General features: G+C 36.7%; 312 protein-coding genes, 4 tRNA genes and 1 riboswitch (1 of these 317 cut by a window edge). Of the genes, 140 read left to right on the top strand and 176 right to left on the bottom strand.

All coding sequences use genetic code 11. From position 1 onward, the window contains the following. Positions 1-150 precede the first annotated feature (150 nt). The 7 genes from C1634_RS09420 (at position 151) to C1634_RS09390 (ending at position 7,946) form a co-directional block, all read left to right on the top strand. Positions 151-537, top strand: a complete 387-nt coding sequence (locus tag C1634_RS09420; RefSeq protein WP_228410041.1) for a helix-turn-helix domain-containing protein — start codon at positions 151-153, stop codon at positions 535-537. Between the two features lie 236 nt (positions 538-773). Further along, positions 774-1,271: a hypothetical protein gene (locus tag C1634_RS09415; protein WP_103235201.1), complete on the top strand. Its 498-nt coding sequence runs from the start codon at positions 774-776 to the stop codon at positions 1,269-1,271. Positions 1,272-1,665: 394 nt separating this feature from the next. Beyond that, entirely contained in the window at positions 1,666-2,019 is a 354-nt protein-coding gene (locus tag C1634_RS09410; RefSeq protein WP_103235202.1) for a hypothetical protein, read from the top strand. Positions 2,020-2,151: 132 nt separating this feature from the next. Further along, the gene (locus tag C1634_RS09405) at positions 2,152-4,461 is read left to right on the top strand and encodes a TonB-dependent siderophore receptor (RefSeq protein WP_109738304.1); all 2,310 of its coding nucleotides are present in this window, start codon (positions 2,152-2,154) and stop codon (positions 4,459-4,461) included. 3 nt (positions 4,462-4,464) lie between these two features. Next, on the top strand, positions 4,465-5,910 hold the full coding sequence (locus tag C1634_RS09400; RefSeq protein WP_109738303.1) for an ABC transporter permease: 1,446 nt from the start codon (positions 4,465-4,467) through the stop codon (positions 5,908-5,910). Next, on the top strand, positions 5,911-7,257 hold the full coding sequence (locus C1634_RS09395) for a DUF3526 domain-containing protein (protein WP_103232904.1): 1,347 nt from the start codon (positions 5,911-5,913) through the stop codon (positions 7,255-7,257). It begins immediately after the preceding gene. After that, complete coding sequence (locus tag C1634_RS09390; protein WP_103232903.1) at positions 7,251-7,946, top strand: ABC transporter ATP-binding protein; 696 nt, start codon at positions 7,251-7,253, stop codon at positions 7,944-7,946. The genes C1634_RS09395 and C1634_RS09390 overlap by 7 nt, the downstream gene beginning before the upstream one ends. Before the next feature lie 99 nt (positions 7,947-8,045). On the opposite strand, the gene C1634_RS09385 is transcribed toward C1634_RS09390, so the two are convergent. Further along, positions 8,046-9,341, bottom strand: a complete 1,296-nt coding sequence (locus tag C1634_RS09385; RefSeq protein WP_109738313.1) for a cryptochrome/photolyase family protein — start codon at positions 9,339-9,341, stop codon at positions 8,046-8,048. Between the two features lie 196 nt (positions 9,342-9,537). Here C1634_RS09385 and C1634_RS09380 point away from each other — a divergent pair, with 196 nt between their 5' ends. Next, a complete protein-coding gene (locus tag C1634_RS09380; RefSeq protein ID WP_103232902.1) occupies positions 9,538-9,780 on the top strand; it encodes a hypothetical protein in 243 nt (80 codons plus the stop codon). Between the two features lie 82 nt (positions 9,781-9,862). Here C1634_RS09380 and C1634_RS09375 read toward each other — a convergent pair whose 3' ends face one another. Then, positions 9,863-10,495: an NAD(P)H-dependent oxidoreductase gene (locus tag C1634_RS09375; RefSeq protein ID WP_103232901.1), complete on the bottom strand. Its 633-nt coding sequence runs from the start codon at positions 10,493-10,495 to the stop codon at positions 9,863-9,865. Positions 10,496-10,706: 211 nt separating this feature from the next. Here C1634_RS09375 and C1634_RS09370 point away from each other — a divergent pair, with 211 nt between their 5' ends. Then, positions 10,707-11,066, top strand: coding sequence for a winged helix-turn-helix transcriptional regulator (locus C1634_RS09370; protein ID WP_103232900.1), 360 nt, complete (start codon positions 10,707-10,709; stop codon positions 11,064-11,066). A 20-nt stretch (positions 11,067-11,086) separates the two neighbouring features. Here C1634_RS09370 and C1634_RS09365 read toward each other — a convergent pair whose 3' ends face one another. Further along, the gene (locus C1634_RS09365) at positions 11,087-11,935 is read right to left on the bottom strand and encodes an AraC family transcriptional regulator (RefSeq protein WP_103232899.1); all 849 of its coding nucleotides are present in this window, start codon (positions 11,933-11,935) and stop codon (positions 11,087-11,089) included. Positions 11,936-12,007: 72 nt separating this feature from the next. Here C1634_RS09365 and C1634_RS09360 point away from each other — a divergent pair, with 72 nt between their 5' ends. Together C1634_RS09360 and C1634_RS09355 are read left to right on the top strand one after the other, a co-directional pair. Then, positions 12,008-13,384 carry an MFS transporter gene (locus C1634_RS09360; RefSeq protein ID WP_109738302.1) on the top strand — a complete coding sequence of 459 codons (1,377 nt, stop codon included), beginning with the start codon at positions 12,008-12,010 and terminating at the stop codon, positions 13,382-13,384. Positions 13,385-13,421: 37 nt separating this feature from the next. Further along, positions 13,422-13,811 (top strand): hypothetical protein, encoded by a 390-nt coding sequence (locus tag C1634_RS09355; protein WP_103232898.1) that lies wholly within the window; start codon positions 13,422-13,424, stop codon positions 13,809-13,811. 115 nt (positions 13,812-13,926) lie between these two features. Here C1634_RS09355 and C1634_RS09350 read toward each other — a convergent pair whose 3' ends face one another. From C1634_RS09350 to C1634_RS09325, 6 genes are all read right to left on the bottom strand, one after another. After that, complete coding sequence (locus tag C1634_RS09350; RefSeq protein ID WP_109738301.1) at positions 13,927-14,577, bottom strand: HD domain-containing protein; 651 nt, start codon at positions 14,575-14,577, stop codon at positions 13,927-13,929. Positions 14,578-14,667: 90 nt separating this feature from the next. Beyond that, a complete protein-coding gene (locus C1634_RS09345) occupies positions 14,668-15,525 on the bottom strand; it encodes an AraC family transcriptional regulator (RefSeq protein ID WP_109738300.1) in 858 nt (285 codons plus the stop codon). A gap of 131 nt (positions 15,526-15,656) precedes the next feature. Then, positions 15,657-16,817, bottom strand: coding sequence for an MFS transporter (locus C1634_RS09340; RefSeq protein WP_109738299.1), 1,161 nt, complete (start codon positions 16,815-16,817; stop codon positions 15,657-15,659). Positions 16,818-17,010: 193 nt separating this feature from the next. Then, positions 17,011-17,925 (bottom strand): helix-turn-helix domain-containing protein, encoded by a 915-nt coding sequence (locus C1634_RS09335; protein ID WP_109738298.1) that lies wholly within the window; start codon positions 17,923-17,925, stop codon positions 17,011-17,013. A 77-nt stretch (positions 17,926-18,002) separates the two neighbouring features. Next, a complete protein-coding gene (locus C1634_RS09330; protein ID WP_109738297.1) occupies positions 18,003-18,800 on the bottom strand; it encodes an SDR family oxidoreductase in 798 nt (265 codons plus the stop codon). Positions 18,801-19,016: 216 nt separating this feature from the next. Further along, positions 19,017-20,513: a catalase gene (locus tag C1634_RS09325; protein ID WP_109738296.1), complete on the bottom strand. Its 1,497-nt coding sequence runs from the start codon at positions 20,511-20,513 to the stop codon at positions 19,017-19,019. A gap of 173 nt (positions 20,514-20,686) precedes the next feature. On the opposite strand from C1634_RS09325, the gene C1634_RS09320 reads away from it, so the two are divergent. Continuing rightward, positions 20,687-24,028, top strand: coding sequence for a DEAD/DEAH box helicase (locus C1634_RS09320; protein WP_109738295.1), 3,342 nt, complete (start codon positions 20,687-20,689; stop codon positions 24,026-24,028). Positions 24,029-24,183: 155 nt separating this feature from the next. On the opposite strand, the gene C1634_RS09315 is transcribed toward C1634_RS09320, so the two are convergent. The 9 genes from C1634_RS09315 to C1634_RS09270 all read right to left on the bottom strand — a co-directional run bounded on the left by C1634_RS09315 (position 24,184) and on the right by C1634_RS09270 (position 36,800). Continuing rightward, entirely contained in the window at positions 24,184-24,831 is a 648-nt protein-coding gene (locus C1634_RS09315; RefSeq protein ID WP_228410040.1) for a M48 family metallopeptidase, read from the bottom strand. A 37-nt stretch (positions 24,832-24,868) separates the two neighbouring features. After that, complete coding sequence (locus C1634_RS09310) at positions 24,869-28,045, bottom strand: type I restriction endonuclease subunit R (RefSeq protein WP_109738294.1); 3,177 nt, start codon at positions 28,043-28,045, stop codon at positions 24,869-24,871. 118 nt (positions 28,046-28,163) lie between these two features. After that, on the bottom strand, positions 28,164-29,477 hold the full coding sequence (locus C1634_RS09305; RefSeq protein WP_109738293.1) for a restriction endonuclease subunit S: 1,314 nt from the start codon (positions 29,475-29,477) through the stop codon (positions 28,164-28,166). Continuing rightward, positions 29,474-31,036: a type I restriction-modification system subunit M gene (locus C1634_RS09300; protein ID WP_109738292.1), complete on the bottom strand. Its 1,563-nt coding sequence runs from the start codon at positions 31,034-31,036 to the stop codon at positions 29,474-29,476. Before C1634_RS09300 ends, C1634_RS09305 begins: the two co-directional genes overlap by 4 nt. 415 nt (positions 31,037-31,451) lie before the next feature. Further along, entirely contained in the window at positions 31,452-32,762 is a 1,311-nt protein-coding gene (locus tag C1634_RS09295; protein WP_123921423.1) for a T9SS type A sorting domain-containing protein, read from the bottom strand. A 242-nt stretch (positions 32,763-33,004) separates the two neighbouring features. After that, the gene (locus tag C1634_RS09290) at positions 33,005-34,180 is read right to left on the bottom strand and encodes an acetyl-CoA C-acyltransferase (RefSeq protein ID WP_103235114.1); all 1,176 of its coding nucleotides are present in this window, start codon (positions 34,178-34,180) and stop codon (positions 33,005-33,007) included. Between the two features lie 156 nt (positions 34,181-34,336). Then, positions 34,337-34,837 (bottom strand): endonuclease V, encoded by a 501-nt coding sequence (locus tag C1634_RS09285; protein WP_103235115.1) that lies wholly within the window; start codon positions 34,835-34,837, stop codon positions 34,337-34,339. Next, the gene (locus C1634_RS26475; RefSeq protein ID WP_317047485.1) at positions 34,834-35,658 is read right to left on the bottom strand and encodes a GNAT family N-acetyltransferase; all 825 of its coding nucleotides are present in this window, start codon (positions 35,656-35,658) and stop codon (positions 34,834-34,836) included. Before C1634_RS26475 ends, C1634_RS09285 begins: the two co-directional genes overlap by 4 nt. A gap of 101 nt (positions 35,659-35,759) precedes the next feature. Continuing rightward, positions 35,760-36,800 carry a M28 family metallopeptidase gene (locus C1634_RS09270; RefSeq protein ID WP_109738290.1) on the bottom strand — a complete coding sequence of 347 codons (1,041 nt, stop codon included), beginning with the start codon at positions 36,798-36,800 and terminating at the stop codon, positions 35,760-35,762. 159 nt (positions 36,801-36,959) lie between these two features. Between C1634_RS09270 and C1634_RS09265 the strand changes: the two genes are divergently transcribed. Beyond that, the gene (locus C1634_RS09265) at positions 36,960-38,099 is read left to right on the top strand and encodes an aminotransferase class I/II-fold pyridoxal phosphate-dependent enzyme (RefSeq protein WP_109738289.1); all 1,140 of its coding nucleotides are present in this window, start codon (positions 36,960-36,962) and stop codon (positions 38,097-38,099) included. Positions 38,100-38,232: 133 nt separating this feature from the next. On the opposite strand, the gene C1634_RS09260 is transcribed toward C1634_RS09265, so the two are convergent. The 11 genes from C1634_RS09260 to pdhA all read right to left on the bottom strand — a co-directional run bounded on the left by C1634_RS09260 (position 38,233) and on the right by pdhA (position 50,633). After that, positions 38,233-40,965 (bottom strand): sodium-translocating pyrophosphatase, encoded by a 2,733-nt coding sequence (locus C1634_RS09260; RefSeq protein ID WP_109738288.1) that lies wholly within the window; start codon positions 40,963-40,965, stop codon positions 38,233-38,235. A 349-nt stretch (positions 40,966-41,314) separates the two neighbouring features. Then, positions 41,315-41,926 carry an inorganic pyrophosphatase gene (locus C1634_RS09255; protein WP_109738287.1) on the bottom strand — a complete coding sequence of 204 codons (612 nt, stop codon included), beginning with the start codon at positions 41,924-41,926 and terminating at the stop codon, positions 41,315-41,317. A 17-nt stretch (positions 41,927-41,943) separates the two neighbouring features. Beyond that, complete coding sequence (locus C1634_RS09250) at positions 41,944-42,456, bottom strand: DUF7935 family protein (RefSeq protein WP_103232836.1); 513 nt, start codon at positions 42,454-42,456, stop codon at positions 41,944-41,946. Positions 42,457-42,480: 24 nt separating this feature from the next. Beyond that, the gene (locus C1634_RS09245) at positions 42,481-43,656 is read right to left on the bottom strand and encodes a hypothetical protein (protein WP_109738286.1); all 1,176 of its coding nucleotides are present in this window, start codon (positions 43,654-43,656) and stop codon (positions 42,481-42,483) included. An 85-nt stretch (positions 43,657-43,741) separates the two neighbouring features. Continuing rightward, positions 43,742-44,674: a phytanoyl-CoA dioxygenase family protein gene (locus C1634_RS09240; protein WP_103232838.1), complete on the bottom strand. Its 933-nt coding sequence runs from the start codon at positions 44,672-44,674 to the stop codon at positions 43,742-43,744. Between the two features lie 73 nt (positions 44,675-44,747). After that, complete coding sequence (locus tag C1634_RS09235) at positions 44,748-45,662, bottom strand: hypothetical protein (RefSeq protein WP_109738285.1); 915 nt, start codon at positions 45,660-45,662, stop codon at positions 44,748-44,750. After that, positions 45,659-46,336 (bottom strand): RadC family protein, encoded by a 678-nt coding sequence (radC, locus tag C1634_RS09230; protein WP_109738284.1) that lies wholly within the window; start codon positions 46,334-46,336, stop codon positions 45,659-45,661. The genes C1634_RS09235 and radC overlap by 4 nt, the downstream gene beginning before the upstream one ends. Before the next feature lie 17 nt (positions 46,337-46,353). Next, a complete protein-coding gene (locus C1634_RS09225; RefSeq protein ID WP_228410039.1) occupies positions 46,354-46,857 on the bottom strand; it encodes a murein L,D-transpeptidase catalytic domain-containing protein in 504 nt (167 codons plus the stop codon). 91 nt (positions 46,858-46,948) lie between these two features. Further along, on the bottom strand, positions 46,949-47,617 hold the full coding sequence (locus C1634_RS09220; RefSeq protein ID WP_103232842.1) for an ABC transporter ATP-binding protein: 669 nt from the start codon (positions 47,615-47,617) through the stop codon (positions 46,949-46,951). Between the two features lie 326 nt (positions 47,618-47,943). Next, entirely contained in the window at positions 47,944-49,545 is a 1,602-nt protein-coding gene (locus C1634_RS09215) for a pyruvate dehydrogenase complex dihydrolipoamide acetyltransferase (protein WP_109738283.1), read from the bottom strand. Between the two features lie 86 nt (positions 49,546-49,631). Then, a complete protein-coding gene (pdhA, locus tag C1634_RS09210; protein ID WP_103232844.1) occupies positions 49,632-50,633 on the bottom strand; it encodes a pyruvate dehydrogenase (acetyl-transferring) E1 component subunit alpha in 1,002 nt (333 codons plus the stop codon). A 532-nt stretch (positions 50,634-51,165) separates the two neighbouring features. Between pdhA and C1634_RS09205 the strand changes: the two genes are divergently transcribed. Genes C1634_RS09205 through C1634_RS09195 form a run of 3 tightly spaced genes read left to right on the top strand, consistent with a single transcriptional unit; the run spans position 51,166 to position 54,077 of the window. Then, entirely contained in the window at positions 51,166-51,768 is a 603-nt protein-coding gene (locus C1634_RS09205; protein ID WP_103232845.1) for a phosphatase PAP2 family protein, read from the top strand. Between the two features lie 8 nt (positions 51,769-51,776). After that, the gene (locus C1634_RS09200; protein ID WP_103232846.1) at positions 51,777-52,268 is read left to right on the top strand and encodes a BlaI/MecI/CopY family transcriptional regulator; all 492 of its coding nucleotides are present in this window, start codon (positions 51,777-51,779) and stop codon (positions 52,266-52,268) included. Between the two features lie 24 nt (positions 52,269-52,292). After that, positions 52,293-54,077, top strand: a complete 1,785-nt coding sequence (locus C1634_RS09195) for a DUF4153 domain-containing protein (RefSeq protein WP_103232847.1) — start codon at positions 52,293-52,295, stop codon at positions 54,075-54,077. Positions 54,078-54,143: 66 nt separating this feature from the next. Here C1634_RS09195 and C1634_RS09190 read toward each other — a convergent pair whose 3' ends face one another. Both C1634_RS09190 and C1634_RS09185 read right to left on the bottom strand, forming a co-directional pair. Next, on the bottom strand, positions 54,144-54,887 hold the full coding sequence (locus C1634_RS09190) for a curculin domain-containing protein (RefSeq protein ID WP_103232848.1): 744 nt from the start codon (positions 54,885-54,887) through the stop codon (positions 54,144-54,146). A 139-nt stretch (positions 54,888-55,026) separates the two neighbouring features. Next, positions 55,027-55,389: an RNA recognition motif domain-containing protein gene (locus C1634_RS09185; protein WP_109738282.1), complete on the bottom strand. Its 363-nt coding sequence runs from the start codon at positions 55,387-55,389 to the stop codon at positions 55,027-55,029. A gap of 419 nt (positions 55,390-55,808) precedes the next feature. Here C1634_RS09185 and C1634_RS26515 point away from each other — a divergent pair, with 419 nt between their 5' ends. The 10 genes from C1634_RS26515 (at position 55,809) to C1634_RS09140 (ending at position 66,122) form a co-directional block, all read left to right on the top strand. Continuing rightward, positions 55,809-56,015 (top strand): DUF6157 family protein, encoded by a 207-nt coding sequence (locus C1634_RS26515; RefSeq protein WP_394337097.1) that lies wholly within the window; start codon positions 55,809-55,811, stop codon positions 56,013-56,015. A 141-nt stretch (positions 56,016-56,156) separates the two neighbouring features. Next, positions 56,157-56,552: an acyl-CoA thioesterase gene (locus C1634_RS09180; RefSeq protein WP_103235690.1), complete on the top strand. Its 396-nt coding sequence runs from the start codon at positions 56,157-56,159 to the stop codon at positions 56,550-56,552. Continuing rightward, positions 56,549-57,109, top strand: a complete 561-nt coding sequence (locus C1634_RS09175) for a helix-turn-helix domain-containing protein (RefSeq protein WP_103235689.1) — start codon at positions 56,549-56,551, stop codon at positions 57,107-57,109. The genes C1634_RS09180 and C1634_RS09175 overlap by 4 nt, the downstream gene beginning before the upstream one ends. Positions 57,110-57,317: 208 nt before the next feature. Next, positions 57,318-60,173: a heavy metal translocating P-type ATPase gene (locus C1634_RS09170; RefSeq protein ID WP_109738281.1), complete on the top strand. Its 2,856-nt coding sequence runs from the start codon at positions 57,318-57,320 to the stop codon at positions 60,171-60,173. 4 nt (positions 60,174-60,177) lie between these two features. After that, positions 60,178-60,906 (top strand): DUF72 domain-containing protein, encoded by a 729-nt coding sequence (locus C1634_RS09165; protein ID WP_109738280.1) that lies wholly within the window; start codon positions 60,178-60,180, stop codon positions 60,904-60,906. Between the two features lie 305 nt (positions 60,907-61,211). Next, positions 61,212-62,075, top strand: a complete 864-nt coding sequence (locus tag C1634_RS09160; RefSeq protein ID WP_103233604.1) for a polysaccharide deacetylase family protein — start codon at positions 61,212-61,214, stop codon at positions 62,073-62,075. Between the two features lie 90 nt (positions 62,076-62,165). Next, on the top strand, positions 62,166-62,825 hold the full coding sequence (locus C1634_RS09155; protein WP_103233605.1) for a YggS family pyridoxal phosphate-dependent enzyme: 660 nt from the start codon (positions 62,166-62,168) through the stop codon (positions 62,823-62,825). A gap of 56 nt (positions 62,826-62,881) precedes the next feature. Next, on the top strand, positions 62,882-64,066 hold the full coding sequence (locus C1634_RS09150; RefSeq protein ID WP_109738279.1) for a sigma-54-dependent transcriptional regulator: 1,185 nt from the start codon (positions 62,882-62,884) through the stop codon (positions 64,064-64,066). Between the two features lie 102 nt (positions 64,067-64,168). Then, on the top strand, positions 64,169-65,530 hold the full coding sequence (locus C1634_RS09145; protein WP_103233606.1) for an MATE family efflux transporter: 1,362 nt from the start codon (positions 64,169-64,171) through the stop codon (positions 65,528-65,530). A gap of 103 nt (positions 65,531-65,633) precedes the next feature. Further along, positions 65,634-66,122 carry a hypothetical protein gene (locus tag C1634_RS09140; RefSeq protein WP_103233607.1) on the top strand — a complete coding sequence of 163 codons (489 nt, stop codon included), beginning with the start codon at positions 65,634-65,636 and terminating at the stop codon, positions 66,120-66,122. 122 nt (positions 66,123-66,244) lie between these two features. On the opposite strand, the gene C1634_RS09135 is transcribed toward C1634_RS09140, so the two are convergent. Together C1634_RS09135 and C1634_RS09130 are read right to left on the bottom strand one after the other, a co-directional pair. Continuing rightward, positions 66,245-66,748 (bottom strand): GNAT family N-acetyltransferase, encoded by a 504-nt coding sequence (locus tag C1634_RS09135; protein WP_109738278.1) that lies wholly within the window; start codon positions 66,746-66,748, stop codon positions 66,245-66,247. 432 nt (positions 66,749-67,180) lie between these two features. Further along, positions 67,181-67,744 (bottom strand): Crp/Fnr family transcriptional regulator, encoded by a 564-nt coding sequence (locus C1634_RS09130; protein WP_103233608.1) that lies wholly within the window; start codon positions 67,742-67,744, stop codon positions 67,181-67,183. Positions 67,745-67,820: 76 nt separating this feature from the next. On the opposite strand from C1634_RS09130, the gene C1634_RS09125 reads away from it, so the two are divergent. Then, positions 67,821-68,513: an HAD family hydrolase gene (locus tag C1634_RS09125; protein WP_103233609.1), complete on the top strand. Its 693-nt coding sequence runs from the start codon at positions 67,821-67,823 to the stop codon at positions 68,511-68,513. Positions 68,514-68,648: 135 nt separating this feature from the next. Here the strand turns inward: C1634_RS09125 and C1634_RS09120 are convergent, their stop codons facing one another. Further along, positions 68,649-71,051, bottom strand: coding sequence for a S9 family peptidase (locus tag C1634_RS09120; protein WP_109738277.1), 2,403 nt, complete (start codon positions 71,049-71,051; stop codon positions 68,649-68,651). 120 nt (positions 71,052-71,171) lie between these two features. On the opposite strand from C1634_RS09120, the gene C1634_RS25965 reads away from it, so the two are divergent. Further along, positions 71,172-71,321 carry a bacteriocin-like protein gene (locus C1634_RS25965; protein WP_165835294.1) on the top strand — a complete coding sequence of 50 codons (150 nt, stop codon included), beginning with the start codon at positions 71,172-71,174 and terminating at the stop codon, positions 71,319-71,321. 65 nt (positions 71,322-71,386) lie between these two features. On the opposite strand, the gene C1634_RS09115 is transcribed toward C1634_RS25965, so the two are convergent. From C1634_RS09115 to C1634_RS09085, 7 genes are all read right to left on the bottom strand, one after another. Beyond that, positions 71,387-71,815, bottom strand: coding sequence for a DoxX family protein (locus C1634_RS09115; protein ID WP_109738276.1), 429 nt, complete (start codon positions 71,813-71,815; stop codon positions 71,387-71,389). Positions 71,816-71,881: 66 nt separating this feature from the next. Then, on the bottom strand, positions 71,882-72,757 hold the full coding sequence (gene era / locus C1634_RS09110) for a GTPase Era (protein ID WP_103233612.1): 876 nt from the start codon (positions 72,755-72,757) through the stop codon (positions 71,882-71,884). A gap of 124 nt (positions 72,758-72,881) precedes the next feature. Beyond that, positions 72,882-73,721: a sugar phosphate isomerase/epimerase family protein gene (locus C1634_RS09105; RefSeq protein WP_109738275.1), complete on the bottom strand. Its 840-nt coding sequence runs from the start codon at positions 73,719-73,721 to the stop codon at positions 72,882-72,884. A gap of 27 nt (positions 73,722-73,748) precedes the next feature. Further along, positions 73,749-75,158 (bottom strand): carbohydrate porin, encoded by a 1,410-nt coding sequence (locus C1634_RS09100; protein ID WP_109738274.1) that lies wholly within the window; start codon positions 75,156-75,158, stop codon positions 73,749-73,751. Between the two features lie 3 nt (positions 75,159-75,161). Beyond that, complete coding sequence (gene fucP, locus C1634_RS09095) at positions 75,162-76,406, bottom strand: L-fucose:H+ symporter permease (protein ID WP_109738273.1); 1,245 nt, start codon at positions 76,404-76,406, stop codon at positions 75,162-75,164. A 39-nt stretch (positions 76,407-76,445) separates the two neighbouring features. Continuing rightward, positions 76,446-77,336 carry a carbohydrate kinase family protein gene (locus C1634_RS09090; protein WP_109738272.1) on the bottom strand — a complete coding sequence of 297 codons (891 nt, stop codon included), beginning with the start codon at positions 77,334-77,336 and terminating at the stop codon, positions 76,446-76,448. A 507-nt stretch (positions 77,337-77,843) separates the two neighbouring features. Next, positions 77,844-78,842 carry a LacI family DNA-binding transcriptional regulator gene (locus C1634_RS09085; RefSeq protein WP_109738271.1) on the bottom strand — a complete coding sequence of 333 codons (999 nt, stop codon included), beginning with the start codon at positions 78,840-78,842 and terminating at the stop codon, positions 77,844-77,846. Positions 78,843-79,190: 348 nt separating this feature from the next. On the opposite strand from C1634_RS09085, the gene C1634_RS09080 reads away from it, so the two are divergent. Together C1634_RS09080 and C1634_RS09075 are read left to right on the top strand one after the other, a co-directional pair. Then, positions 79,191-79,754, top strand: a complete 564-nt coding sequence (locus tag C1634_RS09080; RefSeq protein WP_103234044.1) for a Crp/Fnr family transcriptional regulator — start codon at positions 79,191-79,193, stop codon at positions 79,752-79,754. A 430-nt stretch (positions 79,755-80,184) separates the two neighbouring features. Beyond that, positions 80,185-80,517, top strand: a complete 333-nt coding sequence (locus C1634_RS09075; RefSeq protein ID WP_103234043.1) for a DMT family transporter — start codon at positions 80,185-80,187, stop codon at positions 80,515-80,517. Positions 80,518-80,763: 246 nt separating this feature from the next. Here the strand turns inward: C1634_RS09075 and C1634_RS09070 are convergent, their stop codons facing one another. The 5 genes from C1634_RS09070 to gpmI all read right to left on the bottom strand — a co-directional run bounded on the left by C1634_RS09070 (position 80,764) and on the right by gpmI (position 85,698). Next, positions 80,764-81,531 (bottom strand): class I SAM-dependent methyltransferase, encoded by a 768-nt coding sequence (locus C1634_RS09070; RefSeq protein ID WP_103234042.1) that lies wholly within the window; start codon positions 81,529-81,531, stop codon positions 80,764-80,766. Then, positions 81,531-82,340 (bottom strand): type I methionyl aminopeptidase, encoded by an 810-nt coding sequence (map, locus tag C1634_RS09065; RefSeq protein ID WP_103234041.1) that lies wholly within the window; start codon positions 82,338-82,340, stop codon positions 81,531-81,533. Before map ends, C1634_RS09070 begins: the two co-directional genes overlap by 1 nt. 160 nt (positions 82,341-82,500) lie before the next feature. Next, entirely contained in the window at positions 82,501-82,932 is a 432-nt protein-coding gene (locus tag C1634_RS09060) for a BT0820 family HAD-type phosphatase (protein WP_109738270.1), read from the bottom strand. Between the two features lie 96 nt (positions 82,933-83,028). Continuing rightward, positions 83,029-84,006, bottom strand: coding sequence for an acyl-ACP desaturase (locus C1634_RS09055; protein WP_103234039.1), 978 nt, complete (start codon positions 84,004-84,006; stop codon positions 83,029-83,031). A 150-nt stretch (positions 84,007-84,156) separates the two neighbouring features. Next, positions 84,157-85,698, bottom strand: a complete 1,542-nt coding sequence (gene gpmI, locus C1634_RS09050; protein ID WP_103234038.1) for a 2,3-bisphosphoglycerate-independent phosphoglycerate mutase — start codon at positions 85,696-85,698, stop codon at positions 84,157-84,159. A 341-nt stretch (positions 85,699-86,039) separates the two neighbouring features. On the opposite strand from gpmI, the gene C1634_RS09045 reads away from it, so the two are divergent. Next, the gene (locus C1634_RS09045) at positions 86,040-86,363 is read left to right on the top strand and encodes a translation initiation factor (protein WP_109738269.1); all 324 of its coding nucleotides are present in this window, start codon (positions 86,040-86,042) and stop codon (positions 86,361-86,363) included. A 2-nt stretch (positions 86,364-86,365) separates the two neighbouring features. Here C1634_RS09045 and C1634_RS09040 read toward each other — a convergent pair whose 3' ends face one another. From C1634_RS09040 to C1634_RS09030, 3 genes are all read right to left on the bottom strand, one after another. Beyond that, the gene (locus C1634_RS09040; protein WP_109738268.1) at positions 86,366-87,265 is read right to left on the bottom strand and encodes a leucine-rich repeat domain-containing protein; all 900 of its coding nucleotides are present in this window, start codon (positions 87,263-87,265) and stop codon (positions 86,366-86,368) included. A gap of 57 nt (positions 87,266-87,322) precedes the next feature. Further along, positions 87,323-89,476 carry an alkaline phosphatase PhoX gene (locus tag C1634_RS09035; RefSeq protein ID WP_103234035.1) on the bottom strand — a complete coding sequence of 718 codons (2,154 nt, stop codon included), beginning with the start codon at positions 89,474-89,476 and terminating at the stop codon, positions 87,323-87,325. Positions 89,477-89,927: 451 nt separating this feature from the next. After that, positions 89,928-91,757, bottom strand: coding sequence for a cytochrome-c peroxidase (locus tag C1634_RS09030; RefSeq protein ID WP_109738267.1), 1,830 nt, complete (start codon positions 91,755-91,757; stop codon positions 89,928-89,930). 232 nt (positions 91,758-91,989) lie between these two features. On the opposite strand from C1634_RS09030, the gene C1634_RS09025 reads away from it, so the two are divergent. The 3 genes from C1634_RS09025 to C1634_RS09015 all read left to right on the top strand — a co-directional run bounded on the left by C1634_RS09025 (position 91,990) and on the right by C1634_RS09015 (position 93,932). Continuing rightward, positions 91,990-92,475, top strand: a complete 486-nt coding sequence (locus tag C1634_RS09025; protein WP_103235455.1) for a hypothetical protein — start codon at positions 91,990-91,992, stop codon at positions 92,473-92,475. A 23-nt stretch (positions 92,476-92,498) separates the two neighbouring features. After that, positions 92,499-93,353, top strand: a complete 855-nt coding sequence (locus C1634_RS09020) for a nucleoside phosphorylase (RefSeq protein ID WP_103235454.1) — start codon at positions 92,499-92,501, stop codon at positions 93,351-93,353. Between the two features lie 312 nt (positions 93,354-93,665). Continuing rightward, positions 93,666-93,932 (top strand): hypothetical protein, encoded by a 267-nt coding sequence (locus C1634_RS09015; protein ID WP_109738266.1) that lies wholly within the window; start codon positions 93,666-93,668, stop codon positions 93,930-93,932. 75 nt (positions 93,933-94,007) lie between these two features. Here the strand turns inward: C1634_RS09015 and C1634_RS09010 are convergent, their stop codons facing one another. After that, complete coding sequence (locus C1634_RS09010) at positions 94,008-95,285, bottom strand: hypothetical protein (RefSeq protein ID WP_109738265.1); 1,278 nt, start codon at positions 95,283-95,285, stop codon at positions 94,008-94,010. 255 nt (positions 95,286-95,540) lie between these two features. Further along, a complete protein-coding gene (locus C1634_RS09005) occupies positions 95,541-96,098 on the bottom strand; it encodes a DNA-3-methyladenine glycosylase I (RefSeq protein ID WP_103233895.1) in 558 nt (185 codons plus the stop codon). Positions 96,099-96,236: 138 nt separating this feature from the next. On the opposite strand from C1634_RS09005, the gene C1634_RS09000 reads away from it, so the two are divergent. From C1634_RS09000 to C1634_RS08985, 4 genes are all read left to right on the top strand, one after another. After that, entirely contained in the window at positions 96,237-96,536 is a 300-nt protein-coding gene (locus C1634_RS09000; RefSeq protein WP_103233894.1) for a hypothetical protein, read from the top strand. A 119-nt stretch (positions 96,537-96,655) separates the two neighbouring features. Continuing rightward, positions 96,656-97,465 carry an enoyl-ACP reductase FabI gene (locus C1634_RS08995; protein ID WP_103233893.1) on the top strand — a complete coding sequence of 270 codons (810 nt, stop codon included), beginning with the start codon at positions 96,656-96,658 and terminating at the stop codon, positions 97,463-97,465. A 229-nt stretch (positions 97,466-97,694) separates the two neighbouring features. After that, the gene (locus C1634_RS08990) at positions 97,695-99,395 is read left to right on the top strand and encodes a DUF3472 domain-containing protein (protein ID WP_103233892.1); all 1,701 of its coding nucleotides are present in this window, start codon (positions 97,695-97,697) and stop codon (positions 99,393-99,395) included. 18 nt (positions 99,396-99,413) lie between these two features. After that, the gene (locus C1634_RS08985; protein WP_103233891.1) at positions 99,414-99,569 is read left to right on the top strand and encodes a T9SS type A sorting domain-containing protein; all 156 of its coding nucleotides are present in this window, start codon (positions 99,414-99,416) and stop codon (positions 99,567-99,569) included. 78 nt (positions 99,570-99,647) lie between these two features. On the opposite strand, the gene C1634_RS08980 is transcribed toward C1634_RS08985, so the two are convergent. From C1634_RS08980 to C1634_RS08955, 6 genes are read right to left on the bottom strand one after another with little or no spacing between them, the layout of a single operon-like run. After that, positions 99,648-101,087, bottom strand: coding sequence for a glycoside hydrolase family 30 protein (locus C1634_RS08980; protein ID WP_109738264.1), 1,440 nt, complete (start codon positions 101,085-101,087; stop codon positions 99,648-99,650). Positions 101,088-101,127: 40 nt separating this feature from the next. Further along, a complete protein-coding gene (locus C1634_RS08975) occupies positions 101,128-101,937 on the bottom strand; it encodes a glycoside hydrolase family 16 protein (RefSeq protein WP_103233889.1) in 810 nt (269 codons plus the stop codon). Positions 101,938-101,980: 43 nt separating this feature from the next. Beyond that, positions 101,981-104,203 (bottom strand): beta-glucosidase BglX, encoded by a 2,223-nt coding sequence (gene bglX, locus C1634_RS08970; RefSeq protein WP_103233888.1) that lies wholly within the window; start codon positions 104,201-104,203, stop codon positions 101,981-101,983. A gap of 9 nt (positions 104,204-104,212) precedes the next feature. Then, positions 104,213-105,637, bottom strand: a complete 1,425-nt coding sequence (locus tag C1634_RS08965) for a glycoside hydrolase family 30 protein (RefSeq protein ID WP_109738263.1) — start codon at positions 105,635-105,637, stop codon at positions 104,213-104,215. Positions 105,638-105,640: 3 nt separating this feature from the next. After that, a complete protein-coding gene (locus C1634_RS08960) occupies positions 105,641-107,191 on the bottom strand; it encodes a RagB/SusD family nutrient uptake outer membrane protein (protein WP_103235521.1) in 1,551 nt (516 codons plus the stop codon). A gap of 11 nt (positions 107,192-107,202) precedes the next feature. Continuing rightward, positions 107,203-110,124: a SusC/RagA family TonB-linked outer membrane protein gene (locus tag C1634_RS08955; RefSeq protein WP_109738262.1), complete on the bottom strand. Its 2,922-nt coding sequence runs from the start codon at positions 110,122-110,124 to the stop codon at positions 107,203-107,205. A 176-nt stretch (positions 110,125-110,300) separates the two neighbouring features. On the opposite strand from C1634_RS08955, the gene C1634_RS08950 reads away from it, so the two are divergent. The 8 genes from C1634_RS08950 to C1634_RS08915 all read left to right on the top strand — a co-directional run bounded on the left by C1634_RS08950 (position 110,301) and on the right by C1634_RS08915 (position 122,719). Next, positions 110,301-111,485 carry an MFS transporter gene (locus C1634_RS08950; protein WP_109738261.1) on the top strand — a complete coding sequence of 395 codons (1,185 nt, stop codon included), beginning with the start codon at positions 110,301-110,303 and terminating at the stop codon, positions 111,483-111,485. Positions 111,486-111,501: 16 nt separating this feature from the next. Continuing rightward, entirely contained in the window at positions 111,502-112,290 is a 789-nt protein-coding gene (locus C1634_RS08945) for an NUDIX hydrolase (RefSeq protein WP_109738312.1), read from the top strand. A 128-nt stretch (positions 112,291-112,418) separates the two neighbouring features. Then, complete coding sequence (locus C1634_RS08940; protein ID WP_103235237.1) at positions 112,419-113,597, top strand: acyl-CoA dehydrogenase family protein; 1,179 nt, start codon at positions 112,419-112,421, stop codon at positions 113,595-113,597. A 160-nt stretch (positions 113,598-113,757) separates the two neighbouring features. Continuing rightward, positions 113,758-115,716: a T9SS type A sorting domain-containing protein gene (locus C1634_RS08935; protein WP_109738260.1), complete on the top strand. Its 1,959-nt coding sequence runs from the start codon at positions 113,758-113,760 to the stop codon at positions 115,714-115,716. Positions 115,717-116,015: 299 nt separating this feature from the next. Continuing rightward, positions 116,016-118,811 carry a TonB-dependent receptor plug domain-containing protein gene (locus tag C1634_RS08930; RefSeq protein WP_109738259.1) on the top strand — a complete coding sequence of 932 codons (2,796 nt, stop codon included), beginning with the start codon at positions 116,016-116,018 and terminating at the stop codon, positions 118,809-118,811. A 22-nt stretch (positions 118,812-118,833) separates the two neighbouring features. Further along, positions 118,834-120,054 (top strand): DUF4876 domain-containing protein, encoded by a 1,221-nt coding sequence (locus C1634_RS08925; RefSeq protein ID WP_109738311.1) that lies wholly within the window; start codon positions 118,834-118,836, stop codon positions 120,052-120,054. Positions 120,055-120,057: 3 nt separating this feature from the next. Beyond that, positions 120,058-121,572 carry a DUF6850 family outer membrane beta-barrel protein gene (locus C1634_RS08920; protein ID WP_103234595.1) on the top strand — a complete coding sequence of 505 codons (1,515 nt, stop codon included), beginning with the start codon at positions 120,058-120,060 and terminating at the stop codon, positions 121,570-121,572. Positions 121,573-121,579: 7 nt separating this feature from the next. Continuing rightward, the gene (locus C1634_RS08915; RefSeq protein WP_103234596.1) at positions 121,580-122,719 is read left to right on the top strand and encodes a cytochrome-c peroxidase; all 1,140 of its coding nucleotides are present in this window, start codon (positions 121,580-121,582) and stop codon (positions 122,717-122,719) included. Between the two features lie 100 nt (positions 122,720-122,819). Here C1634_RS08915 and C1634_RS08910 read toward each other — a convergent pair whose 3' ends face one another. The 6 genes from C1634_RS08910 to C1634_RS08885 all read right to left on the bottom strand — a co-directional run bounded on the left by C1634_RS08910 (position 122,820) and on the right by C1634_RS08885 (position 131,120). Beyond that, positions 122,820-125,183, bottom strand: coding sequence for a patatin-like phospholipase family protein (locus C1634_RS08910; protein ID WP_109738258.1), 2,364 nt, complete (start codon positions 125,181-125,183; stop codon positions 122,820-122,822). Between the two features lie 181 nt (positions 125,184-125,364). Then, positions 125,365-128,052, bottom strand: a complete 2,688-nt coding sequence (locus tag C1634_RS08905; RefSeq protein WP_109738257.1) for a PD-(D/E)XK nuclease family protein — start codon at positions 128,050-128,052, stop codon at positions 125,365-125,367. Continuing rightward, positions 128,036-128,584 carry a DUF922 domain-containing protein gene (locus C1634_RS08900; RefSeq protein ID WP_103235099.1) on the bottom strand — a complete coding sequence of 183 codons (549 nt, stop codon included), beginning with the start codon at positions 128,582-128,584 and terminating at the stop codon, positions 128,036-128,038. The genes C1634_RS08905 and C1634_RS08900 overlap by 17 nt, the downstream gene beginning before the upstream one ends. Beyond that, on the bottom strand, positions 128,584-128,988 hold the full coding sequence (locus C1634_RS08895; RefSeq protein WP_103235098.1) for a hypothetical protein: 405 nt from the start codon (positions 128,986-128,988) through the stop codon (positions 128,584-128,586). The genes C1634_RS08900 and C1634_RS08895 overlap by 1 nt, the downstream gene beginning before the upstream one ends. A gap of 62 nt (positions 128,989-129,050) precedes the next feature. Continuing rightward, the gene (rsmG, locus tag C1634_RS08890) at positions 129,051-129,686 is read right to left on the bottom strand and encodes a 16S rRNA (guanine(527)-N(7))-methyltransferase RsmG (protein WP_109738256.1); all 636 of its coding nucleotides are present in this window, start codon (positions 129,684-129,686) and stop codon (positions 129,051-129,053) included. A 96-nt stretch (positions 129,687-129,782) separates the two neighbouring features. After that, a complete protein-coding gene (locus C1634_RS08885; RefSeq protein WP_109738255.1) occupies positions 129,783-131,120 on the bottom strand; it encodes a M20/M25/M40 family metallo-hydrolase in 1,338 nt (445 codons plus the stop codon). Positions 131,121-131,385: 265 nt separating this feature from the next. On the opposite strand from C1634_RS08885, the gene C1634_RS08880 reads away from it, so the two are divergent. The 5 genes from C1634_RS08880 to C1634_RS08860 all read left to right on the top strand — a co-directional run bounded on the left by C1634_RS08880 (position 131,386) and on the right by C1634_RS08860 (position 137,001). Next, positions 131,386-132,579, top strand: a complete 1,194-nt coding sequence (locus tag C1634_RS08880) for a pyridoxal phosphate-dependent aminotransferase (protein ID WP_109738254.1) — start codon at positions 131,386-131,388, stop codon at positions 132,577-132,579. A 33-nt stretch (positions 132,580-132,612) separates the two neighbouring features. Beyond that, the gene (locus tag C1634_RS08875) at positions 132,613-135,552 is read left to right on the top strand and encodes a M16 family metallopeptidase (RefSeq protein WP_109738253.1); all 2,940 of its coding nucleotides are present in this window, start codon (positions 132,613-132,615) and stop codon (positions 135,550-135,552) included. 146 nt (positions 135,553-135,698) lie between these two features. Continuing rightward, complete coding sequence (locus tag C1634_RS08870; RefSeq protein ID WP_103235396.1) at positions 135,699-136,331, top strand: peroxiredoxin; 633 nt, start codon at positions 135,699-135,701, stop codon at positions 136,329-136,331. 113 nt (positions 136,332-136,444) lie between these two features. Continuing rightward, entirely contained in the window at positions 136,445-136,753 is a 309-nt protein-coding gene (locus C1634_RS08865; RefSeq protein ID WP_109738252.1) for a thioredoxin family protein, read from the top strand. Beyond that, positions 136,753-137,001: a DUF6952 family protein gene (locus tag C1634_RS08860; RefSeq protein ID WP_047495508.1), complete on the top strand. Its 249-nt coding sequence runs from the start codon at positions 136,753-136,755 to the stop codon at positions 136,999-137,001. Before C1634_RS08865 ends, C1634_RS08860 begins: the two co-directional genes overlap by 1 nt. Before the next feature lie 729 nt (positions 137,002-137,730). Here the strand turns inward: C1634_RS08860 and C1634_RS08850 are convergent. Genes C1634_RS08850 through C1634_RS08840 form a run of 3 tightly spaced genes read right to left on the bottom strand, consistent with a single transcriptional unit; the run spans position 137,731 to position 139,978 of the window. Continuing rightward, positions 137,731-138,420 carry a Bax inhibitor-1/YccA family protein gene (locus C1634_RS08850; RefSeq protein ID WP_109738250.1) on the bottom strand — a complete coding sequence of 230 codons (690 nt, stop codon included), beginning with the start codon at positions 138,418-138,420 and terminating at the stop codon, positions 137,731-137,733. Positions 138,421-138,459: 39 nt separating this feature from the next. Then, a complete protein-coding gene (locus C1634_RS08845; RefSeq protein WP_228410037.1) occupies positions 138,460-138,897 on the bottom strand; it encodes a peptidylprolyl isomerase in 438 nt (145 codons plus the stop codon). Positions 138,898-138,943: 46 nt separating this feature from the next. After that, the gene (locus tag C1634_RS08840; RefSeq protein ID WP_103233726.1) at positions 138,944-139,978 is read right to left on the bottom strand and encodes an acyl-CoA reductase; all 1,035 of its coding nucleotides are present in this window, start codon (positions 139,976-139,978) and stop codon (positions 138,944-138,946) included. Positions 139,979-140,037: 59 nt separating this feature from the next. On the opposite strand from C1634_RS08840, the gene C1634_RS08835 reads away from it, so the two are divergent. The 7 genes from C1634_RS08835 to C1634_RS08805 all read left to right on the top strand — a co-directional run bounded on the left by C1634_RS08835 (position 140,038) and on the right by C1634_RS08805 (position 148,084). Then, complete coding sequence (locus C1634_RS08835) at positions 140,038-140,388, top strand: 4Fe-4S binding protein (protein WP_103233725.1); 351 nt, start codon at positions 140,038-140,040, stop codon at positions 140,386-140,388. Positions 140,389-140,500: 112 nt separating this feature from the next. Further along, a complete protein-coding gene (gene serC / locus C1634_RS08830) occupies positions 140,501-141,565 on the top strand; it encodes a 3-phosphoserine/phosphohydroxythreonine transaminase (protein WP_103233724.1) in 1,065 nt (354 codons plus the stop codon). Between the two features lie 125 nt (positions 141,566-141,690). Then, a complete protein-coding gene (locus C1634_RS08825; protein ID WP_103233723.1) occupies positions 141,691-142,656 on the top strand; it encodes a D-2-hydroxyacid dehydrogenase in 966 nt (321 codons plus the stop codon). Between the two features lie 2 nt (positions 142,657-142,658). Then, entirely contained in the window at positions 142,659-143,903 is a 1,245-nt protein-coding gene (locus C1634_RS08820; RefSeq protein WP_103233722.1) for a DUF1015 domain-containing protein, read from the top strand. A 55-nt stretch (positions 143,904-143,958) separates the two neighbouring features. Beyond that, the gene (locus C1634_RS08815) at positions 143,959-145,362 is read left to right on the top strand and encodes a M28 family peptidase (RefSeq protein ID WP_109738249.1); all 1,404 of its coding nucleotides are present in this window, start codon (positions 143,959-143,961) and stop codon (positions 145,360-145,362) included. Between the two features lie 2 nt (positions 145,363-145,364). Beyond that, entirely contained in the window at positions 145,365-146,723 is a 1,359-nt protein-coding gene (locus C1634_RS08810) for a M28 family peptidase (RefSeq protein ID WP_103233720.1), read from the top strand. Positions 146,724-146,725: 2 nt separating this feature from the next. Then, positions 146,726-148,084 (top strand): M20/M25/M40 family metallo-hydrolase, encoded by a 1,359-nt coding sequence (locus tag C1634_RS08805; protein ID WP_103233719.1) that lies wholly within the window; start codon positions 146,726-146,728, stop codon positions 148,082-148,084. 250 nt (positions 148,085-148,334) lie between these two features. Here the strand turns inward: C1634_RS08805 and C1634_RS08800 are convergent, their stop codons facing one another. After that, positions 148,335-148,856 (bottom strand): hypothetical protein, encoded by a 522-nt coding sequence (locus C1634_RS08800; protein ID WP_103233718.1) that lies wholly within the window; start codon positions 148,854-148,856, stop codon positions 148,335-148,337. A gap of 601 nt (positions 148,857-149,457) precedes the next feature. Here C1634_RS08800 and C1634_RS08795 point away from each other — a divergent pair. Then, on the top strand, positions 149,458-149,688 hold the full coding sequence (locus tag C1634_RS08795) for a hypothetical protein (RefSeq protein ID WP_103233717.1): 231 nt from the start codon (positions 149,458-149,460) through the stop codon (positions 149,686-149,688). A 181-nt stretch (positions 149,689-149,869) separates the two neighbouring features. On the opposite strand, the gene C1634_RS08790 is transcribed toward C1634_RS08795, so the two are convergent. From C1634_RS08790 to C1634_RS08770, 5 genes are all read right to left on the bottom strand, one after another. Next, positions 149,870-150,091 carry a hypothetical protein gene (locus C1634_RS08790; RefSeq protein ID WP_103233716.1) on the bottom strand — a complete coding sequence of 74 codons (222 nt, stop codon included), beginning with the start codon at positions 150,089-150,091 and terminating at the stop codon, positions 149,870-149,872. 159 nt (positions 150,092-150,250) lie between these two features. Further along, on the bottom strand, positions 150,251-150,826 hold the full coding sequence (locus C1634_RS08785) for a hypothetical protein (protein ID WP_109738247.1): 576 nt from the start codon (positions 150,824-150,826) through the stop codon (positions 150,251-150,253). A gap of 172 nt (positions 150,827-150,998) precedes the next feature. Then, entirely contained in the window at positions 150,999-152,036 is a 1,038-nt protein-coding gene (locus C1634_RS08780; RefSeq protein ID WP_228410045.1) for a peptidylprolyl isomerase, read from the bottom strand. Between the two features lie 81 nt (positions 152,037-152,117). Then, positions 152,118-152,630 carry an FKBP-type peptidyl-prolyl cis-trans isomerase gene (locus C1634_RS08775; protein WP_103235581.1) on the bottom strand — a complete coding sequence of 171 codons (513 nt, stop codon included), beginning with the start codon at positions 152,628-152,630 and terminating at the stop codon, positions 152,118-152,120. Positions 152,631-152,844: 214 nt separating this feature from the next. Next, positions 152,845-153,915 carry a branched-chain amino acid aminotransferase gene (locus C1634_RS08770; RefSeq protein WP_109738246.1) on the bottom strand — a complete coding sequence of 357 codons (1,071 nt, stop codon included), beginning with the start codon at positions 153,913-153,915 and terminating at the stop codon, positions 152,845-152,847. An 85-nt stretch (positions 153,916-154,000) separates the two neighbouring features. Between C1634_RS08770 and mnmD the strand changes: the two genes are divergently transcribed. Both mnmD and C1634_RS08760 read left to right on the top strand, forming a co-directional pair. Further along, complete coding sequence (mnmD, locus tag C1634_RS08765; protein ID WP_103235056.1) at positions 154,001-154,675, top strand: tRNA (5-methylaminomethyl-2-thiouridine)(34)-methyltransferase MnmD; 675 nt, start codon at positions 154,001-154,003, stop codon at positions 154,673-154,675. A 117-nt stretch (positions 154,676-154,792) separates the two neighbouring features. After that, entirely contained in the window at positions 154,793-155,209 is a 417-nt protein-coding gene (locus C1634_RS08760; RefSeq protein WP_103235057.1) for an NUDIX domain-containing protein, read from the top strand. A 21-nt stretch (positions 155,210-155,230) separates the two neighbouring features. Here C1634_RS08760 and C1634_RS08755 read toward each other — a convergent pair whose 3' ends face one another. Continuing rightward, positions 155,231-155,935, bottom strand: a complete 705-nt coding sequence (locus C1634_RS08755; RefSeq protein WP_109738245.1) for a DUF4294 domain-containing protein — start codon at positions 155,933-155,935, stop codon at positions 155,231-155,233. A 50-nt stretch (positions 155,936-155,985) separates the two neighbouring features. On the opposite strand from C1634_RS08755, the gene chrP reads away from it, so the two are divergent. Both chrP and rpe read left to right on the top strand, forming a co-directional pair. Beyond that, positions 155,986-157,059, top strand: a complete 1,074-nt coding sequence (gene chrP / locus C1634_RS08750) for a chryseobasin maturation metalloprotease ChrP (protein ID WP_103235058.1) — start codon at positions 155,986-155,988, stop codon at positions 157,057-157,059. A gap of 117 nt (positions 157,060-157,176) precedes the next feature. Next, positions 157,177-157,827, top strand: coding sequence for a ribulose-phosphate 3-epimerase (gene rpe, locus C1634_RS08745; protein WP_103235059.1), 651 nt, complete (start codon positions 157,177-157,179; stop codon positions 157,825-157,827). Between the two features lie 217 nt (positions 157,828-158,044). On the opposite strand, the gene chrI is transcribed toward rpe, so the two are convergent. The 3 genes from chrI to chrA are packed head-to-tail and all read right to left on the bottom strand — an operon-like array spanning position 158,045 to position 159,888. Continuing rightward, positions 158,045-158,530 (bottom strand): chryseobasin maturation helper ChrI, encoded by a 486-nt coding sequence (chrI, locus tag C1634_RS08740; RefSeq protein WP_228410035.1) that lies wholly within the window; start codon positions 158,528-158,530, stop codon positions 158,045-158,047. A gap of 36 nt (positions 158,531-158,566) precedes the next feature. Continuing rightward, positions 158,567-159,664 carry an MNIO family chryseobactin maturase gene (gene chrH / locus C1634_RS08735; protein WP_165835292.1) on the bottom strand — a complete coding sequence of 366 codons (1,098 nt, stop codon included), beginning with the start codon at positions 159,662-159,664 and terminating at the stop codon, positions 158,567-158,569. 2 nt (positions 159,665-159,666) lie between these two features. Next, positions 159,667-159,888 (bottom strand): MNIO class RiPP chryseobasin precursor ChrA, encoded by a 222-nt coding sequence (chrA, locus tag C1634_RS08730; RefSeq protein ID WP_103235212.1) that lies wholly within the window; start codon positions 159,886-159,888, stop codon positions 159,667-159,669. A gap of 275 nt (positions 159,889-160,163) precedes the next feature. Between chrA and C1634_RS08725 the strand changes: the two genes are divergently transcribed. Further along, positions 160,164-162,011, top strand: a complete 1,848-nt coding sequence (locus C1634_RS08725) for an alpha-L-fucosidase (protein WP_103235213.1) — start codon at positions 160,164-160,166, stop codon at positions 162,009-162,011. Positions 162,012-162,090: 79 nt separating this feature from the next. On the opposite strand, the gene C1634_RS08720 is transcribed toward C1634_RS08725, so the two are convergent. From C1634_RS08720 to C1634_RS08680, 9 genes are all read right to left on the bottom strand, one after another. Further along, the gene (locus C1634_RS08720) at positions 162,091-162,507 is read right to left on the bottom strand and encodes a nucleoside-diphosphate kinase (protein ID WP_034687444.1); all 417 of its coding nucleotides are present in this window, start codon (positions 162,505-162,507) and stop codon (positions 162,091-162,093) included. 589 nt (positions 162,508-163,096) lie between these two features. Continuing rightward, complete coding sequence (gene rsgA, locus C1634_RS08715) at positions 163,097-164,023, bottom strand: ribosome small subunit-dependent GTPase A (RefSeq protein WP_109738243.1); 927 nt, start codon at positions 164,021-164,023, stop codon at positions 163,097-163,099. A gap of 163 nt (positions 164,024-164,186) precedes the next feature. After that, positions 164,187-165,269, bottom strand: a complete 1,083-nt coding sequence (locus C1634_RS08710) for a chorismate mutase (protein WP_109738242.1) — start codon at positions 165,267-165,269, stop codon at positions 164,187-164,189. A 399-nt stretch (positions 165,270-165,668) separates the two neighbouring features. After that, positions 165,669-166,244, bottom strand: coding sequence for a hypothetical protein (locus C1634_RS26290; RefSeq protein WP_228410033.1), 576 nt, complete (start codon positions 166,242-166,244; stop codon positions 165,669-165,671). A gap of 38 nt (positions 166,245-166,282) precedes the next feature. After that, positions 166,283-167,368 carry a DNA polymerase III subunit gamma/tau gene (dnaX, locus tag C1634_RS08700; protein ID WP_109738241.1) on the bottom strand — a complete coding sequence of 362 codons (1,086 nt, stop codon included), beginning with the start codon at positions 167,366-167,368 and terminating at the stop codon, positions 166,283-166,285. Between the two features lie 97 nt (positions 167,369-167,465). After that, positions 167,466-168,092, bottom strand: a complete 627-nt coding sequence (locus C1634_RS08695; RefSeq protein ID WP_103231503.1) for a TetR/AcrR family transcriptional regulator — start codon at positions 168,090-168,092, stop codon at positions 167,466-167,468. 6 nt (positions 168,093-168,098) lie between these two features. After that, positions 168,099-169,355 carry an aminotransferase class I/II-fold pyridoxal phosphate-dependent enzyme gene (locus C1634_RS08690; protein WP_103231504.1) on the bottom strand — a complete coding sequence of 419 codons (1,257 nt, stop codon included), beginning with the start codon at positions 169,353-169,355 and terminating at the stop codon, positions 168,099-168,101. A gap of 428 nt (positions 169,356-169,783) precedes the next feature. Next, entirely contained in the window at positions 169,784-170,137 is a 354-nt protein-coding gene (locus C1634_RS08685) for a helix-turn-helix domain-containing protein (RefSeq protein ID WP_109738240.1), read from the bottom strand. A 95-nt stretch (positions 170,138-170,232) separates the two neighbouring features. Next, positions 170,233-170,970, bottom strand: a complete 738-nt coding sequence (locus C1634_RS08680; RefSeq protein ID WP_109738239.1) for a response regulator transcription factor — start codon at positions 170,968-170,970, stop codon at positions 170,233-170,235. Between the two features lie 89 nt (positions 170,971-171,059). Here C1634_RS08680 and C1634_RS08675 point away from each other — a divergent pair, with 89 nt between their 5' ends. The 3 genes from C1634_RS08675 to C1634_RS08665 all read left to right on the top strand — a co-directional run bounded on the left by C1634_RS08675 (position 171,060) and on the right by C1634_RS08665 (position 176,050). After that, complete coding sequence (locus tag C1634_RS08675) at positions 171,060-171,707, top strand: DUF1349 domain-containing protein (RefSeq protein WP_103235537.1); 648 nt, start codon at positions 171,060-171,062, stop codon at positions 171,705-171,707. A gap of 735 nt (positions 171,708-172,442) precedes the next feature. After that, complete coding sequence (locus C1634_RS08670; protein ID WP_109738238.1) at positions 172,443-175,433, top strand: sensor histidine kinase; 2,991 nt, start codon at positions 172,443-172,445, stop codon at positions 175,431-175,433. Positions 175,434-175,438: 5 nt separating this feature from the next. Next, positions 175,439-176,050 carry a response regulator gene (locus C1634_RS08665; protein WP_103233249.1) on the top strand — a complete coding sequence of 204 codons (612 nt, stop codon included), beginning with the start codon at positions 175,439-175,441 and terminating at the stop codon, positions 176,048-176,050. A gap of 152 nt (positions 176,051-176,202) precedes the next feature. Here the strand turns inward: C1634_RS08665 and C1634_RS08660 are convergent, their stop codons facing one another. Beyond that, entirely contained in the window at positions 176,203-177,048 is an 846-nt protein-coding gene (locus C1634_RS08660) for a hypothetical protein (protein WP_103233250.1), read from the bottom strand. Between the two features lie 271 nt (positions 177,049-177,319). Here C1634_RS08660 and C1634_RS08655 point away from each other — a divergent pair, with 271 nt between their 5' ends. The 5 genes from C1634_RS08655 (at position 177,320) to C1634_RS08635 (ending at position 181,163) form a co-directional block, all read left to right on the top strand. After that, positions 177,320-178,276: a helix-turn-helix domain-containing protein gene (locus C1634_RS08655; RefSeq protein ID WP_103233251.1), complete on the top strand. Its 957-nt coding sequence runs from the start codon at positions 177,320-177,322 to the stop codon at positions 178,274-178,276. 114 nt (positions 178,277-178,390) lie between these two features. Further along, on the top strand, positions 178,391-179,593 hold the full coding sequence (locus tag C1634_RS08650) for an MFS transporter (protein WP_103233252.1): 1,203 nt from the start codon (positions 178,391-178,393) through the stop codon (positions 179,591-179,593). A gap of 198 nt (positions 179,594-179,791) precedes the next feature. Further along, entirely contained in the window at positions 179,792-180,205 is a 414-nt protein-coding gene (locus tag C1634_RS08645) for a hypothetical protein (RefSeq protein WP_103233253.1), read from the top strand. Positions 180,206-180,384: 179 nt separating this feature from the next. After that, on the top strand, positions 180,385-180,732 hold the full coding sequence (locus C1634_RS08640) for a DoxX family protein (protein WP_109738237.1): 348 nt from the start codon (positions 180,385-180,387) through the stop codon (positions 180,730-180,732). 113 nt (positions 180,733-180,845) lie between these two features. Next, positions 180,846-181,163: a hypothetical protein gene (locus tag C1634_RS08635; protein WP_228410031.1), complete on the top strand. Its 318-nt coding sequence runs from the start codon at positions 180,846-180,848 to the stop codon at positions 181,161-181,163. 72 nt (positions 181,164-181,235) lie between these two features. On the opposite strand, the gene C1634_RS08630 is transcribed toward C1634_RS08635, so the two are convergent. Both C1634_RS08630 and C1634_RS08625 read right to left on the bottom strand, forming a co-directional pair. Further along, positions 181,236-182,876 carry a serine hydrolase domain-containing protein gene (locus C1634_RS08630; RefSeq protein ID WP_103233256.1) on the bottom strand — a complete coding sequence of 547 codons (1,641 nt, stop codon included), beginning with the start codon at positions 182,874-182,876 and terminating at the stop codon, positions 181,236-181,238. A 119-nt stretch (positions 182,877-182,995) separates the two neighbouring features. Then, positions 182,996-184,123, bottom strand: coding sequence for a helix-turn-helix domain-containing protein (locus C1634_RS08625; RefSeq protein WP_165835291.1), 1,128 nt, complete (start codon positions 184,121-184,123; stop codon positions 182,996-182,998). 97 nt (positions 184,124-184,220) lie between these two features. Between C1634_RS08625 and C1634_RS08620 the strand changes: the two genes are divergently transcribed. The 5 genes from C1634_RS08620 (at position 184,221) to C1634_RS08600 (ending at position 189,389) form a co-directional block, all read left to right on the top strand. Then, positions 184,221-185,129 carry a DUF6268 family outer membrane beta-barrel protein gene (locus tag C1634_RS08620; RefSeq protein ID WP_103233258.1) on the top strand — a complete coding sequence of 303 codons (909 nt, stop codon included), beginning with the start codon at positions 184,221-184,223 and terminating at the stop codon, positions 185,127-185,129. 69 nt (positions 185,130-185,198) lie between these two features. Then, the gene (locus C1634_RS08615; protein ID WP_103233259.1) at positions 185,199-186,266 is read left to right on the top strand and encodes a sensor histidine kinase; all 1,068 of its coding nucleotides are present in this window, start codon (positions 185,199-185,201) and stop codon (positions 186,264-186,266) included. After that, complete coding sequence (locus C1634_RS08610; protein ID WP_103233260.1) at positions 186,263-187,018, top strand: LytR/AlgR family response regulator transcription factor; 756 nt, start codon at positions 186,263-186,265, stop codon at positions 187,016-187,018. Before C1634_RS08615 ends, C1634_RS08610 begins: the two co-directional genes overlap by 4 nt. Before the next feature lie 59 nt (positions 187,019-187,077). Beyond that, positions 187,078-187,989 (top strand): PhzF family isomerase, encoded by a 912-nt coding sequence (locus C1634_RS08605; protein ID WP_103233261.1) that lies wholly within the window; start codon positions 187,078-187,080, stop codon positions 187,987-187,989. A 161-nt stretch (positions 187,990-188,150) separates the two neighbouring features. Further along, entirely contained in the window at positions 188,151-189,389 is a 1,239-nt protein-coding gene (locus C1634_RS08600) for an RNA polymerase sigma factor (protein ID WP_109738235.1), read from the top strand. Between the two features lie 49 nt (positions 189,390-189,438). On the opposite strand, the gene C1634_RS08595 is transcribed toward C1634_RS08600, so the two are convergent. Next, positions 189,439-190,080 (bottom strand): DUF1062 domain-containing protein, encoded by a 642-nt coding sequence (locus tag C1634_RS08595; protein WP_109738234.1) that lies wholly within the window; start codon positions 190,078-190,080, stop codon positions 189,439-189,441. A gap of 526 nt (positions 190,081-190,606) precedes the next feature. Here C1634_RS08595 and C1634_RS08590 point away from each other — a divergent pair. Next, positions 190,607-192,022, top strand: coding sequence for an aldehyde dehydrogenase family protein (locus C1634_RS08590; RefSeq protein WP_103234724.1), 1,416 nt, complete (start codon positions 190,607-190,609; stop codon positions 192,020-192,022). Positions 192,023-192,138: 116 nt separating this feature from the next. Continuing rightward, complete coding sequence (locus C1634_RS08585) at positions 192,139-192,936, top strand: helix-turn-helix domain-containing protein (RefSeq protein ID WP_103234725.1); 798 nt, start codon at positions 192,139-192,141, stop codon at positions 192,934-192,936. Position 192,937: 1 nt separating this feature from the next. Here the strand turns inward: C1634_RS08585 and C1634_RS08580 are convergent, their stop codons facing one another. Both C1634_RS08580 and metE read right to left on the bottom strand, forming a co-directional pair. Beyond that, positions 192,938-193,648 carry a hypothetical protein gene (locus C1634_RS08580; RefSeq protein ID WP_109738233.1) on the bottom strand — a complete coding sequence of 237 codons (711 nt, stop codon included), beginning with the start codon at positions 193,646-193,648 and terminating at the stop codon, positions 192,938-192,940. Positions 193,649-193,858: 210 nt separating this feature from the next. After that, positions 193,859-196,162, bottom strand: a complete 2,304-nt coding sequence (gene metE, locus C1634_RS08575) for a 5-methyltetrahydropteroyltriglutamate--homocysteine S-methyltransferase (protein WP_109738232.1) — start codon at positions 196,160-196,162, stop codon at positions 193,859-193,861. 176 nt (positions 196,163-196,338) lie between these two features. After that, positions 196,339-196,523: riboswitch (cobalamin riboswitch) on the bottom strand. Positions 196,524-196,718: 195 nt separating this feature from the next. On the opposite strand from metE, the gene C1634_RS08570 reads away from it, so the two are divergent. Further along, positions 196,719-197,180: an Lrp/AsnC family transcriptional regulator gene (locus C1634_RS08570; RefSeq protein ID WP_089690995.1), complete on the top strand. Its 462-nt coding sequence runs from the start codon at positions 196,719-196,721 to the stop codon at positions 197,178-197,180. 47 nt (positions 197,181-197,227) lie between these two features. Here C1634_RS08570 and C1634_RS26510 read toward each other — a convergent pair whose 3' ends face one another. The 7 genes from C1634_RS26510 to C1634_RS08535 all read right to left on the bottom strand — a co-directional run bounded on the left by C1634_RS26510 (position 197,228) and on the right by C1634_RS08535 (position 202,048). Further along, complete coding sequence (locus C1634_RS26510; protein WP_103235266.1) at positions 197,228-197,416, bottom strand: LytTR family transcriptional regulator DNA-binding domain-containing protein; 189 nt, start codon at positions 197,414-197,416, stop codon at positions 197,228-197,230. Continuing rightward, a complete protein-coding gene (locus tag C1634_RS08560) occupies positions 197,343-197,996 on the bottom strand; it encodes a LytR/AlgR family response regulator transcription factor (protein WP_109738231.1) in 654 nt (217 codons plus the stop codon). The genes C1634_RS26510 and C1634_RS08560 overlap by 74 nt, the downstream gene beginning before the upstream one ends. Before the next feature lie 5 nt (positions 197,997-198,001). Next, a complete protein-coding gene (locus tag C1634_RS08555; protein ID WP_103235268.1) occupies positions 198,002-199,024 on the bottom strand; it encodes a sensor histidine kinase in 1,023 nt (340 codons plus the stop codon). A 69-nt stretch (positions 199,025-199,093) separates the two neighbouring features. Continuing rightward, positions 199,094-199,834: a hypothetical protein gene (locus C1634_RS08550; RefSeq protein WP_103235269.1), complete on the bottom strand. Its 741-nt coding sequence runs from the start codon at positions 199,832-199,834 to the stop codon at positions 199,094-199,096. A gap of 225 nt (positions 199,835-200,059) precedes the next feature. Next, positions 200,060-200,602, bottom strand: coding sequence for a hypothetical protein (locus tag C1634_RS08545; protein ID WP_109738230.1), 543 nt, complete (start codon positions 200,600-200,602; stop codon positions 200,060-200,062). A 181-nt stretch (positions 200,603-200,783) separates the two neighbouring features. After that, positions 200,784-201,152: a VOC family protein gene (locus tag C1634_RS08540; RefSeq protein ID WP_103233485.1), complete on the bottom strand. Its 369-nt coding sequence runs from the start codon at positions 201,150-201,152 to the stop codon at positions 200,784-200,786. A 20-nt stretch (positions 201,153-201,172) separates the two neighbouring features. After that, entirely contained in the window at positions 201,173-202,048 is an 876-nt protein-coding gene (locus tag C1634_RS08535) for an alpha/beta fold hydrolase (RefSeq protein WP_103233484.1), read from the bottom strand. 289 nt (positions 202,049-202,337) lie between these two features. Here C1634_RS08535 and C1634_RS25960 point away from each other — a divergent pair, with 289 nt between their 5' ends. The 3 genes from C1634_RS25960 to C1634_RS08530 all read left to right on the top strand — a co-directional run bounded on the left by C1634_RS25960 (position 202,338) and on the right by C1634_RS08530 (position 204,338). Further along, positions 202,338-202,481 (top strand): bacteriocin-like protein, encoded by a 144-nt coding sequence (locus C1634_RS25960; protein WP_153816340.1) that lies wholly within the window; start codon positions 202,338-202,340, stop codon positions 202,479-202,481. 28 nt (positions 202,482-202,509) lie between these two features. Beyond that, positions 202,510-202,656, top strand: coding sequence for a bacteriocin-like protein (locus C1634_RS25955; protein WP_165835290.1), 147 nt, complete (start codon positions 202,510-202,512; stop codon positions 202,654-202,656). Between the two features lie 521 nt (positions 202,657-203,177). Then, positions 203,178-204,338, top strand: coding sequence for a hypothetical protein (locus C1634_RS08530; protein WP_103233483.1), 1,161 nt, complete (start codon positions 203,178-203,180; stop codon positions 204,336-204,338). Positions 204,339-204,767: 429 nt separating this feature from the next. Here C1634_RS08530 and C1634_RS08525 read toward each other — a convergent pair. From C1634_RS08525 to C1634_RS08490, 8 genes are all read right to left on the bottom strand, one after another. Then, a tRNA-Ser gene (locus C1634_RS08525) sits at positions 204,768-204,852 on the bottom strand. Positions 204,853-205,067: 215 nt separating this feature from the next. Then, on the bottom strand, positions 205,068-205,562 hold the full coding sequence (locus C1634_RS08520) for a hypothetical protein (protein ID WP_103233482.1): 495 nt from the start codon (positions 205,560-205,562) through the stop codon (positions 205,068-205,070). 166 nt (positions 205,563-205,728) lie between these two features. Next, positions 205,729-206,268, bottom strand: coding sequence for an SMI1/KNR4 family protein (locus C1634_RS08515; RefSeq protein WP_103233481.1), 540 nt, complete (start codon positions 206,266-206,268; stop codon positions 205,729-205,731). 7 nt (positions 206,269-206,275) lie between these two features. Further along, positions 206,276-211,087 carry a DNA/RNA non-specific endonuclease gene (locus C1634_RS08510; protein ID WP_165835289.1) on the bottom strand — a complete coding sequence of 1,604 codons (4,812 nt, stop codon included), beginning with the start codon at positions 211,085-211,087 and terminating at the stop codon, positions 206,276-206,278. 18 nt (positions 211,088-211,105) lie between these two features. Further along, positions 211,106-212,365: a tetratricopeptide repeat protein gene (locus C1634_RS08505; protein WP_103233480.1), complete on the bottom strand. Its 1,260-nt coding sequence runs from the start codon at positions 212,363-212,365 to the stop codon at positions 211,106-211,108. Positions 212,366-212,370: 5 nt separating this feature from the next. Further along, positions 212,371-214,533 (bottom strand): type VI secretion system Vgr family protein, encoded by a 2,163-nt coding sequence (locus C1634_RS08500; RefSeq protein WP_109738229.1) that lies wholly within the window; start codon positions 214,531-214,533, stop codon positions 212,371-212,373. A gap of 559 nt (positions 214,534-215,092) precedes the next feature. Continuing rightward, entirely contained in the window at positions 215,093-216,859 is a 1,767-nt protein-coding gene (locus C1634_RS08495; protein ID WP_103235081.1) for a S41 family peptidase, read from the bottom strand. A 74-nt stretch (positions 216,860-216,933) separates the two neighbouring features. After that, positions 216,934-217,437: a DinB family protein gene (locus C1634_RS08490; RefSeq protein WP_103235080.1), complete on the bottom strand. Its 504-nt coding sequence runs from the start codon at positions 217,435-217,437 to the stop codon at positions 216,934-216,936. 151 nt (positions 217,438-217,588) lie between these two features. Between C1634_RS08490 and C1634_RS08485 the strand changes: the two genes are divergently transcribed. Beyond that, entirely contained in the window at positions 217,589-218,722 is a 1,134-nt protein-coding gene (locus C1634_RS08485) for a tetratricopeptide repeat protein (RefSeq protein ID WP_165835288.1), read from the top strand. Between the two features lie 113 nt (positions 218,723-218,835). Continuing rightward, entirely contained in the window at positions 218,836-219,174 is a 339-nt protein-coding gene (locus tag C1634_RS08480; RefSeq protein WP_109738227.1) for a YciI family protein, read from the top strand. Positions 219,175-219,195: 21 nt separating this feature from the next. Here the strand turns inward: C1634_RS08480 and C1634_RS08475 are convergent, their stop codons facing one another. From C1634_RS08475 to C1634_RS08440, 8 genes are all read right to left on the bottom strand, one after another. Beyond that, a complete protein-coding gene (locus C1634_RS08475; RefSeq protein ID WP_228410029.1) occupies positions 219,196-219,807 on the bottom strand; it encodes a DUF6624 domain-containing protein in 612 nt (203 codons plus the stop codon). A gap of 4 nt (positions 219,808-219,811) precedes the next feature. Further along, positions 219,812-220,372: an AAA family ATPase gene (locus tag C1634_RS08470; RefSeq protein ID WP_103235143.1), complete on the bottom strand. Its 561-nt coding sequence runs from the start codon at positions 220,370-220,372 to the stop codon at positions 219,812-219,814. Positions 220,373-220,433: 61 nt separating this feature from the next. Then, on the bottom strand, positions 220,434-221,429 hold the full coding sequence (locus tag C1634_RS08465; RefSeq protein WP_103235144.1) for an MsnO8 family LLM class oxidoreductase: 996 nt from the start codon (positions 221,427-221,429) through the stop codon (positions 220,434-220,436). A 68-nt stretch (positions 221,430-221,497) separates the two neighbouring features. Further along, complete coding sequence (locus tag C1634_RS08460) at positions 221,498-221,854, bottom strand: winged helix-turn-helix transcriptional regulator (RefSeq protein WP_103235145.1); 357 nt, start codon at positions 221,852-221,854, stop codon at positions 221,498-221,500. 153 nt (positions 221,855-222,007) lie between these two features. Continuing rightward, positions 222,008-222,643 carry an ABC transporter ATP-binding protein gene (locus tag C1634_RS08455; protein ID WP_103235146.1) on the bottom strand — a complete coding sequence of 212 codons (636 nt, stop codon included), beginning with the start codon at positions 222,641-222,643 and terminating at the stop codon, positions 222,008-222,010. Then, positions 222,630-223,541 carry a hypothetical protein gene (locus C1634_RS08450; RefSeq protein WP_103235147.1) on the bottom strand — a complete coding sequence of 304 codons (912 nt, stop codon included), beginning with the start codon at positions 223,539-223,541 and terminating at the stop codon, positions 222,630-222,632. The genes C1634_RS08455 and C1634_RS08450 overlap by 14 nt, the downstream gene beginning before the upstream one ends. 211 nt (positions 223,542-223,752) lie before the next feature. After that, positions 223,753-224,037, bottom strand: a complete 285-nt coding sequence (locus C1634_RS08445; protein WP_103235148.1) for a conjugal transfer protein — start codon at positions 224,035-224,037, stop codon at positions 223,753-223,755. Between the two features lie 11 nt (positions 224,038-224,048). After that, complete coding sequence (locus C1634_RS08440; protein WP_109738225.1) at positions 224,049-225,350, bottom strand: Ig-like domain-containing protein; 1,302 nt, start codon at positions 225,348-225,350, stop codon at positions 224,049-224,051. A gap of 237 nt (positions 225,351-225,587) precedes the next feature. Here C1634_RS08440 and C1634_RS08435 point away from each other — a divergent pair, with 237 nt between their 5' ends. The 6 genes from C1634_RS08435 to C1634_RS08410 all read left to right on the top strand — a co-directional run bounded on the left by C1634_RS08435 (position 225,588) and on the right by C1634_RS08410 (position 232,325). Beyond that, positions 225,588-226,469 carry a cupin-like domain-containing protein gene (locus C1634_RS08435; protein WP_103235422.1) on the top strand — a complete coding sequence of 294 codons (882 nt, stop codon included), beginning with the start codon at positions 225,588-225,590 and terminating at the stop codon, positions 226,467-226,469. Positions 226,470-226,607: 138 nt separating this feature from the next. Then, positions 226,608-227,321, top strand: a complete 714-nt coding sequence (locus C1634_RS08430; protein ID WP_103235421.1) for a hypothetical protein — start codon at positions 226,608-226,610, stop codon at positions 227,319-227,321. Positions 227,322-227,357: 36 nt separating this feature from the next. After that, positions 227,358-227,891, top strand: a complete 534-nt coding sequence (locus C1634_RS08425; protein ID WP_109738224.1) for a Crp/Fnr family transcriptional regulator — start codon at positions 227,358-227,360, stop codon at positions 227,889-227,891. A 64-nt stretch (positions 227,892-227,955) separates the two neighbouring features. Continuing rightward, entirely contained in the window at positions 227,956-228,339 is a 384-nt protein-coding gene (locus tag C1634_RS08420) for a hypothetical protein (protein WP_109738223.1), read from the top strand. Positions 228,340-228,472: 133 nt separating this feature from the next. After that, positions 228,473-231,283, top strand: a complete 2,811-nt coding sequence (locus C1634_RS08415) for a TonB-dependent receptor (protein ID WP_109738222.1) — start codon at positions 228,473-228,475, stop codon at positions 231,281-231,283. A 7-nt stretch (positions 231,284-231,290) separates the two neighbouring features. Then, positions 231,291-232,325 (top strand): phytase, encoded by a 1,035-nt coding sequence (locus C1634_RS08410; RefSeq protein WP_103232989.1) that lies wholly within the window; start codon positions 231,291-231,293, stop codon positions 232,323-232,325. Positions 232,326-233,508: 1,183 nt separating this feature from the next. Here the strand turns inward: C1634_RS08410 and C1634_RS08405 are convergent. The 8 genes from C1634_RS08405 to C1634_RS08370 all read right to left on the bottom strand — a co-directional run bounded on the left by C1634_RS08405 (position 233,509) and on the right by C1634_RS08370 (position 243,910). Beyond that, a complete protein-coding gene (locus C1634_RS08405; protein ID WP_228410027.1) occupies positions 233,509-234,132 on the bottom strand; it encodes a sterol desaturase family protein in 624 nt (207 codons plus the stop codon). Between the two features lie 178 nt (positions 234,133-234,310). Continuing rightward, positions 234,311-234,580: a hypothetical protein gene (locus C1634_RS08400; protein WP_103232987.1), complete on the bottom strand. Its 270-nt coding sequence runs from the start codon at positions 234,578-234,580 to the stop codon at positions 234,311-234,313. A 159-nt stretch (positions 234,581-234,739) separates the two neighbouring features. Beyond that, positions 234,740-236,077, bottom strand: a complete 1,338-nt coding sequence (locus C1634_RS08395) for a S41 family peptidase (RefSeq protein WP_109738221.1) — start codon at positions 236,075-236,077, stop codon at positions 234,740-234,742. 6 nt (positions 236,078-236,083) lie between these two features. Continuing rightward, positions 236,084-236,827 carry a hypothetical protein gene (locus C1634_RS08390; protein WP_228410025.1) on the bottom strand — a complete coding sequence of 248 codons (744 nt, stop codon included), beginning with the start codon at positions 236,825-236,827 and terminating at the stop codon, positions 236,084-236,086. 181 nt (positions 236,828-237,008) lie between these two features. After that, a complete protein-coding gene (locus C1634_RS08385; RefSeq protein ID WP_103232984.1) occupies positions 237,009-237,932 on the bottom strand; it encodes a T9SS-dependent choice-of-anchor J family protein in 924 nt (307 codons plus the stop codon). Positions 237,933-238,008: 76 nt separating this feature from the next. Continuing rightward, positions 238,009-239,301, bottom strand: a complete 1,293-nt coding sequence (locus tag C1634_RS08380; protein WP_103232991.1) for a hypothetical protein — start codon at positions 239,299-239,301, stop codon at positions 238,009-238,011. 311 nt (positions 239,302-239,612) lie between these two features. Continuing rightward, positions 239,613-242,903, bottom strand: a complete 3,291-nt coding sequence (locus C1634_RS08375) for a TonB-dependent receptor (protein ID WP_109738220.1) — start codon at positions 242,901-242,903, stop codon at positions 239,613-239,615. Between the two features lie 50 nt (positions 242,904-242,953). Continuing rightward, positions 242,954-243,910, bottom strand: a complete 957-nt coding sequence (locus C1634_RS08370) for a FecR family protein (RefSeq protein WP_228410023.1) — start codon at positions 243,908-243,910, stop codon at positions 242,954-242,956. 242 nt (positions 243,911-244,152) lie between these two features. On the opposite strand from C1634_RS08370, the gene C1634_RS08365 reads away from it, so the two are divergent. Beyond that, positions 244,153-244,779: an RNA polymerase sigma factor gene (locus C1634_RS08365; protein WP_103232981.1), complete on the top strand. Its 627-nt coding sequence runs from the start codon at positions 244,153-244,155 to the stop codon at positions 244,777-244,779. Positions 244,780-244,909: 130 nt separating this feature from the next. On the opposite strand, the gene hxpB is transcribed toward C1634_RS08365, so the two are convergent. Together hxpB and C1634_RS08355 are read right to left on the bottom strand one after the other, a co-directional pair. Beyond that, entirely contained in the window at positions 244,910-245,557 is a 648-nt protein-coding gene (gene hxpB / locus C1634_RS08360; protein WP_109738219.1) for a hexitol phosphatase HxpB, read from the bottom strand. Positions 245,558-245,588: 31 nt separating this feature from the next. Then, the gene (locus C1634_RS08355; protein ID WP_103232979.1) at positions 245,589-246,209 is read right to left on the bottom strand and encodes a helix-turn-helix transcriptional regulator; all 621 of its coding nucleotides are present in this window, start codon (positions 246,207-246,209) and stop codon (positions 245,589-245,591) included. A gap of 192 nt (positions 246,210-246,401) precedes the next feature. Between C1634_RS08355 and C1634_RS08350 the strand changes: the two genes are divergently transcribed. The 6 genes from C1634_RS08350 (at position 246,402) to C1634_RS08325 (ending at position 250,021) form a co-directional block, all read left to right on the top strand. Then, complete coding sequence (locus tag C1634_RS08350; protein ID WP_109738218.1) at positions 246,402-247,028, top strand: superoxide dismutase; 627 nt, start codon at positions 246,402-246,404, stop codon at positions 247,026-247,028. A gap of 23 nt (positions 247,029-247,051) precedes the next feature. Further along, entirely contained in the window at positions 247,052-247,552 is a 501-nt protein-coding gene (locus tag C1634_RS08345) for a DUF2480 family protein (protein WP_103232402.1), read from the top strand. A gap of 4 nt (positions 247,553-247,556) precedes the next feature. Then, entirely contained in the window at positions 247,557-248,114 is a 558-nt protein-coding gene (locus tag C1634_RS08340; protein WP_103232403.1) for an NADPH-dependent FMN reductase, read from the top strand. 94 nt (positions 248,115-248,208) lie between these two features. Further along, entirely contained in the window at positions 248,209-248,532 is a 324-nt protein-coding gene (locus C1634_RS08335) for a 2Fe-2S iron-sulfur cluster-binding protein (protein WP_103232404.1), read from the top strand. Between the two features lie 144 nt (positions 248,533-248,676). Continuing rightward, positions 248,677-249,027: a 4Fe-4S dicluster domain-containing protein gene (locus C1634_RS08330; protein ID WP_103232405.1), complete on the top strand. Its 351-nt coding sequence runs from the start codon at positions 248,677-248,679 to the stop codon at positions 249,025-249,027. A 109-nt stretch (positions 249,028-249,136) separates the two neighbouring features. Then, complete coding sequence (locus tag C1634_RS08325; protein ID WP_103232406.1) at positions 249,137-250,021, top strand: alpha/beta fold hydrolase; 885 nt, start codon at positions 249,137-249,139, stop codon at positions 250,019-250,021. 133 nt (positions 250,022-250,154) lie between these two features. Here the strand turns inward: C1634_RS08325 and C1634_RS08320 are convergent, their stop codons facing one another. Next, positions 250,155-251,090: a ketopantoate reductase family protein gene (locus C1634_RS08320; RefSeq protein WP_103232407.1), complete on the bottom strand. Its 936-nt coding sequence runs from the start codon at positions 251,088-251,090 to the stop codon at positions 250,155-250,157. Positions 251,091-251,153: 63 nt separating this feature from the next. Beyond that, on the bottom strand, positions 251,154-251,735 hold the full coding sequence (locus C1634_RS08315; RefSeq protein ID WP_109738217.1) for a Crp/Fnr family transcriptional regulator: 582 nt from the start codon (positions 251,733-251,735) through the stop codon (positions 251,154-251,156). A 411-nt stretch (positions 251,736-252,146) separates the two neighbouring features. On the opposite strand from C1634_RS08315, the gene C1634_RS08310 reads away from it, so the two are divergent. From C1634_RS08310 to C1634_RS08260, 11 genes are all read left to right on the top strand, one after another. After that, positions 252,147-252,509 (top strand): hypothetical protein, encoded by a 363-nt coding sequence (locus C1634_RS08310; RefSeq protein WP_109738216.1) that lies wholly within the window; start codon positions 252,147-252,149, stop codon positions 252,507-252,509. A gap of 106 nt (positions 252,510-252,615) precedes the next feature. After that, a complete protein-coding gene (locus tag C1634_RS08305; protein ID WP_103232410.1) occupies positions 252,616-252,969 on the top strand; it encodes a hydrogenase maturation nickel metallochaperone HypA/HybF in 354 nt (117 codons plus the stop codon). Position 252,970: 1 nt separating this feature from the next. Beyond that, positions 252,971-253,687, top strand: coding sequence for a hydrogenase nickel incorporation protein HypB (hypB, locus tag C1634_RS08300; RefSeq protein ID WP_103232411.1), 717 nt, complete (start codon positions 252,971-252,973; stop codon positions 253,685-253,687). A 4-nt stretch (positions 253,688-253,691) separates the two neighbouring features. Further along, the gene (locus C1634_RS08295; RefSeq protein ID WP_109738215.1) at positions 253,692-254,168 is read left to right on the top strand and encodes an urease accessory protein UreE; all 477 of its coding nucleotides are present in this window, start codon (positions 253,692-253,694) and stop codon (positions 254,166-254,168) included. Further along, entirely contained in the window at positions 254,158-255,171 is a 1,014-nt protein-coding gene (locus C1634_RS08290; protein ID WP_109738214.1) for an ABC transporter substrate-binding protein, read from the top strand. The genes C1634_RS08295 and C1634_RS08290 overlap by 11 nt, the downstream gene beginning before the upstream one ends. Beyond that, the gene (locus C1634_RS08285) at positions 255,171-256,181 is read left to right on the top strand and encodes a FecCD family ABC transporter permease (protein WP_103232413.1); all 1,011 of its coding nucleotides are present in this window, start codon (positions 255,171-255,173) and stop codon (positions 256,179-256,181) included. The genes C1634_RS08290 and C1634_RS08285 overlap by 1 nt, the downstream gene beginning before the upstream one ends. Continuing rightward, positions 256,178-256,948 carry an ABC transporter ATP-binding protein gene (locus tag C1634_RS08280; RefSeq protein ID WP_103232414.1) on the top strand — a complete coding sequence of 257 codons (771 nt, stop codon included), beginning with the start codon at positions 256,178-256,180 and terminating at the stop codon, positions 256,946-256,948. The genes C1634_RS08285 and C1634_RS08280 overlap by 4 nt, the downstream gene beginning before the upstream one ends. A gap of 6 nt (positions 256,949-256,954) precedes the next feature. Continuing rightward, complete coding sequence (locus tag C1634_RS08275; protein ID WP_103232415.1) at positions 256,955-257,479, top strand: GNAT family N-acetyltransferase; 525 nt, start codon at positions 256,955-256,957, stop codon at positions 257,477-257,479. A 16-nt stretch (positions 257,480-257,495) separates the two neighbouring features. After that, entirely contained in the window at positions 257,496-259,928 is a 2,433-nt protein-coding gene (locus tag C1634_RS08270) for a TonB-dependent receptor (RefSeq protein WP_109738213.1), read from the top strand. Positions 259,929-260,123: 195 nt separating this feature from the next. Next, on the top strand, positions 260,124-260,879 hold the full coding sequence (locus C1634_RS08265) for a helix-turn-helix domain-containing protein (protein WP_109738212.1): 756 nt from the start codon (positions 260,124-260,126) through the stop codon (positions 260,877-260,879). 27 nt (positions 260,880-260,906) lie between these two features. Further along, complete coding sequence (locus tag C1634_RS08260) at positions 260,907-262,070, top strand: FAD-dependent oxidoreductase (protein WP_109738211.1); 1,164 nt, start codon at positions 260,907-260,909, stop codon at positions 262,068-262,070. 98 nt (positions 262,071-262,168) lie between these two features. On the opposite strand, the gene C1634_RS08255 is transcribed toward C1634_RS08260, so the two are convergent. The 3 genes from C1634_RS08255 to C1634_RS08245 form a co-directional block, all read right to left on the bottom strand. Next, complete coding sequence (locus C1634_RS08255) at positions 262,169-265,171, bottom strand: reprolysin-like metallopeptidase (RefSeq protein ID WP_109738210.1); 3,003 nt, start codon at positions 265,169-265,171, stop codon at positions 262,169-262,171. A 643-nt stretch (positions 265,172-265,814) separates the two neighbouring features. Further along, positions 265,815-267,239: a tetratricopeptide repeat protein gene (locus tag C1634_RS08250; RefSeq protein ID WP_123921421.1), complete on the bottom strand. Its 1,425-nt coding sequence runs from the start codon at positions 267,237-267,239 to the stop codon at positions 265,815-265,817. Between the two features lie 103 nt (positions 267,240-267,342). Then, positions 267,343-268,836 carry a tetratricopeptide repeat protein gene (locus tag C1634_RS08245; RefSeq protein ID WP_109738209.1) on the bottom strand — a complete coding sequence of 498 codons (1,494 nt, stop codon included), beginning with the start codon at positions 268,834-268,836 and terminating at the stop codon, positions 267,343-267,345. 429 nt (positions 268,837-269,265) lie between these two features. Here C1634_RS08245 and C1634_RS08240 point away from each other — a divergent pair, with 429 nt between their 5' ends. Continuing rightward, positions 269,266-269,736: a GNAT family N-acetyltransferase gene (locus C1634_RS08240; RefSeq protein ID WP_109738208.1), complete on the top strand. Its 471-nt coding sequence runs from the start codon at positions 269,266-269,268 to the stop codon at positions 269,734-269,736. A 287-nt stretch (positions 269,737-270,023) separates the two neighbouring features. Here C1634_RS08240 and C1634_RS08235 read toward each other — a convergent pair. From C1634_RS08235 to C1634_RS08200, 8 genes are all read right to left on the bottom strand, one after another. After that, a tRNA-Lys gene (locus C1634_RS08235) sits at positions 270,024-270,099 on the bottom strand. 293 nt (positions 270,100-270,392) lie between these two features. Continuing rightward, on the bottom strand, positions 270,393-271,094 hold the full coding sequence (locus C1634_RS08230) for a DAPG hydrolase family protein (RefSeq protein WP_185145121.1): 702 nt from the start codon (positions 271,092-271,094) through the stop codon (positions 270,393-270,395). 202 nt (positions 271,095-271,296) lie between these two features. Beyond that, positions 271,297-272,112 carry a helix-turn-helix domain-containing protein gene (locus C1634_RS08225; protein WP_103235554.1) on the bottom strand — a complete coding sequence of 272 codons (816 nt, stop codon included), beginning with the start codon at positions 272,110-272,112 and terminating at the stop codon, positions 271,297-271,299. Between the two features lie 174 nt (positions 272,113-272,286). Beyond that, positions 272,287-272,547, bottom strand: a complete 261-nt coding sequence (locus tag C1634_RS08220) for a SemiSWEET family transporter (RefSeq protein ID WP_103235555.1) — start codon at positions 272,545-272,547, stop codon at positions 272,287-272,289. Positions 272,548-272,629: 82 nt separating this feature from the next. Beyond that, a complete protein-coding gene (locus C1634_RS08215) occupies positions 272,630-274,033 on the bottom strand; it encodes an MFS transporter (protein ID WP_109738207.1) in 1,404 nt (467 codons plus the stop codon). Between the two features lie 3 nt (positions 274,034-274,036). Continuing rightward, complete coding sequence (locus C1634_RS08210; RefSeq protein ID WP_109738206.1) at positions 274,037-274,675, bottom strand: uridine kinase family protein; 639 nt, start codon at positions 274,673-274,675, stop codon at positions 274,037-274,039. Positions 274,676-274,734: 59 nt separating this feature from the next. Continuing rightward, positions 274,735-275,856 carry a glycoside hydrolase 100 family protein gene (locus tag C1634_RS08205; protein WP_103234741.1) on the bottom strand — a complete coding sequence of 374 codons (1,122 nt, stop codon included), beginning with the start codon at positions 275,854-275,856 and terminating at the stop codon, positions 274,735-274,737. Positions 275,857-275,921: 65 nt separating this feature from the next. After that, positions 275,922-278,339, bottom strand: a complete 2,418-nt coding sequence (locus C1634_RS08200) for a TonB-dependent receptor domain-containing protein (protein ID WP_103234740.1) — start codon at positions 278,337-278,339, stop codon at positions 275,922-275,924. Positions 278,340-278,581: 242 nt separating this feature from the next. Between C1634_RS08200 and C1634_RS08195 the strand changes: the two genes are divergently transcribed. Continuing rightward, positions 278,582-279,553: a LacI family DNA-binding transcriptional regulator gene (locus C1634_RS08195; protein WP_103234739.1), complete on the top strand. Its 972-nt coding sequence runs from the start codon at positions 278,582-278,584 to the stop codon at positions 279,551-279,553. Between the two features lie 208 nt (positions 279,554-279,761). Here the strand turns inward: C1634_RS08195 and C1634_RS08190 are convergent. Further along, positions 279,762-279,834, bottom strand: a tRNA-Lys gene (locus tag C1634_RS08190). A gap of 412 nt (positions 279,835-280,246) precedes the next feature. Between C1634_RS08190 and C1634_RS08185 the strand changes: the two genes are divergently transcribed. From C1634_RS08185 to ric, 3 genes are all read left to right on the top strand, one after another. Beyond that, a complete protein-coding gene (locus C1634_RS08185; protein WP_109738205.1) occupies positions 280,247-280,678 on the top strand; it encodes an RrF2 family transcriptional regulator in 432 nt (143 codons plus the stop codon). Between the two features lie 85 nt (positions 280,679-280,763). Next, positions 280,764-281,186: a c-type cytochrome gene (locus C1634_RS08180; protein ID WP_103234231.1), complete on the top strand. Its 423-nt coding sequence runs from the start codon at positions 280,764-280,766 to the stop codon at positions 281,184-281,186. Between the two features lie 23 nt (positions 281,187-281,209). Then, entirely contained in the window at positions 281,210-281,935 is a 726-nt protein-coding gene (ric, locus tag C1634_RS08175) for an iron-sulfur cluster repair di-iron protein (RefSeq protein ID WP_103234232.1), read from the top strand. Between the two features lie 85 nt (positions 281,936-282,020). Here ric and C1634_RS08170 read toward each other — a convergent pair whose 3' ends face one another. The 9 genes from C1634_RS08170 to C1634_RS08130 all read right to left on the bottom strand — a co-directional run bounded on the left by C1634_RS08170 (position 282,021) and on the right by C1634_RS08130 (position 291,953). Further along, the gene (locus C1634_RS08170; protein ID WP_109738204.1) at positions 282,021-285,506 is read right to left on the bottom strand and encodes a glycosyltransferase family 117 protein; all 3,486 of its coding nucleotides are present in this window, start codon (positions 285,504-285,506) and stop codon (positions 282,021-282,023) included. Positions 285,507-285,683: 177 nt separating this feature from the next. Then, positions 285,684-286,472, bottom strand: a complete 789-nt coding sequence (locus tag C1634_RS08165; RefSeq protein WP_103234234.1) for an SDR family oxidoreductase — start codon at positions 286,470-286,472, stop codon at positions 285,684-285,686. A 185-nt stretch (positions 286,473-286,657) separates the two neighbouring features. Continuing rightward, positions 286,658-287,470, bottom strand: coding sequence for a hypothetical protein (locus C1634_RS08160; RefSeq protein WP_103234235.1), 813 nt, complete (start codon positions 287,468-287,470; stop codon positions 286,658-286,660). 411 nt (positions 287,471-287,881) lie between these two features. Next, positions 287,882-288,271: a RidA family protein gene (locus tag C1634_RS08155; RefSeq protein WP_109738203.1), complete on the bottom strand. Its 390-nt coding sequence runs from the start codon at positions 288,269-288,271 to the stop codon at positions 287,882-287,884. A gap of 99 nt (positions 288,272-288,370) precedes the next feature. Next, entirely contained in the window at positions 288,371-288,931 is a 561-nt protein-coding gene (locus C1634_RS08150) for a Crp/Fnr family transcriptional regulator (protein ID WP_103234237.1), read from the bottom strand. A gap of 270 nt (positions 288,932-289,201) precedes the next feature. Continuing rightward, positions 289,202-289,921: an SMI1/KNR4 family protein gene (locus C1634_RS08145; RefSeq protein WP_103235444.1), complete on the bottom strand. Its 720-nt coding sequence runs from the start codon at positions 289,919-289,921 to the stop codon at positions 289,202-289,204. A gap of 22 nt (positions 289,922-289,943) precedes the next feature. Beyond that, positions 289,944-290,432, bottom strand: a complete 489-nt coding sequence (locus C1634_RS08140; RefSeq protein ID WP_103235443.1) for an SMI1/KNR4 family protein — start codon at positions 290,430-290,432, stop codon at positions 289,944-289,946. A 37-nt stretch (positions 290,433-290,469) separates the two neighbouring features. Next, entirely contained in the window at positions 290,470-291,072 is a 603-nt protein-coding gene (locus tag C1634_RS08135) for a TlpA family protein disulfide reductase (RefSeq protein WP_103235442.1), read from the bottom strand. Between the two features lie 161 nt (positions 291,073-291,233). Beyond that, on the bottom strand, positions 291,234-291,953 hold the full coding sequence (locus tag C1634_RS08130) for a DUF6796 family protein (protein ID WP_109738202.1): 720 nt from the start codon (positions 291,951-291,953) through the stop codon (positions 291,234-291,236). 205 nt (positions 291,954-292,158) lie between these two features. Here C1634_RS08130 and C1634_RS08125 point away from each other — a divergent pair, with 205 nt between their 5' ends. The 4 genes from C1634_RS08125 to C1634_RS08110 all read left to right on the top strand — a co-directional run bounded on the left by C1634_RS08125 (position 292,159) and on the right by C1634_RS08110 (position 297,462). Beyond that, positions 292,159-293,142, top strand: coding sequence for a helix-turn-helix transcriptional regulator (locus C1634_RS08125; protein WP_109738201.1), 984 nt, complete (start codon positions 292,159-292,161; stop codon positions 293,140-293,142). A 626-nt stretch (positions 293,143-293,768) separates the two neighbouring features. Next, entirely contained in the window at positions 293,769-296,099 is a 2,331-nt protein-coding gene (locus C1634_RS08120; RefSeq protein ID WP_109738200.1) for a TonB-dependent receptor, read from the top strand. Positions 296,100-296,102: 3 nt separating this feature from the next. Beyond that, positions 296,103-296,921, top strand: a complete 819-nt coding sequence (locus C1634_RS08115) for a DUF4249 domain-containing protein (RefSeq protein ID WP_109738199.1) — start codon at positions 296,103-296,105, stop codon at positions 296,919-296,921. A gap of 145 nt (positions 296,922-297,066) precedes the next feature. After that, entirely contained in the window at positions 297,067-297,462 is a 396-nt protein-coding gene (locus C1634_RS08110) for a VOC family protein (protein WP_109738198.1), read from the top strand. 77 nt (positions 297,463-297,539) lie between these two features. Here C1634_RS08110 and C1634_RS08105 read toward each other — a convergent pair whose 3' ends face one another. The 3 genes from C1634_RS08105 to C1634_RS08090 form a co-directional block, all read right to left on the bottom strand. Then, on the bottom strand, positions 297,540-298,487 hold the full coding sequence (locus C1634_RS08105; protein ID WP_109738197.1) for an alpha/beta fold hydrolase: 948 nt from the start codon (positions 298,485-298,487) through the stop codon (positions 297,540-297,542). A 165-nt stretch (positions 298,488-298,652) separates the two neighbouring features. Continuing rightward, positions 298,653-299,000 (bottom strand): hypothetical protein, encoded by a 348-nt coding sequence (locus tag C1634_RS25800; protein WP_123921419.1) that lies wholly within the window; start codon positions 298,998-299,000, stop codon positions 298,653-298,655. 188 nt (positions 299,001-299,188) lie between these two features. Continuing rightward, complete coding sequence (locus tag C1634_RS08090; RefSeq protein ID WP_103232696.1) at positions 299,189-299,587, bottom strand: ACT domain-containing protein; 399 nt, start codon at positions 299,585-299,587, stop codon at positions 299,189-299,191. A gap of 192 nt (positions 299,588-299,779) precedes the next feature. On the opposite strand from C1634_RS08090, the gene C1634_RS08085 reads away from it, so the two are divergent. Then, the gene (locus C1634_RS08085; protein WP_103232695.1) at positions 299,780-301,486 is read left to right on the top strand and encodes an amidohydrolase family protein; all 1,707 of its coding nucleotides are present in this window, start codon (positions 299,780-299,782) and stop codon (positions 301,484-301,486) included. A gap of 429 nt (positions 301,487-301,915) precedes the next feature. Here C1634_RS08085 and C1634_RS08080 read toward each other — a convergent pair whose 3' ends face one another. After that, positions 301,916-302,569, bottom strand: coding sequence for a response regulator (locus C1634_RS08080; protein WP_185145120.1), 654 nt, complete (start codon positions 302,567-302,569; stop codon positions 301,916-301,918). After that, on the bottom strand, positions 302,547-304,280 hold the full coding sequence (locus C1634_RS08075) for a sensor histidine kinase (protein ID WP_103232694.1): 1,734 nt from the start codon (positions 304,278-304,280) through the stop codon (positions 302,547-302,549). The genes C1634_RS08080 and C1634_RS08075 overlap by 23 nt, the downstream gene beginning before the upstream one ends. Before the next feature lie 687 nt (positions 304,281-304,967). On the opposite strand from C1634_RS08075, the gene C1634_RS08070 reads away from it, so the two are divergent. The 6 genes from C1634_RS08070 (at position 304,968) to C1634_RS08045 (ending at position 312,515) form a co-directional block, all read left to right on the top strand. Then, positions 304,968-306,155 (top strand): FAD-dependent oxidoreductase, encoded by a 1,188-nt coding sequence (locus tag C1634_RS08070; protein ID WP_103232693.1) that lies wholly within the window; start codon positions 304,968-304,970, stop codon positions 306,153-306,155. A 13-nt stretch (positions 306,156-306,168) separates the two neighbouring features. After that, positions 306,169-307,947, top strand: coding sequence for a flavin monoamine oxidase family protein (locus C1634_RS08065; RefSeq protein ID WP_103232692.1), 1,779 nt, complete (start codon positions 306,169-306,171; stop codon positions 307,945-307,947). A 208-nt stretch (positions 307,948-308,155) separates the two neighbouring features. Then, positions 308,156-309,112 (top strand): bifunctional helix-turn-helix transcriptional regulator/GNAT family N-acetyltransferase, encoded by a 957-nt coding sequence (locus tag C1634_RS08060; RefSeq protein WP_109738194.1) that lies wholly within the window; start codon positions 308,156-308,158, stop codon positions 309,110-309,112. A 3-nt stretch (positions 309,113-309,115) separates the two neighbouring features. Further along, positions 309,116-309,526: a DUF2000 domain-containing protein gene (locus C1634_RS08055; protein ID WP_103232691.1), complete on the top strand. Its 411-nt coding sequence runs from the start codon at positions 309,116-309,118 to the stop codon at positions 309,524-309,526. 323 nt (positions 309,527-309,849) lie between these two features. After that, positions 309,850-310,989 carry a vWA domain-containing protein gene (locus tag C1634_RS08050; RefSeq protein WP_109738193.1) on the top strand — a complete coding sequence of 380 codons (1,140 nt, stop codon included), beginning with the start codon at positions 309,850-309,852 and terminating at the stop codon, positions 310,987-310,989. Between the two features lie 71 nt (positions 310,990-311,060). Then, positions 311,061-312,515 carry a sigma 54-interacting transcriptional regulator gene (locus C1634_RS08045; protein WP_103232689.1) on the top strand — a complete coding sequence of 485 codons (1,455 nt, stop codon included), beginning with the start codon at positions 311,061-311,063 and terminating at the stop codon, positions 312,513-312,515. Positions 312,516-312,616: 101 nt separating this feature from the next. Here the strand turns inward: C1634_RS08045 and C1634_RS08040 are convergent, their stop codons facing one another. Both C1634_RS08040 and C1634_RS08035 read right to left on the bottom strand, forming a co-directional pair. Next, positions 312,617-313,024: a YybH family protein gene (locus C1634_RS08040; protein ID WP_103232688.1), complete on the bottom strand. Its 408-nt coding sequence runs from the start codon at positions 313,022-313,024 to the stop codon at positions 312,617-312,619. Next, complete coding sequence (locus C1634_RS08035; protein WP_123921417.1) at positions 313,025-313,273, bottom strand: FUSC family protein; 249 nt, start codon at positions 313,271-313,273, stop codon at positions 313,025-313,027. Between the two features lie 179 nt (positions 313,274-313,452). On the opposite strand from C1634_RS08035, the gene C1634_RS08030 reads away from it, so the two are divergent. From C1634_RS08030 to arsB, 7 genes are all read left to right on the top strand, one after another. Further along, entirely contained in the window at positions 313,453-314,277 is an 825-nt protein-coding gene (locus C1634_RS08030; RefSeq protein ID WP_103232686.1) for an AraC family transcriptional regulator, read from the top strand. A 70-nt stretch (positions 314,278-314,347) separates the two neighbouring features. Further along, complete coding sequence (locus C1634_RS08025; RefSeq protein WP_103232685.1) at positions 314,348-315,469, top strand: agmatine deiminase family protein; 1,122 nt, start codon at positions 314,348-314,350, stop codon at positions 315,467-315,469. 124 nt (positions 315,470-315,593) lie between these two features. Beyond that, complete coding sequence (locus tag C1634_RS08020; RefSeq protein ID WP_109738308.1) at positions 315,594-316,538, top strand: MBL fold metallo-hydrolase; 945 nt, start codon at positions 315,594-315,596, stop codon at positions 316,536-316,538. 185 nt (positions 316,539-316,723) lie between these two features. Beyond that, on the top strand, positions 316,724-317,053 hold the full coding sequence (locus C1634_RS08015) for an ArsR/SmtB family transcription factor (RefSeq protein ID WP_103235672.1): 330 nt from the start codon (positions 316,724-316,726) through the stop codon (positions 317,051-317,053). A gap of 75 nt (positions 317,054-317,128) precedes the next feature. Further along, positions 317,129-317,599 carry a DUF6428 family protein gene (locus C1634_RS08010; protein ID WP_109738192.1) on the top strand — a complete coding sequence of 157 codons (471 nt, stop codon included), beginning with the start codon at positions 317,129-317,131 and terminating at the stop codon, positions 317,597-317,599. A gap of 14 nt (positions 317,600-317,613) precedes the next feature. Next, positions 317,614-318,243 carry an arsenate-mycothiol transferase ArsC gene (locus C1634_RS08005; protein WP_103234159.1) on the top strand — a complete coding sequence of 210 codons (630 nt, stop codon included), beginning with the start codon at positions 317,614-317,616 and terminating at the stop codon, positions 318,241-318,243. Further along, positions 318,228-319,262, top strand: a complete 1,035-nt coding sequence (arsB, locus tag C1634_RS08000; RefSeq protein WP_103234160.1) for an ACR3 family arsenite efflux transporter — start codon at positions 318,228-318,230, stop codon at positions 319,260-319,262. Before C1634_RS08005 ends, arsB begins: the two co-directional genes overlap by 16 nt. A gap of 65 nt (positions 319,263-319,327) precedes the next feature. Here the strand turns inward: arsB and C1634_RS07995 are convergent, their stop codons facing one another. The 5 genes from C1634_RS07995 to C1634_RS07975 form a co-directional block, all read right to left on the bottom strand. Then, positions 319,328-323,116 carry a hypothetical protein gene (locus tag C1634_RS07995; RefSeq protein ID WP_109738191.1) on the bottom strand — a complete coding sequence of 1,263 codons (3,789 nt, stop codon included), beginning with the start codon at positions 323,114-323,116 and terminating at the stop codon, positions 319,328-319,330. Continuing rightward, positions 323,116-324,135: a hypothetical protein gene (locus C1634_RS07990; RefSeq protein ID WP_103234162.1), complete on the bottom strand. Its 1,020-nt coding sequence runs from the start codon at positions 324,133-324,135 to the stop codon at positions 323,116-323,118. The genes C1634_RS07995 and C1634_RS07990 overlap by 1 nt, the downstream gene beginning before the upstream one ends. A gap of 14 nt (positions 324,136-324,149) precedes the next feature. Next, complete coding sequence (locus tag C1634_RS07985; RefSeq protein WP_103234163.1) at positions 324,150-324,989, bottom strand: hypothetical protein; 840 nt, start codon at positions 324,987-324,989, stop codon at positions 324,150-324,152. Between the two features lie 751 nt (positions 324,990-325,740). Beyond that, complete coding sequence (locus C1634_RS07980) at positions 325,741-327,114, bottom strand: hypothetical protein (protein WP_109738190.1); 1,374 nt, start codon at positions 327,112-327,114, stop codon at positions 325,741-325,743. A 627-nt stretch (positions 327,115-327,741) separates the two neighbouring features. Then, positions 327,742-327,826 (bottom strand) — tRNA-Ser (locus tag C1634_RS07975). A gap of 482 nt (positions 327,827-328,308) precedes the next feature. Here C1634_RS07975 and C1634_RS07965 point away from each other — a divergent pair. After that, positions 328,309-329,160, top strand: coding sequence for a pepsin/retropepsin-like aspartic protease family protein (locus C1634_RS07965; RefSeq protein ID WP_109738189.1), 852 nt, complete (start codon positions 328,309-328,311; stop codon positions 329,158-329,160). A 169-nt stretch (positions 329,161-329,329) separates the two neighbouring features. On the opposite strand, the gene C1634_RS07960 is transcribed toward C1634_RS07965, so the two are convergent. The 4 genes from C1634_RS07960 to holA all read right to left on the bottom strand — a co-directional run bounded on the left by C1634_RS07960 (position 329,330) and on the right by holA (position 332,499). After that, a complete protein-coding gene (locus C1634_RS07960) occupies positions 329,330-329,707 on the bottom strand; it encodes a VOC family protein (protein ID WP_109738188.1) in 378 nt (125 codons plus the stop codon). Positions 329,708-329,879: 172 nt separating this feature from the next. After that, positions 329,880-330,050, bottom strand: coding sequence for a hypothetical protein (locus C1634_RS25950; protein ID WP_165835286.1), 171 nt, complete (start codon positions 330,048-330,050; stop codon positions 329,880-329,882). Between the two features lie 229 nt (positions 330,051-330,279). Continuing rightward, positions 330,280-331,221 carry a thioredoxin-disulfide reductase gene (gene trxB / locus C1634_RS07955; protein WP_103234558.1) on the bottom strand — a complete coding sequence of 314 codons (942 nt, stop codon included), beginning with the start codon at positions 331,219-331,221 and terminating at the stop codon, positions 330,280-330,282. Between the two features lie 240 nt (positions 331,222-331,461). Then, positions 331,462-332,499 carry a DNA polymerase III subunit delta gene (gene holA / locus C1634_RS07950; RefSeq protein WP_109738187.1) on the bottom strand — a complete coding sequence of 346 codons (1,038 nt, stop codon included), beginning with the start codon at positions 332,497-332,499 and terminating at the stop codon, positions 331,462-331,464. A 7-nt stretch (positions 332,500-332,506) separates the two neighbouring features. Here holA and C1634_RS07945 point away from each other — a divergent pair, with 7 nt between their 5' ends. The 3 genes from C1634_RS07945 (at position 332,507) to C1634_RS07935 (ending at position 334,417) form a co-directional block, all read left to right on the top strand. Beyond that, positions 332,507-332,938 (top strand): type I restriction enzyme HsdR N-terminal domain-containing protein, encoded by a 432-nt coding sequence (locus C1634_RS07945; protein ID WP_109738186.1) that lies wholly within the window; start codon positions 332,507-332,509, stop codon positions 332,936-332,938. A gap of 59 nt (positions 332,939-332,997) precedes the next feature. Beyond that, positions 332,998-333,609, top strand: coding sequence for an HAD family hydrolase (locus tag C1634_RS07940; RefSeq protein WP_103234555.1), 612 nt, complete (start codon positions 332,998-333,000; stop codon positions 333,607-333,609). A gap of 64 nt (positions 333,610-333,673) precedes the next feature. Beyond that, the gene (locus tag C1634_RS07935) at positions 333,674-334,417 is read left to right on the top strand and encodes a dienelactone hydrolase family protein (protein ID WP_103234554.1); all 744 of its coding nucleotides are present in this window, start codon (positions 333,674-333,676) and stop codon (positions 334,415-334,417) included. A 67-nt stretch (positions 334,418-334,484) separates the two neighbouring features. Here the strand turns inward: C1634_RS07935 and C1634_RS07930 are convergent, their stop codons facing one another. After that, positions 334,485-334,865: a PEGA domain-containing protein gene (locus tag C1634_RS07930; protein ID WP_103234553.1), complete on the bottom strand. Its 381-nt coding sequence runs from the start codon at positions 334,863-334,865 to the stop codon at positions 334,485-334,487. 198 nt (positions 334,866-335,063) lie between these two features. Then, a complete protein-coding gene (locus tag C1634_RS07925) occupies positions 335,064-335,945 on the bottom strand; it encodes a T9SS type A sorting domain-containing protein (protein WP_109738185.1) in 882 nt (293 codons plus the stop codon). 225 nt (positions 335,946-336,170) lie between these two features. On the opposite strand from C1634_RS07925, the gene C1634_RS07920 reads away from it, so the two are divergent. Next, positions 336,171-339,050 carry a sensor histidine kinase gene (locus tag C1634_RS07920; RefSeq protein WP_109738184.1) on the top strand — a complete coding sequence of 960 codons (2,880 nt, stop codon included), beginning with the start codon at positions 336,171-336,173 and terminating at the stop codon, positions 339,048-339,050. Beyond that, on the top strand, positions 339,047-339,802 hold the full coding sequence (locus C1634_RS07915; protein ID WP_103234362.1) for a LytR/AlgR family response regulator transcription factor: 756 nt from the start codon (positions 339,047-339,049) through the stop codon (positions 339,800-339,802). The genes C1634_RS07920 and C1634_RS07915 overlap by 4 nt, the downstream gene beginning before the upstream one ends. 78 nt (positions 339,803-339,880) lie before the next feature. Here the strand turns inward: C1634_RS07915 and C1634_RS07910 are convergent, their stop codons facing one another. The 7 genes from C1634_RS07910 to C1634_RS07880 all read right to left on the bottom strand — a co-directional run bounded on the left by C1634_RS07910 (position 339,881) and on the right by C1634_RS07880 (position 343,836). Beyond that, on the bottom strand, positions 339,881-340,240 hold the full coding sequence (locus C1634_RS07910) for a cupin domain-containing protein (RefSeq protein ID WP_103234363.1): 360 nt from the start codon (positions 340,238-340,240) through the stop codon (positions 339,881-339,883). Beyond that, entirely contained in the window at positions 340,237-340,764 is a 528-nt protein-coding gene (locus C1634_RS07905) for a GNAT family N-acetyltransferase (protein ID WP_103234364.1), read from the bottom strand. Before C1634_RS07905 ends, C1634_RS07910 begins: the two co-directional genes overlap by 4 nt. 3 nt (positions 340,765-340,767) lie before the next feature. Further along, complete coding sequence (locus C1634_RS07900) at positions 340,768-341,370, bottom strand: DUF2911 domain-containing protein (RefSeq protein ID WP_109738183.1); 603 nt, start codon at positions 341,368-341,370, stop codon at positions 340,768-340,770. A gap of 127 nt (positions 341,371-341,497) precedes the next feature. Then, a complete protein-coding gene (locus C1634_RS07895; protein WP_109738182.1) occupies positions 341,498-342,103 on the bottom strand; it encodes a CDP-alcohol phosphatidyltransferase family protein in 606 nt (201 codons plus the stop codon). A 62-nt stretch (positions 342,104-342,165) separates the two neighbouring features. Then, positions 342,166-342,678 (bottom strand): methylated-DNA--[protein]-cysteine S-methyltransferase, encoded by a 513-nt coding sequence (locus C1634_RS07890; RefSeq protein ID WP_109738181.1) that lies wholly within the window; start codon positions 342,676-342,678, stop codon positions 342,166-342,168. A gap of 10 nt (positions 342,679-342,688) precedes the next feature. After that, positions 342,689-343,264 (bottom strand): DinB family protein, encoded by a 576-nt coding sequence (locus C1634_RS07885; RefSeq protein ID WP_103234368.1) that lies wholly within the window; start codon positions 343,262-343,264, stop codon positions 342,689-342,691. 53 nt (positions 343,265-343,317) lie between these two features. Beyond that, complete coding sequence (locus tag C1634_RS07880; RefSeq protein WP_103234369.1) at positions 343,318-343,836, bottom strand: Crp/Fnr family transcriptional regulator; 519 nt, start codon at positions 343,834-343,836, stop codon at positions 343,318-343,320. 69 nt (positions 343,837-343,905) lie between these two features. On the opposite strand from C1634_RS07880, the gene C1634_RS07875 reads away from it, so the two are divergent. Together C1634_RS07875 and C1634_RS07870 are read left to right on the top strand one after the other, a co-directional pair. Then, positions 343,906-344,763 carry a hypothetical protein gene (locus tag C1634_RS07875; protein WP_109738180.1) on the top strand — a complete coding sequence of 286 codons (858 nt, stop codon included), beginning with the start codon at positions 343,906-343,908 and terminating at the stop codon, positions 344,761-344,763. A 15-nt stretch (positions 344,764-344,778) separates the two neighbouring features. Next, positions 344,779-345,807 (top strand): hypothetical protein, encoded by a 1,029-nt coding sequence (locus C1634_RS07870; protein WP_103234371.1) that lies wholly within the window; start codon positions 344,779-344,781, stop codon positions 345,805-345,807. 54 nt (positions 345,808-345,861) lie between these two features. Here the strand turns inward: C1634_RS07870 and C1634_RS07865 are convergent, their stop codons facing one another. The 4 genes from C1634_RS07865 to C1634_RS07850 form a co-directional block, all read right to left on the bottom strand. Next, a complete protein-coding gene (locus tag C1634_RS07865; protein ID WP_103234372.1) occupies positions 345,862-346,713 on the bottom strand; it encodes a hypothetical protein in 852 nt (283 codons plus the stop codon). Next, positions 346,703-347,689, bottom strand: coding sequence for a polymorphic toxin type 23 domain-containing protein (locus C1634_RS07860; RefSeq protein WP_109738179.1), 987 nt, complete (start codon positions 347,687-347,689; stop codon positions 346,703-346,705). The genes C1634_RS07865 and C1634_RS07860 overlap by 11 nt, the downstream gene beginning before the upstream one ends. A gap of 250 nt (positions 347,690-347,939) precedes the next feature. Continuing rightward, positions 347,940-348,992 carry an alpha/beta hydrolase gene (locus C1634_RS07855; protein ID WP_109738178.1) on the bottom strand — a complete coding sequence of 351 codons (1,053 nt, stop codon included), beginning with the start codon at positions 348,990-348,992 and terminating at the stop codon, positions 347,940-347,942. Continuing rightward, on the bottom strand, positions 348,976-349,150 hold the 3' portion of the coding sequence (locus C1634_RS07850; protein WP_103233858.1) for a PepSY-associated TM helix domain-containing protein. The gene runs 1,100 nt beyond the window's last position; only the last 175 of its 1,275 coding nucleotides appear in the window; its start codon lies beyond the right edge, outside the window — the gene reads right to left on this strand; its stop codon occupies positions 348,976-348,978. The genes C1634_RS07855 and C1634_RS07850 overlap by 17 nt, the downstream gene beginning before the upstream one ends.

The following is a 349,150-nucleotide window of genomic DNA, read 5'->3' as shown; positions in this document are numbered from 1 at the left end:
AATTGCCACTGAGTAAGAGTTAAGTCTGTTGGATACATCAATTTTTTTGTTTTGCAGCTCTAAATTGACATTTTTAAGCCAATGAGTAACCCTTACTCTTTTTTTATACCGTTTTTAAACAGGCTCTTAATTCTTAAATTAAAAGAAATCATGCTATTGCTGGCTCAATCCCAGAATGCAAAGGCAATTCAGCAGATCTTGTCGCAACTTTTCTCCCCAACGGCTTACTCTTTTAAGCAGATCATTGAAGCCAACGTATTTTCACAGCTAACGATTGAACAGCTTGCGGAACAAAGCAATCTTAGTATATCATCCTTTAAAAGGGAATTCACAAAGTTATATAATGACACGCCTGCCAATTATATCAGAAACAAAAAATTAGAAAAAGCTGCCGAATTGCTCTTAATATCAGATGAACGCATTACGGACATAGCATTGGACTGCGGATTCAATGATCTGGCAACTTTCACAAAAAATTTTAGTGATAAATACCATGTTCCTCCCTCAGGTTATCGCCAGGAACAAAAAGAAAAATAATCAACGAATATTTTTATATCATAGCATAAGCATTTCTTACTCAAATAAGGAATGCTTTTTTTGGACCAAATTGTCAAATACTTGAACTAAATCACAAAATTATTTCAGTGCTTCTATCGCAAATTTGTACCATCAGTTTCAGGGAATAACTTCTCTTCAGACTTTCATAAAGAAGGTAAAAAGAAATGTTTCATTATAAGAAATTGAATGAGTACAAATAGTAAAATAATATACATATGAGTCTATCAAGTTTAGGAATTTTTCATACCATTATTGGTATACTTGCCATTATTGGCGCTATCACAGGATTTATTAAATATGGTAAAATCAATCTGGATCAGCTATCCGGGAAAGTCTATTTTTATGCGACTCTCATTACGTCACTTTCAGCATTAGGCATCTCAAAACATGGTGGCTTCAATGCAGGACATGTGTTCTCATTATTCATAATCGTTTTGATTTCTATCGCTCACTTCCTCTTCTCCTATAAAAAGAGCGTCAATAAGGCAAGATATTTTGAGAATTTCCTGTTGTCATTTAGCTTTTTTCTGTCCCTAGTTCCGACTATTAACGAAACTTTTACAAGGGTTCCCATAGGGCATCCATTAGCCAAAGACATCAAAGATCCAATAATCGGTCAGACCCTTTTGATCATCTTTGTTATTTTTATAGCAGGATCTGTTTTTCAGTTTATTAAGCAGAAAAAAGCCAATATTGAGATCTCTCAGCTTTAGTAAAAAAATAATTTGACCTATTTAAAGCTTGCCATAAAAAAACCTCCTGAATCATCAGGAGGTTATACTGTAATTTGTTAGAAATATGAAATTTTCTATGGTTCAAATATAACAAGCACCCGGGCTGCGAAGTATGATCTGAATCATACCGCTATGGAAAACTGTAATGGAGCTCTTAAATTCAAACTATTTTCTCAGGTATAATCATCCAGTCTCTCCGGAATCTAAGCTTTTTGAAGCGTAGCTGTCTCTTAATATTCTTAAAACTTTATTATTTCTTACTGATTAATAAGAACGTTCAGCCCTTTTACTTGGCATAAAACTGAAAAACATGTGTTACTTTTTATTCATTATTCAATTTTTATCAAATTAAATTGTACTTTTGTTTTCTATTATGCAAAAATTCCTCAGAGTCTTTTTTGTTTTCTCCTTACTTCTGATATTCGTTTCTAATGTCAGCGGTGTAAGTACATGCCTAGATCATGCTCAACACTCCAAAAGTAAGGTGACCTATAAAAAAGGTTCCAAAGAAGAGAAAATCCCTACTTTTTCCCAGGATGACGAATGCCAGTGTGCCCTTCATATGCACATGAACAATATCCTTCTTCCTGAACCTATGGACATGGATTTTGCAATCAATACTACAAATGACAACGAAATGCCACAACCAAAAGCTATTTCATACCGTTGTCTTCTCGACTTTTTCAGCTCCAGAGCTCCACCCGCTGCATTTTTCACGGTAGCTTAATCTACGCTGCCTTTATTTCTCCATACAGATTCTATAGTCTGTACTGTTATTCCGTGGATACTTAGGTCTTCACACCGCTGAAACTATCCTTTTATTAATGGGGCATATTGTATTGCCCGTTCAACTCTATTCATGATTACCAATAATTTTTATTATTCGGGAATAATTCATTGTATTCCTTCTAATTCTGTGAAGCTTTTTAGTCTAAGTTTCATTACAGCATCCTCATTTTTTTATGCTCAATCCCGCCCTGCAGATTCTTTATCTACAGTGGTACAAACCGTTGAAATTATCGGAAGGAAGTCTAAAGGTTATACCTCCGATTATTCTTTTGCCGCCACCAAGATTGCAATGAAAAATAAAGATCTTCCCTTAACGCTTAATACGGTTACCAAAGAACTGATTACCGACCGCCAGGCCTTTCAGCTTGGTGATGTCATGAAAAATATAAACGGAGTTTCTCCTTCCAGCTATTACAATCAATACAACATCAGGGGAATCAGCCAGAATGAAGAAGGGCAGATTATCAATGGAATGCGGACAAGACAGTATTATTTTTTACAGCCTATGACCCCCAATATAGAGCGTGTAGAAGTTTTCAAAGGTCCAGCAAGCATCACCATGTCCAGTGTTGATCCTGGAGGTACAATTAATATGGTGACCAAAAAGCCCTTATCAACTCCCCGCCATGAGATCAGTTTATCCGGAGGCAGCTTTGATACATACCGTGTCACAACAGATCTTACAGGTCCTTTAAATAAGAGTAAAACATTACTGTATCGTTTTAACGGAGCGTATCAGAATGCTCATTCTTTCAGAGACCATGTCAAAAACAGCGGTATTTTAATTTCTCCTTCCCTCACGTTTGTTCCCAACGAAAAAACGTCTGTCAATGTAGAAATGATTTTCAATGATCTTTATGGAACTCTGGACCGGGGACAGCCTATTTTCGGGGCCGTTGCGGGGAAAACAGATCTGAACAGTACTCCCAGAACATTAAATCTTGGCTCTCCTGATGATTTTTTTAAAACCAGAGAGCTTATTTTAATGGGAAGTTTGGCGCATCATTTTAACAAAAATATCAGCTTCAATGCGTCTTATATGAAGCAATACTGGAGAGAAAATCTTCAGGAACACAGAACAACCAATTCTTTTGTTCCCGATATAGATAATAAACCCGTTTCCAGTCTCGCAATGATGCAGTTTGTTCAAAGAAAACAAAATTGGGCAACCGATAATGTGAATGCTTATTTTAATTTCAATTTTAAAACCGGGTCTGTTCAGCATCAGGCTTTAATAGGCTATGACAGCCAGAGATGGGAAAAACGTCAAGGAGGCCAGCAGAATGCAGCAAGAGGTTTTCTTTTAAAGAACGGCTCTGTAGCTTCTTCATACAATCCTGCAAAGGCTTCTGATTATCAAACCACCAATTATAATGGAACCATAATTCCTAAGCCCAACGTCACTCCATTTGATTTGAATCCGGGAGCAGTAAATTATCAGGGTGCTGATTTTAATACGCTTAATGTCATCACTCCTTTGCCTTCTGCTCTTACAACAACTCATGCTGCTTATATTCAGCATCTTTTCACCTGGAAAAAGTTTAAAATACTATCAGGCATACGTCAGGAATGGTTTCAGGACACCACCAATTTTAATGAGTCTAATGAATCTTCTTTCCAAAACAACAAACTTCTGTACAGGTTCGGTATTACATACAGCTTGACGGATCATATTAATGTATACGGAACTTATCTTACCGGTTATCAGCCGCAATCCAATACGGTAACTTTAATGCCCAATACTTCCAGTCTTACAGGTTCTGCAGCAAGATTTAAGCCTCTTACTTCTGACCTTAAAGAACTGGGAATCAAAGCTCAGCTTTTCGGCAGGATATCATTGAATCTTGCTATTTATGAGATTAACCAGAGGAATATTTTAATCAATGCCAATAATCCTTCGGAACCTGATGAGCTTATACAGCGGGGTGCCGACCGAAGCCGTGGTTTTGAGGCCGATTTTTCCGGACATATCCTTCCACAATGGCACATTTACGGAGGTTACAGTTATATTGATGCTAAAATATTGGATGATTCTAATCCTGATCTCGTGGGGAAAAGGAAAGAAAATACGTCTAAAAACGCTGTCAATATCTGGACACGTTACAATTTTTCAACCATTGATTTGATAAAAGACTTTGGAATAGGTGCAGGAATGCTGTATCAAAGTTCAAAAGTTCCGTGGTTTACGAGAAGTTTTGAGCTTCCGGCATATGCTACAATAGATGTTGCATTGTATTACACTCCTGCAAAGTCTGTTCAGTTGGCTTTTAACCTTAATAATATTACCAATAAAGCCTACTGGGTCGGAGCTCAGAACTACTTAAGGCTGTTTCCGGGAACACCAAGAAATTATTTACTAACTGCTACTTATAAATTTTAAATTATGGCTATTTCAAACTTACAACTGATTGTGAGAAAGACCTGGCAGGATTTGTTTAAAGCAAAACAGACCCTGCTCATCACTATCGCTGTACTCTTCTTCTGTATGCTGAGCATCGGCATTGGGTTCTCAAAATATGAAGATTCTTTTTCAAAAATAAAAGAATACCGGAAAGAAGTTCGGGAAAACTGGGAACACAGACCTGATAAACATCCGCACCGTATGGCTCATTATGGGTATCTCGTTTTCAGAATTGGCCATCCTTTGAATATTTTTGATAACGGGCTGGATGATTATCTTGGAAATGTCATATTTCTGGAAGCCCATAAACAGAATACAGCCAATCTCTCAGAAGCGGGAAGCTCAGGGACCTTGGTAAGATTCGGGGCTTTCAGCAGTGCATTTATTTTACAGAGTATCGTTCCTCTGATTATTCTTTTTTTAGGATTTGGATTAATTGTACAGGAACGTGAGAATGCCACATTAAAAATTATCAGTGTGCAGGGCGCTTCAGGCCGGGATATTATCTGGGGAAAAATTCTGGGACTCTGGTTGTTTTCATTATGTTTCCTGATTCCCGTAATTCCTGTCGTTTTCGTGGCAGCGTTGATGTCAGAAACAACAGATTCTGCTGATATTTTGATACGATTGTTGTTCTTATTACCAGCTTATATGATCTATTACTTCTTTATCAGCACTTTGACAGTGGTGGTTTCTGCGAACAGCAGAAGTACATCTTCAGCGCTGATCAGTCTTATCGGATTCTGGCTTCTTTTCATTATTGTCCTGCCTAAAGGTGTTCAGTTTGCTGCTCAGAATTTATATCCTGCTCCTTCGCGTATTGCTTTCGAAACCAACCTGGAAAAGGATATTCTAAAATCGGGAGACAGTCACAATCCTGATGATCCTCATTTCAAAAAGATCAAAGATTCTTTGCTGGCTCATTATAAAGTAAGTACTACCAATGAACTTCCTTTCAACTATGGCGGATTTGTAATGAAAGAAGGGGAAAAAATAAGTTCTCAGATTTATATCAGACATCAAAAAGAACTGCAGTTTATTTACAATAAACAACAAAACCTAACTGACATTTCCGGATTGATCAATCCAGCCATTGCTATTAAAAACTTTTCAATGATTGTGACAGGCACCGATTTTTTCTCCTACATACAATTTCAGAAACAGGCTGAAAAGTACCGTTACAAGATGGCCCAGCATTTAAATGATCTCCAGATTGAGCATATCAGCAATATAAAACCTGAAAAAGGCGGACCTCCTGCCATTATTGATAAAGACAACTGGAAGAAATTCCCGGATTTTAACTACCAATACACCTCTGTTTTCTACAGTCTGAAAGAACAGTTGATACCCGCTGTAGCTTTAGTCTTCTGGCTGGCTCTAAGCATTATTGCAATCGAATTAAGTGGAAGAAAATTAAAATTAATCTAAATGAATCGTTATTTATATATCCAATTTTACCGTAACAAAGCGTATATCATTGCATTGTTATTTTTGTTCATGGCCGGGCTTATGGCCATTTATACAGGGAAAAAATTTCTGGATCGCAATGAAGATATTATCTCCAAAAGCGGAGCATATCAGAAAGAAAGTATTGAAAGGAATACAAAGTTTCATAAAGATGATCTTGGTTTAGTTCTTTATTATATCAAATTCAATCTGGTGAATGAAACTCCCAAACTGGCTGCTTTAAATATCGGTATGCGTGATTTGAACCCATCGATCCAGGGAGTAACCATCCGGAATCTGGAAGAACAGCGCTACAATTCTGATTTTTATAATCCTGCCAATGCAGCTGTTGGAAACTTTGATTTCAGTTTTGTTCTTGTTTTCCTTTTTCCATTGGTCATTGTGGCATTCTGCTATAATCTGATTTCTGAGGAAGAAGAAAGAGGAACATGGAAGCTCCTTTCGGTTCAAAGCGGTAATCTAAAAAAGCTGCTGGATCATAAGATGCTCATTCGGTTATTGGCCATAACGGCTGTGTATCTGGCGTTAATGATTATTGCTTCAGTTTGGATACAAATACCCTTAGACCTATACTATATTGTTTTTGGTATCAGCGGATGGCTTTATATATTGTTCTGGTTTGCTTTGTGCAGATGGATTATTTCTTTCCGGAAATCTTCGGCTCAGAATGCATTGATCCTTCTTATTGTATGGGTGAGCATCAATTTTATTATTCCGATGAGCAGTAATATCCTGATTCAAAAGATCTATCCTGTTAACGAATCCCTTAAAGCGGTCATGGAGCAAAGAGAAGGCTATCACAACAAATGGGATGAGGCTAAACGTCCTACGATGGAAAAGTTTTACAAAGTATATCCCCAATACAGAAATTTCACGGTGGAAGAAAATGATACATTCACTTGGACATGGTATTATGCCATGCAGCATATGGGAGATCTTGAATCTTCGAAATCATCTGAGCAGTATACTGAAAAAATGCAGAAAAGAAACCAGGCCGCTCTCTATTTGGGCTACCTCCTTCCCAATCTCCATACCCAGCTCGTAGAAAGTCATCTGGCAAAAACTGACATGAAAAATCATTTGCAGTATGCTTCTTCACTTAAGAAGTTTCATGAAGAAAAACGACTATTCTTCTATCCTCTTATTTTCTCGGGAAAGAATGCCGAGTCTATAGACTGGTCACAGCAAACTATACAGGTTTTCAGTTCTTCTGAACAGGTAAAGTTCCTTCAGATATTGCTGCCCTACCTCATCTTTATTGCTTTATTCCTTATCCTTTCACAAAATAAATACAGAAAACTATGCTAAAAACAATCAACTTACATAAAAAATACAACGATTTTACCGCCCTTCACGCTCTTAATCTGGAAGTAAAGAAAGGAGAAATATTTGCTCTTCTCGGACAAAATGGTGCGGGTAAAAGTACGACGATCAATATTCTTCTGGGACTTATTAAAGCGACGTCCGGGGATGCTTTCATCAATGATATTTCTGTACAGAATGAGCCTCAAAAGATTAAAAAGCATCTGGCTTATATCCCTGAAACGGTTCTTTTATATCCTCATCTTACAGGAATTGAAAATCTCGATTTTTTCTCCAAAATTGCAGGGTTTGATTATCAGAAAGATGAATTATCTGCATTACTTCAGCGTACCGGCCTGCAGGAAACCGCTCATCAAAAAGCATTGGGAGGATATTCCAAAGGAATGCGCCAAAAAGTAGGAATTGCCATTGCCCTCGCCAAAGATGCCAAAGTGCTTCTTCTTGATGAGCCTACCAGCGGACTGGATCCCATTGCTACAGCAGAATTTACAGAAATTGTGCGTCAGCTGGGCAAAGAAGGCAGAACTGTTTTAATGGCTACCCACGATATTTTCAATGCGGTAAGTGTTGCCACCAATATCGGGATCATGAAGCAGGGAGAGCTTGTACAGAACTTACCTTCCAAAGCCTTTACAGCACAGGAATTACAGGAGTTGTACCTGAAAACAATATGATGTTTCGTTTACTTTAATAAGTAACTTTTCATATATTATCAATTTGGTTGATGCCCGGTGACTTTTATAGTCATTGGGCATTTTTTGATCCTCTATTATTTATGCCAATCCTTTTTTATATTCTGCTAAAGCTCTTTCCCGGGCATAGGCATGTTCTACGATCGGAGCCGGATATGCCGAAGTATTCCATTCTGGAAGCCATTTTTTAATATAAAGAAACTCTTTATCAAACTTTTCAACCTGAGCAGTCGGATTGAAAACCCTGAAATAAGGAGCAGCGTCACAACCACTGCCTGCCGCCCACTGCCAGTTTCCATTATTGGCAGACAAATCATAATCATTCAGTTTTGAGGCAAAATAGGCTTCTCCCCATCGCCAGTCGATCAGTAAATGTTTACATAAGAAGCTCGCCACAATCATTCTCACACGATTGTGCATATATCCTGTCTGATTAAGTTCTCTCATTCCGGCATCTACAATGGGATATCCTGTAGTTCCTTCGCACCAGTGTTTAAATTCATCTTCATTATTCCGCCAATTGATATTGTCATACTGTCTTTTGAAGGATTGATGAACGACCTGAGGAAAATGATACAAAATCTGCATAAAAAATTCACGCCAGATCAATTCCGAAAGCCATGTCGCATTATGCTTCAATGCAAAAGCCACACATTGTCTGATACTGATTGTTCCAAAGCGTAAAGCAATTCCTAGTTGTGTGGTATGCTGTAAGGCCGGATAATCACGGTATTGATCATAATCATCTATAATTGAAGCTTCCAGAACAGGTTCTATAAAATTAAATTCTGTCTTTGTGAACCCGATTTCTTTTAATGTGAGGATATCAGCATGTTTTTGTGGAAAGAAATTGTTAAGATTTAATTCTACAGACTTATACTGTTCAGACGTTAATGCCTCCCTCCATTTTTTTGCAAAAGGCGTATAAACGGTATAGGGAGAACCATCTTTTTTAATGATCTGATCTTTATCAAAAATGACCTGGTCTTTATAGGCTTTAAAAGGAATATTCTTTTCTGTGAAAAAGTAATAGACCTCCTTATCTCTTTCAATAGCCTGAGGTTCATAATCCCGGTTACAGAAAACACCTTGAATATCATATTCTTCTGATAATTCTCTGAATATCTCTATGGGTTTACCATAATAAGTATTGACTGCTGAATGGTATTTTTTTAATTCAGTATTGATACCTGTCAAAGCCTGATGAATGTAGTCTACTCTTCGGTCTTCCTTATCTTCCAGCTTTCCGAGAATATCACTGTCAAATATAAAAATGGGCAATACCTGAGCTTTAGATTGAAGGGCGTGATGCAGACCGACATTGTCTTCCAGCCTCAAATCACGTCTGAACCAGAAAAGGGTGATTTTATTTTTCATAGGGGTTTGTTTCAATTCCATTGGTCATTCCTGTTTTAGAAATGCTTTCATAACTAAGGATAAATATACAGATTTTACCCTATAAATAATTTTAGCAATTTGTATTTTTTGGCTTTATCATTACAATTTGTATGATAATATGAATTAAAAATTTCCGACATTTACCCGGAATTTAAACCAATAGAAACTCACAGCAATGGAAGAATTTGAAGTACCGGTAATGTATAAGGGTAAAGAACTGATTTTCAATGGAAAGCTTGCTACATTCTCTCATGGATATAAGCTTTATGTAGATGTGGATGGCACTGAAGTGGTTATTGAGCGTGATGACCATGGTGACTTAAGAGCCCTGTTACCAGATTTGGCTTCGGAAAAAGCTATAGATAAAGGGCTTATTGAAGCTATTATTGAGGTCTTTAAAGAACTTCAGGTTTTATAATTCCTACCCTGCAAAATATGAAAAATACAAAAAGAGGCCTTTTTAAGGCCTCTTTTTATTTGATTTGCTGATATTACGGTCTTTAATGCAACTCTACAAAGAGTTCTTCATTCGATCTGCGGATCTTTTTGAGTTTTCCCCACCAGTCTTTATCTTCGTCTTTATATCCTAAAGCCATCATCACCGTACTCTTTAATCCCTGTTCCGGCAATTTTAATAAAGCATCCACTGCCTGACTGTCGAATCCTTCCAGAGGAGTGGCGTCAATTTTGAGGTCAGCAGCTGCCAGAAGACCAAAACCCAAAGCAATATACGTTTGAAGAGAAGCATTCACAAAATGCTGATCTTTGTTTTTTTTGTCCAGCATTCCCAATAAATTGAGGCGGTAGTCGTCTGTAGCGCTGGAAGGCAGGTTTCTTTCCTGATTACTGAATTCAAAGAAAGAATCTACCCTTTCTGGAGTATATTCATCCCAGGCAGCAAAAACCAGGATATGAGAAGCCTGTACAATCTGCTGCTGCTGGCAGGAAATAGGTTGCAACTGTTCTCTGAGTTCTTTGTTGGTAATCACAAAAACTCTGAAAGGCTGCAATCCTGAACTTGATGGAGCCAGCCGGATAGCTTCCATGATCTGCTCAATCTTTTCTTTCTCTATACTTTTTCCGTTATAACTTTTGGTCGCAGACCGCCAGTTCAAGGCTTCTTTTATTGACATAATTTTAATATTTTATTTGTTATTGTTTGTATTCTAAAACGGTTTTTCATTTTTATTCCGTTCTTATTTCATGGGTACAAAGTTATGCCGTTTATGGTTGCGTAATACCACCTGTTACCCGTCAGTAACCAGTTACCAAAAGGTAACCAAGTGATCAAAAAACCTATTTTATCGGATGATTTCAGTAAATTTGAAATACTAATTTTCAGACATGAAAAAAGAAAAAACAGAACTTAATCCGGAATGTAAAAATTATATCCGCGGAGTACGGGATACCGTCTATTTGCTCGATGGAAAGTGGAAAACCATTATCATCAGCCATCTGTACTATGAAGGAAAAATGCGTTTTATGGATCTGAAACGGCAGGTAGACAATATTGCTTCGAAAACATTATCTAAAGAGCTCAAAATACTGGAGATGAATAATCTTGTCGAACGTACCCAGCATAATACGATGCCTATATCTGTAGAATATGAACTTACAGATTTTGGAAAAAGCCTCCACATCATCATCGATACAATGGGAGAATGGGGAATAAAATACAGGAAACAGCTGTTACAAAACCAATAAAACACTGTTTTAATACGTCTCTATTTGAGGTTTTTCCTGTATTCACCGGGAGTCACTCCCCTATGCTTTTTAAAAATTTTAGACAAATGACTTTCATCGCTGAATTGGAGCTCATAGGCAATTTCACTCAATCGAACACTGCTGTATTTCAAATAGGTTTCTACCAACTTCAGGCGATAATCCAACAAATAATCCTGATAGGAAATTCCGGTTTGCTGTTTAAAATACTCCCCGAAATAATTCCCTGAAATTCCAAAATGGGCAGCAATAACCTGAATTCCAGTTTTTTCACGGTCTTTTATATGCTGTTGAATATAAGCAATGATCTTCATAATGGAAAAAGCTTTCCGGTTTTGCTGAAGATCAGATGTTTCACTTTGAATGATATTTCGGGCAATAAGATTAAGCAGAATTGACATACAGTTGCGGATAATAAGATAATCTTCAGCCTTGTTTTTGAATTCATTGGCGATCTGTAGGATAAGGGTTTCTGCAAACTGTTCATCATTTTTATTCCGGAAAACACAGCCTGCCCGGGCATGGTAATTATTACTGATGTATTGCAATTTATATAGATTCTCACAGCTTTCAATACGATCTGCCTCCAGACGGATTTTATCAATAAACTCAATCGGACATTGGATACTGATAAGCTGAGCCGCTTCACTTTTAAATTGATAAACCTCCTGCTGCGGAATAATGAACAGTTTACCCTGCGTAAAATTGATATTGCGGTCATCATACCTCAACGTACCATTTCCTTTGACAATATAAACGAATGAAAGAAACGTCTTTGTTTTAAATGTGATCTCTTCCTCTTTCAGTTTTATTTCCTTTACATCGATTTCTTCAAGATGTATTCCTTTCATTACACACTGGATTTTCCTCCAAAAGTACAATTTTAACAGAATACTAACGGGGTATTTTTGTGTAAAAAAATTATGAACGTATATCCAAAACGATGGCAGGCTCTCAATTTTCTGATTGCAGGAGCATTTCTTTCCCCTCTGGATTATTTTATTGTCAATATGGCTTTACCTTCTATCAAAAAAGCATTCAAAGCCAGTGATCATCAGCTGCAGATGGTAATTGCCATTTATGGACTCACTTATGCTGCACTTGTGGTGTGTGGCGGAAGGCTTGGGGATATTTACGGGCGTAAAAAGGTATTCATATCAGGATTATATATTTTTCTGTTTTCATCTCTTGCCTGTGCTTTTTCTCCTGATGTTACATGGCTGATTATTTTCAGGCTTTTTCAGGGGGTTGGTGCCTCACTGCTTGCTCCGCAGGTATTGGCTTCTATAAAGGATCTTTTCAGCAATCAGGAGCAACCTAAGGCTGTAAGTCTTTTCAGTTCCGTATTTGGTCTTGCTTCTGTGATTGGACAATTGCTTGGCGGACTTCTTCTCAGTATGCATTGGGGTTCTTTTTCATGGGAGATAGTATTCCTAGTGAATGTACCGATTACGATTATCTGCCTTTTGGGCATCCATTTTACCATGGACGATAGTCATAAGAAGGAACAGACAAGTATAGATTTTATAGGCGCTTTGTTATTAATCACCGCTTTGCTGATGCTTATTTGCCCTCTTATTTTCGGACAGAAATTTGAATGGGCCTGGTGGATTTTCGGGATCCTTTTTGCTGGAATATTACTCTTAATCACATTCTTACAATACGAGAAGAAACAACTGCAAAAAAATCGTCCCGTCCTTATAGATCCCGTACTGTTACAACAGAAACCTTTTGTATTAAGCCTTCTGATTATTTTCTTCTACAATTTCACGGCGGGTTTATTCATTTGTTATCCTTACTATCTGCAACAGTTTCTCCACCAAAACTCAATGCAGACAGGGCTTGCCATAGTCCCTTACGGACTTGCCTTTTTTCTGGCCCCTCTTATTACCTCGCGGATAAAGCTCACGGCTCCCAAAATGATCTATATGGGATTGGGATTGTTGATGACAGGTTTTGTGATGAGTGCTGTAGCTTTTTACTTTCAGCAAGAACCATCTTTTACCACCCATATTACTTTGTTTATCGCCGGATTCGGGCATGGTACCATTATGCCTGTGATGATGCGCACCGCAATTTCTTTGGTTTCCAGAGATAAAGCAGGACAAGCTTCAGGGTTGGTAAGTATTGGCATTCAGATTGGAAGTGTCACAGGTGGAGTTGTTATTGGGACTTTATTCTTTAATCTGATTCAAGTTCTGGGGTTCACAGAAGCATTTGTTGCCGCTGTAGGGATGATTGGAGCTTTTCAACTCATCGGAATATGGGCAGGAAGCAGATTAAGGAAAATCATGAATTAAAAATAGTTTACAATCAAAAAATAATATACATTTAAATATGAGCAATACAGAAAAAATCATTCAGGAAATAGAAGGTTTTCACCAGAATATTGAGAAATGGTTCCAGGGAAAAACGGAAAATCAGGAAGATCTTTATCAGGAATTATTGTCCGGATTTTCTCCGGAATTCAAAATGATCAATGGAAATGGGGATACTGTGACCTTATCTATGCTTTCAGAGTGGCTTCCGAGTGTATTTGGGAAATTTCCGGAACGCAGTATTCAGGTCGAAAATATAGAAGTGAATCATACTGATCATCATGGACTTGCTGCTTATATTGAAACTCAGATTACAGGAGAAACGACAACCCGAAGAAAATCATCTGCTGTCTTTCTGCTGAATGAAGAAAAGGCCCTCTGGCTTCATCTTATAGAGAACTGGATATAATCTGGATTTCTCCTAAAAACAAACAGCCCGTTTATTTTCGGGCTGTTACAAAAAGTTGTTTTTCAACAGCTTAAAAATGATTGTATACTAATTATTTTCAGGCAGAAATATCAGCTTATTCTGACCATGGGGAGTGTAAAATACAGTCGCAGAAGTTTTTTCTTTTAAAATTCGGGATCATGAAAGCACAGACATCGGCTTTTATATTTCCAAAAGTAGTGTCTGTTTTATGCTCAAAACCACCAAAAAATGTAGGAATAATTTTCTTTTTAAAATCATTTCTCGGAAAAGCTTTTATGATCTCCTCCCGATGTTCTGTACTCAGGTTTTCATATCCTTCTCCAATCACGTCCAGTCCTACTCCTGAATACATTAAGGCTACTTCATTCTCTTTATGTTCTGCAATTCCAATGGTGGTATGAAGGGCAATGGTATCCCATACCAATTGTAATTTATCCTGAGCAATACCATGACCTTTTAAAAAGTCCCTTGCTGCATTGGCTCCATCTACTTCAAATCTCAGCTCCGGACTGCTGTAATGGGAGACCAGCCCCAGATCATGGAATACGGATGCAACGTATAACAATTCGGAGTCGTGAGCCTTATTTTCGCGTTTGGCATTCAGTGAGGAAAAGAGAAAAACACGAAGGGAGTGGTTATAAATAAATTCTGTTCCGTGTTCCAATAGAAGTTCTGTTGCTTCTGTTGCAATTTTACTGTCCGGAATGATAATTCCGGCTACTTCTTTCATACGATTTACTGACATAGCTTTATCTAATTTTATCCAAAGGTATTCTGATTACAGACCTCTGGGAATATCAATAAATACCGATGACATGTCAAAATTTCGCAGCGTTTAAACTCCGATATGAATAAAATGACTGCGATAACTTACAGGCGATATTTCTGTATTTTTTTTAAAGAAGTGGCTGAACTGTTCTGATGTACCGAAATTAAGCTGATAGGCAATCTCTTTTACAGAATGGGAACTGAATTGGAGTAATCTTTTGGCTTCTGCAATGATTTGTCCGTTGATGATTTCCTTTGCGCTTTTATTACTGCACCGCTTACACAGTTCGCTCAGTCTTCTGGATGTAATATTCAACATTTCTGAATAGTCATTCACCGCATGCAGGCTATGATACTGAATGCTTAACAGTTCCATGAATTTGCGGTAAATAATGTAATCCTGACTGTCGAAAGTTTCCTCTTTCACAATTTTCACATTCGCCAGTTTGATCATAATGATCTTTAAATAAGCAGCCAGCACATCCATCTGATTGGTATAAGAGGGAGTTTTGTATTCCGTCAGTAAATTTTTAAACAATATTAAAAATTCTTCTATTCCAGCCTGCTCTGGTTCTAGCTTCTGATTGGCCGATGCATTATTAAACAATACAGCTTTACAATTACTGGCACTGGAAGGGACTCTTTCCCAGAAACAATCTCCAAAGGAAATATGATAACCATGAATAGCCGGATCATTTTCAAACTTACAGATCTGGCCTTTAGACAGCAGAAAAATTTCCTGACCTGCAATCTCAAAAGAATGATGATCAACTGTCAGTACACCTCTACCACGCTCTATTATTACAATATGATGATAATTGAGTCTTACAAAATGTCCAGAATAAGGAACATCATCATCCAGTCGTTTTACGGAAAAAGAATTGTCGATAGCAGATTCGGTTAAAATTCTTGAGGCCGGTTTCATAGCAACGAATTTTGAATAAAGATAACAAGATTTTAAAGATGGTATTTTGAAATGCAATATTAATCTTCCTTCATACACTGAAACATGTCAAAAACTGCCTAAAAGATGTCAAAATTATCCTACAAAAAAGATTAGCTTTTCTTACTGAATACTTTCATCTGCCCGGCCATAATTGCCAGTAAAATTCCAAAGCAGGCAAAAAGACCGTATGAATATCGGAGATCAAAACTTTCAGCAATGTACCCGATAAGAGGCGGTCCCATTAGAAATCCTAAAAATGAAATACTGGACACAAACGATAACGCTATACTTGGAGCGACTGTACTTACTTTCCCTACGGTACTGTAAACAGACGGCACACTCAAAGAGCTTCCAAGACCAATAATCATAAAAGCGATAATACAAATCCATAGCTCCGGGAAGAAAACACTTAGAAAAAGACCTCCACTCATCAGTAAACCGCAACATTGCAGAACAATCTTTTTTCCATATTTTTCAATGATTTTATTCCCGACAAACCGACCTAAAGTCATCATTAAAATAAAACTTGTATACCCCAGTATTACAAGGTTTTCAGGTGCTTTAACTATCGTTTGAAAATACACCCCACTCCAGTCGAACATAGCCCCTTCAATAGCCATGCTCAGAAATCCTATGATGCCTAATCCAAACAATGTAGGGTTTACAGATTTAAAAATTGACCGGGTCTGTGGCTCAGCTTTATGAATAATATTGGTCAGGTTTCTTTTGCTGTAAAACCAAAGTATACCAACAGCGATAAAGATAATAACAAAATGATAAAAGGTTCCTACATGAAGATTAATCATTAATAAACCAATAACAGCTCCGGTAAGCCCCGCAAAGCACCAGGCTCCATGATATGAGGAAAGAAGAGTTCTTTTCGTAATAGATTCTATTTCAATAGCCTGTGTGTTGATCGCTATATTGCAAAGATTTCCGGAAACACCAAAAAAGAACAGAACAATAGCTAAAGTCCAGTAAGAAGGTGCTAAACCAATTAATAAAAGAAAAAAAGGATACAATAGAAAGCACCTTTTAATCACCCAGCTGCTTCCATAAATACTGATGAGTTTTCCGGCTAAAACCATCGTCGAAAGCTGCCCTATCGGCATCAGAAGCAATAGTGTTCCCAATTCTGCTTCATTGATAGAAAGTGCAGTTTTGATGATGGGAATCCGGCTGGCCCAGGAAGAAAAAACAAGTCCATGGGCAAAGAAAAGTAAGAAACAGGCTGTTGGCATTTTGGCATTAAAAGATTCTCTCTCGTTCATTATAACAGGGTGATAAAAATTCCTTTTGCAAAGTTAGGCACGCCCACCCATTAAAATCTAGTCCGTTTTTGTCATTTTTATGTTCCATTTTAACCAATAGATCAGAAAACAGACGTTCCCATGTCAGAAAATCGCCGATTATTATTTTCTGTCAACAAAAAAACACCCGGTATTTGAACCGGGTGTATGATATCTAATTGAATGATTGTCTGTAACTCAGAGGAGTTTTGTCTGTTTTCTTTTTAAACAGTTTATTGAAAGACTGCGGATGTTCAAATCCTAATGCATAAGCAACTTCGGATACCGAGAATCCTGTTGTGGTAAGATATTCTTTAGCCTTTTCAATCAGTTTTTCATGAATATGCTGTTGAGCATTCAGTCCTGTCAGATTACGGAGCATATCGCTCAGATAATGGGGAGAAAGATTGAGCGTGGAAGCCAGAAACTCTACTGTAGGAAGGCCTTTATTTAATGTTTCCTGTTTATTAAAATAATCTTCCAGCACCGTATCCATTTTGGTCAATAAATCGTTATTTACCGCTTTTCTTGTAATAAACTGTCTTTTGTAAAAGCGATTGCTATAGTTGAGAAGAACATCAATGTAGGAAACAATGACATCCTGACTCACTTCATCAATAGCGGTATTAAGTTCATTTTCAATATTGTTCAGCAGTCCTGTTACGGTAGCTTTTTCCTGATCAGACAGATGCAAAGCCTCATTGGTATCATAAGAAAAGAAGCCGAAGTTCTTGATATTCTTTGCCAATGGATAGCTTCTTATAAAATCAGGATGTACCAGTAAAGTATATCCGCAGTATTCTGCATTCTCATCGGTTGAAAGAACCTGCCCGGGCGATGTGAACATCATACCTCCTTCATTGAAATCATAATACCCTTGTCCGTACCCCATTTTCCCAACAGTAGAATACTTATAAGAGATTTTATAAAAATTCATAATAAAACTTCTTCTCAGCATATCCTTACTGATGCTCATCTTTGTATTATCCACAAGACTTACCAATGGATGAAGCGGTTTGGGAAGCTGCAGCATGTCATGAAGTTCCGATATGGATGAAATCTTCAAAGGAATATTATCTTTCTTTTCCATGATATAAAATTATAAATTATTTGATGGAAAAGACAGTATAAATGTCATTTACTTTATACTGTCTTCCAAAAATCTGACTAAATAAACTGTTTCCCAAACTGCTCTCTGAATGCCTCATCACCTAATTCAAGACGTTGTGCATAGATAGCTTTAGCATCTTCTCCGGCTACATATCTCAGCTGTTTTTTGCCATCTGTAGCTGCCTCAAATACAACTTCTGCAATCTGTTCAGGTGTAGAGGCCGCTTCCATCATTCCCTCCATTTTAGAAAACAGAGAATTGGTCATATCTTCATAAGCAGGACTGGATGCTGAATCCAGAGAACGGCTTACAAAATCGGTCTTGATTCCTCCTGGAGAAACGGTTTTAATATCAATTCCCAACGTATTAAGTTCAAAAGCTAAACTTTCGCTCCATCCTTCAAGCGCCCATTTGGTAGCATGATAAGTAGAACCTAACGGGAAGGCAACCAGTCCTCCAATAGACGTTGTAGAAATAAACATTCCTTTTTTCTGTTCTCTGAAGTAAGGAATAAACGCCTGTGTAACGCGTATAACCCCTAATAAATTCGTGTCCAGCTGTTTTACAATCTGATCGTCAGAAAGCGCTTCCAAAGGTCCTATTAAGCCATATCCTGCGTTATTGTACACCACATCAATGGCTCCAAGTTCCAACGCCTCTTTTACGGTAGACTGTATCTGTTCCGGATTGGTAACATCCAGCGGAAGAACAGTTACGTTCTCCAAAGCTGCAAGATCCGCTGCTACGTCGGGGTTTCTCATCGTAGCAATTACTTTCCATCCTTTGTTTTGAAATAATTGGGCAGTTGCTTTTCCTAATCCTGTAGAAGCACCTGTTATAAAAATTGTTTTCATTTTTCTTGGTTTAAAATTACAGGACAAAGTTCAGGATTGAAAGAATCATAAGAGTTGCCAAAATGCAGTAAGCTGTAGCCAAAACGGACGGGTTCAAAATAAAAGCATTCAACCCAAAAAAAATCCTTTAGCTGATCATTCAAACTAAAGGATTTCACTCCGGAAATATATATGGCGTATTCCCGGAGCTACAATCAATATATAATAAACGTTTCTTTACATAGTCTCTGCTGTCACCTTTTTCATTTCATATCCTTCATAATCAAAAATCTCCTGCATAGACAATCCGAGGTCTCTGCTTACTCCTTCTCCGTACGCAGGATCAGCCCTATAACAGTTTCTGATATGACGAATCTGGATAAACTTCTGCGCACCCCCAACTGCTTCAGCTGTATTCTTAAATAAAACCTCTTTTTGCTGATCAGACATCAGTCTGAAAAGATTTCCGGGCTGCGAAAAATAATCGGCATCTTCACGATGATCCCAATGTCCGGCATCACCATTGATCATTAAAGAAGGTTCGCTAAAATCATGCTGTTCCTGCCACTGATTAAAGCTATTAGGCTCATATCCTATTGTACTGCCAAAGTTGCCATCTGTTCTCATAGCGCCGTCCCGATGATAAGACTGATAGGGGCATTTGGGAGCATTCACAGGAATCTGATGATGATTAACCCCTAATCGGTACCGCTGGGTATCTCCATAAGAGAATAAACGTCCCTGAAGCATCTTATCGGGTGAAAAACTTATTCCCGGAACAATAGAAGCAGGATTAAAAGCGGCTTGCTCCACTTCTGCAAAATAATTGGACGGATTTCTGTTCAGCTCAAATTCTCCCACTTGAATAAGCGGATAATCCCCATGAGGCCAGACTTTTGTTAAATCAAACGGATTGATGTGATACCTATTAGCCTCTTTTTCTTCCATGATCTGAACATACATTGTCCACTTAGGAAAATGACCTTCCTCAATACTTTCATACAAATCTTTCTGATGACTTTCCCGGTCAGTTCCGATGATTGCTTTTGCTTCTTCATTGCTCATGTTCTGAATGCCCTGCTGTGTTTTAAAATGAAATTTAACCCAAAACCGGTTGTTTTTATCATCAATAAAACTGAAGGTATGGCTTCCAAAACCATCCATATGCCTGTAAGATCTGGGGATACCACGGTCACTCATGGTAATGGTAACCTGATGAAGTGATTCCGGCAAAAGAGTCCAGAAATCCCAGTTATTATCAGCACTTCTCATATTGGTTCGGGGATCTCTTTTCACGGCATGATTCAAATCCGGGAATTTTAACGGATCTCGAAGAAAGAAAACAGGCGTGTTATTCCCTACAAGATCCCAGTTTCCTTCTTCCGTATAGAATTTTATGGCAAAACCACGGATATCCCTTTCCGCATCGGCAGCGCCTCTTTCACCTGCTACTGTAGAAAAACGGACAAATAGAGGGGTTTCCTTTCCGATCGTAGAAAAGAGATTTGCCTTTGTATACCGGGTGATATCATGTGTTACTCTGAAAACGCCGTAAGCACCTGATCCTTTAGCATGCATTCTGCGTTCAGGAATGACTTCACGGTCAAAATGAGCCATTTTTTCTAAAAACCAGATGTCCTGTAATAAAGCCGGACCGCGACGTCCTGCGGTTTGAATATTCTGATTGTCTGACACCGGAGCTCCGGTTCGGTTTGTTAATTTATTTTCGTTCATATTGTATAATTTATTATTCAAAATTATCGGATTAATACGATGGCAGAATCATCCAGTTTATATAAAAGAAAGCAGTCCAAAAACTTACTGCCTGGATGTGTTTTCTAAAATAACAGCCTTCATCAGGAATCCTTCATTCATTTGTTTTTTGTAAGTTTGCTTTATCAATTCTTATGGCAGAATATATTCTTGAAAACATCAATATCAGTACACTTTCTGTATATGATCTCTTGAAACATACTTCAGACAGCACATTTATCGGAATCAGGGATTTTCGTGAGATCTACCCTGTTGCTCTTGAAAATAATACAGGAATATTTACCAAACAATCTTCACTTCAGGATTTTCCCATTGTCACGATCAGCAGAATCGGCAGTTCACTACTCTGCTCCTGTACCTGTGACAACCTGAAAAACCAGCTTTGTTCCCATCAGGCAGAAATTATCCATTGCATTATCGAGGATAAAAATTACCGCCTTTTTTTTGATGAGACCCTCCGCAAAAAGACACTTATTCCTAAAGCCAGAGGATATGGTCTGGAAAATGAACCAGATCTCGACCTCTATTTTCAGCTGGAATATATGAATGGCAGCATTGAAATACTTCCTAAGATCAAAGAAATGCTTCCTGTAGATGATGTGATGCTTACAAGAGATCTTCTTCCACAGCATCCGTCTAAACTGGATGAACTGGCAGTATTGGAAACAGGCAAAAAACAGATATTGGTTATCGGCAAGCACCGTTATTATAACCACCTGACTTTTTCCCTGATGGAAGCTGAAACAACGCAAACCGGGAAAATAAAAAATCCCGTGACTCCTGTAGATGCCATGCAATTGATATGGAAAGCAGAAAAGCCGGCAGACATCAAATTTTACACCGCGATTACCTCTTTTCAGAATAATTACAACGAGGATTATAATCCTGCAGAACTGGAAGCTTTAAAGCTCATTGTGCAAAATCCTCTGGGGCTGGAAGTCTTTTATCACGACCGCGAAATTGCAGAAACCATTTCCGCAAAGTCACTTTCTTATGTTGAATTAAATACTTTAGATGCCGAGGTCCAATTATCTGTATTTAAAAAAGATCCGTTCTATGAAATAACGGGTGAGTTACAGTTTAATGACATTTCTGTTCCTTTTAAAAATATTGTTCTTAGAAATGAGTATTTTGTTTATAACCGAAACACTTTCAGCTTTGTAGATCATCCTGACATGCTCAGAATCATTAGATTTTTCAAGGCTAATAACGAAATTTTACTCGTTCATTCTTCAAAATACGAGGCATTTATGCAGAACATTCTCTCTGCCATTGAAGAACGTATTCATATTAATTACAGCTATATACAGCCTGCAACAAAAGTACAACTTGAAGATAAAAATTATCAGATCGAAAAAGTCGTTTACCTTCGTCAGCAGGAAAATTATATAGGAATTACGCCGGTTATGAAATACGGAGACGTTGAAGTTCCTGTCTATTCCCGAAAGCAGCTTTTTGATATGGATCAGAATGGAAACCCATTTAAAATAGAAAGAAACGAATCTGCGGAAGCCCGTTTTACCTCCCTCATCATGCAGCAGCATCCTGATTTTGAAGAGCAGATGGATGGATACCAGTATTTCTATCTTCACCGGGATAAGTTCCTGGATAACAATTGGTTTCTTGGAGCATTTGAGATCTGGAGAAATGAAGGAATCATCATCCTGGGTTTTAATGAATTAAAAAACAATAAATTAAGTTCTCACCGGGCCAAGATCAACATTCAGATTACCAGCGGACTGGATTGGTTTAATGCTAAGCTAAAGGTGGCATTTGGACCTAAAGAAGCCTCTTTAAAACAGCTTCACCGGGCCATTCGCAATAAAAGTAAATTTGTTCAGCTGGATGATGGCAGTCTGGGAATTCTCCCTGAAGAATGGATGGAAAAGATAGCGGGTTACTTCCAGTCAGGTGAAATTGACGAAGAGCTTCTGAAGATTCCTAAAATCAATTTTACTGAGGTTTCCTCACTATTTGAAAAAGAAGTCCTGAGTAAAGAAGTTCAGGATGAAATAACGTCTTATTCAACTCAATTTTCAACAGGAAAAGCGATTCCCAAAGTCAATATTCCTGCGGAGCTGAAAGCTGAGCTGCGGGATTATCAGCATGAAGGCCTGAACTGGCTCAATTTTCTTGACGGTTTCAACTTCGGAGGATGTCTGGCAGATGATATGGGGCTTGGAAAGACAATTCAGATCATTGCTTTCATTCTGTCACAAAGGGAAAAACGGGGACATACCACCAATCTTATTGTGGTTCCCACTTCCCTGCTTTTCAACTGGCAGGATGAGATCAGAAGATTTGCACCTTCTATAAAAGTTGGGCTGCATTATGGTGCAGACCGTCCAAAGACAACGGCTCATATGCCTGATTACGAAGTAGTCCTTACGACGTATGGAATGATCCTTTCTGACATTCGATTTCTGAAAAATTTTAATTTCAATTATATTTTTCTGGATGAATCACAGACCATTAAAAACCCAAATTCCGAGAGATACAAAGCAGCACGCCTGCTTCAATCGAGAAACAGGATTGTTCTGACAGGAACTCCTGTTGAGAACAGCACTTTTGACCTTTACAGCCAGCTTTCATTTGCCTGCCCGGGGCTGTTGGGAAGCAAGCAGTATTTTAAAGATATTTATGCCATTCCCATTGATAAGTTCGAGTACAGTAAAAGTGCGATGGAGCTTCAGCAAAAGATAAAACCCTTCATCCTCAGAAGAACGAAGAAACAGGTGGCCAAAGAGCTTCCGGAAAAAACAGAAACGGTCATCTATTGTGAGATGAATGCGGAACAGCGCAGGATATACGATGCTTATGAAAAGGAACTTCGTGAGTTTATCGCTGCCAATGATGACGATGATCTGAATAAAAACAGCATGCACGTTCTTACGGGGCTTACAAGGCTCAGACAGATCTGTAACTCCCCTGTCCTAATGAAAGAGGGATATTCCGGTGAAAATGCCGTTAAAATCGAAATTCTGATGGAACAGATCCTTGGGAAATCAAAAGATCATAAGATCCTTGTTTTCTCACAGTTTGTGGGAATGCTGGATCTTATAAAAACAGAACTGGAACATCACAATATTCAGTTTGAATATCTGACGGGACAGACTAAGGACAGAGGAGAAAAGGTGGCGAATTTTCAGAAAAATGAGAATATCCGGGTATTCCTGATTAGTTTAAAAGCTGGTGGTGTAGGTCTCAACCTAACCCAGGCCGATTATATTTATCTGGTGGATCCATGGTGGAATCCTGCTGCTGAAAATCAAGCCATTGACCGTAGTTACCGCATCGGACAAACCAAAAATGTAATTGCTGTCCGAATGATATGTTCTAATACTGTGGAGGAAAAAATCCTTACGCTTCAAAAAAAGAAAAAACAGCTGGCCGAAAATCTGCTGACAACCGATGGAAAAAAATTCCAGGGATTATCCAAGCAGGATCTTATGAATTTACTTGAATCCGGCTCCTAAAAAAGGTTTTTTTACGGGAAGCCTGGTAAACAAGTTTTGTGCTTTGACATTTACCCCAAGCAGTTGGCCCACTGTTTTCTTTGGCCATTTTGATAAACATATTTATGATCAAACAAAATTAAAATCTGATGGTCACTCCTTCCGAATTTTGCACGCTACAACTTCATCTCATACATTTTAGCATCCAGCTCTTTCCAATTGAAAATATGTTTAGATAATTCAGCCCAAAATTCTTTTGAATGGCTTTTTACTTTGGTATGAACAAGCTCATGAACTACCAAATATTCTATTAGTGAAAATGGAAGTTTAATGGCATGAAAATTTATTATTATGGTATTCGACGGTGTACAGCTTCCCCATCGTTTTTCAAGCTTCATAAACTTGACATTTTTGTATTGCAATCCTATCGTTTTGGATTTCTTTCTTAAAATAGGTTCTATTTTTTCCTGTGCTTTTAATCTGTAGTAGTTTTCAATAGCTTGACGTAAATTTTCTTGAGTGTTCAAGTGATCCGGTAGTGTAATCTTGAATTTAGATTCTGTAAAATCAATTTCAATTTTATGACTTTCATTTTCAATAATGATCTCAACATAATACTTTCTTCCTAGATACTGAATTCTGGAACCAGTGACAATTTCACCATCATTCAAGGAACTTACCAACTCTAATTTATCTAAAATCCATTTGGCTTTTCTAAGTATCAATTTATTGGCTTGCTCAATTGAAATCGCTTTGCCTTTGAGAATAACACCAACGTCTTTTTCTACGCTAATATAATGTGATTTAAGACCGTCTTTTTCCATGATTGAATACTCAATGGTCTTGTTACCATATTGTACACTATACATCTTTATTCTTCTTTAAAACATCTACCATTTCTTTGGCTTTAGCCTTAGCTTCTGACCGTTCCAACTTAGTGCTCAAGAATCGTATTATCTTATTTTCAATGTCTTTTTGAACTTGACCTTTACTCTCCCATGATACAATACTCAGCTCGCCGTTGATAAGATCAAATAATGTTTTGGTTGCATCGTCGGCAGTACCATCAAAAAGCGTTTTCATCGAGTTATAAACAGCTCGTTCTCGTTCTGTAACAAAACCTTTTTGCTCACCTTCTTTTTGCTCGTTGATAATTTCATCTTGAATTGTGGTGTAAGCTAGAAGTAATTGAGCTTCATCAATTCGCTGGGCTTCTTTTTGCTTCAACAATTCATCTAGCCTTTGAGCCAATGGTTTGTAAAAATCAGGATTCTTATCTAATCCAACTTTAATGACGTGTTTCAAGTTGTTTCGCATCTTTAGCTCTTTGGTTGCGGGCGATGCGTTCATGATTTCCTCTTTAAATTTATTTTTGTCAATGATAGAAATTGGTTCAGATAATAAACTATGAACTCCGTTTGATTTTAGATGTTCATCAATCATCGTTTGAAGCATTTTACTTTCGTCCTTACTGATTTTCAATTCATCATCATCAGGAAATGCATTTTTAGCTCTTACTTTTATTTCATTAAACAACTTGAAGTCACTTTGATATTTCAAAGCTTTGGTATTTGGCAAGACGATATTGATTGATTTGTTAAAGTCTTTCAGTAGAGATTTGAAATCATCTCGTATATTGATGGGTTCAATGTAATGCACTGCTAAATCAATATAGTCTTCTCTTTTGTAGTTCCTATCAATTTTCAATGGTTTAAAGAAATCAACTAATTTGGTATGATTCATTTCTAATTTTGGAAACTCTTCATTGATATTCTTCAAAATATCATCGGGTCTTATGTCACCAGAAAAGATTTCTAACGCTTGAATTAAATACGCTGTGATTCCGTTATAATCTACAATAAAACCTGCATTTTTTCCCTTTCTGGAACGGTTTACCCTGGCAATAGCTTGAAGAAGGTTGTGTTCCTTCAAAGGTTTATCCAAATACAAACAAGATGCAATAGGAGCATCCCAACCTGTTAGCAACATATCTGAAACGATCATAATCGCTGTATTGTCAAATTTTTTCTTGCCTGATTTTTCGGTTTCTTCTTCGTTTCCAAAAGGCAGTTTAAAATCGTTCGTAGCATCTTTGATGTCTTCGGGCGGTACAACGTATATTGGTCTTTTATTAGCAGGGTTATTTCTGTTCCATTCTAAGGTTTCATAGTAATCTTTAGCAATGGCATCCGTTTTTGGTGAACTCATACTGACTACTACTTTGGACTCAAAACTATGATAGCCTTCTTCTTTGAGTCTGTGTAAGGTTTGCTGGTATTTAATGGCTGATTCTCTTCCGCTACATACCAACATGGCTTTATGACCATCTGGAAAAATTTTATCCCTGAAATGGTCAATTAAATGTCTGGAAATATCATTAATCCGTTCTGCTGATAATTGGTATTTTTTAAGAGCCTCTCGTTTTAGTTTATCTTTTTTTTCTTCAGATGCATCAGCGAATTTCGCCTCAAATTCTTCATCAATAGCTTCTTTTTTAACATCTAACTTGCAGATTCCTTCATCATACAATAGCTCAACAGTAGCTCCATCGGAAACAGATTCTATAATGGTATAAACATCAATATATTCTCCTCCATAGAATTCTCCTAAAGTCGATTTGTCTTCTTTAGATATTGGAGTTCCTGTAAAGGCTATAAACTTAGCGTTGGGTAAAACCGTTCTCATGAAAGAAGCTAGAAAACCATAATGACTTCGATGGGCTTCATCTACTAAAATATAAAGATTTTCTTTTCTGGAAAGCTCTTCTAATTCTATTTCAACACGATCAATTTCTACCCATTTCCCTTTTTGAAGTTCTTTGGTAATCTTGATAAGCGTTTTGTCTTTTAAATGTTTTTCAATGATCAAATTACCTCGCTCTTCTAGTTCGGTTTGGTCGGTAGAGTCTGTTGCTTCTTTATCGGTTTCTTGAAATTTTTGTATCGTGGTTGTAATTATTCCTCCGTAATCATTTCGAAGTAATTTATCTAAATGCACTACCGAGGAAGCTTGATTTACATTCTTGAATCCCACATTTTGCAACGTCGTAGTGATTTGTCTATCCAAATCCTTTCTATCGGTCATTATCATCACCGTAGGATTATCAAAGCCGTATTCCGGGGCCTGTAATTTACGGGCAACATAAGCCATCGTTAACGATTTACCAGAACCTTGAGTATGCCACACAACACCACCTTCTCCAGCTTGCAGGCGTTCTATTGTTTTATTGGTGGCTCTTATTTGTTGGTATCGTGGTAGTTTTTTTATGGTAATACCTTCGTCCAGTTCAAATAAAACAAAGTGACGGATAATATCCAACACTCGTTCTTTTTTGAAAAGAGCAATGAGTAATTTATCTTGTTCTGTGTTAGCAAGAGCCAAAATATCAGTATCCTCTTTATTGGTCTTAAAAACAGAATAAAATTGTTGCGACGAATTGATCGCCCCATATTTTCCACCAACTTGCCAAATCCCGACACATATCTGATTGAAATGAAACAGCTTCTCTGAGTTTTCCTGGTAGTATTTTAAATCTCCGTAAGCAGAGTCCCAAGCTGTTGGAGCATTCGGAGATTTACATTCAATGATACCAATAGGTAAACCATTGATGTAAATAACCAAGTCAGGAATAGAGTGTCGAAACCTTCCGTGGAATTTCATTTGACTCACCACCAAAAAGTCATTGTTACCTATATTTTCATAATCGATGAAATGTACTGCATGAAACCCTTCTACGCCATCAATAATTTGTTTGACCGTATAAGTTCCGCCTCTCATCAGTTCCCAGACCTTCTGGTTAATCTCCATTAAAGAAGTTCCCGTAACCGTTGTAATGAGCGTATAGGCTTTATTAAGATTGTTGTCATTTATCCAAGGATTGATACGTTTAATAGTGTCTAATAATCGTGTTTTAAGAATTACCTCGGTGATATCATTGCGTTCTTGATGCTGTTCCCCATTGAAATAATGGTAGCCCATTTCTTGCAACAACGCTATGGCTGGCAACTCGCTATACATATACTCCGGCCTGTTATTCATAAATCTTTTATTGTGTACATTCTACAATTTTCCTGAAACTAAAAAAGGTTTAGCGCTAAAGTAGTAATCAACATTTTTCATCCCTTTTCATTTCATATCGCTTGGTAACTTTTCTAGATTAAATTTTTACCCTAATTTTTCCTGTTAGTAATTGTTGCATCAAGCCTTGTTTTAACTCTTGGTAGTAGGTTTTCTTTTCGGATAGTACTTCTAGTTTATCGTCAACTGAATTTAAAATTTCTGCGATTTTTTTTTGCTCAATTTTAGAAGGAAAAACAATTTGAATACTTTCAAAGCCTTCCTTACCAACATTGGCTTGATTACCAGTCCCACCTTTTCCTTGTTCAAAAAAATTATTTCTGAAATATTCAGATGAGAATACATAATATAAAAACTTCCCAAATGATTTTTCATTATATTCAAACCTACCTACGCGTTGATTTAGAACCATTGAATTAGATTCTTCTATATATGCTAAATTGCCATAATCTGTCTTACCAATCGTTCCAGTTAAAGTGATAAGTAAATCTCCTTTTTTAAGCAAAAATTTACTTTCTTTATCTGATATTGAGTTGATAAATACAGGATTCTTTTTTAAGGCCAAACCATACGGCTGAATATTACTCATCCTAATAACTTGTAATCCTATTTTTTCAGTATTAAATGCTGTTGCTTTAAAAGCATTCCCTCCAGACAAACTCCCTATTTTATTTAACTTCACTACCTCCCAACTCTCAGGAATCATCCCCAAAGGAGACTCCTTAAACTCAGTATGCCCAATGCCTTTAGTTAATAAACTTTGCATTAAGCCTTTTTTGAGTTCTTGGGTTTCGCTAATTTGTTGGTCAATGACCTCAATTTTTTCATCTACGGTGCTTAATATTTCTGCTATTTTTTGTTGTTCTGGGACAGAATTTGGGACAGATAAACAGATTTGTTTTAATTCATTTAATCCAATTCTTGCTCTAGTTGTACCTGTGCTTTTAGACTCAGCTTCGTCTCTAAAATATTTTGAATTCAAGGCTTGAAAAACAAACTCATTGTCAAATCTATGAGTATCGACCGAAAGACGAATTCCATCAGAACACATCACATATCTTTCATCTGTCGAAGGAACTTTACAGCACCTAGCTACTGGTGCCATTTTAGCAAGAATTATTTCACCCGGATATATATTACATGAAATAAGCTCATTTGCTTTTTGTTCTGACGTGTAAACAATACCCTTATCAATAAATTTTCCTTCTCCAATATTTTGAAGTTGTAAAATTTTAACACCAGATTGTGTGTAATGTTCTGATTTTAAATCAGACCCAAATGGACCTCCTGTAAATCCATATCGATCTTTTTTATTTCTTAGTTCATATAAAGGAATTCTACTCCAAGTATCTGGAATATCATTTTGAAATGAAATTTTATTAAATTTAATCATATCCCCAATTCCTTTAAAAATCCAGCTATTTTCACATTAATTTCTATTTCACGTTTTTCTAAATCAGAAAGCTTTTGGTGTACCATTTTAATGTCCACTTCAACTTCTGCTTCTGAGGTATCAATAAAACGAGAAATATTGAGGTTGTAATCGTTTTCAGCTAGTTCAGAAATAGGTACAATACGCATGTATTTTTCTATATCAGTTGCGCCATCGTAAGCTTTGACAATCTTAGTGATGTGTTCAGATAATAATTCGTTTTGGTTTTTACCTTCTTTGTAATCACTACTGGCATCAATAATCGTTACTTTCCCTTTTTGGGCTTCGGTTTTATTTTTATTAATAATCCAAATCGAAGCAGGTATTCCTGTATTGTAGAACAATGCACTTGGTAACCCTACAATACCTTCTACCAAGTCAGCTTCAAGTAATGCTTTACGAATAGTTCCTTCGGTTCCGCTTCTAAACAAAGTACCGTGTGGTAAGACAACACCCGCTTTTCCGTCTTGTTTTAAAACCGCCACCATGTGTTGTAAAAAAGCTAAATCGGCATAACCTCTTGGAGGTATTCCAAATTGGAAACGTCCATAAGGGTCAGTTACTACTTTGGCATAATTGGGGGTTACTTTTTTCTCTTTACCGTCCTTATCCAATTTTACCTCAATCGAGTTTTCAGCTGGAGTCCACCATCCATCCATCGAGAATGGAGGATTCGCAATCACACGGTCAAATAAATCCAACTCGTTATTTTCATTCTTGTGTTGCGGGGTGATTAATGTATCTCCTTTTCGAATATCAGTATCCATAAAATTATGAAGCAACATATTCAATTTACCAATAGCCCATGTACCCAAATTTTTCTCTTGCCCATACAAAGATACGTTGATATTGTTCAATACTTTTCCATTGGGTTGGTCAGCAATATAACGAGCCGATTCAATCAACATACCCCCTGAGCCACAAGTGGGATCGTAAATTTTTTGTCTGGGTTCTGGCTTTATCAGTTGTACAATCAATTGCACTACACCACGAGGCGTATAGAATTCTCCTCCTTTCTTACCTGCATCATCGGCAAACATTTTAATCAAATACTCATAAGCATCACCTAATAAATCATTTGATTCCAGGTTAGAATTTCTAAGTGAATACTGATTAAAGTGTCTTAAAAGACGTTGTAATAATTCGTCAGATAGCTTTTCTTTATCCCCAAATTTGGTAGCTGTCATTACTCCTTCCAAAGAAGTATTTTCACGCTCAATCCCTGCAAAAGCTTTATCTAAAGCAATACCAATATTTTCTGTTTCTTTTTTGATGGTTTCCCAACGAGATTCGATTGGCATTTGGAAATAAGTTCCATCTTCTGCTTCCTCACGAGAAACACCGTCACGAGTCATGATGTTTTCAACCTCTTCTTCAAATACATCGTTGGAACGTTTTAAGAATAATAACCCAAAAATGTAATTTTTAAAATCGGAAGAGTCAATACTTCCTCTCAATATATTTGCGGAATCCCAAAGCCAACTTTCTAAAGTGCTTAGAGATAATTTATTATCAGTCATTACGGTATTTATCCTTTTATTTGAAGCGTAAATATAGCACAAAACAGAGGATTTTGGATGGTTTTCTACAGATTATCAAGTAGAAATTAATCATTTGTAAAAAGTAATTTTAAAGAACCAAAGTCTTCAGAAATGACATCATTGGTCAAAAACAGAATTAACCCACATGGCTTTAACAATATAATTCAAAACTATTTAGCATTTACCCATTAATTTCGATTATAAACAACTTATGATAATCATAGTTTTCGTTTCCTTTTTTATAGGAAACAATGGAAGAAGTATTCAGCCTGGCATCTTTCGGAAACTGAATATTATTGCTGATCAGAAAGTCTGTAATAAAAAAAAACCGACAGGTAAAGGACCTGTCGATAAAAACAAAAATTGATATGGATATGATTTAGATATGATGTGTCTATTTTTTAATAATCTTTTCTGTAATGAGTTTTTGATCTTTTGTAAGAATTTTTATCAGATACGTTCCGGGTATTAAGCTCTCCATATGTACGGTCATTGAATTACCTTCCAGCATTTTTTGTCCTGACATATTATAAATTTCATATTTCTCCAATCCTTCCTTCATCTTGATGGTTACGGTATTTGTTGTAGGATTTGGATATATTTTAACATTCACTGATGCCCCTTTAGAAACTTCAATTGTTGAAAGACTTTCCGGTTGAATCTTAAGTGTATAATCCTCTACCTGCCCGATAAACCATCCTGAAGGGCATGGAAGGTTCTCCAAAGTTCCCATCCAGGAACTGGATTCATAAGCTTTTACCAGCCTGAAACGGGTATCTCCCAACTGTGCACCTGCCGGAATGGTAATATTAGCTGACGTAACTCCCGATTCTGTACTAGAAATCGGATTGGAATTGTCCAGGTATCCCAGGTCAATTTTTTCATCAGCATCAAACTGATTATTATGGTTAAAATCAATATAGGCATACGCTGACACCGTATTCTGCCCATGGGTGCCTCCTGTAACCGTTATAGGATAGCTATTTCCACGGTTGACCGTAAAGACAGTCGCTGTAAAATTTTCAAGAACATCCGAGTTGCCATCAATAGCACTGCTTCTAACAGTTCCGGCAAATTCTACCTTGCTTATTTCGCTTACTGTAAGGCTGGTCACATTCTCGGCTCCACAGTAAGGAGCTGGGAAATTTACCGTATTCCCTATGATATTCACGGTATAATCTTCTGTTTGTCCTGCTCTTAAACTGGAATCACAAGCTGAACTGATAGAGTTAGCTGCTGCGGGATTGGAATAAGCCTGAACATTTGTATTTTTAAGAACCCTCATCCTTGTGCTTCCGCTGGCAGCATTGGCAGGAACGGTTATCGTATTGCTGATTGTAAAAGCATTGGCTGGATTAGCGGCTGCGAGTCTTCCGATATAGAAGCTTTCCCCGGCATCATCAAAATTGCCATTCTTATTAAAATCTATAAAAACAACTACATCACTCGGAAATGTACTGGAAGGACCTTTTATCGATATCGGATAAGAATTCCCGGACTGCAGATCGGTAGATATTGAAGTGAAATTTTCATAAATCTGTGCATTCCCGGACTGAACCGGTGACGAATTATTAATCGTTCCTAAAGTAACATTACTGATCATATTGCTGTCTGCTCCATACTGAAACGCAGGCATACAATACTGTAATTGGGCGTTCATCAGTGAGCAAAGTACAATACCAGAAAGAGTAGTTATTTTTTTCATTTTTCTTGTTTAAATTTCTTGATACAAATTTATATTTATTTAGAATGAATAAAAATAACAGCGCAATGATATTTATCAGTTTATCAAAAATAGACGTTTTACACCTGCCTAGTACATATAAAATAATTCAAATTACTCATGGATAATCAATTTGTTATATAAAAAATACCTTCCCCGAAATTATGTTCTCAAGAAAGGTATTTTATATTTTAAAGTAAGAAATAAGGGGAATTTTACATCTTTTATCCTATATTTTCAATAAGAATGGCTGAAGCTCCCCCGCCCCCGTTGCAGATGGCAGCAATACCGTATCTCCCTTTTTCCTGATGCAAGACGTTGACCAGCGTTGTGATAATCCTTGCTCCTGAAGCACCAATCGGGTGTCCTAATGCAACAGCTCCACCATACACATTTACTTTGTTCAAATCATACTCAAGAATTTTCTGATTAGACAGAATGACTGAAGAATAGGCTTCATTAATTTCGAAAAAATCGATATCAGATAAGCTAAGACCTGTTTGTTTCAGAAGCTTTTGAATGGCTACAGAAGGTGAAGTCGTAAACCATTCCGGGGACTGGGCTGCATCTGCATAAGCGATTATTCTTGCCAATGGCTTAAGATGATGATGTTCTATAGCCTCTGAAGATCCCAATACTATTGCAGAAGCTCCATCATTTAAATTACTGGAATTAGCGGCTGTCAATGTTCCATCTGATTCAAATGCAGGTTTCAGCAGGGAAATTTTCTCAGGAATAAGTTTATCAATATCTTCATCTTTATCCACGATCGTCGTTCCCTTTTTTGTTTCAAAGGATACAGGGATCAACTCATTGCTGAATTTACCGTTTTTTGCAGCTTCCTGAGCTCTCTGATAGGAAAGCAGTGCATAGTCATCAAGTTCCTGTCTGGTGAGCCCATACTTCTTCACTCCCAGTTCGGCGGCACTTCCCATATGGAAGTCATTATATACGTCCCAAAGGCCATCTTTGATCAGGCCATCAATAAGACTGGTATCTCCCAGCTTTGTTCCCTGACGGAGTTTCGTATAGTGCGGAACATTGCTCATACTTTCCATTCCGCCCGTCATAACGATATTCTCCAACCCCAGCTGAATCTGCTGAGCGCCAATGATTGCCGCTTTCATTCCGGAAGCACAGACTTTATTAATCGTTGTAGCATCTTTATCCACAGGGATTCCTGCAAAAATAGCAGCCTGCCTCGCCGGCGACTGTCCCAATCCTGCACTTAAAACATTTCCCATATACACACTGTCTACATGCTCAGGAGCAAGCCCAATACTTTCATACGCATTCTGTATTGCTATAGCACCCAATTGAGTTGCTGTAAATCCGGAAAGGCTGCCTATAAACCCACCCACAGGGGTTCTTTTGGCTGCCACTATAAATACTTCTTTCATAAGATATTATTTTACAATATACCGATCGGTATTATTTTTATTAAAAAAATTCCCTCTTTTATTGATCAGGGGGATATACAAAGATAGTAAAATATACCGATTGGTATATTCATAATATTAAAAAAGTCTTACTTTCTACAGTAAGACTTTAATTTTTTATGTTCTGCTCAGTTGATCCAGTTTTTTCAACAGCGTGGGTATTCTAAAATCTCCATGCATCTGTTCTACTTTTAGCTTAACTTCATCTACATCAAACCCTCTGGCCGTAACAAAAAGCGGTGTTTTACTTTCTCCGCGGAAAACACTTCTCCGCTGTGAATCCGGAGTTGTAAAATCGTTCTTTGCAATCCCAATAATAGGATGCTTTTCTTCCAGTGCCTCATAAAGATGTCCCCCTAAGCCAATTTTTCCATTGTTGTCAAGGGTAACATATCCGTCAACAATGATAATGTCTTCCGGTTTTAATGCTATTTTATTTAACAGGCTTAAAATGCAGGGCAATTCTCTTTTGTAAAAAGCTCCGCTTTCATATTCTGAAGTCACAGGAGTTTCTTCTATAAAAGTTTCTATTTCTTTTTCAGAGGTCCAGTTTTCAAATGCAATACACACTGTATTAGCATAATCCTCGTAATAATAGGTATCAAATGCGTAAATCATATTTTCTCTTCCTTAAAAAACTCACCAAAATGCCATAAAATCCCGGACGGATCGTGTACAAAACACTCTTTTCCCCAATCCATCGTTCTCACAGGAGTAAGTCTTACATTTTCATATCTATCTGTAAGCCCTAAAGACAAAACTTCCTTCCAGAATTCGTCTGTATCGGCAACTTCCATAAAAATCATGGTATTGTCAACCCATTCTTTTGCATAATAATCCTGAAGATAGAAGCCTATTTCCTGCCGTATAAAAAGGGACAGCTTAGGCTCAAGCACAACTTCTTCAAACCCAAGATCTTTATAAAAGTTTCTGCTGATTTCAAAATTTTGTGCACCAATAAACGGTCTGATTGATTTTAGCGGCGATTTTATGAGGTCTTTATTTTTCCAATTTTCATAAGTCATTTCAAACTTCACCTCTCCTTTTCCATGGGTTTCTGCTTCCTTCCATCCGGATTTCCTGTAGAAGTTTTCAGCCCTTGTTCCCGGCGAAGTACCAAGCCAGACATAGTCTTTATTCTGTTCAAAATACCAGTCGAGCATGATATCATGAAGTTTTCTGCCAATTCGATGGTTTTCAAAATCAGGATGTACAAACAATGCCCATATATTATTTTCTTTAAGGTCCGCAATAGAAAAACCTACAACCTGACCTTCCACTTCACTTACCCATCCTTTTCCTCTTTGAAACAAAAATTCTTCACAATCTTTATCAGTAACCAATCCTGGATCTGAGAGGGTGTTTTCCTTCACAGCATTTCTTACAATCTGTATTTGTGGAATGTCTTCTGGTTTTGCTTCCCGGATAATTATATTCATGGTGATTGTTTTGTTGATTAAGGGCGTGAAATTTTTTCTTACCTCTTGTCAAGGTTTTAAACCTTCAAGGGGTAAGAAAAAATCTAAAATAAAACTGGTGATTATTTCTTGTCAACAACAATTCTTTCTTCTCTGTTAGCAATATCCCAGGCGGTTGTGAAAATAAGCTGGGTTCTTTTTTGCAATAGCTGATAATCTATCTTTTCAGGATCATCACCTGGTTTGTGGTAGTCTTCATGAATACCATCAAAAAAGAATGCTACAGGAATATTATGTTTGGCAAAATTATAGTGATCTGAACGGTAATACAACTGCTCAGGGTCATTCAAATCATCATATTTGTAATTAAGTTCCAAGTTATTGGTTCTCTTATTTGCTGCTTCATTGATCACTTTAAGCTGAGAACTTAACATTTCCGAACCAATCACATAGACGTATTGTTTTCCTCTGTTAGCAGGATCATCACGTCCTATCATGTCAATATTAAGGTCAACAACAGTATTGGCTAATGGAAAAACAGGATTTTCGGAGTAATATTCTGAACCAAACAGTCCATGTTCTTCTCCTGTAACGTGTAAAAACAGAATGGATCTTTTAGGTCCTTTTCCTGCTTTTTTAGCTTCCTGGAAAGCTTTGGCTATTTCCATGACAGCAACAGTTCCGCTTCCGTCATCGTCGGCTCCGTTGTATACTACACCATTTTTTGTTCCCACATGATCATAATGTGCTGAAATTACCACAATTTCTTCTGGCTTTTCACTTCCTTCGATAAACGCCAGAATATTTTCAGAATCAGGAAGGTTTCCACCACCTCTTTTCTTCATAAATTCTGACGGAACCTTCTGATAATAGGAACCTAATGCTTTAGGCCCTGAAATTCCGAGGTTTTTATAGTAATTAATCATATACTCACCCGCTTTTTTCTGTCCTTTGCTTCCCGTATCTCTTCCTTCCATATCATCTGCAGCAATCACGTAGAGATTCTTTTTTAAAGCTTCAGCGCTTATCACTTTGTATGCATTGTTAAATGCATTACTATGTTTTGTGGAAACAGGATGTGAAGCATTCCCATCAGATATGTTTGCCGATCCACAACTGGTTACTACAGCCATGGCAAATAGCGGAATAAGTATTTTTTTCATAAAAATAAATTTCTTAAAAATAACAAATTTTATTGAATCCGAATGGAAGAAATAAATAGGATTAGAGAACACCTATTACTACACGAATTTAATAATACGTCAATTTTAAATTCAATACAGTATTAAATTTTTATTATATTTGATTAAAATACAAAATAGGTGGATAAAATTTACGGATTCACACATTATTCCTTTTTTACGGAAATGTCCGAACTGGCTGCCAGGCACGGAAGCTTTGATCTTTCTCTGGGACTTCCCGACTTTGATATTGACGAACGTCTGAAAATCTTTTTAAAAGAAGCCTCTGAAAAAGACACCTATCATTACGAACCTCTTGCCGGCAATCCCTTTCTGATTGAAAGCATCATTCGTTTCAATGCAAAACGGAATCATAAAATCATAATTACTCCTGATGAAGTTACCATTGTTCCCTGTGCAACCTTTGCTTTATATACTTCCCTCAAATCTATTATTAATCAATATGATGAAGTCATCATTATTCAACCGTCCTATTACACGTATGGACCTGCCGTTGTCATGAATGGCGGAATCCCTGTCTATTACGATCTTGAAGGTAATTTCACGATCAATTGGGACTTATTTAAAAACTGCATTTCGGAGAAAACCAAAGCGATTATTGTCAATTCTCCCCAGAACCCAACGGGAAAAGTATGGAAAAAAGAAGACTGGAGCCAGTTGTACGAACTGATAAAAGACCGTGATATCTATTTGATTTCCGAAGAAATATATGACACCTATTGCTATGATGAAGCTGAACATTACAGTTCCTTTATTCATCCAGGGCTCAGAGAAAAGACATTCTGTATTTTTTCTTTTGGTAAAATGTTTCATACTTCCGGATGGAAGGTCAGCTATATGCTTGCTTCTGAAGCATTAACTGAAAAATTTCAATGCCACCAGCAGTATATTTCTTACAGTGCCAATGCTCCTGCGCAATACGCTATCGCAAAGTATCTGGATGTATTTGACCCCGCTGTCAATAAAGAAATAATGCAGAATAAAAGAGATATTTTTAATCAGCTGATCCGGGAAACTCCCCTGCAGGTAGAGCAACAGGCGGAAGGAAGTGTTTTTCAGGTTGTCAATTTCCGCAATGTTTCTAAAACAATGACCGATGTAGAGTTTTCAAAATGGCTTACGATTGAGAAAAAAGTTTCCTGCCTTCCACTTTCTGCTTTTTATAATTCAAGAGATAATTCTGATTATATCAGATTTAGCTTTGCGAAAAAAGATGAGCTGATTATTCAGGCAATGGAACATTTGAAAAGGAATCTTTGATTTTTCCACATTAGTTTTCCCACGGATTGCACAGATAATTGCAGGTATTTTATTTGCCTGAGTTTTATTTTTAAGAATACCCCATAAAAAAAGCACCGCCAGAGCGATGCTTTTCTATTATTTTAACATTGATCTAAAGAGCCAGAACTCTTACATCAATTCTTCTGTTTTTTGCTTTACATTCGTCGGTATCATTCGCTTCGCATACCGGATGTTGGGATCCATATCCTTCTGCTTCTATTCTGTCTGCTGAAATTCCTAATTCAAGGAGTTTCAATTTTGCAGTTTGTGCCCTTAAATTGGATAACTTGATATTACTATCCTCATTACCACTATTGTCTGTATATCCGCCTAATTTAATTTTTAAATCCGGATAGGCATTTAAAATTTCAGCCAACGTATTCACCTGAAGTACAGATTCTGCTTTCAGATCACTTGAACCTGTTTCAAAATAAAGGTTTTCAATCGTGTACCATTTATTCGGGTCTAATGCAGATTTGTCTTTTTGCTTCACCACATTATAAAGCTGATAAAGCTGACTACCATCTCCAATGGCAATCGTTTTCCCTCCATTCAGCTTTATTTTCTGAATATTTCCTGTTTCATATACAAAGTCTCCGCTTTCATTAAGGTGTCCTTTAATTTCTCCCGGAACAGCAGTAATGATTTTCGTATCTCCATTAACACCCGTTGCAGCATTGGAAATCCCTGTAAGGCTTTCAATTTTTGCTTTTCTGTTCGCTTCAATTTTATCTTTATGTAAAACGGCCAAAGTAGGCGCAATAACCAATGAAACAATCGACATCAATTTGATCAAGATGTTCATAGAAGGTCCGGAAGTATCTTTAAACGGATCTCCAACCGTATCTCCTGTTACAGATGCTTTATGAGGCTCTGAACCTTTGTAATACGTCTGTCCATTGATATCCACTCCTTTTTCAAATGATTTTTTAGCATTATCCCACGCTCCTCCTGCATTATTCTGGAACATCCCCATCAAAACTCCACATACGGTAGCTCCTGCAAGGAAACCTCCCAATACTTCAGGTCCGAAAATAAATCCCATCAACAATGGAGAAACAATGGCTATTGCACCAGGCAGCATCATTTTTCTGATAGAAGCATCGGTAGAGATCGCAACACATTTTTCATATTCTGGCTGTGCTTTTCCTTCCAATATTCCCGGAATCTCACGGAATTGTCTTCTTACTTCCTCCACCATTGCCATCGCTGCCTGTCCAACTGCTGTAATGGCTAATGATGAAAAGATAAACGGAATCATTCCACCGACAAATAATCCGGCAAGAACATCTGCTCTGTAAATATCAATTCCATCAATGCCTGCAATTCCAACAAAAGCGGCAAATAATGCTAATGCCGTCAATGCTGCTGAAGCAATTGCAAATCCTTTTCCTGTAGCTGCAGTGGTATTTCCTACAGCATCCAGAATATCTGTTTTTTCACGTACTTCTTTTGGGAGCTCACTCATTTCAGCAATACCTCCCGCATTATCTGCAATCGGTCCGAAAGCATCAATAGCGAGCTGCATGGCAGTAGTTGCCATCATTCCGGCAGCTGCAATAGCCACTCCGTACAGTCCGGCACATAAATAAGATCCGTAAATCCCCCCTGCCAATACAAGGATTGGAAGAAGTGTGGATTCCATACCAACAGCCAAACCGCCGATAATATTCGTTGCATGGCCTGTAGAAGACTGTCTCACAATGCTGGAAACGGGTCTTTTACCCATTGCAGTATAATATTCTGTGATGATACTCATCAGAGTTCCTACTACCAATCCTACCATTATGGCTCCAAATACTCCCATTTTCGTAAACTCGTGGCCTCTAAGGACCATTTTTTCCGGAAGGATATAAGTCACCAGAAAATAAGAGGCAATGGCAGTAATTACAATGCTTCCCCAGTTTCCAAGGTTTAATGCGTTTTGTACACTGGAAGTAGATGAACCTTCATTATCATTAATTTTAACAAATAAAGTTCCGATCATTGAAAATATAATCCCAGTTCCTGCAATCAGCATCGGTAAAAGGATTGGGGCAAAGCCTCCGAAAGCATCCTCTGAAATAGTTTCCCGGCCCAAGACCATGGTGGCTAATACTGTTGCAACGTAAGATCCAAAAAGGTCGGCTCCCATACCTGCAACATCTCCTACATTGTCACCTACATTATCTGCAATCGTTGCTGGATTTCGGGGGTCATCTTCCGGGATTCCGGCTTCTACTTTTCCTACAAGGTCGGCACCTACATCTGCCGCTTTTGTATATATCCCCCCACCCACTCTTGCAAAAAGTGCTATAGATTCAGCCCCCAGAGAAAATCCGGTAAGAATTTCGATGGTTTTTTCCATTTCCAAAGAATCTACTGTGGCTTCGGGAGCAAAGATCTGCTTAATGATGATGAATAAAGTTCCCAGGCCTAAAACAGCCAGTCCGGCAACCCCCATTCCCATTACAGAACCTCCGGTAAAAGATACTTTGAGAGCTTTTGAAAGTGAAGTCCTTGCTGCTTCTGCAGTCCTCACATTGGCTTTGGTAGCGATTTTCATTCCGATAAAGCCTGCTAATGCGGAGAATATAGCTCCTACAGCAAAGGCAATTCCGATACTCCAGTGTGAGTTGGCATTGCTCGATCCCATCACTGCCAGTAATATGGCGACCACTACAACAAAGTACGTTAAGATTTTGTATTCAGCTTTTAGAAAAGCCATTGCACCGTCTGCAATATGGCCGCTGATTATTTTCATTTTTTCATTTCCGGCATTCTGTTTACTTACCCAGTTGCTCTGAAGAAATGTATAAAGCAAAGCTACGACACCAAAAATTGGCACTAACATAAATAGATCCATAGTTTAATATTTTTTTGGTAATAGAAAATTAAATATAATAAATAATTACCATCAAAGCATTAAAAACTTTAACAGTATGATGTTTGTCATCAAAAAAAACATCAATATGACAACGAAACAATGATGGTCAGAAGCTGTAAAAAAACGAGACCGAATAAAGGTTTAAGAGAAGTTCGTGGAATAGAAAATCTTTGAAGAAATTAAACCATTAAGATTTAATAAGTAAATAAAAAAGTTAAGAAAGCTTCCCTGGAAATAAGATTTCTTCCCATTGAAACGGTTCTTTCAGCCAACAAAAAAGGATAAACAAAAATTTGTTTATCCTTTTTTTATTTAAAATCCGAGTATTTTATCCTCCGAATTTATCTGCATAGTCTGTTTGAGAAGCTTTAATCACTTTTCTTGCATGTTCAGCTCCGTAAACTTCCTGGATTCTGCATTTTGCAGGCTCATCCGGTAAGTTCTTGTATGTTAGAAAGTAGTGCATTAATCTTCTAACTTCTGCTTCAGGTAATTCAGTAATATCTCTGAAGTGTCCGAAAGCATGGTCATTGATCATTACTGCTACAATTTTATCATCAGCTTCTCCACCATCGATCATTTTGAAACCACCGATTGGAATAGCTTCCATCAATAAACCTCCTGCATGGATATTGTGAGAACTTAAAACACAAATATCAAGAGGGTCATGATCTCCCATTGTCACATCAGTAGCGCCTGCTTCTACAGCAAGTTTCATTACCTCATTATCACAATATGTTCTTGGAACAAAACCATATAAAGCAGGGATAATATTCGAGAATTTCTGTGGCCTGTCTACCTTTAAATATCCTGTTTCTTTATCTACTTCATATTTAATAGTATCTGAAGGAACAATTTCCACAAATACATTTACAACATTTGGCGCATCTTCTCCTGCAGAAATTCCATGCCATGGATGTGCTTTAAAATTTGGAATCATTATTTATCTGTTATTTTTTAAGTTATTATTAAAATTTCTTTTCTTAAATCTTCTATTGTTTCAACAATATAGTCATTGCTTTCCATGTAGTTCATGATGAAAATCGTTTTGAACTCATCCAGCTGAACCTCTCCTTTCAATCCGTCATAGGTTTTGTGAAGAAGCTCTATAATTGCATTTTTAGAGTCTACTATATTCTTCCATGAATTTTTGGTGATGTATAACTGTTGTGAGGAGTTATATTCAAATTCTTCATTAATGGTCTTTTCTGTAAGGAAAATAAACTCATGAACGGCCAGCTCTCTGTCAAATCTCTGGATAAGGTTTGAAGGTTTCATTCTATCCAGGAACAGGGTCATTCTTTCGTAGGAATGGGCCTTATTCTCTGAATTTGATTTCACGGTGAGTAATTTGATTTCCTGGTTTTTAAGGGTGATGTACGAGTGTACAAATTGTCTGAGCAAAACCAGAAAAGGAATTGCAATAATCAATGCAAATGCATACGGTAAATATCCTGAAAGACTCGTCATAATTTTAGACTGCAAAATTACTAATTATTTTCCGTCTTCTAAAGAGTTTTTAAAGATATCCACTTTAGAATTCTGGATATAGATCAATGCGAGGATAATGATGAGATAAAAGCCCAGCATCATCCTGTTGGCCAGAGACGGAAAAACCAAAAATCTCAGCATCACCGTTCCATATATAATCGCGAAAAACAAGAGCTGAGCCTGTATTTTTTTATTTCGAATGGAAAAATTATTAGCCAGAATGATCGCTATAAAAATCAACAGGATCGGAAAATATGAAGTATTGAATTCCAGCATTATTTTGCTTTTAATAAAATGAATATAATCTGAAAGCAAAAACGGATCAGGATGCGAAACAGGATAAATCTGAACTTGAGTAAACTGATTCATAAAGAGTGTAGACCACGAAACCTGATTGAAAACCTGTATTAAAAAGAAAGAAAGGAACAGATACCCATAGGATATAAACAACGGACCTGTTTTTACCTGAAGTTTGTTTCTGTAAAGGTAAATAAGAACATACAGACATGAATAAAAGATAAAATATTCTGGTCTTGTCAAAATACATAACATGGCAAATATACCTGCAAGAAAGAAATTCCTTCTCACTAAAAATACATAGAAGCTCAAAAGAAGCAACAGACATGATAAAGAATCTGCTGAAACATGTCTTGCTGACTCCGGAAGAGGCTTGAACATGGAAATTAAAATCGTGATGACGAAAGCAAAAGTATAATTTTTCAGAATTTTTATCAAAAAGCTGAAAATCAGAATAAGAATCAGTGCGTAAGAAATACTTGAGATTAAAGAGTTTGAGACAGAAGCACTGAAACCCAGTTTGAAGAATGACCAGTTGACAAAGTTATAAAAAGGTTTTACCACAAAAAGCTGCAGCTCTTCTTCGTAGGCTTTGGGATTTTCTGATAATATTTTATAATATGTGCTTTCCCCTTTTGCCACTTCTTCCACCATAGGATCTACAGGTCCTAATCCTGCAAAATTGGGGTTCTTTTCCCTCAGCTCATCATATACTTTCTGATGAATCTCTTCAATTTTCATGTCGGGGTATTCTGTTTTATAAATCAGCCCCATATAAGCTTCCATATCTGTGTTGTAATACTGGTGGGTATACAAATAGTATGACATGAAACATACATAGATTGAAAATATAAAAACAAGAATATTTCCCTTTTTTTTCATACATTGATATTATAAGAATACAAATGTAAAGAAACTATCTTTAAACCCGTATTCTTATAAAAAGCTTTTATGATAAGGGCTTGCCTTAAAGTTCAAACAGAGCCGGTCTTTGGGTCACTTCATGATAGCATACGCTGTTTTCATCAAAGAAATGATACACAAGACTTTTTCTCGTTCTGTTTTTATCGGTGTGAGGTTCGCCACCGTGAAGGATATTGGCATGCCAGATTAATAGATCGCCTTTTTTCGCCTTAAAAACTTCTTTTTTTAATCCCAGTTCTTTTACTTTATCTTCAAGGAAAGTTTCATAAGCTCTGTAGCTTTTCTTCCCGATTTTCAAAGCTGTTCCTTCGTTATCATAATCTGAATTCAGGAAGTAAGGCAGTTTATGGCTTTTGGGAATATAATGCAGAGCACCGTTCGTTTCATCCACATCTTCCAATGCAATCCAAACTCCAAGCAACCCTCCTAGCGGATAAGTAGTCATGTGAATGCTGTCCGAATGGGTTTTCTGCTGGCTTCCATTGATGAAATTGATACTTTGAAAAAGTTTAGATTTTCCGTTCAGCAAAACAGATAAAAAGTCTAACAATTCCTTGTCACTTCCAATATTTCTAATGATTTCCGAATGATGAATGGCAAACATCAGCTTTCCTCCATAAATAAACTTCAGTGTTCCATCTTCCATCAGCTTATCAATTTCCATATTGATTTGATCTGCCGTTTCAGGAGTCAAAAAATTCCTCAGAATCAAATATCCGTTATCATCATATTGAAGGGTACTTTCTTTATTTTCTTCTGATAACTTTTTAAAAAAGGGAGTTTCCGTAAGTTTTGTATAATCTACCATTCTTGTACTGGCAGGAAGATGCGCAAAATCTTTACTCGAAATACTTGAAAAATAGTTCTTATCGATTCCGTATTTTTTATAGAGTGGAATATTATGCTTTAACTTGTTCTTTTTAAAGAAGTTATACAGCATATATGATAATTTGTACTGACGAATCTGTTGTAACATAACGGTTTTTACTAGTATTTTATAAAGTTACAGAATATTACTTAATTAGAACCAATCTAAACAATGCTTTTCATCATAAAAAAGGCTTTCCTTTCATGATAAGGTCACCCAATTTTTTAAAAAGATTTTTTTTTGAATTTTCAATAATGCCGTAAGGTCTTAATTCCGGACGGAATCCTCTGAAAAATTCTTCAATATTTGGTAATTCCCCTCCTTCAAAATCAAAGATATGAGTTTCGATATTTTCTTTAATCAGATGGTCAATCAATACCGATGCTCCTGATAATTTCACATAATCTTTATCATTAAAATTACCTAAAAGTGCTACCATATTGCAGTCTGTGTAAGTAGCAATTATGTTTACAATCTTACTTTGATAGTAAAAAGCGGTGAACTTCAGATAATCTAACTTGTGAAAACTTTCGAAAATCCTCATGAATTCAGACAGGTCATTGTCTTTGCTGAGTCCTATCGTATTGGCCTCAATAAAAGCTTTTGCGTTGTCATAAGAAATGGTTTGGATTTCCGATTCTTTTAAAACTTCTTCATCCAGCCGAAGCTTTCTTTTTCTTTTGGGAGAATAGTTGGCATATACAGTTTCATAAGGATCAGGATACAATAAAAAATTCTTTTTGATTCTTATTTTAGTACGAAGCTGGTTTACATCATTAAAAGGATACGCTCGGATCATGTAATTTTTTTCCAGAAATTCTAAAAAAGCTTCATTAAGATCTACATCATCTTTGTCTGAAAAAACACCGAGCTGCTGACAAAGTTTCGGGTTGTGTACAATTTTCACTCCATACTTTCTTACAAAAGGCACAGGCATTACTGCTTTGTAATCTTTGTAAACCAGAATTTCCCATGGCATCGTCGAAGTAGTATCTAAAAAGTCTTTTGTAGCAGAATATTTTCTTTGTTCGGAGTTTTCTAAACATTGAGCATATTTTACAAAATCAATTTCATGGTATTTCAATCTTCTAATCATAATAATCCTGCGTCAGAGAAACTAAAATAGGAATCCTGCGTGACAATAATATGGTCTAAAAGCTGGATACTCAACGTTTGTCCTGCTTCTTTTATTTTTTGTGTAATGCTGATATCTTCCCTGCTTGGTTTCAAGCTTCCGGAAGGATGGTTGTGCGCAATGATAATCCCTGTTGAAAAGTGATCCAGTGCTGCTTTGAAAAGAATTCTCACATCTACAATAGATTGGCTGATCCCCCCTTGAGTGAGTTGAGAAACATGTATAACTTTATTGTTGTTGTTTAGAAAAATAGCCCAGAATTCTTCCGTTCTCAAATCAGAAAGCTGATTTCTAAGAATAACATAAGCATCGCTGCTATTTCCGATGATCGTCTTTTCCGGAATTTCCTGTACCGCTTTTCTTCTTCCTATTTCTAAAGCCGAAATGATCGAAATGGCTTTTGTCTCTCCAATTCCTTTGAATTTTATCAGATCTTTAACGGAAAGCAGGCTTAGCTGATGCCAGTTGTTATTGACAGAGGTTAAAATTTTCCTTGCCAGCTCTACCGCATTCTCCTCTCTATTTCCACTTCCCATAATAATAGCCAGTAACTCAGAATCAGAAAGTGAGCTTTTGCCTTTTTGCAAAAACTTTTCTCTGGGTCTGTCATCTTCAGCAAGAAGTTTTATAGCCATGGAAAATATATTATAAATTAATAGAAAGCATATAAAATCACAGGTTTCGTAGACTGATCAATATATTTTGCAGTTTCTTTAAGAGCATTTACAGAAAGCATAGGACATCCTAAGCTTAAACATGCCGGAGTCTGAGATTCAGCATCGGGAATACATCCATAAGAATGAAGAACAATTGCTCTCTGCATGGCATTGCTATTGGTAGAGTCCAGGCCTTTTAAGCGATAGGCTTTTCCAAACTTTCCTACATAACTTTCTCCTATGGCATATTTTCCAAGAGATGACTGATAAGAGCCTTCTGTATTACTAAATTTTAAAGCATCTGAACGTGGAATAACAGAACCTGATCCATGGGAAACAACAGCCTGCTGGACAATTGTATTTTTTTTCAGGTTATAAATGAAGTACCTGTACTTTCCGGAAGGCATTTTAAAATTAATAAAAACAGCCAGTTCCTGATTATACTCTTTTCCTTTAATATAATTTTTAACCTCTGAAATTCTTTCCTGAGGTACGTTCATTGAATTCAACTGTTGAGATTCAACTTTTGAACAGGAAATAAAAATTAAAAAAAGAAAAATAAAGTGTTTCATTATTTGGGTCTGTATACTCCTATTCTATGATCATACCGTCTTTCATAACGAGCTTACGGTCTGTTATTTCTGCAAGATTCGGGTTGTGGGTTACAATTACAAAGGTTTGGTTGTATTTGTCTCTCAGATCAAAAAACAATCTGTGGAGATCATCCGCATTCTTAGAGTCCAGGTTTCCTGTAGGCTCATCTGCAAAAATAATTTTGGGTGAATTGATTAAAGCCCTAGCCACTGCAACCCTTTGTGCTTCTCCACCTGAAAGCTGATTGGGTTTATGCTGCAGTCTTTGTTCTATTTTTAAGTCTTCAAATAAAGCATACGCCTTTTCAAGTGCTTCTTTTTCATTGGCTCCAGCAATTCTCGTCGGGAGCAATACATTTTCCAGTGCGGTAAACTCCGGAAGAAGCTGATGAAACTGAAATACAAAGCCAATATTCTGATTTCTAAATTTCGATAACTGCTTATCATTCATATTAATAAATGACTCTCCTGCTATTTCAATTTCAGTATCATATTTATTGGATTGGCTTGGATGATCCAAAGTTCCTAAAATTTGAAGCAATGTAGATTTACCTGCTCCAGATTCTCCTACAATAGAAACCACCTCGCCCATTTTGATGTGAATATCAACTCCTTTCAGTACTTCTAAATTCCCATAAGATTTATGGATATTTCTTGCTTTAATCATGATTCAAAAATAGTAATTTGATTTTGAAATTCCATCAAAAAATACGGTGATAATTTTGAATTCTCAAATTGGTATTACATTAAAACCTTCCTCAAGATTTGGAAAGTAAATCAAATTTAATGGATTTTATAAATTTTGTTCTTAATGATTATAAGAATTAGACATCAGTAGTAGAATCTACTATCTTATCGCTCTTATTCTTATTTTTCGAAGCTAAAATATTTATGAAATACTGTAGATACTATTTCGTATATCAGCATATCAAATCCCCAATAAACAAAAAAACCTCCCAATTTGGGAGGTTTTATTATGTTCATTTCAGAAAATTACAGTAACAATGTCAATGGACTTTCTAAATATGTTCTTAATGTCTGTAAGAATTGAGCACCTGTAGCTCCATCTACTACTCTGTGGTCACATGCCAATGAAAGTTTCATGGTGTTTCCAACTACGATCTGACCATCTTTAACGATTGGTTTCTCGATAATTGCTCCTACTGAAAGGATTGCAGAGTTAGGTTGATTGATGATACTTGTAAATGTTTCGATTCCGAACATTCCTAAGTTAGAAATAGAGAATGTAGATCCTTCCATTTCATTAGCCTTAAGACCTTTGCTTTTTGCTCTTGAAGCCATATCTTTTACAGATGCAGAAATCTGAGTATACGTCATCTGATCTGTATTTTTCAATACAGGAACTACCAATCCGTCAGGAATAGCTACTGCTACACCAATGTTGATATTTCCTCTGTGAATGATCTTATCACCAGCCCAGCTTGAATTTACCTGAGGGTGTTTTCTTAAAGCAATTGCAGTCGCTTTAATGATCATATCATTGAAAGAGATCTTAGTATCAGGTAAAGAATTGATTTCTTTTCTTGCCTCAATTGCTTTATCCATGTTGATCTCAACCATCAGATAGTAGTGAGGCGCAGAGAATTTACTTTCAGCAAGACGTTTTGCGATAATATTTCTCACCTGAGAGTTTTGAGTCTCTGTATCTTCACCCTGTACGAAGTTTACTGCAACAGGAGCAGCGCTTGCTGCAGGAGCTGAAGCAGCTGGTTTCGCAGCTGGCTGATAGTTTTCAATATCTTTTTTAACGATTCTTCCGTTTTCACCAGATCCCTGAACACTGTTGATGTCAACCCCTTTATCCTGAGCCATTTTCTTAGCCAGTGGAGAGATTGCCACTCTGTCAGAAGATGAAGCGTCAGCAGCCGGAGCAGCTTTTTCTTCTGTTTTCGCTTCTGATTTTTGTTCAGCTGGTTTTTCAGTTGACTGAGCAGCAGCTTTTGGAGCACCTACCGCAGAAATATCAGTTCCTGCAGGGCCAATAATGGCTAATACAGAATCAACAGGAGCAGCTCCTCCTTCTTCTACACCTTGCTTCAATAATACTCCATTGAATTCAGATTCGAAATCCTGTACTGCTTTATCTGTTTCGATCTCAGCAAGAAGGTCACCTTCTTTTACTGTATCGCCTACATTTTTATGCCATTTAGCTACCTTACCTTCTGTCATTGTATCAGAAAGTCTAGGCATTGTAATAACTTCTACTCCAGCCGGAACTTCTGCCGCAGCAGATTCAGTTACAGGAGCCTCAGCTTTAGGTTGTTCTTCGGATTTTTTTTCTTCAGAACCTGCACTTGGAGCAGCAGCTCCGCCTGTCAATCCTGAAATATCTTCTCCTTCATTACCGATAATTGCTAAAACAGAGTCTACAGCAGCAGCACCTCCTTCTTCTACACCTACGTATAAAAGGGTACCTTCTATCTCAGATTCGAAATCCTGAACTGCTTTGTCAGTTTCAATTTCAGCTAAAATATCTCCTTCTTTTACTTTATCTCCAACTTTTTTATGCCATTTTGCCACTTTACCTTCCGTCATAGTGTCGGATAGGCGGGGCATCGTAATTACTTCTGCCATAATTTTCTAATATGATAATTTGTTAATGTGATGACGTGAGAATTAAAAAATTTAATTCATTTTCAAATTCTCAAATTATCTAATTATTAATTTTCTAATTTGTCTAGGAATGGATAATTTTCCTGAGCGTATACATATTCATAGATCTTATCAACCTCTGGATAAGGAGAGTTTTCCATAAATTCGATACATTCGTCAACGAAGTCTCTTGATTTATTATCCGTAGCTTCCAATTCTGCTTCTGTAGCCCATCCGTTTTCTAAAATTCTGTGCTTTACAAGCTCGATTGGGTCATCATTTTTATGAATAGCTACCTCTTCTTTAGATCTGTATGGCTCAGCATCAGACATAGAGTGTCCTCTGTAACGGTAAGTTCTTGCTTCAATGAATGTAGGACCGTCTCCTCTTCTTGCTCTTTCAATAGCTTCATAAGCAGCTTCTGCTACTTTTTCAGGATCCATTGCATCTACGGCAAGGCAAGGCATTTCGTATCCTAATCCTAATTTATAGATATCTTCGTGGTTGGCAGTTCTTTTTACAGAAGTTCCCATTGCATATTGGTTGTTTTCTACAACAAATACTACAGGCAGCTTCCAGTTCATAGCCATGTTGAATGTCTCATGTAAAGAACCTTGTCTTGCAGCACCATCTCCAAAGAAACAGATGTTCACTGCTTTTCTGTCAAAATATTTATCTGCGAAAGCAATACCTGCTCCTAAAGGAATTTGTCCTCCAACGATACCGTGTCCTCCATAAAAACGGTGTTCTTTACTGAAAATGTGCATAGATCCACCCATACCTCCGGATGTTCCTGTAGCTTTACCACAAAGTTCAGCCATGATTCTTTTAGGATCCACTCCCATCGCCATTGGATGAATGTGGCATCTGTAAGCAGTAATCATACTATCCTTTGTAAGATCCATCGCATGCGTGAATCCAGCAGGGATAGCTTCCTGACCATTATACAAATGTAAAAAACCTCTGATCTTTTGTTTTAGGTAAAGAGAACGGCATTTGTCTTCAAACCTTCTCCACATTGTCATATCTTCATACCACTTCAGGTATACCTCTTTAGAAAATTCTTTCATGTGTTAGCTCTTGCTTTTTTATGATGAAATAGTTGAGCAAAATTATGAAAAAAACTTCGTTTTTATTCTATACATAGATAACTTTTCGTTTTTTCTGTAAAATCTATTTGCGCGCTGAATGGATTATTCTTAATTTTCGAGCCTTTGATGTGCCCATGAAGCACCGTCCCATCTGTTATTTCTCTACTGTCATATATAAGGAACAAGCCTATCTATGTGCCTTTTCTGAAATAGTAAAAGGGACAGAAATATCAGAAATTCATGACTCTTTATCCCTCCAATTCTTTCTCCTTTAATTATTGTTAACATAACTTTTGGTCATTTCGGCAGCTTCTTTTCAGGGGGAATTCTATCAACTTCAAGTTTCTGTCTTTAGTATTATGAATGAATTTAATATAAAAATTAAAAAGATCTTTATTAAGATCAAAACACTTATAAATATACACTTACATAGTTATTACATCCTTCCTATTGATGTATATTCATTTGATTTTTGAGGTTATAGTAGTATATTTGGTTTTTAAACTAAAATATGGAAGAAAAGCAGTCTTCGTTACTACACAAGATTTCAAAAGTCATCTCTGATTTTTTCAATCCTTTGGTCTCTCTGATCATTTTTTTTGTATACATGAGCGTTAGAGAATACACCCTTAAAGATTCTTTACTCTATTTCCTTCCAGTGTTATCAATGATCATTATTCCCGTTGTCATATGGCTTGTGTGGAATGTGAAGACGGGAAGATATACCAATATGGATGTATCCAACCGGGTTCAAAGGAAAACCCTTTATATATTTATTGCAGTCTGTGTAATTGCTTATCTTATTTTCAATTATATCAGAAACGGATCTATTGATCTTATCATGCTGTTTATTTTAATCCTTCTTTTTGCTCTTCAGATCAGCAATCTTTATATCAAAAGTTCGATGCATACTGCATTCAACATATTTGTAGCTGCCTTATTTTTCTCATTGGGCTGGAAAATGGGACTTGCGTGGCTGGGAATCGCTATTTTGGTGGGAATTACCCGCGTTATTTTAAAAAGACACACCATAAAAGAAGTATTTATGGGTGCTGGAATAGCTTTTATGGTATCTTTTATTTACCTTTATTGCAATATTCAATTTCAACATTAGAATACTCTATGAAAATAAATCATCTTACCGCCGCAGAGGAAAACTTTATGAAGCTGTTTTGGAAAATGGAATCTTTCTATCTGAAGGATGTTATGGAGCAGCATCCGGAACCAAAACCACACCAGAACACGGTTTCCACTTATTTGAAAATATTAGTTGAAAAAGGCTATCTATCAACAGTAAAAGAAGGAAGAATCTTCAAATATACTGTCCTTGTTCCTTTGACAGAGTATAAAAAATTCCTATTGAAAGAACTTTCGCGCAACTTTTTTAATGATTCAGGAAAAGAAATTCTGGAACTTCTATTAAGTGAAAAATTGATCTCCCAGGAAGATATGAAAGGACATTTTGATCTTAAAATCGAAATAAAACCAGCCAAAATTGAAGAACCTAAATTTGAAATTGCTGAAGAAATTTTAAGTCCAAAAAAAGAGAAAAAGACCAAAGTAAAAGAGAAAGACAAGGATAAAGACAAAAAGAAAAAAAAGAAAAAGGATTAACCTACATTCCAAAAACACCAAATCATGAAAACAAAATTCCAGGAAACTATAAGCCGGGCCAATGAAGTCATTTTCCGATATCCAATAATTCTGGTAATGGCTTTATTAGCATCTATTGGTGCCATTTGTATTGCTGAAAGTAACTTTGACGAAGGTACCGTATACATCAGATTTACTATTTGTGCCTGTCTCGGAATTTCCCTGATGTTTGCATTGAAAATGTTATCTCAGAGAATCGGGAAAGAATTACTGTTACACGCATCAGGTATTGCTTTTCTTATAGGATTCTATTGTATTCTCCCTGATAAAAAGAATAATTTTACAGAAGTTTACGTTTATATCATTGCCATCACATCTCTTCTCTTCCACTTATTGGTTTCTTTTGTTCCGTTTCTGGAGAAAGATCGTGAACTTAGATTTTGGCAGTACAATAAAAATCTCTTTGTCAATTTCTTTCTTACGGTTGTATTTACAGGCGTTTTGACCGGTGGAGTTGAATTGGCGATCGTAGCTGTTGATAATCTTTTTGATTTTCATTTTCACCACAGGGCGTATACGGATACATTCTTTGTTCTGGCTATTTTTGGAAGCAGTTTTATTTTTCTCTTATTTAATGATAAAGGTTTAAATAATCTCGAAAAAAACGGAACTTATCCTGTGGTTTTAAAGTTTTTCACTCAGTTTATTCTCATTCCATTACTCCTTATATATGCCGCTATTCTTTATTTCTATTCTGCTAAAATATTAATCAACTGGCAGCTTCCAAGAGGCTGGGTTTCTTACCTTATTTTAGCCTACAGCACCGTTGGCATCCTGGCGCTGCTGCTTGTACATCCATTAAAAGAGGAAAATGCGAAATCCTGGGTCAGAATATTTTCAAAGGTATTTTACTATACCATTGTTCCTTTGATTATCCTTCTTTTCACTGCTATTTTTACAAGAATCTTAGAATACGGATATACAGAACCAAGGTATTTTGTACTGATGCTTGCTCTCTGGCTGTTGAGTATTGTTATTTACTTTATTTTTAATAGAAAGGCTACCATAAAGTTTATTCCGGTCAGTTTATTTCTGTTTGGTGCTTTTGCTTTAATTTTTCCTTATTTCAATGCCTTTAGTGTAGCTCAAAGAAGTCAGAAAACAGAACTGATGAATATTTTAAGTAAAAATCAATTAATCAGTGGTGACAAAATTAATTTTAACAAGAAAGTAACTGATACAATACGTACTGAAATAGGTGATAAATTTGAATTTCTAGCCGAAAGAAAGCAAGGGGAATTTTTATCAAATCTTCTGAACCAAAAAGATCAGACTGAATTATCAGATAATATTGAAAAGGGGGCATTTTATGGTATCAAATATGATATCCAGAACAAATTTTCAGATGTCAATATCACTTCAAAAAACAAACCGTACGAAGTGAATAGAATTGTTCTCGTTTCTGAAAAACAGATCATGGAAATTGCAAACTATCAATATTTATTATCCTTCCCACGCTACGGCAGAGATCCGCAAAAGCTGAACGAAGATCAGTTTGGAATCATCGATCAATTAACAGAGAAATCATCATTAAAACTAACGTTAAACGCTAAGGAAGAAATAGATTTTGGACCCCAAATCATCAAATTATTTGAAGTCAATAAAAATAAAACCGGAACTGTAAAAGTCCCTGATATTGCTATGGAATCCGATTTGGGAAAATACCATATTAAACTTATTTTTAATGAAATCACACGGGAGAAATATTCCGATGATAATCTTGTCAGCATTTATTACGACAATGCTTATCTTCTTATAAGATTAAAATAATATATCATAAAAAAGACTGCCACAAGGACAGTCTTTTTTTATTTTTTTTAGAAATATAAGTTTCTCTTATCTCTGAGTCCCTGAACTCCAGACTGGAGAATAGTTTCCATAGATTACTAAATTTCCATCATCTTGTACAGTAAGTTTAGTACCTCCTCTTCTGGAAGTATTAGAACTCCATACAGATTTGTTGTAAGAATCATAAATTACCAGATTTCCATCATTCTGAAATTCTGCTCTGCTTCCTTTATTATCTGTACCTGTTCCCCAGATCGGGTCACCATTATTATTTGACAAAACAAGATTCCCATCATTTTGGAAAAGTAGATAATAGTTACGGTTAGAAGAGAAAAGTTTTTCACCTTTTCGGAATCTATGTCCGGTATCTACAGAACCGTTACCACGTCCATAGTCATTATTGTTTCCACTTCCGTTTTTTGAAGCCCACAAAGCATTAGATCCATTGTAAACGACAAGGTTACCATCATCCTGAATCGTCAATTTATCAGCTCTTCTTCCGTTGGTACTGGTACTGAAAGCGACTCCATTTCCTGGTGTATACACTACAAGATTACCATCTTCCTGAAAGATTGCCTTCACTCCTCTGTTGGCTGTTTTTGAATCCCAGATTGAAGCACCGGCTCTATTGTATAAAACCAGGTTACCATCATTTTGGAAAATCAGATAATATCGGTTGTTATTCGCCCAATATTTTCTGTTTTGTTCTATTGTCTGCCCAGTGTAAATGTTTTGTGCATTGATTAATAATCCACCAAACACCATCATTAATGCTAATAAATGTTTTTTCATTATAATTATTTTTCGATTGATTGATAATTTTCTAAAATTATGCCAAAACACCTCAATATTTCAATCCTAACTCTAATTAAATGATTGACTGGAAATTAAATTCCATAAAAAAAGCGGCTTAAAAGCCGCTTCATATTTTTTACCAACGATTTCCGCCTCCGCTACGGTTGTTGTTACCACCGCCATAGCCTCCGCCTCTATTGTTGTTACCTCCGCCGTAACCTCCACCTCTGTTGTTGTCGAAGCTTCTTCTTGGTTTTTCTTCTCTTGGCTTAGCTTCAGATACGTTTAGAGCTTTTCCGTTGAATTCTTTCTGGTTAAGAGCTTCAATAGCCTGCTGTCCTTCTTCATCACCCATCTCTACAAAACCGAAACCTCTGGAACGACCAGTTTCTCTGTCTGTAACGATTTTAGCTGATGATACATCACCAAATTCTGCGAATAGATCGTGCAACTCATACTCTTTAGTTGCGTAATTGATGTTTGAAACAAAAATGTTCATTTTAAAATAAATTAAAAAATTAATAAAAATTTGGTATATAAAAGAAAAGCAACATAAATTAATGAACAAATATTGATTCCAAATATAAACGTATGCAAGATACAATTAAAATAATCAAATCCAAGCTTTTTTTACATATTTCTCACATTATGTTGAATCGAAGCAGTAGAAAGTCTTCAAAAACAACTATAAACACCTGATTATCAATTAAATAAATCCAAATAAATGGTTTAGTTAAAATTATTTAATATTTCAAATAAAATCATAAAAAACATAAACAGCATACTATCCATTATGCCAATACCATTATTGAAGCAGCTGAAAACAGCCCATTTTCTCAGGCAATAACACCTTGAAGACGATTACCGGTCTTCACTATGAAAAACTCATAAAATCTGTATTAATATTCATCAGACGATATTATTTTTGAATATTATGTTATTAAATATGATATTTCAGATAATGAAAAACACAAAGAAAGTGAAAAATTCTTTTCCAATGGTCAGACATACCTCCTCTGTTCTCTTTTAGCTTTAAAATACAAATCTAGAATTTATTATAATAGGAAGGGAAAAAATAGCTCTGTTTACCATAGACAACAAGGAATATCAAACATGGCTCAATGATACTTCTGAAGCCAAAACAAAAGCCATGTGTTCCAAAAGAAAATGATTGAGAAAATGAATCATCCTTTTCGGATCAATAAATGCTATTCTTTTGAAAAGATCAGCTTTTAACACTAAATTTGTACTGCAAATTAAAAAGACATGAACTACCATACCAGAAAATGGGTAAAACCCGAAGATCTAAACCCAAACCATTCACTTTTCGGAGGAAGACTCCTTCAATGGATCGATGAAGAAGCAGCCCTTTATGCTATCATCCAGTTGGAAAACACAAAAGTGGTAACGAAATTTATCTCTGAAATTAACTTTGTCAGCTCTGCCAAACAGGGAGACATTATAGAAATAGGAATTGAAGCTACCCATTTCGGATCTTCCTCTATTGCTTTAAGGTGTGATGTACGAAACAAAATGACCCATCAAACCATTATTACCGTAGATAAAATTGTAATGGTAAACCTTGATGCAGAAGGTAACCCTGCTCCTCATGGAAAAACCCAGATCGAATTTGTAAAAGACAGGTTAAACGGAAACCTATGAAAATTTTCATAAAAAATATGGTCTGCAACAGATGCATTGCGGCAGTGGAAAACATTTTCCGTGATGCAGATGTAAAGATAAACGTTGCCGTATTAGGTGAAATAGAAACCGATTCTGAAATATCCCCTGATACAATGCAGATCATAGAAAAACAACTGTTGGATACAGGTTTTGAAAGAATCATGGATTCTGCTCATCAACTTGTTGAAAAAATTAAAAATCTAATCATTGTAAAGGTTAGCGAGCTTGATGTTTCTGAAGATTTTCTGCTATCAGAATTTTTAAGTTCAAAACTTCATAAGGATTACAGCGCTCTTTCAAAAACGTTTTCACAAAATGAAAATATTACATTAGAACAGTTCTTCATCCTTCAGAAAATTGAAAAGGTAAAAGAACTTCTTCTGTATAATGAATTCAATCTTACCGAAATTGCAGGAAAGCTTGGCTACAAAAGTGTTCAGCATCTCTCTTCGCAATTCAGGAATGTAACCGGGTTTACTCCCACTGAGTTCAAAAAATTGAAAGAGCACAACCGCAAAGCACTTGACAATCTTTAATAATATCCTTGAGAGTTTGAGTACTGGGAATTTTTCATGTAATTAAAACACAAACATTTTACTCCTCACCCTAATACACTCAAACTCTCCCACCTCCCAATCTCCCACCCTCCAACCTCTCCCTCTCCTAATTTTATAACTATTATCCTTAAATTTATAACAGCCTTAGAATTCCATTTTGGAAATTTGTACTATAAATTTAAGAATCATGGACCAACAGTATAAAATACTCGGAATGACCTGTTCCGGCTGCCAGAAAAAGATATCCAATCAACTGAACAGTATTGATGGTGTTAAAGCCGATGTAAATCTGGAAAACAATACCGCAACAATCACTTCTGATCATGGAGTGAAACTTTCAGTTTTAAATGATGCTTTGGCGGAAATAGGAAAATACAGACTTGAAGATCCCAATAATCCTGAGAAAGGTTTTGTAAAACCTCAGGACCGGGTATCTCCGTCTTCAGTATACTATTGTCCAATGGAATGCGAAGGAGATAAAGTATATTTCAAACAGGGTGAAAGATGTCCTGTCTGTAAAATGTACCTCGTACCTATTGAAGAAAAACTGGCCAAAGATCCTAATCATAAACCAACTTATTCAGCAACCAATCTTCCTGAAAATTTTAAAGACAGTATCGGAAAATACTACTGTCCAATGTTTTGCGAGGGTGATAAGGTATATGATGAAAAAGGAGAATGCCCGGTTTGCCATATGGACCTGGAGCCGATTACTGAAGAGCTTGCACAAAAAGCAGACTCACATCACTCTCATTCCCATTCTCATCATGAGCATCACGGCCATCATCATGAGGCTCCAAAAGTGACTGATGAAATGGCTGGCAGATACTATTGCCCCATGTATTGTGAAGGGGATAAAACCTATGATTCTAATGTAGGATGTCCCGTTTGCGGAATGGACCTTGTAAAATATCCGGAAAAGAAAGTGGCAAAATATACCTGTCCGATGCATCCGGAAATCATCCGTGACGAACCGGGAGACTGCCCGATCTGTGGGATGGATCTCGTAAGAATGCCTGACAGCAGTGATGATGATGAAGATGAAACCTATACTATATTAAAGAGAAAGTTCATTGCTTCATTAGCATTTACTATTCCTGTTTTTATTCTTTCCATGGGAGGAATGTTTATCAATTTCCCTTTCTCACATCAGATTCAGGGGTTCATTGAACTTGCTCTGACTCTTCCGGTGATGTTTTATTCCGGCTGGTTCTTATTAAAAAGAGGATGGGTTTCTTTTAAAACATGGAATCTTAATATGTTCAGCCTTATTGTTTTAGGCGTAGCAGCAGCATTTATCTTCAGTATTGCAGCTTTAATTTTCCCTGATATTATTCCGCATGAGATCCGTGGTCATAATCATGAAATTCCGTTGTATTTTGAAGCGGTCTGTGTGATTTTAACCCTTGTTATCTTAGGTCAGTTAATGGAAGCTGCAGCCCATAAAAAAACTGGAAATGCCATCAAAGAATTAATGAACCTTTCCCCCGATGAAGCCAATCTCATGGTAAATGGTGAAGAAAAAAGAGTTCTGCTTTCTCAGGTAAAAATAGGAGACTTACTAAAGGTAAAACCCGGTGAAAAAATTCCGGTAGATGGAAAAATTACGGAAGGAAATTCTATAGTAGATGAAAGTATGATTACCGGAGAGCCGATCCCTGTTGAAAAAAGTGTAGATGACAAGGTCTCTTCGGGAACGATAAATGGTAATCAGGTATTCATCATGAAAGCGGAAAAAGTAGGTGATGAAACATTGCTTTCACAGATCATTAAAATGGTGAATGAAGCCAGCCGAAGCAAAGCTCCTATCCAGAAGCTGACAGATAAGGTTTCAAAAGTATTTGTTCCTGTGGTCATCCTTATTGCTGTGCTTACTTTTATTCTATGGCAGTTTTTCGGACCGGAAGGAAAAAGAAGCTTATTTGCTTTCGTAAATGCTGTTGCGGTCTTAATCGTCGCATGTCCTTGTGCCCTTGGACTGGCGACTCCAATGTCATTAATGGTAGGAATCGGGAAAGGTGCTAAAAACGGAATCCTGATCAAAAATGCTGAAGCTCTTGAGCAGATGCATAAAGTAAATATTTTAATCACTGATAAAACAGGAACTTTAACAGAAGGAAAACCTTCCGTAGAATATATTGAAACGGTAGATCATGAATATAAGAATCAGATTTTAAAACTGGCCTTTTCATTGAATCAAAATTCCGAACATCCGCTTTCCAATGCCGTTATAAAGAGAGCAAAAGAAGAAAATATAACCGTAGAAAAAGTAGATCAGTTTGAAAACATTTCTGGAAAAGGAATAAAAGGAAACATTAATGGTAAAACCACCTATTTAGGAAATGAAAACCTGTTGACGACCCATCAGATCCAGATTCCGGAGACTTTAAAACAAAAAGCGATAGAAGTACAGTCAAAAGCCCACACGATTTCTTATATCGCACAGGATCAGCAGGTGCTTGGCTTCATAAGCTTTACAGATAAAATCAAAGAAAGCTCTAAAAAAGCAGTGAAACAGCTGATGAGCGAAGGTATCGATGTAATCATGATGACCGGTGATAACGAGCATACCGCCAAAGCTGTAGCCGATGAATTAGGAATCAAACATTTCAAAGCCAATTGCCTTCCTGAGGATAAACTGAATGAAGTAAAAAAACTACAGCAGCAAGGTAAAATCGTTGCTATGACCGGAGATGGGATCAACGACTCCCCTGCTCTTGCCCAATCCAATATCGGAATTGCGATGGGAACAGGAACGGACGTAGCGATTGAAAGTGCCGAAATCACTTTATTACAAGGAGATATTCTAGGAGTGGCAAAAGCAAAACTACTCAGTGAAAAGCTTCTCAAAAATATTAAAGAAAATTTATTCTTCGCATTTATCTATAATGTGTTGGGAGTTCCGGTAGCGGCAGGATTATTGTATCCATTCTTTGGAATTCTCTTATCACCAATGATAGCTGCAGCGGCGATGAGCGTCAGCTCTTTATCTGTGATTCTGAATTCGTTGAGATTAAACTCAGTGGATCTGAATATAAAATAACAGTATGAAAAAAGGAAGTCTTTACATAGGATGTTCAGGATTTTATAATAACGACTGGAAAGGGTCTTTATATCCTGAAAATACACCTGGTAAAGACTTTCTTTCTTTATATTCAAAAACTTTCAACGCAGTAGAGATCAATTCTACCTTTTACAGGAAACCTACAGCAAAAACACTTCAGAAGTGGTACGATGAAACACCTGAGGCATTCAGGTTCTTTATTAAAATTCCAAAATCCATCACTCACGAAAACCGACTTGAAAATTCTAAAGAAGAAATCGCAGTATTCTGCAATCATATTCAAAGCAATCTGAAAGAGAAGCTATCCGGATTTCTATACCAATTTCCCCCTTCCTTTAAAAACACGCCAGAAAATACAGAACGTATTATCAATAGTATGGATCATGCTTTTCTGAATGTGATTGAATTCCGTCACCGCTCATGGTGGCAAAAAGAAGTTTTTGATCTTTTAAAAGCCCATAATATTGTTTTTTCCGGTGTCAGTTTTCCGGGTGATCTTCCTGAAGACATCATCATCAATCATCCCCAAACCCTCTATTACAGACTTCATGGAAAACCCATGCTTTACAAATCAGAATACAGCGAAAATTTCATGAATGAGCTCGCTGAAAAAATTAAGAATCATAAACAGACCCTTTTTATTTTTTTCAATAATACATGGGGAACCGCTGCTATTCGAAATGCCTTGTATTTAAAAAGTATTTTAGAATAGAACCGGTTATCTTCTTTTCCAATTTTCTAATTTTTGTTAAAATAAAAATAATTCCCCACTCTATGAAAATATTTTTAATTCAACATAAATAGAGAAAGACTATTGGTTTCACATTTATAAATGTTAAAATTTAAAGAAAAGAAAAACATACATTTACAATTGGGGTTTAAAAGGAAAATTGCCTTACAATAAAGTTCTTAAAATAAGCTTAAAAAGAAAAATAAGTGTACAGCATGGCATATAATTTGTTAACTTTCAATTGTTATTTTTAACGATTTTTAACAATTTAAAATTCCATTATCTTTATGAAAAAAATTTTTGCAGGAAAGTCAAAAAATGCGACTTTTCTCGGGGTGTTTGCATTGGTGAGTGCAACTTCAGTTTTATTGAACAGCTGTAATTTCAAGAATGAGGTGAATGACCCCGTCGTCAATTCACAAGAACATCCTGCCGCAGAAATAGTTCCTAAAATGGATGATGAAAATGTAGACCCGGATAAAAGAGTGATCTACCTTACCTTCGATGATGGTCCCAATCAGGGAACCGAAAATCTTTTAAAAATCCTTGACAAAAGAAATGTTTGTGCAACTGCCTTTTTGGTGGGAAAACACGCCTATGGAAGCAAGAAACAGAAAGATGACTTACTGCTTCTGAAGCAAAATCCACTGATAGAGCTGGCGAATCACAGCTTTACTCATGCCCACAACAAATACACCGATTTTTATAAAAATGCTGATGCTGTAGTTCATGATTTTGATATCGCCAAAGACAGCCTGAAGCTTTCAGATAAAATAGCAAGAACTCCGGGAAGAAATATCTGGAGACTCAATAATATTAACGTAACCGATATCAAAAGCTCCACGGCCTCAGCAGACGGTCTTAAAAAAGCAGGTTATAAAGTGATCGGCTGGGATCTTGAATGGAGACCTTCCCAAAAAATGACTTTAAAAGGAAGCCATGAAGCGATGATCAAGAAAGTAGACAGTATTTTCTTTAACGACCTTGAAAAAACGTCAAGACATCTTGTTTTCCTTACCCACGACCAATATCTAAGAGATGCAGATTCTATCAACGAGCTGGATATGTTTATTGAAAAATTGCAGAAAAGGAACAGGTTTGTTTTCAGAAAAATCTCTCAGTATCCTAAGATCAATGAAGTTTTGAATTAAAACATCTGGCTGGAAAATCCAGACTCCACAACCTTAAACTTTAATCCCCTGAGCTTTGAACCTTCGGGGAATTTTCGGAAATTTGCATCTATGAGTATTAAAGAAAATTACATCGCTATAAAAGATCAGTTGCCATCCGGCGTTCAGCTGGTTGCTGTTTCGAAAACACATCCGGCTTCTGCCGTTCAGGAAGTGTATGATCTGGGACAAAAAGTTTTTGGAGAAAATAAGGTGCAGGAACTGATGGAGAAGTCCCCTCTTCTTCCTGATGATATCCAATGGCATCTGATCGGTCATTTGCAGACCAATAAGGTCAAGTACATTGCTTCTTTTATTGATACCATACAAAGTGTGGATTCTGAAAAATTATTGGCAGAAATCAACAAGGAATCTGGAAAACACAACAGAGTCATTAAAGTTCTTTTGCAGGTAAAAATTGCGGCGGAAGAAAGTAAATTTGGCCTTGAAATTTCAGAAGCTAAAGACCTGTTTCAACAATATGCTGAAGGTAAATTTCCCAATATTGAAATTACCGGCTTAATGGGAATGGCAACATTCACGGATGATGAACAGCAGGTAAGAAATGAGTTTTTAATACTGAAGGGTCTTTTTGATGAATTAAATCAACTAAAAACATTGAATACCTTATCAATGGGAATGAGTGATGATTTCCCGGTAGCCATTGAGTGCGGGGCTAATTCTGTGAGGGTTGGATCTGCCATTTTTGGGAGACGAGACTACTCAAAATAGAATATTTAGGTATGGTTTTTGCTAATAATTGAAACAAAAAATTTAAATTTGCAACTATGCAAAAAATCCTTATAGTAGAAGACGAAAAAGCAATCTCAGGAGTACTTCATAGTATTCTTTCGGATGAACTAACCGATTATGAATTTGTTATCGCAGAAGATGGCCTTGAAGGTTACAAACAGGTAGAAAAAGAAGATTTCGCATTGGTGATTTCTGATATCAAAATGCCTAAACTTTCAGGAACAGAGCTTTTGAAGCAAAGTCTCGCATTAAAACCAGAAACTACTTTTATCATGATCTCAGGCCACGCAGATATTGATTCTGCTGTTTCCTGTTTGAAAGAGGGCGCATACGATTTTATCTCCAAGCCAATTGACATCAACAGATTGATCACGAGTGTGAAAAATGCATTGGTTAAGGAAACTTTGAAGAAAGAAAACAAAAATCTTCAGACCGAAAATAAAACCTTAAAGAAGAAAGTCAACAAAAAATACCAGATGATCGGTACCTCTCCTGCTCTTCAAAAGATCCAGGATATGATCGAAAAGGTAGCCGTGTCTGACGCCAGAGTTCTGATCACAGGACCCAATGGTGCCGGAAAAGAATTGGTTGCTCATGCTATCCACAATCAAAGTGAGCGTGCAAGAGGCCCGATGATAGAGGTAAACTGTGCTGCAATTCCGTCTGAGCTTATTGAATCTGAACTTTTCGGACACGTAAAAGGATCTTTTACGGGTGCTATTAAAGATAAACAAGGAAAATTTGAGCAGGCTAACGGTGGTACGATCTTCCTTGACGAGATTGGAGATATGAGCCTTATTGCTCAGGCAAAGGTATTGAGAGCTCTTCAGGAAAGCAAAGTTTCTCCTGTGGGAAGTGATAAAGAAATCAAAGTTGATGTAAGAGTAATTGCAGCAACGAATAAAAATATGCAGAAGGAAATTGAAGAAGGAAAATTCAGAGAAGACCTTTACCACAGACTTTCTGTTATTGAAATCTATGTTCCACCATTGGATGAAAGAAAAGAAGATATCAAATTATTGGTTGACCATTTTTCAGGTATGATTGCTGATGAACATGGTACTGCTATGAAAAAGTTTGATGATAAAGCTATTGACGCTTTAAAAGTTCTTTCATGGACTGGAAATATCAGAGAATTAAGAAATGTCGTTGAGAGGTTAATTATTCTTGGTGGAAACACTGTTTCTGAAAGTGACGTTGCAAGTTTTGTAAGGAAATAATAGACGATATTATTTACGATATTATAAAAATTTGCAGTGTACTCACTGCAAATTTTTTTTTGCCCCTATTTAATTTATAAACTATATGAATCTTAAAATATTATGAACTTTTTAAACAAAAACTATACGAAAGAATGCCTGACTTTGGCTCTGCCTGTAATGCTTACTCAGGTGGGGCAAGTTTCGGTAAACTTATTCGATAATATTATTGTCGGACAACTCTTGGGTGCTGATGCACTGGCATCCGTTTCATTGGGGAATGCTGTATTTTTCTCCATATTTGTATTAGCACTGGGCTTCTCATTCGCGATTCCTCCATTGGTTTCGGAAGCACACTCAAAAGAAGATCATGCAACCATCAATTCTGTATTTAGCCACGGATTTATCATCAATATGTCTGTTGGGGTTATTCTGATGGTCATTTTACTGATGGGTATGCCACTCCTCAATCACTCCGGACAACCTGCCAAGATCATTCCGGACACCGTAAGCTTCCTAAGTATCATGGTGGTCAGTATGATCCCAATTATGGCGTTTCAGACCCTTCGTGAAGTTTCTGAAGGGCTATCTTATACTATTGGCGTTACCAAGGCAACTATTATTGCCAATATCATCAATATTGCCTTAAACTATGTTTTCATCAAAGGACTTTGGGGAATTCCGGCAATGGGGGTACAGGGATCCGCACTGGCAACCTTGATTTCCAGAATTTTCATGGTGGTTTTCCTTTATTTTGTTTTGGTAAAAGAAGAAAGAACAAGACGTTATATCAAAGATTTCTCTTTAAAAGTTCAGGATTTTTCAAAACAGATGTTTGATAAAATGGTAAGACTGGGATTACCTACGGCTTTACAAATGTTTTTTGAAGTAACTGCTTTTGCCGGGGCAGCATTTATCTGCGGATTGATTTCTGCTCATGATATTGCTTCTCACCAGATCGCTTTAAGTATGGCTTCCTTTACCTTCAACTTATGTGTAGGGTTCAGTGTTGCCTCTACCGTAATGATCGGTAGAAAATTGGGTGAGCAGAACTTTGTTGAACTGAGAAAAGTAGGAATCAACAACCTGAAAATTGCTTTTATCTTCATGTGTATCTGTGGATTGGTATTTATTTTGGGCAGAAACATACTCCCTACTTTCTTTACGAAAAAAGAAGAAGTGGAAGTGATTACCTTGGCTTCAAAACTAATGATTATCGCCGCTTTATTCCAGCTTTCTGACGGAGTACAGGTAACGGCCTTAGGAATGCTGAGAGGATTACAGGATGTGAAAATCCCATCAATCTATACTTTCATTGCTTATTGGGTGATCACCATTCCTTTAGGATATTTCTTATGTGTAACCCTTGAAATGGGAGCATTTGGAATGTGGATCGCACTCGGATTAGGATTGACAGTATCGGCTGTTTTCCTGGTGAAACGATTCTTGAATATGTCTGCTAAAAGAATTAAGCAGAATTCATAAAATAAAAATATAAGTAAATATTGACGCAGAGTTTTTTAGCTCTGCGTTTTTTATTGAATTTTATTACTTTTAATTTAGTAACTATGAAAATAAAAAATAACTGATGGAATTAAGTACAGAACAACTTCGGAGTCATTCAATCAGTTTTGATATGGCTGTATCAAGGCTGAAGATTATTATCAAAGGGCTAAACGATGCCCTGACATATCTGAGATGTGAAGAACTAGGTATTGATTGGTGGGGAACTATCAATGAAAAATATGAACATGAATCAATATACAATCTAGCCATTTTAGCTTTTGAACACTATTTAGAAACAATATTAACGGATTTTAAAATTTTTGATGAAGAAGACAACTCTCAACTCTACTACTCAGAACCCAATATTTCACTAATTTTCATCCTGGCAAAGTATATAAAAAACGAGCTGGAGTTCCCGCAAAAAGCTTTAAACCATTACAACTTAAATATTCATGATTATCCTGTCTACAATGGGATTATTGCATTAAATCCCCAAAAAGATCTTGAGGAGATTATTAAACAAATGCAAAATTGGAGGAATAAAATTATTAATATATATTATCAGAAATGAGAACAAAATAGCTCTACAGAGTAAAAATTAAAGATGCTTCAAGGTTGAACCAGCCTCTTTTATATTCTCTCGCAGATCTTACGGATTATGCAGATTTTCATAACATATAAGTGTTGCATAAATCAATCTATCCTCTTTCCTAAAATCTTCAAACTTCTTTCCACACCATCCAGAACAGCTACATTAGGAAGACTTCCCCAATCTTCAAAACCAAAGTTTCTGAAAAGTTTCAAACTCGGTTCATTATGAAGGAAAATAAGTGCTACCAGATTTTTTACTCCAAATTTTCCAGCATTATCAATACAGTATTGAAGAATGGTTTTACCGTATCCTTTTCCTCTACAATTTTCATCCAGATAAATACTTACCTCTACTGTACCGTTATATGCGGCTCTTTCATGGAATGAACTGAAGCTTACCCATCCAATGATTTGATCCTGGTCATCTTCAACAACCCAAAGTGGTCTTGTCTGAGGATTATGTTCATCAAACCATTTTAGTTTGCTTTCTACAGAGACTTCTTCCATATCTGCAGTCACCATTCTTGAAGCAATTGTTGAATTATAGATGGCTACGATTTTGTTTAAATCAGCCAATTCAGCATTTCTGAATTTTAATTTTTCCATGAAGATAATATTCAACTTAATTTTATGCAAAAATACTAAATTTTAAAAACACCCCTTTAAAATTTAATTATTTTATCAAATTTTAATATTAAAAAGAAACACACCCCTAAGATCAATCATACTTCAGCTAAAAATAGGATTAAAATAAAATCTTTCTTTGTTGGAAATCGCGAAGGCGCAATGATTTAAACAGTTGATGTTTTTTAAGACGCAAAGATTTTATCTTCGATAAAATTGAATATTGCTAATTTTTACTGCTCGCTGATTATGTAAATTTTGCAGGTTATAATAGAAAGATCTGCAAAATCTCCTCAATCAACGAGGAAAAATTAATCTCCCTTTTATTTGCTGAAAATTTTCGATTTTCTTACTCTTTAAAAATTTCAAATATGGATTGAAAAAACTTTGCGCCTTTGCGATTTTCCAACAAAGTTATTTCAAATCCTTTAAGATTCTATTCAAGCTTCTTACTGTAATTCCCAGATAGGCCGCCATGTCCTCTTTAGAAATCTGAATGCCTTGCTTGGACTGCATATTCAGTAATTGTGTTAAAGTATGTTCTACTGTATATAGTTGTTGATAGGATGCCCTGCTGGAAGTATTGATAATCCTTTCTGCGAATGAATCCAGTAATAAATGATTCAGGGTAAGATCATTTTTAATCAAAGATTTAAAATAAGAAATATTCGTTTCATAAACGGTTACTTCAGATACTGCTTTCACCCCGCATAAACAGTTGATATTTTTAATCAATTCTACTTCTCCAAGGATTTCACCGTTTCCAAGAAATTCAACAATATATTCCTTTCCGTTTTCTTCGGTAAAATAACATTTGGCTATTCCTTCTTTGATCAACATAACCTTTGACAGCGGCTGATCTTGTATCAATATATTTTCATCCTGGGAAAAAGACTTTACGATGATCTCTTCCCCAACTTTCTGCTTATGATAAAGTTCTTCAAAATAACTTGAAAATGCCTGATTTGTTCGTAACATATGAATCCAGGACAAATGTCCTTTGCTTATTTATTTTTTATTCTGAATTTTGAGGACAGAAAATTACAAAACAAAAATGAATAATCATATTACAACGATAGCCTTTGATGCAGACGATACGCTTTGGATCAATGAGCCTTATTTTCAGGAAGCAGAAAAAGAATTCTGTATATTGCTTGAAGACTATCTGCCACAGCATTCTGTGTCACAGGAATTGTTTAAAACAGAAATGCAGAATCTTCATTTATACGGTTACGGAGTAAAAGGATTCATGCTTTGTATGGTTGAAACCATCGGCAGAGTTTCCAACAATACAGCGTCCCTAGAACTGGTAAACAAAGCGATCCAACTTGGCCATAACCTTCTTCAAAAGCCCATTGAATTGTTGGATGGGGTTACAGAGACTCTTGAAACCTTAAAGGGAAAATACAGACTGGTTGTCGCCACAAAAGGAGATCTTCTGGATCAGGAACGCAAACTGAAAAATTCAGGATTACAGGACTATTTCCATCACATTGAGATCATGAGTGATAAGAAAGAAAATGACTACAAAAAACTCCTTAAACATCTGGACTGCCAGCCTGAGAACTTTTTGATGCTTGGAAATTCTATAAAGTCCGATATTTTGCCGGTATTGGAAATCGGTGGATCTGCAGCTCATATTCCTTATCACGTCACATGGAGCCATGAACAGCATGATGTTAACCTGGAACATCCGAATTTTATGGAGCTTAAAAATATTGATGAGATCCTGAAGTTTCTTTATTAAGGAGGATTAAAAGGGTAAGATCATTAAGATGAGCTTCGCTTTAAGCAAGTATATTTAGATAATATCTTAACTTCCTTATTCTATTTTTCATCAAAAAAAAAGAGACTGTTTGTGATAAACAGTCTCTTTTTTATTTTATTTCTTCAGACACTTTTCAAGGAACTGATCCTGTTCCCATAAAAGGTGTAAGATATTTTCTTTAGCCTGGTATCCGTGGGCTTCTTTTGGAAGAAGAACCATTTTTACCGGAGCACCCAGATTTTTCAAAGCCTGGAAGTATCTTTCTGTTTGTAAAGTGAAAGTTCCAGGGTTGTTATCTGCATCCCCGTGAATCAGAAGAAGTGGTGTCTTCATTTTGTCTGCATTCATGAATGGAGACATCTTGTTATAGATCTCCGGAATGTCCCAATAGTTTCTCTGCTCGCTCTGGAACCCAAATGGAGTCAAAGTTCTGTTATAAGCTCCACTTCTGGCAATTCCACATGCAAAAAGGTTAGAATGTGTCAAAAGGTTTGCCGTCATAAATGCCCCATAAGAATGTCCCCCTACAGCTACTTTCTTTTTGTCGATATAGCCCAGTTGATCTACTGCATCAATTGCAGCCGCAGCATTCGCTACCAATTGTGGGATAAATGTATCGTTAGGTTCTGTTTTTCCTTCTCCAATAATTGGGAAAGCGGCATCATCAAGAACTGCATATCCTTTCGTTGTCCAGTACACAAAAGATCCGTAGTATGGGAATGTAAAATCGTTCGGGTTTTGAGTGTTCTGCCCTGCCGTATTTTTATCTTTATATTCTGTAGGATAAGCCCAAATTAATAACGGAAGCTTCTCTTTTTTCGCTTTTCTATCGTAATTGGCAGGAAGATACAGCGTTCCTGTTAAGGTAACTCCATCATTTCTCTTATATGTAATTACTTCTTTGTAAACGTCTTTGATACTTTCAAAAGGATTGGCAAAGTTGGTTACAGCTTCTGCTTTATTGGATTTAATATTCTTTTTGAAGTAATTAGGATAAAGGCTTGGAGACTGTTGAGTCGTAAGAATTTCCCCCTTTGAAGCATTTAGGATATCTATGATTTCTTCCTTCCCATTTTTTATATTAGAAGTGTAAAGTCTTTTCTTTTTCAGTGATTTCACATCCATTTCATCGATAAAAGGATGCTGTCCGTCTTTGGTAAATCCATTTCCAATCAGGTAGGCTTTTCCACCTTTCATATCGATGACATATTTCCCGTACTGGTTTTTCGTTGTGTTAAAATTTCCCGGATCACTGTAAACATCCTGATAATTTCTATCATCGAAAATTTTAGATTCTCCATTATTGGTATCTATCAGGTAAGATTTTGTATTTCTTGTGTCATACCAGCCTTCTGAAACAATGGCATAATGATCATTTGTCCAAACGACATCATCATATCTCTGTTTTGTTTTGAAGAAAGATTTCGGAGCTGCTGTAAATGGAGCTTCCCAGGTAAATACCTCGTCTCTGTAGTCTGCTGTTTTAGACTGATCTCCTCCATCCAAAGCTTCAGCAAAGGTAAGAGTAGCAGGAGCATCACTTCTCCATGCCATATCTCTTTTTCCGGTTCTCACCGATGAGAATCCTTTCGGCATGATTTCGTTCAAAGGAACTTCATTCACTGTTTTTACAGCATTCCCTTTCGAATCATATACTACTGTTGTTGAAGGAAACCTATTTAGAGGAACGATATAGGAAAATGGCTTTTTGATTGTTGTAGCCATCAGATAATTTCCGTCAGGAGAAAAACTTAAGCCGGCATACATATCCTGGTCTTTCAATTTCTTAAGATTTCCTGAAAAATCTACATTATAAATTTCCGAAGCGGTAAGAGTCTCAAAGTTTTTTTCGTCCTGAGGATTTTTCAAAAGATCCTGATACGTTCTGTTCTGGGAAACTTTACCATCTGCTGTTGAAACAATCGGGCCTGTTGGAAGATCTTTGCTTGCATCTATAAGAGCGGGTCTGTTTTGTGGAATTGCCCTGATCAGGAAGCTTTGAGAATCATTATACCAAACATAAGGCATTCCTAAATTGGCATTCAGATTATCAGCCGTAATTTTCTTAGCAGAAGCGGTTTCCATATCTACTACCCAGAGTTCTACTCCTTTAGCAGTTGTATTGGTAAAAGCCAGTTTCTTTTCATCCGGTGAAAACGAAACATAGGTAATTTTTGGATTGGAAGGCAGATTTTTTACCTGAATCTCATTTTTATCATTGATCTTTCTGATCTTCAGATTATTTGAGTAGGTGGTACTGCTTGAAATATTGGTAACCGGATTGATCCTAAGCCCACCAAGTTTCATTTCCTGCTGGCTAAGATCTTCCAGCGTTTTATATGTTGGACGATACGTAAACACCACCCAGTCTTTTTTACTGTTCATCAAAACACTTGGTGGTCTTTGATAATCTGCCAGTTTTAAGATTTCTGCAGAGGGTTTCTGATAAGTGATATTCTCCTGTGCATCATAAAAATTGAGAAATGCCAGAAGGCAAATAGTCAGTTTTATCTTCATATAATTTATTTTCAACTAATGTAGTGAATTTTAAAAGATCTTTAAAATTAAAAAAAATAAGACACTTTTTAGTGTTGTATTCTGTTTTTTTATTACTTTTATCTGACCAATTGAAATAATATGAAAAATTTAAAAAAATTATCAAAGAGCAATCTGAAAACGATCATTGGAGGAAGTGCACCATTATGTGATGCAGGCTATATGGCTTGCAGAGTAAAAGACGAAAACGGAAAGCTGATTTGGGAGTGCTTACCTAACTGCAATTATTAAGAACAAACAAGGCACTTCATTTCCTGAAGTGCCTTGTTTTATTTTCTATTGTTATTATGATTAAATTACCATTCTGAAGCTCTTTTCCTTCTCTCGATCATATGGTCTACCGAAAATTTTCCGGCACCGATTACCATCAACAGAAGATAAACGGAAAGATAGACAAGAGGCATTTCTCTCTTTTCAAAAGAGTCTCCACCATGTACTACAAAACCAGCAATGATCATCGTAAAGATCAGAAATCCCAGAGAAACTCTTGTAAAGAGGCCTAATATAAGTAGTATTGAACATACAAATTCAGCAAAAACCGTAAGAATAAGCGATATCTGAGGTCCTAATCCCATAAAATCGAAAAACTCAATTTTACCGCCCGCCAATAACATCTGAAGTTTTGGGAAACCATGAGAAAGCATTGCAAAGCCAACAAAGACTCTTACCGCTAATAAAACAATATCTTTAGGTATTGAGCTCCAATTTGAATTATTATAGTTCATGTACTAAAAAATTTATACTAAGATAATAAAAATCTTTTAATATAAAGGGATTCCGGCTGTTTTAGTTTATCTGTAACCGAAATTTTTAAGATCTCTATCGTTCTTTCTCCAGTCTTTTTTTACTTTTACAAATAAATTTAAGTGAATTTTTTTGGTGAAAAACTTTTCCAGGTCCAATCTTGCTTCTGTTCCAACTTTTTTGATAGCCTCTCCTTTGTGCCCGATAATAATTCCTTTCTGAGTATCTCTTTCTACATAAATAATAGAGTCGATAAAAATAATTCCTTCTTTCTCTTTGAACTGTTCTGTGACTACTTCTACAGAGTATGGAATTTCTTTATCATAATTCAGAAGGATTTTCTCACGGATTGCCTCGTTTACGAAGAATCTTTCGGGTTTATCCGTGTACTGATCTTTATCGTAATAAGGAGGGTTCTCAGGAAGTAAAGATTTTATTTTAGGTAAAATGATCTCTGTATTAAAGGCATTCAATGCCGAAATAGGCAGAATTTCAGCCTTCGGAATTCTGTTGTGCCATTCTTCTACTAGTTTCTCAAGACCTGCCTGATCAGTCTGGTCTACTTTATTTAATAAAAGAAGTACGGGTACAGGGATTTTATTTAATTTATCAATTAAAAATTCTGATGGTTCCGCTTTATCGGTAACATCTACAATAAACAGGAAAACATCAGCATCCTGTAGAGAGTCCTTTACAAAATCCATCATTTTTTCCTGCAGCCCGTATTTTGGGTCCAATACTCCGGGAGTATCAGAAAATACAATCTGAAGATCATCTTCATTATAAATACCAAAAATTCTGTGACGGGTTGTCTGCGCTTTCTGCGTTACAATCGCCAACTTCTCTCCCATTAATTGGTTTAGCAAGGTCGATTTTCCCGCATTGGGCTTTCCAACTATATTTACAAATCCAGCTTTGTGCATAAAAATAATATTACAAAGCGCAAAGTTAGTAAAACAAAATTGGTCTTTACGGCTAATGTTGAAAGATTTAAAATAAAAAAGCCTTCCCAATTAAGGAAAGACTTTCTCTGGAAATGAAATTGAACTAAATGATATGATTTTTCATAAATTTTAAACTGCCACGAGCCAATTCCTCAGCATCGTGTGGAGATTTCTGCCATAAAGAAACCATTTGCTGCATTCCGGGAATGGAAGAAGAAAAGTTTTCTAAAACCAGATTCCCCTCAAAATTGATTTCTTTTAAAGCTTTAAAAAATTCGTTCCAGTTTACAGCACCTTCACCAAGCATTCCGCGGTGAGATTCTGTCATGTGAACGTGTTTTAACTTGTTTCCTGCAAGAATGATCGGATCAAAAAAATTATTTTCCTCAATATTCATGTGGAAAGTGTCCAAATGAAGGAATAAATTATCTCTTCCTGTTTTTGAGATCAGATCTAAAACATTTTTTGCAGTATTACAAACATAAGTTTCGTAACGGTTGATAGGTTCAATTGCAATGTTTACGCCTTTTTCTTTGGCATAATCTGCAACTTTACTCCAAACTTCAACAATAATTTCAGCTTCATTTTCAGTTAAAGGATTCCCCGAAAACGCTCCGATTCCGCCATGAAGAACACCTCCTAAAAAATTTGTTTCTAATTCTGAGGTCTTGTCTACAGCCTGTTTCATTAACCTTTCTGCAACTTTAGGATAGAAAGCAATGTGAGCATCTTTTGGAAGATTTAATGAGCAAACAACATCAAGATTATTGTCTTTAAGCTGCTGCTTTACTTCTTTAGCATTGAATTCCATTGACGGAGGAAGCAGAATTTCAATTAAATCAAAACCTGCTTTTCCCGTTTTTTCTATCGCATACTTTCCGGCTTCAGAATTCCAGTTTGGGGTGATCCATGAAAGAAGTGAAGCTCCAAATTTTACATTCATTATAATTATTGATTTTTAATTATTCATTTAAAATACCCACCACTCAGTTCGTACGCCAAAGTAAGTTCCGAATCTTTTCGCTCCCGATTGTTGCAAAAATGGAGAATAAAGACTGTTCATCGCCTGATCGTTGTATCTTGAAAATTCCGCGATCAATCTGATGTGTGGTCTTGCCCAAACGCTTCTTTCAGCAGTAGGAACCAATGTTGGAGCTAAAACTAACTTTGTCATTGATGCAGGATCCTGAGTTCCGTCTTTTCTTGTTGCAAAATGCAATTCGGAAACAATATGGAACCAGTTATTGAAATAATAAGTTGCTCTTAAACCTGTATTAAATTCAGATTTTTTATTGAAGATTTCACGGTTATAATAATCGACAGCTTTATTATCACTGTTTGCTCCACCTTTACTTTGAGTATAAACAGCATAAGCATTTACAGACCATCTATCAGAAAGATTTAACAAAATATGTTCAACCGCAGTTAAAGAGTACGCGCCTTTATAAGTCTTTGTAACTTCATCTGGAGCTCCATAAGTTCTCCATGTTTGGGTATTTCCGCCATCTCCACCGTTTGCAATTCCGCCTCCGTATCTCAAGGAAATTTGGTTAAAAGATCCCGGAAGTTTTGTTTTTAAATCTGTATTTAATTTTGCTCCCAAAACCCAGCCTTTATCTGACGGATAATTTTCCTTAGAATTTTTTCCAGATTTATCTACATTATGAAATTCCGCAAGAAGTTTCAGTTTATGATCGCCATTTTTAAACGGAATAGTATGTTCCAAAACAAATACTTCTCTTTGTCTGTAAATCAAACTTTTTGTACCGCTGATCACATTCGTATAAGAATAGGGTGTAGAATTACTCGCTGCCGTGTCTATCGCTGCCGGAAAAAACATGGAAAAGCTTGTATTTTTATGTTTTACTCCCCAACCTGTCGCCGAATGATCATCAAAATAAAAATAATCTGCAATATGTACATCATTAAATCTCAACCATCTGGATCCTGCCCAAACATCCCAATCACTTCCCATGATATTTCTTGCTTCAACGAAAGCTTCCGGTAAAGCAACGATCATTCCCTGATTAGATTTCGAATCTACGTTTCCTAAAAATGTTCCGCCAGAATAGAAACTTAATCTCGCCTGCATATCAATTTTAGTACTTTTTGTACTGTCGCCACCTGCAACAGGAGTGAAATGAAAAGCCGGTAGGAAATCTACATAGTCCCCCTGATCCATTCTTCCTCCCAAAGAACCTTGATTATTAAGATTTAATTGCCTACCTGTACGCCCATCCGCATTCGGGGAATAAGCCGCACCGATCCTACCCGTTGTTCCAAAAGAGAATTTTTTATTGGTAATGATGATTTGCGCATTTAAAATTTGACTAGCAATTAGTAAAAGCCAAAAACTATATTTAAAAACATTTGTGTTCATATTCTACTTCAGAGTTTTTGGTTTGTAAAATTTTAAAGCAAAAATGATAATGATCACATAACAGATAATTGGCAATAAGTACGCATGAGCAACGTCTGTTTCTGCAATTTTACCCATAATTGGTGGGAAAATTGCTCCTCCGAACATCGCCATTACCAAGAAAGATGATGCCTGCTGAACCTTATTACCCAATCTTTTAAGGCCAAGACTGAAAATCGTTGGATACATTACGCTTAAGAATAAATTCAACATAATTAAACTAATGAATGATACCCATCCGAAACTTTGAGAAATAATAAGACAAAGCACAATATTACAAGCTGTAAAAATTGCTAAAAGCTTATTAGGTGCAATATATTTCATTAAAAACGTTCCAACAAAACGTCCAATCATCATCATTGCCATACTTAAAGAGAAATAATATGAAGCCTGAGTTTCCTGAAGATGCATTTTTTCAACTCCGTAGTTGATAAAGAATGCCCATGTTCCGCCTTGTGCTGCAATATTGAAAAACTGAGCAGCAACTGCAAAAATAAAGTGTCTTTGCTTCCAAAGCGGAGCATTTGGATCGCTGTCGTGGTGGTGATCTTCACCTGTTGTATGTTCCAACATTTCAATTTCTTCCGCGTGAGGATCTTTTAAACTTGGAACTTTAATGAAAAAGAAAATAATAGTAATTACTAAAATCACGATTCCGATCCATGCATACAAACTTTTCACAGAATCCAAAGAGTTATCTTCCTGACCTGCTCCAAAGATGAAAAAACCACCCAACAAAGGTCCGATAATCGCTCCCAATCCGTTGAATGACTGAGCGAAATTCACTCTCTGGTCACTCGTTCTCTCATCACCTAACGCCGCAACGAAAGGGTGAGCAACAGTTTCTAAAGTCGCCATCCCCATCGCAAGGATAAATAGTGCAACTCTAAAGAAATCAAAAGACATATTGTTTGCTGCAGGAATAAAAAGGAAACATCCGCCCGCAAACAATGACAATCCCAAAATAACGCCTAATTTATACCCAAATTTTTTCATGAAAAGTCCCGCAGGAATTCCCATCAAAGCATACGCTCCGAATATTGAAAGCTGTACCAATCCGGATTTTGATTTGGAAATACTAAGCACATTTTGGAAGTGCTTGTTCAATACATCTCCCATCGTCAGGGCAATAGCCCAGAAAAAGAACAGGGAGATCACGAAAGAGAATACAACAAGGTATTTCTTTTCAGTAAATTTAGCTGAATTCATAAGTGTGTTTTTAGAATGTTAAAAGTTTATTGATAAGTTCTAATTTTTAAATTTTTGAAATTCTTCATACTCATAATCCGGGCAAGCGCCTGATTTTGAAGTTATAAAAGCACCAAGAGAAATTGCTTCCGTCATAATTTCTTCCGGACTTTTCCCCTGAACTCTTTTAGAAATAAAACCTGCAAGAAAAGCATCTCCACTTCCTACTGTGTCTGCAATTTTAATCGGAACAGCTTCAAATCCATAATTTCTGTCTCCAACGAAATATCTAGCCCCTTTACTTCCTTTTGTAAGTACAATTTCTTTGATATCAAAGTGATTTTGAATGAAAGTTACACTCTCATCTTCGCTGATATATTCTTCGCTTAAGAACTCCATGATTTGTCTCATTTCAGCTTTATTCATTTTTACGATATCGGCTTTGTGTAAAAGCTCTTTAATCAAATCAATATCAATGAATGGCGGTCTGAAATTAACATCGAAAATTTTAAGTTTTGCGAATTCTATAAGCTTTAAAAGTGTTTCTTTAGACTTTGGATTTCTTGCAGAAAGACTTCCGAAAACAAAAGCTTCGGCATTAGCTATCAATTCTTTATGTTCAGGTAAAAATTCGATATAATCCCAAGCTACATGATTTACAATATCATAAGTTGCTTCATTATGTTCATCAATTTTTGCAATTACAGTACTTGTAGGATGTTTATTATCAAGCTGAATGTATTCTGTGGTTAATCCCCATCCTTTTATTTGGTCTGTCAGTTTTCTACCAAGATCATCGTTCCCGATTCTGCTTAGCATTTTAACATCAGTTCCCATTTTGTATACATTGTATGCAACATTGAAGGGCGCTCCCCCCTCTCTGGTACCTTCTGGAAATATATCCCAAAGAACTTCACCAAAACAAACTACATAAAGATTTTCTTTTATCATAAGCTTAAACGTTTAATTTATTCGTAAAATTTTTACCTCTCCGATTTCTTATTAATCAATTTTGCAGGAAAGGTTATTTTTCTACCTCCAACGGTATAATTATCAATCTGAGCATCAAGAATTTTCACCGCTTCTCTTGCCATTTCCATTAGAGGTTACTGCACAAAACTAATCTCAGTTGGAAAAAGGCTGTACGCTTCTGTCTGATCAAAAGCAATTACCGATACATCTTGCGGAACTTTAATATCTTTTTGATTTAAGAACTTCACCAAAACAAACTGCATGAAAATTTTCTTTCATCATAAGCTTAAACGTTTAATTATTCGTAAAATTTTTATCTCTCCGATTTCTTATTAATCAATTTTGCAGGAAAGTTTATTTTTCCACCTCCAACGGTACATCTTGTGGAACTTTAATATCTTTTTGATTTAAGAACTTCACCAAAACAAACTGCATGAAAATTTTCTTTCATCATAAGCTTAAACGTTTAATTTATTCGTGAAATTTTTATCTCACCGAATTCCTATTAATCAATTTTGCAGGAAAGGTTATTTTTCTACCGTCAACGGTATAATTATCAATCTGAGCATCAAGAATTTTCACTGCTTCTCTTGCCATTTCCATTAGAGGTTGTTGCACAAAACTAATCTCAGTTGGAAAAAGGCTGTACGCTTCTGTCTGATCAAAAGCAATTACCGATACATCTTGTGGAACTTTAATGTTTTTTTGATTTAAATAGCTCAATCCTGCAATCCCAAGCTTATTGCTTGAAAAATATAAAGCTGTTTTTTTTGAAAGATCTAAAGTTTCATCAAGTCCTTTATAAATTTCTTCTCTGATATTATTGATACCAATCAATAACTTTTTATACTGAATATCAGCCGTGGAGATACGTTTGTCAAATCCTTCCTTTCTGTCTAACAAATGAGGAAGCTTGGTATCATATCCGATATAGATGATCTCTTCGAAATTTTTCTCAACCAAAAATTCGCAAATGCTTTCCGAAATCTCAGAATTATTGATCATAATTCCGGGAATATTTACATTTTTAAGATAACGGTCAATCGTTACGATAGGATATTCTTCTTTTAACAGTTTTAAAACCGCTTCATCAGAGTCTACAACTGGCGCCAGAATCATCCCATCTACCTGCTGCTCAGAGAAAAGCTCTGTTAATTTCCTGAATTTTTCAGGATTTTCATCAGAACTTCCAATAAGCAGTGTATAACCAAGTTTCATGGCTTCATCTTCAATATTCCTTGCTATATTTGAATAAAAATCATTCGAAATATCTGCTAAAATAAGTCCTATCAGCTTACTTTCACTCATTTTAAGACTTTTTGCAATCTTATTGGGAGTATAATTAATCGTTTCAGCCACTTCAAGAATTTTCACTTTTGTGGCCTCACTTATTCTGCTTCCTTCTTTTTTATTTAAAACATAGGAAACGGTTGCAACAGAAACTCCTGCAATTCTCGCTATGTCCTTAATGGAAGCTCTCTTCATATTATTTTATCAGTTTATGGTACAAAAGTATCTTATAAAATATAAACAAAACAATAGTCGTATTTTTTTGGCTATCTGGAAAATTATTGTATTTTCGCCTCTTTTTAAATTCTAGAATTAAATAAAATATAAAACATTAATTATAAACAACTTAAACAATTTGATTATTGATATTAATTTAATGTTAACCAAAAATTACATCTTCTGATGTTAATTTAGTTATATTTTTGGTTAAACGTTTAGATTGTTAATTTTTAATATATTTTGAAAATAATTTAAAATATGGCAAAAATATCCTCTTATTTAACCATTTAAAACCAATACTTTTGAATATTAGAATTCATCTTTATGAATATAGACCAGATTCTGGACCAGATTTACCTTCTTCCTGAGGCATCAAAAAACAGTTTAAAAGAACGTATCACAGAGGTTTCTCATCCTAAAGGCTTTTGCCTGATGGAAGCTGATAAAGTGATTCCGTACCTCTATTTTATAAGAAAAGGAATTGCGCGTGCATACTCTTCAACAGCTGAGAATGATATTACGTTCTGGTTCGGAAGTGAGGGCCAGTGTATTCTTTCTATGAAAAGCTATGTAGAGGATAAACCCGGCTATGAAAGCATCGAATTGCTGGAAGACTGTGATCTGTACAGAATGGAAACAGAAAGTCTCAGAAAACTATTCAATGAAGATATTCATATTGCCAACTGGGGAAGAAAACTAGCAGAAGCAGAAATGATAAAATCTGAAGAACTGATTATTTCAAGACAGTTCAAAACTTCTTTGGAACGCTATAAAGACATTATCACCTATCAGCCTGATTTACTCAAAAGAGTTCAGCTTGGTTATATTGCTTCTTATCTTGGGATTACCCAGGTAAGTTTGAGCAGAATCCGGGCTGAGATTAAATAATTTTTGATTTTGAGGATGGAAGCTGGATGATGGAAGAAGGAAGTTATGATAGTCCATTAAGGAATCTTGCTCATTTTTATTTATTAATGATTCTACGAACTTTATCTAAAAAATGTTTACTAATTATCATATGAGACAATAACATCCATCTTCATTCTTCCAGCTTCCAACTTTAGGTTTTAAGAATTGAAAGATTTAAAAAGTCTTATGTTTTGGCTAAAGCCAAAGGAATGATTGTTTATATTGAAAGCGGACTAAAGTCCGCCCCTATTGATATTGATATTGATATTGATATTGATATTATGTCTGCAGTTCTTTCTTCCAGCTTCCAACTCCCATCTTCCTTCTTTGCCGCCGTCTTCATTTTTTAACAATTGTAAAATTTTTTCTCCTTACAAATCCTGAACTTTGCTGTAGAAAAATTTAAAAAATGAATTGGATCATATTAGTTATCGCGGGATTATTTGAAGTTGCCTTTGCATCATGTCTGGGAAAGGCAAAAGAAACTTCCGGAACGGAATCCTATTATTGGTATGCAGGCTTTCTGGTAACATTGACTATCAGTATGGTTTTACTGATCAAAGCGACTCAAACACTGCCCATCGGTACGGCTTATGCGGTATGGACGGGAATTGGGGCTGTAGGAACGGCTTTAATGGGAATTATCTTCTTTAAGGATCCCGTTAGTTTTTGGAGGGTGTTTTTTATTGTAACCCTTATTGCTTCTGTAGTAGGCTTGAAAGCTGTGTCTTCATCACATTAGAAAAGTGCATGCATTTCTATCTATATTTAAAAATGGAAACCGTCTTCGCAATGAAGGCGGTTTTTTATTTTATAGGGTTGAATATCTATTTTTCTTATTTATACTTTTACCTTGAAGCAAAAGTATACAAAAGTTCAAGACTGGAAACATCCACTAAAAATTTAAATCGACTCTTATAAGCATTCAACCTTTTACTGGTAATTCTTCATATAAAAACCCGTTTCAGTAGTTGAAACGGGTTTTGTTTTATTTTTTATATACTAAAGGTAAGATCTCATTATGCCTTAACCCGTATTTTTTTATTTCATCTTCCGGAAACTTCTGGGAGTAGAAATTTGGTTCTGTTTCAAAGCCTGCCTTTCTTAAACGGTCAAAATAATCCATTCCATACCAACGGACATGATCATATTGTCCAAAGTGTTTCTGGCGTTCTTTAGGATCTTTGATGGTAAAATCTTCATAGGTTTTCTCCAAAGAATTTTTCATCGGAACCTGAAGAATTCCCCACCCTCCTGGCTTCATTACTCTGTACAGCTCACTCATTGCCTTTGCATCATCTTCGATATGTTCCAGAACATGGTTACAGAAAATAATATCGAACGTTTCATTCTCAAAAGGTAAGTCCAGAATATCAGCCTTCACATCAACAATCGGAGAATATAAGTCTGCCGAAATATAGTTCAGATTACTCATTCTCTTGAACTTCCTTAAAAATTCCTGTTCCGGAGCAATATGCAGAACTTTATAATTTTTAATGAAAAAATCAGTTTCGTTCTGAAGATACAGCCACATCTGGCGGTGTCTCTCCAGACTTAATGTTCCGGGAGAAAGAGCATTTTCTCTCTGTTTTCCATATCCATACGGAAGGAATTTCCTGTAAGATCTTCCGTCAATAGGGTCAAAGAATTGATCTCCTTTGAAAAACTGATAGATAAGCGGTCTTGCCCAAATGCTCATCTTAATAAGCATCGGACGTGGTATTTTATTCAGTAAAAGCTTCGTTAACTTTTTCATTAAAAATCCAGTTGGAACTGCTTTTCTTCATCACTTACAATCCCTAAAGCTTCATACACATATTCAAATGTTGAAAGCAATACCGGCTTACCATTGATCACCGCTACATCATGTTCAAAGTGAGCAGATGGCATATTATCCAACGTTGTTACCGTCCAGCCATCGCTATGGAATTTCACTTTCTCTGTTCCAAGATTGATCATGGGCTCAATAGCAATTGCTAAACCGTCTTTAATTATTTTTCCACTTCCCTGTCTTCCGTAGTTAGGAACCTGTGGATCTTCGTGCATTTTTCTTCCCAAACCGTGTCCTACAAGCTCTCTTACCACTCCATATCCTTCTTTCTCACAATGAGCCTGAATTGCATGGGAGATATCTCCTATTCTTTTTCCTCTGACACATTGCTCAATACCTTTGTAAAGAGATTCTTTGGTAACCTGAAGCATCTTCTTTACCTCCGGCTTCACTTCTCCAATTTCAAAAGTATACGCATGATCTCCTACGAAACCGTTAAGAATAGCCCCACAGTCTACAGAAAGAACATCTCCTTCTTTTATTTCTTCCTTATTTGGAAAACCATGAACTACCTGCTCATTTGGAGAGATACACAAAGAGTTTGGAAATCCTCCATATCCTAAAAATGCAGGTTCAGCACCATGATCTTTAATAAAATCATGAGCCAATTTATCCAAATATAAGGTTGTAATCCCTGGTTTAATTTCTTTTGCCAACATTCCCAATGTTTTAGAAACCAAACGGGCGCTCTCCTTCATCAGACGTAATTCGTCTATCGTTTTTAATTGAATCATTGTATATAGATGTTAGATATTAGATGTTAGAAGCCAGATACAGCGTTACGCTTATTTTGCTTCCCATCATCTTATGAACTTTCTATCATAAATTATAAAAATCAGAAGCATTTGATATTAAAAAACTAACATCTCAAATCTAGCTTCTACCTTCTATATCTTACCAGAAAAGTCCTTTTTTCTTTTCTTTTTTAAGTTTTGAATAGGCAAGAACTTCTTTTCCTTCTACACGGAATTCTATTCTTTCCTGAATAATATTGTAGATCTCACCCCAGCCTGGGAATCCACCTAAATTTCTGTCGTCAATGAACCAGTCTGCATCTAATTTTCTGGATTGAGTCTCAGAGTCAAAAACTTCTCCTTCAAAGCTTGAATTCACTGCATAAAATTCTATTCCGTTTTTTTTGCAAAATTCTACGGCTTCATCTAATGTTTTTCCGTGTCTGTAAGTCCAAAGAATAAGTCTGAAACCTTCGGCCTGGAGTCTTCTTAATGTTTCGAAAGCAAAAGTTTTCGCTTTTCCAATTGCCGGGTAAGCGTCATCTACAATCGTTCCGTCAAAGTCAACAGCAATCTTTTTATTATTTAACATTTTGTTTTTTTTAGCTTTTGCAAAGATAAGAAATAAAAAGAGTGCCCAAAAGAAAGGCACTCAATACTTTTATAATTTAAATAATATGTAAATCAATTATTTCTTTACCCAGCTGAACTGAAACTGAAGATCTGGAGTAGAAACCCTGTCTGTGATCTTCTGTAGTCTTGCAGGAAGCTTCATCAGATATTCCTGAGCTTTTTCTGCTTTTTCTGTAAGTCCTTTCACATGCTCAATTTTCCATTCATCTAAAAGGTCTTTCATGATATTGATATAATCATGACCAGTGTATACCATACATCTTTGTGCTGCATCTGAGAAATGTCCCCAAAGTTCTCCTGCCTTCTGCCCTGATTGTCTCATCAGGTGAGCCGGCATTACAATCTTCTTACGCATCATATCTTCGAAGGCAAGAATCATTTCTGAAGGGTCTATTTCAAGAATTTTAGCAACGAAATGTTTGTATGCTTTAGCGTGTCTTGCTTCATCTGCAGCAATTACCCCACACATTTTTGCCAGTTTTCCGTTTCCGGATTGTTTTGCAAGCGTCCCTACTCTTCTGTGAGAAATATTGGTTGCTGTTTCCTGGAAGCTTGTGTAGACGAAATTTCTATACGGATCCATACTTGTTCCCAAGTCGAAACCATCATTGATCAGGTATTGAGTCGTAATTTCTACTTCTCTCATGTTTACTCTTCCACACAGATAAAGATATTTGTTTAATAAATCTCCGTGTCTGTTTTCTTCTGCAGTCCATGCTCTTACCCAATTGGCCCAACCTAATTTTCCTTCCTGATTGATTCCATCAACTCCCATCAACCAAGACTCATAAGAAGGAAGTGCTTCTTCTGTGATACAGTCTCCAATCAGTGTTACGAAAAGATCATAAGGCATTTCACGAGCAAAAGTCTGAATTTCTTCTAAATCGTGTTTGAATTCATCACTTGAAGGATCTGGTAAATAATCGGAAGGCTGCCAGATTTTTTCAATTGGCGTTAAAAATTTATCAAGAAAAGAACCTACTTCCTTTTCCAATATTCCCATTACTTCTTTCCTTACAAGCTTTTGATACATTTTACTATTCAGTTTTAAGTTACAAAGATATGATTTATTTATTATTTAGCGCATAATAAAGTATGCAAGTCATACCTTATCTGACATAAGTCATAAAAAAAATGCCGCTACAAAAGTATAACGGCATTCTTTTAACAATATTATTGAATTTTAGTTAACTAAAACTTCTCCTGTCATTGTATCTGGTATTTTAACCCCCATTACATTAAGGATTGTAGGGGCTACATCTCCTAATTTTCCGGGCTTTAGGTTCCAAGTATGCTCTTTATCCATTACGATAAAAGGAACCAGATTTGTTGAGTGCTGGGTATTAGGAGTTCCGTCTGCGTTGATCATTACATCAGAGTTTCCGTGGTCTGCAAGAATGAAAACAGCATATCCGTTTTCATAAGCAGCTGTTGCTACTTTTTCAATACACTGGTCTACAACTTCAGCAGCTTTTACAGCAGCTTCAAAAACCCCTGTATGCCCTACCATATCTGTATTGGCAAAATTTAAGCAAACAAAATCAGCAGTTCCCTGTTCCAATTCTGGTACGATGGCATTGGTAATATCATAAGCTGACATTTCCGGCTTTAAATCATACGTAGGAACATCTTTTGGACTTGGGCACAGCAGTCTTCTTTCCCCTTCAAATTCTTCTTCTCTTCCTCCTGAGAAAAAGAAAGTAACGTGAGGATATTTTTCAGTTTCTGCAATTCTGATCTGGGTTTTTCCATTTTTTTCAAGAATTTCACCCATTGTTTCCGTCAATACATTTTCGTCAAAAACGACCTGTACATTCTGAAATGTCTTATCATAGTTTGTCAGGGTGACATAATAAAGATTCAGCTTTTTCATGGAGTACTCCGGGAAATCTTTCTGGGAAAGAACTTCTGTAATCTCTCTACCTCTGTCTGTACGGAAGTTGAAACAGATCACCACGTCATTATCAATGATTTTTGCTACCGGAACTATATTTCCTGTCGCTGTCGTATTCATTAAAATAATGGGTTTCAGGAACTCATCGGTCACATTATTATCATAAGAAGCCTTAATCGCTGCCAAAGCATCCGTTGTTGGCTCTCCTATTCCTTCTACAAGGGCATCATAAGCCAGTTTTACACGTTCCCATCTCTTGTCTCTGTCCATCGCATAGTATCTTCCTACTACTGTTGCCAGTTTTCCTGTAGTCGCTTCCATATGCTTCTGAAGCTCATCAATAAATCCAAATCCTGAATGCGGATCACAGTCTCTACCATCGGTAAATGCATGAACAAAAACGTTGTCATTCAAACCAAAGTTTTTTGCGGCAGTCAGTAATCCTTTTAAGTGATTGATATGTGAGTGTACTCCTCCATTGGAAACCAATCCGATAAAGTGTATTTTTTTATTTTCTCTTTTGGCATATTCAAAAGCATCCTGAATCACTTTTTCCTGGCCCAGTGTTCCGTTTTCAACAGCCATGTTGAGTTTAACAAGGTTCTGGTAAACGACTCTCCCGGCTCCCAGGTTCATGTGTCCTACTTCAGAATTTCCCATCTGCCCCGCTGGTAGTCCCACAGCCAGACCACTTGCTTCAAGTGTAGTATGTGGAAATTTTTTGTAACAGCTGTCTATGAATGGTGTATTTGCTTTGTCTATTGCAGAAACGTTAGGGTTTGTTCCCAATCCCCATCCGTCAAGAATTGCCAGTATTGCTTTTTTTGACATTTTGTAAAACTTTTGTTGTACAAATTTACCTAATTTCCTATGAATAGAAGAATTTGAAGTCTTGAATTTTATTGATGGCTGATCTTATTATCATAAAAGGGCAAAAGCTTTTTAACACTTAAGCTATTTTAAGTGACATGATGATTGCATAGAAGTTCACTTAAGTTGTGAAAAATCTCAGATTTTTTCTGATATCACAATGGGGTTGTCACCTCTATTCTACTCAGCTTTTTTACATTCCCGGAACCCTGTCAAGGTTTTAAACCTTGACAGGGTTGAAAAATTGAAATTTCGTTGGTTATTTCAGTCAATTACTCAGTAAATCTTTTTAATTTTGCGGTATGGATTTACGAGATCAATTGAAGAATCTTTTTCCTGATCATGATGAGCAGGATTTTGAGATGCCTGAAGAGCAATTCAAGCAGAAAGAGCCTTTGGTATGCAAGTTTGAGAAAAAAGGGAGAAATGGCAAGCCTGTGACGGTTGTTGAAGGTTGGGAAGGCAGTGAGGAAGAATTGAAAAAAATCTCAAAGAAAATAAAAACCACCCTGGGTATAGGCGGTTCTGAGAAGGATGGGACGATTATCATTCAGGGGGATAACCGTGATAAAATAATGAATATCCTTAAAGAAATGGGATATAAAACCAAACGTGTTGGCGGATAGATCTAGAAATAGATCTGGGTCTCCGGAAGTAAGGTTTTTAAATTTTCAATTGTAGATTTTTCTATAGGATTTCCTGTAAGAATCAAGGTTTTCAGGTTTTTCAGCTGTTTGATTTCTACAGGAATATCTTTCAGATTGTTATTGGCCAGATTCATGCTGACAATATTTTTCAGCCCTTTTACTTTGGGTGAAATTTCCGTGATATTATTTCCACTTACATTCAGAAATTCAAGATGCTGAGATTTGAACAGATTTTCCGGAAGCCTGGTGATTGAGTTCTGCTGCAGCTCAAGATATTTTAGATTTCTAGGAAAAGATAAATTCCCTAAATCATTGATCTGATTATCGGAAAGATTTAAAAACTTCAGATTTTTAATCTGATCAAGTCTATCTGCTATAAAGCTGATCTGGTTTCCCTGAAGATTAATCTCTTCCAGCGTCGGAATTTCCATTAAGGCTTCGGGAAAGGTATTCAGGTTGTTGGCATCGAAATGTACTACCTTTAAGTTCTGAAGCTTTGCAAGATTAGGATTAATGCTTGTCAGGCTGTTCAGATTCATTGAAAAAGTGGTCAGTTTCTTAAGATTACTTACCTCATCCGGAATATATTTAATGCTGTTTTCATTCACATTTAAAATTTCCAGCTCTTTTAATGCAAAGAGTTCCTGATCCATCTTTTCAAGCTTATTGGCCATGATATTCAAAAAGAATAATGATTCCAGCTTAACGATCTGAGGAGGAAGATTAAAGAGACCTTTCTCTCTGAAACTCATACTGTAGACCGTTTTTTTACTGTTTAAAGCATCTTCGACATTGGTAAAAGTGGGATACTTCACCGGATCAATCTGTGCTTTGATCTGGGAAAGTGAAAGAATGGAAATAAGTAAGAAAAGCTTTTTCATAAAGATAAAACGTCTGCCAGCAACCGAGGCTGCCGACAGACAAGAATTATAAATAATTTATTTCTTTAAAAGTTTAACAGTTTTCTGGAATCCTCCTTCTGCTTCAATATTTAAAACTAAAACACGGGATCCTTCTAACTGTTGAGTGAAATCAAGGTCTAATACTTTGTTTGTCCCATTGAATTTCTTCGTATAAACGATTTTCCCATCCATGCTGTAAGCTGTCACAGAAATATCTTTCAATCCTTTTGGTGAATTGATTTTTACGATTCCGGAAGTTGGGTTAGGGGCTACTGTTACTGTATTTTCTGCAGTATGGTTGTCAATAGTTCCTAAAGAACCTTCAATTCCTAAGTTATTTTTAAGTGCAATTACGATTGTTGCTGATTTTCCTTTATAATCAATGGTATTCCCTGTTGCATCAATATCTGTAGAGATCGTTGAATCCGGATGCTGAATAGAGAAGAAACCAAATTTGTGATCAGGGGTAAATGTCAATCCTGTAGGTTCTGAACCTGCCGGCATAGAAGCAAATAATCTTACTTTAGGGTTGGTCTGTGTATGATCCGGAGCAATTACCCAGATATAGTTTTTACCTCCATCCTGAAGTACCCAAAGGTTTCCAAGTTCATCGAAAGTAAGGTTGTCATTTCCGTCTCCCCAAGCTTCAGATTTCGTTCCCTGAGCGGTATTGAAAGAATATACAGAAGAACCTCCTCCTACAAATGTTTCTACCTGAGAAGCTGTAGTTCCGTTATCCTGAAGACGATATACTCTGTCTAATCCTTTTGCGGTAAAATAGATTTTTCCATCCAACGGGCTGATGTCAACATCTTCTACTCCGTTGAATTTTGTTCCTCCTACTGATAAAGCATTATTATTAGTATTGTTCTGATCGGCTTTTTCTTTATTCGGAACCTGAACCCAAGTTGCTGTAGTTCCTACCGGATCTCCTGCCGCAGATAATCCCTGATCTAATTTTAGAACATAAAGGTTTCCTGAAGAAAGATCATTGGGAGTATCCATTACATATTTGTACACCATATGAGTACCTCCATCTTCCCCATAGTAAGCCACAGTTCCAGCATTGTTGATCACCACGTTTTCATGGTTCATGATCCCCATCTGCCAAAGCTTGCCTTTTGTCCCGTTAGTGTTTTTAGAGATAACCTGAGCAGTAGCCGGGTCTATTTCTACCAACCATCCGTAATCTTTATATCCATCATTGTTCACATCATTGGAAGTAACAGATTCTTCTGCTGTCACTATTGTTCCCCAAGGAGTAACTCCTCCTGAACAGTTTCTGATGGTTTGTACCAGACTTGGATCTGAAAAGCTTACCGCTCTAGATTTTGTCAGCTGCCAAAGCTTTGAAGTAGCATTATAGTTGATCTCTGCCATGGTAACTCCTCCAGGATTTGTTTCATGGTTTACAGAAAGATATCCGTTGGTACTGCTTCCTGCTTTTGCAACATACCCTGTAAAGTCATTCTGGCCTCCTACGAATCCTCCTCCTTCAGTATAGCTGTCCCCTTCTTTTAGAATAAGCTGGTATTTATGTTCAGCAGGGATAATCAGTTTGTTGGTCTGTGCTGTAGGTACAATTGAAGTAAAACAGCTGATATGAGTTCCGTTACAAGATACAGGAATAGTTGTATTGGTGGTTGTTTTCAGATAAGCATCAATTCTTAAATCTGAACTGGTTACACTTCTGTTATGTAATTCAACAGAGATTCTGTTGACACCGTTTACAAATTTTGATTTTGGAATAGAAAAAAGATTATAAACACTCTCTGCTGCCCCGTCAATAGTAGTCGTTGAGAAAGTATTAAATGTAACCGTACCTGCAGGCATGTTATCTCTAACTACTTCTTCACCGTTAAGGTATACTATGATACCATCATCTCTCATTACCCCAAGCTCCATATTATCGGAAAGTGTTGAAAGATCTACGGTAAAGTCTTTAGCAAAATAAGCTGTAGTAAGCCCGGAATTGATCGTTGTAGTTACAGGATCTCCATATCCTAGTGGACCATCTCCTACCGACCATGTTGAAATGTCATAGGTTTTAGCATTCCATCCGGCTGGCTGAGCCTGATTGTTATCTTTGTAGTTCCAAGACGCATTCTTGTTGAATATAAAGGTCTGCGCCTGAATACCAGAACTGGCAAGTACAGCCAAAGCTCCTATTGCTAGTAGTTTTCTTTTCATTTCTTATTAGATTTATTAGACGTTGCAAAACTATTTTTTTAAAGCTTTCCCTCTGTTAATAGGACTTTAAATATAAATCAGCCAATATTAAATTATCAAAAACCTAATGTTAAGGGGATTAATTTTTTATTAAATAATGCGGGGTTCGGGTTGCGAGGTGCGGGGGGAGTTGGAGAGTTGGAGGGTTTGAGAGTTTTAGAGTTAGAGAGGCGAGTTGTCGGATTTCGGGATATGTTTTGTATGATGGTGAGTTTCGGGATTCGAAATGGAGGAAATTTTGATGCTGATTAGAAGAAATACAGGAATGATGAGCTTTAAACAAGCTGCTTATCTTTTATTTTTATTTAATCTTACATTTCAATCTGAATCTCCCAATCACATAATTATCTCCTGCATCCCAAACTCTCTAACCCTCCAACTCTACAACTCTCAAACCCTCCAACATAGCTACCTATTTCGCTTTACTCACATCGGTAAGAGCATTCAGAAAGGATATAATCTGTTTCATTTCTGTTTCTGTGAGGTTTAACTTATCCGCGGCCAGGGTTTGGTTTTTCATTTTTAATCCTAATCCTTCTCCACCTCCTTCATTATAAAAATCCAGAACTTCTTCCAATGTGTTGAAAGCTCCATTATGAAAATAGGGTTTGGTAAGGGCAATATTTCTCACTGTTACCGTTTTGAAAGAATAGTCGTAAATCCATGATTTCTCCTTTTTCACAGGACTGTTTCCCCTTCCTAAATCCTGATCAAGTTCCACAGGAAGCTGTTTGATCGGTCTGGTCGTTATTCCCAGTACTTCAGATTCATTTTCATTAAAAAATGGGGGCACCAGTCCTGAAAAGTGAGGCGCAAAGTGACAGGTTGCACAATTGGCTTTTCCCATAAACAGATTGAATCCTTTTTTCACATCATCAGACACCTCTTTTTCATTCCTCATAAAGCGGTCAAAGTCGCTGTCAAACGAATACAATGAAGCGACATATGAACTTAATGCTTTGGAAAAATTCTCTTTGCTGATCTTTCCGTCTTTGAAAGCGGTACGGAATGCTTTTTTATATTCAGGTTTTGTTTTTAGCTTCTGAATAATGCTTTCATAGCTTGTGTTGAATTCCTGATCATTATAAATAACGTGTTCTGCCTGCTGCTCAAGATAAAAAGCACGGAGGTCATAGAAAAACCTCTTGGCAAAAACAGCATTATATAAAGAAGGTGAATTTCTCAAAACTGTTTTTCCTTCTACATTGCTTTGTGATTTTGCTTTAAGATCTGTAAAGGCGTTTTCCTGAAGATGGCAGGTTGCACAGCTCATTTTTCCGTTACCACTCAAATTCTGGTCATAGAAAATAGATTTCCCAAGGTTTCGGAGGTCAGGGTTATCTTCTGAAGATTTCAATAAGGTATAAAAATATGGATCTAAAAAATCACTGCTGAAAAAGTTTTTATTTCCAACATTCCAGCCGGAAAATTCTTTCAGATCATCAGGTCTTCCGTCCCATTTTCCTAATTCTTCATACAATGGCTGTATGTATTTTTTATAAAATTCAATTCTGTCAAAAGTTTCAAAATCGGTATTTTTTGAAAGATAACTGATTGCTTCTGTTAAAGTCTGATTGGCTTTTTCAGTATTATAATTTTTAAAATAAGGATCATCATTAATATATTTCTGCATCCCTGAAAGCGCATGGCTTGTCTCCTCAGAAATGTTCAAAGATCCGGGAGTATCAAAACCTGACACTCCAAGTGAGTATATTCTGATCAGTTCTATCCTTAAGGGTAAAGTTCTGTTGTTTCCTTTACTCAAACCGTTTTTTAAAGCACTTAAATAAAACCCGGAATAGCTGTTGTATAAAAAGGCTGTAATGGTTTTAATCTTTTCTTTCTCATTTTCTGCCTCCTCTGAAAATATAAGTTCATCCAGCACCTGCAATCCTTCGGGAGGAAGTGTATATGCCGAAGTTCCCGCAGCTTCAATATGAAACAAAGGAGCTGCATTAAGGTGGGTTTTAGAAAATTCAGGATAATGGTAGGCGATATAGAATTCTATTTCCTTAAATGAATTTCTTGTACTGCTCAGGGATTTCTGTAATTCTTCAAGGGAAATGCGGTCTTCAGAGAACTTATCAACATCTGATTTCAGCTGCTCAAGCTTGCTTTTAAAGTCGGTTAATCCTTTATTGACAAATGTATTTTCACTTTCTATTCCTTTATAAACAGGATTAAAAGACATTACTGCAAATCCTATCAGAAGGATAATTACAAGCAGTGGGTAAGATCTCATTAATTTTTAGCGGCAAAAGTATTACTTTGATGTTATCTCAGTTTTAATAGCAGATTAAATAATGTTTATATTTCTGATACAATATTTTTTACTAATTTTAAACCCCGAAATCAAATTCATTATTCTAAAGGAAACGGTTTTTCAAAATACCGGTAAAAATAATGGCGGGAGATTATTGGGAGAGGATTTTTTTACATTAAATTCAACACATCAAAAAAACTAAGATAGTATTATGAAAACAAAACTATGGTTTGCTGTCACGGCAAGTTTCCTTTCTATGACTGCATTTTCACAGAAGAAAAAGCAACCGGAAAAACAATCCGGAAAGCAGCAGGAAATGGCTGTATATGCAGAGAAAAGAGGTTCTGATTATTATTTGGTCCGCCTTGAGAAGGATAAAGAAATTCCTAATGTTTATGTATATTCCAATGGGGTAACCAAACCTTATAAAACGTATACTGACCTTAACAATATCCTTATGGATTTCCCTGGAATGATGACTTCCAACAACTCCACAAAAGAAGAATTGGTTTCTATTCTTAAAAAAGATGATCATTTCTACGAAATCACTTCACAACGAAAAGATCCTAAAAACATTGAAAAAACTGTCGTTACTGTATACGAGGTCATGAACGGCCAGAAAAGGATTGTAGAAGAATATAATGACATCTACGAGGTTATGGCATCTCCTTACAAAGACGCTATTATGATTAATTAAAAAAAACAAAAAATATACATATTATGCTAAACAAACTTGCTGCCTCAGAACTTGTTCTGAATGAAGACGGAAGTGTATACCACCTGAATCTTCTCCCTGAAGATATTGCTGACAAAATCATCCTTGTAGGTGACCCGGACAGAGTGGCAAAAGTTTCAAAATACTTTGATACCGTAGAGATCAAAAAAAATAAAAGAGAATTCTATACGCATACAGGAACGCTTCGTGGAGAAAGAATTACCGTAATGTCAACCGGTATCGGAACTGAAAACATCGATATCGTCATGAACGAGCTTGATGCTTTGGTGAATATCGATCTTAAAAACAAAGAGTTTAAAACTGAGCACAAAGCCCTTGAACTTTTCCGTATGGGAACTTGTGGAAGTGTAAACCCGGATGTACAGGTTGATAATATGTTGGTTACTCAGAATGTAGTAGGATTAGACGGATTGATGCATTTCTATCAGGATTATAACTTTGAAAATGAGTTTTCTAAAAGCTTCATGGAGAAATTTCCTTATGAAAAAATAAAGCCGATGCTTTACTTCTCAGACTGGGCAGAAGAAATGGGTGACTATTACAAAGACGCCAAATACCACGGAAATACAGCAACATTCCCGGGGTTCTATGCTCCACAGGGAAGACAGCTTCGTCTAAAAGCAGTGGATGATAAGTTTTTAGAAACATTGAATGATCTTGGAGTTACCAATTTTGAGATGGAAACTTCTGCGATCTACGCTCTTTCAAAATTATTAGGACACAAAGCAATCACGGTAAACAACGTTATTGCCAATAGAAGACGCGGTGAGTTCTCAGCAGACCACCATGCTTCTGAGAAAAACCTTATTGATTGGGTATTGGAAAGAATTATTAAGTAATCACTTTTGTTTACATTTAAATAAAAAAACTCCGGAAGTTATTTCCGGAGTTTTTTTATAGGTTTTGGCTAAAGCCAATGGTTTATTATTGTATTAGCAAACAGGCTAAAGCCCGTTCCTATTGAATTTTATTCTGTTAAAAATACTGATCCTTTTGCTTCAAACTCTTTTGCATCGATATATTTTTCTGTGCATTAATCACCCGGAAGATTAAAACCGCTTTATAGAGCCAGACTTTATTTTTGTTTCAGATTCTATTTCGGGCTATGATTATTTTATTATTTTAGCTCAATCAAAAACTAACCATTGAACATGAAAAACACTAAGCAGCCGGAAACGAATAAGCTTTCAGAACTCTCCATTGAGGAACTTACAAAAGAAGAAAAAAAACGTTCCGCAGCCCATATTTCTTTTTGCATTATTCTGGGATTGCTGTTAGCAGCCTGTATCTATGTCACCATAAAGAAAGGGTTCAATGGAATTACTCCGCTTCCTTTAGCTTTCTTTCCATTATATCTTATTATAAGGAAAAGCTGGCAAGATGCCCGTAAGGAACTTCAGTCCCGTAAGCTTAATTAAAATTGATAACAATAAAAAAGACTTCCAGTCGGAAGCCCTTAACACCATATCAATTATAATAAAAAAACCTATTATTTAAAACTCATTGATCATCACATAAAAATGTCCGGAGTACAAACCACTGGCACTTCCTGAGATATTAGTAAGATTAATGGTAATACTGGACGTGGAAGTCATTCTTGGATTCGAGATAGAAAATGAAGAGTTTCCCAGAAAGTCTCCCGCTGGAGAAACCACGACAACAGCTCTTGTAGAACCAGGCTGATATCCTGCCGGAACCGGAATATCAATTGTTGTCGATTTTCCTGGCGGCAAATTATTGATGGATATTCCCGGCCATGCTTCAAAACTGATCTGGTTTTTCTGCACACTTCCCTTTTCCCCCAATTTAAACTGTCCGTTTACATCCAGCTTCGCAGAAGTATTCGGAGCACCAGTCCCAATCCCTACATTTGCATTATTATCTCCCAGAACAATGGCATTGGCCTGTGAAGTAGTTGCCCCGTATCCTACTGCTGTTGAATATTGTCCCAATGCATTAGCGCCAGAGCCTAAAGCCGTTGAGTTTTGGCTATTTGTTACTGCATTATATCCTAAAGCAGTTTCGCTATTTGTATTCGTTTTCGCGTTATATCCTAGTGCGATAGACTGAAATCCATCCGCAGAAGAGTTATTTCCAACGGCAACAGATTCGTTACTGCTGGTTTGTGCATGAAATCCAATTGCGGTAGATCTGAAACCTCCTGCAGTCGATTTATTTCCGACAGCTAAAGCTTCATTCCCGGAAACTGTTGTTGCACTTCCAATAGATATTCCCATAAATACAGCGCTTGCACTCCCAATAGCAATACCGTTCTGCCCTGCAGTAGATCCTATTCCCAGGCTTACAGAATTGTCAACGCCTAATCTTCCGGCCGTTAATGCATTCACTTTGAAAATCAGATCGTCATATGTTTTTGTTCCTAATGCCAGCGTGGTATTTGCTCCTCCGTAATTCCCTGCGTTAGTTCCTGTAAGGTTCCAGCTTGTGCCGTTATCTATTTTAGTGGGATCACCGCCATTCGTTAAAATTTTGTTCCATTTTGATTCAAACCAATAATAAAACCCAACATCTTTTAAAGCTGCATTTCCATTGTTCCATACGATAAGCCCGTCCGCCGGTGAAGGCACTGTAGTATTGTCTGTTGTGCTTGCCAAAGCAATACTTGGAAGGAGTACCCCTTTATTGCTGGCATTAATATGCAGCATGGCTGAAGGCGTCGGATTAGGAGTTCCTATCCCAACCTGGGCATATATAAAATAATTAAAGAATAATAAAAGAAGAGTGTATTGTAGTTTATAGTTTTTATGCATTATCTGCTTTTTTTGAGGATGCAAATATACAAATTTTCAATAATATACCTATTTTATTGATAAAATCATAATTAAAAACACATTATAGTGATTAAAATAAACCTTAATCACCATACAATGAAAAATGTTTAAATATCAAGTAGTTATCAAATGATGTATTCATAAGCCTTTACGGATATCTCTAATTTTCTGCTTAGTTTTTAGAATTGTATTATTATTAATAAACATCACTAAAAAATGAATAAAGTATAAGTATTATTTTCTCGTAAAACAGCTTTTTATATGATCATTCACCATTCCGGTCGCTTGCATATGAGCATAAATTACCGTTGAACCAACAAATTTGAACCCTCTTTTTTTGAGATCTTTGGAAATAAGATCGGAAATCTCTGTTGTGGCAGGAACATCGGCTAGAGTTTCGGGTCTTTTATCAATTGGCTTTCCGCCTATGAAGTCCCAGATATAGCTGGAAAAACTTCCAAATTCTTCCTGAACTTCCATAAATTTCTGTGCATTGGTAACGGTAGCCATAATTTTAAGTCTGTTTCTGATGATTCCGGAATCATTCATCAGATCTTCGATCTTTTTATCAGGGTAGGCTGCTATTTTTTTATAATCAAAATGGTCAAAAGCTTTCCTGAAATTTTCTCTTTTAGCCAAAATAGTATACCAGCTCAGTCCGGCCTGAAAACTTTCAAGAATCAGAAATTCAAATATTGTTTCGTCGTCATAGATGGGTCTTCCCCACTCTTCATCATGATATTTTCTGTAGAGATCATCTTTTTCGCACCATCCACAACGTATTTTTTCCATAATACTCTATTTTGTTATCTAAAGGTAAGCCTGATTTGGAAAATTATAACATAAGATTATGAAAAATTTAACAGAGACCTCTAATTTTAGGAATGGTTATTGTTTAATTACTGATACCAAATTAAAATTTACAGTATTATGAACAATTCAGAGTATAACAAAGCGGAAGATGCAGTAAACAATGTAGAAAATTCTATACAGAATGCAGCAGACAAAACGAAGTGGAAAATCAATGAATTGGCAGACAAGGCCAAAGATTTTATCAATGAAAAGAGAAGTAATGATCAGGAGGCCAATCAGGAAGACTGGTTAGATAAGGTAAAAGCTAATGTATCCGATGCCTGGGAAGATATTAAGGATAAAGCAGATGAAGCATGGGAAAAAACCAAAGATGCGGCAGAGGATGTAAAGGCAGAATGGAATAAGAAAACAAATTAGTATTTCAGTCATATAAATATTTTCAATAAAATGGAGTCTTAAATTGATAAGGCTCCATTTTTATTATGTCATAACCACAATTATTGCTACATTTGTATTATAATAAACATTAAAAAATTATGTCATACGGTTTACTTAAAGGCAAGAAGGGAATTATTTTTGGAGCCCTTAATGAACAATCTATCGCATGGAAAGTTGCTGAGAGATGCCATGAGGAGGGTGCTGAATTTATCTTATCTAATGCTCCAATTGCTTTGAGAATGGGAGAGCTTAATGATTTAGCAGAAAAAACAGGTTCTGAAGTAATAGGTGCTGATGCTACTTCTATAGAAGATCTTGAAAAACTTTTTGATGCCGCTGTTGCCAAATTTGGAAAAATCGACTTTATCCTTCATTCTATTGGTATGTCTATCAATGTAAGAAAAGGAAAACATTATACAGAAATGAACTACGATTGGTTGGAAAAAGGTTGGGATATTTCAGCTGTTTCTTTCCATAAAGTAATGCGTGTAGCATGGGAAAAAGACTGTATGAACGAATGGGGAAGTATTTTGGCACTTAGTTATATTGCTGCTCAAAGAACATTCCCGGATTACAATGATATGTCTGATAACAAAGCGTATCTGGAAAGTATTGCAAGAACTTTCGGAAACTATTGGGGTGAAAGAAAAGTACGTGTAAATACTGTTTCTCAGTCTCCTACAATGACTACAGCAGGTAGTGGTGTGAAAGGTTTCGGAGGATTCCTTGGATATGCAGAAGATATGTCTCCACTAGGAAACGCTACAGCTCTTGAATGTGCAGACTACTGTGTAACGCTATTCTCTGATCTTACTAAAAAAGTAACCATGCAAAACCTTTTCCATGATGGTGGATTCAGCAGTTCAGGGGTTACTCAGAAAGTAATCAGCAAATATGATGTAGAATAATAATCAGAAAGATTATTTTTTCAATACAATAAAGGAGCAATCCTATTCAATACAAGCAATGCATTCATGATGCATTGCTTTTTTTATGATAACCATTACAATAAAAAAATATATTTCATCAATATAACCAGATTCAATCATTTACTCCAAAATATACATAATATTCATTCAAAATATTTATTAAATATTCAAAATATCCATAAATTAGTATTACCAAACCACTTATTTTATGGAAAAAAAAATTAAATCTTGTGCTGCAATATTGCTTATTGCTGCATCTTCGTTTTTCAATGCCTCCAATGCTCAGACCTGCCCAAGCTGGGGTCCTTATCTTGAAGGCTTTGATATGGCTAATTCCGGTGAACTCTGGTATTCTGAAGTAATGGCAGACAACACTTGCAAAAAGGTTAATACCTATTACTCTACTCTGAATTTTTCTTTGGGTCCGCGAGGCGGATATGCAGGAATTCAGTACAAACAGAACGAAATCTACAATAACATTTTTTCAATGTGGGATTTGCAGGATACCAACGTACCGCAATGTACTACAGAATATACGGCTCCCAATACTTTTGTAGATGGTTTCGGAGGAGAAGGAACAGGTCTTCACACGGATAATCCAATGCCATGGACTCCCGGAATCTGGTATGCCACTGTCGTGAGAAGATGGTCTACCGGTGACGGAAAAACCAGAATTGGATTTTTTATGTTTGATTATGGTACAGGAAAATGGAAACATTATGTCACCATTGTGACCCCTGAAAACGATGCGAAATTTACAGGAACCAAATTGGGAGGTTTTGTAGAAAACTGGAACTCGGCGGCCAGCAAAGCCACCCGCTGCGGATATTTCAGAAATTTCTGGAGTATGAATGCACAGGGAAGTTGGTCGAAACCTTCACGGTATACCGCTTCGGCCGGAACAGGATCGTGGGGAGCAGAAGCAGCTTTCAACAATACAGCGATCAAGGTAACTTCGTGTGGTACAACTCCGGCACCTGCAGGTGGTTCGGTAACATTCAACGGAATCACTCAGGATGGTACAAAACCTGCCACAACGACCCCTGTTACTGTGACTACCGTTACTCCATCTTATAATACTTCCAATAATACAGTGAATGTAAATTGGGTTAACTCAGAAACCACAAGCCCGCAGTTTTCCTATAAAGTTTCATTATATACAGAAGCCAGCTGGGCAAATTCTTATACTCCTGTAGCTGTGATTACAGGGATTCGCCCAGATCAGAGAAGTGCCCAGGTACCGCTTCCTGCGAATTCCCAACCAGGGAAATATTATGTGAGTGTTGTCTTGGAAGATATTTTTAAACAAACTTCCAATTTTGGATATAATAATTTAACGATCAATACTATTGTAACCGCCCCTACTATTGATCCGAATGCCTATTACCGAATAAAATGTGTGGGAAGCAGCCAATACATAAGCCCTGCTAATTACAGTGCTGCAGCCAATACCAAAATGGTTCAATATCCTTTTAACAGCAGCCTCGCCCAACAATGGAAACTGGAAAAAACAGGAAATAATTATATCATTATCAATCGTGCTTCAGGTTTAGCGATTGATGTTCCCGCATCCAATATAAACAACGGTACTACGTTGGTGCAATACCCAAAACATGGTGGTAATAATCAACAATGGGTATTAAGACCTTACCTATCAAACACCCTTGTCATAGGAACCGCATTATCTACGATGAAAGCAATGGATAATCCTGCCAACTCACAAACTTCAGGTACCAATATCAACATCTGGGATCAGGATATGAACGGTCCGGCAGGAGTGAATCACCAATGGGTTCTTGAGCAGGTAATAACTGCAACATCCACTATTTCTGCGAAACAGGAGATTACTTCTACCGCTTATCCTAATCCCGTAAAACAAGGTGAAAACCTAACCATCAGTCTTCCTTAAAACGGAAGTACTTATGAGCTGACTCTAGTGAATGCAGAAGGATTAACGATAAAATCCCAACAGGCGAAAGCAGGCAAAACAATCATCTCTACTTCAGGCATGAGAACCGGAATCTATTTCTATAATGCTCAAAACAGCAATGGAACGATTTCCGGTAAGTTTTCTGTACAATAACTTATACCGATACATGATAAGCGAATCGGCGGCCTCTTCGAGGCCGCCGATTCTGTCAAAAATAATATTAATATGATATTATAAAATTACGGTCTGTATAGAGTGTGCCGGAGCATTCAGCCTGGCAGCCTTTCCTTCAATCCATAGATTGGTATCGATATCATTGTCGGAATCGTTCATAATAACAGTTACCAGCTGTCCGTTTTCGTTCATAAATGCAGAAGATGTCAATGCAGCTCTGTTGGAAGAACTTCCTATTCTCTGAGCATTCGGTTTGATATATTTTGAAACATGTCCTATATAATAGTATTCATAGGTGTAGAATACCTCTCCTGTTTTGGTATCCGCAATAATGGGAGCAAAACAGAAGTTTCCTTTATGGTTAGGTCCTCCGGTTTCATCCAAAAGAATATTCCAATCGGTCCATAAAGCGTTTCCTTTATTGAAATCATTCAGCATATTTTTGCTGTACAGTTCTCCCAGGCTTACATCATAGATCTTATCCATACTGAACTGTTCTTTACATCCTTCGGTAAAGGCCAGGAATTTATCCGGAAAAGCTCTGTGAGTTTCTGCTAAATTGTCAAAAAGCTGGGTTTTATTATTCCATGTTTCATACCAGTGATACCCGATTCCATGGGCGTATTTTGATGTTTCAGGATCACTTAATGTTGTGGTTGCTCTCTGATAGATCAGGTCTCTGTTGTGATCCCAGATCATTACTTTTTTATCTTTATATCCGTTTTTCCAAAGGGTTGGTCCGAGGTTCTTTTTCAGAAATTCACCTTCTTCTTCAGCGGTGTAGATACATGATTCCCAGCTTTGGGTAGCCATTGGTTCGTTCTGAACGGTCAGTCCCCAGATATTAATTCCTCTTTTTTCGTATTCTTTAATGAATTTGATATAATAATCTGCCCAGGTCTGATAATATTCGTTTTCTAATCTTCCTCCTTTGTATAAGCTTTTGTTTGATTTCATCCAGGCCGGTGGGCTCCAGGGAGAGAAATAGAATGTAAAATTATTTCCTATAGCTTTCTGAGCTTCTTTAATCATAGGAATCTTATACTTCTCATCATGGGCAACGTTGAAGGTCTTCAGCGAAGTATCATTATCCTCTACATAGGTATAAGAATCACTGGAGAAGTCACAGGAATTCATATTGGTGCGGACAACGGTATATCCCAATCCATTTTTTCCAAAATAAGCATCCAGAATTTCTTTCTGCTTATTCTTTGGCATTTTATAAAAAGTTTCTGCTGATGCATCTGTAATAGCGCCACCAATTCCTATCAGTTTCTGATATTTAAAATTGGGAGCCACAAAAATACAGGCATCCGTTTCTTTGGGCTGTCCAAACTGTTCAAACTTAACGGCACCTTTATCCACCATCTTCTCATTTACTTTGGAGTTGGTAAGGATTACTTTAGCTGTTTTCCCTTCATTCTTTTTCCAATAATTCTGAGCATTGACATTGATGACAACGCCTACTAAAAAACAACTTACAATTAGTTTTCTCATGATTTTTTCTGTTTCCGGACCCTTCTGGTCCTCATTTTCATTATTTATTTTGATAGACTCTTACGTAGTCTATGTAATACTTCTGTGGAAAAATAGTATCATCGATCCCTTCTTTTCCGCCCCACATTCCGCCTATGGTGAGATTTAAAATGATAAAATAAGGCTGGTCAAAAGGCCATGATTCATAGTTCTTTTCCTTATTCCGGTAGGTGAAAAATTTCTGATCGTCAATATAAACGTCTATCTTTTCCGGTGTCCAGTCTGCTTTATAGACATGAAACTGTTCGCTGGCATCCTTTATAATCAGCGTGTCTGTTTTCTGCGTTCCCTGAATATGGTTGTATTTTTTAGTATGAACAGAAGCATGTATATATCCCTGATTGAAACCCACATGCTCCATAATATCCAGTTCACCGTCATCCGGCCATTTCTTCATATTTTCGCTCATCATCCATATTGCCGGCCATGTTCCACGACCTTTGGGAAGCTTTGCTCTCACTTCTATTGTTCCATATTGAAAAGAGAATTTTCCTTTGGTTAAAAGTCTTGCAGAAGTATATGTATTGTTTTCCCAATTTTCTTTTCTGGCTTCAATGACCAAATTTCCTTTTTCCATTCTGGCATTCTCAAGTCTTTTTTTTGTATAAAACTGAGCTTCTTCATTACCATAGCCTCCTCCACCTACATCGTAATTCCATTTTAATGAATCAGGAAGGCCCTTATCGTTGAACTCATCATTCCAAATCAGAGCTCTGCCAGAGTCAGGTTGGGTTGAGGCACAATGGAGGACAGAAAGGAAGAAAATTCCTGCTGCATTTATCCTGATTATATTTCTGAATTTGATTTTCATGTGTATTAAGTTTTGGCTAAAGCCCACTCCTATTGAATGGAGCTTATTTCACCCAATTAATTCTTTTGGTCTGTACATGCTGAGAATCGGTTCCGATCATAATATCGAATTCTCCGCCTTCCCAGTCAAAATTCAAATCGTCATCAAAAAATTTCAGATCTTCCGGTGTCAGTTTAAACTCTACTTTTTTACTTTCTCCTTTTTTGATCCATACTTTCTGGAACCCTTTCAATTCTTTTACAGGTCGCACGACTTTTCCGAAAAGATCCCTGATATAAAGCTGTACCACTTCTTCACCATCATATTTCCCTGTGTTGGAAACGGTAACACTGATATTCAAAGTCTGGTTTCCTGTAAGGCTTGCCGAATTTAAAACCATATCAGAATATTTAAAATCGGTGTAGCTTAATCCGTATCCAAACGGATATTTTGGATCATTATCAAGATCTATATAGGCTGAAACATAGTTTCTGTCTGTATTATTTTTTGCCGGTCTTCCTGTATTATAATGATTGTAGTACACAGGAATCTGCCCTTCTGTTCTCGGAAAGCTCATCGGAAGTTTCCCTCCAGGATTCACAGTCCCAAACAGAACATCTGCAATGGAGTTTCCTGCTTCAGTTCCCAACCACCATGTATATGCAATTGTAGGAATATTGTCTGAAGCCCAATTGAAAATCAAAGGTCTTCCTGCATTGATCATCAGAATGATCGGCTTACCAGTCTTAGCAATTTCTTTCAATAAATCTTCCTGAACGCCTGTAAACCCGATATTGCTTCTGCTTTTCGCTTCACCACTCATGGCATGGCCTTCTCCTAATGTCATGATGACAACATCAGCTTTTTTTGCCGTTTCTATCGCTTCTGCAAATTGAGTTTTGTCCTGATCATCAACATTACATCCTTTTGCATATAATAAAGTGGAATTTTTATCCAGTTGATTTTTAATTCCGTCAAACTGCGAAACAATTCTTTGGTTATCATCTTTGAAAGCGATAGACCAGAAACCGTGATTTGCCACCGTTTCTTTCCCAAAAGGACCAATCAGAGCAACTGTTTTTGTCGTTTTTGAAAGTGGAAGAATATTTCCCTGGTTTTTAAGAAGAACGATACTTTTTGATCCAAATTCTCTTCCAAATTTTCTGTTCTCCTGATTATCGGTCTGTTCTTTCTGTCTTTTTTCACTGCTGAATCTATAAGGATCGTCGAAAAGCCCCATTTCAAATTTTTTGGTTAAAATTCTCGCGGTTGCATCATCTACCAGTTTTGGATCTACTTTTCCTTCTTTCACCAGCTTTGGAAGCTCTGCCATGTAAACACGGCTTTCCATATCCATATCACTTCCGCCCTGAATTGCTTTCTCAGCGGCTTCACTGGCATCTTTAGCATAACCATGAGGAATCATTTCTCCAATACTCCCCCAGTCTGAAACTACAAAATCTTTATAATTCCATTTTCCTTTTAAAAGATTTCTCTGGATGTATTGATTAGCAGTCGCCGGAATTCCATTGATATCGTTGAAGGAATTCATAAAAGTAGCTACTCCTGCTTCTGCGGCAGCTTTGAATGGTGGAAGATACGTTTCATTCAGTTGTCTGAGACTCATATCCACAGAATTGTAATCTCTTCCTCCTACAGCTGCACCATATGCAGCAAAGTGTTTTGCACATGCCATCACAGCATCAAGACTTCCTAACCCTCTGCCCTGAAATCCTTTGATCCTCGCCAATCCTATTTTTGTTCCCAGATAGGTATCTTCCCCGGAACCTTCCATTACTCTTCCCCATCTCGGATCTCTGGCGATATCTACCATTGGAGCGAAAGTCCAGTGAATACCATAAGCCGAAGCTTCCGTTGCAGCAATTCTTTCTGACTTTTCGATCATTCCCAGATCCCAGCTTGCTGCCTGTCCCAGATTCACAGGAAATGTAGTACGGTATCCATGGATAACATCCTGCCCGAACAGTAAAGGAATTTTCATCCTTGACTGCATCGCCAGCTTCTGAAATGCTTTGGTTTCCTCTGAGCCTGCTACATTCAGCATAGAGCCTACTTTCCCTTTTTTAATTTCTTCCAAAACAACCGCTGAATTAGACTGCTGGGGTCCAGTAGCATATTCAAACCCGCTATACTGGACCATTTGCCCAACTTTTTCCTCCAAAGTCATTTTAGAAAGCAGCTCTGCTACCTTCTGATCAATGGTCTTCTGTCCGTAAACATTCATTCCTAATGTGGAAAATGCCAGTAAAAAATATGCTCTTTTCATTGTATCGAATTAAAAAATATAGGTTGCCGTAGAACGTCCCGAAATTGCTACAGCAGCAGTTTTCCCGGCAAATTTAATATTAAAATTTTCATCTTCCTGATTATCGTTCTGCACAATTAAAACTATTTTCCCAGATTGAGTCATAAAAACTGCTGTTGAAAGCTTATCAGTCTGCGTAGAAGCAATACGCTGAGAACCTGCAGGAACAAATTTTGAAGCATGGGCAATAATATAATAGGCTACATTTCTGGTAAAGTTTTCACTATCAGAAACCGTAATAGCTCCTTTACATTCTGTACATCCACCGTCTGTATGCGGGGCATATCTCGGATCGTTTGCAAGATTCCATTCCAAAGCAATTTTGCTCCAGTTTCTCATAGAACCGATGATTACATTTTTGGTATGCCAGTTTAGATCTTCAGTAAAAGTTCCTTTTGAACCCGTCCACTGCTCGGTAAAGTATAGGTTTTTATCAGGAAAAGCATCATGCACAGTGCTTAATGCAGAGATATCTCCTTCATACAAATGAAAAGCGGATCCGTCTATATACTGATTAGCTTGAGTATCTTTTAAAATATCAATAGCATATTCAGGTTTGTTGCAATTGTGATCATAAACAACAATTTTGGTAGAGATTCCGTTAGCTTTAAAAACCGGACCTAAATGGTTCTTTATAAAATCCCCCTGCTGTTCTGATGGCATATACAAACTTGGATTATTTCCAGGATGCAAAGGTTCATTCTGAGGAGTTACGGCATCAATCGTAATGCCTTCTTTTTTCATCCCTTGGATGTATTTTACAAAATACTGAGCATAGGCTCCATAGAATTCAGGTTTCAGGCTTCCTCCTTTTGATTTCCCGTTGTCTTTCATCCAAACTGGAGGAGACCATGGTGCTGCAATGATTTTTATTTTCGGATTGATTGCTAAAATTTCTTTCAACATGGCAATAAGTACTTTATCTTTTGCCAGACTGAATTTTGAAAGGGAAGCATCGGTTTGCCCCGCAGGCAGATCGTCATATGAAAATACTTCCCCATCAAGATCGGATGCTCCTATGCTTAATCTTAAATAACTAATGGAGATTGAATTTTTATCGTTTCCAAAAAGTTCGTTAAGCAATGCTTTTCTTTTGGAAGGAGACAATCGGTTGATTACCTCAACACTTCCTCCTGTCAATGTATATCCAAAACCATCAACATATTGAAACTTTTGAGAATCGTCAATTTCAATATTCTGAAAGCTGTTGGAATTATTTACAAATTTAACCGGAGTCTGCAGCTGTAATTTTACGGTTTCATCGCCTTTTGTAAGCCAATACTGTACTTCGTTTCCTTTATTGGAAGCAACTGATGTACACGATAAAGGAAAAAGGGCCACACCACTAAGTAGTGCGGCACCTCTAAAGAAACTATATAAGTTGTGAAACTTCATGTTTTAGTATCCTGGGTTTTGTTTTAAAGCAGTATTCGGCAATTCATTGAATGGAATTGGAAGAATCTCGTTTTTATTTGCTTTAAATCCTTTGAATGAAAGCTTTGAAGGAGCATCTCCCCATCTTACAAGGTCAAACCATCTGTGACCTTCTCCTGCAAGTTCTCTTCTTCTTTCATCTTTAACAGCCTGTAAAGAAACAGGAACTGATGTTAAACCTACTCTTGCTCTTACTGCATCTAACAAAGCCTGAGCTCTTCCTCCAGCACCTCCTAAAGCTTCGGCTTCCATCAGATAGGTATCTGCAAGTCTTATAGCGATATAATTTTGTCTGAAGTTCAGTTCGGCTGGACCTGGAAGTGAGCTTTTTAAGCTGTTTGTAGGTAAATATTTATTTAAAAAATATCCTGTATCTGCAAATGCCGGGCTGTAAGTGATTTTACCATCTGTTACCAGTTTTTTTGCATCAAAAACAGTCACATTTAGTCTTGGATCTCCCTGCATAAAAGCAACAAAGTTTTCTGTTACTGTATTAAAAGCCCAGCCAGAATAGATATCAGGTGCATTATTATTCGGAATGTTTTTTAGTGAATAAGAACGAGGTCCTACCATTACATTGATAGAGTTTCCTTCATCTTTACCCTGTCCCCAGAATCCCCAATCGGAGTTTCCTTTATTGGTATGCATTACTTCAAGGATAGATTCTGTTGAAAATTTATACGGATCTGATAATTCAGGTCCTACTTTAAATAAGTCTGCATAATTTGCCACAAGTTTGTATCCATACTGGCTGGTTCCTCCAGGAGTGCCATTTACTTCTAAAAACTGTGCAGCTGCTTCAGGCATTTTTTTATCATAAAGATAGATTTTGCCTAAGATGGCTCTGGCTGTTCCTTGTGTGATTCGGCCTTTATCATTACCACTTGATACCATCATCAGATCTGGAATGGCAGCATTGATATCACCTTCTATCTGTGTATATACATCACTTGGTTTAGCCTGTGGAACATTCCAGTAGTTATCATCGAATTTTACTGATTTGAGGATCAAAGGAATATTTCCAAACATCCTTAACAGTTCAAAATAATACAATGAACGAAGAACTTTAGCTTCCGCAATATATCTTTTTTTAATATCATCACTCATAGAAGCCCCCGGAACTCTTTCTATTAAAAGATTAGCACGCGCAATTCCCTGATAGTAGTCTCTCCAGTAGCTGGCAGGTACCGTATTAGGATTGATCATATAATTGTTTAGTCCCTGAATACCTGCTCCATCATTAGAATTTCCTCCACCGGAATAAAAATCATCAGATCCTGCATTAAAAAAGGTCACTGTATTCTCGAATCCGCCAGAATATTTTCTTAAAATGTCATACACGGAAACCAATGCACTAAAAGACTGCTGCTCATTCTGGAAATACAAATCAGTATTAAAAGATCCTGAATTCTGTACATTATCCAGATACGAATCACTACAAGCAATATTGGTAAAACTTAGACCTGTCAGAAACGCAACGGCAAGTCCTTTATATATAAAATTTTTATTTTTCATTTTGTTGGTCATTAAAATTGAATATTAGCCCCTATCAGGAATGTTCTGGCTTGTGGATAGTAAGCTCTGTCGACACCAATAATATCCTGTTCAGAATTGTTTCTTCCTGCAATTTCCGGATCATATCCCGTATATTTTGTGAAAGTAACAAGGTTTTCTCCTGTGATATACAGTCTTACTTTACTCATTCCGAAACGTTGGGTAACATCCTTAGGAATTGTATATCCTAGCTGAACAATTTTCAACCGTACATAATCTCCTTTCTGCAGGTAATAATTTGACATCCATGAATAGTTATGGTTAGGGTCATTACGAGTAACTCTTGGATTGTCATTAGTAGATCCTTCCCCCGTCCATCTGTCTAAAATTCTTGTCTGGTAATTAGTATCAAGCATATCCAATCTTCTCAGACCCTGGAAAATTTTGTTACCAGCCTGTCCTTGTGCAAACATCATCAAATCAAAATTCTTATAATTAAGATTCACAGTAAGCCCGAAGGTATATTTTGGTATAGAGCTTCCCAAGTTTACTTTGTCATTATCATCAATTTTACCATCTCCGTTGTTGTCTTGCCAGATAAAGTCTCCCGGTTTTGCATCAGGTAATAGTTTTACTCCATTTGAATTTACATAATTGTCGATTTGTGCCTGGTTTTGGAAAACACCACTATAAGTTTGTCCGTAAAATGATCCGTAAGGCTGTCCTACCTCAACTCTTGAAACAGCTCCCATTGTCTGGAAAGAAGCCAGGTTGAAGTATTGAATGTCGTCTTCAAGTCTAAGAACTTTGTTTTTTATTGTAGCGAAATTACCATTAATTGAGATACCGAAATCCTCCCAGTTCTTTTTGTACCCCAGTTCAAGTTCTATTCCTGTGTTCTCCATATCTCCTACATTTGACCAAGGTAAATTAGGAACTCCTACATAGCCGGGAATATTGATTTGTCTAAGGATATCTGTTGTTTTCTTTTTGTACCAATCTGCGGTAAGAGTGAAATTATTGAATAATTTTAAATCAGCTGCAATATTCAACTGGCTGGTCTGCTCCCATTTCAGGTTTGGGTTTTCCAACGTACTTGGTGCATAACCAATGATGATATTATTACCAGAATTGGTATAGTTGCTTCCGGAAACCATGAAACTTGCGAATCTGAAATTATCCATCTCATCATTTCCTAAAACACCGTAACCCCCTCTTAATTTTACGTTATTAACGATCTTATTTTCAGGCCAGAAATTTTCCTTATGAATATTCCATCCTAAAGACATAGATGGGAAAGTTCCCCAATGCTGATTGGTAGCAAATTTTGAAGAACCATCTCTACGAATTGTTCCTGTAAATAAGTATTTGTCTGCATAATCATAAATAATCCTACCAAAATAAGATGCTTTACGGGTTTGAATCCCATCCCATCCTGTAGCAGTAATATTATCCTGCGGAATATTAAAGTTGAAGGAAGCATCCTGCCAATTATCAATAGGCAGATTACTATATGTAAGACTGGTTCCACCAGCAATATTATATCGGTAAACTCCCTGGCCTACCATGATGTTGATATTGTGATCTCCGAACTTATTCTGATAGGTTAAAGTATTTTCCATACTCCATTCGAATTTATTTTCTTCCACCTTATTCAAGCTGTTGAAACTTGTATTGTTATAATTAGGACTTAAATAATATTTCGGTGTAAAAGTACGGCTTCCCCAATAGGATTTCTTTCCATTCAAGCTGGACTTAAATGTGAAATGATCAAGAAACTTAAGTTCAGCAAAAACATTTCCTACGAAATCATCTGACCAGTTATAATTGCCTTGTTGTATGTGACGAAAAGCCTGCGGGTTTGTCATTTCCTGATTTACATATCTGGAAATTCCATAAGGACGTCCTTCAGGATCACGAATAATGTAAGGATTGGTATAACCACTAGGATCTACCATTGACCAATCTGTTACAACAACCGGAGTAGTAGGATCTAAGTTAACTGCTGATGCTAATGGCCCTCCGTATTCTTCATTTGCACTTATTCCCTGAGATTTCACGTGGGTATATGCAAAGGTTTGACCTATCGTCAGATAGTCTGTAACTTTATGTGTTGAGTTAAATCTGGCATTGATTCTTTTGTAATTAGAGATATCACTCATTACAATACCTGACTGATCAAAATAGCCGAATGAGGTGTAGTATGTCGACTTTTCATTTCCTCCCGTAATGCTTACTTCATGAGAAGATTTTTCACCTGTTCCGAAAATAGCATCCTGCCAGTTTGTTCCTTTTCCGAGTGATTCTGGGTTAGTAAACCTCGGAGCACCTCCATCATTAACAAAACCTTCATTGATGATTTTGGCATATTGTGTAGCATCTAAGAGATCCAGTTTTTTTGAAGCATTTGAAAAACCATAAAACCCATTATAAGAAAGAGTCAGTTTTCCTTTTTTCCCTTTTTTAGTGGTAACTAGAATTACCCCTTTTGCCGCAGAAACTCCATAGATGGCAGACGAAGCTCCATCTTTTAAGACTTCAATACTTTCTATATCAGATTGATTAAGCCATCCGATATTGTCTACAACAATACCATCTACTACCCACAATGGACTGTTACTTCCTGCCCCAAAGCTGGTAATACCCCTTACACGTACTGTAGCAGCAGCCCCAGGCTGTCCAGAATTCGTTACCACCGAAACGCCCGCTGCCCTTCCCTGTAATACCTGTTCCGGCTTACCAGATGGAATATTCTCTATGTCGCTGGCTTTAATACTAGCTATAGCTCCCGTCACATTACTCTTTTTCTGAGTACCATACCCGATGACTACAACTTCGTCTATTTTGTTTTCTTTAGCAAGTGTGTCCTTCGCCTTGGTGGTCTGGGCACTGAAGTTGGCCGTAAAATAGAGGACGGCAACCACTCCTACGCTTCTTGATATTATTACACTCATATACAGTTATTGTTTAATTCTCAAATTGAGACAATAAAAATATATTTTTTTTCAATTAATTAACATTCTATTCATAAATATTTTAATTTTTCTTTTATTTTTCAGGGTTAGAAGCCCTATCTTCGCATCAATATTTCATAAAATTTCAAAAAAAAACAATAAAGAAGTCTCCCAAAATGGTCATCAAGCTTTCTAAAATTTCTCTTCCTTTAAAACTTTCCTTTCTTATTTTTTCAATGGTTCTGAACTGTATGGGACTTATCATTTTGCAGTTGTCTGAAGAAAAAGTAACCTACGGAGAACTGGGACTTTTAGAATCTTTCAAAGACTTGCCCATTGCTTTTATTTCTCTTTTTGCAGTAGGTTTTATTAACAAAACAGGAACGAAGAAAGCGTTGATATCGGCTTTGGTCATTGTCGGGCTTTGTTCTTGCCTTCTTCCGTTTATAGAGGTTTTCTGGTTTTTTAAGCTGTGGTTTGCCATCATCGGAGCGTGTTTTGCTATTGGCAAGATCTGTGTCTTTGGGATCATCAGAAACAATATTTCGGATGAAAAGTCACTGGCAAAAACGATGAATAATGTGGAAGCTTCTTTTATGATCGGAATTTTTGTCGTCAATACCTTTTTTGGATGGGTGATATCCAGTTCTTATTCTGAATATTGGAAATTTTGTTTTTTAATTATCGCTTTCTTATCTGCAATCACTATTTTTTTGCTTTCAAAGATTGACATATCAGAATCCAAACCCCTGGAAAATAAGAGTATCTTTTCTGAACTATCAGGATTTACGACCCCTACCGTAATTTTATTTCTGGGAGTCGTTTTTTCTATTGTTTTTGTAGAACAGGGATTCAATTCATGGCTTCCGTCTTTTTATAAAAACCACCTGAAAGTCAATTCATTCTTTGCCCTTCAGGCCACCTCTTTCCTTGCGGTATTTTCATATGCAGGAAGAACAATAACAGCGAATATCATCCGAAGGTTTTCATTACCAAATTACTATATTTCCTGCATGGCTTTCATTATAGCATTGCTGCTAATTATTTTAGGAATCCAATATTTTGAATCTGTAAATTCAAGATTGATACTATTTTTATTTCCAGTAATAGGTTTATTCTTATCTCCCCTTTATCCTGTCATCAATTCGAAAATGATTGCCCAGGTTGATAAAGAAAAGGTCAATCTTTTTACTTCACTTATTGTTATTTTCTCTTCTCTGGGCAGCTCTGTCAGCTCTATTATTATGGCAATACTATTTGAAAAAAAACTTTTAAATTTCTATCCTTTATATATTTTATTTTCTGTAATTCTTCTTTTTGGGATTAGTTTTGTCTTTTTTAATGTTTCAAAAAGAAAATAGTTTTATTTTTACTGCCATGAAAATCAAAGACACAAAAAGTAAAGAAACACTTCGGGAGCTTATCGATACAAAAGATTTTGTAGCCCATATATCTGTTGACTGCACTATATTCGGCTTTCATAATAACATTTTGAAAGTTCTTCTTTTAAAATACCATGATCTTGATTTATGGTCACTTCCGGGTGGTTTTGTTTTCAATGATGAAGATTTGAGAGAGGCTGCTGAAAGGGTTTTACATGAGAGAACACATCTTAAAGGTTTATTTTTGAAGCAGTTTCATACTTTTGGAAGAATAGACCGTACAGAAAATAATGTTCATCAGATTCTTCTTAAAAATAAAGGAATAGAAGTTCCTGGAGACCACTGGATTTTTCAACGATTTGTTACCGTAGGATATTGCAGTCTTATTGACTTTTCATTGACGAATACTTTTCCTGATGCTTTCAATGAAAGCTGTGAATGGTTTGAGGTCAACAACCTACCCAAGATGGCTTTTGACCATGACCGAATCATAGAAACCGGGTTAGAATACCTTAGAATGAATATTAATACGGAAGTGGCAGCCAGTAATCTGCTTCCTGAGAAATTTACGATGAAAGATCTTCAGTCTCTTTATGAAACTATTTTGGGACAGAAATTCAGAAGAAATAATTTTCAGCGTAAAATTTTAAGCTTAAATATCCTTGACAGGATGGAAAAACTGTATGACGGCTCGGCCAATAAAGCGCCTTATCTGTATAAATTTAAAACTGAAGTTCATAATTCTACGAATCAGTATCCTATCTCTAATGATGAGGAGGTTTAAAATGTAGAATTTATCCTATAAACAAATAAAAAGGGCATTATCTGTCTGAAAACCAATCTCAAGATAAGTTTTCAAAAAAATTTCTCAGACACCACGAAAAATGCTATTTTTAACCAAATCAAAAAATCATGTCATATTATCCTCTTACAAGCATCCCTGATTATTATGGAATTGATGCTTTACTTACTGAAGAACACAAACTAATCCGCCAATCTGTAAGAGACTGGGTTGAAAGTTTTGTAATGCCGCAGATTGATCAGGCCGCTCAAAATCATACAGATATTCCTAATCTTATGAGAGAATTGGGGAAAATCGGAGCATTGGGACCTTATATCCCGGTTGAGTATGGCGGTTCAGGATTAGACCAGATTTCTTATGGTCTGATTATGCAGGAATTGGAAAGAGGAGATTCCGCAGTACGTTCTGCTGCTTCGGTACAGAGCTCTTTGGTGATGTTTCCTATCAATGAATTCGGTTCTGAGGAGCAGAAAATGAAATATCTTCCTAAGCTTGCTGCCGGAGAAATGATCGGATCTTTTGGATTGACAGAGCCTAACCATGGTTCAGACCCAAGTTCTATGGAAACTTATTTTAAAGATATGGGAGACCATTATCTTTTGAATGGGGCTAAAATGTGGATCACCAACTCTCCCCTATGCGATATCGCTGTGGTATGGGCAAAAAATGAGGAAGGAAAAGTACAGGGATTGATCGTTGAAAGAGGAATGGAAGGATTCACGACTCCTGAAACTCATAATAAATGGAGCTTAAGAGCTTCTAAAACCGGAGAACTGGTATTTAATAATGTAAAAGTTCCGAAAGAGAACCTTCTTCCTGGAGTAACAGGATTAAAAGGACCTTTATCTTGTCTGAACTCTGCAAGATATGGAATTTCATGGGGAGTAATCGGTGCTGCTATTGACTGCCACTGTACTGCTGTTCAGTATTCTAAGGAAAGAAAACAGTTTGGAAAACCAATCGCTTCTTACCAGCTTCAACAGAAAAAACTGGCTGAATTCTTAACAGAGATTACAAAAGCTCAGTTATTATGCCTTCAGTTAGGAAATCTTAAAAATGCTCACAAAGCAACTCCGGCTCAGATTTCTATGGCTAAACGTAACAACGTAAATATGGCGATTGAAATTGCCAGAGAATCCAGACAGATCCTTGGTGGTATGGGAATCATGGGTGAATTCCCAATGATGAGACACGCTGCTAACTTAGAATCTGTGATCACTTATGAGGGAACACATGACGTTCACTTGCTGATCACCGGATTAGATATTACAGGAATCAACGCTTTTTAAAGAAAGACAAAAATATAAAGAAAGAGTCTGGCCTTCGGCCAGACTCTTTTATTTTACTCACTTTACAGAGAATTGATATTCAATGAATAATTATTGATGCTATAATATTTTTGTCTATTTGTTAAAGTTATTACCTTAATGAACACAAAAAATCATCAATATGAAAAAAATTACGACTATTTTAATGGGTCTTACCGCTCCATTCTACTTTGCACAGCAAGCAGGAGATCTGGTAAGTGCTGAACAGAAACTGGATTTAACGCCACAGGGAGTCATCAATTTTATTGCCAATAATCTGGGTGAGCAGGATGCTCCGGAATTTGCCAATTACCTCAACGGTTTTAATGTCGGTTTAAAAGGGTACAAGATTACTTATTACACCAAAAATGAAAATAATGTTCTTGTAAAAGCCACCGGACTGCTGATGTATCCTAATGTAGGATTTAAATTATCAACCGTTGTATCAGATCACGGAACAACAGACAGCAGACATAATGTTCCGTCTAATTTCAAGGGAACTTTAACTGCAGGATTTGTTGTTGAACTGTCTTACGTACTCAATGGCTATATTTTAATGGCACCTGACTATGTAGGAATGGGAACTGGTGACGGGGTTCATCCTTATGTAGACTATGCCACTGAAGCAGGGGCTACCATTGACTTTATTACAGCGGCTAATAAAGTATTGGCACAAGTTGGGATTAAACGCTATGATGAGTACTTTTTAGCCGGATATTCCCAGGGAGCTCATGCTGCGATGTCTACTTTAAAAAGATTAAGCATTTCGAATCCTAATAATATCAAATTTAAATACGCCTATATGGGTGACGGTCCTTATGATTTCTCTGGAGTAACCTTAAATAAGGGAGTTCTGGAAAAAGATATTTATCCGTTTACCTCATTCCTTGCCAATGTTCTTCATACCTGCAACAACACAGGATATAAAACCTATAATAACAACATTTCGGAAGTTATTTCTGCAGAATATCTTGATAAGTATAATTATCATGTTGTTCAGGATAATGGAGGTCTTTTATGGGGCCCTGTGATATGGCGAAAGTTATTTACACCCAACTTTGTAAACGATGTCACCAATAATCCCAATAATAAACTCAGACAATGTATGAAGCCAAAGGATGTCTACGATTGGTACAATAAAACGCCTATGACACTGGGGCATTCTACTGTAGATCTGGCCATTCCGCCTGAAAACACTTCCAAAACCATCGATGTTCAGCGTGGATATTATGCATGGTGGGATCTGAACAAGTACAAACTGGACTCTTTTTACTGGGGACCTATCGGACATGTAGGAGGAATTCTGCCTTTCACGTTGGCTTCCAATGTCAAATTCAATACTTTGAGAAGCGGCGGACTTCTTAATGAATGGGCGATTGCGGGATCCATTTTCGGGAAGCAGTCAGCAGAGAAAACTAATGAAAAAACTACTCTGCTACCTTCTCAGATAAAACCTGATCTCGGTGCTATGGAACTGGTTGAGATTACAGATTTCAATAAAGAAAAAATACAGAGCAGAACGGCAACTGACCGCAACTTATCTACTTTAAAAGATGGAGTTTACCTGTTGAAAGTATCAGAAAATAATGAAAATAAAATAATTCCATACATCAAAAACACTCCTAAAGAGGTTTCTGAAAACGAAATCGTACAATCTGCAACGCCAACTGTTCTACAGTTAAAAGTTGATCAGGATGAACTTTCTGCTGTCTATATTTTTGATGAAAGTAAAACGCTGGTCAAAAGCATTTCTCAGAAACAATACCGTGAAGCCGGAGGAATCAGTTTGCAGGATCTGGAGAATAAAAACTACACTTTTGAAGTGGTTACTCCATATTATAATCTTCAGTTCAATAAAGCAATTGGCGGTACACCATCTTCCGAAAGTAATACGGATATCTTTACCCAAAAACAGCACATCATTGCCAAAGCCGGCAATGATATTAAAAACATCAGCATTTACAGTATTTCCGGTTCTCTGGTTGTTCAGCAGGAAGTTAACAAACCACTATTTGAATCCAGAAATTTAGAACCGGGTGTATATCTGGTACAAGTCACTCTTTCTAACGGAAAAGTCATTCATAAAAAAGTAAAACTATAACTTCAATCCTCTTCATAATATCATTTCAAGTTAATTTTGGCACTTCAGCAATGAAGTGCTTTTTTTGTATCAATAATTAAAATAACTCCACAAAAAATAATTGGAGATAAATTTAAATTAGCAGCTATTAAATTACGTAATCCATTATTAATTATTATTTTACGCACTTCAATTTTAACTTTTAATAAAAATTATAGTAAAATCGCATAAATGATTCTTGTCATTTATTTTAAATTATTCTAAATAAAATTAGTAAACTTATACTGAGCCTGTTACTTTTGCCGAAAGAATAATGCCAGATGGTACATAATGACTCCCAATTCCCTTTGAGGCTCCGATTTTTCAGTTTTCTTATTTTTCTCACAACAATTACAGCAGTTAAGGCACAGAACCTACCGTTTACAATCACCTTTGAAATAAAAAACAAGGATCAAGCTTCGGTAAAAGGATCTGAAATAAAGATTTTTTCTGAAGAAAATACCTATACAGCTTCTACCAATGACAATGGAATGGCAGTAACACATCTTATTCCGGGAAAATATAAAATAGAAGCCTGGAAAAACGGAATTCTTGGGTATTCCGGCAAGATATCCGTAACAAAGTCTGAAACATTTGCTTTTCCATTTTCAGAGAAACTCAATACTATTGAAGAAGTCGTTATCACCGCCAAGGAAGGGAAAGGGCTTACGTCCTCCTCTATGATCAGCCAGCGGGCGATGCAGCATTTACAGCCTTCAAGCTTTTCCGATCTTTTGGAACTTCTTCCCGGAGGGAGATCTGGAGACCCGGTCCTGAATCAGGCTAACAAAATCAGTCTTCGTGAAACCGGCAGACCCGGCAGCGATTATAATACGTCTTCCATGGGGACTACTTTCCTGGTGGATGGAGCTCCTTTGAACTCTAATTCTAATCTGCAGTATACCTATGATTTTTTAGATAAAACGAATAACGGTCTCAAACGAAGACTTAATATAACAAGTGGTGTAGATATGCGAAGTATTTCTACAGACCAGATTGAAAGTGTGGAGATTCTTCGCGGAATTCCTTCTGCAGTCTATGGAAATCTGACTTCCGGAATTGTAAAAATCACCAATAAATCCGGTTATACAAAATGGAAAGCAAGATTTAAAGCAGATGGCTACAGTAAACTTTTCGCGGTGAGCAAAGGTTTTGAAAATAAGGAAAAAGATCTTAAAATAAACACAGGTATCGACTATCTGAATGCAAAATCCGACCCAAGAGACCGACTTGAAAGCTATAAAAGAATAACCGCTCACTTGGCCGTTATAAAAGAAAAAAAATATGATCGTGGAACGACTAGATGGCAGAGCAACCTTAGCTATACTGGTTCATTGGACGGTTCAAAATCTGATCCGGACATCGATTTGTCTGAACTCAATTCTTATGAAGTGAACAATCATCTTTTGAGCCTTTCCAATCTGTTTACTTATACTAAAAATGAGCCTTCGTTCTATCGATCAACCGAAATTCAGGCAACCGTTAACCAAAGATTTGACAAAATAAAGCAGACTAAATTTATCCAGCTGGAAAATGCAACTGCCTTTCCTTTATCAGCAACTGAAGGGGAATATGATGGCTACTATCCGGAACCCCGCTATATTTCAAACTATAGCGTGGACGGAAAACCTCTTGATTTGTTTGTTAAAATGATCAACAACTTTCAGATCAATTATAAATCGATAACGCATGAGTTCAATGCCGGATTTGACTGGCAAATGAGCAAAAACTGGGGCAAAGGGCAGCTATTTGACATCTACAGACCTATTGATCCCAAAGCGACATTCAGACCGCGTGCTTACCGTGATGTTCCTGCTTATATGACTTCTGCGTTGTTTCTGGAATCTATCAACACATTACAAGCAGGTAAGCACAAGCTTACACTGGCATTAGGACTAAGAGGAAATACGATGATGAATCTGCCTTCTCATTTCAAAATGGACGGAAAATTGTATGCAGACCCCAGAGCCAACTTTCAATGGGAACTCCCTTCTTTTGATTTGATGCATAAAAAAGCAACCATAGCTTTAATATTAGGATATGGTAAGCAAAGCTTGTTCCCGGATCTTAATCTCCTGTATCCGGAACTTATTTACAAAGACATTCAGCAGTTAAATTATTTTCATAATAATCCAAACTATAGAAGAGTCAATTATAAAACACTGGTTTATAACCCACAAAATCCGGATATAGAACCCGCTGTGAATGAAAAGTTTGAAGCAAGAATAGATTTCAGCCTAGGGGCACACCAGCTATCGGTTACTGTTTTTAAAGAAAATATGCGCAATGCATTCCGTTCTATGAATGAATATGCCTTATATCAGTACAAAAAATATGATACTTCAGGACTGAATCATGATGCCATCACTTCCCCGCCGGATGTGAACACACTTCCCTACCAGACAGTGAATGAGAACTTTCTTTATACTACTCAAAAAAACGGCAGCAAAGTAGACAAAGAAGGCATCGAATTTCAATATTCCTCTAACAGAATTCCTGTAATCAACACAAGATTTACTGTAAATGGAGCATGGTTCCGAACGAAATATGGCAACAGCCTTCCGGTATACAGAGGAAGAGATTTGTTGATCGATGGAAGACCTTATCCTTATCTGGGATTATATGACGGAATGGAACCCAACTCCGTGAATGAAGTATTGAATACCAACCTGATGATGGATACTTATATTCCCCGTCTGGATCTTGTTTTTTCTTCATCATTCCAGTTTTCATGGTATTCTATGAGAAAACTTCTTCCCATGAGCGGAATCCCAAGTCATTATGTGGATCAGAATGGTACTGTGCTTCCTTATAATCCGGATTCCGTAAAAGGAACAATTCTGGAAAGCCTGATTATCGCTCAGAATCAAGATCTCTACAACACTTCCAGAAGACCTATGGAAATGAATGTGAATCTGAAAGTAACCAAAAGTTTCAGAAACAAAGCGGTTGTTGTCTCCATGTTTGCGAACAGGTTATTCAGCTATTATACCCCTTACAACATCAACGGATTTACCATCAACAGAAAAGGAGCTTATGATCCTTATTTCGGAATGGAAATCAATTTCAATTTATAAACAATTTCAATTCAATAAAGTTATGTTAAAACATGTATTAAGAACGCTGCTCGTATTGTGTGCAGCAATTGCTATTACAGCCTGTTCTTCAGATTCCAATGATGCTTCGGAAGCAAAGACTTCATTAAAACTGGAACTCAAAGTAGTTCCTGATAATATTCAGGTTAAAGAATACAAACATCTTACGATAAGTTTCAAAGAACTTAATTCGGGATTTACGATTACCCAAGAGCTTAAAAACACCAATACTCTCCAGGTTGTTCTTCCTTCAGGGACCTATAACATCATTGCAGAAGGAAGCATCATCTATGCTGACAATTCCGGTCCGACAGAAGCTAAAGTTGCCGGGGTACAAAACGGAATAGTGATTAACGGAAGCGAAACAAGCAAGACGCTGGATTTGTCCTTAAAATCAGGAAGCAGCAATGATCTTATCCTGGAAGAGGTTTTCTTTACCGGAACTAAAACACCACAGGGAGCCATGTATTTCGGTGATCAGTACTTTAAAATCACCAATAATACGGACAAAACTTTGTATGCAGATGGTATGTTATTGATACAATCCAGTTTTATGACCAATGAGAAACAGGATTACAGCCCCAATATCATGGGAACTACGTTGTCTGCGGGTGCTATTATCAGAATTCCAGGAAACGGAACAATGTATCCTGTAAAAGCCGGAGAATCCATTATTATTGCAGAAGATGCCATTAATCATAAAGATTTTAATCCTTCATCTATTAATCTTTCCAATGCTAATTTCCAGATTTTCAAAGAAGATTCTGATGATATCGACAATCCTGCGGTTCCGAAAATGGTGAATGTTTTTGAAAAAATGGTGATTCATACACAGGGATATTATGCCTATGCTTTGGCGCGTATGCCACAAGGGATGACAAATCAGGCCCTGATCGGTCAAAACTCATACACTTATACCTACAACCTTACTATAGGCGGTGATGTATATCCTATGGACGGAACTGCTGTCAAAATTCCAAATGAATGGATAATAGATGCTGTAAATCTAAGTGTACAGGATTCATTCCAATGGCTGGTAACTTCCCCTTCTTTGGATATGGGATGGACTTCAGTAACCACTTTTGATGGAGATAAAAATCGTTTTGGTAAAGCTGTCCGCAGAAAAGTGACAGGAAAAACAATAGACGGTAAAAATATTCTTAAAGATACCAACAACTCTACAGCAGATTTTGAACATGGTGTAAAACCATCTTTATTTAATTAAAAAATGAAACATTTTCTTTCCATCTCCATCCTGCTGATCTCCTTTTCAGGTATACAACTCAAGGCTCAGATCAATGACACCATCATAGAAAGAGTACGTGAAGAATACAGCTATGAAAGGCTTATTAAAAACAGTATCACCATCAATCCTGCCAGCCATGCGGGAGCGAGGAAATACAGCATTACGACTTTCAATGTATTTACTGAAAACAGCAAAACGCCCAATCAGATCCAGCAAAAAGGCAAAGGGAAAAATCTTTGGGGTGCGGAAGCAAGCAGCTTACAGAATCTCGATGATACAACATCAGTATGGGGCAATGCTTCCTATACTCAGGGGAAAAACAAGCAGGTGGTATGGAACGAAAATGCAGACTATGAGCGTATCTATCCTTACGTAGCCGCCGATAGTGTAGGTGGTGATATGAAGTTTGAAAATTATAGCTTTTCAGGAGGATATTCTAAAAAGATCAATACCTACACCCTGGGGATTACCGGAAGTTATCAGGCTACGTTAAGCTACAGAGATGTAGATCCACGCCCTAAAAATACGGCAGCCCAGTTTTCCCTAGCCATAGGGGCCAATAAACTGATGTTTCAGAAGTTCAGAATCGGAGCTTATCTGAATGCTGAAAAATATACTCAGAAGCATTATCTGAGCTTTGTGAGCAATCAGGGATACCCTATGATCTATAATATGAGCGGGCTGGGAAATTACAATGAACTGCTTTCAGGAAAGCTCCGCCAGGCGTATTATGAAGGCTGGTCTTATGGAGGAGGTTTACAGATCTTTGAAGCAGACAACAGAAGCTGGTACCTGAATATGGGGCTAAAAAAGTTTAATCTCGATAAGCTATTGACGGAATATGCAGATCTCAACGCTTCCAAAATTGATGAACGACAGCTTACTTTTTCAGCGGGAAAATTCTTTGATTCCGGAAAAATAGTCTGGGGAGTTTCTGCCGAAGGAAACAGTACAGAACGCAAGGGCACTGAGAACCTGTTCCTGAATGAAAATTCAAGAAACTACATACAGATAGGAAGTGTGGAAAAATATAATCACAAGGTTAATAGTCTTGTTTTTAAAGGACTGGTGCAACTGGGGAATGAAAAAGCCACCTCCTCTCTGTCTCCTTTCTTTGGATGGGCTCAGGAAAAGGAAAAATACAGCAGCCCCGCATCAAAAATAGAATTGAGCAAGATGATGTATGGGGCAGATTATCAGTGGCTGAAAACTTTCAATCATCAGCAGGTATTATCTGTAATCGCAGGACTTTCTGCAACCAATGTCTATCAAAAAGATGCTCTTTTCAATAATTCCGGAAAACCGTCTATCAATACTATGCTTCAGGAAAATTATGCCTTTCAGTCTTCAGATTTCTGGCAGGCAAAGCTTGATATTAATTTTCATTTCAGCTTCCCTGTTATCAAGACTGCTTTTGTAGGAGGTAAGATGATATACAGCAATTTTAAAAGTAATAGTAACACACTATTTTCAGTCAGTATAGGAAGTATTTTTTAAACACATTATGATAAAATTTTCAGATCTTAAGTTAGTCGCAGTCCTTGGAGGAGTTTCACTATTCTGTATGCAGCATACTATTCAAAAGTATCAAATAGATTATGGAGAAGCTGTGGAACAATATAAAAAACCTTCACAATACTGGCCTAAACCTTCAGTGGATGAAGGTGTCAACTGGAAAGAATTTGAGGCTATAGAATGGGACTCCAATTATTATGACACGCAGGAGATTCCTGAAGTAATGCTGGGGAAAAAGCTGTTTTTTGATCCAAAGCTCTCCTCATCCAGCCAGGTATCCTGCAGCAGCTGTCACAATCCTGAGCTAGGCTGGGGAGATGGTCAGGAAGTCGCATTGGGAACCGATCATTTACAGGGAAAAAGAAATACACCGTCTCTTTTCAATATCGCAGACCGTCTTTCTTATTTTTGGGATGGAAGAGCCAAAACACTGGAAGAACAACTTGTAGGACCTATTTCCGCTCATAATGAGATGAACATGAAACCGGAAAAACTCGCCGGAAAACTGTCTAAATTGAAAGAATACAGACAGCTTTTTAAAGAAGTCTATCAGAGCGACAAGATTACATTTGATCAAATCGCCAGAGCGTTGGCAACTTTCCAAAGAACGATCAGAAGCCAGCCAAGTAAACTGGACAAGTTTATGAAAGGAGATTACAAAGCCATGAGTGATAAGGAAATCTACGGCATGCATTTATTCCGGACTAAGGCAAGGTGTATGAACTGTCATTATGGGAAATACCTGACAGACGAATCTTTTCACAATATTGGACTTACCTATTACAAAAGGGAGTATGAAGACCTTGGCCTGTATCATATCACTAAAAACTCAGATGATACAGGAAAGTTTAAAACCCCTTCTCTGAGAGATCTGGATTATACGGCTCCATGGATGCATAACGGACTAATGGATGATATGCATGGGATTGTCAGCCTATACAACAGCGGTATGCAGATGATAAATCCTACTCCCGAAGAAAAGAAAGCTGATCCTAATTTTCCTGTTACCGACCATTTGATACAACCTTTACATCTGAATGAGCAGGAAATGGATGCCATCGTTTCATTTTTAAAAAGTATGTCCGGAAGTTATTATAAAATGCCAAGACCGGAAATCCCAAGAAAATAGATTAATTAATTGATACCATTAGCAGTAATCCTTTTATCTAAAGTAGTTATTTAGATGAAAGGATTTTTTTAATGCCTTTTAAATTGATATCAATTATTCCTTAAAATTTAAATCCAACACTGAAATAGATCCTTGAAAAATCAAGCTGGCTGTTTCTGGAAACATTCAAACTGATAGGCCCGATAAGAGATTCATATCCAAGATTTACTCCATACCCAAACATATCGAAACTGTTATTAAAAGGGGAAAGCTCTTCACTCACTTTCCCATAGCTGAAAGAAGGTGTAAGATAGAGTTTTTTCATAATTCTGTACTGAAGTGATATTGCTGCCTTGGCAACCGAAGTCATAGGAAGCTCTTTCTGACGAAGACCATTGAATTCAGGACTTAGCAGATCATAATTATATTCACTCCCTCCGAGATTATATTTCTGATTGAGGAAAAGATACGGAATATCAAACTCTTTTTCCTCCCCAAAACTTGCCCCTAAAAAAACATTTGCCCTTACGGTCAGCCTTCTTGTAATCGGATGATAGAAATTTTCATTTAAAGTAAAAGATATCAGGTTTTTAGGCCGGAAATACCCTTCCGTTTCAGGGTTTAGTATAAGATTTAAAATAGGTTGTACTGTTTCAAGATCATAAAGCTGATACCTGTCACCGTAATAAAATCTTGTGCTCACCTGAAGATGGTTCCCTCTTGTTGTAAAGTATCTTTTATTAAGATTATTCTGTTCAAACTTAAGGAATGTATTGAAATTGCTGTGATTATATAGTTTTTTACTGTAATTATCTACTTTTGACTGATCTACTTTGTCCAGTAAACTGTACATTCTTTCTGTACTGAATTCCGTTCCCAGTGACAGGTATGCATTTGGAGTAATATTATAATTCAGGGCAATCTTACCGGTTATATTACGGTACATATGGTTAGGAAAACGGTCACCGCCATCTTCATTTACATCATACAGTCTGAAGTTAAGGTCATTACTCTTAAGATTAACCATTTTAGCTTCCAGATCCAGCCATAAACGCTCTCCGCTGTCTAAGAACTGCTGATAAGCAACTTTAGCCTTGAAACGTTCTGAAATATCTACCGTTGCCAAAAATCTTGATCTGTTCAAAAGGATATTCCTGTAAGTATAGTTGATGATAATCCCGACAGACTGTTCCGTATCATAGTGCAGAGCCAGTTTAAAAGCTCCTTTTTTCGCTCTTTTTACAAAAACATTCATCACCAGTCCATCATTTTCATTGGTATACGTATAATACACCTTTGTGTACTGGCGCATTCCAAATACTCTGTCTATTGCTTCATTGATGGTTTTAGCATCGTAATACTTCCCTTCTGTAAGCCCCATTTGCTTTTTCAATACTTCAATCTCTGCAGCATCCGCCATAGGAGTTCCGTCTTCTTCATTAAAGGTGAATTTTGTTGTAGGCAGTTTCACTTCTTCAATCATGGTATGTTCATACTTGATGCCTAACTTTCGTTGGGCTTCTGCCAAAGCGACAAACTCAGGAAGGTGCTTTCTGGCTTCCACTTCCCCTATTTTAATGATTCTTCTGAATTGGGCAAAATCCTTCGTTGTAATATCTCCTAATGGATCTACAAAGTCTACCAGGATATTAGACAGCTCTTTCTGATGTTTGAAATCCTCCACCGAACGAATGGCGTGAGTCTGATAAATCATCTTCATTGGGTTCTCAATCTCCTTCTTGGTAAAAAGCCTGAAACCGGTATAGCCTCCGATCACAAAGTCAGCTCCCATTTCACGGACTTCATTGGCGGGATAATTACGATCTAATCCTCCATCTACCAAAAGTTTCCCATCAATATAAACCGGTGCAAAAGCTGCTGGAATTGCCAATGTAGCACGGATAGCCAGTGGCAAAGACCCTTCTTTCTGCATCACAAGACCTCCATTTACAATATCGGAAGAGGTGAGTTGTACAGGAATTCTTAATTTGCTGAAATCGTTAATGTGTTTTGCATTAAAAGTAAGGTTATTAAGCACTTCCCCCATGTATTGTCCTTCAATATAAGAACTTGGAAGAGTTGGAATCCCTTTTACTACCGGAAACTCCAGAATATACTTGTCATATTCGTCTTTCTCACTGATATTGACTTTGTTGTATGGCATTTTATTGCTCAGAATCCTGCCCCAATCCACTTTGTAGATTGTATGCTTCAGCTGGTCAGCATTATACCCCATTGCATATAAGCCTCCAAGAATTCCTCCCATACTGGTTCCTGTGATATAATCCACCTTGATTCCCAATGAATCGATCATCTTTAAAATTCCGATATGGGCAAATCCTTTTGCTCCGCCGCCACTGAGTGCAAGACCGAATTTAGTATCTTTGGTCACATTCTGAAGCGCAATATTCAGAGAATCATTCTTTTGCTGAGACTTGATAATAAGAGAGAAAGCGATGGCAAAAAATATCAGGATCTTTTTCATTGGTAGTGCTTAATGTATCTGATTTAAACTTTAAAAGTTTTTAATAAGTAGTAAAGATACACAAAAAGTTACCTGCTTTATCAGGGCAATCCGTCAATAAAACAAATGCATCTAAGGTATTAAAAACAACCAAAACACTGATTTACAAACAAATATATTATTTATTTATAATTAAATATTTTTAATACGTTTTTATAGTTTCCACAAAATTAACATCTGGATTCAGGATTTCAAGAATAAGGTTTTTGACAGATTTCATAGCATCATCAATGTTTCCTTTGTCAAACTGCAGAGAGACCATTCCTTTTTTGGCATCTGCAAAACTCCAGATTCCTGTTTCTATCGGGAAACCCCAAAACTCAGGAAGATGTTGTACCACATAATGATAAATACAAAGCTGAAGTGCCTGTTTTCTATCGCTGTTATGAAAATATTCAGCTACATTATCCTCATCAATTTTCACACTGAGATTTTTGATTTTAGCTGTTTTATAATCAATAATCCTGAGCGTTCCATTCAACTTATCAATTCTGTCAATATATCCTAAGAAGGAAATTTTATCATTTCCATCAAGAGGAAAATCGATGTTTTCAAACTTTCTTTCGATGTCAATAATCTCCAGTTTATTGCCCTGTTTTATCAGTTCAAGATCATGATTAAGGACATTTTCAATCACCTTTTTAGCAATTGCTTTGTGGATATAGTTCATCCCCTTTTCATAGAACTCCGGCTGGTGTTTCAGCTTTTCAATGGCAATATTAATGTAGTGATCTATTGCTTTAACTGAATTATTTAAATCACTTTCTTTTAAAACCTTACCCTTTAACACCTCATATACTTCTTGAAGTGAATAATGGACTAGATTCCCGTAATTCTTCACCGACAATTCTTCTTCAATTTCATCTGTTTCCGAGGTATTCAAAATCTTGGAAAGATAAAAATCAATCGGATTATAGAGGTAACTTGTAAGGTGGGATGCAGATACTTTTTTCTTCCAATTCTCAAGACGATCCAGCACAATCTGTGTCTTCGAAATTTCTATCGGTTTGGTGGCGATAGGCTCGGAAGAATTTTCAATAATCACGTGTTCGATATCATGTGAGCTTTCCATTTCGATCTGCGTAATGAAACGGCTTTTCTCTCCTGTATTCACTCCGGAACTTAAAGCGTTGTACAGCAAATGTACATGCTGCGCATCCTGAATCAATCTGTAAAAGTGATAGGCATAAATGCTGTCGTTTTCCAGGAAAGTATGAAGATCAAAGAACCTTCGGATATCAAATGGAATATAGGTATTCTGAGAATTTCCCAATGGAAGTTTTCCTTCGTTCACAGAAAGTAAAATGACATTCTCAAAGTTCAGGAGACGGGTTTCCAGCAGTCCCATGATCTGTAATCCTCTTAACGGCTCTCCCTGAAAATCTATACTTTCAGAGTTGATGTGCTGGTTGATCAGAATTTCCAGCGTTTCCATTTTGATCTCGATATTGTAGGGAGTCAGCTGATTTTTGATGATCCTGAATGCATTTTCAAAGTGAGAAACATTCTCGTACTGAATATCATCTATTTCGAGCCATTTTACCTGCTGGCAGAAGTCGATAAGCATATCCAGATACACATTTGTTCCTTCTGCTTTCTGAAGCAGTCCAAAGTAAGACAGCCCACTGAGCAGCTCGTACAAAAGCTTTCTGGAGATATACACAATATTCCTCTCTTCTACTTTGATTCTAAAATCATTGATAACCTGCTCATCTTCAACAGATTTAGGAAGTTCCTCCAGGATTGGAAAAACATCCCTGTAATAATAAGAGGATTTATTTTTTTCCAGCTGTTTCTGCAGATAGAAAAGGCGTTTTACAGCATTAGAAAAAGATAAGTTCTTCAATGGGAATCCCATCGTAATATTCAAATTATCAACACCATGCATCACATCAAGACTTGCAGGAAGAAGGTTTTCATCCAGCAAAACTACAGCGGTATTGGAATAGGTTTTATTATTGATCTCTTTAAAGATCTCAGGCAGCACTTTGGTCTGGGTTACATTCCCGGAGACTTCGTATACCTTAATTTTTTTAGATTGATTAAAATCGTCTTCGATCCATTGGAAAGCCCTGTTATCATCAAATTCTTTCCATGTTTTATGATTTCTCAGAAATTTTCCGGCTTCCTGTCTCTCATCATCAAAATAGTAACGGTCTCCCTGAAAGAAGCATTGTGCTTTGTTCCACTGCAAAAGACTTCTTACCAGCTTTTCCTCTACCGGAGTAAAGGCATTGAACCCGCAAAAAACAAACTGCTCTTTGGTATTTTTAGCAAAATCGACAATCTTAGCTTTCGCGGCCTCATGAATCATTCCGGAAGTAGCCCAGTTTTTTTCCTGTAGTCTTTCTTTTAGAGCAGGGAGAAAAACGCTCATATTCTGCCAGAAATTAAGAAACTTCTTCCTTGGGACATCATCATCCTCACCCAGGTTTTGAGCCCATTCTTTGATCCTTTCCTCATCAAACATATACTGCAGCACTGCCAGATCACTGTCTGAAAACTTCAGAATATCATCCCAGTCTTTCTGCAAGGTAGGAAACCACTTCAGAAAGTCCGAAAAATCATCTCTTGGGATAAGATTCATACTTCTGTATACATCGAATGAAAAAAGCCATAACGGAATTCCCTGAATCGGCTGTTGATCAGCAATTGTATTGATGAGTTCCTCTATGGTAAAAAAGTTGGGCAAAAGTCCTGAATAATTATTTTCCTCCAGAATCTGCCTGATAAATACAATGGGACGCTTTCCGGGCAGAATGATATTAAACGCAGAAAGATCCGTGTTTTGTGTCAGCAGTTCGTGAATGATCTTATTGAGGAATTTCAAGGGCTTGGTAGCTTTTTAAGTTGTCTAGTTCTTTAGAAATCGCAGTATTATATTCTGCCTGTTTTTCTTTATCTATTCCATGGCGGGTATCTCTGTCATAGGCCATCTGGAAGTTTTTATAACCCATTGATATTTCATCATAAATTACTTTGAAATATTTGTTGTAATCACCTGATGTCCGGATTTTTTCAGCGACTACCTTTCTGAATTTTCTCACAAATAATTCTGCAATATCAAAATGTTTCTGCTCATGCAGTAGAATGTAATCATCCATTTTTTTGACATCCTTCCAGGATTTATCTTCGTTAAATATCGTTTTAATGGTAATCGTAACCGGTGATTTTGGGTTAGAGGATTTTATGACAGAATATTCCCAGCCACAGTGGGTATATGCTGCTACATCAGGATTATTTTTCTTATTGACCGGGCTTCTAAAATTATCCCAGCTCAGTTTTTTACCTTCCTGCCAGGTAATTATCTGTCCGAATACAGTCTGAGCAGCCAGCAAACACAATACAAAAGTCAATCTCATTATTCCACCACAATTGTTTTCGTAATCCAGTTATTTCCGCCGTTCCAGAATTTAAAAGTATAGGATCCTTTTCTTTGCGGGCTGAAATTGATCTGGTTGGCCCCTACATAATTTCCCTGCGTACAAGGTCCGTTGGTAATATATTTATAGGAAGTAACCGTTCTCTCAAGATTATTGTTGTAAATATAATCATATCCGTAAAAACCTTCGCAGTGAGACGGATAAGTGGAATAAGTTTTTATGCTCTGAATCGCAAAAACGTCCATCGTATCATTGACAATTTTTACGCTGTCTATTTTGATCTTATCGATAGATTCAACTGTATGGTAATCGTCATCATTACACGAAACCAGAAGCCCGCCAAACACTAATACCGAAAATCCAATGTTTAAAAGTTTTTTCATAACCTTCAATTTTCTGATTATTAATAAATATTTAGCAAAAATTATTCCCCAACTCTATAAAATCAGGAACTAAAATTACCTTTTGATACGTAAACTACTTTTTTAGTATCAAAAAATTCTCCATCAAAATAGTGTTTAAGGTCGAAGATTTCACATCGAAGTCCGGCTAGCTCTTCTGCAAGATCACCGCCTTTCAAATATAAAATCCCGTTATGCTTAGGGTTAAACTGTTCTTTTTCAAACTTCCCTTTCAGCCATCTTAAAAATTCAGGCATCTGGGTTACCGCTCTGCTTACTACAAAGTGGAATTTCTCTTTCAGCTTCTCTGCTCTCCCGTGAATAGCCGTAACATTCGTTAATCCTATTCCTTCTGATACAGCCTGTACCACACTGATTTTCTTACCGATAGAATCAATCAAGGTAAACTGTGTTTCAGGAAATAAGATGGCCAGGGGAATTCCTGGGAAACCGCCTCCGGTTCCGATATCCAACACTTTGGTCCCTGGTGCAAATTCCATCACTTTTGCAATTCCCAAAGAGTGCAGGATGTGCTTTTCATACAGCGACTCCATATCTTTTCTGGAAATTACGTTGATCTTTTCATTCCATTCATTATACAGTTTTTCCAATTGTGTAAACTGTTCTATCTGTTTTTCAGTAAGATCCGGGAAATATTTTAATAGTAACGATGCAGACATGTGAATTATTATAAACAGCAAAAATAAGTTTTATTTCTCTTGTATTCAAATCTACTTTTTCTGACCAAACTCTGAGACCCGTTTTCAACAAGGATATTATTTTGCAACACCCGGAATTACAGGTATGTTCAGGTTCCCGGACTTGCTGACTGTTTGTACAGCAAAAATATAATTGTCTTTCGAGAGCGGAACTTTAATGGAAAGCCCTGTTGTAAATATTTTTTTCTGCCATACCGGGCTATCTGTTTCCCTTGCCAATACGTAATACCCTGCTGGTGTTCCCGATTTTGGCTTTTCCCAATGAAGGGTTGTAGAATTGGTCAATTCTTTAACATCCATTTCTACTTTCTCGGGTTTTGAGGTAGATTTTGCAAGACTTGCCAGCACAGCAACATTAGCGGCGACATTCTTTTTCAAATATTTAAAATCTATGAATTCCGGCAGATCACCATATTGCTTATTATTCTCTATCCTGATATCCTGATGCTGATGATCATAGTTTTCATAATATTCGGTAAGTCTTACCGATGGAAATCCGTTATTGACAAAACTGGTGTGATCTCCTCCACGCAAGAACCTGTCATTTCTGTAGATGAGTTTTACTTCAAGTCTTTTGACATATTGTTCCGCAATCTCTTTGATATATCGCGCTAGTTGTCTGGATTCGCTGTCATTTTCAAAACCCAGATTCCTGATCGTCATCGCCTTTTTGTCCAGATCTTTGTAAGGAAGCCCTTCACTGAATACACGAAGTATCCGGGTATTAATCTCCCCTGTTTCTCCTGCTTTAGGATTCCCGATCATATCATTGTTCAGGACCGCTTCAAGCTGTAAATTTTCTTTTTTTATTTTTTCGGCAAGGACTTTCGATCCCAGCAAGGATTGTTCTTCCCCAGAAAAAGCCACAAAAATGATGGAAGCTGGAAATGAAGATCTGCTCAATATCCGCGAGGATTCTATAACAGCGCTTACTCCACTGCCATCATCATTGGCTCCGGGTGCTGCGGAAGTTCTGTTCATCACATCCGTCACCCTTGAATCAAGATGTCCGCCAATCAGGAAAACCCTTTTGTCACTAGGATCGGTACCTTTCAGAAAAGCAACCGCATTCCCAAGATTAACGACTTTATCGATTCTTTTCCCATCCGGCTGGATATCTTCCTGCTGAAGGTACACCTCCATTCTGCCACCGGAATTTTTTGCATAATCACTGAATTTTTTAACAACCCAGTTTCTTGCCGCCCCTATTCCCCGTTTGGGATCATCTATCGAGCTTAAAGTATGTCTGGTCTCAAAACTTACCAAGGTATTGATGTATGATTTTAAGGAGTCTTCATTGACCTGCAAAACATATTTCTTCACTTCATCATCTTTTGAAAGTCCCTGAGAAAAAACGGTACAGGAAATCAGCAATAAAAAAACGGAATATTTCATAGAATAAGTCTTAAATCGATTAAAGATACAAAACCCTGAGCTTCAAAAGTCAATTTTATTTTCCATACAATTTTCTGTTTACTCTCTTTATTGATTGTTATTTTACTGAAAAAGGAATCAACTTGTTGATATTTATCAGAGATAACATAATGATTCTCATCTAAAAAAAATAATCAAAACCTGACAAAAATCTTTAAAGCAACCCTACTTTTATTATCCCTGCAACACGTTTTTATTATATATTTGTTAAAATTCAAAAAAATTCATGGATAAACTTTCAGATAGAGTAAAAAGACTAGGATACTCACAGACATTTGTCATGTCAAACAAAGCCAGAGAAATGAAAGCCAGCGGAATAGATGTGATCAGCTTAACTCTTGGCGAGCCGGATTTTGATGTTCCGGACAACATCAAACAGGCAGCTTTCGATGCCATCAATCAAAACTACAGCCACTACTCTCCTGTTCCGGGGTTCCTGGAACTGCGTGAGGCTATTGCATATAAATTAAAAAGAGATAATAACCTGGAATACAAACCTACCCAGATTTGTGTTTCCAATGGTGCTAAACAAGCTATTTTGAATGTATTGGCATCCGTTATCAATGACGGAGATGAAGTTCTTCTTCCTGCTCCTTACTGGGTAAGCTATGATGAAATGGTAAAAATGATGGGTGGAACTTCCGTGATGCTTCCTACATCTTATGTGACTGATTTCAAAGTGACTGCAGAACAGCTTGAAGAAGCTATTACAGAAAAGACCAAAGCAGTTCTTTTCAGCTCACCGTGTAATCCGTCAGGAGGATATTATACCTATGACGAGTTAAAGTCTATCGCTAAAGTGATTGCTAAATACCCTCAGGTGACTATCATTTCTGATGAGATCTATGAATACATCAATTACGAAACAAATACGACTTCTATTGCCCAGTTTCCTGAAGTATATGAGCAGACAGCCGTAATCAACGGAATGTCAAAAGCATTTGCCATGACAGGATGGAGAATAGGATACTCTGCATGTCCGGAATGGCTGGCAAAAGCTTGTGAAAAAGTACAGGGACAAATGACCAGCGGGGCCAATACTATGGCACAGAGAGCATCCATTACGGCATTGAAAACAGATCCTTCCGAATACAGATACATGATTGATGCCTTCAAAAAGAGAAGAGATCTTGTGTATGAACTGATCCAGGAAATTCCAGGGTTTAAAGTATTGCTTCCAAAAGCAGCATTTTATTTCTTCCCGGATATTTCGCACTATATCGGAAAAACGCTGAACGGAACTGAAATCAAAAACTCAGACGACTTTGCCATGTTCCTTCTGGAAAATGCTCATGTAGGATGTGTGGGAGGCTTTTCTTTCGGAAGTCCGGAATGTATCAGATTCTCTTACGCTGCTTCTGAGGAGGATTTGAGAGAAGCTATGAAACGCATCAAAACCTTATTGGAACCATTCAATTAATAAACTAACCATCAAAAATAAAACACAACAGCAATGAATCTGTTAAAAAAACTAACTATTGCAACAAGTATTGCCGCTGCAAGTTTCGCAGGGTATGCTTTTGGCCAGGATTTTCAATGGAAGGAAGGAACTTCCAATGGATACAAGTATAAGTACGTAACCAACGACCCAACATCAGCAAGGTACTACACCTTAAAAAACGGGCTAACAGTCATTTTGAGTCCAACAAATAAGGATCCGAGAGTACAAACGTATATTGCAACAAAAGCAGGTAGTAAAACCGACCCTGCAGACCACACAGGTCTTGCTCATTATCTTGAGCACATGCTTTTCAAAGGGACCAATCAGTTTGGTTCTAAGGACTGGGCGAAAGAGAAACCTCTTTTAGACCAGATTGATGCACTTTATGAAAAGTACAATCAGACTAAGGACGAAGCGAAGAGAAAAGAGATCTACAAAGAAATTGACAAGGTTTCTGGAGAAGCTGCCAAGTATGCGATTGCCAATGAATACGACAAAATGATGGCTGGTATGGGAGCTGACGGAACCAATGCCTTTACTTCATTTGAACAAACGGTATACACAGAAGATGTACCTTCCAATGTTCTTGACAAATTCCTTGCTGTGCAGGCTGAAAGATTCAGAGAGCCGGTTCTGAGACTTTTCCATACAGAGCTTGAAGCTGTATATGAAGAAAAAAACAGATCTCTGGATGATGATGGAGATAAAGTTTTCGACACCATGTTTGCTAACCTTTTCCCTAACAACAATTATGGAAAACAAACAACCATCGGTACGATTGAACACTTGAAAAACCCATCTCTGCATGCTATCAGAGAATATTTCAATAACTATTACGTTCCCAACAACATGGGTATCATTATGTCCGGAGACTTTAATCCGGATGAAGTCATTGCGAAGATTGACAAGGCTTTCTCTTACATGAAACCTAAAGCAATTCCTGAATATAAAGTAGGACAGGAAAAAGCGATTACCGCTCCTGTTGTAAAAGAAGTCGTGGGACCTAATCCTGAGAATGTAATGCTTGGATTCAGATTTCCTGGAGCTTCTACGAAAGATGCAAGAATGCTGAACCTTGTTGGAAACATGCTTACCAACGGACAGGCAGGATTGATTGACCTTGATCTGGTAAAAAAACAAAAATTACTGGGAGCTTACGCCGGGTCTTATGCTTTAAAGGATTATTCTGTGTTACTGTTACAAGGGAAGCCTACTGAAGGACAATCTCTGGATGAAGTAAAAAATCTTCTTCTTCAGGAAATTGATAAGTTAAGAAAAGGAGAATTTTCTGATGATCTGATTCAGTCTATCGTGAACAACGAAAAGAAAAGCATTATTCAGAAGGATGAAAAATATTCGTCAAGAGCAAGCATCCTGATGGATGAATTCACTTCGGATATTGACCACAAAGCATCGTTGGAATATGTTGACGAAATTTCAAAGCTTACAAAGAAAGATATCATGGATTTCGTATCCAAATATCTTCAGAATAACAATTACGTTGCCGTTTATAAAAGAAAAGGAGAAGACAAGAGCATTGTAAAGGTTGATAAACCAACCATTACTCCGGTTTCCGTTAACAGAGAAGATCAGTCCCCTTTCCTTAAGAAGATTGATGAAATGCCTGAAAACCCTATCGCTCCGGTATGGTTAAACTACGATAAAGACATTGCTAAAAACAAATTAGCTGATGTAGATGTACTTTCTGTAAAAAATACCGACAATGCGCTGTTCAGAATGTATTATCATTTTGATTCAGGAAAATGGAATAACAAAGTTCTTCCATTGGCAGCAGAATACCTTCAATATTTAGGAACTAAAGATAAATCTTCTGAAGTGATCAGTAAGGAATTCTACAAACTTGCTTCAAGCTTCAATGTGAGTGCAGGAAACGAAGAAACTTATGTATCATTGGAAGGTTTAAATGAAAACTTCGATAAAACAATCGCTTTATTTGAAGATTTGATTAAAAACAGCCAGGCGGATCAGGCAGCTCTTGATGCTTACAAAACAAGATTGAAAAAAGCCAGAGCAAATGCAAAACAGAATAAAGGTACTATTATGGCCGGATTGAGAAGCTATGCACAGTATGGCGCACAGAATCCGTTCAACAATGTATTGAGTGATGCTGAACTTGACGCTTTAAAAGCAGAAGATCTGATCAGTGTTCTTCATGACTTGTTTAATTTCAAACATAGGGTATTGTATTACGGTCCGAAATCAGGAAACGAAGTGGTGACAACTTTAAAACCAATCCACAAACTTCCTGCAACCCTGAAAGACCTTCCTAAGTCTAAAACCTTTGCTCAGATCCCGACTGATAAAAACAAAGTACTATTCGCTCATTATGATATGGTACAGGCTGAAGTCTTCTGGGTAAGAAACTCTGACCAGTACAATGCTACCATCACTCCTACCGTAAATTTATTCAACAACTACTTCGGAGGCGGAATGGGATCTATCGTTTTCCAGACGATCAGAGAATCTAAAGCACTGGCCTACTCTACCTATTCTTACTTTGCTCTTCCTAGCAAGAAAACAGACAAAGATATGATTATGGCGTATGTAGGAACACAGGCGGATAAATTCAATGAGTCTACAACGGCAATGAATGAGCTTTTGACTACCCTTCCAAAATCTGAACAGTTATTCGAAACAGCGAAAAGCGGATTGAAAAAATCAATTGCTTCTGAAAGAATTACTCAGGACGGAATCATCTTCTCTTATCTGAAATCCCAAAAGCTTGGAAACAATTTCGATATGAGAAAGAATGTTTACGAACAGGCACCAAAACTGTCTTTTGCAGACATCAATGCATTCCATGATAAGGAAATGAAAAACAAAAACTACACTTACTGCCTTGTTGCTTCTCAAGATAAAGTAAATGAGGCCGATATGAAGAAATTAGGTGAAGTAAAAAAACTTAATTTAACTGAAATATTTGGTTACTAAAATCAACAAAAAGCCCTGAGAACAGGGCTTTTTTATTTCACAACACATTAAAACAATTATAGATTTTATTTATCGATATTTGTTTGTTCGATAGATGAATCTTTTATATATTTGCATTAGAAATTTAAATATAAAACAGAAAAATTATGTCTTTAGTAGGAAAAAAATTCCCAAATTTAACAATCGACGCAATGTCTGAGATGGGTGACGATCTTAAAATCAACATCCTTGATGAAGCAGTAAACAATCAGCAAAAAGTTCTTTTATTCTGGTACCCTAAAGATTTCACTTTTGTATGTCCTACAGAGCTTCACGCTTTTCAGGAGGCTTTAGGTGAATTCGAAAAAAGAAACACTAAAGTAATTGGTGCATCTTGTGATACTAACGAAGTACACTTCGCATGGTTGAACACACCAAAAGATAACGGAGGAATCGAAGGAGTAACTTACCCACTTTTAGCTGATACTCACAGACAATTGGCAAACACATTGGGAATCGTTGATCAAGATTTCGAATATGATGAGGATGGAAATGAAGTTTTCACAGGTTCTAATGTAACTTACAGAGCAACTTACCTTATCGACGAAACTGGAAAAATCTTCCACGAAGCGGTAAACGATATGCCTCTAGGAAGAAACGTAAAAGAATTCTTAAGATTAATCGATGCTTACACGCACGTTCAAAAACATGGTGAAGTATGTCCTGCAAACTGGGAAGAAGGAAAAGATGCAATGAAAGCTGACAGAACTTCTACAGCAGAATACTTAGCTAAGAACTAATATAATGTGTTAATTTGAAAATGAGATAATTGGAGAATTATCAAAAATTATCTCATTTTCTTCTTTACAAAGCATTAGCACATTTTCAATTAATAAATTTTCAAATTACGATCATGTACACAGAATTAACCGAAGATACATTACAAAATATAGTTAGCGACAACGAAAAAGCAGTTGTTCAATATGGCGCAACATGGTGCGGAAACTGCAGAATCATGAAGCCAAAATTCAAAAAATTAGCGTCTGAGAATGATTCTATTCCATTTTTATACGTAGATGCTGAAAAGCTTCCTGAAAGCAGAAAACTAGCAAAAGTAGACAACTTACCTACTTTCGCCATCTTTAAAAACGGAGAATTGGTGAACCAGGTTCAGTCTAACCAGGCAGAAAGTTTAATTAACCTTTTTAACGAATTAGCATAATGAAATTACCCGTAATCAGACAGTTTTATCAGAATCAGACTCCTGAAAATCTAGAAAAAACATTAGAAGTACTGGAAAGTTTCTGCGAATTCAGAGGAACAAGTGAAGAAGATTTAAATGTTGCAGGAGAATTGATCACGAATATCTGCGGAGCTTTAGAAGTTCACTCCAATGTACAGAACGGAATGAGTGAAAAAGACGCTTTAAACTCTTTTGCTCAGAAGGTTTTAGGATCAATTGATAAATAACATCCTGCGATTATTTCTAATCAAAAGATGGTAAAAACACAAAATGCCTGAGGTTTTCCTCATTCCTATATTTTTTTTCTTATTCTTTAAGAACCCTTTTATTTTAACTGTAAAATTCACTTCAAAGTACCTTAACCGGTCATATGAAGCGGGCAGTTGCATGGAAATTTTTAAAGAATATCCAATTAAAATCCCGGTGATATTTTCATCAGGATTTTTTGGGTTTACGGTTTGAAACACAAATTTCACAAACGTTTTTGCACAAATTTCACAAATAAGAATCTGAAAGTCATCATCAAAAAATATACGCAATAATCCGTGAAATCTGTGATTAAAAACACTTTAAGTTTCGGCTAAAGCCATTGGAAAGCCCTCCTAAAGATAAACGGGCTAAAGCCCGTTCCTATTGAATTACTATCATTCGTATTTGCTCCTAAACACGAATGACACAAACCTTTTTGCACAAATTTCACAAATAAGAATCTGAAAGTCATCATCAAAAATATATGCAATAATCCGTGAAATCTGTGATTAAAAACACTTTAAGTTTCGGCTAAAGCCATAAGATAGCATCCTAAAGACAACCGGGTTAAAGCCCGTTCCTATTGAATTCGTGTTATTGGCGAAATCATTTGTGTAATTTGTGTTTAAGCATTATTTATTAAAAAAAAAATCCCGATGAAAATATCACCGGGACTATTATTTTAAAAGATAGAATCAACGTATCAATTAGTTTCTTCTGCTCATCAAAATACTCAGAATGTACCAGAACAAAAGCATAATAGAAGCAAAAAGCTGCAATGCCGCTCCTACATACTGATTCGTTCCATATGAATCCTTTAGCTTGCTTGTCTGATATAAAATAGTAGCTGAAGCCAGAAGTACCATTCCTACTGAAAACCATAATCCAAGGTTAAAACCAAAGATCATTCCCGCTACAATCAGTCCGATTGCAATAAACCCGCCGATTACAATGATATTTCTTAAAAAAGAAAAATCTCTCTTAGAAGTAAATGCAACTGCAGAAATACCTGCAAACATCGCAATAGTTAAAGTAGCAGCCTGGAAGATTACATTCGCCCCTCCTGTCATATTGGTTGCAATGAAAAGCATTGGCATAAAGATAATCGCTTCCAACAGGATATAAAATCCCAATCCTAAATACTGGGTAGATTTACTTTGTGAAAGAGACCATTTGGAAGCTAAAAAAGAAGCCAACCAGAAAACCCCGATAATCAGTAACCAGATATATCTCTGACCAAACATCATGGCGATAAGTTCTGCCGGAACAGTTTTCAATAATATCGTTTCAACTCCAATAAATGCAAGAATAGATAATGCAACATGCAAATACGTCTTCTTGTAAAAACTCGCTTTCTCCACGTCAGAAGAATGAGCGACTAAAACATCTGTCATCATAGTTAATATTTTTTTAATTAATCGAAAATAAATTTTTATCTATTTCGCAGGCAACACACCCAATATTTTACCATCATCTTCAAATACAGCTGTAATGGCTTCTTTGGAAGATGATTCTCCTGCATACTTGTATTTAATGCTGGGATGATTGGTACCATCCATCGTTTTATAATATCCTGCTTTTAAGATTTCAAGCTTTTTATTGGGTATAATACCATCCTTAACATTTTTAAGAACAGCATCTGTTACAATTTCTTTTACCTTATCAGAAAGCAGTCCATCAATAGTGGCACGGTCAGAAGCCTGTAAAGCATCCACAAACTTAAGGAAGTTATCATTGTACAAACTGACTTTCTCCTTACTTATAGCAGCCGGCTGTTCTTTTTTCTGGCCATTCTCAACCTTTACACCCGCTACCTTCTGAGCAAACATAAACTGTCCACCCACAAGAGCAAGTCCCAGCAATAATTTTTTCATAGTATTCATTTTTATCTGGTGAAATAAGTGATGGAAGATACGAAAATCAGACCAGTTCTAAAAATTTCATCGTATCTACATTATCGGCATAGGTATCAAGCCCCGGATTCTGTGCTTCTCCAAACGGAATTGCATTCAGTCCTAACTCTTCTTTACCCACTACACACTGTATATTTTCTTCATTTTCAGCAATAAAGCTTTTTACATCCTCCAAAGATTCATATCTGCTGAAGTTGATTACAGAAAGCGGACTGAACAGCTTATCATCTTCCTTCAGCATCACAAAATTATTATCCCAGAATTTGTCCTGATTTAAAAGATAAACCGCTCTGTTATAATCATAATTGTTAGCATATTTATTATGGTTGATAATATCCTGATATGCCAGGAAGTTTTCAAACAGCCTGTCAATAAGAAAATCCTGCGGAATAAAAACTCTCGTCACATTTCTGCATCCCAGCCCAAAATACTGGAAAATATCTTTTGCCAGCAATTGTAGCTCTTCTTCCGTTTCATCACCTTTCAGCACAGCAACAGAAGTTCTGTTCTTACGGATAATACTTGAATGATTCTTGAAATAATATTCCAGATATCTTGCTGTATTGTTACTTCCTGTAGCAATAACCGCATCAAAATTCTCTAATTTCTCTACAAATTCAAAAGCTACGTTTCCATCAGAAAACTCATTCCATTTCTTTAATAAAAACGGAATCATGCGTTTATCTTTTGAAGACAGCTTAATAACAGGGGTGTGATTGCTCAAAACGACGGACATTACATCATGAAATCCTACCAAAGGAATATTTCCGGCCAAAATAAGCCCTACTCTTTTTGAAATTTTAGAGATGGAATAATTTCCAAGCCAGTTTTTGATATTCTCTTCAGTCAGAAGATCTGCCCACTGCTGTAAAGCAAATTTCTGATTATCAATGGTAAACCACGGATTCTCTATTTCAGACCTTTTTAATAATAATTCAATATCAGCATCATCTTCATTATGATGTTCTGGTTTCTTCGCTAGAAACGCTTTTATATAATCACTTAATTTAATAAGTCCTAAAACTTGATTTTCGGTATTCATAATTACTTTAAAATTGGGGAATATTTTGTAATTTTGTGCAAATTTAAAAAAAATTAGCGATGGCTATCAAAATAACTGATGAATGCATTAATTGTGGGGCTTGCGAACCGGAATGCCCAAACAATGCAATATATGAAGGAGCTGTAGATTGGAAAGCTTCTGAGGGTACGGCTCTTCAAGGTACCATTACAATGCCGTCGGGACTTACTGTAGATGCAGAAGCACCACAAGAGCCTGTAAGTGATGATGTATACTTTATTGTAACTGATAAATGTACAGAATGTAAAGGATTCCACGAAGAACCTCAGTGTGCAGCGGTATGCCCTGTAGATTGCTGTGTTCCAGATGAAGATCACGTAGAATCTGAAGAAGCACTGCTTAATAAAAAAGCATTCTTACACGGTGAATAAAAATAATTCCGTCTCATCATGTATGGGGCGGCTTTTTTTGATCAAAAATCCAACTTAACCAAAAAATAAGCGACAGGAATTTAAATTCCGGAAGCAACCAAAAAATAAAAATATGAACAAAAAGCACAACTTCAGCGCAGGGCCATGTATTTTACCACAAGAAGTATTTGAAAAATCAGCACAGGCTATCCTGGACTTTAACGGTATCGGATTGTCTCTTCTTGAAATTTCGCACAGAAGCAAGGATTTCGTTGCGGTAATGGACGAAGCGCGTGCAATTGTAAAAAGATTGATGAATCTTGGTGATGATTATGAAGTTCTTTATTTAGGAGGAGGCGCCAGCATGCAGTTTGCAATGGTACCCTACAACCTGATGAAAGTAGGTGGAAAAGCAGCTTACCTGGATACAGGAACATGGGCAGCCGGAGCCATCAAAGAAGCCAAAAAAGTAGGAACAGTAGACGTATTAGGTTCTTCAAAAGAAGAAAACTACTCTTTTATTCCTAAAGATTATACGGTGGGTTCAGAATACGATTATTTCCACTGTACTTCCAACAACACTATTTATGGAACTCAAATGAAATCTTTTCCTGAAGTGGACACGCTAATGGTTTGTGATATGAGTTCTGATATTTTCTCAAGACAACTGGATTTTTCTAAATTTGACCTGATCTATGCCGGTGCTCAGAAAAACATGGGACCTGCAGGAGTTACTTTAGTGGTAATAAAAAAAGAGATCCTGGGTAAAACAGGAAGAGAAAACATGTTTTCTATATTGGATTACTCTCAACATATTGCTAAAGAATCTATGTACAATACCCCGCCGGTATTCCCTGTATATGCCTCTTTGCTTACTCTTCAGTATCTTGAAAGAAACGGAGGAATTGCTGCTGCAGAAAAAAGAAATGAAGCTAAAGCTAAGCTTTTATATGATGAAATCGACAGCAATCCGTTATTTGAAGCATTCTGCGTAAAAGAAGACCGTTCACTGATGAATGTTTCTTTCAACATCACAGACGAAAGTAAGAAAGAAGAATTTGACAATGCATGGAAAGCTGCAGGAATCAGCGGACTGAACGGACACAGAAGCTTAGGCGGGTACAGAGCAAGTTTATACAACGCCTTGCCTATCGAAAGTGTACAGGTTTTGGTGGATGTAATGAAATCGATCAAATAATTTAATCATTAAAAAAATTCAAAGATTGAAAGACTGAAAAGCAGTTAATTTAAATTCATTAATTTGCACCCTAGTTTTAAAATTTTGAAATATGTATATCTTTCAATCTTTAAATCAAATAACTCATGAAAGTTTTAGCAAACGACGGAATTTCAAAAGCAGGAGAAAACGCTCTAAAAGAAGCCGGAATTGAAATTCTGGACAATAGAGTGGCTCAGGATCACGTTATTAATTTTATCAACGATAATAATGTGGACGTTCTTCTGGTAAGAAGTGCAACGAAAGTGAGGCAAGACCTTATCGATGCCTGTCCTGGCCTTAAAATAATTGGAAGAGGCGGTATCGGAATGGATAACATTGATGTTGAATATGCCAAAAGTAAGGGCATTAAGGTAATCAACACGCCTACAGCATCTTCAAAATCAGTGGCAGAATTGGTTTTCGGACATTTCATTTCTCTGGCAAGGTTCCTTCACGAATCTAACAGACTAATGCCTCTGGAAGGAGATACCCATTTCAACGCTATGAAAAAGTCATTCGGTAATGCGTATGAACTTTCAGGAAAAACATTAGGAGTAATCGGCTTTGGAAGTATTGGACAGGAAGTCGTAAAAATAGGAATTGCTTTAGGAATGAAAGTAACCGTTCTCACGAAAAGCCTTAAAACAAAAGTTCTCACCTTGAACTTCTTTGACGGACAATCGGTAGACTTTGAAATCACTTCCACCAATGATATGGATGCCTTTCTTAAAGATGCAGATTTCATCAGTATCAATACGCCGAAAACGAATGAGTATATTATAGATACCCCTCAGTTTGAAAAAATGAAAGACGGAGTCTATATTGTAAATACTGCAAGAGGCGGTGTCATCAATGAAGTGACACTGATTGATTTTATTGAGTCAGGAAAAATAGCAGGAGCCGCATTGGATGTTTTTGAAAATGAACCAAGCCCGGAACTGCCTTTACTGATGAACCCCGCATTGTCACTTTCTCCTCACGTAGGAGGAAATACAGTAGACGCGCAAGAGAAAATCGGTATCGAACTTGCAGAACAAATTATTAAGCTACAAAAAGAAACTATAAGATAAATATGCCTGTTTTTAAACCTTTCCGTGGAATTAGACCTCATAGAGACTTTGAGAGTACTTTCCCTACACATCCACTGGATAATTTCACCCAGGAAGAGATTGCAGAGAAAGCTCAAGTTGAAAATACTTACATCAATATGATTAAACCCTATGTTGTAAGTAAATCTAAAGATATTGACCGGAATCTTCGAAAGATCCGATCTACATTTGAAGAACTTCTGGACGAGAAGAAATTGGTCCAGGACAATTCAGCCTATTATCTTTATGAGCAGATCTACCCCAACAAACAAGTGTTCAGGGGACTTCTCGGATTGGCTAGTATTGAAGATTTCTGGAATGGAAAAATCAAAAGACACGAAAGTACCATTCCTCAGAAAAAAGAAAAACTGGCTCATTATCTTGAGAAAGTAAGTCTGCAGGCAGAACCTGTTCTTCTTACCTACCCTGCCAACTCAAAAATTGAGCTGCTGATGAATCATGAGGAAAAAAATGTTCCTATCTTCAATCACATAGACTCTATTGGCATCAGACATAAAATATGGAGAATAGACAACCGTCTGAAACTGCAGCAATTCAAAGAAGTAATTGATCAGATCGATTCATTTTACATTGCTGACGGACACCACAGAATCGGTTCTACAGCATTGAATGCAAAGTATCATAAAGAGAAAAACAAAAGACATAACGGCACAGAGCTTTACAACTTTGTGTTCAGTTTTATCGTTTCCAACCAGTCTATTAAAATTCATGACTACAACAGAATTTTACATGATCTGAACGGTATTTCTCCTGAGGCGTTCCTAAAAGAGCTTGAGCATTATTTCCTTATCCATGAAAAAGGAGAAACATCCTACTATCCTTCTCAGAAATTCCATATTTCAATGTATATGGATGGGAAGTTTTACTCTCTTCACGTAAAGCACGACCTTCGTTCTAAAGAAATGTCTCTGGACAATCTGGACCACCATCTTTTAGACAAATATATTTTCAAAAATATCCTGAAAATTGAAGATCCGGATAGCTCTGAGCTCATCTCTTATGTAAAAGGAACCTCCAACATCAACGGAATCAATATTTTAAAAGAAAAGATAGACAGTGGTGAAGGTAAGGTCGGTTTTGGAATCTATCCTGTAAGTTTTAATGATATGATTAAAATTTCAGATCTAAAGCTAAGCATGCCTCCGAAATGTACATTTATTGAACCAAAACTGATTACAGCCCTGTTAATGTACGACATGAAACCTTAATAAATTCCTATTTTTTTCCTACTTTTATCAATGGAAAAAGAAAGGTAAATAAAAAATGAAAAAAATATTCATTATACTTCCACTCTTTTTGAGTGGATTTTTATTTTCTCAAAAAAAGCCACAAAAAAGTCCGGCAAAAAAAGGTACCGTTGCCAAATTCAATTATCATGATGAATTTAGAAAGATTTCGGACGAAATTCTAACCAATGGTAAAGCCTACGATAACCTTGGAGAACTTACGAAAGGGGTCGGACCGCGTTTCAGTGCCACTCCCGGCTATGCAAAAGCAGTAGAATGGGCAGAAAAAAAGTTCAAGGAAATTGGTATTGATATGATCTGGAGACAAGAGGCCAAAGCTCCTGTCTGGATCAGAGGAAAAGAATCTTTACAGATAAAAGCCGGAAACGGAGATTGGAAAAATATCCGAATGCTTTCTTTTGGAAACTCTGAAGGAACAGGTGGAAAAGATCTGGTAGGCGAAATTGTTTTAATTAATTCCACTTCAGAGCTCAATGCAATGTCGATAGGCCAGTTAAAAGATAAAATCGTCTTCGTGAATGTTCCAATGGATCCGAAAATCATTAATACAAGTGATTCCTATTTACAGACGGCAAAATCAAAATTAGTTTCCGCTTCTATCATTGCTAAAACAGGTGCAAAAGCATTAATTATAAGATCATTAACTACAGCTAATGACGACACTCCTCATGCCAAAATGATTTATTATGAGCCAGAGGATAAAATAAAAATTCCGGCTTTATCCATTGGAGTAAGATCCGCAGATGAGTTGGAAAAAATAGTAAAAAAACAAAAAGTTACTGCTAAAATCAACATGACTGCTGAATCAAAAGGAGACACGACGAATCCAAATATCATTGCTGAAATTCAGGGCAAAAAAGATTCTAAAGTGATTGTTTTAGGCGCTCAGCTTGATTCCTGGGACGTAGGTGAAGGTGCAGTAGATGACGGGACAGGTGTTGTGCAGTGTATGGAAGTTTTAAGAACGCTGAAGGCGCTTGGATACGAAAACAACCACACCATCCGGGTAGTCTTGTACGCCAATAGCGAAAACGGAGGACAAGGCCGTGAGATGTACGCTGCTTATGTAAAAAAGAGAGATGAAAAGCACATATTTGCCTTAGGAACAGATGCTGGAGGGTATTCTCCACGAGGATTTTCTTTGGATATGTCACCTCAAAGAAGAAGGCTGGTTTATCCATGGAAAGAATATTTTCTTCCTTATGGCGTTTATGATTTTGACCAAACAGAAGCAATTCAGGATATCTCTCCTTTAAAAAAGCTAGACATTCCTTTAGCAGAGCTTGTTGTAGACACACAAAGATATTTTGATTATCACCATTCCGAACAAGATACTTTCGACAAAGTGAACAAAAGAGAACTTCTTCTCGGAGCAGTTGCTATAACACAGATGATTTTTATGGTTGATAAAAACTGGTAACAATGAAAAAGATAGTAGGAACTTCATTATTGCTTTTTGGAATGGCTGTTTTTGGCCAGAGTAAAGAAGATTCTATCCAGTTCAAAAGGATTTCCACCGAAATCCTGAACAATGGCAAAGGATATACTGAGCTGAGAGAGCTTACCAAAAATATCGGACACCGTTTAAGCGGATCTGAAGCCTATGAAAAATCGGTACAATGGGCTGCACAGAAACTCCGTGATGCCGGAGCTGATAAAGTATGGCTTCAGGAGGTGATGATCCCGGTATGGGTAAGAGGAAAAGAATCCTTGCACATCCAAACTTCTAACGGAAAATGGAAAAGCCTTCCAATGCTTTCTCTTGGAAATTCTGAAGGTACCAACGGAAAAGACGTTTCGGGTGATATTATTATGGTAAAATCTCTGGAAGAATATGATCAGCTTCCCCCAGAAAAAGTAAAAGGTAAAATTGTATTCTTCAACTACCCTTTTAATCAGGGAAATGTACAGACTTTTATTTCTTACCGTGAAGCAGGAGCCTATAGACGGACTGCAGCTTCTTTAACGGCTAAAAAAGGAGGTAAATTTGCCATTATCCGATCTTTATCTTCAGCTTTTGACGACGTTCCTCATACAGGAAACATGCGCTATGAAGAAAATATTCCCAAAGTACCGGCCATAACGATCGGAAACACATCAGCTGATGACCTGGAAGCATTATTGAAAAATCAAAAGGTTACTGCTAAACTCAATTCCAATTGTGGCATGAAAGGAGAAAAGCTCTCCCACTCTGTCATTGGTGAAATTACAGGCAAGAAAGACCAAAGCGTAATTGTCGTAGGAGGTCATCTGGATTCCTGGGATGTAGGTGAAGGGGCACATGATGACGGAGCAGGAATTGTACAGAGTATTGAGGTACTGAGAACTTTTAAGAAATTAGGAATACAAAATAGCCATACCATCCGTGCCGTTTGTTTTGCCAACGAAGAAAATGGGACAAAAGGCGGAAAACAATATGGCAAAATTGCCAAAGAAAATAACGAAAAACATCTTTTTGCAATAGAAACAGATGCCGGAGGTTTTTCACCCAGAGGAATTTCCCTGGAAATGGATGAGCCTCAAAGAAACCAGATCAAAAGCTGGGTCAATCTATTTTTACCATATGGCGTTTACAACTTTGACGGAAAATATTCAGGATCAGATATTGCTCCCCTTCACGAAATGGGAGTTCCCACTGCTGAGCTGGTTCCTGATCCGCAACGTTATTTTGATATTCACCATACAGCAGAAGACACTTTTGAAAAAGTCAACCGTAGAGAACTGTTACTCGGTTCTGCGGTGATGACACAACTTATTTATATGATCGATAAAAATTGGTAACCATGAAAAAGATACTAGGAACTTCATTATTACTTTTTGGAATGGCTGTTTTTGCCCAATCCAAAGATGATTCTATTCAGTTTAGAAAAATCTCTACGGAGATCCTGAACAATGGAAAAGGATATACTGAGCTGAGAGAGCTTACAAAAAATATAGGGCATCGCTTAAGCGGTTCCGAAGCCTATGAGAAATCAGTACAATGGGCCGCACAGAAACTCCGTGATGCCGGAGCTGATAAAGTATGGCTTCAGGAAGTGATGATCCCGGTATGGGTAAGAGGAAAAGAATCCCTCCACATCCAAGCTTCCAACGGAAAATGGAAAAGCCTTAAAATGCTTTCCCTTGGAAATTCTGAAGGAACCGGAGGAAAAGATGTTTCCGGAGAAATCATCATGGTAAAATCTATGGAAGAATATGACAAGCTTCCTGCTGAAAAAGTAAAAGATAAAATTGTATTCTTCAACTACCCTTTCAGCCAGTCATTCATAGAGACATTCAAAGGATACGGTGATGCTGCAAAATACAGAACTACAGCCGCATCTTTAACTGCTAAAAAAGGAGGTAAATTTGCCATCATACGATCTTTATCTTCAGCTTTTGACGATGTTCCCCACACCGGAGCGATGCGTTATGAAGATAAAGTAACCAAAATACCAGCTGTAGCCATCGGAAGCACTACAGCAGATGAACTAGAAGCTTTGTTGAAAAGCCAGAAAATAACTGCTAAACTTAATTCCAACTGTGGGATGAAAGGAGAAAAACTCTCCCATTCTGTTATTGGAGAAATTACAGGCAAGAAAGATCAAAGTGTAATCGTTGTAGGCGGACACCTTGATTCCTGGGATGTAGGCGAAGGAGCACATGATGACGGAGCCGGAATTGTTCAGAGCATTGAGGTCTTGAGAACATTTAAAAAACTAGGAATGCAAAACAATCACACCATCAGAGTAGTCTGCTTTGCGAATGAAGAAAACGGAGTAAAAGGCGGAATTCAATATGGTAAAACAGTAAAAGAAAAGAATGAAAAACATCTTTTCGCGATAGAAACAGATGCCGGAGGTTTTGCGCCAAGAGGTATTGCCCTGGATATGGATGATGCGAAAAGAAATCAAATCAAAAGCTGGTCAAACCTATTCCTTCCTTATGGAGTTTACAATTTCGAAGAGAGATTTTCAGGAACAGACCTTTATCCACTTCATGACCTGGGAATTCCAGCGGCTGAATTGATGCCGGATTCTCAGCGCTATTTCGATATTCACCATACGGAAGAAGATACTTTTGAAAAGGTAAACCGAAGAGAACTCTTATTAGGCGCTACCACTTTGACACAGATTATTTATATGATCGATAAAAACTGGTAATACATATGAAACCGTCTTTAGAGGCGGTTTTCTTTTTTTAAATATTAATACTGCGATTTAATTCAATAGGAACGGGCTTTAGCCCATTTATCTTTATGAAGGTATTCCAATGGCTTCAGCCAAAATTTATATGATTTTAAAACCCTATTTGTAACTACAGATTTCACAGATTGTCACGTATAATTGTGTGTCCTTTTATGTCTGAATTCCCACTTTTTTTATTCGTGAAATTCGTGCAACAACATTTGTGTTATCTGTGTTTTTTCCCTTTAATTTTACGATTATATAAAAAATGCTTCCACCAAAACATTTTCAATGCATGATCCATTCCTCCACCGGATTCCCAATTAATATCAAATTTTCTTCCCTCCCATGCATACACCGGCATTTCAATTTTTGAATGAAACATGGGCGGATTATCTTTTACTACAGCAAAATAATCAGCATCCAAATTGGATTTTCTGTAATATTGAATTTCTACAATAGTTTTATATTTATTTACTTGAAAAATATACAGAGTGACATCGTAAAGGTCATAAAACTTTTGATGCAAAATTTCCAGTGCCCAATCTAAAGTCAACAGTGTTTTTGAATTATTTATTCTGGTCCTGAATCTCATCTTCTCTGATAAATTGGATCCTTCAAATTCATTACAATCAGATAGAATAAAAAACAAATGAGGAGAAATTGTATTCCAGCAATGAACCTTTGCCAGCCGCAAAAGGTTAGCTATACAGACCTCAATATTATCTTTTAGGCTTTCCTGATTCATTTTTAAAATTTTTCTACAAGTATTTTAAATGGGATAAAAATAGGATCAAACTGTAATATTTTCTTCGTTTCAAATTATTAAACCTTAAAAATAGAAAATTTTTCTTTGTTTAAGGAAATAACAGATGAAAACACGTTCCAACAGGACTCATATCAATCTCTTAAAACAAAGTGTTAATCGCAAAAGTAATGTTTTGGCATGATATTGGCATGTAGAATATTGAGAAAAAATTAAAAAAGCACTAAGGATGAGAAAAAAGGTTTTCTGTGGATTTTCAGTTTTTCCACTGATTCAAGTTCATATCTAGCATATGAATCCTTTTTTTTCTACGATGCCGTAAAAGATACGGGCTCGTGATTAACTAACCCCCGTTAGTTAATCACAGCAGTTTTGCACCCCGTATCTAACTGGTATCATCAATAACCAAGAATCTTTATTGATTCAAAAAAACAAAAATATCCCGGACTTTTAGCCCGGTATTACGATATAAATAAATGGCAAAGTCATCGTGAATCTTAGCCCAGTAAAGGAATTTATTCTTTTTACCGTGATGAGTGCGCCTTTATTCTTTAATTAATGTATAACCCTTAAAATGTTAGTAATGATGAGATCCTTTTTTGAAATGATTTTTAAGAGAAATGAAGATGCTGCAAAATTGAATATATGGAGCCTATTGTTGGTGATGAGTTTTGCTGCATTTTCGGTTTTGGTATATGCCTTAAAACCAAGCTTAAATAGCTTAATAATATATCTGACGGCATTTGCTGCTTATATCGGCTTTGGCCTTGTATTCATTAGTTCCCTGGCTGGAACGGGTATGAAGAAAAGATAACAGAACATATAACTTTCAATTAATTTTTACTGAAAAAACCGTCCTTTTGGGGGCGGTTTTTTTTATAATTTATTGTTCATTACTTTTGTAGATAGCAAGGTTAAAAATGTACAACAAAAAAAGCTACCCCATCAGGAGCAGCTCTGCGATAACAACAAAGTTATCTTAACATTGTAAAAACTTATTCTTTAAACAGATCCTTCATCATTTTATCAAGAATCGTTTTTGTCTCTTCCTCAATCATTTTACCGGATTTTTCGACCATTTTCTCCCTGAAAGGTTCACAACAGGCTTTTATTCCAAAGCCTTCATCTGCTTGAATCAGCTCCGGATGCAGACCGTGTTCTTCACACATTTCTGACTCAATTTCTTTTTTTATCAGGTCGTAATTCAGATCAAACATATTTTTCTATTTTGTTTCTTATAAGTGATGGGTAAAGATAGAAGTATTAAACCCTTACTGAAATCCGTATTTCTACGGTATTTTATAGGAAACAAAAAAACCGTCTTTTTCAAGACGGTATTATTTTAATAAAAAAATTGAAGCTTGCTGCTTAACCCTTTAAAATTTATCCAGAATCTTCTTCGGTAAGACTTTCACCAGTTCTTTTTTATATTCCTTTTCCAGAATAACAAATTTCCAGTTTTTTTTATCTTTTGAAACAGCACAGGCTTTCATATTGGCGTTGATGAGATATGAACCTTCACTCGCTAGATATTTTACATTATTAGCACCATATTTGGCTGTTAAAGCGCTGTTCATTTTTTGTTTCATGTCATCATTTAATGAGCTGACATTGCATTTCAGTTTCAAAAAATAATGGGTAATAGAAAAATATTCACCCGTAATGAGTTCAGGATTTTCAATATTTCCAAACTTTAAATCCTGCACTTCAATTTTCATGAATGGATTATTGTAAGTCATATTCAAAATCTGTGTCATCTGCTCTTTTGAAACTATGGTGAAGAATTTTGGATATATACAACTTACCGCTTGATCTATCTGTTTAGATTTAATACTGTTTACAAAATAAGTAAGTGATTTTTTTATCGCTGCATCGTCAGGATTTGCTTTGGTCTGAGAAAAAGCCATAAACGACAGCAGAACAAACAGAAACAGAAGTGATTTAGTTTTCATTATTTAATAGTTATTACAAATTTTTAGATTACTTTTTACCAGAAAAATCATTAAACTTCCCAGATATTAAAATGTGTCGCAACATGTACGCAGATCGTTACAGAATGTATTTGAGCAGAATAAAAAAAGCCGTCCTTATCGGACGGCTTTTGAGAATATTTTGAAGATTCAATTATTTTACTTTTACAAGCTCAACATCGAACACTAACCAAGAGTTTGGCGGAATAACTCCTCCTGCACCTCTTTCTCCGTAAGCCATTGCCGGCGGGATCAATAATGTAGCAGTTTCACCTTCTTTCAATAATAGGATACCTTCATCCCATCCTTTGATTACTCTTCCCATTCCAATTGGAATATCGATAGGCTCATTTCTTTTGAATGAAGAATCAAACTCAGTTCCGTCTACCAATTTACCTGCATAGTGTACAGATACATTGTCACCAACTTTTGGAGCTTTCCCATCAGCTGTTTTGGTGATTTTATAATAAAGACCTGATTCAGTTTTTTGCATACCAGCTTTTAGGTTTTCAACCAATTTTTCCTGATTAGCTTTGAATTCTTCTTCTTTTTTCTTTTTTTCAGCTTCTTCTTTAGCAGCAAAAGCTTTATTGTTTTCTGCGATTTTAGCTTTTCCTTCATTGAAAGTTTTAGCTGCATCGTAGTGCTTATATTCGTCACCTTTACTGAAAACAGAAACTTTTTCTAAAACGATATCTGTTTTAGGCTTATCCTGAGCTCCTTTTTCAACGTTAGCAATTACATCAATTACATCATTACCTTTTACTACTTTTCCGAAGATTGTGTGTCTTCCATCTAGCCAAGGAGTTGCCACTTCAGTGATGAAGAACTGAGAACCGTTTGTATTGGGTCCAGAATTCGCCATAGAAAGAATACCTTTTCCTGTGTGTTTAAGGTCGTTTCTTTCGTCCTCGAATTTATATCCCGGATCACCTGCTCCAGTTCCTTTAGGGTCTCCCCCTTGGATCATGAAATCTTTGATCACTCTGTGGAAAATAGTTCCGTCATAATAAGGAACTCCCTTAGCCTTAGCTTTGTTGTCGATTTTCCCTTCTGCAAGACCGATAAAGTTGGCTACAGTTACTGGTGCTTTCTTGTCTTCAAGCTTCACAATCAAATTACCTTTTGTGGTTTGAAGATTGGCATAAAGCCCGTCATTAAGACCTTCGTAAGTTTCTTTGTCTACGTTCATTTTTTTATAAATTGGGGTACAACTCATCAGCGAAATACTTGCCGCTGCCAGAATTATATTCTTGTTAAACAATTTCATGTATTATAGGGCTTTTAATTTTATGATTAATGGAATGTCGTTATCTATTTTCTTTTCGTCTCCGAAAGTTCCGTAAGCCAAAGAAGACGGCACCAAAAGCGTTACTTCCTCTCCATCATGTATAAAACGCAAAGCGTTCTCCACTGCTCTCAGTTCATCAAAGTGCCCGAATCTGGCATCTCTTCTTTCAAAAGACTGCTCATAGATTTTAGTCTGGTCAAAATCGTACAGATCATAAGAGTAAGAAATCAAAGATTCATCTTTTCTTCTTTCTCTCTGATCATAGCCTTCTGCCGTCACCCAGTAATTAAGCTGCGTAGGATAATACTTCACAGACTGGCCATTGATCCAATCCTGAATCTGGCCTCTTTCTATGGTATTCAGATTTTTCATCCTGTTTTTAGAAACATCCAGATCTTTTTGACTCAAAACACCGCCTACAGGTGGATGGGCAGTCTGTGCATTTCTGTTGCAGCTCAACAGGCTTATGGCTGATATGAAGAGTAATTTTCTCATAAACTTTTGCGAAAATACACATTTCGCGAATCAATTACAAAACTTGACGAAGAAATATGTGAATGTAATAATATCTATCTGCTAATAGAACCAGACTGTTAAATTTAATCCTATAGTTAAAGGAGATTCATCCACTTTATATTTATATGAATGCATGCCTACAAAAAAAACCGGGGAATTCCCGGTTTCTGTATATTATTTTGTTCAGTTAAGATTAAACTGTTTCCAGAGCGTGATCTACGATAACTCTCCATCCGAATGGATCTTCAGTCAAGTTATTTTGTAGGTCTACCAAATCTTTCTTAAGAAGAGCCGCATAGCTTTCATCATCAGATAATCTTGGAAGTTCCAATTTCTCACCCTGATATCCTAAAGCCTGGAACTGAGTAGTAACCACTGCTGTACCTACTCCCCATACTTCTTTAAGAGCACCTTCTTTCAAAGCTTCAATAACTGTTTTTACAGGGATTGGCTCTACTTTCACTTCAATTCCTCTTTTCTTAGCCAATTGGATGAAGCTGTCTCTTGTTACTCCATCAAGAATTTTTTCAGAAGTCGGAGGTGTATAGATTGTATCATTGATTCTTACAAATACATTCATAGTACCACTTTCTTCGAAATATTCGTGAGTAGCATCATCGGTCCAGATAATCTGCTCATATCCTTCTTCGATAGCCAATTGTGTAGGATAGAAAGAAGCAGCATAGTTACCTGCAGCTTTTGCAGAACCTACTCCTCCGTTTGCAGCTCTTGAATAGTGATCAGAAATTTTCACTGATACCGGTTCTGAGTAATAGCTCTTCGCTGGTGTTGCAACGATAGCAAACATATATTTATTAGATACTCTAGCTTTCAAAGCTTCTTCTGTAGCAAAAATTAACGGTCTGATATATAGTGACATTCCTTCCCCCTGTGGAATCCACTCTCTATCGATATCTACTAATGCTTTTAATCCGTCTAAAAACATTTCTTCAGTCACCTCTGGCATAGCAAGACGTTTTGCTGACTTATTGATACGTTCAAAATTCTTTTCCGGTCTGAAAAGTAAAACCTGCCCGTCTTTGTCTTTATAAGCTTTCATACCTTCAAAACAAGCTTGTCCATAGTTTACTCCCATCATAGCAGGTGTAAATGGTATCGGACCGTAAGGAACTAATTTTACATCACCCCATTTTCCATCTTCATACTCACAAATAATCATATGATCAATGAAAGTACCACCAAATGAAAAATTGTTAGGGTCAAATGTTGAAATTCTGGAGTTTTCAGTTTTTTGAATTATCATTTTTTAAAATTTTTACGATGTTCTACAAATTTAACATAATTTTCTAAATATAAAAATTTTAGAGTAAATTTGACAAAAAAATAGCTTGAAAAGAGAGATTAAGACCACAAACGACGGCAGTAAAACATTGTTTATCAATGAATTAAATGAAAACTACCATTCTCATCATGGAGCACTTCAAGAAGCAGAACATGTGTTTATCAAAAACGGATTAAATCTGGTAAATGATTACGAAATTAATATTCTAGAACTCGGTTTTGGAACAGGTTTGAATGTTTTAGTAACAATTAATGAATATTTAAAAACTGACAAAAATCATGTCATTAATTATTTTTCGCTCGAAAAATATCCAATAAATGAATCTGAAGTTAAGGATTTGGCTTACTTTGAGCTTTTTGACAACCCTGAGTTTAAAAATATTTATCAGAAAATTCATCTGGCAGATTGGGGAAAGTCAGTAGAAATCATTAATGGATTCAACTTAAACAAGATAGAATGTGATTTTTTTGACCTAAAGGACATTGATTTGCCTAAAATCAATCTTGTTTATTTCGATTGCTTCGGAGCCAGAGTACAGCCTGATCTATGGGAAAAACCATTATTTGAACTGGTTTCTGACAAAATGGCCATTAACGGATTATTAACGACCTACTCTTCCAAAGGCAGCGTAAGAAGAATTCTTCAGGAACTGAATTTTCAGGTAGAGAAAAAACAAGGTCCTCCAGGAAAGAGAGAGATGATTAATGCCGTGAAGCTGTAAAATAGTAAAAGGACGAAATTATTAACAAGGAAATTTGCTTCGTATTTTGCCCTTTTACCTTTATATGACTCATAAAAATTCCTTACATTAGCTATACAAATATTATACATTATATATATGATAGATAAGATCAACATTAGAGTGTATGGATGTGCGGTAAAAGATAAACAAGTTCTGACCTTATTTGAGGAATATGCCGGCGAACCTTTAATGAAATTTCCAGGTGGTGGATTAGAATATGGTGAAGGTGTATTGGAGTGTCTGCATCGTGAGTTTGATGAAGAGCTTAATGTAAAGGTAAATGTTCTGGAACATTTTTATACTCAGGAAAACTTTCTGGTTTCCCGTTTCAAAGAAAATGAGCAGCTTCTTACCATATATTATATAGTAGACATTGCCAATGAAGAGGATTTCCTTATTATGGATCCCTGCATTGAAAAAACAGAATGGATTGATATCGACAGACCAGACAATCCTTTTCCTCTCCCGATAGATAAAATAGTCTTCGATAAATTAAAAGAAAAATTCCTGTAAGTGTTCTTACAGGAATTTATATTATTTCTTGACTTTAAAATCAGTTGCACCCGGATAAGGTTGCAGATAACCAGAATTCCAATTGGATTGAAGCAATGATTCTACAAATTCATCCGTTCTGTTGTTATGGGGGTCATAACCGTCTTTCAGATCAATATCGGCCATTTTCCCTTTCACATTCCACCAGAAAGCGCTCCATCCTCCTCTCAACTCTTTGATAATTTCAAATACATTTTTTCCGGTAGCCCTATTCATCAGTTTTGCAAAAACCTGCCCTTCGGTAGTGGTAAGATCTCTCAGTTGTTTTTCATACTGATCGGCAAGCATATTCTGTCTTTCTCTTACAAACTTTCTTTTGGCTTTGCTATCCATATCGTTCATATCCTTCTGAATATCTCGGTACTGCTGGAGTGCCGTAACAAATAAAGGATATACTCTGTACAGTTTTTTATTCAGAAAATAATAGTAATTTCTGTCAAGCTGATTATTAAATCTTGGTTTATTAACCAAAATCAATTCATCCAATACGACTACAGGCTCGCCATTGATTTCATAAATCTTGACCTTTTGCTGTTCATCATAATAATATTTATTTCCAAATTCATCTGTTTTCAATGATTCAGCCGGATATTGATTGAGTGGTTTTGCCACTACAACATCCTTTTGTCCAAAAACACTGACTCCAAAAAAGAAAATAAAAAGGCAGATAATCTTACTAAAATTCATTATTTTTACACTTATAAGAACAAAATTAAACGCAAAAATCATTCCTTTTTATGAAATTTGAGAAGAAATCTTTGAAATTTTTAGAAAAATATTTAAACACATCATCGCCAACGGGTTATGAACACAAAGGACAAGAAGTCTGGATGGACTATATCCGACCTTATGTAGACAAAATAGAAGTAGATCATTATGGAACCTGTTATGGGATCATCAATCCGGAAGCTGAATTTAAAGTAGTGATTGAAGCACATGCAGATGAGATTTCCTGGTATGTGAATTATATCACGGATGACGGATTGATCTATGTGATCAGAAACGGAGGCTCAGATCAAACAATTGCTCCTTCAAAGGTTGTCCACATTCACGGAGAAAATGGAATCATAAAAGGCGTATTCGGATGGCCAGCCATTCATACGAGAACCAATCAGAATGAGCCTACTCCTAAAATCGAAAACATTTTTATCGACTGTGGGGCTACTTCCAAAAAAGAAGTGGAAGAAATGGGAATTTTTGTGGGATGCATGATTACTTACCCTGACGAGTTCTTTGAAATGAACGACAGATATTTTGTCTGCAGAGCACTCGATAACAGAATCGGTGGTTTTATGATCGCTGAAGTGGCCAGGCTTTTAAAAGAAAATAAAAAATCTATCCCGTTCGGACTGTATATTACCAATTCTGTACAGGAAGAAGTAGGTTTATATGGAGCCGATATGATTGCTGACACGATTAAGCCTAATATCGCCATTGTTACTGATGTTACCCATGACACTACCACTCCGATGATTGAAAAGAAAAAAGAAGGAGATCAGAAATGTGGTGAAGGACCAGTTGTATTCTTTGCTCCGAGTGTTCATCATATAATCAGAGAATTAATCATTGACACGGCGAAAACAAAAAAAATCCCTTTCCAAAGAGCAGCAGCAAGCAGAGCTACAGGAACTGACACAGACGCCTTTGCCCATTCTAACGGCGGAGTACCAAGTGCGTTAATTTCCTTACCTTTGCGCTACATGCATACTACGGTAGAAATGGTATCTAAAGAAGATGTAGGCAATGTGATTAAGCTTATCTACGAAACCATTCTTAAGATCAAACCTGAAATGAAACTGAAGTATCATTAGTAGAATCAAGATGAAAGACACAAGATTCAAGATACTCAAAACACGGGCAGAAAACACCTGTTTTCACCATGCTTTGGTTCTTGATTCCTGACTCTAAATATCTAATATAAAGTAAAAATGAAAACGAAGCTTATTGCTCCATCCCTTTTATCTGCAGACTTTGGGAATCTGCAAAGAGACATTGAAATGTTGAATAACTCTCAGGCCGACTGGTTCCACATTGATGTAATGGACGGCAGATTTGTACCCAATATTTCATTTGGTTTTCCGGTGATGAAAACCGTTCAGCAGCATGCTAAAAAATTTGTAGATGTTCACTTGATGATCGTAGAGCCGGATAAGTATGTTGATGAATTCATCAATCATGGTGCAGACCTTATTTCTGTACATTATGAAGCTTGTACTCATCTTCACAGAACCATCCACCACATTCAGAGCAAAGGGGTAAAAGCAGGGGTTGTTTTAAATCCTTCTACGCCGGTATTAATGCTTGAAGACATTATTGCAGATGTAGATCTTGTATTATTAATGAGTGTAAATCCAGGTTTTGGAGGTCAGAAATTCATTGAAAATACTTACAAAAAGATTGCAGAAACTAAAGATCTTATCTTAAGCAACAATTCTACCGCACTTATCGAGATAGATGGCGGTGTGAATCTTGACAACGCTTCTAAATTATTTGAAGCCGGAGCTGATGTTCTTGTTGCAGGAAATGCTGTTTTCTCAGCTGAAAGCCCTGAAAAAATGATCGAGCTACTGAAGATCTAATAGATTATATTTATCATAAGCAAAAGGCAGCCAATGGCTGCCTTTTCTCTTGTTTGGAACTTAAGTCGTCTTGGTTATAATCTTTTTTTCAACATCTTGAAAATGTTAAATTATGTCTCGCTAACAACACAAAGATCTGAATAAAACCCTATGTATGCATCCGTAGAAATACCGAATCTTTTGGCTCCGTATTTTCACTTAATTTCTCGTATCTTTTTTACACTTCCTTGTTCCAGATACAGGCACAGACAACAAAAATTATGGAAACCACAGAAAATACAGTTCTTATATTATTCAGGAAATTCCATCTGTTTTCAAAATTTTCACGCATCTGTTTGATAGCATCTGCTGTAGAATTGGAAATATCAAACTTATCCAAAGCATCATTCATAGGAACATTCCCTGCAACCGTTACTCCAAAAACACCGATCAAATAAGCCAGTGCCGCCAGCAGAAGAAAAATAAAAACAGACTGCTGCCCCCGGAACAAAAAGACAGATACCGGAAGTAGAACCGCAGTTCCCATAAAGCTCATAAAGAAAACAGGATTCAGGATTTCCCGGTTGATGCTCTGCATAGCCTTTACATATTCCGTATCAGAAAGTTTCCCCAACCCCAGAACCACTGAACATGAATAGGCATAGAAAAGCCCTCCTATCAAAGCAGTGAGGACGGCAGTAATGATCAATACTAATGTTGTCATTTTCATATAATTTGATTTGGTTATCAGGGTTGAGTTTTAATAAGGATTCCATTTTTTAATGATATTCTGGGCGGTCAAAATCATTTCGGGATCCCAGTTTTCTGTTTTAAAATAATGAAAGTCCTGATCTTTAATGGCTGCTGCTCCTACATTATCAAAAAGAAGCCTGGTAAGCCTCGATTGCTCTTCATACAAAACCAGATCTTCAACAGGTTTTTCTGCAAGCTGTATTTCCTTTTTGGTCCAATTATTCTCTCTTCTATTTTTCCAGTCTGAGGCTTCAATAATTGTTTTAACCTTATTAAAATCATGTAAGAAATTACTTTTTTCCTCTTCCGTTTTGAGGGTATGCCCAAGTCTTTCAATAATAACATACTCGAGGCTCTGACATTGTGTCAGTACAGCAGGTAAAACAGAAAAAATATCTTCCGGAATAACATCATCATGAGTATCTCTTCTCACCGGCATTTTTCCATAGACACTCTCCTGCCAGCTCCCTCCTGAAAGGTGAATTTCCTTTACTTTGTCCAAAGGATACAAATTGATTATTTCCTGCATTTCTACTCCGAAATTACAGGATTGGCAATATATATTATGAAGATCCAGAATCAAGAAACCATTGCTGTCTTCTGTGAGTTTATCAAGGAACATTCCCTGTTCTTTAACATCATCCACAGACAACGAAAAGGCAAGATTTTCTATACCGACAGGAATGTCAACAGCTTCCTGAAGTCTATTCAGTCGGTCTTTTCCTATTTGTAAGGTTTTAGGATGTAAAGATACCGGTAATGGAACTCCCTGATGAAAATTATCCGTATTCATGAAACCAAAATGTTCCGTGATATGATTATATTTTCGCTGCTGGACTTCTTCTTTTAATTTTTCCAGCCATTGCTCCTGTCTTGCTGTCCATCTTGCATCTAACAGAGAATAGTAGACACCATGCCCTATCAAACGGTTATTTTCGGCATAAAAGTTCAGCAGATCGCAAAGCCAGTCCGGCTCATGAGTATGATAAAGGGTATCAAAAGACCATTCCAATACCTCAATGGAGTTATTCTGCAGCAACGGCAAAATAGCAGAAACAAAGTCTGCTTCTGCCATCATGGACACTCCCAACAGTGGCTTTCTCATCTTTATCCCATTCCGCAAGCCGGGCATCCATGGCCACGAGGAATCACGCTGTCTTTTTTTACAATCACAGTAGATGTACCGGGTTTAGGCTTTCCTGGTGTTTCAGTAATGGCTGTTTTTTTACTCTTTTTTGCAGGCTTTTTCTCTTTATTGGCAGGTTTTGTAGTTTGTGCAGAAACCCCTACAGCCAGTAAGCTTGCCATTAATAATGTTGGAATTTTCATAATTGTTTATTTTTCAGATAGATTTTACAATAAACGTTCCAATATTATACATGTTGTGTATTGAAACTCTTATCTTAAAACCGCTTTATCCAGATCTGCTGTTTATTTTCCCCTTTCTTCATATTATTTCACAGCCTTTTCTTTCAAAAATAGTTGGAAGGAAATATACAATAATAAAAGAAACGTTTTCATAACAATTATTGGTAAATAATAAGAAACTATTATATGCCGTAATCTATTCTTTATTTATATTTAGTGTTAAAATAAATCTACCTATGAAAAGCAGTCTGATTAAAGCTATTTTCCTTGGATTGACACTGTCAGCATACAGTATCGATGCACAGGTTCAAACAGCTGACAACAGCAAAAAAATGGAATGGTTTAAAAATGCCAAGCTGGGTATTTTTATTCACTGGGGAATCTATTCCGTGAATGGAATCTCCGAATCCTGGTCGTTCTTCAACAATTACATCAATCACGAGAATTATTTGAAGCAGCTGAATGGTTTTTCAGCTTCAAAATATCAGCCTGAACAATGGGTAAATCTTATTAAAGAATCCGGAGCAAAATATGCTGTCATTACGACTAAACATCACGATGGGGTTTCCCTATGGAACTCTAAGGCTGAAAAAGCAATCACTATTCCTCAAAATTCTCTGGCAAAGAAGGATGTTCTAAGTCCTTTTGTTACGGCTCTGAAGAATTCAGGATTAAAAACCGGACTTTATTTTTCATTACCGGATTGGAGCCATCCGTATTATGATATCAATACGCGGACAAAAAAGCGTTACGAAATAAAAAATGATCCTAAACGCTGGCAGAATTTTATCAGCTATTACCAAAGCCAGCTCAATGAACTGTCTTCTCAATATTCCCCGGATCTTCTTTGGTTCGATGGGGATTGGGAACATACTTCTGAGGAATGGAAAGCTACTCAGACCCTTGATCTTCTCAAGAAACACAATTCTGATATCATTATCAATTCAAGGCTCAACAATCATGGAGATTATGATACTCCTGAGCAGGGAATTCCTGTAATTCCGCCACAAAATCCATACTGGGAACTTTGTTATACGATGAATGATTCGTGGGGATATCAACCCTATGATAAGGCATACAAAACACCCAATATGATTGTCAGAACCCTGGCAGATGTGATCAGCATGGGAGGAAACTTACTGCTTGACATCGGTCCAAAATCAGACGGAACAATTCCGGAAGAGCAGATTGAAATTCTGAAAAACCTTGGCCGCTGGACTTCCAAAAACCAGCATGCCATTTATGAAACAACCCGTGGAATTCCTTTTGAAAACTATAAAGGGAAGTCTTCCTTATCTACATCACAAAAAACTTTATTCCTCTATCTGGAAGAAGCCAAAAAGCTTACAAAGATCTATGGATTGTCAACCCAACCTCTTTCAGCAAAAATTATAGGAGATCCTTCAGCCGGTATCAAAATGGATTACAGCGCTGAAAAAACACTGACACTGAATTTTTCCAATGTGAAATTTGACAAAGATGTCACTGTGGCAGAACTTACTTTTGATACTCCCCCTATTTTTCTTAAAGATTTTAAGAAAGAAAAGCTTTCCCTTACTGCAGTACTCCAAAATAAAAATACATTATTAGCAGCTTATGACCTGGCTAATTCATTGCATGATGGTATTAATCTATTGAATAACTCCGGGGCGACCAGTGACGGACTTGATATGAAGCTCGGAAAAACATCCACGGCCAATCCTGAAACCATCAATTGGATCGGTAAACATACAGAAGCTTTTTTTGAAACTGAAAAAGGGTTGCCGGATGGACATTACTCCGGGATGAGTGCTTTATCAAAAGACAAACAGACTCTTTATCTTTTTGTGGAAGGAACACCTACGGGACCTATTGCCCTAAAAGGAATTAAAAATGAAATTTCCAGAATAAGAATTGTGGGTGAAGGCACTATGCTTCCCCATACGATTTACAATAAACTTTACTGGAGTGACAGACCGGGAATTATTTATATTGACATTCCCAAGGAAAGACTTGATAAGCAGATGACCGTTATTGCTGTTTTGCTGAATAAACCCCTTGAGCTTTACCGAGAAAATGTGGGAGCTATTGAAAACAATCTTTAATATCGTTTGACACCTACCCTTATTAAAAAACAAAATCCGGAGAAACTTCTCCGGATTTTTATTTTGTAAGATGATTTTCTTAGAAAATCTCTCTTCCTGAAAAATGGAATTGAGCTTCGATCAATGCATTCTCGTCAGAATCTGAACCGTGAACAGCATTTTCTCCGATGCTTCTTGCAAACATTTTTCTGATTGTACCTTCTGCTGCTTCTGCAGGATTAGTAGCACCAATTAATGTTCTGAAATCTTCAACTGCATTGTCTTTTTCTAAAACTGCAGCTACGATAGGACCAGAACTCATGAATTCTACCAATTCACCATAAAATGGTCTTTCAGCGTGTACTTCATAGAATTTTTTCGCATCAGCAACTGTAAGCTGAGTTAATTTTAAAGCTTTGATCTTAAAACCTCCTTCAGCAATCTTACCCAATATAGCACCGATATGTCCGTCAGCAACTGCATCAGGCTTAATCATAGTGAATGTAATGTTAGACATAAATGTATATTTTTTTAATGGCGCAAAATTACAAAAAATATCTTTGATTTTTATTTTAATTTTTTTTTAACATAAAAATAACTTTTATTAAGAAATTGTGAACCAAACTTTGGCACAGTAATTGTTCATTCTATTCCGATTCTCATGTTTAATTTGAGTTTTCATGGTTATTAGTTTTTACCCAGCTTCGGCTGGGTTTTTTATTTCTCAAAAAACACCATTGTTTTTTATTAATTCAATAATTTAAAAAGCGAAATAGGATCGTTTTTAACAACATTATTGTTTCTATAGCAATTAATAAAATAATTGAAATTTCCCAAATATCATTGTAAAGAAAATTTAAAATGTGACAAAAGTGGAGTTATCTGCCAAAATAGCTATGCCAAAAAGTAGAGTTATTCTAAAACGGACTTTTTTTTCATCAAAAAATTAAAAAAATAAGCCCCAAAAACAGATAACCAAACAGAAAAGTTAATATGATTCTTATAAAAACATATTATTAAAAATATTATTCTGGCATAAGGGCACTAAAATATGTACAGATTGTCCGAATTAATCTGCATTAGGGATGATAAGATGTTGTTTTTGATTATTTTTGGGAAGCTTCTTCTGCTTCGTCCATCAATTTAATATAGGTAGAATATCGCGTATCTTGAATTTCACCTGTTTCCAGGGCGTCAAGAACGGCACATTTGGGTTCGTTAATGTGAAGACAGTTGTGGAATTTGCACTCTTCTCTCTTTTTAAAAATTTCGGGAAAATAATGCTGTACTTCTTCTTTTTCAATATCGATCATGGCAAATTCACGAACACCTGGTGTATCAATAACATTCCCGCCAAAATCCCAGAAATGCATCTGTGCAAAAGTAGTGGTATGTTTTCCTTTCAGATGGGTGTCTGAAATTTCAGATGTTTTTAAATTTAATCCTGGTTGTAAAGCATTCACCAAAGTAGATTTTCCACAACCGGAATGTCCAAAGAATACTGAAGTTTTATCTTTAAGGATGTCCTGAAGCTGATCCAGATTCAATCTGGAATATGATGAAATCTCCAATGTGTCATACCCTATTTCCTGGTACACAAATTCTATGTCTTTTACGATTTCAATTTCTTCTTCATGTAAAACGTCAATCTTATTAAAAAGAATCAATGGTGTAATATTATAAGCTTCGCAGCATGCCAGAAACCTATCCAGGAAACCTAATGATGTTTCAGGATGTTTAAGGGTAAAGATAAAGCATGCCGTATCAATATTAGAAGCAATGATATGGGCTTCTTTCGAAAGGTTTACGGATTTTCTGATCAGATAATTGAAACGGGGTTCAATTTTTGTGATCCAGGCAATATCATCCTGTTCCAGTTGAAACTCGACAAAATCTCCTACGGCAAGTGGATTGGTAAGTCTGGTTTTTATTAATTTGAATTTCCCCCTGATTCTGGCCTCGAAAATTTTATTTGTTTCCAATTCCAAAACCTGGTACCAACTGCCTGTAGATTTAATGATTTTTCCTTTCATAGATAATGCTGGTGCAAATATAAGGAATTAGGGCTTAGAATTCAGGAAATAGGTTAAAAACACATGTTTCAATTCCCTAAGTCCTGACGTCTAAGCCCTAATCTATATTTTTTGCCGGAAATCTGGTAAAAGTTTTCGCTCTCTCTTACCTATTATCTGCAATTTATCTCTTATCGATCATAATACTATTCTGAACTTCAATAGACTCCTCGTGAATCGCTTTGAAGACTTTTTCAATAAATTCCTGAGACATTCCGGTTTCTTTTGCTTTTTGAGTAGCGTATTCTGTAATTACTTTCCAACGTTCCGGCTGGAAGATCGCAATATCGTTTTCCTTTTTAAGCTTACCAATCTTTTCAGAAATTTTCATCCTTTGAGAAAGAAGTTCAATTAACTGGAAGTCAAGGTCTGAGATCAAGGTTCTGTGTCTTCCCATTTCACCTTCAAAACCTGCAAGATTGGTACTTCTTACTTTCAGGTTACCAATAAGATCTGCAAGAACCTCTGGAGTAATCTGCTGTGAAGCATCACTCCAAGCTTCATCAGGATTGCAGTGTGACTCAATAATAGCACCCTGGTATCCTACGTTAAGAGCTTCCTGCGTAATATCAGCAAGACCTGTTCTGTTTCCGCAGATGTGCGACGGGTCGATCAGCATTGGAATATTTGGAAACTGGCTCTTGAAGTCAAGGGCAATTTGCCAGTTTGGATTGTTTCTGTATTTTGTTTTCTGGTAAGTTGAAAATCCTCTGTGGATTACACCCAGGTTTTTAATATCCTGTCCTAGAAGTCTTTCCAACGCTCCGATCCATAAAGCAAGATCCGGATTAACGGGGTTTTTTACGAATACCGGCTTATTGGTTCCTCTTAAAGCCATTGCGATTTCCTGTACTGTAAACGGGTTCACTGTAGAACGCGCTCCTATCCAAAGAACATCCACATCTGCTTCTAAAGCTGCAAAAACGTGGTGTGCATTCGCAACCTCAGTCGCTGTTTTAAAACCGTACTCTTCTTTTACTTTTTTTAGCCAGTTCAAACCGATCACTCCTACTCCTTCGAAACCATTTGGTTTGGTACGAGGTTTCCAGATTCCTGCACGGAAAACCGATACATTCGCATTGGATTCTTTAATTCTCCTCGCCGTTTCAAGCATTTGAGTTTCACTTTCCGCGCTACATGGTCCTGCAATCATTAAAGGCTGTGTAAGCCCATCGATCCACTCGTTTTTTAAATCATTTAAATTCATATTCTAAATTTTATTGTTTTTGTATAATTTTTTTAGTTGACAGCAATAGCCCATTGGATTATAAAATTAATTTATAATTCTTTTCAAAAAATGCCGTTCAAAAATTGTTTAAAGGAATCAGGAAAATAATAGGGCTCTACTTCTCCTGTATTTTTTGGAAAGAAATTCAGTTAACAATACCAATAAAATCGGTAATAGGTTCTGAAATTTCTATAATAAGAAGCAGAAAAACTAAAATAACCGCTAAAAAAATAATTAGCGGGTGCAAAAAAAGACTGATATGTGTTAGTCAATTTTTCCATTTTATTCTGGAAATGTCTTTGTTTTAGCGTTTCTGGTTGCAATTTGTTCTTGTTGAAAACGTATTTTCAACAGAAATATTCTACAAATATATAAAAATTATGTCAAATCAAACTTCATTAAATCATCAAGATCTTTCAAAAGTGGATTTTTTTCTATAAATTTTTCAAACATTTTTCTCTTGGTAACGACTTCAATCTTCAGGTTTTCAACGTCTCTGACGTATTCTACCTCGATAGCATGGTTCTGAATTTTTCTTTTAAAATGATTGAAAAATTCTCCACTTATTTTATCAAATTCTACTTTAGCAGAATCTGAGGGGAATAAAACTCTGATTTTATTTTCTTCAGATTTTACCAGTTTGAAGGTTTTTACAGCATTGAATACAATGTTATTTTTTACCTGAAGATGTTGAAGCATAATTTTCCATTCCATCTGCAGATCTGTATCTGTAAAATGGTGCTGAGGAAGAGTTTCAGTTTTCACAACAACATTTTCTGCTGTTTCCACTTTATCTTCTTTATTCAAAAAGGAATTGATGCTGAATCCGGAAGAAATCCCCGGTCTTGATAATGGCTTGGTTGTTTTCGTTACAGAAGTTTCCTCTATTTTTTCAGGAGCTGCAGACTGTTGTTCTGCTTTAACTTCTCTTTTCTCCGGAGCTTTTTCCGGCATCTTGACCTCCTGTTTCTCACTAAGAAACGGGGCTAGAATCAGGAACTTTTTTTTTTAGTATCACCTAAATTAGCTGTCAGTGAAGCCAGCTGCATTAATGCAATTTCAACCGTAAGTCTTGGGTTTTTGGAGTTCTTATAATTAATATCCGCATGGTTGCAGATCTCAATACCATCTATCAGCTGCTGGGCGGCCCACTTCTGTCCCTGTTCTATAAATTTGGTTTTTGTCTTCTCTCCTACTTCGATGAGATCAATAGTAGAAGTATTCTGTGCCATCATCAGATCTCTGAAATGATTTCCTAATCCGGCAATGAAAATATGAGAATCAAATCCTTTTTTTACAATCTCATTGAACGCAGAAAGCACTTCAGGAATTTTGTTTTCCTTGGCGAGATCTACAATATTCAAATATTGGTCGTAATCCAGAATATTTAAGACTTCAGCTGCTTTAGCCAGCGTAATATTTTTTTGGGAGAATGTGGAGAGCCTGTCGAAGATAGAAAGTGCATCTCTTAATGCGCCATCAGCTTTTTGAGCAATCAGGTACAATGCATCGTCTTCGTACTGGATATTTTCTTTTTGGGCAATCGTTCTCAGATGATTCTGGATGTCTTCAATGACAATTCTCTTGAAGTCATAGATCTGGCAGCGGGATAAAATTGTTGGAATAATTTTATGTTTCTCCGTGGTTGCCAAAATGAAAATAGCATGAGCAGGCGGCTCTTCAAGCGTTTTAAGGAAAGCGTTGAAAGCGGCAGAAGACAGCATATGAACCTCATCAATGATATATACTTTGTATTTACCAACCTGAGGGGCAAATCTTACCTGATCTATCAGTTCCCTGATATCATCTACAGAGTTATTGGATGCAGCATCCAACTCATAGATATTATAGGCAAAGCCGTCTTCTGAAACCGAGCCATCTTTCTCATTGATCTTTCTTGCAAGAATTCTGGCACAAGTAGTTTTACCCACACCACGAGGACCACAAAAAAGTAATGCCTGAGCGAGTTGACTTTCTTCAATTGCATGTTCTAAAGTATCCGTAATATGGGATTGTCCCACAACAGTATCAAACTCCTGAGGACGATATTTTCTTGCAGATACTATAAAATTTTCCATTGGTCAAAAATAAGAAATATAGTTTTAATTTGAAAATTAAAAGTTTTCAAATATCAACAAAAATGTATTTCTGCTCAAATCGGAAAACTTTTAATGATTATTTCTTATCGTATGCAAATCCAATCAATTCAACAATAGCTTTTTCTATTTCTTTTCTTCCGTCCTCTGTTTTCAGATCTATACCGCAGAATTTACTTGCGTTATAAGCTGTATAAAGGTTGAGATAGTAAGCTCCTGAAACAATTAGGGCCATAATTGCTCTGTGTCTTGTTGCTCCTTCTCCGAAGAAAGGGTCTGATATATTTCCAAACAGCACTTCTCCTACTTCTTCACGTTGGTCTACTAATTTTCTAAGGATAGGTTTGCTTTCTGAAAGTTCCCAAAGAATAATCTTCTGAAGTTCTTTATTTTTCTTCAGATTCTCAAACTGGTTCAGAACAACCATTTTGGTAAGCTCTTGCCCTCCGTCAGAAAAATCAATATTTACATCCTGATTTACCTGACTCCAGTAATCCTGAGATTTGATATATTCGTCGATCAGCTTATCAGTACTTCCAAAGTACTCATAGATCAATTTTTTATCAAATCCAGCGACTGCGGCAATCTTACTTACTTTTAATCCGGAGTATCCTTTTACTCTTAAAATTTTACCAACTGCAGCAAGCAGTTTTTGTTTTGTTTTTTCTTTGTCCCTAATGGGGCCCTGCACTACTTTTCTAGGCATAATTTATTATTTTTTTGCAATATGCAATTTTTTATTAATATCGTCAAACGCGTTAAGCGTTTTGTCCAGATGTTCTTTTTCGTGTCTTGCCGTTACACTCATCCTTATACGCGCATCTTTTCTTGGTACAGCCGGGTAAAGAATCGGGTTGGTATAGATTCCTTTTTCTATTAGTAGTTTTCCGGCTTCTCCTGTTACATAAGGATCTCCAATTTTTACGGGTATAATTGCGGAACAGGTAACTCCGGTATCCAATCCTAAATCATCAAGTCCTTTTTTGAAATAGTTGATATTGTTCCAGAGTTTTTCTCTCCAGATAGGTTCTTCATCTATTAAATCAATGGCTTTAACGATTCCTGCGGATGATGGTGGGGCTGTAGCTGAGAAGATCTGCTGGCGGGAGTGGAATCTCATGAATGCTGCCAATTTTTTATCGGCTATAACATATCCTCCAAGGTTACCAAACGTTTTACTGAATGTTCCAGTGATGATATCCACTTTATCCAATAATCCAGCTTGTTCCAAAGTACCTCTTCCGGTTTCTCCGAGGATGCCGACACCGTGTACGTCGTCTACCATCAGAAAGGCATTGTACTTTTTCACAAGATTATAGATCTCATTAATATGAGAGGTATCACCATCCTGGGAATACACTCCATCCACAATAACGAGTTTCGTACGGTACAGATTTTCAGATACCTTCAAAATGTGTTCCAAAGATTCCAAATTATTGTGCGGAAATGTTTTTTTATTGGTAAAAGCACATCCTTCGTGTACACTGGCATGCACTGCCATATCTAAAATAGCGAGATCTTCCTTCTGCATTAAGCATTGTAAACTCGCACTATTAGCTGTATAACCGGTAGTAAATACTACGGCTTCGTCTTCTGTTCGTTTAAAAAAACTTGAAATTTTCTTTTCTAAAGCATTGTGATAATCAAAATAGCCACCGATAAGAGGAGTAGCTCCAGTACCAGTACCATATTTCTCTATCCCTTCAATAGCAGCTTGTTTTACTTTTGGGTGCTGTGTAAATCCCAAATAATCACTTGATACAAAACTAACAAATTCTCTGTTCTGGTTTGCAATATTTACATTCAGTATTGCATTGGTTCCTGAAGTATTCTTCAGTCTGTAGTTCATATGACCATTAGACTTTACATAGTCTAAATATTCATAAAATATTTCAGCCCTTTGAGCCATGTTATTATCTGGTATATTCTCAAAGTCTTTAATAGTTGCTGTTGTGAAATTGATGCTCATCCTTAATCTTGTTTGTTGTGGTTTAAAAAAACAAATATATAACTATTTAAAGGGCTTAAGCTCCCCAATTAAGATTAAATATTATTAAAGACACAATAATTTATTCTTACTCTCTGGAAACCAAACTCATTTTATAATATCTGAATCTTTTAACATTTTCTTCTATTGAATTAATTAGTTTTTTCTTACCTAAATTTAATAAAAAAAGTAAACAATAAAGAAATATTAATAGATAAATAATAAAAAAAGACGGTTATTTTTTTACAACCGTCTCATTTATAAAAGATTATTTTTCATCAATTTTAACATTATAATTCACTAAACCCGCTTTTGAAGCTGAAATCCAAGCATAATTAAATCCCTACCCAGAGATAATCATCATCATAAATACCCTGCCACAGCAATTTTAAAGAAATAGAATAGTCAATTTAGAATAGATTGGATTTTCTAAATTCTCCAGGAGTAAGACCGGTCATTTTTTTGAAAAATTTTGAAAAGTTGGATGGATCGTAAGTAAAAATTCGGGCAATTTCTGCTATGGATTTATCGGAAATAATAAGCATCTGTTTTGCCTGTATGATAATTTTTTCGTCATAAAAAAAACAGGGATGCTGTCCTGCTTCTTGTTTAATCGTATAGGTAAGATGTTTGTGAGAAACAGCAAGTTCTCTGGCAATTTCATTCATTTCCATAAATTCGGAAACCGATCCTGAAATAACATCCTGAATGTGTTTTTCCAAAAAGGTAAAATACTGACGGGTAATCTCTTCGCTTCTTTTCATCTTGTGTTGTTCTTACTAATTTGTATTCAAGGTATAAATTTAATTATAAGATACAAAACAACATGGTGAACTTTTCGGATATTCAAACTGAATAGCTAATAGAAACTATCTTTGAAAGCCTGGGTAGAGTTTTTCACTTTCAGCTTCTCCAGGATATTCTGACGGTGTCTGCTCACCGTATTGATACTTATGGAAAGCCGATCAGCAATTTCTTTACTGGCATATCCCTCTCCTACAAATTTTAAAACCTCCAGCTCCCTTGGGCTCAGAATATTTTTATAATCAAGCTTATCTTTTACCACCACTTCTCCCTTTACTGTATTAATAATCATAAAATCAGGAGCTGTAGACCTGGCCAGGGAAATATTATAAAGACAGAGAGCCAGCCTCAGCCTGCCGTTATAGGGTGAATACACATAAAACATCCGGTGTTTTACCCATCGGTACTCTTCATTTTTATCTTTCATCCTGATTTTTGACACGACACTATACTCTGCACGCTGTTCCATTTCCATAGCATCCAGTAATTTGAAAAAACGGAGTTCATGGATATATTTCTTCAGTTGGTCATCGGGATGGATCTTTTTCAGCATCTCTTCTTCCCAGATTGTATCTATTTCTGTAGGATTTTCACCTATACTTAACCCAAGCTCTAAAGCTGCTGCAGATTTATAGATATAACTTTTATTTGCCTGCACATCACTTAATACACATATAGCACCTTCCATTTGAGAATATGCATAGGCTCTCTGCTTATAGGCGTCAATATCAAGCATGCATTTTTTGGAAGTGTTATTTAATAATTTATGACTGAGTTGTTCCCGGATTTCCATAATGGTTATTTATCAGTATTGACACAATGTGGGTTTAATAATACTTTTGCTAAAATAATAATTTACCCTTAGAACTTATCCAAAAGAGAATGAAGAAATTGATTTTAGGCTTTTGTGCCTTGTTCCTGATTCAAAAGTTTTCTGCCCAGACTCTGGAGAAAATGACCTGGTTTAATGAACCTGAAAAATGGGAAATCAAAAACAACAGCCTGTCGATGTTTGTAACTCCACAGAGTGACTACTGGAGGATTTCACACTACGGATTCACCGTGGATGACGCTCCCTTCTATTACACTACTTACGGAGGTGAATTTGAAGCAAAAGTAAAAATAACCGGCAGCTACAAAGCAAGATTTGACCAGATGGGTCTTATGCTGAGAACAGACAAAGAGCATTACATCAAAGCCGGAGTGGAGTTTGTAGACGGTAAATATAACCTCAGCACTGTTGTCACTCACAACAAAAGTGACTGGAGCGTCATTACATTAGAAAAAACGCCGCCTGCAGTATGGATAAAAGCCATAAGAAGACTGGATGCTGTGGAAATCTTTTATTCTTTTGATGACAAGAGCTATATCCTAATGCGAAATGCGCCTTTGCAGGACAACACCCCTGTCATGGTTGGATTAATGGCAGCCTGCCCTGATGGAACCGGATTTAATGCTGTATTTGAAAACTTTACAGTAAAACATTTACCGGATGAACGCAGGCTAAAGTGGCTTGAAACTCATCAATAACGATTGAATTACACTTCAATATACAATCAGTTTAATTTAACCTCCCATCATTTCCGGGAGGTTTTTTATGGCTTAAAATGGTAAATTCTGAGAATAAAAAACAAAAAAGAGACCGCTTTAGATGGAGACAGTCTCTTTTATTTTTGAGATAAAACCGTTTGTGTTCTTAGAATCATTATTTAAACGATGAGTTTCTTTAATTGTTCCGAGAATATTTTTGCAAAAATATGAATATCCATAAGCTTTAACAAAGATATTATGTAGAATTAACCTCAGTTTTTTGTCAAACTTTTACTACAAAAAGCAATTAAATAAAACCTAAACCGTTAATCAATAAATCTTAAAAAAAATACAGAAGCATCAATATTTTTCATTTATAAAATCCTAAAAGAAATCACAATCACAGTACAGCATTGAGATTAATAGAAAATGTTTTAAAAGGAATCTAATATAAATTTATCACTTATTTTTGAAATATGTAAAATTCCATATGCTATACTATCGGTAAACCCGGATAAAACTTATATAAAACAGATCGTGGCATACTGATTTATCTCCATAATTTCACTATTTTTACACGATCAAAAAAAATAAAAACACAAAAGACCAGAAAACTTCAATGATAAAAATTTATTTTCAATCGTTCCTACCCATTAAAAAAACTTCGACTTGTACAAATACTAATATTAACCGTCTCTTGCATTAGCAGCAGACATAGATCAGTTTTGCACATATATGAGAATTTGGGCATTTGTTTTTGCTTGCGTATATTTAAACATTTATGGTCAGCACCACACTTCCACATGGTACAATATAGACAATGGGCTTCCTCAAAGTAGTGCAAAGGCCATTGTCAAGGATAAGTATGGCTTTATCTGGATCTCTACAGAAAGCGGACTTGTACGTTATGACGGGAGCTCCTTCATTACGTTTAATAATTTCAGGGTCAATAATCTGCGTTTCGGAGAGTTTATTGGCGACCCGCTTCTGGACAGCATTACGGTTCTCAATAATTTCCAGGAAAATAAGATCATCATTAAAAACAGGTTTCCGAAGCTTTCTAATCTTACCAGCAGTGATAAAATGGTATTTTCCAACGGTACCGGACTTGTACATAGAATTGCCAATAATATCATATCCTCAAACTTCTATAACGATGTTCAGTATTTTATTCAACTTAAAAATTCGGTTTATCATTTTACAGAAAAGAACACCATCATTTATAAGGAAGGGAAAAAGAAAATCAAAATAGTCATCCCTTTTACCAATAGGGATCTGAACTATGCTTTCGTATTGAATGATACACTTTTTATCAATGATCTGAAAAGAAGAAAAACCTATTCCCTCTATAAAGGACATCTTTCTGTTTCTGAAAAGCCTACTCTTTTTAATCATCCGGACACTAAAATCTATTGGCAGCAGATTACCAATCAGACTTTTATTATCAATCATGATAACATTTATATTGTAGAGGGCAGCGAAAATGACCTTCGTTTGAAATTTCTTGTAAAATTTGAAGAAATAGGAAATCATTCCTATTATTCTATGTTTTATGGTAAAGAATTCCACAAACTTTATCTGGGAACGCTCAATAACGGACTGAATGTGCTTAACCTTTCTCATTTTTATGTTTCGAAGAAAGAAGCCGATTTTTCCAATAACGTATATTACGCTTCTCTTCCTTTCAGCAAAAGCACCATCATCGCTGAAGACGGAACGGAGTTCGGAAAAAACGGTATTGTCAAAAAACACCTGTTTGGCAGTAATGAAAACTACCTTATGATGTATGACAATTCCGGAAATCTTCTGATCAGAAAGAGAAACAGCATTGTCAGGTTTTATAAAAATTCAGGGTATAAAAAGAAGGATTCTACTTTTATCAGCAAAGGACTTGAAAGTTTTATGAAAAGCGGGAACCTTTATGGGACCACATGTACTGGTATTTCCGGCACTCAGCTTAATCTTTACAAAAAGGACCAGTTTACAAAACCAGACTTCACTTATCATTTTAAAAGTTCTGTCAATGTTTTTCATCAGTATAGCGAAAATGAAATTCTGACCGGTAACAGTGATGGGCTGTATTCAGTATTGCTGGGAAGTAATACAGTAACCCCTTTACTCAAAAATATCTATGTAAAAAGCATCATCAGGACAAAAGATAATCTAATCTGGATTACTACTAATAAAAACGGGTTCTATCTTTTCAAAGACCATCAACTTATCAAAATGCCGAACGACAGGAACAATTATCTGCAGTCGGCACATTATATCCTTGAAGATCAAAAAGGATATTATTGGATTTCTTCGAACAATGGGTTATTTAAAGTTCTTAAAAAACAGTTGCTGCAATATGCGGAAGACAGAAGAACTCCGGTTTTCTATTACCGTTTCACCAAGAAAGATGGTTTTCTGACCAATGAATTCAATGGCAGTTCGGAGCCCAATGCCCATGCTCTTGAGAGCGGAGATTTTGTATTCCCATCAATGGACGGTTTTGTATTTTTCAATCCGGACAGTATTCGGACGTATTATCCGGACAGGAAAAAAATCTATATTGAAAGGGTGAAAATCGGAAATTCTGAACCTCAGTATTTTCATCAGATTCTTGATTTAAAGAATGACTATAAAACCGCTGAAATTTTTATTGACATTCCTTATTTTTCCAATCTGGAAAATCTTTATATCGAAGCCAGGATATCAGGAAAGGAAAACTCCGACTGGGAACAGATCGCAACCGGAAAGGAATTAAAATACACCATTAGCAATCTTTCTCCAGGTGAATATACGCTGAGTGTAAGAATATTGGTATCTCCTGATGGGAAGTATGAAGAAAGATCAATCCATTTCAAAATTCAGCCTCTTTTTTATCAGACGTTACTGTTCAGAGTGTCAGCTTCTATCATCATCCTGATCATCCTGATCATCATTGTTCAGCTGACAACCAATTTTTTAAGAATAAAAAACAAAGCCTTAAAACAGATTGTTCATAATAAAAACTCTGAACTGAAAGAGACTTCTCTTCACCTTGAAGTAGTAAAAAACAACCTGCAAAAAGAAACTGAATATCAGAAAAAGCTGGTGGAAACTATCAGCCACGACATTACCACTCCTATCAGGTTCATTGCTATGCTTTCTCAGAAGCTTCATGAGTCTGATGACGTGGAACTCCAGAAGAAGTATTTTGACAGTATTTATAAGTCTTCAGAGCAGCTGTATCAATTTACGCTCAACTTAAAAGAATATACTGAGCTTTATAAGGCCGAAAATATTTTTGAAGAAAAGGAATATCCTATGAATAGAATCCTGGAAATCAAAAGCAGATTATTCTGTGAAATTGCAAAGGAAAAAGGAACTACCATCACCAATCTTGCTGATCACCAGGTTTATTCTAAAGTGAATGAAAGTATTTTAACCGCCATTATCCACAACATCCTTGATAATGCCGTGAAAAACACATTGGAGGGAAAGATCACCCTGAATATGACAGAAAGACAACAACAATCCACAATAACTATTGCTGATACCGGAACAGGAATGTCGGAAGAGCAGATCGCTACTTATATGAATCTCTTCAGAAACCCTAAGCTGGAAACTCCCAGTTTCAAAGGAAAGGGGCTAGGTCTGCATATGGTTATCCATCTGGTGAAAAAGATCAATGCTGAGATCAATTTCAGAAAAAACCAGCCCAAAGGAACTATTGTGGAGATAACGCTCAATAAAAACTAATCTCTATGAATGAAAGTATTTTAATCGCTGATGATCACTATGTAGTAAGGGCAGGGACTTCTCTTGTTCTTGAAACTGCTTATCCGAGACTAAAAATAGATTTTGCAGAAAACTATGAACAGGTTAAAAAAAAGCTGGGCGATCAACGTTATGATCTTCTTATTTTGGATATTGATATGCCCGGAACTCAGTATAAAAAAATGGTTCCTGAGCTTAAAAACATACAAAATGACCTCAAGATTCTCATATTTTCAGGGTATGACAAAGATGTTGCCATCCAATATATCAGAGAAGGCGCTGAAGGCTACCTGAACAAACAAAGCAGTGAAGAAGAAATAAAGAATGCCGTGAAAACGGTCATCGAAAAAGGATATTTCTACCCTGCTGAACTGATCGGTCTTATTATTCAAAACAAAAGAAACAATCCTGTAGAAAAGTTATCTACCAGAGAATATGAAATTTTTAAACTCCTTGCTGACGGAAACGGAAACCTGGAGATTGCCAACAGGCTGAATATCCAGATGTCTACAGTAAGCACTTATAAAAAAAGGATCTTTCAAAAGCTTGACGTCTCCAATATTGCAGAATTGATCAAGGTGTACGAGATGATGCATTAAAAAAAACGGGGCCGGAATTTCATACTATTCCCGCCCCAGAAAAAACACAAATCTCATTAGATTTTGAATAACTGATCTATTGATTTCGTTGATTTTTTATATAGTCATTGTATTTTTAGAATCATCAAACAGCTCTACACCAAAGCAATCCTTTAGTATAGCCTCTGTACAGAAAGAAACAGTTCTCTTGTGTTGTCAGAAGTATTAGAATCTGTTGTCGTGGCATCGCTGCTCCCTGCTATAGATTTATTGTCTACACGGAATGCATAATACACTCTGTACCATCTTGGCTCCGGCTCCTGTATGGTAATGTCAAATGTTACCGTCTCATTATTTGTTTGGGTAAGGTAAACACCATCATCAAACTGCCTGTAGGCTCCAGGTGATAATTTGATATTCCCGTTATCGGAATCACCGGTATGGGTAGACATTTCTGAAACCCAGATTTTCACATCTGAGGTCCCTGCATTATAAAGCCTTGGGTTAAAAGTTGTAGCAGCCCCTGTTCCTGCCGAGCTGCTGTTAAATTGCGCATCAAGTCTTAAGAAACCTCCCAAAACAGGAAGATCAGAAAGATAGGTGCTGGCCAATACATTAGCTCCCGAAGTACCTGCAGGTATGCTTCCATGATAGTAAATTAAATCTCCAATAGTAATGTCATCATCTTTTCCTCCAAATGCAAATTTCCAGGTCGTTCCATTGAACATATAATATCCGGATTTATCTACTTTTGCCGTTTTTACAGAAGGTGCAGTCACCGCCTGAGTTACATAGACCAGTGCTCCAGTCTGCGCGGCTAAGTAGACATCATCTTTAGATTTCAGCTGGTCTCCTGTCATTCTGGGAGCCATCACACCATCTGGCACGGTAGCCACATCCGGTTTCCCTTCTACATGTAATGTTACTTTAGGGGAATCCGTATTGATACCTACCTGGGAAAATGCAGCTATTGAAAAACACATCATTATGCTGGCAAGAGTTAATTTTATTTTCTTCATTTTAGTATATTTGTTAAAAAAATTATTTGATTTATTTAAAAGGAGAATAAATCATGTGGGTCAATTGACAAATCATCAATCAGCCTTTATTGAGCTAGCTGGTGCAAAGTTATCCGCATTGATCAATCAATTTTATGAATAATCAATGAAAAACCGGAAACGGTTCAACAACACACAAATAACTAACAATCAATAACATAAAACAGTCATTTTCTGATATTTGACTGTTACAAAATATATTGGAATGACTTAAAATTATCTATTACCACAAATGACTACCACACAAGACAAACAAATTGAACAATATAAAAGACAGCTGGTGTATTATTACAACATTCTGATGTCTGTTATTCTTGCCATATTTGGTTTGATATATACTTTTATCATCCCGGATAAAATAATGGCCTGGTATCTTTTTGGCGGACTATTTTTAATGGTCTATACTTACATGATTGTACGTAAAACGTATTCAGTCAATGTCATGGTACATTCCTACATTATTACGGCTACGCTTTATAATTTTTACATCATGCTTGCTTTCTGGAATAATTCTATTGCAAGCTTTGTGTGGCTTATTCCGATTCCGCTGGCAGCCTATGTTTTCTTTCAGAGGAAGTACGTTTTTATCTACAGTATGTTTGTATTACTGAATATTATTGCGGGATATCTTATTTCAAAAACATTCAGCTTTAAATTCCCAATACACAAACCTGAAGATGTGAGAATTACCGATACCATTCTTATGATTTCCAATGTAGCTGTGATAGCCCTTCTGCTCTATTTTAAGGATAAAATAAAAAGAGTGGAAATCTACCGTGAAATTGAAAAGAAGACCCTGAATATAGAACTCCAACCAGCACCTGTGGTAGAAAAAACACCTTTTGCAGACGAACTATTTGAGAAAATTGAACTTGTAATGAGGGAAAAACAACTGTATAAAGATGTTAATTTTAATATTTCAAAGCTTTCTACAGAAATGAATATCAACAGCAGCTATATTTCAAAATCAATCCGGGTAAAGGGATATCCCAATTTCAATAACTACCTGAATATGTACAGGATTGAGTGTGTAAAAAGACTGCTTAATGAAAATGATCTTGAGAAGGTAACCCTTATGTATATTTATACGGAAGCCGGATTTTCAAACCAGTCTACGTTCAACAGGGTGTTCAAGCAGATGGAAAGCATCACTCCTTCCGAATACATCAGCAGTTTACACCTACACTGATCGGTTTCACCAATCAATATCATTGAGATAATGATTTTTTAATTCGGAAAATAATCAGGAAATTTACAAGACTTAATTTTCTGTCAAACCTCTGCATTTTAATTGCAAAAAATCATGAATTCATCTGAAAAAACCAATCAGGGAAGCCAACGTTTCCGATACATAAAACTTTGTATTTTCTTTTCAGGACTTTCTGTTTTTGCCCAGCTTTATCTTTTCCAGCCGATGCTGCCGATGGCGGCAGAACAGTTCGGGGTATCTGTAGGTGATACTTCCCTACTCGTGTCTTCATCTACAATAGGAATGGCATTAGGATTACTGTTTTTTGCTTTTAAAGCCGACAGCTATTCCAGAAAAAGCCTGATGGTCTTTTCGTTGATTTCGTCTGCCCTGCTTACCATTATTTCTACCTGGATCCCAAGCTTAAGCCTGTTAATTGCTATCGGAGTATTGAAGGGTTTTGTCGTTTCTGGTGTTTCTGCAGTTGCTCTTGCCTATCTTACAGAGGAAGTGAATGCATTCGCGGTACCTGCGGCAATCAGTATGTATCTCAGCGGGAATACAATTGGCGGGATGAGTGGAAGAATACTGGCAACTCTTATGGCAGGAGAATTCGGATGGCGAAATGCCGTACTTCTTATCGGGATAGAAAGCTTTATTCTGGGTATTATATTTTGGAAACTATTTCCGGAATCAAGGTTTTTCAATCCTCAGAAAACAGATTATCACCTTAAGGTAAAGCAGATGAAGTTTTTCCTGACAAATCCTTATATGCTTCGTCTATACTGTACAGCAGCTTTGCTGATGGGAGCTTTTGTGAGTGTATACAATTACCTGACATTCAGACTGGAAGCAAAACCTTTTTCATTGAGCCATTTTATCATTGCCTTTATCTTCCTGATGTATATTTTTGGAGTTTTCGGAACTATGATTGCAGGCCGGCTTTCCAAAAGATTTGGCATGAATGATATTCTGAAAGGTTCTATTTTGTTTATGCTTACCGGAGCTTCATTATTATTATCAGAAAACATCTATATCCTTATTTTCGGACTTGGGCTTTTTACCCTTTCATTTTTTGCAGCTCACACAATGGCCAGTCAGATGACTGCCTTATATGCCAAACGTGGAAAATCTTCGGCCACTTCTATTTACTGGCTGTTTTATTATTTTGGTTCAAGCATTCTGGGCAGTGGTACAGGATATCTTCTTCATGCTTATTCCTGGAATGTCTTCATAGGCGTACTTATTATATCGGTGATTACAGCACTTCTGTTGACCACTGCGAACGTAGTTCCAAAAGAAAGAACAAAAAACTAGTACCACACACGTACCACATCTATTTTTTCCTAAAACGCTATTATTCCCGCATGGGTGTGCTATTTTAACATATCATTAATTTTTTACAGTGAAAATTTAACCTAATCTTCACTAAAACAAGGCTTAACAATATAATGCAGGGCATACTATTTGCTATTTATTTGAGACTTTATCATCACCTTAAAAACTCAGAATATTATGAATGTAGCAGATTTAAAAATCAAGAACTTAGTTGAGTACAAAAACCAAATTTATACAATCACTGAGATCTTTCACAATGTTGAACAGGCTTATTTTGTTAAAATTGAAAATGATATTCAAAGTATCTCAGTCCCGGCAGCCTCTATCAAACCTATTAAAATAACCGAGGAATGGCTTGAAAAGTTAGGATTTTCAAGAACTTACACTTCGGATCAGAGTATACGGTATGAAAGACCGGAAACTTTTATAAAATATGATATAGACCTGAGTTCCAGAAAAATTCTGGAAGGTCTTAAAATATACGGCAACGCCATAAAATGCAGATACATCCATGAATTTCAGAATATTTTCTCAAGCTTATTCGGAAAAGAAACAACTTTACATTATGGCTATTTGAAAACAGAATCGTAGCTAAATAGTTCTTAGTGAAAGGAGACCACAATTTATTCCATAGATTGTGGTCTTTTTTTGGAATACAATAAACAGAATGTCTGATTTTGTCCTCATTCAATATTAATTTACGAAAAATTCACCATTGATACCTCATTAATTTCATTGATATTTGTCTTAATAATATAAAACACACATCAATGATGCTAAAGATTATCAATTTTGCACTGATTCTATTTGCAGTCTTTATGGGCTTCAAACAAGGAATCGCTATGATTTCAGGTAAACCAGAGATGACAGAAATGTTCGGAAAATGGGGATTTGACAAAACAGGACTTATCATCAATGGAGCATTTACGATATTGGCTTCTGTCATGATTTTATTTCCGAAAACATTTGTCTGGGGAAACTTTCTGATGGCAGCCGGTATCCTATTGATCATCTGTTTCCAGCTTTTGAACAAAGATCTGAAAGGGGCTATGATAGAGCTTCCTTTTCTTTGTTTGAATCTTCTGATCATCTATCTTCAACATCCTCTTAAAAGCTAAAACAGATGAGAGCCTATAAGTTGATAACCCTATTTCTAATAAGCTTTTCCTGCATAGCCTGTGGACAAAATACGAACAAAGAGAAACACCAAACTTCAAAAAAACAAACCATAATGGACTTATCAAAAATAACAGACCCTTCGGTAAAACAAGCGATCGAGGCATTACAGAACGGCGATAAAAGCTGGTACAGCTTCTTCACAGAGAACCCAACAATGACAGATGACGGCCAGCATGTAGACTTTAAATCATTTTTTTCTAACGCTCTCGGCAACGAGAAATTTCTCAGCATAGACCGTGTAGAAAATGATGGAAAAGATATTTATGGCAACTTTCAGGCTGGAAAATGGGGAACCTTTCCTGTATTTTTCAGATTCCATAAAAACGCTGAAGGAAAATTTGAAAGGCTGGATATCGGACAGAACAAATAAACTCTATCGATACCGAAAAAGTGTCATTCTGGTTTTTCATGTAAGAACATCAGAATGACACTTTTGAGAAGACTATTTTATTCTTTTGAACTCAATATTAGAGAGATTTCCTCCTGATAATAGAAATCCGGATACTGTTTTATTTTTATCATATTTAACATCAAGCCGTCCGAAGAATGACACAGAAGAATACAGCTCTGAATCGCTTAGGAAATACAACGGAATATCAGGATTCAAAGAATGTCTGGCAATCAGTTTATTATTTTCTATAACCAACTGATAAATGGTGTTGAATTCTTCATTCCTATAAAACCCTACAAACTTGGTAAGATCTATTTTATCTTCTTTCAAAGGTTTTAAGATTACTTTTTTACAGATAAACGTAAAATCTCCAATCCTGAATGTTACCGATCCCGGATGAAATGTAAGGCTTCCTGTCGGAATAGAAGGGATATTAAATTTGTTATCTCCTACCGTCTCTAACGGAGTTTTACTCCCTTTAGGATACATATTCCTGCCATCTGTTGTGAAGTCCAGATAATTTCCAGGATTGATTTCATAAGTCCCTTCAAATGATTTCAGCTCGGCAGCGGTATACGTTACTTTTTGGGGTGGCGGCGGAAGAATCTGCTGATCCTTAAGAAATACATCTACTACTCTATAGGCAATCAGCAATCCGTCAAAGGCCCTTTTATTTCCGGCAAGAACAATAGACAGATTATAGGCGGGAATATGCAGGATATAAGATCTGTAGCTGGCAGTACCTCCACCATGAAAGACAATATCCAGACCTTTATACTTTCCGGTTTGCAGGCCTAATCCGTATTCTACTTTTTCCCCATTATTTAAAAAGGTGTTTTCCTCCATCTTATTATAAATCTCGCGGCTTCCAATGGATGGTTTCTGAAAATTAATTGCCCATGTACACAAATCGTTCAGTGTAGTGAAAATATTGGAAGCTCCATTTCCCATTTGCCCCAGAGGTGTTTTTATAAAACCGGAACTGTCTTCCTGATAAGATTCTGCTCTATTCGGAGTAATGTTCACCGCATCCTCCATTACCATTGTATGATCCATATGCAATGGTTTGAAAATATATTCTTTAAGTATCTGTGCAAAATCTTTTTTGTAAATTCTGTGGAGAATTTCTGCAAGCAACAGAAAACCGGTATTGTTGTATCTGTATTCATCACCAGGTTTAAAGTTGATACTTTTAATAGCCAAAACTGTTTTTGCAGCATCCGCACTAGTCACCCTCACTTCAATTCCAATTCCTTGCAAGTCTTTGATAGTTGTATAGTCCGGTAATCCATGGGTATGATTAGCCAGCTGTCTGATGGTGATTTTGTAGGGTAAATGTTTCAATTCCGGGAGATAAGTTCTGATATCATCTTCAAAAGACAATCGGCCTTCTTTTTCAGCCATAAAGGCAACAAATGCGGTAAACTGTTTGGAAACGGAAGCGATATTAAAAGCCGTAGAATCGGTCACGGGAGTCCGGTCTTCAAGATTTGCAAGTCCGTATGTTTTTTTATAGATTACTTTTCCGTCTTTAATAATGCCAACAGCCATTCCGGGTGTATTGGATTTAGAATAACTGCTCACTATGGAATCTGCTTTTCGGATCTTATCCTGCTGGGTCAATTGTCCGAAATAAAATCCGGTGTTCAGAATTATAAAAAGGACCAATGCCAATCTGATTTGTGGTTTCATCTGTTATAAATTTTAATGATGAAGCAAATCTGAGATTTTGCAATGATTTAAATATCCGACTACCGGAAATCGGACTGATTTTTCAGATAAAAATAGTCCGATTTAAAGTCGGACACCATTTAAACAATTGATTTTCTGTAATCTGTAGGAGTAACCCCTGTTTCTTTTTTGAATGCTGTATAAAATGAAGATTTGGAATTAAACCCCACTTCATACAGAACTTCAAGCACGGTAAGCTGAGGCTGATCCTTAAGAATCGCTTTTGCTTTATTAATTCTGAACTCATTAATAAAGTCAAAAAAATGTTTACCCGTATGCTGGTTGATTAATCCCGACAATTGCTTTTCCGGAATATCGATCTGTTTCGCCAGTTTCTGCAAAGTAAGCTTATCGTCCAGATATGGTTTTTCAGTTTCCATAAATATCAGGAGATTTTTCAACTGTTCCGGTTCCTCTTTTTGAGGCTCATCAACTTGTTGTATCGGAATCAGATCCTTATTGATCCCAGCCAAAAGATTGGGACGGTATAAAGCATTTAATACAAACCAGCTGATGATAAATAAAACAAACAGTGATGAAAATGCATATAAATACATAAAAGTAGAAGAATCAGTCTTCGTAAAACCCCTCAGCAATACAAAAAAACTCCCGATCAAAAAGAGAATAGTGGTCTGCATCAGCCATTTATACGTAAGGTGATGATTGCTTGAGTAGTTTTCCTGATACAGTTTCCGGAACGTCCTGAGCACAAGAAATACAGCAACGATATAAAAGTAATACTGAACTGTAGAAACGATATCAAATATCTGATTATTTTGCTCAGAAATTCCTGTTATGCTAAACCACAACAAAAAGAACAAAAACGGTAATGCATGCAGGAGATGTTTTGTACGAAGGGTAAAGTTATAATAACAGGCAGCATTGACGTACAGAAAATAGAGAGGCATCTGGAGCAGAACACTGCCCAGTTTGAACCCTTTAATCAATTTATTATCAGACGGTGTTAGGAAGAACCCCGAAAGATCAATCACAGAAATCAACAGAAAGGCTGCAAATAGATAATTGGGTAATTTTCTTTCTGATTTTGCTGTAATAAGGAAGGCGCTTAACAGCAGAAAAAGGAAAAAAATAATTTTGCCTAAATCGTTGATGAATGACATATTCTCTATTTTCATGATATTCACAAAACTACAAATAATCAGGATTCTAAAAATCATATACAGAAATTCATCATCAGAATAATTCATTCTATCCATCATTTTCTTCAATCCATCATTTAACAAACTGACAAACAATTAATTAAGCAAATATTAAAGTTTCTTTGTGCTTTCAAAAAAGAAATATATGAGAAAGAAATGGATTATAATAGCTGCTCTCACACAGGCAGTTTATGCTTTTGCTCAGATAGAAATCAGATCAGAATATCTGCCACAGCAAAAATACATTGATGATAATCGGGAAAAAACCGACGGAAAAAGCGCTGCTTTTACCACCACCTTTACAGTAACCGCTCCGGTAAGTGTAAAGCCGACTGCTTATCAACAACCTAAAATATGGGCAGCAACGCTGAATGCTTCATACACTTCGTTCAGCAATGAGGGAGTTGCCACAGAGGCATTGCCTAAAGAAATAGCATCCACAGACCTTGGAGTACTTTATATGACTCCGATACATGAGAAACTGATGTTTGTCGGAGGAGTTTCAGCCGGGATATATTCTACCCATACCGATCTTCAGAAACTGGAAATAGATCAGGTTGTAGTAAATGCCTATTCTTCATTGATATGGCAGATCCGCCCTAAGATAAAACTTGGCGTTGCCCTCATCGCAAATAATGCTTTTGATAAGCCAATGCTTATTCCCATGCCTTATTTCCAATACCATAGCGAAAAAAAACGGGGAATGGAATACCATGCTGAGTTTAGTTATACTCCCAAATTCTCTGTGGGCTACAGATTTAATGAAACCCTGGCTTTACGCATTGTAAACCGTCCGAAATTTTTCTTTTCTCTTGCCAAAATTGACGGACAGAAGAAATATTTTGATCATCATTTCGTAAGTCTTGGCATAGAACCTGAGTATCGAATCAACAACTGGACGTTCAGTGGCACATTTGGAGCCAACTTCGGACGTACAGACCGATACAGAGACCGGGAACCTTCCCAATTTTTGAAATGGGGAAATGCTACTTTTGATCCTTCAGTTTATATTTCTGCAGGGATTAAATATAACTTTGCAGGAAAACGAAAATAACTTATTCTTGTATCACAAAAATGAACAGAACAGCTTATTATACCTTTTATCACCAACACAATATTAAATATGGATTTTGCTGAAATTTTCAAAGATCAGGAGACAAAGAACAGGAAATATGTGATTGCTCTTTATTATTTCATTGTCACTTCCATCTACACCGTATACCAGATCTTTTTCTTCAATACCATTATGCAGAGCAGTATTCTGTCTAAAATCAGCCTGTGGGATAATTTTCCGCTGCAGTTTGTGCTTATATACCCTATTGTACTGGTAATGACTTTTCTGGATTATCTTTTGATCAAATTAATCAACGGAATTACTCCCATGCATACCAGTATGTATAGACATGCTTCTTCATTATTTGTAAGTAATATTCTGCTGTGTATTTTGCTATATTTTGCATTCAATTTTATTGTTACAGAGATATTTGATGTAGGAATAAAGCAGTCTCTTTCTTATAAAACAGGTCTTATTCTTAATATAACTGCCAATCTGCCTATTCTGCTGGTACTCGATTTATTATTTTACTTTCAGGCAGAGCGCAAAGCCTTTAAAGCTTCTGAAAAAGCAAAACACAATATGCTGATGTATCAGTATAATGCATTGCGGGCACAAGTAAATCCACATTTTTTGTTCAATTCTCTGAATGTACTGTCTTCTCTGATATATGAAAATCAGGAACAGGCCAACAAATACACCAAAGCTCTGTCACAGGTATACAGACAGGTGCTTTCTGTAAGTAAAAAACCACTGAATACTCTACAGGAAGAGATGCATTTCTTCCGCCAATACCAGTTTTTAATGGAAATAAGATTTGAGAAAGGCTTTGTTATTGATATCGAAACAATGGATCAATGGCAACATCAGAAAATTGTGGCTTTCAGCTTTCAGCTCCTGCTGGAAAATGCTTTCAAGCACAATATAAGTTCAGCTGCAACTCCACTGATGATCCATATTTCTGCTGATAAGAACGGCATATCTTTCCGAAACAAAATATCTTTGCGAAATGATGCCATCAAAGGAGAAGGAATAGGTCTCTCTTTTCTGATTGCACAATACGACCGCTATCACAAAAAACTGGAAATAATAGAAGAAAAGGATGAGTTTATTGTTAAAATACCTTTCGTAGAATGAAAAAATACCTGATCATTGAAGATGAGCGTCTGGCTTTTTCTGAACTGAAACGAATGATGGATAAACTCCGTCCGAATGATATATTGTTGGAAAGAACTCAAAGTGTCCTGGAGTCTGTGGAATTTCTCCAGGAAAATAACCCTGATTTTATTCTGATGGATATCAGCCTTTCGGACGGAAGCTGCTTTGAAATCTTCAATCATATCAAGGTGGAAGTTCCTATTATTTTTACGACAGCTTATGATGAATATGCAATTCAGGCTTTTAAAGTTAATAGTATAGATTATTTACTGAAACCTATCTCTGAAGAGGATCTGGAACGAGCACTTATAAAGCTGGAAGACCTGCATTTTGACAGAGAACAGAAAGAAACAGGCATTCGTATGGTGGAATCATCATTGATGAAAAAAGTAAAAAACAGATATTTGGTACATTCCCGTGAAGGATATCTGTATGTGGAATCCAAAAATATCGCCTATTTCTACAGTGAAGAAAAAGTAGTGATGCTGCATACTTTTGACAATAAGAGGTATATTATCAATTATACTTTGGACCAATTGGAAGACCAGCTCATTGAAGACCTGTTTTTCAGGGTTTCCCGCAACTGCATTGCTAATATTAAAGCGATCAAAGGAATTAAAAAGGTGGAAAATAGTAGACTGAATATCGAATTTGAACCAGAATGCCCCCACGAAATTATTGTAAGCAGAGTACGGGTTCAGAATTTCCTGGAATGGCTGAATGATGATTAAATAATATGCTTAATCTCCGTGTTCATTTCTTATTTTTACAGTAAACTTAATCATCCGTCATGAAAGAAGTAATCGTCTATCAAATAGATTCTTTTACAAAAGAAAAATTCAAAGGAAATCCCGCAGGAGTTGTATTAAATGCTGAAAATCTTACCTCTGAAGAAATGCAGCTGATTGCCCGGGAACTTAACAATTCTGAAACAGCATTTGTTTTCAAACCTGATACCCGGGAAGAAAATTTTGATTATCATGTTCGTTACTTCACTCCCACCACAGAAGTTCCTTCCTGCGGTCATGCTACTATTGCCGCACTCTATGCAAAAGCTCAGGAAGATCAGCTGGACTCCTGCACTATTAAAATAAATACCCAAATCGGAATATTACCGATTTATATTGACAGGAACAGCAATGATTATCTTATCACAATGACACAGGGAAGCTTTGAGCTGAGCCCTGTTTTTGATGCTTCAACCATTCAGAAAATTGTACAGGCTCTGGGGTTGACCATGGATGATCTTGATGAAAAATGTCCGGTACAGATCGCTTCAACAGGGCATTCAAAAGTCATGATCGGCATTAAAAGCAGTACGATTTTAAATCAACTTACTCCTGATCTTATCGCTTTGGAAAAACTTAGTAAAGAAATCGGATGTAACGGATATTTCGTATTTACTTTTGATACGGATGAAAAAGATATTTTAACCAATGGAAGAATGTTTGCTCCAGCCATCGGCATTTCTGAAGATCCGGTTACCGGAAACGCTAACGGACCTTTGGGAGGTTATCTTATTCAAAACAAAATCAGAGAGGCTGCAGATGGGATTTTTGAATTCACGGGAAAACAAGGTGAAACCCTCAACAGGATTGGTAAAGTAAAGGTACGGGTAACCGTCAAAGACAATCAACCTGATATCATAAGTATTACCGGAAATGCAGTAGGTGTTTTTAGAACAACTATGGTTCTGAAATAATTCCACCCATTATATTTACAAAAGTTGTCCCCGTTAGAGAGAATCAATCGTCATTGACTTAAATCAAAAAAAATGAGAAGTGAAGGAGGTCCCTTTTTTATTGCGCTTCTGCGTATCCAAAGCAAATATAATTACATTTGATAGAGCCTTTTTGAGAAACCATGGTCAATCCGAATGAAATAACGCCGCACTTATTCAGAACAGAATACAGCAAAATCGTTGCAGTACTTTGTAAAAGTTTTGATATTAAACATATCGAAATTGCAGAAGATATTGCCAGCGAAACTTTTCTGAAAGCTTCAGAATACTGGGCAATAAATGGACTTCCAGATAATCCTGCTGCATGGCTTTACACCGTGGCTAAGAATAAAGCAAAAGATTATTTCAAGCATCTTTCTGTTGTTGAAAAAAATAAACAGGAAGGGGTGAAAATATTTGAAAATGAAAATTATACAATAGACTTTGACACCAAAAATATATCCGACAGCCAGCTGGAAATGATTTTTATGATCTGTAATCCTGTCAATTCCCAGGAAACCCAAATAGGTCTGGCTCTTCAGATTCTATGTGGTTTTAGTATAGAAGAAATTGCCAATGCCTTTTTTTCCAAAACGGAAACCATCAAAAAACGTCTGCAACGGGGACGGGAAACACTCAGAACCCATCATTTTGCAATAGAATCTTTAAGCGAACAGGATATTCACCAACGTTTGGAAGCGGTATTAACTGCTTTATATTTACTGTTTAATGAAGGCTATTTCTCCAGAACAAATAATCTTTTAATCCGTAAAGATCTCTGTCTGGAAGCAATAAGACTCACCCTGATTCTTACTGATCATCCATGTACGAATACTCCTAAAACTAATGCATTACTGGCATTGATGTGTTTTCAGAGTTCAAGGTTGGATGCCAGAACGAATGATAAAGGGGAAGCGGTTCTCTTTGACGAGCAGGACGAAACATTATGGGATAAAACTTTGATTGAAAAAGGCAATTACTACCTGACAGAAGCCTGTCACACCAACAGCACTTCGATTTCTAAATACCAGCTGGAAGCAGGTATCGCTTATTGGCATACTTCTCCGGCTGGTCAAGATAAATGGCAGCATATTTTAAACCTGTACAATCAGCTTATCATTTTCGAATATTCTCCCATTACTGCTTTAAACAGAGCTTTTGCTTTTTCCAAAGTCTATGGAAATAAGAAAGCAATCACTGAAGCAGAAAAACTTAGTCTCACAGACAACGAGTATTATCATGGATTATTGGGATATTTATATGCTGAGCTCGATACAGATGAAGCCATTCATCATTTTGAAGAAGCCATCCGTCTGACCCAATCAAAATCAGAAAAACAGACTTTGCAGAAACAGATCAATGTTTTAAAGCAATCAAAGTAAGATGTAAATAAAAAGCCCCCAGATCATTGATTTGGAGGCTTTATTTTAATTATTTGTCGTTGATAGTATTAGCAATTTCTTTCCCAATAGGATAAATATTGATCAGTTTTTGTCTGTTGATCTCAACAATGTCACCGTTTTTAATCTTATATTTCTTTTGTAAAGGTTTTTCATTACAATAAACCGCATCTGTGTCAAGCAGCAGATTCAATGTAGATGATGAAAGACCTAAACATTTTCGGATAACTGTTGAAGCTCTTATGTTAAAATCAAAAGGACATTGTATTTGAAACGAAATCATTTCATTGTCCATATTGATAGCACCCTCTACTGGAAGGGTTTGATATAGAATTTCATATTCTACACTTTCCAAATCTGCTTCCACATTATTTTTCCTTCTTATTTCCTGTGAGAAAGCATATTCCCAGGCGATTTCCGTATTGTTTTCTGAAAATTTATTGAATATTTCTTTACTGATGGATTCCGTTCTGATTCTTGAAAACACCGTCATGTTATAGGTGTTGCTGCATTTTACACATCTGTAAATTAACCATATATCAATATTCTTTTTTTGAGCATTCAATCTGAATTTATCACTGCAATAAAATCTTTCGCTGTTACAATGACTGCATTTCTTTTTGAGTAAGGGAGTATTTTTCGCTTGTACTTCCCATGTATAGTGTGTACTCATTACTTATAATCGTGCTTAGTATTCTTTATTGGATTTTTTCCATACTATTCAAGCATTACAAGAAAGTGGGTACGTATCTGGCACTTACCCCAAAGAGTATTCTTAAGGTATAGTTTGCCATCTATTTCAGTCTTTGATCAATAGTAATTGTGAAAACCGAAATAGCAGATACAGCTGCCCTTTACAGGCAATGCAATACATAATATGATGAAATGAAAACCTGTTCGGGTAGAATTACCCAAACGAAAGAACGATCAGCCTGTGGTTACTGAGACTGATACTAAGCGATAATAAGTTTAAGAGTTGTTCTCAAAACGAGTTATTTACTTGGTTATGATAAAAATAGTCAATTTTATCGAAGAATAGGGTGTTTTTAAATTTTTATTAAAAAAACGAGATTATCCGATTGTATTTTTTAAACCAATTAACATTTTAAAAATGAACCATACAACAAATAAAATTTGAGCCATACAGCAAACCCATCTTTTCTGTTTCTGACGAACTTTGTGGTATTAAAATCATCAAAATGAAACAGATTAATACAATTTACATCAACGGTGAATTTGTTACACCGAATGGAACAGAAACATTTGACCTTATAAATCCTACAACCAATCAAAAAACCGGAGAAGTAGTTCTGGGAAATGAAGAAGATACCCGAATGGCCATCGCTGCAGCGAAGAAAGCATTCAAAACATTTTCAAAGACAACAAAAGAAGAACGCATCAGTATTCTTAAAAAGCTTCATGAAGCTGTGAGCAAACGGGAGGATGAACTGGTTTCTGCGATGGTGAATGAATATGGAGGAACATTGCAATTCTGCAGAATGAGCGTTCAAAATGCAATTTCAGCCTTCACAACAACCATTACTACGCTGGAATCTTATGACTTTGAAAAAACAGTCGGACATTCTAAAGTCCGTTTTGAATCTCTGGGAGTCGTGGGAATCATTACTCCATGGAATGCCAGCAACAGCTTCATCTGCAGCAAGCTTGCCACTGCTATTGCTGCAGGATGTACCACCGTTATCAAACCCAGTGAAATGAGTGCGGCACAAACCCAGCTGATTACGGAATGTTTTCATGAAGCAGGTTTACCGGAAGGCGTATTCAATATTGTAAACGGATTAGGAAATGTTGTAGGAGCTGAAATCACCCAGCATCCGGACATTGCTAAAATCTCTTTTACCGGATCTACATTAACAGGAAAAGCAATTGCTAAAGGTGCTGTAGATACGATGAAAAGAGTAACCTTAGAACTTGGCGGAAAGTCTCCTAACATCATCCTTGAAGATGCCGATCTCGATAAAGCTATTCCTATGGCTGTTTTCGGAGCTTATATGAACAACGGGCAGGCATGTATCGCCCCTACCCGTCTGCTTGTTCCTCAAAACAAGCTAAATGAAGTGAACGAACTGGCGAAAAAAGCTGCAGGACAGGTAAAAGTAGGAAACCCTAATGAAGAAGACACTCTTGTCGGGCCTATGGTAAGTACCAAGCAATTTGAAAGAGTACAAAGTTATATTCGTCTGGGACAGGAAGAAGGCGCTACGCTGCTTGCGGGGGGAGAAGGCAAACCGGAAGGCCTTGAAAACGGAAATTTTGTAAAGGCTACCATTTTTACTAATGTTCGTAATGATATGCGTATTGCGCAGGAGGAGATTTTCGGACCTGTATTGTCTATTATTCCTTATGCCAACGAAGAGGAAGCGATTGCGATTGCCAATGATACCACTTATGGTCTGGCAGCTTACATCAGCTCAGCGGATCAAGAACACGCGGAACGTGTTGCGGCGCAAATTGATGCAGGAAGAATCTGTATAAATGGATTTTCACATGATCCTTTTGCGCCTTTCGGTGGCTTTAAACAAAGCGGAATTGGCCGTGAGTTTGGGGTCTTCGGCTTAGAAGCCTATCTGGAACCAAAAGCTATTCTGGTGTAATATGAAATTCTTCACAGCACAATGTTCCCAGGATCATTCTGCTGTGAAGATTCTATGATCCTAAAAAAGTTTTGTAAGTTTGAAAAAGAATCGATCAAAAAATAACCCTCTGAGCCATGAGCGAAAATAACATTCCCTTTCCTATCAATTACTCCTGTCACTTTTCAGAATTCAGAGAAGGAGAACAGTTTGCGCAGATTCACAGTCTTGGGCTGCTTATTTCCGGAGAAATGGAGTTGAATGACGGTATTAACAAAACCATATTCAAGGAAGGAGAACTCTATTCTGCGAGGAAAAACAGCTTATTGAAATTTGCAAAATATCCTCCTAAAAATGGTGAAATCAAAACCGTTTCGATCTATTTTGATGATGCTATGCTGCATGACTTCAGCCGTGAATATGGATATCAGGCAGAGAAGAAAGACAATATTCCAGCCTTTATAAAACCGGATCAAAAAGCATTAACTTCTTTTATGTACTCATTATTGGCCTATGAAGATCTTACTGCTTCCGAAGAAATTCTGCGTCTCAAACAGAAAGAAGCTTTACTGCTTCTGCTGAACTATGATCCAGGTCTTAAGGATATTTTATTTGATTTTTCGGAACCTTATAAAATTGACATTGAAGCTTTTATGAACAAGAATTTTCATTTCAATGTTAATGTAGAACGTTTTGCTTATTTAACAGGGAGAAGCTTGTCTTCCTTTAAAAGAGATTTTCAGAAAATATTTGGGCTCCCTCCAAGGCAGTGGCTGCAGCTCAGAAGATTGCGGGAGGCTCATTTTCTGCTTACCCAAAAAGGAAGATCGGTTTCTGACATCTATCTTGATCTTGGATTTGAAAATTTATCTCACTTTTCTTTTGCCTTTAAAAAACAGTTTGGATTTTCTCCAAGCTCATTACAGGCAAAATAACTTAAACTTCATCTAGAAAAATATACCTGAAAGCGAGGATAACCAGGATCATAACTGCTATTGTAATGATTTTTACTTTCATATCGCTTTTAAGATTTTCAGGAGCATAACGCAATGTTTTTTTATCAAGATAAAAATCCGTGTAAACCTCTGTATCAATCTTCAGATCAGGGCGGAAAGTTTGTATACCTTTCAGAAAATGCCCGATAAGGTCATATCGGTTTTTAAGGGTAATTACATCCAGATTGATAAGCTTCTTTCTGGATTTTCTGTTTTCATCTTTTTCATGAACATACAGATTCTTTCTGAAGCTACTGTATTTTCCATTGGAAGCAGCTTCAGAATAGATATCTTTTGTATAAGGATCCTGGCTTTTGACCAAATCCTGATATCTAATTTCTGAAAGAACTTTGTCATTCCTGTTAAGAAATAGAATTCCCTGATGGTTGATCAGCATACCACTGATTTTCTTATCTTTATTTCTGGTGATTTCATAAGCCAGCCAACCTGATAGCGCCCCTGTAATAAGAAAGAGAAAAAGAAAAATCATTGTAGCAGAAGTATCCGGAGAAGATGCTGAAACAGCCTCAATAAAAAATATGAGTAAAATAACAGCGATTACTGCAAAAAGAATGACGATACTCCACCTCAGTCTGGCCGTATATTCAGGGCTGTAGGTTTCCGATCTCATTTCAGGAAATGATTCTTTCATGGGTTTATTTATAGTTAACTGGTTATCAATTGTCAACAATTTTTAAATAAAAAAATATTCTTTTAAAAATGTCGAAGTGCAAAAATATACTATATAAATGAATAACCAATATTAGAATTCATCAATGTTTTAGGGATTTAAAAAGACAAATCGTGCTATGAAAATCATAACACGATCTGAATTGTTGAATCTAATTATTTGAAAGTTTTTTTAAAGTGCATATTCTACTGATGCTTCTTTAGCAGCTGCTACCATTGCTATTAAAGCTTTTTCTGTTTCCTCCCAGTGTCTGGTCTTCAGTCCGCAGTCCGGATTTACCCAAAGCTGATTGGCAGGAATTACATTCTGGGCTTTTCTCAACAGCTCAATCATTTCTTCTTTTGAAGGAACTCTTGGTGAGTGAATATCATACACGCCAGGACCAATTTCATTTGGATATTTGAAGTCTGCAAAGGCATTCAACAGTTCCATCTGAGAACGGGAACATTCTATGGTAATCACGTCGGCATCCATATCGGCAATGTTTTCAATAATATCATTGAACTCTGAATAGCACATATGGGTATGGATCTGTGTGGCATCTTCTACTCCGCTTGCTGAAATTCTGAAAGCTTCCACAGCCCATTTCAGATAGTCTTGCCAGTCGGTTTTTCTTAACGGAAGCCCTTCTCTTATCGCAGGTTCATCAATCTGAATAATTCTGATTCCTGCTTTTTCAAGATCTACCACCTCATCACGGATCGCCAAAGCAATTTGTTTACATGTTTCCGAGCGAGGCTGATCATCCCGTACAAATGACCATTGTAAAATCGTAACAGGACCGGTAAGCATTCCTTTCACCCATTTTTCAGTCTGAGATTGCGCATATTGAGACCAATATACCGTCATAGGAGTCGGGCGGGAAACATCTCCAAAAATCACAGGAGGCTTTACACAACGGCTTCCGTAGCTCTGTACCCATCCATTTTTAGTAAATACAAATCCTTCCAGCTGTTCTCCGAAATATTCAACCATATCATTGCGCTCAAATTCTCCGTGTACCAGCACATCAATTCCGATTTCTTCCTGCCAGCGAATCGTTCTTTGGGTTTCTTCTTTCAGTAGAGCATCATATTGTTCTGCTGTCAGCTCTCCTTTTTTGAACTTTGCTCTCCAGCTTCTTACTTCTGTGGTCTGAGGAAATGATCCGATTGTTGTGGTTGGGAATAACGGAAGCTTTAATTCTTTTTGCTGTTCTTCTTTACGGATTTTGAATGTATTTATCCTTTGAGCATCCTTTTCAGTGACAGCATGGGCTCTTTGCTTCACTTTATCATTATGGATAAGAGATGACGTTCTTCTGCTTGCAATTGCTTTTTTATTGTCTTCAAATATTGCAAGAATCTGTTCATTTTCTGTTCCGGAAGCCAGCTCTTTAAGCGTTACGACTTCTTCTACTTTCTGTTTGGCGAAAGCCAGCCAGTTTTTAATCTCAGCATTCAGGTTGGTTTCAAAATCCAGATCGCAAGGTGAATGAAGCAATGAACAAGATGGAGCAATTAAAACCCTTTCAGATCCTAATTTTTCAACAGCTTTTTTGATGAAGGACAATGACTTTTCATAGTCATTTTTCCAGATATTTCTTCCATCAACCACTCCTAATGAAAGGCTTAAACTTTCCGGAATAGCATTCAGAATATCATCCAACTGCTCAGGATTTCTTACAAGATCAATATGCAGTACCTCCACAGGAAGTGAAGCGGCAAGCGATACATTATCTTTCAATCCGTCAAAATATGCAGCTACAATAAATTTCAGTTTCGGGAAACGTTTTCTTATTTCAGAATAAACAAAATGATAAGTTTCTTTCGCTTTCTCCGTTAAATCCAACGCCAGAAAAGGTTCGTCAAACTGAATCCATTCAGCGCCATGCTCCTGAAGTTTTGTTAAGATCTCTGTGTATACGGAAAGAAGATTTCCAGCCAGATCCAGTTTATCAAATCCTTCTTCTTTTTCTTTTCCTAAAAGAAGATAAGAAACAAGTCCGATGATAACTGGCTTTGCGTTGATTCCCGCCTGTTTTGCTCCTGCAAATTCATTGAAAATTTTATCCGAGCTCAGCTTAAACTGTTGGTTTTTATAAAATTCGGGAACGATATAGTGATAATTGGTGTCAAACCACTTGGTCATTTCCATTGCTGTGATATCCAATCCTTCTTTCTGATATCCTCTTGCCATGGCAAAATAAAGATCCAGTTCAGAATTATTATTTTTCAGCACCACTTCATGATAACGTGCCGGGATTGCTCCTACTACAAGGCTCATATCCAATACCTGATCATAATATGAGAAATCATTGCACGGAATAAGATCAATTCCTGCTTCTTTCTGAATATTCCAGTTTTGGTTACAGATAGTTCTGCCTGTATTCAGAAGTTCTTCCAGAAGAATTTTACCTGACCAATATTGCTCGCAGGCTTTTTTGAGTTCTCTTTTGCTACCAATACGCGGATAGCCCAGAATGTGAGTTTGCATTTTTTAAACTTTTTAATTAAACTTAATGATAAAGCCCTTTAAAATGTTTCATAATGCTTTGGGTAAAGAGTTTTTGGAAAACAGTAATATAGCGAACGGTACAATTTTTCTCACACGAAAAAATGCATTATCCGATATATCATCTGTATGACCCAAAAGCTTCAGACCGCGAAAGCATTGTCAATTCAGTAAAGGCAGGTCTCCTGACTTGTAACAGTTTCTGTCATCCTTCCCGCTTTGGCAGTGGATATGCAAGGACAGAAACCTTTGGTGTATTACTTACAGTTGCGCGACAGCTCATGATTCTCACACGATTCCCTATTAATTTACCTTAAGTAAAACCTTTCCTGTTTGATGAAGTATCTTTAAAGAACTGTACTTTTATTGATAACAATTGCCATCATTAAAAGTTTTTAATTTTGTGTAAAATTAATAATACAGAATAAAAACACAATCAAAGTAAATTAATTAAGCAAATTAATCTTTTAAAAAATAAAATTAAAGCATATAATTCTGTAAATTTGACTGTTTTAATACTATAAAAGAATAATATTCTGTGGAACAACTCGATGATAAGGATGTACAGCTGCTCAGGCTGCTCCAGAAAAATGCAAAACTGACCGTAAAAGAACTTGCAAAAGAAGTAAACCTTTCTACTTCGCCGGTTTTTGAAAGGGTAAAAAGACTGGAACAGGACGGATTTGTAAAAAGATATGCTGCTGTTCTTGATGCTGAAAAGCTCAACCGTGGGTTTACCGTTTTCTGTCAGATCAAACTAAAAATTCACGACAGGTCTGTAGGCTATGATTTTGTAAAAGAAATTTTAGAAATTGAGGAAGTTGCTGAGTGCTATAATATTTCCGGAGATTTTGACTTTCTTCTGAAAGTACAGGTCAGAGATATGAAACATTATCAGGATTTTGTATTTAACAAGTTAGGCTCTGTAGATTCCATCGGAAGTACTCACAGTACTTTTGTCATGGCTGAGGTGAAAAACAATCATGGACTGACCATATGATTTGATAAGGAGTTGAAAAATTTTGACTCTAAAAAAGATTTCATCCCCTATTCTTCTATCCACTTTCTGAAGGAAGAGGTATTGCTTTGGCTGGTAATAAGATGGTCTTTGTATCCTTTTATTTTGATGGAGAGGCTGTTTTTGTTGTAGCGTTCTATTCTTTCAATATGTTTTTTTTGAACAAGTTCGCTTCTGTTGATCCTGAAAAAGGCTAAAGGATCCAGCTGTTTTTTCAATTTCTTTTAACGTTGACTCATTCAGCAGATTTTTCTTTCCGGCGGTGTCAACGGCAAAAACAATTCCTTCCTCTGCTTCAAAGAAAGCAATATCTTCAGTATTTATAAAATAAATTCCCTGATGTGAACTGATTGTAAATCTCTTTTTATAGTTTTTTCCGGGATGATTGTTATTAAGCATTTGCTGAAGTTTTACTAAAACATCCTGCTGTTCAGATGCTGTGCTTTTCAGTAACAGAAATTTGTTCCAGGCTTTTTGGAAACGATCCTGTGAAAATGGTTTTAAAAGATATTCTATTCCATTACTCTCAAAGGCATTCATCAAGAACTGATCATAGGCCGTAGTAAAGATAATCGGGCTGGAAACATCCACCTGATTATAGATTTCAAAGGCATTTCCATCCAATAATTCAATATCAGAAAAGATCAGATCTACATTTGAATTTTTAAAAAAAGCGATGGCTTCTTCTACTTTGTCAATTTCTGCAACAATTTCAATCGATTCGTCGAGCTCACTGATGAAACGTTTCAATTTGTTTCTGGCCGGGATTTCGTCTTCGATGATTACCACTTTTATCATATTTCTTATGCTGGAATTATAGGAATGATTACTGAAAATTCATTTTCTGTTTTTAAAATCTCTACCTGCTGATCTGTTAACAGCGCATACTGTTCTATAAGATTATTCAATGCTCTTCCAGAAGTTTTCTTACTGTTTCTCTTGGGAAGCCTGTTATTAGAAACAGTTATTTTATGATTCAGATCTATTATAATCAAAACAGGATTGACAAAGGTTCCAATATTATGCTGAACGGCATTTTCCAGCAGCAATTGCAGTGAAAGCGGAATAATATTCCCTGAAGACCCATTATGATTCACTTTCAAAGAATAAACATTTCCATATTTGTACTGTATCAGTTTAAAATATTTTTCTGCAAAAGCCAATTCTTCTTCCACTGAAATTATTTTTTTATCCGAAACATCCAGAACATAGCGGTATATTTCAGCAAATTCGTTCAAAAAATCAGAAGCTTTTTGTTTATCCTCTTCAATGAGTTGATCCAGAATATTGAGATTATTGAACAAAAAATGAGGATTAAGCTGTGCCTTCAGCTGATTAATTTTACTGTCAGACAATGCCTGATGATAAAGAGCCAGCTGTTTCTGATAGGCTGTATTCTTTTTATAATAGCGATAAGCCAGGAAAAAACTCCCGTATATAAAGCCACCAATGAGATCTGAAAAAGTAGAGAGGATAGCTACTTCTTTGTTGAAATTTTTCTCAACAGCCCCAAAGGCCAATGAAATCATAAAACCTATTATTTTTATCACCAACAGGTAGGTTAAAAGGGAAGAACTGAATATTTTAAGAATATCCGCAATACTGAATGTTGATGATTTCTTCCAATTCTTAATGAAAAAATCCATAACAAAAAAAAGAATACAGGCACTGATAAAAGTGGCAACAGCAGCTTCCGGAGTAAAGATATATGCATCTAATGTCCTTCTTATAATTATACGGATATGAATAGATTGCAGATAGGCAAACAAAAGTACAAACAGAAGGAAATATCTGTTCTGATTAATCTGTTTTAAAATAGTTTTCATCAGCTTTATGAGTGGTCATTTTTTCACAAAAATAGCCCTATATTTTTACAGAGCTATTTCTTTGTATTATTATTTTTTCTTTTCGGGAAACGAGGCAGTAATATTCCCTTTAGCATCTAAAAAGTCCAGCTTGGCTTCATTATTTTTATCCACACAAAACCTGGCTCTTGGCTGCCCTTTGCTGTCAAATAAAAACAGTCCGTTATTTTCATCTTTAGTTTTCCCAAGCAACATGCGTGGAGCCCCTCCAATCAGCCCCTGCTGTTCATATTCTTTATATTTTTTCTGTACCGCTTCCGGATCTTTCAGCAGATCCAGCTCTGCCATGATCTCTCCGGTTTTGATTTGTGATTCTTTTGATGGACGATCATTGAAATAAAGTCCACTGGAAACTATTCTTTTATCTCCTTTTCTGTAATCCTGAGTCAGCAGCTGCATCACCTGATCTCCGTCGTACTGATCATAGGTAAGCGATAGTCCGGAACTGTGCCCGTTCTTATTTTTCTGCCCGTCATAGATAAAACCACCACATTCAATCCCGTCTTCATTGAAGAAAAGCATCCCAGACCGTTTCTTTCTTGTTTTATTGGTAGGACTTCCATTGATCTTCTCTTCTCCGTTAGGAAATTTCCCGACATTGGTAATAATCATTTTTACAGTACCGTCTTTTTCAACAATATTGATTCTTTCAACATCTATTTCAGTAAATTTCTGATTCCCATCTGTTTTGAATGCCGAAGCTGTTAAAAAAACGATTCCAATGACTGCTGCGAAAGCAAATGTTCTTAAAAAAATTAATTCCCTGTTCATTTATTATAGTATTAACTGTTTCTATTTTGATAGGTCAAAACTATTAGAACCATGGCTCTTATTCAAACCGAAAACAATGGACTAAGGAAATAAAGAAATAAACGGAAGATTTTTACAGATGAACATACAGTGACTCCCTTTCTGTAACCAGCATCAATTCACCCCATAAAAAAATCCGCCACTCTATGACGGATTTTCTATTATTTTTCAGCTTTTTTAGGCTCATTAATTCGCAGCCGGATCAATAAGCTCTGTTGTAAGCCCTAATGATTTTAAGAGATTTTTACTGTCAAAAAGTAAGGTTGCATAATGTTTTCCTTTCTTAAAAATCAGTTTTGAACCGCCAGGAAATTCACTGCCAGCATCAAGCTTCTGAGTCTTCGGATTGTATTTACTCAATTTAACTTTACTATCCTGCAAGGTACTTTTGTTCAAGGTAAGACCAAAAGGCAGTCCTTCTACGATCAAATGTTTGTTGTCTGAAATCGTAAAAAACATTTCATTCACTGTATTCTCTTTTCCCAGGCTGCAATAAAGCTCCAATCCTATCTTTGTAGGCCATTTCGCATACTTTTCTTCATTGGCATCTTCATAGAACACTGTTTTTACATTCAAAGCTTTTGAAATTTTATCGATGGTTTGCGGGAAAATAAATTCAGAATTTTTGTCTAATAAAGAGTTTAAGGCCGCTGTTTTCTGTGAAAAAGCAGTTATACTTACTAGTTGAAAAAAGATTGTCAGAATTAAAGTGGATGGTTTTGTCTGCATTAGAACTCTTTTAATAATTGTAATGATTGGATGGCTAAAGGTATTAAAATTACATTATTTGCCTCTATAAAATTTTTATTAATCTTTTAACCACAATAAAGTCTAAGCCTCCTACTATGCCTTTTGTTGTTTCAAAAATAGAATTCAATACATAAATTCCTTCAATTGAGGACCTGATTCTTTATTCCCTTTCCTGTACATTGAATACCGTACCTGCCGGATCTGTAATCCAATGCATATTTTCAGGAAGTTTTTCAATTTCGTCACAGATTTCTATACCATTTGACTGTAAATATTGTGTTGCTACTTCTATATCAGGAACTGTAAGCTGTAACCAGGTTTCGGAATGGGTGTAGTTGTCCACACAATCTAACCAAAGAATGGTATTCCCAAATTTCAATTCATGGGTTCTGGAAATCGTGGGATTATTAATCGGTTTTTCCTCAACTTCAAACTTTAAAATATCTCTGTAAAAAGCAACTGTTTTCTCATACTTATTTTTGGGAATTTTTATGGCGATATTGATTCCCGCTTCAAATTTTGTATTCATAATACGATTTATTTATCAGGCTATTTTAAAAAGCCATTCAGATAATTCAGAATCGTTGTGGTCTGCATCATCAGGCTGACATGGCTTTGGCCAGGAACAATGGCCAACTGAGATGCAGGCATAGCGCCCATATCAGCAGCAATGCCACCGCCTAATAATTTATAGGTTTTTGCAAGCTCAATTTTATCCAGTCCATCATTGTCTCCGGATATAATTAAAACAGGTGCTGAAATTTTAGAAATATTAGAATCTCCCAGATCAAATGGCTGTTGAGCTGTGGCTATCATCTGCTCTAAGAATTTTGCCCATTTTGTCTTATCAGGGGCTACTGCCTCATATCCGGTTTGTAGAGGACTGTTCATAAAAAGGGCAGGCTTCATTGTTTTAAAAGCATTACTTACTTCAGGTATCCAGCCACTACTTTTATAGGTTGCTGAAATAATCACCAGCTTATTTAGTCTTTTAGCATCTTGTATAGCAAACTGGTAAGCAATGGATCCACCAAAACTATATCCTACGACATCTGCTTTATCAACTTTCAGATAATCCATCACCCCTGCTACATCACTTGCTAACGTGGTATGCGATAATTTTCGTTCTGAAAATGGGGTATGTCCATGTCCCTGCAGCTCAATAGCGATTACTTTCCTATTTTTTGAGAGCTCAGGAATCAATTCTCCCCAATTCATATCAATGGTCATAAAGGCACCATGCAGCAATACAATGGGCACACCTTTTCCATACACTTCATAATACACTTTAATGCCATTAACAGGCGCATAGCCACTCTCAGAAGGTTTTATTTTCTGTCCATATAACTGTGATGTTGTACACATAATGGTTGTAATAACCAGTATTGTTTTCAACAGATCATAAAATTTGAATACATTTTTCATACTATTATTGAGATTTGAGGTTAGTTAAAAACTTTTAATCAAAATTACCAAGTCATGATGAAAACTCACTTGTCACAGGACAAGATTTTATCTGGATGAGATGAATTATTTGTGGATTCTGTTTAGAAAAGTATTTCGTGCTTTACATAGATTACATTTTTGTCTGATTACAGAAGGATTATCACGAAATACCACATAAATAAATCAATTAAAGATAAATATTTTCAATATATTTTCATTTTAGTTACCAAAAATTGATTAATTTCGAACATCACTAAACCTCAATATTATGAAAAATTTAAAAAAAATCGAAAGACAGGAATTGAAAACAATTAAGGGTGGTATTGATTGCAGAGGGGGTCAGTTATGTTTAATCAGCGGAAAATGGCAATGCATGCCCTATGATGGATGTGGCGGTGGAAATCAACCTTAAATCTTAAGTCTAACCTAATTACTTCAGTATGAAAAATTCTAAAAAAATTTCAAGAGATCAGTTGAAAAGTATCAACGGCGGAGCGGTAAGCTGCTCCGAAGCCTGCTGTCCTCCTCCGGGAATAAAAAGATGTCCCTGGGTGATTTGTATTGCACCTTGTGAGATATTAAGCTAGAAACCCTGTATTTTACAAAAGTACAAACCTGTAATTCTTATGAATTGCAGGTTTCTTTGTTTTTAAACTACTCCTTATCATCGTATAATCATTTGACCAATCACGAGCTTACAATAGAATCCATACAATTTAGATCGTTTTTTATTTAAAATAAAAAAGCAGATTGAAAATCGAGTTAGTCTTTTTTAATGCTCAAAAACAGATCCAAATGGGGGTGTAAAATTCATTTTATCACATCCTATTCAATAATGATATTTAAGCAACAACAAACCAGCGTTAATTTTCAATATATTTTTTAATATGATAACCATACATCAAATATTTTAAAAATTTGAAAACTGAAACAATTATAAATTTTTATTTTTTTAAATTTCGCCCTAAAACACTCATATTTTTAACAAATAAACTTTATTTTTAATTACATTTTGCAAATATTATAAAATATTAACCAACATGTTAAATATTTTATTTATTTTTACAAAGAGTACGTTACTTAATTTAAACATTAGAAAACATTACAAATGAAAAATTTATTCTTATCTGCAATTGTAGTATTTCTATTCAGTTACGCTACAATTAATGCCCAAGTAGGCATCAATAACACAACTCCAAATACAAAATCGGTATTGGATATTGTATCAAAAAATAACAATACCGGAGTCCTGTTTCCAAGGCTGACCACCGCTCAAAGAGATGCCATTGCCCCTAGCACAACAGACCCTTCCATTGATGGATTGTTGATCTACAACACCGATAATAAGTGTTACGAATTTTGGAATCGTACAGCATGGGTATCTACGTGCAGCAGCACTACACCAGATGTTCCTCCTCTTTCAGGTGTGAAGTTATTATCTTATGAGCAGGATCCTACTTATACATTCGCTACCCCCGTATTTATAGATTTTTTTAATTCTTTTGATAACTTTGGACCTTTTCCTTCGTCCACTATTCAAACCGATGGATCTTCCCTAACTCCGGACAAGATAACTTATACAAGTTTTCCTATTAATTTTCAAAATTATAATATTATTGGAGTATCATACCGTCCTGGTATTGATTTGACTCCAGCAGAGGTAACAGCTTTGGTAACTTTTGCTAACACACCCAATAAACACCTTTATTTTTTCACAGAAGGCTTTTCACAAGCCCAAAAATTATCTTTGCTGAATCAACTTATTGGTGATATCACGCTGATCCCAGCAGATATTGTAGGTACCATTGGGTCAAACGGAGATACTAACCCTGCAGGTCCGTGTTATTTTCTTGCAAATGATCCACTCAACAGTTCATTTACCAATGGTCCATTTGGGGTATTGCAAAGCGGAACTCAAAGATTCATAGATCATGCATCTTCTTCCAATTCATTTTCTTATGCTAAATTAAGCACCAGTGCTAATATACAGATCATTGCAGCAGATGGTTTGCTAGCAGGAGTCCCTCAGCCCACTTCAAAAGTTGGAGTATTTAAAATAAAGAATAAGAATGTTTTTGTTATTGCTGATGGCGCTCCATTTTTTGGAGGCACAAATAATAGCGGTCCTTCCTGCATGACACCTTCTGCCGTTGGTGGAACCAGAGGAAGAAAACCTCTAGTATGTGATCCTGTTTCTTCAAACGGAACAAACTCCGGGGTTGGAATATTAATGGCTAATATTATCGCCTGGTCATTGAAGCATTTATAAAATTTTCACTAAATAAAATTATATAAACCCACTAAGAACTAACCTATACACTTTGTTCTTAATAAGTTTTTTATATACCTATAAACAGAACATTTTTTTATAGTTTTCAGAACTTTAAAAAGATTTTAATTAGTTTTCAATTATCACTTTGCTCTTTCCTACTAAGCTGATCAACTTTAAAGGGAAGAGCTTTTTTATTCAATAGAATAAGAATCGCAAGAACTGTAACGTTAAAATTAAAGAAGCCAGGCTCATTAATACAGTTAAGAACTCTATACCTTCCATAAGCAATGCTTTATTTGCAAAGAACGATCAAGGCTAAGGCCTAAAGAGATCGGAGATTATTATTTAATTCAGAACCGATATAAACAAAAAAAATCTGTAAAACATATGTTTTACAGATTTTGTACTATCCACAGTGAATAGTTGCGGAGAGAGAGGGATTCGAACCCCCGGACCTGTTACAGTCAATAGTTTTCAAGACTATCGCAATCGACCACTCTGCCATCTCTCCTTAAACTCCGGTTGTACCGTTGTTTTCAGTGGTGCAAATATAGAAAGTTTTTTATTACTGACAAAATATTTTTTCAATAAAATTTGAATTTCTATAATTTTACAGAAAACTCCATTTTTTCAGGCCTTCAAAACAAGAACATTAACAACTCAACATCAATTAATTAACCACAAACAGGGAATATTCCGTCTTTAATATTATTTTTCAACAATATTTTATCCGTAGTAATATTCTGTGGTGACATCTCCGCTAAAAGCCGGATGCATGTCCTGTTTCTGCATATTAAGCTCAAATAATCTTTCGCCATTTTTATTTCCACCCCGTATTTTTAAAGAATACCATCCGTTTTCCAGGGAGAGGGTTATGCTATTACCTTCATTAATAGAAGTAATATCTTTTAAATATCCAATACCGACAATTTTCACTTCATTATTAGCGGTCTGAAATATCCATCCTCGCGACTCTACCTCTACCTCATCATCATTCAAAATCTTTTCGTCATTCACTGAAACCCGAAATGCATAATAGTCTTCTTCTACACCTATTATTGGAATTGCAATTCCTGATTTCGTTATTTCATCCCCATGTTCGTTTTCTACAAAATATTTTAAAATATTATTACCCTGAAGATGATTTTCTTCCAGGTATTTTGCTAAAAGCTGTGGACTGAATACCACAAAACCTTTAAGTTCAGAGAATATTTTCTTCATATATATTTGGATTGGATTTGGATTAAATATCTTATAAAGGAATAAGCGATATGAATTTTATGTTATCATTGAATTTTTTAAAATTTTGAGATGATCATTAAACCGACTCTGTATTTATCTTCTAATGAGCACATTAACTATCATTGGAGGAAATATTATGCTGGCATTAAATTCTTTTTAAACATTTAAAAATTCTTGCCAGAGGTTGACTTGAAAATCGTAAAAATTCTTTGAAATTACTCCCTGTTAAATTTTCTACAACCTCATATAAAGACTGACCGACTTTTTTAAACCCAATTCCTCTGAAATCGGTTAAATATATATCAAACTCACTGTCTGACCCTGATTCCGGATCCCAAAAAAGGTACAAACCATTATCACTGGAAGCGAAAGGAAATACCCTTTTTAATAATTCAGGAGATCCATCCGGCTCTATACTAAACCAAATATCATCATTATTAACATCATCTATATAGGTACTTTTGATTCCTTCCGTTCTTACAAACAAAGAATCTCCATAGTTTTCCATGGGCAGATAAATATGAAACTCTTCAAGGGCTAACCCGTATCCATATTGCTGCACAAATCTTTTATAAGATTCAGGAAATCCTTTTCCGTTTGAAAATCTAAAACTTTCTAATTCTGTAACATTCCCAAACTCTGTAGGCGTTCCTATTATTTCTAAATTAAATTCTTTATTTTCCATAGTTAAATTATACACAACATTTTGTATTCTGCCTTAGCCCATTATCTATTTCTTTATCCACAAGCACATTGCCGTCCTGGTCTATCGCAAACATTTTAATTTTTTCAGGTATTAATTCATCCCCTTTATATATTGGTGTTACTTCTACCAATACCTTATTATTAGCATCTGCATTTGCATGGTTTGTAATTATACTTTCATATTTAGTCATCCCCGGATGGTTAGTTCCATCTGTAATGGTCACTAAATTTTTAGGATCTGTACCACTTCCCCCATGATTATTGGCAATCAAATGCCCTCTTTGCTGGTGATATGGATGCTCCCCACCCAGCCAGCCCGGAGGACTTATGGAGTTTGAAGCGGAAGAACCGGTACCTATTGTAGATTTTGTAACTTCTGCAAAGCCTCCGGTGGGTCTTCCTAAGTGATCGAGATCATAATATTCTGGAAATAAGCCAAACTTATCTAATAATTTATTAACATCCCAGACGTAAGAATAAAGCTGCAGCCCTCCACCTATACCAATTTTATCTTTCTGGATATATCTTCCACTTTCAGGATTGTAATATCTAAATCTGTTATAGGCCAGCTCAATCTCTTCATCATAGTATTGTCCTTGGTATATAAATGGTATAAAATGACTGGTTTCATGAATTATTTTACCATAAATATCTAATTCTCTTTCCCAAACCTTTTCACCTTTTTCGTCATAAGCTAATATTGGAGTTCCCAAATAATCAGAAATGATACTGTAAGTACTACCATTTTCTATTTTAGCTGCAGGGTTAAAATTAGTTAAATCATATACCCAGGTCACCACATTTTCCACAGGTTCTTTGCCTGCAATGACGTTTCCTTCATCATCTACAACCGTTACGGGATCTTCCTCTGCATCGTAGCTCCATTCATGGAGAAGGACATTACCATCCCAAATATAGCGAGTTATTTTCTTTAGTCCAATTTTTGAAGTTCTTCTTCCCAGTGCATCATATTCAAAGCTTATTTCCCTGCCATCAGGGCGCTTTACTTTCTCCAGCATTCCATTGGCATTCCAGGAATAAGCCCAATCTCCTGAGAACCATTCCTGGTTTTGGACTTCTGTTGAGGTTTCTTCATTTACATTGGGTAAATCGGCTCCATCCGGCATTTTCGGACTGTTTAACCAATCTGAAGCAATAGTTTTATAGTAAGGATGTGCATTATTGGGGTCTCCCGTATGCTCCGACTTCACATTATTGATCGGCCGTTTGCTTTTTAACAGTAAGTTGCCTTCGTCATCGTAATGGTAAAACCAGTTTTTATCCCGCATCAACTGTCCTCCCTTACTATAAATACGGTCTGTACGTTTGGCACTTTCATATAAACATCCTGTAGCATCCGGATTTTTATATTGTACTTCTCCGGTGGAATATTCAGCCGCCATCAAGCTTCCGAAAGCATCATAATCAAACCTTGTCCTTCCGCCAGTCACCCTATCCAGGGTATGCAGCAAACGGTTTCCTGCTCCCCAGTTGTAATCTTTATGGAAAGCGGTATTGGTTTTATTCACTGTCACTTTCTGGCTTACGGGCATTCCGATGTGATCGAATTCAAAAGTACTTTCCAGACCACCAGTCATTTCACGGGAAAGCATCTGTCCGTTCCGACTGATCTCAAGATTCATATACCAGGGTAAGATTACCTCTTTAGCTGTTGCAGAAACATTTCTAAGCTGCCCCAGATCAGTATAAGAATAATCAATTTTTGCTCCTAAACTGCTCTGCAGACCAATGAGTTTTCCCTGATCATCATACTCGTATTGAATAGCATGCTCACCTTGTTTTTCGCTGGTAACCTGTCCTAATTTATTTCTCTGAAAACTAACACTATTATTTTCATTGTCTGCTTTGATCAATAATCCTGACGTATCATACTGATAGGCTTCCCAAGTTGCGTCCGGATAATGGGTTTGTGTTATTCTTCCTGCCAGATCATACTCATAAAAGATATTTTTCCCATGAGGGGTCCTTCTTTGAGTAACCAATCCGTCTTTATCGCGAACAAAGAATTTTTTCTGCCCCTCAAAGCTTGTTTCTCCTATGATTTCATTGTTATTATTTCTTTCAAAAGAGTAGATCTCTCCTTTTTCATTGGTGATGCTCATTAAGTTCTCGTAAGCATCGTATCCGAAAGCTAAGGTTTCTTCTTTTTTACTGGTAAGCGCATTCCGGCGAACCTGTCTTTTCAGGCTTCCCATGGGAGTATAGCTCATCAGCCATTCTGCCCGCCCATCTGTAGCATAAACCGGAAGATCATAAGCATCGTAACGAAGTTTTAATGGTGATTGTCCCTGTTCATTTACTTCCACTACTCTTCCCATATTATCCCTGTTCCATAGAATCCTGTTTAAAGGTTTCGGACTGAAAACCAATAATCTTCCATATTCATCATACTTCCAATATTGTTCAGCTCCAATTGTATTGGTCAATTGAATAAGCTGACCTCCATGATTATATTCGTAAGAGGTTGTCACATTTTCTCTTATACTTCTTTCGGGAAGTCTTTCCCCATCGGCATATTCATAATAGATACTTTCTTCTGCAGCATCCGTATGGCTGATCATCCTTCCAACCTCATCATAATTCCATGTTTCAGAAGTTCCTGAAGGTGAGAAACGAGCAGTCACTTGTCCGAATTCATTGTACTGATAATGATATTCTTCTCCATCGGGACTATGGAAAGTCTTAATATTTCCCATTTCGTCATAGGTATATCCCTGAACCCTTCCTTCCGGGCTGCCTATCATTTTCAACTCGTTGTGCGCTGTAAAATCATACCATGTTTCCCCACCCTCTCCATTTACTTTTTTGTAAACAAGAAAGTTTTCATCGTAATAATAGCGCTCGGTTTTATTGTTCTGTTTTGGATACAGTACTTCTGTAAAACCTTCGTCATCATTGTAAAGAAGCCTACCTTCCATATACCCATCCACTCCTTTGGTATGAACTACTCTTCCTTCTGCATCATATTCCCACTGATAGCTCATTCCGTTTCTGTTGGTTCTTTTCACCACCTGGTTTTTCCCATCATATTCAAAGGCAATCGCCTTTTTGTGAATATCCCAGACATGGGTAAGATTTCCGAGATCATCATAATCATAACGAACCTGCAGATCTCTCTGTTTTTTATAACAGTAATATACTTCCGTTACTTTTTTATATTCAGGATGAATAACAGTTTCTATACTGAATCCACTCTTCACATCCTTTATACTTTTCAGGACAATGCTACGGTCTTCATATTCATATTCTCTGATGGTACCGTCCCCATATTCAATACGAGCCACCTTATAGATTGTTCCTTCTGTAATATGATGGAAACGTCTGTAAGTGTAGATATCAGTTCCTTTTCGGATCACCCAAATACTGCTGCTTGGCCTGTACTGCCATATTTTCTGATCTCTGAAATAGGTCATTTCTTCTCCTATTTCAGGTGCGGGAATCAACATTGCAATATTCTCATAAGGATGCATCCATCCGGCAAACTTATTGTCTTCTTCAGGAAGAATAAAAAAATCATGATTATTAAAGACACCGTTTCCTAAAGGCCCAAAATCATAAGGTCTGTCACTATGCCATACATTTCTCCATTTTAAAGGAGTGCTTCCCTGAATTTCAAAATCATTCCATTCAAAAACCATAGCTCCAGTAGCAAAATTAACGGGTTCCAATCCCCAGTGACATAACTTTTTAGACAAAGCATTGGTAAATTTGAATTTATTGAATGGGGCTTTTTTAAGGACACTGTTATTCAATTTTTTTAACCCATTCGCTCCCAGTTTCCCTATTTTCTTAGTCAGACTTCTCATTAAAAACATCCCTGCAAGACGCATCAGCATTTCACCGGGTGTATAGACATGTGGAACAAAGGCTCCTCCCACCAATACAGGTCCACCCGTATTGATCTGAATATACATGCTTGAAAAGTTATTATAGAAGGCAAAGTAAGCCAACGGATTTTTCTTTGGCTTATCCGGCATCGCTGGCAGCATGGTCATTCCGAAAGGAAATCCCATACAGGTAAGAACCTGCTGAGGCTGGTTTCCACTCATTTTACTTCCCTGCGCCAAAACAGTTTGTGAACCATAATAGACTTCTCCTTCGTGTGGAGCTTCCTGCGGAAAAGGAATGAGGTACACGGGAATCAATGAGGTGATATGCCTGAACGGAATTACCACTCCCATTACACTTGTAGTAGTGGTTGCCTTGTGTCTTCCGTGAACGTATATAGAGCCTCCCATCGGAATGCTTTCCGGAAGAGACGGCATCAGGTTCCTTGCAAACTGAGGAATAGGAATCGTGATGGTAATATAATCCATGATGTCGAAAACAATTCCGATAAACGGATGTGGCAATGGCAGCGGAATGAGCATGAATGATGGCGGCGGCGGAATCAACGTCCAGTGGATATCAATAGCCAGCACAATATCAAAATGCTTACTCGTATGCTGAATCGCAGTGGATGGCATTGCCGGAGTGTTGACTTTGATCAGCTTTATTTTACTTTCAGGAGCCGCTTTTTCTGCTGTCACAGCGCTATCTCCACCTCCTCCGCCACTACTTTTTGCAGGCTGTGCGCTGTCTCCTCCAGCTATAGATTTCACCATAGAAACCGGATTCAGGGAGTCGACATTATTTTTCATCCCGTTCTTCCAGCCCTGTGTGGTTTTGTCCCAGCTTCCCGAAGTCACGTCCGCATTCACCTTTAAGGAGCGGTCCGGATTCATATTCGGTTTTTCAACCTTGATGGGTTTTACTGTTTTTTTATTCTGATCTGCCATGATTCTTTTAATTTGAGGTTACCCAGCTTTTGGTCTTTCTACACTTACTCTCCAATCATCACCAAAATAAGTCTTCATTTCGCTGTCCAGTTTTTGTTTTTTATCACGATCTCCTTCATATTTGAGAATCAGCATTGACGCCACAAAACGAAGACTGCTTTGTTCCCGCACTGAAGGATCCATTAATTTTGCTATATCGAGGCATTTTTCAAAATACCTGATCATTTTATCTTTTGTCAAAACAGTATCATTCAGCGTTCCGATGATTCTATAACATTCAATAGCCATAGCGTATTCTCCTATCTTCTGTGCTGTTTCTGCAGCTTTTTCAAATATTTTTTCTGCTTTGGATTTTTTGGAATTACTCAATAAATGGCTTCCATAATTCATATACATCTGAATTTCCAAAGGGGAATCGGGTTCTATTTCTTCAAATATAATCTGATACGTATCTTCTGCTCTGTCTTTTTTCTTGTCTGCAGTATAGGCCTGGGTAAGCATAAAGTAGGCAGAGATCTCCCCCTGTTTGTTCTTTTGCTCTTTAGCCAGTTTCACTGCTGTTTTCAACGCATGTTCTGCTTCCTTGAACCTTTCTTTGCTTAAATGATTACTTGCAATAAGAATCTGCTGCTGAAAATCTGTATCCGGACTGTTTTTTTTCCGGTTGGTATGAGCTGCGGTATTCTGCATTAACTGATGAATATCTACTTCTACTCTAAAACTGTGCGCAGAAGAAATTGGTGATAATGTTCTGTGCGTGTGATGCTCGGCCCAGACCAGTGTAATATCTTTATTTTCCGATGTTTCACAGATCCTGCACCATTCTTTTACCCACAAAGACAGCTCTTCAGTATCGCTGATCCTCAGTGGAGCGATGTAGAGATAGATTTTTGAATGCTGAATATTGGGGAAGTTTTTCTTGAGTTCCAGCAGCGGATAAAATGCTTTATAGGCATCTGTTTTAAATTTTTCTTCCGGATTTTTCAAATCCCATTGCGGAATATCTTCTTCGCTTTTTTTCAACATTTCGTAGAACTCAGTCCATTCGTCCAGTAAGGTCTGCCCGAATGAATTCATCCCATTAAATTCCTGATAATGGAGCAAAAAAACATCATCGCTTTCTTCATCTTCAGAAAGTCTCGATTTGATAAATCCGTCAAAAAGATCGGTTTCATGTTTTTCTCCTATACAGATCAGCATGGGTTTTTCCTCGTTCTTTGAGACTACTTTCTGCCATTGCCTTTTTAATTTTACCAACTCCAAGTCTACCGGATTCATCTGCGTTAATTCAGTTTTACAGTTCCACTTACAATATTTGTCTCACTTCCGCCACCTACATTTATTTTACCTCCACTGCTGAGATTGGCTTCTGTATCACCTCTCATGGAAAGGGTTTTGGTTCCGATATCCAGTGTATCTGATTTGATTCCGATTCCTGAAGTAGGATCACCGTCTTCAGGTCCTACACCCACTCCAATACTCGATGTTCCTCCGACTCCGATATTGATTCCCTGCACAAATATTTCTTTTCCTTTGATCTGAATATTCCCATCTTTATCCATATAAAGAGAACTGCTTCCACAATTCAGAGTAATGGAAATTTTACTGTCTATGGTTATATTTCCTGCTCCATCCAAAAAAACGGAGTTTTGATCTTTGTCTCTTACGGTAATTCCCCCGGCATCATCCAGGCTCATGGTATGTCCACTTTTACTGCTTAGACTTTTGATATTATTTCCGGTTCCGCCACCGCCGCCAACGCCACCATGAAACATTCCTCCCATCACAAACGGACGGTCAGGATTCTGATGGGCAAAGTTGACCACTACCTGGTCTCCCACTTCCGGAATTGCCATGAATCCCCTATTTTTGCTCACTTTCTCGCTTCCCCCACCATCGGGAGTCATTACCCGGATATATTCGCTTGTAGTAGAGCCATTTTGCCAATCAAATTGCACTTTCACTCTTCCCTGGTTTAAAGGATCTGTATTGGAAATTACTTTTGCAAACTGAGCATCTGCTTTCGGTGTGTGAAACTCCGGGCGGGGAATAAATCCCGTATCGGAAGCTATGGCCTCAAATGTTCCGGTGTAATATCCTCGGGCATCCACCTCATGATACATATCCATAATCATAAGCTTGGTGAAATAGGTGGTCTCACTGCTTTCGGCTTTTCGCATTTCAATATCAGCAATACAGCCAGGATAAAGAAATGGTACTGTGGTAATTCCTGAAATAACGAATACCTCAGAAGCTTTGCTTCCTGCTGTTCCTTTCTGGGAATTTTCCACATCCATAAAAGACACAGCTTTTATAGGAGCCACTCTTAACGAAGGAGTTGTAAAGGTTTTCTCTGAAATTTCGTAGGCTCGTTTTGCAATATCCGAAGTATGATTAATCTTTGAATTCCCAGCGGTTAATTTTTCATTTTTACTGCTGTTATATCCATAAAATGAAGGATTTACGTGTTGCGCTTTCATCTTTATTTTAACATCGCTTACACTGCTTCCATAAGTCAGTTTTACAGGTTTTTCCTGAGGGGGAAGTTTCCCGAAATGAAGAACTTCACCATCATAATAAAACTGTTCCCCATAGGCTTCCGCAATTCTTGCCAGATAGTTGTAATGGGTTTCTTCATATTGAGAAGTGTAAGAAATATTTCCGTGTGCAGCATCTACTCTAAAGTCAAAGCTATTCTGCCCCAGACCTTCTTTGATCACCTGATCTGCAATGCTGTTCAGACTGATCTCCTGTGCTCCTCCAAAACTTTGAATGTGGGGAGCTGCATCTAATAACACTGTGGGGCTTGACCCCGTAAGGACAATATTTCCAAGACTTCCTTTTTCCTGGCTGAAGCCTACTTCAGTAATCACTCCTACAAAGTTTCTTTCGGGGCCGTCTTCTACATCTTTATATCTGAAAATTACGGTAATTCTTTTACCAAGAAAATTCTGAGCTTCTTCCAGATTATGATTTTCTGAGCTTCCTAATGTATCGTGAGCCAGCATCAGATCAAATTCGTGATGTTTTACAGCGCTTTGTTTTAATTGAAAATGCTTGAAATGTTTGATTACTTTTCCGTCAATCACTATTTCAAGTTGTATCACACGGTTGATTCCTGCTACCTGATTGCCGGGAATTGTATTGGCATTGTAAATTCCGGAAGTCGGTTGTTTGGACCATACTTTGTCTTCTACCAATGTGGGAGGATTAGGCTGTTTGACCTGATTCATAAACATTTGTGAACCGTTCTGAACCATTCCTGTATAGGCTTGAGCCTGAACCATTTTTTCTGTAGCTTTTTTAATGGTTCCACTGGATTTTTCCTGTACTTCCTTGGCTGCTTTGCTTACCGCCTGGTCTTTCAGGGTTTCTTTTACATTATTTACAGCTGGGATTTTATCTTTGGAAACAGGCATTTTGGATGAATGATCGTCCTGAAACATAATTATAATATTTTGATTGATTAGGTGTCAAATTTTTTAAGGCTAAAATATATCTGAGAAAAAATCAGATACACTTTCGTTATCCGAATTCCATTCTATGAAATCCGTATATTGAGGTCAAAACAGGGTATATAGTAATTGTAAAAAGGTAAAGCAGAACATTGTATCTACTTTACTCCCTGTTGAATTCCGGAATTTCTTCTGAATTTATGGGTATGCTATGCAAATTTTAATCATTATTAATTTCTTTTGTAATTGATTGGTGGTATTACAAAGATAAAACGGTAATTGCTATTCAAAAAATTTTCGGAAGCTAATCTGAAAATTTGTAGTAGTTCTACGACTTTTTATTAATAATTCTAAAGCAAATGATTAAAAATAATAATTAAACAACTCTATATCAGATTAATATTTAACAATTTTTAATAAATAAAAACATCATATTTATCACTTAAAATGGAAATAATACAAAATTATTTTAAATTGCAGCAACAATAAAACCCTCTGAAATAATGAATTTTCAGAGGGTTTTATCTATAATACTTCAATGAATGATTTTTTACAGCTTTCTAAGCTCTGAGACTTTTTTGAGATAAACATCAGTCTGATCCAGAAACTCCTGATCGGTCTGCTGAATTTTAATATGTGGTATAATACCCTGTCCTCTTTTCTGATCCGAAAGATTCTGCGCATCCTGAATCACATGAACAATAGAAAATCCTGTCTGGATGCCGGTATTGGGAAGTTGATATACCAATGGAAGATGCCCGTTATGTTCGTAATACCCACCTACTGTTTCTTTTCCGATTACTACTGCATTGGTGTAGGATTTAATCAATGAGGCAAGATGTGAAGCCGCAGAAGCCACACGCTGGTCTACCAGCAGATAAAGCTGCCCTTTAAATGTCCTGTCATTAGGCATAATTAAAGGATTTTTATCATCTGCCCAATAATATTTTCCTTGAACATTTTTAGGATAAAGCTGTTTCAGATAGGCATTCAGCCCATGTTTATCCTGTACTCCATTGGAAAGAAAAAGAGAAGTGATGATCAGTTTCTCTTCCATAGGCACCTCATTGAAATTAGTATAAGCATAATGACTGTCACGGAAAGGTCTTTCTGTAAGATAAGTGAATACCTTTTCATACAAAGCTCCTGTACCTCCGGTATTTCCTCTAAGATCAATAATAAGGTTATTTATTTTCTCGCGTTCCAGGGTATCCATCATCTGATCAAGGAAAACACTAAATTTTTTATAAGCAGGATCTTCTTTTCCGGTTGCAAAATCAAATCCCCTCAAAGATAACCGATATATTCCATCTCCTTCTTTCGTAAAACTGTATTTTTCGGAGAGTAGTTTTTTGTCAAAAGTTAATGAATGTCTTGAATCCTGAAGCTTTTTAAATTTTTCTAATGAGATTCCCGGTAATGAAACTTCTTTTACATTTCCATTCCATTGATAGCTGATGATATAGTCTTTGTGAGTACCGAATTCTATATAAAACTTGTCCAGCATTCCTCTCTCAAAACCCGCCGTTTCTTTGTAAGGCATTGAATAGCCGTCAGAAAAATAATATTTTGAAAAACGGCTAATCATTTCTTTCGCAGGAACTCCGTTGACAGAAAGGATTTCGGCACCTAAAGGCAATGCCACGTCTTTTGAATCCTGAAGCAGACGGCCATCCATATTCTTCAGTGTAATGGGTAAATATTCCGGTTTTTGTGTGAGGTAATAAGAGGCGTGGTTGGGCAGATCTGTGTAGTTATGACAGCTTCCTTCAAATCCGGTAACATTGGCAATAACTTTATAAAAATCGAAAATATTCCTGCTGTTTCGGGCTTCAATCTCAGCCTGTTGATACATACTGTCAATCTGTTTTCTGGTTCTGTAAACATACAACCCTGAGTTGGCTTTTTCTCTGATAGAGCGGAATGTTCTAAGGTCTTCCACAAACTGGTCAGGGCTGAACTGCCCGTCCAGAATAGCTACATTTTTAGATTCAGTAATGGAAACTTTAGCCGTTTTACTTTTCTCAGCATAAGATTTAGCCCAGATTTTAAGCTCATATTTTTTCCCTTTTTCCGGGGTAAAGTATAAGCGTTCAACACTTTTTATTCCTCTGGAATCATCCTGTTCTTTCAACTTTTTACCATCCATGAACAAGGCAACCCCCAAATTTGCATCTTCGGACTGCACCGAAATCCATGAAGGTTTATGAGATTGTGGAGCATATTTTAAAGTATCTCCCGGTTTCAGTTCTGAATGCGTCTGTGCATAAGCATTGTTTAGTAACAGCACTAAAGGAATGATGAAAGGTCTGGTCATTACTATTTTTTGAATGGGCTAATATACAAATTAACCTTACCCGATTGAACAGCCTTCAATGATTCCTTTTAATCCTATAATTTCACACTCATTTCCTGAACTTCTTCTGCCGAAAATCCGTAGATCTGAGGTGTTTTTACATCCAGAAGATTCAGATAGATATATAATTCTGCTCTGTGATGAATTTCATGTTCTATCATGGCACGAAGCCATTTCCATATTGAAATTTCGTTGTTAGCCGGAGTTAAGCATTTACGGGTAAGATCTTCATCAGATAATCTGTTGATAATTTCCAATGTCTGTGTATGCATCTCATTGAAAAATGCAACACTATTTTCATAGCCGTCAGCCAACTCTTTTCCACATCCCGGATACGCACTTTTCCTTCCGGAAATGGTTTCCCCATACATATACCGCTCAATAGCAGCAATATGTCTGATCTGGTCACCAATCGTAAATTTTCCGGGTTTATAGGAAAAATCGATATGCTCGGGAGGAACCACTTCAATAATACGATGGGTTCTTTCTCTTATCTTTTTATAATAATCCAGGAATGATTCTACAGTTCTTATTTCCATATCTGTCTTGTTTTATCTGATCGTATTTTTATAAAGTGATGTTTCAATTTTCAACACAAATTATTCATAAAATTAATAAAATCCCCAATAAGTGATTATAAAATTTGGAATCTTATTAAATAACCAATATTTTAGTTAAAAAATAACCATGATGAAAACAGGAATTTGTTTGTGTCTATTTCTATTAGGCTTTAACAAAATCACAGCTCAATCTGCAAAAATTGATAGTGAAAAGCTTCTTGAATATTATGAGACACAACGTTATGCCGATGCTGCCCAATATCTTCAGAACATATATCCCGGAGACACACAGGATATAAAAGCCCTTTCGCAAATAGCATACTGTAATATGATGGCAGGAAAACTGCCGGAAGCAGAAAAAAATTATCAGAAAATCAATACCATCCAACCGAATAACCTGCCTACTCTATTCAGTCTGGCCAGTATTAATTCCAGGCGTGGTAATGCCTCCAATGCCAAGGGATATCTTCAGCAGATCATCCAGCTGGACAGTCTCAATTTCAGTGCTTATAAGCAGCTTGCAGCCTATGCAGACACCCCTGAATCCAAACTTAATTACCTGAAAAAAGCCAATATTCTGAACATTACAGATCCTGATGTAGCCTATGATCTTTCACTGACCTACAGCGGTCTGAAGCAATTTAAACCAGCTTATGATGTATTAAAAACTGCTATTGCTTCCGATACAGAAAATTTTACTTTACAACAGGCTTTATTACCGATTGCCAATCAGCTGTCCAAGTATCCGGAAGTAATTGAAATTGGTGAAAAACTCCTAAAAAACCATGCAGATGTAAATGTGATGAACGATATGGGACAAGCTTACTTTTATGTAAAGGATTATCAAAAGTGCATCAGTCTTTATAAAACGCTGGAAGATATGGGGGTGCAAAATGAAGGTACATTATATTTCATGGCATTAAGCTACCGTGAACTGAAAGATTATAACAATGCCGCCATCTATGCGCAAAAAACTATTGATGAAGCTATTTCGGATCATACGACTCTTTATTATGCAGCACTGGCGGGTATTTATGAAGCGAAAAATCAATATAATGATGCGGTGACGGCTTATAAAAGAGGGCTGACTTTTGGTGCCAGCAATATTATTTATTACCGCCTGGGGCTTCTGTATGATCTTAATTTGAAGCAACCCAAAAATGCAGTCACCTATTATCAGATGTATCTTAAAAACAATCCGGATCTGGAAAAGGAAAAGGAGCAGATCGCTTATGCGACAGGAAGAATTCCGGTTTTAAAATAAATTTTTGATCATAGTCACGGATTAAACACCTAAAAGAATTATAGATTTAAAATAAAATTAGAATTCTGTCCCTATCGTGGAGTCTTACTCGTCATTATAAAAAGAATTTAAACATGAAAGAATTTGCATTGATCTTCAGACTGAAAGATATTTCTGATTTTAAACCTTCTCCGGAACAGATCCAGGAACGTATGAATTGGCTGGGAAGTATCGCTGCTCAAAACAAACTGGTAGATAAAGGAAATACTCTTTTACCTGCTCCGGGAACTGCAAAAACAGTAAAACCGGATAATATTGTAACAGATGGTCCTTATACCGAGATCAAGGAGTTCATCAGCGGGTATATTATTGTACGGGCAGAATCCATTGATGAAGCGGTAGAAATGGCTAAAGGAAACCCTATTTTCAAAATCGGAGGGAATATTGAAGTGCGTGAAGTTTTAAAAAATTAATTAGGAAGACTGAAAAAGATTCTAAATCCACCCTACTTTTTTCCTCCAGACCGTATACTCAGCATCTTTACTCTCTATTTCCGGAATCTCTTCAGGTTCCGGAATTTTATTGATTTCCTCTTGAGATAATTCTGGCAGATTTGCCTTTTTACGTTCTTTATTTAAGGCTTCTTTATTTTCTACAGGATAGATCATTCCTTCAGCCGTCAATTGTGTCCCATATCTTTGCGGCTTACTTTGAAAAAACCGAATCCGGTCGTATAAATAAGCTTTATTGATTGGATTAATATCATTACTCTCATTCTCCATCATGGTATAACATTCTTTCATAAATTCCGGCTCACCAATAGCATGCTGGATGATCAGCCAGGCGGCATCACTTGCTTCTTTGCCTACTTTTGAAACGGTGGGATAACCGATTTCGGTTATAATTTCCCTAAGCCGTTTTGCATTGGCTTTGTGGACATTTTCCATTTCAGGATGATACCCTCCAGATAATTCTCCTGCTTTTAGCAGCTTTTCTCTGACAGACAGATCTTTGTCAGCGAGCTCGATCAGCTCTTTTTCAAAAGGAAGATGGTTCATATTATAAATGATGAATGATAATTGATAGATTATAGATGATGAGATCATTAATCTAATTATTATATGAAATAATATCAAGGATGAAGCGTGCTCTGTTTTCAACTGTAGCTTTCGGGACTTCTATGAGACGGTAATCATATTCCTGATAAATTTCTTTCATACATTCAAAGGTAAGTATTGCTTTTTCAAAGGTTTGTTTTCTTTCAGGATCATTTTCATAAATCTCTTTCCATGGTGGAAGAATGAATACAGTTTTATTATAAACCATTTCTCTGGCTTTTGATTCCATTGATTCCGGAATGGGAATATTTTCAAGCCTCATATATCCCAGCGTATCCAATATCCCACGGTCAAAGAAAATAGGTTTCGGATGGGTGGTCTGAGTTATTTTTTGGTAATTTTTTACAGACTCTTCAAACATCAGATGGGCAAAAAGTTCCTCATCCAGCCATGGAAGTCCTTCTCCACCGGAATGGATCTGTTCTTTTATGATTTTCCTGCCTTCTTCGGGAACAGCGGTCAGTCCGTTTCTATTGAATTCATCCAGTAAGGTTGTTTTTCCCGCTCCGGGACCACCTGTAATGATATATAACATTAAATTTTCCTGCTTCATAGGCAAATTTATTTTTTAAAATAACCCTTCGTACAACAGAAACTTCAAATATTCTGCGGGGTTATTTATTATTTTTAATGATACTTTTATAGGTATAGATACGATCTTTCTCCCGGTGCATATTGCACAATATAAGCAGATCGTCCGTATTGTATTTCTCAGAAACCTCCTGTAATTTCTGATCAACAGATTGTGGTGTTTCTATTATAATTCTGTCTAAAATTGTAAAAAACTCTTCTTCATCTTCAGTTCCCAATATCTTTTGTTCTATAGCTTCAGAAGAAAGAACAGCATTCGGGCTGGCTAGCTGGTGGGATTGTAAAAACTGATAGGCCATCCCATACGCATTCCGTCTGGCTTCTTCAATACTGTCTGCTACCGATACAGCCACTGCAACCTGCAAAGAAGGTTTGGGAAAGTACTGGCTTCCATCGAATTCTCTGAGATAAGCCTCTGTATTTTCCATTCCGTTTTCACTGTTCATAAAGGCAGCAAAAGAATATCCTATCCCATGTTTTGCAGCTTCTTTAGCAGAAGTCATTCCTGATCCCAGCCACATAATTTCAGGAATATGCTGTACATGCGTGGGCTGTGCAATCAGACCTTCGTATACTCCTTTTTCATCCCTGATGAACTGAATGATCTCTTCCAGTTTTGTTTCCATATTAGACAGGATGACAGGTTTATGATTATTCAAAGCCATGACAGCATCTTTTAATCCACCGGGAGCTTTTCCCAATCCGAGAATAAAACGTTCGGGATATACAGTTGACAGCAACTTGGCCCATTCTGCAATTTTATAAGCCGAATAGTTTCTCATCATAATTCCGGCTGTTCCTATTTTGATGCGGTTTGTTTTGCTCAGAATAATAGCTGCTAAAAGTTCAGGACTGGAGCTTCCATAGGCTTCTACTCCATGATGTTCAGAATACATGATGCTGTGAAACCCTGTCTCTTCAGCCAATAAGGCAAGATGGATACTGTTGGTCAATGCAGATGCGGCAGTATCACCCATTGTTACAGGTGACTGGTCTAAGATCCCTAATTTCAGCTTCATTGTATTGAAATAGATTTTATGTGAAGGTATGAAAAAAGCTATTATTTAATAGAAAAACAGGTGGCTTTTCATTCTTTAGGCGGAAAGACAATTCCTTCATCTTTAATCAAATCATAACCAAAATTCATAATGGTTTCAATGACCGGAATGGCTTTTTTTCCTTTCTCTGTAAGGCTGTATTCCACTTTTGGAGGAACTACGGGATATACTTCACGATGAATCATGTCTTTAGCTTCCAGCTCACGCAGCTGGCTGGTCAGCATTTTGTCCGTGATATGGGGAATATCCTTTTTAAGCTCGCTGAAACGAAGCGGTTTCTCCTGTAACCTCCACAAAACAGGCATTTTCCAGGTTCCTCCGATATGGCTTAATGCAAATTCAATAGGGGTATAATACAGTCTTTTATCATGGAAAAACTCAGGCATAATAATCGTTTTTTACCGTTACACTTTCAAAAAGGCAGATATAGAACTAAAGGGCAGGTATAGAACTTTACGATAGTCTATTCTGCAAATTTGCAAAAAAATAATGAAGATGAACAGGTTTGATTTGAATTGTTAAAGTTTTAAATTTTATCTCTAGAATTTAAGAGTATTCAACTGGCTAAATTCCTCCTTTCCGTAGATCTTTTCAATTTTCCCATCTTGCAGAAGAGCGATTTTATCACAGGTATGAAAGAGCGTTTCGATGATATGGGAGCTCACAATCACTACTTTATTTTCAGACTTCAGCTGTCTGATAATATCATAAAGAATATGGACGCCTTCAAAATCTACTCCATTAAACGGTTCATCCAGGATGTTAATAGGCTTATCCAGCATCAGCATTCCGGTGAGGGCCAGCTTTTTCTTCATTCCGCTGGAATAATATTGTACATATTTCTTCAGAGGAAGGTTGAATCTCTCAATAATTTCTTTGATTTCAGCTTCTTTTTTTGAGGTAAAATAAGCCAGATATTCTTCTCCGGTAATGTAAGGATAAAAATAGTTTTCAGTTTCCAGGTAGGAAATCATTTCCCGTTTCAGCCGTTCATTCTTCCAGGTAATATTTCCTGAAAACGGTACACTTCGGTACAACGATTCAAACAGCGTGGTTTTTCCTGCGCCGTTTTTCCCAAGCAGTCCCAATATGCATCCTTCTTCTATTGATACACTCAGATCGTTCAACACTTTCTGATTTTTAAAATGAACATTTATATTTTTAATCTCCAACATAGGTCTTGATATTTTGAGAGGCTTCTTTTATATTATTTTTCAATAAAAATACAGCAGGAATAATGGTCATACAGCATAAAGTATACTCAATAAATACTCCAATATTGTAATAATTGTTCTTTTCCTTATAGTGATACTGTTTATATTTCCGGGTCAGAATCAGAATTACATACAAATTCATAAAGACAAAATAATAGAGAATATATAAACTTTCTGCCGTATTGAAAATCAGAAATAAGCAGTACGTGGGCAAAAGCAAAATATTGAAAAACAGAGAATTTCTCCTGAGCTTCTCTTTTAAAGTATATTTTTTGAAATACATTTCGAGCATCTCTTTGTTTTCATTGGGCTCGTAAATATGTGAAATATAATCCAATACAAAAGTTCCTGCCAGGATCAAAACTATCGGATGGTAAGATGAACCCCAGATCAGAATAAGCCCCAGAGCTGCCAGCCATGTATTTTTTCTCAGAAAACTTTTCCATTCAAACAAATCGTCCGGAATAAAATTCCATTGTAAAGCAAGCCATGGCTTTGATCTTGGAGTCACAAAAGCCAGCAAAAGCAACATGGGCAGAGATAATAATGCCGTCTTCTCCAATTGATAATGGATATTTCCGCATAGCAGAATACCGTAAATAATAGCCGCTTCCAATACAATGATCAACCGCCAGCTTTTAACAAAGACTTTTTTCAGAAAAGGAATGTCTTTTCTTTCGTAATGAAAAAGCAGTGTTAGTATAAAAAATAAAAATGGATAATAATAGCTTTCGGGTAATTTCATGATGATCAGAACTCCCAGAATAATCAGAACAGGAACACCTGCTCTTGGATTAAGATTTAATAGTCTGAAGCTTTGATGAAATCTGAATTTAAAATGGTTAAGTAGTCTTTTCAAGGGTTTTTACAGCTATCTTCTGATGCGTTATGTATTTAAATTTTACAGAGTCAAAGATAAATATTTTTCAGCATATGAGAATGGCAGGCCATAGAATATGGGCTATAGAAGACAATACAACAATGTCTATGATAAATGCTTTTAACATATTTTTTCTCATACCTGCCAAATAGATAAACAGTTACTCTAAGTTTTTTCCAGCTATAAATCCTTACCTCAAATTCTGATTGTTGCGCCTGTCTTTGATAATAGTTGTTACTACAAAGTAAATCAAAAGTGCCAGCATGTGACATCCTGATACAACAAGCAGGAAAAACCACCACACAAGTCCTGCTCCTCCACTGCTGCCATACAGCAACTGATAATATAATATTGAATTGTATAAACAGAAAAGTATCATATTGACTCCACCGAATTTCCGGCTGTGTCTGAAGGTCAAAATAATAAGTAAAAAACAAACTATTGAAGCCAGATATAAAAGTTGATTATCATTCATTGATGGTTAAATTATTTATTGCCCGTTGTAAACTTTATAAGAAATTTTTCATCTTTCAGGGGATAGCCATCTTTGGAGATAAAACTTTTGTTGGTCAGTACAAATTCATACTCTTTGTTCGGTTTTAGGTTGACAAGCATTACCAAAGTTTTGTTATTATTTTCCATCCCCACTATTTTGGAAATTGGGTAATAGTCTCTTCCTTTGTCGGAAAGATTGAAGGAGTAGCTTCCAGGAACCATTTCTTTTGAAAAAGTAACTCTTATTTCTTTTGTGTCAGCGCTTACATGTGCAGCACCATTGGAAGGATCTGTTTTTACAACGTATGGTAATTTTTTGTCATATTCTTTGATCAGTTTTCGTTTATCAATCTTTTCATTGAAAAATTTTGATTTGAGCAGAAAATCTTCAACCGCTTTATCATCATCATAATTCAGTTCAATAATATCTTTGACTGCCTGTTTTTTATCTTTTGCATTCTGATAATACAATTTACAGATTTCATACCCTACATAATATCCCAGATCTGCACTTTCCCCTTTTTGCCTTCCATTATAGAGCCAATTTCTAAAATTCCCGGTAAACATTTCTTTTTTAAAAAGTTCCTTAACTTCTGCTGAATGAACCTTTCCATAAGATAAATATTTCCTTTCCAGAGTGGTATTCATCACCAATTCGGCAATCAAATCACAAGCTCCTTCCTTTATAGACTGGCTTAACACTCTTCGGCGGTTTCCTGTCTGTTGAGTATGTATATATTCATGAACGTTTAAAGAGACAATATTATCCAAAGACTGTTCTGCAAAAACGCCTTTCAGCCAATCATCCTGAAATTCCGAAACATCTGTAGACGGAAGCCCGGTGGCAATTTCAGCACCTACCAATACTTTGTTTCCACTTACTGTTCCCCCGGAATTGAGCCCGCCAATTGTAAAATACATTTCGGCTTCTTTCAATTCAGGATAGATTTGCTTCAGCTTGGCAACACTGGCTTCCAGCTCATTGGTTTTAGTTTTTATCGTCAGGGTATTGGGTCTGATTGAATTCCAGAATTTAGGATATTTGTCAATACTATTTACAAAAACAGTATCATTATAATCTCTTACTTTCATGAAGGTTTTCAATCCTTCTGTTCCTTTATCAATATAAAGCCTTTTAATCAGATCCATTTTTTTGGAGTGATGATCTGTCTTTTGAATGCTGTCGTAAGCCACCCAAAAATTATCGATATCTGACGTAAAAATCTTAGTTGGCTTTTGTGAAAAAGCACTCGAAAATATAAGTGAAAAAAAAATGACGGAAATCTGTTTCATGATTGTTTTTTACAATGACAATTATAGTGATAATAATGGTGTCGTTGCAATAGTATTTTATAACCAAAAAAGCCCCTATTTTAATGCTGAAAAATAGAGTTAATCATTTGGCTATAAATGCATCCAAGAGTGTCTGTAGACTTGTATCAAATTCTATTTATATTAGTTCCAAATAATTTCAATTCTTTACTTTTATTTTCATAAATATTTAATACTTTAGCTTAATAATTTGAACGAATGGGAATAATCCTTAAACCGATTGATATTGTAGATGACATTTCACAAGAAGAATTTCGTGAAAAATATCTAAAGCCATGTAAGCCAGTGGTAATCAAGAATATGGCTAGAAATTGGCCTGCTTATCAAAAGTGGACGATGGATTACGTGAAGGAAGTAGTAGGCGATGTTGAAGTTCCTTTATATGACAGTTCCAAGGCTGATCCTGCAGCACCTATCAATACTCCGACGACAAAAATGCCTTTTAGTGAGTATGTAGACATGATTCAAAGGGAGCCTACTGATCTTAGAATCTTCTTTTTTGATCCTATAAAATTTGCTCCAAAGCTATTGAACGATTATGTTCCGCCAAAGAATCTGATGGGAGGATTTTTAGATAAATATCCAAGTATGTTTTTTGGAGGTAAAGGTTCTGTGACCTTCCTTCACTATGATATCGACATGCCTCATATTTTCCATACTCACTTCAATGGAAGAAAGCACGTCCTTCTGTTTGAATACAAATGGAAATCACGTCTGTATAAGCTTCCATACGCCACTTATGCACTGGAAGATTATGATATTTCAAATCCCGATTTTGAAAAATTCCCTGCCCTTGATGGTATTGAAGGAATCGAATGCTTCCTGGAACATGGAGATACTTTATTCATGCCTACCGGATGGTGGCACTGGATGAAATATCTGGATGGCTCTTTCTCTATCTCTCTGCGTGCATGGGATAAAAGCTGGGCTGTAAAAGCACATTCTCTGTGGAATCTTACTGTTCAGCGTAATTTCGACAACTTCATGAAAGGACGATACAAAAAAAGGTATATGGACTGGAAAGAAAGAAAAGCAGTAGAAATAGCAAATAACGCACTAAAAAGAGGACTTCCTAAATAAGTAAGAAAGCCTTTTATACAAAAAAAGAGTGGACGGTTCTGATTGAATCGTCCACTCTTTTTTTTCACTTATTTTATTTTTGATATATAATTCAAAATTTATTTAAATTGCATAGATGTTCCCTTAATCCTCCTGTGTATGTTTGAAAAGTTGATTGATAGCTTTGAGAAGCTGTGTCTGCAGATTATTATTGAAATATTATTGGTTCCGGTAACCGTTTTCAAATTGTTTCAGGATCCCCGCCGCTGCTATGATCTTTCTGTACACGAGATGGAAAAAGAAGAAACGGAACGTTTTCAGGATTACCTCTCTCCTATCAAGCTTTCCGTGTATACCTCTGTCATTATCTCCGTTCTTTTAATGGATTATGGTGGTGAACACAACATTATTTCAAAGATTAAGGGACTAAGTATGGTGGAAAAGGCACTGTTTATATTCCTGATGAATAATGTTACCGCAGTACTATTCAGTGTTGCTTTATTATGGTATAAAAAAGAAAAAATAAATACCGTTACTTTCAGAACGCTGTTGTTTTCTTTCATTTATACCACTGTATATACCTCTACTCCATTTTTTATACTAATCAGTTCAGCCATGTTTTTGGGACAAACTTTGAATGTAGAAGCTTATCTGGATCGTCTTGGTAAGGTGAGTGAATATGGAACAAGAGACTATCTGTTTTTTCTGGTCTTTCTGGTTTTTATGATTGTTGGAATTGTTGGTATCTTTAAACTTTTCAAAGCGTTGCACTACATTTTGAAGAATAATTTCAGTTACCATCCTTATGTCGTGTGGTTTTTTACCGTACTTTTCTTTGCTGTTCAGCTTTATTATGCACGAGGGTTTATTTAAAATTATCAGGCCACTTTACCTTAATCCAGACCAGATATGCACATTCCAGATATTCATTCTTTTTTAAAAACAGAGCTTCATTTATTAACCGAAGTTACATATCCTGCAAAAACGATACTTCTTGATGAAGGAAAAGTTTCAGATAGGATGTTCTTTGTAAAAAGCGGAGCCTTAAGAGCGTTTTTCTATCAGGATGGCAAAGAACTTACTTTGGAATTTATCACAAAAAATCAGGCTGTATCTTCGTTTGACAGCTTCCTGAATGGTACGCCCAGTGAATTTGTTATTGAAACATTGGAACCTGCTACTGTATATGAACTTCATGCTGACACTTTTCACAAACTCATGGAAAATCAGGAATTTCAGCAAACTTTTCACCCTCTTTTTTACAAACGTTTCAGTGAAATTAACCAACGGCTGATCTCCTTTATTAAAGATTCTCCACAGAAAAGATATGAACAGCTTTTAAAAAACAGACCAGAGCTTCTGCTGCGCTTCCCACAACACTATATCGCTTCCTATCTTGGAATTACCAGTGTCTCACTGAGCAGAATCCGGAACCGTAGATAATTTCTTTACAATTGTTATCGTCTGATCATCCATCCCTGTGGTAATTTTGTTTCAAATAAAAATTATGAAACATTTTATCCAACAAGTATTCAAAGAGGTATTAGAAAACCCTGTATTTGATGAATTATTAATTGAAAAATATTTTTCAAAAGACTACATTCAGCTTGTAGACCATAATCAGCTGAATTATGAAGAATTTGTTCTTCACATCAAAAAGCTTAAAGAAAAAGTAGCTGAACAAAAGATGGAGATCATCAGCCATGCTGAAAATGGTAATGTCATATTTACCAATCACATAGCAAAATCTACACTAAAAAATGGAAATAAAGTTTTACATAAAGTATTGGCAGAATTTACCATACAGGATGATAAAATTATACGATGTGATGAACTGACTTTACTGGTGGAAGGAAATCATACTGAAAAAAATCTTGGTTCTGAAATCTAGACAACAAATCTCTATTATCTTTCAACACGCAGTTTCTATATTAACAATTCTTAAGAAAACCTTAATTTTATCTTCAACTCCTTCCCCAAACAGATGTTTAATTTCGTTGTGATTTTTATCTAAAAAAGGAAAAGTGAAGAAAATTTTTACCTCTGTTTTATTTTGTGCCTCTATTTTTTTCTATGCACAAACCGGTTCTTTGTCCGGAAACATTAATGACGACTCGAAAATAGCCCTGCCGGGAGCCAAAATATCCTTAAGTCCGGGAAATATTTATACGACCTCAGATGAACACGGAAACTTTGTTTTCCTGAATGTTCCTCCAGGAAGCTATACCATGAAAATTGATTATCTCGGTTATGGCGTTCATGAATATAACATCACTGTCGAACCTGAAAAAAACACGCGGCAAAATATCGTTTTCGACAAAAAAGAAACATCTATTGCAGAAGTTGTAGTCTCCGGAGCTACGTTAAAGAATCAGGCAAGAGCTTTAAACAAGCAAAAAAATAATGCCAATATTACCAATGTAATTTCTTCAGATCAGATCGGGCGTTTTCCTGATGCCAATATCGGGGATGCTTTGAAGCGTGTTCCGGGAATTACCATACAGAACGACCAGGGTGAGGCCAGAAACCTTATCATCAGAGGGCTTGCCCCCAATCTTAATTCAGTTACCTTAAACGGTGACAGAATTCCGTCTGCCGAAGGAGACAATCGTAATGTACAGATGGACCTGATCCCTTCTGACATGATCTCTACCATAGAAGTCAACAAAACGCTCACTCCTGATATGGATGCTGATGCCATCGGAGGTTCTGTAAACCTGATTACCAGAGCTTCCCCGAACGGACAAAGAATTTCTGCAACCATTGCCGGCGGATACAACCCGATCCGTGAAAAAGGAAATTATACCGCAGGATTTGTATATGGAAACCGATTTTTAGATAAAAAACTGGGTGCTGTATTCAGTTTTTCTTATAATAACAACAATTTTGGTTCGGATAATATAGAACCTGTGTGGAGCCAGGCTAACGATATTGCACAAACAGTGTATGTAAGTAAAATGGGAGTTCGTTATTATAATGAACACCGTATCAGACACAGTTTTGATCTTAATCTGGATTATGAATTCAATTCCAAAAACAAGATCTATGCTTCTGCAATGTATAATTTCAGAAACGATAAAGAAAACAGGTTTGCATTAGGATATAAAATAAAACCGGTTTACAATGCTGACGAAACAGAGATTACAGACTGGAAAGGAAGTATCACAAGACAAAATAAAGGGGGTAACGCAGATAATGACAACACGCGTCTGGAAAAACAAAAAGTTCAGAATTATGCTTTAAGAGGAGAGCATTTATTAGGTTCCAAAGTGGATCTCGACTGGTCAATAAATTATGCAACAGCAAGTGAGGACAAACCTCATCAGCGTTATATAGAGTTTGAAAACAGCAAGATGAATTTCTCTCCTGACCTTAGCAATCCTGAAAAACCAATGTTCAATCTCCTTGCTGCGGATAATTTAGGCAGCTATAAGTTAAGTGATCTTTCAGATGCCAACAGTTTTACGCAGGAAAAAGAATTGGGAGCAAAAGTGAATGTTCGTTTTCCGTTTTCCGTGATTGATGGTCAGAAAGGACGTCTTCGTACCGGTTTGCGTATGCGTTTGAAGAAAAAGGAAAGAGATAATGATTTCTATGCGTTCACACCAATCAACACTATGGGAAGCCTTTTGTCTGTCCCAACAGTATCTCTGGATGGTCAGAACTTTCAACCAGGAAATTATGTCCCAGGGACTTTTGTTGATCCTGCTTTCCTTGGAGGGCTGGATTTATTTAATCCAAATTTGTTCAAGGGTACCCTGAAACCTGAAAAATATCTTTCAAGCAACTACAGTGCAAAGGAACATATATATGCGGGATATATTCGTTGGGATCAGGATTTTAATGATAAACTATCCATGATTGTCGGAGCACGTATTGAAACCACACAGATTGATTACACCGGAAACTATGTGATGAATGAAAAGGATCTGGTAGGGCAAATCAATAATACCAATACGTATACAAATGTACTTCCGAATATTTCCTTCAAATATGTTCCGGTACAAGATCTTGTGCTTCGTGCAGCTTTTACTACGGCAATTGCCCGCCCGAACTACTACTCACTGGTTCCTTACCTTAACGTTATTTCGGAGGATGAGATCGTTGCCGCCGGAAACCCAAACTTAAAGGCAACCTATGCTTATAATTTTGATTTCATGGCAGAAAAGTATTTTAAGTCTGTGGGAATTCTTTCAGGAGGAATTTTTTATAAAAACCTGAATGACTTTATTTACACCTATTCCAAAAGAAATTATACAGCAAACGATTTTGCGAATGACTTTGCAGGACAAACCAATCCTATTCCTGCCGGAGAAAGCAACTGGAAATTTACCCAGCAGCGTAATGGTGACAATGTAGATATTTATGGTTTTGAAGTCGCTTTGCAAAGACAGCTTGATTTTATTCCGGGAGCTTTCTGGAAAGGACTTGGAGTCTATGTAAACTATACCTACACCAAATCTAAAGCAAAAGGAATTACCAATGAAGATGGTGTTGAAAGGACAGATGCAGGTCTTCCGGGAGCTGCTCCTCATATGTTCAACGGGTCTCTTTCATGGGAAAACAAACGTTTTTCGGCAAGAATTTCTATGAATTATGCTTCTCATTATATTGACGAACTCGGCGGCAAGGCATTTGATGACCGTTATTACGATAAGCAGTTTTTCCTTGATGCCAATGCTTCTTACAAGATTACAAGCCAGCTTAGAGTTTTCGCAGAAGCCAATAATCTGACCAATCAGCCGTTAAGATATTACCAGGGAATCCAGAGCAGAACCGCCCAAGCCGAATATTACAGACCAAGGTTTACAATGGGGGTGAAATTTGATTTTTAAAATACGCATGAAAAACATACATTATATATTGGCTCTTTCAGTTCTTCCTTTTGTGATTAACTGTACTGGGCAGAAAGATTTAACAGAAAAATTAAAACCTACCGTTATTACGGAAACTGTCGCTCATGATACCGATGATCCTGCCATTTGGATCAATCCTCAGGATGCTTCAAAAAGTATCATCATCGGAACAGATAAAGATACTGATGGAGGGCTGTATGCCTTTGACCTTAACGGAAAAATCATCAATAAGGCTTTAGGATTGAAACGTCCTAATAACGTTGATATCGAATATGGTTTTATGATCAACGGTAAAAAAACAGATATCGCAGCAGTCACTGAAAGAGAAACCAATAAAGTAAAATTATATACGCTTCCTGAGCTGAAAGAAATCGGAGAGATTTCTGTATTTAACGGAGAGTCAGAACGTGGCCCAATGGGAGTTTCCATGTATAAAAATCCTGAAACAGGAGATATATTTGTTATTGTGGGAAGAAAATCCGGTCCAACTGACGGTTATCTCTGGCAGTATAAGCTTTCTGAAAAAAACGGTTCCATCACAGGAGAAGTTGTGCGTAAATTCGGAAAATACAGCGGCCTGAAAGAGATTGAAAGCATTGCTGTAGATGATGAAATGGGTTACATCTATTATTCTGATGAGCAGTTCGGAGTTCACAAATATTACGCAGATCCTGCGAAAGGTAATGAGGAATTATCAGTTTTCGGGAAAGGAGATTTTAAATCTGACGTAGAAGGAATTTCGATCTACCCTACTTCTAAAGGAAAAGGATATATTCTGGTTTCGAATCAGCAGAATGATACATTCAATGTCTATCTAAGACAAGATCAGTCTAAAGGAAGAATTGCAGAAATCCCTGTTTCTACACTGGAAAGTGATGGTTCTGAAGTGACGAATGTTAATTTAGGTCCAAAATTTCCTAAAGGAGTTTTTGTTGCTATGAGTAATGGCAGGGTATTTCACTTTTATGACTGGAGAATTGTTGAGAAACCAATAAAATCAGCGGTGAAAACCAGTAAATAAAAATAGTCTTTAAACCATTAAGGGTGATAAGGTTTTAAGAGTATTAAGTTGAACTGTCTTGTCATTGCGAACCATAGGTGAAGCAATCTCATGAATCTAGTTCATCTTAATACTCTTTATTTTTCTTCTTAATGGTTCATAACCTTAAAGTTATTCAACGCAAAGTTGATTTAAGATTGAGTACTATTTTAAGGAAGCTAAGAAGAGTTGATTTTTAATCAACGGAGGAAGCAGAGGCCACAGTTTTATTTTTAAATTTTATATCTCGCTGATTTTGCAGATGAAGCAGATCTAAAAAAAATCTGCGTAATCTCATTGATCTGCGAGCAAAAATAAACCAATCCATCAAAGTAAAGCTCATCTTAATGCTCTTTATTTTTTCATTCTTCTTAAGGGTTCATAATCTTAAAGTTATTCAACGCAAAGTTTATCTAAAATTGAGTAATATTTTAAGGAAGCTAAGACAGAGTTGATTTGCAATCAACGGAGGAAGCAGAGGCCACAGTTTTATTTTTAAATTTTATATCTCGCTGATTTTGCAGATGAAGCAGATCTAAAAAAAATCTGCGTAATCTCATTGATCTGCGAGCAAAAATAAACCAATCCATCAAAGGAAAGCTCATCTTAATGCTCTTCATTTTTTCATTCTTCTTAAGGGTTTATAACCTTAAAGTTATTCAACGCAAAGTTTATTTAAAATTGAGTAATATTGTAAGGAAACTAAGAAGAGTTGATTTGCAATCAACGGATGAAGCAGAGGCTACAGTTTTATTTTTAAATTTTATATCTCGCTGATTTTGCAGATGAAGCAGATCTAAAAAAAATCTGCGTAATCTCATTGATCTGCGAGCAAAAATAAACCAATCCATCAAATGAAAGCTCGTCTTAATGCTCTTCATTTTTTCATTCTTCTTAATAGTTTATAATCTTATAAATTATTCAACGCAAAGTTTATTTTAAATTGAGTAATATTTTAAGGAAGCTAAGAAAGAGTTGATTTTCAATCAACTGATGAAGCAGAAGGTTTATCCATAAGCTTTTTAAGCAGCTTTGCTGCAACTCTTTGCTGTCTCAAAAGCAAACATTTTTTTTTAAAACTTTGCGCTTAAAAATCGCCTTACTTAAAAGTTCTATTTTAATAAAGACTGTAACAGCTTCCCTCTTCCAGCCTCCAACATCCCTCCTATTTATACGTCCCAAATAACCTATCCCAGATAGAGGTATAAAATCCGAAATTTTTACTTTCATCCAAATGGTGTTGGTTGTGAAACCTTGTTGTTCCCACAAAAAAACGATCAAACGAAGCTGGAAAAAACTCTCTGTTCAGATGTCCTATAGTTCCCCAGATCAGGTTCAGCAAAAGATATATTGAAATAGAAACCACAGAGAAATCGTAACCGATGAGCAAAGCCAGCATCATCAATCCAAATCCTATGGTTTCGAAAGGATGCAAAACAAAAAGACTTAGAAGATTGGTGCTTACATGCTCGTGATGTTTTCCATGCAGAATTTTGTAGATAAAGGGTAAATGTGCTGCAAAATGAAAGAAATACATCAGAAGATCCATTAAAAGAAGCAGGGCAAAGACTTCGGCTAATATGTCAAACATAGATTGATTCTGCCCAAGTACAATCCATCCGTTTTTCCATAAGAAAGCCCCAAGCAGCATCACAAAGCTATTACATCCAATGGTAAGCAGGCTGAGATAAAAGTCGGATTTTGTAACAGGGTGATTTTTCTCCTGTAATTGACTTTTATGACAGGTTTTTTCGATGAATACATATAAGCCAATGGAAAAAAGATACATAAAAGCATTTATGATAAGACTGAATATCACCCACTGTGGCCAGGAAAACTGCCAAAACAAATGTAAATAACCGGAAAGTACTGTCTCATGAAAATCCATAAATGCGTCGTCCTTCAACTTGATGCTATAAAGGTAAGAATTTCGTAATACAATCAGCGGATAAAGCAGATTTCAGAGGCTATTTCTGTCTTGCTTTTCTTCTCAGTTCACGAAGTCTTGACGTCAGTTTTTTCCTTAAATCATTATGATATTCACGGTAATTTTTGATGCTGTTTTCCAGGTTCTTTTTATTAAGAAGATATTCTTCATACAGATGACCCAGTTCCGAAATCTGTGTAATGACATCGGAAGGCTGGCTTTCAGGGTCTTCTGCAGCTTCTATCAGCAGACGGTAATATTCAACTCGGCTGGTCAGGTTCATGTGAAGTTTTGGTTCTATTCCCTGCATGATTTTATGATTTTATTGAGTTCCTGAATAAGTAAAGAGTAAAAAGGCTTTATAAATTTTACTTTTACTATTCTCTATCTTTTTTATTTATTATTACTGTAATTGTGTTGAGATAATGAGCAAACTCACCTTTTTACACCTGTGCTTTTCCTCTTAATACTATTTCCCCAACACTGCCGAAGGTACATCACTCTGGTATAAAATCTTAACATTCCCATTCATCTTTCCCTGATCTGAAGATTTGAAGTAACCTCCGTTAAGAGCTGAATAAATAAGGGTTTCATTAGGATCACCCAAAGGTAATAATGGCAGCCCGGCATATTCATTGACGATGACCTGCGGGGAAATTCCATTATTGTATTCTCCGGCTCCATTGGCATTAAATACTTTATAAATGACCGGATGAATCTGCCAGGAAATTTTTCTCGGCTTACGTTTGTCTTCCACTACAAATCCGGCCATATCTTTCCCCAGCGTAGTATCTCCGATCTGAATCACCTGCATATAAGGTTTCAGGTTGTTGACAACAATTTCTGCTGCGGATGCTGTACTGTTGGAGGTAAGGATAAATACTTTCTGTAATCCCAATGCGTTGGCACGTAAGGTGGCAAAATCAAGTGCTTTGGGATCATAAGCAATCTGTTCTGCAAATGATCTTTTTACTTCGCCGCCATTTTTATTTCCTTTAAAAATGATGAATGGTGAACCGGATGACAACCCTGAAGGAATCATTGAACAGAGCGCTGCTGCAGACGATACCGACCCTCCATAATTGTATCGGAGATCAAGAATCAGCTGTTGTACTCCGGCCGCCTTAAATTCTGCAAACTTCTGATTCAATACCTGTGTCATTCCATCAGGAAAATCGTAGATATACAGGTATCCTACTTTTTTACCGTTTTTATCAAAAATTTTTGATAAAATAGGTTGTTCAAAAGAGAATCCATAGTAAACCGTAATATTCTTTTGATCAGCAATAGCTCCGTTTTGCCATTTTCCTACGGTAAGGTCTATTACAGTTTGATCTTTAATGGAAGAAGCCATTGCTTCAGCATTAGATGCGGTAATTGTTTTCCCATTGATTTTGGTAATGATCATTCCTCTTTCCAACCCTGCATTGAAAGCTGGAGAATTCTGAAGGACCAGTTTTACAACAGTAACTACCTCATTATTCGGAAGCTGAATAATAGTGTAATCAAAACCATACATATTCCTTATAGACCGCGGATAGGTGGAAGAATCTTCAGTATTGACCATAAAAGAAAACCGATCCTGAGAAGACAGCAGGCTTTTAAAAAAATCTTTGGTAGAAAGACGATAGTCAGGTTTAGCAGGCATCTGATCTGCCCAATAATAGTATCGTCTCATACTGTCCTGAACCCAGAGATTCACAGATTCTGTACTTCCTTCGGGGAAAACAGGTGCGCTTTCATCATTATTCGTGCATGAAATGAGAAAGACAGCAATAATCAATTTAAGTTTTAAAAAGTTTTTCATACGCAATTACAGATATTCTGCTACATCTATATCTCCTTTTACCACCCATTCTCCATTTTCCATTTTTTCCTGAAGGACTATCATATTGGCACCGGTATGTTGTTTTATTTTCACCTGAATCATTTTAGATCCCGCATAAGGCTCTGAAGTTCCCGGTTTGTACAATTCCAGATAGATAGGTGCTGTTGAACTGAAAAAATTATAGATTTTCACTGCCGTAAAATTGTCTTTCCCAATATTGTCAAATTCTGCCAGCACTACTCCATTTTCTCTTTTCAAAATTCCTTTCACATTTTTCAGAGAAGTCCCTGAAAATTCGCCCAGATTGGGAAAAATAAATTCAAAACCTACTTTCCCAAGATTGACCTTAGGTTTTACAGCATAGGTCTGTAAATAAATTCCCGGAAGATTAAAAAAGTACAGGTTTTTGTAATCATTTATATTGTCATAGGTAATATTGTATTTTGCAATTTCGGTTCCTGTTTCATTGTTATAGATAGACAGTTTGTTGGTTTCTCCCTGATCCAGAACAAACTGAAGCTGTGTTTCTATTTTATTGGTATAGGACATTTTTCCATCGATGGATACAGGGGTTCCGTTGAACCTCAGCTGCAATACATCAGGTTTGGAAAATCCTTTGATATTAACCTCTCCGGGCTTCTGTACTCTATCATACAACTCCATTGTATTGCTGTCTGTACATGAGAATAGTACGGTAAAAAATAGTAGTAATGCAAAGATTTTATTCATCTTTCTTCAATTATTTCATTGTAAAACTTAAAAATATTGCCCAGCCCATAAGCCGGGCAATATATAATTATAAAAAAACTAGTTGGATATGTTCTGGATAGTCTTTTTCAAATACTACCCATTATTGTATATTTAAAATTTCTTGGTGTTTCTAAAATCAGATTCTAAGGGGATAGAATAATTATTTTTTAATAAACTTCAGTCTTTCAGTCGTCTTTCCATCTGTAATTTCCGCTATATAAGCTCCTGATGTTAAACCTGCTATATGAATCGCTTTTGAATACTGAGTGGTCAATACTTTTTGTCCTGCTGCATTGTAAATAGTAACCACGGTTGTATTTTCTTTCAACGCCGGGTTAAGCTGCAGCTGTAAAGATTCTTTTACCGGATTTTCTGCTATTTGCGTTATAATTTTGTTTCCTTTTACATCCTTAGTTCCCAAAAATGCTGTAGCGTAGATTCCTATTTCATCAATATTGATATTCTGAACATTATTTCCGCTTGTTTTTCTGTTTGACCACATTCCGATATAGATTTTCTTCCCTGCAAAAGCAGAAAGGTCTACAAGGGCTTGTACAAATTCCGTAAGATCTGCCGGAAATGGATTGGCTGAGTCTCCTACCTGTATTTTATAAAGACTTGGAACATCATTTCCACTCCCATCTACCGTCATTGCCTGGAAGTCCGATAATGTAGGAACTTCCTTCTGTGGTGTGCTTACATAGATAAAAAGTTCTCTGGCAACAATAGTATGAGTAGATCTCTGTCTCCCGATATTTGCGGCCAAAGTAACGGTTCCTGCAGTGTTGGTAAGATCTATCTGAGGAGAAATAATCCAGTCATTTTCTGTAATAAATCCTGTAGCACTTCCCGTTGGAACCAAACTGATAGAGTGGCGAAGAACACCGGTAGTCCCATAAATCATAGTTGTTCCGTTGTGGTAGATGTTTTGTCCTTGTACCCATCCGTTACCGTTGCTGTTCAAATCATGGAACGTCCATCCCTGAAGGTCAGCAGGAGTATCAAAAGAATTTCCCCATACCAGAGACTGCGCTGCAGCCAGGTGAGATAAAAACAGAACAGATGATAAAATTATTTTTTTCATAATGCTGATTATTAAGATTTTTGAAGTAAAAGCAAGGAATCAGCATATGCTGTTCCCTGCTTTTTAAAGTTTTTTATTATTCTACAATGGAGAAATTATATTTTGTCCAAAGTCCCTGGAAGTTTCCACAGTTTCTTGGAGATACATTCCAACCACCTTCGTTGAAGAAAGGCTGGCTCATACCCCATAGAGATGCTGGAGTTCCAGTCAATAGGTTCGCTGCAGGGATTCCTGCTGTTCCTGTTCCTGTAACTGAAGTTGTAAATCCGTGGATCTGAATAGTGTTGTAAGCTGAAGCTGAAGAAAGTTCAGAACCTGTTCCTTCTACTTTGATTCCCACAGGGTATCCTGTAACTACAGCGTTATTTAATGTTAATCTTCCGTGTCTTCTGATGTGGATACCGTTTTCATACAAAGCCCCTTTAGAAGAGTTCTTAGAACCGATAATCGTAAGGTTGTTGATAACAGGGTGAGTCAACAATGATGTAGAAGAACCGTCTGCGTTGTTATCAAGCTCGATACCGTTAGAATCCGGGCTAGATCCGCTAAGACTGTGTGTAGAATTGTAATCTGCCAAAGCAAGAGCACACGTAATAGTTCCTGTATATCCGTTGTCAAAGTCGAAGTTATCATCATCCGCTGCAAAAGAAACAAGGTTTGAAGCGTTTACAGTACCTCCGAAGAATTCGAAAGAGTCATCTTTCCCGAAAGATACCTGAATATGATCTAAAGTAGTAGCGTTTCCTACTCCTCCTAAAGTAAGACCATTGATTTCGTTTCCTGAATTTGGAGCTAAAAGATCGTATCCTGCAAACTCAATACGCACATATTTCAATGTTCCACCGTCATGAGAAGCATTTGTACCTCCGTAATAGAAATCAGGACCAGATAAACCTTCAATCGTTTTTGTGAATGGAGTGTTTGTAGGAGCATCTCCTAGCATGATAACTCCTCCGAAATCACCAGGAGCAGCAGTAGTATCTTCATTTCCGTCTAACAATTTGTAGCTTGTGAAAATGATAGGTTGTGCTTCTGTACCTGCTGCGTTTATTTTTCCTGTCTTAGCAATGACCAAAACTCCTGTAGCTGTATTGCTAGTGTTTGGCTTAGCTTTAATGAATGTACCCGGCTGGATTGTTAATGTAGCTCCATCTTTTACAGTTACAACTCCATCTAATTCAACTACACCACTCCATGTAGTATTTGTAGTAATAGCACCACTAACGCTGGTTACCGGAAGAGCCGAAGCTGTAAGGTATTCAGCAGAAGTAGATTTCATATCGAATGGAGATGATGAATCTGCCAGTTGATCGTGTTGACAAGCTGTAAGAGATAATGCTGCCACTGCAATTAGAGTTAGTCTTTTCATTGTTATAATTTTTAGTAAAATCCGGTCGTATTTTTTATACCAGATCAGTTTTTTAATATTCAGGAATATCTTCCTCTCTATTCCTTCGATTTGTTTTTTGGTGTTCATCCCATCGCTGCAGGAGGAACTGCATTGCGGGAGTTCCCATGAAAGCCGCTAATGCCTGGGAAAAGCGATTAACGTTCGGTTTTTTCTAAACTGGTACTGCTGTGCGCATCATCAGTAATTTTTCAGTCTCTGATCAGGTTCCGAAACCTGTACGCTGCTATCTTAAGAGCTCTTTTTATATGGTGTTGTTTGGTGTCTTATTTTTAAAAAGTATAATTCACGCTCAGGCTGAGCATTCTTCCACTGTAAGCCCGAAACATAATCTTATCAATATTTTTGTCATATTTGTCCGTTGCTCCGGGAAGAAGTTCCCATGCTTCTCTTTCTGTTCCTACATTACTTCCTCCTCCATCTTTTGCAGCCAGATAAGAATTGAAATTGTTATAATATTCCTTTACTCTATTGAAGAGGTTTCTTATATTCAATTTCACTTCAAAGTTTTTATTACGCAGAAATTTATAAGAGATCTGAGCATCTGCCACTGCATAGGGACGTTGGATTTCTTCCCCTTTATAGGCATATCCTACTGTGATGTACTGATCTCCTTTCGCGTTATACAAAAAACTCAGTCCTAAGCGGTCTCCATCATAGATCAATCCAAGATTGTAAGCATAGGGTGTCTGTCCGTAAAGCGGACGTTTCACTTCATAAGTTTCATCATTATCACCTGTTTTGTACAAGTCTTTAAAGGCAACTACTTTCGTATGGTTATAAGTAAAGTTTCCGCTTATGAAAAGTTTTTCCAGAAAAGTTCCGTCAGCAATAAAACCAAGATTTTTTCTTACTTCTGCCTCAACTCCCAACAGCTTTGCATTTTTTGAATTCCCATTATACAGAGATAGATTTCCTTCACTGGAAATATGGCCTTCCCGTTCAATAGGTCTGTCTAAATTTTTGTAGTACAATCCTGCAGAGAATATTTCTCCCAGTCCCGGAAACCATTCAAATTTGAAATCATAATTATTAATGACTGAAGAACTCATTTCCGTATTATAAATCAACCCATTGGCAATAGGATCAAAATAGGGCAATCCTGTTCTTTCGTTAAACTGCGGACGGATTACGGATTTATTATAGGCAAGCCTCAAATTGATTTTATTAGTCGGGCTGTACGTAAAATTCACGGAAGGCATAAACTGCCAGGGTTTATCTTCAATCGCTGTCCTCAGGATATGCTTGGAATCTGAGGGATCCAGCTGCTGGGAAATCATATCGTATTTAAAATATTCTGCACGCAGCCCCCAGACCAATCTCAATTTATTCTTCCAACGATTGTCAAACATGACATACACAGCATGCTGATTGACTTCTCCTTCATACTTATCATTTTTATACAATGCCTTGGTTTCCCAACCAATACCACCCGGAACATAATGGGAGCCATTAAACCAATCTGCAAGTGAACCATACATCGTCAAATGATTCTTCTCGTCATTGGGAACGTTCCGGTTTTCATCAACACGAAGGAAAAACTTCTGCTGCTGGTTGGTATTGCTTTTTATAGCTCCGGCATATCCGGTTTTAATCGTGTTTTTAAAACTTCCGGCATCCATGTCCCATTTTACAGAAGCTCCGTAGTTGTAATCTGTTTCTCTGTTTTCAATATATCCTCTGTAAAAATCTGCTCCGGAATTGTAGATCTTATGAAAGTTTAAAATCTCATTTCCGATAAAGTCATAGCGGGTAATATACTGGGTATAATCTTTGGTATCGGAAGAAACTCCTGTGCGGGCTGCAAACCAGCTGATCTCTGTGTTTCCTATTTTATGATTCCCCTCCAGTTTATTTTGTAAAAGGGTCTGAAAAATCGGATAGTTGGTATTATCTGTATAAGGTTTATCTAAGGTTTTGATCTGAGCCGGATCATTATTGGGAATGATTCCGTTATAAAAATAATTATAGGCTAATTCTGCATTGGCTGCCATTCCGCTCCCGGTTGAATATTCATTCCATCCTGTTACTCTTGTCAGGGTATTATCAAAAATATGGGTATAGGAATTACGGAATGAAATCCTGTTTTTCCCAAACTGCCAACCGAAATTCAACATCCCTGCCAGCGTAGAATTGTAGTTATAAGAAGCTCCGCTGTTTTTAAAGTTATAAAACGGAATTTGTCCGTTTGCATCAGGCATTCCTGTGGTATCCAGCCAGTTTCCTCTTCCTGTATGGTCTATATCCAGTTTATTTTGTTCATTTCTGATGACAAATGCTCCGGCAAATCCCCACTTATTATTGTTTTTTAGCGCGTAAGTTCTTCCCAATGCCAGTTGTATATTAGACCCCATATCACCTCTGGTTTTATAGGTGCTGAAATTGTCATTGGTAAATTGCTTTGACTGTTCAAAAAACTTTGGATCTGTCCAGTTTACAGGTTCAAGTCCTCTGGGAAAATCTCTTGTCCCATCGTCATATCCGAAATAATCATACTTTCCACGCTTACGGGTCAGAAATTCTTTGAATGCTGACTGGTCGTTATAAGAAGTTCCCATCGTTACGGTTGTAAAATTTTCATTGGGAATATCTTTGGTTCTTACTTCTACATAGCCTCCTGCAAAGCTGGCATTCATATCAGGTGTTGCCGATTTACTCACCACTACACTTTCTACCATTGCCGTAGGAATGATATCAAATGAGAAGTTCTGATTATAGGCTTCCGTACTCGGCAGGTTGATTCCGTCCATGGCTGCGGTATTCCATCGTTCTCCCATAGACCGTACTACTACATATTTGTTATCAATAGTGGTGATCCCTGTTACTCTTTTCAATGTTCCTCCCACATCGCTATCCGGTGTTTTAGAAATCTGCTCCGCTGAAATACCGTCACTCATCTGTGCTGCCTTTTTCTGCTGAGCCAGGAGCCCTGCCTGTGTATCTGCTTTGCGAGCTGCTGTAATGACCACTTCTTTGATATTAGTCGTTTTATCGGAAGCTTTGTTCAGAGCAAATGAAACGGAGTTGGTTTCTTTGTTGGTGACAGATAGTTTTTCAACCCTCAGTGTATTGTACTTGGGAGCTTTTATGGTCAGATTATAAGTTCCTGAGGAAAGATCTACTGTAAAATCTCCATTATTATCCGTTACGACGGTTTTCTGAGCAATAGTAACTTCTGCTCCGGTAATTGGATTTCCCACCTCATCTACTATTTTCCCGGAAATACGTCCGTTTCCCGGTACAGCGATGTTGGAACTTTCATATTTGATCGAAATAAGATCACCATGCAGACGGTATACAACAGGAAGACCGTTGGTAATATCCTTCAGGCAGCTGTTGACAGACGTATTTTCACATTTTACTCCTTTTACCTTCAGCTCTTTAATATCCAACTTGGAGTAAGCCAGTCTCATTCCTGTTTTTCCGGCAAATTCTTCCAAAACTTCAATCAATGGTCTGTTGGCAGGGACGAAAAATGTTACTTTCTGAACCAGCTCCTGAGCCTCTGCGGCTACAGTAAAAAATAAGGCTGCTATGGTAATCCCACATTTCAAACTTTTCATACTTAATAGTGTTCTCTTGATTATGATTATATAATTTTTTTAGTAATGATTTATTTCTTCAGGATATAGGTATTTTCTTTTTTCTGTACCTCCAGTCCCAGGATAAAGGCCAGTGATTCAATATTTTCACCCACTGTTCCTCCGGTAAAATCTGCAGTAATCTTCTTATCTTCAGATTCTTTAGGATACAATACTTTCGTGTTATAACTGCTTTCCAGAACAGCCACGACTTCTTTTAAGGGAACATCATTAAAGCTTAAAGACAATATTGCAGAAACTTTGTTTGGAGAGTTTTTCACAGGTTTTAGGGCAATAATCGCTGTTGTATGGGCAATCCCAAAATTTGTCCACTTCTGATTGGGGGTAAGGAAAGAAACCGGAACCCCCGGAGAAGATACAGCCACTTTCCCTTCATAAAGGTCAACTGCTTTTTTATTCCCGGACTGTGAAATTTTAAATACCGTTCCCAATACTTTTGTACTGAAACCATCCGCACGAACGATGAAAGGATGTACCTTTGATTTGGCTACGGAGAAAATAGCATCTCCTTTTAAATCCACAATTCTGGTGGAAGCGGGAAATGATTTTGCGACAGTCAGTTCAGCACCCGGCAAAAGAGTCACTACAGATCCGTCTTCAAGATGAACAATACGGTTTCCTGATTTTGCAAGATAAACATCAGGCTTAACGAACATCGTGTAGGTAAATATTCCTCCCAATGATAAAAGCAAAATAATAACCGCTGCAATTTTATAGAGATTTCTTTTAAAACTTTTTACAGATCGTATAGAAATAATATCCGTTTGAGGGAAATAGTATTCCAGACCGGACAATACCCTTTCTTTGGATTCTTTCTTATGAACAGCATCCAGATCTTTTTCTGCATAGGCCTTCCATTTTTCTAAAAGTTCATTTTCCTTTTCAGAAATTGTATTTTCTGAAACTTCCCGTTCCCAAAGTCTGAAAACAAAGGCTTCAATATTTCTATATGTTAAACGTTTTTTCATAGAGTCTTTCATCGTATTCACTGATACTTCTATCTATAAGACTTTGAAAATGAAAAACTTCCCTAAGGCGTTATTAATATTATATTCATATTACAACCAAATTGTTAATAATTTTCATCGTTTTTCACATTTACTCAACATTAACATCCCATTTACCCCTCGTTTTTCAGAAATATTTAATCTTAACACACCCAAAGTTCACAAAAAGTTAATTTTCCTTTAGGTAATTTTGTGACAAGAATATGAGCCCAACAGACTATACATTATTAAAGAAAATAAAATCAGGCGACCGCCCTGCATTTATGCTGCTGTATGACCGATACTGGGATAGTCTATATCGCTTTGTTTTTGTACGGACCCGGGATAAAGAAATTGCTGAAGAAATCCTACAGAACTTATGGATAAAGATTCTTGAGAATACGGATGCTATACAAACGGATGATGCTGAAAGTGCAAAAGGCTATCTCCTGCGCCATCTTCATTACCGCATCATTGATTTTTATAACAGTTATAAAAAAGCCCCTCCCACCCTGAGTATTGATGAGTTTGACATCCCCAGTGAAATTGAAATGGCGGATACGGATTATTTTGAAATTCTTGAGGAAAATGAAATCTCTGCTTTATTGTCCATGATTGACGAAGTGGTTGCCCAGCTCCCTTCAACAGAAAGACAGGTATATGATATGAGGATCCGGAAAAATATGTCTGTCAACGAAACAGCAGAAGCTTTGGGAATAAGCAATAAGACGGTGAGCAATAAACTAAGCAAAGCTTTGGGAGAAATCCGCGAAAAGCTGAATCCAGAGTACCAGTCGTCTAAAAAACTGGTCTCTATTCTTTTGCTGATGGAGGTATTGACGAGGTATTGAATTTGGGATGCGTAGTGCGAGATTCGAAGTACAGGTTTTTGGGTATGAGATGCGGAGTTGTGTCAATGCTTAATTTACTACGCAGTCAATTTTTACAATATATATCAAAATTCACTGCGAAGCGGATTGACTATTCATTAAACATCGGCAGTAAAGGTGTAGTAAAGCTTAGGATTTTAAAATCGGCAAGGTCCGAATCTATGCTTTCATCATTATTGGTAAAAATAATGGTCTGCATTCCTGCTCCTTTTGCCGCTTTTAATCCAGAATGGCTGTCTTCAATGGCAATACAATGTTCAGGAGAAATGCCCAGATTTTTTGCAGAAGTAAGATAAACAGCAGGATGAGGTTTTCCCTGGATCTCAAATTCAGACGAATGAATGGTGTCGAAAAGCTCACGAACCTGAAGTTTTTCAAGAACAACATGAGCCACCCGCAAAGGAGCATTGGTTGCAAGTCCTATTTTATAATCTTTACTCTTCAGATGTCTGATAAACTCCTCCACACCGGATATTATACAGTCTTGGGTCTGGATCATCTCAATCACTCTTGTAACCACTTTATTTTCCAGATCGGAGACATCCAGATTATCCCAGGGAAATCTTTCATACCAGAATTCTGTCACTTCCTGAGTGGTCATGTATTTGGTTTGCGCAGTAAGATCTTCTGTGACCTGCACACCATACGATGAAAATACATCAAGTTCTGCCTGAGTCCAGAATTTTTCTGAATCTATCAGCACTCCGTCCATATCGAATATCACTGCTTTTAAAGCCATCTTTTGAATGATAAATTTTATGAGTTATATATTACTGGCTGATTTTATAAACACAGCGCTGCCCTCCGGAAATAATATGATCTATTCTTTCAACCTTATAATCCTTTCCTATCAAAGACTGGAAATTGGATAATTCTGCCCGGCAGAAACCCTGACATTCTGTTGCAGCAGCACATATAGGACAATGATTTTCAATCAGAAAATAATCTTTCCCTTCTTTTTTCCATTCTGCCATATAGCCTTCTTCACTTCGGACCTTAGCAAGAGAATCAAGACGCTGTTCTAAAGATTTTGCTTTGGAAAGTACTTTTTCATATCGCTCGTGGGTGTTCTTCTCCCTGTCACTGATCAACAGCTCCAAAGCATTTTCGCCTAAAAGATTTTTTACTGATCTCAGAATCTGAACTGTTACATCTGCATGAGTATCAGGAAACTGAGCTAATCCTTTTTCTGTAAGGATATAGTATGTAGAGGGGCGGCCCACCCCTTCACTTTTCACCAAAGACTCTATCAACCCTTCCTGAGCAAGATTCAGTAAATGCTTTCTTGCCCCCTCTTTGGTAATCGACAATTCTTTAGCAATAAGAAGCGAAGTAGCCTCACCTCTCATCTTTAAAAACATAAGAATACGATCTACAGCCGGCTTCTTCATTTGACAATATTTAAGTTGTTTTATTTTCCAACAACAAATATAGTCATTTTCTATAATCTTAAAAAAACAAGACTAACACAAACATTTACAATGCATTATCAGGATAAATCTTAGAACCAATAAAACAACTTAAAAGTTGTTTTATTAAAATATATTTTTACCTTTGTCATACGTTAATCAAAAATAAATACAATGAACCCATTTACATTACCACAGCTACCTTATGCTTATGATGCTTTGGAACCTTTTATAGATAAAGAGACAATGACTATTCACCACCAACGCCATCATCAGGCTTATGTTGATAATCTGAATGCAGCGTTGGCACAAACCAACGAAGTCAATCCAGATCTTGATTCATTACTGCAAAGAATAAGTGAATACAGCCCTGCTATAAGAAATAATGGAGGCGGTCACTACAACCACTCTTTATTTTGGGAAATTCTTTCTCCTCAACCCAAGTTACATCCTGAAGGTAAGCTTAATGACGCTGTAACAGCAACTTTTGGAAGCCTTGAGAACTTTAAGGCAGAAATGAAAAAAACAGGTTTGTCACAGTTCGGTTCCGGGTGGGTATGGTTATCTGTAAAATTCAACGGATCATTGGCCATCAGTTCTACCCCTAATCAGGATAATCCGATGATGGATGTTCTTTCGATGAACAGGGGCTTCCCGATTCTTGGAATAGATGTGTGGGAACATGCTTATTATCTGAACTATCAGAATAAACGGGCAGACTATCTGGATTCTTTCTGGTCTGTATTAGATTGGTCGTCTGTTGAGAAAAAATATGAAGAGGCTTTGTCAAAAGTAAGATAATTAACACTGATTGTAAACCAGCTATGAATCAGGAAACATTTATCAATAAAGCAAAAGCTTCAGGTATTATTGCCCTTGATCTTTCAGATTACAAACCGACAACGGAAATTGTAGAACTGGATATCAAAGACCATCTTTTCATGGGAATGATTGTCAAGGAGAAAGAGTTTAAAGAATCCATTGCTGCGGTAGATTTTTCTGTATATAACGAAAAGGCAGTAGGAATCATCTGTTCTACGGATGCCATCATCCCGCCTTGGGCGTATATGCTGCTCATGGAAAAATTGTCTCCTTATGCTTCTTATGTAGATTTAAACAACGCAGAAACGGTTCTTCTTGACCTTTGGAAACGCCGTCTCATCTATGCGGACCTGAAACATTATAAAAATCAGAAGGTAGTTGTCCGTGCGAGTACAGCTCATGATCCCTCCCTTTACTTGTGGGCTGCAGGACTTCTGAAACCTCTTGTAAAAACATTGATGTATGGTGAGATAGGATTACCCAAAGTAATTTTTAAACAATAAAAAAATGAAAGCAATCATATTCAACGGATCACTGGAAAGAAGAACTCAATCTACTTCCGGACTGATTTCGGATTATTTTTCAGAACATCTGAAAAAGCTGGGAATTCAAACTAATATTTTTACGCTTGCTGATTCCGGCATTCCGCTGTTTGATGTCACTCTTCCCAAAACTCCTTTGGCAGTAGAACGGATGGCTCAACTATTTACAGAGGCTGACTTACATATTTGGCTGGCCCCACTCTACCATGGAAGTATTCCGGGGGTGATGAAAAACTGCCTGGACTGGCTTGAAGTCACAGCAAGTTGGTACGAGCCTTATCTCACAGATAAAACTGTGGGGCTGGTATGCTGGGCAGATGGTCTTCAGGCGATGCAGGGGATCAATGCCATGGATTCTATCGCCAAGTCATTGCGTGCCTGGCCGCTACCATTCAGTGTTCCTGTTGTCAGATCATCATTATTTACCCCTGACAACTCCACTGAAATTTCGGAGTTCTATTCCGGTAAATTTGATAAACTTATCAGCATTGCAACCTCTAAAAAAATAGAAAAACGACTATAAACCATTTATAACATGATAGAAACAGATATCCTGATCATTGGTGCCAGCCTTTCAGGGATCTTATTCTGTAAATGACCACTATCGACTAAGGATTATGGAAAATGAAATTACCATTACCGTTATTGACCAAAACGGTAATACACATACTTTACTGTGCCCTTTAGAAATGGGACTCAGCCTTAAAGATATCTGCAAAGCCTATGAATTACCCATGGAAGCCATGTGTGGAGGTATGGCTATGTGTGCAACCTGTCATTGCTTTGTTCTGAGTGAAACGATTCCTTTGCCTGAAAAAAATGATATGGAAGAAGCTTTATTATCAGAATTATTTACGACCAAAACAACAAGCAGATTAGCCTGCCAGATTCACCTTACAGCTCAGATGGATGGACTGTCGGTAGAAATCGCTGCAGATTAATCCTTTAAATATAAAAATTAGCACGCTTTATGCTGCTTATTTTCAAAGAACAGTATTGAACTGCTGTAATTAAGTTTAGCGGGGATTTCCGAATCGTGAAACGTTGAAGAAATCCCTTTTTTAAACCTTTTAAATTCAAACAATATGGCTATAAAAATTACAGATGCCTGTATCAACTGTGGAGCCTGCGAACCTGAATGCCCCAACTCAGCCATTTACGAAGGCGCTATCGACTGGCGCTGGAAAGACAAAACAAAACTTTCAGGACCTATCACATTTCCTGATGGTACTGAAGGTGATGCCGATGATTATCATCCTGCTGTATCGGATGAAGTTTATTATATCGTATCCGGGAAATGTACGGAATGTAAAGGTTTCCATGATGAACCACAATGTAAAGCGGTATGCCCTGTAGATTGTTGTGTGGATGATCCTGACCATCGGGAAACAGACGAAGTGTTATTGGACCGGCAAAAATTTATGCATAGTGCTTAAAGTTTATAAAACAGCGTACTCTGATTCATTATTGTAACAAGAACTCCCAATTTTCTACTCATCGGGAAAGCAAAATGTCATCAAAAATTTAAATATAATGCTATAAATTATGAAACCGATATTATTTTTTCTCGCTTTGTTACCTGCTTTTTTCTTGGCTCAGAGTGATGTTCAGAAGCTCAAAAAAGAATACATTCAGCTTTTAAACAGTTCCCATTATGGTAATAATTCTAAAACCGGTAAATATTATGATGTCAATGGAATCAAAATGTATTGTGAAACCTATGGCCAGGGACAGCCGTTACTTCTCATTCACGGAAACGGAGGTTCTATTGTAGACTTCTCTAAACAGATTCCCTATTTTTCAAAGAAATATAAAGTCATTGTCGCTGACAGCAGAGCTCACGGAAAGTCAATTGATAAAGGAGATGCTCTTACTTATGAAATGATGTCTGATGATTATGCTGAGTTGCTTCAGAAAATGAAAATAGATTCTGCCTTTGTTATCGGCTGGAGTGATGGTGGTATTAATGGGCTTTTGTTAAGTATGAGACATCCGGAAAAGGTAAAAAAGCTTATTGTTACAGGAGCTAATTTAAGGCCGGATTCTAGTGCAGTACAGGCTGATATATTTAAAAGAGTAAGTGCCAATTATTTACAATTTAAAGAACAATTTGTCCAAAAGAAAGACAAAACAGATCTTGATTATACTGTTCTCAAATACAAAAGACTACTGAGTGAACAACCCAATATAGATTTTAAGTCTTTGCACAGCATTAAAGTTCCTGTTCTCATTATCGGAGGAGATTATGATGTCATAAAGCCGGAACATACCCTGGAAATTTTCAGAAATATTCCTAAAGCTAATTTATGGATCTTACCCAATTCCGGACACAGCACTTTAGTCGTGTATGCTGATGAGTTTAATGCAAAAGCGGACACATTTTTTAAAACAAAATTCAGAACGATCAAAGACCGGGATCGGGAATTTTAATGACAGAACAGATAATAAACTATATGGAGTCCACAAATTCTTAAAAAACTTCTATCTTTATATTTAATTTCAATAGAGGCGGGTTTTAACCCGCCCTTTTTTATATTTTCTCTTCTTTGGCTTTAGTCCAAACTTATTTTTCTTTAATCTCAATGTAGATTTTTTGAGTAAAAGGAGTTTCAACACCTACTTCGGCACCATATTTTAGCACAGCTCCGGCAAACAACTCCAGTTCGTTCTCCTTCTTTCCCGAATTAATATCAAGCTGCAAGGAAGTTGGCGTTTCAAAAGGAAATGTAGAAGCTTTTTCAAAAGTTGCACTGATGATATCTTCCTGCAGATCAATTCCTTTTTTGGCTGCAATCAGTTGTATTTCATTCATAATTCCGGTCGCTTCTTTCTTCTGATATTCATCAGTACATACGGCACCCATAGACGAATTATGTTTTGCTGTTACCAATCCGAAACTTGCAATGAATATGAATTTCGTCCAGATAGCTGTTAATGAATTATCTTTAAAATCAAACTCTATTTTGCTTTCATTCAATAAGTCTGTAACCCATTCCACCGGAGTAGAAAAATGCTCAGGATCCCTTCCCACAATTATTTTACCGGCATTTCCTTTGTGCTCTACTGTTCCTCTTTCCTTAATATGAGAGGCCACATACACACAGGTTGGAAGAACGGTATGATCTGGAATTATAGCACGTATTCTGTCATAAATATCGGCTCCGTTCATCATGGGAAGCAATATGGTGTCTTTGTTAATGACTGGCAGTAACTGCTTGCAGACGTTTTCAAGGTCATATTCTTTTACACAGATCAGAACAAGATCAGGATTTTTGATGTCACCGATGTTCTGCACAATAGCATTAGGATGAGTCTGCGGATTGGAATGCTCGGGAGATAAAAGAGTCAATCCGTTTTCTTTTACTTTCTCATAGGTTTCTCCGCGGGCAACAAAAGATACCGTATATTTTTCGGAAGCTTCATTGGCCTGATTTATTTTAAAACCAAAGTAACCACCTACGCCCCCCAATCCTACAACGACAATATGTTTTTTGTTCATGAAATTATTTTTAGCAAAGATGGGTGATCGCTTCTGAACTATCACTTGACAAATGAAAAGAAATTATATTTTATGAATATCCCTTCTGATCCGGCTCAGTGAGCTGTCTTTAATTCCCAGATAGGAAGCAATTACTTTCAATGGAACATGCTGAAAAATATCAGGATCTTTCTTCATGAGGTTGAAATATCTTGTTGAAGCCTTCTGGCTGGCCATTTCTATCAGCCTGTCATGAATATTATAATAATTGAGGACAAAGAGAAGTCTGCTAAACTCTCTGAATTCAGGAATATTATGGAAATTATGCTGTACATTTTCCAATCCTGTCTCCCAGAAAACACAATCTGTGACGGTTTGATAGGTTTCTTTGGTGGGCTGCTGCCTGAAAAAGGACAGAAAATCATTCACAAAACACGGAGCCCTATAAATATGGGTCGTAATCTCTTCATTATCTTCATTGAGTATATACGAACGGACATAGCCTTTTTCCAGAAAATAGGTTTTGGTACTGATCGCATCTTTATTCAACAAAACCGTATTCGCTTTTAATTCAAAATAATTAAAGGTTTCGGTAATCTTTTCAACCACTTCCCCTTTGATACTGAATAGGGAATGAAAATACGTGTTAATTGATGTTTTATCCATGAGAGTAAGTGCTAGTGAACATCTATTTTGAAATCGGTCCGAACAAAAATAGTATTTATAAAACATTAAAGGTTAAAAAAGAAAAGTTTAATACTTAAATCCTACTTCTATTTCCTCACAGTTCAAATAAAAACCATGTTATTTCAATGCTTAAAAATGTCATTCTTTTACGGTAAAAAAACTATGGTTCGCAGTCACCATTTTAAACATTATTATTAACTCCCTAAATTTCCCTACGCATTCAAATACGAAACAGTTACAACTGATTATCAATAAAGTAAAAACATACAAATTAAAAAAAACACTATTTCCTATGAGTATAAAGCGTTGCATTTCATCCTGTTTTTGAACATTTTTAAAAGGTTTTTGGTAAGAACATAGGCTGGCAAAAGGTCTACATTTGCAGTACCGATGAAGAAGTCTTTCTACATATCCGTTACTTTTCTGCTGATTCTGTTTCTTACCATAATGACAGGGCTTTCCAGTGACAGGAAAAATAACGCTCACGAAAGCTATTCAAAGGATCAGGTTGGCTTAAAATCGTCCGAATCTGTACAGCATGGGATGTTATTCATTACCTCCATGGCTGAAAATGATTTTGATGCAGACAAAGCTTTCTTCGACCTTCCTTTTATTCTTTTTGCTTACCATAAAGTATTGTGGGGGATTAATTTAAACGCTAATGTTACTGCAGGCTCTGCTTCAGAATCAGTGCATCATTACCATCTTCCCAAATATCTTGTGTTCCATAATCTAAAGATCAGTATCTCTTAATTATTATCTGTAAAACCCATTCTACGGGTATTTGCAATTCATTTTTCTTAAAGAGATTATCTGCCATTTTCCGGATAATCAGTTTTCACCTATAAACCAATAAGCTATGCATGAATTAAGTATAGTGAAGGATATTTTTGACACTTTGGAAGAACATTATGACGCCAAAGTAGAAGATATCCAGCAGGTTCAGGTAACAGCAGGATTGCTTTCCAATGTTCAGCCTGTCCTCATTCAGAATGCATTTGATGCATTCATTACCGACCACCCCTACTATCGGGAAATAGAACTTGAAGTGCTCGTCAATGATATTATTGCCCATTGTGAACAGTGTAAAAAAGACTTCCCCGTCAGGTACCACAGGTTTGTCTGTAACGACTGCGGAACTCCATCAGCCCATATCGTACAGGGAAACGAACTCTTTATCTCAAAAGTAATTTTCAAACAAAAAACTCATTAATATGTCAACAACTAATCCAAAAAGTTTAGGAAACCGCATAGGTTCCGTTCAATGTGATAATACAACCCTTCATTTATTAAAGGCTAATGATTTTGTAGCCAAAGCTATCAGAGAACGATTAAAAGACATTTGCGTCATCAATGTATGCTCCTCACCGGGTTCCGGGAAAACCACCTTAATGCAGGAAACAGGAAAACGACTGGCTCAGGATCTTAACATCTCCATTCTTGTCGGAGATCCAGAAACCGAGCGCGATGCTATCAGAATGCGTGAAGCAGGAATCAATGCGCTGCAAATCGTAACAGGTGGAATGTGTCATATTGAAGCGCAGATGATTCTGCAGGCTCTGGATCATATTGATCTGGAAGGAGTGGATTTATTGTTCATAGAAAATGTAGGAAATCTTCTTTGTCCATCTGCTTTTGACCTTGGAGAGGATTACCGTGTAACCCTTCTGGCCTCTACAGAAGGAGATGACAAGCCTAAAAAATATCCGCGCATGTTTTTAACCAGTGAACTGATGCTTGTTTCCAAAGCTGATTTGCTTCCCTACGTTCCTTTCTCTGTAGAAGCGGTAACAAAAGATGCCCATGAGGTGAACCCTAATCTGGAAGTGATGACCATCAGCACCTTAAACGGAGACGGAATTGATGAATGGTGCAATTGGCTGAAAGAGAAAGTAAAACTAAAAAAAGAAAGCGCTGCTCAGGAAGCTTAAACTTATGAATACCACATCGCCAATCGTAATAGATCAAGTGAAAGCAGGTGAAAATCTGAATGAACTGCATCCTGATATTCTGGAAATCGAATGGTTTGAAAATAAAAAACAAAAACTGACCCGGACTACAAAATCCGGGCAGATTTTGGAACTGAGGTTAGAGAACAGAAAAGAATGGAATCACGGAGACCATTTATACAGCAATGATCAGCTCATCGCTAGGGTTGAAATCAAAACATGCCTTACAATATGTTTCTCTGCAAAAAATGATGCTGAAGCAGCAGACTTCTGCTACTTTATCGGAAATCAGCATCTGCCAATATTTTTAATCCGTCAGCAACAATTTGCGGTTCCTTACGATGGACGCTTATACGAGCAATTATCCGCAAGATATGGGACGCGTATTGAACTTACAGACAATCAGTTATCATCCTCCCAATCATTACGTTATCTGGCAAAAAATAAAGCACATGAAAATTAAAAGTTTTTTGATAACAAGTCTTTCCGCATTGCTTATTCTCCTGCAAAGCTGCAATCCCCCAAAAGACCCTGATCACAAAGGAGATGTATCTCATACCCAGGTCACTGCAACCGACAGCAGAGGTAAAACCATCACTCTTCCCCATGAAGCCGTGCGCGTTGTCATCTTATACAATGCTCTTGTGGATGATGTTTATATGCTTCAGGCAGGTGACAAAATTGTAGGAATTCCGCAGCAGATCTATGAAATGGAAGATACCTATCAATTCCTTTCTAAACTGGATAAGCGAATCAAAAATAAAAGTATTGCAACTCCCACTTTTGGCGGACAATCCAGCAATGCAGAAAGCATTGTAGGGCTAAAACCTGATTTGGTATTAACTTTTAGCACAGACGAAGACAATATCAGCCAAATTGAAAATCTTGGTATTCCCGTGTTTACTTTTTCTTCTTTAAATGATGAAAAAATTCTGGAAGAGCTGAAAAATGTAGGAAAACTTCTTGGAAAGCAAAAACGCGCAGAGGAAATTACAGGATATGTTTCCGAAGAAGTGAAAAAAATGAGAGCCTCTCATGAAACGTCACCTAAAAAGATTTATTATGCCTGGTCAAAAGGACGCATCATGTCTACTTCCGGGAAAGGAAGCCTCATCGATATGGCCATCACGCTGGCCGGAGCTCAAAATGTATGCCCGGTTCCAGTAGAAGCACCGAATATCAGCGCAGAAACACTATATAAATGGAATCCTGATTTGATTATCCTTTGGAATTCCAAACTGTCGGATGTGTACAGTCTTAAAGAGCTGGCTGCACTTCCTGCTGTAAAAAACAAACAGGTATTTGTCATGTCGCCTTCATTTCCTTATGATCCGCATACGGTAAAATTTATGCTGTTTGCCAAGCAGCTCCGTCACTGGTGCATGCCGGAATACACTCAGGAACAGCTGGATCAGGATGTGAGAAAAGCTTTTGAAGTCATCTATGGTAAAAAAGGATTACTCTAATGGTGAAAAATAGTAAAATAGTTTTCTTATTAATTTTTCTGCCTCTTATATTGGGATTCGTTTCTTTAATGATAGGTTCCAGTGAGAATATAGGTTTTGGAGAACTGTTCTATCATATCGCCCTGGAATTGGGGATTTCTAAAAACGAACCTATTATACAGGGAAGTTTGCACACCATTTTATGGCAGGTACGCCTTCCAAGAATTGTCCTTACTTTTCTGGTGGGCGCTTCACTGGCCTCTTCCGGAGGAGTGCTTCAGGCTGTTTTCAGGAATCCGATTGTAGACCCTTTTACTTTGGGAATTTCGTCAGGTTCTGCATTTGGAGCAGCATTGGCGATGTTGTTCCCGGTGATGGCAGTCAATCTTTCAGCTTTTATTTTTGGAGTCACAGCGGTAGTTATTACGTTCCTTGTTTCTTATGCTGGCGCCAAAACGTCCATTATAAGTATGGTTCTTGCGGGAATGATCGTATCAGGAGTATTTACAGCTCTGCTGACGGTTCTGCAATATCTGAGTGATCCTTATAAACTGCAGGCTATTGTGCAGTGGACTATGGGAAACCTTCATACCGCTTCATGGCAAAAAGTACATACGGCAGTATTTCCGATTCTTATCGGATTATCTGTGATTATTATGCTTCGCTGGAAACTGAACCTCCTGGCACTGGGAGATCATGAAGCCATGGCAGTAGGCGTAAATCCTACCCTTTTTAAACTTATCCTGATGGCCGTAGCCACAATGATTACCGCTTCATCAGTGGCTGCTGTAGGGGTAATCAGTTTGTTTGGATTGATTGTTCCCCATATCAGCAGAATGATTTTCGGACCCAATAATACGATCACAGTCTGGGCCAACATCAGTATCGGCGGAGCATTTTTATTATTAATTGATGATTTTTCCCGTACTGTAATGCCTTTTGAGATCCCGATCGGGGTTTTTACCATGATTATCGGAGCCCCTATTTTCATCTATCTGATGCGTCGAAATGCTATAAACTGGAACTCATGAAAAATATAATCTCCCTTGAACAGCTTTCTTTTTGCTACGGAAAAGAAGAAGTACTGAAAAATGTAAAGGCAGACTTTAAAAAAGGCAGACTTTCCATCATTTTGGGAAGAAACGGAAGCGGAAAATCAACGTTATTCAAAATCATTGCAGGACTGGAAAAAAAATATACAGGAAGCGTATGGATTGGTAATAAAGAACGCAAAAAAATAAAAACAGGAACATCATCTCCTTTCCGTCTGGGATTTTTAACCCAGTTTCATCAGACTACTTTCCCGTTTACCGTATTTGATGTAATCCTGACAGGGCGGGCTTCATTTTCAAGATTTTCCCCTGGAAAGACAGACTATAAAGAGGTTGAAGCGATCCTTCAGAAACTTAATTTAATCCACTTAAAAGATAAACCTTACACTTCTCTTTCCGGTGGCGAACGTCAGCTGGTATTGTTATGCCGAATATTGGTTCAAAAGCCGGACGTACTGATGCTGGATGAACCCACCAATCATCTCGACCTACATTATCAGGTCGCTGTACTGGAAGTCATCCGCCAGTTGGTGAATGAAGGGACGACTGTTTTGTGTGTAATGCATGATCCTAATCTCGCTTTCCTGTTTGGGGATGATTTTTTTGTCATGCGCCATCATGAGCTGGTTTCTGTTCAGTCTATGGAAACAGATGAACTGCAACGGCTTCTTGAAGATACTTATGAGGTTCCTTTGCTGGCTTTAGACAACCAGGGAACTCCAATGTTTGCCCCCCAATTAAAATAAAAATATATGAAAAATAATGAAGAAATAACGATATCGAAAGTAGAAGACTATCATGTATTTGAAGTACTTCCTTATGTGATGGAATTCAGGCGCCAGCTGTATCCTTTGCTTGATCCGCTGATCGTTCCCAAAGATCTGGTTAATTTTGAACAAAATTATCTTAACGCTCCTTCCGGGTCCTTTATACAGGCTCGTACAGTAGAGGGAAAACTTATAGGAGTGATTGGAATGATGCCCTACGACTATCGTTTTCCTCACTTGGATATTGATCAAATGAGAACTGTAGAAGTAGCGAGATTATTCGTTAACCCTGATTACAGAAGAGCGGGTATTGCTACCCAGCTATTTCAGGAACTTGTAAAAACGGCTCAGGAAAAAAATATCAAACGTTTATACCTCCACACCCATCCTTTCCTTAAAGGAGCCTATGAATATTGGCTGAAACAAGGCTTTATACTTCTCAAATCCTGCTATGAAGGAACCTATCCTACTTTGCACATGGAGCTGATGATTTCAGAGGAAAATAAATAATACAGAGAAAATATACATGAATACAACAAAGAAAGTATTATACATCAATGGTATAATGCTCTTACTTCCCTTTGCCTTATCGGCACAGGAAATACATCCTGTTTTTGGAAAAGTTCTGAACCAGGAGGGAAAAATAATTTCCCATGCCATCATTTCCTTGAATCAGGGAACAACTGCGACCACAGGTAAAGACGGTAATTTTACATTTGAAAATCAGGTTCAGTATCCGGCTCAGCTTACGATTGATGCTAAAGGATATTCCGGTTCTCATATCACCCTGGATTCTCTTTCTTATGATGATAAAAAAGGGATTATTATTCGTCTGGCAGAAAATCAAACCAATATTCAGGAAATTCTGGTCACTGCCCGCAGAAACAATTCTTATCTTACGAATAATCTTGAACTGGGTGGGAAATTTTCAGGAAACTTAAAAGATCTTCCACAGTCGGTTTCTATTGTAAGCAGCGAGTTTATGGAAGACAAACAGGCTTATACAACGCGCGAAGTGGCACAGGATTTGGCCGGCGTAACGACCGCTTCTTCTTATGATGATCTTATCATTCGGGGGTTTAAAAGCGGTTATGAAACCGGAATCCGTCTCGTGAACGGACTTCGTTCCGGGTACAGCTATGGAAACAGCTATTACCGTTCTCCGCTTACAATTAATCTGGAAAGTGTTTCTGTTTTAAAAGGTCCGGGAGCCTCTTTATTCGGTGACATTACTCCTGGAGGCACCATCAATATGGTCACAAAAAAACCGTTGGAATACCAGAAAGGATCAGTGAATTTTTCAGTGGGAAGCTTTCAGACAGTCCGTACAAGTATTGATCTTGGCGGACCCTTGGATAAGGATAAGAAAATCCTGTATCGTCTGAACGCAGGCTATGAAGACAGCAAAACGTTCCGGAATGTCAATCAGCAGAAGAACTTTATGATTGCTCCCTCTTTTACTTTTAAACCATTGGATGGAACCCAGGTAGACATAGATCTTGTGTACGATCAGTTTCATGGATATCTGGACCGCGGAATGGGTCTTAGGAACAATGATTTCTATGCTCTGCCCCGATCTTTTACGTTAAGCCAGCCTTCAGATTTTTACAACACAAAATCTTTCTCTTTCAGCGCAAGAGTAAGCCAGAGACTTACGCATAACCTTTCATTGAATGCCAGCTATATGAAGTCGGTTTATCAGGAAGATGTCAATGAACACCGTACCTTGAACAGCTACGCAGATGCACCCAACAATACGATTATGAATATGCGTTTCTTTGACCGTCATGGAAAAGATTATACAGATAATTCTGTAGTCTATCTGAAATGGGAGCCAGTCGGAAATATCATCAAACATCATCTTATAGCCGGAGTAGATTATGCACAATATGAAGGAGACAGCAACAACCAACAGCGTGAAGCCAGACAGCAGAAAATAGACGGAAAAATAGTTCCTCTTACCTTTGATCTTAATAATCCTACGTATACCACGCATGATCTCAGTAATTATGTATGGCTGGCACAGGGCAATTATCCATTTTTAAGCCCTTATAAAACAACAGGAATTTATGTGCAGGATCAGATTTCATTTGCGGAAAGGCTGAAGCTTGTTGTTGGATTACGCCATGAGCATTATTATTCTGAAACCATCAATTCTGCCAACCGCTACAGCGCCACACAAAATGCATGGCTGCCCCGTATCGGACTGACGTATCAGATTAATGATCAGATCAATTACTTTGCAAGCTATTCTCAGGGTTTTGCCCCTGTGGGAGCCAATTTCATTCAGAATTATCAGGATTACGGAGTGGATAAACCTTTTACCGCAGAGCATAGTTTCCAGATTGAAACAGGTCTTAAAACCGGATTTTTTAAGAATCAACTGCAGATGGACCTTTCTCTCTTTCAGATTGAACGCCGAAATATGCTGATCGCTACAGGTGAAATCAGTACAACCGGCTTTCCAGTCTATAGACAGTCAGGGCAAGCCGTATCAAAAGGGGTTGAGCTGGATATCCGCGGACAGTTGACCAAAGAGTTTCAGATCATGGGAAATTACACCTACAATCAGACCGAAGTAAAATCATCTTCTATTGCTTCAGAAGTGGGCCAGGCTTTACCGGGAGCTCCTAAAAATATGGCAAGCATGTGGCTGAAATATGTGTTTTCAACGACTGCTTTGAAAGGGTTGGGATTCGGAGCCGGAGTTTATTATGTAGATACCAGACGTATGGACAACAGCATCGGAAAAGACAGTGCCGGAAATGCACTTTGGGGAGAATGGCCTTCTTATACCACTGTAAATGCAGCAGTATATTACCATATCGGAAAGATGAAAATGTCTGTGAATATCAACAATATTTTTGACAAGTACTATTTCCTGGGTGGTTTTGATTATACACGGGCTTTCCCAGGAGCACCCAGAAATGTAATGGCTTCTGTAGGATATTCATTTTAACCGTTTTTAATATATTTTTTAATCTTGTGGAGACCTGGGCTATATTTTTTATAGTCCGGGTTTTATTTTAATTCTATTTTTATCTTCGGTAAAATGGATGATCAGATATCCTTATGAATTTTTATTTAGCTTGCTGGTTTATGCCAAATTTTGTAATTTCCTTCATTAAAAAGCAGTCTTCTGCAAGCAATACTTATGGACAATGACTTCTCTTATCATTTCATCGAGCCCGATAAAGAGATCGCTGATTTTGTAGAAAATCTGGGAACTTTTCAGAATCTTTCCGATGAAGCTAAAGAAGTTGTCATTATTCCTGACGGAAGAATAGATCTATTCTTTTCACAGTCGGATTCCGAACCTTTCCATATTACCCTTCTCGGCTTGGAAACATATCCTGAGCAAAGGTATATTCATCCCCATACCCTTGCTTTTGTTGTCAGTTTCAAACCTCTTGCTGTTGAGTATATTTTACAGACTTCCATCGCAGATTTATTAAATATTGGAAAAGAACTCTCCCCTGATTTCTGGAATTTTAAGGCTAATGATATAAAAGATTTTGATGCTTGCTGTTTAAAAGCGATTCAAAAAATAAAAGATCTTCTTCCTCCAAAGGTGGATGAAAGAAAACGTAAACTTTTCGAATTGGTTTATGCCTCAAAAGGAGAAATGAGCGTGCTGGAACTGTCTGAGAAAACAGGCTGGAGCAGCAGGCAGATCAACCGGTATTTTACCAAACAGCTAGGTTTATCATTAAAAGCCTACTCTACTATATTGCGTTTCAGGGCATCATTGGAACATATCGCACAGGGAAGACTTTTCCCCGAGCTCAACTACACAGATCAAAATCATTTCATCAAAGAAGTGAAGAAATTTTCAGGAGTTGCCCCTAAAGAATTATCCCAAAATAAAAACGACCGATTTGTACTATTATCAGTGTTGAAAGGAAAATAAATTTGCATTGTAAAATTTAAATTAAAAATGCTGATAGAAAATAAATCAATAGCAATCGTTGGCGGTGGTCCGGCAGGACTTACGCTGGCAAGACTTTTACAACTAAAAGGTGCCCATGTAAAAGTATATGAAAGAGACTTTAATCAATATGCACGGGTACAGGGCTCCCCTCTCGATATGCACGAAGATTCCGGGCTGGCAGCTATACATAAGGCAGAACTGTTGGAAGAGTTTAAAAAAACTTTCCGTCCTGGTGCAGACAGAACTTTGATTCTCAATGAAAAGGCAGAAATATTCTTTAATGATCATGAAACTAAGCCTGAAGAGGATTTTGGGCATGAACATTTTCGTCCTGAAATAGACCGCGGTCCGTTAAGAAATATGCTTCTGAAATCCCTACATCCCGAAACGGTAGTCTGGGACAGTCATTTTCTCTCGATGGAACGTCAGGGTGAAGGCTGGCTGCTGCATTTCAAAAACGGAAATTCGGTATATGCAGACCTCGTTATTGCTGGTGATGGAGCCAATTCTAAGATACGCCCTTATCTTACTGATATTAAACCTGTTTATTCCGGAGTGATCATGCTGGAAGGCAATATTTCAAAAGAAAATGCGCCTCAGATTGATGCGATGATTAAAGGTGGAAAGATAATGGCCTTTGGAAATACTAAAAATATTTTACTCGGCCAGAAAGGAAATGGGGATCTTGGTTTTTATGCAAGCTTTAAAACAGACGAAAACTGGGTGATCAACAGCGGTATCGACTTTTCCGATACTACACAGGTATTGAAGTGGTTTAAAACAGAGTACTCTGAATGGAGTCCAATCTGGGATGAACTTTTTGAAAATGCGACGGCTCCTTTTATTCCACGCCTTATTTATTATATGCCTTTGGATCAGACCTGGGAAGCCCAGCCCAATATAACGCTGATAGGAGATGCCGCTCATGTAATGCCTCCATTTGCAGGGGAAGGTGCCAATATGGCTATGCTGGATGCTCTTGAATTGAGTGAATATTTGACGGATAACAGCTACTCTTCTTTACAGGATGCTATTTCTGACTACGAAAACAATATGCGCAAGAGAGCTGCTATTGCCACACAGGAATCCCTTGAAAACGGAGAGCGAATGCATTCTGAAAAATCATTAACAACCATGCTTGATTTTTTTAATGGTCATTTAAATTCATAATAAGCAAAAGGCTGCCTCCAATCAGAGACAGCCTTTAGTTAAATAAATCTTTTTTCTCTCCGCTTTTAGATCCTGATACGGAGATTCATTCCTGTTTTTTATTTTTTAATTAATTTGGTGTTATAAGTGTTTTTGTCATCTTTTATTGTGATCACATACATTCCTTTTACCAGTGAAGCAACATTGATTCTTTGTCCGTCAAGTTTTCCTTCCTGAACAAGTCTTCCGTCTGCACTATAGATTTTGTAATCAGCTTTACCCTTTAGGTTTTTCACTTCTACAAATGTATCTGCCGGGTTAGGATAAATGGATATTTCTGATGATTTTGTATCTATCGCTTCTCTTACAGCCAGCGTACCTGCTGTAATTTTTACCGGAAGATCCAAAATGCCACCCGCCTGGCTTGCCAGCTCACCACATGTATTAGCTAGAGCTGCCGTTGAAAACTTACCAATAATCCTCATTCTTAATAATTTATCTCCAGCATATGATGTAGCTGGAACGGTAAAGGTATGATCTCCAAAATTCACCAGTCCTTTCGGTGCTCCTCCTGATATACTGCTCACTCTTTCCGTAGCTTCAAACACTCCATTTCTGTTATAATCAATCCAAACAGAAACATTTTCATTGGCTGCAGCAACTACATTCACAACCGCAGGCTTTAGTGTGTAAGAATTGCCCTGAACAAGATTAATTATTTTAGAGGAATCCTCACTTAAATCTATAAATGACCTTGCAACACCATTGAAATAATCCAGATTCGATACTTTAGCAGCTACAATTGCAGCATAATAAGGTGAACCTGAATTCAATATACAATAATCAACACCTGTCTTTAATCCTTTTGTTTTAAAGGTATAATTATTAGAAAAAGCTCCAGCAGCTGAATTAACTACAGCAGCTACCTGTACTTCATAATCCGTTTCGTCTTCTAAGTTATTCAGTACCAAAGAATTTGCCGGACTAGTAGCATTAGACCAGTTTACAGTCCCTGCTTTTCTATAATTAACAGAATAAGTAGCTCCCGGAACACTGTTCCATGAAACTCTTGCTGTTGTTTTGAAAACTTCAGTATCTATGGTAGAAATACCTGTAGGTGCTGACGCAGAAGATGTAGGAGCACTTCCTACAGTAACAGCAGGAGACACTGCATAAAATATATTCCCAATGGCTGATACTCTTAGTTTAACTGTTCCACTTAGATTACCCGGCATTTGTACATTATAACTTCCGGTATTGGGTGCTGCCGCAACCAGATCTGTCCATGTAACTCCGTTATTTGTAGTATAATCAATTTTTACACTGGCTGTATTATAAGGAGCGGCGTTGGTATTGGCAGCATCCCAATATATCGTGTTCATCGCATCATTATACAACACAGAAGATGCCGTAAGCCCATTGAATTTGAAAGGGCCATCATCTTTTACGGTAACGGTCGTTGTGGAGCTGGAGACCATAGAACGTTGTGGATTTTGATCTCTTACTGTCACGGCATAATTCAATACGCGAGGAATATAAGATACGGTTTCCCAACTTTGCTTGTTGGTTAGTGATCCGTTCATCACAGTTTCTAACTTAGGGAAATATCTTCTTCCGTCAGCTGTTCCGGGAATGGATCTTGTCAACGCTCCTTTAGGATTATATCCCCATCCGCTGTCTCCTGAAATGGTAGAAAATCCATCTGTACTATCATTTTGCTCCCACGTATAATTCACAGAATCATTTTCTGCATCTGTAGCAGAAGCTTCTAGATAGTAAGCAGTTCCTTTAGGAATATTGTAAGCCACCAAAGGATTAATAGCAGGAGCTGTATTATTAGTGATATTTTGTGAAACCCCACAATTAAGTTTATTTTCTAAATTAGTCAATACCTGATCAATTGATTTGTAATGGAAGTAACCATCCGCATTAGCCTGAACATTATCATAGGTAATCCCGGCATATCCCATAATGGTTGTTCCTCCTCCGGGTTCTACATTCGCTCCTTGATTAGCATCCGTAACCGAGGTATTTGAAAATGTATGATTAGCTCCCAGCTGATGCCCCATTTCATGAGCCGCAGTAAAGTCAAAAACATCTCCTACTGGTACAGGCCCTTGTGTATAAGCTGATCCTTTTTGTTTATCTGTATTATTAGCAGGATCTATACAGACAATACCGATTCCTCCTGCATTTCCGCTTCTTTCTGCATTTTGATTAAGAACATGTCCAATATCATAATTGGCATTTCCTACTACAGAAGTAAGTGTTTGTTGTAACTGAGTATTTAAATCATTACTATAAGGATCTGCTGCTGCATCCAGATAGATAAGCTGCGGAAGGTTCAGAACCGTTAAATGAGCTCCAAAATCACGTTCGAAAACACCATTTATACGAGTCATTGTATTATTCATTGCTGCCAGAACAACCCCTTTTTTCACATCGTCAGTAGCATTGGCAGGAGTTCCTGCTGCTGTTAATTGATATTGACTGTATTCTCCGGTAACAGACAATGCCATTCTGAAATCTCTGTATTTTGTATTCGTCGGCCTTTGGGTAATTCCTACTCCTGAAAGCAATTTTTTACCATTTGCAACCAGTTTCCCAATATCTTCAATATGCTTCTCTCCGGTCTCACATATAAAGCCATGCTCTCCACTTTCTTTTGTTTTGTAGAAAACACCATACGTTTGTTTATCGGCGCTTATAGGCTCTATAAATTGAAATACTCCATCTTTGATGATCATAGACTGCATATCTGTAGGAGAAGTACTGAATCTCAAATATTTAGAAGCATCATCTACTCCAACTCCTACATAAGAACCTAGCTGGTATCTGTCTACCAGAGATTTATCCATCACCGGGTTGCTATAAACCGCAAATTTTTCAATTTTTCCTTCTACCGTTGGTAAAGAAATAATAACAGGTCTTGCATTTTTCCCTGTTTCTTCAGCATTTCTAAGTATTTCTCTAAGAGACTTCAGGTCTACTCTGTAAGAATGTTGTACTTCTACCCCTTCTCTTATCTGCGAAGTTTTTTGAGAGACAGACTCCCATCTCTGAGCATTAAAAACGGTAAAACAAGATGCTAATGCACAAACAAATAAAATTCTTTTTTTCATAGATTTATTTAAAGTATTATTGTGAATAAGTGTAATTGATGTGATTTAGAAAGATTACATATGAATGAATTGATGAATGGCAGCGCCCCAAACAGAAATTACTATAAATCAATCAAAACATGTATTTATATGAATATTTCACAAGCAAAACTATCCAAAAAGCCATATATATTCAATTAATTAGAAAAAAACATGATACTACACAGATACAACACAAACGTAAAGTATTAACTTACAATAAATTATAAAATCTTCGTATTTATTCAAAATAAAATTGAAAAAAGTACTCCCTTAAAAATCTAATCCGAAATACAGAATAATAAGCTCATTCTAAACGGTGCAACATAGTGCCCTACTGAACAGAGAGATTAAGATGATCGATGAAAAGCGGCGTATTAGTTCATCATTAGCTTGCATTTATATGAATTAACAAGCCTTATTCAACAAGAAATACAAACAACTGAATACCAATTTATTAAAATAAAAAACAGGTAGTGTAGTACCTGTGTAGTAGAGTTTTTTTTCTCATTCCCATTATAAATTTTGATATTTGACCACAAGAGACCCACACAAAATCCGAGTGGTGAAAAGAGAATATTTCGAATACTGTCTGACCTGATGTGTCAGACAGTTTTTTTTTGAATTATTTCAACGTATCAAAAAAAAGATAGATATCAGTTTCTCCCGGAATATTGAGTCTTTTTCTAATCCTGTATTTTTTCTGTTGGACGGTTCGGTGCTGAACCAGAGTATAGCTTGCTATTTCCTTAGAGGTAAAATGAAGTTTCAGCATGGCGCAAAAAACCAGTTCAGAACTTTCAAGACCCGGATTAATTATTAAAAGCTGATCTATAAACCCAGGATAAACTTCTTTGAAGCGGTTGAAAAACTCGGGATCATTATTTTTACCTAGTTCTATAATCTCTTCCTGCTTGTTATCATTCATCTGGATTTTCAGGTTTTCCGCTTCTATATCAAGCACTTTTTTTCTTTTTCCCAATGCACGGATAATACTCCAAGCATATATTCCCAATAGAGAAAGGGCAACAATAGACAAAAAAATAATCCTATATATATACTTTCTTTTATTATCTGTATCTTCCTGGGCATTGGTAATAAATGCCTCCATATCCTGATTAATTGTAGCCAGCAAAGAGGTATTGGTTTTATAATAAGCATCAGTATATGCCTTCAAATAAAAGTATGCTTTTTCTTTATCTCCTATACGTTCATATAATGTTCTGAGATCATTATAAATATATTTACCATAGTAGGCATAGATCCGTTTTGTTTTCTCATTGATTTTTAATGCCTTTTTAAGAGCTTCTTCCGCCTTATCATATTGTTTATAGGTAAGATGATATTCTCCCATAATTGTATTGGCGTACAACGCTATCCCATCTTCTTTACCTCTTTCATTGGCTTTATCATAAGCAAGGGTTACATATTTATAGGCTGAGTCCCTATTTTTATGCATATAGACATAGTCACTTATAGCACAGTCTGTAAGGCCGGTATCATCTAATTTTTTTGCCTTATGAAAATAGTAAAGCGCTTTTCCGTAATCTTTTTTTTCAATAAGGTAAAGGGCCTGTCTGAAATATATACTGAAAAGAAGATCATTTTTGAGTTCTGATGTATCGCTTTTATGGATGAAGTCCATTGCTTCATTATTATATTGAAAAGCTTTATCCAGCCTTCTGAGTTCTACGTTGAAACGGCCATAAACGTTATAAAACCTGGCTTTATGTATATTATCTTCCGAATGATCAAGGATTTCTTTTGCATTATCAAAAAGAATCTGGGCCTTCTGATAGTTTTCCAGTGAGATATTAAGCTCTGCCAGATTGATATAGCAAAGCGCCTTTCCGTCTGCATAATTTAGCTTATCAGCCTGCTTATAATATCTTTTATTAAGATTGATTAAAGAATCATATTCTCCCGCAAGCCTGAATTTCTCATTCTGCTTCAGCAAAGAAACATCAAATTTCTTTTCCACCTCTTTATTAGAATGAGAATGGCAAGAAACCAGAATAATAAGTAAAACAGAAAGAAAAATACGCATCATGTGTGTCTCTATTTTAAGCTAAATTTCTGTACAAAATATAATCAACAATAAAATCTCTTCATAAAACAGAATCCTGCTGCTTTTATTGTGACTCATTTATTGATTATGCTAAATTTTTAAAAAAATCATAGATATCGGTTGTTCCCGGGATATTCAGTCTTTTCCTGATCCTGTATTTTTTCTGTTGAATAGACCTGTGCTGTACGAAAGTATAGTCTGCAATTTCTTTGGATGAAAAATTCAGTTTTAACATCGCACAGAATGCCAGTTCTGAATTTTCAAGATCTGGTTTGATCTCCAGAAGAGCTTTTATAAAATCAGGGTATAGCTCTTTAAATTTTAACAAAAAAGAAGAGTCATTCCTTTTAGCAAGCTCAATCACTTCTTCCAACTGCTTTGTCTGGACATTATTTTTCAATTCATCTGTTTCTTCCTTTAGAGTATTCTTCTTCAATTTCAGAGTATTGATCATCTTTCGGACATAGGCTCCCGAAATGGTAATAACCGTGATAGACAATGCAATGAATAATGGGAGATCATTTTTATGCCAGTCCGATTCCTGCTTCATTTCCAGGATGAAATCTTCCGTAGCTTTATTCATCGCTGCAAATCGCGCTGTATCAAAACGCTTTTCTTCTTCCATATATTTCTTCAGATAAAAATAAGCCTTCCCACCATCATTTTTTTTCTTATACAATTCTGCAAGAGACTTATAGACCTCTTTTATATGTGAAGAATAAGTATGTCTTGTTTTAATATTAATTTCCAGTGCTTTCTTAAGTGCTTTTTCAGCCTGATCATTATTATTGACATCATTGTAGTAATATCCCATCGTGTAATAAACCCAAAGAGATTCCACATCAGTTGTTTTCTGGCTCATCATCTTTTCATCTGCGCGGGCAATATATATTCCTGCAGAATCCGGTTGATGGAAAAATAAATAGTACTGTGCGACCATACAATTGGTATACGCAGAGTTTTCCAGCATATTCGCTTTTGTAAAGCATTTTAAAGAAGTTCCTAACCAACCTTTCAAGGCATAGTAAATTCCTTTGTTGACGTACAATCTTGGAAGAAGTTTATCGGTAAGCTTCGTTTTTTTGGCCTGTTTTAAATAGTAAAACGCTTTATTGTTACATTCTATAGCCTTATCATTTAATTTAAGATGAGAATAATATTGGCCATAATCATCATAGAATGTTGCCTTATGGAAAGTATTTTCTGAGTTTTCCAGATCTTTTTCAGCTTTGTTGAAAAAAAAGCGGGCTTTTTCATAATTTCCTGCGGAGACATTTACCCCAGCCATATTCAGATAGCAAAGGCCTTTTCCTGCTTTGTACTTTATTTTACCAGCCTTTTTCAGATATTTTATATTAAGCCTGATTAGCGCTTCATATTCACCGGATAACTGCAGCTCTGAACTTTGAGTTGATAAAGAAATGTCAAAATCTTCTCTTTCCTTATCCTGAGAATCATGGCTGCAAGAAAGCATGCATAGGAATAATCCCATGCAGATTGTATAGGCTAGTATTTTATGTGTATTCTTTGACTGTATTTTCTTATTCTTAAAAAGAATCAAACTAATTTTTCCCATCATCACCGCTTTTCCCTAAATCTACATACCTACCTATCCATATTTCATTGAAATATGTTGATAAAAACCTATTATTATTTATTGTTTTCCCCAATAATGTGTTATAAATATACACAATTTATCATGCTTATTGCCAGATAAGCCTTTTATTTTACATAAAAGCAATATTAAAATAAAGTTAGCTATTTTCCCCTCAAACAGACATTTTTAAAAATTTCCAGAAAGTTTGTGTAGGATTTTTCTGATTAAAAAAAATGTATGTTGTATTCATAATAAGACTATATGAAATGAAAATTGTTACAAATGCATTGGTTTGTTTTAAAATTTTAATAGAACTATTTAAATTCCATCACTTCTATTAAAAAGAAATTCAAAATAATCCACATATTTGCAGTGGAATACCAATGAAAATGACAAACAAGATCACTCATAATGAATATTAGCTATCGAAAACTTCTTCCTGAAGAAAGTAAAAACTACCGAATCATCCGCCTGGAAAGCCTCGAAAAATTTCCTGAATCTTTTGGAGCAAACTATCAGGAAGCCCTGAATATTGAAAAATTCCGAATGGAAAACGACATTGAGGATCAGACCCCAGAAAGATTTGTGTTCGGTGCTTTTGCAGATCAGGAACTTATAGGGATCTGTACTTTTGTTAAAGATGAAAATAATACCGGAAATATTTATCAGATGTATGTAAAAAAAGAGTTTCAGGGAAGAAATATTGGTCAGGGTTTGATTGAGGCTGTTATTCACGAAGCCTGTAAAAAATTCAATGGTATTGCAATCATTTTAGAAGTTACTCCTGGAAATAATAAAGCTTACAACTTGTACAGGAAAATAGGATTTCAGGAAACAAGTGGAGATCACAGCAACAACATAATAATGAAATATGTTCTCTAACACTCTCCTCCACCTGTTGTTCTATAGATTGTGTGCTATCTAATAAGGAATAGTTCCCTTTCTTATCCTTAGAACAACCTTCTGAATCTGTGGTGAAATGAGAAGAATAACAATTACAACAACTACTCCCACAAGCATAAGATCATAATAGTCCCGAGTGGCACGAGCCCATATTTGCTGCCCTACCAGCTTATTAAAACACACTCCTGAAGCATCTTTTGCGGTATAGATATCACTGCCGGCATTTATTTAACAAAAAAGCCTCAACTTTCGTTGAGGCTTTTTTTTGGTGACCCGGCTGGGATTCGAACCCAGGACCCATACATTAAAAGTGTATTGCTCTACCAGCTGAGCTACCGAGTCGGCCACTTACTTTTTCAAGTAAATCCCTTTGTTTAAGGGACTGCAAAGATAGAAACTTTTTCTAAAATTCCAAATTTTTTCTCTGTATTTTCTCAGAAACTTTCATATTATTTTGAGTAAACAAAAACGATTTGCGCTTGATATGAAATTCAATCTGAATTTCTCTATTCTTAAGTCATTGTGTATTAATTTAATTCCTTCAGAAAACACAAAATGAAGATTCCCGTATCGTATTTTAAATAAATTAATGAAAATTTTACTTTTTAGCCGTAAGAGACCTTAATGCATCAGGATTACCAAAGAAGTGGGGCCTTATCTCCTTTTGTATTTTCTGCATAGTAAAGAGAAGGAAGAACATGGGAGAGATAAGTAAATTCGGTGTAACAATGCTCCATCAGTCCAAATCCAATTTCATCCGGCAACGGGTGATCACTGTCTGCAGCTAATGCTCCAAGGAAAAAATGACTTCTCAGCACACATCCCTGTGGTGTATCTCGGGTAACATGTACCATATACCCATCCAGGGGATCACCGTTCGCGTCTTTTGGAGTATTTTCCCCAAACCCTATTCTGGCATAGATTACTGCACTTACCTCATCGTTGTCATATGCCTTTTTTAAAATATCTGGATTAAAAATTTCCGCAGGATCATGAAACTTAATTGCAGCCGGTACCGGGGGAATATTTCCCAATGACTCCGTAGCATGTATGGTAGCTCCGATGTAATTCTCATTTTTGATCCATTTGCTGTCCCATCCGCTGTGTACCACATGATCATGCGGATGCCATAATTTTAGGTCTGCAGTTGTTTCAAAATAAGTAAACCACCAATCCAGCATCTTCCCTTTGCAGTGATGCATCACATTTCTCATTGCAATATGCAGCATTCCGTTTTCCAGTCTTTTGATACCGGCTTCCAGAGATATTGGTTTAGGTGATAAAAGAGCATTAATATCCTGAAACATTAGTTGTTCCGCTTCTTTTGTGAGTTCCATAATTCAGATATTTTTAGATTCATGTATTGATTCTTTAACCGTTAGGCTTTGAATCCTGACACAAAATTAAATCAGAGCTGTATAAGTTCTCTTGCATTATTTCCTAATCTAATGGTACAATTTGGAAATACGACAAAAACATGAAGAATATGCTGAATTCATAAAATCTACATTATGAAAAACTTGAAAAGACAGAATAATCTTACATCCCAATAGTCTGGTTTCTAAAATCTTCAGGGGTCTGCCCTGTCATATTTTTATAAAATCTGGAAAAATATGCAGGATCATCAAAACTCAGATGGTATGCAATTTCTTTTATCGTGAATTCACTGGAAACCAGCATCCGATCTGCCTCTACAATAAGCCTTTCGTGGAGCAGCTGCGTAAGCGTTCGGTCCATTTTCTCTTTCAGAATCTGATTGATCCGTTTTTCACTGATCCCCATTTTTGAAGAATAAAAGTCCGCTTTTCGCTCTGTTTTGTAATATTCATCCATCAGCATAATGAACTGATAAACCCTTTTCTGGTTGACATCCTGATCTAAAAAATAATGTTGGTTGATGCGGATAAGATTTAATAAGAGAACTTTCAAAAGTGCTTTTAAAACCAAATAGGTTCCCATTGGATCATTATACTCTTTCTTTATCAATACGACCAGATGACTCAAGGTTTCTGCCGTATTACGGTCTATTGAAAAACCACTAAACTGCCCATGCATATTGAAAAGATTGAAGACATCCAATGCATATTCTTTGTCATCCTCTTCCAGATAGTCTCTTTTAAAAGAGAGTATACAGCCTTTTTTATCTTCCAGATCTAATTTTGTAAAACGATATGGAGGAATGAGATAGATGTAATTATTCCCTTCACTCCTATCACTTTCATCCCCGGTATGATCTTTTATCCAGATCATTTCAAAAAAATGGGTCCGCTGAGAACTTTGAAAATAATGATCAGGGCAATGAGGCAGCTCAAAAAAGATAAATTTCAATGGATCAATCTGGTGAATGAATTTCATATTCCGCGCAATTTGCCTACAAAGATACCGTTATACACTGCCTGAAACGATGATAAAGGACTAGATTTTCAACCAGCAAAACCTGAATCAGATTTCAAGGATACTTTCTTTACCTATCCGGCCTGGAAAAAGATATTCCGGGAAGATAAACAATCGAAGATATAAAAGACCATTTTATAAGGCAGTCATAAAAGCAAATATTCCAAAAAAAACACCTGGGGAATTGGCAACCACAATCGGCCAATCTCTTTTTGGCTTTTTAATAAAGCCGTAGATAACCCAAAGACTACAGTTGATGGCAGCAACCAAAGGCTGGAGCCAGTCTCCTTTATCACCATTTAAATTATGAGATATCTGTGGGATATAAGAAAAATACATAGCCATTGCCGTAACGGTAGCTACCCATCCTAATATTTGCATTACTTTTTCATTCATAATTATCCTAGTTAAGTAGCATCCAATAATTGAAATTATTATGCCAAGCAATCAAAGCTGGACAACAAATTTATCACACAAACTAATCTGCCGCCGGCCTATTTACCTTCATAAGAATTACTGAAAAAGAGGCCAGTAGGAACAAAATCCCTGCAATTCTGATTGCATCAGCAGGATTACTGCCTAATATATATTTGTAAAAAGCTCCGAAAGTCAAGGTCTGTATCAGCATAGGAATAACGATCATCATATTAATCACCCCCATATAAACTCCCCTTTTGTTTGCTGGGATAGATGGAGATACCATAGAATAAGGAAGTCCCATCATGGCCGCCCATCCAATTCCAAAAAGGACCATCGGTAATAATATTATATATTCATTGGTGCAAAGCGGTAATACCAGTAATGATATTCCTGTTGCCAAAAGACAGAAGGCATATACATTTTTGGCAGAAAACTTCAGAGCGAATGGAATCAAGAGAAGTGCTGATATCATTGTAATGAAATTATAAAATCCATTCATCAGACCTGTCTGCCCAACAGCTTGTTCCACAAGATGAAGTATATTTTTGGCCCAGAGCAGATCATTCTGAGGCACTGAAAAGCCATTTTTCGACAGCTCAACAAACCGATTGGCTCTTTCTTCATCAATTTCGGAAACATGGTACAGGGTCTGCTTGATCATAGGTGTGGCAAACTGCCAGTAACAAAAGAGCGCATACCACTGAAATAAGTAGACCAGTGCCAACTGCCAGAGTATTTTCGGCATATTAACAATGGCTTTGAAAATATCGATAAATGGTGTAAATACTGTATCATTTTCTTTCTCAGCTTTTAGTTGAATAAGTTCTTCGTCTGTGGGAGGAATTTCCGGTGTTTTGTACACAGACCACACTACAGAAGCAACGGAACAGAAAGAACCTAAGAAAAATGAATAATAAACCCATGTGGGTATACCTCCTGATTCTGAACTGCCTCCAAAATATTTTTGAAAAATAAAAAGAGAAAGATTAGCCAGTGTGATTCCACCCCCTACAAACAGACTCTGCATCTGAAAACCATAGGTCTGCTGTTCTTCCGGGAGCTTATCTCCGATAAAAGCCCTGTAAGGTTCCATAGCCGTGTTATTGGCTGCATCCAGGATCCATAGAAGCCCTACCGCCATCCAAATCGAAGAACTGAATGGAAAAACAAACAATGCCAGACTACACAATATAGCTCCCAACAAGAAGAAAGGCTTCCGGCGTCCCCATTTTACACTCCATGTTTTATCACTTATTGCTCCTATCAACGGCTGAATAAGCAATCCCGTAACCGGGCCTGCCAGATTGAGGATTGGAAGCTGATCTGCGTGAGCCCCCAAAAAAGAATACAGCGGATTCACAGCAGTCTGCTGCAATCCAAAGCTATACTGAATTCCAAAGAAACCAACATTCATATTCCATATCTGCCAAAAACTCAGTCTCGGTATTATTTTCTTATTCATAATTTATGACTTTACAATTTGATAGTTCTTATCAAGTATCATATTTGCCTTTTGTTTGAACTGAAGGATGATGTGGTGTTCAATATCCAACACTTTTTCAACGAAGTCACTTTGCTCATCCCGGTTTCTTTTCATTCGGTTTTCGTAAGTATCTTGATAATCACGGTCAATGAAAATACTGAAATCAAAGTCATCAATATTCAATATATAAGTTCCTTCAATAATAAGAACCTGAATATCTTCTATTTCAAGAATTTCTTCCGTAATAGAATTTTCAGCATAATGAACAAGAGGTTTTGAAATAAAGGATTTTCCCTCTTTAAACTGCTCTATGTTTTCCTGAATCCTATCCAAATGAACTTCATGTATACCTACATTATCCAGGCTTTTCTGTCTGTTCTCATGATTGCTTTTCGGAGGAAGTCTAAAGTAATCATCCATCTGTATCACCAGGCTCTTGATGCCATTTTTCTCCAAGACATTTTTAAGAGCAAAGGCCGTGATTGACTTTCCACTGCCGCTTTCGCCGCAAATCCCTATAGCCCACTTTTGGGTATGATCAAACGTTTCCTTTATTATTTTGTAAATATTTTCAGCCGTATCCAAATGTTTCAGCTCCAAATTAATAACATCTCCAATCATCTTTTAATCCGTTTTAAAAAATAAATAATTCTTGTTGTAAATCGTCCTGATTTTTATCTTTATATCTTCATCAAAAGATAGCCTGAAGCCGAAAAACACAGGTGATTTGTCCCTGAAGGGATGAGCTTATCTGTAGAATAGTATTCTCTGAAACTGGCCCCTTTCTCTGTGAGAAGCTTTTCATATTGATTGACAATTTTTAGAGATATTTCATGATAATTTCTTTTCTTCAATCCCAAACAAAGCCACCCAAGGTATATAGGCCAGGATCCACCGTTGTGGAAATGATAAGGCTGATTTTTGAAGTCATAACTATAATTGTTTTCCAGTAAATTCCAGTCTGTAGTATTTGGAAATACAATGGGATAAAAAACAGGCAGCATCCAATGCCCAAACTCCAGACTCAATTTTTCTAAAAAATGAGTGAAAGCATCTAAATCTAAATCAAAACCTAAAAGAACCGCTAAAGCATTTCCAGCGAGATCAAATCTTTCATCATAGCCATTGGCATTCAATGATGCCCATAAATAAGGCTTGTCATTTGCTTTTTGATATGCAGTCTCATGATATTTTGCTGTTTGAGAACTATTTTTCCTGAAATTATTTTCTATCAGTTTTTTTGTGGTTTCAGCGAGAGATTTTAAACTTTCATCCTCATATAATTCTGCTGCTCTTTCTAAAGCCCAATAACGGAGTACATTATCATAGAGAACATATCCCGAAGTGATATATTCATCTGCCCAATTCCCTCCCAACGGGCTGTATAGCAAACCTCTCTGATTGAATTCCCATGTTTTTAGACAAGAAAAAGCTTTATCTATTTTTTCTTTTAAAGTTGCTTTCAAATTTTCATCTCCAGAATACATGATATATTCACAAGCTCCTATGATCCACCAAATCGTGGCATCTGTTCTACCTACCAGTGTTCCGTAACTTGCCTTTTCACCATCAACATTTGAAGGAATCTGGCCATTTTCAGCCTGATGCGCTGAAAGTGTTTTTATTGATTTTTCCAAACCATCCACGATGTTTTTATTCTTAATTAAAACCCCTGTAATACCCGTCATCATAGAATCTCTGGACCAGACTCTTGCATAATTATCTTTTCTTTCAGAAGAGGCAAGAATCCCTTGCCCGGAGATGGACTGCTCTATAACCTGTAAGGCTTGTTGTGTAAACATATATGATAGAATAAGTTTTTGTATATAATGATAATAAATGTTTCTAATAAAGTTTTATCACCCGCTTAGAAGTCAAACTTTACGCTTGCTCCAAAGGTTCTTCCCGGCAATGTTCTTGCTCTGACTATTCCATTGGTTCCCTGTAATGATCCCTCTTCTGCTTCTGTAATGGCAAGCGCATTGAATATATTGTTGGCATTGACATTCAGTGTCAAATTATTCAATACTCTATACGAAATGTATGGATTTATAATTACATAACCCGGCATAATCAGCTTATTGCTATCCTGAGTAAACGCTTTTGTAGATCCTATGGCAAAGAAACCCAAGCTCAGCTTTTCAATATTCACATTCGGGTTGAATGAATACATGAATTTTGGAGTTCTTCTCGGCATATTTCCTATGATAGTCGGATCAATTGCATTTTTAATTTCAGCGTGGGTATACGTAAGGCCTGCCTTGATGTCAAAATTTTTATTGATTTTATAGAATCCGTCGAACTCAATTCCCCACGACTGGTATTTATTTTCTGTTCTCAGCTGGGTAGTTGCTTCATAATTGGCCTCAATGGTTCTTGCATGAAAAAAGGTCGTATTCAGGAAATAATTAGCTCCCCTTACTTTATAACCGGCTTCAATCTGATTGAGTTTATTCACCTTTACAGCATCTAAAGCAGGATCATCATTATTGGTATAATTGTATCCTGCAAAAAGGATTCTGTCGGCAGAAGCACTTCCTCCCTGGCTTACTCTGGCAAAGACTGCATGATGGGCATTAAGGGCATAGTTGGCACCCAATGAATACCCGAAAATTCCATATTTATAATCCACGGGAACAGTTCCGTCTACTACCGCTACTGAAAGTTCAGGGGTTTCAAGAATTCCGTTTTGATTCACATCAATGGTGCGGGTTGTATTTTTTGTTCCGGAAAAGCTTCCCGATACATTTCCAAAATCATATCTTGCTCCAAAATCCAGGGTTAAATTTTCAATAGGATTGAGTTCCACCTGAGCATGGGGTGCGATCACCGAATATTTGATATCATAATTTCTGTTGACACCTCCCCACTCCGGAACACCATAATGAAGAAGCCCATGATCTGTAATTTTGGTTCCTGTATTGCTTACAATATCCACCAGTCTGGCATTGTTATCAGAAACTTCCATCAGGTAAGTATTCCAGTTCCATGATAGGTTGATATTTTGTCTGCTGTTGTAAACCCCGGCATTAAGTTTTGCTTTATTCCATTTTTTACTGATATTCAAATCACTGAAAAAGTTGTTGAGATTATTCAGTTTGGTATTGAACAAAACTGTTTTCATATATTTTGCATTACTGTCTACAGGCGTATTGGTTCCTGCGTATACTGCGCTTCCATATCCAGCAACAGATTCCAGAATTTCAGACTTGCTGCCTACGGAAGCTGGGAAAGGGGCTAAAAACTGACCGTCATTGGCGGCATACCTTGCTTTGGCATCTAACTTCCAACCAGAACCAAAATCATAATTAAATTCCAGTCCTACTGTTTTGGATACAGAATGCATTCCATCACGGATATCGCTTTTCAGAATCTGCCCATTTCCTCCAAAAGTAATATCATTTTTGAAGTTAGAAGATTGTAATGCCCCCGTTAAGATATTATAATTGCTCAGAGAAGTATAATCCGGATTGGAGTCTGAACCCGAAACGGCAATAGGCATCGGCATATAGGCAGCCGTCCGGTCATCAAGATATTTACCATAAATTCTTACACTTCCTTTTTCAAACTTCTTTAATAAAGACAATCGAAATTGTCCTCCATTATTAGAGGTATATCCTGTTTTTCTTGGACCGTCTCCTCCTCTGTAAAAACCCCCTATTCCAATATAAAAATCTTTCCCCAAAGGAGTTCCATAATCAATATCGGTTCTGAAGTTTTTATAATTCAGACCGACCTGCTGCATAATGCTACCCCCTGCCTTTTCACCTGTTTTTGTAATAAAGTTGATAATACCCGCTGGTGAGTTGGATGCAAAAACGGATGCTGAACCTCCTCTCAGTGCCTCAACCCTAGATACAAAAGAATCGAATCTGGTAAACTGATCCTGTGTTCCAAATGCAATATCTCCAAACTGCATTACCGGAAGCCCATCTTCCTGGATCAGCAGATATCGTGATCCCCCGGCAGAAACAGGAACTCCCCTTACTGTAATATTCGAGTTCCCTTCACCTCCTGAAGATTCAGCACGGATCCCCGGAATCGTTCTAAAAATTTCGGCAGTTGTTCTCGGTGAAGCATTGATAATATCTGCCTGTTTTAAGGTTGAAATTGAAGTACTGGTCTTGATAGAAGATTTAGGATTAGAATTACCCGTAATGACTACTTCGTCTATCACCTTATCTTTGGCTGATAGTGTATCATGAACGGTATTCTGAGAGAGCATAAAAGCTGCTATATTCATTGTCCCGAAAATCAGTAATTTCTTTATTACTTGTGATTCCATAGCATTTTTAGATTTTTGTTATGTCTCAAAAGTATTTTTTTTAGGGTCTTAAAAAATGATTTTTAACGGGGTGTTAAGAGTATATTAATTTCAAACGTTTGCGCAAACGATTGCAGTGGATAACTTTATTTAAAATTAACTTTTCATTAACAAATTAGCTGTATTTATTTAACAAATATTAACAAAATAATATCGCGTAATTATTCTTATTTTCTCCCGATAATTAACATTGAACCATCAGAATGAAAAGAACAACCTTAAAAGACCTTGCAAAGATGCTTAATATTAGTCCTTCAACAGTGTCCAGAGCATTGAAGGATCATCCTGATATCAGCAGTTCTGTAAAACTTAAGGTGAAGGAAGCGTCTGAAATGTTTAATTATATTCCCAATGATTTTGCGATCAGTTTTAGGAAAAAATCTTCTAAGGTAATTGGCCTTATTGTTCCGGAGATCTCCATGTTTTTTTTACCCTCCATTATTAATGGTATTTCATCGGTTCTGAATAAAGAAGGTTACCGTTTTTTTATATTATCATCGGATGACTCTTATGAATCTGAGAAGGAACATATAGAAACCTGTATCAATTCAAGGGTAGATGGTATTCTCATTTCTTTTACAAAGGAAACAAAAGATGATGAGCATTTAAAGAAATTGAAGGAAATGGAAATTCCAGTCATTATTTTTGATAAAACGATTCCCCAAAGTAGTTTTGAATCTGTAATTTTTGATAATATAAAAACAACTGAACAATGTGCAGAAAAACTAATTGATCATGGCTGCAAAAATATACTGGCTATTTTTGGTGATGAAAATCTTGAAATCACACAAAGCAGACTCAAGTCTTTTGAAAAAAAAATCCAACAGTCTCCCTCTATCCGAATGGAGATTATATTTTGTAAATCGGCTGATATTGTAAAGCAGAAATTAGATCTATTATTAGATGATGATTCATTTGATGGTTTCTTTGCGATGAGTGATGAAACGCTGATGGGCCTTCACAGCTCATTGATCAAAAGAAATCTTAACAATACCAATAAAAAAGTGGTTGCTATAAGCGAAGGAACTCTTCCGAAATATCTGGATGAAACTTATGAATATCAAATCAATGATGCGTACAGAATGGGGACATTTGCCGCTACAAAATTGATGGATGCAATAAAAAAAGTAAATCCTGATTACCCAAAAGGTCTTGGCAATTGTTATTACTTATAGTCTTTGTTCTATTATTGATTATTGGATAAAAGCTAGCTTTACGCAACAAAAGAAAGGTTTTGTGTTTAATTTTCACCAAAAAACTAGAATTTAATAAAAACAGTTTTTGAATATCTAAAACTAGGCTCATATTAGAACCTATACCACTCATAAATAACAAGCTGAAAACAAATAAAAAAAAGACATTCTGAGAAGAATGTCTTTTTAGTGACCCGGCTGGGATTCGAACCCAGGACCCATACATTAAAAGTGTATTGCTCTACCAGCTGAGCTACCGAGTCGGCCACTTTACTTTTTCAAGTAAATCCCTTTGTTTAAGGGACTGCAAAGATAGAAAAACGCTTCTTAAATCCAAATTTTTCCACGCTTTTTTATGATAAAATTTTCACTAAAAAAGTCAAACATCTGTTTATAAATAAATTACACTTCCTATTTTTTTCAACAAAAATTACAGAAATAAAGGATAGATGACTAAAAATGGAATTTTCGCTGGCTCTACTGCTTTATAATTGCTTCATCACTCTAGTATTTTAAGGATTAAAATTTTTGGATAAATACCTTATTCTTCCGGCCACTCACAACATCGCAGGACAAAACGGTTTTTCATGACCTTCGTCAGATTTAAAAAAATAAAAGAGTTATTTGTCTTTTATTAAAAATCTCTTTGTACCTTTGTCACATAAAATCAGAAAAATGTTTTCAAAAACCTGTGAATATGCTTTAAGAGCTTTAATCTACATTGCCCAGCAGTCTAAAAATGGCAGCAGGGTCGGGATTAAAGATATTGCAAAAAGCATTCATTCACCGGAACATTTCATCGCCAAAATTTTGCAGGATCTCAGCAGAAAAGGATTTGTACAATCTGCCAAAGGCCCGAACGGTGGTTTTTATATGGATCAGAAAAACCTGAATAGCTCTATTGCTGATATCGTAAGAGAAATAGATGGTGATAAGCTGTTCTCAGGGTGTGGACTTGGACTTGACCAATGCTCAGAAATTCATCCCTGCCCGCTTCATGATCAGTTTAAAAAAATCAGACAGGATCTGCGCATTATGCTAGAAACCTCTAAAATTCAAATGTTTGTTGATAATCTGGATTTAAAATTAACCTACCTGAAGGTTTAAAAAAAAATTTAATTAAATAAAAGATAAAAAGATCTTTTAATATTAAATAGATTAATATGAAATTATACCTTAAATACCCCACATTATGAAAACACAATTGCTAAAAACGCTCATTATTCCGGTGCTGTCATTCGTTTTATTTTCCTGTTCCAAAACAGAAACCACTCCAATCCCACAGCCTGACCCTACCGCTCTGCAGACAGCCCCATCCCCCGTAGAAGCTCCTCCGGCTCCTGTCGTAATACCGAATCCAACAGGGGATAAAGGGTTACAATTAATTCAGGAAACCGACTGTCTTACCTGTCATAAGGTGGATTCAAAATTAATTGGACCTTCTTACCAGGAAGTTGCTGCAAAATATACAGACGCAGATCTCGATATGCTGGCACAAAAAATAGTTGATGGAGGTAAAGGTAATTGGGGAGACATTCCGATGGCTCCTCACACAGGATTAAGTAAAGAAGACGCCAAGCTAATGGTAAAATATATCCTGTCACTCAAAAAATAATCAAAAACAAAAAGTATCATATTATGAACACAAGAACAGACTTTATAGGAAATATGGTGGCTGAAGATTTCAGAACAGCTGCCATTTTTAAAAGACATGGCATTGATTTCTGCTGTAAAGGAGGAAGAACTATTGAAGAAGCCTGCAGCAATAAGAAACTTCCGCCTGAAAAGATTTATGAAGAGCTGGAAGCATTACCCAAAAATGAAGGCGCATCAATAGACTTCAACAGCTGGCCTTTAGATCTGCTGGCAGATTATATTGAGAAAACCCATCACCGCTATGTGGAGGAAAAAACTCCGGTTTTACAAGCTTTCCTTGAGAAACTATGCAAAGTTCATGGAGAGAGACATCCGGAACTCTTTGAAATCAATACTTTATTTAATGAATCAGCTCACGATCTGGCAGCTCACATGAAAAAAGAAGAACTCATCCTGTTTCCTTTTGTAAGAAATATGATGAAGACGAAAATATCCGGTGGATCTCTGCAGCAACCCGTTTTTGGAACAGTGGAAAATCCTGTTCATATGATGCAGCACGAACATACAGTGGAGGGTGACCGTTTCAGAAAGATTGCAGAAATCACTGATGAATATCTTCCTCCAGCAGATGCCTGCAACACGTATAAGGTTGCTTTTGCGATGCTTCAGGATTTTGAAAATGATTTGCATAAACATATTCATCTCGAAAATAATATTCTGTTTCCGAAAGCTATCCGACTGGAAAAAGAGTTTACTGCTGTCCTTTAAAAATAGATAACAAAAAACAGGCTGTCTCAAAAGTCAAATAATTAAACATTATTTATATGAGACAGCCTGTTTTTTCACATATCGTTTACTGCGTTGCTTTCATCATGGCATTGGTTATTTCAATTTCTTTTTTTCTGGAGTAGGCAGAGTCAAAAGGCTCCATCACATTGAATAAATATTGATAAAAAGGAGCAATCTGTCGGACATTTTCAGATTCCTTCATGGCTTTTTCTTTACCCATTTGCTGTAATCTATTTACAAAAGCATTGAATTTTTTGTCGATCGGTGTAACAGATTTCAAAACATATGAATACGCTTTTTCGTTCTGCCCCAAAGTCTTGTAAGCATCCGTAACCGCTGAAACAACTAATGCATATTCCATTGGTTTGGACCTCATCGGTCTTTTGGATGCAGCCTTAAATGATGGGGAAAGGTTCTGATAGTAATCGTATTCTTCAAATATTCCTTTCTTGAGAGTTTCTGCCAACTGAAGGCCTTTCTGCTCCTGCCCCGCAACGATATATCCGGTTACCATTGAGCTTAATGAGCGTGGGTCGTTGTATTTCTCAACAGGAATTTCTTTTGCCGCAAGATCCAACAGCTCCAGGGCCTTAGCTTTCTGTCCGCTTACTACAAGTGCAGACACTGCTCTGCTTACGGACATCCTGTAGCCCAGAATATTTGAAGTAGCCGTTTCATCATAATGAATACTAAGGTCTTTAAAATTACCCCATCTGAAGTTTTTTACCACCTGATAAAGAGAATTGGCGTCTACCCTTCCTTTATCTCCATCCGGACTTTGGGGAGTATGAATAGGAACCAGCCTGTAACTGAAACCATCAAACTGCAGATATTCATCAAGATAAAAAATATTTTCACTGTCATACATTCCGCCTGATGAGAAATTCACAGATCGTTTCCAGTCGAAATTGGCCAGCATATCCAGCATCATCAGATTGCTTTTATAAAGGGTATTCGCCTCATAATTGATCATAATCTGATCCACTGCATTGGGAAGATCAGCTTTATTAATGATCCCTGATTTTACAGCATTTTCCTTATTTACAGGAAGGATAAATTTACTTACCGGAAGAATATTGTACTTTTCGTACTGTTTTTCGCCAAAATACATTTTCAATAGTTCATCCTTTGCGGATGATTTTAGCTTTAGGAATTTGATAGCATCTTTCAAAGTAAGAGAATCCTGAGTCAGATATTTTCTGAACTCCTGAAATTCTGTCTCGGGGGCTCCCTGTTCTTTCAACATTTGGAAAAACCCTTCCCAGTCTTCTTTTTTCATCAGATACACCTGATCATTTACGCCGTCTCTGTATTCTTCATGGGTCAACTCTCCCGGGATTCCCATAGCATTGTATGTTCTTCTTTTTACCTGATCGATACTCCATGGTGTGGCCAAAAGAGTAAAGTTGACTGTTTTTACATCATCCCTGAATCTTTCTGTTTCCTGGATTGCCCATACCGGAAAAGTATCATTGTCACCATAGATGAAAATAATATCGTTTTTAGGCAGCGAACGTAAAAATGAATACGCATAATCACGGGCTCCCGTTTTTTTGCTTCTGTCATGTGAAGTATAATTCTGGAAGCCCATCATAAAAGGAATTCCTAATAATATAATTCCCAAAACAATAGGGGCTGTACCGGATTTAAGCTTAGATTGAATTGTCCAAAGTATAGCTCCGGCTCCCAAACCGATCCAGATCGCAAAGGCATAGAATGACCCTACCATTGCATAGTCTCTTTCTCTTACTTCGAATGGCTTTACTCCAGTATAAAAGACAATTCCCATGCTTGTCAGAACAAACAATGAAAGGACGGCATAAAACCTTCCGAAATCTCTGTTTAGCTGGAAAAAGAAGCCAATCAAACCTAATATCAATGGAAGGAAAAAAAACTTTACGGTGCTTTCGTTTTTAAATTTGGCGGGCATATGATCCTGATCACCCAGCATTGCATTATCTATAAAAGAAAATCCTGAGATCCAGTTGCCATTGGTATTTTCCATATGTCCCTCAAGATCATTTTGTCTTCCTGCAAAATTCCACATCAGGTATCTTACAAAATAGTATCCGTTCTGGAAAGAGATAAAATAATCCATATTTTGAGCGAAGGAAGGGCGTTTTACTTTGATAAGATCGTAAGGTTTTACCTTCAGATAATCTTCTGCTGTGATAGAATCTCCTTCATATTTCGCTCTAAGCTCCTCAAAAATCCGTTTAGCCTCCGGATTGTCCGCTACATCAGCATTGTCATAATTGAAGGTAAAATCCGGAGCTCCATACAAAGAAATATAATTGGCAGTCACCTCTTTATCTTCATTGAACATCCTCGGCATAAAACTGATGTGGGATTTATTAAACACATAATTGAATCTTTCCCCGGTTTTTCTGTACGTTCCGGTTTTTTCATCTTTTTCGTAGATATCTCCAGTGACATCTCTTTTATAGCTTCCATCTTCCTCTTTTTCCAATCCATTTTTATCAAGAAATGCCGTGTAGTTCTGTCCGTAAATGGTAGGCCAGTCCCCATATTGTACCCTGTTGTAATAATCCCGCATTCCGATTGCGGTATCCGGGTCATTAAGGTTCATTGGAGGATTGGCATTGGCTCTGATAGGAATTACCAGCCAGCACGAGAAACCAATGATCATGTATACAAGAGATAAAACGATAGTCTGGTACAGCTTTCTTTTGGCTTTTCTGGCGTATTTAATCAAAAGATAACTGATTACGGTCATGAGAACAAACGCAACAATCGTCCCTGAATGGAAAGGAAGCCCCAGCCCATTCACAAAGAAAATTTCAAGTTTCCCGAACAAAGTCATGACCAATGGGAAAATAAATTTGAATACAAATGCAAGAATTCCTAATGTAACCAGATTGGCTATTATAAAACTCTTCCATGAAAAAGTATAGTTTCTGGCGTAATACACCAGACATATGGCCGGAATTGCCAGCATACACATCATATGAACGCCTACAGAAAGGCCTATTATAAAGAAAATAAGAATGATCCATCTTTCACTGTCACCTGCCTTATATTCGTTTTCCCATTTGGTGATAAGCCAGACCAACAGTGCAATAAACAGAGAAGCCATCGCATATACCTCACCTTCTACCGCTGAAAACCAGAACGTATCTGAAAATGTAAAGCATAAAGCTCCGATTACTCCGGCAAAGAGTATCGAAATCTTCTGAGATCTGGTAAGGTCTTCAAAGTCTCTATTTAAAAGCCGTCTTAAAAAATGGGTAATCGTCCAGAACAGAAACAGAATGGTAAAAGCACTGAATACTGCTGACATTGCATTAATTACAATAGAATAATTTTCTGAATTCCCCAATGCAAAAATACTTGCCACCGCCCCTACAATCTGAAATAAAGCGGCTCCCGGAGCATGGGTTACCTCCAATTTTACGGCTGAAGATATATATTCCCCGCAATCCCAAAAACTCAGGGAATGTTCTATGGTTGAGAGATACGTGATGAGCGCAACAGCAAAAAGGAACCATCCCACTACGGTGTTCCATTTTTTAAAAGACCAGTTTTTCATATACTATTTTTCAATATGTATATGACAACTGAAAAAAAGGGTTTATTACATGAAAGTTGAAAATATTATTTAAAATAAAAATATTGAGATGATAAAATCCAAAAAACAGCAAAAGCTTTAACTCAATTCAAGAAGTTTACAATGATACTGTATAAATAGATCAGGTGGTCTAAAATTTTAATACGTATTATTCAACCCTCCATCCAAAGGGATACTTGTTCCGGTAAGATAAGCGGCATATTCTGATGCCAGGAAGGCAACAAGATGACCATATTCCTCAGGCTGTCCGAATCTTTTCATTGGAATTTTATTTTCTCTCGCTTTTTTTATTTCTTCTGCCGGAGTACCGGTCTGCTGCGCTTCATGGGTAACGAGTTTTTTAATTCGCTCGGTATCAAAATACCCCGTTAACACATTATTTATAGTGATATTATGTTGTGCAATTTCACTGGAAAGAGTCTTTGCCCAGGCGATTACTGCAGAACGGATAGAATTGGAAAGAGCCAGATTGGCGATTGGTTCTTTTACCGATAGTGAAGAAACATTGATGATACGTCCGTTTCTCTGTTTGATCATATGAGGCAGAGCCAACAATGTTGTTTCGCAAACCGTTTTAAAAAGAAGATCAAATGCCTTCTGGTAATCATCTGCATTTTTATCAAGAGCCAAACCAGGTTCCGGACCGTTTGTATTATTAACCAGAATATCTACCGAATGAGTATTAAAATATCCTGCAATAATTTTTTTATAGCTTTCAATATCCGAAAAGTCAGCCACCAGATACTCGTGGTGCTGATTAGAATTGATTATTGGGAGTGAAGAAACAAAATCTTTCAATTTTGTTTCATTACGGGCCATAACGGTAACATTGGCACCACATTTTGCTAATTCTAGGGCAATTCCGGCTCCGATTCCCTGTGTAGCCCCACCTACTAAAGCATTTTTTGAAAAAAGTTGAATATTCATCCTGATAATGAGTATTGATTAATCTATATAAATGTATGAAAAGCTTTACTTCTAAAAAAATCTGTTTACAATAATCCATATCCCACTTTCTCAATACAACAAAGCACCAGTATAAACCAGTGCTTTAGTATTTGTGTTAATAGAATCTTTTTTGATTGATTAATGCCTTGGGAATATATATAGGATTAATCCCCAATTCGGAAAACAAGCATCTGGGTAGACGTCGCTGCTAAGCTCATTCCTATCCCTGAACAGTTACCTGACTGACCTCTACCGAGGTTGATCTGCCAGGTTTTGTTGGCTGGAACCGTAGTTGCATACGTAATGGTTCCTCCATGATTGGAAAGTGCTCCCTGCGAATGTGCTGCAGTGTTGTGAACTCTGGAAGTTGTAGCATTCAAAGGAAAATCTACAAAATAAGAACTGACTGTACATCCTGCAGCATTATGTGATGCTTCATAAACAAATGTAATCTGATACGTTCCCGCAGGAAAAGTGATGGTACTTGTACCTGCATTATAGGACAATCCTACAATAGAATTTTTTATAATAGTCATAGGTACTGCCAGTGATCCGCCTGCGCCCTGAGCCTGTAAAAAGTCAGTTTGGCCCGTTTCCAGACGGAAAACCGCGGGACTAGGAATAGATAACGCTCCTAATGTACCAATGTTCTTTACAACACCATTAGCATCAATCACCAACAGAGGGTCTGTGGTACTATTTCCTGTTCCAACTCCCTGCAGACGCAACGGATCTGTACCATTGATATGGAGCTTATTGGAAGGAACTGTAGTCCCTATTCCCATATTTCCTGCAGCGGTAACAGCCACATCATTGGCTTGTTGCGCTACTGACGGTATTCCAGTGGTGGGATTATCCTTTGCACCATCAATATTGAAGACTCCTTGTGGATTAGTGGTGTTAATACCTACCTGTGCACTTAAAAAAATACAATTACTTGCCAAAAGAAGTGAAAAATAGACGAGTTTACGTTTCATAATAAATTCTTTTTTAGTTAATATTTTAAAATTTTTTGGTGATATGAAGGTGATTGCTTCATTATGAATACCAATTCAATTAAAATCATCACCTTACATTTAACCAAATATAATGTATTTCACACAGAAGTGAAAGATTTTAAATGAAAAATAATTATTTATTTTTCTCAAAACACACACTATTACAATAAATTAGTAAAATATAGTTACCATAATCTATATTTCATTAAATACACACCATCATTAAAATTACCGCTATACTCTAAAAGAAATAATATCTTCCGTACCAGAACAAAGTCCATTAGTATTAGTAAAATTGAATGTTCATAGATCTTTATACTAATTCAATTAAAAGAAAAAAAGACCTTCAAAAGTTGATTTGAAGGTCTTTTTTTAATTTATATGTCTCATTTATTTTACTACTGTCGCTTCGAGCTCAACTTTTAAGGTTTCAAATAAGCCCGTTACTTCCAGCATTGTTACTGCCTGCTGGATTTTATGCTTAGCAATCCACTCCTGAAGAATGGGGAAATAAGGCCAAAGTTCTTCTGTAGAAGTTGTATAGATATTTAATCGGACAATCCCTTCACACTCATATCCTGCTGAGCGGATTAGTTCTTCCAGATTGGCAATGGCCTGTTCCAGCTGGGATTTCATATCCTTATCACTTGATGTTCCGTCAGGGTCAATAGCAGCCTGTCCTGAGCAATATAAAGTACTTTCAACATTTTTTACTTCTACAGCCTGAGAATAGCTTCTCTCATCCTGCCATTTCCATGGATTAATTATTCTTTTTTCCATTGTATTGAATTTGTTATAAGTTACTCTGCAAAATTGCAGAATAGATACAGCAAATCCCTGTGATCCGGATCACGATTATGGTGTGAGTGAAGTCACATTTTACAGCGACAGACGGCTTAAAGTTTCTCTGGATACGCCCAGATATGCTGCCAAAAGAGATTTCGGAACCCGCTGAACCAAAGAAGGATACTTTTTCAAAAGCTGGTCATAACGATCTTTTATACCTGTTGTCATCATTGAAATAGTACGCTGCTGAGCTGTAATGAATCCCATATAGGCTTTTTCAAGGAAGAAATGTTCAAGTTTTGGAAGCTGCGTACAGAGCTTTTTATAATCGTCTAACGTAAGACACAATACTTCTGTATCTTCAAGACATTCCAGAGACATCGTTGCCAGAGTCTGCTGATAGTAAGCCGGAAAATCTGTTTCCCACCAATCTTCCATGGCAAATCCGATAATATGTTCTTTTCCGGTTTCATCAGAATACACCAATTTCAATAGACCTTTCAATACAAAATAATTGTAGGATACCGCTTCTCCTTCCTGTACCAGAAACTGATGCTTCTTATATTTTTTATAGGTAAAGCAGGATGATATGAATTCAAATTCGCTATCATGTAGAGGGATTATTTTTTCGATGTGAGTCCTTAGCTGCTGCATATTCTATTTCTTAGGGTATAAATTTACTGTTTTTTCAAAGCAGAAATTCCTATAGTAATCAGAAATCATTCCATAAAAAAGCCTGCAATTTTTCATTTGCAGGCTTTTTATTTTTAAAACTGTTTAAACTTTTTTATTAAACCACAAAAGGCACAAAAGATTGGGAGTTTATGTGGACTTATTCTGTATTATTTTAAACTTTCCAAAGTGTTTTAAAAAAAACTTTTGTGACTTTTGTGGTTCGTTTAAACAGACTTTTTATAGAAAAACTTATTTTATCTCTTTTGTATAATTGAATTTTGCGTTTAGTCTGTCAAAAGCAATCTCCCTTTTCAGAATTTCTTCCATTTCATCAAACGTAATGAGTCCTTCTGCTTCAAATGTATTGCCTGCGGGCACTTTGTAGGTATATTCAAAAATACCTCTCTGATAAATTTCATTCAGAATATCAATGTGCCTGGGTGCTAAATATGATTCGTGTGTTTTTAACTGGTTGAGCAAATTTTGTTTCAGATCTGCTTCATTTTCTTCATAAAACATAGAGTCTTCATCTATTTCAACGACCGCTTCAAGGAGCTGGCGAAAGATAAAATCCTGAAAATTTTTAGCCAATATTTCAGCTTCCTCATCATCATGAGGTATAAAAGTTACCGGAACATCACCTCCATTTTCAAGATCAAACTGAAAAGCGTACAGATCCCCTGCTCCATTTTTGGCAAACGGAACAAACCTGTACCCGGCATGAATGTTTCTGTAATCATCTTCCTCCGACATTTCATGAATGGAAGCACTGATGGACTGTTCATCATTCCAGATCTCAATATCATACCCGAATAACAGTAAAGGTGGATTATCTTTTAGTTTTGGAAAGACCCTCTGATACCAATCAGCACTGGATTCTCCCCAATCCAGCATACCGGATTCTGATAATCTTCTGTAGACTTCAGGATAGTGGAAATCATATTTTTGTTCTAAGTTCTTTAAAATCATATTTTTTGTGATATAAATAGGGTTACAATATAAATGGGTACCTGTCGCTTAATGTTGGATGGATTCTATTCAGAATTTGAAAAAACTCCTGCTTAATGGATTTCGGGATGGTATCATATTCATCAAAATAGACATCCAGCTGACCCACGATGAATGCCATTTGCAGCCATTCTTCAAAATTAATATTCATAGGCTCCAGCTTCTCATCATAATCATGGTCATAGAAGAAAACCTCGTCATCTGTATTAAAAAACCATCGGTCACCCTGTCCGTTACAAGCAAAACACCAATAATTGGGCAGAGCAAATTCTTTATTTTCGTTGACAGCATCTACTGAGTTATACAGGATGGTTTCAGAAGAAATTTCTGTTGTATTCATTTGGGTAACCCAATCCTTATATCGCTCGGAGAAAGGAAATGTAATGGTCTTTGGGAAATTCTGCAGGGGAGTTTTTTCTTTCAGTATTTTGGAAGAAATTTCTTCAAGAGTTAATAAGGTAAAGGAGCTCATCAAACTTAATTTTATATTTTAAAATAAAACTTAAAAATTATGGCTTTTGTTTCAACAGTTCATCAATCTGTTTATAAAATGAATCTTTGCTGTAATCTGCCAATCCTTTATGATGCAGGAGAATCTCTCCTTTTTTATCAATCACGACTGTTGTAGGTAAGGAACCGCTGTAAAGCACAGCAGGAATATTGCCGGCGGGCACCAGAAAAGGAACTGTAAATCCTTTTTCTTTTAAATAAGATCTTCCAAGAGCCGCATTATCATCCAGATTTACGGTAAGAAACACCATATCCGGATTCGTTTTGTATTGATCATAAAATTTCTGAACAGACGGAAACTCCGCTCTGCAGGGAGGGCACCATGACGCCCAAAAATTGATAAAGACCACTTTATTGTGTAAATTAGAGATATCAATAATCTTTCCGTCTTCATCTTTCAGCATAAAACCTGCGTAGATAAATCTTTTTGAAGTATCCTGCTTTTCTTTGGGTTCTGATATGCTGGAATTGAGGATTCCGGTGGAAGCAACCTGTCTCATCAGCCATGCCTTTGCATCCTTATTTACCAATACGATAATGAATAAAACCATCAGTATAACGGTGGAACCATTCTTTCTTATCCATGTTTTTAGATTTCCCATATTCTTCTGCGTAATTCTTAAGCCAATATAAGGTTAATATTCCGTTCGAAGGTTCAAAAGAATAATTTTATAAAGCAAAAAAGCCTTTAAATCCTAAGACTTAAAGACTTCTCACTGCACTTTAATAGTAAGTTATTCTCATGGTAAAGTTCTTTTAAGAATCATCTATTATCCAGCAGTTTTTTTCTGAAAATGAATAACAATGAACTGAAAAATATCAGATAAGCAATATTGAATATTGCCCCTCCCACCCATCCTGAATAAGGAAGTGGCAAAAGACCTTTTACAGGAATGATCAACAGCGTTAAAACAAATGGCGTCAATAAAGCCATCCATTTTGGAAGCAAAGTTTTGTTTAGAAGTATGCAGACTGCAAATGAAATCCACCCGATTGCCAGAACACCAATGGCCATTCCCCAAGCAATATTCAGCATTTTCATAAAACCTCTTCCTGTCTCTAAAAGATAAGCGTGGGAAACAGGATCTGTGTGGTAAACTGCTTTATAGATTTCCCCAACATAGAAGAATCCGGCGTGGCCTAAAGGAGATAAAACCGCTCCGGCCATTAAAACCCAATAGACAAAAACAGCATACCATTTCTGGGTATCTCTAAAAAACTGATACACCAGCCAGGTTGCAGGAAGGAGTAAAGGACCTGTAAGGGCACCGATCAAAGCACCAAACATCAATCTTGAAGTAGATCCTTCCAACATTAAAGTAGCAAATTCAACGTTTACCTGTTCTGCATACGTTTTTGAAAACAATGCGTAATCTGCCGGGTTGGGATCAAATCCGGCTACAAAAATGTCACCCACCAGCCAGCATATTGATACAGCTATTGCTGCTGCAAAAGACCATTTTACTTTACTTGAATATTTCATATTTTTTAAATAATTAATTTTTAATAGGCTTTCAACACATCCATTTTATTCTACTTTTTCGTGTGTGGAATAATAAATCTATTATTAAGAATAATTCTAAATAACTATTATCTTTGTGCAAAAGTACCTTATCCATTCAACAGTGTAGGTACGCAAAACGGAATAAAAAGTCCGTCATACGGAAATTCTAACAAAAGGAAACAAAATGACAGTACGGCTATACAATGAAACCCTTGGGGAAATGCTTATGGAGAAAGATTATCCTGACATTTATTTCTCAGATGATGGTGATATTCAGGAATATATTACACAACTCAGCCCTCCTTATGGGAATGGTTTTTATCACGAAATATGTTTTGCGAATGTTCATATCAGCTTTGGAAATATTTCATTGCCCAATCGGCTTCAACTGTATCTTGAAAGCGATGCGGATACCGTAGAAATGCACTTTGCCCTTAAGGGAAAAAGTAAGGCCATTTCGGGAAACTTCGAGAAAACGGTAGAATTTGACAGCTACCAGCACAATATTATTTATGCCCATCATATGGAGGGTAAGATGGAGTTCGACGGTCCGGAAATGCATCTTTTAGAAATCAACCTGGCCCCGGAATTCTTTAAAAAATTTCTTCCCGAACACTTTGGACTCTTTGATCTGTTCAGAAACTCGATTGATAAACAAAACTCATCCCTCATTCAGCCAAATCATAACTATATCACCTTGGAAATGTACCAGATTCTGAATGATCTTATGCATTGTGACAGAAAAGGGATTTTTAAAAGAATGTATCTTGAGGCTAAAATAAGTGAACTGCTTTTGCTTCAGTTGGAACAGCTTTTTCACAAAACACCTTCTGCTTCCAGCCTGTCCAAAAAAGATGAAGAAAAGATATATGCTGTAAGAGATTATATTGCGCATAATCTGCAGGCTACCGCTTCTCTTAATGAACTTGCCCATCTGGTGGGAACCAATGAATTTACTTTAAAAAAAGGATTTAAAGAACTGTTTGGAACTACTGTTTTCGGATTCTGGAATGATACTAAAATGGAACTAGCGAAAAAAATGCTTCTCGAAAGTGATATGAATATTAATGAGATTTCGGATGTGATTGGCTATAAAAATCCAAGACATTTCTCCGCAGCATTTAAAAGAAAGTTTAATATATTACCCAGCAAGGTTGGGTACAGATAATTGAGTTTTTTATGATTAAAAAATATTCTGATTGTAAAAAGGTGAATCAACTTTATGATACACTGTGCAATATTTTAGTTATTTCAGAGTTTAGATAAAAAATTAGAAGAAGAAGAAAACTAAAAGATATCTGCGAACAGTAATGGCTAACAACGATCCAATTTTTGATCTGTGGCTTTCATTATTTTGTTCCGTAGTTCAAATTTTCTTGCGCCATTATGTTATATAAACAATCACCATGAAAAATTACAAAATCTCTACGGCCTTTATTTTTCACTCTTATTATCATTCAATCCTTATTCCATTCCACAGCTCTATTTTCTGACCCAAGATTACTATTTTAAAATAAAATACACCAAAAAATCAAAAACAATTTATTTAATTTCAATAATAAAGAAAACGTACGAATAAAATAATATCCAATACATAATATTATTTTTCGTATAACAATTCTCACTTATTCTTATTTTATAAATATCGAGGCAATGCTGTAAAAAGCTTTTTTGGGATGGATTTATTTCATAATTAAAGCTTTAGGTGTAACTAATCTCCTATTCATCCAACTAATCATGTATCATCAAAACATTAATTCATATACAAGAGATCTACTACTTTAAAATAAACTAATGCAAACATCCTTTTTTAAAATTACCGCAGCTACTGCTGCGCTCTGCTTCAGTACCCTGGCAATGGCCCAGCAAGCTTATTCTGTAAGTGGAACCGTGAAAGACAAAAAAAACGGGGAGCTGCTCATCGGAGTATCTGTAAAAGTAAGTGAAGATCCCACGATTAATGTTGTAGCCAACGAATATGGTTTTTACTCCCTTTCATTACCTGAAGGCAAGTATACCATCATTATTTCGAATCCCGGATACAAAGATTTTGAACAGCAGATAACCGTTGACAAAAATATAAAAATTGATCTTCCTCTTATTCAACAGGAAGAAGTCTCAAAAGCAATTGATGAAGTCGTTATAAGTGGCATTAAAAAGGATAAAAACTTAACATCTGCCCAAATGGGAACGGAAACGTTAAGCATTAAAAGTATAGAGAAACTGCCTGTTCTTTTCGGGGAAAAAGACGTTATGAAAACCATACAGCTTTTACCTGGTATCAAAAGTAACGGGGAAGGCAGCAGCGGATTCAGTGTACGAGGGGGAGCCACAGATCAGAACCTGATATTACTGGATGAAGCTCCGGTTTACAATGCCTCTCACCTTCTTGGATTTTTCAGTACATTCAACAGTGATGCCCTGAAAGATGCCAGCATTATTAAAGGAAACAGCCCTGCCCAATATGGAGGCCGTCTTGCTTCTGTACTGGATGTCAAAATGAAAGACGGAAATAATAAAGATTATAACGTGAATGGTGGAATTGGTCTTATCAGCAGCAGGCTGAGTGTAGAAGGACCTATTCAAAAGGAGAAATCTTCATTCATTGTTTCAGGAAGAAGAACCTATGCTGATTTATTCCTGAAAACCAACAAGGATTATAAAGACAACAAGCTATACTTCTATGATCTTAACCTGAAAGCCAACTATCAGATCAATGAAAATAACCGTATCTATCTATCCGGATATTTTGGAAGAGATGTACTGGGTCTGGGAGACACTTTCAATACAGACTGGGGAAATACGACAGCAACTTTGAGATGGAACAGTATTATCAGCAGTAAGCTATTCTCCAATACGTCTTTCATCTATAGTAATTATGATTATAAAATCAGTCTGAAAAATGATGATACTGTATTTGATTTAAATTCAAAAATACAGGACTGGAACCTTAAGCAGGATTTCACATGGTTTGCAGGAAACAAACATTCAGTGCGTTTCGGTCTTCAGTCGATTTACCATACACTTACCCCAAGCAGCGCTTCCGGTACTACGGTGAGCAGCTTTGCCAGAAATCCAAGATACTCATGGGAAAATGCGGTTTACATCAATGATGATTATAAAGCAACGGAAAAGCTAACGATCAATTACGGACTAAGACTTTCTATGTTCAGTGTCCTTGGAGGCGACACCTTCAATACCTATGAAAATGGTGTGATTACCGACAGTAAATTCTTAGAGAAAGGAAAATTCGGGAAGACCTATACGAATCTTGAACCGCGAATTAGTGCCAACTACCGCATCAATGAGGTCAGCAGTGTGAAAGGAGGTTATTCCCGTAATACCCAGAATCTTCACCTTTTAAGCAATAGCAACAGTGGAAACCCTACTGACCAGTGGATAGGAAGCAGCTATACGGTAAAACCTGAAATTTCAGACCAGATTAGTATGGGCTACAGCAGAAACTTCAACAATAATAATTATGAATTAAACGCTGAAGTATATTATAAGTCTATGCAAAACCAAATCGACTTCAAAAACGGAGCTCAGATTGGTTTTGATACAGGATCTGATGTAGAAAGTGAGCTGTTATTTGGAAAAGGAAGAGCGTATGGTCTGGAACTTATCGCCAAAAAGAAAAGCGGAAAACTTACGGGGTGGATCTCCTATACCCTTTCTAAAACAGAAAGAAAGATCGACGGAATTAATAATAATGAATGGTACAATGCAAGAATGGATAAAACCCACGATCTTTCCATTGTTGCCACCTACCAGCTTAATCCAAAATGGTCTCTTTCCGGACTTTTTGTTTACAGTACAGGAAATGCGGTTACCTTTCCTACCGGGAAATATGAGCTGAACGGACAAACTATATTCCAGTACAGCAGCAGAAATGCAGACAGAATGCCTTCTTATCACAGAATGGACGTAAGTGCTACTTATGAACCAAGCTCTAATAAACGATTCCGTGGTTCATGGACGTTCGGTATTTATAACCTGTATGGCCGTGAGAACGCCTATACTATTAATTTTGAAGACAATCCCGACAGACCTGGAACAACACGCGCCATGCAGACTTCTTTATTCCGCTGGGTACCTAACATCACTTATAATTTCAAATTCTAAATCATGAAAAATACATTTTATATTATATTCGCTCTCTTCACTTTAACGTCTTGTGAAAAAGAAATTGATCTGGATCTAAACGATCAGAGCGGAAACATTGTCATCGAAGGAAATGTGACCAATAAACCGGGACCTTATACCGTAAAAATTACAAAATCAGTTGGTTTTTCAGAACCTAACCAATACCCAGCCGTAACCGGAGCTCAGGTTATTTTGAGTGATGATATGGGACAGACTGAAACTCTTCAGTATGCAGGAAATGGAATGTACCAAACTTCTACTTTCGTGGGAGCGCCAGGCAGAACCTATACCCTGAAGGTACAGGCTGATGGAAAGCAATATACCGCTCAGAGCAAGATGCCGGAAGTTGTTAATTTTGAAGGGTTAGAACAGAGTTCTTTCAAATTTGGTGATAAACCTACTTATACCCTTTTACCGATCTTTACCGATCCTATGCCATTGGGAAACCGCTATCTTTTTAGTTTTACAATCAATGAGCTTCCTAAAAAATACATGAATACTTTTTCGGACAATGTCAATAACGGATTGCCTAACCAGCAGCCTCTTATTCTTCCGAATGATGACAATAAAGGCAGAGATCATGAAGTGGTAGTAGGAGATAAAATACATGTAGAAATGCAAAGCATAGATAACAATATATTTACTTATTACAGTGCTTTGCTTCAGATTTCCGGAGGTAATGGCGGAAGTGCCACACCAGCCAACCCACCCAGTAATATCAACAATGGAGCTTTGGGATATTTCTCAGCCCATACAACGGATACGGAGACTTTTGTCATTCAACAGTTAACCACTCCATAGAATAAGATAAAATCCCGATTTGAATCGGGATTTTTTATTTTCCATACCATATTCTTGACATTCAATAAAAAAATAAAATTCATTAATTTCTACTGACATCCTGTTGTCACCACTCTACCCTACTTTTGTTTTAAATTTAAACAACATGAAATTAACGTCATTAAGAATTATTACAAAAGACATCAAAGCATCAGTAGAATTTTACGAAAAAGCTATTGGAGCAGCTGCCCGATGGTATACTGAAGATTTTGCAGAGCTTTCCACCGATTCTATTACAATCGCAATTGGAAGTACGCGGACAATGCAAATGTTTTCGGAAGGGATGACCGATTTTACCGGAACAAAATCAATCATTATCGAATTTTTGGTTAACAATGTGGACGAAGAGTACGAAAGAATCAAAGGCATAACTTCGGAAATTATCCAGGAACCTACAACCATGCCTTGGGGAAACAGATCACTTCTGTTCTGTGATCCGGATGGAAATATGATTAACTTCTTTACTCCTGTAAGTGTGGAGGCTGTGAAGAAATTCAGCTAAGTCATTCTATTAATAAAAAAACAAAACTCGCTGTTCATAATCAGCGAGTTTTTTATATCTCAATTTTAATATTCCACTTATTTCCCAAGAAACTCAATCGCTTTCCCTACAAAATTCTCATGGTATTGATAGAAAGAAGCATGTCCTGAATCCGGGAAAATCACCAATTCTGCGTGGTCTAAGTTCTGTGCCATATTTTTAGCATTCTGAACAGATACCGGAAGGTCATTTTCACCATGAACGATCAGCACAGGATTTTTGATCTTTTTTATTTCGGTAAGAGCATCAGCATTCGGCTGAGCCCAGCTCAATACTGCAGTAAACTGTGAGTTTGAAGTATTATCGCTTAACGGAAGATCTCTGTCTACTGTGCGAAGCTGGATTCTTGCAAAGGATGCTTTTCCCTCTGTAATGCTTTGAGCAGATTCTGTAAATCCAAATTTCAGAAATGAAGCCTCAGGACTCAATCCTGCTGTTCCGGCAACAATATTAGGTAAGTTAGACAATCCGATGGCTCCTTGCGGCCCTGTCCCCGTTAAAATCACTTTATTGATGAGTGCCGGATTAGTAAGCACTATTCTCTGCGCAACAAATCCTCCCATAGAAAATCCCATGATATTTACTTTCTCCAAATGTAAAGCTTTGATAAAATCAACCGCATCATCGGCCATAGCCTGAACGGTATTTGGAGTAGTTCCCTTTGACGAAGCAACTCCCTGATTGTCGAAGATGATTACTTTGTATTTTTTTGCCAATCCGTCTGTCACTGCAGGATCCCAATCATCCATCGAACCACCCAATCCCGGCAAAAGGACCAGTGGGGTTCCATCTTCTTTTCCTAAAACGCGGTATGCAATGGCATTTCCTTTAACGCTTACGAATTGGGTTTTGGCAGTTTGGTGGTTCCAATTTTGTATCTCCTGTACCGTGGGAGGCTCATTTTCTTCAGTACAGGACATTGTCGCTGCTGTAAAAAGAGTTAAGCATAATAAGCTTACGGCTGAGATTTTTCTGATTGCTTTCATTGTCGTTTATTTTTGTAATTATGCTGCAAACATAAAACACAAAAACAGGCAGAACATCGAAAAACCTATTGAACAGGACATTTATGGGGTTTATCCAGACAATTCAAAATCCGAAAATTTAATGGCAATTAATTATTCTTCCTGAATAGAATGAATAATAATCATCTAATTTTTTTTATTTAAAACAGATTTGTGAAAATCTTTTTCTGAGAACCAGACATTCCCACATTCTCCGCATCCCCAAAACTTTTTATTTCCGTCATCAATATAGCTTACAATACCATCAGTACAAACCGGGCAATCAGCACCATCCGATTGAACGTTCTTTTTATCTCCATCTTTCTGAGCTTCCATTGATAATAGATCGGCGGGGTTTATGGGGATGTGTTTATAACATTTGGGACAATCGGTCATGATAAGACGTTGGCCTCTTTGTATGGCTCCTCCAATAAACAGTTCCTGATCAGGGTCTGCTTTAAAAATTTCATGACAGCTGGGGCATCTTATTTCCATATTTTTTTAGTTTTCTTTCATCATCCTCTCTATCCTATTCTTATCAAGATAAAATTCATCTGGATAGAAATGCCATTTTTACTGATGGCAGCGCTCTTTGAAACAAAATTCAGCGTTAAAAAGAGTTGTGAATTAAAGAAGCATAAAGTTAAAAATTAAACATAAAAAAACAAGGAAAGAACATTATATCAATTGCTTTTTAAAGCGTCAAGAGCTTTCATTGCGTTTTCAGCATCTTCTTTGGCAACAAAAATATGATCATGAAAATAAGCTGCCACTACATTACAGCTGATACTTTCCTGTTTCAGGGCATTTGCAAACGCTGCCGTAAGCCCTACTGCTTCCAGAGAGGAATGGATATTCAGGGTGATCCATGAAGAAACATAACTGTAATTCATCCCCCACTCCTCTGCTATAGATCTTTCTAAAACAATGGTAACGGCTTCGGCTTCCCGAAAGAAAAACAGAATCTTTTCTATATCCTTTATCTCACCTAAATTTTCAACCGTACAAAACACATATTCACCAGTATTCAATACGGGTTCCATGTTCTGAAGCAGAACTGCTAAATCCTTTTCTCCTGACATCTTTTTTTTGATACAAAACTAAGAGATAGATCACAGCATCCGTTTATCATTTGATAAAAAAGACCCAATAGTTCTCTATCTATTGTTGCCAAAAAACTGAATTTATCGGCTGTTTCTTTATTTCAAAAAGGAAAGAATCACATATGATAATTTGTTTGTAAATTAGGCTCCAAACTAATCCCTCACTTATTCATGAAAACTATACCAGATGCGGATTCATCTGAAAAAAACCGGAATCCGTTCGTTAACTGTCATACCCATACTTTTACCGGAGACCATATTCCGCAATTTCTTGGTAAAAAACTTCTGCCGCCAGGTCTTGAACGTATTCTCACGATAAGACTTATCATCAACTTTTTCAGATGGTATTACAGGGTTCCTACAAAATGGCAATATAAGCGTCCCTACAAAGCTTGGCAGGCCTTTCATTTTCGCGTTAAATGGTTTCTTCAGAAAGTTCCTTTTATTACCATTCCGATTGCAGTGATACTTACTGTAGATACATTGCTGATTCTCTTCTTCGGCTACCTGGAAGGAAAATATCACCATGAAGTCTGGTTCGGATATTTGGAATGGCTGAATCGCTTTATGCAAAATATTTATCTACTTCCTGCTCCACAATACACAATATTGAGAGCTCTGATTGTATTGGTATTATTTTTACTGATCAAGTCCGGAAGAACATTGATCATCTTTATTGCCAAAAGTCTCTTTCAAATCCTACGCATCCTTCCTGGCCCTGAAACGAAGGCGTACCTTAAGCGGTACATCAGTATAGGCCGTTTTGCATTTCACAAAAGTCAAATGACGATATTCAGAATGTTAGAAAAGCAATATCCTGCAGATTCACGTTTTGTAGTTCTTCCTATGGATATGGATTATATGGATGCCGGCATTTCCCAATCCAGCTACCGGGAACAACTTGAAGAGCTTAAAAAACTCAGACGGACCAAACCTAAGACCTGTCTTCCTTTTGTATTTGCTGATCCCAGAAGGATAAAGGATGATTCTACTTATTTTGATGAAATAAAAAACTGTATTGTACATGAAAATTTCAGAGGAATCAAAACCTATCCTGCTCTTGGATATTACCCTTTTGATAAAGATATGCTGCCCTTAATGTTATGGGCTTGTGAAAATCAGGTACCCGTTCTGAATCACTGTATCAGAGGAACTATTTATTATCGGGGTAATAAAAAGAAAGAATGGAACAGCCACCCTGTATTTATGCAGTCCACTGGAGAAAAAGGGAAAAATGAACCGCTGGCCCTGTATGAACTTACTAACAGTGATTTTTCGACCAATTTTACACATCCTCTCAATTACCTTTGTCTGTTGAATAAAGAGTATTTGAAAAGGCTTCTGGAATATTATAATGATGATTCTTTATATGCTCTCTTCGGCTATACAGGGAAAGATCAACCGCTTGCTAAGAACCTGCATGAGCTTAAAATCTGTTTTGGACATTTCGGAGGGGAAGATGAATGGACAAAATATATGGAGCGAGACAGGTATCTCTCTGAAAACGGATTCACCAATCCAGTGGGTAAAGGCATCAATTTCATTCCTACTGCCCTGGAAAATTCATGGCGTCATAACTCATGGTTTGCGATTATTTACAGTCTGATGTTACAGCATCCCAATGTATATGCCGACATCAGCTACATCCTTCATGATGAAAATATATTTCCTCTTTTAAAATCGCTTTTAAAAAAAGACAGCCGAATCAGTGACCGTATTCTGTATGGAAGTGATTTTTACGTGGTACGGAGCCAGAAAAGTGATAAACAGATGTGGGCAGACACTTCAGGAAGATTAACGGAGAATGAGCTAGAGCTGATTACCCGGGATAATCCAAGAGAATTTTTGTATAATCATATTCATCAATATGTTAAGTAACTAAAAACATTGTATTCCAAAAACAAAAAAAGAGGCTATTCGCCTCCTTTTTTGTTTGTACTCGTAACCTATCAACCGAACCTCACTATATGTATTTGTGTTTTTCATTTGGCTTTTTAAGAATCCAGTCTAAGATTACTTATACACTTCTTTTTTCATCAGTGTTTATTAATTTCATCATTTGTGTCTTTCATAATTATCCTTTAATCGAATAATTATAATCATTTGTTGTTTTTGTGTATGAAATTTTAAATTAAAAAAGCATTTCTCATTTACTTTTTTCGTTACTTAAATTTCACAGTACAAAGGAACAACATTACAAAATAAAATCATCTATAAACCCCATCGATACAAATCGATCACCCTATAGATATTTATCGATGAAATAAAAAAAACTGACGGCAAGAAGTGGAGAATCCTTTATAAACACTAGAGTTTATGGTGAGTTTTGACAAGGTCGACAAGCTCAATTATATTTTCAATCTTTAGTTTTTCAAAGATATTTTTTTTGATTGTGCTTACGGTATTTTGTTTGATGTCCAGACTATTCGAAATTTCCAGGTTACCATATCCTTCAGCATAAAGTTCTGCAATCTGCAGTTCCCGCTTGGTTAAGCTGTTGAGAGGACTTATAAGATCCGGATTGTAAACAAGTTGTATCGATAGATTCCGCAGAAGTTCAGAGAAATATTCTCCTTTCTCTATAAAAGTTGTAATTGCTTCTCTTACCTCATCTTCTTCGCTCAGCTTGCTGAGATAGCCATTAGCACCTGCTTTGATAAATTTTAGGCCATGCAGATCCTCTTCAAGTCCTGTAAAAATCAAAATCTTAATATCAGGATTTACATTTCTCATCTGAGGTAAGATATGCAGGCTGTTTCCGTCCGGAAAATGAGCATCAATGATTGCTATTTCAATGCTTTTTGATTCGATCTGCTCCAATACCTGATGTAAGGACGAAGCCTGATAAACTTTAGCTTGAGGAGCAATATCACTGATCACAATTTCCATTCCCTGACGTACAATACTGTGATCGTCTGCCAGCAGAAATATAATCTCTTTATTTTGAATTGGCATTTCCATTATTATTACGATTTAAATTGATCCTGAATGTCACTTTCGTTCCTTTGTGCAGTTTACTTTCAACTGATATATCACCATCGAAAAGTTCTACAATTTCTTTTACCAGATTAAGACCCAATCCGGCTCCCAGATTATCTACTTCATCAGACACCATCCCCTGATAATAAGGATCAAAAATTTTACCAAGATCAGATTCTGATATCCCTATCCCAGTGTCTCCAACTGTTGTGATCAGGGAAATTTGATTTTCTCCAAGGGGTTCTGTGATCATTACGAGATCTATCTGCCCGTTTTCTGTAAATTTATTGGCATTCCCAAGAATATTCATAAAAATCTGATTGATTCTGATATTATCCGAAAATACCTCCAAATCTTCAGGAATTCTGTCTGTCACCACAAATCTGTTGTTTCTGGTTTCCAAATAAGGAGTAATAACCTTTACAATAGAACCAATCTCTTCTTTAAGATTGAAAACAGATTTGATAAGTTCTTTCTCGGCATTTTCATTTTTTGTGTATTCCAGAATCTGGTTAGATTGCAGAAGCAGAGTGCTGTTGGTAAACTTAATAGATTTAAGATAATCCTTTATGGTTTCATCCTCTGTCGTTCTGTAGATTTTATCTATAAAAATATTGATGATTTTTAACGGGGATCTCAAATCATGGCTCAGCATTCCCAAAATTCTATTTTTAAAATTAAGGTTCTTTTTAATTTCATCATTTGCAGCATTCAGCTTTCGCTCGTAGATAAATGCTACTCTTGTAAAGTACATGATCAGAATAGATACAATAAACATCAGAATCATCAATCCTAATACCAGATAAGTCCTGATATGGTTATTATTGGAACTTTGTTCGTTGTATTCTTTTTCCAGTTCTGATTTAAAATCCTTGATGGCATTTTCGTAAACTTCTATCAGCCCGTTACTGTAAACCAATAACTTACTGAAGTTACTATAAAACTGTAAATTACTCTTCTGCTTTTGAGCAGCAAGCAACTGCACCCTTTTTACTTCGGCAGCATAATGCTTATCCATAGACTTTATCGTATTGTCCATTTTGGATTTTACCTGAGAAAGATCTATGGTTTTGTTGTTGGTCATTGTGATCACCGTACTCTCCTTCTGAACATCTACTTTCCCTGCTACAGCATCTTTTATACGTCCGAAAAAGCCTTTCTTCTTAACAGTATCGGCATACGTACGTGTCTGAATTTTGAGATCTTCAAAATCATTTTTGTACTTGGCTGGTTCATATTGCTTATCCTCAATCTTTGACGGCGGATTCAGGGAGTTTTGATATACCGAATCTATTAATGTTTTCAGCTTTGCAGTCTTCAGTGTATCCTGTCTGTGAAGGGTCAGCGTTTTTTTCAGTCTGGGGCTTGTATTTTCATATTCCCCAATTTTGTCGAAATTCATTTTAAGTTTTCTCAAGGACTGAAAATATAACTGCAGTTCATTATTATCCTGAGTAGCCATATATTTCTGAAGATGATCCTGGGCATCCATAAAATCTTTCCTGGAATTATCGGTCAATCCCCCCAGTGCACGGCTTTCCTCCAGCTGATCTTTGATAAACTTCAGCTTCTTCCCATTAACAAATTCATTATAAAAAAATATAGCAATAATGACCTGTATCAACAAAATACAAAGGATCAGTGAGTAATGAACAACTTTTCTCAATTTAAAATTTAAGAATTTATATTTCATATTTGTTTATCAGTTAAATTAATTTTCCTGACTACTTAAGTTCATTTAACATTAGTTTTCAACAATATACTATTATTTTTACAAATTTCATAATAGTTATAGAGCATCTAATTAGCAAAGTTAAAGTAATTTTTGTCTTGTTGTAATAATGGATACTTGATAAAATAAAGAGAAATTAATTTTATTTACTATTAAAATGCTTTGTAAACATTAAGTTTTATTCGCGTAAACTCATTTTCTTATATCAATTGCAAAAGTTGAAGCCTTGTAAAATATTCTGCATCTGTTCATTTTATTGTATACATCAAATAATAGTTGGTCCAATGATGTATGAAAAAGAACAAAATACCGCTCCTATATCCACCATTTAAAAGATCAAAATCCCCCGGCTAAACAAGCTTTTCCTGCCATTCAGTATTTCTACTCAATGCAATAATTGGTTATTTACACTCTAAGAACATATACCCCCTTCTTTGTTACTTTGAAATGCTTATTAATAGTGATTATATTCAATGGGAAACCATCATATTCACATGTACCGGCAGGTCATTATCTCCACATAATCTATCGTACGGAAAGATTATACAGATAGTTGAAGATCAGTAATGATGGTACATTCTTACCTATTACTGTTTTACTTTTTCTGTATCTGTTCAGTACGATTATAAAAATAAAAACAAATAACCTATGATTACAGAAAACTACGACGTAATCGTCATTGGCGGAGGAGCAATAGGTCTGGCAACAGCGTACCATCTTGGCCAGCGCCAAGCCAGAACTTTAGTATTGGAACAATACACTTTTGTGAATCAGCTGGGAAGTTCAGCAGGAGTTTCACGCCAGTTCCGGATTCCCTATCCGGATGAATATATGGTACAAATGGCTTTGGATGCACAACCCTATTGGGATGAGCTGCAAAAAAAGACCGATGTTCAATTGCTTGATAAAGTAGGTACACTTTGGTTTGGAGATCCCGAAGTGCATTCCACCGAAGGAAATATTGCTGAAGCAGAAAAAGCTTTAGAAGCCTTGGGAGTTCCTTATACCACCCTAACTTCAAAGGAAATCGAAGAACAATATCATTTCAAAAATCTTCCGGATAATTATACAGGACTGTTTCAGCCAGACGGTGCCAGTATCAACTTTAAAGCAACTATTGAAACGCTTCTAAGTCTTTGCCAGAAGGAAGAAACCGTTGAGCTTAGAGAAGATTCTCCTGTCCTTAAGATCAAACAAAACGGTGACCTTTTTGAACTCACAACTCCCAATGGAATTTATATCGCCAAAAAACTGGCAATTATTCCCGGACCTTATATCAACAGTGTTATCAACTTATTGGATTTTAAAATAGAAGCCACCTACTGGAATATGTCTTCTGCTTATTTTAAAAAGACCGATCCTACCATACAGTATCCCACCTGGTTTGTTTTCCAGAATGCAACCGGAGATAATGGAAACCAGTTTTATGGTTTCCCTTCAGTCGACTGGGATCATCCGGAATACATCCGTGTCGCACCGGATTTTGTCATCAAACCTTTGGAAGAGCCCAGTGACAGAACCCTGATTCCCAACCCTCATGAGCTGGCTTATACTTCCGAATGGGTACAAAGCCATATGACTGGGTTGAGCACGGAACCCGAATATACCTCAACATGCCTTATCGCTTTGAGCACGATCCCGAATAAGGAATTACTGATTGATTTTGCGCCCCCTTACGTACCCAATCATAAAAATATCGTTGTGTACGCCACAGGGTGGGCAGCCAAATTCACGCCTTTCTTAGGTAAAATCATGTCGGATCTGGCTTTAGATGGACATACTGATTTTGACATTACCCCTTTCCGATTAGGATATAAATATTTCTTAGCACTTTAAAAATTATACAACCATGAATCAAGAAAACGTAAACAAAGATACCCCGCTGTATCCGGGAATGCAGCCCGATCTGAAAGTAGAAGTAGCCATTATCGGTGCCGGAACTTCCGGATTATACACCGCTTTCCGTTTGGTAACCGATCATAAATATAAAGCTCATGAAGTACAGGTCTTCGACATGAGTGACAGATTAGGCGGAAGACTGGAATCCGTGATTATGCCGGGAATGAACTTCTGGGGAGAGCTCGGAGGAATGCGTTATCTGACGTCTCAGGAAATTGTAACGACTTTAATAGAAGGGTATCCATTAAAAGAAAAAGATCTGAGTAAAAGAACACCTGTATTAAAGGATAAGATGACTCCTGTTGAATTCCCTATGGGTGAACCGGACAAACTCTATATGTACATCAGAAAAGAACGTTTTAAACAAAATGCATGGACAGAAGAGCAAAAACAGGACAACAAGCTGATTACCCGCTATTTTCTGAATGAAAACGATGAGGGATTCAGTTCTGATCAGTTATTTAATAAAATTATTTATAATGTATTAATGTCCGATCCGTGGGTAGCAGCAACCTATAAAGACAAGATTCTCTCGGGACCCAGCATTTATGATTTTACATTCAAACTCGACAGCAGAGATTGGGATGCTATAAAACCAAGAATGATTTACAATTTCCCCGGTTCTCCTTATGACAAGCGTCTGGTCAACGATATCGGTTTCTGGAACCTGATCAAAGACCAGGTTTCTCAGGAAGGATATGAATTCCTGGCTAATGCAGGAGGATACTATTCTAATACCATTAACTGGAATTCTGCAGAGGCATTTCCTTATATGGTAGGAGATTTTTCTGCTGACACGACCTACAAAACCATTGAGGAAGGTTATGACAGTATTGCTTATGCAGTTGCCAATACTTATATGGAATATGATGGAGCGCGCATCTGGTCTGAGAATAAACTGATTACTTTCACTAAAGATCATCATTTAATCGCGACTCATAAATACGAGCTTACTTTCCTGAATATACAAAGCAACACGACATGGAAAGTATATGCCAATTCAATAGTATTGGGCATGCCTAGAAAGTCCCTTGAACTTCTGGATCAGAATAATTTCTTTTTTGATGCTAATAAACATACTGAACTCAACAAAAATATCCGCTCTATTATCATGGAACCTGCCTTTAAAATCCTAATGGGATTTGAACGTCCATGGTGGAAAGAACTCGATATTGATTCCGGACACTCTATTACAGACCTGCCTATGAGACAGTGTTATTATTTCGGTACCGATCCTGAGACCAAAAACTCAATGCTCTTGGGAAGTTATGGTGATATGGAAACCGAAACATTCTGGAAAGCACTTTCTGATGACAAAGTTCTGTTTAAAGTAAGAGCAGCCAAATCAGCATCACTGGAGGAATTACACAAACTGGATGATGTTCAGGCGACTCAATTCATGGTAAGTGAATTGATGAACCAACTTAGGGAACTTCATGGTGATAAAGTAGACATTCCCGAACCTTATGTCACCTATTTCAGAGACTGGACAGATGATCCTTATGGTGCAGGATATCATGCATGGAAAGCTGGTTTTTCTGTGAAACATGTTATGCCTTATATGAGAAAACCACTAGTGAATGAGCATATCCATATTATCGGTGAAGCCTATTCTGACCAACAAGGCTGGGTAGAAGGAGCTTTCTGTGAAGCTGAAAAAATGCTTCAGGATCATTTTAAATTAGACTGGCCATACTGGTTAGATTCTGAATATTACTTAGGGTGGTAAACCATTTCTAGAATAATAATAATAAAGCTCCGGAATAATCTGGAGCTTTATTGTTTTTATTTCACAGCAAATCACTGCTCAGAAAGCTTCTCTGATATCTTTCTCGATAGTTTCTCAATATATTTAATCATTTTTTAACTCAAGGTATTCATTGTTTATTAATTAATTTATTACATTTGCATAACTAGTTATATAATCAATTATACTTATGGATCTTTTTGAAAAAACGGGGAAAATTGCACTGGGCAGCAGATTGCGGTTTATGGCTTCAAATATGACAGAAGAAGCCGCAAAGATTTATGAACTGTATGAGGTTGATTTTTCACCCAAATGGTTCCCGGTCTTCTTTGTACTCTCCGAAGAAGGTTCAAAAACCATTACCGAGATTGCAGAAGAAATAGGACATTCTCAACCTTCAGTGACCAAAATCATCAAAGAAATGACCTCTGCAGGACTGGTAAAGGATAATCAGAAATCAGATGATAAGAGGAGAAATATTGCAGGACTTACGGAAAAAGGGAAAGAATTTTCTACCAAAATAAAAATACAGTGCACAGATATTGATCATGCCATAGATGAGATGATCAGCGAAGCTACATACAACCTTTGGGAGGCACTTGCAGAATGGGAGCATCTGTTTGAACAAAAATCTTTGCTTTCAAGAGTAAGAGAACAGAAAAAATCCCGCGAAAGTAAAAATGTAAAGATCGTTGATTATGAACCAAAATATCAATCAGCGTTTAAAGCACTCAATGAAGAGTGGATCTCTACCTATTTTAAAATGGAAGAGGCAGACTACAAAGCATTGGATAATCCTGATGAATATATTCTAAATAAAGGAGGAAAGATACTTGTGGCTTTATACGATGGCGAACCGCTGGGTGTCTGTGCTCTTATAAAAATGAATGATCCTATTTATGATTTTGAGCTGGCAAAAATGGCTGTTTCTCCAAAAGCACAGGGAAAAAATATAGGCTGGCTGCTTGGACAGGCAATCATCAGCAAAGCAAAAGAATCCGGAGCATCAAAAATATACCTTGAAAGCAATACCATATTGAAGCCTGCCATTAATCTGTATTACAAACTGGGCTTCCAAAAAGTAACCGGACGTTCAACCCCTTATGAACGCTGTAATATTCAAATGGAATTAAATGTAAAAAAATAAAATATGTACGATAAAAAAGTAGCCGTTGTCATTAAAGATGACCTGTTACCATGGCAAAAACTTAACGTTGTTTCTTTTTTAGCCGGAAGCATTGCCATTCAGTTTCCGGAAACCCATGGTGAAAAATTCGTAACAGCAGACCAGGAAGAATTTTTACCTTTTATAAAGCATCCTACCCTTGTCTATAAAGCTGAGAGTACAGAAAAACTTCAAAGAGCATTCCGTCGTTCAAAAGATCGGGAGCTGGCAATCGGGATCTATACCCAACAGCTCTTTGACACGCGATCCGGTGAAGAAAATGTTCTTGAAATAGCAAAACATACCGCAGATCATCTGGATCTGGTAGGTATGATTGTGTATGGTGAAAATAAAAAAGTAGATAAAGCTTTAGACGGATTAAAATATCACGAATAAAGCGAATCCGAATTCTTTGAAGGCTTACCCCACAATACAAATGATTTTTCCAGACTATTCTATAAATGCACAAATTTTCATTGTGCATTTGTTGTTAAAAAACAAACATTTATATTGATTCAAAAATCTTTTGTAAGGAATACATTATATACGATTTCCATATCACTACCATTAGTATTTTCTATTTCTCAAGAGGAATCTTAAGATGATATTTACCTAACTTTTCAGTTTGAAACAAATTAAAGAATATAGAATATTTCAGGCCGTTTCATTACATCAGCTGAAGTATTCGAAAGCAAACAGCAAAATAGCTTTATCATCTTATGACAGATAAAAATTTTAATCCTCAGAAAGGCTTTATATTCAGCAAACATGTGCCGGAGGAATTATCTCATTTCGACAGGGTCTTTGATGTTTTCAAAGATTTGCTTACCCACACCTCCGGAGATATTGAGGAAGCTTTTGAGTGGCTCGATATGCTTGACAAGGAATATGACATTTTCAATGATGAATATACCCTTCAGGATTTTGAAGAAGATTTGAAAAAAAGAGGCTATATCAGAGAAGAAGATCCGGAAGAAGGAAATACGGGAAGCGGAAAAGGTAAAAATATATTGACTCCAAAGCTGGAGGCTGCCCTGCGCGAGTATGCCTTAGACCAGATTTTTGGAAAACTTAAGAAAAACGGAGCTGGAAACCACCGTACCTCAAAAACAGGAATTGGAGATGAACGGGATGGAGAAAACCGGTCCTTCCAGTATGGAGATGATTTAGCAGCTGTTAATATGACTGAAAGTTTAAAAAACGCTCAGATCAATAACGGAATTTCAGACCTTCGCCTTACAGAAGACGACCTCATCGTAGAAGAGACAAAACATAAGGCACAGATGAGTACGGTTTTGATGATTGACATCAGCCATTCCATGATTTTATATGGTGAAGACCGCATTACCCCAGCCAAGAAAGTTGCGATGGCCCTTGTAGAACTGATTAAAAGGAAATACCCAAAAGACTCTATTGATATCATCGTTTTCGGAAACGAAGCATGGCCCATCAAAATCAAGGATCTTCCTTATCTGAAAGTCGGACCTTATCATACCAATACCGTTGCAGGTCTGGAACTGGCCATGGATATTCTTCGCAGAAAAAGAAACACCAATAAGCAGATTTTTATGATTACCGATGGTAAACCGAGTTGTATTCAGCTGCCTAGCGGAGAGTTTTATATGAACAGTTTCGGGTTGGATGAAAAAATTGTTACTCAATGTCTCAACAGAGCTGCACAAGCCAGAAAATTGAAAATCCCTATCACAACCTTTATGATTGCTCAGGATCCTTATCTCCGTCAATTTGTAGAGGAATTTACCGCTCAAAACAAAGGAAAAGCCTTCCTGACCGGGCTATCAGGTTTAGGACAAATGATTTTTGAGGATTATGAAAAAAACAGAATAAGAAGAATATAGAGGTCAGATTTCAGACTTGCTATCCAAATATTTAAAATAAAATCTTACCAGATAATTAGTATTACAAGAAAATGAAAAACGATATTACATTCAAAGAATTAAAAGATTCCGGATATACAGACAAAACAATCAATGAGGAAATCCAGGCGAACTTAATTGCAAGGATCAGAGCGAAAGAACCTGTTTTTGAAGGACTTTGGGGCTATGAAGACACCGTTGTTCCTCAATTGAAAAAAGCCATTCTTGCCGGTCACCATATCAATTTATTAGGATTACGAGGACAGGCAAAAACAAGAATTGCAAGAAGTATGGTCAACCTTCTGGATGAATATATGCCTATTGTAAAAGGATCTGAGATCAATGACAGCCCATTCAACCCTATTTCCAAATTTGCAAAAGATCTCATTGCCGAGCTGGGTGATAAAACGCCCATCTCATGGGTTCACCGCTCTCACCGTTTCTATGAAAAACTGGCTACTCCGGATGTCAATGTTGCTGATTTAATTGGTGATATAGATCCCATCAAAGCAGCCACTTTAAAACTGCCTTATTCCGATGAACGTGTTTTACATTATGGAATGATTCCGCGTGCCAACCGTTCTATATTTGTGTTGAATGAATTGCCAGATTTACAGGCCAGGATTCAGGTTTCTTTATTTAATATTTTACAGGAGGGAGATATTCAGATCCGTGGGTTCCAGTTGAGAATGCCTCTTGATATTCAATTTGTATTTACAGCCAATCCGGAGGATTATACCAATAGAGGAAGCATTGTTACCCCTTTGAAAGACAGAATCGGGTCCCAGATTTTCACTCATTATCCAAAAACAATAGCGCTTGCCCGACAAATTACCGAACAGGAAGCTTTAATTTCTGCGGAAGATAAAGCACAGATACAGATTCCTGATTTTGCGAAAGATCTTTTGGAAGAAGTTGCTTTTGCAGCCCGTATTAGTGAATATGTAGATGCTAAAAGCGGTGTAAGTGCCCGTCTTACAATAAGTGCTATGGAAAACTTAGTCGCAGCAGCCAAGTTACGTTTAATTGAATCCGATGCAGAGAAAACGACAGTCCGCTTGCTTGATTTCATGTCGATTATCCCATCCATCACAGGAAAAATTGAACTGGTATACGAAGGGGAACAGGAAGGAGCAGATTATGTAGCCAAAATATTGATTGACAAAGCGGTCATTACTCAATTTGAACGCATATTCCCACGCATCTCCAAACTGGAAAAAGAAGGAATTAAAACACCTTATACCGACCTGATCAGATGGTTCAACAAAAACCATCTGGAACTCAATTACAATGATACGGATGAAGAATTCTATGCTAAACTTGATAAGATAGAACCTCTGGTAACAGTAGTGGAAGAAAATGCATCTGAACTGAGTGCGGAAGATCAGAATTTCTGTAAAGAATTAGTTTTATGGGCATTAACGATCAGCAATAAAATTGACAAGTCTGAAAATCAGAATATCTTCACTTTTGATTCTCCGGGAATCGGCCAATTTTTGCGCAACTAAAATCAATTAAATATTCAACAGATACAAAATAAAAACCTTCAGCTCAGATCTGAAGGTTTTATTTATTTACTGAGAAATGTTACTCAACACTATTTTTAGCTTTACACCATATTGTCATTTTTAAATACAGCAGAACCAAAAGGGTTATCTACCAGCCACAGCCAGTTTCCGTTTTCGTGTCTTTTCATAATGCAGGAAGTATGACCTGTCATTTTTATGGGATGTCCATCCGGAGCATTTCCCGTCATTTCCCACTGATCAAGCCACATCGCAATATCATTGACGACCGTTATATGGGGTGTTCCCCCTTGTATATTCATTTTTAGCCTGCATATCTCATCCATTGCCAATTGTATCTCATTCAGTCCTCTCAGTTCTCTCCCATCCCTGTCAATGTATACCGCTTCCGGATGAAAACAGCTTAAAGCCCCTTTAGCATCCCCATTTTTTATACAGTCGCGAAAATACGCTACTGCACCCTCTTGTATTTGTCTGTTAAAATCCTGCATTTATTTTATATTTCGGGCATTCAATTCCTTTTCTAATGCCTTCTTATTTTTATTCCAACTATTCACCGCAAAAAGGGCAAAAAGTACGGGGATAAAAGTCATAAGTCCCAAACCTTTGACTATGGTACTATAAATAGCAATACCAACTAATACTCCCAGGATTACAGCATTGACAATGTCATTGGATTTGGTCTTTTTTTTCTTCTCCAATAATTCATGATCGGTTAAGTCTGATAATTCTTTTTCCATGGTTTTTTGAAAGTTTTGGGTTGTTATTTTAGTTTTAAAATGGTAATTTATACTGTTTTTTTTAAAAATTATTTCCAGTTTTTTACCTGAAGCTAAAATACAATATTGCTGAGACATTTTTTTATTTCTTTTATTTGTAATTTATTTCATGTTACCTATTTCTGAAAATTTCAAAGCTTATGGAAGACAACCTGAATTGTATTTACAGAGTTATCAATTTCATGGAAAAGAATTATGATCAGCCTGTTTCCGTAAAGGAACTGGAAGATATTTCCCATTATTCTTACCGAAATATCCAGCGTATTTTCAAGTACAGCTGTGGAGAAACAATAGGCGCTTTTCAACAAAGATTAAAGGTAGAAAATGCCTATAAACGGATTCTGTATACCCAGGAAAACCTCACCTCTATTGCCATTGAAGTTGGTTTTTCCAATATCGCTTCTTTTTCCAAAGCTTTTAAACAACATTTTGGGATTTCCCCAAAAGCAGCAAGATTAAGTAAGGAAAAACTTCTGTGTGAAGACGAGATTATTCCGGTAACATCTGACGAGCTGCTGGAGCCGGAGATTGTATATCTTAAGCCGCTGCAGGTATATTATCAGAGTATTAAAACCTATTACAACAATGAAGAGATTGAGGTACTGTGGGAAAAGTTCATGGAAAATAAATTTACTGATACCGGGACAGAATATTTTGGGGTTATCGCCGACGAACCCCTGATCAAAACTGAAATCAACTGCCGGTATGATTCATGCGCAACCCTACAGTCTAACCATAAAAAACTGCCTTCAAAAATGATATTCGGGGGCAAATATGCCCGGTTTACCCATACAGGCAGCTATGAAACGATAGATGATACCTATACCAAAATCTATTCCCGCTGGATTTTTAATTCAGGGCTTGAATTTTCCCATACTCCGATCATAGAAAAGTATGAAAGGCATGCTGATCAGGGAGATGATCAGGAAAAACAGCTGACTTATATTTTATTGCCTTTGAAGTAAGTTGTCAATTTGGGACAACTTTAAAAATTTTCGCCAATCTAATTTTGCATTGTTAAAAAATAAATCAATTATGCAAAAAAAGAAAATCATGTTCCTGTTATTACCAGTTTTTTTAATGGCCTGTTCTCAAACAGAGCCTATAGTACCTCCAGGAACTACAAACCCGGGAACTGCTGTTTACAAAATGCCGGAAGAATCTGCAAAGCACGAAGGCACCTGGCTTCAATGGCCTCACCAGTATCAATATGGGACCACCTACCGCAACAGGCTGGATGCAACCTGGGTAGCAATGACCAAGGAGCTGGCACAAAGTGAAAAGGTTCACATCGTTGCCTATAACGGGATAGAAAAAGACCGTATTGTAGGATTATTAAACAGTGCAGGAGTTCCGCTTACCAATATCAATTTTAAGCTTTATCCCACGGATGATTTCTGGGTAAGAGATAACGGACCTATTTATGTGAAAGATCAAAACGGGCAGCTATTTATTCAGGATTGGGGGTTTAACGGTTGGGGTAATAAAGCAGACTATAGCAAGTGTAATACAATTCCTTCTAAGATTGCCTCAGATACCAACATTCCAAAAATCGATCTCAATTCGGTTATGATCAATGAAGGCGGAAGTGTAGAAATTGATGGAAACGGAGTATTGATGGCGTGTAAAAGTTCCATCTTAAATAGCAACAGAAATCCTGGAATGACTCAGCAGCAGGCAGAAGCAATATTTACCCAAAACTTAGGGGTTACCAAGTTTATCTGGCTGAATGGAAAAGCTGGGCTTGACATTACAGACATGCACATTGATGGTTTTGCAAGATTTGCCAATTCTTCTACCATTATCACGATGAACCCTAATGATTTGGCTTACTGGCAGGTTCCGGATGGCAATATTGACAAATTATATGATGCAACCACAAAAAATGGCTCTGCATATCAGTTTGTAAAAGTTCCTTTGACCAGAAATGATGTGATAACCACTTACGGAAAGAATGTAGGCCGTGCCTCTTATATCAATTATTATATTGCAAATAACCGTGTTTTGGTACCTAACTACAATGATCCCAATGATGCAGTTGCCAACAATATTATCCAGCAGCTTTATCCTGGTAAAACAGTTGTGGGAATAGATTGTCGTAATTTATTTGCCAATGGCGGAATGGTACATTGTGTAACCCAGCAACAGCCTCAATAAAACGATACTCAAATAAAGCTTGCTGATTTTCAGCAGGCTTTATTACTTCAGAATGCCAGTCACCAAAAATAGCGTAAATTTGCTCTGCCCATCTCGTAAAGGATGGTTTTCCAGTGTAAGTATTATGAAAAAAACAGCAGTTTCTTTATTAGCCCTTCTTCTGAATATCGTTTGTCAGGCACAAAATTTTGATGTTATTCCTTTAGGGATCTATGGTGGTGAGCAGGAAGACAATTTATCAGCCTATTTGGTTGGCGCACCGAAAGACAATTCATTTCTTTGTCTTGATGCCGGTACCGTAAATGCCGGGATACGAAAAGCTATTCAATTAAAAAGCCTTGACGGTTCAGCAGAAACGGTTCTTAAGGATCAAATAAAAGGATACTTTGTATCGCATGGTCATTTGGATCATTTATCGGGACTTATTATCAACTCTCCGGCCGATTCTAAAAAAGATATTTTCGCAATACCACCCGTGATTCAGATTTTGCAGAATCATTACTTTATAACAGATACCTGGATTAATTTTGCTGATCAGGGTCAAAAACCTATCCTTGGAAAGTATCATTATAATGAGCTTCAGGAAGGAACAGAAATTCCGGCACCTAAGACCCCATTTTTTATAACAGGCTATGAGCTGAGCCATGTAAATCCTTATAAAAGCAGTGCGGCATTAGTAAGAAGAGATGATCATTATCTGCTTTATCTGGGCGATACAGGCGCTGACCGCATCGAAAAATCTGACCGTCTTGATCACCTTTGGACTACGATAGCACCCCTTGTTAAAAAAAGACAACTCAACACCATATTAATCGAAGTTTCTTTTCCCAACAGCCAGCCGGAACACCTGCTGTTCGGCCACCTTACTCCTACTCTTTTGGTTGAAGAACTGAGTAAACTGAAAGAAAAAACCGGACAAGGCAGCCTTGAAGGTCTCCATATTGTAGTTACCCATAGAAAACCTACAGGTGACAATCCTGAACTTATCAAAAAGGAGTTATTGAAAAACAATCCTTTAAAAGTAAATTATGTTTTCCCTGAACAAGGCAAAAAAATTAGTTTACCCTAATAAAAGATCAAAAGATGAAGCATAATTCTGCTTCATCTTTTTTATATCATGCTTTACCACTTATTTTAAAAACAGATATAAAACATTGATTTTCACGTGTTTAAAATTTATTTATAAAAAATTAATACGTTTTGCATGGCTGCATAAAATTAATATCGTAATATTGCGATATAATAATTAAAACAATGGGAGTTACTAAAACAGAAATCTATACTGAAGAGCAAAATAAACTGGCTTCTCTGCTTAAAGTTTTGGGGCATCCTGCCAGAGTAGCTATTTTACAATATATCATTCACCAAAAAGCATGCATCTGCAATGATCTGGTTGAAGAACTTGGTCTGGCTCAGGCTACGATCTCTCAACACTTGAAAGAACTGAAAAATATCGGGATCATCAAAGGTTCCATTGATGGGAAATCTGTCTGCTACTGCATTAATGAAAATGTGTGGAAAGATATTCAAAATGAATTCAATGCATTCTTTAATCAGGATGTTACTATAAAACAATGCTGCTAAGGCATTTTTTTTGAATCAAATCATCGTAATATTGCAATATAACATTATAATTTTAATCTTTAAATTTTAATCACTATGAAATTATCAGAAATCAAAGAAATTCTTCCGACATTGGAAAATGTTGAATTTCAATTGGAAAACGGCAGTTTTATTCCTGAACATTTCCATGTTACGGAAGTTGGTCAGATTATAAAAAAATTCATCGATTGTGGCGGCGTTACCAGAAATGAGATAATCATCAACTTTCAGTTATGGGACGCTGATGATTATGAACATCGTCTGAAACCCGGGAAGCTCCTTCACATTATTCAGCTTTCAGAAGAAAAACTGGGAATAGAAGACACGGAAATTGAAGTTGAATATCAGGGGGAAACCATTGGTAAATATGATTTAAGTTTTAATGGAAAAAACTTTGTCCTGAACAATAAGACCACGGCTTGCCTTGCCCAGGAAGCCTGTGGAATTCCTAACGAAAAGCAAAAGAAAAACCTTTCTGAGTTCTCTGTAAACCCTTCATCCTGCAATCCTGCTTCAGGCTGCTGCTAATACCTTAGAATGCTATGTATCAAAAATTAGTAAACACCATACAATCTCTACAGTGGGAAAATATAGATACTGATAGAAAGGGAGTTCTGGAGCCATTGATCAGTTTCATTCAGCAAAAGGTGGATGAAGGAAAAGAAGTCAATATCAATTTTATCTGTACTCACAATTCACGCCGCAGTCATTTGTCACAAATCTGGGCGCAGGCAGCCTCTTCCTACTTTGCTATTCCGGGTGTTCATTGCTATTCCGGGGGAACAGAAACAACCGCTTTGTTTCCCAAGGTGGCAGAAACATTAGCCGATCAGGGCTTCAGTATTTTCAGCATTGCTGAAACAGCCAATCCCGTGTATGCAATACAATATGATGATAATGATTTGCCTATGATAGGTTTTTCAAAAAAATACGACAGTCCTTTCAATCCTGTATCCGGATTTGCAGCGATTATGACCTGTTCACAGGCAGACGGTGGATGTCCGTTTATTCCCGGTGCTGAAAAAAGAATTCCTATCACTTTTGAGGATCCTAAAGTTGCGGACAATACTCCGGAACAGGCAACGGTATATGCTGAAAGAAGCTTGCAAATTGCAGAAGAAATGTTCTATGTTTTTTCAAAAATCAACCAATCATCATGCAGCCAAGATTAAAGTTTCTTGATCGTTATCTTACTTTATGGATATTTCTGGCCATGGGTATAGGAATTGCTTTAGGGCATTTTTTTCCAGCCATTCCTGAGATGATCAATTCACAATCCATTGGAACAACCAATATTCCTCTGGCGATTGGGCTCATTCTCATGATGTACCCGCCATTGGCTAAGGTTGACTATTCTCTTCTGCCATTAGCATTTAAAGATAAAAAAGTAATTGGCGTTTCTTTATTTCTCAACTGGATAATAGGACCAGTCCTTATGTTCGGGCTCGCTATCCTTTTTTTAAGACATGAACCTGATTATATGGTGGGTCTTATCCTTATCGGGCTGGCAAGATGTATTGCAATGGTACTCGTCTGGAATGACCTGGCAAAGGGAAATAGAGAATATGCAGCTTTACTGGTTGCATTGAACAGTATTTTTCAGGTATTTACTTACAGCTTTATGGTATGGCTGTTTATCAATGTACTGCCCGATCAATTGGGCCTGGCCAGCTTTAATGTAAATGTTTCTATGAAAGATATTACTGAAAGTGTACTCATCTATCTGGGAATTCCGTTTTTGGCAGGTTTTATCAGCCGTTATATCCTGATAAGATCAAAAGGCACCGCATGGTACAACAGAAAATTTGTCCCCGCAATATCCCCCGTTATATTATATGCCTTATTATTTACCATTGTACTGATGTTTAGCTTAAAGGGAAGCAAAATACTGGAGCTGCCTATGGATGTAGCCAAAGTAGCCATACCGCTTATCATTTATTTTGTTTTGATGTTTTTTGTGAGCTTTCTGATCAACAGATCATTAAAGATTCCTTATGATAAAAATGCATCTATCGCCTTTACCGCTACCGGAAACAATTTTGAACTGGCCATTGCTGTAGCAATTTCTGTATTCGGCGTTCATTCACCGCAGGCATTTGTAGGAGTCATTGGACCATTAGTAGAAGTCCCGGTATTGATATTACTCGTGAAAGCCAGTGTATTTATGAAAAAGAAATGGTATCCTGAATAATCTGACCATCAGAATAAGAAAAGCATCACTGTTTCGGTGATGCTTTTTTGTTGTAATTTCAAGTTTTAATACATTTGATTTTCTCCATATTTATAAACCGTCTTTTCATCCCAAACAAATAATTGGATAGAGGTAAATGGTTTTATTTTATATGAGGATCCTGTGCTTTTGATGTCAAAGCCTTGTGCATCGTACTCGTTAGCATTTAATACCAGTATTCGCTGGCCTGGAAAACATTTTCCTAGTGTAAAATGCGTATTGGGATCTGTACATCTAATGACTAACATTCTATTATCAGAATCATAATATTGAACTCCAGACTGCTGTTCGATCATTCTATGAGATAATCTCATTCTATTATCTTCATTGGTAATCTCATCATCAAGATAGGCTAACTCTCCGTTTGGAATAAATAATGTATTAGGTTTTTCATCCTTTGATTTAAAGTTGTCGGTAGCTTTTACTGAACCTGAAACATTTACTTTATCTGCACCATTAGCTTTTGTACCTATACCAATCCTGTAATCTCCTCTATTGAAATTAATACCTTCCCAACCATCATACGTACTTGAATATTTATAATACTCATCTTTTAATACCGTTAAATAGAATCCATCTTTTTTATTATATATACCAGATTCTCCACCATGATGATTATCAACAACAAATAATCCGTTACCTGTGATATTTGTAAACTGCTGGTTTAGTATAATCCCATCATTGGACATATTATTCCAATGATCAATATTACTTTGTGAAAAATCGGCGTCACTCCACAGTTTATACCAGTTACTAGACCATTTATCATCAATCCCTTTTCTTATTTTAAGCATAGGGATTCCTGCACCATTTATCTCCGTTTGATTAGCAAAAGCTAATTGGTATGAAGAATCTCCAGTGGATGCAGTGGTACCATCCCAAGGAGCATAAGTCATTACACCTGCATAATTTCCAGTACCTCCAACATGTCCAGCGTTAACAAAATCAAATCTAACTCTACGAGAATTGCCATTGGGTGCAACAACTGTATTGGGATCTCTTGAACCATCTCTTGAGGTAATAAAATAGTTTGAAGCTAAAACTCCGGTTGAATTGGTCAAATTTATCCATTGGCCGTCTTCACCTTCTGGCAGACCGGTTAGCGTTTGATTGGCAAAATTAGATGACACCCAAGATCGAGTAGCCAAGAATACATACCCATCTGTTTTATGATATATATAAGGCGCATCTGTGGATAAACCATTGGAAAACCCTAATGTTTCAGCATTTTCTGAAGAATTAACTTTATGATCAGGATTAAAATTATTAGTCGTCCAAAGCCTTTCTCCATCTGACAACAAAGGAATATTACCTTTTTTCGTCATGACTGTTGTATTAACACCCTGCCAATACTCTAAGTGATCGCTGAATAAAGGGAAATCTATTCTATGATACCATGTATTACTTCCTGCAATGTGTAAAGAGTTACCATAAGTAGACGGAAATCCAGTACCTGAGGCCCAATCTGTAACACTTAAAGGAAAATCAGTTTTTACCGAAGCTGCATCTTGATGTAATCCTCTTTTCGCTAAGTATTCGCCAGGATTAAAATTACTGGAAGTCCAGGGAATAGCACCTTGAATTTTAACAACACCGCTATCTGAACTTAATAATAAATCACCACTATTTACAGCTCTAACGGCAAAATTATCTCCTGAACCTCCCCCTGCAGCGGCGCCTCCATCGGCTCCCATATAAGCGATAGCTTTAGTCCCATCATACTTTTCCCAAGTCAAATAATTTCCTGTTTGCGCAGTACTTTTCCATCTCCCTAACATCGCTGGAGACTCCATATTAAAAGAGCCTGTCATGGTACCGCCATCTTTTCTAAGGTAATTTCCTAGCTCGGAAGGTGATACAAAACCTGATAAATCAGAATATTCAGCAAGTCTTTTCCAAGGGGTTTGATTTCCTCCATACCAGGTTTTATAATAAACACCTTGTTCTTTAGAGGTTGGTACAAACAGTGTAAAACCTAAATCTTTTGATGTCTTAGAATACCCATTAAAACTTGCAAAAGTTCCTTCAAGTGTTTTATTGGCAAGCTCACCATCAAAATTAGCCCCTGAGTTGGCTGTTAAAATACTTTGTAATCCATTGGGCACTAATTCAGATTGATTATAGACTCCTGCTCCTTTATTTATATGATAATAATTATCTAAATCCGCCTGACTTGCAGGATTTGTTAAATTATTGGTTGTCCAAAATTCCTGGAAAGTCCCCCAATCAGCAGCATCGTAATTTTGTTTGACAAAACCTATTCTATCATTATATTTAGATGAAACAATAGCTGTCGACTTTTTAACATCGCTTCCTGAGTATGAAGACATCCATAAAACATCTGACCAGCCAAAATTAGAATTACCCATTTGAGTAGCTTCTAACATTTGTAATTTTAATTTACCTGGTCCAAAATATATTGAATTAGGTTTTTCTTGTCCTCCTCCTACATAATCTGCACCCAGGTAATTATTTGCATCATAATCTTTATGTTTCCAATCTCCGGAATTACCATCTATTGCTGAAAATATTCTACCATTATTTTGTACAAATGTTTTATATCCTGTAGAACTTGCATCACCAAAGTGAAAATTAATACCCTCACCTAAGACATGACCGCTACCTTGAAAATAAGAAAGTCCATAATTATCAGCATTAGCAAAAGACCAAATTCTATTTCTTTCATTTACTTTGTAGAATCTGTTTTGAAAACCTTCATCAGATTGAACAAAACCTTTTGAATGTATTCCATTGGCAGGAATAAATTGTGAATCAGTATAAGCAGAAGATGCCAGTAAACCACCTGATAAAATGACTTGCGCTGCATTTCCATTGAGTCCGCCTATAGGTTTATCTGAATCCAAGGCCCAATACCCGCCAACATTTTTCTTTTCCCAAAATATATTTTCAGAAACGAGTTCTTCTTTTGTAAGGAGATGTTTAAGGTTAATTTGAACTCTTTTTGTGCCTCCCGGGTCTGGATTATCCGAAATTGAAGTAACCCGGTTTCTACCCTGGTCTAAACCTCCATACCCAATAGTTAATTTTGCATCAAATCCTTGCCAATACCCTAATCTTGGAAACCAGAAAGTTAATTTTCCATTAGAATTTAAAGCAATAATATAATTGAAATAAGATAGTGTAGAATATCCCCCTTCAGAAATTATAGTATCATTGTAAATATAACCCTGAAGCTTAAAGTCCAATGGCAAATAATTTCCATTACTATACATATTCCCTTTTATTTCCAGAAGAAACGGCTCTCCATAAGTAACTGAATAATCTACATCAGTTTCAATTAAAGTACCGCTGGCAAAATCTCGTGATGAATGGATATAAGAATCTTCTTTCTTTCTACTATCATAGTCAGCACCACCTCCTGTTAAAAAGTAGTTATCAGAAGAACCATTCTTTCTAAATCCTTCAGCCTTTACATGTTGATAATGATTACTCGTTCCCACTCCAAAATGAAATCCATCATCTCTTAAAGTAAGCGTAGAAGATATAAATCCTGTTTTCCAGAATGTAATACCTGGTTGCGATCCATCATCACTTCTCACCCATAGATTATTGGCATATTCATCTGGCGAACCAACACTCATAAAAGATTTTTGACCATTTACAAATTGATGGGTACTTAAAGTCATTACATCTAAATCCGCAATAATCTCAGCTTTTGTTCTTTGAGATATTTTCTTTGTCGTGGGGTTCCAAACCAACACAGAACCTGTATCGTTTGGAACACTTTTCACAATGATTTCGCCTTCTACATCGATGTGATTGTTAAAATATTCAGGTGCTATTAGTGATGCCATTAATCAAGTCTTGCGGTTAAAGTAATTCTATATTCATCCTGAGTAAGAGGTGCCAAAACATCTATTCGTATATCATTGGCAGAGGTCGTTACACAGCTTACATTTATTTTTCTATTATCCGTTGTACGGTAACAGATATAATCAACATTCCAGGTATTCCAATTATGATTAATGGGAAAAGTAACGGAAGAACCATCTCCAATCAGCACTGTTTTAGATTTGATCTTTGCATCCAAAACAAATTTCGTAGATCTTGGAGTCATCGCTTTAAGGGTATCTGTTCCTGCAATAGCTTCAACTTCTGTAGCGATTTGAATGAGTCCTTTTACACTCTCTGTAGCATCTACAATGTCAGGAATTCCTTTTTCTATAATCTGATAATTTTTAAGAACATTTGAAGCATTATCAGTATTAGCAATAAGGTGGTCACCAATAGAAACGGGTTCACTTCCAACCCAGCCATTAGCGGTAATAACCCATACCATTCCTGTTTTAATGACACCTGAAGTAATGGGTAGTGGCGCTGTCATTGAGCCTTTAACAGTAGAAGGAATATACCCTCCCGGTTGATAAATCAACGCTCCTGTAAGGCTTTGCCCCACTAGGTTTTCGATATAAGTTTTAATCTTATTGGACGACCATGTAAATGTACCTGACTGTACTGCATCATTCAGGAAAATAGAGACAATATCTGCATTGCTAAGATTTCTACCTGCTATTTTGATAACATGTCCTGAACTATTGGTCAGTATCTGACTTAGCAATAGAAGTCCGCTTGTTTGATCCGTTTGAAATGGATTATTGGTCAGTGGATAATCAGGGTGTACATAATTTTGGGCCAGATTAATCCATTTAGTTCCGTTCCATTGGTGCAACTCACTTTTATAATCAATGATCCAGCCTGGGAGCGCTTTATCCGTACTGGGAAGCGTATCAAAATATTGAAAACGGGTATGCTGAAGCTCTCCAAAAAAATTATCCTGATGGGCGTTATTACTTATTACTGCGTTATTATTCATGTTTTTTTATTTTTTTATGGTTTAACTTTTAAAATGAGAATATTAATGGGATGAACGATATCGCCAAACATCTTAACCTCTATGGTTTGGTTGGTTGCGTAATCGTCAATATTTATTTTTTTACCCGTAACACTGTCCCGGGCCTGGATGATTACATTTTCCGTTTCAAGGGTATTAGGAAATACTGTACTTTCTGTGACTTGTACCACTGCACTTGTAGGGGTCTGTGATATCAACAAAACCTTATCATAGATTTTCTTATTAAATTCCTGTTGATTTTTCGGGCTGCCTACCCCATCATAGTCAAGTAACAGCTTTACTTTATCTTCACTCGTTTCCCCTGAAAGAGCTTTTAAAGCTTCAATATCCTCCCGGCTTTTCTTAATAAAATCCACGATTTCCTGAAGTTCATCTAAAGACAGATCATTGGATAACAGCAATTTTTTAATATTTTCTATCTTCAGGGCTAAGTCTTTATCAACATTTTTCAGTTCATTAACAAAGCCATCTATCTGTATTTTAGTGTACGCATTACCCAATTGATCAGCACTATCAACCGTAGCAACATTGCTGATTCCCAGTTTACTTTTCCAGCTAGTAACATGAGCTGGGGTTAGATTACCCGCATTCAGTAAAGCCAAGTATTCCGAATGGGCCTTTGGGTCTTTTAAATGCGCCTGAAATGCCTCTGCACTGGCAAATAATTGAAAAATATCCTCAAACCCCTCAATACTTCCCATAGGGATTTGGTCATCCTTATGGTAAAAAGATGAAAATGTTTCTTTAAACTGTGCTTCTGTTGGAAAATCTCCAGTTTCAAACCAACTGAAAATTGTTTGTAATGGTGTACTCATGTGTTTTTTTGAAAATTACTTTTGATAAAATTGATAAGTGGAGAAAGAGCGATATCGCTCAAAGCATAATCGCCTTGAATGAAAGTCTATAGTTCTTGAATCCAATGACTATTCACATTATTCAGAGCTCAAAGTTCAGATTTATTCAGCTCTTATAAAAGTTTTTCGACCTTCCTATTCTGTAGTTGCAGTATCCTTTATTTTTATGAAATCGGATGATACTGCTTCATCATTTCAATGTTCAAAATTCCTTTTTTAAAAATTCCTGTGAAAGTTTTTTGGCCTCTCCATTCTGTAGTTGCAGTAAGTCTGCTGTACTTCTAAAAAAATATAAATAAGCCTTTTTCAATAGTTTCATTATTTATTTCAAATAATAATACAGGGTAAGGATGTACTGAAAGTTTATTTAAGAACCAACCGGTTATGCTAATAGTGAAAAAGGCTCGGATTATAAAATCCGAGCCTTAATTTTTTTCCTATATCCAGCAAAAAATTCAATTAATCTGAATAGAAAGTATGATTCACTTTATTCGTAACTTTAATCCTTTTATTTGATGCAAAGAAATGACTCGAGCGCTCTATTTTAAGAAGGTTTTAATCTACTTAAATGTACCTATTTTTACTTTTAATCAGAGTGATAAATTCCGTTACTATTAGCGGCAAACCCAATATTATATCTGTTTTTATAGTAGGTTTATTCAAGTATGTCGTTACAGCATTTATTTTAAATCCTATTTAATTATCTGCATTTTTATGGAAGATTCTTAATGAGACCTTCTGTTGGGGTAGTAAGTTGGTTTATAATATAAAGCTGCGTTTTATCGTTTAATAATACATTGTAAACAAACTCTTTCTCAGCTTTATAATTCCAATTTTTAAGTTCAGTAAATTTTTTCTTAATTAGGTTTAAATGGATCTTATTATTTTTGGAAACAATGATCACTTTAGATAATGGTGTAGCTTTCATTTTTTCTATGCCAGCCTCTGTAATACGATCTTCTTCTTCCGACATAGAACAATATGGAAAATATGTACTGAAAATATCAAGATCCTTTTCATTCTCCGTCATAATGTACCGGTAGGTCATCGTATTGTCAAGCTCATTGATCCAATTGGGATAATCCTTTTCATACAATCTAATATATTCGTCAATAAACTCTTTATCAATTGATTTTTTTTTGATAATATATTCTTTCACTATGGGATAGATCTTTTTTGCCATGAGGTTGATATACTTTCTATTATACCAATCCGTAGTATCTGGCTTTTTAATTAAGCTTTCATAAACATACCCATTTCCAAATGCAGTTGCTAAGGATTCGTTTAAAAGCAAATAAGCATAAGTGCTGTATTTTGAAGTGTTTTCCTTAAAATAACTATAAATATCTTTTTTCAAGTTAAGGGATTGTTCATCATATATAATATGGAATGCTTCGTGGAGCATAACGCTTACTAATAAATTAAAATCATCAAAATCATTTTGTATAGCACATACAGCATTATTATAAAATGCTTCTGCGGTAAATCCTGGTGAATCGGGTAATGGATAGAAAACAACCTCGAAAGGAATAGAATAATCCCAATTTGAATTATAAAAAGTCAAACCAATTTCAAAATATTCTGAAATATCTTTGTCAATTACATAATTAGAAATGTCTTTGATCTGCTTTTCAAATTTCACCTTATTCGGATTATAAATCAATTCATTATATATAGGGGTAAATTCAGAAAGAATTATAACTAACTCATTTATTGAATTATTAGGAAGGAGTCCGGTAGAATTTAATTTAAATTCTTTTAAGCTTGAAGCTGCAATTAAATTCTTTTTTAAAAGAGCTTCTGTCATTCCGGGGAATTTTGAACCGTAAGGATAGCCATAAAATTGAAAAGTATAGTCTAATTTTAGATTATCAAATTTTGTAATGAGTTCCTGATATTTAATTGTATTAAATATCGAGTTTTTAAATACTGTTTTAAATGGATTATCACCACGATGGGTACTGAGCTTTTTTAAAAAAATAAAAACACTTAAGGGTTCTGAATATTTGATATGTAGAATCGGCTTTTGTCCAGGGATTAAAACCGTAATTATTAAAAACATAAATACTAATAAACTATTTTTCATATTTCCTGTGTAATGTATTAATTCTTAATAGGATATTAAACTAAGTCTGATGAGTAGAAATTATTTTTAACACTATTCATTGATAATTAAAAGACAATATTGTTGACTTAAAAGTTACATAGATGAAATCATATACCAACAAGACTCCCAAAGATTGAGATATTTACCTTAATTACAACAGCATTTCAAGATACCCTTAACAAGAAACTCAGACCATGCTTATAGTAATATTATCTTTAGCAGTACTTTCTTGCTACTCAGGAGAAATCCTCACAGCATAACTATAATCATTATGATTTACTCACTTTGCTCTTAAAGAGAAGTCCATTTCAATCCTTATTACTTGATGGAAAGAAAAATGATTCGAGCGTTCTTTCTTAAAGAAAAGCAAAGTATGAAGAAATTGCATCGCTTATGTGGTTGTTTAGAAAAAGTATTGAAATTGATTACCTCTTTGTCTCTTTATCTTATCCATTAAGAATAATTAGTCCCTTGCGTGAAAATGTCGATCCTACTCCCATGGTTGAATATATCGCCCAAAACTTTTGCGAATGGTTCTGTTGAAGTTTGAACCTGTTTATCTAGAAATAAAAAAAGCCTTGAATCAATTGATTCAAGGCTTTTCTGCGGAGAGAGAGGGATTCGAACCCCCGGACCTGTTACAGTCAATAGTTTTCAAGACTATCGCAATCGACCACTCTGCCATCTCTCCCTAAACTCCGGCTATACCGTTGTTTTCAGTGGTGCAAATATAGAACGATTTTTATTTTCTGCAAAACTTTTGTAACACAAATTTTAACAAAAATTAATAATAGACTAGAAATCAAGGGAATTATTTTCATTGAAATCTTATTCATCAAATCAGTTTTTGGATAAAGCATTACGATTACAATCAATTCATACCATTCCAAAATACTTATTAGAAAACCAACAGGAATACCTTAATCTTCCGAAAGAGCAGATGAAGGCTTTAAAAGAAGAAAATAAAAAAAGGGATAAACTCTTCCATATAAAGAATAAAAAACGAGTTCCACTGGAAGTCCTTTTTATTTTATAGCCATCAAAAACCGTCCCCCCTTTCCTTTAACCTACTAGAGCTACTTTTGAAGGGCTTGTATACCTTATCAGTGATAAGAATAGAGTATATTTGTAACACCCTATAACAGAACTAAAAACTAATAGCACTATTTTCAAATGTTTACTCAATCTTTTATCAAAAACACGGTTATTACCGCTTCCTTAGCATTCTCTTCTATGGCTTTTGCACAGAAGATGCCCATATCAATACTTCCATCCGGCCACCTGATTGTAGGGGCTGAAATAGATGGTAAAAAGGGGAATTTTATATTTGATACCGGAGGAGGGATCAATCTTTTTCTGAATAATTTTTCCAAAGATCTCGCACCAAAAGAAACATACAACTACCTAACAGCTTTCCGGGCAACGGGCGAAAAAATGACCATTCCTCTCTTCAAATCAAAAGAGATTATTTTTAATGGTAAAAAATTTAAAGATACCTGGTATGCTACTCATGAGATGGAGATCAAAGGAATTGATGGTTTAATTTCCCTTCCAATGCTTTATGACACAGAGTTTATCATCGATTATACGACCAAAGAACTTATTTTTCCAAAAGAAAAGCTGAGCAGCAAAAAAGTGATGGATATCCAGCTGTCTACCAATGCAGATCAGTCTCTGGATATTACGGCCTATGTACTTTTGAACAATAAATATAAGATCAACGTTCTCCTGGATTCCGGCGCTGGCAAAGATTCTTTTTGGCTGAGTGAACGCCTGATGAATACCCTGAACATCAAAAAAGAAGGTCTGCAGGTAGTGGAGAAAAAAAGTGAATTCAATCCCGATTTGACAACTAAGTTTTATAAAGACAGCATTAGCTCTATTTCGTCCTCTTTTGCAACCGTAGAAAAACCTGATGTATTTTTTGTAGAAGGTCTTATTTATGAAGGTAAAACGAGTATCAACTGGCTGGGTAAAAAGTTAGGTTTCAATCTTAAAGAGAAGAAAATATATATTTTGGATTAAACAGAATAATAAATGCAAAAAACGGCTTTCTAATGAAAGCCGTTTTTTATATAAATTGCGGGGAAGACCACCCCGTCAAAAATTCTTTGAATTTTCGCCACCCCTCCAAAGGAGGGGAATAATGAGGTGTTCAGTTGTTATATAGGTGGTAATACCTGGAAAATAATGGCTACTCTCCTGCCGGCTCAAACAATTCGATCTTATTGCCCTCCGGATCAAGAATGTGAACAAATTTTCCATACTCATAGGTAGCAATCTCATCCAGAATCGTTACTCCTTCTTTTTTCAGCTCTTCTACCAAGGCTTCAATATTCTCTACGTGGTAATTGATCATAAATTCTTTTGTGGAAGGCTCAAAATACTGGGTAGACTCTTTAAAAGGGCTCCATAGTGTATATCCTTTCTTATCAGATTCTGCTTCTCTCCAGTCGAATTTAGTTCCGTATGGGCTGGTTTCCAGTCCCAGGTGGGTTTTGTACCATTCGTTTACTTGTTCAGGTTCTTTACACTTAAAGAAGATGCCTCCGATAGCGGTTACTCTTTTCATTTTTTATTCGTTTTTGTTCAGTTGATAGTTTCTTTAGATGCAAGTTTGGATTGTTTTGCAATTTCACAAATATATCAATGTTTTGGCGAGTTGTTTATTGATTTCTTAATTTTTTGATGAAGATTGTTGAGGAAACGCTAAGGCGCTAAGAATATTAAAAAAACATACTGTTTTAGGGCGCAAAGATTTTATCTCCGATAAAATTGATATCTGAAATTCTTAAGTCTCTTGCTGATTTTGGAAATGAAGCAAGTAAATTATTATAAAAAAAATCTGCGTAATCAGCATGATCTGCGAGAGCATTGTAACTTAAGCCATACCTGCTGAAAACCTTCTGAAACATTTTATAATATTAAACCATTAAGATGAATTAAATAATTAAGAATAATAAGATTAGGCAGCACACTTTCTAAAACATCTTTGATGTTTCCCTTAACTTTCCTTCACAACTTCAAATTCCTTAATGGTTCAAAAAGTTTAAAAAAACCTTACACCCTTGTGTTTTCTCAACACAATAACACAAAAAAAGCGCACCCATTGGGCACGCTTTGTATTCTATAAACTAAATATTACTAGTGTAATTCAGCTAAATATTTCTCTGCATCCATTGCAGACATACATCCGCTTCCTGCAGCGGTAATAGCCTGTCTGTAGATATGATCCTGAACGTCTCCAGCAGCAAATACTCCCGGAAGATTCGTTCTTGAAGAACCTTTTTCAGTAACGATATATCCATTTTCATCAAGATCTATCTGACCTGCGAAGATATCAGTATTCGGTTTGTGACCAATTGCGATAAAGATTCCTTCAACATCTACTGTAGACTTTTCCTGAGTCTGATTATTGATGATCACCGCTCTTTCTACAAGGCTGTTTTCACCTTCAATTCCGATTAGTTCGTGGTGAAACTTCACTTCGATATTCGGGGTATTTTCTACTCTGTGAATCATTGCTTTTGAAGCTCTGAACACGTCTTTTCTTACCAATAAGGTTACTTTCTTACATAGTTTTGCAAGGTAAGTAGCCTCTTCTGCTGCAGTATCCCCTGCTCCTACTACCACTACATCTTTTCCTCTGTAGAAGAATCCATCGCATGTAGCACAAGCTGAAACCCCTCCTCCTGCATATTTTTTCTCATCATCAAGACCTAGGTATTTTGCTGTAGCTCCTGTAGAGATAATGACTGTTTTTGCAAGGATTTCTTTGTTTCCTGCATATAATTTGTGAACACCGCCTACTTCCTTCGAAAACTCAGCTCTGGTGATCATTTCATAATGAACTTTGGTATCAAATCTTTCTGCCTGTTTTTGCAGATCCATCATCATTTCAGGACCTGTAATCCCTGCTGGATACCCTGGAAAGTTATCAACTTCAGTAGTGGTTGTTAATTGTCCGCCTGGCTCCAAACCTGTATACAATTCAGGTTTCAAGTCTGCTCTTGCTGCATAGATAGCAGCGGTAAAGCCAGAAGGCCCAGATCCAACGATCACACAATCTAAAATATTTTGCTCCATAATTTACTTGTTCGAAAAGATTTAATTAAGACCGCTAATTTCGTAATTTTTACTGTCTTTTTAAAGTTATTTTAATGATACTTGTCAATATCTGATATGTTGAATTTCGATGGTAATTGTTGGGAGGGTTAGGATTCGAGTTCTGGGATTCGGGGTTTGGGCGGCGAAAATCTAACACTCCTGTTTTCACTCGTACCTATCATATCTAGAATCACGTATCTCGCTGCCTCGCAACACGCATTACACTTTCATCTTAATCTTATCTACATTGATAATCTTGTACACAAGCTCTCTGATCAGTTCTGCATCGCCCATATTCACTGCTCCAAGGCCTTTTCCTTTCATATCGAATTCACGTAAAATAGAAATGACTCTTGTGGCATGTTTTAAAGGGTAAAGTCTTGCGCTTTCTGCGTAGTCTTTGACAAAATAAGGGTTTACGCCCATCTGTGATGCAATCGTCTGTGGAGACTGCCCCGCCATGGTCTGGTAGATAATAACGTTTGAAAAATAATTGTAAAGGCTTGCCAGCATCATTACAAAAGGATTATTCTTCGGATTCTTCCCCATAAAATGGGCAATTTTAAAGGCGGCATTGGCATTTTTGGTTCCCAAAGCCTTTTGAAGTTCAAAAATATTGTATTCTTTACTGATTCCGATATGATTTTCAATGATCGCCCCGTCAAGGATTTCTCCTTCTTTAAGGATCATCTTTAGTTTGTTCAGTTCATTGGCAATTCTTGACAGGTCGTTTCCAAGATACTCTGCCAGAAGATGAGAGATATTGGGCGCCGTTTTGATACCAAGCTTTATGCATTCATCTGATATCCATTTCGGAAGGTTATTTTCCTTCACTGACTCACTCAGGAAAAGCGCTTTGGCTTTGTCTAATGCTTTTGCGGCCTTTTTTCGGCTGTCCAGTTTCTTATGTTTGTGTGCGAAAACCAAAACCGTAGAAGGAATTGGATTTTCTACATAAGATTCCAGAATTCTGTTTTCCTCTTCATTCAGTCTTAAATCCTGAGCTTCTTTCACAATAATCACCTGTTTGTCCCCCATCATTGGAAACTGTCTCGCCAGAGAAAGCACCTCCTGATAAGAAGTATCTTTTCCGTAGGTAACCGTTTGGTTGAAAGCCTTTTCATCTTCTTCCAAAAAGCCGTGTTCAAGAGCTCTTACAGCGACATCAATAAAGTAAGCTTCTTCTCCGTGGAAAAAATAAATAGGTAAAACTTCTTTATTTTTAATATTTTTGAGGATTAAATCTAATTCTTTCATCTTATTAATGGAACTTCCAAAACTGAATTTTCAGGAAACTTTTGATTTTAAATTCAAGAAAGACAAAGATAAGTTTTTTATTTATGATTTGGTTCGTAAAACTTATCTTCTACTCACTCCCGAGGAATGGGTAAGACAGCACTGGATACATTATTACCTTACTGTAAAATCCTATTCTACATCGGCCCTCATTACCGAAAAGAAGATCATTTTGAATGGTCTTACCAAACGTATTGACCTCTTGGTTACTGAAAAAACGGAACCTGTAATTTTGATCGAATGCAAGGCTCCACAGATCAAACTCACGGAAAAAACATTTGAACAAACAGCCAGATATAATTCCATTATTGGAGCCAAGGAAATCATACTGACCAATGGGCTTCAGCATATCAACGCTTATTATAAAGACGGGCAGTATCAGTTTTACAGACCGGAATAAATAAAAGCAGGGATTAAATGTAAAATCACTCTCAGCAGTAATTCTCAACAATATTAATTATGAAAATAAAAAACATCATATTCGATTTCGGAGGTGTACTCATGGACTGGGATCCAAGATATTTCTTCAAAGAATATTTTAACGATAACGAAAGAATGGAATATTTCCTGAAAAATATCGCCCAGGATGAATGGAATATAGAACAGGACAGAGGACGAAGCCTGGCTGAAGGAACAGAAATACAGGTGAAAAAATTCCCTGAATGGGAAAAAGAAATCCGCGCTTTCTACGACAACTGGACGGTCATGCTGAAAAGTGACATCCCACAAAACGTAGAAGTTCTGAGAAAGCTTAAAAACACAGACTATGATCTGTTTGGATTGACCAATTGGTCCGAAGAAACCTTCCCTTACGCATTAGAAAACTATGATTTCTTCCAGATCTTTGAGGGTAAAATTGTAGTCTCCGGAACAGAAAAACTCATCAAACCTGATCCTAAAATCTGGCATGTGCTGCTAAACAGATACAATATAAAAGCTGACGAATCGGTTTTTATTGATGACAATACGAAGAATATTGAAATGGCAAAATCACTGGGTTTCATTACCATTCAGGTGCATCCTGATACAGATTTAACAAAAGAATTAAAGAAAGTTGGAGTTGAAGTTTAACCCTTTTAAATATTTCCTTAATTTTAATACTGTTTTAGAATCACTAACTCACAAATAATTAATTATGATACGTTCTATCTTATTAACCACAATGATTATGGCTTCAGGTACCTTTTTCAGTCAGAAACTTAAAACCGTTTCTTATCAGGATGGTTCTCAGAAACTGAATGGTCTGATCACTTCTAATGCAGGAAAAAAACTTCCGGGAGTATTGATCCTGCCCGCCTGGAAAGGAATTGATGAAGAAGCTAAAACAGCAGCTATTGAACTTGAAAAGCAAGGTTATATTGCCTTTATCGCTGATATTTATGGTGAAGGGAAAATTCCTGCAGACAACGAATCTGCTGCAAAAACTTCAGGATATTATAAACAGAACCACCAGGAATACCAGAAAAGAATTTCGCTGGCTTTGGAGCAGCTGAAGAAAAACGGAGCAATTTCTGATAAAGTAGCTGTTATTGGCTATTGCTTTGGAGGTACGGGGGCGTTAGAATCCGCGAGAGGACATCTGCCTGTTGCAGGGGTTGTTTCCATCCATGGCAGTCTTACGAGAGATCAGAGCAGAAAAAATGAAGCTTTAAGTGCTAAAATTCTGGTTGAAAATCCAGCTGATGATAAAAGTGTAACGCCTGATGATTATAATAACCTCATCAAAGAGATGAACGAAGGAAACGCCGACTGGCAGATTATCACCTATGCTCATTCAAAGCATACGTTTACAGATCCGAAATCACCGGATTATAATGCAGTAATGGCTAAAAGAGCCTGGAATCATACTCTGATGTTCCTGAAAGAAATACTGAAATAAGAATAAAAAAGGCAAATCCGCTCATTGCGAATTTGCCTTTTTAATTTTCCCTTTATATTTTATCCTGTTATGGTTTTGCTTGCAGCTCAACATCATATTTTTTTGGAGAATATTTGGTCAGAGATCCTGTAGCCGCATCAATTCCCACTCCGATAGCACCCCCCAGAATAATATTCAGCAAAGTCACAGCATTAAAGTTTTTTGTCAATTTTACTTCTTTCTTCTCAAATCCTTCTTTTTCAAATGTAATCATCTGCTTACCCAACGCTCTTGGGATTTTCGTCGTACAAGGTGTTGTACATTTTTCGATTCCTTTGTGAAATACTTTTGCACCTTCAGGAGTTGAAGAAAAAGCTATTGAATCCTGAGTTCCTGTAAAAATAGTTGCACATGAAGTAGTAGAAAGTGTGATCCCCAGCATGAGTACAACTGCTAATTTGTTTTTCATATATTTTAAATAGTTTTTTTAAGCCCGCGAACTTACAAAATAATTTAAAACAACCCCTATAAATTTTGAAAAAACTATGAAAAAACATAGATTTCATAGGCATTTTGAGAAAATAACTCTCTTTTAACAGGGTATACAAATCACAAAAGCGCACCAAGGTGCGCCTTTTCATCAATATTAGTTTTTACCGGTACCTATTTATTTCTTTATCAATTGCAGTGATCCGGAGTTTCCGTTACTGGAACGCCAGTTGACATAATAGGTTCCTGATAACGAGGTTTGAATATCTATGGGTAGTTTATTAACCCCAGAGGTCACATCTGTTTTATATTGGTATATGCTTTTTCCTGCTATATCTGCTACATTTACAGTAATGGATTCTTTTCCTAAAGCCATGTATTCAAGTTCTGCGTATCCATTACTTGGATTTGGGTAGAGTTTCATTTTATTATTCTGCTCAGTTGCGCTTGATTTGCTTACAGTTGGAGTAATAGGAGTACATGGATCACATAGATGGCAGAAGAATTTTGTACATTCAATAAGGTATGTAGTGGAGCTGGTACGGGTAAGAATTACTCCATATCCAAAGCTGGTATCAGGACCTGCACAATACCATAGGCCACGATCCATCTCACTTGTCTTAAATCCCGGAATAATTGTGGTAGATCCCCCAATAGTAGTTGGAACTGGATAATATCTACTGGTCATTCCAGGATTAGAGAAAGAAACTCTAAAGGTTCTTACTGTTGCTGGATTTCCCGGAAAGGTAAAAAGCTGTGGAAATGTATAAGTAAAGGTATTGGTAGTACCAGTGGGTGGGTTTTGAAGGAAAGTGTTGGTTTCTGTTGTTGACCCTGACTTAATTTCCAATGCTACAGGAGACGGCAAATTCCCTGTTGCTCTTGTTATTTGCACTTTTGTGCTAGAAGGAAGAGAGGGAACACCAGGATCAGTAATTATTATTATCTGGGCACTTAAAGCCGTGTTACAAAATAAAGCGGCAAAAAGAAGAAAGCCTGCTTTTCCTGCTCTTAAAAATGAGCCTGATGATCCGAAGATCTTAGTTAGAGTTTTTTTCATAAAGGTATATTTTAATGATAGCGTTCTTTATCATTCGGGACGCCATTGCCGATAAACAGGTACAAGTTGTCTCTTTTTTAAAGAAAAAAAAAGAACAAATGAGTAAGTGAGCAGAATAAAAACCTAGTCGAGTCTATTGATACTTTGAATGAGCAGAACAGTAGTAAATATGATGTATTAAGGCATTTCCCATTCTGGAGATTTCTCTATATTAGCCTGAAAACTATGTATCATTACCGTCTCATATTATTCCTGTTGTTTCATAGCCTGCTGATGTACAGTCAGAAGCCCCAACTTCGTCATTATAGTTTAAGTGACGGGTTACCCAGCAATACGGTGTATTCAGTATATCAGGATAGCAAGGGGTTTATGTGGTTCTGTACCAGCTGGGGAATTTCCAGATTCGACGGGCATCATTTTGAGACTATCACCAGTAATCATGGACTTCCCGACAATGAAACATTTCAGGCATGGGAAGATTCCTGGCAGCGTTTGTGGGTAGGCACTTATAACGGAAGTCCTACCTATATCTATAATGGCAAGGTATATTCTGTACAGAATGATAAGCTCTGCCGCCTTATGGAAAAAAGGGGAATCGGTTTTTATGACATTGCCCCAAGATGGGATCTTTATTCTAACCGGCATAAAAAATATATTATAGGTAAAAATGATATTTCCAATCCAAAAGACAGCACATCACAATCCCCCCACATGCATTTTTCTGATCAGGGCAATGATTATTATATTTCTGCAAAAAAGATAATAAGGAAAAATCATGCGGGATCAACAATAGTGCATGTATTTAAAGAAAGAGTAGTAAGATCTTGTTTTTATCTGAACGGACATTTGTATGTAAGGTATATCAATTTATTGTATGATATCGTGTTCAAAGAAGGCAGACCTGTGGTGAAAAAAATTGAAATGCCCAGCAATATCCTTGACGTTACTGTAGATAGAAACGGTAAAATATGGAGCTGCACCACCAGTGGAGTTCTGGAATATGATCCCGATAAACCTTCGGGTCAAAATCTCCAATATATTGCAATGAAAGGCATTGTAAGCTATAATAGTTTTATAGACAGACAAGGCAACTGCTGGTATGCTACGAATGAAGGAGTATATATGCAGCCTGCCAATAAAACACTAATATATACTACAGCTGATGGGCTCATAGATAATAATGTTTTAACTGTAAAGTATCTACCGGGCGGAAAGCTTCTGGCAGGATACAACAACAGTGCAATTATGATAAGGGAGAAAAATAGTTTCAAGCCATTATATACTCTGGGTGACGGGCAATGGAACAGACTCCGGTATATTCTATCTATTGATGATGACCTGTTTTTAGCAGGAACAGACCGGGGATTATTTAAATGCAGCCTTACTCGAAATACCTACACGAAAATTCTGGAGTTTTCTGAAAAATCAGCAGCTATCAGAAATAATACAATACTGATAAGCCAAACCGGTACTCAAAATAGAAATCATCTTATCTATGATATTAATACCGGAAAGTTTACTGAACTTCCCAAACTGAATACCTCCGTTGCAGCTCCCGCTACTGCTATTGACTCCAAGGGAATCTACTGGTTAGGAACCTTGCAGGGATTATTCTATTACGATCCGGCTTTACATCAATTCATTCAGGATCCGGCTTTAGGCAGAAACCGCATCACCTCTCTCAATTTTTTGAAAGGCAGGCTTGTTATCAGCACTCATTCTGATGGTATTTTCATTCGTGATGGCCAGAAAGTAATTAGGTTGAATAAAACCAATGGACTCATTAGTAATATTTGTGAAAAAGCCTATATAGACGAGAAGGAAAAGCTATGGATCAATACAGACAAAGGATTATCCAGAGTTACCTTTGATGATCGCATGCGCTACTCTATTTATCACTTTTCAGCGGCTGACGGAGTTCCGAGCCATATGATCAATGCGATTACTTTTGGCGAAGGAAAAGCTTTTCTTGCTACATCCAATGGGATTATTGTTATCAACCAGGACCAGGTCAGCAAAAGCCAGCCTTATAAAGTCTATTTCCTGAAAGCCTCCTTCAAGGACAGCATCGTTTATTATCCTAAAAAGATCAGCCTGAAATACAATCAGAATAACGCACAAATCTCCTATACCGCTATTTCTTATCTGGATGAAAAGGATATTAAGTATAAATATCTTCTGTCGGGAGCAGAGAATGATACGGTGATTACAGAAGAAAGTACATTAAATCTGGGAGCTCTGAAGCCTGGTAATTATCATCTCAACATCTGGGCCTCCGGAAAAAATAATATATGGAATAAAACACCCGCTGTACTGGCTATTGCAGTAAAACCTCCATTCTGGGAAGAACTTTGGTTTATGGGAGGAATATTCCTGTTACTGCTGGTTTTCATTATCATTATATACAGACACCGTGTCAATATTATCCGCAAAAAAGAAGCGGAGAAAACGGAAAGAAAAAAAATGATTGCTGAACTGGAAATGCAGGCTCTCCGCGCTCAGATCAACCCTCATTTTATCTTCAATGTCCTGAATGCCATCCAGAATTATTATGGTAAAGAAGATGAATTGAATGCCAATTATTATATGGCCGCCTTTTCGGACCTGATCCGAAAGACCCTCACCCACTCCAAAGAGCACTGGAATACAATCGATAAAGAAATGGCTATGCTGAAAACTTACATTGAACTGGAACAGATGCGTTTTAAAAATCACTTTACGTATGAGATTTCTGTAGAAACCGGATTGGAACAATTAAAAATCCCCACCATGCTGCTTCAAACCTATACTGAAAACTCTATCAGCCACGGATTGAGACATCTGAAAACAGGAGGAATTCTTCGGATTTCATGCACCCAAAGCGAAGATTCTATCATATGCATTGTAGAAGACAATGGCGTAGGGTTTGAAAAAGCCCGTGAATTCGACAGCAGACCGGACGATTATAAATCTATGGGCTTGAAAATTACTGCCGGCAGAATTTCCGCCATCAATGAACTCTATGGAACATCTATTTCTACTAAGATCACTGATAAAAATACCATAAGCCCCTCCACACAGGGAACAATCGTCAAAATAACCATCAAAAACACTCCTTTTCTATGAGCAGAATAAAATCTATTGTAGTAGATGATGAACAGGAATCACGTGAAACCCTTCTTCGTTTCTTATCCAAATATTGCCCGGATATTGAAATAGCAGGGGAAGCCGCCTCTGTAAATGAAGCCGCTGAGGTCATCAGAGAAACATCTCCGGAACTGGTATTTCTGGATGTCAATATGCCTGTTGAAAACGGGTTCAAACTATTTGAAAAGGTATCCGATATTAATTTTTACACCGTATTTGTTACCGCTTATGATCAGTATGCTGTACAGGCATTCAAACATCATGCGGTGGACTATCTTCTAAAGCCCATTGTGATTCATGAATTGATCCTCACCGTGAATAAGGTGGCTAAGCTTTTGGAAGATAAAAATAAAATCCAGCAATTATCTGCCCTGCTGCATCATATTAAAAGTCCTGCAGAGCAGAGTAAAATAGCGCTGCCAACCATGGAAGGTCTCGTCTACGTTCATACCATGGATATTGTGCGCCTTCAGGCTGATGACAATTATACTTTGATCTTTTTCAAAGGAGGAAAAAAAATGATGGTATCCCACACCCTCGCCTATTTTGAAGAAACACTGAAAGAGCAAGGTTTTGTTCGCATCCATCACCAACACCTGATTAACCTCCAGCATGTTGAAAAATATATCCGCGGGCGGGGTGGCTATATCATTATGAGTGACGAAACTTCTTTACAGGTATCACAAAGGAAAAAAGATGAGTTTCTCCGGATTATTAAAAGAATGAAATAGCAATTTTCAGCAAGAAAAAAAGGCAAATCTGCTGTTTTGCAAATTTGCCTTTCTATTTTTTAAACTTTTTTAATCTCCTTATTCTTCCCTGTGCACGAGCTCCATAGAGAATGCAGGAAGACAGATCGCAAGATATTCGCAAGGTTCCGAAAACGGATTACTATACCGAATTCTCGCTCCTTTTTCAATAAGAATACTCTGCCCTTTTTCCAGAACTACCATCTCACCATCGATTTCAAATTGCTTTTTCCCTGAAATAATATAAGTAAATTCATCAAATTCAGGGGTCTGATGAGGTTCACTCCAGTCCGGAGGGGCTACCATATGAGCAATCGAAACATTGGAATTCCCGGTGGAGTTTCCCCAATGCTCTTCAATCAGTTTTCCGTCTGTAGTAGGAACTACAAATGGAGATTGCTGAATTTTATATTTTTTCATACCCAGTCTCCTTTTTTGATTTCATATACAAAGTTGGTTCTTGTAGGCTCTGCAAAATAAGCGACTTCTTCTTCGGCTATTTTTTGCCCGCCAAGCCTTTCCAAAGCTTTTTGAGAACGAAAATTCTCTTTTCCGATATGGAAATGAGCCTTATCTACAAACTGAAAGATATAATCCAGCATCAGCTTTTTAACCTGCGGATTGATCCCTTTACCCCAGGATTTTGTCCCATAGAAAGTATATCCTATAAAAATATGACTATCCTCTTCATCAAAGTCGTAATAACGGCTGCTTCCCAATACATCTCCGGTAGCTTTCTCTATAATTTTGAAAGCACCGCCACTCTCCATAGCTCCTGTAAAAAAGTTTTTAAAAACCTCTTTCTGGTAACGGTCTTTGTTGGGATGCTGTTCCCAAACTTTAGGATCGGAAGCTACTTCATATAAAGATTCAAAATCCCCTTGCTCTAAGGGGATTAATTGAAATTCTTCATTCTCTAAAACAGACTGAATAGAAAAATTCATTATTTAGCTCTTTTTAGTTGAATCAGATTCTATTTTCTTGATTTCTTTCAATTTGTCAGAAATCTTGATTACTGTATCTAATTTTGATGGCTTCAATGGAACTTCTGCCTGAGCCATATCCCATTTGATCACTAAGTTCCCTGAGTTTTCATCTGTAGGATTCAGAGTAATTTCAAACCACTCCTGTTTGTCAGTAAGTTTATTAACCGGTACCATAACATCTACTACATCCTGTTTAGGATCGTAAGTGTAAGCACCCCATTGTTGGAAATCCTTATTCAGGATCACCTTCCATTCTTTTTCTGTAGGAACAATAAATAGCCCGTATGTTCCTGCCGGTACAGTTTTTCCACCGAAATTAACGGCTTGTCCGAAAGTAATTTTCGTAGATGAGTTAGCCCCTGCTCTCCAAACCTGGCCATAAGGAACCAATTCTCCGAAGATCTTACGTCCCTTCACTCCTGGTCTTCCGTAGTCGACAGAGATTTTAGACATTGAAAACTGCTGCTCAACCTTCTGACGCGGACTTGCTGCCGGCACAGAATAATCTTGTGCAAAACTGAATGCTGAAATTGAAATGCAAACTGCTGCTATTAAATTTTTCACGTGTAAATTTTTGCTTAAAATTACGAAAATCAAAATAAAACAGCTTTCTCTAATTTCAATAATTTTTATTTTACCGATATTTTTCTATTAACATATTATTCCGGCCAAATCCTTTTTAACACCAATACTAGCCATTGAAAATCTTGTTTCTTTTAATCGTTTTTCCTTTTCTGAGCTGGATTGAATGAAAAACGGAAGGAACATCATTAGTCCAGGTTTTGAGGATTAAAAGAATCGCTATAATCTCTGCTCTCGTAAGCAGACCAATCCAAAAACAGAGGTTAAATAAAACAATTGACTGGCATTGTAAAATAACCTGAATTAATGTTCCAAAAAGTAGTAAAGTCCAGATTTTGGCCCCGATAGAGTGTGTTGCTACTTCTTTTCGGAATTTTAAAAAGCTTACCAGATAAATAAGAACTTCAGATCCTGCAAGAATGGCTATTTTGTAAGCATTTGTTTCGAAAAAAATAGGACATTGAATATAAGTGGCCACTCCTACCGAGACAAAAAAGATCTGATCAACAGTAGAATCCAGACGTCTGAGTTTCTGAGTTGAAATATGAAGATGTCTTGCTATAATACCATCAAAAATATCAGTCAATAATCCTATGGATAAAAGAACGACAGCAATGATCTGATAGTTTTCTATTTTGAGAAGGCTTAAAGAAATGATGACAAACCCAATAATCAGTCTGGAAAAAATTAAAATAGCCGGGATTTTCGATTTCATAAAAAGATGGAAAACTTATTTTAAGTGGTGAAAGATAGGGATAAAAATATTTTTTACTATTTCTAAAACAAAATAGCCTTTTCCAGTTCCAATAATTTTTGTTTTCTCCAGATACCTCCGGCATAGCCTACCAATTCACCATTTGAGCCTATTACACGATGGCAGGGAATTAATATGGCAATTTTATTAATTCCGTTGGCTGTTCCTACTGCACGTATTGCTTTCGGGTTTCCAAGAAGTTCTGATTGCTGCTTATAAGTTCTTATCTCTCCCATTGGAATTTCGCGGAGAAGCTGCCATACTTTTTCCTGAAACGCTGTTCCCGTAATAAACAACGGAACTTCAAAGTGGCTTCTCTTCCCTTCAAAATATTCTTTCAGCTCATCTTCCAATTGTCGGAAATGAAGATGCTCTTCTTGTACAATTTCTGTATTCAAAGCTTTTGATAAGGCCTTCAGCTGTTTTTCAATATTTTTCCGGTCTGTAAATTCCAGCAGACAAATTCCCTGATCAACGGCACAGGCAATCATTTCTCCCAGAGGGGTTGATATATTTTTTTGGTGTATGATTTCCATTAGGTTAAAATTAAGCCTTTTTGAAAACCCTATGTTCTTTTTTATGAATTACTATTCTTTTTATCTGTTCCATATGCCTTGTATTATGATAAATAACGAAACGGAAAGTATCCCCCAGCTTCAGTTTGATCAGTTTTGAAATGCTGATACTCGTTTTTGTTTTTTCCAGATCAATATGCTGTGCTTTTTCTAATAATTCGAGTAACTGTTTTTGTTGGCTTATAAATACGTCAACGACACTTTTATTCAACCTGCTGTGGATGGGATTCATTGCTTTAAGGGTTTTCATTGTATTTGGTTTTTCTTTCGGAAGCATTGTATTTGCAAAATAATTCCCAAGGAGTCCTGGCTTGAAAAGAGGTTTTGCTGAGGTTTTGGAGGCCGATATTCTGTTTGCAATTTCCGGGATATAAAAATCTCCGTATCGGTTAAGGTGCTCCAGACATTCTAATGTGCTCCAACTATCCTGTGAGGCTCTAAAGTTAAGCTCTTCTTCTGTTTTTTGTAAAAGCTTTTCTGCATCTTGTAAATACTGGTGAGTTAGTTCTTTGAGTTCATCTAATAATTTTGAGGCTGAAATTTTCATTACACTTTTTATGCAAATATCCTGATCTTATCCTACTTAAATCTTGACTGAACTCAAGATTTTTTAAGCCTTGACAAAGTTTCCGGTGACATTCTCAGGTAATTGGCGATATATTTATTAGGGACTTCCTGAAACAACTTCGGGCTTCGTTTCAAAACCCTCTCAAAACGTTCTCCCGGGGCGTTTATGAGCAAATCTTTTTCTCTTTCCAACTGTTGGAGTACCAGATCTTCCAAAATATTCATCCAGAACTTCATGTGTTCTTCATTGGATTGTATCCACTCATAAAAATCCTTTTTTGAAGCGACTTTCACCGTTGTTTTTTTAATCGCCTGAATATAAAGATCCGATGGTTTTCCTGATAAAAAGGAATCCAGGCTGACAATGATATTTCCGGTGTATCCGAAACGAATGATTCTTTCCTCATTTTCATCCATCATAAAGATCCGGACACTCCCCTTTTCGATATAATAAATAGAGGTATCTGTACTGCCCGAGATCTTCACAAAATCCTGTCGTCTGAATTCTTTCTTTTCCCAATGGATTCCGCTTTGAAGCAATTTTTCAACCATTTCATTTTACTATTTGCTATTCCAAAGATAATGGGTAATTTTAAATTTTTAAAACACTAATCACCTAAAATGCTCAAAAGAACAGTCCTATTGATACTGTTTTCTGCCGGACTGTCTGGTATGAAAGCACAGCAAACCATCCCCTTCCGGGTTACAAAACATAACAATATCATTGTCAAAACCCTTGTCAACAAAAAGGACTCCCTGGATCTGATGTTCCAGATTGCCATGAAAGATTGTGCTATTTCACCCGAACGCCAGCGAAAAGCAGATCACATTATTTTCAATAAAGAGGAAATAAGCGACGATAATACCATAGAAATAGGAAAAATAACTCAAAAGGATGTCCGTTTTTTTGATAACCAATTAGCAGGACATGAAGCTGACGGGAAAATTGGAACCGGGATTTTTGATGGTAAGGCTTTTAAGATCGATTATGACAATAACCAGTTTGTCATGTATGATCAGAAGCATCAACCTGATCTAAGTGGCTTCCAGCCCATAAAAATCATTTTAGACCATGAAGCCTTTTATATATCAGCGGATAACGTTGTGGATGGAAAGCATCAGAAAGAGGCTTATTTCGCCCTTCAATCCGGTTATTCAGGAGGTATTCTATACAGCAATGATTTTGCTGAAGAGCAGGAACTTGATAAAAAACTAAAAGTGACGGGACAAAAAACACTGAAAAACTCAGCAGGAAAAAGTATGATTACGAAACAGGGAATTCTGCCTTTTTTCAAGTTGGGAAATATCGTGTTCAAAGATGTTTCAGCAGGCTTTTTCTCAGGTGATCTGAAAACCCAGCATGTAAATTATTTCGGGGCAGATATGCTCCGCAGGTTTATCTGGATCTTCGATATGGAGAGACAAATGGCATATATCAAACCGAGCAAATACTTTTCAGAACCTTATTATAAATTATAATTAAACACAATACTCATGTTAAGAAGAATTATGAAGATCAATACAGCCCTAGTGCTTTTATCTTTTCCATTAGCGATTGTAAGCTGTAAGAAAGATGACAAAAAAACAAGTGTCACAGCCACAAAAGCAGCTAATGACTCTGTAAAAACAACAAAAACGGAAGAGAAAATAGATTATCAGAATTTTAATATTTTCAGCTTGTCTACCATTTCATCCGCTGAAAAAGATTCCGATATGGATATTTTTATTTCTGTTTCAGATATCTTTAAGGATACTCCGCCCATTCCGGCTGATATCATCAAAAATCAGAAGCAGATGACTTTCGAAGAACGCCAGCATTTTGAGCTGGATGCTCCCAGCAGAAAAAAACTGCTTAACGGCATTCATCTTACTGAAAATGACTCATTGTATATCTATGAATATGGCTCTAATAAACTTCAAAGAATGCCAATCAGTCAATTAAAAGCTGTAGCTTATTTAAGTCCTTATTCAGATAGTGAAGAACTGGATCCTGAGTCTTATATGATGGGCTTTCAGGTAGCCACTCACCAAAAGATAGCGGACCACGACCGGTTCAATAATGCCATCGCTTATTTTGGGAATAAAAATCCTTTCGTGGAAAATAAAATGAAGGCTGTGAAATGGCAAAAGGCTAATACTGATATCTCAAAGAAATATTTTAGCCCTTCAAAATTGATTCAGGGAAAAACCTACCAGTCACAATATGAAAATATGACCTATTACCTGCAGGATTATCTTGAAGAAGGAAACACTGTGGAACGTAAACTTGTAATCATCAATGATCATAATGAGAAGATTGCGGAGAAGACATTTTCTCTCGCCGAAAGTGATGGTGGTGAGTTCTTACCGCTTTATGGAATAGATGCTGACGAAGCCAATAGATTCCAATATACAGGCTATCTTTTCAAAGGAAAATCTCCTGTTGTTTTTGGATTTATTGCACAGTCATTTGGCTGTCCTTCCATTAGCTTTTTAGATAAAAAAGAGAAGGATTTCCCAATTAATTGTGATAACAGACATTAATGGGATGAAAAAGTAAAATGGTAAAAAGGTTTTCTCTACAGGAAAACCTTTTTATTAATCTATCCAATGATTAATAACCCTATCTTCTTTAAAATACAGCCATTTATACTTATTTCCATAATCAAAATAAGTATTGAAGTGAAAATACATTCTCTTATTTATTTCATCAAAATAAATTTTATTTTCTTCTTCAATTTCAGTACTACACTCGCCTTCCGGAGAGCTTTCCAGATCACTATTGATCATAAACTTAAAATTATTTAACGGATGATATTCTATTGGCATCCAAGTTTTTTGATTCAAACCATAAAATTTATTAGCTTCCCCAAATCTTGTTTTATAATCAAATTCTAAACCTCTTATGTGAATAGATCCATCTTCTTTCCACTTAAAATGCCAATAATCTTTATGACAACAATCTTTATAAAAAGTAATGACGGACTTATTTTCATCCAAATAACCTAACTTAAAAAAATTGAAAAAATTAATATTGATATATTCATCTTTATCAAAAACAGGATAATCATAGCTTATTTTTTTTCCACTTTTAAAAGGTTGGATAGTACTAATAAAGATCACTTTCTTCTGTCCTTTAGCATTTTTAACCTTAGCAATCAAAACATACTGCTGTTCTAATTTTTCAGACTTTTCAGGGTTCGGATTTAATTCGCTATTGGTATTTACTTCTGAAAATCTATTAGGATTATTAGTTCCATAGAAACATTTAGAAGGATAATCTCTATTTACATAGCGGATAAAAGCGGTAAAATCAGAAAGTTTGATTTCAGAAAGCCTGATTTCTTCATTATCACTTAATATTTTTATTTCTTTTTCCGTGTGATTGAAAAAACTTTTACAACTGAAAAGAGAAAGTAATAGCAAAAACATAAGCACTTTATTTTTCATGATTGGAAAGATTAAGATTAGACATATTATAAGAGCCTCCTGCAGAAATATAAAAAGGTTTCTGATTCTGATGATAAGAGCTTTTGGTAAAATAATGGATAATATTCTGAACTTCAGACAGATCATAAACATTATTGAGCCTTATAAATCCGTTCCAATGCTCTGTATTTCCTATCCCAAAATTCCAGAAGCCATGATTGAAGTATTTTTGCTTCGGATCAGCATAATCCACATAACCGAAAAGAAATTCATCTGCAGTATCAAAAGCAAGTTCCGAATATCCTGTAAACCTATAAAAACTGGCATTAATAGTATTGATTTTACGGTCCATTGGTAAATTGATATTGACAAATCCACCCCCTGTGTAATATCGATCTTCTTTGTCTCCTAAACCAATTCTCTTAATTGGTGTTCCCCCATCATTAAGATATCCAAATTGAAAATTTTCTATTTTAAGGCCCAAAAAACCAACCCTTTGCAAACGGTTCGGTTTAGAGATATTGACCGAAAGATGATAGACCCAATTGGTTCCAAAAGTAAATGAAGAATTAAATGGGTTTTGTAATGATGGCTGCGTTAAATCTGTAAAGTAATAAAGGGGCTTATTTCTGTTCCTGATATACTCTAAAGAGTTATTTCTAAATTCATTATTCAAACCCGAAGTTAAAGATAGTGAACCTACAAATTGGTTCGAAAACCGCTTTTTATCTGGGCCTTGATAAGTACTCAGTCCGCCATAATTGATAATATACTCAATATTTACAGCTGGCAGCAATGAATTAAAAGCAAGATATCCTACTCCTGTACTTATTCCAAACCTTACATTGGGGGTTCCATATTGAAGCTCTATGATAGCTTTTGCTGCTACACCCACCTGAATATTCCTGGGCAGATCTGCCTGATTGATGTTCATTTGCGACATTATCCAACCGGGAATAAAAAATAGTGCCCCAATTATCAAAATTTGTTTTTTCATAGTATCAGTTTTATCAGTTTTTACTTCTTTAAGTTAGTGTTTTTTCAGAAAGATTCATCTGTTTCAATCTACACTATACAATCTGTATTTCAACAAGTTTCCAACTGTTAGCTTAACAAATTTAGATACAAAAACTCAACATTACCATCCCCATTTTGGGTGATCTTTGCCCTATTATTTTTCATCTACAACGATCAATAAAAAAGCAAATCTGCTCGTTTGCAAATTTGCTTTTTATGGTTTCAGTCAATTATTTAATGGGGTAATATCTATTTTTGAGATTGATAAAATACGTTTCGGACTCTTTAAAATCATTGCTCTTCATGAACTTGATGACTACATTCAGATAGGCTTCTGAAGGGGTAAATTCGGTTCCTATTTTCTCTGAAAGTTTTTTATAATCTTCTTCAAGCAGTTTAGGATTTTTGGCGAATTGTTTTATATTGGTTCTGAAACCTTTAAATATAAATTTCAATGCTTCATAATTTCCGGGATAGGAAACCGTTCCATGGGTTTCTCCTTCAAAAAAGCTGTGCTTATAATTCAGGGATCCGTTCTTTTCTATAATTCCTTTAAATTCTTCAATGGCCTGGGTCATATCAGAATTCCAGTTTTTCTGCTGCTCTTCATTGTCTGCCTGGGAAACATACAGCGTTTTTTTTGCCGGGAATTTTTTATTCTTCTCCAGATATTCTTTTGTCTTTGTAATCATCACTTTATTATCCCACCATAAACTCGGATCATTTGCAACATAGGCGTTGAAATAGTCTGGATGAGTAAGAAATGTATTGATGGCAAACAGCCCTCCAAAAGAATGCCCAACCAAAACAGAATATTCCTGTGTTCTGTAATTTTTTTGGATAAATGGCTTCAGTTCTTCGTGCAGGAATTTTACAAAATTTTCGCTTCCGCCACTGTCAGAAAAAAGGGTAAGAGTAGGATTTACCGGGCTTTTCTTTTGAGATTTTGTGGGCGTAAGATCTCTTGTTCTTTCTGTATTTTTTATTCCTACGACAATGCATTCCGGAATATCTGCATAAGGTGTTCTGGCAATAAAATCTGTCAATCCTGTATAATATTCAAAATTGATTTCTCCGTCTAAAAGATAAATTACCGGATACTTTGCAGGATTGATGGTACTGTCGTTATATGTTTTAGGCAGATGAACCCAGATTTCCCGGTTTTCATTCAAAACTTTTGAAAATACGTTCTGCTTCTCTCCTATTGTCAATTTCTCCTGAGCTTTGCCCCATGTACACAATAAAAATAGTGAAAGGCATATAATTTTAAACCAATTGTTCATGATGTGAATCTTTTCTGTGTTGATGAATGTTTGTAATTTCTTTATTCTTTTTTGGTGATTTTTTTCTTCTGCCCCACCAGATCAGAAACCCTGTAATAGGAAGGCTTGTACAGATAATTCCGATAATGAAGGTGAATATTTTTCCAAACATACCGCCC

This window comes from Chryseobacterium viscerum (assembly GCF_002899945.2).
Classification (GTDB): domain Bacteria; phylum Bacteroidota; class Bacteroidia; order Flavobacteriales; family Weeksellaceae; genus Chryseobacterium; species Chryseobacterium viscerum.
Note: the sequence above shows the minus strand (reverse complement) of the source record. Positions and strands in the feature narration are given on the sequence as shown.

Bases quoted from the DNA above. Each gene is read 5' to 3' on its own strand.
- C1634_RS09420 (WP_228410041.1), top strand. From the start codon at position 151: ATGCTATTGCTGGCTCAATCCCAGAATGCAAAGGCAATTCAGCAGATC.
- C1634_RS09415 (WP_103235201.1), top strand. From the start codon at position 774: ATGAGTCTATCAAGTTTAGGAATTTTTCATACCATTATTGGTATACTT.
- C1634_RS09410 (WP_103235202.1), top strand. From the start codon at position 1,666: ATGCAAAAATTCCTCAGAGTCTTTTTTGTTTTCTCCTTACTTCTGATA.
- C1634_RS09405 (WP_109738304.1), top strand. From the start codon at position 2,152: ATGATTACCAATAATTTTTATTATTCGGGAATAATTCATTGTATTCCT.
- C1634_RS09400 (WP_109738303.1), top strand. From the start codon at position 4,465: ATGGCTATTTCAAACTTACAACTGATTGTGAGAAAGACCTGGCAGGAT.
- C1634_RS09395 (WP_103232904.1), top strand. From the start codon at position 5,911: ATGAATCGTTATTTATATATCCAATTTTACCGTAACAAAGCGTATATC.
- C1634_RS09390 (WP_103232903.1), top strand. From the start codon at position 7,251: ATGCTAAAAACAATCAACTTACATAAAAAATACAACGATTTTACCGCC.
- C1634_RS09385 (WP_109738313.1), bottom strand. From the start codon at position 9,341: ATGAAAAATAAAATCACCCTTTTCTGGTTCAGACGTGATTTGAGGCTG.
- C1634_RS09380 (WP_103232902.1), top strand. From the start codon at position 9,538: ATGGAAGAATTTGAAGTACCGGTAATGTATAAGGGTAAAGAACTGATT.
- C1634_RS09375 (WP_103232901.1), bottom strand. From the start codon at position 10,495: ATGTCAATAAAAGAAGCCTTGAACTGGCGGTCTGCGACCAAAAGTTAT.
- C1634_RS09370 (WP_103232900.1), top strand. From the start codon at position 10,707: ATGAAAAAAGAAAAAACAGAACTTAATCCGGAATGTAAAAATTATATC.
- C1634_RS09365 (WP_103232899.1), bottom strand. From the start codon at position 11,935: ATGAAAGGAATACATCTTGAAGAAATCGATGTAAAGGAAATAAAACTG.
- C1634_RS09360 (WP_109738302.1), top strand. From the start codon at position 12,008: ATGAACGTATATCCAAAACGATGGCAGGCTCTCAATTTTCTGATTGCA.
- C1634_RS09355 (WP_103232898.1), top strand. From the start codon at position 13,422: ATGAGCAATACAGAAAAAATCATTCAGGAAATAGAAGGTTTTCACCAG.
- C1634_RS09350 (WP_109738301.1), bottom strand. From the start codon at position 14,577: ATGTCAGTAAATCGTATGAAAGAAGTAGCCGGAATTATCATTCCGGAC.
- C1634_RS09345 (WP_109738300.1), bottom strand. From the start codon at position 15,525: ATGAAACCGGCCTCAAGAATTTTAACCGAATCTGCTATCGACAATTCT.
- C1634_RS09340 (WP_109738299.1), bottom strand. From the start codon at position 16,817: ATGAACGAGAGAGAATCTTTTAATGCCAAAATGCCAACAGCCTGTTTC.
- C1634_RS09335 (WP_109738298.1), bottom strand. From the start codon at position 17,925: ATGGAAAAGAAAGATAATATTCCTTTGAAGATTTCATCCATATCGGAA.
- C1634_RS09330 (WP_109738297.1), bottom strand. From the start codon at position 18,800: ATGAAAACAATTTTTATAACAGGTGCTTCTACAGGATTAGGAAAAGCA.
- C1634_RS09325 (WP_109738296.1), bottom strand. From the start codon at position 20,513: ATGAACGAAAATAAATTAACAAACCGAACCGGAGCTCCGGTGTCAGAC.
- C1634_RS09320 (WP_109738295.1), top strand. From the start codon at position 20,687: ATGGCAGAATATATTCTTGAAAACATCAATATCAGTACACTTTCTGTA.
- C1634_RS09315 (WP_228410040.1), bottom strand. From the start codon at position 24,831: ATGGAAAAAGACGGTCTTAAATCACATTATATTAGCGTAGAAAAAGAC.
- C1634_RS09310 (WP_109738294.1), bottom strand. From the start codon at position 28,045: ATGAATAACAGGCCGGAGTATATGTATAGCGAGTTGCCAGCCATAGCG.
- C1634_RS09305 (WP_109738293.1), bottom strand. From the start codon at position 29,477: ATGATTAAATTTAATAAAATTTCATTTCAAAATGATATTCCAGATACT.
- C1634_RS09300 (WP_109738292.1), bottom strand. From the start codon at position 31,036: ATGACTGATAATAAATTATCTCTAAGCACTTTAGAAAGTTGGCTTTGG.
- C1634_RS09295 (WP_123921423.1), bottom strand. From the start codon at position 32,762: ATGAAAAAAATAACTACTCTTTCTGGTATTGTACTTTGCTCACTGATG.
- C1634_RS09290 (WP_103235114.1), bottom strand. From the start codon at position 34,180: ATGAAAGAAGTATTTATAGTGGCAGCCAAAAGAACCCCTGTGGGTGGG.
- C1634_RS09285 (WP_103235115.1), bottom strand. From the start codon at position 34,837: ATGATTTACGCATTTGATACCTATTATTACGAGGATTATGCTAATACA.
- C1634_RS26475 (WP_317047485.1), bottom strand. From the start codon at position 35,658: ATGAATATAATTATCCGGGAAGCAAAACCAGAAGACATTCCACAAATA.
- C1634_RS09270 (WP_109738290.1), bottom strand. From the start codon at position 36,800: ATGAAAAAAATACTTATTCCGCTATTTGCCATGGCTGTAGTAACCAGT.
- C1634_RS09260 (WP_109738288.1), bottom strand. From the start codon at position 40,965: ATGGATCTATTTATGTTAGTGCCAATTTTTGGTGTCGTAGCTTTGCTT.
- C1634_RS09255 (WP_109738287.1), bottom strand. From the start codon at position 41,926: ATGATTCCAAATTTTAAAGCACATCCATGGCATGGAATTTCTGCAGGA.
- C1634_RS09250 (WP_103232836.1), bottom strand. From the start codon at position 42,456: ATGACGAGTCTTTCAGGATATTTACCGTATGCATTTGCATTGATTATT.
- C1634_RS09245 (WP_109738286.1), bottom strand. From the start codon at position 43,656: ATGAAAAAAAAGGGAAATATTCTTGTTTTTATATTTTCAATCTATGTA.
- C1634_RS09240 (WP_103232838.1), bottom strand. From the start codon at position 44,674: ATGTTACAACAGATTCGTCAGTACAAATTATCATATATGCTGTATAAC.
- C1634_RS09235 (WP_109738285.1), bottom strand. From the start codon at position 45,662: ATGATTAGAAGATTGAAATACCATGAAATTGATTTTGTAAAATATGCT.
- radC (WP_109738284.1), bottom strand. From the start codon at position 46,336: ATGGCTATAAAACTTCTTGCTGAAGATGACAGACCCAGAGAAAAGTTT.
- C1634_RS09225 (WP_228410039.1), bottom strand. From the start codon at position 46,857: ATGAACGTACCTCAGGAAAGAATTTCAGAGGTTAAAAATTATATTAAA.
- C1634_RS09220 (WP_103232842.1), bottom strand. From the start codon at position 47,617: ATGATTAAAGCAAGAAATATCCATAAATCTTATGGGAATTTAGAAGTA.
- C1634_RS09215 (WP_109738283.1), bottom strand. From the start codon at position 49,545: ATGGCAGAAGTAATTACGATGCCCCGCCTATCCGACACTATGACGGAA.
- pdhA (WP_103232844.1), bottom strand. From the start codon at position 50,633: ATGAAAGAATTTTCTAAAGAGGTATACCTGAAGTGGTATGAAGATATG.
- C1634_RS09205 (WP_103232845.1), top strand. From the start codon at position 51,166: ATGGAAGAAAAGCAGTCTTCGTTACTACACAAGATTTCAAAAGTCATC.
- C1634_RS09200 (WP_103232846.1), top strand. From the start codon at position 51,777: ATGAAAATAAATCATCTTACCGCCGCAGAGGAAAACTTTATGAAGCTG.
- C1634_RS09195 (WP_103232847.1), top strand. From the start codon at position 52,293: ATGAAAACAAAATTCCAGGAAACTATAAGCCGGGCCAATGAAGTCATT.
- C1634_RS09190 (WP_103232848.1), bottom strand. From the start codon at position 54,887: ATGAAAAAACATTTATTAGCATTAATGATGGTGTTTGGTGGATTATTA.
- C1634_RS09185 (WP_109738282.1), bottom strand. From the start codon at position 55,389: ATGAACATTTTTGTTTCAAACATCAATTACGCAACTAAAGAGTATGAG.
- C1634_RS09180 (WP_103235690.1), top strand. From the start codon at position 56,157: ATGAACTACCATACCAGAAAATGGGTAAAACCCGAAGATCTAAACCCA.
- C1634_RS09175 (WP_103235689.1), top strand. From the start codon at position 56,549: ATGAAAATTTTCATAAAAAATATGGTCTGCAACAGATGCATTGCGGCA.
- C1634_RS09170 (WP_109738281.1), top strand. From the start codon at position 57,318: ATGGACCAACAGTATAAAATACTCGGAATGACCTGTTCCGGCTGCCAG.
- C1634_RS09165 (WP_109738280.1), top strand. From the start codon at position 60,178: ATGAAAAAAGGAAGTCTTTACATAGGATGTTCAGGATTTTATAATAAC.
- C1634_RS09160 (WP_103233604.1), top strand. From the start codon at position 61,212: ATGAAAAAAATTTTTGCAGGAAAGTCAAAAAATGCGACTTTTCTCGGG.
- C1634_RS09155 (WP_103233605.1), top strand. From the start codon at position 62,166: ATGAGTATTAAAGAAAATTACATCGCTATAAAAGATCAGTTGCCATCC.
- C1634_RS09150 (WP_109738279.1), top strand. From the start codon at position 62,882: ATGCAAAAAATCCTTATAGTAGAAGACGAAAAAGCAATCTCAGGAGTA.
- C1634_RS09145 (WP_103233606.1), top strand. From the start codon at position 64,169: ATGAACTTTTTAAACAAAAACTATACGAAAGAATGCCTGACTTTGGCT.
- C1634_RS09140 (WP_103233607.1), top strand. From the start codon at position 65,634: ATGGAATTAAGTACAGAACAACTTCGGAGTCATTCAATCAGTTTTGAT.
- C1634_RS09135 (WP_109738278.1), bottom strand. From the start codon at position 66,748: ATGGAAAAATTAAAATTCAGAAATGCTGAATTGGCTGATTTAAACAAA.
- C1634_RS09130 (WP_103233608.1), bottom strand. From the start codon at position 67,744: ATGTTACGAACAAATCAGGCATTTTCAAGTTATTTTGAAGAACTTTAT.
- C1634_RS09125 (WP_103233609.1), top strand. From the start codon at position 67,821: ATGAATAATCATATTACAACGATAGCCTTTGATGCAGACGATACGCTT.
- C1634_RS09120 (WP_109738277.1), bottom strand. From the start codon at position 71,051: ATGAAGATAAAACTGACTATTTGCCTTCTGGCATTTCTCAATTTTTAT.
- C1634_RS25965 (WP_165835294.1), top strand. From the start codon at position 71,172: ATGAAAAATTTAAAAAAATTATCAAAGAGCAATCTGAAAACGATCATT.
- C1634_RS09115 (WP_109738276.1), bottom strand. From the start codon at position 71,815: ATGAACTATAATAATTCAAATTGGAGCTCAATACCTAAAGATATTGTT.
- era (WP_103233612.1), bottom strand. From the start codon at position 72,757: ATGCACAAAGCTGGATTTGTAAATATAGTTGGAAAGCCCAATGCGGGA.
- C1634_RS09105 (WP_109738275.1), bottom strand. From the start codon at position 73,721: ATGAATGTAAAATTTGGAGCTTCACTTCTTTCATGGATCACCCCAAAC.
- C1634_RS09100 (WP_109738274.1), bottom strand. From the start codon at position 75,158: ATGAACACAAATGTTTTTAAATATAGTTTTTGGCTTTTACTAATTGCT.
- fucP (WP_109738273.1), bottom strand. From the start codon at position 76,406: ATGAATTCAGCTAAATTTACTGAAAAGAAATACCTTGTTGTATTCTCT.
- C1634_RS09090 (WP_109738272.1), bottom strand. From the start codon at position 77,336: ATGATAAAAGAAAATCTTTATGTAGTTTGTTTTGGTGAAGTTCTTTGG.
- C1634_RS09085 (WP_109738271.1), bottom strand. From the start codon at position 78,842: ATGAAGAGAGCTTCCATTAAGGACATAGCGAGAATTGCAGGAGTTTCT.
- C1634_RS09080 (WP_103234044.1), top strand. From the start codon at position 79,191: ATGAATATAGACCAGATTCTGGACCAGATTTACCTTCTTCCTGAGGCA.
- C1634_RS09075 (WP_103234043.1), top strand. From the start codon at position 80,185: ATGAATTGGATCATATTAGTTATCGCGGGATTATTTGAAGTTGCCTTT.
- C1634_RS09070 (WP_103234042.1), bottom strand. From the start codon at position 81,531: ATGAAAAAGTTAACGAAGCTTTTACTGAATAAAATACCACGTCCGATG.
- map (WP_103234041.1), bottom strand. From the start codon at position 82,340: ATGATTCAATTAAAAACGATAGACGAATTACGTCTGATGAAGGAGAGC.
- C1634_RS09060 (WP_109738270.1), bottom strand. From the start codon at position 82,932: ATGTTAAATAATAAAAAGATTGCTGTTGACTTTGACGGAACGATTGTA.
- C1634_RS09055 (WP_103234039.1), bottom strand. From the start codon at position 84,006: ATGTATCAAAAGCTTGTAAGGAAAGAAGTAATGGGAATATTGGAAAAG.
- gpmI (WP_103234038.1), bottom strand. From the start codon at position 85,698: ATGTCAAAAAAAGCAATACTGGCAATTCTTGACGGATGGGGATTGGGA.
- C1634_RS09045 (WP_109738269.1), top strand. From the start codon at position 86,040: ATGGATTTACGAGATCAATTGAAGAATCTTTTTCCTGATCATGATGAG.
- C1634_RS09040 (WP_109738268.1), bottom strand. From the start codon at position 87,265: ATGAAAAAGCTTTTCTTACTTATTTCCATTCTTTCACTTTCCCAGATC.
- C1634_RS09035 (WP_103234035.1), bottom strand. From the start codon at position 89,476: ATGAAAAGAAAACTACTAGCAATAGGAGCTTTGGCTGTACTTGCCAGT.
- C1634_RS09030 (WP_109738267.1), bottom strand. From the start codon at position 91,757: ATGAGATCTTACCCACTGCTTGTAATTATCCTTCTGATAGGATTTGCA.
- C1634_RS09025 (WP_103235455.1), top strand. From the start codon at position 91,990: ATGAAAACAAAACTATGGTTTGCTGTCACGGCAAGTTTCCTTTCTATG.
- C1634_RS09020 (WP_103235454.1), top strand. From the start codon at position 92,499: ATGCTAAACAAACTTGCTGCCTCAGAACTTGTTCTGAATGAAGACGGA.
- C1634_RS09015 (WP_109738266.1), top strand. From the start codon at position 93,666: ATGAAAAACACTAAGCAGCCGGAAACGAATAAGCTTTCAGAACTCTCC.
- C1634_RS09010 (WP_109738265.1), bottom strand. From the start codon at position 95,285: ATGCATAAAAACTATAAACTACAATACACTCTTCTTTTATTATTCTTT.
- C1634_RS09005 (WP_103233895.1), bottom strand. From the start codon at position 96,098: ATGGAAAAAATACGTTGTGGATGGTGCGAAAAAGATGATCTCTACAGA.
- C1634_RS09000 (WP_103233894.1), top strand. From the start codon at position 96,237: ATGAACAATTCAGAGTATAACAAAGCGGAAGATGCAGTAAACAATGTA.
- C1634_RS08995 (WP_103233893.1), top strand. From the start codon at position 96,656: ATGTCATACGGTTTACTTAAAGGCAAGAAGGGAATTATTTTTGGAGCC.
- C1634_RS08990 (WP_103233892.1), top strand. From the start codon at position 97,695: ATGGAAAAAAAAATTAAATCTTGTGCTGCAATATTGCTTATTGCTGCA.
- C1634_RS08980 (WP_109738264.1), bottom strand. From the start codon at position 101,087: ATGAGAAAACTAATTGTAAGTTGTTTTTTAGTAGGCGTTGTCATCAAT.
- C1634_RS08975 (WP_103233889.1), bottom strand. From the start codon at position 101,937: ATGAAAATCAAATTCAGAAATATAATCAGGATAAATGCAGCAGGAATT.
- bglX (WP_103233888.1), bottom strand. From the start codon at position 104,203: ATGAAAAGAGCATATTTTTTACTGGCATTTTCCACATTAGGAATGAAT.
- C1634_RS08965 (WP_109738263.1), bottom strand. From the start codon at position 105,637: ATGAAGTTTCACAACTTATATAGTTTCTTTAGAGGTGCCGCACTACTT.
- C1634_RS08960 (WP_103235521.1), bottom strand. From the start codon at position 107,191: ATGAAAAATAAAAATTTTATATATAAAGGACTTGCCGTTGCGTTTCTG.
- C1634_RS08955 (WP_109738262.1), bottom strand. From the start codon at position 110,124: ATGAGTGTAATAATATCAAGAAGCGTAGGAGTGGTTGCCGTCCTCTAT.
- C1634_RS08950 (WP_109738261.1), top strand. From the start codon at position 110,301: ATGGTCATCAAGCTTTCTAAAATTTCTCTTCCTTTAAAACTTTCCTTT.
- C1634_RS08945 (WP_109738312.1), top strand. From the start codon at position 111,502: ATGAAAATCAAAGACACAAAAAGTAAAGAAACACTTCGGGAGCTTATC.
- C1634_RS08940 (WP_103235237.1), top strand. From the start codon at position 112,419: ATGTCATATTATCCTCTTACAAGCATCCCTGATTATTATGGAATTGAT.
- C1634_RS08935 (WP_109738260.1), top strand. From the start codon at position 113,758: ATGAAAAAAATTACGACTATTTTAATGGGTCTTACCGCTCCATTCTAC.
- C1634_RS08930 (WP_109738259.1), top strand. From the start codon at position 116,016: ATGGTACATAATGACTCCCAATTCCCTTTGAGGCTCCGATTTTTCAGT.
- C1634_RS08925 (WP_109738311.1), top strand. From the start codon at position 118,834: ATGTTAAAACATGTATTAAGAACGCTGCTCGTATTGTGTGCAGCAATT.
- C1634_RS08920 (WP_103234595.1), top strand. From the start codon at position 120,058: ATGAAACATTTTCTTTCCATCTCCATCCTGCTGATCTCCTTTTCAGGT.
- C1634_RS08915 (WP_103234596.1), top strand. From the start codon at position 121,580: ATGATAAAATTTTCAGATCTTAAGTTAGTCGCAGTCCTTGGAGGAGTT.
- C1634_RS08910 (WP_109738258.1), bottom strand. From the start codon at position 125,183: ATGAAAAAGATCCTGATATTTTTTGCCATCGCTTTCTCTCTTATTATC.
- C1634_RS08900 (WP_103235099.1), bottom strand. From the start codon at position 128,584: ATGAGATTGACTTTTGTATTGTGTTTGCTGGCTGCTCAGACTGTATTC.
- C1634_RS08895 (WP_103235098.1), bottom strand. From the start codon at position 128,988: ATGAAAAAACTTTTAAACATTGGATTTTCGGTATTAGTGTTTGGCGGG.
- rsmG (WP_109738256.1), bottom strand. From the start codon at position 129,686: ATGTCTGCATCGTTACTATTAAAATATTTCCCGGATCTTACTGAAAAA.
- C1634_RS08885 (WP_109738255.1), bottom strand. From the start codon at position 131,120: ATGAAATATTCCGTTTTTTTATTGCTGATTTCCTGTACCGTTTTTTCT.
- C1634_RS08880 (WP_109738254.1), top strand. From the start codon at position 131,386: ATGGATAAACTTTCAGATAGAGTAAAAAGACTAGGATACTCACAGACA.
- C1634_RS08875 (WP_109738253.1), top strand. From the start codon at position 132,613: ATGAATCTGTTAAAAAAACTAACTATTGCAACAAGTATTGCCGCTGCA.
- C1634_RS08870 (WP_103235396.1), top strand. From the start codon at position 135,699: ATGTCTTTAGTAGGAAAAAAATTCCCAAATTTAACAATCGACGCAATG.
- C1634_RS08865 (WP_109738252.1), top strand. From the start codon at position 136,445: ATGTACACAGAATTAACCGAAGATACATTACAAAATATAGTTAGCGAC.
- C1634_RS08860 (WP_047495508.1), top strand. From the start codon at position 136,753: ATGAAATTACCCGTAATCAGACAGTTTTATCAGAATCAGACTCCTGAA.
- C1634_RS08850 (WP_109738250.1), bottom strand. From the start codon at position 138,420: ATGATGACAGATGTTTTAGTCGCTCATTCTTCTGACGTGGAGAAAGCG.
- C1634_RS08845 (WP_228410037.1), bottom strand. From the start codon at position 138,897: ATGAAAAAATTATTGCTGGGACTTGCTCTTGTGGGTGGACAGTTTATG.
- C1634_RS08840 (WP_103233726.1), bottom strand. From the start codon at position 139,978: ATGAATACCGAAAATCAAGTTTTAGGACTTATTAAATTAAGTGATTAT.
- C1634_RS08835 (WP_103233725.1), top strand. From the start codon at position 140,038: ATGGCTATCAAAATAACTGATGAATGCATTAATTGTGGGGCTTGCGAA.
- serC (WP_103233724.1), top strand. From the start codon at position 140,501: ATGAACAAAAAGCACAACTTCAGCGCAGGGCCATGTATTTTACCACAA.
- C1634_RS08825 (WP_103233723.1), top strand. From the start codon at position 141,691: ATGAAAGTTTTAGCAAACGACGGAATTTCAAAAGCAGGAGAAAACGCT.
- C1634_RS08820 (WP_103233722.1), top strand. From the start codon at position 142,659: ATGCCTGTTTTTAAACCTTTCCGTGGAATTAGACCTCATAGAGACTTT.
- C1634_RS08815 (WP_109738249.1), top strand. From the start codon at position 143,959: ATGAAAAAAATATTCATTATACTTCCACTCTTTTTGAGTGGATTTTTA.
- C1634_RS08810 (WP_103233720.1), top strand. From the start codon at position 145,365: ATGAAAAAGATAGTAGGAACTTCATTATTGCTTTTTGGAATGGCTGTT.
- C1634_RS08805 (WP_103233719.1), top strand. From the start codon at position 146,726: ATGAAAAAGATACTAGGAACTTCATTATTACTTTTTGGAATGGCTGTT.
- C1634_RS08800 (WP_103233718.1), bottom strand. From the start codon at position 148,856: ATGAATCAGGAAAGCCTAAAAGATAATATTGAGGTCTGTATAGCTAAC.
- C1634_RS08795 (WP_103233717.1), top strand. From the start codon at position 149,458: ATGATGAGATCCTTTTTTGAAATGATTTTTAAGAGAAATGAAGATGCT.
- C1634_RS08790 (WP_103233716.1), bottom strand. From the start codon at position 150,091: ATGTTTGATCTGAATTACGACCTGATAAAAAAAGAAATTGAGTCAGAA.
- C1634_RS08785 (WP_109738247.1), bottom strand. From the start codon at position 150,826: ATGAAAACTAAATCACTTCTGTTTCTGTTTGTTCTGCTGTCGTTTATG.
- C1634_RS08780 (WP_228410045.1), bottom strand. From the start codon at position 152,036: ATGAACGTAGACAAAGAAACTTACGAAGGTCTTAATGACGGGCTTTAT.
- C1634_RS08775 (WP_103235581.1), bottom strand. From the start codon at position 152,630: ATGAGAAAATTACTCTTCATATCAGCCATAAGCCTGTTGAGCTGCAAC.
- C1634_RS08770 (WP_109738246.1), bottom strand. From the start codon at position 153,915: ATGATAATTCAAAAAACTGAAAACTCCAGAATTTCAACATTTGACCCT.
- C1634_RS08760 (WP_103235057.1), top strand. From the start codon at position 154,793: ATGATAGATAAGATCAACATTAGAGTGTATGGATGTGCGGTAAAAGAT.
- C1634_RS08755 (WP_109738245.1), bottom strand. From the start codon at position 155,935: ATGAATTTTAGTAAGATTATCTGCCTTTTTATTTTCTTTTTTGGAGTC.
- chrP (WP_103235058.1), top strand. From the start codon at position 155,986: ATGAAATTTGAGAAGAAATCTTTGAAATTTTTAGAAAAATATTTAAAC.
- rpe (WP_103235059.1), top strand. From the start codon at position 157,177: ATGAAAACGAAGCTTATTGCTCCATCCCTTTTATCTGCAGACTTTGGG.
- chrI (WP_228410035.1), bottom strand. From the start codon at position 158,530: ATGACAACATTAGTATTGATCATTACTGCCGTCCTCACTGCTTTGATA.
- chrH (WP_165835292.1), bottom strand. From the start codon at position 159,664: ATGAGAAAGCCACTGTTGGGAGTGTCCATGATGGCAGAAGCAGACTTT.
- chrA (WP_103235212.1), bottom strand. From the start codon at position 159,888: ATGAAAATTCCAACATTATTAATGGCAAGCTTACTGGCTGTAGGGGTT.
- C1634_RS08725 (WP_103235213.1), top strand. From the start codon at position 160,164: ATGAAAAGCAGTCTGATTAAAGCTATTTTCCTTGGATTGACACTGTCA.
- C1634_RS08720 (WP_034687444.1), bottom strand. From the start codon at position 162,507: ATGTCTAACATTACATTCACTATGATTAAGCCTGATGCAGTTGCTGAC.
- rsgA (WP_109738243.1), bottom strand. From the start codon at position 164,023: ATGAAAGGAAAAATCATTAAATCTACAGGCAGTTGGTACCAGGTTTTG.
- C1634_RS08710 (WP_109738242.1), bottom strand. From the start codon at position 165,269: ATGAATTTAAATGATTTAAAAAACGAGTGGATCGATGGGCTTACACAG.
- C1634_RS26290 (WP_228410033.1), bottom strand. From the start codon at position 166,244: ATGCCGGAAAAAGCTCCGGAGAAAAGAGAAGTTAAAGCAGAACAACAG.
- dnaX (WP_109738241.1), bottom strand. From the start codon at position 167,368: ATGGAAAATTTTATAGTATCTGCAAGAAAATATCGTCCTCAGGAGTTT.
- C1634_RS08695 (WP_103231503.1), bottom strand. From the start codon at position 168,092: ATGCCTAGAAAAGTAGTGCAGGGCCCCATTAGGGACAAAGAAAAAACA.
- C1634_RS08690 (WP_103231504.1), bottom strand. From the start codon at position 169,355: ATGAGCATCAATTTCACAACAGCAACTATTAAAGACTTTGAGAATATA.
- C1634_RS08685 (WP_109738240.1), bottom strand. From the start codon at position 170,137: ATGAAAAGAAGCGAAGAGATTACCCGTCAGTATTTTACCTTTTTGGAA.
- C1634_RS08680 (WP_109738239.1), bottom strand. From the start codon at position 170,970: ATGGAAATCCGGGAACAACTCAGTCATAAATTATTAAATAACACTTCC.
- C1634_RS08675 (WP_103235537.1), top strand. From the start codon at position 171,060: ATGAAGAAATTGATTTTAGGCTTTTGTGCCTTGTTCCTGATTCAAAAG.
- C1634_RS08670 (WP_109738238.1), top strand. From the start codon at position 172,443: ATGAGAATTTGGGCATTTGTTTTTGCTTGCGTATATTTAAACATTTAT.
- C1634_RS08665 (WP_103233249.1), top strand. From the start codon at position 175,439: ATGAATGAAAGTATTTTAATCGCTGATGATCACTATGTAGTAAGGGCA.
- C1634_RS08660 (WP_103233250.1), bottom strand. From the start codon at position 177,048: ATGAAGAAAATAAAATTAACTCTTGCCAGCATAATGATGTGTTTTTCA.
- C1634_RS08655 (WP_103233251.1), top strand. From the start codon at position 177,320: ATGACTACCACACAAGACAAACAAATTGAACAATATAAAAGACAGCTG.
- C1634_RS08650 (WP_103233252.1), top strand. From the start codon at position 178,391: ATGAATTCATCTGAAAAAACCAATCAGGGAAGCCAACGTTTCCGATAC.
- C1634_RS08645 (WP_103233253.1), top strand. From the start codon at position 179,792: ATGAATGTAGCAGATTTAAAAATCAAGAACTTAGTTGAGTACAAAAAC.
- C1634_RS08640 (WP_109738237.1), top strand. From the start codon at position 180,385: ATGATGCTAAAGATTATCAATTTTGCACTGATTCTATTTGCAGTCTTT.
- C1634_RS08635 (WP_228410031.1), top strand. From the start codon at position 180,846: ATGGACTTATCAAAAATAACAGACCCTTCGGTAAAACAAGCGATCGAG.
- C1634_RS08630 (WP_103233256.1), bottom strand. From the start codon at position 182,876: ATGAAACCACAAATCAGATTGGCATTGGTCCTTTTTATAATTCTGAAC.
- C1634_RS08625 (WP_165835291.1), bottom strand. From the start codon at position 184,123: ATGAATTATTCTGATGATGAATTTCTGTATATGATTTTTAGAATCCTG.
- C1634_RS08620 (WP_103233258.1), top strand. From the start codon at position 184,221: ATGAGAAAGAAATGGATTATAATAGCTGCTCTCACACAGGCAGTTTAT.
- C1634_RS08615 (WP_103233259.1), top strand. From the start codon at position 185,199: ATGGATTTTGCTGAAATTTTCAAAGATCAGGAGACAAAGAACAGGAAA.
- C1634_RS08610 (WP_103233260.1), top strand. From the start codon at position 186,263: ATGAAAAAATACCTGATCATTGAAGATGAGCGTCTGGCTTTTTCTGAA.
- C1634_RS08605 (WP_103233261.1), top strand. From the start codon at position 187,078: ATGAAAGAAGTAATCGTCTATCAAATAGATTCTTTTACAAAAGAAAAA.
- C1634_RS08600 (WP_109738235.1), top strand. From the start codon at position 188,151: ATGGTCAATCCGAATGAAATAACGCCGCACTTATTCAGAACAGAATAC.
- C1634_RS08595 (WP_109738234.1), bottom strand. From the start codon at position 190,080: ATGAGTACACACTATACATGGGAAGTACAAGCGAAAAATACTCCCTTA.
- C1634_RS08590 (WP_103234724.1), top strand. From the start codon at position 190,607: ATGAAACAGATTAATACAATTTACATCAACGGTGAATTTGTTACACCG.
- C1634_RS08585 (WP_103234725.1), top strand. From the start codon at position 192,139: ATGAGCGAAAATAACATTCCCTTTCCTATCAATTACTCCTGTCACTTT.
- C1634_RS08580 (WP_109738233.1), bottom strand. From the start codon at position 193,648: ATGAAAGAATCATTTCCTGAAATGAGATCGGAAACCTACAGCCCTGAA.
- metE (WP_109738232.1), bottom strand. From the start codon at position 196,162: ATGCAAACTCACATTCTGGGCTATCCGCGTATTGGTAGCAAAAGAGAA.
- C1634_RS08560 (WP_109738231.1), bottom strand. From the start codon at position 197,996: ATGATAAAAGTGGTAATCATCGAAGACGAAATCCCGGCCAGAAACAAA.
- C1634_RS08555 (WP_103235268.1), bottom strand. From the start codon at position 199,024: ATGAAAACTATTTTAAAACAGATTAATCAGAACAGATATTTCCTTCTG.
- C1634_RS08550 (WP_103235269.1), bottom strand. From the start codon at position 199,834: ATGAACAGGGAATTAATTTTTTTAAGAACATTTGCTTTCGCAGCAGTC.
- C1634_RS08545 (WP_109738230.1), bottom strand. From the start codon at position 200,602: ATGCAGACAAAACCATCCACTTTAATTCTGACAATCTTTTTTCAACTA.
- C1634_RS08540 (WP_103233485.1), bottom strand. From the start codon at position 201,152: ATGAATACAAAATTTGAAGCGGGAATCAATATCGCCATAAAAATTCCC.
- C1634_RS08535 (WP_103233484.1), bottom strand. From the start codon at position 202,048: ATGAAAAATGTATTCAAATTTTATGATCTGTTGAAAACAATACTGGTT.
- C1634_RS25960 (WP_153816340.1), top strand. From the start codon at position 202,338: ATGAAAAATTTAAAAAAAATCGAAAGACAGGAATTGAAAACAATTAAG.
- C1634_RS25955 (WP_165835290.1), top strand. From the start codon at position 202,510: ATGAAAAATTCTAAAAAAATTTCAAGAGATCAGTTGAAAAGTATCAAC.
- C1634_RS08530 (WP_103233483.1), top strand. From the start codon at position 203,178: ATGAAAAATTTATTCTTATCTGCAATTGTAGTATTTCTATTCAGTTAC.
- C1634_RS08520 (WP_103233482.1), bottom strand. From the start codon at position 205,562: ATGAAGAAAATATTCTCTGAACTTAAAGGTTTTGTGGTATTCAGTCCA.
- C1634_RS08515 (WP_103233481.1), bottom strand. From the start codon at position 206,268: ATGGAAAATAAAGAATTTAATTTAGAAATAATAGGAACGCCTACAGAG.
- C1634_RS08510 (WP_165835289.1), bottom strand. From the start codon at position 211,087: ATGGCAGATCAGAATAAAAAAACAGTAAAACCCATCAAGGTTGAAAAA.
- C1634_RS08505 (WP_103233480.1), bottom strand. From the start codon at position 212,365: ATGAATCCGGTAGACTTGGAGTTGGTAAAATTAAAAAGGCAATGGCAG.
- C1634_RS08500 (WP_109738229.1), bottom strand. From the start codon at position 214,533: ATGTTTCAGGACGATCATTCATCCAAAATGCCTGTTTCCAAAGATAAA.
- C1634_RS08495 (WP_103235081.1), bottom strand. From the start codon at position 216,859: ATGACCAGACCTTTCATCATTCCTTTAGTGCTGTTACTAAACAATGCT.
- C1634_RS08490 (WP_103235080.1), bottom strand. From the start codon at position 217,437: ATGGAAATAAGAACTGTAGAATCATTCCTGGATTATTATAAAAAGATA.
- C1634_RS08485 (WP_165835288.1), top strand. From the start codon at position 217,589: ATGAAAACAGGAATTTGTTTGTGTCTATTTCTATTAGGCTTTAACAAA.
- C1634_RS08480 (WP_109738227.1), top strand. From the start codon at position 218,836: ATGAAAGAATTTGCATTGATCTTCAGACTGAAAGATATTTCTGATTTT.
- C1634_RS08475 (WP_228410029.1), bottom strand. From the start codon at position 219,807: ATGATCTCATCATCTATAATCTATCAATTATCATTCATCATTTATAAT.
- C1634_RS08470 (WP_103235143.1), bottom strand. From the start codon at position 220,372: ATGAAGCAGGAAAATTTAATGTTATATATCATTACAGGTGGTCCCGGA.
- C1634_RS08465 (WP_103235144.1), bottom strand. From the start codon at position 221,429: ATGAAGCTGAAATTAGGGATCTTAGACCAGTCACCTGTAACAATGGGT.
- C1634_RS08460 (WP_103235145.1), bottom strand. From the start codon at position 221,854: ATGCCTGAGTTTTTCCATGATAAAAGACTGTATTATACCCCTATTGAA.
- C1634_RS08455 (WP_103235146.1), bottom strand. From the start codon at position 222,643: ATGTTGGAGATTAAAAATATAAATGTTCATTTTAAAAATCAGAAAGTG.
- C1634_RS08445 (WP_103235148.1), bottom strand. From the start codon at position 224,037: ATGAATGATAATCAACTTTTATATCTGGCTTCAATAGTTTGTTTTTTA.
- C1634_RS08440 (WP_109738225.1), bottom strand. From the start codon at position 225,350: ATGAAACAGATTTCCGTCATTTTTTTTTCACTTATATTTTCGAGTGCT.
- C1634_RS08435 (WP_103235422.1), top strand. From the start codon at position 225,588: ATGGGAATAATCCTTAAACCGATTGATATTGTAGATGACATTTCACAA.
- C1634_RS08430 (WP_103235421.1), top strand. From the start codon at position 226,608: ATGTTTGAAAAGTTGATTGATAGCTTTGAGAAGCTGTGTCTGCAGATT.
- C1634_RS08425 (WP_109738224.1), top strand. From the start codon at position 227,358: ATGCACATTCCAGATATTCATTCTTTTTTAAAAACAGAGCTTCATTTA.
- C1634_RS08420 (WP_109738223.1), top strand. From the start codon at position 227,956: ATGAAACATTTTATCCAACAAGTATTCAAAGAGGTATTAGAAAACCCT.
- C1634_RS08410 (WP_103232989.1), top strand. From the start codon at position 231,291: ATGAAAAACATACATTATATATTGGCTCTTTCAGTTCTTCCTTTTGTG.
- C1634_RS08405 (WP_228410027.1), bottom strand. From the start codon at position 234,132: ATGTATCTTTTTTCCATTGGCTTATATGTATTCATCGAAAAAACCTGT.
- C1634_RS08400 (WP_103232987.1), bottom strand. From the start codon at position 234,580: ATGCAGGGAATAGAACCAAAACTTCACATGAACCTGACCAGCCGAGTT.
- C1634_RS08395 (WP_109738221.1), bottom strand. From the start codon at position 236,077: ATGAAAAACTTTTTAAAACTTAAATTGATTATTGCTGTCTTTCTCATT.
- C1634_RS08390 (WP_228410025.1), bottom strand. From the start codon at position 236,827: ATGAATAAAATCTTTGCATTACTACTATTTTTTACCGTACTATTCTCA.
- C1634_RS08385 (WP_103232984.1), bottom strand. From the start codon at position 237,932: ATGAAAAAAATAATTTTATCATCTGTTCTGTTTTTATCTCACCTGGCT.
- C1634_RS08380 (WP_103232991.1), bottom strand. From the start codon at position 239,301: ATGAAAAGACTAACTCTAATTGCAGTGGCAGCATTATCTCTTACAGCT.
- C1634_RS08375 (WP_109738220.1), bottom strand. From the start codon at position 242,903: ATGAAAAGTTTGAAATGTGGGATTACCATAGCAGCCTTATTTTTTACT.
- C1634_RS08370 (WP_228410023.1), bottom strand. From the start codon at position 243,910: ATGAAAAAACGTTTAACATATAGAAATATTGAAGCCTTTGTTTTCAGA.
- C1634_RS08365 (WP_103232981.1), top strand. From the start codon at position 244,153: ATGAGCCCAACAGACTATACATTATTAAAGAAAATAAAATCAGGCGAC.
- hxpB (WP_109738219.1), bottom strand. From the start codon at position 245,557: ATGGCTTTAAAAGCAGTGATATTCGATATGGACGGAGTGCTGATAGAT.
- C1634_RS08355 (WP_103232979.1), bottom strand. From the start codon at position 246,209: ATGAAGAAGCCGGCTGTAGATCGTATTCTTATGTTTTTAAAGATGAGA.
- C1634_RS08350 (WP_109738218.1), top strand. From the start codon at position 246,402: ATGAACCCATTTACATTACCACAGCTACCTTATGCTTATGATGCTTTG.
- C1634_RS08345 (WP_103232402.1), top strand. From the start codon at position 247,052: ATGAATCAGGAAACATTTATCAATAAAGCAAAAGCTTCAGGTATTATT.
- C1634_RS08340 (WP_103232403.1), top strand. From the start codon at position 247,557: ATGAAAGCAATCATATTCAACGGATCACTGGAAAGAAGAACTCAATCT.
- C1634_RS08335 (WP_103232404.1), top strand. From the start codon at position 248,209: ATGGAAAATGAAATTACCATTACCGTTATTGACCAAAACGGTAATACA.
- C1634_RS08330 (WP_103232405.1), top strand. From the start codon at position 248,677: ATGGCTATAAAAATTACAGATGCCTGTATCAACTGTGGAGCCTGCGAA.
- C1634_RS08325 (WP_103232406.1), top strand. From the start codon at position 249,137: ATGAAACCGATATTATTTTTTCTCGCTTTGTTACCTGCTTTTTTCTTG.
- C1634_RS08320 (WP_103232407.1), bottom strand. From the start codon at position 251,090: ATGAACAAAAAACATATTGTCGTTGTAGGATTGGGGGGCGTAGGTGGT.
- C1634_RS08315 (WP_109738217.1), bottom strand. From the start codon at position 251,735: ATGGATAAAACATCAATTAACACGTATTTTCATTCCCTATTCAGTATC.
- C1634_RS08310 (WP_109738216.1), top strand. From the start codon at position 252,147: ATGAAGAAGTCTTTCTACATATCCGTTACTTTTCTGCTGATTCTGTTT.
- C1634_RS08305 (WP_103232410.1), top strand. From the start codon at position 252,616: ATGCATGAATTAAGTATAGTGAAGGATATTTTTGACACTTTGGAAGAA.
- hypB (WP_103232411.1), top strand. From the start codon at position 252,971: ATGTCAACAACTAATCCAAAAAGTTTAGGAAACCGCATAGGTTCCGTT.
- C1634_RS08295 (WP_109738215.1), top strand. From the start codon at position 253,692: ATGAATACCACATCGCCAATCGTAATAGATCAAGTGAAAGCAGGTGAA.
- C1634_RS08290 (WP_109738214.1), top strand. From the start codon at position 254,158: ATGAAAATTAAAAGTTTTTTGATAACAAGTCTTTCCGCATTGCTTATT.
- C1634_RS08285 (WP_103232413.1), top strand. From the start codon at position 255,171: ATGGTGAAAAATAGTAAAATAGTTTTCTTATTAATTTTTCTGCCTCTT.
- C1634_RS08280 (WP_103232414.1), top strand. From the start codon at position 256,178: ATGAAAAATATAATCTCCCTTGAACAGCTTTCTTTTTGCTACGGAAAA.
- C1634_RS08275 (WP_103232415.1), top strand. From the start codon at position 256,955: ATGAAAAATAATGAAGAAATAACGATATCGAAAGTAGAAGACTATCAT.
- C1634_RS08270 (WP_109738213.1), top strand. From the start codon at position 257,496: ATGAATACAACAAAGAAAGTATTATACATCAATGGTATAATGCTCTTA.
- C1634_RS08265 (WP_109738212.1), top strand. From the start codon at position 260,124: ATGGACAATGACTTCTCTTATCATTTCATCGAGCCCGATAAAGAGATC.
- C1634_RS08260 (WP_109738211.1), top strand. From the start codon at position 260,907: ATGCTGATAGAAAATAAATCAATAGCAATCGTTGGCGGTGGTCCGGCA.
- C1634_RS08255 (WP_109738210.1), bottom strand. From the start codon at position 265,171: ATGAAAAAAAGAATTTTATTTGTTTGTGCATTAGCATCTTGTTTTACC.
- C1634_RS08250 (WP_123921421.1), bottom strand. From the start codon at position 267,239: ATGATGCGTATTTTTCTTTCTGTTTTACTTATTATTCTGGTTTCTTGC.
- C1634_RS08245 (WP_109738209.1), bottom strand. From the start codon at position 268,836: ATGATGGGAAAAATTAGTTTGATTCTTTTTAAGAATAAGAAAATACAG.
- C1634_RS08240 (WP_109738208.1), top strand. From the start codon at position 269,266: ATGAATATTAGCTATCGAAAACTTCTTCCTGAAGAAAGTAAAAACTAC.
- C1634_RS08230 (WP_185145121.1), bottom strand. From the start codon at position 271,094: ATGGAACTCACAAAAGAAGCGGAACAACTAATGTTTCAGGATATTAAT.
- C1634_RS08225 (WP_103235554.1), bottom strand. From the start codon at position 272,112: ATGAAATTCATTCACCAGATTGATCCATTGAAATTTATCTTTTTTGAG.
- C1634_RS08220 (WP_103235555.1), bottom strand. From the start codon at position 272,547: ATGAATGAAAAAGTAATGCAAATATTAGGATGGGTAGCTACCGTTACG.
- C1634_RS08215 (WP_109738207.1), bottom strand. From the start codon at position 274,033: ATGAATAAGAAAATAATACCGAGACTGAGTTTTTGGCAGATATGGAAT.
- C1634_RS08210 (WP_109738206.1), bottom strand. From the start codon at position 274,675: ATGATTGGAGATGTTATTAATTTGGAGCTGAAACATTTGGATACGGCT.
- C1634_RS08205 (WP_103234741.1), bottom strand. From the start codon at position 275,856: ATGTTTACACAACAAGCCTTACAGGTTATAGAGCAGTCCATCTCCGGG.
- C1634_RS08200 (WP_103234740.1), bottom strand. From the start codon at position 278,339: ATGGAATCACAAGTAATAAAGAAATTACTGATTTTCGGGACAATGAAT.
- C1634_RS08195 (WP_103234739.1), top strand. From the start codon at position 278,582: ATGAAAAGAACAACCTTAAAAGACCTTGCAAAGATGCTTAATATTAGT.
- C1634_RS08185 (WP_109738205.1), top strand. From the start codon at position 280,247: ATGTTTTCAAAAACCTGTGAATATGCTTTAAGAGCTTTAATCTACATT.
- C1634_RS08180 (WP_103234231.1), top strand. From the start codon at position 280,764: ATGAAAACACAATTGCTAAAAACGCTCATTATTCCGGTGCTGTCATTC.
- ric (WP_103234232.1), top strand. From the start codon at position 281,210: ATGAACACAAGAACAGACTTTATAGGAAATATGGTGGCTGAAGATTTC.
- C1634_RS08170 (WP_109738204.1), bottom strand. From the start codon at position 285,506: ATGAAAAACTGGTCTTTTAAAAAATGGAACACCGTAGTGGGATGGTTC.
- C1634_RS08165 (WP_103234234.1), bottom strand. From the start codon at position 286,472: ATGAATATTCAACTTTTTTCAAAAAATGCTTTAGTAGGTGGGGCTACA.
- C1634_RS08160 (WP_103234235.1), bottom strand. From the start codon at position 287,470: ATGAAACGTAAACTCGTCTATTTTTCACTTCTTTTGGCAAGTAATTGT.
- C1634_RS08155 (WP_109738203.1), bottom strand. From the start codon at position 288,271: ATGGAAAAAAGAATAATTAATCCATGGAAATGGCAGGATGAGAGAAGC.
- C1634_RS08150 (WP_103234237.1), bottom strand. From the start codon at position 288,931: ATGCAGCAGCTAAGGACTCACATCGAAAAAATAATCCCTCTACATGAT.
- C1634_RS08145 (WP_103235444.1), bottom strand. From the start codon at position 289,921: ATGATTTTAAAGAACTTAGAACAAAAATATGATTTCCACTATCCTGAA.
- C1634_RS08140 (WP_103235443.1), bottom strand. From the start codon at position 290,432: ATGAGCTCCTTTACCTTATTAACTCTTGAAGAAATTTCTTCCAAAATA.
- C1634_RS08135 (WP_103235442.1), bottom strand. From the start codon at position 291,072: ATGGGAAATCTAAAAACATGGATAAGAAAGAATGGTTCCACCGTTATA.
- C1634_RS08130 (WP_109738202.1), bottom strand. From the start codon at position 291,953: ATGAAATATTCAAGTAAAGTAAAATGGTCTTTTGCAGCAGCAATAGCT.
- C1634_RS08125 (WP_109738201.1), top strand. From the start codon at position 292,159: ATGACAGTACGGCTATACAATGAAACCCTTGGGGAAATGCTTATGGAG.
- C1634_RS08120 (WP_109738200.1), top strand. From the start codon at position 293,769: ATGCAAACATCCTTTTTTAAAATTACCGCAGCTACTGCTGCGCTCTGC.
- C1634_RS08115 (WP_109738199.1), top strand. From the start codon at position 296,103: ATGAAAAATACATTTTATATTATATTCGCTCTCTTCACTTTAACGTCT.
- C1634_RS08110 (WP_109738198.1), top strand. From the start codon at position 297,067: ATGAAATTAACGTCATTAAGAATTATTACAAAAGACATCAAAGCATCA.
- C1634_RS08105 (WP_109738197.1), bottom strand. From the start codon at position 298,487: ATGAAAGCAATCAGAAAAATCTCAGCCGTAAGCTTATTATGCTTAACT.
- C1634_RS25800 (WP_123921419.1), bottom strand. From the start codon at position 299,000: ATGGAAATAAGATGCCCCAGCTGTCATGAAATTTTTAAAGCAGACCCT.
- C1634_RS08090 (WP_103232696.1), bottom strand. From the start codon at position 299,587: ATGTCAGGAGAAAAGGATTTAGCAGTTCTGCTTCAGAACATGGAACCC.
- C1634_RS08085 (WP_103232695.1), top strand. From the start codon at position 299,780: ATGAAAACTATACCAGATGCGGATTCATCTGAAAAAAACCGGAATCCG.
- C1634_RS08080 (WP_185145120.1), bottom strand. From the start codon at position 302,569: ATGGAAATGCCAATTCAAAATAAAGAGATTATATTTCTGCTGGCAGAC.
- C1634_RS08075 (WP_103232694.1), bottom strand. From the start codon at position 304,280: ATGAAATATAAATTCTTAAATTTTAAATTGAGAAAAGTTGTTCATTAC.
- C1634_RS08070 (WP_103232693.1), top strand. From the start codon at position 304,968: ATGATTACAGAAAACTACGACGTAATCGTCATTGGCGGAGGAGCAATA.
- C1634_RS08065 (WP_103232692.1), top strand. From the start codon at position 306,169: ATGAATCAAGAAAACGTAAACAAAGATACCCCGCTGTATCCGGGAATG.
- C1634_RS08060 (WP_109738194.1), top strand. From the start codon at position 308,156: ATGGATCTTTTTGAAAAAACGGGGAAAATTGCACTGGGCAGCAGATTG.
- C1634_RS08055 (WP_103232691.1), top strand. From the start codon at position 309,116: ATGTACGATAAAAAAGTAGCCGTTGTCATTAAAGATGACCTGTTACCA.
- C1634_RS08050 (WP_109738193.1), top strand. From the start codon at position 309,850: ATGACAGATAAAAATTTTAATCCTCAGAAAGGCTTTATATTCAGCAAA.
- C1634_RS08045 (WP_103232689.1), top strand. From the start codon at position 311,061: ATGAAAAACGATATTACATTCAAAGAATTAAAAGATTCCGGATATACA.
- C1634_RS08040 (WP_103232688.1), bottom strand. From the start codon at position 313,024: ATGCAGGATTTTAACAGACAAATACAAGAGGGTGCAGTAGCGTATTTT.
- C1634_RS08035 (WP_123921417.1), bottom strand. From the start codon at position 313,273: ATGGAAAAAGAATTATCAGACTTAACCGATCATGAATTATTGGAGAAG.
- C1634_RS08030 (WP_103232686.1), top strand. From the start codon at position 313,453: ATGGAAGACAACCTGAATTGTATTTACAGAGTTATCAATTTCATGGAA.
- C1634_RS08025 (WP_103232685.1), top strand. From the start codon at position 314,348: ATGCAAAAAAAGAAAATCATGTTCCTGTTATTACCAGTTTTTTTAATG.
- C1634_RS08020 (WP_109738308.1), top strand. From the start codon at position 315,594: ATGAAAAAAACAGCAGTTTCTTTATTAGCCCTTCTTCTGAATATCGTT.
- C1634_RS08015 (WP_103235672.1), top strand. From the start codon at position 316,724: ATGGGAGTTACTAAAACAGAAATCTATACTGAAGAGCAAAATAAACTG.
- C1634_RS08010 (WP_109738192.1), top strand. From the start codon at position 317,129: ATGAAATTATCAGAAATCAAAGAAATTCTTCCGACATTGGAAAATGTT.
- C1634_RS08005 (WP_103234159.1), top strand. From the start codon at position 317,614: ATGTATCAAAAATTAGTAAACACCATACAATCTCTACAGTGGGAAAAT.
- arsB (WP_103234160.1), top strand. From the start codon at position 318,228: ATGCAGCCAAGATTAAAGTTTCTTGATCGTTATCTTACTTTATGGATA.
- C1634_RS07995 (WP_109738191.1), bottom strand. From the start codon at position 323,116: ATGGCATCACTAATAGCACCTGAATATTTTAACAATCACATCGATGTA.
- C1634_RS07990 (WP_103234162.1), bottom strand. From the start codon at position 324,135: ATGAATAATAACGCAGTAATAAGTAATAACGCCCATCAGGATAATTTT.
- C1634_RS07985 (WP_103234163.1), bottom strand. From the start codon at position 324,989: ATGAGTACACCATTACAAACAATTTTCAGTTGGTTTGAAACTGGAGAT.
- C1634_RS07980 (WP_109738190.1), bottom strand. From the start codon at position 327,114: ATGAAAAATAGTTTATTAGTATTTATGTTTTTAATAATTACGGTTTTA.
- C1634_RS07965 (WP_109738189.1), top strand. From the start codon at position 328,309: ATGTTTACTCAATCTTTTATCAAAAACACGGTTATTACCGCTTCCTTA.
- C1634_RS07960 (WP_109738188.1), bottom strand. From the start codon at position 329,707: ATGAAAAGAGTAACCGCTATCGGAGGCATCTTCTTTAAGTGTAAAGAA.
- C1634_RS25950 (WP_165835286.1), bottom strand. From the start codon at position 330,050: ATGTTTCAGAAGGTTTTCAGCAGGTATGGCTTAAGTTACAATGCTCTC.
- trxB (WP_103234558.1), bottom strand. From the start codon at position 331,221: ATGGAGCAAAATATTTTAGATTGTGTGATCGTTGGATCTGGGCCTTCT.
- holA (WP_109738187.1), bottom strand. From the start codon at position 332,499: ATGAAAGAATTAGATTTAATCCTCAAAAATATTAAAAATAAAGAAGTT.
- C1634_RS07945 (WP_109738186.1), top strand. From the start codon at position 332,507: ATGGAACTTCCAAAACTGAATTTTCAGGAAACTTTTGATTTTAAATTC.
- C1634_RS07940 (WP_103234555.1), top strand. From the start codon at position 332,998: ATGAAAATAAAAAACATCATATTCGATTTCGGAGGTGTACTCATGGAC.
- C1634_RS07935 (WP_103234554.1), top strand. From the start codon at position 333,674: ATGATACGTTCTATCTTATTAACCACAATGATTATGGCTTCAGGTACC.
- C1634_RS07930 (WP_103234553.1), bottom strand. From the start codon at position 334,865: ATGAAAAACAAATTAGCAGTTGTACTCATGCTGGGGATCACACTTTCT.
- C1634_RS07925 (WP_109738185.1), bottom strand. From the start codon at position 335,945: ATGAAAAAAACTCTAACTAAGATCTTCGGATCATCAGGCTCATTTTTA.
- C1634_RS07920 (WP_109738184.1), top strand. From the start codon at position 336,171: ATGTATCATTACCGTCTCATATTATTCCTGTTGTTTCATAGCCTGCTG.
- C1634_RS07915 (WP_103234362.1), top strand. From the start codon at position 339,047: ATGAGCAGAATAAAATCTATTGTAGTAGATGATGAACAGGAATCACGT.
- C1634_RS07910 (WP_103234363.1), bottom strand. From the start codon at position 340,240: ATGAAAAAATATAAAATTCAGCAATCTCCATTTGTAGTTCCTACTACA.
- C1634_RS07905 (WP_103234364.1), bottom strand. From the start codon at position 340,764: ATGAATTTTTCTATTCAGTCTGTTTTAGAGAATGAAGAATTTCAATTA.
- C1634_RS07895 (WP_109738182.1), bottom strand. From the start codon at position 342,103: ATGAAATCGAAAATCCCGGCTATTTTAATTTTTTCCAGACTGATTATT.
- C1634_RS07890 (WP_109738181.1), bottom strand. From the start codon at position 342,678: ATGGAAATCATACACCAAAAAAATATATCAACCCCTCTGGGAGAAATG.
- C1634_RS07885 (WP_103234368.1), bottom strand. From the start codon at position 343,264: ATGAAAATTTCAGCCTCAAAATTATTAGATGAACTCAAAGAACTAACT.
- C1634_RS07880 (WP_103234369.1), bottom strand. From the start codon at position 343,836: ATGGTTGAAAAATTGCTTCAAAGCGGAATCCATTGGGAAAAGAAAGAA.
- C1634_RS07875 (WP_109738180.1), top strand. From the start codon at position 343,906: ATGCTCAAAAGAACAGTCCTATTGATACTGTTTTCTGCCGGACTGTCT.
- C1634_RS07870 (WP_103234371.1), top strand. From the start codon at position 344,779: ATGTTAAGAAGAATTATGAAGATCAATACAGCCCTAGTGCTTTTATCT.
- C1634_RS07865 (WP_103234372.1), bottom strand. From the start codon at position 346,713: ATGAAAAATAAAGTGCTTATGTTTTTGCTATTACTTTCTCTTTTCAGT.
- C1634_RS07860 (WP_109738179.1), bottom strand. From the start codon at position 347,689: ATGAAAAAACAAATTTTGATAATTGGGGCACTATTTTTTATTCCCGGT.
- C1634_RS07855 (WP_109738178.1), bottom strand. From the start codon at position 348,992: ATGAACAATTGGTTTAAAATTATATGCCTTTCACTATTTTTATTGTGT.